This window comes from Streptomyces sp. WI03-4A (assembly GCF_033792105.1).
GTDB classification, from domain to species: Bacteria; Actinomycetota; Actinomycetes; order Streptomycetales; family Streptomycetaceae; genus Streptomyces; species Streptomyces collinus_A.
Window position 1 is genome coordinate 282,933 of the sequence record NZ_JARAUO010000001.1, and the last position, 340,462, is coordinate 623,394.

311 protein-coding genes, 1 rRNA gene, 9 pseudogenes and 2 riboswitches are annotated in these 340,462 nt (G+C 71.7%); of the genes and pseudogenes, 148 read left to right on the forward strand and 173 right to left on the reverse strand.

The genetic code is table 11. From position 1 onward, the window contains the following. Positions 1–128: 128 nt before the first annotated feature. The 42 genes from PV343_RS01305 to PV343_RS01495 form a co-directional block, all read right to left on the reverse strand. Entirely contained in the window at positions 129–845 is a 717-nt protein-coding gene (locus tag PV343_RS01305) for a hypothetical protein (RefSeq protein WP_319144857.1), read from the reverse strand. A 95-nt stretch (positions 846–940) separates the two neighbouring features. Next, a complete protein-coding gene (locus PV343_RS01310; RefSeq protein WP_319144858.1) occupies positions 941–1,111 on the reverse strand; it encodes a hypothetical protein in 171 nt (56 codons plus the stop codon). Beyond that, a complete protein-coding gene (locus PV343_RS01315; RefSeq protein WP_319145161.1) occupies positions 1,108–1,596 on the reverse strand; it encodes a deoxycytidylate deaminase in 489 nt (162 codons plus the stop codon). The genes PV343_RS01310 and PV343_RS01315 overlap by 4 nt, the downstream gene beginning before the upstream one ends. 115 nt (positions 1,597–1,711) lie before the next feature. Next, a complete protein-coding gene (locus tag PV343_RS01320; protein WP_319144859.1) occupies positions 1,712–1,861 on the reverse strand; it encodes a hypothetical protein in 150 nt (49 codons plus the stop codon). A 4-nt stretch (positions 1,862–1,865) separates the two neighbouring features. Continuing rightward, on the reverse strand, positions 1,866–2,561 hold the full coding sequence (gene thyX, locus PV343_RS01325; RefSeq protein WP_319144860.1) for an FAD-dependent thymidylate synthase: 696 nt from the start codon (positions 2,559–2,561) through the stop codon (positions 1,866–1,868). 76 nt (positions 2,562–2,637) lie between these two features. After that, positions 2,638–2,847, reverse strand: a complete 210-nt coding sequence (locus tag PV343_RS01330; RefSeq protein ID WP_319144861.1) for a hypothetical protein — start codon at positions 2,845–2,847, stop codon at positions 2,638–2,640. Then, entirely contained in the window at positions 2,810–3,226 is a 417-nt protein-coding gene (locus PV343_RS40225) for an endonuclease domain-containing protein (RefSeq protein ID WP_415923436.1), read from the reverse strand. Before PV343_RS40225 ends, PV343_RS01330 begins: the two co-directional genes overlap by 38 nt. Next, positions 3,223–4,062 carry a sigma factor gene (locus PV343_RS01335; protein WP_319144862.1) on the reverse strand — a complete coding sequence of 280 codons (840 nt, stop codon included), beginning with the start codon at positions 4,060–4,062 and terminating at the stop codon, positions 3,223–3,225. The genes PV343_RS40225 and PV343_RS01335 overlap by 4 nt, the downstream gene beginning before the upstream one ends. A 381-nt stretch (positions 4,063–4,443) precedes the next feature. After that, entirely contained in the window at positions 4,444–4,719 is a 276-nt protein-coding gene (locus PV343_RS40230) for an HNH endonuclease (protein WP_415923437.1), read from the reverse strand. Positions 4,720–4,745: 26 nt separating this feature from the next. Next, complete coding sequence (locus PV343_RS01340; RefSeq protein ID WP_319144863.1) at positions 4,746–6,593, reverse strand: DNA polymerase; 1,848 nt, start codon at positions 6,591–6,593, stop codon at positions 4,746–4,748. Between the two features lie 77 nt (positions 6,594–6,670). Further along, positions 6,671–9,115, reverse strand: coding sequence for a phage/plasmid primase, P4 family (locus PV343_RS01345; RefSeq protein WP_319144864.1), 2,445 nt, complete (start codon positions 9,113–9,115; stop codon positions 6,671–6,673). 40 nt (positions 9,116–9,155) lie between these two features. Then, positions 9,156–9,503, reverse strand: a complete 348-nt coding sequence (locus tag PV343_RS01350; protein ID WP_319144865.1) for an HNH endonuclease — start codon at positions 9,501–9,503, stop codon at positions 9,156–9,158. A gap of 548 nt (positions 9,504–10,051) precedes the next feature. Further along, the gene (locus PV343_RS01355) at positions 10,052–10,324 is read right to left on the reverse strand and encodes a hypothetical protein (protein WP_319144866.1); all 273 of its coding nucleotides are present in this window, start codon (positions 10,322–10,324) and stop codon (positions 10,052–10,054) included. Positions 10,325–10,326: 2 nt separating this feature from the next. Beyond that, positions 10,327–10,818: a hypothetical protein gene (locus PV343_RS01360; protein ID WP_319144867.1), complete on the reverse strand. Its 492-nt coding sequence runs from the start codon at positions 10,816–10,818 to the stop codon at positions 10,327–10,329. Between the two features lie 177 nt (positions 10,819–10,995). Continuing rightward, on the reverse strand, positions 10,996–11,226 hold the full coding sequence (locus tag PV343_RS01365; protein WP_319144868.1) for a hypothetical protein: 231 nt from the start codon (positions 11,224–11,226) through the stop codon (positions 10,996–10,998). Between the two features lie 16 nt (positions 11,227–11,242). Further along, a complete protein-coding gene (locus PV343_RS01370; protein ID WP_319144869.1) occupies positions 11,243–11,947 on the reverse strand; it encodes a hypothetical protein in 705 nt (234 codons plus the stop codon). A gap of 67 nt (positions 11,948–12,014) precedes the next feature. Beyond that, positions 12,015–12,413: a hypothetical protein gene (locus tag PV343_RS01375; RefSeq protein ID WP_319144870.1), complete on the reverse strand. Its 399-nt coding sequence runs from the start codon at positions 12,411–12,413 to the stop codon at positions 12,015–12,017. Positions 12,414–12,624: 211 nt separating this feature from the next. Then, on the reverse strand, positions 12,625–13,479 hold the full coding sequence (locus tag PV343_RS01380; protein ID WP_319144871.1) for a hypothetical protein: 855 nt from the start codon (positions 13,477–13,479) through the stop codon (positions 12,625–12,627). Positions 13,480–13,752: 273 nt separating this feature from the next. After that, positions 13,753–14,271 (reverse strand): hypothetical protein, encoded by a 519-nt coding sequence (locus tag PV343_RS01385; RefSeq protein ID WP_319144872.1) that lies wholly within the window; start codon positions 14,269–14,271, stop codon positions 13,753–13,755. Between the two features lie 88 nt (positions 14,272–14,359). Further along, positions 14,360–15,433: a hypothetical protein gene (locus PV343_RS01390; RefSeq protein WP_319144873.1), complete on the reverse strand. Its 1,074-nt coding sequence runs from the start codon at positions 15,431–15,433 to the stop codon at positions 14,360–14,362. 85 nt (positions 15,434–15,518) lie between these two features. After that, positions 15,519–15,944, reverse strand: a complete 426-nt coding sequence (locus PV343_RS01395) for a hypothetical protein (protein WP_319144874.1) — start codon at positions 15,942–15,944, stop codon at positions 15,519–15,521. Positions 15,945–16,005: 61 nt separating this feature from the next. Next, complete coding sequence (locus tag PV343_RS01400) at positions 16,006–16,656, reverse strand: hypothetical protein (protein WP_319144875.1); 651 nt, start codon at positions 16,654–16,656, stop codon at positions 16,006–16,008. 159 nt (positions 16,657–16,815) lie between these two features. Beyond that, complete coding sequence (locus tag PV343_RS01405) at positions 16,816–17,346, reverse strand: hypothetical protein (RefSeq protein WP_319144876.1); 531 nt, start codon at positions 17,344–17,346, stop codon at positions 16,816–16,818. 67 nt (positions 17,347–17,413) lie between these two features. Continuing rightward, on the reverse strand, positions 17,414–17,770 hold the full coding sequence (locus PV343_RS01410; RefSeq protein WP_319144877.1) for a hypothetical protein: 357 nt from the start codon (positions 17,768–17,770) through the stop codon (positions 17,414–17,416). 338 nt (positions 17,771–18,108) lie between these two features. Then, positions 18,109–18,780 (reverse strand): glycoside hydrolase family 25 protein, encoded by a 672-nt coding sequence (locus PV343_RS01415; protein WP_319144878.1) that lies wholly within the window; start codon positions 18,778–18,780, stop codon positions 18,109–18,111. A 9-nt stretch (positions 18,781–18,789) separates the two neighbouring features. Next, positions 18,790–19,041 (reverse strand): hypothetical protein, encoded by a 252-nt coding sequence (locus tag PV343_RS01420; RefSeq protein WP_319144879.1) that lies wholly within the window; start codon positions 19,039–19,041, stop codon positions 18,790–18,792. 9 nt (positions 19,042–19,050) lie between these two features. Then, positions 19,051–19,587 carry a hypothetical protein gene (locus PV343_RS01425; protein ID WP_319144880.1) on the reverse strand — a complete coding sequence of 179 codons (537 nt, stop codon included), beginning with the start codon at positions 19,585–19,587 and terminating at the stop codon, positions 19,051–19,053. A gap of 15 nt (positions 19,588–19,602) precedes the next feature. Next, positions 19,603–22,149 (reverse strand): hypothetical protein, encoded by a 2,547-nt coding sequence (locus PV343_RS01430; protein WP_319144881.1) that lies wholly within the window; start codon positions 22,147–22,149, stop codon positions 19,603–19,605. Positions 22,150–22,206: 57 nt separating this feature from the next. Beyond that, positions 22,207–25,614: a phage tail tape measure protein gene (locus PV343_RS01435; protein WP_319144882.1), complete on the reverse strand. Its 3,408-nt coding sequence runs from the start codon at positions 25,612–25,614 to the stop codon at positions 22,207–22,209. Between the two features lie 715 nt (positions 25,615–26,329). Beyond that, complete coding sequence (locus PV343_RS01440) at positions 26,330–26,713, reverse strand: hypothetical protein (protein WP_319144883.1); 384 nt, start codon at positions 26,711–26,713, stop codon at positions 26,330–26,332. Between the two features lie 47 nt (positions 26,714–26,760). Further along, the gene (locus PV343_RS01445) at positions 26,761–27,726 is read right to left on the reverse strand and encodes a phage tail tube protein (RefSeq protein WP_319144884.1); all 966 of its coding nucleotides are present in this window, start codon (positions 27,724–27,726) and stop codon (positions 26,761–26,763) included. Positions 27,727–27,958: 232 nt separating this feature from the next. Further along, complete coding sequence (locus tag PV343_RS01450) at positions 27,959–28,426, reverse strand: hypothetical protein (protein WP_319144885.1); 468 nt, start codon at positions 28,424–28,426, stop codon at positions 27,959–27,961. Continuing rightward, positions 28,423–29,301: a hypothetical protein gene (locus PV343_RS01455; RefSeq protein WP_319144886.1), complete on the reverse strand. Its 879-nt coding sequence runs from the start codon at positions 29,299–29,301 to the stop codon at positions 28,423–28,425. The genes PV343_RS01450 and PV343_RS01455 overlap by 4 nt, the downstream gene beginning before the upstream one ends. Before the next feature lie 8 nt (positions 29,302–29,309). Beyond that, positions 29,310–29,549: a hypothetical protein gene (locus tag PV343_RS01460; protein ID WP_319144887.1), complete on the reverse strand. Its 240-nt coding sequence runs from the start codon at positions 29,547–29,549 to the stop codon at positions 29,310–29,312. A gap of 76 nt (positions 29,550–29,625) precedes the next feature. Beyond that, entirely contained in the window at positions 29,626–30,966 is a 1,341-nt protein-coding gene (locus PV343_RS01465; RefSeq protein WP_319144888.1) for a phage major capsid protein, read from the reverse strand. A 149-nt stretch (positions 30,967–31,115) separates the two neighbouring features. Then, positions 31,116–31,817: an HK97 family phage prohead protease gene (locus tag PV343_RS01470; protein ID WP_319144889.1), complete on the reverse strand. Its 702-nt coding sequence runs from the start codon at positions 31,815–31,817 to the stop codon at positions 31,116–31,118. Continuing rightward, the gene (locus PV343_RS01475) at positions 31,817–33,058 is read right to left on the reverse strand and encodes a phage portal protein (protein ID WP_319144890.1); all 1,242 of its coding nucleotides are present in this window, start codon (positions 33,056–33,058) and stop codon (positions 31,817–31,819) included. Before PV343_RS01475 ends, PV343_RS01470 begins: the two co-directional genes overlap by 1 nt. Positions 33,059–33,216: 158 nt before the next feature. After that, positions 33,217–34,731, reverse strand: coding sequence for a terminase large subunit domain-containing protein (locus PV343_RS01480; RefSeq protein WP_319144891.1), 1,515 nt, complete (start codon positions 34,729–34,731; stop codon positions 33,217–33,219). Positions 34,732–34,760: 29 nt separating this feature from the next. Then, on the reverse strand, positions 34,761–35,159 hold the full coding sequence (locus PV343_RS01485; protein WP_319144892.1) for a phage terminase small subunit P27 family: 399 nt from the start codon (positions 35,157–35,159) through the stop codon (positions 34,761–34,763). Positions 35,160–35,456: 297 nt separating this feature from the next. Continuing rightward, a complete protein-coding gene (locus PV343_RS40235) occupies positions 35,457–35,795 on the reverse strand; it encodes an HNH endonuclease (RefSeq protein WP_415923438.1) in 339 nt (112 codons plus the stop codon). A 247-nt stretch (positions 35,796–36,042) separates the two neighbouring features. After that, complete coding sequence (locus PV343_RS01490; RefSeq protein WP_319144893.1) at positions 36,043–36,489, reverse strand: hypothetical protein; 447 nt, start codon at positions 36,487–36,489, stop codon at positions 36,043–36,045. 519 nt (positions 36,490–37,008) lie between these two features. Next, entirely contained in the window at positions 37,009–38,733 is a 1,725-nt protein-coding gene (locus PV343_RS01495; protein ID WP_319144894.1) for a recombinase family protein, read from the reverse strand. Here PV343_RS01495 and PV343_RS01500 point away from each other — a divergent pair. The 4 genes and pseudogenes from PV343_RS01500 to PV343_RS01515 all read left to right on the forward strand — a co-directional run. After that, positions 38,717–39,628 (forward strand): annotated as a pseudogene (locus PV343_RS01500) (ATP-binding cassette domain-containing protein); the annotation flags it as partial. The gene PV343_RS01495 and the pseudogene PV343_RS01500 overlap by 17 nt on opposite strands. Beyond that, a complete protein-coding gene (locus PV343_RS01505; protein ID WP_319144895.1) occupies positions 39,625–41,406 on the forward strand; it encodes an ABC transporter ATP-binding protein in 1,782 nt (593 codons plus the stop codon). The pseudogene PV343_RS01500 and the gene PV343_RS01505, both read left to right, overlap by 4 nt. Before the next feature lie 459 nt (positions 41,407–41,865). After that, positions 41,866–42,336, forward strand: a complete 471-nt coding sequence (locus PV343_RS01510) for a DUF5709 domain-containing protein (RefSeq protein WP_319144896.1) — start codon at positions 41,866–41,868, stop codon at positions 42,334–42,336. Between the two features lie 51 nt (positions 42,337–42,387). Beyond that, complete coding sequence (locus tag PV343_RS01515; protein WP_319144897.1) at positions 42,388–42,651, forward strand: type B 50S ribosomal protein L31; 264 nt, start codon at positions 42,388–42,390, stop codon at positions 42,649–42,651. 14 nt (positions 42,652–42,665) lie between these two features. Here the strand turns inward: PV343_RS01515 and PV343_RS01520 are convergent, their stop codons facing one another. Then, entirely contained in the window at positions 42,666–43,460 is a 795-nt protein-coding gene (locus PV343_RS01520; RefSeq protein WP_319144898.1) for a metal-dependent hydrolase, read from the reverse strand. Between the two features lie 145 nt (positions 43,461–43,605). Between PV343_RS01520 and PV343_RS01525 the strand changes: the two genes are divergently transcribed. Together PV343_RS01525 and PV343_RS01530 are read left to right on the forward strand one after the other, a co-directional pair. Further along, entirely contained in the window at positions 43,606–46,119 is a 2,514-nt protein-coding gene (locus PV343_RS01525) for a DEAD/DEAH box helicase (RefSeq protein WP_319144899.1), read from the forward strand. 19 nt (positions 46,120–46,138) lie between these two features. After that, entirely contained in the window at positions 46,139–47,005 is an 867-nt protein-coding gene (locus PV343_RS01530) for an acyl-CoA thioesterase (protein WP_319144900.1), read from the forward strand. 9 nt (positions 47,006–47,014) lie between these two features. Here the strand turns inward: PV343_RS01530 and PV343_RS01535 are convergent, their stop codons facing one another. Then, complete coding sequence (locus PV343_RS01535) at positions 47,015–48,058, reverse strand: DUF6397 family protein (protein WP_319144901.1); 1,044 nt, start codon at positions 48,056–48,058, stop codon at positions 47,015–47,017. A 125-nt stretch (positions 48,059–48,183) separates the two neighbouring features. Beyond that, the gene (locus tag PV343_RS01540; RefSeq protein ID WP_319144902.1) at positions 48,184–48,597 is read right to left on the reverse strand and encodes a roadblock/LC7 domain-containing protein; all 414 of its coding nucleotides are present in this window, start codon (positions 48,595–48,597) and stop codon (positions 48,184–48,186) included. 94 nt (positions 48,598–48,691) lie between these two features. On the opposite strand from PV343_RS01540, the gene PV343_RS01545 reads away from it, so the two are divergent. Continuing rightward, on the forward strand, positions 48,692–49,120 hold the full coding sequence (locus PV343_RS01545; RefSeq protein ID WP_319144903.1) for a PPOX class F420-dependent oxidoreductase: 429 nt from the start codon (positions 48,692–48,694) through the stop codon (positions 49,118–49,120). Positions 49,121–49,123: 3 nt separating this feature from the next. On the opposite strand, the gene PV343_RS01550 is transcribed toward PV343_RS01545, so the two are convergent. From PV343_RS01550 to PV343_RS01570, 5 genes are all read right to left on the reverse strand, one after another. Beyond that, positions 49,124–49,726, reverse strand: a complete 603-nt coding sequence (locus PV343_RS01550; protein WP_319144904.1) for a GTP-binding protein — start codon at positions 49,724–49,726, stop codon at positions 49,124–49,126. Between the two features lie 196 nt (positions 49,727–49,922). Continuing rightward, entirely contained in the window at positions 49,923–50,336 is a 414-nt protein-coding gene (locus PV343_RS01555) for a DUF742 domain-containing protein (RefSeq protein ID WP_319144905.1), read from the reverse strand. A gap of 18 nt (positions 50,337–50,354) precedes the next feature. Further along, on the reverse strand, positions 50,355–50,792 hold the full coding sequence (locus PV343_RS01560; protein WP_319144906.1) for a roadblock/LC7 domain-containing protein: 438 nt from the start codon (positions 50,790–50,792) through the stop codon (positions 50,355–50,357). Beyond that, positions 50,789–53,413, reverse strand: coding sequence for a nitrate- and nitrite sensing domain-containing protein (locus tag PV343_RS01565; RefSeq protein WP_319144907.1), 2,625 nt, complete (start codon positions 53,411–53,413; stop codon positions 50,789–50,791). Before PV343_RS01565 ends, PV343_RS01560 begins: the two co-directional genes overlap by 4 nt. A 46-nt stretch (positions 53,414–53,459) precedes the next feature. Further along, positions 53,460–54,233 (reverse strand): MHYT domain-containing protein, encoded by a 774-nt coding sequence (locus PV343_RS01570; RefSeq protein ID WP_319144908.1) that lies wholly within the window; start codon positions 54,231–54,233, stop codon positions 53,460–53,462. A gap of 153 nt (positions 54,234–54,386) precedes the next feature. Here PV343_RS01570 and PV343_RS01575 point away from each other — a divergent pair, with 153 nt between their 5' ends. Then, the gene (locus PV343_RS01575; RefSeq protein WP_319144909.1) at positions 54,387–54,986 is read left to right on the forward strand and encodes a class I SAM-dependent methyltransferase; all 600 of its coding nucleotides are present in this window, start codon (positions 54,387–54,389) and stop codon (positions 54,984–54,986) included. Positions 54,987–54,998: 12 nt separating this feature from the next. Here the strand turns inward: PV343_RS01575 and PV343_RS01580 are convergent, their stop codons facing one another. Beyond that, a complete protein-coding gene (locus PV343_RS01580; protein WP_319144910.1) occupies positions 54,999–55,754 on the reverse strand; it encodes an alpha/beta fold hydrolase in 756 nt (251 codons plus the stop codon). Between the two features lie 129 nt (positions 55,755–55,883). Between PV343_RS01580 and PV343_RS01585 the strand changes: the two genes are divergently transcribed. Next, positions 55,884–56,417 (forward strand): PadR family transcriptional regulator, encoded by a 534-nt coding sequence (locus PV343_RS01585; protein WP_319144911.1) that lies wholly within the window; start codon positions 55,884–55,886, stop codon positions 56,415–56,417. Here PV343_RS01585 and PV343_RS01590 read toward each other — a convergent pair. Beyond that, on the reverse strand, positions 56,394–57,299 hold the full coding sequence (locus PV343_RS01590) for an oxygenase MpaB family protein (protein ID WP_319144912.1): 906 nt from the start codon (positions 57,297–57,299) through the stop codon (positions 56,394–56,396). The genes PV343_RS01585 and PV343_RS01590 overlap by 24 nt on opposite strands. A gap of 98 nt (positions 57,300–57,397) precedes the next feature. Between PV343_RS01590 and PV343_RS01595 the strand changes: the two genes are divergently transcribed. Together PV343_RS01595 and PV343_RS01600 are read left to right on the forward strand one after the other, a co-directional pair. Continuing rightward, positions 57,398–57,694 carry a hypothetical protein gene (locus PV343_RS01595; RefSeq protein WP_319144913.1) on the forward strand — a complete coding sequence of 99 codons (297 nt, stop codon included), beginning with the start codon at positions 57,398–57,400 and terminating at the stop codon, positions 57,692–57,694. 136 nt (positions 57,695–57,830) lie between these two features. Next, positions 57,831–58,667 (forward strand): hypothetical protein, encoded by an 837-nt coding sequence (locus tag PV343_RS01600; protein WP_319144914.1) that lies wholly within the window; start codon positions 57,831–57,833, stop codon positions 58,665–58,667. A gap of 96 nt (positions 58,668–58,763) precedes the next feature. On the opposite strand, the gene PV343_RS01605 is transcribed toward PV343_RS01600, so the two are convergent. Then, positions 58,764–58,946, reverse strand: coding sequence for a hypothetical protein (locus PV343_RS01605; RefSeq protein ID WP_043477738.1), 183 nt, complete (start codon positions 58,944–58,946; stop codon positions 58,764–58,766). 314 nt (positions 58,947–59,260) lie between these two features. Between PV343_RS01605 and PV343_RS01610 the strand changes: the two genes are divergently transcribed. Further along, entirely contained in the window at positions 59,261–60,601 is a 1,341-nt protein-coding gene (locus PV343_RS01610) for an esterase-like activity of phytase family protein (RefSeq protein ID WP_319144915.1), read from the forward strand. An 808-nt stretch (positions 60,602–61,409) separates the two neighbouring features. Here the strand turns inward: PV343_RS01610 and xylA are convergent. Further along, positions 61,410–62,576, reverse strand: a complete 1,167-nt coding sequence (gene xylA, locus PV343_RS01615; protein ID WP_319144916.1) for a xylose isomerase — start codon at positions 62,574–62,576, stop codon at positions 61,410–61,412. Positions 62,577–62,766: 190 nt separating this feature from the next. Between xylA and xylB the strand changes: the two genes are divergently transcribed. From xylB to PV343_RS01680, 13 genes are all read left to right on the forward strand, one after another. Further along, on the forward strand, positions 62,767–64,212 hold the full coding sequence (xylB, locus tag PV343_RS01620; RefSeq protein ID WP_319144917.1) for a xylulokinase: 1,446 nt from the start codon (positions 62,767–62,769) through the stop codon (positions 64,210–64,212). A gap of 52 nt (positions 64,213–64,264) precedes the next feature. Further along, positions 64,265–65,473 carry an ROK family transcriptional regulator gene (locus tag PV343_RS01625; RefSeq protein WP_319144918.1) on the forward strand — a complete coding sequence of 403 codons (1,209 nt, stop codon included), beginning with the start codon at positions 64,265–64,267 and terminating at the stop codon, positions 65,471–65,473. A 203-nt stretch (positions 65,474–65,676) separates the two neighbouring features. Further along, complete coding sequence (locus tag PV343_RS01630; RefSeq protein WP_319144919.1) at positions 65,677–67,161, forward strand: APC family permease; 1,485 nt, start codon at positions 65,677–65,679, stop codon at positions 67,159–67,161. 182 nt (positions 67,162–67,343) lie between these two features. Then, complete coding sequence (locus PV343_RS01635; RefSeq protein WP_319144920.1) at positions 67,344–68,357, forward strand: acetamidase/formamidase family protein; 1,014 nt, start codon at positions 67,344–67,346, stop codon at positions 68,355–68,357. Positions 68,358–68,457: 100 nt separating this feature from the next. Beyond that, a complete protein-coding gene (locus tag PV343_RS01640; RefSeq protein ID WP_319144921.1) occupies positions 68,458–69,060 on the forward strand; it encodes an N-acetylmuramoyl-L-alanine amidase in 603 nt (200 codons plus the stop codon). A 79-nt stretch (positions 69,061–69,139) separates the two neighbouring features. Next, entirely contained in the window at positions 69,140–70,447 is a 1,308-nt protein-coding gene (locus tag PV343_RS01645; protein WP_319144922.1) for a GAF domain-containing protein, read from the forward strand. Positions 70,448–70,503: 56 nt separating this feature from the next. Next, positions 70,504–72,027 carry an aldehyde dehydrogenase family protein gene (locus tag PV343_RS01650; RefSeq protein WP_319144923.1) on the forward strand — a complete coding sequence of 508 codons (1,524 nt, stop codon included), beginning with the start codon at positions 70,504–70,506 and terminating at the stop codon, positions 72,025–72,027. A gap of 884 nt (positions 72,028–72,911) precedes the next feature. Continuing rightward, positions 72,912–73,859, forward strand: coding sequence for a phosphotransferase family protein (locus PV343_RS01655; RefSeq protein WP_319144924.1), 948 nt, complete (start codon positions 72,912–72,914; stop codon positions 73,857–73,859). 42 nt (positions 73,860–73,901) lie between these two features. Continuing rightward, positions 73,902–74,162: a hypothetical protein gene (locus tag PV343_RS01660; RefSeq protein WP_319144925.1), complete on the forward strand. Its 261-nt coding sequence runs from the start codon at positions 73,902–73,904 to the stop codon at positions 74,160–74,162. A gap of 402 nt (positions 74,163–74,564) precedes the next feature. After that, positions 74,565–74,969 (forward strand): FKBP-type peptidyl-prolyl cis-trans isomerase, encoded by a 405-nt coding sequence (locus PV343_RS01665; RefSeq protein ID WP_093479447.1) that lies wholly within the window; start codon positions 74,565–74,567, stop codon positions 74,967–74,969. Positions 74,970–76,053: 1,084 nt separating this feature from the next. Further along, positions 76,054–76,314, forward strand: a complete 261-nt coding sequence (locus PV343_RS01670; RefSeq protein ID WP_319144926.1) for a hypothetical protein — start codon at positions 76,054–76,056, stop codon at positions 76,312–76,314. Positions 76,315–76,795: 481 nt separating this feature from the next. Next, on the forward strand, positions 76,796–77,152 hold the full coding sequence (locus PV343_RS01675; RefSeq protein ID WP_319144928.1) for a PRC-barrel domain-containing protein: 357 nt from the start codon (positions 76,796–76,798) through the stop codon (positions 77,150–77,152). A 423-nt stretch (positions 77,153–77,575) separates the two neighbouring features. Further along, a complete protein-coding gene (locus PV343_RS01680) occupies positions 77,576–77,971 on the forward strand; it encodes an STAS domain-containing protein (RefSeq protein ID WP_319144929.1) in 396 nt (131 codons plus the stop codon). A gap of 391 nt (positions 77,972–78,362) precedes the next feature. Here the strand turns inward: PV343_RS01680 and PV343_RS01685 are convergent, their stop codons facing one another. After that, positions 78,363–78,935, reverse strand: coding sequence for a TetR family transcriptional regulator C-terminal domain-containing protein (locus tag PV343_RS01685; protein WP_319144930.1), 573 nt, complete (start codon positions 78,933–78,935; stop codon positions 78,363–78,365). A gap of 243 nt (positions 78,936–79,178) precedes the next feature. On the opposite strand from PV343_RS01685, the gene PV343_RS01690 reads away from it, so the two are divergent. The 5 genes from PV343_RS01690 to PV343_RS01710 all read left to right on the forward strand — a co-directional run bounded on the left by PV343_RS01690 (position 79,179) and on the right by PV343_RS01710 (position 83,181). Beyond that, the gene (locus tag PV343_RS01690) at positions 79,179–80,195 is read left to right on the forward strand and encodes an alcohol dehydrogenase catalytic domain-containing protein (RefSeq protein WP_319144931.1); all 1,017 of its coding nucleotides are present in this window, start codon (positions 79,179–79,181) and stop codon (positions 80,193–80,195) included. Positions 80,196–80,268: 73 nt separating this feature from the next. Continuing rightward, complete coding sequence (locus PV343_RS01695) at positions 80,269–81,312, forward strand: hypothetical protein (RefSeq protein WP_319144932.1); 1,044 nt, start codon at positions 80,269–80,271, stop codon at positions 81,310–81,312. 61 nt (positions 81,313–81,373) lie between these two features. After that, positions 81,374–82,045 carry an enoyl-CoA hydratase-related protein gene (locus PV343_RS01700; protein WP_319144933.1) on the forward strand — a complete coding sequence of 224 codons (672 nt, stop codon included), beginning with the start codon at positions 81,374–81,376 and terminating at the stop codon, positions 82,043–82,045. Between the two features lie 232 nt (positions 82,046–82,277). Then, positions 82,278–82,592, forward strand: a complete 315-nt coding sequence (locus PV343_RS40240; RefSeq protein WP_415923439.1) for an alcohol dehydrogenase catalytic domain-containing protein — start codon at positions 82,278–82,280, stop codon at positions 82,590–82,592. A 355-nt stretch (positions 82,593–82,947) separates the two neighbouring features. Further along, the gene (locus PV343_RS01710; RefSeq protein ID WP_319144936.1) at positions 82,948–83,181 is read left to right on the forward strand and encodes a hypothetical protein; all 234 of its coding nucleotides are present in this window, start codon (positions 82,948–82,950) and stop codon (positions 83,179–83,181) included. Positions 83,182–83,244: 63 nt separating this feature from the next. Here PV343_RS01710 and PV343_RS01715 read toward each other — a convergent pair whose 3' ends face one another. The 3 genes from PV343_RS01715 to PV343_RS01725 all read right to left on the reverse strand — a co-directional run bounded on the left by PV343_RS01715 (position 83,245) and on the right by PV343_RS01725 (position 86,472). Beyond that, entirely contained in the window at positions 83,245–83,964 is a 720-nt protein-coding gene (locus PV343_RS01715) for a hypothetical protein (protein ID WP_319144937.1), read from the reverse strand. Then, a complete protein-coding gene (locus PV343_RS01720; protein WP_319144938.1) occupies positions 83,961–84,203 on the reverse strand; it encodes a hypothetical protein in 243 nt (80 codons plus the stop codon). Before PV343_RS01720 ends, PV343_RS01715 begins: the two co-directional genes overlap by 4 nt. A 178-nt stretch (positions 84,204–84,381) precedes the next feature. Then, entirely contained in the window at positions 84,382–86,472 is a 2,091-nt protein-coding gene (locus tag PV343_RS01725) for a SpoIIE family protein phosphatase (RefSeq protein ID WP_319144939.1), read from the reverse strand. 470 nt (positions 86,473–86,942) lie between these two features. On the opposite strand from PV343_RS01725, the gene PV343_RS01730 reads away from it, so the two are divergent. The 5 genes and pseudogenes from PV343_RS01730 to PV343_RS01750 all read left to right on the forward strand — a co-directional run bounded on the left by PV343_RS01730 (position 86,943) and on the right by PV343_RS01750 (position 92,049). After that, positions 86,943–87,170 (forward strand): ferredoxin, encoded by a 228-nt coding sequence (locus PV343_RS01730; RefSeq protein ID WP_319144940.1) that lies wholly within the window; start codon positions 86,943–86,945, stop codon positions 87,168–87,170. After that, positions 87,160–88,554, forward strand: coding sequence for an NAD(P)/FAD-dependent oxidoreductase (locus PV343_RS01735; protein WP_319144941.1), 1,395 nt, complete (start codon positions 87,160–87,162; stop codon positions 88,552–88,554). The genes PV343_RS01730 and PV343_RS01735 overlap by 11 nt, the downstream gene beginning before the upstream one ends. Positions 88,555–88,593: 39 nt before the next feature. Continuing rightward, positions 88,594–89,799: a cytochrome P450 gene (locus tag PV343_RS01740; protein ID WP_319144942.1), complete on the forward strand. Its 1,206-nt coding sequence runs from the start codon at positions 88,594–88,596 to the stop codon at positions 89,797–89,799. A 70-nt stretch (positions 89,800–89,869) separates the two neighbouring features. Continuing rightward, positions 89,870–90,756 (forward strand): annotated as a pseudogene (locus tag PV343_RS01745) (IS5 family transposase). Between the two features lie 288 nt (positions 90,757–91,044). Then, on the forward strand, positions 91,045–92,049 hold the full coding sequence (locus PV343_RS01750; protein WP_319144943.1) for an alpha/beta hydrolase: 1,005 nt from the start codon (positions 91,045–91,047) through the stop codon (positions 92,047–92,049). Between the two features lie 11 nt (positions 92,050–92,060). Here the strand turns inward: PV343_RS01750 and PV343_RS01755 are convergent, their stop codons facing one another. Next, the gene (locus tag PV343_RS01755) at positions 92,061–92,234 is read right to left on the reverse strand and encodes a hypothetical protein (protein WP_319144944.1); all 174 of its coding nucleotides are present in this window, start codon (positions 92,232–92,234) and stop codon (positions 92,061–92,063) included. A gap of 465 nt (positions 92,235–92,699) precedes the next feature. On the opposite strand from PV343_RS01755, the gene PV343_RS01760 reads away from it, so the two are divergent. After that, positions 92,700–93,629, forward strand: a complete 930-nt coding sequence (locus PV343_RS01760; RefSeq protein WP_319144945.1) for an NAD(P)H-binding protein — start codon at positions 92,700–92,702, stop codon at positions 93,627–93,629. 274 nt (positions 93,630–93,903) lie between these two features. After that, positions 93,904–97,290: a S8 family peptidase gene (locus PV343_RS01765; protein WP_319144946.1), complete on the forward strand. Its 3,387-nt coding sequence runs from the start codon at positions 93,904–93,906 to the stop codon at positions 97,288–97,290. Between the two features lie 145 nt (positions 97,291–97,435). On the opposite strand, the gene PV343_RS01770 is transcribed toward PV343_RS01765, so the two are convergent. Next, positions 97,436–98,434, reverse strand: a complete 999-nt coding sequence (locus PV343_RS01770; RefSeq protein ID WP_319144947.1) for a helix-turn-helix domain-containing protein — start codon at positions 98,432–98,434, stop codon at positions 97,436–97,438. 526 nt (positions 98,435–98,960) lie between these two features. Between PV343_RS01770 and PV343_RS01775 the strand changes: the two genes are divergently transcribed. After that, a complete protein-coding gene (locus PV343_RS01775) occupies positions 98,961–100,181 on the forward strand; it encodes a metallophosphoesterase (RefSeq protein ID WP_319144948.1) in 1,221 nt (406 codons plus the stop codon). A gap of 36 nt (positions 100,182–100,217) precedes the next feature. Here PV343_RS01775 and PV343_RS01780 read toward each other — a convergent pair whose 3' ends face one another. Further along, on the reverse strand, positions 100,218–100,652 hold the full coding sequence (locus PV343_RS01780) for a contact-dependent growth inhibition system immunity protein (RefSeq protein WP_319144949.1): 435 nt from the start codon (positions 100,650–100,652) through the stop codon (positions 100,218–100,220). Positions 100,653–100,777: 125 nt separating this feature from the next. Between PV343_RS01780 and PV343_RS01785 the strand changes: the two genes are divergently transcribed. Further along, entirely contained in the window at positions 100,778–101,710 is a 933-nt protein-coding gene (locus PV343_RS01785) for a hypothetical protein (RefSeq protein ID WP_319144950.1), read from the forward strand. A gap of 65 nt (positions 101,711–101,775) precedes the next feature. Here PV343_RS01785 and PV343_RS01790 read toward each other — a convergent pair whose 3' ends face one another. After that, positions 101,776–102,618, reverse strand: coding sequence for a GntR family transcriptional regulator (locus PV343_RS01790; RefSeq protein ID WP_319144951.1), 843 nt, complete (start codon positions 102,616–102,618; stop codon positions 101,776–101,778). Positions 102,619–102,891: 273 nt separating this feature from the next. Between PV343_RS01790 and PV343_RS01795 the strand changes: the two genes are divergently transcribed. From PV343_RS01795 to PV343_RS01815, 5 genes and pseudogenes are all read left to right on the forward strand, one after another. Next, entirely contained in the window at positions 102,892–104,160 is a 1,269-nt protein-coding gene (locus PV343_RS01795) for an extracellular solute-binding protein (protein ID WP_319144952.1), read from the forward strand. A gap of 111 nt (positions 104,161–104,271) precedes the next feature. After that, complete coding sequence (locus PV343_RS01800; RefSeq protein WP_319144953.1) at positions 104,272–105,255, forward strand: sugar ABC transporter permease; 984 nt, start codon at positions 104,272–104,274, stop codon at positions 105,253–105,255. An 86-nt stretch (positions 105,256–105,341) separates the two neighbouring features. Then, positions 105,342–106,172, forward strand: coding sequence for a carbohydrate ABC transporter permease (locus tag PV343_RS01805; RefSeq protein WP_319145162.1), 831 nt, complete (start codon positions 105,342–105,344; stop codon positions 106,170–106,172). A 99-nt stretch (positions 106,173–106,271) separates the two neighbouring features. After that, a pseudogene (locus PV343_RS01810) lies at positions 106,272–107,835 on the forward strand (beta-N-acetylhexosaminidase). Positions 107,836–107,938: 103 nt separating this feature from the next. Then, positions 107,939–109,348: a cellulose binding domain-containing protein gene (locus PV343_RS01815; protein ID WP_319144954.1), complete on the forward strand. Its 1,410-nt coding sequence runs from the start codon at positions 107,939–107,941 to the stop codon at positions 109,346–109,348. Between the two features lie 483 nt (positions 109,349–109,831). On the opposite strand, the pseudogene PV343_RS40245 reads toward PV343_RS01815, so the two are convergent. Further along, positions 109,832–109,963: pseudogene (locus PV343_RS40245) on the reverse strand (SpoIIE family protein phosphatase); the annotation flags it as partial. On the opposite strand from PV343_RS40245, the gene PV343_RS01820 reads away from it, so the two are divergent. After that, positions 109,910–110,128 carry a hypothetical protein gene (locus PV343_RS01820; protein ID WP_388235624.1) on the forward strand — a complete coding sequence of 73 codons (219 nt, stop codon included), beginning with the start codon at positions 109,910–109,912 and terminating at the stop codon, positions 110,126–110,128. The pseudogene PV343_RS40245 and the gene PV343_RS01820 overlap by 54 nt on opposite strands. A 288-nt stretch (positions 110,129–110,416) precedes the next feature. Here the strand turns inward: PV343_RS01820 and PV343_RS01825 are convergent, their stop codons facing one another. Beyond that, positions 110,417–110,890 (reverse strand): SRPBCC family protein, encoded by a 474-nt coding sequence (locus PV343_RS01825; protein WP_319144955.1) that lies wholly within the window; start codon positions 110,888–110,890, stop codon positions 110,417–110,419. Between the two features lie 517 nt (positions 110,891–111,407). On the opposite strand from PV343_RS01825, the gene PV343_RS01830 reads away from it, so the two are divergent. The 5 genes from PV343_RS01830 to sbnA all read left to right on the forward strand — a co-directional run bounded on the left by PV343_RS01830 (position 111,408) and on the right by sbnA (position 120,563). Then, positions 111,408–114,032, forward strand: coding sequence for a Pls/PosA family non-ribosomal peptide synthetase (locus PV343_RS01830; protein WP_319144956.1), 2,625 nt, complete (start codon positions 111,408–111,410; stop codon positions 114,030–114,032). A 79-nt stretch (positions 114,033–114,111) separates the two neighbouring features. Continuing rightward, on the forward strand, positions 114,112–117,375 hold the full coding sequence (locus PV343_RS01835) for an amino acid adenylation domain-containing protein (RefSeq protein ID WP_319144957.1): 3,264 nt from the start codon (positions 114,112–114,114) through the stop codon (positions 117,373–117,375). A 53-nt stretch (positions 117,376–117,428) separates the two neighbouring features. After that, positions 117,429–118,433 (forward strand): TauD/TfdA family dioxygenase, encoded by a 1,005-nt coding sequence (locus PV343_RS01840; protein WP_319144958.1) that lies wholly within the window; start codon positions 117,429–117,431, stop codon positions 118,431–118,433. Then, positions 118,430–119,500 carry a 2,3-diaminopropionate biosynthesis protein SbnB gene (gene sbnB / locus PV343_RS01845; protein ID WP_319144959.1) on the forward strand — a complete coding sequence of 357 codons (1,071 nt, stop codon included), beginning with the start codon at positions 118,430–118,432 and terminating at the stop codon, positions 119,498–119,500. Before PV343_RS01840 ends, sbnB begins: the two co-directional genes overlap by 4 nt. A 37-nt stretch (positions 119,501–119,537) precedes the next feature. Further along, positions 119,538–120,563: a 2,3-diaminopropionate biosynthesis protein SbnA gene (gene sbnA / locus PV343_RS01850; protein ID WP_319144960.1), complete on the forward strand. Its 1,026-nt coding sequence runs from the start codon at positions 119,538–119,540 to the stop codon at positions 120,561–120,563. A 61-nt stretch (positions 120,564–120,624) separates the two neighbouring features. On the opposite strand, the gene pqqE is transcribed toward sbnA, so the two are convergent. From pqqE to PV343_RS01910, 12 genes are all read right to left on the reverse strand, one after another. Beyond that, positions 120,625–121,797: a pyrroloquinoline quinone biosynthesis protein PqqE gene (pqqE, locus tag PV343_RS01855; RefSeq protein ID WP_319144961.1), complete on the reverse strand. Its 1,173-nt coding sequence runs from the start codon at positions 121,795–121,797 to the stop codon at positions 120,625–120,627. Further along, positions 121,794–122,063 (reverse strand): pyrroloquinoline quinone biosynthesis peptide chaperone PqqD, encoded by a 270-nt coding sequence (gene pqqD / locus PV343_RS01860; RefSeq protein ID WP_319144962.1) that lies wholly within the window; start codon positions 122,061–122,063, stop codon positions 121,794–121,796. Before pqqD ends, pqqE begins: the two co-directional genes overlap by 4 nt. Next, on the reverse strand, positions 122,063–122,848 hold the full coding sequence (gene pqqC, locus PV343_RS01865) for a pyrroloquinoline-quinone synthase PqqC (RefSeq protein WP_319144963.1): 786 nt from the start codon (positions 122,846–122,848) through the stop codon (positions 122,063–122,065). The genes pqqD and pqqC overlap by 1 nt, the downstream gene beginning before the upstream one ends. Continuing rightward, a complete protein-coding gene (pqqB, locus tag PV343_RS01870; protein ID WP_319144964.1) occupies positions 122,845–123,750 on the reverse strand; it encodes a pyrroloquinoline quinone biosynthesis protein PqqB in 906 nt (301 codons plus the stop codon). Before pqqB ends, pqqC begins: the two co-directional genes overlap by 4 nt. 8 nt (positions 123,751–123,758) lie before the next feature. After that, a complete protein-coding gene (gene pqqA / locus PV343_RS01875; RefSeq protein ID WP_319144965.1) occupies positions 123,759–123,890 on the reverse strand; it encodes a pyrroloquinoline quinone precursor peptide PqqA in 132 nt (43 codons plus the stop codon). 59 nt (positions 123,891–123,949) lie between these two features. Next, the gene (locus PV343_RS01880; protein WP_319144966.1) at positions 123,950–125,101 is read right to left on the reverse strand and encodes a PQQ-dependent sugar dehydrogenase; all 1,152 of its coding nucleotides are present in this window, start codon (positions 125,099–125,101) and stop codon (positions 123,950–123,952) included. Between the two features lie 325 nt (positions 125,102–125,426). Next, complete coding sequence (locus PV343_RS01885; RefSeq protein ID WP_319144967.1) at positions 125,427–127,082, reverse strand: glycosyl hydrolase family 28-related protein; 1,656 nt, start codon at positions 127,080–127,082, stop codon at positions 125,427–125,429. Positions 127,083–127,112: 30 nt separating this feature from the next. Continuing rightward, positions 127,113–127,580 (reverse strand): adenylyltransferase/cytidyltransferase family protein, encoded by a 468-nt coding sequence (locus tag PV343_RS01890; protein WP_319144969.1) that lies wholly within the window; start codon positions 127,578–127,580, stop codon positions 127,113–127,115. Further along, on the reverse strand, positions 127,577–129,118 hold the full coding sequence (locus PV343_RS01895) for a fibronectin type III domain-containing protein (RefSeq protein WP_319144970.1): 1,542 nt from the start codon (positions 129,116–129,118) through the stop codon (positions 127,577–127,579). The genes PV343_RS01890 and PV343_RS01895 overlap by 4 nt, the downstream gene beginning before the upstream one ends. Positions 129,119–129,200: 82 nt before the next feature. Beyond that, on the reverse strand, positions 129,201–130,742 hold the full coding sequence (locus PV343_RS01900) for an oligosaccharide flippase family protein (protein WP_319144971.1): 1,542 nt from the start codon (positions 130,740–130,742) through the stop codon (positions 129,201–129,203). After that, positions 130,739–132,322 (reverse strand): hypothetical protein, encoded by a 1,584-nt coding sequence (locus tag PV343_RS01905; RefSeq protein WP_319144972.1) that lies wholly within the window; start codon positions 132,320–132,322, stop codon positions 130,739–130,741. The genes PV343_RS01900 and PV343_RS01905 overlap by 4 nt, the downstream gene beginning before the upstream one ends. After that, the gene (locus PV343_RS01910) at positions 132,319–133,785 is read right to left on the reverse strand and encodes a hypothetical protein (protein ID WP_319144973.1); all 1,467 of its coding nucleotides are present in this window, start codon (positions 133,783–133,785) and stop codon (positions 132,319–132,321) included. Before PV343_RS01910 ends, PV343_RS01905 begins: the two co-directional genes overlap by 4 nt. A 270-nt stretch (positions 133,786–134,055) precedes the next feature. Between PV343_RS01910 and PV343_RS01915 the strand changes: the two genes are divergently transcribed. Beyond that, complete coding sequence (locus PV343_RS01915; protein ID WP_319144974.1) at positions 134,056–135,036, forward strand: NAD-dependent epimerase/dehydratase family protein; 981 nt, start codon at positions 134,056–134,058, stop codon at positions 135,034–135,036. A gap of 32 nt (positions 135,037–135,068) precedes the next feature. Next, on the forward strand, positions 135,069–136,268 hold the full coding sequence (locus PV343_RS01920; protein ID WP_319144975.1) for a glycosyltransferase family 4 protein: 1,200 nt from the start codon (positions 135,069–135,071) through the stop codon (positions 136,266–136,268). A gap of 72 nt (positions 136,269–136,340) precedes the next feature. Here PV343_RS01920 and PV343_RS01925 read toward each other — a convergent pair whose 3' ends face one another. The 3 genes from PV343_RS01925 to PV343_RS01935 all read right to left on the reverse strand — a co-directional run bounded on the left by PV343_RS01925 (position 136,341) and on the right by PV343_RS01935 (position 139,743). Continuing rightward, positions 136,341–137,522 (reverse strand): glycosyltransferase, encoded by a 1,182-nt coding sequence (locus tag PV343_RS01925; RefSeq protein WP_319144976.1) that lies wholly within the window; start codon positions 137,520–137,522, stop codon positions 136,341–136,343. Further along, complete coding sequence (locus tag PV343_RS01930; protein ID WP_319144977.1) at positions 137,519–138,106, reverse strand: putative colanic acid biosynthesis acetyltransferase; 588 nt, start codon at positions 138,104–138,106, stop codon at positions 137,519–137,521. The genes PV343_RS01925 and PV343_RS01930 overlap by 4 nt, the downstream gene beginning before the upstream one ends. A 164-nt stretch (positions 138,107–138,270) precedes the next feature. Beyond that, positions 138,271–139,743, reverse strand: coding sequence for an exopolysaccharide biosynthesis polyprenyl glycosylphosphotransferase (locus PV343_RS01935; protein ID WP_319144978.1), 1,473 nt, complete (start codon positions 139,741–139,743; stop codon positions 138,271–138,273). A 255-nt stretch (positions 139,744–139,998) separates the two neighbouring features. Between PV343_RS01935 and PV343_RS01940 the strand changes: the two genes are divergently transcribed. Together PV343_RS01940 and PV343_RS01945 are read left to right on the forward strand one after the other, a co-directional pair. Next, a complete protein-coding gene (locus PV343_RS01940) occupies positions 139,999–141,546 on the forward strand; it encodes a M1 family metallopeptidase (protein WP_319144979.1) in 1,548 nt (515 codons plus the stop codon). A 195-nt stretch (positions 141,547–141,741) separates the two neighbouring features. Continuing rightward, the gene (locus tag PV343_RS01945; RefSeq protein ID WP_319144980.1) at positions 141,742–143,730 is read left to right on the forward strand and encodes an N-acetylmuramoyl-L-alanine amidase; all 1,989 of its coding nucleotides are present in this window, start codon (positions 141,742–141,744) and stop codon (positions 143,728–143,730) included. Between the two features lie 378 nt (positions 143,731–144,108). Here the strand turns inward: PV343_RS01945 and PV343_RS01950 are convergent, their stop codons facing one another. Further along, positions 144,109–144,834, reverse strand: a complete 726-nt coding sequence (locus PV343_RS01950; RefSeq protein WP_319144981.1) for a DUF2625 family protein — start codon at positions 144,832–144,834, stop codon at positions 144,109–144,111. Positions 144,835–144,841: 7 nt separating this feature from the next. Next, entirely contained in the window at positions 144,842–145,588 is a 747-nt protein-coding gene (locus PV343_RS01955; RefSeq protein ID WP_319144982.1) for a DUF3592 domain-containing protein, read from the reverse strand. A gap of 159 nt (positions 145,589–145,747) precedes the next feature. Here PV343_RS01955 and PV343_RS01960 point away from each other — a divergent pair, with 159 nt between their 5' ends. The 3 genes from PV343_RS01960 (at position 145,748) to PV343_RS01970 (ending at position 147,857) form a co-directional block, all read left to right on the forward strand. Continuing rightward, positions 145,748–146,095 (forward strand): VOC family protein, encoded by a 348-nt coding sequence (locus PV343_RS01960; protein ID WP_319144983.1) that lies wholly within the window; start codon positions 145,748–145,750, stop codon positions 146,093–146,095. Positions 146,096–146,186: 91 nt separating this feature from the next. Next, entirely contained in the window at positions 146,187–146,546 is a 360-nt protein-coding gene (locus tag PV343_RS01965) for a DUF779 domain-containing protein (protein ID WP_317442018.1), read from the forward strand. A 141-nt stretch (positions 146,547–146,687) separates the two neighbouring features. After that, complete coding sequence (locus PV343_RS01970; protein ID WP_319144984.1) at positions 146,688–147,857, forward strand: phosphodiester glycosidase family protein; 1,170 nt, start codon at positions 146,688–146,690, stop codon at positions 147,855–147,857. A gap of 12 nt (positions 147,858–147,869) precedes the next feature. Here the strand turns inward: PV343_RS01970 and PV343_RS01975 are convergent, their stop codons facing one another. The 5 genes from PV343_RS01975 to PV343_RS01995 form a co-directional block, all read right to left on the reverse strand. After that, entirely contained in the window at positions 147,870–148,064 is a 195-nt protein-coding gene (locus tag PV343_RS01975; protein WP_020938562.1) for a hypothetical protein, read from the reverse strand. A gap of 101 nt (positions 148,065–148,165) precedes the next feature. Further along, on the reverse strand, positions 148,166–149,029 hold the full coding sequence (locus PV343_RS01980) for a phosphatidylinositol-specific phospholipase C/glycerophosphodiester phosphodiesterase family protein (protein WP_319144985.1): 864 nt from the start codon (positions 149,027–149,029) through the stop codon (positions 148,166–148,168). 172 nt (positions 149,030–149,201) lie between these two features. Continuing rightward, the gene (locus PV343_RS01985) at positions 149,202–150,284 is read right to left on the reverse strand and encodes an acyl-CoA dehydrogenase family protein (RefSeq protein WP_319144986.1); all 1,083 of its coding nucleotides are present in this window, start codon (positions 150,282–150,284) and stop codon (positions 149,202–149,204) included. Further along, positions 150,281–151,462 (reverse strand): acyl-CoA dehydrogenase family protein, encoded by a 1,182-nt coding sequence (locus PV343_RS01990; RefSeq protein WP_319144987.1) that lies wholly within the window; start codon positions 151,460–151,462, stop codon positions 150,281–150,283. The genes PV343_RS01985 and PV343_RS01990 overlap by 4 nt, the downstream gene beginning before the upstream one ends. After that, positions 151,459–152,430 carry an NADPH:quinone oxidoreductase family protein gene (locus PV343_RS01995; protein WP_319144988.1) on the reverse strand — a complete coding sequence of 324 codons (972 nt, stop codon included), beginning with the start codon at positions 152,428–152,430 and terminating at the stop codon, positions 151,459–151,461. Before PV343_RS01995 ends, PV343_RS01990 begins: the two co-directional genes overlap by 4 nt. A gap of 196 nt (positions 152,431–152,626) precedes the next feature. Here PV343_RS01995 and PV343_RS02000 point away from each other — a divergent pair, with 196 nt between their 5' ends. The 7 genes from PV343_RS02000 (at position 152,627) to PV343_RS02030 (ending at position 159,539) form a co-directional block, all read left to right on the forward strand. Beyond that, entirely contained in the window at positions 152,627–154,165 is a 1,539-nt protein-coding gene (locus PV343_RS02000) for an ATP-dependent DNA ligase (protein ID WP_319144989.1), read from the forward strand. Next, a complete protein-coding gene (locus PV343_RS02005; protein ID WP_319144990.1) occupies positions 154,162–154,635 on the forward strand; it encodes an NUDIX domain-containing protein in 474 nt (157 codons plus the stop codon). The genes PV343_RS02000 and PV343_RS02005 overlap by 4 nt, the downstream gene beginning before the upstream one ends. Before the next feature lie 75 nt (positions 154,636–154,710). Then, positions 154,711–156,096 carry an NADP-dependent succinic semialdehyde dehydrogenase gene (locus PV343_RS02010; protein WP_319144991.1) on the forward strand — a complete coding sequence of 462 codons (1,386 nt, stop codon included), beginning with the start codon at positions 154,711–154,713 and terminating at the stop codon, positions 156,094–156,096. Positions 156,097–156,121: 25 nt separating this feature from the next. Continuing rightward, entirely contained in the window at positions 156,122–156,352 is a 231-nt protein-coding gene (locus tag PV343_RS02015; protein ID WP_043477773.1) for a DUF6213 family protein, read from the forward strand. Between the two features lie 283 nt (positions 156,353–156,635). Continuing rightward, positions 156,636–157,700 carry a type III polyketide synthase gene (locus tag PV343_RS02020; RefSeq protein WP_319144992.1) on the forward strand — a complete coding sequence of 355 codons (1,065 nt, stop codon included), beginning with the start codon at positions 156,636–156,638 and terminating at the stop codon, positions 157,698–157,700. Then, positions 157,697–158,923, forward strand: a complete 1,227-nt coding sequence (locus PV343_RS02025) for a cytochrome P450 (protein ID WP_319144993.1) — start codon at positions 157,697–157,699, stop codon at positions 158,921–158,923. The genes PV343_RS02020 and PV343_RS02025 overlap by 4 nt, the downstream gene beginning before the upstream one ends. A 118-nt stretch (positions 158,924–159,041) precedes the next feature. Beyond that, on the forward strand, positions 159,042–159,539 hold the full coding sequence (locus PV343_RS02030; protein ID WP_319145163.1) for a cupin domain-containing protein: 498 nt from the start codon (positions 159,042–159,044) through the stop codon (positions 159,537–159,539). 117 nt (positions 159,540–159,656) lie between these two features. On the opposite strand, the gene PV343_RS02035 is transcribed toward PV343_RS02030, so the two are convergent. Continuing rightward, positions 159,657–160,883 (reverse strand): acyl-CoA dehydrogenase family protein, encoded by a 1,227-nt coding sequence (locus PV343_RS02035; protein ID WP_319144994.1) that lies wholly within the window; start codon positions 160,881–160,883, stop codon positions 159,657–159,659. Positions 160,884–161,066: 183 nt separating this feature from the next. On the opposite strand from PV343_RS02035, the gene PV343_RS02040 reads away from it, so the two are divergent. Next, positions 161,067–161,711: a TetR family transcriptional regulator gene (locus PV343_RS02040; protein WP_020938574.1), complete on the forward strand. Its 645-nt coding sequence runs from the start codon at positions 161,067–161,069 to the stop codon at positions 161,709–161,711. A gap of 52 nt (positions 161,712–161,763) precedes the next feature. Here the strand turns inward: PV343_RS02040 and def are convergent, their stop codons facing one another. Beyond that, positions 161,764–162,303, reverse strand: a complete 540-nt coding sequence (def, locus tag PV343_RS02045) for a peptide deformylase (RefSeq protein WP_319144995.1) — start codon at positions 162,301–162,303, stop codon at positions 161,764–161,766. Positions 162,304–162,453: 150 nt separating this feature from the next. On the opposite strand from def, the gene PV343_RS02050 reads away from it, so the two are divergent. From PV343_RS02050 to rocD, 8 genes are all read left to right on the forward strand, one after another. After that, the gene (locus PV343_RS02050) at positions 162,454–163,692 is read left to right on the forward strand and encodes a Mur ligase family protein (RefSeq protein WP_319144996.1); all 1,239 of its coding nucleotides are present in this window, start codon (positions 162,454–162,456) and stop codon (positions 163,690–163,692) included. A 21-nt stretch (positions 163,693–163,713) separates the two neighbouring features. After that, the gene (locus PV343_RS02055) at positions 163,714–164,442 is read left to right on the forward strand and encodes a type 1 glutamine amidotransferase (protein WP_319144997.1); all 729 of its coding nucleotides are present in this window, start codon (positions 163,714–163,716) and stop codon (positions 164,440–164,442) included. A 226-nt stretch (positions 164,443–164,668) separates the two neighbouring features. Further along, on the forward strand, positions 164,669–165,694 hold the full coding sequence (locus PV343_RS02060) for a 6-phosphofructokinase (protein ID WP_319144998.1): 1,026 nt from the start codon (positions 164,669–164,671) through the stop codon (positions 165,692–165,694). Between the two features lie 104 nt (positions 165,695–165,798). After that, the gene (locus PV343_RS02065) at positions 165,799–166,749 is read left to right on the forward strand and encodes a cytochrome c oxidase assembly protein (protein WP_319144999.1); all 951 of its coding nucleotides are present in this window, start codon (positions 165,799–165,801) and stop codon (positions 166,747–166,749) included. Positions 166,750–166,864: 115 nt separating this feature from the next. Beyond that, on the forward strand, positions 166,865–167,044 hold the full coding sequence (locus tag PV343_RS02070) for a hypothetical protein (RefSeq protein ID WP_319145164.1): 180 nt from the start codon (positions 166,865–166,867) through the stop codon (positions 167,042–167,044). Between the two features lie 37 nt (positions 167,045–167,081). Continuing rightward, positions 167,082–167,567 carry an Lrp/AsnC family transcriptional regulator gene (locus tag PV343_RS02075; RefSeq protein ID WP_319145000.1) on the forward strand — a complete coding sequence of 162 codons (486 nt, stop codon included), beginning with the start codon at positions 167,082–167,084 and terminating at the stop codon, positions 167,565–167,567. Between the two features lie 154 nt (positions 167,568–167,721). Then, on the forward strand, positions 167,722–168,531 hold the full coding sequence (gene ddaH, locus PV343_RS02080; protein ID WP_319145001.1) for a dimethylargininase: 810 nt from the start codon (positions 167,722–167,724) through the stop codon (positions 168,529–168,531). Further along, complete coding sequence (rocD, locus tag PV343_RS02085) at positions 168,531–169,757, forward strand: ornithine--oxo-acid transaminase (RefSeq protein ID WP_319145002.1); 1,227 nt, start codon at positions 168,531–168,533, stop codon at positions 169,755–169,757. Before ddaH ends, rocD begins: the two co-directional genes overlap by 1 nt. Positions 169,758–169,834: 77 nt before the next feature. Here rocD and PV343_RS02090 read toward each other — a convergent pair whose 3' ends face one another. After that, entirely contained in the window at positions 169,835–170,533 is a 699-nt protein-coding gene (locus PV343_RS02090) for a DUF305 domain-containing protein (protein WP_319145003.1), read from the reverse strand. Between the two features lie 76 nt (positions 170,534–170,609). Further along, positions 170,610–171,011: a DUF6153 family protein gene (locus tag PV343_RS02095; protein WP_319145005.1), complete on the reverse strand. Its 402-nt coding sequence runs from the start codon at positions 171,009–171,011 to the stop codon at positions 170,610–170,612. A gap of 247 nt (positions 171,012–171,258) precedes the next feature. Here PV343_RS02095 and PV343_RS02100 point away from each other — a divergent pair, with 247 nt between their 5' ends. Then, complete coding sequence (locus PV343_RS02100; RefSeq protein ID WP_319145006.1) at positions 171,259–171,492, forward strand: hypothetical protein; 234 nt, start codon at positions 171,259–171,261, stop codon at positions 171,490–171,492. Positions 171,493–171,525: 33 nt separating this feature from the next. Here PV343_RS02100 and PV343_RS02105 read toward each other — a convergent pair whose 3' ends face one another. Beyond that, complete coding sequence (locus PV343_RS02105; RefSeq protein ID WP_319145007.1) at positions 171,526–172,011, reverse strand: RDD family protein; 486 nt, start codon at positions 172,009–172,011, stop codon at positions 171,526–171,528. 5 nt (positions 172,012–172,016) lie between these two features. Next, positions 172,017–173,177: a hypothetical protein gene (locus PV343_RS02110; protein WP_319145008.1), complete on the reverse strand. Its 1,161-nt coding sequence runs from the start codon at positions 173,175–173,177 to the stop codon at positions 172,017–172,019. Between the two features lie 153 nt (positions 173,178–173,330). Here PV343_RS02110 and PV343_RS02115 point away from each other — a divergent pair, with 153 nt between their 5' ends. Further along, a complete protein-coding gene (locus tag PV343_RS02115) occupies positions 173,331–173,876 on the forward strand; it encodes a DUF4396 domain-containing protein (RefSeq protein ID WP_319145009.1) in 546 nt (181 codons plus the stop codon). Positions 173,877–173,892: 16 nt separating this feature from the next. Here the strand turns inward: PV343_RS02115 and PV343_RS02120 are convergent, their stop codons facing one another. From PV343_RS02120 to PV343_RS02130, 3 genes are all read right to left on the reverse strand, one after another. After that, positions 173,893–174,213 (reverse strand): zf-HC2 domain-containing protein, encoded by a 321-nt coding sequence (locus PV343_RS02120; protein WP_319145010.1) that lies wholly within the window; start codon positions 174,211–174,213, stop codon positions 173,893–173,895. A 153-nt stretch (positions 174,214–174,366) separates the two neighbouring features. After that, a complete protein-coding gene (locus PV343_RS02125) occupies positions 174,367–175,071 on the reverse strand; it encodes a response regulator transcription factor (RefSeq protein ID WP_319145011.1) in 705 nt (234 codons plus the stop codon). After that, entirely contained in the window at positions 175,068–176,297 is a 1,230-nt protein-coding gene (locus tag PV343_RS02130) for a sensor histidine kinase (protein WP_319145012.1), read from the reverse strand. The genes PV343_RS02125 and PV343_RS02130 overlap by 4 nt, the downstream gene beginning before the upstream one ends. 380 nt (positions 176,298–176,677) lie before the next feature. On the opposite strand from PV343_RS02130, the gene PV343_RS02135 reads away from it, so the two are divergent. From PV343_RS02135 to PV343_RS02145, 3 genes are all read left to right on the forward strand, one after another. Then, positions 176,678–177,088, forward strand: a complete 411-nt coding sequence (locus PV343_RS02135; RefSeq protein WP_319145013.1) for a hypothetical protein — start codon at positions 176,678–176,680, stop codon at positions 177,086–177,088. A gap of 157 nt (positions 177,089–177,245) precedes the next feature. Further along, positions 177,246–177,968: a lysophospholipid acyltransferase family protein gene (locus PV343_RS02140; protein ID WP_319145014.1), complete on the forward strand. Its 723-nt coding sequence runs from the start codon at positions 177,246–177,248 to the stop codon at positions 177,966–177,968. Positions 177,969–178,049: 81 nt separating this feature from the next. Then, the gene (locus tag PV343_RS02145; protein ID WP_319145165.1) at positions 178,050–179,066 is read left to right on the forward strand and encodes an NAD-dependent epimerase/dehydratase family protein; all 1,017 of its coding nucleotides are present in this window, start codon (positions 178,050–178,052) and stop codon (positions 179,064–179,066) included. A 52-nt stretch (positions 179,067–179,118) separates the two neighbouring features. Here PV343_RS02145 and PV343_RS02150 read toward each other — a convergent pair whose 3' ends face one another. From PV343_RS02150 to PV343_RS02190, 9 genes are all read right to left on the reverse strand, one after another. Then, entirely contained in the window at positions 179,119–180,714 is a 1,596-nt protein-coding gene (locus PV343_RS02150) for an alpha/beta hydrolase (protein WP_319145015.1), read from the reverse strand. A gap of 114 nt (positions 180,715–180,828) precedes the next feature. Beyond that, a complete protein-coding gene (locus PV343_RS02155) occupies positions 180,829–181,617 on the reverse strand; it encodes an urease accessory protein UreD (RefSeq protein WP_319145016.1) in 789 nt (262 codons plus the stop codon). Further along, the gene (gene ureG / locus PV343_RS02160; RefSeq protein ID WP_319145017.1) at positions 181,605–182,282 is read right to left on the reverse strand and encodes an urease accessory protein UreG; all 678 of its coding nucleotides are present in this window, start codon (positions 182,280–182,282) and stop codon (positions 181,605–181,607) included. Before ureG ends, PV343_RS02155 begins: the two co-directional genes overlap by 13 nt. A gap of 201 nt (positions 182,283–182,483) precedes the next feature. Continuing rightward, positions 182,484–183,158: an urease accessory protein UreF gene (locus tag PV343_RS02165; RefSeq protein WP_319145018.1), complete on the reverse strand. Its 675-nt coding sequence runs from the start codon at positions 183,156–183,158 to the stop codon at positions 182,484–182,486. Then, positions 183,158–184,879, reverse strand: a complete 1,722-nt coding sequence (locus PV343_RS02170) for an urease subunit alpha (RefSeq protein WP_319145019.1) — start codon at positions 184,877–184,879, stop codon at positions 183,158–183,160. Before PV343_RS02170 ends, PV343_RS02165 begins: the two co-directional genes overlap by 1 nt. Continuing rightward, positions 184,872–185,183 (reverse strand): urease subunit beta, encoded by a 312-nt coding sequence (locus PV343_RS02175; RefSeq protein ID WP_319145020.1) that lies wholly within the window; start codon positions 185,181–185,183, stop codon positions 184,872–184,874. Before PV343_RS02175 ends, PV343_RS02170 begins: the two co-directional genes overlap by 8 nt. A gap of 10 nt (positions 185,184–185,193) precedes the next feature. Further along, positions 185,194–185,496: an urease subunit gamma gene (locus PV343_RS02180; protein ID WP_319145021.1), complete on the reverse strand. Its 303-nt coding sequence runs from the start codon at positions 185,494–185,496 to the stop codon at positions 185,194–185,196. Positions 185,497–185,737: 241 nt separating this feature from the next. Continuing rightward, entirely contained in the window at positions 185,738–186,016 is a 279-nt protein-coding gene (locus PV343_RS02185; RefSeq protein ID WP_133920913.1) for a type II toxin-antitoxin system Phd/YefM family antitoxin, read from the reverse strand. Between the two features lie 69 nt (positions 186,017–186,085). After that, entirely contained in the window at positions 186,086–186,619 is a 534-nt protein-coding gene (locus PV343_RS02190; protein ID WP_319145022.1) for a GNAT family N-acetyltransferase, read from the reverse strand. 140 nt (positions 186,620–186,759) lie between these two features. On the opposite strand from PV343_RS02190, the gene PV343_RS02195 reads away from it, so the two are divergent. The 3 genes from PV343_RS02195 (at position 186,760) to PV343_RS02205 (ending at position 188,751) form a co-directional block, all read left to right on the forward strand. Then, entirely contained in the window at positions 186,760–187,395 is a 636-nt protein-coding gene (locus PV343_RS02195) for an ATP-dependent Clp protease proteolytic subunit (protein WP_319145023.1), read from the forward strand. Between the two features lie 7 nt (positions 187,396–187,402). Further along, the gene (locus tag PV343_RS02200) at positions 187,403–187,711 is read left to right on the forward strand and encodes a hypothetical protein (protein WP_319145024.1); all 309 of its coding nucleotides are present in this window, start codon (positions 187,403–187,405) and stop codon (positions 187,709–187,711) included. A 433-nt stretch (positions 187,712–188,144) separates the two neighbouring features. Next, positions 188,145–188,275, forward strand: a riboswitch (cyclic di-AMP (ydaO/yuaA leader). A 2-nt stretch (positions 188,276–188,277) separates the two neighbouring features. Continuing rightward, positions 188,278–188,751: a C40 family peptidase gene (locus PV343_RS02205; protein ID WP_319145025.1), complete on the forward strand. Its 474-nt coding sequence runs from the start codon at positions 188,278–188,280 to the stop codon at positions 188,749–188,751. A 157-nt stretch (positions 188,752–188,908) separates the two neighbouring features. On the opposite strand, the gene PV343_RS02210 is transcribed toward PV343_RS02205, so the two are convergent. After that, on the reverse strand, positions 188,909–189,367 hold the full coding sequence (locus tag PV343_RS02210; protein ID WP_319145026.1) for an ATP-binding protein: 459 nt from the start codon (positions 189,365–189,367) through the stop codon (positions 188,909–188,911). 212 nt (positions 189,368–189,579) lie between these two features. Here PV343_RS02210 and PV343_RS02215 point away from each other — a divergent pair, with 212 nt between their 5' ends. Together PV343_RS02215 and PV343_RS02220 are read left to right on the forward strand one after the other, a co-directional pair. Further along, positions 189,580–190,440, forward strand: a complete 861-nt coding sequence (locus tag PV343_RS02215; protein ID WP_319145027.1) for a helix-turn-helix domain-containing protein — start codon at positions 189,580–189,582, stop codon at positions 190,438–190,440. Between the two features lie 9 nt (positions 190,441–190,449). Beyond that, the gene (locus tag PV343_RS02220; RefSeq protein ID WP_319145028.1) at positions 190,450–190,674 is read left to right on the forward strand and encodes a DUF397 domain-containing protein; all 225 of its coding nucleotides are present in this window, start codon (positions 190,450–190,452) and stop codon (positions 190,672–190,674) included. Positions 190,675–190,794: 120 nt separating this feature from the next. On the opposite strand, the gene PV343_RS02225 is transcribed toward PV343_RS02220, so the two are convergent. After that, a complete protein-coding gene (locus PV343_RS02225) occupies positions 190,795–191,922 on the reverse strand; it encodes an 8-amino-7-oxononanoate synthase (RefSeq protein ID WP_319145029.1) in 1,128 nt (375 codons plus the stop codon). 146 nt (positions 191,923–192,068) lie between these two features. Here PV343_RS02225 and bioB point away from each other — a divergent pair, with 146 nt between their 5' ends. The 4 genes from bioB (at position 192,069) to PV343_RS02245 (ending at position 196,553) form a co-directional block, all read left to right on the forward strand. After that, positions 192,069–193,304 carry a biotin synthase BioB gene (bioB, locus tag PV343_RS02230; protein ID WP_319145030.1) on the forward strand — a complete coding sequence of 412 codons (1,236 nt, stop codon included), beginning with the start codon at positions 192,069–192,071 and terminating at the stop codon, positions 193,302–193,304. Then, on the forward strand, positions 193,297–194,586 hold the full coding sequence (locus PV343_RS02235; RefSeq protein WP_319145031.1) for an adenosylmethionine--8-amino-7-oxononanoate transaminase: 1,290 nt from the start codon (positions 193,297–193,299) through the stop codon (positions 194,584–194,586). The genes bioB and PV343_RS02235 overlap by 8 nt, the downstream gene beginning before the upstream one ends. A 1-nt stretch (position 194,587) precedes the next feature. Next, entirely contained in the window at positions 194,588–195,304 is a 717-nt protein-coding gene (gene bioD / locus PV343_RS02240) for a dethiobiotin synthase (RefSeq protein ID WP_319145032.1), read from the forward strand. 556 nt (positions 195,305–195,860) lie between these two features. Next, entirely contained in the window at positions 195,861–196,553 is a 693-nt protein-coding gene (locus PV343_RS02245; RefSeq protein WP_319145033.1) for a class I SAM-dependent methyltransferase, read from the forward strand. Here PV343_RS02245 and PV343_RS02250 read toward each other — a convergent pair whose 3' ends face one another. Then, entirely contained in the window at positions 196,554–196,928 is a 375-nt protein-coding gene (locus PV343_RS02250) for a fic family toxin-antitoxin system, toxin component (RefSeq protein WP_319145034.1), read from the reverse strand. A gap of 4 nt (positions 196,929–196,932) precedes the next feature. After that, positions 196,933–197,175 (reverse strand): toxin-antitoxin system HicB family antitoxin, encoded by a 243-nt coding sequence (locus tag PV343_RS02255; RefSeq protein ID WP_319145035.1) that lies wholly within the window; start codon positions 197,173–197,175, stop codon positions 196,933–196,935. A 227-nt stretch (positions 197,176–197,402) separates the two neighbouring features. Between PV343_RS02255 and PV343_RS02260 the strand changes: the two genes are divergently transcribed. The 8 genes from PV343_RS02260 to mug all read left to right on the forward strand — a co-directional run bounded on the left by PV343_RS02260 (position 197,403) and on the right by mug (position 206,936). Continuing rightward, entirely contained in the window at positions 197,403–198,215 is an 813-nt protein-coding gene (locus PV343_RS02260) for an ABC transporter ATP-binding protein (RefSeq protein WP_319145036.1), read from the forward strand. Positions 198,216–198,219: 4 nt separating this feature from the next. Next, positions 198,220–200,787, forward strand: a complete 2,568-nt coding sequence (locus PV343_RS02265) for an ABC transporter permease (protein WP_319145037.1) — start codon at positions 198,220–198,222, stop codon at positions 200,785–200,787. 140 nt (positions 200,788–200,927) lie between these two features. Then, the gene (locus PV343_RS02270) at positions 200,928–201,353 is read left to right on the forward strand and encodes a GNAT family N-acetyltransferase (protein WP_319145038.1); all 426 of its coding nucleotides are present in this window, start codon (positions 200,928–200,930) and stop codon (positions 201,351–201,353) included. A 186-nt stretch (positions 201,354–201,539) separates the two neighbouring features. Then, a complete protein-coding gene (locus PV343_RS02275) occupies positions 201,540–202,928 on the forward strand; it encodes a hemolysin family protein (RefSeq protein ID WP_319145039.1) in 1,389 nt (462 codons plus the stop codon). Continuing rightward, positions 202,925–203,938 carry a hemolysin family protein gene (locus PV343_RS02280; RefSeq protein WP_319145040.1) on the forward strand — a complete coding sequence of 338 codons (1,014 nt, stop codon included), beginning with the start codon at positions 202,925–202,927 and terminating at the stop codon, positions 203,936–203,938. Before PV343_RS02275 ends, PV343_RS02280 begins: the two co-directional genes overlap by 4 nt. Positions 203,939–204,020: 82 nt before the next feature. Beyond that, complete coding sequence (locus tag PV343_RS02285) at positions 204,021–204,809, forward strand: SGNH/GDSL hydrolase family protein (RefSeq protein WP_319145041.1); 789 nt, start codon at positions 204,021–204,023, stop codon at positions 204,807–204,809. A gap of 100 nt (positions 204,810–204,909) precedes the next feature. Beyond that, positions 204,910–206,352 carry an adenylosuccinate lyase gene (gene purB, locus PV343_RS02290; protein WP_319145042.1) on the forward strand — a complete coding sequence of 481 codons (1,443 nt, stop codon included), beginning with the start codon at positions 204,910–204,912 and terminating at the stop codon, positions 206,350–206,352. Positions 206,353–206,405: 53 nt separating this feature from the next. After that, complete coding sequence (gene mug, locus PV343_RS02295) at positions 206,406–206,936, forward strand: G/U mismatch-specific DNA glycosylase (protein WP_319145043.1); 531 nt, start codon at positions 206,406–206,408, stop codon at positions 206,934–206,936. On the opposite strand, the gene PV343_RS02300 is transcribed toward mug, so the two are convergent. From PV343_RS02300 to PV343_RS02310, 3 genes are read right to left on the reverse strand one after another with little or no spacing between them, the layout of a single operon-like run. Beyond that, positions 206,897–207,340, reverse strand: a complete 444-nt coding sequence (locus PV343_RS02300) for a hypothetical protein (RefSeq protein WP_319145044.1) — start codon at positions 207,338–207,340, stop codon at positions 206,897–206,899. The genes mug and PV343_RS02300 overlap by 40 nt on opposite strands. A 41-nt stretch (positions 207,341–207,381) precedes the next feature. Beyond that, on the reverse strand, positions 207,382–208,092 hold the full coding sequence (locus PV343_RS02305; RefSeq protein ID WP_319145045.1) for an ABC transporter permease subunit: 711 nt from the start codon (positions 208,090–208,092) through the stop codon (positions 207,382–207,384). Between the two features lie 2 nt (positions 208,093–208,094). After that, positions 208,095–209,015 (reverse strand): ATP-binding cassette domain-containing protein, encoded by a 921-nt coding sequence (locus PV343_RS02310; protein WP_319145046.1) that lies wholly within the window; start codon positions 209,013–209,015, stop codon positions 208,095–208,097. Positions 209,016–209,122: 107 nt separating this feature from the next. Here PV343_RS02310 and PV343_RS02315 point away from each other — a divergent pair, with 107 nt between their 5' ends. The 3 genes from PV343_RS02315 (at position 209,123) to PV343_RS02325 (ending at position 212,229) form a co-directional block, all read left to right on the forward strand. Next, positions 209,123–210,277, forward strand: coding sequence for a sensor histidine kinase (locus PV343_RS02315; protein WP_319145047.1), 1,155 nt, complete (start codon positions 209,123–209,125; stop codon positions 210,275–210,277). Between the two features lie 17 nt (positions 210,278–210,294). Then, positions 210,295–210,948 (forward strand): response regulator transcription factor, encoded by a 654-nt coding sequence (locus PV343_RS02320; RefSeq protein WP_319145048.1) that lies wholly within the window; start codon positions 210,295–210,297, stop codon positions 210,946–210,948. 123 nt (positions 210,949–211,071) lie between these two features. After that, on the forward strand, positions 211,072–212,229 hold the full coding sequence (locus PV343_RS02325) for an ROK family transcriptional regulator (RefSeq protein ID WP_319145049.1): 1,158 nt from the start codon (positions 211,072–211,074) through the stop codon (positions 212,227–212,229). A 1,183-nt stretch (positions 212,230–213,412) separates the two neighbouring features. Here PV343_RS02325 and PV343_RS02330 read toward each other — a convergent pair. After that, positions 213,413–214,174, reverse strand: coding sequence for a GntR family transcriptional regulator (locus PV343_RS02330; RefSeq protein WP_319145050.1), 762 nt, complete (start codon positions 214,172–214,174; stop codon positions 213,413–213,415). Positions 214,175–214,425: 251 nt separating this feature from the next. Continuing rightward, entirely contained in the window at positions 214,426–215,310 is an 885-nt protein-coding gene (locus tag PV343_RS02335) for an RNA polymerase sigma-70 factor (protein ID WP_319145051.1), read from the reverse strand. Positions 215,311–215,431: 121 nt separating this feature from the next. Between PV343_RS02335 and PV343_RS02340 the strand changes: the two genes are divergently transcribed. Next, positions 215,432–216,085: an NADPH-dependent F420 reductase gene (locus PV343_RS02340; RefSeq protein ID WP_319145052.1), complete on the forward strand. Its 654-nt coding sequence runs from the start codon at positions 215,432–215,434 to the stop codon at positions 216,083–216,085. Positions 216,086–216,191: 106 nt separating this feature from the next. After that, positions 216,192–217,022 carry an alpha/beta fold hydrolase gene (locus PV343_RS02345; protein WP_319145053.1) on the forward strand — a complete coding sequence of 277 codons (831 nt, stop codon included), beginning with the start codon at positions 216,192–216,194 and terminating at the stop codon, positions 217,020–217,022. A gap of 425 nt (positions 217,023–217,447) precedes the next feature. Here PV343_RS02345 and PV343_RS02350 read toward each other — a convergent pair whose 3' ends face one another. Beyond that, positions 217,448–218,518: a DMT family transporter gene (locus tag PV343_RS02350; protein WP_319145166.1), complete on the reverse strand. Its 1,071-nt coding sequence runs from the start codon at positions 218,516–218,518 to the stop codon at positions 217,448–217,450. Positions 218,519–218,631: 113 nt separating this feature from the next. Here PV343_RS02350 and PV343_RS02355 point away from each other — a divergent pair, with 113 nt between their 5' ends. The 5 genes from PV343_RS02355 to PV343_RS02375 all read left to right on the forward strand — a co-directional run bounded on the left by PV343_RS02355 (position 218,632) and on the right by PV343_RS02375 (position 227,581). Further along, positions 218,632–220,074: a PLP-dependent aminotransferase family protein gene (locus PV343_RS02355; RefSeq protein ID WP_319145054.1), complete on the forward strand. Its 1,443-nt coding sequence runs from the start codon at positions 218,632–218,634 to the stop codon at positions 220,072–220,074. A gap of 95 nt (positions 220,075–220,169) precedes the next feature. Then, a complete protein-coding gene (locus PV343_RS02360; RefSeq protein WP_319145055.1) occupies positions 220,170–221,756 on the forward strand; it encodes an alkaline phosphatase D family protein in 1,587 nt (528 codons plus the stop codon). 170 nt (positions 221,757–221,926) lie between these two features. Then, on the forward strand, positions 221,927–223,333 hold the full coding sequence (locus tag PV343_RS02365) for an SWIM zinc finger family protein (protein WP_319145056.1): 1,407 nt from the start codon (positions 221,927–221,929) through the stop codon (positions 223,331–223,333). Beyond that, positions 223,330–225,987: a DUF6493 family protein gene (locus tag PV343_RS02370; RefSeq protein ID WP_319145057.1), complete on the forward strand. Its 2,658-nt coding sequence runs from the start codon at positions 223,330–223,332 to the stop codon at positions 225,985–225,987. The genes PV343_RS02365 and PV343_RS02370 overlap by 4 nt, the downstream gene beginning before the upstream one ends. 154 nt (positions 225,988–226,141) lie before the next feature. Further along, entirely contained in the window at positions 226,142–227,581 is a 1,440-nt protein-coding gene (locus tag PV343_RS02375; protein ID WP_415923440.1) for a GNAT family N-acetyltransferase, read from the forward strand. Positions 227,582–228,021: 440 nt separating this feature from the next. On the opposite strand, the gene PV343_RS02380 is transcribed toward PV343_RS02375, so the two are convergent. Next, positions 228,022–229,221, reverse strand: a complete 1,200-nt coding sequence (locus PV343_RS02380; protein ID WP_319145059.1) for a trans-sulfuration enzyme family protein — start codon at positions 229,219–229,221, stop codon at positions 228,022–228,024. A gap of 60 nt (positions 229,222–229,281) precedes the next feature. Between PV343_RS02380 and PV343_RS02385 the strand changes: the two genes are divergently transcribed. Together PV343_RS02385 and PV343_RS02390 are read left to right on the forward strand one after the other, a co-directional pair. Continuing rightward, a complete protein-coding gene (locus PV343_RS02385) occupies positions 229,282–229,761 on the forward strand; it encodes an Lrp/AsnC family transcriptional regulator (RefSeq protein ID WP_020938641.1) in 480 nt (159 codons plus the stop codon). Positions 229,762–229,819: 58 nt separating this feature from the next. Further along, positions 229,820–231,511, forward strand: a complete 1,692-nt coding sequence (locus tag PV343_RS02390; protein ID WP_319145060.1) for a DUF885 domain-containing protein — start codon at positions 229,820–229,822, stop codon at positions 231,509–231,511. A 10-nt stretch (positions 231,512–231,521) separates the two neighbouring features. Here the strand turns inward: PV343_RS02390 and PV343_RS02395 are convergent, their stop codons facing one another. After that, on the reverse strand, positions 231,522–232,364 hold the full coding sequence (locus PV343_RS02395) for an SDR family oxidoreductase (RefSeq protein WP_319145061.1): 843 nt from the start codon (positions 232,362–232,364) through the stop codon (positions 231,522–231,524). A gap of 403 nt (positions 232,365–232,767) precedes the next feature. Between PV343_RS02395 and PV343_RS02400 the strand changes: the two genes are divergently transcribed. The 4 genes from PV343_RS02400 to PV343_RS02415 all read left to right on the forward strand — a co-directional run bounded on the left by PV343_RS02400 (position 232,768) and on the right by PV343_RS02415 (position 236,550). Beyond that, a complete protein-coding gene (locus PV343_RS02400) occupies positions 232,768–233,481 on the forward strand; it encodes a hypothetical protein (protein ID WP_319145062.1) in 714 nt (237 codons plus the stop codon). A 171-nt stretch (positions 233,482–233,652) separates the two neighbouring features. Then, on the forward strand, positions 233,653–233,895 hold the full coding sequence (locus tag PV343_RS02405; protein WP_319145063.1) for a ferredoxin: 243 nt from the start codon (positions 233,653–233,655) through the stop codon (positions 233,893–233,895). Then, positions 233,885–235,276 (forward strand): NAD(P)/FAD-dependent oxidoreductase, encoded by a 1,392-nt coding sequence (locus PV343_RS02410; protein ID WP_319145064.1) that lies wholly within the window; start codon positions 233,885–233,887, stop codon positions 235,274–235,276. Before PV343_RS02405 ends, PV343_RS02410 begins: the two co-directional genes overlap by 11 nt. A gap of 35 nt (positions 235,277–235,311) precedes the next feature. After that, on the forward strand, positions 235,312–236,550 hold the full coding sequence (locus PV343_RS02415; RefSeq protein ID WP_319145065.1) for a cytochrome P450: 1,239 nt from the start codon (positions 235,312–235,314) through the stop codon (positions 236,548–236,550). Between the two features lie 147 nt (positions 236,551–236,697). Here PV343_RS02415 and PV343_RS02420 read toward each other — a convergent pair whose 3' ends face one another. After that, positions 236,698–237,174: a rhodanese-like domain-containing protein gene (locus PV343_RS02420; RefSeq protein WP_319145066.1), complete on the reverse strand. Its 477-nt coding sequence runs from the start codon at positions 237,172–237,174 to the stop codon at positions 236,698–236,700. A 94-nt stretch (positions 237,175–237,268) separates the two neighbouring features. On the opposite strand from PV343_RS02420, the gene PV343_RS02425 reads away from it, so the two are divergent. After that, the gene (locus PV343_RS02425) at positions 237,269–237,715 is read left to right on the forward strand and encodes an Lrp/AsnC family transcriptional regulator (RefSeq protein WP_319145067.1); all 447 of its coding nucleotides are present in this window, start codon (positions 237,269–237,271) and stop codon (positions 237,713–237,715) included. A gap of 34 nt (positions 237,716–237,749) precedes the next feature. On the opposite strand, the gene PV343_RS02430 is transcribed toward PV343_RS02425, so the two are convergent. The 6 genes and pseudogenes from PV343_RS02430 to PV343_RS02455 form a co-directional block, all read right to left on the reverse strand. Continuing rightward, positions 237,750–240,740, reverse strand: a complete 2,991-nt coding sequence (locus PV343_RS02430; RefSeq protein ID WP_319145068.1) for an SMC family ATPase — start codon at positions 240,738–240,740, stop codon at positions 237,750–237,752. Further along, a complete protein-coding gene (locus tag PV343_RS02435; protein WP_319145069.1) occupies positions 240,737–241,900 on the reverse strand; it encodes an exonuclease SbcCD subunit D in 1,164 nt (387 codons plus the stop codon). Before PV343_RS02435 ends, PV343_RS02430 begins: the two co-directional genes overlap by 4 nt. 131 nt (positions 241,901–242,031) lie before the next feature. Continuing rightward, on the reverse strand, positions 242,032–242,658 hold the full coding sequence (locus tag PV343_RS02440) for a YigZ family protein (RefSeq protein WP_319145070.1): 627 nt from the start codon (positions 242,656–242,658) through the stop codon (positions 242,032–242,034). 64 nt (positions 242,659–242,722) lie between these two features. After that, a complete protein-coding gene (locus PV343_RS02445; protein WP_319145071.1) occupies positions 242,723–243,340 on the reverse strand; it encodes a SixA phosphatase family protein in 618 nt (205 codons plus the stop codon). Continuing rightward, a pseudogene (locus tag PV343_RS02450) lies at positions 243,337–243,756 on the reverse strand (hypothetical protein); the annotation flags it as partial. The pseudogene PV343_RS02450 and the gene PV343_RS02445, both read right to left, overlap by 4 nt. Before the next feature lie 330 nt (positions 243,757–244,086). Beyond that, a pseudogene (locus PV343_RS02455) lies at positions 244,087–244,452 on the reverse strand (hypothetical protein); the annotation flags it as partial. Between the two features lie 162 nt (positions 244,453–244,614). Here PV343_RS02455 and PV343_RS02460 point away from each other — a divergent pair. Continuing rightward, a complete protein-coding gene (locus tag PV343_RS02460; RefSeq protein WP_319145072.1) occupies positions 244,615–245,022 on the forward strand; it encodes a CoA-binding protein in 408 nt (135 codons plus the stop codon). A gap of 203 nt (positions 245,023–245,225) precedes the next feature. Continuing rightward, positions 245,226–246,878: an APC family permease gene (locus PV343_RS02465; RefSeq protein ID WP_319145073.1), complete on the forward strand. Its 1,653-nt coding sequence runs from the start codon at positions 245,226–245,228 to the stop codon at positions 246,876–246,878. Between the two features lie 90 nt (positions 246,879–246,968). Here the strand turns inward: PV343_RS02465 and PV343_RS02470 are convergent, their stop codons facing one another. Continuing rightward, entirely contained in the window at positions 246,969–247,337 is a 369-nt protein-coding gene (locus PV343_RS02470) for an ArsR/SmtB family transcription factor (protein ID WP_319145074.1), read from the reverse strand. Positions 247,338–247,402: 65 nt separating this feature from the next. On the opposite strand from PV343_RS02470, the gene PV343_RS02475 reads away from it, so the two are divergent. Beyond that, positions 247,403–248,509 carry a cation diffusion facilitator family transporter gene (locus PV343_RS02475; RefSeq protein ID WP_319145075.1) on the forward strand — a complete coding sequence of 369 codons (1,107 nt, stop codon included), beginning with the start codon at positions 247,403–247,405 and terminating at the stop codon, positions 248,507–248,509. A gap of 42 nt (positions 248,510–248,551) precedes the next feature. On the opposite strand, the gene PV343_RS02480 is transcribed toward PV343_RS02475, so the two are convergent. Beyond that, the gene (locus PV343_RS02480; RefSeq protein WP_319145076.1) at positions 248,552–249,109 is read right to left on the reverse strand and encodes a YbaK/EbsC family protein; all 558 of its coding nucleotides are present in this window, start codon (positions 249,107–249,109) and stop codon (positions 248,552–248,554) included. A gap of 43 nt (positions 249,110–249,152) precedes the next feature. Further along, complete coding sequence (locus PV343_RS02485; protein WP_319145077.1) at positions 249,153–249,725, reverse strand: helix-turn-helix domain-containing protein; 573 nt, start codon at positions 249,723–249,725, stop codon at positions 249,153–249,155. A gap of 153 nt (positions 249,726–249,878) precedes the next feature. Here PV343_RS02485 and PV343_RS02490 point away from each other — a divergent pair, with 153 nt between their 5' ends. Then, positions 249,879–250,736, forward strand: a complete 858-nt coding sequence (locus PV343_RS02490) for a DMT family transporter (RefSeq protein ID WP_319145167.1) — start codon at positions 249,879–249,881, stop codon at positions 250,734–250,736. Between the two features lie 32 nt (positions 250,737–250,768). Here the strand turns inward: PV343_RS02490 and PV343_RS02495 are convergent, their stop codons facing one another. Then, the gene (locus PV343_RS02495) at positions 250,769–251,533 is read right to left on the reverse strand and encodes an acyltransferase (RefSeq protein ID WP_319145078.1); all 765 of its coding nucleotides are present in this window, start codon (positions 251,531–251,533) and stop codon (positions 250,769–250,771) included. A 138-nt stretch (positions 251,534–251,671) separates the two neighbouring features. On the opposite strand from PV343_RS02495, the gene PV343_RS02500 reads away from it, so the two are divergent. Beyond that, positions 251,672–252,199 carry a gamma carbonic anhydrase family protein gene (locus PV343_RS02500; protein WP_319145079.1) on the forward strand — a complete coding sequence of 176 codons (528 nt, stop codon included), beginning with the start codon at positions 251,672–251,674 and terminating at the stop codon, positions 252,197–252,199. Positions 252,200–252,214: 15 nt separating this feature from the next. On the opposite strand, the gene PV343_RS02505 is transcribed toward PV343_RS02500, so the two are convergent. Next, complete coding sequence (locus PV343_RS02505) at positions 252,215–252,868, reverse strand: DedA family protein (RefSeq protein WP_319145080.1); 654 nt, start codon at positions 252,866–252,868, stop codon at positions 252,215–252,217. A 519-nt stretch (positions 252,869–253,387) separates the two neighbouring features. Here PV343_RS02505 and PV343_RS02510 point away from each other — a divergent pair. Continuing rightward, a complete protein-coding gene (locus PV343_RS02510; RefSeq protein ID WP_319145081.1) occupies positions 253,388–254,317 on the forward strand; it encodes a lysylphosphatidylglycerol synthase transmembrane domain-containing protein in 930 nt (309 codons plus the stop codon). 547 nt (positions 254,318–254,864) lie between these two features. Here PV343_RS02510 and PV343_RS02515 read toward each other — a convergent pair. The 7 genes from PV343_RS02515 to PV343_RS02545 all read right to left on the reverse strand — a co-directional run bounded on the left by PV343_RS02515 (position 254,865) and on the right by PV343_RS02545 (position 273,077). Beyond that, positions 254,865–255,932, reverse strand: a complete 1,068-nt coding sequence (locus tag PV343_RS02515; RefSeq protein ID WP_319145082.1) for a class I SAM-dependent methyltransferase — start codon at positions 255,930–255,932, stop codon at positions 254,865–254,867. After that, positions 255,929–257,143, reverse strand: coding sequence for a glycosyltransferase (locus tag PV343_RS02520; RefSeq protein ID WP_319145083.1), 1,215 nt, complete (start codon positions 257,141–257,143; stop codon positions 255,929–255,931). The genes PV343_RS02515 and PV343_RS02520 overlap by 4 nt, the downstream gene beginning before the upstream one ends. Further along, positions 257,140–257,994, reverse strand: a complete 855-nt coding sequence (locus tag PV343_RS02525) for an alpha/beta fold hydrolase (RefSeq protein WP_319145084.1) — start codon at positions 257,992–257,994, stop codon at positions 257,140–257,142. The genes PV343_RS02520 and PV343_RS02525 overlap by 4 nt, the downstream gene beginning before the upstream one ends. A gap of 3 nt (positions 257,995–257,997) precedes the next feature. Further along, positions 257,998–258,318, reverse strand: coding sequence for an acyl carrier protein (locus PV343_RS02530; protein ID WP_319145085.1), 321 nt, complete (start codon positions 258,316–258,318; stop codon positions 257,998–258,000). Beyond that, positions 258,315–263,078 carry a polyketide synthase gene (locus PV343_RS02535; protein WP_319145086.1) on the reverse strand — a complete coding sequence of 1,588 codons (4,764 nt, stop codon included), beginning with the start codon at positions 263,076–263,078 and terminating at the stop codon, positions 258,315–258,317. The genes PV343_RS02530 and PV343_RS02535 overlap by 4 nt, the downstream gene beginning before the upstream one ends. A 1-nt stretch (position 263,079) precedes the next feature. Then, positions 263,080–270,582 carry an SDR family NAD(P)-dependent oxidoreductase gene (locus PV343_RS02540; RefSeq protein ID WP_319145168.1) on the reverse strand — a complete coding sequence of 2,501 codons (7,503 nt, stop codon included), beginning with the start codon at positions 270,580–270,582 and terminating at the stop codon, positions 263,080–263,082. Between the two features lie 455 nt (positions 270,583–271,037). After that, positions 271,038–273,077 (reverse strand): RICIN domain-containing protein, encoded by a 2,040-nt coding sequence (locus PV343_RS02545; protein WP_319145087.1) that lies wholly within the window; start codon positions 273,075–273,077, stop codon positions 271,038–271,040. Between the two features lie 402 nt (positions 273,078–273,479). Between PV343_RS02545 and galU the strand changes: the two genes are divergently transcribed. Further along, positions 273,480–274,493 (forward strand): UTP--glucose-1-phosphate uridylyltransferase GalU, encoded by a 1,014-nt coding sequence (gene galU, locus PV343_RS02550; protein ID WP_319145088.1) that lies wholly within the window; start codon positions 273,480–273,482, stop codon positions 274,491–274,493. Between the two features lie 87 nt (positions 274,494–274,580). On the opposite strand, the gene PV343_RS02555 is transcribed toward galU, so the two are convergent. Then, positions 274,581–275,033 (reverse strand): DUF4442 domain-containing protein, encoded by a 453-nt coding sequence (locus PV343_RS02555; protein ID WP_319145089.1) that lies wholly within the window; start codon positions 275,031–275,033, stop codon positions 274,581–274,583. Positions 275,034–275,148: 115 nt separating this feature from the next. Here PV343_RS02555 and PV343_RS02560 point away from each other — a divergent pair, with 115 nt between their 5' ends. Continuing rightward, the gene (locus PV343_RS02560; protein ID WP_319145090.1) at positions 275,149–276,189 is read left to right on the forward strand and encodes a hypothetical protein; all 1,041 of its coding nucleotides are present in this window, start codon (positions 275,149–275,151) and stop codon (positions 276,187–276,189) included. A 55-nt stretch (positions 276,190–276,244) separates the two neighbouring features. Here the strand turns inward: PV343_RS02560 and PV343_RS02565 are convergent, their stop codons facing one another. Then, positions 276,245–276,580 carry a hypothetical protein gene (locus tag PV343_RS02565; RefSeq protein ID WP_319145091.1) on the reverse strand — a complete coding sequence of 112 codons (336 nt, stop codon included), beginning with the start codon at positions 276,578–276,580 and terminating at the stop codon, positions 276,245–276,247. Positions 276,581–276,972: 392 nt separating this feature from the next. Here PV343_RS02565 and PV343_RS02570 point away from each other — a divergent pair, with 392 nt between their 5' ends. Together PV343_RS02570 and PV343_RS02575 are read left to right on the forward strand one after the other, a co-directional pair. Continuing rightward, positions 276,973–277,365, forward strand: a complete 393-nt coding sequence (locus tag PV343_RS02570) for a cupin domain-containing protein (RefSeq protein ID WP_387950612.1) — start codon at positions 276,973–276,975, stop codon at positions 277,363–277,365. Positions 277,366–277,413: 48 nt separating this feature from the next. Beyond that, positions 277,414–278,142 (forward strand): SDR family oxidoreductase, encoded by a 729-nt coding sequence (locus PV343_RS02575; protein WP_319145093.1) that lies wholly within the window; start codon positions 277,414–277,416, stop codon positions 278,140–278,142. Between the two features lie 164 nt (positions 278,143–278,306). Here the strand turns inward: PV343_RS02575 and PV343_RS02580 are convergent, their stop codons facing one another. The 3 genes from PV343_RS02580 to PV343_RS02590 all read right to left on the reverse strand — a co-directional run bounded on the left by PV343_RS02580 (position 278,307) and on the right by PV343_RS02590 (position 281,636). Then, entirely contained in the window at positions 278,307–279,152 is an 846-nt protein-coding gene (locus PV343_RS02580; protein WP_319145094.1) for a fused MFS/spermidine synthase, read from the reverse strand. Positions 279,153–279,465: 313 nt separating this feature from the next. Then, complete coding sequence (gene tuf, locus PV343_RS02585) at positions 279,466–280,650, reverse strand: elongation factor Tu (protein ID WP_319145095.1); 1,185 nt, start codon at positions 280,648–280,650, stop codon at positions 279,466–279,468. 263 nt (positions 280,651–280,913) lie between these two features. After that, positions 280,914–281,636, reverse strand: a complete 723-nt coding sequence (locus tag PV343_RS02590; RefSeq protein ID WP_319145096.1) for a DNA alkylation repair protein — start codon at positions 281,634–281,636, stop codon at positions 280,914–280,916. Between the two features lie 274 nt (positions 281,637–281,910). On the opposite strand from PV343_RS02590, the gene PV343_RS02595 reads away from it, so the two are divergent. Both PV343_RS02595 and PV343_RS02600 read left to right on the forward strand, forming a co-directional pair. Continuing rightward, positions 281,911–283,062: a glutathione-independent formaldehyde dehydrogenase gene (locus PV343_RS02595; protein WP_319145097.1), complete on the forward strand. Its 1,152-nt coding sequence runs from the start codon at positions 281,911–281,913 to the stop codon at positions 283,060–283,062. Between the two features lie 90 nt (positions 283,063–283,152). After that, a complete protein-coding gene (locus PV343_RS02600; protein WP_319145098.1) occupies positions 283,153–283,932 on the forward strand; it encodes a TVP38/TMEM64 family protein in 780 nt (259 codons plus the stop codon). A 4-nt stretch (positions 283,933–283,936) separates the two neighbouring features. Here PV343_RS02600 and PV343_RS02605 read toward each other — a convergent pair whose 3' ends face one another. Then, positions 283,937–285,106, reverse strand: a complete 1,170-nt coding sequence (locus tag PV343_RS02605) for a thiolase family protein (RefSeq protein WP_319145099.1) — start codon at positions 285,104–285,106, stop codon at positions 283,937–283,939. A gap of 124 nt (positions 285,107–285,230) precedes the next feature. On the opposite strand from PV343_RS02605, the gene PV343_RS02610 reads away from it, so the two are divergent. The 6 genes from PV343_RS02610 to lnt all read left to right on the forward strand — a co-directional run bounded on the left by PV343_RS02610 (position 285,231) and on the right by lnt (position 291,629). Next, complete coding sequence (locus PV343_RS02610; protein ID WP_319145100.1) at positions 285,231–285,701, forward strand: winged helix-turn-helix transcriptional regulator; 471 nt, start codon at positions 285,231–285,233, stop codon at positions 285,699–285,701. Positions 285,702–285,872: 171 nt separating this feature from the next. Then, the gene (locus PV343_RS02615; RefSeq protein WP_319145101.1) at positions 285,873–286,748 is read left to right on the forward strand and encodes an undecaprenyl-diphosphate phosphatase; all 876 of its coding nucleotides are present in this window, start codon (positions 285,873–285,875) and stop codon (positions 286,746–286,748) included. Positions 286,749–286,933: 185 nt separating this feature from the next. After that, positions 286,934–287,113 carry a hypothetical protein gene (locus PV343_RS02620; RefSeq protein WP_319145102.1) on the forward strand — a complete coding sequence of 60 codons (180 nt, stop codon included), beginning with the start codon at positions 286,934–286,936 and terminating at the stop codon, positions 287,111–287,113. A gap of 151 nt (positions 287,114–287,264) precedes the next feature. Continuing rightward, complete coding sequence (locus tag PV343_RS02625; RefSeq protein ID WP_319145103.1) at positions 287,265–289,334, forward strand: restriction endonuclease; 2,070 nt, start codon at positions 287,265–287,267, stop codon at positions 289,332–289,334. Positions 289,335–289,489: 155 nt separating this feature from the next. Further along, the gene (locus tag PV343_RS02630; RefSeq protein WP_319145104.1) at positions 289,490–289,972 is read left to right on the forward strand and encodes a nuclear transport factor 2 family protein; all 483 of its coding nucleotides are present in this window, start codon (positions 289,490–289,492) and stop codon (positions 289,970–289,972) included. 82 nt (positions 289,973–290,054) lie between these two features. Further along, complete coding sequence (gene lnt, locus PV343_RS02635; protein ID WP_319145105.1) at positions 290,055–291,629, forward strand: apolipoprotein N-acyltransferase; 1,575 nt, start codon at positions 290,055–290,057, stop codon at positions 291,627–291,629. Here the strand turns inward: lnt and PV343_RS02640 are convergent. Then, positions 291,547–292,458 (reverse strand): Gfo/Idh/MocA family protein, encoded by a 912-nt coding sequence (locus PV343_RS02640; RefSeq protein WP_319145106.1) that lies wholly within the window; start codon positions 292,456–292,458, stop codon positions 291,547–291,549. The genes lnt and PV343_RS02640 overlap by 83 nt on opposite strands. Positions 292,459–292,677: 219 nt before the next feature. Between PV343_RS02640 and PV343_RS02645 the strand changes: the two genes are divergently transcribed. After that, entirely contained in the window at positions 292,678–293,142 is a 465-nt protein-coding gene (locus tag PV343_RS02645) for a hypothetical protein (protein ID WP_319145107.1), read from the forward strand. 70 nt (positions 293,143–293,212) lie between these two features. Here the strand turns inward: PV343_RS02645 and PV343_RS02650 are convergent, their stop codons facing one another. From PV343_RS02650 to PV343_RS02680, 7 genes are all read right to left on the reverse strand, one after another. Beyond that, complete coding sequence (locus PV343_RS02650) at positions 293,213–293,734, reverse strand: hypothetical protein (RefSeq protein ID WP_319145108.1); 522 nt, start codon at positions 293,732–293,734, stop codon at positions 293,213–293,215. Positions 293,735–293,886: 152 nt separating this feature from the next. After that, positions 293,887–294,570 (reverse strand): uracil-DNA glycosylase, encoded by a 684-nt coding sequence (gene ung / locus PV343_RS02655; protein ID WP_319145109.1) that lies wholly within the window; start codon positions 294,568–294,570, stop codon positions 293,887–293,889. Positions 294,571–294,667: 97 nt separating this feature from the next. Next, positions 294,668–296,245 (reverse strand): ABC transporter substrate-binding protein, encoded by a 1,578-nt coding sequence (locus PV343_RS02660; protein WP_319145110.1) that lies wholly within the window; start codon positions 296,243–296,245, stop codon positions 294,668–294,670. Between the two features lie 201 nt (positions 296,246–296,446). Next, positions 296,447–297,208: an SDR family oxidoreductase gene (locus tag PV343_RS02665; protein ID WP_319145111.1), complete on the reverse strand. Its 762-nt coding sequence runs from the start codon at positions 297,206–297,208 to the stop codon at positions 296,447–296,449. Between the two features lie 45 nt (positions 297,209–297,253). Next, positions 297,254–298,015 carry a 3-oxoacyl-ACP reductase FabG gene (gene fabG / locus PV343_RS02670; protein ID WP_133920992.1) on the reverse strand — a complete coding sequence of 254 codons (762 nt, stop codon included), beginning with the start codon at positions 298,013–298,015 and terminating at the stop codon, positions 297,254–297,256. Positions 298,016–298,187: 172 nt separating this feature from the next. Then, the gene (locus tag PV343_RS02675; protein ID WP_020938697.1) at positions 298,188–298,637 is read right to left on the reverse strand and encodes a DUF3037 domain-containing protein; all 450 of its coding nucleotides are present in this window, start codon (positions 298,635–298,637) and stop codon (positions 298,188–298,190) included. After that, entirely contained in the window at positions 298,634–299,398 is a 765-nt protein-coding gene (locus PV343_RS02680) for a HipA family kinase (RefSeq protein WP_319145112.1), read from the reverse strand. The genes PV343_RS02675 and PV343_RS02680 overlap by 4 nt, the downstream gene beginning before the upstream one ends. 171 nt (positions 299,399–299,569) lie before the next feature. Here PV343_RS02680 and PV343_RS02685 point away from each other — a divergent pair, with 171 nt between their 5' ends. Further along, complete coding sequence (locus PV343_RS02685; RefSeq protein ID WP_319145113.1) at positions 299,570–300,043, forward strand: Rieske (2Fe-2S) protein; 474 nt, start codon at positions 299,570–299,572, stop codon at positions 300,041–300,043. 23 nt (positions 300,044–300,066) lie between these two features. On the opposite strand, the gene PV343_RS02690 is transcribed toward PV343_RS02685, so the two are convergent. After that, a complete protein-coding gene (locus PV343_RS02690; RefSeq protein ID WP_319145114.1) occupies positions 300,067–300,711 on the reverse strand; it encodes a cysteine hydrolase in 645 nt (214 codons plus the stop codon). A 150-nt stretch (positions 300,712–300,861) separates the two neighbouring features. On the opposite strand from PV343_RS02690, the gene PV343_RS02695 reads away from it, so the two are divergent. Beyond that, positions 300,862–301,332, forward strand: a complete 471-nt coding sequence (locus PV343_RS02695) for a pyridoxamine 5'-phosphate oxidase family protein (RefSeq protein WP_319145115.1) — start codon at positions 300,862–300,864, stop codon at positions 301,330–301,332. Here the strand turns inward: PV343_RS02695 and PV343_RS02700 are convergent. Then, positions 301,329–302,276: a LysR family transcriptional regulator gene (locus tag PV343_RS02700; protein WP_319145116.1), complete on the reverse strand. Its 948-nt coding sequence runs from the start codon at positions 302,274–302,276 to the stop codon at positions 301,329–301,331. The two genes, PV343_RS02695 and PV343_RS02700, sit on opposite strands and share 4 nt — an antisense overlap. A gap of 74 nt (positions 302,277–302,350) precedes the next feature. On the opposite strand from PV343_RS02700, the gene PV343_RS02705 reads away from it, so the two are divergent. After that, positions 302,351–303,355 carry a DMT family transporter gene (locus PV343_RS02705; RefSeq protein WP_319145117.1) on the forward strand — a complete coding sequence of 335 codons (1,005 nt, stop codon included), beginning with the start codon at positions 302,351–302,353 and terminating at the stop codon, positions 303,353–303,355. Between the two features lie 348 nt (positions 303,356–303,703). On the opposite strand, the gene PV343_RS02710 is transcribed toward PV343_RS02705, so the two are convergent. Then, positions 303,704–305,035: an aminotransferase class I/II-fold pyridoxal phosphate-dependent enzyme gene (locus tag PV343_RS02710; RefSeq protein ID WP_319145118.1), complete on the reverse strand. Its 1,332-nt coding sequence runs from the start codon at positions 305,033–305,035 to the stop codon at positions 303,704–303,706. A 35-nt stretch (positions 305,036–305,070) separates the two neighbouring features. Between PV343_RS02710 and PV343_RS02715 the strand changes: the two genes are divergently transcribed. Then, entirely contained in the window at positions 305,071–305,754 is a 684-nt protein-coding gene (locus tag PV343_RS02715; protein ID WP_319145169.1) for a pyridoxamine 5'-phosphate oxidase family protein, read from the forward strand. 177 nt (positions 305,755–305,931) lie between these two features. On the opposite strand, the gene PV343_RS02720 is transcribed toward PV343_RS02715, so the two are convergent. Together PV343_RS02720 and PV343_RS02725 are read right to left on the reverse strand one after the other, a co-directional pair. Next, positions 305,932–306,936, reverse strand: a complete 1,005-nt coding sequence (locus tag PV343_RS02720) for an EamA family transporter (RefSeq protein ID WP_319145119.1) — start codon at positions 306,934–306,936, stop codon at positions 305,932–305,934. A gap of 105 nt (positions 306,937–307,041) precedes the next feature. Continuing rightward, complete coding sequence (locus tag PV343_RS02725; RefSeq protein WP_319145120.1) at positions 307,042–307,656, reverse strand: Clp protease N-terminal domain-containing protein; 615 nt, start codon at positions 307,654–307,656, stop codon at positions 307,042–307,044. 213 nt (positions 307,657–307,869) lie between these two features. Here PV343_RS02725 and PV343_RS02730 point away from each other — a divergent pair, with 213 nt between their 5' ends. Then, the gene (locus PV343_RS02730) at positions 307,870–308,298 is read left to right on the forward strand and encodes an SRPBCC family protein (protein ID WP_319145121.1); all 429 of its coding nucleotides are present in this window, start codon (positions 307,870–307,872) and stop codon (positions 308,296–308,298) included. A 130-nt stretch (positions 308,299–308,428) separates the two neighbouring features. Here the strand turns inward: PV343_RS02730 and PV343_RS02735 are convergent, their stop codons facing one another. After that, complete coding sequence (locus PV343_RS02735; RefSeq protein ID WP_319145122.1) at positions 308,429–309,085, reverse strand: PadR family transcriptional regulator; 657 nt, start codon at positions 309,083–309,085, stop codon at positions 308,429–308,431. 201 nt (positions 309,086–309,286) lie between these two features. Here PV343_RS02735 and PV343_RS02740 point away from each other — a divergent pair, with 201 nt between their 5' ends. Then, a complete protein-coding gene (locus tag PV343_RS02740; RefSeq protein WP_319145123.1) occupies positions 309,287–310,099 on the forward strand; it encodes a PhzF family phenazine biosynthesis protein in 813 nt (270 codons plus the stop codon). Between the two features lie 43 nt (positions 310,100–310,142). Here the strand turns inward: PV343_RS02740 and PV343_RS02745 are convergent, their stop codons facing one another. Together PV343_RS02745 and PV343_RS02750 are read right to left on the reverse strand one after the other, a co-directional pair. Next, complete coding sequence (locus tag PV343_RS02745; RefSeq protein WP_387949955.1) at positions 310,143–310,943, reverse strand: CPBP family intramembrane glutamic endopeptidase; 801 nt, start codon at positions 310,941–310,943, stop codon at positions 310,143–310,145. 578 nt (positions 310,944–311,521) lie between these two features. Next, positions 311,522–313,039 (reverse strand): glutamate--cysteine ligase, encoded by a 1,518-nt coding sequence (locus tag PV343_RS02750; protein ID WP_319145125.1) that lies wholly within the window; start codon positions 313,037–313,039, stop codon positions 311,522–311,524. Between the two features lie 570 nt (positions 313,040–313,609). Here PV343_RS02750 and PV343_RS02755 point away from each other — a divergent pair. Further along, complete coding sequence (locus PV343_RS02755; RefSeq protein ID WP_319145126.1) at positions 313,610–314,194, forward strand: hypothetical protein; 585 nt, start codon at positions 313,610–313,612, stop codon at positions 314,192–314,194. 385 nt (positions 314,195–314,579) lie between these two features. Next, positions 314,580–314,786: a DUF5999 family protein gene (locus PV343_RS02760; RefSeq protein ID WP_317447797.1), complete on the forward strand. Its 207-nt coding sequence runs from the start codon at positions 314,580–314,582 to the stop codon at positions 314,784–314,786. Positions 314,787–314,953: 167 nt separating this feature from the next. Here PV343_RS02760 and PV343_RS02765 read toward each other — a convergent pair whose 3' ends face one another. The 3 genes from PV343_RS02765 to PV343_RS02775 are packed head-to-tail and all read right to left on the reverse strand — an operon-like array spanning position 314,954 to position 318,113. Continuing rightward, a complete protein-coding gene (locus tag PV343_RS02765; RefSeq protein ID WP_319145127.1) occupies positions 314,954–315,817 on the reverse strand; it encodes a carbohydrate ABC transporter permease in 864 nt (287 codons plus the stop codon). Continuing rightward, on the reverse strand, positions 315,814–316,812 hold the full coding sequence (locus PV343_RS02770; RefSeq protein WP_319145128.1) for a carbohydrate ABC transporter permease: 999 nt from the start codon (positions 316,810–316,812) through the stop codon (positions 315,814–315,816). The genes PV343_RS02765 and PV343_RS02770 overlap by 4 nt, the downstream gene beginning before the upstream one ends. Before the next feature lie 5 nt (positions 316,813–316,817). Beyond that, complete coding sequence (locus PV343_RS02775) at positions 316,818–318,113, reverse strand: extracellular solute-binding protein (RefSeq protein WP_319145129.1); 1,296 nt, start codon at positions 318,111–318,113, stop codon at positions 316,818–316,820. 726 nt (positions 318,114–318,839) lie between these two features. Here PV343_RS02775 and PV343_RS02780 point away from each other — a divergent pair. From PV343_RS02780 to PV343_RS02790, 3 genes are all read left to right on the forward strand, one after another. Beyond that, positions 318,840–319,370, forward strand: coding sequence for a universal stress protein (locus PV343_RS02780; protein WP_319145130.1), 531 nt, complete (start codon positions 318,840–318,842; stop codon positions 319,368–319,370). A 373-nt stretch (positions 319,371–319,743) separates the two neighbouring features. Then, positions 319,744–321,696, forward strand: coding sequence for an amino acid transporter (locus tag PV343_RS02785; RefSeq protein ID WP_319145131.1), 1,953 nt, complete (start codon positions 319,744–319,746; stop codon positions 321,694–321,696). 59 nt (positions 321,697–321,755) lie between these two features. Beyond that, positions 321,756–322,151, forward strand: a complete 396-nt coding sequence (locus tag PV343_RS02790) for a TOBE domain-containing protein (protein ID WP_319145132.1) — start codon at positions 321,756–321,758, stop codon at positions 322,149–322,151. Positions 322,152–322,163: 12 nt separating this feature from the next. On the opposite strand, the pseudogene PV343_RS02795 reads toward PV343_RS02790, so the two are convergent. Continuing rightward, a pseudogene (locus PV343_RS02795) lies at positions 322,164–322,355 on the reverse strand (PucR family transcriptional regulator); the annotation flags it as partial. A 33-nt stretch (positions 322,356–322,388) separates the two neighbouring features. Between PV343_RS02795 and PV343_RS02800 the strand changes: the two are divergent. The 5 genes and pseudogenes from PV343_RS02800 to PV343_RS02820 all read left to right on the forward strand — a co-directional run. Then, a pseudogene (locus tag PV343_RS02800) lies at positions 322,389–322,640 on the forward strand (molybdopterin cofactor-binding domain-containing protein); the annotation flags it as partial. 386 nt (positions 322,641–323,026) lie between these two features. Beyond that, complete coding sequence (modA, locus tag PV343_RS02805; RefSeq protein WP_319145133.1) at positions 323,027–323,845, forward strand: molybdate ABC transporter substrate-binding protein; 819 nt, start codon at positions 323,027–323,029, stop codon at positions 323,843–323,845. Next, positions 323,842–324,687 (forward strand): ABC transporter permease, encoded by an 846-nt coding sequence (locus PV343_RS02810; protein ID WP_319145134.1) that lies wholly within the window; start codon positions 323,842–323,844, stop codon positions 324,685–324,687. Before modA ends, PV343_RS02810 begins: the two co-directional genes overlap by 4 nt. A gap of 55 nt (positions 324,688–324,742) precedes the next feature. Beyond that, positions 324,743–325,828 (forward strand): ABC transporter ATP-binding protein, encoded by a 1,086-nt coding sequence (locus PV343_RS02815; RefSeq protein WP_319145135.1) that lies wholly within the window; start codon positions 324,743–324,745, stop codon positions 325,826–325,828. A 28-nt stretch (positions 325,829–325,856) separates the two neighbouring features. After that, on the forward strand, positions 325,857–326,276 hold the full coding sequence (locus PV343_RS02820; RefSeq protein WP_319145136.1) for a TOBE domain-containing protein: 420 nt from the start codon (positions 325,857–325,859) through the stop codon (positions 326,274–326,276). Between the two features lie 68 nt (positions 326,277–326,344). On the opposite strand, the gene gcvP is transcribed toward PV343_RS02820, so the two are convergent. Further along, the gene (gene gcvP, locus PV343_RS02825) at positions 326,345–329,230 is read right to left on the reverse strand and encodes an aminomethyl-transferring glycine dehydrogenase (RefSeq protein ID WP_319145137.1); all 2,886 of its coding nucleotides are present in this window, start codon (positions 329,228–329,230) and stop codon (positions 326,345–326,347) included. A gap of 174 nt (positions 329,231–329,404) precedes the next feature. Continuing rightward, positions 329,405–329,499: riboswitch (glycine riboswitch) on the reverse strand. Positions 329,500–329,618: 119 nt separating this feature from the next. Between gcvP and PV343_RS02830 the strand changes: the two genes are divergently transcribed. Further along, entirely contained in the window at positions 329,619–329,990 is a 372-nt protein-coding gene (locus PV343_RS02830) for a PRC-barrel domain-containing protein (RefSeq protein WP_319145138.1), read from the forward strand. Here PV343_RS02830 and PV343_RS02835 read toward each other — a convergent pair. The 11 genes and pseudogenes from PV343_RS02835 to rrf all read right to left on the reverse strand — a co-directional run. Further along, positions 329,912–331,396: pseudogene (locus tag PV343_RS02835) on the reverse strand (DNA polymerase IV). The gene PV343_RS02830 and the pseudogene PV343_RS02835 overlap by 79 nt on opposite strands. A gap of 117 nt (positions 331,397–331,513) precedes the next feature. Further along, entirely contained in the window at positions 331,514–332,197 is a 684-nt protein-coding gene (locus PV343_RS02840) for a MerR family transcriptional regulator (RefSeq protein WP_319145140.1), read from the reverse strand. A gap of 261 nt (positions 332,198–332,458) precedes the next feature. Next, entirely contained in the window at positions 332,459–332,932 is a 474-nt protein-coding gene (locus PV343_RS02845; protein ID WP_026253112.1) for a bifunctional nuclease family protein, read from the reverse strand. Positions 332,933–333,017: 85 nt separating this feature from the next. Then, a complete protein-coding gene (locus PV343_RS02850; protein ID WP_319145142.1) occupies positions 333,018–333,755 on the reverse strand; it encodes a MerR family transcriptional regulator in 738 nt (245 codons plus the stop codon). A gap of 40 nt (positions 333,756–333,795) precedes the next feature. Further along, positions 333,796–334,626: an FHA domain-containing protein gene (locus PV343_RS02855; RefSeq protein ID WP_319145143.1), complete on the reverse strand. Its 831-nt coding sequence runs from the start codon at positions 334,624–334,626 to the stop codon at positions 333,796–333,798. Positions 334,627–334,816: 190 nt separating this feature from the next. After that, the gene (locus PV343_RS02860; RefSeq protein WP_319145144.1) at positions 334,817–335,653 is read right to left on the reverse strand and encodes a DUF881 domain-containing protein; all 837 of its coding nucleotides are present in this window, start codon (positions 335,651–335,653) and stop codon (positions 334,817–334,819) included. Between the two features lie 5 nt (positions 335,654–335,658). Then, positions 335,659–335,991, reverse strand: a complete 333-nt coding sequence (locus PV343_RS02865; RefSeq protein WP_003988855.1) for a small basic family protein — start codon at positions 335,989–335,991, stop codon at positions 335,659–335,661. Further along, the gene (locus PV343_RS02870; protein ID WP_319145145.1) at positions 335,988–336,914 is read right to left on the reverse strand and encodes a DUF881 domain-containing protein; all 927 of its coding nucleotides are present in this window, start codon (positions 336,912–336,914) and stop codon (positions 335,988–335,990) included. Before PV343_RS02870 ends, PV343_RS02865 begins: the two co-directional genes overlap by 4 nt. 124 nt (positions 336,915–337,038) lie before the next feature. Next, on the reverse strand, positions 337,039–339,534 hold the full coding sequence (locus tag PV343_RS02875) for a mannose-1-phosphate guanyltransferase (RefSeq protein WP_319145146.1): 2,496 nt from the start codon (positions 339,532–339,534) through the stop codon (positions 337,039–337,041). A 113-nt stretch (positions 339,535–339,647) separates the two neighbouring features. Beyond that, positions 339,648–340,256, reverse strand: coding sequence for a CDP-alcohol phosphatidyltransferase family protein (locus PV343_RS02880; protein WP_319145147.1), 609 nt, complete (start codon positions 340,254–340,256; stop codon positions 339,648–339,650). 107 nt (positions 340,257–340,363) lie between these two features. After that, positions 340,364–340,462: ribosomal RNA gene (gene rrf, locus PV343_RS02885) — 5S ribosomal RNA — on the reverse strand; the annotation flags it as partial.

Below are 340,462 nucleotides of genomic sequence, written 5' to 3' on the forward strand. Positions count from 1 at the left end.
GGCAACAGAGTTTCTATAGTTTTCACCAAGTCGTCTCGGCCCACATTCGGCATTACCGAATCATTACTTAGGGAAACAAAAGAAAGCGACCACCTAGTAAATTTACTAGGTGGTCGCTCTCCGCTCCCCTACCGCTGGTGAACCTTTACGACCCTGAACGTCGTCGTTCCGGCGCCGTGGTTCCGGGTGAACTCCGCCTGCGCCTTGTTGGCGGCCGCCGGGGTCTGAGACCAGCGGTAAATGCCGTAGTGGAACTGCGGGCCGGACTCCGCCTCACGTCCCTCCGCCTCAGCCCTGGCAATCTGTTCGTCGTAGCGGGACAGGCGGTCACGGACGGCAGCCTTGAGGTCGACCGGCGCCATGGGGCTGCCGGAGTCAAGCCAATAGCGCTCGCCGTCGGCGTGAACGAGGTACACATTCGACCGGTCGGGGCTGTGAGGCAGCGGGTCGGACTCGTAGGCCACCTTGCCGCCCTTGACGGCCTCAATGAACTTGAGTCGGTCCGCGCGGATCTTCCGAGCTTCGGCGTGCTTGATCTTGGCCACCAACCAGCGGTTTTCGACCGACTCGACGGCGTACGTGTAGACCATGGTTTTACTGGTACGCGTGCTGACCGTGCCGTCCTGGTGCTGGTAGTAGTGCTTCCCGCCCTGCGTCATCTTGGTTTCCTCCGGCTCGCTGTCCTTGGACAGAACGGTATCAGACATGTCAATCACGGAACCCAGCCCCAGCCACTCAACCTGGTAGCGCCCTTCCGTCTTGCCGGGACCAGTCACCACGCCGCGCATGCCCTTGGCCTCCGCCATGTTGCCCACGTAGGTGACCCGGTCTCCCGTCTTGAGCACCGTTCCCCTCCCCTGCTGTCGTGTGTACTGAGGACAACGTAAAGGGCCCGACCCTCAGCGTGCAAGCTGAAAGCCGGACCCAGTTGGTAAATTTACTAGCTGCGGTGCTTGTGGTGGACCGCATGGGGCGTGGCCGTGACCGTGACCGTGGTCGTGGCCGTCGGCGTGACCGGGTCCCCGTTGTTGAGACCATCGGCGGTACCACAACCAGCCGCGAGGCTGAGGGCGAGGCCAGCGAGCGCGGCGATTCCCAGGCGCTTAATCATTCATCCTCCGGGCAGTTGGTAAATTTACGATCTGGGGTAACGACTTGGCGTATGCCAGCCGCCCGTATCAGCGTCCAGCATGAGGGGCACGGTTCATCCGTGACATAAAGCGTCGCGCCCCGTAGTTCCGCAGGATTAGCGTGCCGTAGTGCATTGCGTTCGGCGTGGTCGGCAATGCAGTTGGCGTAATCGCTGCCCGGCTCGCACTCGCTGGCGCTTAGCTTTCCTCGCGGACACGCTCCAGCGCTAAGGCATCCGGGAATTCCCGCCGGGGCTCCGTTGTAGCCGACGCCCCGAACCTCATTCCTCGCGTTGACCAGAATCGCGCCCACCTTCCGCCGGGTGCAGTCGGCACGAGAAGCCGCCCAAGTCGCACCCAACAGAAAGTATGTATCCCAGTCGGGCCGCTCCGCCAGGCCAACCGGCTGGTTGTTACCGACTAGCTGCGCTGGCGCCTCGCCCGTACTCCGTTCGCAGTACCTCAGGGCGTGTACCCCAGCAGGGCGGCGAGCATGATGCCTACGGCGCCCACGATCCGCTTAACTTTCTTCACTTACCTCAGCCTTCCAGTGTCTCTGCTCCAGCCGCCGAATCAGCCGCTTACTCCGCCTGGCCAACGGGGGCCCCAATCAGCGCGGTAAGGATGGTCATGGCCTGAGTCTCGCTGAAGCCGATTTCGACCAGCGCCTCAAAGATTTCCCGGTACTGCGCGGCAACTCGGCGGGCCGCACTGAACATGTCGAAAGCCATTGGGTCACTCTCCCTTGAAATCCTGAAAACTGTTCGGGGCTATTTCCTTCAGGAGCGCAAGCACTTCCCGGGCAAAGCCCTGAATCTCAGCGTCGGCATGCTCGCTGTGACGCTTGCCGAGTACGTCGCGCCACGCCCTCAGGTTGCCGGTCACGATCATGTCGACCGGGGCAGCGTTCGGGAGCACAGCACGGGCCGCCTCGCGAGCAGCCTTACGGCTGAGACCCTTTTCCGTGAGGTCCCGCACAAGCGCCCCGTACGCCTCAAGGGCAGCCTTGTACGCGTCCTCAAGGGTGCACTTGCCATACAGCGAATCACTGAGCGCGGGGGGCACCACAGGGGCCGTGTCGCCGTGGTCGACGTACCGCTGACTGACCACGCTGAAACTCAGGTGCCGGTGCCGGGTCAGTTCAGCGAGCAGGGACCGGCTGACGCCTCGCACGAGGAAGGTCACTGAGGCGTGCTCTAGGACGCTGTAGTGACCGTGGTCAAGGATGTTGGCCAGGTACCCGGCGTTCGTCGCTGTAGCGGGCCGCTGGCGCCCCCAAGAGTGGTAGCAGATCCGTCCGGCGGCTTCGCCTAGTACGTCAGCGTCGGTCACGGGAAGCCGGTTCACGCCGGTCCCCCACTGGTCGTAGCCGTACTCATCGGCAAGCAGAAACTCACGGATATGCGTGTGAGCCAGGATCTCAATCTTCACGGGCGTAGCCCCTTTCGCTGGGAGGGGCAGCGAGGGAGGCCGACCACACTCCCCCACTGCCCCGGTCAATGGTTAGTTACAGCGCCCGGCAGGCAAGCCGCTTGATGAGCGGAACCGACTCCGCAAAGCCGCGCGTCACGCTGCTGGTTACCTCGCCCTGTGCGTTCCGGGTGACGAATTCGATCCCCGCCCCTACGCGCTCCGCCGTGATGGTGAATCCGTTGATGAGCTTGAAAGTCTGCACTGGGCTACGCCTCTCGGTCGACGGCGCGGTAATCAGCGCCACGGGTCAGGTAGTGGATTGCTCGGGCGAGTAGTTCGGGCGAGTCGCACAGCTTGCCGATGCCTGTGTTGCATCCCATGCACAGCACCCCGCGCACGGCGCCGGTTTCGTGACAGTGGTCAATGTGGTGCCTTCCCCTACCCCCACCCTCGCCGGGCATTGCGCCGCACACATCACAGGGCCGCTCTTTCAGCTCCAACCACACGGACTCAGTTATTCCGAATCTCTTAGCTGACTGCCTGCGTATTTTCGGGAGGCCATTTCCTTGGAACCAGCGCGCCGCACATTCTTTGCACGCTGACTTAACCCCGTACGCCCTGCTCACATCGCGGTGAAATTCAGACAGTGCCTTTTCCTCGCCGCACTTGGTGCACGTCTTCACGCGGCACGCTCCGCCGTGACGCTCTCGCCCTTGAGGTAAAGCTCCCGGAACCGTTCCTTGCCCTTCCAGCGGATAACCGTGATGCGGGTCTCCGCCACGTCCAGCGCTTCGGCAATCTCGCGGTCGTTGTCGAGCGGGGCGACCGGGTCAATGCCGTAATCGGCGCTCAGTACGTAGCGCTGCTGGCGACCCATCCGGGCCAGCGTGGCGTGAACGGCAGCCTTGATAGCCGCCCGCCGACCGCGCTCGACATCCGACGGGTCAGCAAGGTCGACGCTGACGGACAGGAAGCCGTCCTGGGAAAGCCGGTCGGCCAGGGTCGGCATGTCGTCCCCGTGCTCGCCCTTGGAAGGCGCGTCAAGGTAGGCGGAGCCGAGCCAGGCCAGCCGAGCCGCATAGGCCATGTCAGCCGACAGGCGCCACTTACCAAGGCATCCGTCCGGCCGGGTGGCCTCGCGCTCCGCCTCGTACGGGTCACCGGCGCACACGGTCAAGCACTGCTCGAACCGGCGGGCCGTGTCCTCGCTGACGCCCTGCCGGGTCTCCGTGCGGCGCTTGTCGTCCATCACGCCCTTGAGGGTCCGGTCGACGTAGGTGAAGAACTGCGCGACGCTCTCGCCTTGGAAGCGCTCAATGCACTGCCAGACGGCTATCCGGCCTTCCTGCTCAAGTTCCTCGGCAAGGTCGTGGTTGCGGGTGCCGTTGGTGGAGTACTTGTTCGCCAACTGGCCGATCCGCTGGCCGAACGCGTCCATCACGGCGGCGAAAGCGGTGAGGTGGTCGGCGGCCGTCTTGTCGGCGGCGCTGCGGATCTGCTCGATGGTGATAGCGATCATGGCGGATTAGCTCCGTTTCTCAGGGGTTGCTTGGTGCTGGAGCGCAAGCACTTCCTGAGAGAGCGGGCCACGCCTGAGACGTACGTCACAGATGCTTCAGGGCATGAGTAAGCCCCGTCAGGAGGTGCGTACTCCCGGCGGGGCGTGGCCTTTGCTGACCGCCGTTCGTTGAGGCTTGAACGTACGTCCGCATGCACTTGTGTGGAAGACGTGAAAACGGCTGGTCAGCGCGCTAGATGATCTTCACAGACTGTGAAACCATGATCACTGCGCCCTACACGCATTAGATTCCACGGACGCCACCCGCGTAGAACGGGGGTGTTACCTTCGGATACGTGGCCATGACACTGGTCGAGGCGTCAGGGTCAAGATTCGGTCACGTCACTCAGTAAATTTACTAACTGCCTCAGCCGCTACGCCGAGTGATCGTAGGTACTCATAGGGGTCACGGTCCGCTTTCGTGACGTTACACAGCGCGCATGCGGGCCAGATGTTTCCGGCCACGTCCGCTCCCCCACGGGCCAGCGGGTGGAAGTGGTCGGCGTGCTCCCAGGGTGCTCCGCAGTAGATACACGCCCATGCGTCCGCTTCAGCCCACTGTGCGTAGATTTGATCTAGGTCGGGGGCGGGACTCACCCGCTTACGCCGGTAGAACATCCCGCCCCCTCTCGCGCGCGACGCGCTTATGCCGCTGCCCCATACAGGCTGCCCCAGCTTCGCCCGCCGATTTCCGCCTCAGCCTCAATGGGGACTCCCCCGAGACTGAACGTCATACAGCGCTCGAATTCCTTGGCGATTTCCGGCGCCTCGCGCTGCGGAGCGGACGCAAGAATCTCGTCATGGATAGGCAGGCGCATGTAATCCAGCAGGCCGGATTCCTTGGCCTGAATCAGCGCATTGCCGAGACAGTCACGCGCGGTCGACTGGACCACGTAATTCACGATGGCGTAAGCGCGGTTACGGTCGACCGGGAGGTTGCGTCCGGTGGCGCTGAGCCCGACCCAGTTGTTGGCCCGCGCCTCGCGCTGGAGCTTGTTCGACCACCTTCTGATTTCCGGATAGACGGAGTCGTAGGCGGCCAGCGCACGGCGCACATCCGTTTCGTCAGCGCCGGTCTGTCGGGCAATGCTTACCGCCCCGCCGCCGTAGACCTTGCCGAATCCGATGCCCTTGGCGATCTTGCGATGCTTCTTAGTGAAGCCAGCGCCGAACACCAGGGACGCCGTGAAATCGTGCAGGTCGGCTCCGCTGGATATGGCCTCGCGCATCCGCCGGACATTGGCCAGGGCAGCAAGCACGCGCATTTCAACGGCCGTGAAGTCGGTCGACACCATGACGTGACCCGGCTCCGCCAGCAGTGCGCGCCGGATGACCCAGTCAGAAGACGGGAGGGTCTGAAGCGCCGGACGCGTAATCGACATGCGGGCCGTCCGCGCTTGCAGCGAGTTCACGAACGGGTGCACCCGGCCGTCAGCGTCGACCACGTCAAGGAACGTATCGGCATACGACGTGCGCCACTTACCGGCTCGCTTGGCTCGCATAACGGCGTCAGCCAACGGGTTAGGCGTGCGGGTGCCTCGCGGCTTCCAGTCACGGTCAAGGTCGGCAAGCTCAAGCAGGACAGTCTTGTCTACCTTGATGTTGCCGGACGCCGTCCGCTCCGTCAGGGTCTCCCCCATGGCTTCCAGCGCGACAGCGAGTTGTGCCGTGCTGTTCACGTTGGTCACGCCGTAGCGTTCCGCCGTGGCCCGGTAGCGGATCTCCTCGCCGCTCAGCCGGTCGGCAAGTTCCTGGGTATATTCCCGGTCGAGCAGGAAGCCGGTACGCATCATGTAGGCACAGATGAAAGCTAGTTCATGCTCGTACGGCTCCAGTGCCGGGCGCACATCCAACCGGCTCATCTCGCTGCGCAGCACTGGTTCAAGCCGAGACGTGTAGATCACGTCGAGTCCGGCATACAGGTTGTACGTGGGGTGCCGAATGTCGATACCCCGCCAGCCGGTTTCCTTGGTCAGACCCAGGGAGCGGAATACCGCCGTAAGGTCGCCAGCCGTGTCGGGAGCGGACGGGTCGACATAGAACGCACTGAGGGGCTTGAGGCCGGTTCCTATGCCGCCGTCTTGGGGCTGGCGCGGGTCGACCAGCGCAGCGAGCAGACGGGTATCTGTCGTCTTGGCACAGAGCTTTTCCAGCGGCACACCGGCGTGCCGGTCGAGCACCAACCAGTCAAAGGACGCGTTGTGAATGAGGAACCGGTCAATCACCCTGAGCGCCCAACGGGCCGCCTCAACGAACCGCCCGCCCCACTCCCAGCGGATCACCCATGCCGTCTGGCCGTCGCCAAACTGAACGGTGCGGAGCCCGTAGGTGGGGCTGAATATGTCGAGCCCCGTTGTCTCAGTGTCCAGCGCGATAGGGCCGCGAGGATTGGCGTACGCCACCCAAGCGAAGAACGCGCGCAAGTCTTCGTCAGTCTCCGGGACATTGACTGTGATCGTGTCTCCGGCAACGTCATACCGAAAGGTCTGCATGCATGCACCTCCATGGGGGCAAGGGAGTGCAAACACTCCCTCGCCCCTAAGGCAGTCGGTAAATTTACTAGGTGCCGCTACGCGTCCTTGCGGAAGATCCCGGGGCCGTCGGCAGCCATCGGAGCGTCGGCCAGCCGCACGCCGACCAGCCCAACCCCCTTGTTGGTGGCTTTCTTGTAAACGCCCCGTTCTTCCATGGCGCTGTAAAAGCCACGCCGGGTCCAGCGCTCTTTCATGGGGAGGTTTTCCGCCTCACACCAGTCGAGATACGCGCTGAACGCGTCGGTACCGTTCATGACGCTCCGGGCATCCTTGACCAGCACGGCGGACACGGACGGGTCGGCGGAGTAGAAACCGGCCAGCGCATCGGACGTGGCCCGGTATTCCTGGGTCGCCTCCGTGATACTCGACGGCTCGCCCAAGCCACGGGCGTACCACTCGACGGCTCCCCGTACGGCCCAAGCGGCGATCCCTTCGGATTCCGCCAGTAGCTTCCGGTCAAGCTCATAGTCACGCTCGTGCGGGGCGAACCAGCGAGTGAACGGGATGAGCTTGACGCGTCGCCAAAGCCCCTCATCCTGCCCCTTGAACCGGGGCTTGTGGTTCGTCGCCAGCATGATGAGGAACTGGGGCTTGAATTCGAAGAATTCTTTCCGGAGGAATCGCGCCTGCATCATTTCCTTGCCAGTGGCCCGCTTGAGCGTGGCCTCGCTCATAGGCTTTCCGGCCTCACCCTCGCTGGCCATCACCAGGCGGGAACCGCGCAGTGCCGCAATGTCGTTGGGAATTCCGCCGTTCGCCTTTTCCTCGAACGTGGCAAAGCCGGTGGTTCGGGTGACATTGCGGAACACGGAAGTCAGCGTGTCGGTAAACACGCTCTTGCCGTTGGCGCCCTTCCCCCAGAGCACCGCAAAAGCCTGCTCGCTCACGTCGCCGGTAATGCCGTAGCCGACCATCCGGCGCATGTAGGCGGGAAGTTCAGGGTTGTCCGGGAAGACTTCCGCCAGGAACTTTTCCCAGCGAGGCGCCGTGGCTTCCGGCCGGTAGTCGATATCCAGCGAGTAGGTCATCATGTCCGCCGGATTGTGCGGGCGGAGCTGACCCGTCCTCAGGTCGACCGTGCCGTTGCGGAACGTCAGCAGGTGCGTAGCGCTGTCGAAAGCATGGGCGGCGACGTGAACGCTGGGAACCGATTTCAGCTCGGTCAGGATGCTGTCAATGCCGGTGGTGTTCAGGAACGACTTAGCGGCCACGGTCTCACCGGCCAGTGCCAGGGCGGCACCCATCCGGTGGATTTCCTGCCGGACCTTGGTTGCGCTCCGCTCCCACACACGGCCATTCCAGACCATGAATCCCAGCTCCGGGGCGTGCTTGATACGGCCGTCCGTCCAAGCCACCAGCGCATAGGCGCTAATCGCGTGCGACTCCCCGTATTGCTTGGTCAGCTCCCCCAGCATGCGGGCGGCTTCCACGCCCTGATCACGGCTGACGAAATCCGCGCCAGTGCGCTCCGCGAGGGACTGCGTAGCAGCCACGGCAACGGCCTCATGTACGCCGACCACCGGAGCGGCAGCCTTGACCGCAGCATGGAATTCCGCCGGGAAGTCAGCCGGTCCGGCCTGTGCGCGCCAATCCGTAATATCCGGGGCACTCAGCGGCAGGGCGTAGACCGTGATTCCGTAGGGCTTGAGTCCGTCGGCCAAGCGCCGGTTGAACTGTCGGCCAGCGTCGTCGTCGTCGCCAGCAGCGATTACCTGGCTGCCCTTGAGCCCTTCCGCCAGCTCGCGCAACAGGTCGGGATTACCGGCGAGCGCAGCGCCACGGATGCTCACGGCGTCATAGCCCACAGAAGCCGCTGTAAGGCCGTCTCCCGGCCCCTCAGACACGATGGTGACCCCGTAGCCACCCTGGCCCCTGAACACGCCGTAGGCGGCCCATCGGTGGCCCTCAGGGTTGCTCAGGCTGACCCAGCGACCGGGGCACGAACCGGTGAGGTCCCGACCTTGCAAGCCGCGCGGTCGACCGGCGAAATCCATCAGCGGAACCGTCAGGCGCGCGTACTGACTGAACGCCCGCGACGCGTAACGGAATTGGGTACCCGGCTTGCTGACGCCAAGCTCCATATCCGCCATGAGGTCTTCACTGAGACCGAACCGCCGGACGGCATACCGGCGAGCCTCGCCAGCCCACTCGTCGTCGTAGTCGAACAGCGCACGAGACGTGGTGTCGACGTAGAACGCCAGGGCGGCCACGTGGCCGTCACCAGCAGGCGCCGGGGGCTCTTTCGGAACCGTCAGCCCCGGTCCCTCAGCGTCGAACAGGTCGGCCAGCATGAGGCCAGCGGCCCGGGTGACGTTGCCCGGCTTGCACCCTGCCCGACAGTGAATGCGTACCTTGCCGTCCTCGCCGTACCACAGGCGCAGCGACGGGCGAGAGTCGGCATGCGCCGGGCACACGGCCAGGTAGCCGTCAGTCGTCTCGCTCACGCTGGCGAACCGGGACAGGATCTCTTGGAATTTCAATGTTTTCTCCCTTCCGGTCCGCCTAGAGCGCAAGCACTTCCTAGAACGGCGGAGGCTCCGGGCCGAAGGTTTCCGCCCACTCGGCCAGCGTCTTGGCACCCTTGCTCAGGTTGCACGGAGCGCACGCCGGGACAATGTTGTGCTCCGCATCCTGGCCGCCCTTGGACAGCGGGTGGACGTGGTCCAGATGGGTGGCGACCCCGTTGCAGTAGGCACAGGCACGGCCCCAGCGAGCCAGGATGGCCGTCCGGCTGTATTCCTCGTGCTTGACCCCGTAGCCGTCGGCACGGCGCTTGTGAGTTAGCGTGTGACGCTTGTCCGGCGGCAGGCTGGCGTAGTACCGGCGCCGGTGGTCGGCCGCTGCTTTCCGGCGACAGGTTGAACACATAGACGAAACGCGTTGCGCCTTACCAGCCAAGAAAGCCTCAGCAGCTTTCGCACGGCCACAGCCACGGCAGACTTTCACGACTCCCCCGTCCATTCGACCCACACCAGCGCCCACCGGCGATGACAGAACAGGCGGCGCCAGCGGTACCGGCCACCCTCGCGTAGCGGTGTTCGCCGCCACGGACTAAGCCCCACTCTCACCGGTCGCCCCCAGTGCCGATACCGATAAGGCACACCAGCAGGAACCAGAATCCGGAAAAGAAGCCGATAAAGAAACCGGACCAGAAAGCCATTAGGCCACTCTCCTAACACCAGCGCCGCGAGTAACGGCAACGGCTATTGCGTCGGCATAGCGAGGCCAGTCCTTACGCATATGAGCGTCGGAATGCACCTCAATGGAATCGCCAGCCCCAAGGCGCCGGATATCCCCCAGCGCTGGAGCCTTGGCAAGCGTGATACGTACACGCCGGATCATCGAACCTCCGAAACAGAAAACGGCCCGGCAGGCGCCCCGGAGTCGTGGGGTACCTACCGGGCCGGTAGAAACGGCTACAGCGCCTCCGCCGGAAGCACTAGCCGTACGTGATTGGCCGCGACCCATACAGCGCGCTGGGTCTTGCGCCGGACAAAGCCGCTTTCGTTGCCGGTCGGCCGGACCAGCAGGAAAGGAATCACCCGGCCGAACATGGTGCGGGTGGTCACCTTGAGCACCACGGCGTCAGACAGGCGAACACCGTTGCCCCGCCGGGTCGCGTAGGCGATCAGGTCGCCGGAATAGATCTCGTCGCCGCCGTAGTCCGTGACGGTTCCTCGCTTGCCCACGGCTACGCCACCCTCTCCCAGTCGACGCCCTCAGTGTTCATACGGAATGACCAACTGCCGGTTGAATCCCGCCGCTTGACGGAGACGCGTTCAGTGTTCACGCCATTTACCGTGAACACCTCCCCAACGGAAACCGTCGCGTACTGCGCGTTCCGCTTGAGAATGCGAATACGGTCCCCAACGGCAAGGGGCGGCTTGCTGTCGAGTGCCTTGAGGACAGCGTCAGCGGCCAGCAGGTAGCGCCGCTTGGTGGCGATGGACACCGTCCGCCAGGTGTAGCCGTAGGAACCCCCCAGCGAGTCGTATATGGCCTTGGCCGCCAGGTCTCGCCGCTCCGTGATCTCAGCGAGGTCAGTCTGAGGAACCAGGCTCACCTTGCCGTCCGCCTTACGGATAAGCCAGCGGTCACGTCCGTGAGTCGGGTGCGGGCCGCTCAGGATGGTGGCTGGCATGGTCATGTGCTTGTACATAACCTGCTGGTCGACCTTGAACATCTAGCGCTCTCCCTCGCTGTCAATGTCCCACTTAAACCGGCGGCGCCGCTCATGCTTTACCGCCTCGCGCGCCTCAGGCGGGAATTCCCAGAGAGGGCGCCGGACAGTCTCATCCGACGCCACTCTCAAGGCTTGCTGCCATCCGCGCGCAACGTCGCCATTGCGCGTAACCATGCGCTACATCCCGAACAGTGGCGCGGTAGCCTCAGGCGCCTCGCGGAACTCCTCAACGGTGCTGAGGATCTTGACCGGCTGCTGTCGGCCGTCCGGGATTCGCTCGACAATCGAGTTGTCGAGAGTGAAGCCAAGGTGAGTCAGCGCGTTGACCGCCTGACGGGTGCCGTGGGCTCGAACGACCGCCGACGCGTAGCCGGTTTCGTCCTCGCGGTAAACCTCGTAGAAAGCCATTTGGGCGGAGCCCCTTTCACTCAGCGATAGCGTCGGACCAAGACTTGATGACCTTGATGACCGGCTTCCGGTAGGAAACCTCGCGCCCCTTCTTAGTGGTGTACTCCACCAATTCGAGCGAAAGCTCACACAGCGCCTCGCCGCCGACAGCGTCAAGGTCGTTGCGAACCTCGTGCAGCGACACCAGGAAATCCCACGACGTGGAAACGAACTGGCCAACCCCAAGGTCGTAATCGTCGGCCAGACGGAACGACGTCTTGATGTGCGGGGCCGGGCCCATCTCGTCACGGGCGGCAGCCTTACGCTCCATAAGCAGTTCCGGGCAGCCGCACGGCTCGCCGTAATTGCGATCCATGAGGGAGGTCACGCCGTCGCACTCATGGATGGGACCCTTGCGCCCCCACTGAATGAGCTTGTCCTCAATGGCGCCAGCGCCGGAGAGCACGATCTGAACCTTGTCAGTCGTGGTGAGTACCTGCATGGCGTCGTCCTTGGCCGTGTCCCACTCCTCGGCACGCCCGCCGTAAAGCTGTGCGATGGCGTCGGCAACGGCAGGGTCGGCGGCGGTTACGCGCCACTCGGGGAGCGTGGTGGGAATCTTGCGCCCTCGCTCATCCATCACCGTCATACCGGCGCGGAAGTAGAACGCAAATTCCTGCTTGGTGAACGTCCGGCGCTTAGGCTGTGCGTCAGGGTCGGTCTCGAAAATGCGGACGGGCATGTGTCGGGTCCCTCTCAGGTAGTAAATTTACCGACTGCTCTGTGCCTTGACGGCAAGCACTTCCCGGCTACTCCCCCGGCTTCCGGGTGGCGGCTTCCAGCGCGTCAGCCCACGTGGAACCGTTGTCCTGAGCGTCCTGCGCCAGGGCCAGCGCCTCATCTACGCGATAGATCTCGTCAAGGGGTCCGGTGATCTCCAGCACGCTCGCGAGCATGCCGCCGGAACCGGTCCCCTCGTACATGGCCAGCCGGTCGAGCGGCACGCCGAGCCGGTTCAGCACGTGGCCAACCAGGCAGCCGGGGGTGTCCGGCTCATCGTTGCCACCCACATGGACGTAAAAGCACGAGAGCGGGGCACCCTCACCCGCCATGTGTGCGGGCGCCTCGTACGTGTAGTCAGGCTGCTCCGCGACCACCTCGCGCAGCGTCTCGATTACCTCGCTCGCCGGGACCGTGACTCGCGTCATGGGGTGCTCCGTTCTAGGGGGTTTTCTTGGTTGCATTCCTGCTAGAGCGCAAGCACTTCCTGCCGGTCGGCAGACAGCAGAAAGCCCCGCCAGCCAGCCAACAGGCCAGCCGACGGGGCTACTTGGGGCCCTAGCGCCGGTCGCTCTTACCGAGCCACGCAAGCCACATGAACAGCGCCAGGTAGAACCAGATATCCGTGAACATGCGCCCTCACTTCCTCCGCTGGGTGCCGGTCACGACACGACCAGCGGAACGCGCCAGCGGACGGCCAAGCACTTCCTTGGACAGTTCCCGGTCCCACGTGAAGACGTGCCGCAGGGCAAGGAACACCTCAAAGACCCGGGGGCTGATATCCACCGGCTTGAACGCCCACTCATCCGGCGTGATGTGCAGCACGGCCGCACCGTCGAATTCCGGCATCGGGTGTTCGTCGCCCTCAGGGTCAATGAGCTTGTCGGCATGGGCATAGGCAGCCATCTGCAAAGCCACGTCCGGGTAGGTGTCCTTGGACGTCTTCCAGTCGACAATCAGCAGCACCGGCTTGCTGAACGTTCCGCGCGTCGGGTCGATAAAGACCTTGCCGTCCTCGCGCTCGATTACCCAGACACGGAGAATGGCATCAAAGGAACCGGCGTAGCCGTGGGTATCCGACCACGCAATGTCCTCAGCGCGTACAAGCTCCGGATTCACCATGCGGAGGAAGTTAGCGAAATTCCGGCGGTACGGCTCAAGGTCCGGGTGGACCCGGCCGACGGACTCACCGCGAATCATGCGCTCGAACAGGTCGTGCGCCTCGCTGCCTACGCTGGCACGGAGCTTGGTGTATCGGTTCGGCGCATTCTTGAGGTAGTCGACGGCAGCCTCTCGCCCGGCGGTCTCAACCATGCGGGTCAGGAAATCGAACGAGTCCACAGCGGCCTCAGCGACTAGCTTCTGACCCCAGAATCGCAGGAACGGCTTGGGCAGCATTGACAGCGTCGACGTAACACCCGGCAGGCTCACGCGCGTCTCGGGGTTCACATAGAAGCGAGCGCCGGAACGCTGAACGGTAGAAATCTTGGCCACGGGTCGGCCCCTTCCAGTTAGGTACCCCAACACTGGACCGCAGAGGCTTCCCGTTGTGGTGGTGGTGAAAGGGGTCGGAATTCTGTACTGCCCTTAGGTTTCTTACGTCCTTACGAAAAAAGCCATCACTTCACCACCGGCACCACGCAACCACCACTCCGGGCGCTGTGAGGCGCTGTGCACCCGTCTGAGGGCATGGGAAAGCCCCGCCGGTCCTGGGAGACTCGACGGGGCTGTGAGGGGCTTAGAGGGGCGGCTAGGGGCCTTCCTGGCTCAGTTGTGGCCCAGGTGCCCGTGGCAGCCGGGGCACCAAATACCCAAGTAGTGGTCACCGGCCAGAATGGCGACCGGCTTCTGTCCGCAGTAGGTCAGCGCGTCCCCCTCGTTCCACGCATGCGCGTAGTCGTCGCCGTCCGTCGCAACCTCAAAGTAGGTGTCGCGCTCAGACTGGGGACCGGGGCCCGTGGGGTTGCTCGCCTGTGCGATGTAGTCGGCGGCTTCAGCGTCCGTGTGTTCCTGGCCCTGCCGCGCCTTGACCCGGTCGAATCGCTCAACCGTGGCGTCCGGCAGGCTCGCCGGTCCGGTAGGCGCCTTGGTCGCCTCCCTCAGCCTCAGGGTTGTCCGGGCGGCTTCCGCCAGTCGCTCCGCGTAGGCCAGGACCCAAGACGGGTCGGCTTCCAACTTCAGGGGCCGGTCGCTGTCTCGGTCATCATCAACCCACGCATTGATGTGAACCCACCCGTTGGTGGTCGGGCTAACGGTTCCGAGCTTGAACGTGTACTGACGCTTCACTGCTCTCCTACTTTCTGACGATTCGTCACTTCAGGTCTTACAGGAAAGGGGCCCGGTCCCCCGACCCGGGCCCCATCCTGGCTACTGCCTACAGCTCATTGGCCAGCGCGACCCATTCCATGATCTTGGCCTTGAGGGCAACCTTGTCGCTGTCGCTCAGTTCCTTGGCCGTGGCCAGCGCCCGCCGAAGCGCCTTGTCAGCCGCCTGAACGTCGCCCGCGACCTTTTCCTGAACGGTGGCCGTCTTCAGTTCCTCGGCGGCCTCAGCGGCCTGCTCGTCGCCCTCCTCAGCCTTGGCCTCAAGTTCCTTGAGCTTGTCCGCCTTGGCCCGCTGACGCTCCGCCATGATCTCGCGCTTGGACTTACGCGGGATGTCGTAGAACGTGAAGACGGCCTCCGCCGGGGACAGTTCCGGGTGCGCCTCAGCGATCTTGCCAAAGTGCGTGTTGAACTCATCGGGGTTTTCGTCCAGCGCGCGGACGTAGCCCACCAGCACGTCACTCATCTGGTTGTTGACGGCCGTCTGGATCTTGCCCACCAGCGCCTTGGCGTGCTCGGCGTCGCCGGATTCCTTCGCCAGCGCCTCACGGGCCGCGCCGTACATGTCGGCCGACGCGTTCCGGCTCGCCTGAGTGATGGACTTGAGGTCCGGGACGCCGTCCGCCGTGATGATCCGGCGCCGGGTGTCGAGCAGGGACTCAGCGATCTGACGGGCCGTCTGAGCCGTCTTCACGTGGAGTCGGACACCCTCGGCCACCAAGTTGGCGCCGTTGTCCACGATCTCCTTCACGCCCTCCGTCAGCGTGTAGTCATTCTGGACCGTGGGAGGGGCTTCCTCCTTCACCGCCACGGCCTTGGCCGCCTCCGGCTTCGGCTTGGCCTGCGACGCCTCGCGGAACGCGTTCCGGCTCTCCTGCTTGAACTTGGCGAACGTGGTGCCGTCGGGCGTCTTGCCCCGGGACGGGAGACCGGAGATCAGCGCCTCCGTCTCCTTGTTCAGCTCGGCCAGACCCTCCGTGTTCTCGGCCTCCGCCAGCGACACGGCCCGCTCGATGTTGGCGTGAATCTGCTCGATGGTGGCAACGGTGGGGTCGGTCTCATCAACGCCCCCCAGCGCGTCGGCCAGGTCCGCCACCGTCTCAACCGTCTCGTTCTTCGCCATTTTCAGTCTCTCCCTTGGTGGTGCTGTCGTTGTGGGGCACCAGTTAAGCACACCGGTGCCCCCGGTTACAAGCCAGTTGGTAAATTTACTGACTGATCGCGGTCAGCTCGCTGCGGAAGTACCGGTTCGGCTCCGCCTCCGGGTAGTCGTCCCACCGCACCTCGTAGACCGTAGCCGTCTTCAGCGCGCCCGGCGACCGGTAGCCGCCCCTGGCGTACCCCTTGTGCTCTGCCAGCGCGACCACGGTCCCGGCTGCCGCCAGATCCGTCTTGGGCGCCACACGGTCCCCCACAGCCAGCAGACGGGGCTGCCGGGGCTTGGGCGTGTACTCGCCGCCAAGGGTGGGGATCTCACTGTCCGCCTTCCACTGGCGCTGCGCCCCGCTGGCCACGGTCACCACCACCATGGTGCCGACCCGGGTCACGTCCGTCACCGGCTGGCCGTGGAAGTTGGGGTTGCGGGTGTCGAGCATCATGCCGGGCCGGATGCTGCGGGCGAGTCGGTACGTCATCACGGAGCCTTTCATTAGGTGGGGCCCCAGCCTATGTAGCCGGGGCCCCGTTGTCTACAACCTAGCCGCGAAGCTTGTTGATCAGTTCCACGGCATCCCGGAGGCTGCTGAGGCCGGTCTGAACGTAGCCCTTGGGTCCGTTAACCGTGATGTCGTAGTGGTCGACGCGGTGCACCTGATAGGGAACCGGCTCGCCGCTCATGCGGTCAATGGCGTCGAAAATCTCGATCTTGCCGAAGTAGTCGGCGCGGCCGTACTGCTCCGGGCGGGTCACCGTTTCCGTGCTGCGGGGCGTCAGCATGGTGATACCCAGGTACTTCCGGGTGAACGTTGCGAGGAAGTCAGCGCCGATGTGGAACTTGCCGTAGCTGCTGCCCTTGCCGTTGCTGATCTCGATGTAGTCGTGGTCAAGGGTGTCCCGCTTGATTTCCACGACCAGACCAGCGGCATACGCGCTTTCGACGGCGCGCCGGACATTCTCGGCCGGAACCTCCGCCATGATCTGCGTAACCGCCTGCCGGGCGCAGTACGTCTCGTTCATGTCCACCGTGATCTTGCCCATGGTTTCCCCTCCGTGGAACGCAACCCAGCACTGAGCGTCTGCCAGCGCCATGGCCTCCGTGAGGTAAGCGGCGGTCTTGAACACCACGCCCGCACCGTTCCGAACCTCAGCGATGTGCTTGCCGTTCTCGGTCTTGGTGGTGATGTTCATTCCGTCCGCCCCTCGTTGTCGTTGTGTTGTAGGAGTAGTTAAGCACGGCCCGAAGGGTCTCCGCCACATGCCTAGTAAATTTACTAACTGCTCCGCCGGGCCCGGACATGGCAAAACCCCCTGCCACCAGCACGAATGCCAGTGACAGGGGGTCTGTCGTCAGAGCGAAAAAAGTTGGTCGACTCGCGCCCTCAGCAGGTCCAGAGACCCGTCATTGAGCACGGCGGACGTGGTGCGAGCGTCGTCTAGCTCCGTCTCGCTGTGGTGGGAACCGGCGGCACCAACTAGGCCAGCCCCGGGGCGAGTTACCCGGACCGTGGAGAATCCGGCGCGCTGCATCGCCGCATACTCGTTCAGGTACCGGACATCCGTGACCACGATGGGGCCCCGGATCTGGACAGCGGCACGGAGCAGGGCGCGAATCCAGAAAGACCGGTCACGCTGGCGTACGCCCTGGCCCATGTGCTGGAGCAGGCGCCGGACCTCCGGGCACCATTCCTTTGCTCGGTCCCACCCGTGCAGCGCGACGACGCGGGAAAGGCGGATGGCCTCGCCCCCGACAAGCTGAACGAACGGGTCGACTTCCAGCGCCATATCCTTCAGCGGGTCGGCAAAGGCCAGCCGGGTATAGCCGTGGGCGGCCACCAGATGAGCGGCAACGGTGTCCTTGCCGGACCCTGCCTTACCCAAAAGCGCGATGTTACGCAAAATGCCCTCCCAAGTAGGTGAGTTACCTACCTGAGAGGGCAAACACTTCCTAGCCGACGACGACGTTAGACGCGTCTCCGCCGACGGCCACAGAGCGATCACCAGCGGCCACTACGGTCGGAGCCTCCGGGGCGTCCTCCGGAGCCTGGCTGAGGGTACTGAACGGCACCCCAAGGTCGGCGGCGACGGCTTCCACATCACCGGCCAGCGCCTCGCCGTCAATGCCGTGCTTGGCCAGCCAGCCGAACGCGAAAGTCACACCGCCGGTGACGACACCCTCAATGAGGCCGCGCACATCGCTGGGGACGCCGTGGCTGAAGACGTGAGGGGCGACAATGCCCGAAAGCACAGTGGTCACGGAAGCCGCCACAGTGGACGCCTTTACCTTGCCGGAAATCGGCTGCATATCTACTCCGTTTCTCTGCGCCGGAATTCCATCCGGCGCTGTCTACCAGGGTGAGGGTCGGTGTCCCGAATAGCCGCAATGGCGTGGTCAGTCGTGTGCGCTGCCTGCCAGTCTCGAACCTCAGCTATATCGGACCGCAAACCCTCCCCCAGCTCATCAATACGCCCGTTCAGTTGGCCGATTGCCTCGCTGACAGCGTCACGGGTTAGCGCCCCTTCCTCGCGCGCTGCACCCCTGCTACGCCTCGCGGCGAGGTAGGCCGGGCCGGTGGTCACCAGGGAGGTTGCTACCGCCCCCAGCGCCCACCAGGCACCCGGTCCTATCTGCGCTCCGTCCACCTAGTGCACCTTGGCTTCCAGACCCTTGACCCTGGCCTCAAGCGTGCTCACGCGACTCTCAAGGGTCGGGGCCGGGGCCGGGGTCGGCTTGGTCGGGGCAGGTGCCGGAATCGGCTTCTCAATCCAAGACGCCCAAGCGCGCAGCGCCCTCGCGTCCTTGAAATTGGCAACGTTGCGGTCGATACCGCCCGCCCACGAATACTGGTGAAACACCCAAGAGTGCTTGATGTTCGGGTGTCCGGCGGCGTGGTTCGGGTCGGCAATCCACAGGCCGTCAGCCGGGCCGCCGTTGTCGCTGTCGCGATTCTTCCAATAGTCGACGTTGCAATACAGCACCACCTTGTGGTGAGGCTGCTTGGCCTTGACCCGAGCCACGAAAGCATCGCGCTCAGCCTGGCTCACGCCGCTGGTCTCCCAGTCGAAAGCGAGAATATCGCCCGGGTGCAGGTCGACCTTGGACAGGAAGTAGTCGGCTTCCTTGGCGCCCCCGTTCCGGCCGAAGTGGTAATGGCCGACGACAAGGCCAGCGGCACGCGCGTGCGCAACCTGTGCCTTGTACTTGGGGTTCACATAGTTCGTGGCCTCAGTGGCCTTGACGAAGGCGAAAGCGAGTCCCTTGGTCGGGAATGCCTCCGCCTGAAAGCTGGAAACGTCTACGCCGTTAACGGTCATGGATTCCCCTTAGTTGAAGGTCAGCGGAGTGGCCGCCGTGTCGCACTGGTAGTACGTTTCCGAGCTGACGCTCTTACTCGCTGAGAGATAGATGGGACGCGTCGCGGTAGGCCACGGGAAATCCCGAAGGGTCTCAATGAGGTTGAGCCAGGTCGCATCGTCCATGCCGTACTGGTTTCCCACCCGGGCGTCAAGAATGGGATTGCCGTTACTGTCGGCAAGACTGATCGTGTAAAAGGTGCTATTGCTCTGAATAGACATGGTTCCCCTTTAGTTGCTCACCCAGAGACAGGAGAGCGACGGAAAAACGTCAGGGCCGGAAACGGACGTGTTAAGGGCCGCGCCAGAGTTCTGGTAGCCCATGACTTCCACGTAGTCACCCGCGCCCAACATCACAAGGGCTGTGGTCGACACAGCGGAAGATGACCCGCCGCTAGCGGCAAGTGTCTTGACGAACGATCCGGCGTACGCCGCGCCATTCACTGCCAAACGAACGGCACGGTTGTTGGTGGTGTTGGTGGCAAATGCAGCAACGCCGGTCACCAGATAAATGCCGCTGAGGGGCGCCGTGTACCGGCTTGTATTCGTGGTGATGCTGTGTCCGCCGTAGTTATCGAACTGCTCAGCGTCCAAGAGCATTGGCGTCCATGCCTGATCGGTTAGCGACTGAGCAACCGTCGAGTAGGCACGGAACGAGGGAGGCGCCGAGAAATACGCGTTTGCGTCACGAACCTGTGTGTTCCATAGGGCGGCGGTAATGAATCCGCCCGTGGCTGCCGTGAAGGACGCGGGAGGCGAAAGAGGCACGCTTGTTCCTAATCACTAGTACGCAAACACTGCCACGTCGAACTGGGGCAGCGTGTCAGAGAATTGCGCGTACGGGGCTGGGTCGACCGGACTGCACTGGAGCGTCACGAACGCGTCTCCCGAGCCGTCCATGTCCCACTGGATCTGCTCGACAAAGCACTCTGCGGAAACCATTGGAGCCCCCGGCGGGCGTCGGTTGATACGCACCCTCGTGCCAAGCTCCAGAGCGAGCAGGGACGGCCACAGAGACGGGGTAGCCGCCGGATGTAGCTTGAGGCTCTGAACGCGCGTGAGAGGCTGGCTGTAGCGGCCCTTGAGGTAATTGGCAGCGTCCTGGCACTCAAGGGCGCTGGCACTGTTGAGCGAGCGCGTCATGGTGCGGCTGTAGTACCTAGCCTGACTCGCCGTGTCCTTGGCCGTGAACACTGCTCCGGTAGGCGTCTGGGTCACCTGCACGTCATTGCCCAAGTGGGTTGCGTCGAAATCAAGTTGCAGATCCTCGAACGGCAACTCCCCCGGTCCGTCACCAAAGATCAGCGCAGGGGTCAGCGCGCTATACCGGGCGCCTCGCCCCCGGAACACAACCGTGCCATCGGCGGATACAAAGTGCTCGCCATTCTCCGTGGTGACCACGTCGTTGAGCGCGGACATAGCATCCGTGCCGGACAGTCCGTCAGCCGGACCCATGGCCGTGGTCATACCGGCGCCGATGGTGCTCGCGCCCGTGTAGCCGGAATACCTCAGGATGCGGGCGTACCGCGCATCGGAGCTTTCATTCGCCGCGCTGTTCTTCCAAGTGGTGTAAAGCGCGGTCATGTCTGCCTGAGACAGCAGGGTCGGCCATTCCGTCACAAAGGCCAGATCGCCCTTGAATACGCGATAGGCATTGCGCGTGGTGTTGAAATAGCTCGCCCCGACATAGTCGCTGCGGATCGACTGGTTGAACCACGTGAATGCAATGGTGACGTCCATTGGGTGGCCGTCGACACAGACCCGCTGAAGCGTGTTTCCGTCATTGGCGAACATGACTAGGTGCCAGTTGCCGTCAGCGACATTAGCCGCCAGGGTGGCCGTACTGAGACTCGTGACACTGCCACCAAAGGCCGTGAAATCAATCATGAGTACGCCGGTGCTGTCTATGTAGACCTTGTATCCGCCTAGCGCCTCAGCGTCAGTGCGCCGGGTCTCCCACAGAACGGCCTTGTTGGTCGGCGGAAGACTGTCAGTCCAGCGGAATGCAAGCATGCGCGTCCATCCGCCATTGGAGTCGTAGCCGGGGCCGGTCACGCCGACGCTAGGAAGGTCGAGCACCGTAGCACTGGCCGCCGGACTGTCCTTGCCAGGATTGACGGGATTGGAGTTGACCACAGACCCGGTCGAGCCAGTGTAGGCGCCGGTGGGAGAAACCGAAGTGATCGACGTTCCGGCAGTCCAGTTGCCCGGCCCCTGCTTGGAATTGATCGCGGGAATCGGTGGCATTTGGCCAGTCAGGTCAGCGAAGCTAGTCGACCCAGCAGCGTCCGCCAGCGTGTAGCAGTAGCGGGGCGAATGGGAGTCGATTTCCTCAAGGAACACGTCCTTGAGCGCCACCTGAGACAGCAGGGCGAACGTATCCACGCCGGTCGGCTGAACCTGGCCGTAGGTACCGCCATCGGTCCAAGTGGTCGGCCAGCGCTCCGTGAAGCCGGTGAAAATCGGGTACCAAGTTCCGGGCGCTGCCCACGTGGTTGCCGTCGAGCCCAGCTCAAGTTGCCAAGCGTCAGACTCAACCGTGATGGCCGACGGCACAGATGCACCGGTGGAGAAACCGGCGCACATTCCGTACACGCCTCCGGTGGTCGGGGCAGTGGCCGTGACGGTTATCAGCGTCCAACTGTTAGTTGAGGCAGAGCCGGTTAGTGTCGACGTGCTGCCGTAGATAAAGGTCACCGGTGCGGAGGTGGTGTCAGCGCCGCCGTAAAAGGCAATAACCGGCTTAACCACTAGGGAGGTTGAGTCAGTGATGTTCCTAACCCGAGCCTGAAACGTGTACGTCTGCCCGGGGCGGGCGGCGACGGTATCCGTGTAGGCAATTCGAGTGCCGGAACCCTGGCCAGACTTAACCGCCATGCGCAGCGTGTTGGTGCCCTGATAGGCCGTAAGCGAGCCGGACGGAACGGCCACGACTCCGCCAGTGACGTCGGATGTTGACTTGACTCCGAACGTGCCGGGCCACGTCATAGCCGCATATCCCTCGCCGCCGGTGGCAATTGCAGCGTCGAGGAGGTTGGCAGTCGGCGGCCACTGAGCACGGCGCCGGTACGGCTGATAGGGCTGGATCTTCCCGGCCCAGGGTCCGGCCGTATTGGTCGGGTCTAGGGCGCCATCCTGAGATCCCAGGGTGATGCCGTACTCCCCCGCCTGAGGCTGGTCAAGCTCATACTGCTTGCCTCGCCGTGCGGACGCCTGAGACAGGGTCCGGTCGATCAGATTTACCCAGCGGGTGGAAGGGACTGCGGCACCCGCCGCCGTCCAAGCCGGGCCCCATTCCTCAGCGATAACGGGGTAGTTGGGGTTAACCATGTTGCCTCCGCATGCGAACGGGGCAGTCAGTAAATTTACCAACTGCCCCGCCCGCGACTAGCGCTTGAACTGTTGCCAGGTGGCGGAGTTACGCCCGCCGTATCGCTGCATCTCTTGGATGACCACGTCTCTGAGGTCACGGTCACTGCGGACAGAGCCGTGGACCTCAATGTGCACGTGGTGGTTCACGGAACCGTGGCCGTTGTGCATGCGCGCCTTGGAATCCCGGACCGCTGACCGGTAGTCGGCCGTACCGCCCCGCAGGGCGACAGACAGACGCTCACTGGCGCCCTTGACATCACGCGTTCCATCGTCCACACCGTTGACCAGACCAGCAGTTACCCACTGGCCGATTTCGTGGAAGACGCGGGAAGGAGACTTAATGCCAAGTTCTTTCTTGATTGCCTTGGCCATGGCCTTTGCAATCTTTTCCATCTGCTTTTCAATGGCCTTTTCCTTGGACTTGAGTCCCTTGACCAGACCCTCAGCAGAATGGATACCGGCCTTATACATCTCGTCGGCCACGGCGCCACCAGCCTTGTTGGCTGCCTTTTTCGCGTTCTTCTGAGCAGCGTTCAGCGCGTCAATCTGCGCCTTACTGGCGTTCATCAGCGCGTCGGCCGTAGCCCCGCCGCCGTCGACACCAGCGCTCGCTATCTGCTCAATCAGGTCAGCGCGCAGACCCTTTTTCTTCAGCGCCTCAATTTCCTTGCTGAAGCGGATGGCAGCGGCCGACTGGTTTTGGAGGTTGGCCAGCACGTCAGCGGCGGAAACCGGGCCGCCGGACTCAGGGGCGGAGAGCACCACGGAAGCGCTCCCCATGATGCCACCGGCGATGTTGGACCGTTCGTCCTTCCACGCCTTTTGGAGATCCTTAAGCTTGGCCTGAGCTTTCTTGACCTTATCCGCCCACTTATCGCGGTCCTTGGCCAGCTTTTCTAGCGTCTTGCCTTCTTTCTTGACGTACTCCTCAAGGTGCTTGACGGCATGCTGGTGGCTCTTGATGTATGAATCGCTGTAAAGCCGGTGCCTGTGCCTGCCGTGGCCGGTCATGACCTTGCTCAGGTCACCAAGCCGGTTGTAGGCGTTCATGAGCAGGGTCTCAGTGCGGCTGATAGCAGCCTTGACCTTGTCGAGCGAGCCGGTAAGACCCTTGACAAGCCCCTCATGAATGTAGATACCCAGCGACCGGAACACCTTGGAAGGTGAGTTGATCCCTAGGCGCTGGCTAAAGTGCTTGACCATGCCATCGGCAGTGTTTCGAATGGCGCCGTGCGCGAGGCCCGCATTCTGAGTGATACCCAGCGCCAAGCCTTCCGGGATCGACTTTCCGACCTGATCACGGAAGATTCGGGAGGGGCTGTTGATGTGCAGCGCAGACTTACCGGCGGACACCAACTCACTAGCCAGGTTGCTCACAGCCGACGCAGCGGCTCCAATCATGCTGTTAACACCGCTGATGAGACCCTGAACAATCGAACGACCGGCGTCATACAGCAAAGTGCCGAAAGACGAACCGATGCTAATGAGCGTGCTCGACACATCGTGCAGCGCGTCGCTGGCGAGTTTCTTGAGATCCTGCCAAGCCTGCGACCAGTGGCCCGTCACGATGTCGAGCACTAGGGCAATCGTGTTTTCGATTCCGTGCAGGGCCGTAGTCACGATTCCCGAGACGGCGTGCCAGGCGAGGCTTGCCGTGTCCTTAATCAGCGTCCAAGCCGTGGCAATGGTCTGTGCCCCGACCTTGAAAATGATTTTGATGGCCGACCACATTGAGGAAGTCAAGAGTTTTATGTGTTTCCACATAACGGACCAGACTTGTTCGACTTCCTTACCGTGCTGCTTCCACCAGACCTGTAGTTCCTTGCCTCGCGCCTTGAGCCACACGAGTACGTTGGCATTGAACCAGTGCGCCAAATGCTGAACGGCCTTGACGCCCCAATCCCAGATACGATGGAAGCCCTTAACGGCGTTATCCCAAGTGGCTTTGAACAGATGCGCCACAAACGGGATGTTGGATTTGATCCAGCCCCAGACCTGTTTCCAGTGGGTTATCAGCAGGGCGAGGCCAGCAATCAGCGCGATGATTCCGGCGACAATCCACGTGATGGGGTTGGCCAGCAGAGAGTCAGTGAACGACCACGATGCAATGCTTGCCGCCGCGAGGCCAATCGTCACACCGCCGAGGATCACGCCGAATGTCTTCAGGACGTTGCTGTGCGACGCAAGGAACGTGAGCCCCTTGGCCATCACCGCCATGAACTTAGTCGCCGCCGGTAGCAGGTGAATGCCGATGGAGATCCCGATGGCTTCCGCGCTGCCCTTGAACTCGGCCATGCGCTGGTTGAACGTCTTCTGAACGTCCGCCCAACCCTCAACGTGCTTACCACCTTCCTTGACGTGTTCGGAGATTCCGTCGACGTTCTTCCGGAAGGTGGCCATATGCGGGCCGGTAAGCTGAAGCGCACCCATCATGGACTTGGTACCGCCCACCATGGTGGCCAGGGAGCCAATATAGGTTTTCTTTGTGCCGCTGGTTTTCTCAAGGACGGAGTTGAAATCCTTACCCTTACTCGCTGCCTTTTGCAGCGACTTGATAAGCACCTCGCCACCGGGACCCATCTTGGACTTGATAGCGTCCGTCAGGGTGGTCAGCGTGGCAGCAAGACCCTTAGAACCCAGTTCCTTGGCAACCTTGTTAGCGTCGAGACCAAGACCTTTCATGGTGGTGGCTGCCTTGGCCGACGGGTTGGAAAGCTGACCAATCGTCTGGCGTAGGTAGGTCGCGGCAACGCGCGCATCCGTACCCTGTGACGTCATGGTGGCCATGGCGCCGAGTACGTCGTTCAGCTTGACGTGTGCGGCAGCCGCCACGGGGAGAATGCCGGACATTGAACCGGCCAGAGCCTCAAGGTTCGTCTTACCTTCGGCCTCCGTGCCAACCAGCGCGTTCATAACGTTGGTGACGGTACCGGCCTTATCGCCGTAAGCGTTCATGGCAGTCGTCACGGCGTCGGTAACGGTGGCCAGGTCGGCCGCACCAACCTTGGCTCCCTCAGCGCTGACCCGCAGCACGTCGAGGGCCTTTTGACCGTGGTATCCAGCCGACTCAACCATGTATAGGCCGGAGGTCAGATCCTTGGTGGACTCACCCACCTGGCCAGCCATCTTGAGTACGCCATTGGACACGAGATCCATATTCTTGGCGGCCTCACCGGCACCCGTACGAACACGGGTCATCTGAGTCTGGAAGTCAGCGGCCATGTGCGTCGTCTTGACCGCCGTTACACCAGCAGCCACGCCGATACCGAGCAGAGCAGCCTTGGCCACTCCCCCGAGGCGCCGCATATTGCCGCCGCCCTCAGCCTCAACCGTGGCAAGCTCGGTCTTGACACCCTTGGCCGTGGTCATAAAGCCGGTGGCGGAGCCAAGGAATTCGATAAAGACAGGTGGGAGCGCGGACATAGTAAATTTACTACCTGCCTTATCTCTTGCTACCGGTTGAGGCAGCCCAAGCGCCCTCAAAGAACGCGCGGACCTTGGGCCGTGCCTTTTCTACGCCCGGCTTGAAATAGGGGTACTTGGCTTCAATGCGCCCCTTGTATCTGTTCTGGTAGCCGCCCCGACCACCGGCCATGACGACTTGGGACCAACCGGCGGGTCCTTCAGATCGGGGCCGTCGGCTGGTTCGGATGGACCGCTGTAGGTTGCCGGTGAGGACACCCGGACCGCCCGCACGGCTCACGTGGTCGGGTACACGGCCCGTCCGCACGCCGGGGGCTCCGGTGGCCTTGTCGGGGCCCTTGTGACCCCAGCGAGGGCGGCCACGCATGCCGCCCTTGATTCGCGTCTTGGTGTAGGAAGTTGCCTTTTTCAGCGCAATGCGGGTGCCCTCATTCGTGGCCACCTGCATGTCCCCCAGGACTGCGCCAACTTCCTTGACACCCTTGATGGCGACGCCCATCTCACTAGGCATTTGCGGCCCTTTCGTCAATGATGGCCTTGGCCTTTTCCACGGCGTCATCAACGGCCAGCAGCCAGTCAAGGGAAACGGCCGACTCGTCTTCCAGCGCGGACGGCGGACAGTGCAGCAAAGTGCACAGCCGCCAGGTCCGGTATTCCTCCGCTGGCAACTCATCGGCCGTGTAGGTCGACCCGCCTGTGTGGGTCAGAGCCTCCGTTAGGCGCCGGAGGCTTCGGTAGGGGAATCCGCCGCCGGAGACGGGTCAAAGTCAGGGTTGAGCTGTGACAGGAACGGGGCAACGGCCTCGCGCAGGGCGTCAAGGTCACGGCCGGAAAGATCCTGGCAAGCGTCGACGCTGACCGGGAAACCGTACGACCAGCCAGCGACCAGCGCCGCAACAAGCGAGTCGTTCAGATCCTCAAGCAGGTCGAACGCCTCGCCCATACCGGCGGCAATCTTGAGCTGAGCGTCAGGGGTCAGGTCGACCCCGTCAGCCTGATGCTTGGCTTCCTCAACGGCGTTCACGAATGCCGGAAGGCCAGCGAGCCGGGTCTGAATTCGCTTGATAGGGCGCCGCTGTCGCTCGGTAACGTCTGCCACCTCACGGAGGTCAGCCGTAGCGCCGGAAGGGAGATTGATTCGCTGCATTACTTGTACGTCCCGGAGGTAACGGCGTTCTGGAGAGTCACCTTGATAGGCGAGTAGCCGCCAGACGCGCCAATGTCAGTGGTGTTGGCCAGGGCGGTAAAGGTGATCGGCACCTCAATGTAATCCTTGCCCCGGGTGATGTCCGCAGCGCTGATAGAGCACTTGGACATGTGAAGCTTGAGCGAAACCAGGGTGGCACCGGCGCCGGAAGTGAAGGTGAAGTCAATGGCAGGCTTGGCCGTGGTGAGGTACTGAGTAAGCGCCGTGTCATCTTCCATGACAAGGGTGGCCTTACCGTCGACCTGAACCGGGCCGGACCAAAGCTGCGCGGGTGCCTGAGTGCCGTCGACAGAGTTGATGATGGTCACGGACCGCTTGATGTTCACCTCTCCGTCAAGCAGACCCGCCTGTGTGACACCGGCAATCTGCGCGACACCAGCCCAACCGACCATCGGAGGGATAGCGGTGAATGACGTGGTAGGCGCCGCCGCCGTAATGCTGCCGAACGTGGTCGCCTTGGCGGAGTAGGTCAGCAGACCATCGGCGGTGAACTTGAACCCAAGCTCACTGAACTTGGCGCCGGGGTACTGCCGGTTACCGGCCACATAGTTGTCATTCAGCGTGTAGGACGTGGGCTGGCCACTCCCCGAGTTGAGGACGCTGAAGACATGGGAGAATGGAGCGCTCGCGCCCGTGGTGACCACGTCGCTGAGGAGACCAGCCAGCGGGAAGCCGACCGTATCCGGGAACACGTCGCCGTCGAAATCGACCGTGCCGGAAAGCACACCGGCTATCTGGTCGTAAACGTCGACCAGCGCGCCCCGGTAACCCTTGTCGTCCAGAAGGGACAGGTTGTCCTTGGGGGTGATCTGGGTAACCGGAATGAACTGGGTCGCCGCTACCGGAGTGCCCGGCGTGGTTTCCTTGGCAATTCCGAGAAAACTAAGCTGAGTAGCCTTAGGCATTACGCGCCAACCTCCGGGGCGTCAAAGGAATCCGTACCCGGCAGATCGTCAACCGGGTCAGGGTCGGGAACCGGGGGCGGAGCCACATCCGGCTTAGGGGCAGATCCGGCCAGCGAGAAACGGCCGTCCCCAGGGTCAGACTCAAGCGTCACGCTGTCGCCTGGCTTCACGTCCAGCGAGAGTGACGGGTAGTAGCGCTCATCGGAGCCGCTGTAAGTGAAATCAGGCATTCCTAGATCCTCGTAACGCATGCGATTTCGACAGTTACGCACGCTCGCTTGCCGCCGTGCTCGCTGTCCCACTCAACCTCAGCGTCGTCGCCCTTGGGTCGGGCCATGATGACGTTTCCGCCAAGCGTGAGATCCGTGCGGACAATGGCAATCACGCCGTCAGCTAGCGTCATGGCTCGCTCATAAGCCACTTGACCGCTATCACTTCCACGGAAGCAGTCGATCACGATCTCAACCGTGTAATCCTCATCAAGCCACCCGGCGCCGCCTCCGCCGACCATGGCGCCAACCTTGAGGGTCCGGCGTACACGGCTGATAGCAACAATGTCGTCGGGATTCTCCGGGCCGGGAGCGTCGAACACGACCGCCAGCGAGGCACGGACGTTGGCAGGGTCAGGGGCAAGGTTCGCGGTGCACTGGTCATAGAGCCACTGACGGACGGCTGGCGCCGTCGACTTTGGGATGGTCACGCGATACCCGGCCCCCTGTAGTACGGCTGCCACAGCTCCAGCACACGGGACGGAATGGCGAAGCCGGTCGGAATGACCGCCTCTCCCCCGTCATAGGCACTGCTGTTGAACTTGGGCCGCCCGCCGCCCTGCTGGGTCATCTGCCATAGGTGCCGGATTAGCTCCAGCACGCCGAGCCGGACAGTCCAAGGAACGGCACCGGCGCGACCGGCCGTGTACACAACCTTGATGTTCTTCGAGCCGAAAGCGAACGTAGCCGCCTCGCCGCCGAACGTGCGCCGGGTGATTTCGCCGGTGCTGTAGTCGACCGTGAAAGCGAAAGCGTCCGTCTGGCCGCCTAGATCCTGCTCGGTCAGCGGATAGGCGCTCAGACCGTAGTACTCCGTTGCCGACAGCACGCGAGATATCGGGACTACGTCCGGCACCACCTTGCTACGCCCGCCGTCGAACCACTGGGTATGTGTTTCCGGGATGAACGGGCCGCAATGGTTCCGGGCAATCTCACCGGCGGCAAGGATGAATCCCTGTAGTTCGTCGTCCTGCCGGTTGTCGTTGGGCGGAATGTTGAGATGCGCCTTGACGGACGGAAGGTCTACAAGCTGCTCGGCCCCCGTCTCTCGCACCTGAAACTGGGTCTCCGCCGACCAGCCGGTTGCGGTCCAGCGAACCAGCCAGACACCCGGCAGGCTCACACCGCTCAGAACGGCCGTGTACGCCCCGCTGACGGGCCCGGAGACCGCTGGGGTGGTGACGGAGCCAGACGGGTCCGTGACGGCCACAGAGACCGCCCCAGGGGCCGTAAGGGGGTTGCCGCTGTCATCGGTCGGCGTGACAGTCAGCGGAACATCCTGGCCGACGAAATAGATCAGCGACATGAGTCCCCCTACTCAGCCGTCTTGGTCGCCCGCTTGGCCTTGGTCGCCAGCGCGTCAGCGGTAGCCGTCTTGGCCTCCGTGAGCATGGCGCGCAGTCCCTCGCTCAATCGCCCCGGGTCGACCTTTTCAAGCTCACCGGATACCCATGCAAGCTGCTCACGAACGGCAGCTTCGCGCGGCTTGTCGCCGTCCTGCTGTGCGTAGCCAAGCTCAACGACTAGGCCAGTCGCGTAATTGATCGGATTCAAGAATTCTCCTCAGCCAGACGGCCGGGAGCAGCTAGTAAATTTACTGACTGCTCCCGGCCGTTACGGGGTCACCAGACTAGAAGGTCGGGGCGACCAGACCGGTACCGTTGATGACGGAAATCGACTTCGGGTATCGGGCAGGCTGGAAGGACATGTAGTTGTACAGACGGACGAACACAGAGAGCTGGTTCGCGTACGTCTGCGGGAACGCCTCAGCCTTGACGTTGCCCTCCCAAGCCATGAGGTCCGCCAGGCGAGCAACAATGATGGGGTCCTGGTTGGTACCGGCACCAAGGTTGGTCGGAAGCAGGGAATCGACGTAAACCGGGAGACCCTGAATCGTGCCGACAAAGCCCTGAGAGGCAACCTCACCCTGGTTGGCGAGCGCGTTCATGGGCGAGTTGGCCGACGGAGTCACCAGCGGGCGACCGGTCGAGTCAGAAGCCGCCAGCAGGTAGGCCCACCGGCGCGGGTGCATGATGATCGTGTCCGGCGGCAGGAATCGGTTCGTGTGAACCGTCTGAATCGCGTTGGCGATCTGGGAGTACAGAAGCGCGACGGTCGGGGAGGCCGACGTGTAGGTAATCGCGTTGGTGCCCGACAGAGTCAGGATGCCGGTGGGGTTACCACCGGTGCCGGAACCGCTCAGGATCAGCGAGTTGTACTGCTGAGCGTAGGCGGCAGCCAGGTCAGCCAGAATGACGTCATCAACGTTCAGCGGCGACTGCTCAATGAGCTGAAGCGAAACAGTCTGGCCACCGGCGATGGTGGTCACGCTGGAACTGATAGACGTGGTGGTCAGGTCAGTCTGCTGAACCGCAGTGTTCTGAGTGCCCTGAACGGCAACCGCAGTGCCCGTGTTGACCTTGGGCACGTTGATGGAGTCGGTACCGGCCGGGAGTGCCTGAGTCGGCACAAGGTTGCCGGTAATGCGACCCGGTCGAGCGAGGCGAACAAATTCCTTCTCAAGCCACAGGGGCGGAACGAACTCGCCACCGGCGCCGTTGACAGTCGTCAGCGCACGCTGCTCAGCCGCACGACCCCGGTTGTTGCGCTGGAGTCGATCCATGGCCTGCGCGTCGCCATTCTGGCGAGCATTCCACATGTCGCGGAAGTACGACTGTCCACCAAGGCCGGACCGGTAGATCTCAGGCTCATTCACGGAGGTGACAGAAGCCTTGGGCGCATAGCGCTTGGCCATCTCAGCGGCAGCCTCATCGGCCCGAACCTGAGCGTCAAGCTCGGCAATGCGCTCATCAAGCGAGCGAATCTCAGCCTCACCGGCGTCGAAAGAGGCTCGCTGCTCATCGGTCAGCGCATTGTCAGCGCCGCGAGCCTCCGAAAGGATGCCGTCCAGCTTTTCACGCTCAGCAGAGCGCTTGGAAACCAGATCGGCAATGAGGGAACGCTTGTCCATTAGGGACCCTTCTAGGTTCGATTCTTGGGGAATCGCCCACCGTAAAAGTCAGGTGGTGCCCTAGGTGGTGCCCTGTGTTGCTTAGGGTCCGGCGTAGGGTCCGGCGTGAACCGGATGGGCGGAGGCAGTCAGTAAATTTACGAACTGCCTCAGAGACTCAGGCGGCGCAAGCGCGCCTCATACAGGGAAAGATCCTCGCTGTGCTTGGCCTCAGGGGCAGGTGCCCGGTCGGCCAGCATGTCAGCAAGCTCGGGAACGGATCGAATTAGCTCCGCCAGCCGTTCACGGTCCAGAGTGCCGTCAGTCAGCGCACTGCGGAGGCTGGTCATTCCGGCGGTGTGCGGATTGGCGCCGTAGTTCACAATGGATACGTCGCCCTTGTTGAGGTTCACCTCAGTGATATCGCGCTGGCTGTAGTCCGGCGACCACTCCTGACGGGTGACTCTGAAAGCGAACGACATTTCGTCAAGGTCGCCCCGCTCCATAGCGCTGCGAATGTCCCGGACCTGGCCGTTGCCTGGGTCTAGGTCGGCTTCCACGTGCAGACCGGTGCTGTCCTCGCTCAGTCGCATGGTGCCGGACTTAGTCCGCGCCAGCGTCATGCCGTCATGGTTGAGCTTGAACGGCACGTCGGCGCCCTCAGCGAGCGTCTTTGAGAACGCCCCCCGGCGGACAACCTCCGTGTAGTCGCCTAGCCAATCCTGCATTTCATACGGCGTTTCGGTAACCGACGCGTAGCCGGTGAACCGAAGGGTGCCGTTGGCTGCCTCGCGCAGCTCCATGCCCTCAAAGGGGCGGGAACGATTCTCGCGGACATTGCGCCGGTCGGCGCGGCTCATGAAATCAGTCACTACAGCACAGCTCCCAGCGCGTCAGCCTTAGGCGCCGTTGGTGACGCCTCGTTGTCTTTCATCTTGGGTGCCGACGAATTCAGCGGCATGGCAATGTCGTCTCCGCCGTCAACCGGCGCGTAATTCTCAAGCGCGCGGATCTCATTGACGGTCAGAATTCCGGTGCTGCGTGCTGCGGTATAGACCGCGTAACGCCCCGCCGTGTCGGTCCTAAGCAATGCGTCAGCGTTGAAACGTGCGCTCTGGGGCTTGGGGAGCATGGTCGACCATGCGTCTTCAAACCGGCCGAGCCACGGCCCCAGCGTGTAAGCGAGGAAGCCTAGACCCTGCTGTTCAATGCCGGTGCCCCATGACGTTGTCTTGTCGACCTGCCCCAGCATGTGGGGAGGAATGCCAAAGATCATGGCAATGTCGAGATTCTGCGCGGCCCGGGTGCCGAGGAACTGAGCGTCTTCAGGCGAGACGGAAATAGGCTTCCACTTGGCGCCACCGGACAGCACGCCGACCGTGTGAGAATTCTTCAGTCCGCTATGGGAGGCGCTGAAATTCTCCTTGATCTGCCGGGCGCGATTCACGTCTAGGTCAGCGTCGATTTCCACCACGCCGGTCATGTGCGCGCCCTCGCCAAAGAAGCGAGCGCCGAATTCCTCAGCGGCGAGCCCAAGACCGATGGCCTGCCGGGCGTAAGAGATCACGCTCATACCGGTGGGCGCCTCAGGCAGCGCCATACCCATGAGGTGGACCACGTCCTCAGACGGAACCGACTGCCGGTCAATCTCGTACTTGCGTACGCCGTACTTATCGAATTCACAGCGGACCCGGTCCGGGTGAATCACACGGAGCCGGATGGGCCGGTTGTAGGTATCCCGCGCGAGCACAAGGCAATAGGCATTGCCCCGGAGCAGAAGGGACACCATCATCTGGCTGAAGCCTTCCCGACGGGTCGGCAAGCCAGCGGAGGACGATCCGCCGAACGGGTCAGCAACGATGGCCGGGGGCGGTTCAACCGTCTTCCGGATCTCGCCGTCAGCCTTGACGGAGTCGAACGGAAGCCCTGAAACGGCGTCTGAGAGCAGCCGGACGCATGCGGCGACTGCAAGTAGCTGTAGCGCCGTTTCGTCCGTCACAGGGACGCCTGAGGCCGTGTAGGCGGCAAGCGAGCCGTTGGACGGGATGGTCCAAGGGTCTCCCCCACCGGAAGGTGCATAGAAGCGCTGCGCTGCGCGCTTTAGCATGCTCATCGGTCGACCACCCAACTACCCACCAGCAAGCCGACACCAGCCAGCGCGAGGCCCAGAATCGGGTTGAACTCCCAACCGGCACCAACAAGGCAGCCGACGCCTAGAAAATCTGCAATTTCGGCTAGCGTGCGCCGATTGGGTCGCTTCAATTTCGATCCTTACAGGTCAGCCCAACTGAAGAATTGGGGAACGGGTGCAACCTCCGGTTCCTGACAGGCTCGCTCCAGCGCCATGACAGCGGAAACGGCCAGGTCGATCTTTCGGGGCGAACCCTTGGCGTCCTTGCTGAGGCGCGAGCCGCGCGAGTCGGTACGGAGCACACAGTTAGACAGGTGGCGAGCTAGTCGCGGGTCACCGGAGTGCGCAACCGTCTTGTTCATCACGGCCTCATAAAACCGCTGGGTCGCCGGGACCATCCGGGAGGGAGACTGCGGGAATTCCACAATCGGCAGCCCCTCGGACTCAAGAATCTGGTAGGTGCGAGCCCATCGGAACGGGTCACAGACGATTTCCCGGACCTGCCAGCGACGGCAAGCCTTCCGGATCTCGTCTTCCACGCTGAAGATATCCACCGACCAGCCGTTAGAGGCGTCCGTAGGTTTCTCCCATGCGGCGACCACATCAATTAGGGGCTTGTCGTCCTCGCCAGCGGGGCAGGAAACGACCACCAGCGCTGTCGAGTCGTTCGTGAACGAGCCGTCGAACCCTAGGACAACCTCAGCGCCGTCCGGGATAGTGCCGCCGGTTTCGCAGTCATCCCAGGCACCGGCAGGCAGCCAGGCTTGCGCCGTGGAAACCCACTGGTTCAGTCGCTTGGTGCGGTACTCCGCCTCAGGCGTGCGCAGGACAGACGACTTAAAGTCTTCCTCGCTGACAATGTCGTTATAGCCAGGGTTAGCGGCTGCCCACACGGCCGGGTCGTTGTGGTCGGCACCTTCCGGCGCTCCCCACCACTCGAAATAGAAAGCCGGGTCCTCAATCTCGCCCCGGATGATCTTTTCTCCGTATTGGTACATGCCGTAACACAGCGAGTCGCCGCCGGAGCTATCCGACTTGACGCCCGCCGTGGTAATGCCGACCATCATCGGCTCAACACGTGCACCGGAGGCGAGAGACATAACGTCCCATAGCTCTCGGGTCGGCTGTGCGTGGACTTCGTCCGCAATTGTGAGGTGCGGATTCAGACCTTCCTTGGTGAAAGCCTCCGCCGACAGCACCCGATAGACGGAGCCGGTAGCCGGTAGCTCAATGGCGTCGCGGTAGACGTTGAAACTGTTCGCCATTTCCGGCGCCATTTCAATCATCTTTTTCGCTGTGCCGAACACGATGCGCGCTTGTTCCTTGTCAGCGGCGATGGAGTACACCTCGCCGCCCTTGGGGCCGGACACCAAGCCATAGATGGCCAGCGCAGCACCCACGGCAGACTTACCGTTCTTGCGCGGCATGCCGATGAGCGCCTGACGGTGCTTGTAACGGCCGTCAGCGCGCCGGGCGAGCAGGCGACAGAACAAGCACGACTGCCACGGGCGAAAGCGCAGCAAGGTGCCGCTGTCGCCGCCCACGGAATCCTTGGTGACCCTCAGGAATGACTCACTGAAATTCACGAACTGGGAACCGTCGCCCCGCGCAATGTCCTCATCGGATACCGGCGTCAGCAGATAGGGGGCGCTCACGCCAGGCACCTCCGGGGCAGTTAGTAAATTTACCGACTGGCCTGCTTGCTGAGGAAATCCTCAAAAGCGTTGCGGGCCTTGACTTCCGCGAGCCCCATCCGGGTGCGGTCCGTAGGCGTCAGCCCCAGTGCGCTGAATAGCTTGGCTATCTCTGTCTCAATGGTGGACAGCATGCCAACCAGCGGATTGGGGTACGCGTACATCTTGTCGGTGTAGAGGACTAGATCCATCGTGGCCAACTGCGCGCGCATTAGCTCTCGCCGGTCGACCTTTTCGCACAGCAACTCAAGGGTTGGCTTATCCGTCTCAGCGAGCCAGGCGGCGCCAGCGGTAATCCGGCGGTACATTTCGGCGCCAGCCTCGCCAAGGTGCGCGGGTGCGCTCTCAGTGACCGGGGCGACTGCCGTAGTGTCGGCCAGAGCAGGCATGGGGCGCTGTCCGGGATTCCCCAGTTTTCGCTTACGCTCCGTGGGGACCGGCGGTCGACCAGCAGGCATGCGGCCACCTCCGGATTTCCGTATACGTATGCAGGTCCGGAGCGTTTTAGAGGCCAAACCCCCGGGGTCAGAATTTCGCAGCGATGTTTCAGGGCCTGGGGGCCGGGTCCCTGGGGAACGCGCCTCCGGACATTCGACCGCCCCCCCACCTGCATACATATGCGGTCGAGCAGGTCGGTCTATGCATGCCTATGCAGTCACAGCGAGGCAGGGCAGAGCACCTGATTACTACAGCGCGTCACGCTTTCGCGCGTTGCAGCCCCGGCAGAGAACACGGAGGTTGGATGGCTCATGGCCACCACCCTTGGCCAGCGGCACTACGTGGTCCACGGTCAGGTCGGCACTGGCATGGCTCGGCACTCCCCACCCCGGGCAAAGATCACCATAGCTAGCCCTGTGCTCTGCTAGTACCTGCCTGGCTACTGCTCTGTATCTACTGGTATAGCCCCTGCTATGTGCACTGCCACGCTGCTTATTACGGCGGGCCAGGTACTCAGCCTGGCACCCATCACAGCGAGAGGGGTTAGTAGTAAGGCGCTTGCATATAAGGCAGGGTCGACGGGCCACGGCTACCAGCCTTCCGGCAGGGTAGCTACGGGCTCCGTATCAGGCTCAGGGGCAGGCTCCGGAGTACAGTCACAATTGGGCAGCGCCGAACTATTGGGGCCGGAACATAGGGCGCCGTGAACCAGGGCAGCAAGCTCAGCGGAAATGCTATGCGAGCCGCACGCATATACGGGCGCCACAGCGTCCTCAGCCTGGCGCCTATTCCAGACCACCAGCGCGGACGAACCGCAGTTACCACAGGCAGGCATTACGCCCCAATCAGCCGGGCCAGGTCGCCGGGCGCAACGTCGCCGGATACACGACCCGGGAATAGCGGAATACCAGCGTCGGCATAGCACTGCGCGACAAGCTGAGAACAGATCATGTGGTGAGTCTCGCCTACGAATTCCTCAAGGGAGTCGAGATACGAATACGGAGTGCCGATGTAGCCGACCGCAGCGCGCACGATATTCGCCCGCTGAGACCCCGTCAGATTGAAGTCGGAAAACACGACTCGTCTATCTGTGGGCAGCGGGGAACGGCACGCTCCGCCCGGTTGGGCCTCCACGATCTCGCCGTTACCCACGTACACGAAAGCGTGCGTGAAATAACTCCCGGAGCCAATGAGGCGCTGACCTAGGCTGACAGCGCGACCGGTGAGACCGGATATACGCGTCAGGCCAAAGTCGCCCGGCTGAGGGTTGAATTGCTTCACGGCACCCCTCCGGGCAGTTGGTAAATTTGCTAGGTGATCGGCGGAAGGGGCAGGATTCGAACCTGCGAACGGCCGGTTATGTCCGGCTTCCTGATTCCTCCGGAATCCCTACCGATGACGGCCAGCCGCTCAACCCTGGGAGAGTTAGGGGAGCAGGCTGGCCGAGAGCAAGAGGACACACTGACCGCCGGTGGCCATACGGCCGGGTAGGGCGCGCGGTAATCCCCCCTGCAACCTCACTGGACCGCAAACACTGTCCGGGGCTACAGCGGGCCGGGTGGTGTTTCGTGGGGGACGTGGTGAAAGAGGGGTCGAGCTGGGTTAGAACTCAATGCGTACAGGTGTTTATGTGAGACGCATACAACAAACACCACTCACCCCACAAAGCGCCAGGTCAGCCCTTTGCGCTGTCGGGCGGAACGCCACTCCCTGTGGTGAAGTTATCCACAGGCGCCTGTGGATAACATAAGAAAGCCCCGCTATCCGCTGGGGATAACGGGGCTCACTGTGTGGGCTAGTTCACACCCATCTGAACGTCAGCCGGTCCTCAATGGGCGTCCGGTCGCCCCGACCAATCAGCGAGGGCGCAACCGTGACGGAGATCAGGGCCGACTGGAGCAGCATCCGCCGGTCACTCAGGGGGGTGTTTTCGTCGTTGAACGATTCCCGCAACAGGTCGGCATCCATGAGCGCCCCAAGGTTCCCCTCAACGCTGAGGCTTTCGAGCTTGGCCGTCATGGTGGTGATGGTCGCATGCTGCTGAGCGCTCAGTTCCTCGAACCGTTCTTCGTCCATCCGACCCTTGACGTAGTAGTCGTCTTCCAGCTTCTTTACGCGCCCCTGTGCGGCTTCTAGGGCGCTGCGGGCGTGCTCCCTCTCCGCCTGAGTCTCAGGGTCGCTGTAGGCCAGCCAGCGGCGTGCAATGTCGTGTAGCACGTCGTCGTCAGGCTCCAGCGCGGTCACGTGCCTTATCCACGTCTCAGCGACGGCAAACTCAAGCCGGGGGGCTCGCGTGCTGATTCCCTCACACGTGCCCTTGGTCGCCCAATTGACGCATCGGTAATAGCCCTTATGGTGTCGCATCCAACCGTTGCAGCGCCCACAGCGGAGAATGCCGGTAAGCAGATATTCCGCGCCTCGCTTGCCCTTTCCGCTGTCGCCGGTCCTTTCGGCAAAGCTGGCCTTGATTGCGTACCACTCACCCGGAGTAACCACTCCGTTACCGCACAGAATGGCATTCCCCTTGTCATCAAGCAGGGGTTCCTTGGTCTGCACCCATTTACCGGTGGGATTCCCGTATTCGTCCATCACCCTTTCCGTGCGCGGAATCATTCCGCCCCACAGTGGCGACTGGACAATGCGGCTGACTGCGGAGCCGCTGAATTCCGCCCCGGTCCTCAGCCGGAAACCTTCTGCGTTCATGCGCTTAGCGGCAGCCGTGCCGGTCAGTCGCTCGCCCGGCTTACCGCTGTCGTCCACCCACTTACCCAAGAGGAGATCCGCCAGCCGCCGGGCAGCCTTGTATTCCTTCGGGTGATGGGCGACCGTGCCGCTGGCCTTTCCGTCCTCAAGCCGGGGGCTGATCAATCCGAACGGCGGCAGGCCGGTTCCTCGCCGTCCCTCAAGCCGGTGAGCGGCCAAGCCAGTGTTCACCCGAAGGGTGATGTCCTTGGCTTCCTCGCGCGCCCTCTCGCTGAGAATGGCGAACACGATTCGGGCACCCGGCCGACGGCTGTCCAGACCCTCAGTGGTCGACACCAGCCCAGCGCGACGGCGGTCGAACTCATCCAACATCCGGCCGACGGCCCCCATGCCTCGCCGGTCGAAACGGTCCGTCTTCCAGAAAGCCAGCGTCTTGGACAGACCGCCGAAGACGGCCTCAGTAGCGTGCTCAAACTGGGGGCGCCGTACATAGGTCTTGGACGCACTCAGTTGCTCGAACCAGACGTGCCGGATCTGCATCTCACCCATGTCGTCCGGCCAGCGGTGCCGCACAATTTCCCGGAGGTGCTGGCGCATGGTCGCAAGATCCTCCCGTTTCTTGCTGCGCCTCAAGTACGCTTCCACCAGCCGTTCCGGCGGCGCTGTAGCCGGTTCCCACAGACCGAGAGCTTTCAGCTCATCGTCTTCAAACCCCAGCGCCTTGAGCGTGGCGTAGTCCTCGCGGTGCAACGGTCCCTCCCCTGTCTGAGTGCCTGTCAGCACTGTACCCCTTTCCGTCATGGATTTCGAGGAGATCGCCATGGCGTACTCCTTCTCCCGGCCCGCGGCGAAACGGGCCGCGCGGGTCCTGTCCCTGGAGCGGTCCACGTCGGCCGACGGCTCCCGCGCGGCGGAGGCGCCGGGCGGCGACCTGTACGACCCGGCCACCGGTCTGCTCGCCGACTCGGGCCGGCTCACCGCCGTGGTGTGCGGCGACCCGGACGCGGCCGGACGGCTCGCGGAACGCCTGGGCGGCCACCCCACCGAACCGGGTCCCTCGGTCCTGCTCGGCGGCGTCCCCCTGGACGAACTCCCGCTGGACAGCGCCCGCACCGCCGTCCTGGTCCAGGACAAGGACCCGGTGCTGCTGTCCGGGTCGCTGCGCGACCTGCTCGACGTGCCCGCCTCCGGCGCCGTGCCGGCCGCGGACGCGCTGGCGGCCGCGCAGTGCGGGGACGTGCTGGACGCCCTGGTGCAGGGGTCGCTGGACGTCGCCGACCCGATGGACGCCCGTGTCACCGAACGCGGCCGCTCCCTGTCGGGCGGCCAGCGCCAGCGGCTCGCGCTCGCCCGCTCCCTCGTCACCGACCCCGAGGTGCTGGTGCTGGACGAACCGACCTCCGCCGTCGACTCGCACACCGAGGCCCGCATCGCGGACGGACTGCGACGGCTGCGCTCGGGGCGGACGACGGTCGTGTTCACCTCCTCGCCGCTGCTGCTGGACCGCGCGGACCGCGTGGCCCTCGTCCACGAGGGCTCGGTCGTCGCGGTGGGCGTGCACCGCGAACTGCTGGACACCGAGCCGCGGTACCGGGCCGTGGTGACACGCGAGACCGACGACGAGGCGGCCATGTCCGGCACCGGAGCCGACCTGGCCGAGGACAGCGCCCTGCTGGACGCCCTGGAGAACCTGGAAGAGATCGAGGAGAGCGCATGATCGGCGTTGCGCCACCGGCGTACGACCCGGCGGCCCCGACGACCGCCACCACCCTGCCCGTCGGCGCCGCGTCGACCGTGCGCGCCTACGCGACCGATCTGTTCCGCCGGCACCGCCGGGCCTTCCTGCTCCTGATCGCCGTCAACACCGTCGCCGTGGTCGCCTCCATGGTGGGTCCCTATCTGCTCGGCGGGCTCGTCGAACGGGTCTCGGACGGGGCCCGGGAACCGCATCTCGGCCTGATCGCCGGTCTGTTCCTGCTCGCCCTCGTCGTCCAGGCCGGGTTCGTACGGCAGGTGCGGCTGCGGGGCGCGGTGCTCGGCGAGCGGATGCTGGCCGATCTGCGCGAGGACTTCCTGGTCCGCTCCGTCGGACTGCCGCCGGGCGTCCTGGAGCGGGCGGGCACCGGCGACCTCCTCTCCCGCATCACCACCGACATCGACCGCCTCGGCAACGCCATGCGCGAGGCCGTACCGCAGCTGGCGATCGGTTTCGTGTGGGCCCTGCTGCTGCTCGGCGGTCTCGTCGTGACGGCCCCGCCGCTCGCGGCCGCCGTGCTCCTCGCGGTGCCGGTCCTGGTCGTGGGGTGCCGCTGGTACTTCAAGCGGGCGCCCGCCGGCTACCGCTCCGAGGCAGCCGGCTACGCCGCCGTCGCCGCCGCGCTCGCCGAGACGGTGGACGCGGGCCACACCGTCGAGGCGCACCGCCTCGGGGCCCGCCGCATCGCCCTGTCGGAGCGGCGGATCAAGGAGTGGACCGCCTGGGAGCGCTACACCCTCTGGCTGCGGTCCGTGCTCGTCCCGGTGATCAACGCCGTCCACGTCATCGTGCTCGGCTCGGTCCTCATGGTCGGCGGCGCCTTCGTGCTCCAGGGCTGGATCGGGGTAGGGCAGCTGACGACCGGCGCGCTGATCGCCCAGATGCTCGTCGACCCGGTGAACCTCATCCTGCGCTGGTACGACGAGGTACAGGTCGCCCAGGTGTCGCTGGCCCGCCTGGTCGGGGTCCGGGACATCGAGCCGGACGCCGGGGACGCCTCGGTGGCACCCGGCGGACGGGACGTGCACGCCGACCGGGTGCGCTTCGGCTACCGCGAGGGCGTCGACGTGCTGCGCGAGGTCTCCCTCCAGGTCGCCCCGGGCACCCGGCTGGCCCTGGTCGGCCCGTCGGGCGCGGGCAAGTCCACGCTGGGCAGGCTGCTCGCCGGCATCTACGCGCCCCGCGACGGACGCGTCACCCTCGGCGGCGCGGAGCTGTCCCGGATGCCAGCCGAGCGGGTCCGCTCGCACGTGGCCCTCGTCAACCAGGAGCACCACGTCTTCGTCGGCTCCCTGCGCGACAACCTGCTGCTGGCCCGCACCGGCGCCACCGACGCCGAGCTGTGGGCGGCACTGGGCGCGGTCGACGCGGACGCCTGGACGCGGGCGCTGGACGACGGACTGGACACCGAGGTGGGCTCCGGCGGGCTGTCGCTGACCCCGGCACAGGCCCAGCAGATCGCGCTGGCCAGGCTGGTGCTGGCCGATCCGCACACCCTGGTGCTGGACGAGGCGACCTCCCTGCTCGACCCGCGCGCGGCCCGCCACCTGGAACGGTCCCTGGCCCGCGTCCTCGACGGCCGCACGGTGGTCGCCATCGCCCACCGCCTGCACACCGCGCACGACGCGGACGTGATCGCCGTCGTGGAGAACGGCCGCATCAGCGAGCTGGGCAGCCACGACGAGCTGGTCGCGGCGGAGGGGGCGTACGCGGCGCTGTGGCACTCGTGGCACGGGTGAGACCTCGCCGGGCCGGCGAGGGCACCGGGTCCGAGGGCCCGTCTGACCGTCCCGGTGCCCCGTCCGGTGCGCGGTGAGCCGTTCGCTCCCCCTTCCGGTCCCGGCCCGGCGCCGCATCCACCCCGGGCCCGGGGGAAGGTGCCCGGGCGGGGGCCGGTGACGGCAGCCGGACCAGGGCGCATGGGCCCGCGCGGGCAGGTCGGGGCGGCGACGCGCGCACAGGTCGAGGCCGTCGGGGCAACCCTGTGCGGGCGGGGCCGTGCGGCGGCGCGGGGCGACGGTGCGTGGCCCGTGCCGTTGCGGAGAGCCGAACAGGGGTGGAAGGCTGGAAAGCGGCACAGGCTCGGGGAAGGTCAGGGAGCCCTCCGGTTCCCGCCGCGTGCGCCCCGTGCCGAGCGTGCCGGCGGCACGTCGCCCCTCACGGGGGGACGAGGCCGTACTCACCACCAGGAGGTACCCGTGGACAGCGCCGACGGATGGGGGGACGACGTCTACCAGCCCGATGCCTCGGAGATCCGGGAGGACTCGGGCGTGCTCGACGTCGAGGACACACTGGACTTCGACGGCGTCGAGGACCCCCTGGACCGCGGCTGGTCCCCTCCCGAGCGGCCGTGGGCGGTGGAGCACACCGGAGTGACGGCGCGCGAACGCCAGACCGGGGAGACGCTGGACCAGCGGCTCGCGGAGGAGCTGCCCGACGCCGAGGCGCCGGACGGCGACGGCATCGGCGACTGCGACGGCGGCGACGGGGAACTCCTGGACAACGAGGTCGGCCACATGCGCTCCGGCCGCCTGGTCGCCCCGGACGAGGGCGCGCACGAGGACGAGGAGAGCGCCCTGGTCGCCACCGACGTCGGCATCGACGGGGCCGCGGCCTCCGCCGAGGAGGCCGCGATGCACATCGTCGACGAGGACTCCCTGTCCGGCTGACACGGACGGCACCGACGTCCCCTGCCCGACCGCCCCCTCCGAGGAGCCGCCATGCAGCAGGACAAGCACCCCGAGTACCGGCCCGTGGTCTTCCGGGACCGCGCCGCCGGCTACGCCTTCCTCACCCGCTCGACCGCGAACAGCGAGCAGACCATCGAGTGGGACGACGGCGAGACCTACCCGGTGATCGACGTGGAGATCTCCTCCGAGAGCCATCCCTTCTACACGGGCAAGGCCCGCACCGTCGACACCGAGGGCCGCGTCGCCCGGTTCGAGCGCCGGTACGGCGGGGCCGGCCCCGAGGGGACGACCTGAGGGAGTCCGCAGCCTCAGATCACGTTGAGGGCCGCCGCGCAGCCCACTCCCCCGAGCACCATGAACACGGGCATGAGCACCCTCAGCTCCACCCAGCTGCCCGCCCGGAACCGCATCGGCTTCGGCGGGCCCAGCGGGTACCAGCGCTTGCGGCCCACCGGGATCGGCCACAGGATCGGGCAGCCGGACACGGTCAGCGCGTCCCCGATGTCGTGCACCAGGGCGCCCAGCACGATCGGCAGCCCCAGCCACAGGTACTGCTGGCCCGGCTCGGTGAACAGCCAGTCGGAGCCGTTGCCCGGCTTGTCCAGGATCCCGGCGAGGATCCAGGCACTCGTCGCCGCGAGCAGCCAGACCAGGACGTCGCTGCTGGAGCCCCGGGCCGCCCGCCACAGCAGGCCCTCGATGGCCAGCACCATGTGCACGAACAGGATCGCCAGCACGGCCCAGCGCCCGCCGGCGATGGCCGTCGCCGAGCTGCCCGCGCCGATGAGGACCGCCCACAGCCAGGTGTGCGTCAGCGTGCGGTGGCCGCCCGAGCGGCGCGCGTCGCCCTTCTTCCGGGTCGCCTTGTAGACGGCGTACGACAGCTTGTCCACGATCTCGCAGATCCACCGCGAGATCGGCCCGAAGGCCCGCGAGATGGTGGCAGCCTTGTGGTCCAGGTCCGGGGCGAGCGCGGCGCCCGCGCAGATCAGCGCGCCGACCAGCAGCACCGGCCAGGGCATCGGGTGCCCGGCCGCGGCGGCCGCCGCTCCGACGCCGAGCCAGGCCGCGGCCCCGGACAGTGAGTGTGCTGGTCCCATCATGGCCGCTTCCCGCCCCATTCCTCATGTGCCGCTGTCCAGTTGACCTGGTGCGCTGCCCCTCCGTGAGCGACACAGCGTAGCGGCCATGATCGTCACTTCCGCAGCCGATTCCCCTCTGGCGGAGAAGGCCAGGCAAGATGGGTGCGTGACCCTCATCGATCAGTTGCCGCCGACCGCCGACCCCGACGCCCTGTACGAAGCCTTCGAGTCGTGGGCGCAGGAGCGCGGCATCACCCTCTACCCCCACCAGGAGGAGGCTCTGATCGAGGCGGTCTCGGGGGCGAACGTGATCGTCTCGACCCCGACCGGCTCCGGCAAGAGCATGATCGCCGCGGGCGCCCATTTCGCCGCGCTGGCCCGCGACGAGGTCACCTTCTACACGGCCCCGATCAAGGCGCTGGTGTCGGAGAAGTTCTTCGAGCTGTGCAAGCTCTTCGGCACCGAGAACGTCGGCATGCTCACCGGCGACGCCTCCGTGAACGCCGACGCGCCCGTGATCTGCTGCACCGCCGAGGTGCTGGCGTCGATCGCGCTGCGCGACGGCAAGGACGCGGACGTCGGCCAGGTGGTCATGGACGAGTTCCACTTCTACGCGGAGGGTGACCGCGGCTGGGCCTGGCAGATCCCGCTGCTGGAGCTCCCGCAGGCACAGTTCATCCTGATGTCGGCCACTTTGGGCGACGTGTCCTTCTTCGAGAAGGACCTCGCCCGGCGGACCGGCCGCCCCACCTCGGTGGTGCGCTCGGCCACCCGCCCGGTCCCGCTGTCCTACGAGTACCAGTTCACCCCGCTCACCGAGACGCTGACCGACCTGCTGCAGAGCAAGCAGGCGCCGGTGTACATCGTGCACTTCACCCAGGCCCAGGCCGTGGAACGCGCCCAGGCGCTGATGAGCATCAACATGTGCTCGCGTGAGGAGAAGGACCAGATCGCCGAGCTGATCGGCAACTTCCGCTTCACCACCAAGTTCGGCCGCAACCTCTCCCGTTACGTCCGCCACGGCATCGGCGTCCACCACGCCGGCATGCTGCCCAAGTACCGGCGCCTGGTGGAAAAGCTCGCCCAGGCCGGACTGCTGAAGGTCATCTGCGGCACGGACACCCTCGGTGTGGGCGTCAACGTGCCCATCCGGACCGTCCTGTTCACCGCGCTGACCAAGTACGACGGCAGCCGGGTGCGTACGCTGCGCGCCCGCGAGTTCCACCAGATCGCGGGCCGGGCCGGCCGGGCCGGCTTCGACACCGCGGGCCTGGTCGTGGCACAGGCGCCCGAGCACGTCATCGAGAACGAGAAGGCCCTCGCCAAGGCGGGCGACGATCCGAAGAAGCGCCGCAAGGTGGTGCGCAAGAAGGCACCCGAGGGCTTCGTCGGCTGGACGGAGAACACCTTCGAGAAGCTGATCGCCTCCGAGCCCGAGCCGCTGACCTCGCGCTTCAGGGTGACGCACACGATGCTGCTGTCGGTGATCGCCCGTCCCGGCAACGCCTTCGACGCGATGCGCCATCTCCTCGAGGACAACCACGAGCCGCGCAGGCAGCAGCTCCGGCACATCCGGCGGGCCATCGCCATCTACCGCTCGCTGCTGGACGGCGGGATCGTCGAGAAGCTCGACAAGCCGGACGCCGAGGGCCGTATCGTCCGGCTCACGGTCGACCTGCAGCAGGACTTCGCCCTCAACCAGCCGCTGTCCACGTTCGCACTCGCCTCGTTCGAACTGCTCGACCCGGACTCCCCGTCCTACGCCCTCGACATGGTGTCCGTGGTCGAGTCCACCCTGGACGACCCGCGGCAGATCCTCGTCGCCCAGCAGAACAAGGCGCGCGGTGAGGCCGTGGCCGCGATGAAGGCCGACGGCGTCGAGTACGAGGAGCGCATGGAGCGCCTCCAGGACGTCACGTACCCGAAGCCCCTGGAAGAGCTGCTCTTCCACGCGTACAACACCTACCGCAAGAGCCACCCCTGGGTCGGTGACCACCCGCTGTCGCCGAAGTCGGTGATCCGGGACATGTACGAACGGGCGCTGTCCTTCACGGAACTGGTGTCCTACTACGAGCTGGCCCGCACCGAGGGCATCGTGCTGCGCTACCTGGCCAGCGCCTACAAGACCCTCGACCACACCATCCCGGACGACCTGAAGTCCGAGGACCTGCAGGACCTCATCGAGTGGCTGGGCGAGATGGTCCGTCAGGTCGACTCCAGCCTGCTGGACGAGTGGGAGCAGCTGGCCAACCCGGAGGAGATGACCGCCGAGGAGGCCCAGGAGAAGGCCGACGAGGTCAAGCCGGTCACCGCCAACGCGCGCGCCTTCCGGGTCCTGGTCCGCAACGCCATGTTCCGCCGGGTGGAGCTGGCCGCCCTGGACCAGGTCGGGGAACTGGGCGAGCTGGACGGCGACGCCGGCTGGGACGCCGAGGCGTGGGGCGAGGCGATGGACAAGTACTGGGACGAGTACGACGACCTCGGCACCGGCCCCGACGCCCGCGGCCCCAAGCTGCTGGTCATCAAGGAGGAGCCGGAGAACGGCCTCTGGCGGGTCCGTCAGATCTTCGACGACCCCGATGACGACCACGACTGGGGCATCAGCGCGGAGATCGACCTCACGGCCTCGGACGCCGAGGGCCGCGCGGTCGTGCGTGTCACCGATGTCGGTCAGCTGTGAGCACTGGAGATTCCCACCGATGACGAACCCGGCCGAGAGACTGGTCGACCTGCTCGACCTGGAGAAGATCGAGGTCAACATCTTCCGTGGCCGAAGCCCGCAGGAGTCACTGCAGCGGGTCTTCGGCGGCCAGGTGGCGGGCCAGGCCCTGGTCGCCGCCGGGCGCACCACGGACGGCGACCGTCCGGTGCACTCGCTGCACGCGTACTTCCTGCGCCCGGGCCGCCCGGGCGTGCCGATCGTGTACCAGGTGGAGCGGGTCCGGGACGGACGGTCGTTCACGACGCGCCGCGTCACGGCCGTGCAGCAGGGACGCACGATCTTCAATCTGACCGCCTCCTTTCACAAGCCTGAGGAAGGACCGTTCGAGCACCAGCTGCCGCCGGCCCGCGAGGTGCCGGACCCGGAGTCGCTGCCGACGGTGACCGAGGAGATCCGCAAGCACCTGGGCGCCCTGCCGGAGCAACTGGAGCGCATGGCGCGCCGCCAGCCCTTCGACATCCGTTACGTCGACCGGCTGCGCTGGAACTCCGGGGAGATCGAGGGGGCCGAGCCGCGCAGCGCCGTGTGGATGCGCGCGGTGGGACCGCTCGGTGACGACCCCCTCGTGCACACCTGCGCCCTGACCTACGCGAGCGACATGACGCTCCTGGACGCGGTCCGAATTCCGGTCGAACCCCTGTGGGGAACGCGGAACTTCGACATGGCGTCCCTGGACCACGCCATGTGGTTCCACCGTCCCTTCCGCGCGGACGAGTGGTTCCTGTACGACCAGGAGTCCCCGATCGCCACCGGCGGGCGTGGCCTCGCCCGCGGGCGCATCTACGACGTGCGGGGACGGCTGCTGGTGTCGGTCGTCCAGGAAGGGTTGTTCCGGGCCCTGTAGCGCCGCGTTTCAGACCCTCGCGGGCCTCGGGGTTCTGCGCCGCAGCCAGACCCGCAGGCCGCGGGCGGCTCGCGTCGCCGTCGGTCCGCGCCTGTCGCCCGGGACCGTGGGTGGCGCGGTGGGTGCGGCGTGCGGTTCCGCCGGGCTGCGGACGGCCCAGGGGTCGCCGGCACTTGCGGTGCTCCCGATGCGCCGGGTGTTCTCGCCGTGCGCGGTCGCGGGGCGGACGGGCCTGTGGTGTCGTGGGGCCGGTCGCGCGGCGGGCTCGGTCTGCCGTGGGGCCGCTGTGTGGGCGCGCGCCTCCTCCGCCGCGCGGCGCAGTTCGCTGCGCAGCCAGCCGATCTCGTCCGCGTCCTGTGCCGTCATGAGCTCCTCGGCGAGGAGCGCGGAGGGAGAGCCCGGCGCCCCTTGGTCCGGCGGGGCCGGGCGGAAGCGGTTCAGATGGGCACGTTCGTAGGGGTCCCTGACGACGTCGTGGACGTCGACGAGCGGGAGCAGCGCGGCCAGGGCGCCGGCTCGCGCCCAGGGGTCGTCGGCCTTGCGCAGCAGGAATCCGAGGTGGCGTCCACGCCAGTTGCGGGCCCGTAGATCCACTCCCGCAGCGAGCTGGCCTCGCAGGGTCTCGGGGGCGCGGCCCTTGAGCAGGCGCGAGTTCACGCTCTGTGCGGCGAAGTGCCGCAGGTCCTCGGCCAGGTAGAGCCAGACGACGGATCGGTAGCGGTTGACGTAGAAGCGCACCGGCACCAGCAGGCCCAGGCGCGCGAGCCGGGTGAAGCGGCCCGCCGGGATGTCCATGAGCGCGGCTCCTTCGGCCGTGCCCACGACATGCACGCGCTCGTAGAGGGTGTCGGGAAAGCCGGGTTCGGCGCGCAGCCGGTCGATCTCGGCTCGCTCGACCCGGCGGCCGCCGCCCCCGCTGTCGTCGGGCACGGTGCGGATGCGGCCGAGGTGCACGGCGAGCTCGAAGTCGGCTCGCTTCAGGCCCAGTTCACGGGAAGCGCGGCCCGGCGAGTAGGTGGCGGGGCTGGAGGGGACGAAGGTGCTGTCCGGCATGGTGGTACTCCCCCGTGGAGCGGGTGGCTCACGCCTTGTGCGTTCGCCGTGCACCCACCGTATCCTTTTGCTCGCGTTCCGTGTCCGGCCTGTGGATAACCCCGACGACACGGAGAAAGCGCAGGTCAGAGCTCGGCGGACGGGGGTCGCTCGGGGTGCCGGGCGTCCACGCCGAGGTGTTCGCCGACGCGGTTGACGAGCAGGGTCATCTCGTAGGCGATCTGGCCGATGTCCGCCTCCGCACCGCTGAGGACGCACAGGCAGCTGCCGGTGCCGGCGGCGGTCACGAACAGCACGGCGTCGTCGTACTCGATCATCGTCTGGCGTACCGTGCCCGCCCCGAAGTGGCGTCCCGAGCCCTTGGCCAGGCTGTGCAGTCCGGAGGCGACGGCGGCCAGATGCTCGGCGTCTTCGCGGCGAAGGCCCGTGCTCGCTCCCGTGACCAGCCCGTCGTTGGAGAGGACCAGCGCGTGCCGTACGTGGTCCACCCGTTGGGTCAGGTCGTCCAGGAGCCAGCCGAGTCCCTGGTTGTGCGCCATGTTCGGTCTCTCCCCGTGTGACGTCTCCCCCTGGCTGGAGGATCTGTGCGCCAGCCTTCCCCACGACCGGCGTCCGGGCAAGCAGGATGGGCGTATGGCACAGAAGATGACCGATGAGGAATGGCGGGCGTTCGTCTCGAACGGCACGCGAACCGGCAAGCTGTCCACCGTCAGTGCCGATGGGAGCCCGCATGTGGCCCCGATCTGGTTCCTGCTGGACGGGGACGAACTGGTCTTCAACACCGGGAAGGAGACGGTGAAAGGGCGCAATCTCGCCCGTGACGGGCGTGTCGCCCTGTGCGTCGACGACGACCGGCCGCCGTTCCACTTCGTGGTCCTGACCGGGCAGGCCCGGCTGTCCGAGGAACTGGACGAGGTGCGTCTGTGGGCCACCCGGATCGCCGCGCGGTACATGGGCGAGGAGCGCGCGGAGGAGTACGGCGCCCGTAACGGCGTGCCGGGTGAACTGCTGGTACGGGTCGCCGTGGACAAGGTGGTGGCGGTCAGGGACCTGGCCGCCTGAGGGTCATCCCACGGAGTCGAGGAGCCGGGCGGTGTGCATCCGCCCGGCGTACTCGACGAGGCTGATCAGCACCTCCTTGCCCGAGTCCCGGTCGCGCGCGTCGCAGAGGACCACCGGGGTGCCCTGGTCCAGGTCGAGGGCCCGGGAGACGTCGCGGGCGCCGTATCCGCGCGCTCCGGCGAAGCAGTTGACGGCCACCACGAAGGGGATGCGCCGGTGCTCGAAGTAGTCGACGGCCGGGAAGCAGTCCTCCAGTCGGCGGGTGTCGGCGAGGACGACGGCACCGAGGGCGCCCTGGGAGAGTTCGTCCCACAGGAACCAGAAACGGTCCTGGCCCGGTGTGCCGAAGAGGTAGAGGGAGAGGCCGGAGCGGATGGTGATGCGCCCGAAGTCCATGGCGACGGTCGTGGTGACCTTCTGGTCCACGCCGTCGGTGTCGTCCACCAACTGCCCTGCCTCGCTCAGCAGTTCCTCCGTGCGCAGCGGGCGGATCTCGCTGACGGCCCCGACGAGGGTCGTCTTGCCGACTCCGAATCCGCCGGCGACCAGTATCTTCAGGGCCAGGGCGGAGATGTCGCCGGCGGTGTCGGGGTGCTCGGAGACCATGATCACTTCTCTCGGATGGCAGCTTCGGTCGGTGTCGAGGTGCGCGGAACGAGAAGTCAGCATCATGGCAACTCCGGCGCCTCTCCGGGGGACTGGAGCGAAATACGCCTGATGTGACCGGCTCGCGCACGGTTGGTTACGGAACGCGCACGGAACGGAGTACGTCGCGGCGCCTGCCGGGTGGAGGAACGTTCGTTTACAGCGCCCGCAGTCCTTCGATCACCTCGCGCAGGATGCGCTCGTCGGGCAGGTGGGCCGGGGGCACCGGGCGGCTGATCGTGACGCGGCCCAGTTCCAGGAGGTCGCCGAGGAGCACCCTGACCACGCCCACCGGGAGGTCGGCGTCGGCGGCGAGTTCGGCGACCGACTGGGTCTCACTGCGGCACAGTTCGATCAGGGCCAGGTGCTCCGGGCCGAGCGCCGTGTCGTCGTCGGCCACGGGTGCCGCGGGGTCGAGGGTGACGAGGGCGATCAGGTCGAAGCGGACGCCGGTGGGGCCGGGCTGGGTGCGGCCGCCGGTCATCGCGTAGGGACGGACCAGGGGCCCGGCCTCGCCGTCGTACCACTGGCTGCCCTGCTCGTGCGGGCCGCCGGTCGGGTTCTCGGTCATGGATGCCGCCCTTCCGGCTCATCCGGCGGCGTGCGGCCGGGCGGAGAGGCGCGGTGCGGTGCGCAGGTGCTCGCCCACCCGCTTGACCAGGCGTGCCATCTCGTAGGCGACCAGGCCGATGTCCGCCGTGACCGCGGTGAGCACGGCGAGGCAGGAGCCCTCGCCGGCCGCGGCGACGAACAGGAAGGCGTCGTCCATCTCGACCATGGTCTGGCGCACGCCGCCGGCCCCGAAGTGCCGTCCGGCGCCCTTGGCGAGGCTGTTGAAGCCGGAGGCCACGGCGGCCAGGTGTTCCGCGTCCTCCCGGGTGAGGCCGGTGGAGGCGCCGACGGCCAGGCCGTCGTTGGAGAGCACGACGGCGTGCCGTACCTCGCTCACCCGCATCACCAGGTCGTCCAGCAGCCAGTCGAGTTCGCCGGACCGCTGGGCGGCTCTTGTGTTCGGGTCCTGGATCATGCCGGGTCTCCTTCGGTGGTGTCACGGCCCGATCGGGGTGCGCGGGCGGCACCGCGGCCGGGTCGCCCGCCACCACCTCGGGTCCAGCCGGCGCGGTAGGCCGTCATGCGGTCCCGCACGAGTTCGGGGGTGCGCGCGTCGTCGCCGTGCGTTTCGGGCTCCGGTTCCGGCGTTTCGGGGTGCCGGCGGCGGAGCTGGGGCGCAAGGCTCGCCTGCCGTACGCGGCGCGGAAGGTTTTCGGAGGATTCGGAGTCGTCGGTCGCGCGGTGCAGCCTCAAGGTGGCGACTCCGGGGGGTGGTTCGGATGCGGGGTCCGGTGACTCGGGTGCGGTCGGCGGGGGCCGGTGCGACGACGGCGCGGGTTCGGGCGCGGACCGGCGAGGCTCGTGGGCGGGCGGCGGAGGGGCCGGAGCGGTGGCGGCGAGGGCGGGTCGGCCGTCCTGGGCGGTGACGGCGCTGGGCGGCGGGGCGTCGGGCACGCGCGCGTGGGCGTGCGGCTGCTCCACCCCGGCCGGCGTCTCCTCGTGGCGGGGACGGCCTTGCTGACCGGCACGCTCCGCGGAGCCGGTGTGGAGCAGGGCGGTGGGCAGCAGCACGACGGCGGTGGTGCCGCCGTAGGGCGAGGTGCGCAGCAGCACCTTGATGTCGTGCCGGGAGGCGAGGCGGCTGACCACGAAGAGTCCGAGGCGGTCGCTGTCGAACAGGTCCAGTGCCTCGGACTGCTCGATGCGCCGGTTGGCGTCCGCGAGGGTGTCGGCGCCCATACCGAGGCCCCGGTCCTCGACCTCGAGGACGTAGCCGTTGCCGACGGGTTCGCCGGTGACGCGCACGCGCGTGTGGGGCGGGGAGAACTGGGCGGCGTTCTCGACGAGTTCGGCGAGCAGGTGGGTGAGGTCGGCCACCGCGGTGCCGTTGACGAACGCCTCGGGGAGCTGACGGACCTCCACGCGCGCGTAGTCCTCGATCTCGGAGACGGCCGCGCGGACCACGTTCGTCAACGACACGGGCATGCGCCACGCCCGGCCGGGTGCGGCTCCGGAGAGGATGATCAGGCTCTCGGCGTGGCGCCGCATCCGGGTGGTGAGGTGGTCGAGGCGGAACAGGTCGCTCAGTTCGTCCGGGTCGTCGGAGCGTCGCTCCATGCTGTCCAGGAGGCTGAGCTGGCGGTGCACCAGCACCTGGCTGCGCCGGGCCAGGTTGACGAAGACCCCGGAGATGCCGCTGGCGAGTTCGGCGCGTTCCACGGCCGCGAGCAGTGCGGCTCGGTGCACGGTGGTCAGGGCTTCGGCGACCTGCCCGGCCTCGTCCTCGGCGGGCGGTCCCGCGGGTGTCTCGGCCCGGATGTCGATCTCCTCTCCGGCGCGCAGTCTCCGCATGGCCTCGGGGAGTTTGCGGCGCGCGATCTCCAAGGCGTCGTTGCGCAGGCTCACCAGCTCGACCACGAGGGCACGGCCGATGCGGACGGAGATGACGAGGGAGGCGGCGACGGCGGCCAGGCCTAACAGCACGGCGGCGCCCGCCGGGCTGAGCAGGCCGCGTGCGAAGGGGTCGGCGCGACCGGCGACGGCGCGACCGGTGTCCGTGGCGATGGTGCGCATGCCGTTCTGCACGCGCGCGTGGGCGCTGTTCCAGGCGCCCTCGGGTGTCGTGTCGACGCCCTTCGCGCCGGGACCGGCGGCGAGGACCCTGTCCTCGGTGGCGGCGAGCGACGTGTAGGCGTGGCCGCCGGTCAGCTCGCGCCAGGCGGTGCGCTGGGGGCGGGGCAGGTCGGCGACGGCCGCGTCGGTGAGGGTGCGGCGGGTGGCGACGGCCGCACCGAACAGCCGCAGCCGTTCGCCCTGCAGGGCGGCGGCAGGCCGGACGCTGCCGAGGACGGCGTCCTCCTGGGCGAGCGCTTCGGCGGCGCGTGAGAACTCGAGCAGCACGCGCGCGTCCGCGCCCACGTCGGCCTGCTGGACGCCGGTGAGGGCGCCGTCCACGGTGAAGGCCGTGGCGATGGTCGTCGTGTACCGGGCGTACACCTCGTTCCAGCGCACGGTGTGGTCGTGTACGGCGGTGCGCACCGCGCGCAGGCCCTCGGCACCGCTGACGAACACCTCCAGGCGGGCGGCGACCCCGGCGGGCAGTTCCCGGCTGTCGGCGACCGTGCTGTCGTCGCCGAGCCGCAGCCTGGCCACGGCGCGGTCGGTGCGGGCGGCGAGGCCTTCGAGGTCGTCGCCACCGTTCCCGTCGGCGCCGGAGCCGGCCGCGTGGCGCACGGCGGCGGCCCGTTCGGCCTGAAGGGCGGTGACGGCGGCGGCCACCGGTGCCCTCAGCTCATCCTCGACCTGCTGGGACTGGCGCAGCCGGGCGACGCTCTGGGCGGTGCTGACCGTGGCGTACGCCCACAGGGCGAGCAGTGAGACGACGGGCACCATCAGCAGGCAGACGACCTTGGCCCGCACCGTGCGGGGGCGCATGTGCCGGCGGCCCGCGCGTGGGGAAGGGACGGCGGGCGGTGCCTCGCCGGTGTGGCCGGCGCTCTCGTCGGCCGGTGGTCCGGCGTGCGCCCGACGGCCGCGAGGGGCGGGTGGGGGCTGCGCCGAGGCGCCGGTTTCGGGGGTGCTACGGGGTGGGCGCATGGCCTCCTCGCTCGGTCGTGGGTCGGGAGTGCGGGGCCGGGGCCCGTCAGCCGGCGGTGCTCTGGACGGGCCGCTGCGCGGAGGCGGAGGCCTCGCGTTCGCCGGCGGTGGGCGAGAGGGCGACGAAGGCGCAGGTGAGGAAGAGGAAGGACCCGAGGCCGACGGCGAGGGGGAAGATGAACTGCATCGCCGTGGCCCCGGGCAGGACTTCCCCGGACGGGGTGACGCGCACCTTCACCGCGAACATCCCGGTGTAGTGCATGCTGCTGACGGCCGCGCCCATGACCAGCGAGGCGAGGGTGACCGCGAGGGGGGATTTGATGTTGAGGCCCGCCCACAGGGCCACGGTGGCCGCCACGACGGCGATCAGCACCGAGAGACCGACGAACACGGGGTCGTAGGTCACGTCGCCGTGGAGCCGTACCGCGGCCATGCCCAGGTAGTGCATGCTGGCGACGCCGAGCCCGGTGGTGAGCCCGCCGAGCAGCAGGGCCCGGTTGCGGTCCCTGCTGTGCCCCACGACGAAGACGCCGACGGAGACGACGACCATGGCGACGACGAGGCTGAGGATGGTCAGCGGCACGTTGTAGCGGATGTCGGTGCCGCTGACGCGGAAGCCGAGCATGGCCACGAAGTGCATGGTCCAGATGCCCGTCCCGATCGCGGAGGCGGCGGTGAGGAGCCAGTTGCGGCGCGAGCGGCCGGTGGTGGCGAGGGCCCGCACGGTGCAGCGCAGCCCCAGGGCGGCGCCTATGCAGGCCATGACGTAAGACAGCACGGGGGTCAGCCAGCCGAAGGCTGCGTGGTCCAGGTGTCCCATGGCCCCGGGACGCTATCCGGGGCAGGGGCGCACGAAGGGGGCGCATTTCGAAAGGTGTTGCAATCTGACCCGGAGAGGCGAGGGAACGATCGCCTCGCGCTCGAACGTGCGCGCAGGAGTGTCCCTCATGTCGGTGAGGAATCATTGCCGAGCATGAGCGAGGATCACACACACGTCCGGGAGTTCTTCTCCGCCCGCGCGGCCGACTGGGACGACAGGTTTCCCGACGACGGCCCGGCCTACGCCGCCGCCGTCGCCGACCTGAATCTGCGTCCGGGTGACCGGGTGCTCGACGCGGGATGCGGCACCGGCCGGGCCCTGCCACCGCTGCGCGCCGCCGTGGGCCCCTCCGGGGTGGTGGCCGGGGCCGATCTGACTCCGGCGATGCTCGAGGCGGCCACGCGGGCGGGCAGGCACCGGGACGGAGGACTGCTGCTCGCCGACGTCGCGGCGCTGCCGCTGCGGTCGGGGTCCCTGGACGCCGTGTTCGCGGCAGGCCTGATCGCACATCTGCCGCGGCCCGCGGAGAACCTGCGGGAGCTGGCGCGTGTGGTGCGGCCGGGCGGCACGCTCGCGCTGTTCCACCCCATCGGCCGGGCGGCCCTCGCGGCGCGCCAGGGCCGGCGGATCACCCCCGACGACCTCCGCGCCGAGGGCAATCTCGCCCCGCTCCTGGCCCGCTCCGGGTGGCGCATGACCTCGTACGTCGACGAGGACGCGCGCTTCCTCGCGCTGGCCGTGCGCGAGGACTGAGCGCCGCGAGGGTCAGTCCCGTCCCGCCACGGCCGCCGCGAAGACGTCGGGGTTGTCGAACATGATGTTGTGACCCGCGCACGGAACCGTCATCACGCGGACTCCGGCGGCCTCCAGCGCCGGCCTGCCCGGGAGCTCGCCGCTGTGCTCGCCCTGAAGGTAGACCCGGTCGATCGACAGGCCCTCCAGGATCGAGCGCATCACGGGCTCGGAGCCGCGCCGCAGCCCGACAGCGCTGCGGTGCAGCGCGCGGGGGTCGGCCAGCCGCATGGTGGCCGCCCACAGCGGGCCGACGGCCTCCAGCACGCGCGCGTGGTGCTCGTCCACGAACGCGTCCTCTTCGTAGGCGGCGATTCCGCTGCTGCCGGCGGTCGGGGGTGGAGAGGCGTCCAGGTTGGCCTCGGCGAGGACCAGCCGGGAGACGAGTTCGGGCCGCCGGTGGGCGAGCACGACGGCGACGGCGCCTCCCATGCTGTGCGCGATCAGTTCGGCGCCGACGACGCCGGCCCGGTCCAGGGCGGCGGCCACGGCGTCGGCGTTCTCCTCCAGCGAGTAACCGAAGTCGGCCGGCCGGTCGCTGATGCCGTGACCGGGCAGGTCGACGAACAGGCTTCTTGTGCCCGCGAGTTCGGGCCGTGCCGCGATGTGCGCGTGGTAAACGGAAGAGACCGAGCCGAGCCCGTGCAGGTACACACGCGCCGGCTCGTCGCCGGGCACCTCCGTCCAGCGGATCGCGCTCCCCTTGCTGTCGAATGCGGCCTGCTGCACCGTGCCCCTCCCTGATGACTACGTCTGCGTCGCGTGCGGCAACAATACATCGGCACCGATGTATTGCGATATCGAAATACCGTCCCGCCGTGGTACAGCGGTCATACGGCCGTGCGAGAGAATGCGCTCATGCTGGAACTCGCCATCCTCGGCTTCCTCCACGACGCTCCACTGCACGGCTACGTCCTGCGCCGGCACATCGCCGCACTCACCGGCCACGTACGTCCCGTCGCCGAGAGCACGCTGTACCCGGCGATCAAGCGGCTGGAGAAGGCGGGACTGCTGGCCCGGGCCACCGAACCCGGCGCCGTGGCCGCGCCCCGGCACGTCCTGACCCTGACCGAGGAGGGCAGGCAGGACCTGCAGCGCCGTCTCGCCGATCCCGGACAGCGCGAGATCACCGACGAGAACCAGTGGTTCACGCTGCTCGCGTTCCTGCGGCACCTGGAGGACCCCGCGGCCCAGGCGGCCGTGCTGCGGCGCCGGCTGGCCTTCCTTCAGGAGCCGGCGAGCTTCTTCTACGACGGCGACCGGCCGCTGGCGGCCGAGGACCTGGACGACCCGTTCCGGCGCGGGGTGCTCACCATCGCGCGTGCCACGAGCCGGGCCGAACTCGCCTGGCTCCGCGACACCCTGGCCTCACTCGAGGGCGTCGGCGGCTGAGGTGTCCAGGTGCCGCACCGGGCAACCCCCCACACCGGGGACAGGACGGGTGCCCAGGTCGGCCGGCCGGTAGCCGTTCGGGTAGCCCCTGACCTCCCGGTTCTGGCGGGCGAAGTGCGGGGTGCGGCGCGGTGGCAGCAGCCGGACCAGGCGGCCCCGCGCGCGCACCGCGCGGCGCACCAGCGCGGAGGTGGCCGGGCCGGGCGGTTCGTACCGGAAGGCGCGCAGCAGCGGCTCGTCGAGCAGAGCGAGCGTGCCCGTGCGCAGCAGAGGTGCCAGAGGGCTCGGGTACCAGGACGCCATCAGGTCGAGCGTGGCGTCGGAGACCCGCCGGGACTGCTCGTCCCAGGCGAAGTTCGCCTGCTCGTAGGTGTCGAGAAGTTCCTCGAACTCCTCGTAGGTCGCGGGGATGCCGGGGATGCCCATGTGCCGGCCGAGGGTGCGGTAGTACTCGGTGGCGGCGACGATCTCGTGCCGGGACAGCCGTCGCCAGCCGTAGGCGTCGATCCAGCGCCTGGGCATCACGACGAAGGTGGAGAGCACGTACCGCATGTCGTCGTCACTGATGTCGTAGCTGCGGTGCATCCGGTTGATGCGGCGGATCGCGGTACGGCCCTCCTCGGCGGCGAAGCCGTGCTCCACGACGGCGTCGAGGAGCAGCACGGTGTCGTCGTACCGCTTCTGCGTGCGCTCGGTCAGCTCGGCCGTCCGCGCGAGCAGCCGGCCGATGGCGGGGACGGCGTAGGTGCGGTACAGCGCCAGTTCGAGGGCCCGCGCGTAGTCCCAGGGGAATTCGAGCGCCACGCTGAGGCGGTAGATCTCCACGGCGTCCGCCACCGGGTCCAGTCGGCGGATCAGCTCCAGCCGCTCGAAACGCTTCACCCTGCCGTCCCTCTTCTGCCGCCGAAGTCGCAACCTTACGTTGAAGGACAGCAGACGGACGATCGCCGGCGACCCCGTACAGGGGAAAGGTGGGGCACGTGTTCGACGCGATACGCAAGTACACCGCCAGATTCCGTTCTTCCGCGCCCACCGAGGTTCCCGGGACCCGGGGCCGGCGTGCACACAACTTGTTCGAAGCCGCGGCCGTCTACGTGGCGGCCCGCGCGGAGGACGACCAGGACCGCAGCGACGAGGCGACGACCTGGGTGTCGCCCGAGGCACTGTCCTTCGGAGTGAGTGAGCTGGCGTGCCGTGCGGTCGTCACGCTCGCCCGGCAGCGAGGTCAGTCACCCCGGACGGTGGCCCGGGATCTCATGGGGCTGCCGCCGGCCTGAGACAGCCTTCGTCTCCGACGGGCATTTCGCCCCCGTCCAGGTGGAAACCTGCAGGTCCGCGTGGTGTGCGTAGTCGTGACAAGCACCTTTCGCTCGCACTAGGGTGCGCCGACGGACGAAACACTGGGAGGCAGGGATGGCCGGAACGGACGAAGAGGCCGTCACCGCCACCGACGAGGCGCTGTATGTGCTCACGGCGGTGCTGTTGACGCCGGCGCAGTTTCCGAGCGTGCTGGGCGACGACTACCCGGAGGCCTGTGCGGCGCTGGGCCTCGCGCCGCGCGCCGACGGGTACGGCCTGGTGCTCGGTCAGGACGGTGACGGCGCCCGCTGGACGGTCGTCATCGACGACGTCTCGCTGGTCGCCGTCGCGATCGCGTCGTGGGACTGCGGCATGGAGTACGAGCTGTCACCGGACGAGCGCAGTGTCGTGGTCGCCCTGCCGGGCTGGCCGCTGGCCGTGGCGGTCGCGGCTCCCGGAATACCCGCGCCGCACGACCCCGCCCCCGACGTCGCGGACGGGCCCGCCCTGGCTCCCCCGGACACCGGCACCTGGGGACCGGCGCAGCGGCGCCTGGGCGCCGACGAGATCGCCCTGCAGTGGGCCGTGTGGCGGGACCAGATCGGCGACGACTACCTCCCGTCGGCCGACCGGCCGGCGCCGACCGCCGCGGCCGACGACGAGGAGACCGCCCCGAAGCCCGGTCACCAGGGCGTCCGGCGCGTACTGGCGGAGGCACGCGCCTACGTGGACTCACCGCCGCCGCTCGGCCGCGTGCGCTCGTCGTTCGCCCCGGGCGACGCCCGCACGCTGCGCGCCGACGGGCCGGGGTGGTCGATGGTGGCCCGCACCGACGACATCGCGTTCGTCCTGCTCGACGAGGAGCCCGGAGAGGTGCTGCCGGTCGGCCGGGGCCCAGAACTTCCCGGTCTCCTGGAGGCGCTCGACAAGATGGCCGTACGGCCCAGCTGACGCCGCGGCGACCGCGTCGTAGGCGTCACCGCGGCGCCCAGAGGCCCGGCGCCGCCCGCAGGCCCGGTGAACGGACCGGGCCTCGCCGGCCGGCCCTCAGCGGCCGAGTTCCTTGCGTGTGACCCTGCGGAGCCTGCGCCGCTGCGAGGGGTCCAGCGTCAGGTACGCGGCGGCGGGCACGCCGACCACGATGAGGAACGCCACCCACCAGGGCAGCCATATCAGCAGGAGAAGACCGACCGCCACGCCTCCTGCGGCGATCTTCGCGTTCTTCGACATCAGCGTCGCCTCCTTCGCGGCCACTGCCGCTTCCTGATCTGAGAACGGTCCCGCGCTCCCGGCGGTTCCGGGCCCCGACCCTGAGTCGTCCCTGAGACGCGCCCCTTAGTGGTCCAGGTCACAGCGTAGGCCCTCCCGGTGAGTCACGGGCGGGTCGCGGCCGACCATCTCCGCCTGACGGGTCCAGCGCTCCGAGGACCCGAGGCACGAGCCGACGATCGGTGGACGCCGCCTGTTCATTCTCGGGTCGCACACCGTTCCTGCCGAGGCCCAAATCTGTCCGCAGTCAGCGAACTTGTCTTCAGGAGGCCCTGATGTCCCCGCACGCCACCGGCCGGCGCCGCGCCCACCGATCCGTCGCCATGGGCCTGCCCGTGGCCCTGGCCGCCGCTCTCCTGGCCGCGGGAACGGCCACGGCCGCGCCGTCCGGGGACGCCCGTGTCATCCGTACGGCGACGCTCGGGAGGATCCCGCTCGGCGCGTTCAGCAACGCGCTCCTGCCCGGCAGCGTGGCCGACGACCACGGCGTGGATCTCGGCGGCATCGGCAGCGACATCTTCCCGGCGGGCCGCAAGGGCGAGTACTGGACGGTGACCGACCGCGGTCCCAACGGCCAGATCAAGGTGGACGGCACCAAGCGCCGGACGTTCCCGGTGCCGGGGTTCGCCCCGGCGATCGTGAAGATCCGGGTCGCCGGGGACACGGTCGAGGTGCTCGACGCCCTTCCGCTCACCACGTCCTCGGGTAAGGCCGTCACCGGGCTGCCGAACCAGAAGGGCCGCGACGAGGCCCCGTACACCTACGACGCCAGGACCCCTCTGTCCTACGACCCGGACGGTCTCGACACCGAGGGCATCGTGCAGGCCCGGGACAAGAGCTTCTGGCTCGTCGACGAGTACGGCCCCTCACTCGTCCACGTGTCTCCGCGCGGGAAGGTGCTCACCCGCTACGTGCCCGAGGGGCTGAAGCTCACAGGTGCCGACTACCCGGTGGTGGAGGCCCTGCCGTCGGTCCTGCTGCACCGCAAGACCAACCGTGGCTTCGAGGGGCTGGCACAGCTCCCCGGGGGCGACCTGGTGATGGCGCTGCAGAGCCCGCTCTCCCTGCCCGACACCGCGGCCGGGGAGGCGTCCCGGACGACCCGGCTGCTGCGCTTCTCGCCGCGCAAGGGGGCCGTCATCGCCGAGTACGCCTACCGCTTCGACCCGGTCGGCGTCGTCGACCCCGGGGAGGACGACACCTCCGAGCTGAAGATCTCCTCGGTGGTGGCCGTCGGCGGCGACCGCCTGCTGGTGGAGGAGCGCACCGACAGGTCGGCCCGGCTGCAGCTGGTCCGGCTGGGACACAAGGCCGACATCCTGGGCGGTTCCTGGGACGACGACACCACGTCCCCCTCGCTGGAGCAGCTGGACGACCCGGCCGCCGCGGGCGTCCCGGTCCTGGCCAAGCGGCTCGTGGTGGACCTGGGCGAGGTGAGCGGTGTGCCGGGGAAGATCGAGGGCGTCGCGCGCGTGGACCACGACACGCTCGCCCTGATCAACGACAACGACTTCGGCATGACGGACGGCGCGGGCGCGTTCGACGCACAGGGCCGGCTGGTCGACAGCGGCATCGAGACGACCGTGACCTACGTCCGGCTGCCCAAGGGCTTGTAGGCCCAAGAGGCGGTCGGGGCACTGAAGGCCCCTTCGGGGCGGCGGGGCACAGGCCGCTGCCCCGCCGCGGCCGGGGCCGGGGTCGTGGCCGGGACCGGGGTCGTGGCCGGGACCGGGCTCAGGGGAGTTCTCCCGACAACGACGGCCCCAAGCTCCGCAGATCGCTCGGGAGGCTACTGGGGAGTCCTGAGGGCAGCTCGCTCGGGAACACCGACGGAAGCCCGCTCGGCAACCGGGACGGCAGGCGCGTCGGCAGCCGGCTCGGCAGCTCCGCGGGGAGGCTGAAAGAGGGCCGGGCGGAGCGGCTGCCGTTCGTGCCGTTCCCGCCCGGCCCCTTCTGGTCCTGCGCGCCACGGTCTGTGGAGGTCATCAGCACGACCGCGAGTACGGCGGCGGCCGCCACCGGGACGGCCAGTACGGCGAGCAGCCGGCCACGACCGGGCCGCCCGGGCTCCCGAGGCGGCGACCGGCGCGGCTCACCCCACGCGGGCGGCCCATGTCCGTCGTGGGACGGGCCGAAGCCGTCAGGTGGCGGGCCGAAGCCGTCGGGCGGAGGCGGAGCGCCACCGTGCGGCGGTCCGGGCGGCACGGGAGGTACGGGCGGCTGGGACATGGCGTCCAGCGTCGCCGCCTCCCGGTCACGCGGCTACCCGCGCGCGGAAGCTGATACCGGCTCACACCGTGGACCGCACGGTCCCCCGGTCCCGCGCGACAGCGGCGGGAACGACGGTCGCCGGATGGGGCGTACGCCCCCGCGGCGGCCACGCGCGCGGGTGGCTCACATGGAAGCCCCCGCGCGCGTACGCGTTCAGCCGCGTGCGCCCAGCAGGTGGTCCATCGCCAGCTGGTCGAGGTGTTCGAAGGCCATACCGCGCGCGGCGGCGGCCTCCACGTCGAAGTCCTCGAAGGCCGTACGGTCGCCCAGCAGGGCCTGCAGGCCGTCCGCCGCCGTCGGCTGCGCCAGCTCGTCCAGACGCGACGCGCGCAGCGCGTCCTGAACCTCCGGGTCGGCACGGAAGGCGGCCGCGCGCTCCTTCAGGATCAGGTAGTTGCGCATGCAGCCGGCCGCCGAAGCCCACACGCCGTCCAGGTCCTCGGTCCGCGGCGGCTTGAAGTCGAAGTGGCGGGGCCCGTCGTAGCCGGCGCTCTCCAGGAGGTCGACGAGCCAGAAGGCCGCCCGCAGGTCGCCCGCGCCGAACCGCAGGTCCTGGTCGTACTTGATACCGGACTGCCCGTTGAGGTCGATGTGGAAGAGCTTGCCCGCCCACAGGGCCTGCGCGATGCCGTGCGGGAAGTTCAGCCCGGCCATCTGCTCGTGGCCGACCTCCGGGTTGACGCCGTAGAGCTCCGGGCGCTCCAGGCGCTCGATGAAGGCCAGGGCGTGGCCGACGGTGGGCAGCAGGATGTCGCCGCGCGGCTCGTTCGGCTTCGGCTCGATGGCGAAGCGGATGTCGTAGCCCTGCGAGGTGACGTACTCGCCGAGAAGGTCGAAGGCCTCCTTCATCCGGTCGAGGGCGGCGCGTACGTCCTTGGCGGCACCGGACTCGGCGCCCTCACGGCCGCCCCAGGCGACGTAGGTGCGCGCACCCAGTTCGACGGCGAGGTCGATGTTGCGGATGGTCTTGCGCAGCGCGTAGCGGCGGACGTCCCGGTCGTTGGCGGTGAACGCGCCGTCCTTGAAGACGGGGTGCGTGAAGAGGTTCGTGGTGGCCATCGGGACACGCATGCCGGTCGCGTCCAGGGCCTGGCGGAACCGCTTGACGTGCGATTCGCGCTCGGTGTCCGAGGAGCCGAAGGGGATCAGGTCGTCGTCGTGGAAGGTGACCCCGTGGGCGCCGAGCTCGGCCAGTCGCCGCACCGACTCGACCGGGTCGAGGGCGCGGCGGGTGGCGTCGCCGAACGGGTCCCTTCCCTGCCAGCCGACGGTCCACAGGCCGAAGGTGAACCTGTCGTCAGGGGTGGGCTGGTAGCTCATGCCGCGGCTCCTTGCTGGGTGGGACTATTCGTCATGGCCGTTTACAAATTAATATGCGGAGGCTCCTCTGGGAAGAGACAGGGTGTCCTCGACGCCATGGTTTCGCCGACAATCGTCGGCAGAGGGGGAAGGAAGACGTCCTGGCCGGCTCAGCTCACGCCCCGCTGGGCCGCGGAAGAGGGAGAGCCCGATGTCAGCAGCCGAGGGTCCGCTCGTCGTCGGCGTGGACACGTCCACCCAGTCCACCAAGGCACTGGTCGTCGACGCGGCCACCGGGGAGATCGTGGCGAGCGGCCAGGCGCCGCACACCGTTTCCTCGGGAGCCGGCCGGGAGAGCGATCCCCGCCAGTGGTGGGACGCCCTGTGCGAGGCGCTGCACCGGTGTGGCGAGGCCGCGCACGAGGCGGCCGCGGTGTCGATCGGCGGACAGCAGCACGGCCTGGTCACCCTGGACAAACGCGGCGAACCCGTCCGTCCCGCGTTGTTGTGGAACGACGTCCGCTCCGCGCCGCAGGCCCGCCGGCTGGTCGAGGAGCTGGGCGGGCCGAAGGCCTGGGCGGAACGGACCGGCAGCGTGCCCGGGGCCTCGTTCACGGTCACGAAGTGGGCCTGGCTGGCCGAGCACGAGCCGGACGCGGTCAGCGCCACGAAGGCGGTGCGGCTCCCCCACGACTACCTCACCGAGCGCCTGACCGGGCACGGCACCACCGACCGCGGCGACGCCTCGGGCACCGGCTGGTGGGCGTCCGGGACGGAGGCGTACGACGCCGAGACACTGGCCCACGTGGGCCTCGACCCCGCGCTGCTCCCCCGCGTGGTGCGGCCGGGCGAGGTGGCCGGCACCGTGCGCGACAACCACGACCTGCCGTTCTCCAAGGGCACCCTGGTGGCACCCGGAACCGGCGACAACGCGGCCGCCGCGCTGGGCCTCGGCCTGCGGCCCGGCACCCCCGTGCTGAGCCTCGGCACGTCGGGCACCGTGTACGCCGTCTCCCGGCACCGCCCCGCCGACCCCACGGGCACGGTGGCCGGGTTCGCCGACGCGCACGGCGACTGGCTGCCGCTGGCCTGCACCCTGAACTGCACGCTGGCCGTCGACCGCGTCGCGGCGCTGCTGGGCCGGGATCGTGAGGCCGTCGAGCCGGGCACCACCGTGACCCTGCTGCCCTACCTGGACGGCGAGCGGACCCCGAACCTGCCGAACGCCTCCGGCCTGCTGCACGGGCTCAGGCACGACACGACCCCGGGCCAGTTGCTGCAGGCGGCCTACGACGGGGCGGTGCACGCGCTGCTCGGCGCACTCGACCTGGTGCTCGACGAGGACGCGGACCGCACCACCCCGCTCCTGCTGATCGGCGGTGGCGCCCGGGGCGCCGCCTGGCAGCAGACGGTACGGCGGCTGTCGGGGCGCCCGGTCCAGGTCCCGGAGGCCGGGGAACTGGTCGCCCTCGGGGCCGCGGCTCAGGCCGCGGGCCTGCTGACCGGCGAGGACCCGGCCGCGGTCGCCCGCCGCTGGAACACCGCCGCGGGCCCGGTGCTGGAGGCCGTGGAGCGGGACGACGCGACGCTGGCCCGGATCAGCGGGGTACTCTCCGACGCGGCCCCCCTGCTGGAGCGGGGGACGCACACGCGCTGAGCCGGCCCCGACCGGCCGCTGAGCCGGGCCAGGGACGAGGATCGACGAAGGCATGACCGCACCGCTGCACGAGGGCCGCCCGCCCGCCACCGCACGCGCCCTGTCCGACACCCAGCAGGGCATGCGCCGCCGCAACCTGGCCCGGGTCATGCACGCCGTCAGCGCCCAGGGCCCGCTGTCCCGGGCGGCGGTCTCCTCGCACATCGGCCTGACCCGCGCCGCGGTGTCCACCCTCGTGGACGAGCTGATCCGCTGGGGGCTGTTGGAGGAACTGGGCCCCGAGCGGCCGGGCCGGGTGGGCCGTCCCGGATCCGCGCTCGCGGTGAGCGCGCGTGGCCCGGCCGGTATAGGGGCCGAGATCGGCGTCGACCACTTGGCGGTGTGCGCGGTCGATCTGCGCGGCACGGTCCGCGCCCGGGCGGTGCGTCAGGGAGCGAACCGGGGCCGCGCCCCGCAGCCGGTGATCGAGGAACTGACGGCGTTGGTCCGCCGGGTGCTGGCCGAGGCGGACCGCGAGGGGCTGTGGCCGGCCGGTATCGCGGTCGCGGTACCGGGACTGGTCGCCCGGGACGGCCGCACGGTGGTGCGCGCCCCGAACCTCGAATGGAACGACACCGACCTAGGTCCCCTGCTGCCCGGCGGGTTCCCCGTGACCGTGGACAACGAGGCCAACTACGGCGCGCTGGCCGAACTGTGGCTCGGCGCCGACACCCCGCGCGACTTCCTGCACGTGTCGGCCGAGATCGGCATCGGCGCCGCGGTCGTGGTGGACGGGCAGGTGCTGCGCGGCACACGGGGCTTCGCGGGCGAGCTCGGCCATGTGCCCGTCCACCCGGACGGCCCCGCCTGCCCGTGCGGCGGGCGCGGCTGCCTGGAGCAGTACGCCGGTGAGGAGGCGGTGCTGCGCGCGGCCGGACTCGAGCCGCACGAGGACCTGGTCGGACTGCTCGCGGCACGTGCCGAGGAGGGCGACGAGGCGGTACGGCGGGCTCTGCGGGACGCCGGAACCGCGCTGGGCATAGCCCTGACCGGGGCGGTCAATCTGCTGGACCCCGAGACCGTCGTCCTCGGTGGCGCCCTCGCCGGGCTCTCCCCCTGGCTGCTGCCGTCGCTGAGCGACGAGCTGACGGGCCGTACGGCGGGGCCCGCCTGCTCGGTCTCGGTGTCCGGGCTGGGCCCCGAGGGCCCGCTCCTGGGCGCCGCGCACTCGGTCGTGCGGGCCGTGCTGGACGACCCGGCGGTGGTAGCGGAACGGCCCTGACGGCTCCGCCTCACCCGATCGGGTGGCCGAGTTGTCCACAGTCCCCGCTTCGTCCACGGAACCACCGTGCACCCTTCTGCCCAACTCGCCCGAGCCGTACCGTGATTCGCACGAGGCGCCGCCGCCGGGACATCGCGGCCAGCGCTCACCGGGCGAGGAGACACACGCGAGTCGGAGTCGGCTGACACCTGTCGGGGGGACACATGAGCGCGCAGACCAGCGGAACACTGCGGCGGGACGCCATCGGGCTGCGTGAGGTGCTGTTCCAGAGCATCACGGCCATGGCACCGGCCGCCGCGGTGGCGGCCTCCATCCCTTCGGGGGCTGCCTTCGCGGGCGGCAGTCTGCCGCTGGCCGTGCTGATCGCCCTGGTGGCGTGTCTGTTCACGGCCTCCTGCGTGGCGGAACTGGCAAGCGAGTTACCCGCCGCGGGCTCCGTGGCCACGTACGCGGCCCGGGGTCTGCACCCGGCGGTCGGCTTCCTCGTCGGATGGGGCTACGTCTTCGTGGAGATGCTGGTCCCGCCGCTGCTGCTCCTCCAACTCGGCTTCACCACGGCGGACACGCTGCACGAGGAGTGGTCCTCGTACCCGGCGAGCCTGTGGTGGCCGTGGGCGCTGGCGGGCGCCGCGGTGATCGCGGCCGCCGGTCTGCTCGGCGTGCGTGCCTCGGCCCGCTTCGGCACCGTCCTCGGGGCCTTCGAAATCCTTGTCCTGCTGGTGTTCGCCGCCTTGCTCGTCGCGAAGGCGGGCGACGCCAACACCGTGTCCGTCTTCACCACCTCGCACACCGCGGACGGGTACTCCGGCGTCGGCGGTGTTCTCGCCGGGTCCGTGTACACGGTCCTCGCGTTCGCCGGGTTCGAGGCCGCGGCGCCGCTCGCCGAGGAGACACGCGACCCCCGCCGGACGATGCACCGAGCGGTCCTCGGAGCGGCTATGGGGATCGGTCTGTTCTACGTGGTCACGACGTACGCCATGACCGTGTACGTCGGCCCGGAGCGGTTCAGCGGCTTCGGCGCGTCGGGTGCCTCGTCGTGGGAGGGCGTGGCCCGGGCCTCCTTCGGCCTCTTCTGGGTGCTGGTGTTCCTGGCCGTGGTCAACTCGACGATCGCCAACGCCAACGCCTGCGCCAATGTCGCGACCCGCACGGCCTTCGCCCTGGCCCGGATCCGGGTCCTGCCCCGCCTGCTCGCCACCCTGCACCCCCGGCACCGCTCGCCCGTCGCCGGCATCGCGGTCCAGAGCGTCGTCGCCGTCGGCGCGGTCCTCGGGCTCGGTTTCGCCTACGATCCGGTGACCGCGTTCCTGCTCCTGGCCACGGTGATCGTCACGGTCGTGGTGGGCGTCTACATCGTCGTGAACCTGGCGTGCGCCGGTCACTTCCTGCGGGGCGGCCGGCAGTCGTTCAAGCCGGTACGGCATCTGCTGTTCCCCATCCTGGGCATCACCGCGTTCGTCCCCGCGCTGCTGACCGCCGCCGGGATACCGGTATTCGACTTCGTGACGGAGCTGTCGGCGCCGGTGTCGTACGCCGGACCGGTGGTCGGCTGCTGGATGGCGGCCGGCGTGGTGGTCCTGGTGGTGCTGATACGGCGTCACCCCGAGCGGATAGCCGGGACCGCGCGGGTGCACCTCGACGAACCCGACGCGGTCGACAGCGCGCGGGACGGGGCAGCGTCCCGCTGACCGCCGTCACCGGGACGGCCGAGCGGCAGAGCGCGGGCGAGGCCGAGCGCGGGTGACGCGACCCGGCCGCCCCTCCCCCGGCAACTCCTCGGTCGCGACTCAACAGCTCCACGACGGCTTCTCGAAGGCTCCTTGCTCATGGCCCCGCTCGTTCCACCCCCGCAGAAGGGACCGATGCCACGATGACCGACCCGCGGATCCTGAAGGTGCGCCCGGGACCGGAGGAGTACGCCTGGACGTTCGGCGGTGCTCCCCCGGTGGCCCTTATCGCGCCCGGAACGGTTCTCGACCTCTACACGGAGGACTGCTTCGCCGGCCGGGTGCGGTCCGAGAAGGATCTCGTCTCCGAGGTCTGCGAGTTCCCCTTCCTCAATCCCCAGACGGGCCCCTTCCACGTCGAGGGCGCCGAGCCAGGAGACACGGTGGCCGTGCACTTCGTGTCCGTCGAACCGGCCAGGGACTGGGCCGCGTCGACCACCGTGCCCCTGTTCGGCGCGCTCACCTCCACCCACGCCACGGCGACGCTGCAGTCGCCGCTGCCGGAGCGGGTCTGGATCTGGCAGCTCGACCGCACCCGGCGCACCGCCCTCTTCCAGGCACGGGACAGCGACCTGGAGCTGGAACTGCCCCTCGACCCGATGCACGGCACGGTGGGCGTGGCACCCGCCAACCTGGAGGTGCGCTCGGCCCTGGTGCCGGATGCGCACGGCGGGAACATGGACACTCCCGAGATGCGGGCGGGGGTGACCTGCTACCTGGGGGTCAACGTCGAGGGTGCGCTGCTGAGTCTCGGCGACGGCCACGCGCGGCAGGGCGAGGGCGAGACCTGCGGGGTTGCCGTGGAGTGCGCCATGAACACCGTAGTGATCGTCGACCTGCTCAAGGACGTCGCCACGCCCTGGCCCCGACTGGAATCGGACACGCATCTCATCTCGACCGGATCGGCGCGCCCGCTGGAGGACGCGTTCCGGATATCGCAGCTTGACCTGGTGCAATGGCTGGTACGCGACTACGGGTTCAGCGAGCTGGACGCATACCAGTTCGCGACCCAGGCGGTCGAATCGCCGGTGGCCAACGTGTGCGACACCAACTACACGTGCGTGGCCAAGCTCCGCAAGGAGTGGCTGCCCGCGCGGGAGCCCTACCGCGGCCTGCACACCCGGTTGCGTGAGACGGCCCGGACGCTTCGCCTCTGACGTCGTATCAGCCGCCCCAGCGCGTGTCCTCAGCCCTCCCACGACAAAGAAGTGTCACATACCCCCACACCCCCACACAGTTCCGGAAAGGCAGCCGCCGATGGACACCAACCGGTCCCGACCGCAGCTCAACAGACGACGGATCCTGAAGGGCGCGGCCATCGCCGCCGTACCCTCCGTCCTGCTCCCCGACGCCCGGGCGGGCGCACGGGCGGCCGTCGACTACCCGACGGCCGAGTGGCAGCCGGCCACCACCGCCAACTACACCTCGTCCAACCGGCCCGCGACCTACGCCGTCGACCGGGTGGTCATCCACATCACCGAGGAGACCTACCCGGACACCCTCGCCATCTTCCGGAACGCGCAGAAGGCCGTGTCCGCGCACTACGTGGTCCGCTCGGCGGACGGGCACGTCGCCCAGTGCGTGCGCGAGGCCGACGTCGCCTGGCACGCGGGCAACTGGGGCTACAACACCCGCAGCATCGGCATCGAGCACGAGGGCTGGGTGGACCAGCCCGAATTCCTCACCAACGCCCTCTACGAGCAGTCCGCGAAGCTGACCGCCTCGATCTGCGCGCGGTACGGCATCCCCAGGGACCGGGAGCACATCATCGGGCACTACCAGGTGCCGGGCACCGATCACACCGACCCGGGGCCCTACTGGGACTGGGTCCGCTACCTCAGGCTGGTCAATTTCGCGTAGCCGGCCGTCGAACCGGTTGTCCGCACGAACACGGCGAGTGACGATGGTCCCAGCCGTTTCACCGTCCGGGGCGGCCGAGTTGACCGATCCGTGGGTGGCACTGGAACCGGGGGCCGATCCCGCCGAGCGAGTCCGGGTGCTGCGCCGCGCGCACGAGACGTTCACCACGGCGGGTGAGGTGGCCCGCCCGGTGCGTTCGGTGGTGGCCGAGTCGTGGCAGCGCAGCGCTCGGGCCGGGGTGGGGCCGGACGGCGGCGCGAGCGTGGAGCTGAGCGACGGCGACCTCGGCACCTACCGGGCGGAGCATCCGCTGGCCCGGGTGATGCCGCTGTTCCGGGAGCTGATGGGCACGTTCGCGGCGGACGGGGAACACCTGCTGGCGGTGTGCGACGCGCACGGCAGGCTGCTGTGGGTCGAGGGGCACCCGGCGACGCGGCGGCGTGCGGACGGCATGAACTTCGTACCGGGGGCGCGCTGGTCGGAGACCGCGGTGGGCACCAACGCTCCCGGCACCGCGGTCGCCCTGGACCGGCCGGTGCAGGTGTTCGCGGCCGAGCACTTCATACGGCGGGTCCAGCCGTGGACGTGCGCGGCCGCTCCGGTGCACGATCCGCACACCGGACGGGTGCTCGGCGCCGTCGACATCACCGGTGGCGACGGCCTGGCGCATCCGCACAGCCTGGGCTTCGTGCAGGCGGTGGCGCGGGCGGCCGAGTCGCAGCTCGCGCTGCTCGCACCGGCCCGGCTCGGCGACGGCGGCGCTCTGCTCAGCGCGCTCGGCCGGGACGAGGCCGAGCTCCGCCTGGACGGGCGTCGGCTCAGGCTCAGCCGCCGGCACAGCGAGATCCTCGTGCTGCTCGCCCGCCATCCCGAGGGTCTGTCCGGCGACGAGCTGCTGTGCGCGCTGTACGCCGACGAGTCGGTGACGCCGGTGACGCTGCGCGCCGAGCTGGCCCGGCTCAGGCGGCTGGTGGGGCCTGGGCTGCTGGCCTCCCGGCCGTACCGGCTGACGGCGGCCGTCGAGTCCGACGTCACCGTGGTGGAGCGGCGCCTCGAGGCGGGCGCGCTGACGTCGGCGGCGGCGGCGTACGCCGGTCCGCTGCTGCCGGGCTCCCAGGCCCCGGCGGTCGTACGGCTGCGGCGTCGGCTCGCCGACGGTCTGCGCACGGCGCTGATCGCCCACCGCGACCCGGATCTGCTGGCCGACTGGGCGCACGCACCGTGGGGCGAGGACGACCTCGAGGTGTGGCGGGCCCTGGCGGCGGTGCGCGCGGTGCCCGCGGTGCGGGCCCGGCTGGCGGCGCTGGAGACCGAGCTGGCCGCCCCGGCCCGCCCGGCGTCCTGGCCGCTCGGCGGCGCAACGTACTTGCAACGTCCGCCCGCCTAGCCTCGCGCCGAGAGCTGCCCAACGGCGGGCAGCGCTTCACCGGGAGGCAGACCAGCATGACCCGTTACGCGGCGCCCGGCTCCGAGGGCGCGATCGTCTCCTACCAGGCGCGCTACGACCACTTCATCGGCGGTGAGTACGTGCCGCCGGCACGGGGGCAGTACTTCGAGAACCCGTCTCCGGTCAACGGGCAGCCGTTCACCGAGGTCGCGCGCGGTACCGCGGAGGACGTCGAGCGGGCGTTGGACGCGGCGCACGCGGCCGCGCCCGGCTGGGGCCGTACGTCGGTCACGGAGCGCTCCGACATCCTGCGCAGGATCGCCGACCGCATGGAGGCGAACCTCGAATCGCTCGCCGTCGCGGAGAGCTGGGAGAACGGCAAGCCGGTGCGCGAGACGCTGGCGGCCGACATCCCGCTCGCCATCGACCACTTCCGCTACTTCGCGGGAGCGATCCGGGCGCAGGAGGGATCGCTGAGCGAGATCGACGACGACACGGTGGCGTACCACTTCCACGAGCCGCTCGGCGTGGTCGCGCAGATCATCCCGTGGAACTTCCCGATCCTGATGGCCACCTGGAAGCTGGCCCCGGCGCTCGCCGCGGGCAACGCGGTGGTCCTCAAGCCGGCGGAGCAGACCCCGGCGTCCATCCACTACTGGATGAGCCTGATCGCGGACCTGCTGCCGCCGGGCGTGGTGAACATCGTCAACGGCTTCGGCGTGGAGGCGGGCAAGCCGCTGGCGTCCAGCCCGCGGGTGGCGAAGATCGCGTTCACCGGGGAGACCACGACCGGGCGGCTGATCATGCAGTACGCCTCGGAGAACATCAAGCCGGTCACGCTGGAGCTCGGCGGCAAGTCGCCGAACATCTTCTTCGACGACGTCTGGGCGCACGACGACGACTTCCGGGACAAGGCGCTAGAGGGCTTCACCATGTTCGCGCTGAACCAGGGCGAGGTGTGCACCTGTCCCTCGCGGGCGCTCGTCCAGCGCGGCAACTACGCGGAGTTCCTGGAGGCGGCCGTGGCCCGCACCCGGCAGATCAAGCCGGGGCACCCCCTCGACACGGACACGATGATCGGCGCCCAGGCCTCCAACGACCAGCTGGAGAAGATCCTCTCCTACCTGGACATCGGCCGCCAGGAGGGTGCCAAGGTCCTCACCGGCGGCGAGCGCGTCGAGTACGACGGCGAGCTGAAGGGCGGCTACTACGTCCAGCCGACCATCTTCGAGGGCGACAACCGGATGCGGGTCTTCCAGGAGGAGATCTTCGGCCCGGTGGTGTCGGTGGCGTCCTTCGACGACTTCGACGACGCCATCAAGATCGCGAACGACACGCTCTACGGGCTGGGCGCGGGCGTGTGGACCCGTGACATGAACACCGCCTACCGGGCGGGGCGTGCGATCCAGGCGGGCCGGGTCTGGACCAACTGCTACCACGCCTACCCGGCACACGCGGCGTTCGGCGGCTACAAGCAGTCCGGGATCGGCCGCGAGACGCACAAGATGATGCTGGAGCACTACCAGCAGACGAAGAACATTCTTTGTTCTTACAGCCCTCAGAAACTCGGCTTCTTCTAGAGCCTCAAGTGGGCTGCCTGGAGGCACTGTCGCCTCCAGGCAGCCCAGTACGAAGAACACGCCCAGCAAGCCAATTCAGCACTTAGCGCCACAGTATGAGCTCCAGGTGACTTCATCCCGGCCCAGCCGCGGACCAGAAGTTCGACTCTCAAGGATCTAGCCGACCCCCGCCACTGGCACCGCTAAAGTCTGTCTCTTCGGCCTGTCAACTGCTGGCAACCGAGTCCCGCCGCGCTCCTGCACACCGCGACCACGCGGTGAACTGGTCCCGATGGCGACGCCGCCACCAAGCACGCGCCCGACGCTGTCATCACATGCGGCGCGGGCACACGTTGGGTGAACGACCAGCCCCAGCCCACCCATACCGCACCCCCGCTACACTCCCCACCGCCAGGCCGTTGACCAGGCAAAATACAGAAGTCCGGCTGGAGTACTAGTCGGTAGCGCTGAACCGCGGCTTCGGCTCTAAGGTGGGAACGCCCTGCTGCAACAGGACTGCGGGCCCCGGGCGGCCCTTCGCCGTGCGCCCTGGTCAAGGGCCGCCTCCCGCTCCGCCCACGATCCTGCAAGGTCGATTCGGTCTGCGTCCCGGGCGGGGCACGGCCGGATTAGCGGTAGGGGGCTGCGGTCGACGGACGCCGCAGCGCATGGTGCCCGTCGGCGGGCGACGGCCGCCAGTGCACGAAGGAACAGCCACTGTCGGCTCCGGATACGCTGGATCCGCCGGCACTGTTCCGCCGTATACGCGTGGCGGACCGCACGGCGCCCGGCAGCGCTCCGTCACCGGGTGTCGCGCGGGCGAGGGGCCTACCGTGGGAGATGGTCCCGGCGTCGGCCCCGCCGACCGGCCGGCCGTTCACGCCGGGGGCGGAAGGAGGCACGAGATGTCCGATGCGATACGGGATACCACGGCCCGGCGCGTACGACATTTCGTCGACGCCGGATATCCCGACGCCGGGCCCGTCGAGGCGGCGGTGGAGGGAGCCGTCTACCGACTCGGGGACGGAATGGTGGCCAAGGTGTGGGAGCGCCGACGGGGATCCGAACTGCGGCGGATGCAGCGTTTCTACGCCGATGCCGCGGCGCACCTGCCGTTCGGCGCCCCGGAGATCCTCGCCGTCGAAGACATCGACGGTGTCCCGATGACCGTGGAGCGGGAGCTGACCGGCGAGCCCTTGGCGGGCAGGATCCGCACCGACGACCCGGACGAGGTGCTGCCCGAAGCGGTCGACTGCCTGGTCGGCGTGCTGCGCGCCCTCGCGGACGCCCATGACGTCGACGAGGTCAAGCACCTTTCTGTGCTGGACGAGGAACGCCCGCTGTGGGAAGGCCACACCACTTTCGGATCCGCCCTGGCGGACCTGGTGGACCGGCGGGTCAGCCGGTGCGCGGACCGGCTCTCCACGCATGTCCGCGACTTCGACGACACGCGCGCCCGGCTGCTTCGGAAGCTGCGCTCGCTGCCCCGTACCGACGAGGCGGTCGTCCACGGTGACGTCTTCCCGGAGACCGTGCTGGTGGACGACGACCTGCGGCCGCTCGCCCTCGTGGACTACGGCTTCCTGTCCACGGGCGGGGACCCGCGGTTCGACGCCGCCGTGGCCGCGGCCATCTTCCCGGCGGGTACCGAGCACGCCCCGGAGATCACCCGGCAGCTCACCACGCGGTTCGCCGACGAGTTCGGCTACGCGGTCGACGACCTCCTGCTGTACCGGGCCGCCTATGCGATGGCCACGGGCGACGCCTTCGCGCCGGGCGGCGGTGACGAGCACTTCGCCTGGTGCGTCACCGTGCTCGAGGACCCGGCCGTCGCCGAGTCCCTACACCGGTGACGCACCGCGGGCAGCCGGGAAGTTCCGGTGACGGTGTGTGCGGTGCCCTACGATCCCGAGCGGATCCAGGGGCACATGGCCCTGGGGGTCGAGCGGCAGGACCGCATCGTGGTGGCTGCCGGCGTGCCGGACCCCGCCACGACCAGCATCGACACCCTTGACCCTCATCGGTCACGGCGCACAGCCAGTCCCGCCGGCCTCGGCAGGCCCTTCGCCCTGCGTACCGAGCCCGATGAGTCCGTCAACCTGGCGGCACCGCAGGCCGGAGCCGAGGAAGTCGCTGGCCATCTCCGCGGGCGTTGATCGCGCACCACCCCTCCGCTGCCTGAAGCCGCCTCCACAGCGGATGGTCACGGCCGCCACCTGCTCAAGCTGCCGCTTACGGCTGAGAGCACACCCACGAGCGCGGCGCGGGCCCCTTGTGAGGTTCCAGCGTCACGCGGGGGTGGCTGATCAGCCGGTCAGGACGGGTCAGTGGGTGTTCAAGTTCGCTGTTTCGGCCGTCGCCCCGTTCTGGCGATCACGGTGTGACCTGTGGGTGCCGGTCGCGTTCGTCAGTCGTGCGAAAGATCATCACGTGTGGCCACTGAATCTGGTGTGCTCCGGGGACGGGCGTTCTCGGTAGCCTGACCATCTGCTGCACGGAGTGTCCATGTGTCCGACTGGTCCGTGCGACGGCTTCCGGCTGATAGTGATGAGGCAGCGATGAGTGAACTGACGAAGCCCGAGGTCGACGTTCCGGAGGGTGATGCTCCTACCGAGCTGACCATCCGGGACCTGGTCGTCGGGGACGGGGCTGAGGTGAAGCCGGGCATGGTGGTCAGGGTCCACTATGTCGGGGTGACCTTCGAGTCCGGGAAGGAGTTCGATGCCTCCTGGGACCGCGGTCAGCCGTTCAAGTTCGCCCTGGGCAGTGGCAAGGTCATCAAGGGCTGGGACCGGGGGGTGAGGGGGATGAAGGTCGGCGGTCGGCGCGAGATCATCGTTCCCCCGCGTCTCGGCTACGGCAATCAGTCGCCTTCGCCGTTGATCCCGGCGGGCTCGACCCTGGTCTTCGTGGTGGACCTGCTGGACTCGTATTCCAGCACCACCGGGTGGAGCAACGCCTAGTGACCCTGGCCGCTCCTCCCCTGCAGCGTGCCGCGTCGTCCGCCGGGGTGGGCGCCGCCGTGCGGAATCCAGCTCGTAGCACTGCCGATCACAGCGCCGGTCCGAGGAGGCTCCGCCAGCAGCAACACATTGCGCAAGCCGATACGGACCAAGATCCGGACCATTTCCGGACCAGCACCCCGCCAGAGAGCCGCACCAGCTCTGACAGAAACTTGGTTTCTTCCAGAGGCTGAAGTCGGTTGCCTGGAGGCATCGTTGCGCTCCAGGCAACATGAAATGACGACTACCTTCTGTAATGAATCGGTTTCTTGGCGTTACTGTCTGACATCCGAAGCAGGGACGGACGAGGCGAGCGCCTACGCCCGGTCCGAGGCAGTCGGACACGACCTGCACCGCGGCCACTACATCGTCGTGGTGCAGTGGTCGAACCGGACTGCGGGTCGAGGCCATCAGGAGCGCTCCTGACTTCGACAAGGAAAAGCACATCGGCGCCCCGACCTACCACGACCAGCTCAGCAACCACCACGGACGTCCGACACAGCCCTGACCCACCCGGGAACCGGCCTCCTCGCAGAGCCTCCCACCGTGCCCGGCCAGGGACCGCCTCGTAGCCAGCGTGTTCAGCGACGCCGGCGAGTCCGGATGCTGCACCGCCAGGGCTGATGCCGTGGATCAGAACACCCGCCATCAGCCGCGAAACGACCGGAGCCTCGCAGATGACGCGCGATCAGGACTACCAGGCCCCTCAACTGGGTGATCACCGGCGCCACTTCCCGAGACGTTCAGGTCCGGCCGGCGGACGTCCGCTGCGGCCCAGGCAAGCGCTCGAAGGATGAAGGGCGTCGAAGCGGGGACGATCAGCAGGTACATATGGCGCCGGGGGTGCGGCGCTGCCGGGGGCTGGGGCGGCGTCTCGCACGCCAGCCCTCGTGTCGGTTCCCCGACAGGTGTCAGGCAGCCAGCCGTGCCTCGCCAGGTGCGCTGACCTCGAACGGTATCCACAACCGGCATTCAGGACTACGCTGTTGGGTGAAACCCCAGTCCCCGGTATCGATGCTGTGTCCAGCTCCCGGGGAGGCCCACTGTGTTCGTTCTGCTTCTCATCCTGATCGTGACTCTGGTCGGCCTCGGTTTCCTTCACCCGTTCTGGTGGCTGGCCGCCACGGTGCTCGTCTTCGCCGCTGTCCGCCACGGCCGCGATCATGGCGGCGATGGCAGTTCAGTGGAGTTCCGGGACTACAAGGAGCGGCGGGATCGTCAGGAACGCTGGAACCGCCGCTACAGCCGCCAGAACCGGGCGCGTTGGGAGCGTGAGGACCGTCGGGACCGCGAACGCCGCGGGTGACCCGTGAAGAGGCCCGGCAGCCAGGAGAGTTGCGGGACTGCTTGCGCCAGGCCGGCCCCATTCAGCTAGTCGAGAGGTACGCCATGCAAGGCACAACCGTGCTCCAGAGGACCGGTGGAAGCTACGGGCGGAGGCCACGTGGGGGAACCCGGCGACGAGAGAGGACGTCGAGGTCCTGCGGCCCAGAACGATCAGCTGCGGCGGGCACTGGCCGGCCCCGCGGTCATCGACCAGGCCCGCGGCATGCTCATGGCGCTGACCCCTGCACCCGTGGGGCGGCCAGAGGTCTGCTCGTGAACGCCTCACGGCAGTGCGACACCAAACTTCTCGAGGTGGCCGCGGCCATGGTCACCGCCTGGGAGGGCAAACCGCTCCCCGACCGGATGCAGCGCGCGCTACGACGTACCTTCGGAACTTTCATGCCCAAAGCCAGCAGTGCAACACGCGGCGGCCGGACAGGTCGTCCAGGTAAGGAGAAGTCATGATTCACGCAGCCGACGTCCGGGAATGGCGCGAACGCGATGTCGTCGACGCCGAGTCTCGCAAGGTAGGTGTCCTCGAGGCGGTCTACGTGGACACCAGCACCGATGAGCCGGCCATGGCCACGGTACGGACCGGACTGCCCACCCGGCACCGTCTGGTCTTCGTACCCCTCGACGACGCGATCACCGGACCGGACTACCTCAAGATCAGTTACGCCAAAGCGCTGGTGGCGCAGGCCCCTTCGATCGGCATGGACGACGTCCTGCCGGCTGATCAAGAGGAAGCGATCTTCAAGCATTACGGGCTGGCCTACCAGCCCGGCACCGCCGGGGAACGGCAACTGGCACGCCGCTGACCGCCTCCAGGCAGGATGGCTGCCCCCGAGGTACGCACCGAGTGCGCGCCGGGTCCGCGCCCTGGTCCCTCCCGTCCTCCGGGCCGTCGACGGCTCATGTCGCTCCGCAATGGCGGCCCGGGCCAGTCGGGCCTGGGCCGCGGAGACATTGCGTCTCTTCCCCGCACTCCCAGGAACGTGTCCCACCCATCCATACACGGCAAGGGCGGTCGGGCGTAATCTACGAGGTGCGTCCTGGACCCCGGCGTGGCCGATTCGAAGCAGGCACTGCTCATCGGCGGCGGAGGCGCACCTCCTTCCGCCCCTGTGCACCTCCGGGCACCGCCCGGTACCGGCAGCATCATGTACGGCGCACCCGTCCGCACGAGCATGCCGCAGGGCACAAGTCCGCGGGCGGGCAGGTCGTACGGGAAGCGAGGCGTCATGACCGGCGTACGTGCGATGACTCTCTACCGGCGCGACGGTCGCGCGACCGTCTTCCTGGCGGGTGAGATCGACGCGGACACCGCTCCCGCTGTGGGTGCTGCCGTCGATGACTCCTTCAGCCGGGAGACCGGCGACGTGGACATCGAACTGGCCGACGTCAGTTTCTGTGACGCCAGCGGCCTGAACGTCTTCCTCGCCGCCGCCCTGAACGCGGACGCGAGCGGCCGCCGACTGCGGCTTCGCCACCCGACGCCCGCTGTCCGCCGGGTGTTCGACCTCACCGGCACCGCAACCTTGCTCGACGCCGCCCAGGCCGAGCCTCCCTACCGCCCGCAAGACTTCGCGCCGATGTCCCCCGTGCCGGGGCCGCTGGCGGCCTCTGGTGATCAGTGACCGCATGGCCGGGCTCCTCAGCCTGCTCCAGGAACGCGACCCGGCCGGCCCACGCCCAGGCAGACGACCGGCTCCTGGCCCACGCCACCAGCAGCTGCATCCTCTTCCCGATCCCGGCGCCCTGAGCGCGATGGGGCCGAGAGAACTGGCCAGCCTGTCGAGGCTGCTGCATCGGTCAGGTGCTCTCCTTCCCGTCAGCGCCCTTTGCGCGCGCCTTCACCGAGAACGGGTTCGTCGTCCTGGGGACACGATCCATCGGTCGCACAGGGAGGCATACGGCAGGAAGACGACGATCCTGGCGCCCCAGGACCCGTGCGACGACGTCCGGTACCGGCTGCGTCTCCCAACGACCGCACCCTCACCTGCGGGGTCCAGAAGCGGCCGGTCGCGATCAGCGCAGGAGGACGCCGAAGACCATGTGGAAGAAGGCGTCGAAGGGAGCGGAGGACTTGTCGGCTCGGGCCGCGATCAGCGTGCCCTCCCAGGCGCTGAGGATGAAAAGCGCGGCCTCCTCGACCTCGAGAGCGGCGTCCAGCTCACCTGCTTCCCGGGCTTCGGCGAGGACCCGCCGGATGCGCGCGGCCCACCGCTGGAAGCCGCCCTGGACGGCGGAGCGGATCTCCTCGGAGTGGTCCGCCACCTCGGCGCCGAGGTTGCCCACCAGGCATCCGCGGGCGAAGCCGCTGTCGACCGTGTCCGCACCCAGGAACTCGAAGTGCGCCCGAAGCCGCTCCAGCGCAGGGCGTCCGGGCGTGTCGAGCAGGTCGAACCGCAACCCGGCCGCGTAGCGGCTCAGCGCCTCAAGGGCGCTCTCCTCCTTGCTGGCGAAGTGGTTGTAGAACGAGCCCTTGGGAGCCCCGGCCGCCGAGGTGATGTCGCTGATGCCCGTGGCATTGAAGCCCCGCGTGCGGAACTGCTCCAGGGCTGCCTGCGCGATCTCCTCGCGCTTGGACGCGCGCGCCATTCTCACCACCCCCTCAGGGTCAATATGTCCGGTCGCCTTGCCGCAGGTCAAACCCTGTCACCGGGGAAGCGGCTCCCGCCCCCGACGCCACGTGACCCACGGCTCGCCCCTCGGACCTGCTTGACTAATTATAAAGCGACCGGTCATATTGAAGTGACCGGTCATATTGAGCGGATCCCAGTACCGCCCCCCTAGCCCTCAACCCTCCCCGGGTCGGCAGAGGCAGCACCGAGGAGAAATGTCATGTCCGCGTACCGAGCCTTCGAGGCCACCGGTGTCCACCAGCTCCGGCTCGTCGAGCGCGAGTTGGTCGACCCCCAGCCCGGACACGTCCGGCTCAGGGTGCAGGCGTGCGGTGTATGCCACTCCGACGTGCTGGCCGTGGAGGGACTGCGCCCCGACCCGTCACGGCCCGTCGTCCCCGGCCACGAGATCGTCGGCGTGATCGATGCCGTGGGCGCGGGTGTCACCGCCTGGCAGCCCGGCGACCGCGTCGGCGTCGGCTTCCTGAACGGGCACTGCTGGGAGTGCGAACCGTGCCGCCGCGGCGACTTCGTCAACTGCCTGAACCAGGAACAGACCGGCACCACCATCGACGGCGGATACGCGGAGGTGACATACGCCCGCACGAGCGGACTGGTGCGCATCCCCGATGGCATGCCCGCCGCCGAGGCGGCCCCGCTGCTGTGCGCCGGACTGACCACGCTCACTGCGCTCCAGCAGGCCCCCACCCGCGCCGGCGCCCTGGTCGCCGTACAGGGGATCGGCGGGCTCGGTCACCTGGCCGTGCAGTACGCACGCAGCCTCGGACACCGGGTCGCCGCCATCGCCCGCGGCCAGGAGAAAGAAAAACCCGCCAGAGAACTGGGCGCCCACGAGTACATCGACAGCACCCTCACCGACCCCGGCACGGCGCTGGCCGACCTGGGCGGCGCATCGGTCATCGTCGCCACCGCATCCAGCGGGACGTCCATGAATCCCCTGGTCCGCGGACTGGCCCCGGGCGGCACGCTGGTGGTCGTCGGCGCCGCCCCCGACCCGCTGACGGTGGCCACCGCCGACCTGATCTTCGGCACCCACCGCATCGCCGGCAGCCTGACCGGATCGTCGATCCAGAACGAGGACAACCTCGCCTTCAGCCTCGCCCACGGCATCCGTCCCGCCACCGAGACCATGCCCTTCACCCACGCCATGGACGCCTACGAGCGGATGCTCTCGGGCAAGGCCCGCTTCCGCGTCGTCCTCGACATGGACGCCTGACCACGCCACGACCTGCGTCGCCGGGCAGGCGAGTCCTGGCCCGCGCCCCTGGCAATCCCCTTGAGGTTCCCCCATGACCGACATGGTCGATACGACAGAGCACACCGGCACGGCCCCGCGCGGCCGCGGGCCTGCGTGCCCAGCCGACGACATCGTCTCCGACATCAACGGTCCTCGTGCGACCCGCGCCGCACGGATCAGGCTGCTCTCCATCTCCCTCGGCACTGCCGGCCTCGGCGGAGCCTGGCAGGCAGCGGTGACCACCTTTCCGCCCGCTCTCCAGGTCAGCGACGCGCTGTTCACCGTCAGCGGTCTCATCTGGCTGGTGTTGCTGGCGCAGTACCTGCGCCATGGCGGGACACGGTGGCGCAACCTGCGCCACGACCTGCGTCATCCCGGCGATGGCTTCACTCTTGGGTACGTCCCCATCATCGGCATGCTGATCGCAGGCCACTTCTCGCGGTACGGGATCACAGGCCCACGATGGGCCTACGCCGTGTTCGTCACCGTGGCCGCCCTCATCGCCGCACGCCTGCTGGCCCACTGGCTCACTGGTGCCCTGAGCGCAACCGTCCTGCACCCGGGCTACTTGCTGCCGGTGACCTCCGCACCGTTCGTGGCGAGTGCCGTCGCCTCCACGCTCAGGCTGCCCGGTGTCGCCGACGCCGCTTTCGCGGTGGGGCTGCTGTACTGGCTCGCCTTCGGCACCGTCATCCTCGGCAGCCTCGTCACTGGTGGCCCCCTGCCCGGGCCCGCCCGCCCGGCCCTCACCGTCCTGACCATCCCACCGGCCACCGGCGGAATCGCCTGGACCGCCGCTCACAAGGGCGTCTTCGACGCCGTCGGCTACGGCTTCGCCGGCACGCTGCTCTTCACTGTCCTCCTCGTCGTCTTCCTCCTCCCCGATCTGCGCCAGCCCTCGTTCCATCCGGGTCTGTGGATCTTCAGCTTCCCCATAGCGGCAAGCACCAATTTCGCCATCCGCTGGGTCCACGCCTCCGCGCTTCCCGAAGGGCCGACCCTCACCGGCATCCTCCTGACCGGTGCGACCGCGGCTCTGGGTCTCCTGGCAGGAGCCACCCTGCTCCACCGCGCCCGGCGAACACTTTCCAGTTGACTTCCGCTTTGGCGGCGGAGAAACCTCCCTGCCCCCACCGAAACGTCTCCAAGGAGCCCTCATGCCCATGCTCGACCGCCACGACGCCGTCTTCGTTCTCGACCTCGGCGACGGGGAGAACCGCTTCCACCCCGACTGGATCGCCTCGGTCAACGCAGCCCTTGACGAGGTGGAGAAGTCAGAAGGCCCTCGCGCCCTGATGACCGCTGCGACCGGGAAGTTCTACTCCAACGGTCTCGATCTCGAATGGCTCGCTGCGCACAGCGACGAGCACCTGGACTACGTCAACTCCGTTCATGGTCTGTTCGCAAGGTTTCTGTCCCTCCCGCTGATCACCGTAGCCGCCCTGCAGGGACACACGTTCGCCGCCGCAGCGATGTTCTCTCTGGCCCACGACTTCCGTCTCATGCGTGCCGACCGGGGCTTCTGGTGCCTGCCCGAGGCAGAGATCGACATCCCCTTCACTCCGGGCATGTCCGCCCTCATCCAGTCCCGGCTGACCCCGCAGACAGCCCAGCACGCCATGGTCTCCGCCCGTCGTTTCGGCGGCAAGGAAGCCGCCGCCGCCGGAATCGTCGATCAGGCCGTGGACGAGGGCGCCCTGCGCACGGCCGCCCTCGAACTCGCCCAGTCTCACGCGAACAAGGCCGGCGACAGCCTCGGAACCATCAAGACGCGCATGTACGCCCCTGTCCTCACCCTTCTCCGCGACACGACCAACCCGCTGGGCTGACGCCGCGCCGGGGGCGGTCGCCGGCCTCGCGTTGGGGAGCAAGGCTTCTTACGAATGACAGTGCTCGCGCAGGGCGCAAGCTGGGAGCAAGGCAGGGGTGACACCTGGCGATCGATCAGGTGAGGCTGCACACATGGCGCCGTGACTCGCCGGAGGTTGCGTCGTTCCTGCCCAGAACGTTCGCCGACTTCGTCGGGTGCTGAGAGACGAAAGGCCACTCATGCCGCAGTCCATGCGCGCGCTCGTAGCCCGAGAGGTCGGCGAGCCGAACGATGTCCTGCGCCTGGAATCCCGGCCTGTTCCCACGGCGGAAGCCGGCCAGGCGTTGATCCGTGTGAAGGCGACGCCGACTCACGCCAGCGATCTGCACGTGCTGCGTGGTCGCTACGGTTTCTCCCCCAAGTTTCCGACTGCAGGCGGGCACATGGAATGCGTGGGCTGTATTGAGGCCCTGGGTTCGGACACCGAGGGACTGAAGATCGGCGAGCGTGTAGTGGCCCTTGCCATCCCGGCCGTACCCGGGCCGCGTGTAGCCGGCACCTGGTAGGAATACCTTATTGCCGATACACACAGGCTTCTGCCGGTCCCCGATCGTCTGAGCGACTCCACTGCCTGTCAACTCGCGGTCAACCCTTTGACCGCGCTGCTCCTGGCGACTCGTGAGCTCGACGTCCAGCCGGGAGCATGGTTGTTGCAGACCGCGACGGGCTCCACCGTCGGCCGGCTCGTCATTCAGCTGGCCAGGCACCTGGGTCTGCGCACGATCAATGTGGTGCGGCGGCGCGATGCCGTTGAGGAGATCAAGGCGCTGGGAGGCGACGAGGTCATTTGTATTGAGGACGAGGACCTGTTGCAGCGTGTGACTGAGGTCGCAGGCGCGCTCGGTCATCTACGAGACCGAAGTGGTCCGTGGCTTCTGGCTGAACCGCTGGTTCGGCACTGCCTCACCTGCCGACGCGCTGCGCGCGCTGTCTGAAGTTCGCGGCCTCGTCACGGACGAAGTGCTGAGCATCCCCCAGGGCCGGCTCTTCCCGCTCGAACGCTTCACCGAAGCCATCTCGTTCGCCGACACACCCGCTCATGACGCCAAACCGCTCCTCGTCTTCGAAGATGGCCGGGACAACGACGACGAGTAGGGCACGGTACTTGAACGAACTCGTCGCCGTCAGCGAGCCCATCGGCCAGGCGTTCTGCTGCTGTCAGCTGAAGTGGATGTCGCTGAGGTCGATCGAGACCATGACCTCATCGAGGATGGGGTGGCCATCGGAATCGCGGCGGTAGGCCCGGCGCTTGGTGGGCAGCACGATGCCGTCCGCTTCCACGCAGTCGTAGACGTACTGCGCGGCGGCGAACCCGCCTGCCACATCGACGTGATAGTCGTGTCGGCGCAGCAGCCGGTCGGGGCCGAAGTAGAAGTCCTGGTGGGTGCTGTGGCTGGCGATCTCGGGTGGGAACGTAGCGCGAAGTCCTCGCCACAGTTCGTCTCCTTCCCGCCACGGCTCGATTTCGGTGACCGTGAAGCCGGGCATGGCCAGCAGGAACGGTGTGGTGAGGTAGGTCCACAGGGCGTAGCCGTTGAAGTAGGCCCGGTCCAGCGCGTCCCAGGGGGTCTCCAAAGTGTGGCCGCTGAAGGACGACCGTGGATCCTCACGTTCGGCCACCACTCGCCCGTCGAGCTTGTCGATGCTCACACATCCGGGCGTGAAGTCGGTCTTCTGGTCAGGGGCGCCGAAGGGTCTGACCGAGGCGTGCTCCTCGTGGAGGAGCACGGTCATCTCGCGCGGCGCGGGATCCTGCGGCAAGCCTTTCACGGCGAAAAGATGACCGCCGCTGACAAGGGTGGCTCGCGCCCGAGTCAGCTGGCGCCAGCGTGCGTTGCCGCCGTGGGCTTCGATCGCCTCGGTGAGTAGTTCGTTCATGTAGGTCTCCTGAGGTGCGGCGCCTGCGGACAGGATGACGCGGTCAGCACAGACGGTTCGTCGACGGACCCGCAGTCGAAAACGCTCTCCCGCCCTGCGTTGGCGAGCGCACGCTTCTGCTGCGACGAGAAGCGGTTGGCGGGTATGCCCAAGAACGCCGGGTCGGGGAACAGTTCGTCCTCGCCGTGTTCGCTGATCATGATGAAGCGGTCGCCCTCGGGGATGCCGAGCCCCTGCACCAGCGACTGGTTCTGAAAACGCGGTACTCGGGCAGTTCGAGTCCGGCACATATCGCCCGCTTGTCCTCCAGGGGCCGGTGGGCAGAACCGTGATGATCATGGCGTCCGAGCTGCGCTGCAGCCGCCGCGCGCTTGCCGGCACGGTCGGCTGGCGACGATTCGGGCGACCTTGCTGTCGCTATGACCGCTGTGGGGGACGGGGCGAGGTTGCGGGCGGGAGAGTCTGCTCGGCCCAGACGGTCTTGCCGTCGAGGGAGTAACGGACGCCCCAGGTCCGTGCGAGCTGGGCGATGATGAACAAGCCGCGCCCGCCTTCGTCGACCGTCTTCGCGTGGCGCAGCCGCGGCGCGAGGGCATTGCTGTCGTGGACTTCGCAGGAGAGCGTGCGGTCCTTGATGAGGCGCAACCGCACAGGCGGTGCGCCGTAGCGGATGGCGTTGGTGACCAGTTCGCTGACGATCATTTCGGCGGTGTACGCGGTTTCCTCATCCACTCCCCAATGGCTCAGCTGGAGTTGGGTGTGGTCGCGCGCCACGGCGACAGCTTTGGGATGGTGGTCGAGATGCCACGCGGCGACCTCACCAGCGGGGAATGTGTGGGTGCGGGCGAGGAGGAGTATGACGTCGCCGTGGCGGGTGTCGCTCCGCAGCCGGTAGAGCACGTCGTCGCACAGATCCTGCAGCGGCCGGTCGGTGTGGGCCAGCACCCGTTGGAGTGTCTCCGGGGACCGGGAGGTGGTCAGGAGGGATGGGGTGTAGAAGGCGAGGACGCTGCCGTCGGTGACAGAGACCGTGGTGGCAGCGAAGGGAGGCCCTTCGGTGCTCCCCAGGGGAGGCCCGCTCGGCAGCTGAGGGATCTCGGTACTGCCATCGGGATGGGCGATCACGGGTGGGGGGTGGCCGGCCAGGGCGATGGTGCAGGTCTGGGCGAGCGGGTCGTAGACCGCGTACACGCAGCTTCCCGTAAGCGGCATGGGATCGCCGGGCGGCAGAGCTGTGCGTTCCTGGGCCAGGCTGATGGTCGTGTCGTTGAGGCGGGCGAGGAGTTCGTCGGGCTCCAGGTCGAGCGCGGCCAGGGAGCGCGTGGCGGTCCCTATCTGTCCCAAGGTGGTGGCCGCGTGGATGCCCTGGCCGGCTACTTCGCCGACCACCAGGGCGGTGCGGGCGCCGGAGAGGGCGAATGTGTCGAACCCGCTGCCTCCGCCGGTTTCAGAGGGCACCAGCATGTGCACGGTTTCAACGGTCGTCTGCGTCGCAGGCTCGGGAAGGAGCAGGTGGCGCTGGATGGTCAAGGCGATGGTGTGTTCGCGGGTGTAACGGCGGGCGTTGTCGATGCACAGCGCGGCGTGAGCGGCCACTGCGACGGCGAGGGTGACATCGCCCTGGTCGTAGACGTCGCCCTGGCCGGTGCGGTACAGGCTCATCAGTCCCAGCACGGTTCCCCGCAGCGTCAGGGGCGTGATGATAAGACTGTGGGCACCGGAGGCGAGGATCGCCTCTGCGCGCTGCGGAACGGCCGCCAGCCAGGGCGTTTCGGGGCCCAGGGCGACCAGGCGGGGCTTGAGGTCGGTGAGCGTCTGCGCGTAAGGCGTCGGAAACGGCAGAGCCCGTACATCACCCACCGGATGTGCCTGAACCTGCTCCTCGCCGCCACTGCGGCCGAAGGCGGCACGGCGCAGCGGCATCTCCCGTCCGAGAGGACTCGGCGGAGGTTCCTCGCCACGCACCGCCGCCTCCACCACTTCCACCACGGCGATGTCGGCGAGGTCTGGCACCACCGCCTGCACCAGTTCCTCGCAGGTGGCCACCACGTCGAGGGTCTGTCCCACTCGCTCGCGCACCGAGCCGAGGACGCGCAGACGGGCGCGTACCTTTTCGCGTTCGGTGACATCGAGTATCTCCGTCAGTACCCCCAAGATCCTCCCCTTCGTGTCCTCGAGGCGACATGCCGAGACGGAGACCTGGTACTCCGGCCCCGGCCCGCCCTTCGGACGCACCCCCACCGGTCGCCCCCGTGCGGGCGCGCCGCTCTCCAGCACGCCGCGCAGCATCGCCTCGACCTCACCGGGCGCGGAGAGGTCATACACGTCGGTGAAGTGCCGGCCCATGATCTGTTCAAAGGGCGCTGTGCGCAGGACCGGCGTCATGACGCTGATCCGCAGGATTCGCAGCTCCGTGTCCAGGACCATCAGGCCAGTCGGGGACTGGTGGAACAGCGCTTCCAGTACTGCCGCACCCTCGACGGGCGAAATGGCTTCGTTTCGCGCCACGGCAACCCACCTCCCCTATCCAGCCTGCCCCTGCCTCCTGCGCGCCGCTCCCTCGCATTCCGGGACGTGCCCGAACGTCTGGGCCGAGCAGCCCCTCCCGCCCGCAACCGCGGCCCGACCCACTAGCGGTCGGCCGGTTTGTCACTGCACGTATCGTTCGGCGCCTGTCCGGAGTTCCCGCCGGACCGCCCCATCGGGTCGGTGGTCGCGCAGGTCCACCTCAACGCGGGGGCGAGCGCAGACGGCCGCCCGGGTCGCGCCCGGCCCGTCCGGTGTTGAGGCGGCCGGCAGCGCCTTGTCTCCCTTGAGGTTGGCCGGTCGGGTGCGCATTGGCCTGCCCGGCAGCCTCGCCTTGCGAGCGCCCTGCGCGGAGGCCCATCCTGAGAGAGGCATGCCGACCACCGTATGGACCGAGCGCAGACGGCTGCGGAGCCGGTGGCGACCGCAGCCTCGCAGAGAGCGTGTTCCAGATGAGGCTTGTCGTCGATCTCAACCGGTGTCAGGGATTCGCGCAGTGCGTCTTTCTCGCCCCGGACGTCTTCTCCCTCCACGGCGAAGAGGCGCTGCTGTCCTCCCCTCGCTTCGACGAGGAACAACGTGACCGGGTGGAGAAGGCCGCTGCCGCCTGCCCGGTCCAGGCCATCCTCGTCGACTACTCCGACGAGCCGACCAAGGGTGTGCAGCCTCATGTCGGCTGACACGGACGTCCAGGCCCTGCGGCGCCAGGGCCGCATCGTCGTGGTCGGTGCCTCGCTGGCCGGTCTGCGCGCGGCGGAGACCCTGCGCGAGCAGGGCTTCACCGGGTCGTTGACCATGATCGGCGACGAGCCGTACGAGCCCTACGACCGGCCGCCGCTGTCCAAGCAGGCACTGCTCGGGCGGGCGCGGCCCGAGGACACCGCGCTGCCGCGGCGGCGCGACATCGACGCCGACTGGCGTCTGGGCGTCGCCGCCGGGAGCCTCGACAGGGCCACCAAGCAGGTACGCCTGACGAACGGCGACACCGTCCCCTACGACCGCCTGCTGATCACCACCGGGACCAGGGCACGGCCCTGGTTCCACCCAGAAGAGGCCGCGCTGGACGGAGTGTTCGTGTTGCGCACCCGCGACGACTCCGCACGCCTGCACCGCAAGCTGACCGGCGGCGTGTCCCGGGCGCTGGTGATCGGCGCCGGTTTCACGGGCTCCGAGGTCGCCTCCGCCTGCCGGGAGCTGGGCCTCGACGTCACCGTCGCCGAACGCGGCCCGGCGCCGCTGGTCGGCGCGCTCGGCGGAGTGATCGGCGCGGTCGCGGACCGGCTGCAGCGCAAGCACGGAGTCGATCTGAGGTGCGGCGTCAGCGTCACCGCCCTCGAGGGCGACGACCTGGGACGGCTCAGGCGCGCCCATCTGTCCGACGGTTCGGCGATCGACGTGGAGGTGGCGGTCGTCTCGCTCGGTGCCATGCGGAACACGGAGTGGCTTGCCGGCTCGGGGGTGGCCGCGGGTCCCCGGGGGATCGCGTGCGACGCCGGGTGCCGGGTGTTCGATGTCAACGGCATCGTCACCGACGACATCTACGCCGCCGGTGACGTCGCCCGCAGCCCCCACCCGCTGTTCGACTACCAGTTCCTGGCGCTGGAGCACTGGGGCAACGCGGTCGAACAGGCCGAGATCGCCGCCCACAACATGATCTGTGCGGGTCCGGACCGCCGTCCGCACCTGTGGCTGCCGATGTTCTGGTCCACCCAGTTCGGTGTCAACATCAAGTCGGTGGGTGTTCCCTCGCTGGGCGACCAACTGGTCGTCGCCCAGGGGGCGCTCGCCGAGGCACGGTTCGTCGCGGTGTACGGCTACCGCGGCCGCGTCATCGCCGCGGCGTCCTTTGACGGAGCCAAGTGGCTTGGGTTCTACGAGCAGCAGATCGCGTCCGGCGCCCCCTTCCCGCCGGAGTACCGCTCGGTCGACCGCCGGACCGAGACGTTGGAGCCGATCGACCCGGCCTTTCCCGACCCTCATCTGCCCACCCACGGGCCCACCGTCACGCTGACGGGCCACTCACCGAGCGAGCGGCGTGTCACGTTCGTTCCGTCGCATGCCTGATCACCGGCCCTGCACCGCTCGGAGCCCTTAGGAGTCACCATGACGTCCGGCACCATCTCCGCGCAGATCACCGACTACGCCAATCGGGCCGATCCCTATCCGCTCTACGCGGAACTGCGCAAGCAACCGGTCAGGCGGGAGGAGGACGGCACCTATCTGGTCAGCACCTACTACGAGGTGCGGAGCCTGGCCAACGACCCGCGGATGAGCAACGACACGAGCAACCGTCTACCCGGCTACGCCCGCGTCGGGCGACCGGTGGAGTCCGGACTGCCGCCCAGCTTCATCTTCACCGACCCGCCCGTGCACGACCGGCTGCGCGACACCATCAACCGGCCGTTCGGCCCGCCGCACAGCCCCAGATTCCTCGACGGCCTGCGCGAAGAGATGGCCAAGGTCGTCACCGAACTGCTCGACGCCTTCGAGGGCAAGGACCAGGTCGACATCGTCGAGGACTTCTCCTACCCCCTTCCCGTCACCGCCATCTGCAAGGTCCTGGGCGTGCCGCGCGAGGACGAACCGCGCTTCCACGTCTGGGCCGATGCCCTGGCGTCGTCACTCGACCCCCGCTCCGGCGACGACGGCGGCCCTGAAAAGGCAGGGCGGGCCCGCCAGGACATTGGCGCCTACCTGTCCGATCTGATCGAGACCAAACGCCGCCACCCCGGCCCCGGGATGCTCAGCGCGCTTGCCCCCGTCATGACACCGGCAGACCTGGAGGCCACCGCGGTGCTGCTCCTGGTCGCCGGCCACGAGACCACCGTCAACGCCATCAGCAACACGACCCTCACCCTGCTGCGCCACCCCGACCTCCTCGACCGGTTGCAGAAAGACCCGGACCTGGCCGTCCCGCTCATCGAGGAAGTGCTCCGCTACGAGCCCCCGGTCCAGTTCGTCCCATGGATCACCGCCCTGGCCGACATCGACGTCGCCGGCACCACGATCCCCAAGGGCTCGCCGGTCTGGCTCATGCTGGCCGCGGCCAACCGCGATCCCCGGCGCTTCGAGGACCCCGACCGGTTCGATCCCGACCGCAAGGACAACGAGCACCTGGGCTTCTACACCGGCATCCACTACTGCTTCGGCGCCCCTCTCGCCCGCATAGAACTCCATTTGGCTGTGCCCGAACTCTTCCGCCGGGTCAAGTTCTCCCGGCTGCTCGAGGACCCGCCGCCGTACCGTGCCAACGCGGTGCTGCGCGGCCCCCGCCGCCTTCCTGTGGCGATCGAAGGCCTGCTGGCCTGAGCACCGCCACAAGAGCCGGGAGAACTGGTCCAGAGCGTGTCTCTTTGGTGCGCTCATCAGTTGATCGAACGTGCCTGTCCGACTAGTGATCACTGATGCGATGTGGGACCGGATCGAACCGCTTGTGCCGGCCGACCCGGTCCGCGGACGACGGTGGGCCAACCACCGCCGCACCCTCGAGGCCATCGCATGGAAGTACCGCACCATCTCGCCCTGACGGGACCTGCCCGACGAACTGGGCTCGTACCAGACCGCTCACCAACGACTGATCAAGTGGGCCGTCGACGGCACCCGGGAACAGATGCTCGGCGCCGTCCTCGCGGCAGCGGACGCCGTCGACGACATCCGTGGACCGTGTCGGTCGACTCCACCGTCGTCCGGGCCCACCAGCACGCCGCCGGAGCACTCAGAAGGGTGCGGCAGGTCACAGCGAGCCGGCCGACCACGCGCTCGGACGCTCCCGCGGCGGGCTGAGCAGGAAGATCCACCTTGCCGCAGACGGCCATGCGCGGCTCCTGGCTCTGGCCGTCACGGCGGGCCAGGCTGGTGACGCGCCTGCCTTCGAGACGGTCATGGCCCGCATTCGGGTGCCGGGAACCGGACCTGGCCGGCCTCGCACCCACCCCATCGTGACCCTGGCCGACCGTACCTCCTCATCCCAGGCAATCCGCGGCCATCTGCGCCGTCAGTCGATCCGCGCGGTCATCCCGCAGCCGTCGGACCAGGTCGGCCACCGTCTGCGGCCCGCCCGCCAAGGCGGGCGGCCGCCCGGCTTCGACGCAGATGCCTACAAGCAGCGGCTTCGACGCAGATGCCTACAAGCAGCGCCACACCATCGGACGGTGCACCAACCGCTTCAAGCAGTGGCGCGGCCTGGTCACACAAACCGACAAACTCGCCTCCGCCTACCAGGCCGCACTCCACCTCGCCGCCATCCTCATCCGGACACGACGCTGACCAAAGAGACAGAACCTACTGCTGTGACCGCGAAGGTTCACCGGGTGGGGGATGCTGATCGGTTGGGCCGCCTGAGCGAGCAGCCGGCCTGTCGGTTTCTTCGGCAGGCCATTTCGGATGCGGCGGTGCCCCGCGTAGGGAGGGAGGTACAGCCACAAGCCGGACCCGACGGTGGATCCGCGCCATGGTGCGACCTCGACGCCCCAACGTGACCCGGGCTTCACGCCCTGTCCCGCGGTTGCACCGATGCGCTGCTGAGAGACGATGGGAGGTGGGTGGGCCAGCCGCATGTACCGCTACATCTCAGGCAGGAGGCGCACCATGCCCGCTTCTCGATCCGTCGCAACCCCAGTCCTGGAACCCTCTGCCCGGGAGCTGACGGAGGCCACGTCGCCACATCCGCGCATCTACGAGGTCTCGCCGGAGAACGGCCGCGAGATCCTCGATGGTCTCCAGGAAGGGAAAGGGGTGGCCAAGCCGGCGGTGGACGAGGATTGGGTGACCATCGACGCCGGGCAGTACGGCAACGTCCGCACACGCATCATCCGCCCCCAAGGATCGATGAAAACCCTCCCGGTGATCCTGTACATACACGGCGCCGGATGGGTGTTCGGCGATGAGAAGACGCATGACCGGCTGATCCGCGAACTGGCGGTGGGAGTGGACGCCGCGGTGGTCTTCCCCGTCTACGACAGGGCCCCCGAGGCGAAGTACCCGACTCAGATCGAGCAGAACTACGCGGTCGGGCAGTGGATCCTCCAAAACGGCGGAGAACAGAACCTCGACGCCTCACGGATAGCGGTCTGCGGCGATTCGGTGGGCGGCAACATGTCGACGGTCTTCGCGCTGATGGCCAAGGAACGCGGAGATGTGCAACTGGCTGCCCAGGTGCTGCTGTACCCCGTCACCGACGCGAACTTCGACACTCCGTCCTACCAGGAGTTCGCCGACGGCTACTACCTCACTCGCGACGGGATGAAGTGGTTCTGGGACGCCTACACCTCGGACCCCAAGCAGCGCACCGAAATCTATGCCTCGCCGCTGCGGGCCGACATCCAGCAGCTCCGTGGCCTTCCCACCACATTGGTCATCACCGACGAGGCCGACGTACTGCGTGACGAAGGCGAGGCCTACGCCGCCAAGCTCCGCGAGGCAGGAGTGGACGTCACCGCGGTCCGAGTGCTGGGAATGGTCCACGACTTCCTGATGCTCGACAGCCTCCGCGACTCCAAGGCGACCACGGTCGCGCGCACGCTCGCCATCGAGGCACTGCAAAGAGCACTGCACCCCTGAAGCGTGTCGTATTACGCCGTGAGGCGGATGGGGGCCTCCTGCGGCCGGCCGGCCACGTCCGGGTCCAGGCGTGCCGTGGAGTCGACGCGCAGGCTGACGGTCTCGCTGCCGGTCTCCTCGGCGTCCATGAGGTAGCGCTCCTCGGCGTCCTGTGCTGAGGCGGCAGGCAGGCGGAAGGTGATCATCTCTCCTGGCGGCGGGGAGGGGACGGGTCCGGCCCGCGGGGGTGGCGGAGTGTGGTCAGCGCGCCCACGGGCCGGTGCCCGGACCGTGGGCGAGGCCGGGGAAAGCCGGTGCTGGGAAGAGCCCGCCCCCGGGCCAGAACAACCGGGGGGCGAGCACACCGTTCCCGCCCGGCCCGCAGCCATCAGGCGCGCGGGAACGCGCGGTCCACTCGGGACCTTTCGAAGGTTGCCGACCCCGCCGACAGCCCACCCCCTCGCTGCCGACCGCGTTCCCGTATGCCCCGGCGTGTCACCCCGGCCACTGCACGGACCACACTCCGCGCCGAGCGGTATAGAGGACGGCCTAGGAACCCGAGGCGAACGAACAGGCCGACCTGCTTCACAGACGGTGACGGCCTGGCCCAACGTCGGCGATGCCGGCCGTCTCCGGTTGCGCCGTGGCGGTGCGCACCCCAGTCTGCTCGTATGGACGGCACCCCGGAAGACCGTGCGATGCCCATTCTGGTGACGGGCGCGGCGGGCAGTGTCGGTGCCGTCGGCCGATCTGTGGTCGAGGGCCTGAAGCAAAGGGGCCTGTGCGTCCGGGCCATGGCGCATCGCGAGGATGAGCGAGCGGGGGCGCTGCGCACGATGGGAGCGGAGGTCGTCGTCGGAGACCTGACGCGCGCGGTCGACGTTGCCGACGCCCTGGCCGGTTGTGGACGTATGTACTTCGGTATGGGTGTGTCGGCACAGTATCTGGAGGCTGCCGTGACGGCAGCGGCCGTCGCCCGCGCGTACGGACGCCTGGAAGTGTTCGTGAACATGTCGCAGCTCACTGTCTCGGAGATGGATCTCACCAGCACCTCTGAGTCCGCGCAGCAGCGGCAGCACTGGTTGGTGGAGCAGGTCCTCGGCTGGTCAGGCCTGCCCGTCGTCCAGATCAGGCCCACTGTGTTCATGGAGAACCCGCTGTTCCGTGTCGGCTTCTCCTCGATCGCGAAGAACGGAAGCATCAGACTGCCCTTCGGCCGGGCGAAAACCTCCCCTGTGACGGCTAGGGACGTCGCCGCGGTGGTTGAGGAGATCCTGGCCGATCCGTCCCCGCACATCGGCCGAATCTACGAGCTGACCGGCCCGCGCTCGGAGGACGCCGCCGTCATGGCGGCAGAGCTTTCCACAGCTCTGGGACGACCGGTCAGGTACACGGACGTCCCGCTGCAGGAATGGATCAACGATGATCTCAGACCGCTGGGGCTGCCGGACCATGCCTTTCAGCACATCTCCACCATGGCTCGTCTTCACGCCGAGAATCGGTACGACCGGAAGGCGGACGGGGTCGAGCAGGTCACCGGGCGGCCTCCATCGGGGGTGGCCGATTACGTCCGCGACAACCCCAGCCTGTTCAGCCTCTGAACCCTGTCCCAGTCGTGCGGTGTACGCCCCCTCCTCCAGCATGTCCAGAATCCGCAGGCAACATCACGGGATCACGTTCGGTTGAGATACGGGATCTCCGGCGGCCGGCTCGACACCACCCGGGGAGCGGCTCGATCGGTTCGTCTATGAGCCGCCAACGTGGCCACGTTTGCCCGCTTTATGGAGTATAGGAGTTGGCGCATAGGTGACTTGACGCCTGGTGGACAGGGCAATCTGCTGACCTCGGCACTTGACGGCACCACGCTGTCCTCCCATGAGAGACATGAACAACAAGTGGCGCCGCTGGGTCCGCCCTCCCCGGCCTCGGCATACGGCGGCGGCCGCCGCCCTCGTGGCGCTCGTGGCCGGTCTGACCGCCGCCCCTGGCGCCGCCCAGGACCTCGGCCCGCACACCGGGCGAACGGAAGCCGCCGCGCGCACCGGAGCGGCCCGGTCGCCGATCATCTCCCGGCATCAGCTCACCCTGATCACCGGCGACCGCGTCACGCTGGAGACGGACACCTCGGGCAAGCAGAGTGTGTCGGTCGAGCCCGCCGAGGGCCGCGAACGAGTCGCGTTCATCAAGCGCCAGGCCGGTCGCGACTGGACGGTCATACCCGCCGACACGCTCCCGCTGCTCGCGACGGGCCGCCTCGACAAGGCGCTGTTCAACGTCTCCGCCCTGGTCCGGGGCAAGTACGCGCAGCGCTCGAGCCTGCCGCTGATCGTCGAGTACGCCGGTGACGCGGGCACCGCCCGGCGACAGCTGACCGCTGCCGGTGCCGACACCGTCCGCCCCATCGGTGGGACCCCCTTCGCGACCCTCGGCGAACACCGCGCGGACGCAGCCGGGTTCTGGAAGGGCATCGCCCCCGGCCGGGCGGACGCCACGTCCTTCGGAGCAGGTGTGCGCCGGGTCTGGCTGGACGGCCGCTCGAGGATCCAGCTCGACAGCACGGTGCCGCGCATCGGGGCCCCGCACGCCTGGGAGAAGGGCTACACCGGCACCGGCGTCAAGGTCGCCGTGCTCGACACCGGTTACGACCCCAACCACCCGGACCTCAAGGGCCTCGTCACCGAGTCCGCGAACTTCACCACCGAGCCGAACACCGACGACCTGAACGGTCACGGCACCCATGTGACCTCCACGGTCGCCGGTTCCGGCGCGGCCTTCGACGGCCGCTACAAGGGTGTGGCACCCGGCGTGCAGATCCTGTCCGGCAAGGTGTGCACCGCGGACGGCAACTGCGACAACTCCGACATCGTCGAGGGCCTGGCCTGGTCCGCCCAGCACGGCGCCAAGGTGATCAACCTCAGCCTGGGCGACACGGACACACCGGAGACCGACGCCCTCGAGGCCATGGTCGACACCGTGAGCCGTGACTACGGCACGTTGGTCGTGGCCGCGGCCGGCAACAGCGGTCCCGGCAAGGTCTCCTCGCCCGCCTCCGACGACCGGGCGCTGGCCGTCGGCGCGGCCGAGGACGACGACGACCTCGCCGTCTTCAGCTCGGTCGGCCCGCGGGTGGGCGACTCCGGCCTCAAGCCGGACATCATCGCCCCCGGCGTCAACGTCGTCGCCGCGAGGGCGGGCGGCACCACCGCCGACGACGGCTATGTCGCGATGAGCGGCACGTCCATGGCCACGCCCCATGTGACCGGAGCCGCCGCCATCCTGTTCCAGCAGCACCCCGACTGGACGGCGGAGCAGGTCAAACGCCAGCTGATGCAGTCGGCGACCGGCGCCAAGGAGCACGGCGCCTACTTCCAGGGCGCCGGACGCGTCGACGTCGCCCGGGCGGTCGACCAGGACGTCACCGCCGACACCACCGCACTGGGCTTCGGGCTGATCCGCTGGACGGACGGCAAGCGGCCTCCGGTGACCAAGACCATCACCTACCGCAACCCGGGCGCCGCACCGGTCACCCTTCGGCTGAAGGACAACCCGAGCAGCGGGAAGAAGGACGTGCCCGCTCCCGCCGGGCTGTTCCGGCTCAGCGCCGACACGGTCACCGTGCCCGCGCACGGAACCGCGGCCGTCACCCTCACCGCGACCCCGGAAGCCACCACGACGTACGCCGCCTACAGCGGCGTGGTGACCGCGAGCACCGCGGACGACCGGGTGTCGGTGCGCGTCCCGTTCGGCATGGACGTCGAGCAGCCGTCCTACGACCTGCGCATCGGGATGAAGAGCCGCACGGGCGCCGCCCCCGACAACGCCTACCTGCTCGTCAACTCGGCTGACGGCAAGGCGTACGAGGTCGAGGCGCTCGGCAAGAGCAGCACGGTGGTGCGACTGCCGAAGAACACCTACTCGGTGAGCGGCTTCTACTTCGACGCCTCCTTCACCGAGGGCACCATCGTCGGCGTACCGAAGGTCGTGATGAGCGCCGACCGGCAGGTGACCATCGACGCCCGCAAGGCGAAGCCCGTCACGGTGTCGGCACCGAGCCGCTCCGCACGCATCATGTCGGCCGAGATCGGCACGATCAGCATGGCCGAGCAGCTGCTCTCGGTCACCATGTACAACGCGATCGGCACGGATCACATCGACGGCGTGTACGCGGTGCCGACGGACCAGTACAAGGACTCGAAGTTCACGTACCTCGTCACCAGTATCTGGGGCGAACCGGCCGGCGCGGACGGGAACCCCGCCTCGGTCTACTACCTCACGCGACCGGTGCACGGCGCCATCCCGGCGGATCCCGCCTACAACCCCCGCAAGTCGGAACTGGCCAGGGTGAACAGCACGTTCGCCGCCACCACGCCGGGAACCACGGCCACGCGCATCGTGTGGACGTACGTCGGCAACGTCCGCTTCAGCGGCCGGGCGATGGAGGGGATTCCGGTCCCGGCCCGGCGCGTCGACTACTTCTCGGCGGCAGACGGCCTGCGCTGGCAGACGGCCTTCGACCAGAACAGCTTCCTCGATCCGGACGCGCACGGGCAGAGCTATCTCAGCGACCTGCACGGCTACAAGGCCGGCTCCCAGGTCGACGAGCGCTGGAACGGCGGGATCCAGGCCGTGGGCCTCTCGTCCCAGATGGCCGCCTTCCGTGAGGGCGACACGATGTACCGGCCCTTCCAGTCGGCCGCGAACGGCAACCTCGACCTGGTGGCCGACACCACGTCCGGCCTGCCCGAGGTGAAGCTGTGGCGCAACGGTGAGCTGGTCTCCCAGGACTGGAGCATGAGCGACGTCCCGGCCGACGCCACCCCCGCCGACTATCGTCTGACGGTCGAGCACAACCGTGACATGGCCCCCAGTTCCGTCTCCACGAGTGTGCGGGCGGAATGGCGGTTCCGGTCGCAGACCACGGCGACCCGGCAGGCGCTGCCGCTGTACGCGGTCCGTATGTCGCCGAAGCTGGACGAGTGGAACCGGGCCAAGGCCGGCCGCAAGCTCGACATCCCGGTCCTGATCCAGCGGACGGCCGGCGCCCCGGCGTCGCCCATCCGCGTCTTCACCACCGAGGTCTCCTTCGACGAGGGGAAGACCTGGCAGTCGGTGCGGGTCAAGGGCTCCGGCATGGAGCGCACCGTGACCGTGGAGCACCCGCGCCGCGCTGCGGGCGGCTCGGTCAGCCTGCGCGTCCACGTCGAGGACGCGGCGGCCAACTCCTTCAAGGAGACCGTCATCAAGGGCTACCTGCTCAAGTAGCCGCCTTCGCGTAGTAGCCACGTCCTCGAGTAACTGTTTCCGCGAGTAGCGCAGCCCGGCCGCAGCGGCCGGACGAACGGGGACAGGGCCCGCCGGACACGTCCGATGGGCCCTGTTCGTGTGCGTTGCGGCGTCCGCCGTACTCTCAGAGCCAGTCGCGGCGGGCCGCGTGCCAGCCCAGCTGCATCCGGGTCGCGACGCCCGCCAGGCTCATCAGGCCCTGGATACGCCGCTGGACGGTGCGCTTGCTGACCCGCAGCTGTCCGGCTATCGCCTCGTCCGTCATACCGGCGACCATCAGGGAGAGCAGGTGCCGGTCCTCCCCGACCGGCGAGGCGGCATCCGTGGTGCCGGCGCCGCCGATCTGGCCCTCCTCGGTCACCCGGAGCGGGGCACCGATCTCCCAGTGGTGTTCGAACAGGGCGATGAGCGCGTCCAGCAGGCTGCTCTCCCGCACCACCGCGGCCCGCAGCTCCCTGGGGTTGCGGGACGTGCCCGAGGCCGCCAGCGGCAGGATGGCCACCGAGCGGTCGGCGATCGCCATCCGCAGGGGCAGCAGAGGCACCGCCCGGGCGACCTCTCCGGCGCACACGCCCTTGACGACAAAGTCCACCGAGTCGGGGTCGTCGAAGTACGCCTGCTCGTACAGGGCCCGGTAGAGCACGCCCCGGTCCAGCGCGTCGAACTCCTCCTGATTGCTCTCCGGTGACATGGCCACGTACTGGGCCTTCACGAACCACATCATCTCGCGGCCGGCGCCGTCCTGGAGCTGCCGCAGATGCTGGCGCAGTGCCGCCGCGCCGGTGATGATCTCGACGGCCTCGCCCGTGCTCCGGGCCCATGCGCTGCGGCGGTGTGTCTCCGCCAGTTCGTAGACGGCGGCCCGGGTCTGTTCCAGGGCGTCGAAGTGGCGTTGGAGCCGGGGCATGAGGGCCACCTGCGGCGGCACGGCCGTGAACCATTCGGGACTGTCCTCGACCACCGACGCCAGGCCCTTGTGCTCCAGCGCGCGCAGCAGCAGCCGCGCGGTGACGACGTCGAGGGCCGAGCGGCCGGAGATGTCCTGAGCGGACGCCGTCCCGGTGGCGACCAGAAGGCGGTACACCTCGCTCTCGTCGGCCGTCAGGCCCACCGTCTCCAGCATGTCGCCACCTTTCTCACCATCCTGGCCGCCTCCGCCCCGGCTTCCCGTGAGGGAACGCGGTGCACCCGGCGGATGTTCCACCAGCCCCTGCGCCCAGGCACCACGACGGTTGTCACCGGCGATCCGGTTCACCGTGACGGGGCGGTGCCGTCAGCATCTGGTGGCTGCGGCTGGGCTCCGCCCACGCAAAGGCTGTCCCCGAACGCAGGAACCCCCGTCACCACCTGGCCGACGGGGGTTCCTCAGCTGTCACGTTCCTGTCACCAACACCATCGACGCACCTGGACCCGGCGTGTACCACCAACAGACGAAGAACCTGCTGGTGAGCTACTCGCCGAAGTAGCTGGCCTTCTTCTAGACGCCCGCCGCGTGCGAAAAGGCGCCTGAGCCGGGTCTCCACCCGTCAGGCGCCTTTCCGTGCGCGTCCCGCGCCCCCGAGGGGCCGCGCCCGCCGACCGCCGGTCCGGCCGCTTCGAGGGGGACCGGATACAGTGCGCGGGACGGCAGCCCGGTCAGGAGGGGAAGCGTGACCGACACCAGCGACACCCGGCCCGCCGAGGGCGAGACGCAGGCGCCGCGGCCGAGCAGGCTGCACCGCCTGATGCGCTACATCCCCATGATCGCCCCCGTCCTGCTGTGGGCCGTGCCCTGCTGGGTGCTTCTGTACGGCGGCCAGCAGTGGCCGCCGGCCGTCACGATCGTCGGCACCACCCTGTTCGTCCTCGGCCTCGTCGGTATGCCGCTCGCGATGACGCGCGGCCACGGCCGGCGCCAGCAGGACCGGGCGGCGATCATCGGCGACACCCTGCTGGGCACCAGCTGGATCCTGTTCACCTGGTCCGTCCTGTTCGGCGTCTTCCTGCGGCTCGCCCTGACCGTGGCCGGCGTCGGCGGAGGCCAGGACCGGGCCCGGATCGTCACCTGGGCCGTCCTAAGCGTGGCCGCCGTACTGCTCGCTTGGGGTTACGCCGAGGCCCGCCGCGTGCCCCGCGTGCGCCGGCTCGACGTGCGGCTGCCACGCCTGGGGGCCGGGCTGGACGGCCTGCGCGTCGCCCTCATCACCGACACCCACTACGGTCCGCTCGACCGCGCCCGCTGGTCGGAGCGGGTGTGCGAGACGGTGAACTCGCTCGATGCCGACCTGGTCTGCCACACCGGCGACATCGCGGACGGCACGGCCGAGCGCCGCCGCGCCCAGGCCGTCCCACTCGGCACCGTGCGGGCGACCCACGCCCGTGTGTACGTCACCGGCAACCACGAGTACTACAGCGAGGCCCAGGGCTGGGTCGACCTGATGGACGAACTGGGCTGGGAACCGCTGCGCAACCGCCACCTGCTGCTCGAACGCGGGGGCGACACCCTCGTGGTCGCCGGCGTGGACGACGTCACCGCCGAGTCCTCCGGCCTCGAGGGCCACCGCGCCCACCTCGCCGGTGCCCTGCACGGCGCCGACCCCGACCTGCCCGTCCTGCTCCTGGCCCACCAGCCCAAGTTCGTCGACCGGGCGGCGGCCGCGGGCATCGACCTCCAGCTCTCCGGTCACACCCACGGCGGCCAGATCTGGCCCTTCCACCACCTGGTCGGCATCGACCAGCCCGCCCTCGCCGGCCTCAGCCGCCACGGCGCGCGCACCCTCCTCTACACCAGCCGCGGCACCGGCTTCTGGGGCCCGCCGTTCCGGGTCTTCGCCCCCAGCGAGATCACCCTGCTGGTACTCCGCTCCCCGCAGTCGCCCACCTCGCCGTAGCGCTGGGCGGGCCGAGGCACCCACGCCGCCGGCAGGTCAGCCCGGGGTATCGGTCCCCGCCGCGAAGCGGGCGAGTTCCTCTGCCGCGCCGCGAGGCAGGGCGGCGACTTCGGCCTCGGGCAGCCGGGTGATCACGGCTCGCAACCGCGCGGCGAGTTCCGGCAGCAGGGTCCAGGCGGCGGGCGGGGCGTTGACGGTGGCGAGCAGCAGGTCGCCCTCGTAGAAGTAGGCGTCGAGCAGCGGTTCCTCGATCAGCAGGCGCACGGCGAGTGGGAGGACGTACGGGAGGGCCACCCGCTGCGCCACGAGCGTGCGCAGGTCCGCCGCTCCGAGCGCGCCCAGGGGCACGCGCCGCAGTTCGTGCACGGTGCGCACCAGCCGGGTCGCGTCAGCGGCCGGGGGCGTCCATCGCGGCGGGTCCAGTTCGTCGAGCGTGCGGTCGAGGTGCAGCAGATGGTCCACGCGGCCCATTCTCGCCCCAGTGGGCGGGTGCGCGGGCGTCGTGACGGCCGGCCCAGGGCGGTCGTCCGCCTCACGGCACCAGCCACCACCCGCCAGCCGCCAGCCGCCAGCCGCCAGCCGTCTAGGGTCAAGGGATGCGGCGCAGCGATGCCGGGCGGGACGACGGCCCGTGGGTGGGGCTGTCCCTGGACGTGCGGGACCGCCGCCGGCCGGGGCTGTGCGTGTTCAGCGCGGGGCGGCGGCTGCTGCTCTCCCAAGGGGAGCGGCCCGTACTGCTCGCCGATGTCGACGTGCGCCACGAGGGCGTGGACTTCTGGCGCACCGACGAGTACCGCTCCTTCGTCCCGCCGCTGCGTGCCGAGACGGGCCGTGTCCTGGCGGGCAGCGCGGAGCGGTGGGCCCACCGCTTCGCGGGGTACCTCGCCGACTCGCCGGACAGCCCGTTGCACGACGGCAGATGGCTGCTCTCGCACGAGAGTCCGTTCAGGCGGTGGCGGCACGCCGGCACCTCGCACGCCGAGTACTGGAGCTCGATGCTCGTCGAAGGCCATCCCGACGGGTACATCGACTGGTTCCTCCACTCCGGCTCGTGGGAGGTTCTCCCGCTGCGGCCCATGCCCGGCACGGACGACAGCCGGGTCAAGGCGTACCGCAAGCAGGCCCGCGAGGGGACGCTTCCGCCCGTTCTCCTGTGGTGGGTCAGCGGCCTCGACTGCCATCTGGTCCTGGACGGCCACGCGCGGCTCGCCGCGGCGATCGCCGAGTCCGTCGAACCTCCGCTGCTGCACATGCACCGCACGGTGTCGCGCGACGACCTCGCCGCAGGCGTCGATGACGCGGTGGGAGCCTACGAGGACGAACTGGCGCGTTTCGCCGGACTCCGCGCCGTCCACGGTCCCGCCGTCCCGGACGGCGCCGCCACGGCCGGGCCGCGGCTCGCCCGGCGCCTGCGCGACCTGGACGCGGCGGTACGCCCCACCTGGGCCTGGCCACTGCCCGGCGGAGAGGAGCGATGGCGCGGTGTCGCGCACCAGGTGACCGGCGGCCGGGAGTGGCCCCGGACCTGAGTCACACCGGGTCCTCGCGGTGAGGGGCCGGTACCCCATGCCTCACGAACCGTCCCGCACATGTCTCACGAACCGTCCTGCACCACCCCGTGCGTGGAGAAGGCGATCGGGTCGCCGTGGGTGAAGTCGCCCGGGGGGATGCCGGGGTGGTGGCCCTCGGGGGACGGTGGGGGTTCGGCGCGGGGGCCGAGGGTGAGGCGGGAGACGATGCGGTAGCGGTCTCCGCGATAGATCGAGTGGACGTATTCCACCGGGCGGTCGCGAGTGTCGGTGGTGAGGCGTTCGAAGAGCAGGGCGGGGGACAGTTCCGGCACCTGGAGCAGGTCGGCCTCGGCGCGGGTGACGACGGTGGGCTCGATGGACTGCACGGCTTCGCTGACGTGGACGCCGTGTTGCTCGCGCAGGTGCTCGTACAGGTCGCCGTTCTCCAGCTCGTCACTGGTCAGGTCGGGCAGCAGGTCCGCCGGCAGGTGCAGGTGCTCGATGGCGACGGGCGAGCCGTCGACGAGCCGGAGCCTGGCCACGTAGCGGATCTGTGCGGCGGGGGACATGCGCAGCTTGCGGCCCACCCGGGCGCCGGCGGGCAGGGTGCAGAACTCCAGCAGGCGGCTGGTCCAGGTGCCCTTGGCCGGAGGAAGGCTGAACGCCTGTCGGCCGGAGACGAGTTCCTGGGTGATCTTCTCGGCGGCGACGTACATGCCCCGGCCGTGGCGGCGCACCAGCAGTCCGGCGGCGACCAGTTCGTCGACCGCGGCCCGCAAGGTGGGCCGGGACACGCCGAGTTCGGCACACAGGGTGCGTTCGGAGGGGATGGCGTCTCCGGGGCACCGTTCCTCGATGAGGCCGAGGATCGCGTCACGGACCCGCTCGCGTTTGAGCACCGTGCCGGGGGCGGCGTCGATCTGCATGCGGGGCTCTCGTTCGTCTCGGGGCGGGCACTGGTATGGGACCTGACCATAACTGGTCAGGTGGTCAATCGGGAATAGCCGCGCCTTCACGTGCGATCAGGCCACCGGGTGGGCCAGGTGGCCCGAAATACGGTGTGTGCGTGGGGGGTTGACGCTGCTATTGGTCTATGCCACCTTCATCCGACACCGGCTGGTAAACCACTGGTGAGGCCAACTGGTCAACTTGCCATCTGAGTGTGCTCCGTCCGTCTTCGGGTCTTCCAGAGGTGAACCATGAAGTACCGCTCACTCGCCCCGCTCGGCGCCCTGCTGCTGAGCGTGTGTCTCACCGCCTGCTCCTCCTCCGACGGCGGGTCGCAGGGAGCCGCGGGGAACAAGACGGTCCTCGACGTGTGGCTGATGCGGGACAGCGTCTCGGCCGCCTTCCAGAAGCAGTTCGAGGCGGGTTTCGCCAAGGCCCACCCCGACATCGACCTGAAGATCCAGATACAGGAGTGGGAGGGCATCGGTGAGAAGGTCACCGCCGCCCTGGCCAGCAACGACGCCCCGGACGTGATCGAGGTCGGCAACACCCAGGTCGCCCAGTACGCACAGAGCGGCGGCCTGAGCGACTTCACCGGCGAGGTGGACGAACTCGGCGGCAGCACCTGGCTCAAGGGCCTGGCCGAGCCCGGCAGGTTCGACGGCAGGCAGTACGGCATCCCGTACTACGCCGCCAACCGCGTCGTCATCTACCGCACCGACCTGTTCCGGAAGGCCGGGGTGGACGCCACCCGGATCAGGACGCGTGACCAGTGGATCGCCGCCACCGAGAAGCTCGACCGGGGCGGCACCCAGGGCATCTACCTGCCCGGGCAGAACTGGTACGCCCTCGCCGGCTTCGTCTGGGACGAGGGCGGTGACCTCGCCGTGCGGTCCGGCGGCGCCTGGCAGGGCGGACTCGACAGCCCCGGGGCCCTGCGGGCCATGGACTTCTACCGGCGGCTGCAGGCCCTCGGCAAGGGCCCCAAGGACTCCGACGAGGCCCGGCCGTTGCAGGCGGAGGTGATGGCCAAGGGGCAGGTCGCACAGATCATCGCCACCCCGGGCGGCGCCGGTGTGGTGGTGCAGAACAACCCCGCACTCAAGGGGAAGCTCGGCTTCTTCCCCATCCCCGGCAAGCAGGCGGACACGCCCGGCGCCGTCTTCACCGGCGGCTCCGACCTGGTGGTGCCGGCCGCTGCACCCCACCAGAAGGAGGCGCTCACCTTCATCAGGGAACTCGCCGGTGACGCCTGGCAGAAGAAGCTGGCACTGGCCATGAGCTACGTGCCGAACAAGACGACGCTCGCGGGCTCCGTCTCCTCCGATCCGGGTGCGGCGGCGATGGCGGTGGGCGCGGCCCAGGGGCACGCCACCCCCAACACGCCGCAGTGGGCGGCGGTCGAGGCCAAGAACCCGATCAAGGAGTACATGACCGCCGTGCTCACCGGGAGCGACGAGAAGTCCGCGGCCGCCAAGGCGTCCCGGACCATCGCCACCACCCTCAACAGCGGCTCCTGACCCACACGCGGGCCACGCTCCGGCCGTTCCCCGGCCGGCACCGGCCGCCGCAGGCCACGGCTCCGCCCCCGGCCGGAAGCCGTTCGCCCCCCCACGAACGAAGGAGGCGCCGTGTCGATCGTCCGTGAGCGGAGTGTGCCGCGCTCCGTCCCCCGCCGTCCGCCCCGGCGCACCCGAGGGCGAGCGGGCGCCCACGGCAGCGGCCGACGGGGGTCCGTCTGGCCGTACGCCCTGGTCGCGCCCGCCGCCCTGGGCATGCTGTACCTGCTGGTCTACCCGCTGGCGCGGGCCGTGGTGATCTCCTTCCAGGATTTCCGGCTGCGGCAACTGATCCTGGGCCACGCCCGGTTCGTGGGGCCGCGCAACTACCGGACGCTGCTGTCCGACCCCCGCTTCTGGGAGGTGGTGCGCCGCACGTTCTTCTTCATGGCGGTCAACGTGGTGGCCATCATGGTCCTCTCGACCCTGGTCGCCCTGATGGTCGAACGGCTCGGCAGGTTCGGCAGGACCGCGGTCCTCAGCTCGCTGGTGCTGGTCTGGGCCGTGCCCGTGGTCGCCGCCACGACCGTCTTCCAGTGGCTGTTCCAGTCGCAGTTCGGCATCGTCAACGAGGCCCTGACCGGACTGGGGTTCACCTCGTTCGCGGGCTACCCCTGGTTCGCGCACGGCGGCGCCGCGTTCGCCATCGTCGTCGTGCTCATCGTCTGGCAGTCCGTGCCGTTCGCCGCGATCACCCTCTACTCGGCGCTGACCACCGTGCCGGCCGAGCTCTACGAGTCTGCGCGCCTGGACGGCGCGGGCGCCACGCGTGTCTTCCGCTCCGTCACCTTCCCGCTGATCCGGCCGATCTTCATGCTCGTGCTCTCGCTCGAAGTGATCTGGACCTTCAAGGCGTTCGTCCAGATCTGGGTGATGACGCGGGGCGGCCCCGGCGACGCCACCACCATCCTGCCGGTGTACGCCGTGCAGACCGCCCTCGCCGACCAGCGCTACGACCTGGGCTCCGCCGCCTCGATGGTCACGGTGCTGCTGATGAGCGGCGTGCTCGTCCTCTACTTCCGCCAGCTGTTCCGTCAGGAGGGGGAACACCTGTGAGCACGCCCCGCCCCCGGACCGGTGCGCCCGCGGCACCGCTCCAGCCGCACGGCACACCGTCTCGCCGACCGCACGGCAGGCCCCCGCTGCGGCGCACGGCAGGCCGTCTGGCCCTGAACGGGGCCGCCACGTGGACCGCGGCCGTCTGCCTGTTCCCCGTGTACTGGATGGTCTCGACCGCGTTCAAGCCGTCCCGCGACATCCAGTCGTACCACCCCCGTCTCGTGCCACGGCACTGGACGCTCGACCACTTCCGGCGGGCCGTGGACGCCGACGGATTCGCCCTGTTCTGGCGCAACAGCGTGCTGGTCACGCTCGCCGCCGTGCTGCTCGCGCTGGTCGTCGCCCTCGGCGCCGCGTACGCCGTCGCCCGGATGAAATGGCGCGGCCGGCGCCAGTTCATGCTCGCGGTGTTCATCGCGCAGATGGCGCCGTGGGAGTCGCTGATCATCCCGGTCTACATCATCTCCCGCGACACCGGCATGCTCGACCGGCTGCCCACCCTGACCCTCGTCTACTTCATGATCACGCTGCCGTTCACCGTGGTGGTGCTGCGCGGCTTCATCGCCGGCATCCCGCCGGAGCTGGAGGAGGCCGCGCAGGTGGACGGCTGCACCCGTCCGGGCGCCTTCCGCAAGGTGGCCCTGCCCCTGCTGGCGCCCGGTCTCATGGCGACCTCGCTGTTCGGGTTCATCACCGCCTGGAACGAGTTCACCTACGCCAACTTCCTGATCATCAAGGAGCAGGACAAGCGCACCCTGCCGGTCTGGCTCTCCTCCTTCCAGACCACCTTCGGGACCGACTGGGGCACCACCATGGCCGCCTCCACCCTCTTCGCCCTGCCCGCGCTGTTCGTCTTCCTCGCCCTGCAGCGCCATGTGACCTCGGGCCTCGCGTCCGGAGGCGTCAAGGGCTGACCCGCCGACGCACCTCCCTGACGCACCCCGTCCCGCGCCCCGCCGACGCCCCCCGACGCACCCCCGTCCCGTGCCCCGCCGACCACCGGAGACACAGCCGTGGACCTGCACCGCCCCCGCCCCGCCCTGGTCCCCCGTCCTCGCAGGCTCTCCGTACGCCCCGGCCGCTTCCGGCTCGACGACACCACCCGGCTGCGCGTCACCCCCGGAGCCGAACCGGCCGCCGCCCTGCTGCGCACCCCTGCTGGCGCCCGCCACCGGGCTGCCCCTGACCACCGCCTCCGACGGCACCTTCGTCCTCGTCCTGGACGCCGCCCTGACGGGGTTGGGCGAGGAGGGGTACGGCCTCACCGTCAGCCCGCACGGTGTCCTGCTGCGCGCCGGCCGCCCGGCGGGGCTGGCGCACGGCGTGCAGACGGTACGTCAGCTCCTCCCCCACCAGGTGCTGTCCGACGCACCCCGGCCGGGCGTGCCCTGGGAGCTGCCCGCGGTGGAGATCACGGACGTGCCCCGGCACTCCTGGCGCGGCGCCCTGCTCGACGTCGCCCGCCACTTCCAGCCCGTGTCCTACCTGCGCCGCTACGTCGACCTGCTCGCCCTGCACAAGCTCAACGTCTTCCATCTGCACCTCACCGACGACCAGGGCTGGCGGATGCCGGTGACCGCCTACCCCCGGCTCACCGAGGTCGGCGGACGGCGCGCCCGTTCGATGGTCGGCCCGGCGGGCAGCGACCGCTTCGACGACGAGCCGCACGGCGGCTTCTACACCCGCGCCGAACTCGCCGCCCTGGTGGCGTACGCGGCCGTGCGCGGGGTGACGGTGCTGCCGGAGGTCGGGGTGCCCGGCCACGTACGCGCCGCGCTGGCCGCCCACCCCGAACTCGGCAACTCCCCCGAACGGCGCCTGGACGTGTGGACGCACTGGGGGGTGTGCGAGAACGTCCTCGGCGTCGGCGACCACGTCCTGGACTTCGTCCGCACGGTGCTGGACGAGGTGATGGACGTCTTCCCGTCACCGCACATCCACATCGGCGGCGACGAGTGCCCCACGGCCGAATGGGAGACGAGCCCGGCCGCGCTCGCCCGCGTCGCCCGCGAGCGGCTGCCCGGTCCCCGGGCGCTGCACGGCTGGTTCATGGACCGCGTCGCCGGGCACGTCGTCCGCGCGGGCCGCCGTCCCGTCGCCTGGGCCGAGCACGGCAGCCGGCTGCCCCCGGAGTGCACGGTGATGAGCTGGCGCGAGTCGGCGCACACCTGGTCGGCCGCGCGCCGCGGACACGACGTCGTGCACGCCGACCACCGCGCCACCTACTTCGACTACGCGCGCAGCCCGAGCCCCCTGGAGCCGCCGGCCCAGCCCGGTGTCGTCGTCGACCTGCGTACGGTGCACGACCTGGACCTCACCCCGCCGAAGCCGGACCCGCGGGCCGAGGCACGGGTCCTGGGCGCTCAGGGACAGCTGTGGACCGAGTTCGTCACCACGCCCGGCCACATCGAGTACCTGTCCTTCCCGCGCCTGTGCGCGCTCGCCGACCGGGTGTGGGACGGGACCGCCGACTGGCGGGACTTCACCACCCGGCTGACCCGGCACGAGGCGCGCCTGGACACCCTGCGGGTCCCGCACGCCACGCCCCCACCGCGCCCCACGCACGCCACGGTGTGAAGCCGCGCCGCCCCACGCTCCGCCGCTTCCGCCTCCGGCTCCACAGCACACCCCCTGTGTCTCTCCCCGCACGCGGGAGTCAGCCCCGAGGAAGGAACCACGCATGCGAACACGTCGTCCAGGCCGCCGCTCCCGTGTGGCGCTGGCCCTGTCCACGCTGTTGGCCGGCACCTGTCTGGCCGCCCTGCCCACCCCCGCCTCCGCGGCCGGCGGCATCACCGTCTCCTACCGCACCAGCGCGAGCGCGGCCACCACCGACCAGAGCGAACCCTGGCTCAAGGTGCGCAACACCGGGTCCTCCGCCGTCCAGCTCAGCCAGGTGAAGGTCCGCTACTACTTCAAGTCCGACGCGCCGAACGCCGACTACCGCTTCGCCTGCTCCTGGGCGGTCAAGGGCTGCGCGAGCATCACCGGGACGTTCGGCACCCTCGGCCACCCCACCGCCACGGCCGACCGCTACCTGGAGATCGGGTTCACCCCGGGCGCCGGGTCGCTGGCGCCCGGCGCCGACACCGGGGACATGCAGCTGCGCTTCTACCAGTCCGACTGGCAGTCGTTCAACCAGGGCAACGACTACTCCTTCAACGGCTCCCAGACCTCCTACGCCGACTGGAACAAGGTCACCGCGTCGCTCGGCGCGGACGCCGCGTGGGGTACGGCCCCCGACGGCAACGACCCCACCGACCCGGGCGGCCCCACGGACCCGGGCGGCGGAACCACCGACCCCTCCGGCGGCCACGCCCTGTTCGACGACTTCAGCTACAGCGGCCCCGCCGACCCCGGTCTCGCGGCCCACGGCTGGTCCATCCGCACCGGCGCCGGCGGGCCGGGCATCCAGAACACCTGGTCGGCCGACGCCTTCAGCTTCCCCGCCGACGCGACCGCCAAGGGCGGCCACGCCATGCAGCTCAGGGCCACCACCGACGGCACCCAGGCCGGCACCAAGCAGGCGGAGATCGACACCACCCGGCGGAAGTTCTTCGAGGGCACCTACGCCGCCCGCGTCTACTTCAACGACAAGCCGACCAGCGGCCAGAACGGCGACCACGTCAACGAGACCTTCTACACCATCACGCCCGACGACTCGCTCTACAGCGAGCTGGACGCCGAGTACCTGCCCAACGGCGGCTGGGGCGCGCCCGGTCCGACGCTCTACACCACCACCTGGTACAGCGCGGACGCCATGGACCGGGTCACCCACAACGAGATCAACTCGCTGCAGGGCTGGCACACCCTCCAGATGACCGTCGGCAACGGCACGGTGACCTACTACGTGGACGGGCGGCAGTACTTCACCTCGGGCGGCAAGTACTACCCGCGTGAGCCGATGACCATCGACTTCAACGAGTGGTTCATCGACCTCCCCTTCACCGGCAACCGCGTCTGGGACCAGAGGGTCAACTGGGTCTACTACAACGACGCAGGCGTCCTCACCCCCGACCAGGTGAACACCGCCGTCAACGGCTACTACGCCGCGGGCACCCACTTCGTCGACAACGTCCCGAACCGCTGACCCCGAGCGGCCGGCAGGGCAGGGGGGCGGGGCGGCACCGGAGCGTGTGCCGGTGCCGCCCCGCCGTTCCCGTCGCTTCCTTCGCCCCCGGCTCACGGTGCCGGGCCGCCCGGGACGCGCAGGGCGGATACGGCCACGTCGTCGTCGAACACCTGGCGGCCCCGGGCGATCAGGCCGTCGCACAGCGCGTCCGGCGGGGCCCCGGCGAGTGCGGCGGCCTCCTCGGGGGTGTGCGTGGTCGAAGCGGGGGACGTCCGGATCGATGCCCACCGAAGATCCCGTGCTGGGCGGGCGCCAGACAGCGGGTGGCGCCGGCCGCGGCGACGAGCAGCGGGGGCGGATGCCCGTCGTTGGTCCAGTGGAAGGTGTATCCGTCCGGGCCGTGCTCGATGCGGCCGAACACCAGGGTCGCGGTGGCGGGTCCTCGAACATCGTCAGGGCCCGGTCCAGCCTCGACACGACCCGGCCGGGCGGAACGCAGCGGCCGGCATCGCAGCGGTCGAAGGCGAGCGCCCGCAGCATGTTGCGGAGCTCGCCCATCAGCGGGGCCGCCTCGACGTCATGGCCGGTCACGTCGCCGACCACCACGCAGGTGGCGGCGTCGGGCAGCAGCATGGCGTCGTACCAGTCCTGCGGGGCCGGGTGCGGCCGCTCAGCGGGGACGACACGTGGGAGGGCATCACCGGCGACCTCCTCGTCGTGCCGGCCGCCCGCCACAGCCTGGAGGCCCTGGAGGACGCCGCGGCCCTGCTGACGGTCGCCGAGACGCGGACGCCCTGACCGGCCGACGGCTCGATGGGGACGCCCGTGGCCGCGGGCCGCACAGCCGGTACCGGGGAGCGTCACCGGCCCACCACGACGAGGAGACCCGCCTCTGCCTCGCCGCCCTGGCGCGCGCACCGCCGGGTGATGGAAGAGGTCCTCGCCGATCAAGCGGGTCACGCGTAGCCCGCACCCGCCGGGCACGCCGTCCCCCCGGCCCGGACACCTCGCACACACGCGCGCCGTCCCACGGCCCGGGAAGCCGGGGCGTGGGACGGTGCGGTGCCGGCGCGGCGGCGCGGCAGGTCAGAGGGTCGAGCCGGGATTGCCGGGGCGGATGCGGCCGCGCCAGGCACCGCTCTCGCCGTGCTGCTCGATGTAGTCCTTGAAGCGGTGCAGGTCGCCCTTGACCCGCCGGTCGATCACACCGAGCATGTCACCGCTCTTCTCGGCGATGCCGCTGGGCTCGATCTCCATGGTGAGTTCCACCCGGGTGTGACCATCGTCCAGGCGCTCGAAGCGCACCGATCCGCGCTGCTGGGTGTCACCGTCGACGGCCCGCCAGGTGATCCGGTCGTCGGGCAGCTGGTCGACGATCTCGGTGTCGAACTCGCGCCGGACTCCGCCGATCTTGGTGGTCCAGTGGTTGTGCCGGTCGTCGAGCTGGCGGACCTCCTCGACGCCCTCCATGAAGTTCGGGAAGTCCTCGAACTGGGTCCACTGGTTGTAGGCGGTGTGGACGGGGACGCCGACGTCGACGGATTTCCTGACCGTGCTCATGTCTTCCTCCTTGCCGCGGTCGAGTGCACCGGGCCGGCCGCTTGCGGCCCCGTGCGCGTGTGCGGCACCGGGTACCCGGATGGGCCGAGGGAAGACCTCCGCACGCACGGTGACCGGCCCGATGCACCGCGACAGGGCCGAGGAACGCGCGGCAGGGCCGGGGACCCGCCGCGACGGAGCCAAGGGCGCGCCGCGACGGAGCCGTGGGCACGCTGTGACAGAGCTGAGGGCCCGCTGTGTCCCCCACCGCCACCCCCATTCGGGTGATCCGTCGTGGGGCCCGCCGCCGCCGGGGGCCCGGGAACACGGGCCCGTCGGGCGTTCCCGGCCGAACGGGCGGCCGGTGCGAAGTGGCAGGGCGCCAGGAGCCGACCGAGACTGAACGCGGCGGTTCGTGATCAGCAAGGAGCACGCGCCTCGAGCCCGACGGCTCGGTGGTCCTGCCTTCTGTGTCCGAGGTCCCCGGAACCCGCCACCGGCGGCTCTCGGCGACCCAGACGTCCTCCCAGGAGTTCGCATGGTGGAGCAGTCCTCCGAGGTCCACATAACCGGGCCGGGCGACATAACCGGGCCGGGCGAACGCGCCGTCACCGCACGGAGCGACGCCGCTCCGGCGGGGGCCGGCATCGAGAGAGCGCTCGCGGAGGCCCTGGCCGACGTGATCAAGACGGAGCGGGTCGCGGTCGACGGTCACTTCTTCGACGACCTCGGTGCCAACTCCCTGGTCATGGCCCAGTTCTGCGCACGGGTGAGGAAGCGGGCGGACCTGCCGTCGCCGTCCATGAAGGACATCTACCGGCACCCCACGATCCGGAGCCTGGCGGCCGCCCTCGCGCAGTCCGCCCCGGTCGCCCCGCCGGTTGCCGCACCGGCCGCCGAACCGTCGGCGCCGGCGCCCCAGCCGGCCCCGGGGACGGCGACGGACACGCACCGGCCGCACCACGTGCTCTGCGGCACGGCCCAGTTGCTGTTCTTCCTGGCGTACTCCAGCGTCGCCGGATACGTCACCGCGGGCGGCTACGAGTGGATCGCCTCCGGTTCCGGACCGGCCGACGTCTATCTGCGCTCCCTAGTCTTCGGCGACCTCGGGTTCGTCGCCCTGTGCGCGTTCCCGGTCCTCGCCAAGTGGGTTCTCGTCGGCCGCTGGAAGCCGGGTGACTTTCCCGTCTGGAGCCTGCCGTACCTGCGCTTCTGGCTTGTGAAGGTGCTGCTGCACGCGAATCCCGTGCTGCTGTTCATCGGGAATCCGCTGTACGTGCTGTACCTGCGGGCGCTGGGCGCGCGGATCGGCAAGGGCGTCACGATCCTGTCCCACTCCGTGCCGGTCTGCACCGACATGCTGACGATCGGCGCGGGCACGGTGATCCGCAAGGACTCCTTCTTCCTCGGCTACCGGGCGCACGCGGGACGCATCCAGACCGGCCACGTCACGTTCGGCCGCGACGCGTTCGTCGGCGAGAAGACCGTGGTGGACATCGACGCCTCGATCGGCGACGGCGCCCAGCTCGGCCACTCGTCCGCGCTGCACCGGGGCCAGGCGGTCCCGGACGGTGCGCGCTGGCACGGCTCGCCGGCCCAGCCCGCCGACACCGACTACCTGCGGGTACCCGCGGCCCCCTGCGGCTCCGGCCGCCGGACCTGGTTCGGCCTGGTCACGCTGGTGCAGCTGTTCCTGCTGTACATCCCGCTGGCCGTGGGCGGGATGTACATCCTGTTCACCGCCGTACCCGCGATCGGCAAGCGGCTTGACCCGCAGACGGCAGCGCTCTCCCGGCCGGAACTGGTCACCGACGCCCTGACCCTGTCGCTGGCGCTGTTCTGCGGCTTCGTGATCCTGGGTCTGGCCGTCCTCTACACCGTGCCGCGCCTTCTGGCCCTGTTCGTCCGTCCTGACCGGGTCTACCCGCTCTACGGGTTCCACTACGCGGCGCACCGGGCGACGGCCCGCCTGACGAACGTCCGGTTCTTCGCCTGGCTGTGCGGCGACAGCTCGTACATCGTCCACTACCTCCGCGGGCTCGGCTACGACCTGTCGAGGGTCGAGCAGACCGGGTCGAACTTCGGCACCGAGGTGCAGCACGAGACGCCCCTGCTGGTCTCGGTCGGCAGCGGCACGATGATCGCCGACGGCCTCTCCGTGGTGAACGCGGACTACTCCAGCACCTCGTTCCGGCTGTCGCGGGCGTCGATCGGCGCGCACAACTTCCTGGGCAACAACATCGCGTACCCCGCCGGCGGCCGGACGGGCGACGACTGCCTGCTCGCGACGAAGGTGATGGTGCCGATCGACGGCGAGGTCCGCACGGGCGTGGGACTGCTCGGCTCGCCGTGCTTCGAGATCCCCCGCTCCGTGGACCGTGACACCCGGTTCGACCACCTGCGGACCGGCCGCACCCACGTCCGCCGGCTCGCCGCGAAGAACCGCTACAACCTGCGTTCGATGGCCCTGATGCTCTTCGTCCGGTGGCTGCACACCTTCGCGCTCACGCTGTTCGCGCTCATCTCCGTGGACCTGTACGGCGTGCTCGGACACATCGTGATCGCCGGCTACCTGGCGATCACGCTCGCGTTCTCCACCGCCTACTACATCCTGCTGGAACGCTGCATCACCTCCTTCCGCGCCCTGCGCCCCCGGCTGTGCTCCATCTACGAGCCGTACTTCTGGTGGCACGAACGGCTGTGGAAGGTACCGGACCGGCACCTCAACATCTTCAACGGGACGCCCTTCAAGACGCTGGTCTGGCGGCTGCTCGGGGTGCGCATCGGCCGCGCGGTCTTCGACGACGGCTGCTACATGACCGAGCGGACGCTGACCACCATCGGTGACGGCTGCACCCTGAACGTCGGCAGCAAGGTCCAGTGCCACTCGCAGGAGGACGGCACCTTCAAGTCCGACGTCACCACGCTCGGGGCCGGCTGCACGCTGGGCGTCGGCTCCCACGTGCACTACGGGGTGACGATCGGCGACGGAGCGGTGCTGGCACCCGACTCCTTCCTGATGAAGGGCGAGGAGATGCCCGCGTACGCCCGGTGGGGCGGCAACCCGGCCGTCGACATGCCGGACGCGGCGGAGCAGTACCCCGGCATCGGCCGGGCCACGGCCCCGGCCGGCACCGGCACCCGCGCGCCGACCAAGCGCTGACGACCCATGGCTGACGACCGAGAGCCGACTACCGAGCCGACGACCGAGCCGACGACCGAGAGCTGAGGAAGGCCATTCGATGGGAACGCACGTGGAAGCGGACCGCGAGTTCTGGCGCGGGGTGCTGACCGCCGGCGGCGCCACTGCGGTGCCGCGGTGGGTGCGGCGGCCCGTCCCGGGCACGGCCGAGCACGAGGTCGTGGTCCCGGACGGCGTGACGGACGCGGCGCGGGCGCTGGAGCGGCGCCTCGGCGTGCCGGTCAGCGTGTTGCTGCTGGCCGCCCACGCCAAGGTGCTGGCCGTGCTGTCCGGCGAGCCCGAGGTGGTGACCGGATACGCCGCCGGGGTGCGGGGCGAGCCGCTGCCGTGCCGCCTGGTGGTGCCCGCCGGGTCGTGGAGCGCGCTGGTCTCGGCCGCACGGCACGCCGAGGCCGAGGTGCTGGCCCACCGGGAGTACCCGGTGGAGGAGCTGCGCCGTGAGCTGGGCGCGGCGGAGCCGCCGTACGAGGTGGTCTGCGGTCCGATGGAGGCCGCGGACACCCCGGCCGGCCGCGGCGCCCTGCACGTCCGCTGGTCCGACAAGGACGGACGGCTCAGGCTGCGCCTGCGCCACCGCACCGACCTGCTGGACGCCGAAGCGGCCGCCCGGATCGGCGGCTACCACCTGACGGCGCTGCGGCTGATGACCGCCGACGTGGACGCCGAGCACGCGCGGCAGAGCCTGCTGTCCGCCGACGAGGTCCGCGAGCAGCTCGACGGGCTGGCCGGCCCGCACCGGCCGCTGCCGGACGCTCGCGCCCACGAACTGTTCGAGGCGCGGGTGCGGGAGCATCCCGACGCGGTGGCGGCCGTGCACGGTGAGCGGGAGTGGACGTACGCGGAACTCAACGCGCGCGCCAACCGGCTGGCTCGGGCGCTGCTGGAGCGGGGTCTGGGCCGCGAGGACGTGGTCGCGGTGGTGACCGAACGCAATCTGGACTGGCTGGCGGCCACGCTGGCGGTGTTCAAGGCGGGCGGTGTGTACCTGCCGATCGAGCCGCACTTCCCGGCCGAGCGCGTGGCCGCGACGCTCTCCCGGGCGGACTGCCGGCTGGTGCTGACCGAGGCGGGCAGCACCGGCAGCCTCGACGAGGCGCTGGCCACGCTGCCCGGGACGCGCCGGCTGCTGATCCACGACGCGTACGCAGAACCGCACGCCGACGGTGATCTCGGTGTCCGGGTCGACGCCGGCCAGCTCGCCTACATCTACTTCACGTCCGGCTCCACGGGCGAGCCCAAGGGGGCGATGTGCGAGCACGCGGGCATGCTCAACCATCTCCACGCCAAGATCGACGACCTGGGGATCGGCGAGGGTTCCGTGGTGGCGCAGACCGCGCCGCAGTGCTTCGACATCTCGCTGTGGCAGCTGGTGTCCGCGCTGCTGGTGGGCGGGCGGACGCTGCTGGTCGGCCAGGACGTGGTCGTGGACGTGGAACGGTTCGTGGACACGCTGGTCCGCGGCCGGGTCGCGGTGGCCCAGCTCGTGCCCTCCTACCTGGAGGTCGTCGCCTCGTACCTGGAACGGCACCCGCGCCCGCTGCCCGACCTGCGGTACGTGTCGGTGACCGGCGAGGCGCTCAAACGCGAGCTGGCCCAGCGCTGGTTCGCGCTCCAGCCGGGGATCGCCCTGGTCAACGCCTACGGGCTGACCGAGACGTCGGACGACACCAACCACGAGGTGATGACCGAGGCGCCCGAGCGGGTGCTGCTGGGCCGGGCGGTCAACAACGTGCGCGTGTACGTCGTGGACGAGCACCTGGCGCTGGTGCCGCTCGGCGCCCCGGGTCTGATCGCGTTCTCCGGCGTCTGCGTGGGCCGCGGGTACGTCAACGATCCCGAGCGGACCCGCGAGGCGTACCGGGAGGACCCGTTCCGGCCGGGCGAGCGGCTCTACCTCGGCGGTGACTGGGGCCGCTGGCAGCCCGGCGGCAGGCTGGAGTTCCTCGGCCGGCGGGACAACCAGGTCAAGATCCGCGGCTTCCGCATCGAGATCGGCGAGATCGAGAACGCCCTGCTGCAGGTGGCCGGGGTGCGGGACGGCTCGGTGGTCTGCGCCGAGCGGGCCGACGGTGGCAAGCACCTGATCGCCTTCTACACGGGTGAGGCGCAGGAGCCGGACGCGCTGCGCGCGGCCCTCGGCCGGGTGCTGCCCGCCTACATGGTCCCCTCGGCCTTCCACCGGCAGGACGGCCTGCCGCTGACGGCCAACGGCAAGACCGACCGCAAGGCGCTGACCGCACTGGCCGAACGCACCGCGCCGGACGACGGGGCCGGCGCGCCGGCGGAGCCCGACCGTGCCCCGCGCACCCCGACCGAGCGGAAGCTTGCCGCGGCCTGGGCCGACGTGCTGGGCGTGCCCGAGCACCGGATCGGCCGGCAGGACCACTTCTTCGAGTCCGGCGGCACCTCCCTGTCGGCCGTCAGGCTCACCATCGCGCTCGACCGGGCGGTGTCCCTGAAGGACATCACCCGGCACCCGGTCCTCGCCGACCTGGCCGTCCTGTTCGACGGCACGGCACGGCAGCGGCCGGAGCTGCTGCAGCCGCTGTCGCGGCCGGGCGGCACGCCGGAGAGCACGCTGGTGTGCTTCCCCTACGCGGGCGGCAACGCGGTGAACTATCAGCCGATGGCGAGCGCGCTGGCGGACAGCGGCATCGCGGTCCTCGCGGTGGACCTGCCCGGGCACGACCTGGCGGACCGGCACGAGCCGTTCGCGTCGATCGCGCGGGTCGCGGAGCGGGTCGCCGACGAGATCACCGCGCGCGGCCTGACCCGGGTGATGCTGTGGGGCCACTCGTCGGGCGCCGCCGCGGCGCTGGAGACGGCGCGGCGGCTCCAGGAGCGCGGGGTGGACGTGACCCGGGTGTTCCTCGGCGCCCAGCTGCTCGGCACCGCCGCCGAGCGGCGTGCCGCCATCGGTGAACTGACCGGCGGCAGCGACGCCGAGATCGCCGCGCGGCTGACGGCCGACAGCGGTTATACCGAGCTGGCCGAGCTGAACGCCGGGCACGCCGCGCACATCGGGGCCGCCTACCGGCACGACTGCGTGTCCGCGCACCGCTGGTTCTGCGAGGCGCTGGAGGGCGCGCCGCCGGCCCGGCTGAGCGCCCCGGTCTCGGTGGTCGTCGCCGCCGACGACCCGCACACGGCAGGGCACGCCGCGCACCACCGGGACTGGCTGCTGCTGGCCGAGCAGGTGGACCTGCACGAACTCGCCGACGGCGGCCACTACTTCCCCCGCACCCGCCCGGCCGAGGCGGCACAGGCCGTCCTGGGCGTCGTGGCCCCGCTGGCCTCGTCCTGAGCCCGGGCCGCGAGTCCTGAGCCGCGGAAGACACAACGGAAAGGGAGACCGACATGTCGTCCTCACCCCTGGCAGCACCCCTCGACGTCGAGCTGCGGCCGGACAGACCCGCGGTCCTGCACGTCGATCCCCCACCGGACCTGACGGGCTGGGCGGCCGCGCACCGCGAGTCGCTGCGCGCGCTGGTCACCGAGCACGGAGCGCTGGTCGTGCGCGGGCTCGGACTGCGCGAAGCGCCGCAGACCGGTGCCGTGTTCGCGGGCCTCGCCGGTGACCTGATGGCGGAGCGGGAGGCGTTCGCGCCGCGCGACGCCTACGGCCAGGGGGTGTACTCCTCCACGGCCTGGCCGGCCAACCAGCCGATGTGCATGCACCACGAGCTGAGCTACACGCTGGAGGTCCCCGGCCTCATGCTGTTCGCGTGCCTGACGGCGCCCGAGCAGGGCGGGGCGACCGCGGTGGCCGACGCCGAGGCGGTGCTGGCGGCCCTGCCCGTCGCGCTGGCGGAGCGGTTCGAGCGGGAGGGCTGGCTGCTGACCCGCACCTACAACGACGAGATCGGCGCGTCTCTCGCGGAGTCGTTCGGCACGGAGGACCGCGCCGGGATCGAGCGCTACTGCCGCGAGCGGGCCATCGACTTCACCTGGCGACCCGACGGCTCGCTGCGCACCGAGCAGCGCCGCAGCGCCGTCGTGCGGCACCCGGTCACGGGCCGGCGGTGCTGGTTCAACCAGATCGCCTTCCTCAACGAGTGGACGCTGGACCCGGAAGTGCGCGAGTACATGACGGACGTCTACGGCGCGGACGGGCTGCCGTTCAACACCCGCTACGGGGACGGCAGTCCGATCGGCGAGGAGGTCGTCCAGCTGCTCAACGGCACCTACGAGGCACACACCCGGCGCGAGCCCTGGCAGGCCGGTGACCTGATGCTCGTCGACAACATCCGCACCGCGCACAGCCGGGAGCCCTTCACCGGCGAGCGGAAGGTGCTGGTCGGCATGGCCGAGCCGCGCCGCCTGGACGACGGCCTCCCGACTCCGGAGGCGAGCCGGCGATGACCCGACAGTCGTCAGCGGCCGACCGCTCGGCCGCGCACCAGTCCGCCCAGGTGCCCTCGTTCGCGGTGATCTCCGGGAACCAGGTGCAGCGGGCCCTCAGCGGGCGCGAGAAGGAGATCGTGGAGCTGGTCGAGGCCACCTACCGGCTGCACGGCGCCGGGGACTCGGTCAACCCGCCGTCGTACTTCCTGCGCTTCCCCGACCGCCCGAACGCGCGGATCATCGCGCTGCCCGCCTCCGTCGGCGGCTCGGTGCACGTGGACGGCCTCAAGTGGATCTCCAGCTTCCCGGACAACGTGCGCACCGGACTGCCCCGCGCGTCCGCCGTGCTGATCCTCAACGACCCCGTGACGGGCTATCCGTTCGCGTGCCTGGAGAGCTCCATCATCAGCGCCACCCGGACCGCGGCCTCGGCGGCGCTGGCCGCGGACTGGCTCAGCCGCTCCCGGCCCCGGCCGAACCGTGTCGGGTTCTTCGGGACGGGCCTGATCGCCCGCTACATCCACACCTTCCTGGCCGGCACGGGCTGGTCGTTCGACACGATCGGCGTGCACGACCTGTCCGCCGAGAGCGCCGACGGCTTCCGCGGCTACCTGCGCCAGGCGGACCCGGCGGCGGAGGTCACCGTCCACGAGCGCGCCGAGGACCTGGTCCGCTCCAGCGACCTCGTGGTCTTCGCCACGGTGGCGGGCGAGCCCCATGTCAGCGACCCGTCGTGGTTCGGCCACAACCCCCTGGTGCTGCACATCTCGCTGCGTGACCTCGCGCCGGAGATCCTGCTGGGCTCGGCGAACTTCGTCGACGACGTCGAGCACTGCCTGAAGGCCGACACCTCTCCGCACCTTGCGGAACAGCGCACCGGGGACCGTGACTTCCTCAACGGCACCCTCAACGACGTGATGCTGGGCCGGGCCGCCCCGCCCGCCGACCGGCCAGTGATCTTCTCGCCGTTCGGACTCGGCGTCCTCGACCTCGCCGTCGGCAAGTACGTCTACGACGAAGCAGCAGAGGCGGGCGACCTCCGCCTCATCGACGACTTCTTCCACGACCTGCGCCGGTACGGCTGAGGCTGTCGACCTTGGCCCTGGTACCAGGAGGCCCACCGTGCCCGTAATTTCCGCTCCCCATGACTTCAACGAAGGCCGTCTCTTCGTCGACCTCGAGTCGATCTTCGGATGCCCCCTCTACCTGAAGTGCGAGGGCTTCAACTTCGCCGGCTCCATCAAGTTGAAGGCCGCGAACGAGATGGTGGAGAGCGCCGAGCGGGACGGAGTCCTGACGCCGAACTCCATCCTCGTGGAGTCCTCCTCGGGGAACCTGGGCGTCGCGCTCAGCATGATCGCCGCGAGCAAGGGCTACCGGTTCCTGTGCGTCACCGACTCCCGCTGCAACCTGTCGACCAGGCTGCTGATGGAGGCACTCGGCAGCGAGGTGCACATCGTGGCCGACCTGGACGCGAACGGCGGGTTCCTCGGCACCCGGATCGAGTACGTCCAGCAGTTGTGCGCGTCCGACAAGCGCTACGTGTGGCTCAGCCAGTACACCAACGCGGGCAACTGGCGGGCGCACTACCGCACCACGGGCCCGGAGATCGCCGAGCACTTCCCGCAGCTGGACGTGCTGTTCATCGGCGCGGGCACCGCGGGGACCCTGATGGGCTGCGCCCGCTACTTCCGGCAGTGGGACCGGCCGGTACGGATCGTCGCCGTCGACAGCGTGGGCTCGGTGGCGTTCGGCGGCGAGCCGGGCCGCCGGATGATCCCCGGGCTGGGCATGAGCATGGTGCCGCCGCTGCTCGACGAGTCCTACGTCGACGAGGTGATCCACGTGGAGGAGGCGGACACCATCCGCACCTGTCACCGCATGGCCCGCCGGGGCTTCCTGTTCGGCGGCTCCACGGGCACCGTGGTCAGCGGCGCGAGGGAGTGGCTGTCCCGGCACGACACCCGCGGCCTCACGGCGGTGGCCGTCGCGCCGGACCTCGGCGAGCGCTACCTCGACACCATCTACCAGACCAACTGGCTGCAGGATCTGTACGGCGCTCACATCCTCGACTCCGAACGGGTGACCGCCGCGCCCCCGGAGGACGGGTCCACGTCCCGGGAGCCGAGCCGCCGGCCCCGGCCCTAGCGACGCTCTCCACCGGTTCGCGGCGCGCGGCCACCCAGGGCCGCGCGCCGCGAACCGCAACTCACCGCACGCTCGGCGCCGTCTGTCCGGCGGTGTCCGTGGGCGCGGTGCGGGCGGGCGCGGGCACCGGTGCCGCGCCGGGCCGCCGGTACACGTACGGCGGGGCCCCGGTCCGGCCGCCGTCGGCCAGTTCGCGCACCAGCGCGTGGTCGGGCGAGAGGGCGCACGCCGGGTCGGTGCGGGCCGCGTCGCCGGTGAGCGCGAAGGCCTGGCAGCGGCAGCCGCCGAAGTCCTCCTCCCGGCGCGGGCAGCTTCCACAGGGGCCGGTCATCCAGTCGGTGCCCCGGTAGCGGCCGAACGCCGGTGACCGCTCCCAGATCCAGGCGAGCGAGTGGTCGCGCACGTTGGGCGGGTCGAGGTCGGGCAGCGAGGCGGCGGCCGGGCAGGGCAGCGCGGTCCCGTCGGGCGCGACGGTCAGCGAGACCGCGCCCCAGCCGCCCATGCAGGGCTTGGCCACTCCGTCGAAGTAGTCGGGGACGACCCACACCAGGTCGACGGAACCGGCGAGTTCGGCCCGCCGCCGGGCCACCGTCTCCCGGGCGCGGTCGAGTTGGCCGCGGGTGGGCAGCAGAGCGGCCCGGTTGAGCAGTCCCCAGCCGTAGAACTGGGTGTTGGCCAGCTCGATGCGGTCCACGCCCCAGGCCGCGCCCAGGTCGATGAGGGCGTCGACGGCGTCGAGGTTGTCGCGGTGCAGCACCACGTTGAGGCCGAGCGGGAGCCCGGCGGCGCGGACGAGGGCGGCGGCCCGTTCCTTCGCCGCGAAGGAGGCGGGCCGTCCGGCGATGCGGTCGTTGGCCCGGGACTCGGCGTGCTGGACGGAGAGCTGGACGCTGCGCAGCCCGGCGCCGGCCAGCGCGGCCAGCCGGGCCTCGTCGAGGCCGGTGCCGCTGGTGACCAACTGGGTGTAGAGGCCGGCGGTCTCGGCGGCGGCGACGATGTGTTCGAGGTCGTCGCGCAGCAGCGGTTCCCCGCCGGACAGGTGGGTGTGCACGATGCCGAACTCACCGGCCTGGCGCAGCACGTCCGCCCATTGTTCGGTAGTCAACTCACGTGATTTGCGCGCCAGTTCGAGCGGGTTGGAGCAGTAGGGGCAGTGCAGTGGGCAGGCGTGGGTGAGTTCGGCGAGCAGGGCCCAGGGGCGGCCGGGGGCGGCGGGGTTCACGGGGTCGGTCACTTGAGCCAGCCCTCCTGCCGCAGCCGGTCGAGGAAGGCGGGGACCTCGCCGGCCACCGGCGCGCCGGGGAAGCGCTCCGCCAGTTCGCCGACGATCCCCGGCACGGTACGGGTGCCGTCGCACAGGCCGACGACCGCGCCGGCGCGCCCCTGGAGGACGACCACGCGTTCCGGCATGACGAGCAGGTCCGTGCCGCGCACGCTGTCGTGCCGCAGTGCCAGCGCCGGGGCGAGCGACGGGCACCACTGGCGGTCGGGCCCGGTCATCACACGCGCTCCCGTCGCTCGTCCCGGTCGGACCCGCTTCCGCGGTCCGCCGGCTCGTCCTGTCCGTCGGCGCCGGGACGTCCGGCGCAGTCCACGGCGTCGAGCAGAGCCCACAGCACGTCGCACTTGAAGGAGAGCGCGGCCACGGCCCGTTCCTGGTCATGGCGGGTGCGGGCCCACTGCAGGACGAGTTCCAGCGCCTCGGCGCTGTCGCGCCGGCCCTGGTCGACACGGGTGCGGAAGTAGGCGAGGCCGTCCGCCGCGATCCAGGGGTAGTGGCGCTCGAACGCCTCGATGCGCACGCGCATCAGGCCGGGGGCGCTCAGTTCGGTGAGCGAGGCGGCGACGGCCTCCAGGGGCGAGCGCAGTCGGCAGAAGTTGACGTAGCCCTCCACGGCCAGCCGTACGCCGGGCAGGACGGCCTCCCCCGACAGCAGAGTGCGGCGGTCGAGGCCGGCCGCCTCACCGAGCCGCAGCCAGCGCTCGATGCCGCCCTCGCCCTCGGCGCGTCCGTCGTGATCCACGATCCGCCGCAGCCACATGCGCCGCAGCCGCGACGAGTCCAGCTTGGCGACGATCAGCGCGTCCTTGACCGGGATGTGGATCTGATAGTGGAAGCGGTTGGTGATCCAGCGGCGCAGCTCGGCCTGGCTCAGATCGCCCTCGTGCATACGGACGTTGAAGGGATGGCGGTCGTGGTAGCGCCCCTGGCCCACCGCGCGCAGGCGGGCCTCGAACTCGGCGGGGCTCCAGGGCTCCGTCAGCGGGGCGAGTGTCGTGGTCACAGCTCGATCACCATTCCGTCGTCGGCCACCTCGACGCCCAGCCGGGCGAGCCGCTTGTGCTGCGGCGCCGCGGGATCGACGAGGGGATTCGTGTTGTTGAGGTGGGTGTAGAGACAGCGGGCGGACAGCGTGGCGAGCACGGCGGCGGTGCCGCGCGGTCCGTCGACGGGCAGGTGTCCCATGCCCGTGGCGGTGCGGGTGGAGATGCCGGTGCGGCGGGGTTCCTCGTCGTCCCAGAAGGTGCCGTCGACGATCACGCAGTCGGCCGCGGCCGCGGCCCGGTGCAGTTCCTCGGACCACTCGGCCACGGCCGGGGCGTAGAGGGCGGACGTGCCGGCGGACGGGTCGTACAGGCGCAGTGCCACGACCCATGCCTCGTGCGCGGGCGCGCCGGCGGCGTACCGGGGGCGCTTGCCGGAGACGGGCACGGCGCTGATCCGCAGGCCGGAGGCGGGGCCGGCGGGGTCGAGCGGGCGGGCGCCCCGGCATTCCAGCTCACGCCAGGTCAGGTCGGTGTACGGGGTGAGCACCTCGCTCAGGCGCAGGCGCTCGTCGAGTGCCTGGCGCACCGGTGGCGTGGCGAGGATCTCCAGGCCCTGGGCCTCGCGCAGCCGCCAGATGCCCAGGGTGTGGTCGAGTTCGGCGTCGGTGAGGACCACGCCGGCGACCGGTGTCTGCCGGGGACCGGGTCCGGGGTGCAGGACCGGGTGGGCCTCGATCTGGTCGCCGATGTCGGGGGTGGCGTTGACGAGGTACCAGCGGCCCGCGTCGGTGCGGACGGCCAGGGACGCGTGTCTGCGGCGCCGACAGGAGTGGGCGCGTGCCCCGGAGCACCCGGGGCACGCGCAGTTCCACTGGGGGATGCCGCCGCCGGCCGCGGTGCCGAGCACCTGCAGCAGCACGGCGGCGGTTAGCGGACGGAGAGGGAGTAGGCGGTGACCTCGAGCGCGGTGTCGACCACCGAGTACCCGGGCGTCTGCCAGGCGGTCTGCTCGGTCTCCTCGGCGCGGGTCTGCCCGGCCTCCTCGACGGCTTCGGTCATGGTGCGTACCTTCCTTTCGACAGGGGTGAGTCGACCCTCCCGGTGCGGGAGGGGGGTCTTCACTTGATGGTCACCTGGAGGAGGAGGTCCTTCTCGGCGCCGCGGTCGCTCGTGCCCAGCCAGAGCCGGTCGGCCCCGGGGACCTTCGCCAGTGCCCGCAGCCGGCCGTAGGCACCCCGGTAGTAGGCGCTCGCCGCTCCGACGGCCTCGCCGGTGGCGTCGATCGGGACCCGCCACAGCCGGTGGCCGCTCAGGGTCGCCGCGTAGATGACGTTCCTGACGATCGCGATCTGGGCGGGCACGCCGCCGTCGGAGGGTTTCCAGACCATCTTGGGGTTCGTCATGCCCGCGGTGGAGCAGCCTCCCTCGCAGGCGGGCCAGCCGTAGTTGCGGCCGGGCTTGACGAGGTTGAGCTCGTCCCAGGTGTCCTGGCCGATCTCGGTCTCCCACAGCCGCCCGGTGCCGTCCCAGGCCAGACCCTGGGGGTTGCGGTGGCCGTAGCTGTAGACGCGGTTGCCGAACGGGTTCCCGGGCGCGGCGGCACCGGTCCTGGTGATCCGCAGGATCTTGCCGTTCAGCGAGTTCTTGTCCTGCGCCAGCTTCGACTGCTGGGCGTCGCCCGTGGTGACGTAGAGGTAGCCGTCGGGGCCGAAGGCGATCTTCCCGCCGTTGTGCTGGGTGTCCCTGACGATTCCGGTCAGCAGCGGGGTGTAGCCGCTCAGCGTCTTGCCGTCGAAGCTCATCCGGACCACGCGGTTGTCGCCGGCCGTGGTCTCCATGAAGAAGACGTCCTTGTCCGTCTTCCCGTTCCAGGTCGGTGACGCGGCGACGCCCAGCAGACCGCCCTTGTCCTGGGTCTGCTGGTTCCACACCGAGTTGGGCACGGTGCCGAGCCGCTGCTTGGATCCGTCCAGGGCGACCTTCCAGACCACACCGGTGTCGCGTTCGGTGACCAGCGCCGCGTTCCGGCCCGGCAGGAAGGCGATCCCCCACGGGGTCGTGAGCTTGTCCGAGAGCGTGGCCACACCGGCCGGCGCGCCGTCCTTGAGGGGGACGCCGGCACCGGTCTCCTGTGCGCGGGGGACGGACGGCCGGGCCGCGGCCGTCGCGGCCGACTGGGACCCGCCGACGGCCAGCACGGCGGCGACGGCGGTGACGGCGGCCATGCCCGGACGGACCCGGTGCAGTGCCGAACGCGCCAAGCGTGACATCCTGGAGCCTTTCCTTTGGTGGGGGCGCGGCCGCGTGGCTTCCGTCGGGAATGCGCGCGGCCGACTGCGCTTTCAGGGCTGGTGCTCATTGCTGCGCCGCTTCGTGGTGAACCCGGCGAGAAGGGCCGCAGCCGGGGCGGGACGACGACGCCTCCTGGAATGTTCGGCGCCCGCCGCTACGACGGCCACCGGGTTCCCTCCATCCTGCTGACGGCCCTTTCAGCGATGGTCGGCACCGCTGCGCCGATCTCGGGCTCACCGGCACCGACAAGTCCCTCCGACGGGTGACACGCCGTCATGCCAGGTGGCCCTCATGGCCCCTCGGTCACTCCCGGGCCGGGCAGCCGGTGCCGTCGGCCGGGCGCGCCCGTGTGCCCGGGGCCGAGGGGGCCATCGTGCTCCCCGGTGCGGGCGCGGGTGCGGGTGCGGGCGCGGGTGCGGGCGCCGGGTCCGGCGGCCGGCCCGGGCTCGGGGGCCGGGCGGGACCGCCGGACGCGGCCGTGCACGGCTCCGGGGCCCGGGCCGGGGTCGGGGCCGTAGCCGTGGGTGCCGGGCCCGACGACACGCCCGGCGACGGGGCCGGTGACCCGTCAGGCGACCGGCTCGGCGCCTGGCCAGGGCCGAGGCAGGGGGGCGGGGTCGTCGTGGGGGACGCCGGCTGGGACGGGGCGGCGGTCGTGTCCCGCTTTCCGATGCAGTCGACGAAGCGGACGAAGCCGGGCGGCCCGGTGGTGCCGTCGGCCACCGCGAAGTCCCGGGTCTCATGGCTGCGGAGCAGGCACATGTCGTAGCGGACCACGGCCGCGGGGACGCTCCCGGTGGCGGCCGTGCGGTACTGGTGGCGGCCCACGAGCTGGCAGGAGTCGTAACGGATCAGCGGTCCGCGCGGGCCCACCGTGTAGCGGTGCGGGCGTACGTCGGTGGAGAAGTCCTTGTAGGCGAAGGCCGTGTCGTCGCAGTCGCTGAAGTGGACCGTCCCGCCGCTCCACGCGCAGTCGATGACGACCGCGTCGGGGTCGCGGACCTCGAAGCGGATGTCCTGGGCGTGGAAGCGCTGCACCGAGTCGTGGTGCGTGGCGACGGGGAAGCGGAAGAAGGTGCTCGTGGTGCCGTACGGCTCGGTGCGCTGGGGGCGTACGCCGGTGATGATGTACGAGCCGCCGCGGCAGGCGATCGATCCGCCGTAGGGGAACTCCAGGAAGTTCCCCCACTCGTACTCGACCTTCATGTCGGTGAACCAGTAGTTGAGGAACTGGTCCTGGTCGTTCGGGAGCTTCTGCCCGCGCCCGGTGAGGCCCGAGTAGAGGAACGCCCGGCGGTAGCTCCCGCCCACCCGGCACGCCTCCCACCGCATCTCCGAGTTGGTGTCCGTGCCGTCCAGGGCCAGCCCGTACTCCCACTCCCCCGACCACTCGCACTCCGAGAAGCGGTAGTCCTGCGCCTGCCCGGTCGAGTACGAGGCGAAGAAGGAGGCGCCCGGGGTGGCCGAGCGGAACTCCATGCCCTCGAACGAGAGGTTGGACCAGACGTCCTCGTTGCGGCACAGGTAGGACCCCGGGCCGTCCGGCGGGCGGAAGACGAGGGTCGTCATGCGCTTGCCGGCCCCGGAGAACCGCAGACCGCTGGCGGGCCGGGGCGGAGCGATGCCGTTGAGCAGGGCGTGGGGGCGGGTGATGAGGAACTCCCCGGCCGGGATCTGGACGACCACGCGGCCGACCCCGTCGGTGACGCGGGCGGCCGCCATGGAGTAGGCGATCTCGAACGCGCCGGTGTCGTCGGTGCGCCCGTCGCCCACGGCCCCGAGGTCGGCGACGTCGACCACGGTGACCGCCTTCCGCGAGGAGCGCCGGAGCCCGGGCGAGGCGCCCGCGGCGGCGGACGCGCCCGCGGCGGTCAGGGAGGTCGCGGCCAGCACCGACGCCCCGCCGCGCAGCAGGCGCCGGCGGCTGACACGGGACCGGTCGCCGTCCCTTTCGCTCATGATGTCCCTTCCTCGGGCGCTGACGCTGTCCTACTCCCGCGGGGCGAGTGCGTCGTCCCGCGGGTCGAGTTCGTCCGGGACCACCAGCTCCAGGGCGCCACGCAGCAGCGTGCTGGAGGTGTGCATGGTGTAGGGGAAGTAGAGGACCTCGACGCCGACCTCGTCGAAGCGCCGCTCCAGCTCCTCCCACTTGGCCGTGCCCCGCCAGTCGTCGCCCTTGAAGACGACGTGGAAGCCGATCTCCCGCCACCGCGCGTACTTGTCGTCCTCCTCCTCCACGACGGCGTCGTCGACGTGGCGCACGCTGCGGACGATCTCCAGGCGCTCGGAGAGCGGGATGGCCGGGGCCCGGCCCTTCAGCCGCCGGGCCAGGTCGTCGGAGGTGACGCCCACGACGAGGCGGTCGCAGTGCCGGCGCGCCTCGCGCAGGATGTTGAGGTGGCCGATGTGGAACAGGTCCCAGACTCCCGGCGCGTACCCGACGCGTGTGCGGCTCACGGGGTACCCGCCGCCGCGGTGGGGGGCTTCGCGGGCACGGCGACGTCCAGGGCGCGCGACCGGGGTGAGGTGTTCGTCCCGTCCGTCACCTCGATCCGGTACTGGTGACGCGTGCCGGCGGGCACGGAGTCGGTGTAGGTCAGCCACGGGCGGTTCCAGAAGGTGGAGGACTCCCGCTGCCGCGAGACGACGCGCCCGTCCCGGTAGAGCCGGTAGCTCAGCGACGCGGTGTCCCGGTCCCAGGAGGCCGGCCAGCCCAGGGTGACCTTGCCGGGGCTCGTGGTCGCCGCCTCGAGGACGGGCACCTCGGGCGCCCCGGTGTCGGGACCTGCGCCGAAGCGGGTGAGACTCTGCTGCGGGTGGTCGTTGACCTCGGTGAACTCACCGCTCACCCACAGGGTGTCGCCCGCCAGCGTCAGGGCGCGGGGGCCGACCGGCTCCCCCATCCCGTCGTTGGTGTCGGGGAACCAGTGCAGGATCTCCCCGGTCCCCGGCTGCTGGGCCAGCAGGTGCTGCCGGTCGTGCCGCTCCGGGAATCCGCCGGGCGTCCAGGAGCAGTTGTGCGCGTGGGAGCCGCTGTAGAGGACGCCGCGGTGGACGAGCACGGCCTGGGTGGCGCCCTGGCAGTGGTCCTTCCACACCAGCGCCCCGTCGTCGAGCCGGCCCGAGATGCGTCCGTCGTAGGAGCCCCGGCCGTGGCCGTCGCCGCCCAGGTAGAAGTGGGTGTCGTCGTGCGCGATCGTCCGCACCGAGGAGTTGTCCGGGATCCAGCCCGGGTAGCTGCGCACCGTGGCGCCGGTGGCGGAGTCCAGGGTCGCCAGCGCGTGCGCGTGGAGGCCGTTGACCTGGTCGAAGTCGCCGCCGACGTAGAGCTGGTGGCGCGCGGAGACGATCGACAGGGCGCGCACCGGGCGGTCGAGGTCGGCGGTGAAGGGCAGCAGCGCGCCGGCCGGGGTGAGGGCGGCGACCCGGTGCCTGGTCCGGCCGCTGACCAGGTCGAAGTCGCCGCCGAGGTACACCGTGTCGCCGGTGGCCTCGATGGCGCGTACGGTCGCGGACACCGCGGGCCGGAAGTCCCGGCGCAGCGTGCAGCCGGCCGTGTCCAGGGCGACCGCGCTCGCCACGCCGGTGTCGCCGACATGGCTGAAGGAGCCGCCCACGTACAGCACCCGGCCGTCCGGTGAGGCCTTGAGGGCGCGTACGGTCCCCTCGCCCCCGGTGAACTGCGGCGCGCACGGCAGCAGGGCGCCGGTCCTGGCGTCGAAGGCGGCGAAGTTGCGGCGCGCGACCTCCCGCCGGCCGGGCGCGGCACCGGGCGGACGTACCGAGTCGAAGGTGCCCCCGGCGTACACGACACCGTGCGCGTAGGCCAGGGACCAGACGATGCCGTTCGTCTGCCAGGTGCTCAGCGGGTCGGCGGTGAACGAGATGGCGGGTGCCGCGTCGGTGGCGGCGGCGTCGGTCAGGGCGGCGGAGCAGAGCAGAGCGGCGGCCGCTGCGCTTGCGGCCGCCTTCGTCGCGGACTTTCTCAGACGCAATTGGGACATCCCGGATGGCAGTGGTGTGGACGGCGGGGTGAGTGGCGTGGGGCCCGGCGAGCCCGGTGCACCTCGCTGGGGCTCATGCGGCGCGCCGGCGCAGCACTCCGACCAGCTCGCTCAGTCCCAGTACTTTCCGATACCACCACAAAGTAGTACCGAAGGCGCACATTCCACATGCAATTGCCACGGCGAGTCCTGACGCGGTGTCACCGGCCAGGGCGCGGGCGGCCGCCAGCGCCACCGAGACCACGAGGCCCACGCCGAGCGCGGTGGTGTAGCCGCGGTCCACGGTGGTGAAGCCGAGGCGCCGGCGGATGAGGACCGCGGCGAAGAGGTTCTCCACGATGATCGCGGCACCCCAGGACACCGCGGCGCCGAGGGCGCCCCAGACCGGCACCGCGAGCAGCCCCACGGTCACCTGGACCGTGAACGCGACGGCGGTGATGACCAGGTGCCAGGAGCTCTTGCCCGCCATGAGCAGCACTGTCTGCGCGTTGCCGACGGCGACGTTGATCACCGAGGCCAGGCACAGCACGACCAGCGCGGGCGCCCCGTGCGTGAACTCGGGCCCGAACAGCGACAGCACGGTCCGGGGGAAGCCGGCGATGAGGACGAACAGCGGCCAGGAGAAGAGCACGACCCAGCGGGTGGAGACGTGGTGCAGGTGGCGGGCCTCGCCGGTCTCGTCGACGGCGAGCAGCCGGCTGATCTCGGGGGCCACGGCGAGCCGGATGGCGAGCTGCAGCAGGGTGCCCGCGGTGACGACGCGGCCGATGGCGGTGTAGACGCCCGCCTCGGAGCTGGTGGACAGCGCCGACAGCAGGATGACGCCGACCCAGACCGCGCTGATGTCGAAGACCGAGGACACCGCGCGTGGTGTCGAGAACCGCCAGAAGGCCCGCCAGGGCGTGGCCCCGGGCCGGGCCGTGGGCGCCGGGGCGCCGTGCGCGGCGCGGCAGCGGCGCAGGGCCGCCCAGGCGGCGACGGTGCCGGCCAGGGCGGGCAGCAGCCAGGCCGCGGACAGGGACACCATCCCGGGCGCGTAGTAGGCCACGGGTACGGCGATCAGCACCCGCAGCACGGGTTTGCCGATCTGCTCGACGCCGACGAACGGGACCACCGTGCCGTGGCCCTGTGTGGCGCCGAGCAGTACGAGACCGACGGTGGCGACCGGCAGGAAGAGCGCGAAGAGCCGCACCAGGGTGACCGCGTCGGCGGGCGGCAGGTGGGGCAGGAGCGTGGTGGCCACCGCCGGGAAGCACAGCAGGGGCAGGGCGGCGGCGACACCGGCGACGGCCGCCGGCACGAGGGCGGTGCGCAGCAGCGCGCCCACCGAGCGGCCGCCGCCGACGGCGAGGTCGCGGGAGACGAAGCGGACGAGCCCGGTGTCGGCGCCGAGCTTGCAGGTGTTGCTGAGGATGGTGAACAGGGCCACGCCGGTGAAGACCGCTCCCGCGCCGCGCGCTCCGACGGCCCGGGTGATCAGGCCGACGAAGAGGAAGGCGAAGACGGCGTTGGTCGCCGAACCCGCCACTCCGTACCACCCGCCCCGCGCGGCGGCGGCGACCCCGCTCGGGGCGGCCCCGGCGGGGGTGGGTGCCGTCTCTCCGGTGGCGGTCACCCGCGGGAGGCCGTGAGCGTGTCGTCCTTCACGGGGAGCTCGACGAGCTGCGTGACGGGCGTCCGGGCGGTCCGGCGCGCGTGGCGGCGCAGGAGCGAGAGCGGTCCCGGGCGCCGGCGGCCGGAGTCGAGCACGGCGCCGAGCAGGGTGCCGCCCGAGCAGCCGATCAGCTCGTGCACCCGGTCGAGGTCGTCCCGCCGGGTGACGCCGAGGCCGGTGACCAGGAGCACGCCGCCGACGCGCTGGGCGACGGCCAGCGCGTCGGCGTGCTCCAGGAGCGGCCGGGTGACGACGACCGCGGTGCGGGCGCCGGCGGCGGGCAGCATCCGGTGGACCGCGGCGGACACCCCCGCCCGGGCGTGCGCGCCGGTGGCGCCGCTGGAGCAGCAGGCGAACTGCCCGGCGCTGCCCGCGTCGACGAGGAGGCTGCCCTCGGGCAGCGACTGCTCACCCGCCGTGCGTTCCCCGTCGGGCACCCGCGGCAGGCCCGCCACGAGGCCGGGGGTGTCGGGGTCGGCGTCCACCAGGAGCACCTCGTCCCCGCACTCGGTCAGGGCGGCGGCCAGGTTCACGGCCACCTCGCCGGCGGCGGCGGAGCGGCGGGGTGCCACCACGAGGATCCGGCCGGGGCCGGACGGGAGCCCGGTCCCGCGCAGGCGGTAGGCGAGGGCTCGGTAGGCCTCGGTGCGGTCGCCGCCGGTCCGGCCGACGCCCGGCAGGATGCCGTCGTGGTCCCTGTCGTCGGGCAGCATGCCGAGCACCGGGGCGCGCAGCGCGGCCCGGACGTCCTCGGCGGACCGGACCCGGGAGTCGAGTGCCGCGCGCAGCCAGGCCAGCAGCAGGCCGAGGGCGAGTCCGCTCGCCAGGCCGAGGACGAGCAGGACCGGCCGGCCGGGCCCCGAGGGCCGGGTGGGGGCCTCGCCCCGGCGGACGATGTCGCCGCCGTCGGTGTCCCGGGAGTTGATGTCGGAGACGCGCTTGTGCAGGGTGGCCAGCTCGCTCTGGGCAGCGCTGGTCGCGTCCTCGTCGTCCGCCTTCTTCTTGGCCTGCTGGGTGACCGCGGAGATCTGCTGCTCCACGCCGTGCGTGGCCCGCTTCACGGCGGCGTCGTTGCGGTCCTTGCGGTCGGCCAGGTAGGCCTCGGCGAAGGCGTTGGCGCCGCGCGCCGCGCGCTTGGGGGTCCGGGCGGTGAACTCGAAGCGGAGCACCTGCGACTTGGCGGGGTTGGTGATGCGCAGGTCGTCCTCGAGCGCGGCCGCGCGGCTGTCGGACTGCCCGAGGGCGTGGGCCGCGCGGATGGCGACCGCCGCGCTGGCGGCGATCTGCTGTTCGGTGCCCATGCTGACCTGGTTGTCGGCGGCGACGGCGACCGTGCCGAAGGGGTCGGCGGTGGAGCGTACGAGGACTTCGCTGGTGGAGGTGTAGGTGTGGGCGCGGGCCGTCGCCAGGGCCCCTCCGCCGAGCAGGCCCAGGACGATGCCCAGTGCGATCATGACGCGGTGGCGCAGCAGTCGGCGTAGTTGGTCGCGCAGCTGGACCGGCTCGTCGTACCGGTCGTCGAAGTGGGTGGAGCCGGTCACGAGTGCCCTCCTGTTCCGGGGATCGATGCGTGCGAGGTGGGTGCGGCCGGCAGCGCCGAGGGCAGCCGGGACGTCCGGACGGTGCGGGCGGTCACCAGCAGCGGGACGGCCATCAGGAGCGTCAGCGGGCCCACGATGCCGAGCAGGCTGCCGCGCAAGAAGATCATCTGGTAGAAGCCGAAGGCCGGGACCAGGAGCGGCGCGAGGCTGCCGCGCCGGTCGCGCAGCCGGTGCCGTACGTCGTCCATGCGCCGGCCGACGGCGCCGAGCAGGAAGAACACCAGGGCCACCGCGGGCGGTCCGGCCCACAGGTAGCTCTCGATCCACAGCGGCGCGGAGAGGTTGAGGAAGTCGTAGCCCGCCCACTCGGCGAGGGCGATGCCGGTGTCCTTCGGCTTGTCCGGCCACACGGAGCGCGGGACCAGGAACAGCGGGGCGCCCAGCGCGTCCGTCGGCGAGAAACCCTTGTCCCGCGCGTAGTCGATGCCGGTCTGCACCTGCTGGAAGGCGTCGTAGTCGCCGTTGGTGGTGAACTGCTCGGCGAGGGAGACCACGGCGACCTGTTCGCGGTCGCTGTAGCGGAAGTAGTCGCTGTAGGGGAAGACGAGGAGCACGGCCGCCATGACGGTGGCCGCGACGACCCGGAAGGCGCGCGGACGGCACAGCCGGGGAACGGCGAACAGCAGGGTGAGCAGCACCGTGCCGGCCCAGAACCTCGGTTTGCTGACGGGGTTGTTGACCACGACGTTCAGGGCCAGGAGCAGGGGCAGCAGCAGTCGGCGGAGCCCGCGCAGCAGCCGGTCGCCGCGGGGCCGGGCCGGCAGCCGCAGCAGGCCCAGCAGCGCCCAGAACGCGGGCACGGACAGCGACCAGTTGCGCAGGGCCTGGAGGAAGGCGTCCTGCGAGGCGTCCATGGCGCCGGCCTCGCGCAGCGCCTGACGGCTCGTGAAGTACGCCTCGTAACCACCCTGCTGGGCGGGGACGATGACGACCGCGAGGGCGAGCGCGAGTCCGCACAGCGCCATGACACGCCAGGGCGCGAGACGGCGGGAGAGCAGCCGTTCCACCGGTCCGGGTGGAGTGCTGAGCGGCCGGGCGGTCCGCGCGAGCTCCCGGCGGGCGGCGACGGCCGTTCCCGCGCTGTGGGCGAGGAGCCCGAGTTCGACGACGGCCACGGCCATGAGGGAGGTCCCCTCGCCGGCCCGGTAGGCCCACGGGTAGGCGTCGGTGGCGAGCATGGCCAGGGGCGCGAGGCCGAACCAGATGTAGGCGAAGACCCAGAAGCCGAGGGCGACGAGCCGCACCCGCGTCCCGGTCAGCACCCGGGTGAGCGCCACGCCGGTGTGCACCACGACGACGCCCTGCAGGGCGAGGGCCGCCGACACGTGCCCGCCGCCCGACTGGAGGACCAGGACCGGCAGCACGACGATCAGCACCAGGGCCCACAGGGACACCGCGGTCACGCCGCGGACTTCGGCCGCCCGCGTCGCCCCGGCTTCTCTGACACTCCGATATTCCCGCTGATACGTCATCAACAGCTTTATAACGCCCATTCTTCACTATTCACCCCAGGCGCGCGCGAATCAGCACCTCCGCGCAGCCATGCGGGAAACGCCGTCATCAGGGGGGACGCGGACCGGTGAACGGCGTGCCATTTACGGCAAATCACCACAAATATGTATTGCTGATCACAACAGAACGGATCTCGTACTGATCTGACCGAGGAGCTGCCCATGAACAAGCAGGTCGACGTCGTCGTTGCCGGAGGCGGGGGTTTCATCGGCGGTCACCTGGTCGGTGACCTGCTGGCCGGGGGGCTGACCGTCCGCTCCATCGACATCAAGCCGCGGCACGAGTGGTACCAGGTCCACGACGCCGCCGAGAACGTCGTCGCCGACCTGTCGCTGCTGGAGCACGCGCGGGCGGGCGTCCGGGGCGCCCGGCAGGTGTACATGCTGGCCGCGGACATGGGCGGCATGGGCTTCATCGAGAACAACAAGGCCGCATGCATGATGTCGGTGCTGACCAGCACCCACATGCTGCAGGCCGCGCACGAGGCGGGCGTGGAGCGGTACTTCTACTCCTCGTCCGCCTGCGTCTACGCCGCCGGCAAGCAGACCGACCCGGACGTGACCGCGCTGCGCGAGGAGGACGCCTACCCGGCGCAGCCCGAGGACGGCTACGGCTGGGAGAAGCTGTTCACCGAGCGCATGTGCCGCCACTACACGGAGGACTACGGGTTCACCACCCGTGTCGCCCGCTACCACAACGTCTACGGTCCGAACGGCACTTGGGACGGCGGCCGGGAGAAGGCGCCCGCCGCGGTGTGCCGGAAGGTGGCGGAGGCGGCCCTCTCCGGGGACCACCGGATCGAGATCTGGGGCGACGGCCTGCAGACCCGCTCCTTCATGTACATCGACGACTGCCTGCACGGCAGCCGCATGATCATGGACGGGGACAGTGGCGTCCCGGTCAACCTCGGCTCGTCGGAGCTGGTGACGATCAACCAGCTCGTCGACATCGTCGAGGAGATCGCGGGCATCCGCTGCGAGCGCAGTCACCGGCTCGACGCGCCGCAGGGCGTGCGCGGCCGCAACTCCGACAACACCCTGATCCGCGAGATCCACGGCTGGGAGCCCTCGGTCTCCCTGAGCGACGGCCTGGAGAAGACCTACGCCTGGGTCTACGACCAGGTCAAGCGCTCCCAGCAGTGACGCCGGGACGAGCAGAGGGGAACGCGGAGCCGATGCGGATCCTCGTCCACGACTACAGCGGCCACCCGTTCCAGGCCCAGCTCAGCCGGGAACTGGCGCGCCGCGGACACGACGTCGCCCACTCCACGTGCACCGCGTACGTCTCCGGCAAGGGCAACCTCGCCCCGGCCGCCGACGGGCTGCGCTTCCTCACCATCGGCGACGGCACCCGGCTGCGGAAGGAGGCGTACTTCCACCGGCTGCACCAGGAGACCCGGCTGGGCCTCGAACTGGCCCGCCAGGTACGCCGGGAGAACCCCGACGTGGCGCTGCTGTCCAACCTGCCGGTGCCCGCGCTGGTGGTGGCCGCCGCCGCCCTGAACCGGCTGCGGGTGCCCTGGGTGCTGTGGCACCAGGACGTGACGGCGGTCGCGCTCCGCAGCTTCGCGGCCGCCGGTGTCGCGAAGTCCATGGGCCTGGCCGCCAAGGTCATCGGCGCGGGCGAGAAGTGGTCGGCCCGGCGCGCCTCGGCCGTCGTGGTGATCGCCGACTCCTTCCTCCGGGTCCACGAGGGCTGGGGCACCGCCGACAAGGTCTCGGTCATCCCCAACTGGGCGCCGCTGGACGAGATCGTCCCGGTGCGGCGGGCCAACGCCTGGTCGGGCGAGCACGGCCTGGACGGCGTGCGGACGGTGCTGTACTCGGGCACCCTGGGGCTCAAGCACAACCCGGCCCTGCTGGTGCGGCTGGCGGAGCGGCTGCGCGGCCAGGGCGCTCCGGTACGGCTCGTCGTCGTCAACGACGGTCCGGCCGTGCCGGTGCTCAGGGAGACGGCCGCGGCCCGCGGTGTCGACCTGACCCTGCTGCCCTTCCAGCCCTACGAGCGGCTGCCCGAGGTGCTGGGCACGGGTGACGTCCTCGTCGTCCTGCTGGGCCCGGACGCGGGGCAGTTCTCGGTCCCGTCCAAGACGCTGTCCTACCTGTGCGCCGGGCGGCCGGTGCTCGGCCTGATGCCCGCCGACAACCTCGCGGCACGGCTGCTGCACGAGGCCGGGTCGGCGGTGTTCCCGCCCGAGGAGTCCGCGCTCGACGACGCGGCCGCCTGGGTGCGGCAGGTCCTCGCCGACCCGGCGCGCGCCGAGGGGCTGGGCAAGGAGAGCCGTGCGCTGGCCGAGCGGGAGTTCGCGCTGGAGGGCTGCGCCACCCGCTTCGAGGACATCCTCTGGAGCGTGAGCCGCGGATCGGCGAGCTGAGCCGGCGGCGGCGCCCGCCGCCGGCCCCGCCGTGGGCGGACGCGATCGGACAGGCGTTGTCCGACGGCCCGGTCAAACCACAGGCCACGAAGAGGCCCGTTCCGTCTCCCGACCGGGACGGTCCGGGCCTTCGGCGTGAGCCGCGCCCCTGCCCTGGTAGACCTCCTCCAGCCGGTCCGCCACCGCGTGGATGGAGAAGACCTCCTCGACCACGCGCCGGCCCGCCTCCGCCATCCGGTCGCACAGCTCCGGGTCGCCGAGCAGCGCGCGCACCGCGTCCGCCATCGCCCGCGGACTGCCGTCGGTGACGACCGCGGCGCCCCGGCGCTCCAGTTCACCGGCGATGCCGCAGGTGTCGGTGCACACGACGGGCGTGCCGACGGCCAGTGCCTCGATGACCGTCATGCCGAACGGCTCGTTCACACTGGCCAGCACGTGCACGGCTGCGCTCCGGTAGGCCTCGCGCGCCTCGGCGGGGTCGAGCGCCCCGCCGTAGCGGACCACGCCGTCGAGCCCGCCGGCGATGAGCCGGCGCACGGCGGGCAGCGATCCGTCGTCCGGGCCGTACAGCGTGAACCGGGCCTCGGGCATCTCCTGGTGGACCAGCGCCGCCATCTCCACGAACGCCTCCGGGCGCTTGCGCGGGTGCAGCCGGGCCAGGAACAGCACATGGGGGTCACGCGGCTGCCGCCCCGGCTCCGGCGGTGCCGGGCGGATGCCGTTGGGCAGGACGCGCAGTGGCGGGCCGCCGGGCCCGAGCACCCGTTCCACCATCCGCCGCTCGTGCTCGGTGAGGACGAGACAGGTGCGCGTCCGGCGCAGCAGCGGCAGGTAGACCAGGTCGAACAGCCGGACGGCGGCCGAGGTGCGCGGCTCGACCATGCCGTGCGTCTGGGCGACGCACGGGACGCGGCGCAGGGCGGCGACCGCGAGGGCGGCGAGCGAGACCAGATCACGGCCCGCGTGGACGTGCACGGCGTCCGCGTCGCGCATGGCCCGCCACAGGTCGCGCACCAGCAGGGGATGGAGCAGGGCGAGGAACCCGCGGCCCGGCAGCAGGGCCCGCGCGGGCCGGGTGCGCAGCCGGACGGAGCCGATCCGTCGCGGTCCCCGGCCCCGGCCCCGCCACAGGGACATAAGCGTCACGTCGTGGCCGCGTGCGGCCAGTTCCTCCAGCTGGGCGACCGCCACGCTCGTCGGTCCGCCGAACGCGCCGTCGTCGCTGACGAGCGTGACCACGTGCAGCAGTCTCATGCCGCGTCTCCCCTCGTCGTCAGGACCGCGCCGGGCGCCAGGTCCCGGTGGGCGACGGCACCCGCGCCGACGACGCCGCCCCGGCCGACGGTGACGCCGCGCAGGACGACGGCACGGGCCGCGACCCAGCTGCCGGGCTCGAGGCGGATGGGCCCGTTGTCGAACTCGAACGTGGCGGAACGGCGGCGGTGGCTGCCGGTGCACAGCAGCGCGCTCTGGGACACACAGCAGTCGCTGCCGATGGTGACCGGTTCGAGGTTGAGGATCCAGGCGCCCTCGCCGATCCACACGTCGTCGCCGATCTCCAGCTTCCACGGCCAGTGCACCCGCACTCCGTGCCGGATCAGCACCCGCCGTCCGACGCGGGCGCCGAACGCGCGCAGCAGCGCCGGGCGCCAGCGGGCCGGGAACCACCACTTGACGAAGAGGAGATGCAGGGCGGCGAACCAGGCGGCCTGGGCCAGCAGCGGGCGCCCCTTGTCGTATCCCCTGCCGGTGAAGCCGCGCAGGGAGCGCGTGGTCACGGGCCGGTCCGTGGTGACCGGTGCGGAGTCAGCGGGGGGCGGGGCGGCGGTCTGCGCCATCAGAGTGTCCCTTTCGGAGGGCCGGGGCATCCACGTGCGTGATCCTTCACGGCCCGTGAGTGCGCCGACCCGTGTTCGAGGCGTGTTGGCGGCAGGGCTGCCCGGATGGCGGAGCGCCCCGGTGCCCCGGCCGGGACACCGGGGCGCCGGGAGGCGCGCCGAGGCTAGTAGGCGCCCTGGCCGTCGAGCACCGCGCGCACGGTGCGGACGATGACGTTCATGTCCACGGCCGGGGACCAGTTGTCGACGTAGCGCAGGTCGAGCGCGACGGTCTCGTGCCAGGACAGGTCCGAGCGCCCGCTGACCTGCCACAGGCCGGTCAGGCCCGGTTTGACGCTGAGCCGGCGCATCTCGACCTGGTCGTACTTGGCGACCTCCTCGGGCACCGGCGGGCGGGGGCCGACCAGGGACATGTGGCCGAGCAGGACGTTGAACAGCTGGGGCAGCTCGTCCAGCGAGTAGCGGCGCAGCACGCGCCCGAGCGGGGTGACCCGGGGGTCGCGGCGCATCTTGAACATGTGGCCGTCGTTCTCGTTCGCGTCCTCCAGCTCGGTCCTGAGCCGGTCCGCGTCGACGACCATGGTGCGGAACTTCCACATGGGGAACGGCACGTTGTGCCGGCCCGCCCGCGTCTGACGGTACAGGGCGGGTCCGGGCGAGCCGAGCCGGACGGCGAGCGCCAGCAGGAGCAGCAGCGGCGCGAGCAGCACGATCAGCAGGGCGGCACCCGCCCGGTCCACGACGGCCTTCAGCAGCGCGGGCGCGCCCCGGCGCAGCGGCGGCACGACGTGCAGCAGGGTGAGGCCGGCGGCCGAGGTGAGCCGGACCCGCCGGCGTGCGACGTCGACGATGCCGGGCAGCACGACGAGCGGGTACTCCAGGTCGTGCAGGCTCCAGGACAGATGGCGCAGCCGGTCCCCCGACAGGTGGGGTCCCGGCACCACGAAGACCAGGTCGGCCGAGAAGGTGTCGGCGGCCGCGAGCACCACGGCGGCGTCCTGTTCCGGGCTGCCGGGCGTCTCGCAGGGCAGCCGTGTGTCCACCGGCACGCCGGAGAGCACCTCCCGCTCCCCGACCGGGCAGCAGCCGACGATCACGTAGGCGTGGTCGGTGCGCTGGGCGAGCTGGGCGACCACCGTGTCGACGGTCGGGCCCTCGCCGACCACCAGCACGTGCCGCAGGGCGCGGCCGGCCCGGCGGGCGGCCCGCAGATGACGGTGGATCAGCTTCTGGCAGACGGCCGTGAGGACCAGCGCGGGGATGAGCGCCGTGAAGGCCTCGGCGGGCACGCTGTTCAGACCGCACAGCACCCGCAGTGTCGCGAGGGCGCCGACCAGCACCAGCCAGTCCCGGGTGACGGCCCGCAGGACTCCCCCGTCGCCCCAGGCGGCGGGCGTGTACCGCTTGCCGGCCACCCTGATCAGCGGCCACAGCAGGGCGGCGGCCACCGCGAGGCGCAGGGGATGGGGTTCGCGGACCTCCACGATGGCCGCGGCCACCGGCAGCGCCGCCCCGGCCAGGTCCACGCCGATGGACAGGGGCCAGTACCAGCGGGCCCGCGCGCCATCGGGATGGGCGGGCCTGCGTACCACGGGTACCGGTGCCTGTCGGGGTGCCGCGACTCTGAACGGCCTCATGCCACTCCTTGGGAGCTCCAACCGCAGACAAGGGAGGCGCGGCCTCGCACAGGTCGCCCGGGGGACGGCCACGCGTTCATGCGATCTTTATATCAAGGTATGGAGCAGCATGTCCGATTTAGATACCCATCGTTCTTAGGATGATGTGGGACATACACCCCGTAAGTTCACTCCTTCCGAAGGTGCGGCCATGGACCTCACGCCTGCCGGCGGTCGACCGATCCCCCCGACCGGCCCCGCCCACCGGCCCGTCCGGTGAGGGGGCCGTCCGTCCGGGGCGGCTCCCGCGCCCGCCGCGCGGCGCTCGCCCTCGCCGGCGCCGCGGGGGTCACCGCCGCCGTCCTCACCTTCGTCCTTCCGGCCGAGGAGCACGTGGCCCCGCCCCGCGCCGGGCGCCCGGCCCCCGGCGGCTCCACCCGCCCGTCCGGTGAGGTCCCGTCACCCGGGGCCCCGGGCATGGGAGATCCGCTCGTGCCGCTCGACGGCAACGGCGGATACACGGTGCGGCGCTACACCCTCGACTTCGACTGGCGCGCGCCCGGCACGCCGTTCCCCGCGACCGCCGCCCTGCGCGCCACCGCCACCCAGGCGCTGTCCCGCTTCGACCTCGACTTCGCGGGCAACACGCTGCACACGGTCAGCGTGGACGGCGCCCCGGCCCGGTTCACCCGCGACGGTGACGAACTGGTCGTCACCCCGGCGCGGCCGATCCCGCGCGGCGGCGGGTTCACCGTCCGGGTCGCCTACACCGCCGACCCCACGCTGCGCCGGCACCGCGACGACGCCATCCAGGACTACGGCTGGGTCCCCACGGCCGACGGCACCCTGCTGTCCCTCCAGCCCGACGGCGCGCGGATGGTCTTCCCGGCCGACGACCACCCCAGCCTGCGCGCGCCGTTCACCTTCCACGTCACCACCCCGCCCGGACTGACCGCCGTCGCCAACGGCCGGCTCGTGGGGCGCGTACGGCAGCCGGACGGGCGGACCCGGTGGACGTACGACTCCGAGCACCCGCTCGCGCCCCAGCTGGTCCAGCTGGCCATCGGCAGGTTCACCCTCGTGGACGGCACGGGGCCGCACGGACTGCCTGTGCGCGACGTGGTCGCCGAGGACCTGGTCGGCGGCACCCGCGCCTACCGCTCGCTCACCCCGGACCACCTCGCCTGGCTGGAACAGCGGCTCGGCCCCTACCCCTTCCGCCGCTACGGCGTGCTGGTCGGGGACACCGACCTGCCGGTGGCCCTGGAGACCCAGTCGCTGTCCGTGGTGCCCAGCGCCGACCTGCTCGGCGACCGGGTCGACGCCGAACGCAACCTGGTGCACGAACTCGCCCACCACTGGACCGGCGACAGCGTGGCGATCCGCCGCTGGTCCGACCTGTGGCTGAGCGAGGGACACGCCCGCTACTACGAGCGCCTCTACACCGACGGCCACGGCGGCCCGGACCTCGACGAGGCGATGCGGGCCGCCTACGAGCAGCACGACCAGTGGCGGCACGACGACGGCGCGCCCGCCGAACCCACCGCGGGGACCCTGTTCCGCCAGATGCGCTACGACGGCTCCGCCCTGGTGCTCTACGCGCTGCGCCAGAAGGTGGGCGAGGCCGCCTTCGACCGGATCGAGCGGTCCTGGGTGACGACCTACCGGGGCCGGGTGGCCGGCACCCGAGACTTCGTCAGACTGGCCTCCCGCGTGGCCGGTCAGGACCTGACTCCCTTTCTGACGGCGTGGCTGCACGGGCCGCACACCCCGCCCATGCCCGGCCGTCCCGACTGGCGCGTCGACCCCGTCGAGGAGGACTGAGGACCGCCCCGCCCGGCCCGGCGCGACTGCCGCCGACCGGGTGGCCTGTACCCCGTGGCTGGTCCACGCCGGTGACGCTCGGCGCGACGCGGCGCGCGAGGCACGGAAACGTACGAGGGGTGACGCACAGGGCAACCCCCCTTCGCCCTGGCCGCGTTTGTCCTGGCCTCACCGACCTCGTTGGAGGCAGCCCGCATGAAGAAACGCGTCGCCCCACGCGTCCTAGGAACCGTACGCGGACACCGGCGGATCATCTGCGTGACCGCCTCGGCTGCACTGCTGGTGCCGTTGCTGATCGACCGTTCGGCCGACACGGGCTCGCCACCCGACCAACGGCTGCAGGACGACTACACCGCCGCAGCGGACGAGTACCACGTGCCCCGCAACGTCCTGATGGGCGTGTCCTACCTCCAGTCGCGGTGGGACTCCCACCCCGGCGCCCCGAGCGTCGTCGGCGGCTACGGGCCGATGCACCTGGTGGACACCCACGTGGCGCGGGCGCCGGAAGCCCCGCACGACCCCGCACGGCCGCGCGCCGCGGCGGCCGGGCCGCCCGCCAAGCAGGACGCCGGCACCCCGGACAAGCCCGCGGCGCAGTCGGCGGACCTGCAACGGGCCGCGATCCTGACCGGACTGCCGGCCGCGCAGCTGCGCACGGACGACGCCGCCAACGTGCGGGGCGGCGCCGCCCTCCTCGCGGCGACCCAGCGGCAGCTCGGCAAGCCGCTCAGCGCCAACCCGGCGGACTGGTGGGAGGCCGTGGCCCGGTTCCCCGGCACCACCGACAAGGTGTCCGCGCAGATCTACGCGAACGACGTCTTCGACGTGATCCGCCGGGGCGCGCAGCGCACCACCGACGCGGGTCAGCACGTCACCCTCACCGCGAGCCCCGGGGTACGCCCGCACGCGCCCGCCGCCCCGGGCGGCTCCCGGCCGAAGAACGTCGAGTGCCCGCCCGAGCTGTCCTGCTCCTGGCTCGGCGCGCCCTACGTCCGGATCGACGACGACGCGTACGGCAACCACGACGTGGCCGACCGGCCCAAGGACCAGCGGATCGACTACATCGTCATCCACGACACCGAGGCGCCCCTGGCGTCGATGCTCCTGACCATCCAGGACCCCGAGGAGGCGTCCTGGCACTACTCCATCCGCTCCAGCGACGGTCACGTCACCCAGCACATCAAGACCAAGGACGCGGCCTGGCACTCCGGGAGCCAGTTCGTCAACGCCCGCTCGATCGGCGTCGAGCACGAGGGCTTCCTGCGGCACCCCGACGCCTGGTACACGGAGCAGATGTACCGGTCGTCGGCCCGCCTGGTGCGCTACCTGGCGAAGAAGTACCAGGTCCCGATGGACCGGCAGCACATCTTCGGGCACGACAACGTGCCGGCCCCCACCGAGGACAGCATCCCGGACATGCACGACGACCCGGGCCCCTTCTGGGACTGGCGGCACTACTTCGACCTGCTCGGCGCGCCGCTGCGGGCCACCGCCGGGCCCGACAGCGACGTCGTGATGATCCTGCCGGACTACGGCAAGCACAAGCCGCGCTTCACGGGGTGCGCCAAGGCCGGAGTGCCCTGCGCGCCGCACGGCTCCAGCGCCGTGCGGCTGCGCAGTGAGCCGTCCGACGACGCGCCCCTCATCCAGGACCCGGGCCGGCGCCCGGACGGCGAGGACTCCACGGAGGACGTCAACGACCTGGGCTCGCGGGTCTCGGCGGGCCAGACCTTCGCGGTCGCAGGGCGCAGCGGCGACTGGACGGCCATCTGGTTCCAGGGCCACAAGGCGTGGTTCAGGAACCCGAAGGCGCAGCCGACCGCGGTCGGCGCGCGCGGCCGGGTGGTGACCCCGAAGGAGGGAGTGAAGGAGATCTCCGTGTTCGGCCGCGCCCTGCCCGAGAAGGACGCCTACCCGGAGGGCATGGACGAGCAGCCCGAGGCGCCGCTCCCCTACTCCCTGCGGGCCGGGCAGCGGTACGTGACCCAGTCCCGCGTCCTCGGCTCCTACATCGACCGCTCGTCCTTCGGCGACTCCCCGGCCCCGGTGGTGAAGGGCCAGGAGGCGTACTACGAGATCCAGTTCGACCACCGGCTCGCCTACGTCCGGGCGAGCGACGTGGACGTGGTGGACCCGCCGGCCGCCGCGGGGCCCGGACACCCGGCCGCGACCGCCCGCCACTGACCCGGCCGGGCCGCCCGCCCTCAGAGGCCGGCGGCCCGGTGGGTCGGGCGGCCCGCCACCACGGTGAGCACGACCGGCAGCCCGGCCGGCTCGTCGTCGGGACCTCCAGCGGGTTCCCGGCCGTCGTCCGCGGGCGACATCCCCCCAGGGACGGCTGGGAGCTTCCACGGCGGCGGCCGCTGTGCGCGAGGGCGCCGATGAAATCCTCGCGGCTCATCTTCGCCTGGCCGGGGACCTCCCGGCTTGCTCACCCGCTGGGACACCTCCGCCTTGCTCAGCTTCTGCGGCAGAGCCCGGGGCGCGGGGGGCGACGGCTGGGCGCAGGTGCGCGGGGCGCGGGAGCTGGGCCCGTCAGGGTGGGGCGGCAGACCCGGTGGCTCACACCTCGCCGAGGAACCCCGGGTCGGTGAGCCCCGCCTGATGGGCGAAGTCCGTGGCCAGGCCGAGGATCTCCCGCATCGGGGCGGGCCGTCTGCTGGTGGCCGCGAGGTTCTCGCGTGCCTCCCCGGTCCACGGGAACGGGTACATGGACAGGCCCTGCGCGAGGTCGAGGGCGGCGGACTCCTCGCGCCAGCCGGGCGGGCGCAGACCGTCGTAGAACGTCTCCAGACGGCCCGACAGCAGCCACCACACCCACGTGGAGTGGCCCATGTCCATGGCCTCCCACTCCAGGGTGTCGGGGGCGAAGTAGGTCATCTGCCCGGGGGCACCGGGGCGGCCGGCAGCGGCCGGGTCGTGGCCGTTCAGGGCGAACACCCCGCCGAGCACGTCCTGGCCGACGACGAGACCGGTCGACGGGTGCCAGCCGGGATCGAAGCTCTCGGGGAAACGATTCACCCGACCCAGACTCGGCAGCCCGCCGACCGCGGCCGACCCACCGCCGAACACCCGCACCCAGCCGTCGTCCAGGACGAGTCCGCCGCAGTGCAGCGCCAGCGCGCCCAGCGTGGAACGCGCGGTGACCTGCATCTGAAGCACGCACCGGCGGCCCTCGTCCGGGTCCGCGGGCAGCACGCGCACCGGTACCGTGCTGCCGTCCAGCAACTCCCGCACATGGGGCCAGGCCGGATCCTCCACCTGCGCCAACTCGTCGGTCCCTCGCATCCGAGGATCATGACACGACCGCCCCGCCCGGTTCCGTCGGGCGCCTGACGCGGAGCACCTCCCTGGTGGTCCCCGCCAGGAAGCCCGCCGCGAGCAGCCCCACCACGATCGCGCCCGTCCGGGTTCCGTCGGCGTCGCGGCCGTCGAGGAACGCGACCTGGCGGACCTCGGTGGGACGCGCCGGGTCGTACGCGACGGGGACGACCGCGCCCGGCCGCGCGTCGTCCGCCAGGCCGGACGGAAGGTCGACATGCGCCTGCACGGGCCCGGACGGAGCGTCGAAGCGCACGGCCACGCTCAGCGCACGGCCCTCCTCCGAGCGGTCGGTCACCTCGACCACGGTGGCATCGGTCCTGCGGCCGTGTTCCCGGAGGCCGGCCACCAGCTCGTACTCCTGAGCGGCCTGCCACCCCATGTAGCCGGACATGACGGCGAACACCAGGAAGCCCCCGGCGGCCGGCCGCACCCTGCCCCAGCGGGGCGCCACCAGCCACGACTCCGGCCCGAGCCGCAGCAGCCCGGCCACGAGGCGGCCCGGCGAGGGAACGGGCCGACCCTGACGCCGTACCAGCCTGGAGACACCTTCCAGCGCCGACAGTGCCGCCACCCAGCCGAGGACGTAGAGCCACAGGGGCCCGAGCGGTCCGAACGCCAGCCACACCACGACGGCGACGCCGACCGCCGTCGCGCCCCACCCCAAGGGCGAACCGTGCTCGTCCCGGCCCTCGCCCGGCACAGTTGCGCGCTCGTCCATGGCGCCTCCCCACCCCGTCTCAGGATGAGACTCCCCGGCTGCCGCACGGGTTGTAGCGCCGACGGCTCGCGCCCCGCTCCGGATACGCTGCCCGCACCGTCCCGTCACCGCCCGGCCGTCACACCGTCAGACCGCCCGACCGACCAACGGAGCCGTGAGATGTACGTACGCCGTGTCGTGCCCAACATCAGGTCGAACGCCCCGGCGGAGAGCACCGACTTCTACGGGGTGCTGGGGTTCGAGGAGGTGATGGACCTCGGCTGGATCAGGACGCTGGCCTCGGCCCGCAACCCGGCCGTCCAGCTCAGCCTCATGAGCGCGGACCGCACCGCGCCCGTCGTCCCCGACCTGAGCATCGAGGTGGAGGACGTCGACGCCGTGTACGCGGCGATGCGGGCGCGGGGCGCGGAGATCGTGCACCCGCTCACCGACGAGGAGTGGGGCGTACGGCGGTTCTTCGTACGCGACCCCAACGGCAAGGTCGTCAACGTCCTCAGCCACCGCTGACCCCGACCGCGGCGAAGGACGCCCGCTGGACGCCGCCCTGACGAGCCGTGAGACTGGATCGCCCCCGACGCCCGCTCCCAGGACGGTGACCATGGAAGAGGTACTCCCCCGCGTCGAACTGACCCCGCAGGCCGCCGAGCTGGTGCGCCGGCTGCGCGCGGAGCACGGCCCGCTGATGTTCCACCAGTCCGGCGGCTGCTGCGACGGCAGCGCGCCGATGTGCTACCCCGACGGCGAGTTCCGCACCGGCGGCTCGGACGTGCTGCTCGCGGAGCTGGCCGTGGACGGGGTCGAGGAGCCGGTGACCTTCTGGATGTCGCGCAGTCAGTACGAGGTCTGGAGTCACACCCGGCTGATCGTGGACGTGGTACCCGGACGGGGGAGCGGTTTCTCGCTGGAAGCACCCGAGGGGGTGCGTTTTCTCACCCGTTCTCGCGTAGTCGACGCCTAGCCGGCCTGAGCGCCACCACCGTCTGGTGCACTTCCCCCGAGTCCTGGGACAGTTGACGAGACATCAGGGGGCGCAGTGGCGCGCGATCGGCGGCAGACGGCAGCAGGCAGATCGGTTCTCTCCACTCTCACGGCGTTCGGTGTGCTGGCCGGTGCGTCCCTCGCGGGGGCCGCGCCGGCCGGCGCCGCCACGCTGGGCAGACGGATCGCGCCGGGGGTCACCTACCGGCAGTTCGACATCCGCGCGGCGGCGGGCAGGACCCACGCCCATCTGCTCACCGTCGACCTGACGAACCGCCATGTCCGTCTCGACCTGCTGCACCCGGGGGCGGTGGCCGCCCGGGAGACCGTGTCCGGGATGGCGGACGCGGCCGGCGCGGTCGGCGGGGTCAACGGCGACTTCTTCAACATCAGCGAGACCCAGCACCCGGGCGTCGAGGCGACGGGGGCGAGCGTGGGTCCGGCGGTCGCGGCGGGCCGGGTGCTCAAGGCGGCGGTCCCGGCGGGGCAGCGGTTCGGGCCGGCGCTGCCGCCCGGCACCGGCACCCGGGACGTCCTCGGGGTCGGCACCGACCGGCGGGCCCGCCTGGACCGCCTCACCCTCACCGGAACCGTGACCACACCGGAGGGACGGTTCCCGCTCAAGGGCCTCAACCAGTACGCGCTGCCGCAGAACTCCGTCGGCGCCTTCACCTCCCGCTGGGGCAGCGCCTCCCGGGTGCGCGCCACCTGCGGCACGGACACGAACCGGGCGGCTGGGTGCAGCACGGACACCTACGAGGTGAAGGTGCGCGACGGCCGGGTGACCTCCACCGCCGCCACGCCGGGCAGCGGGCCGATCGCCGCGGGCACCACGGTCCTGGTGGGCCGCGATGAGGGCGCGCGCCGGCTGCGCGAGCTGTCGCCGGGCGACCGGGTGACCGTCACCCACGCCCTGGTGGCGGCCACCGCCAAGGTTTCCTACACGTTCGCGATCGGCGGCTACCCGGTGCTGCGCGACGGCAGGCCGCTGTCCGGGCTGGACGACACCACCTCGGCCGTGCGCACCGTCGTCGGCTTCGCGAACGGCGGCCGGCGGATGCTGCTGCTCGCGCTGGACGGGGCCGCCGCCTACCGGACCGGCATGACGGTCGCCGAGGAGGCGGCCGCCATGGACGACCTGGGCGCCACCGACGCGTTCAACCTCGACGGCGGCGGCTCGTCCGAGATGGTCACCCGTGCGGCGGGAGCACGCGCGGTCAAGGTCCGCAACCACCCGAGCGGCGGCACCGAGCGCCCCGTGGCGAACGGTATCGGGGTCTTCTCGTCCTGACCCGGCGCCCGGTCAGGGCCGCAGGCTGCTGACCAGGTCGGCGGTCGCGGTCAGCCCGCTGTGAATGGTGGGCGCCATGCTGGTACTGGCCAGATAGAAGCCGAGCAGCATGCAGACCAGGGCGTGCGAGATCTTCAGCGCGCCGTTGCGGATGAACACCACCGCCAGGATCAGGAGCAGCAGCACCACAGAGATGGAAATGGCCATTGGAACCTCCTCCGCCACGCCCCATGAGCGGCGTTCGGCCGCAAGTGTGGCGTAGCGGGGGGTTCGTCCGGGCGGCTGACATGTCCTCCGATCGTGTGGTCTTACGCGAACCGGTGGGCGTCGAGGAACTTTTCGAGGCCCGCGAGGTCGTCGGTGTTGAGCTGGTCGACGCCCGCGCGGAGCAGTTCGGTCCACAGGGCGTCCCGGGCCGGGCCGGCCGTGTCCGGGGTGGCCCAGAACCGGACGCGCTGCCCGCGCGCGTGGGCGGCGGCGGTGAGGTCGCGCAGCTTGCGCCGCTCGGCGGCCGGGAAGGTCCCCTCGCCCTGCCAGCTGAAGTTCGCCGTCCAGGCGTCGCTGATCAGCGGGATGAGGGAGGCGGGCGCCGGGCCGCCGAGGTCGGTGAGGCGGCCGTCGTAGAAGGCACGGCGCTCGGTCTGGGTCTCCAGCGGGACGCGGGCTGCGCGGTCGCCGGATACGACGGCGGTGACCGGGCCGGGGCGGACGCGACCGTGCGCCCAGGTGGTGAACAGGTGCGGGTGGCGCCGGAGTCGGCGGTCGAGTGCGAGGTAGGTCGAGGCGCCCTCGGTCTTGATGTCGACGAGGAGTTGCAGCGGGCGGTGCCAACCGCGGTACACGGTGCCTCGGTTGGCGCGGACGCGGGCGGCGAGCGGGGCGAGGTAGAGGGACTCCAGGGTGCGGGCCGGGTCGAGTTCGGAGGGGTCGTGGCCGACGAGGAGCTGGTCGCCGACGAGGAAGATGTCGGCCTCGACGCTGCCGAAGCGGTGGTCGAGGGCGTCGTACAGCGGTCGCGGGTGCTCGTAGTCGTTGTGGGCGTGCGCGTGCCACAGCGGGCGCGGGCCGCGGTGGCCGCCGCCGGCCCGGGCCGGGGTGGAGGGAAGGGTGATCGCGCCCGTGAGGGCGGCGCCGAGGGCGGTGAGGGCTCCGCGACGGGTGGTGAGGGCCATGCGCTGCCTCCCTTGAGGTGCCGAACGGGACCTGGGGAAGTATGCGGGCAGGAGGGAGCCAACGATCCTTGCGTACAAGCGAATTGGCTGGACCGCCGCCCCCCGTTCACCTCGCCGCGCGGAGACGCGGCGGAGCCCGCCCCGGGTGGGGCGGGCTCGGCGCGCGCCCGGGTCAGGGCGCCTGGAGGTCGACCAGTGCCGCCAGGGCCGTGCGGTGCGCTCCCGCGGTGCCGTAGGCGAGGGAGTCCGCCTTGGCCCGCTTGAGGTACAGGTGGATCGGGTGCTCCCAGGTCATGCCGATCCCGGCGTGCAGTTGCAGCGCCTCCTCGGCCGCGTGGACGGCGACGGGCGCCGCGTACGCCTGCGCGACGGCGACCGAGACGTCGGTGTCCCGGCCCGAGGCCAGCGCGTCGGCGGCGGCGCGGGCGGCGGCCCGCAGGTTGACCACCTCCAGCCAGAGCTGGGCGAGCCGGTGCTTGAGCGCCTGGAAGCCGCCGACCTGCCGGTTGAACTGCCTGCGCTCCTTCAGGTAGCGGACCGTCTCGGTCAGCGCCCAGTCGGCGACGCCGAATTGCTCCGAGGCGAGCAGCCCCGCGGCGGACCGCAGTGCCTGGCGCACGGCGGGTTCCGCGGCTCCGATCCGGCGGCCGGCCGCGCCGTCGAGGGCGACGGTGGCGAGCGGCCGGGTCAGGTCCAGGGAGATCTGCGGGGTGACGGTCGCCGCGTCGGCGGACACGGCGTACAGACCGCCGTCGTCGGCGGGGACGAGCAGCACGTCGGCGGCGGCCGCGTCGGCGATGCCGGTCAGCTCCCCGTGCAGGGTGCCGCCCTCCAGCCGTACGGCCGGGAAATCGGCGCCCGGGGCGCGGTGCAGGCCGACGGCGAGGACGCCGATGGTCCGCCCGGAGGCCAGCCGGCCGAGCAGTTCCTCGTCCCCGCAGGCCAGCAGGGCCTCGGTGGCCACGACCGCGCTGGTCAGGTAGGGCACGGGGGCGATCGCCCGGCCCAGCTCCTCCAGGACGACGGCCGCCTCCCGGTGCGTGGCGCCCTGGCCGCCGTGGACCTCGGGCACCAGCAGCCCCGCGAGGCCCATGCTCTCGGTGAGCGACTTCCACAGGGCGAGGTCGTGCGGCGCGTCCGACTCTGTGCGGCTGATCACGTCGGCCGGGGCGCAGTGGTCCGTGAGCAGGTCGCGGACGGCCGCGCGCAGCGCCTCTTCCTCCTCGGAGTAGAGGAGATCCCGCTGTTCGCTCATCGGGCGAGGTCCTTCCATGCGACGTCCTTGTCGGTGCGCGGCTCGGCGGGCAGGCCGAGGACCCGCTCGGCGACGATGTTCAGCAGGACCTCGCTGGTCCCGCCCTCGATGCTGTTGCCCTTGGAGCGCAGGTAGCGGTAGCCGGCGTCGCGGCCGGTGAAGTCGACCAGTTCGGGGCGGCGCATGGTCCAGTCGTCGTACGACAGTCCCTCCTCGCCGCGGAGTTCGACCTCCAGGCCGCTGATCGCCTGGTTGAGCCGGGCGAAGGCGAGCTTCATGCCGGCGCCCTCCGGTCCCGGCTGGCCGGCGACGAGCTGCTGGCGCAGGCGTTCACCGGTGAGCCGGGCGACCTCGGCCTCGACCCAGAGGGTCAGCAGCCGCTGGTGCAGGTCGTGGGTGCGCAGCTCCGGGCGCTCCCGCCAGGTCGCTGAGACCGGGCCGATCATGCCGCCCTCGCGGGGCAGCCGCATGCCGCCGATGGCGACGCGCTCGTTGTTCAGGGTGGTCTGGGCGACCCGCCAGCCGTCGCCGATCTCGCCGAGGCGGCGGGTGTCGGGGATGCGGACGCCGGTGAGGAAGACCTCGTTGAACTCGGCCTCGCCGGTGATCTGGCGCAGCGGCCGCACCTCGACACCGGGGTCGGTCATGTCGCACAGGAAGTAGGTGATGCCCGCGTGCTTGGGCACGCCCGGGTCGGTGCGCGCGATGAGGATGGCCCAGCGGGCGACGTGGGCGCTGGAGGTCCACACCTTCTGCCCGTCGACCACCCAGTCGTCGCCCTCCCGTACGGCACGGGTGCCGAGCGCGGCCAGGTCGGAGCCGGCGCCGGGCTCGCTGAAGAGCTGGCACCAGACCTCCTCGCCGGTCCACAGGGGCCGCAGGAAGCGCCGCTTCTGCTCCTCGGTGCCGTAGCGCAGGATGGTCGGCGCGGCCATGCCGAGGCCGATGCCGATGCGCCGGGGGTCGTTGTCCGGGGCGCCGGCGGCCTCCAGCTCGGTGTCGACCACGGTCTGCAGGGAGCGCGGGGCGCCGAGGCCGCCGAGGCCCTCGGGGTAGTGCACCCAGGCGAGGCCGGCGTCGAAGCGGGCCCGGAGGAACTCCAGGCGGTCGGTGCCGGCCGGCGGGTGGGCGGCCAGCAGTTCGGCGGTGCGGCGCCTGAGGTCGTCGGCGTCGGTCATACGGCGGCTCCCTTGTCCATGACCACGGCCACCCGGCCGGTGGTCACACCGTCGGCGACGCGCTGCACGGCCGCGGCGGCTGCGTCGAGCGGCACCCGCTCGCTCACCAGCGGCTTGATCGCACCGCTGGCGGCCAGTGCGGTCAGCTCCTCGTGGCAGCGCAGGATGAGCTTCGGGTTCTTGGTGGCGTACAGGCCCCAGTGCAGGCCGAGGATGGCGTAGTTCTTCACCAGCGCGTGGTTGAGGGCCGGGCTGGGGATGGTGCCGCTCGCGAAGCCGACGACGACGATCCGGCCCTCGAAGGCGACGAGCTTGGCGGACTGGGTGTAGGCCTCACCGCCCACCGGGTCGTAGACCACGTCGGCGCCCCGGCCGCCGGTGGCCTCCTTGACGGCCGCGATCACGTCCTCGGCGTGCCGGTCGACCACCACGTCACAGCCCAGTTCGCGGGCCACGGCGGCCTTCCGCGCGCCGCCGACCACGCCGATCACGGTGGCCCCGGCCGCCTTGCCGAGCTGCACGGCCGCGCTGCCGACACCGCCGGCGGCGGCGTGCACGAGCAGGGTCTCCCCGGCCTCGAGGCGGGCCCTGCGGTGCAGGCCGAACCAGCCCGTCTGGTAGCCGATGTGCAGCGCGGCGGCCTCGGCGTCGTCCAGCGAGTCGGGCGCCGGCAGCAGGGCGCGGGCGTCGGCGAGGGCGTACTCGGCGAAGCCGCCGTGAGGCAGGGCCGGGTTGGCGAGCACCCGGCGGCCGTCCTCGGTCTCGCCGCAGATCTCCACGCCGGGCGTGAAGGGCAGCGGCGGCCGTACCTGGTACTGGCCGCGGCAGAGCAGGGCGTCCGGGAAGTTGATGTTGGCGGCCCGCACGCGGAGCAGCACCTGACCCTCGCCGGGCGTGGGCCGCTCCACCTCCGCCAGGCGCATCACCTCGCCCGGCTCGCCGTTCTCGTGCACTTGCCATGCCTGCATGGGGGCCTCCACGGGACTGCTTCGTCTGACCGGGTCCACCGCATACTAAGCGGTCGCTTGCCGATCGGGGAACAGTCGATCGCGTCACTCGCGCCGGCCGCACCGTACGCGCCCTTACCCGCATCCTCTCGCCCCGCGACCGGCCCCGCGGTCCGAGCAGGGTGTAGAGCGTGGGCCGCCGGGTCACATTGACTGCATGCTGCTGACCCGGCTCGCGGAGGTTTCCCGGGAGGTGGCCGCCACGGCGGCCAGATCCCGCAAGACCGCCCTGCTCGCGGAGCTCTTCCGGGAGGCGGAGGCGGACGACGTGCCCATCGTCATCCCCTATCTGGCCGGACGGCTCCCCCAGGGACGCCTCGGCGTCGGCTGGAAGGTGCTGGGCCGCCCGGTGCCGCCCGCCGCCGAGCCCTCGCTCACCGTGCGGGAGGTCGACGCCCGGCTCGGCGAGCTGGGCAAGGTGTCCGGCCCCGGCTCCCAGGCCGAGCGCGCCCGGATCGTCGGCGAGCTGATGGGCGCGGCCACCGAGGGCGAGCAGCGCTTCCTGCTCGGCCTGCTGACCGGCGAGGTCCGGCAGGGCGCGCTGGACGCGGTCGCCGTGGAGGGCCTGGCCCGGGCGACCGGCGCGGACGCGGCGGACGTACGGCGGGCGGTGATGCTCGCCGGGTCGCTGCAGACGGTGGCGCAGGCGCTGCTGGCCGACGGGCCCGGGGCCCTGGACCGGTTCCGGCTCACCGTCGGCCGTCCGGTGCTGCCGATGCTGGCGCACAGCGCCTCCTCGGTCGCCGAGGCGGTGGAGAAGCTCGGCGCGTGCGCGGTGGAGGAGAAGCTGGACGGCATCCGCGTGCAGGTGCACCGGGAGGGCAGCGCGGTACGGGTCCACACCCGCACCCTGGACGACATCACCGACCGGCTGCCCGAGGTGACCCGCGCGGCTCTGGCCCTGGCGAGCGAACGGTTCATCCTGGACGGCGAGGTGCTCTCCTTCGACGCGACCGGCCGGCCGCGCTCCTTCCAGGAGACGGCGGGGCGGGTGGGCTCCCGGGTGGACGTGGCGCGGGCGGCCGAGGAGGTGCCCGTCTCCCCCGTCTTCTTCGACCTGCTGTCGGTGGACGGCGTGGACCTGCTCGACCTGCCCTTCGCCGAGCGGCACGCGATGCTCAGCGATCTGGTGCCCGCCCCGATGCGGGTCCGCCGCACGGTCGCCTCCGGTCCCGAGCACATCCCCGAGGCGGAGCGTTTCCTCGCCGACACGCTGGCCCGGGGCCACGAAGGCGTGGTCGTCAAGGCGCTGGACGCCCCGTACAGCGCGGGCCGGCGCGGCGCGTCGTGGCTGAAGGTCAAGCCCGTGCACACGCTGGACCTGGTGGTGCTGGCCGCCGAGTGGGGGCACGGCCGCCGCACCGGCCGGCTCTCCAACCTGCATCTCGGCGCCCGCACCCCGGACGGCGGCTTCGCGATGCTCGGCAAGACCTTCAAGGGCATGACCGACGCGATGCTCGTCTGGCAGACCGGAAGACTCGGGGAACTGGCCGTCGAGGAGCACGGCTGGGGGGTCACGGTGCGCCCCGAACTCGTCGTGGAGATCGCCTACGACGGTCTGCAGCGCTCCTCCCGCTACCCGGCCGGCGTCACCCTGCGCTTCGCGCGCGTGGTCCGCTACCGCGAGGACAAACGGCCCGAGGAGGCCGATACGGTGGAGGCCCTGCTGGCGGCTCACCCGGAGGTCGGGCCGTGACGGCGCGTGCGGCCAGGCGCAGTGCGGGACTCCTGCTGTTCCGGCACACCGACGCCCGTCTCGAGGTGCTGCTCGGCCACATGGGCGGACCGTTCTTCGCGAAGAAGGACGCGGGCGCGTGGACCGTGCCCAAGGGCGAGTACGCACCGGACGAGCCCGCCTGGGAGGCGGCCCGGCGGGAGTTCCGCGAGGAGCTGGGTCTCGCGCCGCCGGACGGGACGGCCCTGGCGCTGGGCGAGGTCACGCAGGCCAACGGCAAGATCGTCACGGCGTGGGCGATCGAGGCGGACCTGGACCCCGCGGCGATCGAGCCGGGGACCTTCACCATGGAGTGGCCGCCGAGGTCGGGCCGCACGGCGGAGTTCCCGGAGCTGGACCGGGTTGCCTGGTTCGGTCTCGACCGGGCCCGTGCCGTGATCATCCCGGCCCAGTCCGCGTTTCTGGACCGGCTGGCGGAGCACTCGGCCTGAACAGGGGCCCACGCGTTGCGATCGGCGCAGTCGCGCGCGAAGGTCGAAGCAAGCCCGCTCCCAGGGAGGCCAGCCATGCCCATCGCCACGGTGAACCCGGCCAACGGCGAGACGCTCAAGACGTACGAGCCCATGGGCGAGGAGGAGCTGGAACGCCGGCTCCAGCTCGCCGAGGCGACGTTCCGCACGTACCGGACGACCTCCTTCGCCGAACGCGCGCGCATGCTGAACAAGGCCGCCGACCTGCTGGACGAGGACCAGCGGGAGATCGGCCGGGTGATGACCACCGAGATGGGCAAGCCGGTCACGCAGGCCCGCGCGGAGGCCGCGAAGTGCGCCAAGGCGATGCGCTGGTACGCCGAACGCGCCGAGGGGCTGCTGGCCGACGAGGAGCCGCCCGCGGTGGACGTGAGCGACTCCGGCGCCTCCCGGGTGCGGGTGACCTACCGGCCGCTGGGCCCGGTCCTCGCCGTCATGCCGTGGAACTTCCCGCTCTGGCAGGTGGTCCGGTTCGCCGCGCCCGCGCTGATGGCGGGCAACGTGGGCCTGCTCAAGCACGCCTCGAACGTGCCCCAGACGGCCCTGTACCTGGAGGACCTCTTCCACCGGGCGGGCTTCCCCGAGGGCTGCTTCCAGACCCTGCTGATCGGCTCGGGCGCGGTGGACGACGTCCTGCGCGACGAGCGGGTGAAGGCCGCGACGCTCACGGGCAGCGAGCCGGCCGGCCGCGCGGTGGCCTCCACCGCCGGCGAGATGATCAAGAAGACGGTGCTGGAGCTGGGCGGCAGCGACCCGTACGTCGTCATGCCCTCCGCCGACCTCGACCGGGCGGCGCGGGTCGCCGTGACCGCGCGGGTGCAGAACAACGGGCAGTCCTGCATCGCGGCCAAGCGATTCATCGTGCACACGGACGTCTACGACGCCTTCGCCGAGAAGTTCGTCGCGGGCATGGAGGCGCTCAGGATCGGCGACCCGCTGGAGGAGGACACCGAGGTCGGGCCCCTCGCCAGCGAACAGGGACGCACCGACCTGGAGGAACTGGTCGACGACGCGAAGCGCAGCGGGGCCCGGGTGCTGTGCGGCGGGGAGCGGCCGGACGGGCCGGGCTGGTACTACCCGCCGACCGTGCTGGCCGGCATCACCCGGGAGATGCGCATCCACCGCGAGGAGGCGTTCGGGCCGGTCGCCACGCTGTACCGGGCCGCCGACCTGGACGAGGCGCTCCTGATCGCGAACGACTCCCCGTTCGGACTGAGTTCGAACGTGTGGACCCGGGACGAGAACGAGGTGGAGCGGTTCGCCCGGGACCTGGAGGCGGGCGCGGTGTACGTCAACGGGATGACCGCCTCGCACCCGGCGTTCCCGTTCGGCGGCGTGAAGCGGTCCGGGTACGGCCGTGAGCTGTCCGGGCACGGAATCCGGGAGTTCTGCAACATCACCACGGTTTGGCAGGGTGCGTGAGCGCCGCGCGGCTACCATCCCGATTGTGAACCGCGAAGTGACTCTGCCTCTGATCGTCGACGACCGCGGTACCTTGCAGGTGGCGGCGGCCGACGTGAGTAAGTTGTTGCGGACCGTGGGCGGGCGGTGGCTGCATCTCGTCGAGGCCGGGGAGCAGCTCGACGAGGACACCGTGGCCGCTTTGACCATCGAGCTGGCGAAGCTGGCGGACCGCATCGACGTGGCCTGCATCGCACACAGCAGCGGGGCGCCGTAGCGGCTCCCGCCGGCCGGGCGCGTACCGGGCACAAAGTCCCCTGCGATGAGAGAAGTCGAGGGTCGCGGCAGCCGCTGCGGCCCTCCTTCCGCGTCCTCCCCCGAGCCGTCACGGGGCCGGGACCGGTCACAGCCCGTTGTCCCCGATTCGGAGTAATCCGACGAGAGATCGTCAGCCCCTCGGGTGAACCTGGGTGGACCACCTCCGGGTGGACCACCTCCGGGTGGACCACCTTCTGACCGGCGGGCGCAGGTCTGCCGGACGGCGAAAGCAGGGACGGCTCATGGCTACTTTGTGCAGACCCTCGGTGTCCGTACCCGAACACGTGATCACGATGGAGGAGACGCTGGATCTGGCCCGTGAGCACCACGCGGACCACCCCCAGCTCCCCCTGGCCCTCCGGCTGATCGAGAACACGGGAGTCCGCACCCGGCACATCGTGCAGCCCATCGAGGAGACCCTGAAGCACCCCGGGTTCGAGGACCGCAACAAGCTCTACGAGGCCGAGGCCAAGGCCCGCGTCCCCGCGGTGATCCAGCAGGCGCTCGACGAGGCGGAACTCCTGACCACGGACATCGACGTGATCATCTACGTGTCGTGCACGGGCTTCATGATGCCCTCGCTGACCGCGTGGCTGATCAACGAGATGGACTTCTCGAGCACCACCCGCCAGCTCCCCATAGCCCAGCTGGGCTGCGCGGCCGGCGGCGCGGCCATCAACCGGGCCCACGACTTCTGTTCGGCCTACCCGGAGGGCAACGCGCTCATCGTGGCCTGCGAGTTCTGCTCGCTGTGCTACCAGCCCACCGACCTCGGCGTCGGGTCGCTGCTGTCCAACGGCCTGTTCGGCGACGGCATCGCGGCCGCAGTGGTACGCGGCCGGGGCGGCACGGGCGTACAGCTGGAGCGCAACGGGTCGTACCTGATCCCCAAGACCGAGGACTGGATCGCCTACGACGTCCGGGCCACCGGTTTCCACTTCCTGCTGGACAAGCGGGTGCCGACCACCATGGAGCCACTCGCCCCGGCGCTCCAGGAACTCGCGGGCAACCACGGCTGGGACGCCTCCGACCTGGACTTCTACATCATCCACGCGGGCGGTCCCCGAATACTCGACGACCTGAGCAAGTTCCTCAAGGTCGACCCGCACGCGTTCCGGTTCAGCCGGTCCACGCTCACCGAGTACGGCAACATCGCGAGCGCCGTCGTGCTGGACGCGCTGCGCCGCCTGTTCGACGAGGGCGGTGCCGAGCACCGGGCGCGCGGGCTGCTCGCCGGGTTCGGCCCCGGCATCACCGCGGAGATGACCGTGGGCCGCTGGGTCCAGGACGGTGAGATGACGCGATGATCGAAGAGACCCTGACCGAGCCGGCCGGCGAGGCGCTGCCTCCGGTGCGGCACTGGCCGGCCGTCGACCTGGCCGGCACGGACTTCGACCCGGTGCTCACCGAGCTGATGGGCGAGGGCCCCCTCACCCGCGTCCAGCTGCCCAACGGCGAGGGCTGGGCGTGGCTGGTCACCCGCTACGACGACGTGCGCATGGTGGCCAACGACCCCCGTTTCAGCCGCGAGGCCGTGATGGGCCGTCAAGTGACCCGGCTCGCCCCGCACTTCATACCGGACCGGGGCGCGGTCGGCTTCCTGGACCCGCCCGACCACACCAGGCTGCGCCGCGCGGTCGCCGCCGCCTTCACCTCCAAGGGGGTGGAGCGGATCCGCGGCAAGGCGCGCGTGATGCTGGACGAGCTGGTCGACGAACTGCTCCAGGACGGCCCGCCCGCCGACCTGACGGCGGCGGTGCTCGGCCCCTTCCCCATCGCGGTGATCTGCGAGCTGATGGGGGTCCCGGCCGCCGACCGGCACGCGATGCACACCTGGACCCAGATGATCCTGTCCTCCTCGCACGGCAAGGACGTCAGCGAGAAGGCCAAACGCGAGATGAGCGCGTACTTCTCCGACCTCGTCGGGCTGCGCGAGGGCAGCACGGGCGAGGACGTCGCCTCGCTGCTGGGTGCCGCGGTGGGCCGGGCCGAGATCACGCTGGAGGAGGCGGTCGGTCTCGCGGTGCTGCTGCAGATCGGCGGCGAGGCGGTCACCAACAACAGCGGCCAGATGTTCCATCTGCTGCTGAGCCGCCCAGAGCTGGTGGAGCGGCTGCGCTCCGACCCCGGGATCCGCCCGCGGGCGATCGACGAGCTGCTGCGCTGGATCCCGCACCGCAACGCCGTCGGGCTGTCCCGGATCGCCCTGGAGGACGTGGACGTCCGGGGCATGAGGATCCGGGCCGGCGACGCGGTCTACGTGTCCTACCTGGCCGCGAACCGCGACCCGGAGGTCTTTCCCGACCCGGAGGTCATCGACTTCTCCCGCAGTCCCAACCCGCACGTGGCGTTCGGCTTCGGCCCGCACTACTGCCCCGGCGGGATGCTGGCCAGGCTGGAGTCGGAACTGCTGGTGGACGCCCTGCTGGACCGGGTGCCCGGCATGAGGCTGGCCGTGCCGCCGGAGCAGGTGACCTTCAGGAAGGGCGCGTTGATCCGTGGTCCCGAGGCCCTGCCCGTGACGTGGTGAGCGGCCGATGACGACGACCGAGGGGCTGGCGGTACCGGAAGGGCCCGCGGCCCGGGGAGTGGCACCGGCGCAGGCGGAGGCGCCGGTGCAGGAGACGGCGCCGCCCGAGGGGCTGCTGGTGCCGCCGGGGCACGGCCGCGTCGTGGAGACGCCCGCCCAGCGTGTGACGTTCAAGGTCACCGGCACGCACTCGCGGATGGCCTCCACCTTCGAGGTGGAGGTCCCGCCGGGCTTCGACGTCGGCGCCCATGTGCACACCCGCAGCGAGGAGTTGTTCTACGTCCTGGAGGGCGAACTGGACGTGCTCGCCTTCGAGCCGCGCATCCGCACCCCCGACCACTGGCAGCGCTGGGAGTCGGTCTCGGGCACCCGGGTGGTCCGGGCGACTCCGGGCACGGTGATCGTCGTGCCCCCCGGGTGTCCGCACGCGTTCGCCAACCCGACGGACACGCCCGCGAAGATGTTCTTCCAGGCGTCTCCCCCGCCGGACCACGAGCGCTACTTCGAGGAGCTGCTGGAGATCCTGGGCAACGGCGGCCCTCCCGACCAGGCCGCCATCGAGGAGCTGCGGGCGAAGTACGACATCCAGCAGCTCACCCCGCTCAGGCACCGGTGAGCGCGCCGGCCGACGGGTGCGCGGGGAGCGCGCCGGCCGGAAGGGGCGCGGGGAGCCGCCCGGCAGGCCACGACGGACGGCCGGCCGCGCTCCCGCACCCCGTCGGCGCCGTCGGCGCTAGCGGATCGGCATGCCCGACAGGGTCCGCGCGATGACCAGCCGCTGGATCTCGCTGGTCCCCTCGAAGATCGTGTAGATCGCGCTGTCCCGGTGCATCCGCTCCACCGGGTACTCCCGGGTGTAGCCGTTGCCGCCCAGGATCTGGATGGCCTGCGCGCTCACCTTCTTCGCGGTCTCGCTCGCGAAGAGCTTCGACATCGACCCCTCGGCCGCGGTGAACGGCTTGCCGTTGACCGCCATCCAGGAGGCGCGCCACACCAGCAGACGGGCCGCGTCGATCTGGGTCCGCATGTCCGCGAGCTGGAAGGCGATGCCCTGGTTGTCGATGATCGGGCGCCCGAACTGCTCGCGGGTCTTCGCGTAGTCGAGGGCGACCTCGTAGGCGGCCCGGGCGGTGCCGACCGCCATCGCGCCCACGGCCGGCCGCGATGCCTCGAAGGTGGCCATGGCCGCGTTCTTCACCCGCTCGCCGCCCGCCCTGGCCTTCTCGCGGGCGCGGGCGAGGCGCTCGTCCAGCTTCTCCTTGCCGCCGAGCAGGCAGGAGCCGGGAACCCGGACGTCGTCGAGGACGACCTCGGCGGTGTGCGAGGCGCGGATGCCGTGCTTCTTGAACTTCTGGCCCTGCGCGAGCCCCGGCGTGCCCGGCGGGACGATGAAGGATGCGTGGCCCTTCGAGCCCAGCTCCGGGTCTACGCTGGCGACGACGACGTGGACGTTGGCGATGCCGCCGTTGGTGGCCCAGGTCTTCGTGCCGTTGATCACCCACTCGTCCTTGGCCTCGTCGTACACGGCACGCGTGCGCAGGGAGGCGACGTCGGAGCCGGCGTCGGGCTCGGAGGAGCAGAACGCGGCCACCTTGACGTCGTTCGCGTCGCCGTACATCTGGGGGATCCAGGTGCCGATCTGCTCCTCGGTCCCGTTGGCGAGAACGCCCACGGCGGCCAGGCCCGTGCCCACAATGGAGAGGGCGATGCCCGCGTCGCCCCAGAACAACTCCTCCATGGCCATCGGGATGCCGAGGCCGGTGGGGTCGAAGTACTGCTGCGCGTAGAAGTCGAGGGAGTAGATGCCGACCTTCGCCGCCTCCTGGATGACCGGCCAGGGGGTTTCCTCACGCTCGTCCCATTCGGCGGCCGCGGGACGGATCACGTCGGCGGCGAAGCCGTGCAGCCAGTCCCGGACCTCCTTCTGTTCGTCGTTGAGCTCCATGGTGAACTCGGCCATGTCCCCTCCAGCGGCGGTGCGTGCACTGTTGCCAGTGATGTTACTAACGGTAACGCGAGTGTGTTACCGACCGGTAGTGAAAGTCAACTCCCGATGACGCCTCGGCATCCCGTTCGATGTCAGGCACACCGACAGTGTTAGTTTGCGCAGGCGTCACCGAATCAGCACGGGTGGGGAGAGCACATGGACACCACACAGCGGACCGATCAGCAGCGATCAGCCGACCGACGACGGCGCGAACTGCTGGAGGCCGCCGACCGGGTGGTGCTGCGCGACGGCCCGCAGGCCTCGATGAACGCGATCGCCGCGGAGGCGGGCATCACCAAGCCGATCCTCTACCGCCACTTCGGCGACAAGGGCGGCCTCTACGCCGCGCTCGCCACGCGGCACACCGACGCGCTCCTCGCCTCGCTGCGGGCGGCCCTCGACGCCCCCGCCGACCGGCGCGAGCGGGTCGAGGCCACCCTCGACACCTACCTCGCGGCCATCGAGGCCAGGCCCCAGGTGTACCGGTTCCTGATGCACCCCGCGGAGGGCAGCACCGGCGGCGACCAGGGCTTCGACGTGGGCAAGCACTCGGCCCCGCTGCTGCGGCGGATGGGCGAGGAGCTGGCCCAGGTCATCGAGGAGCGGCTCGACCTCGGCCCCGGCAGCCAGCAGCTCGCGAGGGTGTGGGGGCACGGGATCGTCGGGATGATGCACGCGGCCGGCGACTGGTGGCTGGGCGAGCGGCCCTGCTCCCGCGCCGAACTCGTGCGCTCCCTCGCCGACCTGCTGTGGGGACGCCTCGCGGCGGCGGGCGACAAGGTCGGCGGCCCCGGCTTCTGACGACCGCGGGCCGGGGCACCGCCGCCCGGCACCCAGTTCAACGGTGCCCCGTTCAGCGGTGCCAGGAAGCGCGGCGGACCTGCCGCAGCAGCCTGCCGCGGCGCCAGCCCGTCAGGCGGTCGGCGTACACCGTGCCCTCCAGGTGGTCGTACTCGTGCTGGAGGCACCGGGCGAAGAACCCGGTGCCGTGCACGGTGACCGGCTCCCCCGTCGCCGTGAAGCCCTCGACCACCGCGTGGTCGTACCGCTCCGTGCCCGCCTCCAGACCCGGCAGCGAGAGGCAGCCCTCCGGCCCCCGGACCACCACGCCGTCCTTCTCCACCAGCCGCGCGTTCACGACATGTCCGAGATGCCGCACATCGTCGTCGTCCGGGCAGTCGTAGACGAACACCCTCAGCGGGACGCCGATCTGGTTGGCGGCCAGGCCCACCCCCCGGGCCGCGTACATGGTCGCGAACAAGTCCTCCACAAGTGCCGCCAGTTCGGGGCCGAAGTCGGTGACGTCCGCACAGGACCCGCGCAGAACGGGGTCCGGGAGCAGGGAAAGCGGCCGGACGCGCCCGTGGGCGCCCGGGATCGAGCCGTGTCGCATGGCGGCAAGGGTACGGTTCGTTCAGCTCGTGCAGGCCGCACGGTACGGGCCGGGATTCGGGTGTGCGAATGGATCTCGATAGGCTGAGGTCCACACCATGCTGCCGGATGCCCCCTGGCGCGGCGCGTACGCAAGGAGGATCGAGAACTGATGGCAGGCAACTCGGACCCGCTCTCGCCGCGGGCCAAGCTGGCCGTGACCGCGGGCAAGGCGGTCGCTGCGGCATCGCGCGCCGCGGGACGCGGCAGCGGTTCGGTGATCGGCGGCCGGGTCGCGCTGAAACTCGACCCCGACCTCCTCGGACGGCTCGCGCAGAATTTGGACGTCGTCCTGGTGTCCGCCACCAACGGCAAGACCACGACCACCCGGCTCATCGCCGAGGCGCTGCGCGCCGCGGGTCCGGTCGTGTCGAACGCGCTCGGCGCCAACATGCCGGCCGGCATCACCTCGGCACTGGCGGGCGGCTCGGAGTCGAAGTTCGGTGTCATCGAGGTCGACGAGAAGTACCTGGCCGGGGTGGCCCGGGACACCGGCCCGAAGTGCATCGCCCTGCTGAATCTGTCCCGCGACCAGCTCGACCGGGCCGCCGAGACGCGCATGCTCGCCGAGAACTGGCGTGAGGGCCTGGCCGGCTCCAAGGCCGTGGTCGTCGCCAACTGCGACGACCCGCTGGTGGTCTGGGCCGCCTCCTCCTCCCCGAACGTGGTCTGGGTCGCGGCCGGGCAGATGTGGAAGGACGACGCCTGGTCCTGCCCGTCGTGCGGTGGCGTGATGCAGCGCCCCGGCGACGACTGGTTCTGCGGCGAGTGCGGTTTCCGCCGGCCGACGCCGACCTGGGCGCTCTCCGGCGACCACGTGCTGGACCCGCACGGGTCCGCCTGGCCGATCCACCTCCAGCTGCCCGGCCGCGCCAACAAGGCGAACGCGGCCAGCTCCGCGGCCGTCGCCGCCGTCTTCGGCGTACCGCCGCAGGTCGCGCTGGAGCGGATGTACCAGGTGCAGGCGGTGGCCGGACGCTACGACGTGGTCCAGTTCCAGAATCGCGACCTCCGGCTGCTGCTGGCCAAGAACCCGGCCGGCTGGCTGGAGACGTTCTCCCTGATCGACCCGCCGCCGACCCCGGTGATCCTCTCCGTGAACGCGCGCGGCGCCGACGGCACGGACACCTCCTGGCTGTGGGACGTCGACTACACCCGGCTGACCGGTCACCCGATCTTCGTCATCGGTGACCGCAAGCTGGACCTCGCCGTTCGACTGGAGGTGGCCAACCAGCACTTCCAGGTCTGCGAGAACCTCGACCAGGCCGTGCAGCAGGCCCCGCCGGGGCGTATCGAGGTCATCGCGAACTACACCGCGTTCCAGGACCTGCGCCGCCGCGTCGGCAACTGATCGGGAAAGGGCCATCACCTCATGAGCGACAACCAACTCCGGCTGGTGTGGATCTACCCGGACCTGCTGAGCACCTACGGCGACCAGGGCAACGCCCTCGTCGTGGAGCGCCGCGCCCGGCAGCGCGGTCTGGACGTGGCACGGCTCGACGTGCGCAGCGACCAGCCGATCCCGACCTCCGGCGACATCTACCTGATCGGCGGCGGCGAGGACCGTCCGCAGCGGCTCGCGGCCGAGCGGCTGCGCCGCGACGGCCATCTGCAGCAGGCGGTGCAGAACGGCGCGATCGTGTTCTCGGTCTGCGCCGGCTACCAGATCCTGGGCCACGAGTTCATCAACGACCTCGGCCAGCGCGAGCCGGGCCTCGGTCTGCTCGACGTCGTGTCGGTGCGCGGCGAGGGCGAGCGGTGCGTCGGTGACGTGCTCGGGGACATCGACCCGCAGCTCGGCCTGCCCCAGCTGACCGGCTTCGAGAACCACCAGGGCGTGACCCATCTCGGTCCGACCGCCCGCCCGTTCGCCCGCGTGCAGATCGGCAAGGGCAACGGCACCGGGGACGGCACGGAGGGCGCGTACAACGGCACGGTCTTCGGCACGTACATGCACGGGCCGGTGCTCGCCCGCAACCCGCAGATCGCCGACCTGCTGCTGAAGCTGGCGCTGGACGTCAACGCGCTGCCGCCGACCGACGACCGGTGGTACGAGGCGCTCCGCGACGAGCGCATCGCGGCTGCGCAGCAGCCTGCGTAGGTACTGCCGCACAGCAGCCTGGGCGGGTGCCGTCTCAGGCTGCTGTCAGCGTCTTCCGGCATGCTCGTGGGAGCCCGCCTGACCGGCCGTCCGCTCACATGTGCGGGCGCGTCCAGCAGGCGGACGCCCGCTACGGAGCCACCCCCTCCCGCCGGTAGGGTGGCCGGGAATCCGCCGGACGCCGTGGTCCGGTTTCCCGGCCCACGTTGAGAAGGTAAATCGGGCTATGCGCATTGGTGTCCTCACGTCCGGCGGCGACTGCCCCGGCCTGAACGCCGTCATCCGGTCCGTCGTGCACCGTGCCGTCGCCGACCACGGCGACGAGGTCATCGGTTTCCGGGACGGCTGGAAGGGCCTCCTGGAGTGCGACTACACGAAGCTCGACCTCGATGCCGTGGGGGGCATCCTGGCGCGCGGCGGCACGATCCTCGGCTCTTCCCGGGTCCGTCCCGAGCACCTGCGGGACGGGGTCGAGCGGGCCCGGGGCCACGTCGCGGAACTCGGTCTCGACGCGATCATCCCGATCGGCGGTGAGGGCACCCTGAAGGCGGCCCGGCTGCTGTCGGACAACGGGCTGCCCATCGTGGGCGTGCCCAAGACCATCGACAACGACATCGCTGTCACCGACGTCACCTTCGGCTTCGACACGGCCGTCGGCGTCGCCACCGAGGCCCTCGACCGGCTGAAGACCACCGCCGAGTCCCACCAGCGCGTGCTCATCGTGGAGGTCATGGGCCGGCACACGGGCTGGATCGCGCTGCACTCCGGCATGGCGGCCGGCGCGCACGCCATCGTCGTACCGGAACGCCCCTTCGACATCGACGAACTGACGAAGCGGGTGGGCGCCCGGTTCGCGGCGGGCAAGCGGTTCGCCATCGTGGTCGCCGCCGAGGGCGCCAAGCCGCGGCGCGGCTCCATGGAGTTCGACGAGGGCGGCAAGGACATCTACGGTCACGAGCGCTTCGCGGGCATCGCGCGCCAGCTCTCCGTCGAGCTGGAGCACCGGCTCGGCAAGGAGGCGCGGCCGGTGATCCTGGGCCATGTGCAGCGCGGTGGCACACCGACGGCCTACGACCGGGTGCTGGCCACGCGGTTCGGCTGGCACGCGGTGGAGGCGGTGCACCGGGGCGAGTTCGGGATGATGACCGCCCTGCGGGGCACCGACATCGTGATGGTGTCGCTCGCCGAGGCCGTGGAGACGCTGAAGACGGTGCCCGCCGGGCGGTACGACGAGGCGGAGTGCGTGCTGTAGTTCACCCCGGTACAACCCGCCCCCGGTCACGTCCGTGACCGGGGGCGGTTCTACTCTTGGGGGCGGACAGAATCGCACAACCCCCACGAATCAGGAGCCGCCGGATGGATCACAGCGGGCACGGCATGAACATGGATCTGCCGCCGTTCACGCTGGGGCGGGGGCTCGAGTGGTCCGCCGACCCGTTCTTCCTCGTCGCCTGCCTGCTCGGGCTCGGCCTGTACGGCTGGGGCGTGCTGCGGCTGCGGCGGCGGGGGGACGCGTGGCCCGTGGCCCGTACGGTGTCGTACGTCGTCGGCGTGCTGACCATCGGGCTGATGATGTGCACCAGGCTGAACGACTACGGCATGGTCATGTTCAGCGTGCACATGGTCCAGCACATGGTGATCAGCATGCTGTCGCCGATCCTGATCCTGCTCGGCGCGCCGGTCACGCTGGCGCTGCGCGCGCTGCCGGTGGCCGGCAAGGGCCGCAAGGGCCCGCGCGAACTGCTGCTGGCGCTGCTGCACAGCCGCTACATGCGGATCGTCACCCACCCGGTGTTCACCATCCCCCTGTTCATCGCGAGCCTGTACGCGCTGTACTTCACCCCCCTCTTCGACTTCCTGATGGGCTCGCGGGCCGGGCACGTCGCGATGATGGTGCACTTCCTCGCCGTGGGTGTGGCGTTCTTCTGGCCGATCATCGGCGTGGACCCGGGTCCGCACCGGCCGGGTCATCTGATGCGGATGCTGGAGCTGTTCGCGGGCATGCCGTTCCACGCGTTCTTCGGCATCGCGCTGATGATGGGCTCCACGCCCATGGTCGTGACGTTCCGGAACCCGCCGGCCTCGCTCGGCATCGACGCCCTGTCCGACCAGAACGCGGCCGGTGGCATCGCCTGGGCGTTCAGCGAGATCCCGTCCGTGCTGGTGCTGATCGCGCTCCTGTTCCAGTGGTACGGCTCGGAGCAGCGGCAGGCCAAGCGCAAGGACCGGGCGGCCGACCGGGACGGCGACAAGGAGCTGGAGGCGTACAACGCCTATCTGGCCTCCCTCAGCACGCGCGAGGGCTGAGGGACCGCGCGCGGAACTGACACGCGCGGTATCCCGTCCGGGCGCGAATCGGGGCACCATGGGGGCAACGGTTCATGAGGAGGGTGTCGCCATGCCCGGTTCTGCGCGCGGTTCCATGCCCGGTTCCACGAGTGGTTCCACCAGCGGCGCCACCAAGGCGATGGGGGCGATGACCGTCGGCGGGCTGGTCCTCGTCACGGCCTACACCGTCGCCCTCGGCAGCAACGGCTGGCTGTGGTTCGGCTGGGTGGTGCTGGGGCTGCTGACACTCGCCATGATCGTCACCCAGCAGTAGCGCCGCGTCCGCGGGCTCCGCTGATTACAGTGCCCGCATGAACAGCAGGACCACGCCCTTCGACGACCTCGACCGCAAGATCGTCACCGCCCTGATGGCGAACGCCAGGAGCAGCTTCGCCGAGATCGGCGCGACGATCGGGCTGTCCTCCACGGCGGTCAAACGGCGCGTGGACCGGCTGCGGGAGACCGGTGTGATCACCGGGTTCACGGCGACCGTGCGGCCCTCCGCGCTCGGCTGGCGCACGGAGGCGTACGTCGAGGTGTACTGCGAGGGCGCGGCCCCGCCCCGGCGGCTGGCCGAGGTGGTGCGCAATCACCCGGAGATCACGGCGGCCATGACCGTCACCGGGGGCGCGGACGCGCTGCTGCACGTGCGGGCGCGGGACGTGGAGCACTTCGAGGAGGTGCTGGAGCGGATCCGCGTCGAGCCGTTCATCCGGAAGACGATCAGCGTGATGGTGCTGTCCCACCTTCTCCCGGAAAGCCCGGAAGCGGGCGCCACCCATCCGGCACCGGAGTAGCCCGCACCCAAACGCAGAAGTCGTGCGTCGTGCGGAAGAAGTACGCAGTGATGCTGCGTATCCGCGCAGCTTTCCTTTCTTGTCCCGCGTATCCCTCCGTTTCTACCGTGGTGTCACGCCTCAGTGACACTCAGGAAAGCGGAGGGAACCCTCTGTGGCCGAAAGCCGTGTGCCGCGCAGTCGGCGCTTCCTCGTCTGCGAACCCAGACACTTCGCCGTGCAGTACGCGATCAATCCCTGGATGCACCCCGACCGGCCGGTCGACGTCGACCTCGCCCGTGAGCAGTGGCAGGACCTGATCCGCGCCTACCGGGCCCACGGCCACACCGTGGACACGGTGGAGCCGGTGCCGGGTCTGCCCGACATGGTCTTCGCCGCCAACGCGGCCCTCGTGGTCGGCGGCCGGGTCTTCGGCTCCCTGTTCCACGCCCCGGAGCGGCGCCCCGAGTCGCTGCACTACGACACGTGGTTCAAGGCGGCCGGGTACGCCGTCCACCGCCCCGAGTCGGTCACCGAGGGCGAGGGCGACCTGGTGTGGACCGGCCGGTACGTGCTGGCCGGCACCGGGTTCCGCACCACCCGGGAGGCGCACCGCGAGGCGCAGGAGTTCCTGGGGCACCCGGTGATCGGCCTGACCCTGGTCGACCCGTACTTCTACCACCTGGACACGGCCCTGTTCGTCCTCGACGAGGACAACGTCGTCTACTACCCGGAGGCGTTCTCGCCGGGCAGCCGGGAGGTGCTGCGGCGCCTGTTCCCGGACGCGGTGCTCGCCACCCGCGACGACGCGATGGCGTTCGGCCTGAACTCCGTGTCCGACGGCCGGCACGTGTTCATCGCCCCCCAGGCCGAGGCGCTGGCCGAGCGCCTGGCCGACCACGGTTACGTCCCCGTCCCCGTCGACCTGTCGGAGTTCCACAAGGCCGGCGGTGGCATCAAGTGCTGCACCCAGGAGATCCGCTGATGACCGCACCCGCGCGCACGCGTACGTCCGACGACCTCATCCGGGCGGAGGAGCCGGTCCTCGCGCACAACTACCACCCGCTGCCCGTGGTCGTCGCCCGGGCCGAGGGGTCCTGGGTCGAGGACGTCGAGGGCCGCCGCTACCTGGACATGCTGGCGGGCTACTCGGCGCTGAACTTCGGTCACCGGCACCCCGCGCTGATCGATGCCGCGCACCGCCAGCTCGACCTGCTGACGCTGACCTCGCGGGCCTTCCACAACGACCGGCTCGCCGGCTTCGCCGAGCGGCTCGCCGCGCTCACCGGCCTCGACATGGTGCTGCCGATGAACACCGGCGCCGAGGCGGTGGAGAGCGGCATCAAGGTGGCCCGCAAGTGGGCGTACGACGTGAAGGGCGTCCCCGCCGACCGGGCCACGATCGTGGTGGCGGCGGAGAACTTCCACGGCCGTACGACGACCATCGTCAGCTTCTCCACCGACGAGCAGGCCCGGGCGGGCTTCGGCCCCTTCACACCGGGGTTCCGGGTCGTGCCGTACAACGACCTGGCCGCGCTGGAGGCGGCGGTCGACGAGACGACGGCCGCGGTGCTTCTGGAGCCCATCCAGGGCGAGGCCGGGGTGATCATCCCGGACGAGGGCTATCTGGCGGGGGTGCGTGAGCTGACCCGCCGCAAGGGCTGTCTGTTCATCGCGGACGAGATCCAGTCCGGCCTCGGCCGCACCGGCCGCACCCTCGCCGTCGAGCACGAGGACGTCGTCCCGGACGTGCTGCTGCTCGGCAAGGCGCTCGGCGGCGGCATCGTGCCGGTGTCGGCGGTGGTGGCCCGGCGCGAGGTGCTCGGTGTGCTGCACCCGGGCGAGCACGGCTCCACCTTCGGCGGCAACCCGCTCGCCGCGGCGGTCGGCACGGCGGTGGTCGAGCTGCTGGAGACCGGGGAGTTCCAGCGCCGGGCGGCCGAGCTGGGGCTCGTGCTGCGCGGCGGCCTGACCGAGCTGGTCGGCAAGGGCGTGACCGGCTTCCGCTCGCGTGGCCTGTGGGCGGGTGTCGACGTCGACCCGGCGCTCGGCACGGGCCGGGAGATCAGCGAGCGCCTCATGCGGCAGGGCGTGCTGGTCAAGGACACGCACGGCTCCACGATCCGGCTGGCCCCGCCGCTGACCATCTCGGCCGACGAGCTGCGCTCCGCGCTCGGCGCGCTGGAGAAGGTGCTCACCGAGGGCAGCTGAGACGGGGGCGACGGGGGTGAGACGGGGGCGGGGGCCCGGCCGGTGACCGGCCGGGCCCCCGCCCACTCGGTCGCCGGTCAGCCCGCGCTCTCGCCGAGGAGCCGCTTCATCTCCGCGATCTCGGCGTTCTGGGCAGCCGTGATGTCGGCGGCCGCACGCTTGGCGGGGCCGTACGCGCCCTTCCCGCGTTCGGTGGCCGCCATCGCGACGGCACCCTGGTGGTGTTCGACCATCAGGGACAGGAACCGGGTGTCGAAGTCCCTGCCGCCGGCCTTCTTCAGGGCGGTCATGTCGTCGTCGCCCATCATGCCGGGCATGCCGGTCGCGCCGGGCGTGCCGGTGGCGCCGCCGTGGCCCGTGTGGTCCATGCCGGGCATACCTGCCATGCCGTCCTGGCTCGTGTGGTCGGAGCGGTCGGTGTGGTCGGTGCCGGCCGCGGGGACCTGCTCGTGCCAGCCCTTCAGCCAGCCGGTCATGGTGCGGATCTCCGGGGCCTGCGCCTTCTCGACGCGCGCGGCGAGGTCCTTCACCTCGGGCGAGGAGGCCCGGTCGGCGGCGAGGCGTGCCATCTCCAGCGCCTGCCGGTGGTGGGCGATCATGCCCTGGGCGAAGGCCACGTCCTGGGCGTTGTGGGCCCCGGCGCCGGTGGCGGCGGGCCCGCCGTGCGGCGCGTGGGCCCCGCCGCCGCCGTCGGCGCCGCAGGCGGCGAGGGCGAGGGACGCGGCGCCGGCCACCACTGCGAGGGCGGTGCGGCGTGTCAGGGTACGGATGGTCATGCTGAACTCCTGCTGAGAAAGGGGATCTTCGGGCACGCGTGGGAGCACGGCCGCACGCCGTGCGGCCGTCCGGCCTCTACATCCGCAGGAGTTGAAGTTCCGCCAGGGAAGGTGGCGCGCGGGCGCCGTCGGGTGTGCCCGCCGTGCACGGGCGCGGGGCACCGGCCGGCGCCGGGTCGGCCAGCGGGCCGGGGACGAGCGCGGGCGGCTGGGGTGTGCCGGTCACGGCCCCGGACGCGCAGGTGGGATCGGCGTGATGGGGACGGTGGCCTCCGCAGTGGCCTGCGCCTCCGGGGCAGTCGTCCTGGGCGGTCAGCACGGTCCCCGGGTGCGGGGAACGGGCGTGTGCCGCGTGGGCGGTGCCGCCGCCGGGCGCCAGCGCGTGCATGCCGAACAGTCCGGCCAGCACCGCGAGGACGAGCAGCGCGCGCCACGGCCGCCGGGGCGGTCGCGGGGGCTGCTGTCCGGTGCTGCGCATCGGGGACATCGTACGAGGCGGCGGGGCGTCGCCCGCCGGGACCCGCCGGGCGACGCCCTGACCCGCCGGGCACAGCCCCGAACGTGGTCAGGGCGGCGCGCGACGCCGGTGTCGACCTCGACGTCGTCAACGTCATGGCCATGGACTACTACCGGAGCACCGACTACGGCGACGCGGCCGTCCAGGCGGCGCAGAGCGCCTTCACCCAGCTCCGGTCGCTCTATCCGGGCAAGTCCGAGGCACAGGTGTGGGCGATGACCGGAGTGACACCGATGCTCGCCAGAACGACGACGGACACGTCTACGACCAGGCCGACGCCCGCCAGTTGGTCTCCTTCGCCCAGGGCAGGCACCTCGGGGAGCTCGCCTTCTGGGAGGCGACCCGGGACCGCAACGCCTGCACCGGCGCCCTGTACCGGTGCACCAACGTCCCCCAGTCCCCCTACGAGTTCGCCAGGATCTTCGCGGGGTACACCGGCTGACCCGCTCCCCTGGGCTGAGCCGGGGCGGCCGGCTCAGCCCCGGGGAGGGTGCGCGGAGGTCCGGGAGCGCCCGTACCAGTCGTGCACCACGGCGCTGCCCACCACGAGGTCCTGGACGGACGCCCGGCGCCGGCTGACCGGGATCCACAGCAGGCCCAGCGGGAAGACCAGGTACAGCAGCGCCCGCAGCACGGCGGCGACCGGTCCGAGCCGCGCCCCGGACCTGCGGGTCACCCGCAGGCCCATCAGATGGTCGCCGACCGTGCGCCCGGCCGTTCCCCAGCTCCCCGCCAGGTAGACGAGCGCGACGGCGGAACCGAGGATCGCGCCGCCCCCGAGGCCCAGGTGGGGGAACCCGCTGGGCGGGCCGAGGAGCAGGTGACCGAGCGCCGCCCAGCCGAGTTCGACGGCCGCGACGACGGCGATGACCACCAGGACGTCGGCCGCCGCCGCGATCACCCGCGAGACGATTCCGGCCGGGCGTCCCTGGACGACCGCCGGGTAGTGCACACGCGCCATCGAGGTCACGGCGCCCCCGCTCCGCCGCCCGTGCCACCGGGTCGCCCGCCGGGCGGTGGCCCGGACTCGAGTCCCGCCCCGTCCCCGTCCGGGCCGCCGCGGTGCAGCAGCCGCTCGGCGATCCGGTCCACGAACCGGTCGGCACGGGCGTTCTGCTCGCGGAACGTGTCCAGCGTCTCCGCCGTGATGCTGCCCCCGGTGTCCCGGACGATCCGCCCGACGTCCAGGTCCTCCAGGACCCGCTCGGTGTACGTCACCAGGTCCACCCGGGCGAGGACCGCGTCGATGTCGAGCCGCCGGGCGACACGGTCGACGTCCAGCCGGTCGGCCACGGCGTCGAGGTCGACGCGGTCGATCACACCGTCCATGTCGACATGGTCGATGACGGCGTCGAGATCGACGCGCTCCAGGAGGGCGTCGACGTCGACCCGGGCCAGGACCGCGTCGAGGTCGACGCGGGCGAGCACCGCGTCCAGGTCGAGCCGGGCCAGCAGGGCGTCCGCGTCGATCCGTCCGGCGACGCGGTCCACGTCCAGCCGGCCGGCCACCGCGTCCAGGTCCACGCGGGACAGGAGGGTGTCGACGTCGACCCGGGCGAGGAGGGCGTCGAGGTCGATCCGGGCGAGCACCGCGTCCAGGTCGAGCCGGGCCAGGACGGCGTCGAGGTCGATGCGGCGGGCGACTCGGTCGACGTCCAGCCGGTCGGTCACCGCGTCCAGGTCGATCTCGTCGACGACCGCCGCCGTGAGGGCTCTGACCACGGCACGCGCCAGCGGCCGCGCCTCGTTACGGGCCCGCTCCCGCTCAGCCGCTCCCCGCGCGCTCCAGTGGGCGACCCTGCGGTCCACCGCGTTCAGCACGGTCGGGGGAACGAGCAGCCGCGTGGTGGCGCGCGCCCAGTTCCCGGCCCGGTCAGCCGTGTCCGTGACGGCGGACACCGAACGCCGCTGCACTTCGAGGGCGAGGCCGAGCACGGCGTCGCCGAGCGGCCCCGGCCGGCCCGGGCGCGGATAGCGGGGGCGCGCGGCTGCCACGGTCTGTGCGGCGATGTCGGCGAGGCCCACGACCAGCCGGGTGACACCGGTGACCAGGGGCCGGGCGAGGGCGTCGCCGCCCGTCCCACCGGTCGGGGACGAGAGGGGCGGGTCGCCCGCGGTGCTGCTCACACCGGCATCGGACCACACCGGGTCCCCGGCTGCCCTCACCCGCCGGGGGTGATCTCCGCACCCGTCCGCGCCCACGCGCGATCACCTCCGGAATACCCCCCAGGGGTATAGTGTTGCCACCTGGTGAACCACACCGACACGGGGAGGCCGACGATGGATCACAGTGAGCACCGGCACCACGAGAGCCACGCGGACCACGGGCACGAGCGCCGCGACCAGCACGCGCAGCACGAGCACCGGCACGCACACCGCCGGCACTCCCCCGGCACCTCCTGGCGCACGGCCGCCCAGGCGACGCTGCACTGCCTGACGGGCTGCGCCATCGGTGAGGTGCTGGGCATGGTCATCGGCACGGCGGCCGGGCTGGGCAACGCGGGCACCGTCGTCGTCTCGATCGCCCTGGCCTTCGTCTTCGGCTACGCGCTGACGATGCGGGGCGTCCTGCGCGCCGGGCTTCCCGTGCGGCAGGCGCTGAAGGTCGCGCTGGCCGCGGACACGGTGTCGATCGCGGTGATGGAGCTGATCGACAACACGGTGATGGTGGGCGTTCCCGGCGCCATGGACGCGGGCCTGTCCCAGGCACTGTTCTGGATCTCGCTCGTGGTGTCCCTGGTCCTGGCCTTCGCGCTGACGACGCCGGTGAACCGGTGGATGATCGGCCGCGGCAAGGGGCACGCCGTGGTGCACGCGTACCACTGACGTACGGTCCGCCCGGTCACCTCACGTACGCCATGCGGTCCACCCACTGGGACAGCGTGAGCGACCCGGCGAGGGACTTGCGGGCGGAGCCGTCGCGGCGGCACCGGCGCTCCGGGCGATGGCGCGGCCGCCGCTCGGAGCCGTCGTCGGTCAGGGCCTCGCGCAGGGTGGCCAGGTGCCCGGCCACGGCGGCGAGGCAGTCGTACTCGTCGCGGCACGCGGCGCAGACCGCCAGGTGCGGGACCACGGCCGCGGCCTCCGGGGGCGTCAGCAGCTTCAGGGCGTGACCGGCCAGCAGGTCCCGGTACGCGCGGCAGTCCTCGAGGGAAGCGGACATGGGGCGACTCCTCTCCGTGGTACGACGCGAGGCGTGCTGTGACACGCCGGAAGGGGTTTCGAGGAGGTCCGGCGATACCGGCCCGGACCAGTCCTCTGCGTCGTGCCTCCAGACTCGCCCAGGAGCCCCCCTCCGCGCGTCGTCCCGGCGCAGTCAGTCCTGGGTACTGCGGGCGCAGTAGCCGGCGGGCTCCGTCGTCGTGCTGACCAGTCCGCACTGGTACGCGATGACGACGAGCTGGGCCCGGTCGCGGGCGGCGAGCTTGGTCATGGCCCGGTTGACGTGCGTCTTCGCGGTCAGCGGGCTGACGAACAGACGTTCGGCGATCTCCTCGTTCGACTGCCCGAGGGCGACGAGCCGGGTCACGTCCCGCTCGCGGGGGGTCAGGCACTCCAGCCGCTCGTGCACCACCGTCGAGCAGGGCTCCGGCTGGGCCAGGAAGCGTGTGATCAGCGCCCGGGTGGCCCCGGGTGACAGCAACGCCTCGCCGGCGGCGACCGTGCGGACGGCGTCGAGCAGCTCCTCGGGCCGTGCTCCCTTGCCGAGGAATCCGCTCGCGCCCGCGCGCAGCGCCTGGGCGACGTACTCGTCGTTCTCGAAGGTGGTCAGGATGAGCACCTTCACCGCCGCGAGGTCGTCGGACTCACTGATCAGGCGCGTGGCGTCCAGACCGTCCAGCTCCGGCATGCGGATGTCCATGAGGACCACGTCGGGCCGCTCGGCCGTGGCCAGTTCCACGGCCTCCCTGCCGTTCGACGCCTCCCCCACCGTCTCCATGTCGTCGGCGGAGTCGAACAGCATCCTGAAGGTGCCGCGCAGCAGCGCCTGGTCGTCGGCCAGCAGTACCCGGATCGTCACGCCCGTCTCTCCTCCAGCAGTCCGCCCGGCACCGGCTCGCCGGTCGCCGAGCCGGGTCGCAGCGGCAGTTCCGCGGTCACGGTGAAGCCGCCCTCGGGCCGGGCCCGCGCGGTGAGCCGGCCGCCCACGCTGGCCGCACGCTCGCGCATGCCGATGAGCCCGTGCCCGGTCCCCGTGCGGGGCTCGTGCGGCCCGGCCCGCCCGTCGTCCTCGACGGTGATGGTCAGCCACTGCGGGCGGTAGTGCAGGAACAGGCGGGCGTGGTCGGCCGCCGCGTGCTTGCGCACGTTGGTCAGGGCCTCCTGCACGATGCGGTACGCGGCCAGGTCCACCGCCGGCGCCAGGGGCTCCACGACGCCGTCGCGGGTCTGCCGTACGGCGAGCCCCGCCCGCTCGAAGGAGGCCAGCAGGGCCGGCACCTCGGCCAGGCCGGGGATCGGGTCACGCGGCGCCTCGGGATCGTCGGACTGCCGCAACAGGCCCACGGTGACGCGCAGTTCGTCGAGGGCGGAGCGGCTGGTCTCCTGGATGTCCTTCAGCGCGGCGAGTATCTGCCCGGGGCGCCGCTCGCCCAGATGGACGGCGACGCCGGCCTGCGCGTTGATCAGGGCGATGTGGTGGGCGACGACGTCGTGCAGTTCACGCGCGATGCGCACCCGCTCGGCCGCCACCCGCTGCCGGGCCTCCTGCTCACGGGTCCGCTCGGCGTGCTCGGCCCGTTCCTCCACGGCCGCCACGTAGGCGCGGCGCGAGCGCACCCCGTCCCCCACCGCCGCCGGCAGGGCCGTCCAGGCCAGCAGCGCGGCGTTGTCCGGCTCCAGCCAGGAGTCCGGCGCGTGCAGCACGTCCGCCCCGACCAGCAGGGCGGCCGAGGCCGCGGCCATGGTCCAGGCGGTCCGCCGGTCCGTGCGGGCCGCGACCGTGTAGACGGACACGATGATGGGGCTGGTCACCAGGGGGCTCTCGCGGAATCCGAGGAGCTGGAACCCGACCCCGCAGGCGACCGCCACGGCCGCCACGGTGAACGGGTGCCTGCGGCGCCACAGCAGGGCGAAGCAGCCGAGCGCGGCGAGCAGCAGGGCGGGCCAGCGCAGCGAGAAGCGGTGCTCGTGCGGGACTATGGACGCGGCCACGACCGACAGCACGAACAGTCCGGTCGCCCCCAGCGCGTTGCGCATCCCGCTCGTCAGCCACCGCCCGTTCCCGCCACCGCCGATCGCCGCCATGGACCCACCGTAAGGACGCCGCCCGCGCCCTGCCGCGCGGCGTCCGCCTCCCTGGGCCCTTCGGGTGACGGACCGTCGTCCCCGCCGTCACGGCCGACGGACACGGGGCCGCAACGAGGGCGCAACGGCTGGACGGCTGCCCGGCCGCCCCGGTCGGGCCGCTCCTAGGATCGGGGCGTACAGGGGGCGGGCGAAGAGAGTTCCCCCGAGGGGTAGGGGGCTCCATGCGGGCGACGTTCTCGGGACTGCTTGCCCGGCGGGTGTCGCGGCGACCATCGCGGCGGCTGACGCGAGCCGTCACCGCGGCCGTCGCGCTCTGCGCCGCTCTGACCGTGACTTCGGGGTGCACGGTTCCCGTCGACGCCGTCGCAGGGATCTCCGTGACCGGCGACGGCCGGCTGCTCGGCGTCATGATGGTCTGCGGGCACCGGATCGACGGCGCGACCCTGTACGTGGACAGCGACGACTCCGACCGCGCGGTGACGGTCCGTTCGTGGACCGCCGACCGCCCCCTCCCGGCCGGCCTCACCACCTGGTCCATCGAATCCCCGTCCCCCGGGTGGCGGGCGACGAGGTGGCACCGCCCGCTGACCCCCCGGACCTCCTACGCGCTCTACGGCTGGACCAAGGACGACTCGTGGTCCTCGGGCGACGTCTCCTTCACCCTGGCCGACCGCGACCGGCTCACCCCCGGGCAGGTCCGCTACGACCGCGTCTCCGCCGACGGCGACGAGTCAGGGGTCACCGTCTCCCTGGCCGAGTTCGAGCGGACGGCCTGTCAGGACACGTAGCCGACACATGCCCGAAGGATGGCCGGCCCTCGCACGGGCACGGCCGGAGGCGGTTCCCCGCGACTGCCCCTGCCCTTACACTGACACCCCAGCAGAAGCCGGTTGACGTGCGAGAACGCGGCGGTCGAGGCGATCCGCCAGAGTGAGGAGCGACTCCTTGTTCTACTACCTGCTCAAGTACGTCCTGCTGGGACCCCTGCTGAGACTGGTCTTCCGCCCCCGGATCGAGGGACTGGAGAACGTGCCGGCGTCGGGGGCCGCCATCGTCGCCGGGAACCACCTCTCTTTCTCCGACCACTTCCTGATGCCGGCGATCCTCAAGCGGCGCATCACCTTCCTCGCCAAGGCGGAGTACTTCACCGGACCGGGCGTCAAGGGGCGCCTCACCGCGTTCTTCTTCCGCAGCGCCGGGCAGATCCCGGTGGACCGGTCCGGCAAGGAGGCGGGGCAGGCCGCGATCCGCGAGGGGCTCGGCGTGCTCGCCAAGGACGAGCTGCTGGGCATCTACCCGGAGGGGACCCGGTCCCACGACGGACGGCTCTACAAGGGCAAGGTCGGGGTCGCCGTGATGGCGCTGAAGGCCGGGGTGCCGGTGGTGCCCTGCGCGATGATCGGCACCTTCGAGGCGCAGCCGCCCGGCAAGGTCATCCCGAACGTCCACCCCGTCGCGATCCGCTTCGGCAAGCCGCTGGACTTCTCCCGCTACGACGGCATGGAGAACGAGAAGGCCGTCCTGCGGGCCGTCACCGACGAGATCATGTACGCCATCCTCTCGCTGTCCGAGCAGGAGTACGTCGACCAGTACGCGGCCGTCGCCAAGGCCGAGCAGGCGGCGGAGAAGAAGAAGGGGCGCAGGTTCCCGAGGGCGCGGCGGAGCTGAGCCCGGCCCGGGCTCTGCCGTCGGCAGAAGATCTTCGGGGCGGGCGCCGGGTCTGCCTAAGGTCGCCCCATGAGACGTGCTGTGGTGATCGGGGCGAGCGGGCAGATCGGCCGTCCGGTGGTGGACGCGCTGGTACGGGACGGCTGGGAGGTGACGGCCGCGTCGCGGGGCGGCGGCCGGGACGAGTCGTGGGACGCGGGGGTGCGCGCGGTCCGTCTTGACCGCTCGGACGACGCGGCGCTCGCGGCCGTGGTGGGCGACGGCTGTGATCTGGTGGTCGACATGGTCGCCTACGACGCCGGCCACGCCCGGCAGCTGACCGCCCTGGCGGACCGGATCGGCTCGGCGGTGGTGGTCTCCAGCGTGAGCGTCTACGAGGACGGCGAGGGGCGGGGCTTCGACACCCAGGGCGAACCGGGCGGCTTCCCCGTCTATCCGGTCCCGGTGGCGGAGAGCCAGCCGACGGTGGCGCCGGGCGAGGCGACCTACAGCACCCGCAAGGTCGCCCTGGAGCGCGAACTCCTCGCGGCCGGTGACGCGTTGCCCGCGACCCTGCTGCGGGCGGGCGCCGTGCACGGGCCGTACAGCCCGCTGCCGCGCGAACTGTACTTCGTGAAGCGGAACCTCGACGGGCGGGACGAGCGGGTGCTCGCCTTTGGCGGCGAGAGCCGGTTCCATCCGTCGAGCGCCCTGAACATCGCCGAACTGGTCCGGCTGGCCGCGGCCCGGCCCGGGTCCCGGGTGCTCAACGCCGTCGACCCCGAGGCGCCGTCGGTGGCCGGCATCGGGTCGGCCGTCGACGCGGTCATGGGGGTGCGGACGCGGACCACGCTCGTGGACGGGCCGCCGCCCGGCGGGACCGTGGGCGCGAGCCCGTGGTCGGTGCCGCTGCCACTCGTCTGTGACATGTCCGCAGCCGAGCGGGAGCTGGGCTACCGGCCCGTGGTGTCGTACGAGGACAGCCTGCCGGCGACGGTCGGGTGGCTGACCGGCGTGGTGCGCGGCCGGGACTGGCGGGAGTGCTTCCCACTGATGGCCCGGGCCTACCCGGACGCCTTCGACTACGCGGCCGAGGACGCCTGGCGGGCGGGCGCATGACGAAGGGGCGGCCGGAGAGCCCGGCCGCCCCTCGTCGCCGTACCCGAGCGGGTTACGGCTTGGGCGTGGCGTGCGGCGCGCAGGTCACGTCGGAGGTGTCCAGCTTGCCGCCGACCAGGTAGGCGTCCACCCGGTCGTTGATGCACGGGTTGACCAGACCGGTCACACCGTGGGAACCCGCGTCCTTCTCGGTGATCAGGCGGGAGCCCTTGAAGCGCTTGTGCAGTTCGACGGCACCCTCGTACGGGGTGGCCGCGTCACGCGTGGACTGCACGATCAGCACCGGCGGCAGGCCGCGGTGCGTCTTGACGTCCAGCGGGTTCTGCTGCTTCGCCGGCCAGGTGGCACAAGGCAGGTTCATCCAGGCGTTGGCCCAGGTCATGAACGGGTAGTCCTTGTTGAGCCGGGTGTTGTCCCGGTCCCACTTCCGCCAGCTGGTGGGCCACTTGGCGTCGGCGCACTCGACCGCGGTGTAGACGGCGTTGCTGTTCTCCGACGCGGCGTTGCCCGCGGTGTCCGACAGGTCCGGGGCGGCGGCGTCGACGAGCGCCTGGGTGTCGCCGGCGACGTACTTGCTGAAGACGCTGGCGACCGGCACCCACGAGGAGTCGTAGTACGGCGCGCTCTGGAAGAACGAGATCAGCTCGGCCGGCCCGACGACCCCGCCGAGGGGGCTCTTCTTGGCGGTGGCGCGCAGCTCCAGCCACTTGGCCTGGACCGCGGCGCGGGTGGTGCCGAGGTGGAAGGCGGCGTCGTTCGCGGCGACCCAGTCCTCCCAGTCCTTCCAGCGGCCCTCGAACGCGATGTCCTGACCCAGGTTGGCCTGGTACCAGATGTTCTCGCGCGCGGGGTTGACCACGCTGTCCACGACCATGCGGCGCAGGTGGCCCGGGAAGAGCGTGCCGTAGACCGCGCCGAGGTAGGTGCCGTAGGAGACGCCCAGGTAGTTGAGCTTCTTCTCGCCCAGCGCGGCCCGGACGACGTCGAGGTCGCGGGCGGTGTTGGGCGTCGTCATGTGCGGCAGCATCGCGCCGCTGCGCTCACCGCAGCCCTCGGCGTACTCGCGGGCCAGCTTGCGCTGCGCCTTCTTGTCCGCCTCGCTGTCCGGCACCGGGTCGGCCTTGGGCGCCTTGACGAACTCCTGCGGGTCAATGCAGGAGATGGGCGCCGAGTGGCCGACACCGCGCGGGTCGAAGCCCACGAAGTCGTAGGCCTTCGCCACGTTCGCCCAGACGGCGTTCTTGGTGGTGACCCGGCGCGGGAAGCGCATACCGGAGCCGCCGGGGCCGCCCGGGTTGTAGACGAGGGCGCCCTGGCGCTCCTTCGCCGTCCCGGTGTTGCCGATACGGTCCACGGCGAGCTTGATCTGCTTGCCGTACGGGTGTGCGTAGTCCATCGGGACGCTCACCCAGCCGCACTGGATGGGCTTCTCGAGCCCCCAGTCGGCGGGGCAGTCCTGCCAGTCGATCCCGGCCTTGGCGGCGCGGGCGGCGGCGATCTCGGCGCCCCGGGCCTCGCGGTCACGGCCGTGGCGGCTGTCCGCGCTGGCCGCGGGAGCCGACACCGCACCGGCGATCAGGGTCGCGGTGACGAGCGCTCCGGCAGAACCGAGCGCCAGCAGACGGCTCTTGGGTCTGTTGTCCCTCAAGTGGGCCCCTCCCCCTACTACTTCGCTTCTGGTGTCCGCCGGGGATCCTTCCGGCTGTGAGGTGCCTGAGAACAGGGGTCGTCGACCATCTTTACCAATCCGATAAACGGATGATCACGTCCGATGGGGCTCATTCCCCCGATCGAGGGAGGTCAGCGCCCGTTCCAGCAGCCGGCGCAGTGTCAGCGCGTCGGGGGCGACGACGCTGACGAGCACGGCCGGTCCGGGCAGCGGCACCAGGGCGGCGCACTCCCCCAGCATCCTCGCGGCGATCGGCCGATCGGCGAACTCCGGCCGTACGACGACGAGCTGCCCCACCGAGCGGTGCCCGGCGAGCACGGCGGGACCGTCCCAGCCGCCCGGCGCGCCGGGCCCGCAGGCCAGTTCCTGGTCCAGCACGGTCCGGCCCGCGACCCGCAGCGTGAGCCGGCTGGTGAGCCGTCCCGGCCGCTCCCCGGCCCGGCCCAGCACCTGCTCCTCGCGCAGCACCAGCCGTCCCCCGGAACCGACCTCGGCCCGGGTGGTGACGCGCAGGTCGCTGTTCCCGGCCGAGATCAACTGTTCAGGTGTCCACCGCAGTTCCGCACCGTCGGCGACGTCCAGCCGTACGTCGTAGCGGGCCTCTCCCTTGGCCTGGCCGGGCAGCGCGATGGTGGCCGCGGCCGATCCGACGCGCAGCCGCGCGCCCTGCTCCACCCGGGCCTCCAGCGTGAACCGGTCACCGCCGAGCGGGCCGCTCATCGCCCCGACGACCATCACCCGGGCCTCGTCGCCGCTGCCCCGGGTGCGGCGCAGGGCCAGCGGGCCGTCGCCGTCCAGCACGGGCAGCGCCGTACCGCCGCGTCCGTCGGCGCGGGCGACGATCCGCGCGTGGGCCGTGACCCCGGCCGTCACGCGGTCCACGCGGCCAGCCGCCCCCGGACCCAGGCGGCGACGTCCGCGACCCCGGTACCGCCCCGCAACGACTGGAGGATCACCGGGAGTTCGGCTCGCTGCGCCTTGGCGTCGGCGGCCATCCGGGCGAGGTCGGACCCGACGTACGGCGCGAGGTCGGTCTTGTTGACGACCAGCAGGTCGGCGGTGGTGACGCCGGGGCCGCCCTTGCGCGGGATGTCGTCGCCGCCGGCGACGTCGATCACGAAGATCTGCGCGTCCACCAGTCCCCTGGAGAAGGTGGCGGTGAGGTTGTCGCCGCCGGACTCGACGAGGATCAGGTCCAACGGCCCGACCTCGTCCTCCAGGTCCTCCACGGCTTCCAGATTGGCGGAGATGTCGTCGCGGATCGCGGTGTGCGGGCAGGCGCCGGTCTCCACGGCCGTGATCCGCTCGGGCGGCAGCACGGCCTCCCGGAGGAGGAACTCGGCGTCCTCGCGGGTGTAGATGTCGTTGGTGACGACGGCCAGGGACAGCTCGTCGCGCAGCTCCCGGCACAGCGCGGCGACGGTGGCGGTCTTCCCGGACCCGACGGGCCCGCCGAGCCCGATCCGCAGCGCACGACGGGATCCGTCCGGGCGACGGGCATCGGCGCTGACGGCGGAGGGGCCGTGGTGGGTGTGGTCGAGATGCATGGGGGCTCCGATCGGGGGGTGGGGCGGGCAGAGGGTGGTGGGGGCGCCGGTGGGGATCGGGGGCGGAGGTCGTGGGGCGGTGACGGTGACCCGCGGGGGCTCAACTGCCGGACCGACGAGGGGCCGGCTGCCGGACAGCCGGGGCCCTGCTGCCGGACAGGCGGAACCCCGCTGCCGTACCGCCGTCGGCCCGGCGTCCGGCTAGGACGCGAACAGGCGCACGGGCCAGGTCGCGTGCCACTCGGCGCCGATCTCCGTCAGGGGCCCGGAGGCGGCCGGCAGCGCGTCGGTGCCCCCGTCGACGGCTCGGCGGGCCGCGTCGACCGCCGTGTCCACGACCCGGTCCAGCTCGGGTGCCAGCCGGGCCAGCACCCCGGTCGCGTCGAACGGGTCGAGGCTCAGCAGCCGGACCGTGGCCGTCGCGGGCCCGCTCACGCTCTCGTACGCCGCGCAGTACGCCGCGTCGTCCGGCCCGAGCCCGGCCGCCCGGGCGGTGAGCCCGAGCACCACCGGCTGGTGCGCCCCCTTCGGGAACCGCGCCGCCAGGGCGTCCAGTTCGGCGGACGGCCAGCAGACCCGCGCGGCCCGCGTCAGCTGCCGGCCGAGCCTGCGCGCGGCGGACCGCAGCGCGGGTGAGGGGGTGCGGGCGTCCGCCGCCGCGTCCAGCTCGGCCGGGTCCGCCCCGAGCACGGCGGCGGCCGCCAGGGCGGCGGCGACGAGTCCCGCGGTGTGCAGTCGGCCCCGGCAGTAGTCCTCCAGGTCCGCGGCGCGGGTGATCCGTCCCGCGCGTACGGCGGCCTCCGCCCCGCCGGAGTGCGCGTGCCCTCCGGCGGGGAAGCGGCCGTCGGCCAGGACGAGCAGTGCTGCCCTGCCCATCAGAAGAGGAAGTAGCGCTGGGCCATGGGCAGTTCGGCGGCCGGCTCCGCCTCGACCAGTTCGCCGTCGATGTGCACGGCGAAGCTGTCGGGGTCGATCCGCACCTGCGGTAGCGCGTCGTTCTCCCGCATGTCCGCCTTGGTCACGGCGCGCGTCGACTCGATCGCGGTGAACCGCTTGACCAGCCGCAGCCGCTCCGGCAGCCCGTCCTCGAGGGCCAGGCGGGCCACGAAGTTGACCGAGTTGGCGGCAGGGGCCCGCCCGATGGCGCCGTACATCGGCCGGGGCAGGACGGGCTGCGGGGTGGGGATGGAGGCGTTGGCGTCGCCCATCTGCGCGTACGCGATCTGGCCCCCCTTGATCACCAAGAGCGGTTTGACCCCGAAGAACGCGGGCTCCCACAGCACCAGGTCGGCGAGCTTGCCGGTCTCGACGGAGCCGATCTCGTGGGCGAGGCCCTGGGCGAGCGCGGGGTTGATCGTGTACTTGGCGACGTAGCGCCGTACCCGGTGGTTGTCCGCGCGCCCGTCACCGGGCAGCGCGCCCCGGCGCCGCTTCATGACGTGCGCGGTCTGCCAGGTGCGCAGGACGACCTCGCCGACGCGGCCCATCGCCTGGGAGTCGGAGGAGATGATCGAGATCGCGCCCAGGTCGTGGAGGATGTCCTCGGCGCCGATCGTGGACGGCCTGATCCGCGACTCGGCGAACGCCAGGTCCTCCGGGACGGCGGGGTTGAGGTGGTGGCACACCATCAGCATGTCGAGGTGTTCCTCGGCGGTGTTGACGGTGAACGGCCGGGTCGGGTTGGTGGAGCTGGGCAGCACGTTCGGCTGGGAGACCACGGTCATGATGTCCGGCGCGTGCCCGCCGCCCGCGCCCTCGGTGTGGTACGAGTGGATGCCCCGGCCGGCGATGGCGGCGAGCGTGTCGCCGACGAAGCCCGCCTCGTTGAGCGTGTCCGTGTGGATGGCGACCTGGACGCCGGTCCGGTCGGCCACCGTGAGCGCGGCGTCGATGACGGCCGGGGTGGACCCCCAGTCCTCGTGCAGCTTCAGCCCGAGGGCGCCGCCGCGGATCTGCGAGAGCATCGCCTCGTGCGAGACGGTGTTGCCCTTGCCGAGGAAGCCGACGTTGACAGGGTAGGCCTCCATCGCCTCCAGCATCCGGGCCAGGTGCCAGGGGCCGGGCGTCACGGTGGTCGCCTTGGAGCCCTCGGCGGGCCCGGTGCCGCCGCCGACCAGGGTGGTGATGCCGGAGGCCAGCGCCTCGTCGGCGACCTGGGGGCAGATGAAGTGGACGTGCGCGTCGATGGCACCGGCGGTGAGGATGCGCCCGTTGCCGGCGATGATCTCGGTCTCGGGGCCGATGACCAGGTCGGGGTGGACGCCGTCCATGGTGTCGGGGTTGCCGGCCTTGCCGATGCCGGTGATCCGGCCGTCGCGGATGCCGACGTCGGCCTTGACGACGCCCCAGTGGTCGACGACGACCACGCCGGTGACGACGGTGTCGGGGGTGCCCTCGGCGCGGGTGGCGCGGGACTGGCCCATGGACTCGCGGATGACCTTGCCGCCCCCGAAGACCACCTCGTCACCGGCGCGTCCGGGTCCGCCGGCGAGGTCCTCCTCGATCTCGATCAGCAGGTCGGTGTCGGCGAGCCGGATGCGGTCGCCCGTGGTGGGGCCGAACAGGTCGGCGTAGGCGGCGCGGGAGATCTCATGCATCGAGGGCACCTCCCGTCCGGCCGCGCAGTCCGGGCACGATCCGGGCGCCGGCCAGGGGCACGAGTTCCACCTCGACGGGGATGCCGGGCTCGAAGCGCACGGCGGTGCCGGCGGCCACGTTCAGCCGCTTGCCGTGCGCGGCCTCCCGGTCGAACTCCAGACCGGGGTTGGCCTCGGCGAAGTGGTAGTGGGAACCGACCTGGACGGGCCGGTCGGCGGCGTTGAGCACGGTCAGCCGGCTGGCCTCACGGCCCGCGTTGCAGACGACCGGGCCGTCGGCGAAGAGGACTTCTCCCGGAATCATCGCGGCCCCCTCAGACGATCGGCTCGTGCACGGTGACGAGCTTCGTGCCGTCCGGGAAGGTGGCCTCTACCTGGACGTCGTGGATCATCTCGGGGATGCCGTCCATGACGTCGTCCCGGGTGAGCAGCCTGCGGCCGGAGGACATCAGCTCCGCGACGGTACGGCCGTCGCGCGCGCCCTCCAGGATGTGCGACGTGATGAGGGCGACCGCTTCGGGGTGGTTGAGCCGCAGACCGCGGGCCCTGCGCTTCTCGGCCACGTCGGCCGCCACGTGGATCAGCAGCCGCTCTTGCTCGTGCGGGGTCAGTTGCACGTCCCACCTCACCGTCCTTGCTCCGGACCGTGCGGGGTCCGGTTGCCGCAGCCATCACGACGGGGACAGGTGTAACACACGGACATACGTGCCCGACCGGGAGCAACACGAGCAGAAGAACCCCTGATGGCGTGGAGCGGCAGGCTAGTTCGCCGGAGTTTCGGCGACGTTAACCAGACCTTGATCATCACATGACCGCACGATGGCCGCCCCCATACCCCGCCCCGACGGGCTCTCCCCGCTAGGAGACGCCGGGCCCCCGGTGCTCGGCCGCGATGCCGAAGCGCTGCCGCTCCCGGGCCGCGGGCGCGACCTCCCGGACCCCGGACACGGAACTGGCGACCTGCTCCCCCGCCGACTCGTCGAGCGCGTCGAGCCGCTCCAGGTCGGCGGCGGACACCAGCGCGACCAGCGGCTTGCCGTGCCGGGTCACGACGACTCGCTCACCGCCGTACACCACCCGATTGATCAGCTCGGCGAGCTCAGCCCTGGCTTGCGTCACCGGAATCTCATAGGCCATACCCCTAGCTTACGGGCCACCCCCACGTTCCGTGAGAGCCCGACGAAGAAGGGAAAGCGCAGGTCAGAGCTACCCCTGGAGCGAGGACCGCATCCCGAGCCACTGTTCGGCGTCCCAGGCCTCGAAGCGTTCCAGTTCGGTGAATCCCAGTTTCGCCGCCAGGCGCATCGACGCGGTGTTGGCGGTCTGGGTGGTGAGGACCACCGGCTCCCCGGGGAGGACGCCGGCGAGCCAGTCGAGCGCCGCCGCGCAGGCCTCGGCGGCGTAACCGCGTCCCCACGCCTCCGGCAGGAACAGGTAGCCGAGATCGACCTTCCCGGCGGCGGCCGGGCGGCGGTGGCCGGTCGCTCTCCTCAGCAGGACATGCCCGATCATCGACCCGCCCAGGTCGACGACGAAGCTCCCGGGCCACCGTTCCGGTATCTCCGGCGTCCCGCGCTCGAGTTCGTCACGCGGTCGGGGGCCGCCGAGGTAGGTGTGCACCTCGGGCGAGGCGAGCAGCTCGACGAACGCCGCGCGGTCCCGGGCCTCGGGGCCACGGAGTACGAGCCTCTCGGTCCTGATCGGCTCCGGCGGCCAGGCCACGCTTCCCAGATCTTCCATCCGCGCACGCTAACAGGTGGTCAAACCAGCATGCCCTGACGGCAATTCGAGCGGCGCCGGGCCACAGGATGACGTACGTCCTGTACATTTTTTACAGATGCGAGGCCGTCCGAGGCCCCGTCACGAGGAGGGGTATGTCCATGACCCGACCGTCCGCCCGCCATGTGCTGCCGGAGTTCACCGAGCGCACGAGCACGGGCCCGCGCACGCTGGACCCCTACGGCAAGCTGTTCGAGAGCAGGGTCGTCTTCCTGGGGACGCCGCTCGACGACACGGCGGCGAGCGACGTCATCGCCCAGTTCATGCAGCTCGAACACGCGGCCCCGGAACAGGACATCACGCTCTACCTCAACTGCCCGGGCGGCTCGTTCGGCGCGATGACGGCGGTCTACGACACGCTGCGGTACGTCACCTGCGACGTGCGGACCTACTGCCTGGGCCAGGCCGCGTCGGTCGCCGCCGTGCTGCTCGCGGCCGGGACACCCGGCAAGCGGTTCGCCCTGCCCGGCGCACGGGTCGTCCTGGAGCAGCCCGCACTGCGCGAACCGGTCGAGGGGCAGACCGGCGACCTGCTGATCCAGGCCCGGGAACTGGTCCGGGCACGCGAACTGATGGAGGAGATGCTGGTCCGGCACACCGGTCGCACCGCCGGGCGGGTGCACCAGGACCTGGAGCGGGTCCTGGTGCTCGACGCGCCGGGCGCACGGGCGTACGGCCTGGTGGACGGTGTGGTCCCGGGACGCAGGGACACGCCCGGCACCGGGCACGCGGGGTGAGCCGCCGATGCTGCCACCGGAACTTCCGCCGCTGCCCGCGCTGACCAGGGCCGAGGGCGAGCTGATCGACTGTTACCTCGAGGCCGTGGACCTGCTGGGCCGGATCAACCCGGCCCAGGACGGGGACACCTACCGCGGGCTGCGCGCGGCACAGGCCCTGGTGCGCAAGGCGGTCGAACTGCGCGACGCGCTGACCCTGATGCACCAACGGGGCGAGACGGAGCTGCACGGGGACACGCTGGCACGCGCTTTGCGGGTGCTCGACGGCGAGCGCCGCACTGCGCGCGTCACGCTCCCGCCCGACTGCGTCGGCTGATCCGGACGCATCTCCGGCCCGTACGGGCCCCGTTGTCGACGGGCCGCGCGTGCGCGGCTTGAAACGGCCCGAACGACGTACCCCCGGCCGGCGTATCTCCGGAGCTTTTTTCGGGCCTTCCGACTTGCGCGACAGGGGGGTTCCGGACCCCCTCTCGGGTGCTCCGCCCCAGGTCCGAGGCTACGTGCGGGTTCTGACGGTCGTTCGAACACAGCCCTGTCCACCCGAACGGGTGAGTGGTGAGTAACGCCACAAATTGCCGTTTGCGTTGGGATTTTCCGACTCCTGTGAGTGAAGATCCGTGTCTGACGACAAGCCCCCGCCACCGCGGCGGGGCGGTCCGGGCGGACGCCGAGTCCTGCCGCCGCCCGGATGACCGGTCGACAGGAGTGGATCGGCAGGAGTGGAGGACCCGAGCAAGACGGGTCGCCGGGACGGACGTTCGTCGCAGACGGACGGTCGTGCCGAGCAACCCTTGGGGTGAAGCCGCGACAACGCGGCCGGGCAACTTCGCCAGCCCGAATCCGACAGGTCATCCTTCACAGGCGGCTGACGAAGGGTTGCGCATGACTGCGCTCAATCGTGTCCCGTCGCTCATGGCCCGGGCCGGTACGGCCTCGGCCCTCACGCTTGCCGCCGTGGGCGGCTCGATCGCGGTGCCGGGCCTCGCCACCGACGCCTCCGCCGCGACGCTGGCGACGAAGGCGCTGCAGATCGCCGCGTCCAAGAAGGGCGCCCCGTACGCCTGGGGTGCCACCGGACCGCGGCGGTTCGACTGCTCGGGGCTGACGCTCTACTCGTTCAAGAAGGCCGGCAAGAAGCTGCCCCGTACGGCCGCCCAGCAGTACAACAAGACGCACCACATCTCGGCCAGGAGCCGCAAGGCCGGCGACCTGGTGTTCTTCCACTCGGGGTCCAGCGTCTACCACGTGGGCATCTACGCCGGTAAGAACAAGATCTGGCACGCGCCGAGGACCGGGTCGGTGGTACGGCTGGAGAAGATCTGGACCAGGAGCGTCTGGTACGGCCGGGTCAGCTGACCCTGGCTCAGGGCAGGAGCGGCTCCGCGACGGGGCCGCTCCGAGCACCGTCAGCGCCGTCCCGGCGCCTCCCGCGGCCTGCGGGCGGCCCAGGGCGGCGCTCGGACGTTCAGGCGTCACGGAGGTCCCTGGACGGCCTCTCGGCGGGCTCCCAGGGCTACGGCTCCTGCTGGCCCGCCGTGGTGACCGGTTCGGCCGGGATGCTCCAGGGCAGTTCGATGGACACCGTCTTGCCGCCCTCGCGCGTGGGGCGGATGCGCAGTTTGCCGCCGCACTCCGCGGTGAGCCAGCGGATGATGACCATGCCGCGCCCGTTGTCCTGCTGGACGGCCGCGGGCAGTCTCTTCGGGAAGCGTGGATGGCTGTCCGTGACTCCGATGCGCAGGTGTTCGTCACGGTCCAGCGCGATGTCGACCGTGAAGGTGGGTGACTGGCCGAAGGTGTGCTGTACGGCGTTGGTGGCGAGTTCGGAGACGATGAGCCGCACGGTGTCGGCCACGTCGGTGTCCGACGGCAGGCCCCACTCCGCAAGCGTTTCCACCACGTAGGAACGCGCCGCGGAGACCGAGGCGGGATCGCTCGGCAGAGTGACGGATGCTTCCAGATGGTCTGCCATGGCGAGGTCGTCCCTTTCCCACGGGACCGCAGTCCGACGAGGAGCGGATGGTTCGAGTACGGTCCCGGACTGGTGCTGTTTCGCCAGACTGCCATCACCGGGCCGGTCGGGGGAGCGATCCACCAAGATATGCATATATCTGTCGCTCAAAGCGGTGAACTCTGCGACGCGAGACCGTATATGGGCGGCCCGGAAGGAGTAAGGAGTTGCCCATGCAGAACGGTCCCGCGGTGCGGCGCCGCAAACTGGGCGCCGAACTGCGCACGCTGCGCACCGGGGCGGGGCTCACCAGTGGCGAGGCGGCCCGTCTCGTGGGCTGGCACCAGTCGAAGGTGAGCCGTATCGAGACCGGCGCCAGCGGGGTGAAACCGGCCGATGTGCGGTTACTGCTCGACGCGTACGGGGTGCGGGAAGGACAGCGGCGTGAGCTGCTGCTGATGCTGGCGGGGGCCGAGGAGGCCGGTGGCCGCAGCCGGTGGTGGCACGCCTACCGGGGGATCCTGCCGCCCACCTACCGCGATTTCATCAGTCTGGAGTCACAGGCGAGCGGGATGCGCACCCTGGAGACGACGGTGGTTCCCGGCCTGCTGCAGACGCCCGAATACGCGCGTGCCGTGACCCGCGCGGCCGTCGGCGGCGTGGACGACGAGCGGCTCGACGCACTGGTCGAGGTGCGGCTGGCCAGGCAGGACGTGCTGCGGGCCGATCCGCCGCTGGAGCTGAGCGCCGTACTGGACGAGGCGGTGCTCAGACGTGAGATCGGCGGGCCCGAGGTGATGGCGCGGCAGCTGGAACGGCTGCTCGAGGCCGCTCGGCTGCCCCAAGTACGGCTCCAGGTGCTGCCGTTCGGCGCGGGGGCGCATGTCGGTCTCACCGGGCCTTTCGTTATCTTCTCATTTCCGAGCACTTCTGATCTGGATGTGGTTGTTCTCGACCAGTTGACGAGTAGCCTCTACCTGGAACGGAAAGAAGACCTCAAGGCCTACGCGGAGGCCTTCGACACCCTTCGGATCCACGCCCTTTCCCCCCAGGACTCGTTGGATTACATCGCCGGGATAGGTGACGGCGCGTAAGGAGGCACCATGACTGCACTGCCTCGGAACGTCCCTGCCAGTACCGACCTGCACGACGTGCGCTGGCTGCGCAGCAGCTACAGCACGGGAGCGAACAACTGCGTGGAGACGGCCCGGCCGCGCTCCGGTCCCTGGGCCGGACTGCTCGCCGTGCGCGACTCCAAGAACCCGTCCGGGCCCGCGCTGCTCTTCTCAGCGGGGAGCTGGGTCGGCTTCACGGCCACGCTCCACTGAGCCCGCCCACTGTCAGCCGACTGACCCTTACCGATCTCCGCCGATCGTGACCGGTCCTGACCGATACCTATCGGTCAATTCCGATCACACTCGCGCGATGCCCGGCCGTGTCACGCCGACTCATGGTCGTGTTTCGCCGATCACACGTACAGCGCGTTCGATCTCGGCCCCGGACAGGTCCGCGCGGGCGGTCAGCCTCAGCCGTGAGATGCCGTCGGGCACGGAAGGAGGACGGAAGCAGCCCACGGCCAGGCCCGCAGTGCGGCAGTCGGCCGCCCAGCGCACCGCCTGCTCCGGGGACGGAGCCCGCACGGAGACCACCGCGGCGTCCGGACGTACCGCCTCGTGTCCCGCGGCGGTCAGCCGTGCGTGCAGTTCCGCGGCGACCGCGCGGGCCCGCGCGGCCCGCGCCGGTTCGCGCCGCAGCAGCCGGAGCGCCGCCAGCGCCGCCCCCGCGGCGGCCGGGGCGAGGCCCGTGTCGAAGATGAACGTCCGGGCCGCGTTGACCAGATGATCGATCACCCGGGCCGGACCGAGCACCGCACCGCCCTGGCTGCCCAGCGATTTCGACAGCGTGACCGTGACCACCACGTCCGGCGCGCCCGCCAGGCCGGCCGCGTACGGGGCGCCCTGGCCGCCGTCTCCCAGCACACCCAGGCCGTGGGCGTCGTCCACCACGAGACCGGCGCCGTGCTCCCGGCACACCTCGGCCAGCGCGGCCAGCGGAGCCGCGTCCCCGTCGACGGAGAAGACGGTGTCGGAGACGACGATCGCCTCGCCCTCGTGCGTGCCGAGCGCCTTGGCCACGGCCCGCGGGTCGGCGTGCCCGACCACCTGGGTGGCGCCCCGGGCCAGCCGGCAGCCGTCGATGAGGGAGGCGTGGTTGCCGGCGTCGGACACCACGAGCGATCCGTGCGGGCCCAGCGCGGTGACGGCGGCCAGGTTGGCGGCGTAGCCGGAGGAGAAGACCAGGGCCGCCTCGAAGCCGCAGAAGTCCGCCAGCTCGCGCTCCAGCTCCGTGTGCAGCTCGGTGGTGCCGGTGACCAGCCGGGAACCGGTGGAACCGCCGCCCCAGGTCCGGGCGGCGGCGGCCGCGCCCTCGGTGACCTCGGGGTGGTGCGCCAGGCCCAGGTAGTCGTTGCTCGCCAGGTCCAGCAGCGGCGAGTCGGCGGGGCGCGGGCGCAGGGTCCGTACGAGTCCCGCGCGGCGCCGCGCCTCGGCCTGCTCGTCGATCCAGCCGAACGCCATGGGTCCTCCGGGCTTTTGTAGGTAGCGGACAGACACTAGCGGCACGCCCGGCCGCCCACGGTGTGGCAATACCCACACGTCGAAGTGCCACTGTTGTGCAAACTCTCCTTGGCCCGGAGCGGCCCCGTAGGACAGGATCGGCTCTCATGGACCTGCTGAACACGCTGGTGGACAAGGGGCTTCGGCGCGAACTGCCGACCCGCGAGGAAGCTCTGGCCGTACTGGCCACCTCCGACGACGACCTGCTCGACGTGGTGGCCGCGGCCGGCAAGGTACGCCGGCAGTGGTTCGGCCGACGGGTGAAACTCAACTACCTGGTCAACCTGAAGTCCGGCCTGTGTCCGGAGGACTGCTCCTACTGCTCGCAGCGGCTCGGCTCCACCGCCGGCATCCTCAAGTACACCTGGCTCAAGCCCGACGAGGCCTCGCAGGCGGCGGCCGCGGGCCTGGCCGGCGGGGCCAAGCGGGTCTGCCTGGTGGCCAGCGGGCGGGGCCCGACGGACCGTGACGTGGACCGGGTCTCCGAGACCATCAAGACCATCAAGGACCAGAACGAGGGCGTCGAGGTGTGCGCGTGCCTCGGACTGCTCTCCGACGGCCAGGCCGAGCGGCTGCGCGAGGCCGGCGCGGACGCCTACAACCACAACCTGAACACCTCCGAGGCCACCTACGAGGAGATCACCACCACCCACACGTACGCCGACCGGGTGGACACGGTGCAGAAGGCGCACGCCGCCGGTCTGTCCGCCTGCTCGGGTCTGATCGCCGGCATGGGCGAGACCGACGAGGACCTGGTCGACGTCGTCTTCTCGCTGCGCGAACTCGACCCGGACTCGGTGCCGGTGAACTTCCTGATCCCGTTCGAGGGGACCCCGCTCGCCAAGGAGTGGAACCTCACCCCGCAGCGCTGCCTGCGCATCCTCGCGATGGTCCGCTTCGTCTGCCCGGACGTGGAGGTGCGCATCGCGGGCGGCCGCGAGGTCCATCTGCGCACGATGCAGCCGCTCGCGCTGCACCTGGCCAACTCCATCTTCCTCGGCGACTACCTGACCAGCGAGGGCCAGGCGGGCAAGGCCGACCTGGAGATGATCGCGGACGCCGGGTTCGAGGTGGAGGGCGCCGGCGAGGTCACCCTGCCGGAGCACCGCGCGGCGGCCGCACAGGGCGGTTGCGGGTCGCACGAGAGCGCCGGGTGCGGATCGCCCGAGGGGGCGGGCTGCGGATCGCACGAGAGCGCCGGCTGCGGGTCCGTCTGCGGCTCGCACGAGGCTGCGGACGCCCCCGGTACGGCCGTGGTGCCCGCCGCGGCCGCCGAGCCGCGCACCGACCTCGTCGCCGTGCGCCGCCGCGGTGCCGGAACGGACCTCGCGCCCAATGCCTGAGCTGTCCGGCCCGGACGTGTCCGAGCTGCTGGAGCTGGACCGGCGGCACGTGTGGCATCCGTACGGTCCGATGCCCGGGCGTGCCGAACCGCTCGTCGTGGAGTCGGCGAGCGGGGTCCGGCTGCGGCTCGCCGACGGTGCGGGCGAGCTGGTCGACGGCATGTCCTCGTGGTGGTCGGCGATCCACGGCTACAACCACCCCGTGCTCAACGAGGCCGCGCACGAGCAGCTCGGGCGGATGAGCCACGTCATGTTCGGCGGGCTCACGCACGAGCCCGCCGTACGCCTGGCGAAGCTCCTTGTCGACATGTCGCCCGACGGTCTCGAGCATGTGTTCCTGGCCGACTCCGGATCGGTGTCGGTCGAGGTCGCCGTGAAGATGTGCCTGCAGTACTGGCGTTCGCTCGGCCGGCCCGGCAAGCAGCGGCTGCTGACCTGGCGGGGCGGCTACCACGGCGACACCTGGCAGCCGATGTCGGTGTGCGATCCCGACGGCGGGATGCACGAGCTGTGGACCGGTGTGCTGCCGCGCCAGGTGTTCGTGGGCGCGCCCCCGGCCGAGTACGAGGAGTCGTACGCCGAGCTGCTGCGCTCGGCGATCGAGCGGCACGCGGACGAGCTGGCCGCGGTGGTCGTGGAGCCGGTGGTGCAGGGCGCGGGCGGGATGCGGTTCCACTCCCCCGCGTACCTGCGGGTGCTGCGCGAGGCGTGCGACGCGCACGACGTGCTGCTGGTCTTCGACGAGATCGCCACCGGATTCGGTCGCACGGGTCAGCTCTTCGCCGCGGAGCACGCCGCCGTCACGCCGGACGTGATGTGCGTGGGCAAGGCGCTGACCGGCGGTTATCTGACGATGGCGGCCACGCTGTGCACCGCGCGGGTCGCGGACGGCATCTCGCGCGGCGAGGTGCCCGTGCTGGCCCACGGGCCGACGTTCATGGGCAATCCGCTGGCGGCCGCCGTGGCCTGCGCCTCGATCGGGCTGCTGCTCGGCCAGGACTGGCGCGCGGAGGTCGCGCGGATCGAGACGGGTCTGCGCGAGGGGCTCGCCCCGGCCGCGGACCTGCCGGGTGTGAAGGACGTCCGGGTGCTGGGCGCCATCGGGGTGGTCCAGCTCGACCACGAGGTGGACATGGCCGCGGCCACCCGAGCCGCCGTGCGGGAGGGCGTGTGGCTGCGCCCGTTCCGCGATCTGGTCTACACGATGCCGCCGTACGTCACCGGTGACGCGGACGTGGCACGGATCGCGCGCGCGGTGTGCGCCGCGGCGCGGGAGGGTTGAGATGCCGGTACTGGTGATCACGGGGACGGGCACGGAGGTCGGCAAGACCGTCACGACCGCGGCCGTCGCCGCCGCGGCGCTCGCGGCCGGGCGGTCGGTGGCCGTGCTGAAGGCCGCGCAGACCGGGGTACGGCCGGACGAGCGCGGGGACGCCGACGAGGTCGCGCGGCTCGCGGGGCCGGTGACGGCCACCGAGCTGGCCCGCTTCCCGGAGCCGCTGGCACCGGGTACGGCGGCCCGGCGGGCCGGGATGGCCCCGGTGCATCCGCGGGAGGTGGCCGAGGCCGCGGCCAAGCTGGCGACCGAGCACGACCTGGTGCTGGTCGAGGGCGCGGGCGGGCTGCTCGTACGGTTCGACGCGGCCGGCGGGACACTGGCGGACGCGGCCCGGCTGCTGGACGCGCCGGTGCTGGTGGTCGCCTCCGCCGGTCTCGGCACGCTGAACACCACGGAGCTGACGGCCCGTGAACTGCGGGCGCGTGAGATCGAACCGGCCGGTGTGGTGATCGGCAGCTGGCCGGACGAGCCCGACCTCGCCTGCCGCTGCAACGTCGCCGACCTGCCGGAGGTCGCCGGAGTGCCCCTGCTCGGCGCACTCCCCGCCGGCGCGGGCGCCCTCCCTCCCACCGAGTTCCGCACGAGGGCCCCGGAATGGCTGGCCCCCCGCCTCGAAGGCACCTGGGACGCGGAGGCGTTCCGCATCCGCGAGGCGCGCTGAGGGGTTTCGGGGCAGGGGTGGTGGGCCGGGGCTCGGTGGGTGGGCCGGCCTGGTCCGAGCGGGCTCAGGTCGGACCGGCCTGGGGTGAGCGGGCCTGGGGTGAGCTGGGCTTGGGTGAACCGAGCCGGGCTGGACGGCCCTCCTCGGCCGAGCCTGGCAGTGGTGCGCCGGACCCGACCGGACCCGACCGGACCGACCGGGCCGACCGGGCCGACCCTAGCCCGGTCTACCCCGGGCCAGCCTGCGCCTGGCTGGGCCAGGGCTTGGCCTGGGCCGGGCTCGGACAGGCTGAGCCGAGCCACACTGGAACGGCTGAGCCGGACCGGGCCGGGCCCGGCTGCGCCGGACCAAGCCGGACGGGTCCGAGCGGACCGAGCCTGACCGCGGCGGACGGGTCCGACCCGCCCCCCGGCGCCCCCGACAGGCCTACGCCCGGGGCGTGTGGGGCGGGCGGGGAGCGGTGGTCGTCGGTGGGCCGTACGGACCCGCCGGCAAGGGTGGAACGGGGCTTCGCGGGGGACACTCACCGTAGGACCGACCCGTCCGGGAGGTTGCCATGCGCTTGTCGTCGGCCGGTTCCGGCGCCGCGGCACGAAGCCCCGTCCACCATCCCATCTTCGCCCGCTACTACGCCCGGTTCAGCGTCGACGCCGAGACGCGCCTCGGCATGGCCGGGATACGCGAGCGGCTGCTCGCCGGGCTGTCGGGGCGGGTGATCGAGATCGGCGCCGGCAACGGCCTGAACTTCGCCCATTACCCAGGAGCCGTCGCGGAGGTCGTCGCCATCGAACCGGAGCCGCTGCTCCGGGGCTTGGCGCTGCGGGCGGCGCTGCGCGCCCAGGTGCCGGTCGACGTGGTCCCGGGCGCCGCGGAGGCCCTGCCGGTGAAGAGCGAGGCGTTCGACGCGGCCGTGCTGTCGCTGGTGATGTGCAGTGTGCGGGACGTACGGCGGGCGCTGGGCGAGGTGCGGCGGGTGCTCAGACCGGGCGGCGAGGTGCGCTACTTCGAGCACGGGCGGGGCGGCGGCCGGGTGATGACACTGACCCAGCGCACCCTGGACCGCACCGTGTGGCCGGCCCTGACCGGCGGCTGCCATCTGTCCCGCGACCCGGTGGCCGCGCTGCGCGAGGCCGGGTTCGAACTCGGCCCGCAGCGACGGGTGCTGATGCCGGAGAAGGGCCCGCGGCTGCCCACCTCCTACTGCTCGCTCGGCGTGGCGTGGCGGCCCCCGGAGCCGGCCGAGCGGTGATCACAGACTCCAGCGGCGCAGCTCACGGGCGATGTCGTCGACGCCCGCCTCACCGCTCTTCACCAACCGGGCGAGGTCGCGGACCTGCTCGGGCGTGGTGACCACCTTCTGGCCGCTGGCGACCAGGTAGGCGTAGGCCACGGCCGAGGCGAACAGCGCGTTGGAGCGCTCCAGCGCGGGCACGTGCAGCAGGAGCTGGAGCAGTGCGGCGGCGCGGGCGTGCGGGGAGTCGTAGACGGGCACGCCGAATATCTCGGCCCGGTGGCGGGCGACCGCGGCGACCAGCGCACCCCAGTCGGTGACCTGCGGGTCCCCGGGCGTGCGCTGCTCGGCGAGCATCAGCAGCCAGGCGAGGTCGATGCTGAGATCGTTCAAGGGATCAGCCGTGGCCCTCGCCCGCGCCGGTGCCGCGCGCCTCGGTGAACTCCTCGGCGAACACGGACTCGTACTGCCTCATGAAGTCGGCGGCGGCGTCCACGAAGGCGCGGCCGGCCTCCCCGGCGTCCTGTCTGACCAGCTCCTCGATGTAGCGGTTGACGCTCATGCCACGGGCCGTCGCGCGCTCGCGTGCCGCGCGGGCGGTGTCCTCGTCCACGCGTACGTTCAGCTGGGTCTTCGCCATGCTTCGAAGCTAGCGCCGAAGTGCTAGCAACGGCAAGCGCCCGCAACCGGCCTGGCCACCGCCACCGCCACCGCCACCGCCACCGCCACCGCCACCGCCACCGCCACCGCCACCAGAAGGTGCCCCTTACACGCGCTCACGTCTCGGCCCCACGAGGGATACCGGCTGTGGGGCCGGTCACACTACCCTCGGCCGGGACGAGGGAGTCGACGACCCGGGAGGCGGTCTTGTCCACAGCAGCTGCGCAGCACGCGCCGGGGCGGGCGCCGGACGGCGGGATCGCGGCCCGCGCGCGCGGGCTGACCAAGGCGTACGGCTCGGGCGAGACGACGGTGCTCGCCCTGGACTCGGTGGACGTGGACATCGCGCGCGGCCGGTTCACCGCCGTGATGGGCCCCTCGGGTTCGGGCAAGTCCACGCTGATGCACTGTCTGGCGGGCCTCGACGACGTGTCGGCCGGTCAGGTGTGGCTCGGCGACACGGAGATCACCGGTCTGAAGGAGCGGGAGCTGACCCGGCTCAGGCGGGACCGGATCGGGTTCATGTTCCAGTCGTTCAACCTCATCCCGACGCTGAACGCGGCGGAGAACATCACCCTGCCGATGAACATCGCGGGCCGCAGGCCCGACGAGAAGTGGCTGGACCAGGTCATAGACACCCTGGGACTGCGCGCGCGGCTGACCCACCGCCCGGCCCAGCTCTCGGGCGGCCAGCAGCAACGCGTCGCGTGCGCGCGGGCGCTGGCCTCGCGCCCCGAGCTGATCTTCGCCGACGAGCCCACCGGAAACCTGGACTCGCGGGCGGGGCTGGAAGTTTTGGGCTTCCTTCGCGACGCCGTCGACGACCTCGGGCAGACCGTCGTCATGGTGACCCACGACCCGGGCGCCGCCGCCCACTCCGACCTGGTGCTGTTCCTCGCCGACGGGCGGATCGTGGACGAGATGGAGCGCCCGACGGCGGACGCCGTGCTCGAACGCATGAAGGCCTTCGACGCGGTGCGCGGACGGCGCGGCGGCGACGACGGCGCCCGGGAGGACTGACCCGGTGCTCAAGGCCACCCTGCGGAGCTTCCTGGCGCACAAGGGCCGGCTCGCGCTGTCCGCGCTGGCCGTCGTCCTGTCCGTGGCGTTCGTCGCGGGCAGCCTGATCTTCTCCGACACCGTCGCCCGCACCTTCGACCGGCTGTTCGCCTCGACCTCCGCCGATGTGACGGTCGAGCCGAAGGAGGACCTGAAGTCCCGGGCGCCCAGCGGCGCGGTGCAGACCGTCCCCGCGGCCCTGCGGGACCGGGTGGCGGCGGTCGACGGCGTCGCGGCGGCCCACGCGGACGTCTCGGTACCGTACGTGGTGGTGGTCGACCGCCACGACCGGTCCGTCGGTCCGACCAGCGGCGCCCCCACGATCGCCACCTCGTGGTACGTCACCCGTCGCAGCCCGGTGAAGCTGACCTCCGGGCACGCGCCGCACGGTGCGGGCGAGGCGCTCCTCGACGCGGACACCGCCGGCAAGAGGCACGTACGGATCGGCGACACGCTGCGGGTGCAGGCCCAGCCCGGCACGTTCCCGGTGCGCGTGGTCGGCATCGCCACGTTCACCACGACCAACCCCGGTTCTGCCCTGGTGTTCCTCGACCCCGCGGTGGCGGGCCGTGAACTGCTCGGCTCCGCCGACCGGGCCACCGGCATCTCCGTGGACGCCGCCCCGGGCGTGACCGACCGGGAACTCAAGCGGCGCGTCGGCGAGGCGATCGGCCCCGGTCCGTACGACCTGAAGACCGCCGACGAGCGGGCCAGGTCGGCCGCGGCCGACCTCGGCGGCTTCCTCGACGTCATCAAGTGGGTGATGCTCGGCTTCGCCGGCATCGCCGTGCTGGTCGGCGTCTTCCTGATCGTCAACACCTTCTCCATGCTGATCGCCCAGCGCACGCGCGAGCTCGGCCTGCTGCGGGCGCTCGGCGCCGACCGGCGGCAGGTGCGGCGGTCGGTGCTCACGGAGGCGGTGCTGCTCGGTGTCACCGGTTCCACCCTCGGCCTGGCGGCCGGGATCGGGCTGGCGTTCGGGCTGATCCGGCTGATGGGGGCGTTCGGGATGAACCTGAAGGCCACGGAGATGGTGATCGGCTGGGGCACACCGGTGGCGGCGTACGCCGTCGGCGTCGGCGTCACCTTCGTCGCCGCCTATCTGCCCGCGCGGCGCGCGGCGGGCGTCTCGCCCATGGCCGCCCTCGCGGACGCCGAAGTCGCCGGCGTGGGCAAGCCGTTGAAGGCGCGGGCGATCACCGGAACCCTGGTGGGAGCGGTGGGCGCGGCGGCGCTCGCCGGGTGCGCGGCGGCCTCCCGGACCGGTTCGGCCGCCTCCTTGCTGGGCCTCGGCGTCGTGCTGACGCTGATCGCGACGGTGATCGCGGGGCCGCTGCTGGTGCGGCCGGTGATCCGGGTCCTGGGCGGCGCCTTCCCGGCGCTGTTCGGACCGGTCGGCCGGATGAGCCAGCGCAACGCCCTGCGCAATCCGCGCCGCACCGGTGCCACCGCGGCCGCGCTGATGGTGGGTCTGGCGCTGGTCGGCGGGATGTCGGTGGCCAGTGCCTCCATGTCCGCGTCGTTCGACCGGCAGATCGACAAGACGCTGGGCGCCGACTTCACCGTCCAGAACGCCAACTTCATGCCGTTCACCCGGGAGATCACCGACAAGGTGCGCGACACCGAGGGCGTACGGCTCGTGGTGCGGCAGCGGTTCGCACCGGTGGCGGTCCGGCTGCCCGACGGCAAGCGGGTGACCACGACCGCCGCCGGTTACGACTCCAGGCTCGACCAGGTCGCCCACGTCACCTACGCGGCCGGGAACACCGCCGCCGCGCTCGCCGACGGCGGCCTCGGCATGGACGCCTCCTTCGCCCGGGACCACGGGGTGCGCCTGGGCAGCACGGTCACCGTCGGGTTCCCCGGCGGCCGTACGGCCCGGATGACGGTGGGCGCCCTCACGGACCAGGACGGCAGCGGCGGCTTCGGCTCGCAGGGCGGCCTGTTCCTCGGCATCGCCGCCGTGGAGAAGTACGTGCCCGGCGGCCAGGACGCGGCGCTCTACGTCGACAAGGCGTCCGGCACCGGCGCCGACGCGCTGCGCGCGCGTCTTGAGCGGACGCTGAAGCCCTATCCGCAGGTCCAGGTCCGCGACCAGGCCGACTACAAGAAGCTGGTGCACGACCAGATCGCGGTCCTGCTCTACCTCGTGTACGCGCTGCTGGGCCTGGCGATCGTCATCGCGGTGCTCGGGGTGGTCAACACGCTGGCGCTGTCGGTGGTGGAGCGCACCCGGGAGATCGGGCTGCTGCGGGCGATCGGGCTCGGCCGGCGGCAGTTGCGGCGGATGATCCGGCTGGAGTCGGTGGTGATCGCGGTGTTCGGCGCGGTCCTGGGACTGGGGCTCGGGCTGGTGTGGGGGGTGTGCGTCCAGCGGGTGCTGGCCCTGCAGGGCATGACGGCGCTCGCGATCCCCTGGGGCACGATCGTGGCGGTCGTGGTCGGCTCGGCGGTCGTGGGCATCGTGGCGGCCCTGCTGCCGGCGCTGCGGGCGTCCCGGATGAACGTGCTCGCGGCCATCGCGCACGAGTGACGGCGCACCCCGCGAGGCCGCGGGGCAGCGTTCCGGGGCGGTACGGGCGCGGTGCTCCCGGACGCCCGGCGGGAGTCCGGCGGGAGTCCGCATGGTGGAATTCGCGGGCGGGAGCGGCCCCCCGTGATGGGGTGGGCCGCATGACGGAACTGCGCCTACGTGCCGCCCGGCCCGCCGACCTCGACGACGTCCTCGCCTTCTGGAGGACGGCCGCCGAGGGGACCAGTATCAGCGACGACCGCGCCGGGCTGGAGCGGCTGGTCGAGCGTGATCCCGAGGCCCTCATCCTGGCCGAGCGGGAGGGGGAGCTGGCCGGCACGGTGATCGCCGGTTTCGACGGCTGGCGCTGCCATCTGTACCGGCTCGCCGTCCGTCCGGAGCTGCGCAGGCAGGGGATCGGCTCGGCGCTGCTGGCGGCGGCCGAGGAGCGGTTCGTACGGCTCGGGGGGCGGCGCGGGGACGCGATGGTGCTGGTGCGCAACGAGCGGGCGCAGCACGCCTGGCGGGCGGCCGGGTACGCGCCGGAGGAGCGGTGGCGGCGCTGGGTGAAGCCCCTCGCCGGCTGAACCGAGGCGGGCCCGGGGACCGGCACCTGGGGACCGGCACCCGGACTCTTTGCCCATCCTTTACCATTGAGGGAGCACTCGGCCCTTCATGAGAGGTTGTGAGCGTCCGCCCATGGGCGATCCTCCCGGTCCCCGACACCGCGCGATCCACCCCACCCTGTCCGACCATGGGACGGGGGTGACCCGATGACCGAAGTGCTCCTCCTCCTGGTGGCCATCCTGCTCTCGCTCGCCTGCGGCGCCTTCGTCGCGGCCGAGTTCTCGCTGACCACGGTCGAGCGCGGCGAGCTGGAGCGGGCCGCCGAGCGCGGCGAGCGCGGGGCCGCCGGCGCCCTGAAGGCCGTGCGGAACCTGACGTTCCAGCTCTCAGGCGCCCAGCTCGGTATCACCGTCACCAACCTGGTGGTCGGCATGCTCGCCGAGCCGTCGATCGCGAAGCTGCTCGCCGGGCCGTTCCGGGCGATGGGCCTCACGCCCACCACGGCGAGTTCCGTCGCGCTGGTGCTGGGCACGGCCCTGTCGACCGTGTTCCTGATGGTCGTCGGTGAGCTGGTGCCCAAGAACTGGGCGATCTCCTCGCCGCTGGCCGTGGCCAAGACGGTGGGCAGCGCGCAGCGCTGGTTCAGCGCCGCTTTCCGCCCCTTCATCACCCACCTGAACGACACCGCCAACCGGTGTGTGCGCCGCATCGGCCTGGAGCCCGCCGAGGAGCTGGCCTCCGCGCGCGGTCCCCAGGAGCTGGCGGCTCTCGCCCGGCACTCCGCCAAGGAGGGCGCCCTGGAGGCGGACACCGCCGAGTTGTTCGTCCGGACGCTGAACCTGGCCGACCTGACGGCGGAGAACGTGATGACCCCGCGCGTGCAGGTCGTCGCCCTCGACGCCCAGGCCACCTGCGAGGACGTGGCGAACGCGACCCGGGCGACCGGCCTGTCCCGGTTCCCGGTCTACCACGGCAGCCTCGACTCGGTCGTCGGCGTCGCCCACATCAAGGACGTGCTGGCGATGCCCGCCGAGGAGCGGCGCCACCGCTCCGTCACCCACGTGATGCGCGAGCTCCTGCTGGTGCCCGAGTCCCTGACCGTCGACCGGCTGCTGGACCGGCTGTCCGGCAAGCGCACCATGGCCGTCGTCATCGACGAGTACGGCGGCACCGCGGGCGTGGCGACGCTGGAGGACATCGTCGAGGAGGTCGTCGGCGAGGTCCGGGACGAGCACGACCCGCACGAGACCCCCGACCTGGCCCCCGCCGGCGCCGACCAGGAGGGCCGCGCCCTGTACTCGGCGGACGGCGCCGCCCGTATGGACCAGCTCGCGCGCGTGGGCCTGCGGGTCCCCGAGGGGCCGTACGAGACCCTGGCCGGTCTCGTGGCCACCGAGCTGGGCCGCATACCCGCGGTCGGGGACGTCGTCGAGGTGGCCGGCTGGCGCCTCGACGTCGTGGACGCCTCGGGCCGCCGGGCGGCCCGGGTCCTGCTGCACACGCCCCTGGACGACGAGCGGCACGAGCGGCACGAGCGGCGGGCCGCTCCGCGCGGCGCCGCGCGCAGCGACGGGACGACGGAGGGGGCGCGATGACCGCCGTACAGCTGCTCATCGGACTGGCGACGCTGGTCGTCAACGCCTTCTTCGTGGGCGCGGAGTTCGCGCTGATCTCCGTGCGCCGCTCGCAGATCGAGCCGCTGGCCCAGGAGGGCGACCGGCGGGCGCGCAGCGTGCTGTGGGGCCTGGAGCACGTCTCCGCCCTGCTGGCCGCCGCCCAGCTCGGCATCACCCTGTGCACGCTGGTCCTGGGCGTGGTCGCCGAGCCGGCGATCGCGCACCTGCTGGAGCCGGTGTTCCACGCGCTCGGCGTGTCCGAGGGCGCGGGGCACGCCGTGTCCTTCGTGATCGCGCTGACCCTGGCGACGTACCTGCACATGCTGCTGGGCGAGATGGTGCCGAAGAACATCGCGCTCGCCGAGCCGGTGCGCAGCGCGCTGCTGCTCGGCCCTCCCCTGGTCGCACTGTCCCGGGCGCTGCGGCCGGTGATCTTCACCGTCAACGCCTTCGCGAACGGGCTGCTGAAGCTGCTCAGGGTCGAGGCCAAGAGCGAGGTCGCGGCGACCTTCACGGACGCCCAGCTCGCCGAGATCGTCAAGGACGCCAGCGAGGCCGGCCTGATCGACGACCGGGCGCAGGAGCGGCTGCACGACGCGCTGGAGCTGGGCAGCCGCCCGGTGCGGGACGTCGTGGTGCCGCTGGAGCGGGTGGTCTACGCGCGCGTGGGCGTCACCCCGGAACAGCTGGAGCGGCTGTCGGCCACGTCGGGCTTCTCCCGCTTCCCGGTGGTCGACGAGGGCCGCCGGATCGTCGGCTACCTGCACGTCAAGGACGCCCTTGACGCCTCGCCCCGGGACGTGCCGTTCCGGCTGCGGGACATGCGGTCCATCGCGCGCGTGCGGGAGACCACCCCGCTGGACGACGTGCTCACCGCGATGCGCGGCAGCCGCACGCACGTGGCGGCCGTCCTCGGCGAGGACGGGCGGCTGGCCGGCCTGGTGACCATGGAGGACGTGCTGCGGCAGCTGTTCGGCCAGCCCGCGTGAGGGCGCCGGCCGGGGGCGGCCCCGTGTGCCGTCGAGGGCGACCGACCGACGGGTATGCCGCCGGGATACCATCTCTGTCGCCATGCACACGAATCCCACACCTCCCGCTTACTCCAGCCTGGTCGCGGTCGGCGACTCCTTCACCGAGGGCATGTCGGACCTGCTCCCCGACGGCTCCTACCGGGGCTGGGCCGATCTCCTCGCCGCGCGGATGGCCGCCCGCACCCCCGGGTTCCGGTACGCCAACCTGGCCGTGCGCGGGAAGCTGATCGGGCAGATCGTCGACGAGCAGGTGCCCGTGGCGGCGGCGATGGACGCCGACGTGATCACCCTCGTCGGCGGGCTCAACGACACCCTGCGGCCCAAGTGCGACATGGGCCGCGTGCGCGGTCTGCTGACCGAGGCGGTGGAACGGCTGGCTCCGTCGTGCCGGCAGCTCGTGCTGATGCGCAGCCCGGGCCGCCAGGGGCCGGTGCTGGAGCGGTTCAGGCCGCGCATGGAGGAGCTGTTCGGCGTCGTCGACGAACTGGCGGCGAAGCACGGCGCGCTGGTGGTCGACCTGTACGGGGCGCCGTCCCTCGCCGACCCGCGGCTGTGGGACGTGGACCGGCTGCACCTGAACGCCGAGGGCCACCGCCGGGTCGCCGAGGCCGTCTGGCAGACGCTCGGGCACGAGGCCGAGGACACCGAGTGGCACACGCCGATGCCCGCCACGCCGCCGCCCGGCTGGGCGACGCGCCGGGTGGCGGACGTGCGGTTCGCCCGGCAGCACCTGCTGCCCTGGATAGGACGGCGCCTGACCGGGCGCTCCTCCGGCGACGGCCGCCCGGCGAAGCGGCCCGAGCTGCTGCCGTACGGGACGCGGTCGTAGCCCCGCCGCCCGTCCGGAGGGACGTGGCGCGCGTCTCGTAGCTTCCGACGAACGACCCCATGGCGCTGGCCTGCACGAATCGCCAGTAGAATCCGTCTACGTGACTTCAGCGCCCGCCAAGCCCCGCATCCCGAACGTCCTCGCCGGACGCTACGCCTCCGCCGAGCTCGCCACGCTCTGGTCCCCCGAGCAGAAGGTGAAGCTGGAGCGGCAGCTCTGGCTCGCCGTGCTGCGGGCCCAGAAGGACCTCGGCATCGAGGTGCCGGACGCGGCGCTCGCCGACTACGAGCGTGTCCTCGACACCGTCGACCTGGCCTCGATCGCCGAGCGCGAGAAGGTCACCCGGCACGACGTCAAGGCACGGATCGAGGAGTTCAACGACCTCGCCGGGCACGAGCACGTGCACAAGGGCATGACCTCCCGCGACCTCACCGAGAACGTCGAGCAGCTGCAGATCCGGCTGTCGCTCGAGCTGATGCGCGACCGCACGGTGGCCGTCCTGGCGCGCCTGGGCAAGCTGGCGGGCGAGTACGCCGAGCTGGTGATGGCCGGCCGCTCGCACAACGTGGCCGCGCAGGCCACCACCCTCGGCAAGCGGTTCGCGACCGCCGCCGACGAGCTGCTCGTGGCGTACGGCCGGGTCGAGGAGCTGCTCGGCCGCTACCCGCTGCGCGGCATCAAGGGCCCGGTCGGCACCGCGCAGGACATGCTGGACCTGCTCGGCGGCGACGCGTCGAAGCTCGCCGAGCTGGAGGACCGCATCGCGGGGCACCTGGGCTTCTCGCAGGCGTTCACCTCGGTCGGCCAGGTCTACCCGCGCTCCCTGGACTACGAGGTCGTCACCGCCCTGGTGCAGCTCGCCGCGGCGCCGTCGTCGCTGGCCAAGACGGTCCGCCTGATGGCGGGCCACGAACTGGTCACCGAGGGCTTCAAGCCGGGCCAGGTCGGCTCCTCGGCGATGCCGCACAAGATGAACACCCGCTCCTGCGAGCGCGTCAACGGCCTGATGGTGATCCTGCGCGGCTACGCGTCGATGACCGGCGAGCTGGCGGGCGACCAGTGGAACGAGGGCGACGTGTCCTGCTCGGTGGTGCGCCGGGTCGCGCTGCCGGACGCGTTCTTCGCCCTCGACGGCCTGCTGGAGACGTTCCTGACCGTGCTCGACGAGTTCGGCGCCTTCCCGGCCGTCGTCGCCCGTGAGCTGGACCGCTACCTGCCGTTCCTCGCCACCACGAAGGTGCTCATGGGCGCCGTGCGGGCCGGCGTCGGCCGTGAGGTCGCGCACGAGGCGATCAAGGAGAACGCCGTGGCCACCGCGCTCGCCATGCGCGAGCAGGGCGCCGAGCGCAACGATCTGCTGGACAAGCTCGCCGCCGACGAGCGGCTGCCGCTCGACCGCGAGCAGCTCGCGGCCCTGATGGCCGACAAGCTGTCCTTCACCGGCGCCGCCGCCGCCCAGGTCGGTGTCGTCGTCGGCCGGATCGACGAGATCGTCAAGCAGCACCCGGAGGCCGCCGGCTACACCCCCGGAGCGATCCTCTGACCCGCCTCACCCGGGCGGAACTGGAGGCCGCCCGCGACCGCCTCGTCCCGGACGTGGTCGCGGACGGCCTCCGTGTGCTCTTCTGCGGCATCAACCCGGGCCTGATGACGGCGGCCACGGGCCATCACTTCGCCCGCCCCGGCAACCGTTTCTGGCCGGTGCTGCATCTGTCGGGCTTCACCCCGCGGCTGCTGAAGCCCGCCGAGCAGCAGGAGCTGCTGACGTACGGGCTGGGGATCACGAACGTGGTGGCGCGGGCGACCGCGCGGGCCGACGAGCTGAGCGCCGAGGAGTACCTCGAGGGCGGGCGGCTGCTGACGGCCAAGGTGTCGCGGTGGCGGCCGGGGTGGCTGGCCGTGGTCGGTGTGACCGCGTACCGCGCCGCGTTCGGGGACCGCGGGGCTCAGGTGGGTCCGCAGGAGCGGACGGTCGGGGACGCCCGGGTGTGGGTGCTGCCCAATCCCAGCGGGCTGAACGCGCACTGGACGGCGGCGACGATGGCGCAGGAGTTCGCGCGGCTGCGGGAAGCTGCGGGCGCGGCGGATCAGGGCGGATCGGTGTCCGTCACCACGCCCAGGAGCTGAAGGGGCAGCTCCCGGCCCCCGTGGGACACGCCGAGGGCGACCCAGCGGCCCGAGTCCGCCGCCGCCCACAGGTGGAGGTCGGGCACGTGCTCGCTGAGGCCGGCCCACGGTTCGCCGACGTCCTCGCCCTCCATCGTCCGGACGAGTGCGCCGCGCAGACTGAAGCGGTGGGCGGGACCCCAACGCTCCGTCAGCCGCTCGGCCAGTCCGTCCCGGTCGGCCTCGTACTGGGCCGCCGTATCCTCCCACTCCGTGCCGTCGTCGTCCCAGAAGCCGTCGCTGGTCTGTAAGGCGGCTATGTGGTAGCCGGGGCCGCTCTCGCCGTGCTCCGACCTGCCGTGCGCGGCCGGGAACTCCCGGGCGCACAGCACGTCTATGAGGGTCAGGCACTTCGCGAAGTCCATGTGATCCAGTAAACCGGCCGCCACTGACAATTGGCGTGCCGTCAGGCGTCCCTGCGCCGCAGGCTCCACAGCCCGGCGAGCAGCGCGGCCGCCGCCCACAGCGCGGTCACCCCGAGCCCGGTCCAGGGCCCGAGGGCGCCGTCCCAGCCGCTGTGCAGGACCACTTGGCCGGCCCGGTCGGGCAGCAGGTCGGCGACGCCCGAGGACATGTCGCCGATGACGAAGGACACGATCAGCAGGAACGGGATCAGCACGGAGAGGGTCGCGACACCGCTGCGCAGCACGGCCGCGACGCCGGCGCCGAACAGGGCCATCAGCGTGAGGTGCAGACCGCAGCCGACGGCACCGCGCAGGCCCTCGCCCCAGCCCGGACCCGAGGAACCGAGCACGGCCTTGCCTACCAGCAGCGTGACCAGGCCGGTGAACCATCCGACGGCGAGCACGGGCAGCGCGATCGCCGTCGCCTTGGCGGCGAACCAGCGCCGCCGGTCGGGCACGGCCGCCAGGGACAACCGCAGCGCGCCGCCCCGGAACTCGGCGGACAGGGCCGTCGTACCGAAGGCGATCGCGGCGATCTGGCCGAAGCTGACGCCGAAGAAGACCGAGAACAGCGGGTCCGTGCCGTCGGCGTCGGCGGCCGCGAGCGCCGAGAACGCGGTGGTGACGACCGGGATCGCGACGAGGCCGCCGACGAGCGAGGGCAGCGTCCGGACCTTGATCCACTCGGCGTGCAGAGCGGGGGCGAACGACATGGTCAGGCCTCCTGGGGCTGGGCGGTGAACTCGGCTTCCGTGGCGGTCAGGTCGAAGTAGGCCTGTTCCAGGGTGGCTTCCTGGGCGGCCAGTTCCAGGACGGGGACGCCGGCCTCCGCCATGAGGCGGCCGATGTCGTCCACGCGTGCGTGGCGCACGGTCCAGGTCCCGTCGGCGGCCCGGGTGGCGTCGTGCCCGTGCCGGGCGAGCAGGTCGCCGAGCGCGGCCGCGTCGGTGCCGCGGACCCGCACCGCGGGCCGCACGCGCGCGTGGATGAACTCCTGGACCGGGGTGTCCGCGAGGAGCCGGCCGCGGCCGAGGATCACCAGGTGGTCGGCGAAGGCGGCGGTCTCGTTCATCAAGTGGCTGGAGACCAGGACGGTACGGCCCTCCCCCGCGAGCCGGCGCAGCAGGGAGCGGATCCAGACGATGCCCTCGGGGTCGAGGCCGTTGGCGGGTTCGTCGAGCAGGACCACCTCGGGGTCGCCGAGGAGTGCCGCCGCGATGCCCAGCCGCTGGCGCATGCCGAGGGAGTACGTCTTCACCCTGCGCCCGGCCACCTGGGCGAGCCCGGTCTCCTCCAGAACGGTGTCGACCCGGCCCGCCGGGATGCGGTTGGCTGCCGCCAGGGCGCGCAGATGGGCGTGCGCGGTCCGGGAGCCGTGCGCCGCCCGGGCGTCCAGCAGGGCCCCCACCCGGCGCAAGGGTTCGCCGAGTTCGGCGTAGGCCCGGCCGCCGATGGCCGCGGTGCCGGCGGTCGGCCGGTCGAGGCCGAGGACGAGCCGCATCGTGGTGGACTTCCCCGCGCCGTTGGGGCCGAGGAAGCCGGTCACACGGCCGGGGCGGACGCTGAAGGTGAGGTGGTCCACGGCCCGCCGGCTGCCGTACTCCTTGGTGAGGTCTCGTACGTCGATGCTGGTCATGGCTCCAGCCTGGCCGGGCGCGCCGCCCGGCTCCTCCCCCGCCGGTGGAGAGCGTCTCCCTCCCGCGGGGGAGGCCCGCTGTCACCGCCGCCTGCGACGATGTGCGCATGGCCCGCTTCCTTCGCCCGCTGCTGCGCGGGACGACGTACACGCGCCTGCTGCACCTGTGGGTGCCCATGCTGATGGAGAGCGTGTGGCTGTTCATCGACATGTCGAAGCCCTGGGTGCCCGCGCTCGTCCTCGTCCCGGTCGGGCTCCTGCCCGCCGTGCGGGTGGGCGAGGGCGTCCAGGCCCGGCTGCTGCTGACGCCCGGCACGGACGGGACGGGCATCTCGGTCACGCCGTCCGCGAGTTGGCGGGACCGGGGGCGCACGGTGCTGTGGCTGGAGCTGCGGATGCTCCTCGCGGTTCCGACCACGTTCGCCTCGGTGTGGCTGCCGGTCCTCACCTACGAACTGGTCCGGCTCGCGTGCGGGTACAGCGACCCCACCTCCCCGCTGCTGGCCTGGGCTCGGCCGCACTGGGCGTACGGACTGCTCGCCCCGCTTCCCCTGCTCGCCCTGTACGGGCTGGTGGTGGTCCTCGGCGCGCTGGCCACCGCCCTCGCCCGCCGGCTGCTCGGGCCGTCCGCCGCCGAGCGGCTGGCCGCCCTGGAGGAGCGCACCGAGCAGTTGCTGGAACGCACGCGCATCGCGCGCGAGTTGCACGACTCCATCGGGCACGCCCTGACGGTGGCGGTGGTGCAGGCGGGGGCGGCCCGGGCGGCGGGCGATCCGGAGTTCACCGGCCGGGCCCTGGTGGCCATCGAGGAGACCGGCCGGGCCGCCCTGGAGGACCTGGAGCGGGTGCTCGGGGTGCTGCGCGAGTCCGAGCGGCCGGCGAGCTCCCGGCCCACACTGGCCGACGCCGACCGCCTGCTGGACTCGGCGCGTGCCTCGGGCGCCAAGATGGACGCGGAGGTGAGCGGGCCCGTCGCGGCGGTGCCGGGGCCGGTCTCGCGGGAGGGGTACCGCATCCTCCAGGAGGCGCTGACCAACGTGCTGCGGCACGCGGGAGCGGTCCCCGTGCGGGTCCGGGTGGCCGTCGGCGACGGCACGCTCGTCCTGGAGGTCCGCAATCCTCTGGAGGCGGCGGTGCCCGCGCCGGGAGGGGGCAGCGGGCTGCGCGGCATACGCGAGCGCGCCGCCCTGCTCGGGGGCGACGCGCTCACCGGGCCGCACGAAGGGGACTGGCGGGTGCGCGCGGAACTGCCGCTCGGCTGACCCTCTAGGCTGGCCGGATGCCGGTCACCGTACTGCTCGTGGACGACGAACCCCTGGTCCGCGCGGGTCTGCGCGCCGTGCTGGAGGCGCAGCCCGACATCGAGGTCGTGGGCGAGGCGGCCGACGGGGCGGCGGTCATCCCGCTGGTGCGCCAACTGCGCCCGGACGTGGTCGCGATGGACGTCCGCATGCCGCTGATGGACGGCATCGAGGCCACGCGCGCGGTGCTGCGCACCGTCGACTCCCCGCCCCGCATCCTCGTGGTGACGACCTTCGAGGAGGACGAGTACGTGTACGAGGCGCTGCGCGCGGGAGCCGACGGGTTCCTGCTGAAGCGGGCCCGGCCGGCCGAGATCGTGCACGCGGTGCGGCTGGTGGCGGAGGGTGAGTCGCTGCTGTTCCCCGCCTCCGTGCGGCGGCTCGCGGCCCGGTACGGCGACAACCACCCGCCCCGGACGCGGCTTTCGGAGGCTGGTCTGACCGAGCGGGAGGCGGACGTGCTGCGGCTGATGGCACGCGGTCTGTCGAACGCCGAGATGGCCGCCCGGCTCATCGTGGGCACGGAGACGGTGAAGTCGCACGTGAGCGCCGTACTGGCCAAAGTCGGCGCGCGCGACCGCACCCAGGCGGTGATCGCCGCCTACGAGTCGGGGTTCGTCACGCCGGGCTGAGGCGGGGCCGGTCCCGGGGACGGGCGCCAGGTGTGTCCGCGGCTCGGGCGGCCCGGCACTCGCCGGGGTGCGCCGGGCCGAGTACGATCCGCCCAACACGCCCGCGAGCTGGAAGGACGGACGGTGGGGCAGCTGACCGGCGGCGATCCCTCGCTGCTGCGAAGGATCAATTCCGCGGTGGTGCTGCACGCGCTGCGCGCGACGGACTGCGCGACCCTCACCGAGGTCACCCGGGTCACCGGACTGTCCCGGCCGACGGTCGAGGGGGTCGTGGAGGGGCTGATCGAGGCCGGGCTCGTGGTCGAGAAGGCGGCCGAGGAGGGCACCGCACGCCGTCAGGGGCGGCCGGCCCGCCGGTACCGGTTCCGGGCCGAGGCAGGGCACCTGCTGGGCCTGGAGATCGGTCCCCACCGGGTCGCCGCGCTGCTGTCGGACCTGGACGGACGGGTGCTCGGCGCGCAGGCCAAGGAGGTCGACGAGACCGCCCCCGCGGACGAGCGGCTCGACCGGCTGCGCGGCGCGGTCGCCGAGCTGCTGCGCCGGGCCGGGGTGCCGCGCGGCTCGCTGCGGGCGGTGGGCGTGGGCACGCCGGGCATCGTGGAGGCCGGCGGGACGGTACGGCTGAGCACGGCGCTGCCGCAGTGGACCGGCCTGCCGCTCGGGGAACGGCTCAGCCGCTCCTTCAAGTGCCCGGTGCTGGTGGAGAACGACGCCAACGCGGCGGCCGTCGCCGAGCACTGGAAGGGCGCGGCGACGGAGACGGACGACGTGGTGATGGTCCTCGCCGGGCTCAGCCCGGGCGCGGGTTCGCTGATCGGCGGACGGCTGCACCGGGGATACGGCGGCGCGGCCGGGGAGATCGGCGCGCTGCACCTGCTGGGCCGGGAGGTGACCCCGGAGACGCTGCTGTCCACCACCGACGAGCCGCTGCACCCCCTGGACGAGCAGGCGGTGGCGGAGGTGTTCGCGCTGGCCCGCAAGGGCGACCGGCGGGCGACGGCGGCTGTGGAGCGGTTCATCCAGCGTCTCGTCCACGACGTGGCCGCGCTGGTGCTGGCCCTGGACCCGGAGCTGGTCGTGATCGGCGGCTGGGCGGCCGGCCTCGACGGCGTACTCGACCCGCTGCGCCGCGAACTGGCCCGCTACTGCCTGCGCCCGCCCCGCGTGGCCCTGTCCGTCCTCGGCGAGGCGGCCGTGGCGACGGGAGCGCTGCGTCTGGCCCTGGACCACGTGGAAGAACAACTGTTCGCCGTGGAGGGAACGGTGACGGCGCGTCGGTGAGACGGTCGGCGTCTGCGGGGGCGGAGGGGTGTGGCCGCTGCTGGACGGAGCTGGGCTCGGGGGATGCGGAGCGGGCGAGCTGAGCCGCGTCCCCGGGGTCGGCGGAGCGATAGGCAAAGTTACGTCCGGGAAGCCGCGCGGCACGGCACCGAGCCACGCCCGGGGGCCACGCGGGCACGAGGCGGAGCCGAGCCCCGGGGCGGCTGCACATTCGGCCGAACTACGTCCGGGAAGCCGCGCGGCACGGGACCGAACCACGCCCGGGGGCCACGCGGGCACGAGGCGGAGCCGAGCCCCGGGGCGGCTGGACATTCGGCCGAACTACGTCCGGGAAGCGGCGCGACACGGGACCGAACCACGCCCGGGGGCTGCGGGGCACCGGCTGAGCCGAGCCCCGGGGGCCACGCGGGCACGAGGCGGAGCCGCGTCGGGGGCTGAGGGGGCACAAAACGCAGCCGTGCCCTGAAGGGGGTCTTACGGGCCCGGCCGCCCTGCGAGGGCGCCGTGCCACGCGCGGCCAGGGCTCTCGATGCGCGGGGGCACAATGTGCAGCCACGTCCCGTGAGCCGCGCGGCGTTGCGGGCCTGCGTGCAGGGCGCCCAGGGCGGCGGTGGGTCGGCGCACGAGGCGCGTGCGGTCGGTGTGCGGAGGCGAGCTACGTGTGCGGGCGCGGGAGGCGCGGCCGCGTGTGCCCCAGGAGGCGAGCGACGCGCCGCGGCGCACGGCTCGCAGTGGAGGGGCGCGCGAGGTGGCCCTCCCGTGTCTGGGAGGCGGCAGGCGCGCACGAGATGCCGCTGCATCCGGGAGGCGGCGGGGCGCTGCCGGCCTCCGCGTCGTGCGCGCGCGGCGGTCGTGGGCCGGGAGCACGGGATGCATGCGGCCGGTGCGCTGAGTCGAGCAACACGTGCAGGCGCGGGACGCGCGAAGGCGCTGAGGCGCGTGACTCGCCGAGCCGAGCGCCCCGCGGAGACAGACGCCCCGCGGAGACCAGCGACGCTCGACGATCCGCAGCCAGCGGCCCGCGGCCCGCGGCCCGCGGCGGAAGGGCGCGCGAGGTGGACGGCGCGTGCGGGCCACAAGTGGCGGCGGCACGCTCGGCGGCTGGAGGTGCGGCGAGACGGCGGCGCCCCCGCACGCCTCGCGCCCCGGGGGGTTCCGGGGCGCGGGTGGGAGGTACGACGGGTCAGGAGGCCTGCTGCTCAGGGTCGTGGTGTATCTCGACTCCGGGCGAGTCGCCGAAGGTGAGCCGGCAGGTGTCGGCCCGGTACGTGGCCACGGAGAGCGCGGCGGTGCGGCCCTCGGCGAAGAACCGGGTGGTGACCATCAGGACCGGCGCGCCGGGCAGCCGGTCGAGGTCCTTGGCGTCGTCGGCGCGGGCGGAGCCCAGCTCGACGGCACGGTCCTGGCCCTCCAGCTCCAGGCGCTGCAGTTCCCGCAGCACCGCACGCGCGCGTGCCGGGCCGGAAGGCGCGTCGATCGCGGTGAGGTCGGGCACCGAGGCGGCCGGGATGTGCAGCAGCTCGGTGGCGACGAGCTGGCCGTGGGACATCCGGGAGCGGCGCACGATGTGCACGGCTTCGCCGGAGGGGATCTCCAGGGCCGTGGCGACGGCTGCGGGCGGCGCGGCCTGGACGCAGTCGACGGGCTGCCAGGCGTCGCCGCCCGCGCCCGGCCAGTCGTGCTGCTCGGTGCCGACGGCCACGCCGACGCGCGGGGGCGCGACGGTCGTGCCGACACCGCGGCGGCGCTGCAGCCGGCCCTCCAGCTCCAGCTGCTCGAGCGCCTGGCGGAGCGTCGCTCGGGCCACGCCGAAGCGGGCCGCGAGGTCGCGCTCGTTGGGCAGGATCTCACCGACCGAGAACTCGGAGTCCAGTGCCTCACTGAGCACGGTCTTGAGATGCCAGTACTTCGGTTCCGGCACCGATTCCAGCTGCGTGGTCCCCACCCTGTCCTCCGCAAGTGCCGTGGTCCGGCGGTTTTTAGCGCCCTTGTTTATTAAAGGTTGTTGCACTTATCTGCGACCATAAGGCGGCCGAAACCCTTGGTCAAGACCAATCCTCGATCCCCGGGGCGGCGCACGGGCGCGGCGCCGCGGAGCGTTCATGAGGCGTTCGCACGCCGCCGCACGGATGACATGACGGCGAAGCCCCCGTCTCACGACGGGGGCCCGGGGTGACGCGAAGTCCGGCGCGCGGCTCAGCGACCTGCCAGAGAGCCCATCCGGTCGGGGTTGCGCAGGACGTACACGGTGGTGATGACACCGTCGACGACGTCCAGCTGGAAGACGGTGTCGGGCTTGCCCCCCACCAGGGTGAGCACCGCGGGACCGCCGTTGACCTCCACGAGCCGGACGGACAGGTCGGCGGCGTTCTTGGCGGCCACGGCGGCCAGGAAGCGGCCCACCTTGTCGGCGGAGTGCAGGACGCGCACCGGTGCCTTGGCCTTGCCGCCGCTGTCGGCGACGAGCCGGGCCTCGGGGGCGAGCAGGGCCATGAGCCCTTGGAGGTCGCCCCCGGCCGCGGCCGCGAGGAACCGTTCGGTCAGGTCGCGCCGCTGGACCGGGTCGACGTCGTAGCGCGGCCGCCGCTCCTCGACGTGCCGGCGGGCCCGCCCGGCGAGCTGACGGACCGCGGCCTCACCGCGGTCGAGCAGGGCGGCGATCTCGGCGTACGGGTAGCCGAACGCCTCCCGGAGGACGAAGACGGCGCGTTCCAGCGGGGACAGGGACTCCAGGACGACCAGCACGGCGAGGGAGACGGAGTCGGCGAGCAGGGCGCGCTCCGCGGTGTCCGCGACGGAGTCGCCCAACTCGGTGACGTACGGCTCGGGCAGCCACGGGCCGACGTACGCCTCGCTGCGCGCCTTCACCTGGCGCAGCCGGTCGATGGCCAGCCGGGTGGTGACGCGCACGAGGTAGCCGCGCGGTTCGCGGACCTCCGCGCGGTCGGCGCCGGACCAGCGCAGCCAGGCGTCCTGGACCACGTCCTCGGCGTCGGCGACACGGCCGAGCATGCGGTAGGCGACCCCCATCAGGAAGGGCCGGTGTTCCTCGAAGACCTCGGTGAAGGTGTCTGCGCTCACCGGCCCATCCCAGCCGACACACCCACGGGTGTCCAGGGAGAATCGGCCCGTAGGGAACCGGGCGGGCCCACAATGTCCGCGGACCGTCGGTGGCCGGCGGCCGGGGTCCGGGAGGTGACCGATGCATTACGCGGTGCTGGGCACGGGCGAGGTGGGCCGCACGCTGGCCGGGCGGCTGGTGGAGCTGGGGTACGAGGTGACCCTCGGGTCGCGGTCGAAGGACAACCCGGTCGCGGTGGAGTGGGCGACGGCCGCGGGCGGCCGGGCGCACGCGGGCACGTTCGCGGACGCGGCGGCGGGCGCCGACGTGGTCGTGAACGCGGTGGGCGGCCAGGTGGCGCTCGACGCCCTGCGGGCGGCCGGGGCGGAGCACCTGGACGGCAAGGTCGTGATCGACGTGTCCAACCCACTGGACTTCGAGGAGGGCCGGCCGCGGCTGGACCCGGTGGAGTCGGACAGTGTGGGCGAGCGGATCCAGCGCACCTTCCCGCAGGCGCGGGTGGTGAAGGCGCTGAACACCGTCAACTGCCGGGTGATGGTGGACCCGGGGCGGGTGCCGGGCGACCACGCGCTGTTCGTGTGCGGCGCGGATCCCGACGCCAAGCGGCAGGTGGTCGTACTGCTCGGGGAGTTCGGGTGGCCCGCCGACCGGGTGCTGGACCTCGGCGACATCGGGTCGGCGCGGGCCATGGAGATGCTGCTGCCGCTGTGGCTCGGCCTCTTCCAGAAGTTCGGGCACGCGGACTTCAACTTCGAGGTGCGCCGGAAGGACTGAGCGGGATCCCGGGCCGTCCGGGCGGCGACAAGGGGCTACCCGTCGGTAGCAATTGCTGACAAGCTGTCTACGGCGTCCGTCAGCAGCCCAGACGAGGAGCACCCCCATGTCCGCCACCGTCTCCTTCAAGGTCCCCACCACGCACGGCCCGAAGGACGTGACCGTCTCCTACGCGCGCGTGGGACGCGGTGCCCCGCTGGTCCTGCTGCACGGCATCGGCCACCACCGGCAGGCCTGGGACCCGGTGGTGGACATCCTGGCGACCGAGCGCGAGGTGATCGCCGTGGACCTGCCGGGCTTCGGCGCCTCCCCCGGCCTGCCGGGCGGCCTGGCCTACGACCTCCCGACGACCAACTCCGTGCTCGGCGCGCTGTTCGAGGCCCTGGACCTGGACCGCCCGCACGTGGCCGGGAACTCGCTGGGCGGCCTGCTGGCCCTGGAACTGGGACGCGAGAAGCTCGTACGGTCCGTCACGGCCCTGTCCCCGGCCGGCTTCTGGACGGAGGCCGAACGGCGGTACGCCTTCACGATGCTGCTCACCATGCGCGGCATCGCCCAGCGCCTGCCGCTGCCGCTGGTGGAGCGGCTGTCGCGGACCGGAGCAGGACGCACCGCGCTCACCAGCACCATCTACGGCCGCCCCGGACGTCGTGCACCCGAAGCCGTGGTCGCCGAGACGCTCGCGCTCGCGGGGGCCACCGGCTTCGACGCGACCCTGCGCGCCGGCGCCACCGTCCAGTTCACCGACGAACTGTCGGGCCTGCCGGTCACCGTCGCCTGGGGCACCCGTGACCGGCTCCTGGTCCGCCGCCAGGGCATCCGCGCCAAGACGATCATCCCGCACGCCCGCCTGATACGTCTGCCCGGCTGCGGCCACTGCCCCATGAACGACGACCCGGCCCTGGTCGCCCGAGTCATCCTCGACGGCAGCCGCTGAACGGCTCCGCCGACGGAGGCGGAGCAACTGACGGACGCGGCCCGCTGACAGGTGCGGAGCCGCCATCCGTCGAGGGCCCACCGGCGGGTCGGGGCCCGCTGGCGGCGCGGGCCCCCCGGTGGGTGCAGGACCGCGGACGGACGCGGAGTCGCTGCCGGATGCGGGCCCACTGACTGGTGGGGCCGCCGCAGGACCGCGCGACGCTGAACGGCTACGGGTCCGCCGATGGATGGGTGGTCGTTGGTCGACGCAAGGCCGCCGGCGGGTGGGGGCCGCCGACAGACGCGGGACGCTCACGGTTACGGGTCCGCGGACGGGTGGATGGGCACCGGCGGAGGCAGAGCCCGCCGACGGACACAGGACGGCCGGCGAACGCCGAGCCGCCGACGGGCACCGCTCCGCCGACGGACGCGACACGCCGACGCTTACGGGCCCCCTGGTGGACGCGGACCCGCCGGCGGGTGGGTGGCCGCTGGCGGACGTGGGCCGGTGTGCGGGCTCGCGTTGTCAGAACTGCCGGTGGCCCCACGGAGTTCCGGCCCAGCGGCGTCGGGCGCCTCGTCCTGGCGCGCGGGGGGCCGTGGGGAGCCCGCGCGGTGGCTCGGTGCGTGCCGGCGTGCGCCGAGGGTGGTCAGCGCGCCCGAGCCGAGGGCGACGCCGGTGCCGACCAGGGCGCTGCCCACGGCCTGGGCGGGCCCGTAGGAGCCGGTGCCGACGAGCGGGGCCGTGCAGGCGGCCGCCACCGGGATGAGCCCGGAGAAGAGCGTGGCGCGCTCGGTGCCGAGCCGCTGCATTCCCCGGTACCAGCACACGAATCCGACGACGGTGACGACCACCGCCTGCCACAGCAGCGCGGCGGTCTCAGCCCCGTCGGGAACCCGCAGCCAGGCCCCGCCGTCCGCGACCGCGCCGACCAGCGCCGCCTCCACCGCGGCGACGGCGCACACCGTCGCGGACAGGGTCAGCGGTCCGAGCGGCCGCAGCACCGGCACGGCCAGCACCGCGAACCCCACCTCGCCGACGAGTGCGCACAGCGAGAAGGTGATCCCGGCGGCGTCCGTACGACCCCAGCCCTGCACGGTGAAGGCGCCGGCGGCGACGAGCGCGGCGCCCTGGAGCACCACCGGCCGGGGGCGGCGCCCGTCGAGCAGCGGGACCAGGACCGCCACCACGACCGGGGCGCAGCCGACGAAGACCCCGGGCACCGCGGGTTCGGCGCTTCGTTCGGCGGCGAGGACGGCCAGGTTGAAGCCGACCATGCCGACGGCCGCGAGGAGCGCCAGGCTCCCCCACCGGGCGGCGCCGAGCGCGCGTACCCGCCGGACCCCGTCCCGCCCGGCGACCGGCGCGAGCAGCGCGAAGGCCAGGCCGTAGCGGAGGAACTGGCCCCCGGCGTACGGGTAGTCGGCCAGGACGCTGTTGGCGGTGAAGGACACGCCGACCAGCACGCAGGCGAGCGCGGCCAGGAGCGCTCCCCGGGCCGTGTGGTTCTTCATGGTGTTGTTCGTGGTGCCCTTCCCGGGTGCGTCCGTCGGCCTCGTGCGGGTCGTGGTGGCTCTCATGACGGTGACGCTAGGCAGCGCGGCGGCCCGGTTTAAGGTCCACTTCCATGACGTCATCGGGGACCAATCCGCCCGGGCCCGGGGGTTCCGCCGCGTGGGAACTGCTGCTGCCGGCCGCCTCGGCGCCGGCACGCGCGCGTGGCCGAGCCCTCCAGGCGGCCCTGCGAGAGGCGGTCAGGGCGGGTCGGCTGGTGTCCGGCACCCGCCTGCCCTCCAGCCGCGACCTGGCCGCCGACCTCGGCGTGTCACGGGGCCTGGTCACGGAGGCGTACGAGCAGCTCGTCGCCGAGGGGTATCTGCGCAGCGGCCGTGGGGCGGGCACGTGGGTGGGCGACGCGGTCCGGGCGGCTCCGGCACGCGCGCGTGACGGCGCTTCCCGTCACGCGGGCGCAGAAGTCGACTTCGTGCCGGGCACACCGGACCTGTCGCTCTTCCCGCGTGCCGCCTGGGCCGCGGCGCAGCGCGCCGTGCTGGCCGGGCTGCCGCACCACGACCTCGGCTACCCCGACCCGCGCGGACTGCCCCGGCTGCGCACCGCGCTGGCCGAGCTGCTGACCCGCCGCCGGGGCGTGGTGGCCGACCCCGAGCGGATCGTGGTGGTCTCCGGCGTCGCCCAGGCGGCGAGCCTGCTCGGCGGCGTCCTGCACGCGCGCGGGCTGCGCGAGATCGGCGTCGAGGACCCGGGCAGCCCGCAGCACGGCGCCCTCTACGGGGCGAGCGGCCTGCGCGCCGTACCGCTGCCGCTGGACGCGGAGGGCCTCGCGCTGGAGCCGCTGTTCGCGTCCGGTGCCCGGGCCGTGGCGACGACGCCCGCCCACCAGTACCCGACCGGCATCGCCTGTACGGCGGCCCGGCGGACCGGGCTGCTCGACTGGGCGCGGTCGGTGGACGGCCTGGTGCTGGAGGACGACTACGACGGGGACTTCCGCTACGACCGGGCGCCCGTGGGCGCCCTCCAGGGGCTCGATCCCGACCACGTCGCCTACCTGGGTTCGGTCAGCAAGTCGCTCGCCCCCGGGCTGCGGCTCGGCTGGCTGCTGGTGCCCGGCGCGCTGGCGGAGGAGGTCGTGGAGCGCAAGCGCAGCACGGACCTCGGCCATCCCTCGCTCGACCAGGCGGTGTTCGCGCGGTTCGTGGAAAAGGGCGACTACGACCGGCAGTTGCGCCGCTGCCAGCGGGCCTACCGGGAGCGGCGCGACGCCCTGGTGGCCGCACTGTCCGAGCACTTCCCCGAGGCCAGGGTCTCCGGGATCGCCGCGGGCCTGCACGCCGTGGTGGAGCTTCCCGAACGGTACGGTCCGGAGGACGGCTTCCTGGCACGGGTCGCTGCCGCCGGGGTCGCCGTGCGCCCGCTGAGTGCCTGCACGCACGCGCGTACCGGTGCCCCCGGAGTGCGCCTGGTGCTCGGGTACGCGCATCTGCCGCCCGCCCGGATCCGGGCGGGGATCGAGCGGATGGCGACGGCGCCGGCCGGCCGGTCCGCGCCGTAGGGCCTGTTGTTCACCTGTGGTTCGCGTGCCCGCCTCGGCGCGCCAGTAGGTGTGACTGTGCACACCGGCCGGATCATGTCCCTGGAGGCGCAGCCATGTCAGACCGTCAGTTCCCCGGCCGCCGCAGCGTGCTGCGCGGCTCGCTCGCCGCGTCGGCGGCCCTGACCCTGCCCGTGGGCCTCGGCGCCGCACCGGCGTTCGCCCGTTCCGGCCGCCCCGAGGCGGGCTGGGGTGTGCAGACGGGCGACGTGACCACCGACTCCGGCCTGGTGTGGGTGCGCGCGGACCGCCCGGCCCGGATGATCGTGGAGACGTCGGCGACCGGGTCGTTCCGCGCCCCGCGCCGCTGGCACGGCCCGCTGCTGGGCGCCGGCACGGACTTCACCGGCACCACCCGGCTGCACGGCCTGCCTTCCGGGGAGCAGATCCACTACCGCGTCCTGCTCGCGGACCCGGACGACCCGCGCCGTACCGGTGAGCCCGTGACCGGTACCTTCCGCACCGTCTCCCGGCGCCGCCGGGACGGTGTGCGCTTCCTGTGGTCGGGCGACCTGGCCGGCCAGGGCTGGGGCATCAACCCCGACCGGGGCGGCTACCGCATCTACGACGCGATGGCGAAGCTCGATCCCGACTTCTTCCTGTGCAGCGGCGACAACATCTACGCGGACGGCCCGATCGCCGCGACGCAGGCCCTGCCGGACGGAGGCACCTGGCGGAACGTCACCACCGAGGAGAAGGCGAAGGTCGCCGAGACGCTCGCGGAGTTCCGGGGCAACTTCCGCTACAACCTGCTCGACGCGAACCTGCGCAGGTTCAACGCCCAGGTGCCCTCCATCATCCAGTGGGACGACCACGAGGTCCGCAACAACTGGTACCCGGGCGAGGTGATCGCCACCACGGACACCCGGTACACCGAGAAGAGCGTCGACGTGCTCGCCGCCCGCGCCCGGCGGGCGTTCGGCGAGTACTTCCCGATCTCCACTCTGCGGCAGGGCGCGAAGGAGGGCCGCGTCCACCGCGTGCTGCGCCAGGGCCCGCTGCTGGACGTGTTCGTGCTGGACATGCGGACCTACCGCAACGCCAACTCGCCCGACGACCAGACCGTCGACCCGCAGGGCATCATGGGCCGGGAGCAGCTGGAATGGCTCAAGCGCGAGCTGTCCCGCTCGCGCGCGGTGTGGAAGGTGATCGCCGCGGACATGCCGATCGGTCTCGTCGTGCCCGACACGACGGAGGGCCGGCCGAACTTCGAGGCGGTCGCGCAGGGCGACCCGGCGGCGCCGCTCGGCCGTGAGCTGCAGATCGCGGAGCTGCTGCGGTTCGTCAAGCACCGGCGGATCACCGGCACCGTGTGGCTGACGGCGGACGTGCACCACACCTCCGCCCAGCACTACCAGCCGTCGCGGGCCGCGTTCACCGACTTCGAGCCGTTCTGGGAGTTCGTCTCCGGGCCGCTGAACGCCGGTGCGTTCCCGGCCAGCGCGCTGGACGGCACGTTCGGTCCCGAGCGGGTGTTCGTGAAGGCGCCGACCGCGTCGAACGTCTCGCCCGCCGGCGGGTACCAGTTCTTCGGCGAGGTCGACATCGACGGCGACAGCGGCGAGCTGACGGTCCGGCTGCGCGAACAGGACGGCACGGTGCTGTTCACGCAGACGCTGCGGCCCGGTCTGGTCGGGCAGTAGGGCACCGGAGGGGCGGCGGGTCCCGTACGCTCGGAGCCGTGCCGCGCACCGGCGTCATCCCCCGGTGCGCGGCCCCGGACGCCACCGGCGGCCCCGCGGCCAACTCCCCCGCCTGAACGACGTTTTCGCAGGTCAGGTCCATTGTCAGTGGTCGCCTCTACGGTTTTTCCATGACGCGATCACTGCAGGCCGTGGCCTACCGCCGACCCTCCGCACTCGAGTCCGCGGCGGACGGGCGCCACCTCGGTCTGGAGACGTCCCGGGGCGCGACGCCCACGGGTCTCCAGGACCATCCGGGGTTCTTCTCGGGCTTCGTGACCTCGCCTCAGGTCGCCGCGGCGGCGCTGCTGGCGGTGGCCGATGTGGCGGCCGCGCGCTACTACCAGCCGCAGCTGCGCGCCTCGCTCGACCCGGTGGTGACGGGCAACGGCGACCGGCTGCGCTTCGAGTCCTTCTCCGGCTGCGGCGGGGTGTACGCCCGTCTTGACGTCCTCACCCCGGGTCTCGACGGCGGCGAGGTGGGGCACGGCACGACGAACGTGGACGTCAACGACCCGCTGCGCGAGGCCCTGTCCCGGATCGGCTCCGACGACCCGCTGCATCTGCGCGTCGGTCCGGACGAGCTGGCGGTGACCACGCTGGACGGTCCGGTGGTGGAGAAGAAGGTCCCGCTGCCCGACCGGTGGCTGCGCGGCTTCGCCGAGGCCCAGGTCATAGCGGCCGGGTTCGACCTGCGGGCGGAGCTGCCGGCGGACGAGGCGGTGCGGTTCCTGCGCGGGCTGCCCAAGGCGGGCGGGGCGCGGCGGTCCGGCGCGGGGCCCCGCTGGGTGGTTCCGGTGGGCCGCGGGCTGCGGCCGACGACGCGGCCGGTGCCGGGCGCGGTGTGCCTGCCGGGTCCCGAGCGGTTGGCGGCGCTGCAGCGGGTGCTGCGGCACGCCACGGCCCTGCGGGTGTACGGCCCGGCGGTCGGTGCCGCCGCTGCCGAGGCCGCCGCCTGGGAGGTGGTCCTGCCCGGCATGCGGCTCACGCTCACCCTGTCCCCGCACCCCTCGCGCGGCTTCTCCGGCGAGGGCGGTGTCCTGGACGCCCTCGCCACCGAGGAGGCCGCCGGGGACGCGGAGCTGATCGCCGTGCTGCTGGCGTGGGAGCCCCGCGTCGACGTGGCCGACCTCGCCGCCTCCTCCGGTCTGACGCCCGAGCGGGTGCGGGCCGCCCTGGTCCGCCTCGGCACCTCGGGCCGCGTCGGCTACGACACGGCGGAGGCGGCCTACTTCCACCGTGAGCTGCCCTACGACGCGGAGCGCGTCGAGAAGCACAACCCCCGGCTGCGCTCGGCCCGGGCCCTGGTGGCGGCAGGCGCGGTGCGCCTGGACGGCCCGCTCGCCACGGTGACCGCCGAGGACGGGCACGCGCACCGGGTGCGGGACGAGGCAGGGGTGCTCACGTGCAGCTGCCTGTGGTGGGCGAAGTACCGGGGCGGACGGGGGCCGTGCAAACACGCGCTCGCGGTACGGATGGTGCGGCGGGGCGCCACGACCGAGCAGATGCCGGCGGTCGTCGGTGGGGGTGCGCGATGAACGAGCTGATGGAAGCGGTACGGGCCGGGCGGACGGCGGAGACGCTACGGCTGACGGCGCGCCTGACGGACGCCGAACGGCGTTCCTGTCTGTCCGGGCTCAAGGAGCTGCGCAAGGAGCTGCGGAAGGTCCCGGCGTGGGAGAACCGGTCCATGAAGGTGCTTCCGGCGCTGCACCTCGCCGGAGCGGCCTGCCACACCGGAGCGGCCGCTGCCGCCGCCTGGATCGCGGCGAGCGACCTGCGCTGGAACCAGGCGCCCACCGACGCGCTGCTGCGCGCGCTGGAGGGCCGGGACACCGGCTGGCTCGCCGACGTGGCGCACCGGCTGGCGCAGCGGCCCGAGTCCGCGGGCGTGCCGTACGACCTGATGGCGGCGCTGGTGGCCCGGTCGGGGTGCGAGGTGCCGGTGACCGACCCCTATGTGACCGGATGGGTCCGGCACGTGGGCACCGGCCGGTACCGGAACCTGGTCGACCGGCTCCGCCGCGAGCCGAACCTGGCCCCGCTGGTCGGCGGGCTGTTCACGCTCACTGATCTCAGCGAGATCCGCTGGCTGTTCGGTGACGGGCCCGACTCGTGGCAGAGCGCCCTGGCCGCCCTGGCCCGGGAGGGCCTGCTGGACCGCGCGAGCCTGGTCGACGCCTGTGTCGCCCGGCTGCTGCGCGGCGGCGGCCCCACCGACCACCGGACCTTCCTGCCGCTGCTGACGGAGCTGGCGCTCACCCGGGAGGAGCAGCGGGCGCGGATCCCCGACTGGACCGCGCTGGCCCGTGACGCGGTCTCCCCCGTCGCCGCCCACGCCCAGGCGGTGCTCGCCGGCCTCGCGCTGGACGGCGGGCTGACCTCGCGCCAACTCGCCGAGGCCTCCGAGGGTCTGCTGTTCCGCGCCGAGAAGAAGCTCGTACGGGCCCAGCTCGTGCTGCTGGGCAAGGTGCTGTCCCGGGACGCCGGCGCGGTGGCGGAGCTGCTGCCGGTCGTTGCCCAGGCGTTCGGGCACGAGGACAGCGAGATGCAGGAGCGTGCGCTCAAACTCGTCGAACGCCATGCGAAGCGGCTCGACGGCACCGAGGCGCGCGACGGGCTGGCCTGCCTGGTCACCCAACTCGTCCCGGCTCTGCGCACGCGGGCGGCCGCCGTGCTCGGCGTCGCCGCGGACACGGTGGAGGAGGTGTCCGAGGAGGTGCTGCCGCCCGCCCCGGAGCCGGTGCGGTCGGCGCCCGCGCCCCGGACGGCCGAGGAAGTGGCCGAGGAGGTGGGCGCGCTGCTGGCCACCGACGGGGACGTGGCCGCCTTCGAGCGGGCACTGGACGGCCTGGTGCGGCACACCCACCAGGACCCGGAGGGGCTGCGCGCGGCGCTCGCCCCGGTGCTCGCGACCCGCTGGTGGACCCAGGCCGAGCAGCGGCACTGGTACAGCCGGGAGGACCTGTTCGGCAACACCCGCTACGGCCTGCTCACCGCCCAGGAGGGTCTGGAGCTGCTTCTCGCGACCCTGCACGGCGCGGTGAGCACGCACACTCTGCGCGAGGCGATGCGGCGTCCGACGAGCGAGTACGAGTGCGCGCACAGCGGCCTCTCCCGGGTCTTCGACGCCCGGCTGCGGGAGGTGGCCTACCGGCTGCGCACGGACCCGATGCCGCTGCTGCTGGCCACACCGTCCTGGAGCACGGGGCTGCTGGAGCCGGAGGAGCTGGTGGACCGGCTCGCCGAGTACCGGCGGCTGGACGCCCGGGTGGGCGCGAGCGACTTCGCCCAGGCGCTGCTGCGGGTGCGCCGGGACGACCGTGCGGCGGCCGAGCAGGCGGCGCGGCGGGCGAGAGCGCTCGGCACTGCGGAGGGGACGCGGCTGGCGCGCTGGCTGGGCACGGCGAACAACCTCCCGTCGGCCAGGCGGCGCACCAAGGGCGTCCGGATCCTGCTGGAAGCGGCCGAACTCCTGGAGCTGCAGGACGGTTTCCCGCAGGAGTTCCACCGGCTCGGCCGGCCGATGTCGGTGTTCGCCGGCCGCTGGCACTGCGCCCACTGGGACCAGTCGATACGCGGGCACTGGCTCGCCGTGCTGCCGGAGCGGCGCGAGATGGTCGCGGCGCGGCTGCTGGGCGACCTCGCGGGCACGGCGGTGGACGACCAGCGGGGCGCCGCCGTCCTCCCGCTGCTCGCCGAGTCCGGCGGCCAGGCGGGCGAGGCGGTGCACCTGTGCGTGGCGTACGGGCTCGGTGCCCGGCACGCGGAGGACCGGCTCGCCGCCGTGGACGCCCTGCTGGTGCTCGCCGCACGCGGGGAGCTGGACGCGGCCCGGCTGGGATCGGACCTGGGAGAGCTGGTGGGGCGGGGCGCGGTGAAGCCGCAGCGGCTGGCGGACTCGGCGCGGACGGCGGCGGCGACCGGGGCCAACGCGACGATGTGGGAGATGCTCCGGCACGTCCTGCCGGTGCCGCTGGCCGGCCTCACGGGCGCCCGTCCGGAGGCCGCCGCGGTGGCGGCCAGGGGCCTCGGTGACCTGCTGGCGGTGGCGGCGGAGTGCGCCGAGCGGTCCGGGGCGAAGGGCGAGGTGCCTCACCTGGCGGCGGCCGCCGCCCGGCGCGGTTCCTCCCGTCTGGTCACCCAGGCCCGGCGGCTGCGGGACGCGCTGGCCGAGGAGGTGGCCGCCTGATTCACCTCGGCGACAGCCGCCGTACCGGCAACGGCTGCACCCCGCAACTATAGAAAGCGCAATAAAAAGGGCGGAAGCATGCTTTACCCATCGGTCACAGAACGTTCGTGATCACGCAACACCGTTCCTTCACAGTGGCTGCATGACTCCAGACATGTCTCAGTCGAACCGGTCCCGGCACGGACGGCCCGTGCACCACTGGCGGCGCGATCTCGTCGAGCTCGCCGCCCTGTTCACGGCGGTCGCGGTGGCGGACGCGGTGGCGAACCTGATCGGGCACGGGCCCGACGGTCCGGCACTGCTGGTGATCTCGGCCCTGGCGCTGGCCGCGACGGCGGGCTTCCACACCTGGTGGGCCCGCCGCCACGGCCACGCACCGCCGCCCGCCGGTGATACCGGCGCCCGGCCGGCCGCCGAGGGGCGGCCGGCCGGGCACTCGCCGGAGGCAGACCCCTCGGAGCAGGACGGGGACGCGGCGAGCACGCTGTGGCGGATGCGGACGACGGTGAAGGACGAGCCGGGCTCGCTGGCCGCGCTCTGCGCGGCGCTGGCCGGGCGGCGGGTCGATATCCTGAGCCTGCAGACGCACCCGCTGGCCGACGGCACGGTCGACGAGTTCCTGCTGCGCGCGCCGCGGTCGCTGGTGGCGGACGAGATCACCCGGGCGGTCTCGCAGGCCGGGGGCGCGTCCACGTGGATCGAGCGGGCCGACGCCCACGACCTGGTGGACGCGCCGACCCGGGTCCTCGGTCTCGCCACCCGCACAGCGCTGGACCCGGCGGAACTGCCGCTGACGCTGCGGCAGTTGCTGGGCCGGTGCACGATCCGCTCGCTGCCGGCGAAGCCGGCCGGCGGCGGCCGCGGGCCGGAGCCCGTGCCGGTGGAGGGCGCCCTGGAGGACACCGTCATGCGGCTGCGGGCACCGGAGGGCGGCGTGATCACCGTCGAGCGGCCGTATCTGCCGTTCACGCCGACCGAGTTCGCGCGGGCCCGGGCCCTGGTGGAGCTGGACAGCCGGCTCGGACCGCGCATCCCGGACGGCCAGGACGTGCTGACGCTGCCCGAGGGGAACGACATCACGGTGCGCCGGGTGGACACCGGCGACCTGGCGGCGGCCCGGGCGATGCACGAGCGGTGCTCCAAGCGCACCCTCGACATGCGCTACCACGGGCCCGTGGGCGACGCCGACCGCTACCTGAACCACCTGCTCAGCCCCCGCTTCGGGCGGACGCTGGCCGCGCAGACCCCCTCGGGGCGCGTCGTCGGCCTCGGCCATCTGCTGTGGGACGGCGACGAGACGGAGGTCGCCCTGCTGGTCGAGGACACCTGGCAGCGGCGCGGAGTCGGCGCCGAACTGCTGGGCCGGCTGGTGGCGATGGCGGTGGAGGCGGGCTGCGAGAGCGTGTACGCGGTGACGCAGGCGTCCAACACCGGGATGGTCGCCGCGATGCGCGGCCTGGGGCTGCCCCTCGACTACCAGATCGAGGAGGGCACCCTGGTGGTCACCGCCCGCCTCAGCGCCGCACCGGCGCCCACGCTGCCGCAGTACGACACGAGCGCACAGCGCCTCGGCGGCGCGGGACGCCACGACTGACCCCGGGCCGCCGAGAACCTGGCTGACCGGGGCCCGGCGAACGGCTCGGCCGGCGGCTTGCCGGCCCCTCGACGGACGGCGTCCGGGTGGCTTGGCAGACGACTCGCCGAACGGCTGCCGGGAGACCCGGCGGACAGATCTCCGAACGACCCGGCGGCTGGCACGGCAGACAGCTCGCCGAACGGCGCGGATGGCCCGGCGAACGGCTCGGCCGGCGGCTTGCCGGCCCCTCGACGGACGGCGGCCGCACGGCTTGCCGAGCGGCCCGGCGCCGACGGCCCGACGGACAGCCCCGACGGACAGCCCGCCGAACGATGGGGCGGGCAGGCCGCCGAACGATGGGGCGGGCAGGCCGCCGAGCGAAGGGGCGGGCAGGCCGCCGAGCGAAGGGGCGGACGGCCCGGCGGTCACCCGCCGGGCCGTCTTCGTGCGCAACCCCGTCAGCGCACGGCTTCCCGCAGCGGTACCAGTGTGCGGTTCCGCTCCCCCAGGGCGTGATCGAGGTCGGCCCACAGGTCGTCGACGTCCTCCAGGCCCACGGACATCCGCAGCAGCTTGTCGCTCACCCCGGCCCCGCGCCGGTCGTCGGCGTCGACGATGCGGTGGCTGATGGAGGCGGGGTGCTGGATGAGGGTGTCGACGCTGCCCAGGCTCACCGCCGGGGTGATCAGCCCGACCCGGGAGATGACCTCGTGCGGGTCGCCGTGCACCTCGAAGGCGACCATCGCGCCGCCCAGACGCGGGTAGTGCACGCGGGCCACGCGCGGGTCGGCGGCGAGCCGGCCGGCGAGTTCGGCGGCGCTCGCCGAGGCGGCCCGGACCCGGACCGGCAGCGTGGACAGGCCCCTGAGCAGCAGGTAGCCGGCCAGCGGGTGCAGGACACCTCCTGTGGCGAAACGTATCTTCCGAAGCTGTCCGGCGAACTCCTCGTCGCAGGCGACGACGCCGGCCAGCACGTCGCCGTGGCCACCGAGGTACTTGGTGGCGCTGTGCAGCACCAGACGCGCGCCGTGTTCGGCGGGACGCTGCAGGACGGGCGTGGCGAAGGTGTTGTCGGCCAGCAGCGGCACCTGCCCGCAGGAGTGGGCGACGGCCCGCAGGTCGACCTCGGCGAGCGTGGGGTTGGCCGGGGACTCGACCATCACCAGACCGGTGTCGGGGCGCAGCGCGTCCGCGATCCCGGCCGGGTCGGTCCAGGTCACCTCGGAGCCGAGGAGCCCGGCGGTCAGCAGGTGGTCGCTGCATCCGTACAGGGGCCGTACCGCCACGACGTGGCGCAGGCCGAGGGCGGAGCGGGCGAGGAGGACCGCGCTGAGCGCCGCCATGCCGCTGGCGAAGGCGACGGCGGACTCGGTGCCCTCCAGCTTGGCCAGGGCGGTCTCGAAACGGGCGACGGTCGGGTTGCCGAGGCGGCCGTAGATCGGCGGTCCGTCCGGGTCGGCGCCGTCGGTGGCGAAGGCGTCGATGCGCGCGGCCTCCCCACGGCTGTCGTACGAGGGGTAGGTGGTGGACAGATCGATGGGCGGGGCGTGCAGGCCCTGGCGGGCGAGGTCGTCGCGGCCGGCGTGGACGGCCTCGGTGGCCAGTGCTCTCGATGCGGTGCGTACGTCGTCGTAGGCACCCGTGCTCGCTGTGTCCATGGGCGGAAGAGTGAACAGTGAACGGTTCACCGGAATCGAACGCCGTGCTACGTTCGGCCAATGGCCGAATCTGTCGTACTGGATCCGGTGGACCTCCATCTGCTGCGCCTGCTGCAGAACGACGCCCGGACCACCTACCGCGATCTCGCCGCCCAGGTGGGTGTCGCGCCGTCCACCTGTCTGGACCGGGTGACCCGGCTGCGCCGCTCCGGTGTGATCCTCGGCCACCAGTTGCGACTGGACCCGGCGAAGCTGGGGCGCGGTCTGGAGGCCCTGCTGTCGGTGCAGGTCAGACCGCACCGGCGGGAGCTGGTGGGACCGTTCGTGGAACGTATCCGCGCGCTGCCGGAGTCGCGGACCGTGTTCCATCTGACCGGACCGGACGACTACCTGGTGCACGTGGCCGTGGCGGACATGACCGATCTGCAGCGGCTGGTGCTGGACGAGTTCACGGCGCACCGGGAAGTGGCCCGGGTGGAGACCCGGTTGATCTTCCAGCAGTGGGACTGCGGGCCGCTGCTGCCCCCGGCCACGCCCTGAGCGGAATCCCGCGATACGCGGGTGACGCGGCCGCGGTCGCCGTACGAGGATGGGCGGCATGTCTGAGATCCGGATCTTGCTGCCCCGTCAGGTCGCCGACGCCTACGTGGACGACCTCATCGCCGTCGACCCCGTCACCGGTACCTACCTGGGCGTGAAGGAAAGTTCGAACAGGCTGCCCGACTACTCCCCGCAGGGCCAGGAGGCCCTGGCCGAGCTGGCGCGGGCGACCCTCGCGCGGCTCGACGAGGCGGAGCGGCAGCCCGGCGCGGACAGCGACGTCGAGCGCCGTTGCGCCCGGCTGCTGCGCGAGCGACTGACCGCCGAACTCGCCGTGCACGACGCCGACGAGCACCTGCGCGCGGTCGGCAACATGCACACGCCGGGACACTCGGTGCGGGACGTCTTCACCGTGATGCCGGCGCAGACCGAGGAGGACTGGAGCGCGATCGCCGCGCGGCTGCGCGCGGTGCCGGCCGCGCTCGCGGGCTACCGGCAGTCCCTCGAGCTGGGTCTGGAGCGCAAGCTGTACGCGGCGCCCCGCCCGACCGCGACCTTCGTCGAGCAGCTCACCGAGTGGGCGGACACCGACGGTCACGGCCGCGGCTGGTTCGAGGACTTCGCCGCCGCGGGCCCGGACGCGCTGCGCGCCGAGCTGGACGAGGCGGCGCGCACGGCGACCGCGGCCGTCGCGGAGCTGCGCGACTGGATGCGGGACGTGTACGCGCCGGCGGTCGAGGACGCCCCGAACACCGTGGGCCGCGAGCGGTACGCGCGCTGGTCCCGCTACTTCAACGGCACCGACCTGGACCTGGACGAGGCGTACGCGTACGGCTGGTCGGAGTTCCACCGCATCCTCGGCGAGATGCGGCAGGAGGCCGAGAAGATCCTGCCCGGCGCCGAGACGCCGTGGGTGGCGCTCGCGCACCTGGACGAGCACGGCCGGCACATCGAGGGTGTCGAGGAGGTCCGGGAGTGGCTGCAGGGCCTGATGGACCGGGCCATCGCGGACCTGGACGGCACCCACTTCGAACTCGCCGAGCGGGTACGGCGGGTGGAGTCGCGCATCGCCCCGCCCGGCGGTGCCGCCGCCCCGTACTACACGCCGCCCTCGGAGGACTTCTCCCGGCCCGGCCGGACCTGGCTGCCGACCATGGGCCTGACCCGGTTCCCGGTGTACGACCTGGTGTCGACCTGGTACCACGAGGGTGTGCCCGGCCACCACCTCCAGCTCGCGCAGTGGGCGCACGTGGCCGAGGACCTCTCCCGCTACCAGGCCGGCGTCGGCGGGGTCAGCGCCAACGCCGAGGGGTGGGCGCTGTACGCGGAGCGCCTGATGGACGAGCTGGGTTACCTGACCGACGCCGAGGTGCGCCTCGGCTACCTGGACGCGCAGATGATGCGGGCGGCCCGGGTCATCGTGGACATCGGCATGCACCTGGAGCTGGAGATCCCGGCGGACTCGCCGTTCCACCCCGGGGAGCGCTGGACGCCGGAGCTGGCGCAGGAGTTCTTCGGCGCGCACAGCAGCCGGCCGGCGGACTTCGTCGAGAGCGAGCTGACCCGGTACCTGACCATCCCCGGCCAGGCGATCGGCTACAAGCTCGGTGAGCGGGCCTGGCTGCTGGGCCGTGCGAACGCCCGGGAACGGCACGGCGACGCCTTCGACCTGAAGGCGTGGCACATGGCGGCCCTGTCGCAGGGTTCGCTCGGCCTGGACGACCTGGTGGACGAGCTGTCCCGGCTCTGATCCCGCCGGGTCAGCGACGGAAGCCGCCCTCGGAGTTGACGACCTCGCCGGTGACCCAGCCCGCCTCGTCCGTGGCCAGCCACGCGATCAGCCGGGCCGGGTCGTCGGGCTGCCCCCAGCGTCCGGCGGGGAACCGCGCGGCCACGGCCGCGTGGTCGGCCCCGGTGGCGTACCCCGTGTCGACAGGGCCGGGGTTGACGGTGTTCACCGTGATCCCCTGCCCGGCGAGGGCCGTCGCCAGGGAGCGGGTGACGGAGGCCAGGGCGCCCTTCTGCAGGGCGTAGGCGATCTCGTCGGGCATCCCGCCCGCGATGTCCTGTCCTGAGGTCATCATCACCACGCGCCCGCCCGCAGTCCCCTGCGGGAGCCGGGCGCGCGCACGGGCGTACGCCTGGACGAGCAGCAGGACCGAGCGGGTGTCGACCGCCCAGTGGGCGTCCAGCATCGCCGCGTCGATCTCGTCCAGGGTGCCGTCGGAGCCGCTCAGGGCGTGGTTGGCGACGAGGATGTCGAGCCGGCCGAACTCCGCCACGACCGCGTCGACCAGCCGGGCCGGTGCCGCCGGGTCGGACAGGTCGCCGGGTCCGGAGGTGACCCGGGCCGCCGGGTCGGCGAGCGCCTCGCGCACGGAGCCGGTGACGGCCTCGACGCTGTCGGCGCCCCAGGGCATCGCGGCGTCGTGCGGCACATGGTGGTGCAGATGGACGCTCGCCCCGTACGCGGCCAGCCGCCGGGCCACCGCGTGCCCGATGCCGGCCCGCCTGCTGACGCCGGTGACGAGCGCGGTACGGCCGCGCAGGGGCAGGGGGTCGCGGCGCAGTTCGCCGGGGCTGGGCGCAAGGGAGTCGGGCACGGACGGTCACGCTAGCGGTACGGCCGCGCGGGGCGCGAGCGGATTCGGCCGACTCCCGGGGAACGGCCCGCCCCCTTCCTTTCGGCGCCGGAGCCCGCACGGATGCCGGGGCCCGTGCGAGGCCGGCACCTGCGCGGACGCGGAGGTCCGTGCCGGGGCCGGTGCCTGCGCGGACGCCGGGGCCCGTGCGAGGCCGGCACCTGCGCGGACGCGGAGGTCCGTGCCGGGGCCGGTGCCTGCGCGGACGCCGGGGCCCGTGCAGGTGCCGGTTCCCGCTCGGACGCCGGTGCCGGTGGGACACCCGGGCCGGTGCCGGTCGGCCGTACGGCCGTCCCCCGGTGGCGCGGCTGCCGGGAAGGCGGCTTGCTGGTGTCCGGAGCCGACGTGAGGAGGCGGGCCGGGTATGCGGGCATTGGGGCCGGGGCGGCAGCCGCTGCAGACCCCGCGGGCCGCCGGGCTGGCCGGAGTGGTGTTCGCGCTGCTGCTGGCGGCGGCGATCGTGCTGGTCCGGCTGGGGATCCCGGAGGGCGCCGAGGCGGTCACCCCGCAGGGGTTCACGGACTCCACGCGGCGCGACGCGGTGCGCGCGGCCCTGGATCTGGTGCCGTTCGCCGGCATCTTCTTCCTGTGGTTCATCGGCGCTGTGCGGGCCCACGTGGGGCAGGTGGAGGACCGGTTCCTCGCCACCGTCTTCCTGGGCAGCGGACTGGTCTTCACCGCCACCCTGTTCGGCGGTGCGGCGGCGGCCGCCGCCGTCATGGCCCTGGCCCACCCCTCGGGTGCCCCGCCCTCGCTGCCCGCCTGGGACTTCGGCCGCCATTTCGCGTACACGTTGATGACCGGGTACGCGATGCGGATGGCGGGGGTCTTCGTGTGCTCGTTGTCGGTGATGGGACACCGCCTCGGCGTCCTGCCCCGCCCGCTGTCGGCCGTGGGGTTCCTGGCCGCCGCGGTGCTGCTGTTCGTCTCCTCCAACGTGCCGTGGTCGGAACTGGTCTTCCCCGCGTGGGCGCTGGTCGTCAGCGTGCACATCTTCGTGGTGGGCGGCCGGAACCGCTCCCGGGGTGAGCACGGGGCGTCCTCCGAGCCGTCCGCGCCCTCCGCGCCACCCGTGTGACCCCGCGGCTCCCCCGCGGTCGCGCCGCCTCACCCGGACGGCCCGGCCCGGAGGGCGGCGACCCGGCCCGGCTCCCATGCTGGCCAGCGGGACATGACCGTCGTCCGGGGATGGCCGCGCGCGACGTGGCGGTGCGCACCGGACCAGGCCACCGGAAGGGGCGGAGCGTCGATGAGGCTCGTCGTCGATCTCAACAAGTGTCAGGGGTACGCGCAGTGCGCGTTCCTCGCGCCCGACGTCTTCGCCATGCACGGCGAGGAGTCGCTGATCTACAACCCCCGGGCGGACGAGGAACAGCGCGAGCGGCTGGCACGCGCCGTCGCCGCCTGCCCGGTGCAGGCCATCACGGCCGACGGTCTGGACGGCGCGGGCGAGGGCACCGCCTCCGCCCGGGAGGCGTCCGATGCCCGCTGATCACGTGGAATGGATCCGGCGCGAGGGCCGCATCGTGATCGTGGGCGCCTCGCTGGCCGGGCTGCGCGCCGCCGAGACCCTGCGCGCCGAGGGGTTCACCGGCGAACTGACCCTGATCGGCGACGAACCGTACGAGCCGTACGACCGGCCGCCGCTGTCCAAGGCGGTGCTGCTGGGCATGGCCTCGCCGCGCCACACCGAGCTGCCCCACCGCCGGGAGATCGACGCGAAGTGGCGGCTCGGCGTCCCGGCCTCCGGCCTCGACCTGAGCGCCAAGCGGGTACGGCTGGCCGACGGCGACGAGGTCGAGTACGACCGGCTGCTCATCGCCACCGGTGTGCGGGCCCGGCCCTGGCCGAAGGAGGCGGAGGCGCGCCTTGACGGAGTCTTCCTGCTGCGCACCCGTGACGACGCGGCCAGGCTGCTGCAGAAGCTGAAGGCCGGGCCCCGCCGGGTGTTCATCATCGGCGCCGGGTTCGCCGGGTGCGAGGTGGCCTCAGCCTGCCGGGAGATGGGGCTCCAGGTCAGCATGGCGGAGCGCGCCGGTGCCCCGCTGGTGGGCGCGCTCGGCGGGGTGATCGGCGCGGTCGCGGCCGACCTGCAGACCGAGAACGGGGTGGACCTGCGCACCCGCGTCACGGTGACCGCGCTGGAGGGCGACACGTCCGGCAGGGTGCGGGCCGTCCACCTGTCCGACGAGAGCGTCGTCGAGGCCGACGTCGTGGTCGTCTCGCTCGGTTCGCTGCGCAACACCGAGTGGCTGACCGGGTCGGGGCTCGGCGCCGGGCCGCGCGGCATCGCCTGCGACGCGGGCTGCCGGGCCTTCGACTTCCGGGGCATCGTCACCGACGACGTGTTCGTCGCCGGTGACGTGGCCCGGTCGCCGCACGCGCTGTTCGGCTACCAGTTCCTCTCGCTGGAGCACTGGGGCAACGCCGTCGCCCAGGCGGAGACGGCCGCGCACAACATGATCTGCCGGGGCGCCGACCGCCGCCCGCACCTGTGGACGCCCGCGTTCTGGTCCTCGCAGTTCCGGGTGAACATCAAGTCGGTCGGGGTGCCGCCCATGGGCGACCAGATCATGATCACGCAGGGTTCCCTGGCCGAGCGCAGGTTCGTCGGTGTCTACGGGTACCAGGGCCGGATGATCGCCGCGGTCAGCTTCGACAACAACCGCTGGCTGGAGTTCTACCGGCGGCAGATCGAGCGCGGCGCCCCGTTCCCGGTGGAGTTCCCCACGATGGACCGGCGGCCCGAGGGCCGGCAACCCGTACCGGCCGACTTCCCCGACCCCTCCCTGCCGACCCACGGCCCCACCGTGACCCTGAGCGGCTACTCACCGGCCGACCAGCAGCTGGTATTCACCCCGGCCCGCCACTGACCGCCGCCGCGGCCTCGACGCCCCTAGGACTTGTCATGACGCAAGCCCCGCTGTTCCGCCAGATCACCGACTTCGCCAACCGCGCCGACCCGTATCCGCTGTACACGGAACTCCGTAAGACGCCGGTGCTGCACGAGGAGGAGGGCGGCCCCTACGTCGTCAGCTCCTACTACGACGTCGAGGCGTTGCTCCACGACCCCCGGGTCAGCTCCGACGCCGCCAACCTGGCCGCCTCCGAGGACGACGGGCTGGGCATGGGCGACGAGACGGGCGGACTGCCGCCGTCGTTCCTCCGTCTCGATCCGCCCGAGCACGACCGGCTGCGGCGCATCGCCAACAGCGCGTTCGGGCCGCCGCACCAGCCGCGCCGCATCGAGAACATGCGGGGCGAACTCGACGGCATCGTCACCGGCCTGATCGACGGCTTCGGGGACGCGCGAGAGGTCGACCTGGTCGACCAGTTCGCCTACCCGTTCCCGGTGACGGTGATCTGCCGGCTGCTCGGCGTGCCCCGCGAGGACGAGCCCCGGTTCCGGTCCTGGGTCGATCCGCTGGTCGCCACCCTCGACCCGGACACCCGGCGGAGCGCCGACCCGGAGTTCGTGAAGACCGCGCAGGAGGCGCGGATGCAGCTCGGCATGTACCTGGCCGGGCTGGTGGAGCAGCGCACCAAGGAGCCGCGGGACGACGTGCTCTCCGACCTGGCGAACAGCCGGGGCCCGGACGGCGCCATGACCATGATGGAGGTGCTGAGCACCGCGGTGCTGCTGCTGATCGCCGGGCACGAGACGACGGTCAACCTGATCACCAACGGCATGCTCACGCTGCTGCGCCACCCGGAGGTCCTGGGGCGGCTGCGGGAGGACCCGGGGCTGTCGGTGAGGATCGTGGAGGAACTGCTGCGCTACGAGCCGCCGGTGCAGATCGTGCCGCAGCGCACCTGCATCACCGACATCGAGCTGCGCGGCACGACCATCCCCAAGGGCTCGCGCATCTGGCTCATGATCGCGGCGGGCAACCGGGACCCGGAGCGGTTCAAGGAGCCCGACCGGTTCGACCCGGACCGCGAGGACATCCAGCACCTCGGGTTCGGCAGTGGCATCCATAGCTGCTTCGGCGCTCCCCTGGCCCGGCTGGAGACCCAGATCGCGCTGTCCGAGCTGGCCCGACGGCTGGAGAACCCTCGGCTGGTCGAGGACCCGCCGCCGTACCGGCCGAACGCGGTGCTGCGCGGCCCGCGCCATCTGAACGTCGCCTTCGACGGCCTGCGCTGACCGTTCCCACGGCCTGGGACGGGGCCGGGGTGACCGTGTGGCTCAGGGTGCCGGCCCGCTGAGCCGCACCAGTCCGACCCAGGTCTCCGGGTCCGGCCGCAGGTGGGCGGCGCGCACCAGATACGGGCCCGGTTCCACGGCCCGTTGTCAGCAGCCGCACTCGCCTGCCAGGGGCGCCGTCAGCGGGTCGGCGTCCCGGCGCGCCGGTCCCTGCCAGGTCTCGAAGGCGAAGCCCTCGCGCGCCCAGTACTCGAAGCCGCCGAGCATCTCCTTGACCTGGTAGCCGAGTTCGGCCAGGGCGAGGGCGGCGCGGGTGGCGCCGTTGCAGCCGGGGCCCCAGCAGTAGGTCACCACCGGGACGGACCTGTCGAGGAGTTGTCCGGCCTGCTCGGGGATGAGCGCGGTCGGCAGGTGGACGGCGCCGGGGACGTGCCCCTGGTCCCAGGACTCGGTGGAGCGGGAGTCGACCACGACGAAGCCGGGGTCGCCGCCGGCCGCGAGCGCGGCGGCGACGTCGGAGACGTCGGCGTGGAAGGCGAGGCTCGCCCGGAAGTAGGCCGCGGCCTCGGCGGGGGCGGCGGGGGCGGTGCGCAGGACGGGGTTCACGAAGGTGTCGGTGTTCATGCCAAAGAATCTACGGCCGGTCACCGTCCCGCTGAAGTGACGATCCACGGCCTGACCCTTGCCCGGCCGGGGATTCCCCTGCTATTCATCCAGGATGACCGCGTATTTCCCGGACGCCACCGACTGGCGCATTCTCGACGTCCTCCAGCGGGACGGCCGGGCCAGCTACGCCGAGCTGGCCCGCGAGGTCTCCATGTCACCGAGCGCCGTCACCGAACGGGTCAGGCGTCTGGAGGAGGCCGGCGTGATCCAGGGTTACGCGGCCGTCGTGGACCCCGAGCGACTGGGCCTCGCCATCATGGCGTTCGTGCGCCTGAGGTACCCGAACGGCAACTACAAGCCGTTCCACGACCTGGTCGCCGCGACCCCCGAGATCCTGGAGGCCCACCACGTGACGGGCGACGACTGCTTCGTCATCAAGGTCGCCGCACGCTCCATGTCCCACCTGGAAGAGGTCACCGGCCGCATAGGCACCCTCGGCTCCGTGACGACGAGCGTGGTGTACTCCTCCCCCCTGCCGCGCCGCGCCCTGGGCCGCTGACCTCGCACCCCCGCGCGCCGGCCGGGCAGGCGGGTCAGACGCCTCGCTGCCGCAGTGACGACCCCGATCTGCCCTTCACGACCTCCAGTTGGGCGTGGATGCGGCGGCGGAGGTCGGGGACGTGGCTGACGATGCCGACGCTGCGGTCCCGTTCGCGCAGGGAGTCCAGGACGTCGAGCACCTCGTCGAGGGTCTGGTCGTCGAGGCTGCCGAAGCCCTCGTCGATGAAGAGGGTGTCGAGGCGGACACCGCCGGCCTCGTCGGTGACGACGTCGGCGAGGCCCAGGGCGAGGGCGAGGGAGGCGAAGAAGGTCTCGCCCCCGGAGAGGCTGGCCGTGTCGCGTTCGCGGCCGGTCCAGGCGTCCACGACGTGCAGCCCGAGCCCGCTGCGGCCGCGCCCGGTGCGGTCGTCGGAGTGGACGAGGGTGTACCGCCCCGACGACATGCGCTGCAGCCGTACGGTGGCCGCGGCGGCGACCTGCTCCAGGCGGGCCGCCAGTACGTACGACTCCAGGCGCATCCTGCGTTCGTTGTCGGCGGAGGTGCCCGCGGTGAGGGCGGCCAGGCGGGCCACCCGGTCGTACTCCTCGCGCAGCGGGGCGAGCCGGCGCGCGCCCTCGGTGGCGCGGGCCGAGAGCCGGTCCAGCTCGGTGCGGCAGCGGTCCGCCGCGTCGCACGCGGAGGCGGCGTCGCGCAGCCGCCGTTCGCTCCCGGCCGCCGCCCGCTGTGCCGCGGCGAGGTCGGCGGGCGGCTGCTGGGCGGCGGCAGCGGTGTCGGCCTCGGCCAGCATGGCGCGCACGGCCGCCTCCTCGGACTGCCAGGCGTCCAGGCGGTGTTGCAGCTCGCGGTGGGCCGCGTCGTCCAGCAGGGCGGCAGCCGCGGCCTGCGGGGTCTCGAAGCCCGCGCGGTAGGCGGCGTCGGCGAGGCGGGCGTCGGCGTCCTTGAGCCGCTGGGCGGTGTCCTCGGCGGTGCGCGCGGCGTCGGCTGCGTCGGTGAGCTGCCCGGCCAGCCGCTCCAGTTGCGCGGCACGGACGGCGACGCTGGCCGCGCTCCCCCGCGCCTGCGCCAACTCCTCCTGGAGTGCGGACTGTTCGCGCTCCAGCGTCTCGCGCCGGGTGAGCCGGGACGCGGTCCGTACGGCGGCCTGCTGGCGGTCGGCCTGGCGCCGCTCGCGCTCCTGCTCGGCGCGCCGCAACTCCTCGTGGGCGGTGTGCAGGCCGGTGGCGGCGCGACGGGCGCGCTCGTACTCCTGCTCCAGTTCGTCGGCCTCGGCGGCGAGCCGCTCGGTGGGGGTGTCTCCGGCCTCGGCGGTGGCCGCGGCCAGGGCCTCGCGCACCACGCCGAGGCGCCGTTCGTCCTCCGCCTGCCGCTCGCCGGCCCGCTGGTGGGCGGCCAGCGCGCGCTCCTCTGCGTCGCGGTCGACGTGCCCGGCGACCTTGCGGGCGGGCGCGGGGTGTTCGGTGGCTCCGCAGACGGCGCACGGCTCGCCGTCGGTGAGGTGGGCGGCCAGTTCGGCGGCGATGCCGGTCAGGCGCTGTTCCTTGAGGTCGAGCCAGTGCGCGCGGGTGTCGAGGGTGTGCTGGGCGGAGGCGTGGGCGCGGCGCCGCGCCTGCTCCAGGTCGGCGGCCAGTTCGTCGCGGGTGCGGGCCGCGTGGAGGCGGCGGCGTGCGGGGTCGCGCCGGACGGCGAGCTGTTCGGCGCGGGTGGCCGCTTCCTGGGCGGTGTCGATGCGGGTCTGGAGGCCGGCACGGGTGGTGTCCCACTCGGCGAGCCAGGCGTCGGCCTCGCGCAACACCTCCTCGTCGGCCCGTTCCTGCCGGTCGAGGCCGGCCCGTTCCCCGGCCAGTTCGGTGAGCCGCTGTTCGGCGCGCCGGGCGGACTCCAGGCCGCCCAGCTCCTCGGCGGCGCGGCGGGCGGCGGCGGCGAGGCCCGCTGGGCCGGCGCCGGCGTGCTCCTCGGGGAGCGCCAGGCGCAGGCGCGCCTCGGTCGCGGCGGCGGCGCGGTGCTCGGCCTCGGCGGCCTCCCGCAGGTCGAGCGCGGGTGCGACGTTCTCCGCCTTGCGGGCGCGCCGCATGCGCTCCTGCGCCTCGTCGTGGGCGCCGGCCCGTTCCCTGAGCAGCTCGGCCCGCCGCCGCGCCTCGGTGAACCGGCTCTGCAGCCGGGCGAGTTCGCGTGCGTCGTCCAGGGTGCGCAGGGCCGCGGCATGGCCGGACTCGGCGGCGGTGAGGCGGCACCGGGCGACGGTGAGGCGCTCCCGTGCGGTGCTGCGGGCCACGGCTGCGGCGCCGAGGACGGCCTCGGCGAGGCCGGGGTCGCCGGGGCTCAGCTCGGGCAGCTCCATGGCGTCGCCCGCCTCCTGCTGCATGCGGTGCGCGTCGGCGAGCAGGCCGGCGTCGCCCTCCCGCACCCGGGCCTCGGTGGCACGGCGGCGTTCGGCGAGCCGCTTCTCCACGTCGGCGAAGCGCTGGGTGTCGAAGAGGCGGCCCAGCAGGCGGCCGCGGGCCTCGGCGTCGGCGCGCAGGAAGCGCGCGAAGTCGCCCTGGGGCAGCAGTACGACCTGGCAGAACTGCTCGCGGCTCATGCCGAGGAGCTGGGTGATCTCCTCGCCGATCTCCTGGTGGGAGCGGCTGAGGTCCTTCCAGGCGCGGGCCGGGGCGTCGTACTCGCGCAGCCAGGTCTGGGCCTTGTCGACGGTCAGGCCCGTGCCGCGCAGCTTGGGCCGTTCCCACGGCGGCTGCCGGGTGATCTCCAGCCGGCGCCCGGCGACGGTGAGTTCGAGGCGGATCTCGGTGCGGGTGCGGGGCTCGGCGTGGTCGCTGCGCAGGTTCATGCCCTGGCCGCTCTGCCGGGCGCCGGGCACGGAGCCGTAGAGCGCGTAGCAGACGGCGTCCAGGACGGAGGTCTTGCCCGCGCCGGTGGGGCCGTGCAGCAGGAACAGTCCGGCGGCGGACAGCGCGTCGAAGTCGACGCTCCGGGAGCCGCCGAAGGGGCCGAAGGCGGTGATGTCGAGCCGGTGCAGCCTCATCGGGCCACCTCCCGCAGGGCGTCGTCGGCGCGCACGGCGTCGAAGGCCTCGCGCAGCACGGCGCTCTCCCGCTCGTCGGGGCCGGCGCCGCGCACGTGGGCGACGAAGTCGTGGGCGATCTGCTGGTCGCTGCGGCCGGCGAGCCGCCGGGCGTAGGAGACCGCGGGGTCGTCCGGTGCCCGTTCCGGGGCGAAGACGAGGCTGAGGGTGTGCGGGAAGCGCTCGGCGAGCCGGGCCATGGGGTCGGCCGGGCGTACCGGGTCGGTGAGCGTGGCCTCCACCCAGGCGTCCTCGTGGCGGGCGAGGGCGGGGTCGGCGAGCAGGTCCTCCAGGGTGCCGCGGATGCGGGCGAGCGGGCGCGGCACGGGGCAGTCGAGGCGCTCGGCGGTGACCGAGCCGTCGGCGGCCAGGTCGACGAGCCACATGCTCTTGCGGTGATCGGCCTCGGAGAAGGAGTACGCGAGCGGGGAGCCCGAGTAGCGGACGCGCTCGGTGAGGGTCTGGCAGCCGTGCAGATGGCCGAGCGCCACGTAGTCGACGCCGTCGAAGACTCCGGACGGGACGGCGGCGACCCCGCCGACGGTGATGTCCCGCTCGCTGTCGCTGGCCTTGCCGCCGGTGACGAAGGCGTGGGCGAGGACGACGGACCGGGTGCCGGCGGCTCGGGTGGCGAGGTCGGCGCGGACGCGGTCCATGGCGGCGGCGAGCACCGTCTCGTGGCCGGCCCGCTCCACCTCGAACTCGTCCTTGGCCAGGGCCGGTTCGAGGTACGGCAGTCCGTAGAAGGCGACGTCCCCGTGGGCGTCGGACAGTACGACGGGGGTACCGGCGGCGGCCGGTTCGGTGCGCAGGTGGATGCCCGCGCGGTCGATGAGTCCGGCGCCGACGCCGAGCCGGCGCGCCGAGTCGTGGTTGCCGGAGATCATCACCGTGGGCACGTCGAGGTCGGCCAGGCGGTGCAGGGCGTCGTCGAACAGCTCGACCGCCGCGAGCGGGGGCACCGCGCGGTCGTACACGTCGCCGGACACGACCACCGCGTCGACCGCGTACTCACGCACGGTCGTGACGAGGTGACCGATGAACCCGGCCTGGGCCCCGAGCATGTTCACCCGGTGGAAGGCCCGGCCGAGGTGCCAGTCGGACGTGTGCAGGACTCTCATGATCCCCGAGACTAACGGCCGGGTCCGACATCACGGGCGGTTACTCCCGTATCAGACCGTCACACCCCGGCCTGTTGTCGGGCGTTATGTCCGATTGGCTGCTTAAGTCGCCCTTGTGCGTGACGCGAACCTCACGCGTCCCCGTAGGCCTCCCCGCCGAGTTCGAAGCCGGCCGTGCCCGCCGTCACGTCGGCGAGCCAGCCGCGGAAGGCGTCCACTTCGGAGTCCGGCAGCCCGATCTCGATCGTGACGGCCTCGCCGTAGCGGACGTCCCGGACCTCGCGCCCGGTGGACCGCAGGTCGTTCTCGACCTTGCCGGCGCGCTGGTGGTCGACGGTCACGGTGGCCAGCCGGAAGCGGCGCCGGGTCAGGGTGCCCAGGACGTCCAGGGCCTCGCCCACCGCGCCGCCGTAGGCGCGGATGAGACCGCCGGCGCCGAGCTTGACGCCGCCGTAGTAGCGGGTGACGACGGCGACGACGTACCGCATCTCGCGGCGCAGCAGCATCTGGAGCATGGGCACGCCCGCGGTGCCGCCCGGCTCGCCGTCGTCGCTGGCCTTCTGCACGGAGGCGTCGGCGCCGATGACGTACGCCCAGCAGTTGTGCGTGGCGTCGGCGTGCTCCTTGCGAACGGCGGCGACGAACTCCTGGGCCTCGCGCTCGGTGGCCGCGGGGGCGAGGGCGCACAGGAAGCGGGAGCGGTTGATCTCGATCTCGTGCATGCCCGAGCGGGCGACTGTGCGGTACTCGTCCTGCATTCCGCCAGCCTATGCGAGGGCCGGCCCGCCTCATGATCGCGGTGCCGGTCGCCCTCCGGCCCCGCTACGTGCCGCCCTTGCCGCCTTTGTCGTTCTTATCGTTCTTGTCGCCCTTGCCGTCCTTGAGGCCCTTGCCCCTCTCGGCGTGCTTCCCGCGGGGCACGGTGAACGACGTCAGCAGGGCCGCGCCCGGGGCGAGGGCGGGCCAGCCGGTGCCGCGCCAGGCCAGCACGGCGATCGCGCAGGTCGGGAACTTCACGCCGACCCGCTCGACCGTGTCGTCCAGACCGTCGCCGGCCAGTCGCAGGACCAGCTCCTCCAGTCCCGGGTTGTGGCCCACCAGCAGCAGCGTCTCCACCTCGCGGGGCACCTCGTGCACGACGTCGAGCAGGTCGGGCACGTCGGCCGCGTACAACCGCCGGTCGTAGCGCACCGGCGGTGGTGTGCCCCACTGCGCGGCGGCCAGCTCCCAGGTGCGGCGGGCGCGCACGGCGGTGGAGCACAGGGCGAGGTCGGGCAGGGCATCGCTCTCGGCGAGGAACCGTCCGGCGGCCGGGGCGTCGCGCAGACCGCGCGGCGCGAGCGGACGCCGGTGGTCGACGACCCCCTCGGGCCACGCGGACTTGGCGTGCCGCAGAACGACCAGCCGGCGCAGCGGGCCCGCGCCCGCCCGCTCGATCACGGCAGGCTCCCGAGGTCACGGGCAAGGTCGAGGGCGAGCAGCCGGTCCGCGTACACGTACGTCTCGAACCGGGCCCCGTCGGGCAGCCCCGGCGCGTCCGCCACGTCCCGCAGCACGGCCAGCACCCCGGGCAGGTCGAGATCGTCCTCCCAGGCCGCCCGCAGCCGCACCCGTACCTCCTCGGGCACCGGCCGGGACGGCTGCCGGGCCCACCCGGCGACCGCGCGCCGCCACCCGGCCAGGGTCCGCGCGGCCTCCGCGAGCCCGGCCGCGTCCAGCCGCACCGGCACCCCGCGCGGCACGGACAACAGACTCAGACGCAGCGCGGTGGGGTCGGCGAGGAGGGCCGCGAGGTCGCCGGGCGTCACGTCGTCCGGAACGGCGGCGGGCGCGGCCGGGCCGTCGGCGGGCGGTGAGGCGTCGGGAGTGGCGAGACCTGCGGGCGCGGCTGGGCTGTCGCCGGGCGGTGCGGCATCCGGGGAGGCCGAACCGGCGGGCGGAGCCGGGCCGTCGCCAGGCAGTGCGGCGCCCGGGGTGGCGGGCGCGGCCGGGACGGCGGCGGGTCTCGGTCCGTCCGCCTCCCCCGGTTCGCCGTCGGCCGCGCCACTCTCGCCGTCGGCCTGGCGCGCCTCGGCGCCCGCCGCCCGCACGTCGGCATCGACCGCCGGGACCTCCCCACCGGTCGGCCCCACCTCGCCGTCGGCCACGACCGGCCCCACGGCGACCGTGTCCGCCCCCGCCCGGGCCCAGATCACCGGTGCCACGGCGAGGAGGGGGCCCTCGCCCGGCGAGGCCTGGGCGTCCTGGGCCACCACGTGGATCACCTGTGCCTCCCCGAGGCCCGACGCGACGTCGCGGCCGTCCTCGAAGGGGCGGATGGCCAGGGTGGTGGCGGCCGTGCGCAGCTCGGCCGGCCGGTTCGGGGCGGTGAGTATCGCCCAGACGGGGGTGCCGCCGAGTTCCAGGGCGCGGACCAGGAGGTCGGCGGTGAGGAGTACGCGCAGCGCCGTCGGGTCGAGGCCCGAGGCGTACGCCTCGATGCGGGTCAGGCCGCGGCGGGCGGGCGCGGCGGCGACGGGCTCACCGGTTCGGGCGTCGAGGATGCGCAGCACGGCCCGAGCGTAGGCGTGCGGGCGGCCGTACGCGGGCACCTTGCGCCGATTCCGGTCACCGTGGCGGGGTACCGGGGGGAATCCGCACCTGCCGGACGCTGTTGCGACGACGACAGATTCCCGAGACTCCCGCGCGTTCCCGCGCGACCGGAGGAGGCAGCCGTGTACGGCGACGAAGCGACGATCCGCAGGATCCTGACCGAGCTGGGTGACACCTGGGCGGTGGTCGGCCTGTCGTCGAACCGGAACCGGGCCGCGTACGGGGTGGCGCAGGTGCTCCAGCGCTTCGGCAAGCGGGTCGTGCCCGTGCACCCCAAGGCGGAGACGGTGCACGGCGAGCAGGGGTACGCCTCGCTCGCGGACATCCCCTTCGAGGTGGACGTGGTGGACGTCTTCGTCAACAGCGATCTCGCGGGCGCGGTGGCCGACGACGCCGTCACGAAGGGCGCGAAGGCGGTCTGGTTCCAGCTCGACGTGGTGGACGAGGCCGCCTACGGGCGGGTCCGGGCCGCGGGGCGGGACATGGTAATGGATCGGTGCCCGGCCATCGAAATTCCACGCCTCGCATAGCCTGTCTCACTGTCTTCTCACAATTCCCCGCTGAATATTGACATTCTGGTCTACCGTCTGACCTGTGCAGAGACCGTTCCCAAGACAGGCAAGATCCTGAGTCAAGTTTTCGGAAACTCTCTTCTGTAAGTGCGGAAAGCTTTCCTAGCCTGTGGCGTCCTTGCTCGTTAATCCTGCGTTTACGATCTGAGAGGCCACTTGACATGGCGAAAGTCGACCATGCCGCGCCCATAGCCGCGAAGGACCAGAGCGGCGGCCCAGGCGGCGGCCTGCGCCGCGACGTCGGCCTGATCGGTCTGATGTGGGCCTCCGTGGGTTCCATCATCGGTTCCGGCTGGCTGTTCGGCGCCGAGAAGGCGGTCGTGGTAGCGGGCCCCGCGGCGATCATCTCGTGGGTGATCGGCGCGGTGGCCATCGTGCTGCTGGCGCTCGTGCACGCCGAACTCGGCGGCATGTTCCCGGTGGCCGGCGGCACGGCCCGCTACCCGCACTACGCCTTCGGCGGCCTGGCCGGCATGTCCTTCGGCTGGTTCTCCTGGCTCCAGGCCGCGACGGTCGCGCCGATCGAGGTCGAGGCCATGATCGGCTACGCCAAGCACTGGCAGTGGGCCGAAGGACTGCAGCGCGCCAACGGCACGCTCACGACCAGCGGCATCGTCGTCGCCGTCGTCCTGATGGCCCTCTTCGTCGCGGTCAACTTCCTCGGCGTCCGGGTCCTGGCCCACACCAACAGCGCCGCCACCTGGTGGAAGATCGCCGTCCCCCTCGCGGCGATCTTCGTCATCGCCATCGGCAACTTCCACCCGGGCAACTTCACCTCGGAGGGCTTCGCGCCCTTCGGCGCCAAGGGCGTCCTCGCCGCCATCAGCTCCAGCGGCATCATCTTCGCCCTGCTCGGCTTCGAGCAGGCGATCCAGCTCGCCGGCGAGAGCCGCAACCCCAAGCGTGACCTGCCCCGCGCGACCCTCGGTTCCGTCGCCATCGGCTCGGTGATCTACATCCTGCTCCAGGTCGTGTTCATCGTCGCCCTGCCGCACAGCTCCTTCGCGCACGGCTGGGGCAAGCTCGACTTCCCGGGCATCAGCGGCCCCTGGGCCGGTCTGGCCACCCTCGTGGGCCTCGGCTGGCTGAGCGTCGTCCTGTACGCCGACGCGATCATCTCCCCCGGTGGCACCGGCCTGATCTACACCACCGCCACCTCCCGCATCTCCTACGGCCTGGCCAAGAACGGCTACGCGCCGAAGCTGTTCGCGAAGACGGACTCGCGCGGTGTGCCGTGGTTCGGCCTCATCGTCTCGTTCGTGACCGGCGTGGTCTGCTTCCTGCCGTTCCCGAGCTGGCAGGAGCTGGTCAGCTTCATCACCTCCGCGAGCGTGCTGATGTACGCGGGCGCGCCCCTGGCGTACGGCGTCTTCGCCGACCGTCTGCCGCACCACGAGCGCCCGTACCGCCTGCCCTTCGGCAAGGTCATCTCGCCGCTGTCCTTCGTGGTCGCCAACCTGATCATCTTCTGGTCGGGCTGGGACACCCTGTGGCGGCTCGGCTTCGCGATCCTGCTCGGCTACGTGCTGCTCGGCTCCTACGCCTGGTACGCCGTCCGCAAGAACCTGCCCGACGCGCCCCGGCTGGACTTCAGGGCCGCGCAGTGGCTGCCCGGCTACCTCGTCGGCCTCGGTGTGATCTCCTACCTGAGCACCTTCGGCGGCGACGGCACCATCCCGCTGTACTGGGACATCCTGGTCGTCGCGGCGTTCTCGCTCGGCATCTACTACTGGGCCAAGGCCACCGCGTCGAAGCCCGAGGCGATCGAGCGCAGCATCGAGGAGGTCGTGGTCACGGACGCTCCGGCGCACTGACCACACACGACCGCTGACGGTGTCCCGTCGGCCGCGGCACTCCGCCGTGGCCGGCGGGACACCGTCGTCATGAGGGACCGCTCCGGCCTTTCAGGAGGTCTGCGTCCCGCCGGCCCGCTCGGCCAGGCGATGGTCGGCCACCTTCAGGGCCTCGTCGACCAGGCGCCGCAGATGGCCGTCGCGCAGCGCGTAGACCACGCGGCGGCCCTCCTTGCGGGTGGTCACCAGACCCGCGAGGCGCAGCCGGGCCAGGTGCTGGCTGACAGCGGGACGGGCCGCGGCGCACGCCTCGGTGAGGGTGGTCACGTCGGCCTCTCCGGCCGTGAGGGCGTGCAGCAGGGTGAGCCGGGTCCGGTCACCGAGCAGGGCGAGGAGCTCGGCGGCGACGGCGAACTGGGTGTCGCCAGGGGTGCGCGGCTGCGCATGATGCGCAGGTGATAGGTGCATGCGTGCGCTCATACGCACATAATGGCTCCGTGGGCGCCCCCGCGTCCACCTCCCGGCACCCCCGGAAGGGGATTCACGTGAGCGAGCGGCACACACACCACCCGAGTGGCGGGCACCGACATCACCATGACGGACACGCGCCCCACGGCCACGGCCACGACGACCACCATGGCCACAGCCACCCCTCCCCCGGTTCCCCCGGCCTCCGCCACCGACTCGGCCATCTCCTCACCCCCCACTCGCACGCGAGCGCCGACAAGGTGGACGCCGCGCTGGAGTCCTCGGCGCGCGGGATGCGCGCGCTGTGGGTGTCGCTGGCCGTGCTGGGCGCGACCGCGCTGGTCCAGGCGGTGGTGGTCGTCGTCTCGGGTTCGGTGGCCCTGCTCGGGGACACCGTGCACAACGCGGCGGACGCGCTGACCGCCGTACCGCTGGGCATCGCGTTCGTGCTGGGCCGGCGGGCGGCGACCCGGCGGTTCACCTACGGCTACGGGCGGGCCGAGGACCTCGCGGGTCTGGTGATCGTGCTGACCATCGCCGCCTCCGCAGCTTTCGCGGCCTGGGCGGCCGCCGAGCGGCTGCTCGACCCGCGTCCGGTCGCGCACGTGCCGGCGGTCGCGGCGGCCGCGCTCGCGGGGTTCGCGGGCAACGAGTGGGTGGCCCGGCACCGGATCGGGGTGGGCCGGGAGATCGGCTCGGCCGCGCTGGTCGCCGACGGGCTGCACGCCCGCACGGACGGCTTCGCCTCGCTCGCCGTGCTGCTCGGCGCGGGCGGATCGGCCCTGGGGTGGCGCTACGCCGACCCGGTCGTGGGTCTGGCGATCACCGCGGCGATCGTCCTGGTGCTGCGGGACGCCGCGCGGGAGGTGTTCCGGCGGGTGCTGGACGCCGTCGACCCGGCGCTGGTGGACCGGGCCGAGCAGGCGGTGCGGACGGTGCCGGGCGTGCGCGAGGTGGGCGAGCTGCGGCTGCGGTGGATCGGGCACCGGCTGCGCGCCGAGCTCACGGTCGTGGTCGACGGCGAGGCCACGGTGCGGCGGGCGCACGCGATCGCCGTCGAGGCCGAGCACGCCCTGCTGCACGCCGTGCCGGGACTGACGGCCGCCCTGGTGCACGCGGACCCGGCCCCGGCGCCGGGCGAACGGGACCCGCACCTGGCGCTGGCCCATCATCTGACGGCCTGACCTCGGGCGTCCCTCGGCTCGGACCCCGAGCCCGGCCTCGGCTCAGGCGACCCCGAGCCCTTCGAGCACCTCGGCGCCCGGCAGTTCCGCGAGCGCCTTGCCCGGGATCAGCAGCTTGCCGCGCCGGCGCCCGCTGCCCACGAGGACGTAGGGCAGATCGGCGACGGCCGCGTCCACCAGCAGCGGCCAGCCGTCGGGCAGCCCGACCGGGGTGATGCCGCCGTACTCCATGCCGGTCTCGCCGGTCGCCGTGTCCATGGGTGCGAACGAGGCCTTGCGGGCGCCGAGCCGGCGGCGCACCACGCCGTTGACGTCGACGCGGGCGGTGGACAGGACCAGGCACGCCGCGAAACTGGTCTCGCCGCCCCGCTTGCCCGCGACGACCACGCAGTTGGCGGACGTGTCCAGCAGGTCGCGGCCGTAGTGCTCGACGAAGACGGCCGTGTCGGCCCAGCGCGGGTCGGTGTCGACGTAGACGATCCGGTCGGCGGGGACGCCGCCGCGCCAGTGGCGTACGGCGTCGGCGACGGGGGCGACCAGCTCGTCCAGGCAGTCGGGGGCGGGGGTGGCGGTGTCGAACTCTCCGATGGGTGCGCGCATGGCCGCACGCTAACAAGGCCGCGCCGTCCGCCGTGGCGGTGTCTCAGCTCACGGGCGGCACCGAGACCGCCATCACCATCTCCATCGGGACGTCCCCGGTGTTGGCGTACACGTGCGGGGTGTTGGCCTCGAACGAGGCGCTCGCGCCGGCCGGTACGCGGTACTCCTCGCCGTCCACGGTGAGGGTCAGCTCGCCCGCGGTGACGTGGACCAGTTCGACCGTGCCGCCGGGGTGCGGTTCGGAGGTGCTGCGCTCACCCGGCATCAGCCGCCAGTCCCACATCTCCAGCGGGCCCGGGGCCTCGGTGCCGGCGAGCAGCCGGTTGTAGCTGCCGGCCTCGGTGTGCCACAGCCGGACCGCCCGCTCGGCGGGGACGACGCGGACCTTCGGGCCGCGCTCGTAGTCGAGCAAGGTGGTCACGCTGACGCCCAGCGCGTCACCGATCTTGACGACGGTGCCGATGCTCGGGTTGGTGCGGGCCTGTTCGATCTGGATGAGCATGCCGCGGCTGACACCGGCCCGGGCGGCGAGCACGTCCAGGGTGAAGCCGCGCACCGCGCGCCAGTGCTTGACGTTGCGCGCCAGGGACTGGGTCAGGAGTTCGAGGTCCGACACGTTCCGTCCGGTTCCGTCCAGTAGCGGGAGTGGGGCTGACAAGGAAAACGAATTGGCGAGATGTGGGTGAACTATTTTGCTCGCCGTAGTTCACTGCAATGAACTACGGTGGGATGCACCCGCTCGTTCACCGAACTGTACTGCGAGGCAGCCGTGACCGCGTTCTTCGCCCTGAGCACCAGCCTTCTGTGGGGTCTGGCCGACTTCGGTGGCGGGCTGCTGACGCGACGCGCGCCCGCGCTGACGGTGGTGGTCGCCTCCCAGGCGATCGCCGCCGCCGTGCTCGGAGTCCTCGTGGTCGCCACCGGGGGCTGGAGCGAGGCGGGGCCGCGCCTGTGGTTCGCGGTCGCCGCGGGTCTGGCCGGTCCGGTGGCCCTGCTCTCCTTCTACAAGGCCCTGGCGCTGGGCCCGATGGGCGTGGTCTCCCCGCTGGCCACGCTGAGCGTGGCCGTCCCGGTCGGGGTGGGGCTGGTGCTGGGCGAGCGCCCGGGGGTCGTGCAGGTCGCCGGCATCGCGGTCGCCGTCACGGGGGTCGTCCTCGCGGGCGGCCCGCAGTTGCGCGGCGCCCCGGTGCAGCGGCGGACGATCCTGCTCACGCTGGTCGCGGCGCTGGGCTTCGGCACGGTGTTCGCGCTGATCACGGAGGCCTCGACGACGGTCACCGGCCTGTTCCTGTCGCTGTTCGTGCAGCGGGTGACCAGCGTCGCGGCGGGCGGCGCGGCCCTGTACGCCTCCGTGCGGCGCGGCACCCCTGCCCTGCCCGAGGGCGCTCCGGTGCGGTCATCGCTGCCGGCGCTGGCCTTCGTGGGACTCGCGGACGTGGCGGCCAACGGCACGTACGCGGTCGCCGCCCAGCACGGCCCGGTCACCGTGGCCGCGGTGCTGGCCTCGCTCTACCCGGTGGTCACCGCACTGGCCGCGCGCGGTTTCCTCAGCGAGCGGCTGCGCGCGGTCCAGGCCGCGGGCGCGGGCCTCGCGCTGGTCGGGACCCTGCTGCTGGCGACCGGCTGAGTCGGCCACCGGCCTCCGGGCGGACGCCCGAATCAGCCGTCGGCCTCCAGGCGGGCCAGCCGCTCGGCCCCCTCCTCGTCCAGCTCGGCCAGCGCGCGCAACTGCTCCGGGGTGATCCCGTCAGGCAGCGGCACCGGCGCCGGGGTCCGCAGCGGCGGCTGCCAGCCGTCGTCCGGGGTCCAGCGCCGTACGACCCGGGCGGGTGCCCCCGCCACCACGGCGTGGTCGGGCACGGTCCCGCGCACCACGGCGCCCGCCGCCACGACCACGTTCCGGCCGATCCGGGCGCCGGGCAGGATCACCGCGCCGGTGCCGATCCAGCAGCCCGGGCCGATCTCCACCGGCTCCATGCGCGGCCACTGCCGGCCGATGGGCTCGTGCGGGTCGTCGTAGGAGTGGTTGGTGGAGGTGACGTAGACATACGGGCCGAAGTAGCAGTCGCGGCCGATCGTGACCGTGGTGTCGGCGATGACGTGACTGCCCCGGCCGAGGACGACGCCGTCGCCGATGCGCAGGATCGGGTCGGGGCCGAGATCGAGGTCCGGCATCAGGCCGGCGGTGAGGGTGACCTGCTCGGCGATGATGCAGTGGGAGCCGAGGTGGATCCAGGGTTCGCCGAAGACCGTGCCGAGCGGGAAGGCCAGCCGGGTGGCCTCGCCGATCGAGCCGAAGCGGAGGCCACCGGGGTTCTCGGCGGACACCGAACCGGTGCGCTGCACCCACGCCCAGGCCGCGTGGACGGCGCGCTGCGCTACGCGGCCCCGCCACGATGAGAACGTGTTCTTGCTCTTCGGCACGGGCTCAAGTTACTCGGCGGGAGCCTCCGGCATGAGGGCGGGCTGCTGTGATCTTTGCCCCACCGGTGTCGTACGGTGCGGGAAGCGTGTGGTGCGGAGCACGTGGGGTGCGGGGCACCGGTGAGGTGAGGAGAGCTGATGACGCACAAGGCGATGATCGTGGGCTTCGGCGGCAAGGAGCCCCGGCTCGACGGCGAGGTGTTCGTGGCGCCCACGGCATCGGTGATCGGGGACGTGACACTCGGCCCGGGCGTCAGCGTCTGGTACGGCGCCGTGCTGCGCGGTGACGTCGAGAGCATCGAGGTCGGCGCCAGCAGCAACGTGCAGGACAACTGCACCCTGCACGCCGATCCCGGGTTCCCGGTGCGGGTCGGGGAGCGGGTGTCCATCGGTCACAACGCCGTGGTGCACGGGGCGACCGTGGAGGACGACTGCCTCGTCGGGATGGGGGCGACCGTGCTGAACGGCGCCGTGATCGGGGCCGGTTCGCTGGTCGCCGCGCAGGCGCTGGTGCCGCAGGGGATGGTCGTTCCGCCCGGGTCGCTGGTGGCGGGGGTGCCCGCGAAGGTGAAGCGGGCGCTGTCGGAGGAGGAGCGGCAGGGGGTCACCCTCAACGGGACCATGTACGCCGAGCTCGGCAAGGCGCACCGCGGGGTGCACGGGTAGGCGGGGGCCCGGAGGCTACTCCCCGGCGCCCACCGGTTCGGCCTCGGGCTGGTCCCGCCGCTCCGGCTGGGCCTTCTTGGCCCGCCGCTTGATGACCAGCGCGGACGCCAGGCCGATCAGGACCGCCGCCGCCAGACCCACGTACGAGAAGCGCTTGAGCCAGTCCTCGGCGACGACGCCGACGTAGTAGATGACCGCCGTGGTGCCGCCGGCCCAGCAGATGCCGCCGAGGACGTTGGCGATCAGGAACTTCCAGTACGGCATCCGCAGCACGCCCGCGAGGGGGCCGGCGAAGATGCGCAGCAGGGCGACGAAACGGCCGAAGAAGACCGCCCACATGCCCCACTTCTCGAAGGAGCGCTCGGCGGTGGCCACATGGCCCTCGCTGAAGTGCTTCGGGAACTTCGCGCCCAGCCAGGCCAGCATCGGGCGTCCGCCCTTGCGGCCGATGGCGTAGCCGATGGAGTCGCCGATGACGGCTCCGGCGGTCGCGCAGACCCCGAGCACGACGGGGTTGACGCCGGTGTGCTGGGAGGACATGAGGGCCGCCGAGACCAGGACGATCTCACCCGGCAGCGGGATGCCCAGGCTCTCCAGGCCGATCACCACGCCGACCACGGCGTAGACCGCGGCCGCGGGCACCGTGTCGAGCCATTCCTGCACGTGCACCGCGGGTACCTCCCCTGTTCACCGATCCTGACCGCCCGGGCGTGGCTTGCGCAGCGCGCCCCATGGGAAGGCTACCTGGTCGGCTGTGCACGGCGGTTTCCGCGCACGCGCCCCGCGGCACCGCCCCGCCCTCGCTCCGTCGGTTCCCGGCCACCCCGGTGTCACGCGGGAGGGGAAGGCTCCCGGAGGTTTCGCCGCTCCGCCTCCCCCAGGCCCCTGCCCAGGGTCCCGCCGCGGAAGGACGACTTCCCCGTGTCCTCACTGTCCCCGCTCACCCCGCTCACTCCGCTGTCTCCGCCCGCGCCGCTGCCGCCGGGGGCGCCTCCGTCGTCGATGGCAGTACAGCCACCTGGGACCACGGTGCCTCGGGCGACGGCGGCCCCGCCGTCGCCGGAGCCGCCGCACCGGCCGGTGACAGCCCATCCCCCAGCGGCCCCGGACCCCCCGGTGGCAGGCGGCTGCCTCTCGCCGGGCTCGCCCGGTCCCCTGCCGGGGCCTCGGGTGCGCCGGCGGTCGCTCATGGCGGCCCGTTCGGTCCGGCTCGCCCTGTGTCTGTCGCCCCTGCTGCTCGCCGGCGGCTGGGCCCTGGCCAACCGGCCGGTGGCGTACGAGGGCGTCGTACGGCTGGCCGCCGCTGATCCCTGGTGGCTGCTGGCGGGGGCCGCGGTCACCTGTCTGACCTGGGTGGCCGCCGCCTGCTGCAGGCAGGGCGCGCTGCCGGACCGGCTGCCGCCAGGGTTGCTGCTGGCCTCGCAGTTCGCGGCGGGCGCGGCGAACCACGTCGTGCCGGGCGGCCTGGGCGCGCACGCCGTCACCTTGCGCTTCCTGCGCACCCGCGGGGTGCCGCTGCCCCGGGCGACCGCCTCGATCGGCCTCTACTCCCTGGCCAGGTGCGTCGCCAGGACGTTGGTTCTGCTGCTCTTCCTGGCGTGCACGCCCGCCCGGCAGCGGCTCGGCGATCTGCTGCCCGACGGCCGCCTGCTGCCCACGGCCGCCGTGGCGGGCGGTGCGCTCGCCGTGACGGGGCTGGTCGTGACGGCCGTACGACCACTGCGGCGCCCGGTGACGCGGATCGTCGGGGGCGCCCTCGCCGACGCACGGGAGGTGCACGGGCGGCCCTGCCGGGTGCTGGCACTGTGGGGCGGGGCGGTCGCGATGCCGCTGGTGCAGGCGGGGGTGCTGGTGTGCGTGGGGGCCTCGCTCGGCCTGGGGCTGCCGTGGCACCACGTCGTCCTCGCCCACCTGGCGGCGGGCGCCGCGGTCGGCGCGGTCCCGTCGCCCGGTGGCCTCGCGGTGGACGCTGCCCTGGTGTGGACGCTGGTCGCCTTCGGCGGCTCGCCCGCACTGGCCACCGCGACCGTGATCGGCTACCGCCTCCTGACCGACTGGCTCCCCCTGCTACCGGGCGCCCTGGTCCTGTCGGCACTGATCCGCGCGGAGGTGCTGTGAGGGGGCGCTCGCGCTGGGTGCCTGGGAGGTGGGGCGTCTGTATCCCGAGCGGTGCGTTCGTATCCCGAGCGGTCCCGGAGCGGCGTCGCGGTCCGGGTGAGCTCGCGTCCCGGCTGCCGGGGCCGCCCGGCGCGCCCGTGCCGGCGGTGCCGATCCAGGCCGGGATGTCGCCGGCCCAGGCCAGAACACCGTGGGCCCCAGGCCGCTGTAAGCGGCGGTTGCTCCAGCCGGGCGCCTGGGAAGGGGGCGGCGACCCTGTCCCGAGCGGTCTCACGGCGGCTCCGTGAACCAGGCGGGATCGCATCCCGGCCGCCCGGCGCGCCCGTGCCGGCGGTGCCGCCCCAGGCCGGGACGTCGCCGACCCAGGCCAGAACACCGTGGACCCCAGGCCGCTGTGAGCGGGAGTCGCTCTCGCCGGGCCACCAGGCGGTGGCGTCGCGCAGGCCATGTCAGCGGGACGGTGGCCGAACCGTGAACCGACCCGGCAGGGCCCTCGATCGAAGGGGCCAGGGGCACCCCTGGCCGCCGAAGCCGCGCACAGCGCCCCTCACTCCCGCCTTGCGACCAAGCGGTACGCGTTGCTCAGGCCGAGGCGTTCGGCCAGGGGGCGGATCGCGAAGCGGTCCAGGAGGGTTGCGGTGAGGAGGGCGGGGATGCCTGCCAGGAGGAGTGCGGTGCGGGTGGCGCGGCGCAGGGCGCCGGGGGGTTCGGGCAGCCAGGGTGCGTCTTCGCGCGGGGCGGCGTGGTCGAGGGCCAGCCATACGGCGGCGAGCAGGTCGACCGGGTCGTGCGGCTCGGCGTGCTGTTCGGCGACCACGGTGAAGCCGAGCGCGGCCAGCCGCTGCCGCAGGTTGGCGACGGGGACGAAGTGCAGGTGCTGCGGCTGCAGCCAGGGCAGCCACCAGCGGCCCAGCAGGCGGGCGTAGCGGCTCTCCGGGTCCGGGACCTCGATGAGCAGGTGGCCGCCGGGGCGTACGACCTCGTGGGCGGCCCGGAGTTCGCGGTCCGGTTCGGTGCTGTGCTCCAGATAGTGGAACATGCTCACCACGTCGTAGCGGGCGGCCAGTTCGGGCGCGAGGTCGGGGAAGGCGCCGCGGTAGGCGTGCGCCACCCGGCCCTCGCGGGCGGCGAGTTCGACGCCGTCGGTGAAGTCGAGGCCGTCGAACGCGGTGCCGGGCAGGACGGCTCGGGCGGCCTCGCAGAAGTGGCCGTGGCCGGTGCCGACGTCGAGCCAGTTCTTCGGGGTGGGGTCGTGGGGCGCCATCGCCTCCGCCCGGTCCCGGTACATCGCGGTGCGGCCGCCGAACGTACCGCTCATGCGCTGCTCGCCGAGGCCGTCGTAGAAGTCGCGGTAGTAGAACTCCAGCCCCTCCTGCGTCAGTCGGGGGTTCTGGAAGACGTGGCCGCAGTCCGCGCAGCGGTCGAGGGTGAAGTGGCCCGGCTTGTGCTGGAGCAGGTCGGTCGTACGCAGCCGCACCGCCAGCCGGGCGGAGCCGCACCAGGGGCAGGTGGTGCTCCGGGGGCCGAGGAAGCGGTCGGTGCCGCCGGCCAGGTCGGCGCGGTAGGCGGGCCGCAGGGCGGCGATCCGCTCGGCGTTCTTGCCGGGTTCGCTCATCGGCCCTCCTCGGCCCGTCGTCCGCTGCTGTCGGCCGCCAGTCGTTCGAGGTGGGCGGCGGCCGCCCGGGCCCCGCCCGCCGCGCGGAACGCGGTGCGCACCCGGGCGGCGGCGGCCCGGTGGACGCGGTCGTACAGGACGCGGTCGAGGGCCTCGCCCAGCCGGGGCGCGGTGACCTTGCCGAACCTGACCCGGACCCCGGCACCCGCGTCCACGACCTGCGCGGCCACCACGGGCTGGTCGTCGCGGATGGGCGCCACCACGAGCGGCACACCGTGCCAGAGCGCCTCGCACACCGTGTTGTGCCCGGCGTGGCAGACGACCGCGTCCATTCTGTCCAGCAGCGGGAGTTGGGGCACGGACGGCAGGATCAGCACATCCTTGTCCAGCTTGCCCGGGTCGTCGTCGGGCAGCGTGCCGCCCGGGTCGACGAGCACCGCCTGCACCCGGTCGGCGCGCTCACGAAGAGCGGCGCGGCACTCCGCGAGGAAGCGGTCGCCTGCGTCGGCGTTGGCCGTGCCCAGGGTGACGAGGACCTTCGCCCGGCCGGGGTCGAGCCATTCCCAGGGGAAGCCGGGGCCGGCCGGGCGGTCGGCGAGGGAGGGTCCGACGTAGTGGATGCGTGGCCCCAACGGCGCCTGCGGTCCGATGAGTTCGGGCGTGCTGAAGACCAGGAGCAGATGCGGCGAGTAGCGCGGGTCGGCGGTCGCGGCCGGGGCACCGACGCGGGCGCGCAGCTCGGCCAGGCGCTCCCGCAGCCATGCGGCGACCTTGGGCAGCCCGTCGTAGGCGCCGGCGAACTCGGCGGAGGTGGTGGCGGAGGTCGCCCAGGGCAGGCCCAGGCGTTCGGCCACCAGGGCGCCGGCGAACGCCTGCTGGTCCGCGACCAGGACGTCGGGGCGGAAGTCCGTGACGGCGGCGTGGACGCCCGGGGCCATCGCGTCGGCGAGCGGCACCAGGTACCGCTCCCACAGGAATTTCAGCGCCTCCGCGCCGCGCAGCTCCGGCGGCCGTACGGCGCCGTCGACGCCCGGCACCGGCCCCGCGCACGCGTGGACATGGGCGTCCTGGCCCGCGAGCCGGCGCACCAGCGACGGGTCGGCGCACGCCCAGGCCACCCGGTGTCCCCGCGCGGTGAGCCGGGCGGCGACCCCGACGGCCGGATTGACGTGCCCGACCAGCGGCGGGACGACGAACAGGAACCGGCTCACCACGCCCCCGCCCCGGCCCCCGCAGCGGACCCGGCCCCGGCCCCTGTCCTGGCCCCGGCGCCCTCGGCGGAGCGGATCAGCTCCAGGACGTGCCCGCCGACGGTGCCGGGCGCCTCGACCAGCACCGAGTGCTCGTGGCCCGGCAGCACGACCGGCCGGAAGTCCGTGAGCAGCCTCTCCTTCAGCGGGACCAGGTCCACCAGGTCCGAGTCGCCGCCGTACACGCCGAGGACCGGGCAGCGTACGGCCCTGATCTGCGCCTCGGTCAGCACCCGGCTGGCGGGGATGTCGCGGCCCAGGGTGGTCTCGCGGGCGAGCCGGGCGGCGCCCTTGGCCAGCCGGGCGGTGTTGTGGCCGCGGTGGGCGAGGATCCAGGCGATGGCGTCGGGCTCGTTGTGCGCGAGCTGGGTGACCACGCGGCGCAGGATGCCGCCCATCTTCGCCGCCCAGTCGGCGGTCGCCGGTTCGGACTCGATCAGGGTGAGGCTGGCGGCGCGCGCGGGCCCGCGGGCGGCGAGACCGAAGGCGATGGTGCCGCCGTAGGAGTTGCCGACGAGGTGCACGGGCCCACTGATCCCCAGCCGGTCCAGGAGCGCCTCCAGGTCGTCGATGTTGTGGTCGAGGGTGTAGCCGTGCGGCGGGCGTTCACTGCGGCCGTGCCCGCGCAGGTCGTACATGACGACGTCGAGGCCGGCCGCCGCGAAGGCGGGGGCGACGGTGAAGTAGTAGCTGGCCAGGCTGTCGGTGAGCAGCCCGTGCACGAGGACGACGGTGGCGTGCGGTGCGCGCCCGTCTCCCGGGCCCGTCCGCTGGACGTGCAGCCGGATCCCTCCGGCGTCGATCATCGCCATGGGTCAGCCCGCCTCCGTGCTCCGCAGGCTCAGCACGACGTGTTCGACGAGCCGCCCCACGGTCAGCTCGATGATCTCGTCGAACTCCATTCCGGCCAGGAACTCGGCGAGGTTGACCCGGCGTCCGTACCGCTCCTCCAGCAGCGCGGCCAGGGTGACCAGGTCGATGCTCTCCAGTTCCAGGTCGCGGTTGAAGGTGGTGGACGGACCGATCTCCACGTCGTCCTCGCCGTACTCCGCGAGGAGCGTGCGGAGCATGCCGGTGACGTCCGTGAGCACGGCGTCGGTGGTGGGCTGCGCGGGCAGCGGCTGGGTGGGGTTCATCGGGCGTACTCCTCGGCTGCGTCGTCGTGTTGTCCGTCGTGGGCCGCCGGTCCGGTCGTCCAGGCCACGACGTAGGAGCGCGCCGGGAGGGCGGGCGGGTTGCCCGTCCGCGCGCAGCGCACGGTGTAGGCCCGCTCCAGGCGGCCGGCGACCACCAGCCGGCTGCCGTCCGGCGCCGTCTCCAGCACCGTGAAGTCCCTGGGGCGGCCGCCGAACCCGACACCCTCGGCCTTGGCCACGGCCTCCTTGGCGGCCCAGAAGCGGGAGAACCACAGGGCCTCGGCCTCGGGGTCGTCGGCGGACCGCCCGCGCAGCAGCCGGAGTTCGTCCGGGCCGAGGGCGGTGGCGAGGGTCGCGGGGTCCCGCGCGGTGACCTCCTCGATATCGATGCCGGGGCCCGGGTGGGGGGTGCGCGGCCGTACGATCGCGACGCCCGCCTCGGCCCGGTGGGCGAGGGAGACGTCCAGCGGGGGCAGGGCGCGGCCGTGCGCGCCGGTGGCGTACGGACGGCCGAGTTCGTCGTTGCCGACCTGGATCTCCGCCGGGAAGACGGGTCCTTCGCCGTGCCGCCACAGCCACTGCCGTACGGCGTCCTTGACCGCGATCCGGCCCAGCAGCCACTGTCTGCGGCCGCGTGGCGGGCGTTCGGCGTACCGGGCGCGCTCGGGGCCGCCGAGGGAGTTGCGCATGATCAGCTCGCGGGAGGCCAGGTCGGGCCACCGCTCGTGCACCAGGGCCCAGCCCCCGGGGCGGGCCTCGGAGAGGGTGTGGCGCTCGGGGAAGCGTTCGACGGGCCGGGTGCGCGGGTCGTTGTCGAAGCGGCGGTCCTGCCAGCCGGTGAGCCGGGCCCACACCCGGCCGTCGGTAGTCAGTTCCGCGTCCGCCTCCAGGACGGTGTCGGTGAGCGAGGTGACGCGCAGCAGACAGGTGACCGGGGTGCCGGGTGCCGGCTGGGGCCCGTGGAAGCGCAGGTGCCGGATCTGCACCGGGAAGACGACGGTCCGCTCGGTGCGGGTCGCCATGATCCAGTAGCCGAGGAGCTGGCCCACGTTGTCCAGCAGCGCGCCGGGCGCCGCCGGTGCGGTGATCACTCCGCGGACGTGCCGGTCGCCGATCGCGGTGAGTTCACCGACGCCCTGGAAGGCGGGGCCGTGGAACATCCAGCGGTCGCGGTAGAGCTGGGCGGCGGTGTGCTCGGGGACGCGTTCGGGGGCGTCGGGGCGGGGGCCGGGCGGAGGCGGTGCCGGGTGGCGCGGGGCGAGTTCGACCACGGCGCGGGCCGTGGGCCCGAAGGCGACGGCGACCCGGTCCGCGTGTCCCGGGTCGGGGGTGACCGTGACGGGTACGTCGACGGGGGGTGTCGCGGTGAGCCACCGGTCGAACCGCGCACCGTGCACGGCGACCGCGCACAGCCCGGGGGCCGCCGCCTCGGCCGCGTCCATCATGTGCCGGACGATCGTGGTGGCCGGGACGACCGGCCAGCGGTCCGCCTCGTCCGGCCAGCCGGGGCGCTGCGGGAAGAAGCAGTGGTCCAGCAGGTACGGCATGGCGCTCGTGGAGACGCGGACGGTCGCGGTGACGGGAGTGGGGACGGCGGGGGCCGGGACGGCCGGAGTCGGGACGACGGGGGCGGGGCCGGCCGGTTCGGGGGCTCGCCGGGAGGCCACCGCAGCGGCCGGGGTGCTGGGGTGACCGGCGGGCGCGGGTAGGCCCTCGAATCGACGATCGGCCGCCGTGATCAGTTTCGCCGCCGTGTCCGCGGTGTCGCGCAGCAGGGCGGTCAGCTCGGCGGCGGCCGGGAAGCGGGTGGCGAGGTCGTCGAGATCGTCGAGGACGTCGAGGTCGTCGAGGGGGGACGTGCCGGGGCGGGCCGGTCGCGAAGGGGACGACGCCGGGTGATCCGCATGCAGTTCCGCGCGCAGGGCTTCCAGGTCCGGTCCGGCCAGGGACACCAGGGCGCCGTCGAGGTCGAGGCGGACGGGTGGGCGCCCCGGCGCGGGCGCGGTGGCGCCCGGGCGGCGCACGGCGCTGCGGACGGCGGCGTCCGGGCGGGACACCCCACCGTCCGCGGCGACGTCCGGGCGGGCCGTCTCGCCGTGGCCGACGACGGTGTCCGGTCGGGGTACCGCCGGTGCGACGTGGGCCCCCGCCGTCCACAGGGCGGTGGCGACCCGGCGGAGCTGGGCCATGCCCGTGCGGTGGGGCGAGTTGGCGGCGACGGCGAGGTGGTCGCGGTCGCCGAGGGTGTCGTCGACGAGGGAGGCGAGCTGTCCGGGGCCGGTCTGGACGAAGGCGCGGTGCCCCCCCGCGTACAGGGCCTCGATCAGCTCGCGGAAGCGCACCGGTTCCAGCAGGTGCCGTACGAACAGTTCGCGCACCGCCGTCTCGTCGCTCGGGAAGGGCGCCGCGGTCGTGCCGGACCACACCGGCACGGTCGGCCGGTGCAGCCGGAAGCGGCCGGCCGCCTCCTCGATGGGGGCGAGGTAGGGCCGGAGCATCGGGGTGTGGAAGCCGGAGCGGAACGGCAGCACCTGGCAGAGCACGCCCTGGGCGCGGAAGGACCGGGCGAACCGCTGGACCGCCTCGTCCGGCCCGCACACCATCGACTGGTGGGGCGCGTTGTCGTGGGACAGCACGATCCCGGTGCCGGTCCAGGCGTCGGCGAGGGCGGCGGAGACCCGGTCGGCGGAGGCGCCCACGGCGGCGAAGGCGAGGCCCGGCATGGTCACCGTGTCCGGGTCGAACCCGGCCATGAACGCGTCGACCTCCGCGTCCGCGTACAGCCCCGCCGCCGCCATCGCGGTCCACTCGCCGACGCTGTGCCCGGCGACCGCGTCCGGCACGACCCCCATGCGGCGCAGCGCGGCGTCGAGCAGCCGGCCGACGCCGACCACGCCGAAGCCGTGCCGTCCGACGTCGCCGACCCGTACGTCCGTGCCGGCGCGGGTGAGCGGGGGCAGGCCGAAGTGATCGGCCACGTCGTCGGCGCGGGGCGTGAAGTCGCTCTCCAGGCCGGGGAAGACGAAGGCGAGTCCGCCCAGGCCGGGCCCGAGCAGCGGGGCGGTGCGGAACCAGACGTCGTTGCGGCCCTGCCAGGCGCGGCCTCTGCCGGCCGCGCGGCGGGCCAGGGCGAGCCGCTTGGCCGTGGGGTCCACGACGCCCAGGCGCACCGGGCCGGCGTCGGGGTGCGGCCGCTCGGGGGCGAGGCCGGCGGCGAGGACCGCGTGGTCGTCGCGGTCGAGGAGGGCGGCGAGGCCGTCCTGGCCGTCGGCGGCGAGCAGCAGGACCCGTTCGGGCTCGGCGGTCCGGGTACGGGCCCGGTGGGGCGCCGGTCGCGGGCCCGGCGCCTCCTCCAGCACCACGTGGGCGTTGATCCCGCCGAACCCGAAGGCGTTGACGGCGGCCCGGCGGACCGGGCGGGCCGGCCCGGTCTCCCAGGGCCGCGCCCGGGTCAGGGTGCGAAAGCGGGTGGCCGCGAGGGCGGGGTGGGGGTCGTCGCAGTGCAGGGTGGGCAGGAGGGCGCCGTGGTGGAGGGCGAGGACGGCCTTGACCAGTCCCGCCACGCCCGCGGCCGGCATGGTGTGGCCGATCATCGACTTCACCGAGCCGAGCACGGGCCGCTCCCCGTCCTCGGCCGTTGCCGGTCCGAACACGTCCGCGAGGGTGGTGAGTTCGGCGGTGTCACCGGCCGGGGTGGCGGTGCCGTGCGCCTCCAGCAGCCCGAGCGAGCCGGGTTCCGCGGGGTCGAGTCCGGCCGCCCGCCACGCCTGGCGCACGGCCCGCGCCTGGCCTCCGGGGTCGGGGGTGACCAGGCCGGCGGTACGGCCGTCGCCGGCCACGCCGGTCCCGCGGATCACCGCGTACACCCGGTCGCCGTCGCGTTCGGCGTCCGCGAGCCGCTTGAGGACGACGATCCCGGTGCCCTCGCCGATGAGGAGGCCGTCGGCGTCGCGGTGGAAGGGCCGGCTGCGCTGGGACGGGGACAGGGCGCGCAGCTGCGAGAAGACGCTCCACAGGGTGATGTCGTGGCAGTGGTGGACTCCCCCGGCCAGCATCATGTCGCAGCGCCCGGTGGTGAGTTCGGTGACGGCCTGGTCGACGGCGACCAGCGAGGAGGCGCAGGCCGCGTCCACGGTGTAGGCGGGGCCGCGCAGGTCGAGCCGGTTGGCGATGCGGGAGGCGGCGAGGTTGGGGACCAGGCCGATCGCGGCCTCGGGGCTGTCGGGGCCGAGGCGTTCGGTGAACGCGGCCCGTACCCGGTCCAGTTGGGCGGACGACAGCTCAGGCATCAATTCGCCCAGAGTGCGCACGAGTTGCCCGGCCGTACGCACCCGCTGGTCGAGCCTGACCAGGCCGGGGGTGAGGTAGCCGCCGCGGCCCAGGGTCACACCGATCCGGTGCCGCTCGGGCAGCCGGTCGGCGCCGCCCGCGTCGGCGAGCGCGGCGGCGGCCACGTCGAGGGCGATGAGCTGGTCGGGTTCGGTGCCCGGCACGGAGGCGGGCATGATGCCGTACCGGGTCACCTCCACCTCGGCCAGTGCGTCCACAAATCCGCCGCGCCGGCAGTAGATCCGGTCGGCGACGGCGGGCTCGGCAGCGCTGCCGGGGTGGTAGTAGCCGGCGTCCCAGCGGCCCTCGGGGACGTCGCCGATCGCGTCCACGCCGTCGCGCAGGTTGCGCCAGTAGGCGTCGAGGCCCGCGGCGCCGGGCAGCAGCACCGCCATCCCCACCACGGCGACCGGGGTTCGGACCTGTGTCATCTCACCAGCCCGAAGCGGTGTAGACGACGGCGCGCGCCGAGCGGTCGCCCCAGGCGAGTTCGCGGAGCAGGGCGGCGGTGCCCTCGTCCGGGTCGATCAGCCGTACGCCGCGGCGCGCGTACTCCCGGCCCAGTTCCTCGCCGACCATGCCCCCGTGCCGCCCGGCCGGTGCCCAGGGGCCCCAGTGCACGGTGAGCGCCCGGTGGCCGGTCCGCTCGGCCCAGTCGGCGCCGAGGCGTTCCAGGGCGTCGTTGGCGGCGGCGTAGTCGGCCTGCCCGCGGTTGCCTAGGACGGCGGCGACGCTGCCGAACAGGACGGTGAACCCGGGTCCGTGGGGCAGGTCGGCCAGCGCGGCGAGCAGGGCCGCGGCCCCGGCGGTCTTCGTGCCGTAGACCCGCTGGAAGGAGTCGGTGCTCTTGTCGGCGATCAGCCGGTCCTCGATCACTCCGGCGGCGAAGACGACCCCGTCGAGGCGGCCGTGTTCGGCGTGGATCTCCTTGACCGCCTGCAGGGCGGCGTCCCGTTCACGGAAGTCCACCGAGCGGTAGCGTGCCTCGCTGCCCAGGGCGGTGAGTTCGGCGAGGGTGGCGGTGATCTCCCGCTGGGCGAGGATCAGTTCGGCGGAGCGGCTGACCTCGGCCGGGCTCGACGCGCCGTCCCGGGCGAGGGCGGCGCGCAGTTCGACGAGGGTGCGGGCGGCGGCGGTCGCGGGTGGTTCGGGCGCGGTGGCCGCGGGGGTGCGGCCGAGCAGTTCGAGCCGGCAGCGGCTCGCCGCGGCGAGCGCGGTGGCGAACCGTGCGGTGATGCCACGCGCGCCGCCGACCAGCAACACCACGGAGTCCCGGTCGAGGCCGAGCGCGGCGGCCTCGGCGGCACCGTCGCCGGCGGGTCCGGCGCCGGTGCTGCCCAGCGGCCCGAGGGGCGCCGGGACCAGTTCGAGCCCGTGCCGTCCGCCGGTGGCCGTGCGCAGCACGACCGGGGCCGCCGGTTCAGGGGCGAGCAGTTCGGCGAGCAGGGCGTCGGCGACGGCGCCCGGGCCGGTGTCGGGGACGGTGACCAGGCGGGCCAGGGTGCCGGGGTACTCGCGGGCGACGGTACGGAAGAGACCGTGCAGGCCCGCCGAGCGGGTCGCCTGCGCCCCGTCGGCGGGCTGCACGGCCAGCAGGGTGCGCGGTGCGCGGGCGAGGGCCGCCCTGAGCACGGGGAACGCCTCGGGGAGCACCGGGAGCTCCGGGCCGGGGAGCGCGCCCAGGTACAGCACGCCGTCGGCCCTGCCGTCCGCCTCGCCGAGGAGACGGGTCCGGTCGGCCACGACGGTGTCGGCACCGTGCGCGCGCAGCCGTGCGGCCAGCTCGGCCGCCGCTCCCCCGCCGTCCCCGAGGAGGACGAACCGGTTGCCGCGCAGGACGGTTTCGGGGTCGTCCGAAGGGGGCGGCAGGGGTACGGGGCGCAGTTCGCAGCGTTGCGGCGCCTCTCCGGGGGGTGTGCTTACGGATGCGTCGGCGGGCTCCGGGCGGGTCGGAACGGTGCTGGGCTCTGTCCCAGTCGCGGCTCCGGTGTCCCCGGCGATCCGTGCGGTCAGCCAGGCCGTCACCGCGGCCGCCGTCCGCGCCTTGGCCAGTTCCTCGAGTTCCGCGTCGTCCAGGACCTCCGTGCCGTCCGCGATGCCGAGACGCCGGGCGAGCTCGCCCGCTATCTCGGCCCGCTTGATCGAGTCGATGCTGAGGTCGGCCTCCAGGTCGAGGTCCGGCTCGATCATGTCGACGGGGTATCCGGTGCGCTCGCCGATGATCTCCAGGACGACCAGCTCGACGCTCGGTCCCGGCACGGCGGCCCCGGGCGACGGGGCTGCGGCGGGCGTGTCCGCAGCGGTCACGAGCGACGCGGGGTCGGCGGCCGCGGCTCGCGGTGCCTCGGATGTTCCGGGCGTCTCGGATGAAGACGACGGCTGCGCGGCCGTCGGTCCGGCGAGCGCGGCCAGGGGTGGCTGCCCGGCAACGGCCGGCTCCACGGGTCCCGCCGGGACCGTGCCCGGCGTGGCGCCGAAGTAGGTGAGCAGCACGTCCCGCTGGGCCGCGATCATCTCGCGGCTGGTGCGCAGGAATTCGGAGATCAACGCGTCCCGGTCGGCCGGGGCTCCGTTCTGCGGGTTCGTCGTCACGGTCGTCTCCACGACTCGTCGGGCCGGTGCGAGGGCACCGGGGAGGAGTGCTCCGTCGGCGGTGCGGACGAGGTGCCCGTCGACCGTCCAGCCGGGCCGCCGTGGCGCGGGTGTCCGCAGCGCGTCTACGGCGTCGCGGCCCTGGAGGAGCCAGGCGGTGCGCACCGGAAGCCCGGCGGCGGCCAGCCTGGCCAGGGCGTCGAGCCAGCCGGGCAGGCCGCTGTCGGCGCGGGGCTCGCAGGCGACGGTGCGATGCGGACGGTCGCCCAGGATCTGCCCGACGAGCCGGGTGAGGACCGTCCCGGGGCCCGCTTCCACGAAGATCCGCGCCCCCGCCTCGTACATACCCTCGATCTGGGCGGCGAAGGAGACCGGCGCGCCGATCTGGGCGGCGAGTTCGGCGCGTACGGCGTCGGGGTCGGCGGGGTAGGGGGCCGCCGTGCGGTTGGCCCACACGGGGAACTCGGGGGTCCGTACCGTCTTGTCGGCGAGGACCTTGGCGAACCGCTCCCCCGCGGCGGCCACCACCGGGCTGTGGAAGGCACAGGCGACCGGGATACGGCGGGCCGTGAGCCCGGCCTCGCGCAACAGGCGTACAGCGGACTCGACTTCGGCCGTGGGCCCCGATATCACCGACTGCTCGGGCGAATTGTGGTTGGCCACGACGACCGATGCGGGCGCCCCGGCCTCCCGCAGGGCGCCGGCGACCTGCGCGGCACCGGCTCCGACGGCGGCCATGGTGCCGGATTCGTCGCCCGCGGCCGCCAGGATGGCGCTCGCGCGCTCGCCGCTCAGCTCCAGGAGTGTCTCGGCGTCGAGCGCGCCGGCCGCGCCGAGGGCGGCCAGTTCGCCGTAGCTGTGTCCGGCCGCGAGGTCCGGGGTGACGCCCGCCGCGGTGAGGAAGGCGTGCGCGGCGAGGGCCGTGATGCCGAGCGCGGGCTGTGCGGCCCGGGTGTCGGTGAGGGCGGCGGCGTGGCGGGCGCGGGCCTCCTCGCCGAACGCGGCGGGCGGGTACAGGGTGTCGGCGTGCGCCCGGCCGAGATGCAGGTAGTGCCGCAGCTCGGGCAGGGCGACCAGCAGGTCCGCGAGCATGCCGGGCCGCTGGCTGCCCTGGCCGGGGAAGAGGAAGGCGACCTTGGCGCCACCGGGGGCGTCACCGGTGGCGGCGCCTGCCGGGGTACCGGCTGCGGGATCGGCGGGGTGGATGCCGGACCGCGGACCGCGCTCGCCGGAGCGGACGCCGACCGCCGGATCGCGCTCGCCGGAGCGGACGCCGACCGCCGGACCGTCCTCGCCGGAGCGGACGCCGACCGCCGGACCGTCCTCACCGGAGCGGACACCGACCGCCGGACCGTCCTCGCCGGAGCGGATACCGACCGCCGGACCGCGCTCGCCGGAGCGGATACCGACCGCCGGACCGTCCTCGCCGGAGCGGACGCCGACCGCCGGACCGCGCTCGCCGGAGCGGACACCGACCGCCGGACCGTCCTCGCCGGAGATACCGACCGCCGGATCGCTCGTGCCGAGACGGATGCCGGCCGCCGATCCGTCCTCGCCGGAGTGGATGCCCGCCGCCGGATCCTGCTCGCCCGCGAGGACCCGTCGTAACTGTCCGATGAGGTGGTCCACGTCCCGGGCCACGACCGCCGCCCGCACCGGATCGTCGGAGGTGTCCGCGCGACGGGCCGCGGCGAGCGCCAGGTCGCGCAGGCGCCAGGGGCGGCCGTCCGCCTCGGCGGCCCGCAGCACCTCGGCGACGTCACGGTGGGCCGCCGCCGTGTCCCGGCCACGGAAGAGGAACAGCTCGGCGGGCCAGGCGTCCAGGGTCTGCCGCGGCGCCACGCCGTCCGTGTGGGCGCCGAGCACGGCGTGGAAGTTGGTACCGCCGAACCCGAACGCGCTGACCCCGGCGAGGCGTTGTGCGGCCGGGGCCGGCCAGGGACGGGCGCGGGTGTGGAAGGCGAACGGGCTGTTCTCCTCCGACCAGGCCGGGTTGGGCCGTTCCAGGTGCAGGGTGGGCGGCTTGACGCCGGTGTACAGGGCGAGGGTGGTCTTGATCAGGCCCGCCAGTCCGGCGGCGCACTTGGTGTGCCCGATCTGCGACTTGACCGAACCGAGCGCACAGCCGCCCGCCCCGGCCCCCGCCTCGGTGAACACCGCTTCGAGCACACCGAGTTCGGTACGGTCCCCGACGACCGTGCCGGTACCGTGCGCCTCGACCAGCCCGACCTCGGCGGGCGAGACACCGGCGTTGCGGTAGGCGCGCAGCAGGGCGGCGCGCTGGCCTTCGGGGCGGGGCGCGGTCAGGCCGAGGGAGCGGCCGTCGCTGGCGGAGCCGATCCCCTTGATCACGCCGTAGACGCGGTCGCCGTCGCGCTCGGCGTCGGCGAGCCGTTTGAGGACCACGCAGGCCACGCCCTCGCCGAGGGCGATGCCGTCGGCGGAGCCGTCGAAGGCGCGGGACCGGCCGCTCGGCGAGAGGGCGTGCACGGAGGAGAACAGGACGAAGTCGTTGATGCCGTTGTGCAGGTCGGCCCCGCCGCACAGGACCACGTCGCTGCCGCCGGAGACGAGTTCCTTGCAGGCCACGTCGAGCGCGGCGAGGGAGGAGGCGCAGGCGGCGTCGACGGTGTAGTTGGCGCCGCCGAGGTCCAGGCGGTTGGCGATGCGGCCGGAGATGACGTTGGCGAGCATGCCGGGGAAGGAGTCCTCGGTCAGCCGGGGCAGCTGGGCCTCGATGTTCTCGGGGACCTCGCCGTAGTACGACGGCAGGACGGCGCGCAGGGTGACGGCGTTGGACAGGTCGCTGCCCGCCTCGGCGCCGAAGACGACCGAGGTGCGCGACCGGTCGAAGGCGCGGCCCCGTTCGCCGTACCCGGCGTCGTCCAGGGCTCTGCGCGCGGCCTCCAGGGACAGCAGCTGGACCGGCTCGATGCTGCCGAGGGAGGCGGGCGGGATGCCGTAGCTCAGCGGGTCGAAGGGGATGCGCGGCAGGAAGCCGCCCCATTTGGACGCCGTCGCGCCGGCCGTGTGGTGCACGGCGGGGTCCCAGCGGTCGACGGGGACCTCGGTGACGGCGTCGTGTCCGGCGACCACGTTGGCCCAGAAGGTGGCGAGGTCGGGCGCTCCGGGGAACATGCAGGCCATGCCGACCACGGCGACGTCGAGGGGCTCGGCGGGCGGCGGTTCGGGGGCCTGCAGGGGGGCCGGCCGTGCGCACCGGGCGGTGAGCAGGTCGGCGGCGCCGTCGGTGACCGCGTGGTGCAGCCGGGCGACGGTGGTGGTCGCCGAGCGCAGCGCCACGACGTCGCCGGCCATGAACATCCCGTCGCTGAGCTGTCGTCGCTCGTCCACCACGGTCAGCTCGCCCCGCGCCGAGCGTTCGACCCCCTTGCTGGCGATGCGCAGCCGGCCGACGTTGAGCCGCTCCAGCGCCTCCCACAGCTCACGGTCGGGGGTGCCGGACGCGCGCAGCCGTGCCTCGTGCTCCCGGTAGCCGGTGGTGAAGGGGCTGGGGACGCAGCGGGTGGCGTGCCCGGGTGCCGTCTCCAGCAGGGCGGTCGAGGTGGCGGCCAGGACCTGCCGCTGGAAGAGCGGCTGGATCGCACCGCGGGCCACGGCCTCCTCGGTGAACAGGTAGGCGGTGCCCATGAGCAGGCCTACGGCGGCACCCCGTGCGGTGAGGGGGGAGGCCAGGGCGGCGGCCATCGCGGCGGACCGCTCGTCGTGGATCCCGCCCGCGAGGAACACCTCCAGCTCTCGTGCGGTGCCGTCGGCGGCGCCTGACTCGGCCAGGAAGTCCTCCAGGACGGCGAGTTGGGCCTCCCACAGCGGGAAGGAGTGGCGCGGCCCGACGTGGCCGCCGCACTCGGAGCCCTCGAAGACGAAGCGGCGCGCCCCGGCCCGCAGGAACTGCCGCAGCAGTCCCGGCGAAGGCACGTGCAGGAAGGTGCGGATCCCCGCCCGCTCCAGCGCCTGGGCCTGCCCGGGACGTCCGCCCGCGATGACCGCGTGCGTGGGGCGCAGCTCGCGTACGGCCTCCAGCTGGGCGTTCCTGATCTCCTCGGGTGCGAATCCGAGCACGCCCACACCCCAGGGGCGTCCGTCGAGCACGGCACGCGCCCCGGTCAGCATCTCCCGGGTCCGCTCGCCGTCGGCGAGGGCCAGCGCCAGGAAGGGCAGCGCACCCTCCCCGGCGACGGCGGCGGCGAAGGCCGCCTGGTCGCTGACCCGGGTCATGGGACCCTGGGCGACCGGCAACCGGGTACCGAGCGCCCGGCTCATGCCCGACCCCGGCCGCAGGGCCGCGACCGCGGCGGAGGCGGTCGGGCGGAGGCCGGGGGTGGTCGCGGGGAGGTCGGGCCGGGGATGCGGCAGCACTCCGGGTTCGCTGTCCGGCGACGTTGCTGGGCCGCCGTCCAGCGGCACTCCGGCCCCCGCGGTCAGCGGCACTTCAGGCCCGCCCCACCCCGGCGGCGCCACGGCGCCCTCGGCGCCGACGAACTCCTCGATCGCCGTCCGCAGCCCGCGCACCGTCCCCCGCACGTCGCCCCACCGGTCGGCGAAGCGGGCGGCGAGGAAGCCGTCCTGGCCCACCGGCAGCAGGCGGCGGCGTGGGTCCCGCGCGCCGATCAGGGCCGCGACCGCGCCGGGATCGTCGGGCGGGGGCGGAACGTCCGGACCGCGCCTGCGCAGTACCCGGTGCCCGGCGACGACCGCCGTCTCGGAGCCGTCCAGGGAGCGCAGCGTGGCCCGTACCGCCTCCGGCAGCCGTGACTCGGCCAGCAGGGCGAGTTGGCTGTCGAGGACGACGCCCGCCGCCCCGCCGGCCACGGCGGCCGCGGCGGTGTACGGTCCGATGCCACCGCAGGCCCAGACCGGAACGTCCAAACCTTGTTCGCCCAATAGGAGTTGCAGCAGCACGAAGGTGCTGGTTCCACCGATCCGGCCGCCGCTCTCGGCACCTCGGGCGATCAGCCCGTGAGCCCCCGCGCGGACCGCCTCACGCGCCTGCGCCAGATCGGTCACCTCGATCAACACCCTGTACGAAGGCGCGACTTCGGCGACACTCCACGGCGCGTCGACGGCCAGGACCACGGTGTCCGGTCCGCCGTCGAGGTCGGCGGGTCCGAGGGTGCAGCGGCCCGTCACTCGCACGCCGTAGGGCCCCGGCGCCGTTCTTCTCAGTCTGGTCAGTTCCTCGCGTGATCTTCGGTCGCCGTCGCCGAGGTCGAGGATGCCGAGCCCGCCGGCGGCGCAGGCGGCCGCGGCGAGCCAGGCGTCGGGTTCTCCGAAGGGGGTGAGGCACAGAATCAGGTCGTGGGCGCGCACGGGCGAGGTCATGATGCTCCGAAGAATCGGCAAGACAGCACGGTGGGGGGTGTGCGGCAGGACGCTCTGGTGCGAGGCACCGGAACCTAGCGAGGCGCTTACTGACGGGTCAATAAGGCATCGGCCTTTTCGCGGGCGGTGGCATCGATTCAGCCAGCCCGCCGAATCCCCCAACAAGCGCCGGAAAACCGACAATTGACGGTCCGTCATCTACCTGGTCGACCTCACGGCGGCGTCGCCGTCCCGGCGCGCCTCCACCCGCACGCCGGAGCCCCGGACCTGTTCACCGGCCCCTCACCGGCCCCTCACCGGCCCCTCATCGGCCCGCAACGCCTCGCGCCCCGGGTCCGCCCCACGCGAACTCAGGATGACGCGCACCCGGTGACTCGATCCGGGCGCGCGCCACGCCCCACCGGGCTCACACGGACATCGCCACCCGCCCGTATCCGGCCCGGGTCCTCGCGTCCTCAGCCGCGCGGCGGTGGCGAGCCCAACTCCGCGGGCACGGAGGCGAAGGCGCCGGAAAGCGTCGGCACGACGCCGCCCGCTCGGCTCCGTCCTGGCCCGGCGCCCGCCCGGCGGACGCGCACATGGCCACCAGCGCGCAGGATGTCACGTTCGCATGCCGACCCGAACCGCCGATGTCCGCGCTCGGACCCCTCGAACCGCTGGGTCCCCTCGGACCGTTGGGCCCCCTCCGTCCGCCGGGACGCCTCGTACCGCTCGGCCCGGATGCCTCGGGCCGATGGCCGCACACCCTTCACCACCCGCTCCACGCGGACGCCCCCGACCGGCTCCCCGGTCGGCGTCCCCTGGTCCGGCCGCCCGCCGCCGACCCGGTCCTCCGACCGTCCGGGCGACTGCTCGACGGCCTCCGGCGAAGGGGCGGACGGCCGCACACGCCCCCGCGTCCCGCCCGACGCCGGTGCGGCGGGTCGTACCCCCGCCACCGGCTCGGACTCCAGGATCCACCGCTGTCGGCCGGAGCCGTCGCGGGCCGCGAGCACCAAGCGCACCACTCCGGCGCCGCCCACCGGGACGAGCGCGGGACCGCCGGTCAGGCGCGGCAGAAGGCCACCGCGGACCGTCATCGTCCGGTCGTACGACACCTCTCCGGGGCGCAGGACGCAGGCGGACACCACGACGTCGCGCGTGCCGGTTCCGGCGGCCAGACAGAGTCCGGGGTCGGTGACGCTGCGCAGCAGCCCGTCGCCCTGGTAGGTCCACCTCTGCGACCGGGCGGACGAGCACCGTGCCGGACGGACGCCGGCATCCGGCTCGTTCCTGCCGGCGCGGACGTCGAGGCAGCGGCCGGAGTCGAGGCTGCGCAGCAGGCCGCGGGCGATCTCGACCGGTTGGCTCGCGGAAGCCTCGGACGGCCCGGCGGCGGCTGACCGCCCGCCCGTGACCTCGGGGGCGCCAGAGGCGCCAGGGGCATCAGGGGTGGGGGCGGCGGGAGAGCGGCCCGCCGGGGCGGCCCAGGTGGCGCCGGGCGACGGGGCACCGTTGTCGTCGGACCAGCTTCTGGCCACCAGCACGGTCGTGAGCAGCGCGAGCGCGGTGAGGCCGACGCCGAGCGCCAAGGCGGTACGCCGTCCCCCCTCGGGTGCCGTGCGGTGCCGGCCGCCGGCCCCCCGCCGTTCCGCTCGCGGTGGCGGCGCGGACTCCTGGGCGCCCCGGCCGGGACGGGAGTCGAGGTAGCGGCGGGCGCCCCAGCCGAGCACGGCCTCGGCGAGCAGGAGCCCCAACGGGCCCTCGAAGTGACCGAGTTGTTCGGCGGCCTGTCGGCAGTACCGACACTTCGTCAGATGTCGCTCCACATCGGGGTGCGCAGGGCCGCCGCGGAGAATGGACATCTCCAGAAGACGGTTGTGGAAACGGCATTCGGCCGAGGGCGCGAGTTCCCGATGGGCGCGTACACAACCCGCCCGGAATTGCTCGCGCGCCTGCTGGAGGGCGGCCGTGGCGGTGCCGGTGTCCAGCCCCGACAGAGCAGCGGGAATGTTTATGTGTTCCGCCTCGACCTCGGTATGCCACAGAAGGCATCGGGACGCGGCGGGCACTGCACGGAATGCGCGTTCGGCGAGCCGGCGCCTTTCGGATGTGGCGGGTGCCGTCGCGCGCAGGCCGCGGCCGCCGGTGGGTTTGCGCAATTCCGGTACGACCACGCAGGCGCCCTCGTCGGCGGCCCACGCGCGTACGGTGTCGCGGACGGCCACGAGCAGCCGTGGGCGCAGGGGGCCGTCGGCGGCCTCGTCCGCCGGCCGGCCGAGCACGCGGTGGAACGCGGCGGCGGCCACCAGGTGGGCGTTGGGCCCGGTCGCGGCCAGGCAGACGATCGCGTAGTCGCAGGTGGCGCGCCAGTGGCGGGCCAGCAGCAGGGCGACGGCGTGGTGCCGGCCGGCGGCCGGGCCGCTCAGCCGGGCGACCAGATCCCGGTCCGACTCACCCCGCGGTGAACCGGGGCGGGGCGGGAACGGTGGGTGTGGGGGGTGGGGGGACTGCACGGAGCACCATGTCCTTTCCATCCGCGGAACGGCTTCCGGAATGCCGTCCCGCGGGAATGCAGCGCCTGATTGGTGCGTACCAGAGGGGCCTGACCTCGCCGTTCGGTGCCGTACGGACCCGGCCTTTGCCTCCTCATGGAAGGGCTCACCCTGGCACAGGCTACTCACGGGAAACAAGGCGACCGAATGACCCGGCCTCAAATACCCGAGAACCGGCGTTGGTTACCAGCGGTATGCACACGCGAAGTGATGTGCCGGTCGCAGAACGGTCGACGGACGTGCACGGAAAGGCCGTTCGGTGCACGGAATCCGCCACTGTCCCCTCGGCCCCCGGCGTTCCTCCACAGCCGGTTCCCACGTTTCTCCCGGCGGGCTCTCATCCACGTGCCGCAGCATGACCGCATGATCGTTCCCCACGCCCCGGCGACCCCCGCCACCGCTCCCGCCCCTGCCCCCGCCTCCGTTCACTCCCCCGCCGGTGCCCGTCCGGTGCGCAAGGCGGTCGTCCCGGCCGCCGGGCTCGGCACCCGGTTCCTGCCCGCGACCAAGGCGACACCGAAGGAGATGCTTCCCGTCGTCGACAAGCCGGCCATCCAGTACGTCGTGGAGGAGGCCGCCGCGGCAGGGCTCGACGACATCCTGATGGTCACCGGCCGGCACAAGCGGGCCATCGAGGACCACTTCGACCACGCCTTCGAGCTGGAGCAGGCGCTGGCGGCCAAGGGCGACACCGTGCGCCTGGACGCCGTGCGCGATCCCGCACGGCTCGCCGACATCCATCACATCCGCCAGGGCGACCCGCTCGGGCTCGGGCACGCCGTGCTGTGCGCCCGCCACCACGTCGGGGACCAGCCGTTCGCCGTGCTGCTCGGGGACGATCTGATCGATCCGCGGGAGACCCTGCTCAGCCGCATGCTCGACGTCCGCGACCGGTACGCGGGCAGTGTGGTGGCGCTGATGGAGGTGGAACCCGAGCTGATCGGCCGCTACGGGTGCGCGGCGGTGGAACCCGCCGAGGACGGGGAGGACGGCGTCGTACGGGTCACCGGCCTGGTCGAGAAGCCGGCCGCCGGGCAGGCACCGAGCCACTACGCGGTCATCGGGCGCTACGTCCTCGACCCCGCGGTCTTCGGCGTCCTGGAGCGCACCCCGCCCGGGCGCGGCGGCGAGATCCAGCTCACCGACGCCCTCCAGGAGCTCGCCACCGCCGGCACGGTGCGCGGGGTCGTCTTCGACGGGCTGCGGTACGACACCGGTGACAAGGCCGACTACCTACGCACGGTGGTACGCCTGGCCTGCGCCCGCCCGGACCTCGGGCCCGAGTTCACGCGGTGGCTCAGGGAGTTCACGGCGGCCCTCGACGGCGACAGCGACAGCGACGGGATCACCGCGCGGGAAGGCCGGCGGGCCGCCTGAACGGGAGGCGCGGCACAGTGGAAAGGGGCCCGGCCGGGCCCCTTCGTCCTCCCCCGTGCGGGCCGGTACCGGGCCGCGGCCGCCCGCTCAGCCGTTGGGGCGCAGGGTCCACACGACGGTCATCTCGCCGGTGACGGCCCCGTCCGCGCGCCGGATCTCGATGGCCACGGGGAACTCGGGCCGCCGGCCCGCGTCCAGTTCGGCCACGACGTCGGCGGCCGGGCGGCCCAGCGTCGCGGTCGCCGTGACGGCGCCCATGGCGAGCTTCTTGTAGGCGATCTCGGCGCGCACGGCGAGCGGCACGGCGCGCGCGAGCTGGTCGCCGAACGCGGCCAGCACGATGGCGCCGCTGGCCGACTCGCCGAGCGTGAACATCGCGCCGGCGTGCGGGCCGCCCACGTGGTTGTGGTAGGCGTCCTGGTCCGGCAGGGACACCACGGCCCGGTCCGGGGAGGTCTCCAGGAACTCCAGGTTCAGCGTCCGGGCCATGGGCACGGTGGCGGCGAGCATGTCGCCGATGGACATCTGGTCTGCGCTCATGGCGCCATGTTACTCACGAGTAGCCGAGCCTGGCCAGAGCGGGGCCCGCTTCGCTGCAGCCCTGAAGAGGGCCGGTGACCGAATCGTTTCCGCGGCGCCGCTAGTGTGGGCGCCCATGTGGCCAGGACAGCAGCCGCCCGGGGGCGAGCAGAACCCGCAGCACAACCCGCAGCAGAACCCGTACCAGCAGCCGGGGTACCAGCAGCCGAATCCGTATCAGCAGCCCGGCTATCAGCAGCCCGGCCCCCAGCAGCCCGGTTACCAGCAGCCGGGTCCCTACGGCCAGCAGCAGCCGCAGTGGGGCGCGCCGACGCCCGCGGGCGCTCCCCAGCCCTCGCCGCCCGCCGGCGGTGGCGGTGGCGGGAACCGGACGAAGATCGTAGCGATCGTGGCGGCCGCGGCCGTGGTGGTGGCCGCGGGTGTGACCGGCTTCCTGGTCCTGGGCGGCAAGGACAAGAAGGACGAGGCCGACAAGCCGAGCAGCCCGGCTTCGTCGTCGGCCGACCCGAGCGCGTCCGCTTCCGACGACGACCCGCGCGGCGGGGACACGGACAAGCCGACGATCGCCGGCTGGAAGGTCGTGGTGAACCCCAAGTGGGGTGTCGCCTTCGACGTGCCGCCGGACTGGGAGGTGCAGGCCACCGGTCTCGCGGTCAACTTCGACTTCCCGAAGTCCGAGAAGGACAAGGGGATCACCATGTCGGGCCTGGCCGAGTACAGGTCCAAGTGGTGCACGTCCGACGACGACAAGGACGGCCGCACCGAGGACACCCCACTGGCGGTCGTGGGCACCAAGGGCGCGAGCGGCGCCAAGAACACGGACGAGATCGCGGTCAACACCGCGCCCTGGTGGGTGTACGGCGCCTACACCATGCCGGACAAGAAGAGCATCACGTGGGACAAGAAGGCCACGCCCTTCACGACCACTTCGGGGATCGAGGGCAGCTACGCCTGGGCCCGGTCGACCGACACCCCGCACAAGGGCAAGTGCGCCTCCGACGGGCAGTCGCTGACGTTCGGCTTCCAGAACTCGCTGCACAACTACGTGTCGTTCGACTTCTACGGGGCCACCGGAGTCAAGGGCGAGGTCTCCAAGGCGACCGTCCTGAAGGTGCTCGGCACGATCCGGCTGCACGGCACCCCGACGAACGACTGAGCCCGCCGGGCGTTCCGGCCCACCGCGGAAGCGGCGGGCCGGAACACCTGGTGCGTCAGGCCCTGCCGAGGTAGCCCCGGTAGATCCAGTGGCCGTACAGCGTGCTCTGGCCGTTGTCGGAGACCTGGCAGTTGGAGATGCACTCCCAAGTGCCGTGGCTGTTGTCGCACTCGTAGTGCGAGATCACGTGGTGCCCCTTCAGGGCGTGACCGATCACCTTGCCGCTCGGGGACGGCGTCTTGTGGATCGGAGCGTCCTTCTTGAGGACGTAGCGCGCGCCGACCTCCTGGCACCTGATCGTCGAGGCCGAGGCGGGCGTGGCGAGCACGGCCGGGACGGCCGAGCCCAGGAGCGCGGCCGCACTGACGAGGGCTGCGACATGCTTGCGCATGAAGGTCCTTTCTTCTCTTTTCAAGCAATTACGTCATCGCCATGACAAACCGTCATGAACATGACCTCGTCACCTTAGGAGGCCGCCCGGCCCCAGTCAAAAGCTCGCGCCTCGGCGCGAGTTGGTGGAGGGCGGCCGCGTGGCCGCCGGACCGGCCAGGACCGCTCAGAGAGGGCGAAGACCGGGTGCGGGGGCTCCCGGATTGTGGCGGCCGCCGACCGGAGGCAGGGTGGTGTCAAGACCGTTCGGGCGGAGCGGAACACCCACGCCCCGCCACGGACGCGGGCTGCGGCCCGCCCTCAGCACGCGCAGGGTCGTCCACGGCGAACCGGCCTACGGAGGTGTGGTACGTGTCGGAGAAGGACTCAGAGCAGGGCAGGCCCGAGGTCTCCTTGCCGCCTGAGGTCAAGTTGCTGCAGGAAGTCACCCCGCCCTTCTTTCCCGAAGGCGGTTCGGGCATGACCATCCTCGTCGACTGGCCTCCCGGTCACCCCGGGCTCCCTCCGCACCGCCACTCGGGCCCGTCGTTCGGCTACGTGATGGAGGGCGCGCTCCGGTTCGAACTCGAGGGCGAGCCTGAGCGTGTGGTCGAAGCCGGTGGGACGTTCTGGGAGCCGGGCGGTGACGTGATCCACTACCAGGACGGCAACGCGCTCCCTGACGCACCGACCAAGTTCCTGGTGACCATGCTGTGCGCGCCGGGCCGGCCGATGCTGACGTTGGTCGACGAGGAGGAACTGAAGGAACGGGCACACCTGCGCGCCCCACGCCCCTCCGAAAGCTGACCCGAGAGTCGACAGGTTCGCCCAGACAATCGTGAGGAAAGGCTCCCGATGAAGGTCGCAGTCATCGGCGGTACCGGGCTGATCGGATCTCAGGTCGTCACCGACCTCAGGGCCGCCGGGCACGAGGCGGTGCCCCACTCGAAGTCCACCGGCACCGACGTCATCAGCGGACGGGGACTGGACGACGCGCTGGGGGGTGCCGACGTCGTCGTCAACCTGACGAACTCCCCGACGTTCGACGAGGCCTCCCCGGCCTTCTTCCGGACCTCGATGGACAACCTCCTGGCCGCGGCGGACAGGAGCGGCGTCGGCCACTTCGTCATTCTCTCGATCGTCGGCGTGGACCAGGTGTCCGAGCTGGACTACTACAAGGCGAAGCTGCTCCAGGAGCAGATCCTCGCGGCCGGGCCGGTCCCCTACTCGATCGTCCGGGCGACGCAGTTCATGGACTTCATGGACGCCGTCCTGTCCTGGACCGCCGACGGCGACACCGTCCGGCTGCCCGCCACACCGATCCAGCCGATCGCCTCCAAGGACGTGGCCCGGGCGGTGGCGGAGGTCACCGCCGGCCCGCCGCTGAACGGCATCCGCAACATCGCCGGCCCCGAGGTCTTCACCCTGGACGAGCTGGGCCGCATCACCCTGTCGCACAAGGGTGACGACCGCACCGTCGTCACGGACCCCACCGCCGGCATGTTCGCCGCCGTCAAGGGTGACGTCCTCACCGACAAGAACGCCCACCTCGCCCCCACCCGCTACGCCGACTGGCTTTCCTGACCGGCTCGCGCCGAGCGGCGCGCGGGTTCACCGGCCGGGACGTACCGAGCGCCGTGCTGGAGCGCGTGGCCGCGGGCGACTCGTGGGACGAGCGGGAGAACGAGATGGACCCGGCCGCACTGAAGTCCCCGTACCAGGAACGCGGGTCAGTGGCACCGCTTCCCTCAGCCGATGCCGAAAGCGCCGTCGGGGGGCTCGGGTGAGGGTACGGCCTCGGCGTCCGCGACCGGCCGGGCCGTACCGATGAACTCCCTGAGCGCCGGGCCGTGTTCGACCCGGGCCGGGAAGACGTCGGCGGCCGTGCGCCGGGCCACGGCGGCCGTGTCGAGCGGCCGGTGCGAGGCGACCAGCACGGCGTTGCCGAACCGCCGGCCGCGCAGCACGCCCAGCTCGGCGATCAGCGCGAGGTGGTCGAACAGCGTCGCGAAGGCGGCCAGTTGGGAGCGCAGGAAGGCGAACGGCGCGGCGTCGGCGAGGTTGGCCAGATAGACCCCGCCGGGGCGCAGCACGCGCTCGGCCTCCCGGGCGTAGCCGAGCGAGGTGAGGTGGGCCGGGACGCGTGAGCCGCCGAAGACGTCGGCGATCAGCACGTCCGTCGAGTCGTCCGGGGCGGCCTCCAGCCAGGTCCGCGCGTCGGCGGCGTGCAGGACGACTCCCGAACCCTCCGGGAGCGGCAGGTGCTCCGTGACCAGTTCCAGCAGCCCCCGGTCGGCCTCGACCACGTCCTGCCGCGACCCCGGCCGGGTGGCGGCCAGGTAGCGGGGCAGGGTCAGCGCTCCCCCGCCGAGGTGCACCACGTCCAGCGGCCGCCCGTCCGCGGCGACGGTGTCGAGCACGTACCCGAGCCGCCGCGTGTACTCGAACTCCAGGTGCGCGGGCTCGTCGAGATCGACGTACGACTGCGGCGCCCCGTCCACGGTGAGCAGCCAGGCCCGCTCCCGGTCGACGTCCGGCATCAGCTTGGCAGTCCCGTGATCGATGCCCCGCGTCACAGGCATGGCTTCACTCACCCCTCCATTGTCCCCGGGGCCCCTGGCCGGGGGCCCGCGGGGCTACCGCTGGGCGGCGGCACCAGGAGACGGCGCACCGCCCACCCCCGACCACAGCGCGACGCGCGCCCGGTCCCGGGCGCCGCGAGGCGGGACACCGCCCGCCCCTGGAGGTCCGGCCCTTGCCGGCACGAGCGGAACGCGAGCCCGGCCTCCACGGCGGCGCGGGCCCCGGGGCCCGGTCCCGGCACCGCGCCGCAGGGCGCCGCGTCACCGGTCACGACCGGTCCGCGGCGCCCAGCGCCCCCGTAGCCCGCGCCCCCGTACCCTGGCCCTACCCCCCGACGCTCAGCACCGTCCCCGCCCCCACCGTCCTGCCGCCCTCGCGGATGGCGAAGCCGAGGCCGGGCTCAAGCGGGACCTCGCGGCCCAGTTCGACGGTCATCTCGATCGTCTGGCCGGGGCGGGCGACCGGCGCCGTGGTGAGTTCGATGTCGCCCACCACGTCCGCGGTGCGGATGTAGAACTGCGGCCGGTAGCCGGAGGCGACCGGTGTCGTGCGGCCGCCCTCCTTCCCGGACAGCAGGTAGACCCGGGCCGAGAAACGCCGGCTGGGCACCACGCTGCCCGGCGCCGCGACGACGTGCCCGCGCCGGACCGCGTCCCGCGGCACACCGCGCAGCAGCAGCGCCACGTTGTCCCCGGCCTGCGCCTCCGTCATCGGCTTGCCGAAGGTCTCCAGACCGGTGACCACGCTCTCCACGTCGGCGCCGAGCACCGCGACCCGGTCCCCCACGCGGAGCGTCCCGCGCTCGACGGCGCCCGTGACGACCGTGCCGCGGCCGGTGATGGTGAGCACGTTCTCCACCGGCAGCAGGAAGGGCGCGTCCAGGTACCGCTCGGGCATGGGCACGTAGGTGTCCACCGCGTCGAGCAGCGCCTCGATCGACGCCGTCCAGCGCGGGTCGCCCTCCAGGGCACGCAGCCCGGAGACCCGTACGACGGGCACGCTCTCCCCGGGGTAGCCCTGCGCGGTGAGCAGGTCGCGGACCTCCAGCTCGACCAGGTCGGCCAGGACGGCGTCCTCGCCGTCGTCGGCGGCGTCGGCCTTGTTGAGGGCGACGACGATGTGGTCGACGCCCACCTGCCGGGCGAGCAGCACGTGTTCGGCGGTCTGCGGCATGATCCCGTCGAGCGCGGAGACGACGAGGATCGCCCCGTCGAGCTGCGCGGCCCCGGTGACCATGTTCTTGACGTAGTCGGCGTGCCCGGGCATGTCGACGTGCGCGTAGTGCCGGGTGTCGGTCTCGTACTCGACGTGCGCGATGTTGATGGTGATGCCGCGGGCGGCCTCCTCCGGCGCCCGGTCGATGCGGTCGAACGGCACGAAGGTGCCGGTGCCGCGCGCGGCCAGGACCTTGGTGATGGCGGCGGTCAGGGTGGTCTTGCCGTGGTCGACGTGACCCATGGTGCCGATGTTCAGGTGCGGCTTGGTGCGTACGTAGGCCGTTTTGGACATGGCTGTACCTCGGAGCCTCTCCGGTCGTACGGGAATGCGGGACCCCGGGAACCGGCCGACCCTCCCCCTGCGGGGTCCGCCGGACGTTCCGGAGAGGGTCAGCTTCGGGCGCCGTCGACAGCGGCCACGAGGATCGGGACGGCAGCCTTCGGCGCATCCGCGACGGCGGATGCTGCGAGGAGGAAGGCGTACCGGAACATGTCGACGATCATCGCCGACGGCCCGCCCGGCGTCGAATGGTTTTCCGGGGACCGTGCCGCCCGTCAGGGGCCGATGTTCTTCAGCGCCTCGCGGACGGTCAGCGGGGCGAACCGGCCCCGTTCGCGGGCCAGGAACCCCCGCACGGCGCCGGGGTCGGTCTTGGCGTACTCACGCAGGGCCCAGCCGATGGCCTTGCGGACGAAGAAGTCCTGGTGCCCGGACTGGAGCAGGCAGTAGGCGAACAACCGCTCGGTGTCGGTGCCTTCCTTGTGGCGGAGCTGGTGCAGCAGGGCCGTGCGGACGGCCCAGAGGTCGTCGTCGGTGATCCAGACGTCCATCTCGGCCGCGAGCGCGGGATCGGCCGCGACCAGGGCGCCGACGACGTGCGCGGCGAGCAGGTCGACGGTGTCCCACCAGGGGACGGTGGTGACCAGGTGCCGGGCTACGGGCAGGAAGGCGGAGGAGCAGCGGGCCGCGTGCCGGCGCAGGTAGTCGACGGCGAAGTACTGGTACTCACGCTCGGGCAGCCGCCAGCAGCGCAGGGCGATCGCGGCGCAGTCGTCCTCGACGGGCCGTGGCGTGCCGGTCAGGACGGCGCGGGTCAGGGCCCGGCGGTCCGGGGTGGGGATGCCGAGGAACGGTGCCACGTCCTTCATGTACGCCCGCATCGCGCCGGCCCGCTCCGGATCGGCCGCCGCGGGGTAGGTGACGGTGAGGCGGTCCAGCACGGCGTCGGCGAGGGCGCTGCGCGGGACGTGCGGCGGGGCCGCGCCGGTGACGGTCATGCCATGAACCATACGGTCGGGAGAGGACCGGCAGACCGAAAATAATCGAACTGGTATTTGACTTGGTGAGGCGCCAAGCCTGCCCGGAACCCCTCGCGCGGGCCTCCGGGACGCGGGTTGCGCCCCCTCCCGTACGGGCGTTACCTGGAGGTACGGCGGTGAAGCGAGCGCATGGGGCCACGGCACGGTCCGAGGGCCCGCGCCCTCCCGTGCGCCCTCCGGCAGCGGCCCCCTCGCCGCCGTCGTCAAGCGCTCGACGCGGAGGTGACAGAAGGTGAAAGCCGTCGTCTACGAAGAGCCCTTCAGTGTGACGGTGAAGGATGTCCAGGATCCCCAGATCCAGCATCCCAACGATGTGCTCGTACGGGTCACGTCGACCGCGATATGCGGCTCGGACCTGCACATGTACGAAGGCCGCACGGCGGCCGAGTCGGGCATCGTCTTCGGACACGAGAACCTCGGCATCATCGAGGAGATCGGCAGCGGTGTGGCCTCCCTGTCCGTGGGTGACCGCGTCGTGATGCCCTTCAACGTCGCGTGCGGATTCTGCAAGAACTGTCTCGCCGGCAAGACCGGTTTCTGCCTGACGGTGAACCCCGGCTTCGCCGGTGGCGCCTACGGCTATGTGGCGATGGGCCCGTACAAGGGCGGCCAGGCGGAGCTGCTGCGGGTGCCGTTCGCCGACTTCAACTGCCTGAAGCTGCCGCCGGGCGACGAGTTCGAGACCGACTTCGTGCTGCTCGCCGACATCTTCCCGACCGGCTACCACGGTTGCGAACTCGCCCAGGTGTCCCCCGGCGAGAGCGTGGCCGTCTACGGTGCCGGGCCGGTGGGGCTGATGGCCGCCTACTCCGCGCTGGTGCGCGGCGCGGCGAAGGTCTTCTCCGTCGACCGCGTGCCCGAGCGGCTGGCGAAGGCCGAGGAGATCGGGGCCATCCCGATCGACTTCACCCAGGGCGACCCGGCGGAGCAGATCAAGGAACAGACGGGAGGCGAGGGGACCGACAAGGGCGTGGACGCCGTCGGCTACCAGGCCCAGGCGCACGACGCCAGCCACGAGGAACCCGCCGTCGTCCTCAACGCGCTCGTCATGACCGTGCGTCCCACGGGCATGCTGGGCGTGCCGGGGCTGTACGTGCCCTCCGACCCGGGCGGTCCCGACGAGCACGCCAAGCACGGCCAGCTGCTGGTCTCCATCGGCAAGATGTTCGAGAAGGGCCAGCAGATGGGCACCGGCCAGTGCAACGTCAAGCGGTACAACCGCCAGTTGCGCGACCTGATCATCGCCGGGCGGGCCAAGCCCAGCTTCGTGGTCTCCCACGAGCTGCCGCTCGACCAGGCGCCTCAGGCGTACGAGAAGTTCGACAAGCGGATCGAGGGCTACACCAAGGTCGTCCTGCACCCTGGTCACGCGCTCGCCGCGTGAGGTGACCGGCCGCCCCGCCAGCGCCGTGGCGGGGCGGCCGTGCGTCACACCTCACGGCGATCACACGCCCGCGTCGGTTACTGTCACCGGATGCTCGATGCCAACCGCTCTGGCACCGCCACGGCCTCTCCCCGGGCCGCCGCCACGGAGCTGACCGTCCCCACGGCCGTGTCCGTGCCGCCCGTGCGCCGCACGGGGTTCGCCGCCCGCTGCACGCGCGCGGCGCTGTCGCCGTACGCCCGGCTGTCGCTGCTGCTCGCCCTGCTCGGGGCCGCGGCGGGCTGCGTGCTGGCGTTCGAGCCGCAGCGGCTGCTGACGCACGGCTGGCCGCCGCAGCTCGGCGGGGCCGCGGCCGCGCTCGTGTTCGCTGCCGCGTACGGGCTGTGCACGGTGGCGTTCGTGCCGCGCCCGCTGCTCAACCTCGCGGCCGGCGCGCTGTTCGGGTCCCAGTGGGGTCTTGGCACGGCGCTGGCCGGCACGGTGCTCGGGGCCGGGGTGGCCTTCGGGCTCGGCCGGGTGCTGGGGCAGGACGCGCTGCGCCCGCTGCTGCGGGGCCGCTGGCTGAAGGCGGCCGACGGGCAGCTGAGCCGGCACGGGTTCCGTTCGATGCTGGCGGCGCGGCTGTTCCCGGGCGTGCCGTTCTGGGCGGCCAACTACTGCGCCGCCGTCTCCAGGATGGGCTGGCTGCCGTTCCTGCTGGCCACGGCGCTCGGCTCGATCCCCAACACGGCCGCCTACGCGGTGGCCGGCGCCCGCGCCTCGGCGCCGACCTCGCCCGCCTTCCTGATCGCGATGGCCGCCATAGCCGTACCCGCGCTGGTGGGATCGGTGGTGGCCTGGCGCAAGCGCCACCACCTGCGGGCCCGCTGAACCGTCAGACACCCTCCAGGATCATCGCGTTGGCGAGGCCGCCCGCCTCGCACATGGTCTGCAGGGCGTAGCGGGCGCCGCGCTCGCGCATGGCGTGGACCAGGGTGGTGGTCAGCCGGGTGCCGCTGGCGCCGAGCGGGTGGCCGAGGGCGATGGCGCCGCCGTGCACGTTGACCCGGGCGAGATCGGCGCCGGTCTCCTGCTGCCAGGCGAGGACCACGCTCGCGAAGGCCTCGTTGACCTCGAAGAGGTCGATGTCGCCCAGGGACAGACCGGCCCGGCGCAGCACCTTCTCGGTGGCCGGGACGACACCGGTGAGCATGAGCAGCGGGTCGGAGCCGGTGACCGCGAAGCTGTGCAGCCGGGCGAGGGGGCGCAGGCCGAGCCGGGCCGCCGTCTCGCTCGAGGTGATCAGCACGGCGGAGGCGCCGTCGTTCACCGGGCTCGCGTTGCCGGCGGTGACGTTCCACTCGATCTGTGGGAAGCGCTCGGCGAAGCCGGGGTCGTGGTACGCGGGCCGGAGTCCGGCCAGGATCTCCGGGGTGCTGCCGGGGCGTACGCACTCGTCCCGGGTGACGCCGTCCAGCGGCGCGACCTCGGCGTCGAACAGGCCGGTCTCCCACGCGGCCGCGGCCTTGCGGTGCGAGGAGACCGCGAACTCGTCCATCCGCGCGCGCGTGAGCGACCACTTCGCCGCGATCAGTTCGGCGCTGATGCCCTGCGGGACCAGGCCCTCCGGGTAGCGCTCGGCGACGCCCGGGCCGAACGGGTCCTTGCCCTCGGGCACGTTGGACCACATCGGCACCCGGCTCATCGACTCCACGCCGCACGCGACGACCAGGTCGTACGCGCCCGAGATGACGCCCTGCGCGGCGAAGTGCACGGCCTGCTGGGAGGAGCCGCACTGGCGGTCGACGGTGGTCGCCGGGACCGTCTCGGGGAAACCGGCCGCGAGGACGGCGTACCGGGTGGTGTTCATGGCCTGCTCGCCGACCTGGTCGACGGTTCCGCCGATGACGTCGTCGATGAGCGCCGGGTCGACGCCGGAGCGCTCGACCAGGGCACGCAGCGTGTGGGCGAGGAGCTGCACGGGGTGGACGTGGGCGAGGGAGCCGTTCGGCCTGCCCTTGCCGATGGGGGTGCGTACGGCTTCGACGATGACTGCGTCGCGCATGGTGCGGGCCTCCTTGGCCGCCGACAGAACCGCTCCGGTCGGCACGATTACCAGTGAGTAGGGAATCTGGACTCACCATAGCTCGGTGAGTTGGAAAATCAAACCCTCCCCTAGACTGGACCGCATGGCCGCCCCGAAAGACCCGCGCCCCTGCTCCATCGCCGACGCCCTCGCCCTGGTCGGCGAGAAGTACTCCCTGCTCGTCCTGCGGGAGGTCTGCCTCGGCAACGGCCGCTTCGACCAGCTGGTGCGCAACATCGGCGCCCCGCGCGACGTCCTGGCCGCCCGGCTGCGCCGGCTCGTCGGGGCGGGCATCCTCACCAAGCGCGTCTACAGCGAGCGCCCGGAGCGCTTCGAGTACCGGCCCACCCAGGCGGGCCTCGAACTGGAGCCGGTCCTGATGACCCTCAAGGAGTGGGGCGACCGCCACCTGCGCCAGGGCACCGACCTGCCCATGGTCGTCGAGCACGTCTGCGGCCACGAACTGGTCCCGCAGGTCACCTGCTCCGCCTGCGGCGCCCCGGTGCGCCACGAGGACCTGACGGCCCGTCCGCAGGCGCCGGGCTGGACGGTGGCGGGCCCCACGGCGGCCTGAGACGGGCCTGAGGCCGGCCCGAGGCACGGGCCGGCGCGGCGCGTCCGACGGACCGGCGGGAGGCGTCCGGGACCGCCCAACCCCTGTGTGCGCGCCGCACGCGGAGCCCGCTACGCTGCACAGGTCATTTGATCATCCTTTTACCTCTCCGCACTTGGACGCCATCCCTCCATGTCTTGGTTTGAATCCCTCGTCCTCGGGCTCGTCCAGGGGCTGACCGAGTTCCTGCCCGTCTCCTCCAGCGCGCACCTGCGGCTCACGGCGGCGTTCTCGGGGTGGGAGGATCCCGGCGCGGCCTTCACGGCGATCACGCAGATAGGCACCGAGGCCGCCGTCCTCATCTACTTCCGCAAGGACATCGGGCGGATCGTCTCGGCCTGGTTCAGGTCGCTGTTCGACAAGGCGATGCGGCAGGACCACGACGCGCAGATGGGCTGGCTGGTGATCGTCGGCTCGATCCCGATCGGCGTGCTGGGCGTGACGCTCAAGGACCAGATCGAGGGGCCGTTCCGTGATCTGCGGGTCACGGCGACGATGCTCGTGGTCGTCGGCGTGGTCATCGGCATCGCCGACCGGCTGGCCTCGCGCGACGAGAACGGCGGCCGGCACCGGGCGCCCAAGCAGCGCAAGACGCTGGAGAACCTGGGCGTCAGGGACGGCCTGATCTTCGGCCTCTGCCAGGCGTGCGCCCTCGTCCCGGGTGTCTCCCGCTCCGGCGCGACGATCAGCGGCGGCCTGTTCATGGGTTACCGGCGTGAGGCGGCGGCCCGTTACTCCTTCCTGCTCGCCGTTCCGGCCGTCCTCGCGTCCGGCGTCTTCGAGGTGAGGGACTCGGTGGGCGGCGGGGACGTGGCGTGGGGCCCGACCCTGTTCGCCACGGGCATCGCCTTCGCGTCGGGATACGCGGTGATCGCCTGGTTCATGAAGTGGATCTCCCACAAGAGCTTCATGCCGTTCGTCTGGTATCGCGTCGCCCTCGGCATCGTCATCATCGCGCTGGTGACGGCGGGCGTCCTCAGCCCGCACGCGGCCGAGTCGGCGAGCTGACGCCGCCCGAACACCCCTTCCGCATCCCCGTTTCGGACATCTGCTGCCCAGCAATGCTGACGGGCATATGCCTCCTGGGCTGGCACGACTCCCACCGCGCGCCCCTCACGGCGGTGACCAACCCCATACGTTCTGCGTAGCGACGCGGTAGCGCAGTGTCAGTGCTTGCCCCTAGGCTTGTCCGCATGTCCCCCGATTCCCTCCTCCCTGGTTCGGTGCGGTCGGCCGCCGAGGTGAACGAACAGATCCGGGCGCTGTGGCTGCGCGCGGGTGGCACCCTGTCGGCCCAGGAACGCGCGGAGTACGAGCTGTTGGTGGTCGAGTGGGCCGAGGCGATCCGCGCGGCGGTCATCGAGGCGGCCTGACTCCACGGACCCGTAGAGCACTTCGCCCGGCAGGATCTCTCGCCGGGATCTCCTGCCGGGCGATTCATGACATGGCCATCACTGGCTAGAGTTGTCGGGTCAAAACTGGTTGTGGGGACAACCGGCGCGCCGCGGGGAGGGCATCCAACGCATGAGTCGTCGTTCTGGTGGCATGGTCGGCGTCTGGGCTGAGATGCAGAGGCAGCAGCAGCGCCAGGTGGAGGCCGACGCCAGACGACGCAGACAAGAGGCGCAGCAGGCACGTGCCTACGAACGGCGGGCCGCCCAGAGTCACCGCGAGTACATGCAGGCGGAGGCGCTGCGCCGCACGGAGGAACTGGACGCGCAGGTCTCGGCGTTGCAGGGCCTCCTCGCCTCGGGCTGCCGTGCACCCGCCTTCCGGGCGTCCTCCCTCATGCGCCCCGAGGAGGTCCAGCCGTTCGCACCGGGACCGCTGGCGCAGCCCGTGCCCATGCCGAACGTCGAGCACTACCAGGCGCAGGGCGGCTGGACCGCCGGCCGCCGGGGCCAGGCGCAGGCCGAGGCCCGCGCGCGCTTCGAGCACGACTGGTACGCGGCCCAGGCGGCGGAGACGCGGCGGCAGCAGCAACTGGCCGCCTACCAGCGCGAGTACCAGCAGTGGGCCGACGCCCAGCTGGCCGAGGTGCGCCGGCACAACGCCTCCATCGGTGAGCTGACCGAGGGGGTGCGGCGCCGCGACCCGGACGCCGTGGTCGAGTACTTCACCGCCGCCCTGTACGCGTCGACCGCGTGGCCGGAGGGCTTCCCGCGCCAGGTGGCGGCGGCCTACGACGCGGCGGCCGGAGAGCTGGTGCTGGACTGGGAGCTGCCCGCCTTCGACGTCGTCCCCGAGGCCAAGTCCGTGCGCTACGTGTACGGGGTGGACCAGCACAAGGAGACGGCCCGGCCGGTGACCCAGCGCCGGGCCCTGTACCGGGAGGTCCTCGCCCAGTGCCTGCTGCTCGTGCTGCACGAGCTCTTCGCCGCAGACGAACCGGGCGCGCTGGAGTCGGTGACCGTGAACGGGTTCGTGGACGGGCACGACCCGACGACGGGCCGCCCCGACCACATCGTCCTGGCGACCGTGATGGCCCCGCGCTCCATGTTCCGCGGACTGCACCTGGCCCAGGTGGACGCCTGCAGCTGCCTGGCCGACGCACTGCACGGGCAGCTCTCGGCCCGTCCCGACCAGCTCACGCCGGTACGGCCGAACCGCCGTCCGCAGCAGGTCGGGAACCGCGTCGTCGCGCACGGCGGCGACGAGGAGCCCGACCTGTACGAGATGGACCCGATCGACTTCGAGAACCTCGTCGCCGAGCTCTTCCGGGCCATGGGCATGCAGGCCGTCACCACCCAGCGCTCGAACGACGGCGGGGTGGACGTCGACGCGCTCGATCCCGCACCGATCCGGGGCGGCAAGATCGTCGTCCAGGTGAAGCGCTACCGCAACACCGTGCCGCCCACCGCCGTGCGCGACCTGTACGGGACCGTGCAGGACGCCGGCGCCAACAAGGGCGTCCTGGTGACGACGTCGCGGTTCGGCCCCGGCTCGCACACCTTCGCCAACGGCAAGCCGCTGGAACTGATCTCGGGGCCGGAACTCGTCGACCTGTTGCACCGCCACGGGCTCCGTGGCCGCCTCGGTGAGGGCGCCCGCCGCTCCGGGGCGCGGACCCCGGCGCGGGCCGCCGCGGTGCCGGACCCCCGGCTGCCCGACGACTACAACGTCCTCGGCATGTCGTGGACGGGAAGCGTCGCCCTGGACGTGTGCGCCCTCGTCTGCCGCGGGAACCGGGTCCTCAGCGACGAGCACTTCGTCTTCTACAACAACCCCCGCACCCCGGACGGCAGTGTGCGCGCCCTGCCCGCCCGCGCCCCCGACAAGGCCGCGATCTGCGTCTCCTTCGACGCGCTGCCGGACGAGGCCGACCGCTTCGTCCTCGTGGCGGCCATCGACCCCGAGGCCGATCCGGACGCCGACCTCGCCGGCTTCACGGACGCGTGCATCCGGCTCCTCGACCCCGGGCTGAACGAACTCGGCACCCTCGCGGTCTCCGACGGCCGGCCCCAGGAGACCGCCCTGGTGCTCGGCTCCTTCCGGCGCCGGACGAACGGCGACTGGGACTTCGTCCTCGGCGGCAAGGGCTACCCGGGCGGCCTGGAGGAACTCGTCAACGACTACGGCATCGAGGTGGAGTAGCCCGCCGGAGCGGCCCGCGGGCGCCCGGTCCGGACGCCCCGGCGGCCCGGACGGGGTCCTGAACGGCTGCTTGACGGCCGGGACGGCCGCACCCGCACCACCCGATGTCCGGCGGCCCTCTTGGCACCCGGGCCCCGGTGGCCAACACTGTGCCGATGACGCAGCGCATGGAGCTCGCCACCGTGATGGACCGGCTGGCCGTGGACGAGTTGGTCACCGAGTACGCGGTGGCCGTGGACGACGGGGACTGGGCGGCGTACCGAGAGCTGTTCACGGCGGACGGGCGGGCCGACTACCGGTCCGCCGGCGGCATCGAGGGGGAGGCCGGCCAGGTGGCCGGATGGCTCGCGGGGAGCCTGGAGCTGTTCGCGATGCGGCAGCACCTGATCGTCAACCGGCACGTGCGGTTCGGGATTCTGGAGCACGACACCGGGGACACGGCCCGGGTACGTGCCGACTACCTCAACCCGATGCGGTTCGCCGGTGACGGCGGCTCCGGCGCGCCCGACCTGGTGTGCGGCGGCCGGTACGCGTTCGGGCTGCTGCGCACCGCGGAGGGCTGGCGGCTGCGGGAGGTCGTGGTGGAGGAGAGGTGGCGCCGGATGCCGGAGCGCGGCCCGGCGACCGTGCCCGAGTGAGCCCCCGGCCGCCCCCGGCGCCCTCTGTCGGAGATCGCTCCCGGCGCGCACACTGAAGACAGCGCTGGGTAGGGAGACCTCCATGAGGACGATCGACCGCTGGCTCACCTCCCCGTGGCGGCGCTCGTGCGCCGTCGCCGTCGCGGGCGCCCTGCCCGTGCTCGCGTTCCCCGCGCCGTCGCTGTGGTGGTTCGCGTACGTGGCGCTGGTCCCCTGGATCCTGCTGGCGCGCTCGGCGCCGACCGGGCGGCGGGCGGCGTACGACGGCTGGTGCGGCGGCTTCGGCTACATGATCGCCGTGCACCACTGGCTGCTGCCCAGCCTGCACGTGTTCATCTTCCTGATCGCCGGGCTGCTGAGCGTGCTGTGGATGCCCTGGGGATGGCTGACCCGCCGGTATCTCGGCGGCACGCCGGCGCCGGGGCGTGCCGCGGCCGCGCTGCTGGTGCTGCCGTCGGCGTGGCTGGCGGTGGAGCTGGTCCGCTCCTGGCAGGGCCTCGGCGGGCCCTGGGGCATGCTCGGCTCCAGCCAGTGGCAGGTGGGCCCGGCGCTGCGGCTGGCCTCGGTGGGCGGGGTGTGGCTGCTCAGCTTCCTGGTGGTGGCGGTGAACGTCACGGTCGCGGTGCTGGTGTCGGTGCGGGAGGCCCGGGTGCCCGCCGTGGCCTCCCTGGTCGCCACGGCGGCGGCCACCTCGGCAGCCTGGGCGTGGGCGCCGCGCCCGGACATCGACGGCGGGGTGCGGATCGCCGTCGTGCAGCCGGGCGTCGTGGACGGGCACGCCAGCAGCGAGAAGCGGTTCGACCGCGAGGAGCGGCTGACCCGGCGGCTGGCCGGGCAGGGCGTCGACCTGGTGGTCTGGGGCGAGTCCAGCGTCGGCTTCGACCTGGGACAGCGGCCCGACCTGGCCCGGCGGATCGCCGCGCTGTCCCGGGAGACCGGCGCCGACCTGCTGGTCAACGTGGACGCCCGGCGGGCCGACCGGCCCGGCATCTACAAGAGCTCGGTGCTCGTCGGCCCGAACGGCCCGACCGGCCAGCGCTACGACAAGATGCGGCTGATCCCGTTCGGCGAGTACATACCGGCCCGCTCCGTGCTGGGCTGGGCCACCTCGGTCGGCAGGGCGGCGGGCGAGGACCGGCGGCGCGGCACCGAGCAGGTCGTGATGCACGTCGGGCACGGGCTGCGGGTCGGTCCGCTGGTGTGCTTCGAGACCGCGTTCCCCGACATGAGCCGCCATCTCGCCGAGGACGGCGCCGACGTGCTCCTGGGCCAGTCCTCCACCTCGACCTTCCAGCACAGCTGGGCCCCCGAGCAGCACGCGTCGCTGGCCGCGCTGCGCGCCGCCGAGACCGGCCGTCCGATGGTGCACGCGACCCTGACCGGCGTGTCCGCCGTCTACGGCCCGGACGGCCGGCGCCTCGGCCCGTGGCTCGGCACCGGCGCGAGCACCGCCCGTGTGTACGACGTCCCGCTAGCGCACGGCATCACGCCCTACGTCCGCTACGGCGACTGGCCCGTGCACGGCGCGCTGCTGGTGCTGACCGCGCTGGGCGCGACCGAGGGGATCCGGGCGCTCAGGCAGCGCCGGGGCGGTCCAGAACCGCTCGTACCACCCGCTCGCACAGCTCATGGGTCGCCAGCGCGTCCCGGGCGCTGAGCACCTTGCCCGCGCGGACGGCGTCGAGGAAGGCGAGGACCGCCTGCTCGATGCCGCGCTGGCGGGCCACGGGCACCCAGTCGCCGCGCCGGCGCAGCGTCGGCTGCCCCTTGTGGTCGACGACCTCGGCGAGGTTGAGCACCTGGCGCTTGGTGTCCTGCCCGGAGACCTCCAGGATCTCCTCGGCGGAACCGCTGAGCCGGTTCATGACGCCGAGCGCGGTGAAGCCGTCCCCGGCGAGCTGGAGCACGACGTGGTGCAGCAGGCCGCCCTCGGTGCGGGCGCGCACGGTGACGTCGTCGACGGGGCCCGGCACCAGGAACCGCAGGGTGTCGACGACGTGGATGAAGTCGTCGAGGATCATCGAGCGGGGCTCCTCGGGCAGCCCGACCCGGTTCTTCTGCATGAGGATCAGCTCGCGCGGGTGCTCCAGGCACTGTGTGTAGCCGGGGGCGTGGCGGCGGTTGAAGCCGACGAAGAGGGTCACCCCGCGCTCCTCGGCGAGGGTCACCAGGCGCTCGGATTCGGCGAGTTCGTAGGCGAGCGGCTTGTCGACGTACGTGGGTACGCCCGCCTCCAGCAGTTGCGTGACGATGTCCGGGTGGACGGCGGTGGGCGCGTGCACGAAGGCGGCGTCGAGGCCGGTGTCCAGCAGCGCGTCCAGGCTCGTGTGCCGCTGCCCGGCGGGCAGGTGCAGCGCGTCCGCGACCCGCTCCAGCGTGGCGGGCGTCCGGGTCTGGAGGTGCAGCTCGATCCCCGGCTGGGTGGCCAGCACCGGCAGGTAGGCCTTCTGCGCGATGTCCCCGAGTCCGATGCAGCCGACCTTCACGTGCTCTCCCCTGCCGCTCGCGTGCGCGTACTACGTACTCCCCCGGCAGCATACGGGGGCCGCCGGCCGGAGAGGCCGCCGAAGCCGGCGCGCTGGACACCCGGAACGTCACCCTCCGGACGCCAGGACCCTTCGTTAGGGGCAGGAGATCACCCGTGCGGGGGCATCTGTGTACGGTGCGCGGTGCCAAGACGGGAGCCGAACCCGCAGAGTTGCCGGGTGCATCGAACGACGACGACCGCAGCGCTCCTGGTCACCGTGGCCGTCTCGGCCCTGTCCGGCTGTGTGACGGTACAGCGCCCGGCGACACCCGGACCGCTGCCGGACACGGCGCCTTCGCGGCCCACGGCGGCCCAGCCCGACGGCAGCGCGCAGCCACGCGTGGTGCAGGCGCCGGCCCGCGAGGCCCTGGAGATGGCCGGCCCGTCCAGGCACCCGCACCGCACCGCCCCGGCCGCCCCGCACCGAGCGGAGCCCGCACCACCGGCCGCCCACCGCCCGCCCGCACCCCCCACCCACCCACGGCCACGCCCGGAACCCGCACACCGGCCCCCGGCCGAGCCCCCGAACGTGTCCCGCCCGGCCCGCGGCGCCGAAGACCTCTGCGCCCTCGGCCGCAAGTACGGCGGCTGGCGCGGAGACAGCCCGGAGTCAGTGATCTGCGAACGGACGTACGGCCGTTGACCGCGCCCGCAGACACGGCTGGGTCCCCGCCCCACAGCACGTCAACCGGTGAGCCGCGCAGCGCCGCGTTTCAGGTGGTGGGGCGCTGGCGGGGTGGGCCCCAGTGGTCGCCGCCCGGGGTGTTGTCCTCGCCCAGGCGGGATTCGAGGCGGCTGATCGCCGCCCAGACGCCGTCGCCGTAGCCGTCGTCGGAGAGTGAACCGGCGGCGTGGCGGGCCCGGCGCAGATGGCTGTGGGCGGCTTCGGCGCGGCCCAGTTTGGCGTAGTCGGCGGCCAGGTTGAGGTGGAGGGAGGGCAGGAAGGCGCGGACGCTCGGCGGGTCATCGGCGGCGCGGTCCCCGGCCAGCTCCTCCGCCGCGGACAACGCCCGCAGGTCCCAGGCCAGTTCGTCGGACGGGTCGTCCTGGGTGTCGGCCAGGTAGTGGGCCAGCGTGCAGCGGTGCAGCGCGGCCCCCTGCTCGCCGATCTCCGCCCACAGCTGGAGGAAGCGGTGCCGGGCCTCCTCACGGTCGCCGCCGTGATGCAGCATCACGACCTGGCCGATCCGCGTCAGCACGGCGTCCGGTGCCGCCTGCTCCTGTCGCTCCGCCACCACGTCCTCCGGGCCCTCGTCGGCTGTCTGGTCAGCCGTCTGCCCCGACGCTAACCGGCGGCGCGGGGAATCCCGGGCAGGCGGCCCCGTGCGACACGGGGCCGCGCGGGCCCGGCGGCCTGTCAGGCCGTGGACGGGCCCGTGGGCGCGGGTCAGCCCAGGTCGGGGATGCGCCAGTCGATGGCCTCGTGCCCCTGCCGGGCCACCGCCTCGCTGATCTGGGTGAACGGCCGGGAGCCGAAGAACTTCTTCGCGGACAGCGGCGAGGGGTGCGCGCCCTTGACCACGACGTGCCGGCTCTCGTCGATCAGAGGGAGCTTCTTCTGCGCGTAGTTGCCCCAGAGCACGAAGACCGCCGGGTCGGGCCGCGAGGCCACCGCGCGGATGACGGCGTCGGTGAACTTCTCCCAGCCCTTGCCCTTGTGCGAGTTGGCCTCGCCCTCCCGGACGGTGAGGACCGCGTTGAGCAGCAGCACGCCCTGCCGGGCCCACGGCATCAGATAGCCGTTGTCCGGAACGGGCAGGCCCAGCTCCTCCTTCATCTCCTTGTAGATGTTCCGCAGCGAGGGCGGCGTCCGCACGCCCGGGCGGACGGAGAAGCACAGGCCGTGGCCCTGACCCGCGCCGTGGTACGGGTCCTGGCCCAGCACGAGGACCTTGACCTGCTCGTACGGCGTCGCGTCCAGCGCGGCGAAGACCTCCTCGCGCGGCGGGTAGACGGGACCCTTCGCCCGCTCCTCCTCGACGAACTCGGTCAGCTCCTTGAAGTAGGGCTGCTGCAGTTCGTCGCCCAGAACCCCGCGCCAGGACTCGGGCAGCATGGCGATGTCGGTCACGTCAACGTCCTCACGATGTGGATCAACTACGGCGTGCGGTCACCTTCAGGTCTCCGAACCTACAGGCGACCACTGACAACCGTTGCCGCGAGCCGGATCACCAGCTCGTCTTGCGGTGCAGCGCCCACATCATCATGATCGTCGACGGGTCGAGGGCCTGCTCGCCGCCGGAGATGTCGTCGCTGGCCGCCACGTACTGCCGGCCCTGCCACAGCGGGATCAGCCGGGCGTCGTTCACCATGAACTGCTGGGCCGCCTCCAGGTCCTTCACCACCTTGGCGCGGTTGCTCTGGGCGCGCGAGCGGGGCAGCAGCACCGAGGTGATCTGCTTGGACGGGTAGGGCGTGCCGAGGGCGTTGTGGTCGCCGACGAACGGGGCGATGAAGTTGTCGGCGTCGGGGAAGTCCGGGAACCAGCCACGGCCGAACACCGGGTACTCGCCCTTCTGGTAGCCGACCACGTAGGTCTTCCAGGGGCGGCTCTTGAGGGTGATGGTGAACAGGCCGGAGCTCTCCAGCTGCCGCTTCAGCTCCTGGAACATCACGGCCGTCTCGGAGCCGTAGCGGTCGGTCGTGTACCAGAAGGTGAGCGGCACGCGCTGGGTGATGCCCGCGTCGGACAGGATCCGGCGGGCCTTGGCGACACTCGGGTCGCCGAAGTCGTCGAAGAACGCCGTGGTGTGCGCGGTCAGGCCCTTGGGGACCATGGAGTACAGCGGGTCCACGGTGTCCTTGTAGACCTTGTGCGCGATCGCGCCGCGGTCGACGATCTGGGCGACGGCCTTGCGGACGGCGGGCTGCTTGGCCCAGGAGTCCTTCGGGTTGAACACCAGGTAGCTGATGTCGGTGCCCGCGCCGTCGAAGAGCTGGAGGTCCGAGTTGCCCTGCCGCTGGAGTTCGATGATGTCGTCGGCGGCCAGACCTCGGTAGGTGACGTCGATCTGCTTGTCGCGCAGCGCCTTGACCATGCTCGACGAGTCGTGGAAGTAGCGGATCGTCACCGCGTCGTTCTGCCGGTCGGCGAAGCCGCGGTACCGGTCGTTGCGGACCAGGACGGCCTGCTTCTCCTCCTCGTAGGACTCCAGCTTGTAGGGCCCGGAACCGAAGACCTTGCCGTCCTTGCGCAGGGAGTTGGAGGGGTAGTCGTCGGGGTCGACGATCGACATGGCCGGGGTCGCCAGCACGAACGGGAAGGTGGCGTCGGACTGGTTGAGGTGGAAGACCACCTCGAGGTCGCCGACCGCCTCGACCTTGTCCAGGCTGCCGAGGAGTCCGGCGGGGCCGCCGGGCGCGTTGATGGCGCGGATGCGGTTGATGGAGTGCTGGACCGCTTGGGCGGTCAGCGCGTCGCCGTCGGCGAACTTCATGCCCGCGCGCAGCTTGCACCGGTAGGTGCGGCTGGCGCTGTCGGTGAACGAGCAGCTCTCGGCCGCGTCCGGCTGCGGGGTGGTGGCACCGTTCGGGTAGGCGAGGAGCGTCTGGAAGATGTTCCGGTACAGCTCCCAGGACCCGTCCCAGGCTCCGGCCGGGTCCAGCGTGCTGGGCGCGCTGGTGGTTCCCACGACGATCGGGCCTTTGCTGTCGGGATCGCCATTGGACAGCAGACTGCAGCCGGCCACCAGGGATATGGACGCGATCGCCGCGACTCTCCGCAGGAATCGGTTCCGGTTGAACACGCGCACGCTCCTCGATCTGCCATACCAAGGGTCGGCAGACCATACCGCAGCGTCCGGCTCCCCGAGCCTCCTCCGGAACAGGACTTCTTGATCGATTGAACGATGACTACGTTGTCATCCCACTGTGCGCCCCCTGAGACGCGTTTCGGGCGCCGTTCCGCTGGGAAACGGCGCCCGAACGAGACGGACGGACAGGGGCGGTCAGCCCACGCCGGCGTTGAGGAAGAGGCCGCCGTCCACGACGAGCGTCTGCCCCGTGACCCAGTCGGACTGGGCGGAGGTGAGGAACGCGGCCGCGCCGCCGATGTCGGCGGGCACGCCGAGCCGGCCCAGCGGGTAGGAGGCGGCGGCCTCCGCCTCGCGGCCCTCGTACAGCGCCTGGGCGAACTTGGTCTTCACCACGGCCGGGGCGATGGCGTTGACCCGGACCTTCGGCGCGAACTCGTGCGCCAGCTGCTGGGTCAGGTTGATCATCGCGGCCTTGCTGACGCCGTAGGCGCCGATGAACGGCGACGGCGCGAGACCCGCGATCGAGGCGATGTTGACGATCGCGCCGCCGTTGTCCTTCTGCCAGGCGTGCCAGGTCTTCTGGGCGAGGCCGAGCGCCGAGACGACGTTGGTCTCGAAGACCTTGCGGGCGACGTCCAGGTCGAGGTCGGCGATGGGCCCGAAGACCGGGTTGGTCCCCGCGTTGTTGACGAGGTAGTCGAGGCGGCCGAAGGCCTCCATGGTGCGCCCGACGGCCTCGGTCTGGTGGGCGAGGTCGTGGGCCTTGCCGGCGACGCCGATGACGCGGTCCGCGCCGAGGCGTTCGACGGCCTCCTTCAGCGCGTCCTCGTTGCGGCCGGTGATGCACACGCGGTCGCCGCGGGCGACCAGCGCCTCGGCGACGCCGTAGCCGATGCCGCGGCTGGCGCCCGTGACGAGGGCGACCTTGCCGGACAGCTCCGGAAGTTCAGTCATGTCCGTGTTCTCCGCGTTCTCCGTGTTCTACGGGTTCCCGAGGACCTAGTTCAGCGGTCCGCCGGCGACGTACAGCACCTGGCCGGAGACGAAGCCGGCCGCCTCGCCGGTGAAGAACGCGATGGCGTTGGCGATGTCCTCGGGCTCACCGACGCGCTGCACCGGGATCTGGGTGGCGGCGGCCGCCTTGAAGTCGTCGAAGCCCATGCCGACGCGGTCGGCGGTGGCCTTGGTCATCTCGGTGGCGATGAAGCCGGGGGCGACCGCGTTGGCGGTGATGCCGAACTTGCCCAGCTCGATCGCGAGGGTCTTGGTGAAGCCCTGCAGACCGGCCTTGGCGGCGGAGTAGTTGGCCTGGCCGCGGTTGCCGAGCGCCGAGGAGGAGGAGAGGTTGACGACCCGGCCGAAGCCCGCGTCGACCATGTGCTTCTGCACGGCCTTGGTCATCAGGAAGGAGCCGCGCAGGTGCACGTTCAGGACGGTGTCCCAGTCGGAGACGCTCATCTTGAACAGCAGGTTGTCGCGGAGCACGCCCGCGTTGTTGACCAGGATCGTCGGGGCGCCCAGCTCCGCCACGATCCGGGCCACGGCCGCTTCGACCTGCGCCTCGTCGGAGACGTCCGCGCCGACCGCGATCGCCTTGCCGCCGGCCGCCGTGATCTTCTCCACGGTGTCCTTGCAGGCGGCCTCGTCGAGGTCGATCACGGCGACCGCGCGGCCCTCGGCGGCCAGTCGTACGGCGGTGGCGGCGCCGATGCCGCGCGCCGCACCGGTGACTACCGCGACCCGCTGTTCAGTGGTGGACATGTGCTGCTTCTCCTCGCCCTTGAGAGAACCTGTCTGGTCCTCTTCATGCGGACCCGTGCGGCCCTTCGAGAGAACCTGTCGTGCGGTGAGCGACCGCTTAGTACCTTCCGCACCCGTGACGCTAGAGACCCTGGCACCCGGTGTCAACGGGACACCGGGGCGGTGTGATCCATTACCTCACCAGGAGGTCCAGCAGACGCTCGGTCTCGGCCACCGGATCGGCGGTCAGACCGGTGTGCACCGGGCCGGGCTGCACGATCGTCGAGCGTGGCGCGATCAGCCAGCGGAACCGGCGCCCCGCGTCGTCGTGGGCCGCCTGTCCGGCCCCCTCCCCGCCCGCGCAGACGCGCTCCACGGCCCCGAGCGCGGCCCGCACCCCGGCCACGTCGGCGCCCGGGTCGAGGGCCAGCAGCCGGGCCTCGTCCAGATGGGTGCGGGCGCCGACGTACGCCCGGGCGCGGCAGTACAGGAGCACGCCCGCGTTGACGCACTCACCGCGCTCGATCCGGGGTACCACCCGCAGCAGCGCGTACTCGAACACGTCCCGGTCGCCGCCCTGGCCCGGCCGGGTGATGTGGCGCTCGGTCACATGACCGGCCATGTGGATGTGGCGCTCGCTCACTTGCCCTCCTCGATGCCGGTGATGCGCTCGGCGATGACGGCCGCGCGGGCCAGCAGGGGCCGGGCATAGGCCCGGCGCAGGTCGTCCGGGGTGTCGAAGCCGGGTTCGCCGGCGAGCCAGACGTCGGGGATCTCGGCGGTGACCTCGGCGAGCAGGTCCTCGGTGACCAGGGGGGCCAGCTCGGCCGCCGCGGCGGCGACGTCCGGGGCGAACCGGGCGAGGGCGTGGTCGGAGGCGTCGTAGGGGCGGGCCGCCGAGGCTTCCGCGGAAGGCCAGTTGTGGTGCCAGATCATCGTGGCGCCGTGGTCGATGAGCCACAGCTCGCCGCGGTGCACCAGGAGGTTGGGGTTGCGCCAGGAGCGGTCCACGTTGTTGATCATCGCGTCGAACCAGACGATCCTTCCGGCCTCCGCCGGGCTCACCGGGAAGGCGAGCGGGTCGTAGCCGAGGGCGCCGGAGAGGAAGTCCATGCCGAGGTTGGTGCCGTCGCTGGATCTCAGCAGCTCCTGCACCTGCTGCTCGGGCTCGCCCAGGCCGAGAACGGAGTGCAGGTGAAGGGTGACCAGGCGGGGCATCCGGAAGCCCAGCCTGCGGGCGAGTTCGCCGCACACGACCTCGGCGACCAGCGTCTTGCGGCCCTGTCCTGCGCCGGTGAACTTCATGACGTACGTCCCGAAGTCGTCGGCCTCGACGAGCCCCGGCATCGAGCCGCCCTCACGCAGGGGCGTGATGTAACGGGTCGCGGTGACTTCCTTGAGCATCGCCCCAGGTTACTGGGGCGGCGGGCGCCCGGGCCCACGGCCGGCCGGCACCCTCCGCTCACGCCGCCTTCACGCCGCGGGGCAAGGATCTGGTTGCCGTCTGAACGGGTGGTGCCCGGGGGCCGTACCCCTGGACGGATCGGGAACAGCTCCGCGGAAGGGAACGCCCACATGACCAGCGCCTCGCACACGCCCGAATCGGGACCGGCCCGCCGTACCGTCATGGCGGCGGCCGGAGCGGCCGGGCTCGCCGCCGCGCTGACCGCCTGCGGTTCGGGTGACGACTCGTCGGACTCGGGGAACACCGGAAACTCCGGGAACACGGGGAACACCGGGGCCGGCTCCGGCTCGGCCGCCGGCACCGCCCTGGCCAAGACCTCGGACATCCCCGAAGGGGGCGGCAAGGTCTTCGAGGACAAGGGCGTGGTGGTCACCCAGCCTGCGGCGGGGACCTACAAGGCGTTCTCCTCGAAGTGCACCCACCGGGGCTGCACGGTGGGCAGCGTCGCGGACGGCGTCATCGTCTGCCCGTGCCACAACAGCCACTTCTCCGCCGAGGACGGCAGCGTGAAGAAGGGACCGGCGACGCAGCCGCTGGCCGCCGCGAAGATCACCGTCGCCGGCGACGAGATCAAGCTGGCCTGAGCCGCGTCACGCCCCGGGCCGCCTCACGCCCGCCGGCCCTGCCGCTCGAAGCAGTCCAGCACCCGGTCCGTGGTCGTGATCGTGGCGACCAGGGCGAGGGTGTTGCGGATCATCGCGGGTGTGTAGTCGGCGGGCACGCCGGCGACCGCGTCGGCCGGGACGACGGCGGTGTAGCCGCGGTTGACCGCGTCGAACACCGCGTTGGGTATCGCCACGTTGGCCGAGACGCCGGTCACGACCAGGGTGCGGCAGCCGAGGTTGCGCAGCAGGGCGTCGACCTCGGTGCCCTGGATCGGGGACAGCCCGTGCAGCCGCCGTACGACGAGGTCCTCCTCGGCGACCTCGATCGGCGGCGCCACCCGCACCGCGGTGGTCCCGGTCAGTTGCTGGACGGGGAGTCGTTCGGCGGCCCGGAACAGGCGGGCGTTGCGGCTGGCGCCGCGTCCGTCGGGGCGGCGCTCGGCCAGGGCGTGGATCACCTGCACCCCGCCGGCGTGCGCGGCCGCGACCAGCCGGGCCACGTTGCGCAGGGCTCCGGAGGAGCGGGCCTCGCGGGCGAGTTCGGGCAGCGCGCCGTCCGGACCGACCACCCCGCGCTGGCACTCCACGGTCAAGAGCACGGTGCCCGTGGGGTCGAGCAGCGCGCGCAGCTCTTCGTCCGACGGCATGGCGCCTCCCGTCGCGGGGGTGCGGGGCGGTGAGAGTATCCGGATCGAGGCGCGAGGGGAAGCCGACCCATTCCTTTTTCTGACGTGATGTCAGAGGATCACCGCAGGACGGACGTTCTCTGGCACGACGTGGGAGAAAGAGGGGGCCGTATGACTGTCACGGAGCAGCGCCGGGGCCGGAAGATCATGATGACGCCCGGGGAGCTGGACGAGTTCCTGACGACCCAGCGCACCTGCCGGGTCGCGACCGTCTCTGCGGACGGCGCGCCGCACGTGAGCGCGCTGTGGTTCGCCTGGGACGGCACCTCGCTGTGGCTGTACTCGGTGGTGCGCAGCAGGCGCTGGGCCCAGCTCACCCGTGATCGCCGGGTGGCGGTCGTGGTGGACTCGGGCGAGGAGTACGACCAGTTGCGCGGGGTCGAGCTGTCCGGGCGGGTGGAGTTCGTGGGCGAGGTGCCGCGGACCGGTGAGCTGTGCGCCGAACTGGACACGGCCGAGACGCTGTTCGCCCGCAAGAACTTCGGCCTGGACGAGATGCCGCACGACGGCCGGCACGCCTGGGCCCGGCTGACCCCGGAGAAGATCGTGTCCTGGGACTTCCGCAAGCTGGGCGCGTCCTAGACACGTGCCCCAGGGCGCGGCTCCCGGGGCACGCCCGGGTGCTGGCCCAGTCGCCCGGCCGCCGTGCGCAGGGCCTCGACCGCCGCGCGGATCGAGGGGCGGCGGTCGGCGTCGGCCCGCCAGACGACGTAGACGTGCCGGCGTACGCGCTGGGCGAGCGGGACCAGGACGATGCCGTCCGGCACCGGGTGCCGGCCGAGCAACGGCGCGATGCACACGCCGAGTCCCGCGGCGACCAGGCCGAGCTGGGTGTGGGTCTCGCCCGCGCGGTGGCCGACGAGGGGCTCGATGCCCTTCGAGCGCAGGGTGAACATCAGCCACTCGTGGCAGAACTCGCCCTCGCCCCAGGTGATCCACTCGTCCTCGGCGAACTCGGCGAGGTCCACCTCCTCACGGTCCGCGAGCCGGTGTCCGGCGGGCATGGCGACGTCGGCCGGATCGTCCAGCAGGGGCGCCTTGACCAGGCCGTCGGGCACGGGCATCGGCTTGTTGTACCAGTCGAGGACGACCGCGAGGTCGAGGTCGCCGCGCACGACGCCGGCCACGCCCTGCTCGGGCTCCAGTTCGCTGGAACGCACCCGCAGCCCGGGGTGCCGGCCGCGCAGTTCGGCGAGCGCGGCCGGGAAGAGGCCCCGGGCGGCCGTCGGGAACGCCGAGAGGCGGAGTTCGCCGACGACCTGGCCGCGGTGCGCCTCCAGGTCGGACTGGGCGAGCTCCACCTGCGACAGGATGCGGGCCGCGTGCTCGGACAGCAGCCGCCCGGCGTCGGTGAGCCGTACGCCCCGCCCGTTCTTGGCGAGAAGCCGCTGGCCGACCTCCCGCTCCAGCTTGCCGAGCTGCTGGGAGACCGCGGACGTCGTGACGTGCAGGGCGTCGGCGGCGGCGCTGACCGAGCCGTGCCGGGCGAGGGCGTCGAGGGTGCGCAGGCGCTCCAAGTTCAACATGTAAGCGATTCTACGAGGTACCCGGTGCAAGATTTCGATTGTGCTAAGAGGTTGCCTCCAGCATCGTGGAGAGCATGAGCACGGTCCCCGCATCCACGGCCCAGACCCCGGGCCGGTCCCCCATCCCTTCCCCCTCCTCCACGTCCTCCGCCCCGGCGGCAGCGGCAGCCCCGGCTCCCCCCACCGGGCCGCGGGCCCGCCTCGACTGGCGTCTGCGCTTCGGCGCCCTGTCGCTGATCTGGGGCTTCAGCTTCCTGCTGATCAAGGTGGGCACGGAAGGGTACGCGCCCTTCCAGGTCACCCTGGGCCGGCTCGTGTTCGGTACGGCGGTGCTGGCGGCCGCCATGACGGTGAAGCGGGAGCGGCTGCCGCGCGGGGCACGGACCTGGACGCACCTGACGATCGCCGCGTTCTTCCTCAACGCGCTGCCGTTCTCCCTGTTCGCCTACTCGGAGCTGACCATCCCGTCCACGCTGGCCGGGATCTGCAACGCCACCTCGCCGCTGTGGGGCATGGCACTGTCCATGGTGGCGCTCTCCGAGGACCGGCCGACCCGGGTCAGGGTCGCCGGCCTCGGCCTGGGCTTCCTCGGCGTCCTCACGGTGCTGGGTGCCTGGCAGGGCTTCCACGGGCTGGACGCCACCGGCACCGCCATGGCGCTGCTGGCCTCCCTGAGCTACCCGGTCGGGTGGATCTACGTCCGGCGCACGCTGGCCGGGACGGGGAACTCGCATCTGTCGATGACGGGCGCGCAACTGCTGGTGGCCACGGTCCAGCTGGCCGTGGTGACCCCGCTGTTCACCAGCTTCCCGGCGCACTTCTCCTTCGGCCCGCTGCTGGCGATCGCCGCGCTGGGGGCGCTCGGGACCGGGCTGGCCGTGCTCATCCAGTACGGCCTGGTCGCCGAGGTCGGGCCCACCACCGCGCAGATGGTCACGTACTTCATCCCGGTCATCGCGACGGCCGCCGGTGTGGCGATCCTGGGCGAGTCGCTGCACTGGACCACACCGGTGGGCGCGGTGATCGTCCTCGCGGGCGCTGCACTCACCCAGGTCAAGCCCAGGCGCAGCGCCCCCTGAGGACAGCGGTCCGGCCGCGGCGACGAGGTGCGCCGCGGCGGGCACGTCCGCTCCCGCGCCCCGGGCCGGGGGCTCGCCCGCGCGGAGGCACGCCGAGACCAGGCGCACTGCCGCCACGGCCCCGGCCGGCCGCCTCTTGAACACGGTGCCGGCCTGCCACGAGATGCGCCACGCCCGGCCCGGGTGGCTCCCGGGCTTCCGGGCGGCACCCGCCGGACGTGGGTCCGCGCCCGGGCCGGACGGACTGCCGCCAACGTGTCGGGCGAGGGCGCCGCACCCCTGACGACGGCGCACTCGGGACGTGGCCCGGCCGGCCCGGCCCGCTGCCGCGCCCCGACCGGGACCCGTCTACACGTACGTGCGCGCCGGGGTCGGGCGGATCGCCGCCGCCACCGCCTCGGCCAGGGGGGCGGCGTCCTGGGGGCTCAGCGTCGAGATTGTGATGCGGATGCCGGGCGGCGAGCCGAGGCGGAAGCGGGCTCCCGGGGTGACCGCCCAGCCGCCGTGCAGGAGCCGGGCGACCGCGCCCGTCTCGTCGGGTACGGGCACCCACACGTTCATGCCGCTGCGGCCGTGCGCCGCCACCCCGCGCTCGGCCAGCGCCTCGATCAGGGCGTCGCGGCGGGCGCCGTACGACGCCGCCACCGCGCGCGTGTCCACCGCGCCGTCGGCCCACAGGCGCACCACGGCCCGCTGGACGATCCGGCTCACCCAGCCGGGTCCGAGGCGCTGCCGCCCGCGCACCCGGTCCAGGGTCACGGCGTCCCCGGTGAACACGGCGAGGCGCAGATCGGGCCCCCACGCCTTGGCCACGGAGCGCACGAAGGCCCAGTGTCGGGTGACCCCGGCGAGCGGGTGCAACGGGAGGTCGACGATCCCGTGCCCGTGGTCGTCCTCGATCAGCAGCGTCTCGGGGTGCTCCGCGAGCACGGATCGCAGCGCACGCGCGCGTGGGGCGGTCAGCGCCGCGCCGGTCGGGTTCTGCGCCCGGTCGGTGACGACCAGGGCGCGCGCCCCGGACCGCAGCGCCGCGCCGACGTCGTCCGGGCGCGGCCCCTCGTCGTCCACGCCCACCGGGACCGTGCGGAAGCCGAGCGCGGACACCAGGTCGAGCAGGCTGCCCCAGCCGGGGTCCTCGACGGCCACCGGGTCGCCCGGTCTGAGGTGCGCGGCGAGCACCCGCTCGACCGCGTCCAGGGACCCGGAGGCCACCGAGACGGCGCCGTCCGGGACCCCGTCGGCGTCCAGCGCGGCCCGGGCCATGCGGGTCAGTTCGGGTTCCACGGGGGCGTGCCCGTACAGCACGGGCTCCCGGTCGCCCTGGGCAGCGGCCGCCGCGAACGCGTCCGCGAGGCCCGGCAGCAGGGTGGTGTCCGGGTTGCCGTCGGCCACGTCGCGCACGCCGTCCGGCACGTCCACCCGGATCTGTTCGCGCCCGGTCGTGGCCGGCTTGGGCCGGATCCGGCTGCCACGGCGACCGGCGGTCTCGATCACGCCGCGTTCGCGCAGGGTGCGGTAGGCGGCGGCCACGGTGTTCGGGTTCACCCCGAGCCGGGTCGCCAACTCCCGCATGGGAGGCAGCGGTTGGCCTGGTTCGAGCTCCCCGGCGCCGACCGCGCGCTCGACGCTGGCCGCGATCTCGGCTGCGCCCTGTCCCTGGATCGGATACTCTCCTAGCACAAAAACAATTATGCACTAGTGCAATGGAGATCGCCATGCAGGGCACCCAGCAAACTCCGCCGCAGTCCGCCGCGTACACCCCGACCGACCGCACGGTGCCCACGCGTTCCGCGGAGAAGGCCTCGTACGACCGGGACGTGGTGCACGCGATACTCGACGAGGGCTACGTCTGCCACCTCGGGTTCGTACGCGACGGGGCGCCCGTGGTCCTGCCCACGCTGTACGGCCGGGTCGGCGAACGGCTCTACGTGCACGGGTCCACCGGTTCGCGGCCGCTGCGGATGACCGGCGTCGCCGACCCGGGGCTCGAGGTGTGCCTGACGGTCACCCATGTCGACGGGCTGGTGCTGGCACGCTCGGCCTTCCACCACTCGATCAACTACCGCTCCGTGGTGGTGCACGGCATCGCGCACGAGGTCACCGACCCCGAGGAGCGCAGGCTGGCCCTGGACGCCCTGGTGGACCACGTGGTGCCGGGCCGCTCGGCCGACTCCCGGCCGGCGAACAAGAAGGAACTCGCGGCCACCGCCGTGATCCGCCTCGACCTCGACGAGGTCTCCGCGAAGATCCGCACGGGCGGAGCGAACGACGAGCCCGAGGACCTCGCCCTGCCGCACTGGGCCGGCGTGGTCCCGCTCCGCAAGGGCTACGACACCCCGATCGACAACGCCGACCTGGCGGCGGGCATCGAGACGCCGGGGTACCTGTCGACCCTGTGAACGCCCGCGAGGCCCAGGCGGTGTCCGACGGCGGCTCCCATCGACCGGGCCCGCGACCCGGTCCGGCGGTGAGGTCCGCCGACCGGAACGCCGGTCACTTCACCCGGCCAGCCTCGGTGAGGCGCCGTCCCGGAGCACCGCCTCAGCCGCGGTGGAAAAGGCGAGCCCTCGGTGACCTCACGCCGCGGTGCCCCGGGCGGACAGTTCCCGTTCCGCGCCGCCCGTGGCGACCGGCTCGGCGGAGCCCTTGGCGGGGGTGGAGGACTGGGCAATGAACGCGCCGACGAGGACGACGGCGCCGCCCAGCACCTGGGGGGCCGACAGGTGCTCGCCGAGCAGGACCCAGGCGAGCATCGTCGCGATGACCGCCTCCAGGCAGGCGACGACGCCCGCGACCTGCGGGGACAGCCGCCGCACCGAGAGCACGCCGGTGATGTACGCGACGACCGTGGCGACCAGGACGATCCAGGTCAGCAGGGCGAAGGCGGGGACGGCGGTGCCGTTCAGGTGCGCGGAGCCGGCCAGCACCGACCAGTCCATGGTCCAGGGACGGGCCACCACGGTCAGTACGGCGGCGCCGACGAGCAGGCCGTAGGCGATGACACCGAGCGGGTCCGGCGCCTCCTCGCCCGCCTCGCTGCCCTGGTCGGCGAGGACGAAGTAGCCGACCTGGCAGCAGGCGGCGCCGAGCGCGAGCAGCAGCCCGAGCGGGTCGAAACTCAGCCCCGACCACACCTCGACCACGCAGGCGAGACCGCCGGCGGCGAGGACCACGCCGAGCGCGGCGGCCCGCGAGACGGGCCGCCGCTGCACGAACCGCACCCAGCCGAGCACGAGCGCGGGGGCCAGGTACTCGACGAGCAGCGCCACCCCGACCGGGATCCGGGAGAGGGCGGCGAAGTAGCAAGCCTGGACACCGGCGACGGCGAGCAGTCCGAAGCCGGCGAGCAGCGCGGGGCGGCGGCGCAGCAGGGCGCGGTGCCGCACCGCCAGCGGCAGCATCACCACGGCGGCGCCCGCGACCCTGAGCCACACCACGTGCAGCGGGTCGAGTCCCGCTTCGATCAGCGGCTTGGCCGCCACCCCCGACCCACCGAAGGCCAGTGCCGAGGCGAGCGCGAGACCGAGCCCGGCACCCCTGCCGTGACTGCCCTGACTGCTTCCAGACGTATGCACCGGCACATGATGACAGGGGGCGACAGGAGCTTCACCCCCGTTGACACCTGTCTCAGGAGATGGACAGGCGGAGGGCTGCCCGGCCCGGGTCCGGCGCGTGGCCGCTCCGGGTCAGCCGACGGCCTCCCGGCCGCCCGTGAACTCCTCCTCGGACCCTTCGATCTCGGGCTCTTCGATCTCGGGCTCTTCGACGCGGGCACGCAGTTCACGGGCGGGGATGCCGGCGCGCTCCAGGACCTCGACGGCCCGGGACCCCGGGTCCGTGACGAGCGCGGCGAGCAGGTCGGGGCCGCCGGCCGGCGCCCCGGTGCGCCGCCGGGCGCGGCGGCGGGCGTCCTCCATGGCAGCGGTCGCGGCGGGCGACCAGCCCCCCGCCTCCCTGGAAAAATCGCCGCCGTCGAGGGCCGGGTCAGGTACGACTGCGAGGGCTCCGGAGTCCTCCACGGTGCCCTGCCAGCGCAGCCCGTAGCCGATGCTGCGCTGCACGAGGTAGCCGAGCAGCCGGGCGAGCTGCGGACCGTCGCCGACGGCGGAGCGGACCTCGGGGTCGTACTCGAGGAGCGAGTGGAGCAGGTGGGCGGTGTCGACCTGCCGGTCCCCGTCCCGCACCGCCCGGCGGCGGGCACCGGCTACCACCGCGACCAGCTCGGCGCTGAGTCCGGCGTCGTGGTCGGGGCGCGGTCCGCCCTGCTCACCGGCGGGCTGACGGGTTACACGGTGTTGCACGCCTTCCACCTCACCAGCCCCGGCGGTCCACGTCATCGACGAGGGGAACCATTTCCGCGTCCCGCACAGAGTGGACGCCGCCGCGCGGAATCTCATCCTTGGGGAGGAGATCAGGCCGGGGACGGTCATTCCTGACGGTTCATCAGTATTGAATGTTCGAGGCCCTGCGGCTACGTTCCGCGACACCGTAGCCCGAGACGAAGGGGTGGTCGCATGGCCGAAGTCAGCGCCGAGGCACGCATCCAGGCACCCGCCGAGCAGGTGTGGACCCGGCTCACCGACTGGTCCTCGTACGGCGAGTGGAACGCGACCCACACCAGCTTCCCCAAGGGCGGACCCGAGACTCTCGCGGTGGGCGGGACCTTCCAGGAGAACATGAAGCTCATGGGCTTCCCGGCGGAGGTCGACTGGACCATCGAGGAGCTGGAGCCGGCCAGGGTGCTCGCCATCCGCGGCAAGGGCCCGATGGCGGTGACCGTCGCCACCCGCTACACGCTCACCCCGGACGGCGACACGACGACGCTCCGCATCGACGGCGAGTTCACCGGCGCCGCTGTCTCCCTGATGGCCGGCAAGCTGAAGGACTCGGCGACGGCCGCGCTGAACGAGTCGCTGCGCAAGCTGGACGGGCTCGTGACCTGAGCCTCCGGTTGGAGCCGAACCAGCACCCGTACCCGGGCCCGGACGCGCGAAGGCGCCCCGCGGAGTCTCCGCGGGGCGCCTTCTCCGGGGCCGTACGGCCTCGGTACACGTCAGTACCCATCGGTGCTCGTCAGTGCTCGTCGGCCAGGATGAGGTACAGCTTCTTGCGGGCCTCGTTGACGACGGCCAGCGCCTTCTCGCGCTGCTCCTTCGTGCCGGTGTTCCACACCTGCCCGAACGCCTGCATCAGACCGAAGCCGGCCTGCCTGACCTCACCGAGCGCCTCCCAGTCGACCCCGCGCGAGGCCTCCTCCCAGGGAGCCTCCGGGCCTTCCTCTGCGGCGGCGCGGCCGGCCTCGGTCAGGGCGAACAGCTTCTTGCCGCCCTCGCTCTCGCTGGCGATCAGCCCCTCGTCCTCCAGCAGTTGGAGGGTCGGGTAGACCGAGCCGGGGCTCGGCTTCCACGCGCCACCGCTGCGCTCGGCGATCTCCTGGATCATCTCGTAGCCGTGCATCGGCCGGTCCCTGAGCAAGGCGAGGATCGAGGCGCGCACATCGCCGCGCCGTGCCCTCCCCCGCGGTCCGCCGCGCCCTCGCGGCCCCCAGGGTCCCGGGCCGAAGCCGGGCCCGAAACCGGGACCCCCGGGACCGCCCGGACCGAAGCCCGGGCCTCCGGGACCGAAGGGCCCGAAAGCCGCCCGGCGGCCCTCGAAGCCGCCGAATCCACCCCGGCCGCGCGGGCCCGAGCCGTCGTGACGATGTCCACGCTCGTATCCGTGGGAACGCATCGCGATCACTCCATTCCATCATTGATCAGTCGCGTATCAGTCGCGTCTCTTACGCGATGCCTCGACGATATATCGGTAAGGCGGGGATGACAAGCCTCTTCCAGGAACCCGGCCACGGTGGAGCGGCGGAGCGGCGAAATCGGTCCAGGGGTCACCGATTGGCCTTGGTCAGCGGCCCGCCGCCGCTCTAGCGTCTGCGCCATGCGCATTCGAATCGTCGACGCCTTCACCGACCGCCCCTTCGCCGGCAACCCGGCCGGGGTCATGCTGCTGGACGACGTCTTCCCGGACGACGACTGGCTCCAGAACGTGGCCCTGGAGGTCAACCACGCCGAGACGGCGTTCGCGCACCGGCTGCCCGCGGGCGGCGACGCGGACTGGGCGCTGCGCTGGTTCACTCCCGTCGCCGAGGTGGCGATGTGCGGTCACGCGACCCTCGCCACCGCCCACGTGCTGCACACCACCGGCGCCCACGAGGGACCGGTGCGGTTCGCGACCCGCAGCGGGGTCCTTGTCGCCACGCCCGGCGCGGACGGCTGGATCACGATGGACTTCCCCACCGCGCCGCTCACCGCCGTGGAGCTCCCCAAAGGGCTCGCCGAGGCGCTGGGTGCCGAGCCCGTCGTCGCCTACGACACCGGGCCGAACATCGGTGACCTGCTGGTGGAACTGGCCGACGAGCGGACGGTCCTCAAGCTCGCGCCCGACCACAAGGCACTGATGGCGCACTCCTCGCGCGGTGTCATCGCCACGGCCCGCGCCGACGACCCGTCGCTCGGCCACGACTTCGTGTCCCGGTGCTTCTTCCCTAACGTCGGCATCGACGAGGACCCCGTCACCGGCAGCGCCCACACCGCGCTCGCCCCGCACTGGTCCGCGCGCCTGGGCCGGGACGACCTCGTGGGTCTGCAGGCGTCGCCGCGCAGCGGTCTGGTCCGCACCGGGCTGCGCGGCGACCGCACCCTGCTGACCGGCCGCGCGGTCACGGTCATCGAGGGCGACCTGCTCGCCTGAGCGACGGCGGGGCGCGCCGCCCGGCCGGGTTGCGGACGGGTGCTCAGGCCGTGGGCAGCCAGCCCACCCTGCCCGCGAGCAGGGCGTAGCCGACGAAGGCGCCGATGTCGAGCAGCGAGTGCGCGACGACCAGCGGTCCGACCCGGCGCCAGCGGCGGTAGAGCAGGACGAACACCACGCCCATGACCATGTTGCCGAGGAATCCGCCGATGCCCTGGTAGAGGTGGTACGAGCCGCGCAGGACCGCGCTGGCCACCAGCGCGGTCCCCGGCGTCCAGCCCAACTGCCCCAGCCTGCGAAGCAGATAGCCGACGACGATGACCTCCTCGAGGATCGCGTTCTGCAGCGCGGAGAGGATCAGGACCGGGAACTTCCACCAGACGTCGGGCAGCGCCTCGGGGACCACGGTGAGGTTGAAGCCGAGGCCGCGCGCGGCCAGGTAGAAGGCGATCCCGGTGCTCCCGATCACGGCCGCGACGGCGGCACCCCGGCCGAGGTCGGGCCAGGGGCGGGTGCGGTCGAAGCCGAGGGTGCGCAGGCTCTCGCCCTCGCGCAGCAGCAGGTGGGCCACCAGGAACACGGGGACCAGGGCGCTGGCGATGCCGAAGAGCTGCCAGGCGAGGTCGAGCCAGGGGCGGCCGGGTGCGGCCGAGGCGTTCAGGGTGGCCGCCTGGTCCTTGAGCCCGCCCGGTTTGGTGACCGAGCCGATGAAGCTGATCAGCGCGGACACCCCGCTCGCACCGAGCGAGAGCGCCAGCACGAGCAGCGTCTCGTCCCGGAGGACGCGCCGCGGGAACGGCTCCCGCGGGTGAGCGACGGCCAGCGGGTCAGCCTCCACGTGCACTCCTGCCTTCGGTCCGGACCTGCGAGGACACAGCATGCCGGATCAAGCCGAGAGCCGCTTGCCCGGGCCCGACTTGGACGCCAGGGCCACCCGGGCCGACCGGGCGCCCGAGCCCCCCGCGCCGGACCGCGCCGACCGCCCGGCGCGGCACCCCCGACGCCCGCGCCACCCGAGCCGCCCAGATCACCCGAGCCGACCAGGTCACCCGGGCCGACCAGGTCACCCGGGCCGACCGGGCAGCCCGGGCTGGAGCAGGCCGGCTCGGCCACCCAAGCCACCCGCGCTGGATCACGCCACCCGAGCCGACCGGGCCGCCCAGGTCCCCCGGGCCGGATCGGGCCGGCTCGGCCACCCAAGCCCCCCGGGCCGGATGGAGCCGACCGAACCGACCGCCCGGCGCGGCGCTCCCGCTTCCCCCGCCGCTGCCGCTGCCCGCCACCGACCGCCCCTGCCCGCCGCCCCCGCTGTTCCGGTCCGGGGCGTCCGGACCGGGGCACGGCAAAGAGCCCGAGGGGGCCCGGGTCGGTGTCGACCCGGGCCCCCTCGGACCTCCTCCGCGGGACGGGCCCGCCGGGCTCTCAGCCCAGCGGCACCGGCTCCGGCAGGCCCACCGGCCAGGTGTGGACCGGCTCTCCCACGTGCATCAGCTCGGCGTAGCGGCGGGTGGTCGCGGCCAGTGCGGCCTGCCGGCTCAGGCCTTGCTCCAGGGCCCGGTGGAAGGTGGCCGCCTGCCAGGACGCGCCGTTCACCCGGCGCCGGCAGCGCTCCTCGATGACGCCCAGGTAGAGGTCGCGGTCGGCGGCCTCCACGCCCCAGGCGTCCAGGCCCGCCGAGGCCAGCGGCAGCAGTTCGTCACGGACCAGGGTGACCGCGTCCACCTCGCCGGTGCCGCCGTAGCGTCCCCGGCGCGGCCAGACGAACCGCGCGTCGATGCCGTGCCGGCAGGCCGCGTCGAAGTTGGCCTCGGCGGCCTCGAAGGGCAGCCGGGTCCACACCGGCCGGGACTCCTCGGCCAGCGCGCGCACCAGGCCGTAGTAGAAGGCCGCGTTGGCGATCACGTCGGTGATGGTCGGCCCGGCCGGCAGCACCCGGTTCTCCACGCGCAGGTGCGGGACACCGTCCGCGATGTCGTAGACGGGCCGGTTCCAGCGGTAGACCGTGCCGTTGTGCAGGACCAGCTCGGCGAGCCGGGGAATGCCGCCGGCGTCGAGGACCTCCAGCGGCTCCTCGTCGGAGCAGATCGGCAGCAGCGCCGGGAAGAAGCGCAGGTTCTCCTCGAACAGCTCCTGCGCGGAGGAGATCCACCGCTCGCCGAACCAGGTGCGCGGCCGGACGCCCTGGGCCTGGAGTTCCGGCGGGCGGGTGTCGGTGGCCTGCAGGAACAGCGGTGGCCGCGACTCGCGCCACAGTTCGTGCCCGAACAGGAACGGCGAGTTGGCGCCGACGGCGATCTGCGCCGCGCAGGCCGCCTGGGCCGCGTTCCACACGTCGGCGAAGCGCGACGGGGTGACCTGGAGGTGCAGCTGCACGGAGGTGCAGGCGGCCTCCGGGACGATGGACTTCGAGGTGCAGGTCAGATGCTCGACACCGTCGATGTCGAGGCGGAAGTCCTCTCCCCGCGCGGCCACGATCTGGTCGTTCAGCAGCGTGTAGCGGTCCACCTCGGAAAGGTTGGAGGAGACCAGGTCGTCGCGGTCCAGCGTGGGCAGGATGCCGATCATCACGATTCCGGCGTCCACTTCACCGGCCTTGCGGTCGGCGTACGCCAGAGAGGTGCGCAGTTCCTCCGCGAGCCGGTCGAAAACCCTGCCGCCCAGCCGGTGCGGGGCGATGTTCACTTCCAGATTGAACATCGCGAGCTCGGTTTGGAAATCGCGGCTCGCGATGCGCTCCAGCACCTGCCCGTTCAACATTCTCGGCATGCCGTCGGGGCCGGCGAGATTCAATTCGATCTCGACGCCCATGAGGTTCTTGGCTCGGTCGAACCGCTTCTCGACCAGCAGCCGCTCGAGTCCCGCCAGACACTTGTGGAGCTTTTCGCGGTAGCGCTGGCGATCGGACAGGTCGAACTGCCCTGCCACGACCTTCTCCCCCATCGAAGTGTCCCTCCTCGGATGGGCGGGCCGCAGATCCGGCCGCCGGGGTCCCGGGTCCGGTTGGGATGATGCCCAGCGGAAGCGATCGATAACGTCCCGCTGGGGCCCGGCGCCCGCTACGCTGTCTGAATGTTCCCCGCGGCACATTCACGGGGCATGACGCAAGTCGCAACTTCGGGTGCCCCGATCGCCTCGTGAAAAACGCCGACGACATTCGGCCGACCGCGGTGGCGGCGTATGGCGAGGTCAGCAGCGCCTGCCCGGCGGGAAATCGGGATGTTATTCGCGAATCCGCGGCTGAATAGAGCCTTGCCCGGTCGACCGCAATGCGATAGACGAAACATCGCGTGAACACGTGTCGTATAAACTTCGCGGACAAGGCCTAAGGTTGGCGCCCGTGGTCCCCGGTTTCTGTCGTGTTCCTGCCGTCAAGGTGACGGGCGGCAGGCTTCAGCCGCACCCACGTCCAGCGGTCCGGGTCCCACCTCTCAGGCCACCCCGTGAGCAGACAGCGCCGTCCGCCCCACCTCCCTCGCGCCGCCGCGCCTGTCGAACGAGAGGCGACCCACCATGCCGCTGCACGTGCCCCCTGCCCCCGCGCCCGCCCTGCGCTCCGTCCTCACGGCCCTCGGTTCCCCCACCGCGGTCCGTGAAGCCCGAACCCCCTCCCTGCGCGCGGCGCAGGGGCCGGCGACAGCCGAACTCCCGCTTCCCGTATACGTGTTGGACCGGATCACCGCGCAGGGCCTGTCGGCGACGCGGCTGGCCGGCTGGCGCTTCCTGATCCGCTGCGGCGACCGGGCGGTGGCCGCGGCCGACACCATGCTGACGCCCGACGGCTGGGCCTTCTCGCACTTCTTCGAGGGCCCTTACGTCGCCTCGACCGAACGCGCCGTGCAGCAGGCCGAGGCGCTGCAACAGCCCTACCAGCCGCGACTGCTGTCGGTCCCGGGGCTGTACATGCTCACCCTGTGGCTGCACGGCGACGTGACCGCCGAGGCGACCGAGGGCCACCCGGCCGCCACCGACCTGCTCGTGCCGCTGGCCCCGGCGCCGCCCGGCATCTCGTCCCACCGCCCGCACCGGGTGGCCGAGTTGCTTCCGGTGCTGACCCATCGGGCTTCTCCCGTCAAACTGCTCGGTTCACCTGCCTGACCGGCGGCTCGCGTACCCCGCTTCTCGTCCGGGAAGCGGGGTACGGCCGTTTTTCCGGGCGATCGACGAAGCCGGCCGACGAAGCCCGCCACTCAGACCCGCCGCTGAGCCCGGCCGACGAGATTCCGCTCGTACGAGCAATTACCCGCTCCGACGAGACGGAAAGGGATCTTCTCCGACCGGACTAGCCCTATCCGGCCACTGCGAACCACCCAAAGGGACAGTGCAGTTGAAATGAACCGTCCGGCAGGGTGACGCGTCATGAACCTGTGAGAAGCGGTGCCGCGAAATCCCTGCGGAATGACGCCCAGAGGGCAACACTGGGTTCCGACCGACTATCACCACGGGGGACGGAATGACCACGACCGAGCGAGAGATCCCACCCATGTGCCAGCACCAGCCACCGTGTCCGCCAGCCGAGTCCGCCGACCGGGAGTCCGCCCGCCTTGTGGCGCACCACCCGGAGCAGGGATGGAGCCTGCTGTGCAACGGCGTCCTGCTCTTCGAGGACACCGGTGAGCTGCTCCCCGACGGCCGTGTCATCGCCCCGCACCGCCCGCTGGGCGCGGACCGGGTGATGACCGCCGCCTGAGCGGTGACCCGGGCGGTCCGCCGTACCGCCCGTGACCCACAGGGGCCGGCCGCACGATCTCGGTGCGCACCGGCCCCGACGCGTGTCCGGAGACCGCTACGGTCCGTGTCCGGACGCCGCCCCAGCGCCTCCCGCGGGCCGGTGCGTCCGGTGATCCGCGGGGCGGCTCAGCCCTTGGTGGCGCCGGCGGTGAGGCCCCCGACGAGTTGGCGCTCGGCGACCGCGTAGAAGGCGAGGGCGGGGACCATGGCGAGCACGAGATAGGCGAAGACCCGCGCGTACTCGGCCGAGTACTGGCCCTGGAACTGCTGGACGCCGATGGGCAGGGTCCACCAACCGCTGTCGGTGAACACCAGCAGCGGCAGGAAGAAGTTGTTCCAGCTCGTGACGACGGCGAGCACCGAGACGGTGCCCAGCGCGGGCCTGGCCATGGGCAGCAGCACCCGCCAGAAGAAGCCGAAGGTGCTGCACCCGTCGAGCGTGGCGGCCTCCTCCAGCTCACCGGGGATCTGCCGGAAGAAGCCCCGCAGGATGATGATCGTCATGGGCAGCCCGAAGGCGGCCTGCGGGAGGATCACACCGAGCGGGTTGTCCAGCAGGTCCAGGGAGCGCAGGAGCAGGAAGAGGGGCAGGGCCGCCACCGCGAAGGGGAACATCAGCCCCATCGTGAGGAAGGTGAACAGCACCTCCCGCCCGCGGAAGGCGAACCGGGCGAAGGAGAAGGCCGCGAGCGCGGACACGGCCACCACGAGGACGGTCGTGGCCACGGCGATCAGTGTGCTGTTGCCGAGGAGCCGCCAGAAGTCGCCCGAGCCGAGGATGCCGGTGTAGTTGCCGGTCCGCCACCGGCCGGGCAGCCCGAACGGGTTGCGGGACAGCTCGCCGGTGGACTTGAAGCCGGACAGCACGGCGTACAGCAGGGGTAGGACCATCAGCGCGCCGACCGCGACGAGGACCGCGTGCAGCGGCAAGGTCCGCGCCGTTCGCCGGGAGCCCACCGTCCGCCGGGCCGGCGCCGTTCGCCGGGTCATGTGCCGTCTCCCCTCATGGTCGTGGTGGCCCCTTCGAGGTCGCGGCGGAGCACGAACCGCTGGTAGGCGAGGGCGAAGACGAGGCAGACGGCGAACATGACCACGCTGATCGCGCTGGCGTAGCCGACCTGGTAGCGCTTGAAGCCGTACTGGAACAGGGTCACGGCCATCGTCTCGGAGTGGTGGTCGGGGCCGCCCTGCGTGACCACCCACACCAGGTCGAAGAGCTGGATCGACCCTATGACGGACAGGAAGACGCTGATCCGCAGGGTGGGCGCGAGCAGCGGCAGGGTGACGTTGTAGAAGCGCTGCCAGGGGCCCGCCCCGTCGATCAGCGCCGCCTCCGTCAACTCGGCCGGGACGGACTGGAGTCCGGCCAGGTAGAGCATCATGTGGAAGCCGAAGTACTTCCACGTCATGACGAGGAACAAGGTCGCCATGACCCAGGAGGGGTCCGCGAACCACTCGCCGCCCAGGCCGTCGAGCCCGACGGCGCCCAGGACATGGTCGGCGAGCCCGTCGTCCGGGGCGAAGACCATGCCGAACAGCACTCCGGTGATGGCTTCGGACAGGACGTAGGGCGCGAAGAACAGCATCCGGTAGACCGCGCGGCCGCGCAGCCGCTGGTTGAGCAGGACCGCCATGGCGAGCGCGAACGGCAGCTGGAGCGCGAGCGACAGCAGCACCAGGAGCAGGCAGCGCCACAGGTCGCCGAGGAAGACCGGGTCCTGGAAGAGCCGGGTGAAGTTGTCCGCGCCCGTGTAGTCGGAGGGCATGCCGAAGCCGCCCCAGCGGAAGAAGGCGGCGTACAGCGCGAACAGCATGGGCAGCAGCACGAGCCCGGTGAACAGCACCAGCGCGGGCAGTTGGAAGGCGACCGCGGTGAGCCAGTGCAGCGCGCGCCGCCGCGCCCGCCCCCGGGCCGCGTGGGCGGCCGGGGGCGGCCGGTCGAGGGCGGGTCCGCCGCGCTCGCCGGCGAGGAAGGTGGTGGTCATCGCGGCTACTGCTCTTCCTTGGCGGTCCTGGTGATGGACTGGGTGACCTGCGCGGGCGACCTGGAGCCGGCGATCAGCGCGGCCACGCTGTCGTTGACCTCCTGGCCGACCGCGGGTGCGTAGGCCTGGTCGAGGTAGAGCTGGAAGCCGGTGGCGGCCTTCAACTGCGTCTGCACCGCCTTGAGGTTGGGGTCGGTGAGGACGCTCTCGGCGGCCGGGACGACCGGCAGCACCCCGGTCTTCCGGACGAGTTCGCGGTCGGTGGTCTCGGCGGCGAAGAACTTCAGGAAGTCGACGGCCGCCTGGGGTGCGCCCTTGCGCAGGGCATGCCCGCCGCCTCCGCCGAACACCTCGGTGATCTTCCCGTTGCCGCCCTCGACCTCGGGGAACGGGAAGAAGCCGAGGTCGGCGCCGAGCCCCTTGCCCGCGTCGGCCTCCACCACCGGGGCCCACTGGCCCATCAGCTCCATCGCCGCCTTGCCGTTGCCGACGGTGGCGGCCTGACCGGTGGGCGTGGAGTAGGCGGCGCCGAGGAAGCCCTTCTGGAAGGGGCCGAGGTCGACCAGTTCCTTGAGGTGCTGCCCGGCCGCCACGAAGCCGGGGCCGGTGAAGTCCTTGCTGTCGCCGGCCTTGCGGAGCGCGTCGACGCCGGCGGTGCGCATCGCGAGGTAGGCCCAGTAGTACATGCCGGGCCACTTCTCCTTGCCCGCCAGGGCGAGCGGGGTGATCCCGGCGGACCTCAGTTTCCGCACGGCGTCGAGGAAGCCGCTCCAGGTGGTCGGGGGCGTGGTGATCCCGGCCTTCCGGAAGAGCGACTTGTTGTACCAGAAGCCGATCATGCCGATGTCGAACGGAATGCCGTACACCTTGCCGTCCAGCAGGTAGGGCTGTCCGGCGACCGGCAGCAGGGCGTCGGCCCAGGGCTTGGTGGCGCCCGTGAGGTCCTCGACGAGTCCCGCGTCGACCTGCTGCCTCAGCACGCCGCCGCCCCACGTGTGGAAGACGTCCGGCAGCTTCCCCGAGGCGGTCAGCGCGGTCATCTTCGACTTGTAGGCGTCGTTCTCGAGCTGGACGATCTTCAGCTTGACCTTGGGGTTCCGCGCCTCGAACTTCTTGGCGAGAGCGGCCCAGACGGTCTTGGTCGGCTCCGTGGTCGAGATGTTCCACCACTCGATCGTGGTCGTCCCCGAGGACGACCCCCCGTCCGAGTCGCCGCCGCAGCCGCTGAGTGCGGTGGCGCCGAGGCCGGCGGCGACGGAGGCGGCCAGAAAGCCGCGGCGGGACAGTGCAGGGTCGCCCATCATGCGCTCCTTCGAAACTTTCGGAGTTGCTTCGGTGAGGGTCTCGGCGAGAAGAAGACGAGAAGAACCAGGGACCGCCGTCGACCGGCGGACCGGGGCGGCACACATCGTGGACCGAAACATTCGCTCTGAACTCCGAACGTTCCGAACGGCGACTCTAGGAAGACGCGTGGGGAGCGTCAAGGTCTCGCGCACCGGCTCGCGGCTCGTAGTCGAACCAGTCGAAGGCCGCGCGCCCCTGCGTGACGGACATGCCGAGGACGCGGCCGGTGAACCCGCCGGACGGCGAGCGTGACCGGGCCCGGCGGCACGGGGTGGGCCGCGAGACGCTGCCGCACGGGCCCGAGCCCGCGCGAGTCCCGCACGGGCTCGGGCGGGAGGGGCGCCCCAGGCGGCCGGGGCCGGGGGCCCTACTGGAAGCTGGAGCAGACCAGGTAGTGGTCGCCCCCGACGCGGCACATGCTCGGGTCCGGGTGGAAGCCGGGGATGCACGGGGTTGCCGTAGGTCCGCACGTACGCCTCACAGGATGTCGAAAGTTTCGAACCTGTCGGCCAATCCTCCTGAGTTCGAGAGTGCGGCTCCTTCGCATTCCTCTTCTCCGGCTGTTCTCGGGCTGCTCTACGGCTGGTCGAATCCCCCGTTCGGGAGTGGGATGGAAGACAGGCCCGCGCGCGGCCCCGACCCGCGCGAGGGGACCACGGGCACCCGTGAGGAACGGTGGAGCCATGTCCCGTTACGACGCCTCGACGACCCCCCGCGTGGTGGTCGGCGTGAGCGGCTCCCTGGGCAGCGTCACGGCCCTGCGCCGGGCCACCGCGCTGGCCCGCCGGCTGGGGGCCGAGCTGTGGCCGGTCCTGGCCTGGGAGCCGCCCGGCGGTGATCCCGCGGCACACCACGGCCCGGCCGCCGACCTGCTGGTCGACGAGTGGCAGCGGCTCGCCAAGCAGCGGCTCGCCTCGGTGCTGGAGGAGATCTTCGGTGAGGACGGACCGGGGGTCGCCATGCACGCGGCGATCGTGCGTGGCACGCCCGGCAGGGCCCTGGTGGCGACCGCGGACCGGGAGGACGACGTGCTGGTGGTCGGCGCGGGCCGGCGCGGGCTGCAGCGGGCCTTCTCGGGCCGGGTCACCCGGCACTGCCTCACGCACGCGGTCTGCCCGGTCCTCGCGGTGCCGCCGTCGCCGCTGGAGTCGGACCTGGTCTCCGTCCACCGGCGCAACGCCTGGCACCTGCGCATGGACACCCGGGATCTGTGAGGCACGCCCGGCGCGTCCGTCCGCCGAGCCGGCCTCCCCCGTCCCGGGCCGCTCCCGCCCGCTGCGGCTGCGGCCCGGCCTCCGGCGGGGCAGCATGGACTCCGGCGGGGCAGCATGGAGGTGTCGTACGAGATGACGCTCGGTGTCCGCTCCACGAGGCCGCGGCCGCGCCTTCCCCGATGCCGCCGGGCGCGCCCACCGGCCGCCGGGCCTCCGCTTCTCGACGTGCGCGCCGCTCCGGGCGGCCCGTTCTTAACGCAAGATTGATGCCCATGGGCCCCGGATTCGTGGGCCCAGGCGTCACTCTCCGCTTACGCTGAAGCCGCCGTCCCTGTGATGGCCGAACAGCTGAGCCGCACACAGGAGCACGCCGATGGTCACGACCGAGCACCCTCCCAGCCGCCTGCGCGCCTGGATGCTGGAGGGCCTGTCCGACATGGGCAAGCACGGCGGCGTCACCGGACCCCACGCGGAGCCCGAGCCCCCGCACAAGGGCCAGCGCTGGTGGCGCGTGATGTGCCTGACCGGCGTCGACTACTTCTCCACCCTCGGCTACCAGCCCGGCATCGCGGCCCTCGCGGCCGGCCTGCTGTCGCCGATCGCCACCATCGTGCTGGTGATCGTCACCCTGGCGGGCGCCCTCCCGGTCTACCGCCGGGTGGCCGAGGAGAGCCCGCACGGCGAGGGTTCCATCGCCATGCTGGAGCGGCTGCTGTCGTTCTGGAAGGGCAAGCTGTTCGTCCTCACCCTGCTGGGCTTCGCGGCCACGGACTTCCTGATCACCATCACCCTCTCCGCCGCCGACGCCTCCACCCACCTGGTGGAGAACCCGCACCTCACGACCGTTCTGCACGGCTACCAGGTGCTGATCACCCTGTTCCTGGTCGCCCTGCTCGGCGCGGTGTTCCTCAAGGGCTTCCTGGAGGCCATCGGCGTCGCGGTCGCCCTGGTCGGCATCTACCTCGCGCTCAACGTCGTGGTCGTGGCCGTCGGCATCTGGCACGTCGTCACCGCCGAGCACGTGGTCACCGACTGGGCCAACGCGCTGACCGCGGAGCACGGCAACGTCTTCGTCATGATCGGCGTCGCCCTGATCGTCTTCCCGAAACTCGCCCTCGGCCTGTCCGGATTCGAGACCGGTGTCGCCGTCATGCCGCACGTCCGGGGCGACGCGAGCGACACCGAGGCCCACCCCAGGGGCCGGATCCGGGACGCCAAGAAGCTGCTGACGACCGCGGCCGTCATCATGAGCTGCTTCCTGATCGCCACCAGCTTCATCACCACGCTGCTGATCCCGGAGAACGAGTTCAAGCCGGGCGGCCAGGCCAACGGCCGCGCGCTCGCCTACCTGGCGCACCAGTACCTGGGCGGAGCCTTCGGCACGGTCTACGACGTCTCCACGATCGCCATCCTGTGGTTCGCCGGCGCCTCCGCGATGGCGGGCCTGCTCAACCTCATGCCCCGCTACCTCCCGCGCTACGGCATGGCCCCCCACTGGGCCCGCGCCGTGCGCCCGATGGTCATCGTCTTCACCCTGATCGCCTTCCTGGTGACCTGGATCTTCGACGCCAGCGTGGACAAGCAGGGCGGCGCCTACGCCACCGGTGTGCTGGTGCTGATCAGCTCGGCGGCGATCGCGGTGACCATCGCCGCCCGCAAGGCGCGGCAGCGGCGCTGGACCGTCCTGTTCGCGATCATCTCGGTGGTGTTCCTGTACACGACCGTCGTCAACGTCCTGGAGCGCCCTGACGGTGTGAAGATCGGCGCCTGCTTCATCGCGGGCATCATCCTGGTCTCGCTGCTGTCCCGGCTGGCCCGTGCCTTCGAGCTGCGGGTGACCAGCGTGACGATGGACCCGATGGCGGAACGATTCGTCCGGGACATGGCCAGCCGCAAGATGCGGTTCATCGCCAACGAGCCCGACCAGCGCGACAAGGCCGAGTACCGCGAAAAGATCGAGCAGATCCGCGCCGACAACGACATGCCCGAGCAGGAGGACTTCGTCTTCCTCGAGGTGACGGTGACCGACCCCTCCGAGTTCGAGGCGGGCCTGAGCGTACGCGGCGAGGTCATGCACGGCCGCTACCGCGTGCTGAGCGTGGAGTCCGCCTCCGTCCCCAACGCCCTGGCCGCCCTGCTCCTGCACGTCCGCGACTTCACGGGCTGCACGCCGCACATCTACTTCGAGTGGACCGAGGGAAACCCGTTCGCCAACTTCCTGCGGTTCTTCCTCTTCGGCCAGGGCGAGGTGGCCCCGGTCACCCGTGAGGTGCTGCGCGAGGCGGAGCCCGACCGTCACCGCCGGCCGCGCGTGCACACGGGCTGACACCCGGCCCGGCGGCCCCACCACGCCTTTCGCCCACCGGTGGCCCTATCGTGACCCGCATGCAGTCCTACACGATCGGCCAGGCGGCGCGGCTGCTCGGCGTGAGCCCGGACACCGCCCGCCGCTGGGCCGACGCCGGCCGGGTGACCACCCATCGCGACGAGGCTGGACGGCGACTCATCGACGGCAGGGACCTCGCCGCGTTCTCCGTCGAGCTGGCCAAGGCGGGCGGCGGCGAGGAGGAGGTGTCCTCCACCTCGGTGCGCAACGCCTTCCCGGGCATCGTGACCGCCATCAAGCTCGGCGACGTCGCCGCGCAGGTCGAGATCCAGGCGGGCCCGCACCGGCTGGTCTCGCTGCTCACCCGGGAGGCCGTGGAGGAGCTGGGCCTGGAGGTCGGCATGGAGGCCACCGCGCGCGTGAAGTCGACGAACGTGCACATCGACCGCGTCTGAGCCGGGTCCCTCTCACCGGCACAGCAGCGCGGCCCACAGGTCGAGCCGGTCGCGCAGCCGCGACAGATCGCGCCCGGTGAAGTGCTCTATGCGCTGGATCCGGTAGTGCACGGTGTTGACGTGCAGGTGGAGCTCCTGGGCGGTGCGCGCCCACGAACGGTCGCAGGCGAGGAACGTCTCCAGGGTGCTCAGCAGCACGGCGGTGGCCGCGCCGTCGGCGTCGGCGGAGGCGTGCCCGTCCTGCACCCGGGCGGCCGCCTGCCGCTGAAGGAGGTGTACGAGCCGCCCCCGCGCTCGGTCGCCTTCAACGCGCACTGGTTCCGGGGGCGGTCGACCCCGGCACCGGGGAGATCCGCATCCTGCTCAGCGTGCACGCCGCCGACGCGGGCAAGGTGATGAATCCGATGCAGTGCCGGGGCCAGGGTGGGCGGGGTCGCCCAGGCGCTCGGCGCCACCCTCTTCGAGCACGTGCGTCTCGACGAGCCGGGGCGCGGTCTTCCATGGTGACGGCGAGCAGCACCGGGGCGTCGGCGAAGTCCGGGTCGATCTCGGCCCAGGACAGCAGGGCACGATGGCCGTCGGTGCCCGTGACGGCGATGAGGAAGCGCAGCCGGTCCTTGCGCCGCGCCGGGTCGAACACGGGCCCCGTCAGGGCGAGTTCCGCGAGCTTCACCTGCGACCACCTCCCGGAAAACCGTACCCGCCGCCGAGCACCGTACAAACGCACATGCAAGCCACAACTCACGAGTGGGCAGCTCATGCGATATGACAGGAGACTTACACCTCGCAGATGCGGCAGTATCATCGCCGCATGGCCGAAGCCCGGCCGTCACAGGGCGCGACCGTTGTTCCACGATCCTGAGGAGTAGATCCTGATGACCCGTTCCGTGCGCCGGACCCGGCGGATGCTGCAGCTGGCCGGTGCGGGAGCCGCCGCCCTGATGGCACTCAGCGCCTGCTCCTCCTCCGACGACTCATCCGCGAAGGCGGACACGTCCGGTTCCGCCTCCCCGAAGCTGTCCGGCACGGTCACGGTGTTCGCCGCGGCCTCCCTGAAGGAGAGCTTCACGACGCTGGGCAAGCAGTTCGAAGAGCAGCACCCGGGTACCAAGGTCACCTTCAACTTCGGCGGCAGCGACTCCCTCGCCGCCGGCATCACCGGCGGTGCCCCCGCGGACGTGTTCGCCGCCGCCAGTCCCAAGACCATGGCGCTCGTGACGGACAAGAAGGACGCGGCCGGCACCCCGGCCACCTTCGTCCGCAACCAGCTGGAGATCGCCACCCTGCCGGGCAACCCCGACAAGGTCGCCTCCCTGAAGGACCTCACCAAGTCGGGTCTGAAGGTCGTCCTGTGCGACAGGACCGTGCCGTGCGGCGCCGCCGCCCAGAAGGCCCTGGAGGCAAGCGACCTGAAGCTCACCCCGGTCTCCTACGAGCAGGACGTCAAGAGCGCCCTGACGAAGGTCGAGCTGAAGGAGGCCGACGCCGCGGTGGTCTACAAGACCGATGTGAAGGCCGCGGGTGACAAGGTGGAGGGCGTGGAGTTCCCCGAGTCGGCCAAGGCCATCAACGACTACCCCATCGCCCTGCTGAAGAACGCCCAGAACGCCGAGGCGGCCAAGGCGTTCATCACGCTGGTGCGGTCCGCCGAGGGCCGGCGGGTCCTGAGCGAGGCGGGGTTCCTCAAGCCGTGACCTCGCTCGACAAGCCCGGCGCCGCGGCCCGCCCCCGCACGGGTGGTCCGCGGCGCCGTCGCGCCCGCGGGGTACCGCTGCCCCTGCTGGTGCCCGGCCTCGTCGCCCTGGCGTTCCTGCTGCTGCCGCTCGTCGCCCTGCTGGTGCGCGCCCCCTGGAGCAGCCTGCCCGACCAGCTGACCAGCGCCGAGGTCTGGCAGGCGCTCCAGCTCTCGCTGGTCAGCGCGACCGCGGCGACCGCGCTGTGCGTCGTGTTGGGGGTGCCGCTGGCCTGGCTGCTGGCGAGGACCGACTTCCCCGGCCGCCGCCTCGTACGGGCCCTGGTGACCCTGCCGCTCGTGCTGCCGCCGGTGGTCGGCGGTGTGGCGCTCCTGCTCGCCCTGGGCCGCAACGGCGTCGCCGGCGAGTGGCTCGACTCCTGGTTCGGGATCACCCTGCCGTTCACCACGGCGGGCGTGGTGGTCGCGGAGGCCTTCGTCGCCATGCCCTTCCTGGTCATCAGCGTCGAGGGCACCCTGCGGGCCGCCGACCCGCGCTTCGAGGAGGCGGCCACCACGCTCGGCGCCTCCCGCTTCACCGCGTTCCGCCGGGTCACGCTGCCGCTGATCGCCCCCGGCATCGCCGCGGGCGCGGTCCTGGCCTGGGCCCGCGCGCTCGGCGAGTTCGGCGCGACGATCACCTTCGCGGGCAACTTCCCCGGCCGTACCCAGACCATGCCCCTCGCGGTCTACCTCGCCCTGCAGAACGACCCCGAGGCCGCCATCGCGCTCAGCCTCGTCCTGCTCGCCGTGTCCATCGCGGTGCTCGCCGGACTGCGCGACCGGTGGCTGACGGGATCCTGACGATGCCCACAGGATGGAAGACGACGACCCCGCACCAGTGCCGACGGACGGATCCATGACCGACACCGACTCCCGCAAGCCCGACCTCGCGGTACGGGGCGAGCAGGGACTCGACGCCCGGCTCGCCGTGGACCGGGGTTCCTTCCGGCTCGACGTGGCCCTGACCGCCGCCCCCGGTGACGTCGTCGCGGTGCTCGGGCCCAACGGCGCCGGCAAGACGACCGCGCTGCGCGCCCTCGCCGGTCTCGTCCCGCTCACCGACGGCCACCTGCGACTGGACGGCACCTCCCTGGAGCACACCCCGCCCGAGTCCCGCCCGGTCGGCGTCGTCTTCCAGGACTACCTGCTCTTCCCGCACCTGTCCGCCCTGGACAACGTGGCCTTCGGGCCGCGCTGCCAGGGCACCGGCAAGGCCGAGGCACGCGCCCAGGCCGCCGCCTGGCTGGACCGCATGGGCCTGGCCGACCACGCCCATGCCAAGCCCCGCCGGCTCTCCGGCGGCCAGGCCCAGCGCGTCGCGCTCGCCCGCGCCCTGGCCACCAGGCCCCGGCTGCTGCTCCTGGACGAACCGCTCGCGGCCCTGGACGCCCGCACCCGGCTGGAGGTGCGCGCCCAGCTGCGCCGGCACCTCGCCGAGTTCGAGGCCGTCGCCGTGCTGGTCACCCACGACCCGCTGGACGCCATGGTGCTCGCGGACCGGCTGGTCGTCGTCGAGCACGGCCTGGTCGTACAGGAGGGCACCCCGTCGGACATCGCCCGCCGGCCGCGCACGGACTACATCGCCCAGCTCGTCGGCCTCAACCTCTACCGGGGGCAGGCCGAGGGCCACACGGTACGGCTCGACGCCGGGGCCGCGATCACCACCACGGAGACGCTGTCCGGGCCCGTCTTCGTCGCCTTCCCGCCGGGCGCCGTCACCCTGTTCCGGGACCGGCCCACGGGGGCCAGCGCCCGCAACCTGTGGCGCTGCGAGGTGGCCGGTCTGGAGACCCACGGCGACCAGATCCGCGCCGACCTCACCGGTGGACTGCCGCTCGCCGCCGACCTCACCACGGTCGCCGCGGCGGAGCTCGACCTGCACCCGGGCGCCGCTGTCTGGGCGACGGTCAAGGCGACCCAGACCCACGCGTACCCGGCCTGAACGCCCGCGCGCCCTACGGTGGGTGCCCATGACACTGAGCATGCGCAACCAGCTCCCCGGCACCGTCACCGAGGTCCGCCCCGGCGGGGTCATGGCCACCGTCAAGGTCCGCCTCGACGGTGGGCAGGACCTCACCTCGGTCATCACCCTGGAGGCCGTCGAACAGCTCGGCCTCGTCCCGGGCACGGCCGTCCGCGCGCTGGTGAAGTCGACGGAGGTCTCCATCGCCACCAGCCGGGACGAGGGCCTGTCGATCCGCAACCAGTTCGCCGGCGCCGTCACCCACCTGGAGCTCGGCACGGTCATGGCCACGGTGAAGGTCACGATGGCCGGCGGTGAACTCACCGCCGCGATCACCAAGGACGCGGCCGCCGACCTCGGGCTGTTCGTGGGCTCCGACGTGATCGCCTTGATCAAGGCCACCGAGGTGGCGCTCGCCACCGCCTGACCGGACGGGGAACGCGGGAGGGCCCCCGTCCGGCGCGGACGGGGGCCCTCCTCTACTCGCTCACTCGCTCAGTCCTCGTAGGCGTCCAGCGGCGGGCAGGAGCACACCAGGTTGCGGTCGCCGAAGGCCTGGTCGATGCGGCGCACCGGCGGCCAGTACTTGTCGGCGGCCACGACACCGGCCGGGAAGACGGCTTCCTCACGGCTGTAGGCGTGGTCCCAGTCGCCGCCCAGCACCCGCGACGTGTGCGGGGCGTTGTGCAGCGGGTTGTCCTCCGCGGGCCACTGGCCGGAGCCGACCTTCTCGATCTCCGCGCGGATGGCGATCATCGCGTCGCAGAAGCGGTCCAGTTCGGCCAGGTCCTCGGACTCGGTCGGCTCGATCATCAGCGTGCCGGCCACCGGGAAGGACATGGTGGGCGCGTGGAAGCCGTAGTCGATCAGGCGCTTGGCCACGTCGTCCACGCTCACGCCGGTCGCCTTGGTCAGCGGGCGCAGGTCGATGATGCACTCGTGCGCGACCAGACCGCCGGGGCCGGTGTAGAGCACCGGGAAGTGCGGCTCGAGGCGCTTGGCGATGTAGTTCGCCGAGAGCACGGCCACCTGGGTGGCGCGCTTGAGGCCCTCGCCGCCCATCAGCCGGACGTACGCCCAGGAGATGGGCAGGATGCCCGCGCTGCCCCACGGCGCCGCCGAGATCGGGCCGACGCCCGTCTCGGGGCCGGCCGCCGGCTGCATCGGGTGGTTGGGCAGGTACGGCGCCAGGTGCTCGCGGACGCCGACCGGGCCGACGCCGGGGCCCCCGCCGCCGTGCGGGATGCAGAAGGTCTTGTGCAGGTTCAGGTGCGAGACGTCACCGCCGAAGTGGCCCGGCTTGGCGAGGCCGACCAGGGCGTTGAGGTTGGCGCCGTCGACGTACACCTGGCCGCCGGCCTCGTGGACCTGGGCGCAGATGTCGGCGACGTGCTCCTCGAAGACGCCGTGCGTCGACGGGTAGGTGATCATCAGCACGGACAGCTCGTCGCGGTACTGCTCGATCTTGGCCCGCAGGTCCGCGACGTCGATCTCGCCGTCCTCGGCGGTCTTGACGACGACGACCTTCATGCCGGCCATCACGGCGCTGGCGGCGTTGGTGCCGTGCGCGGAGGACGGGATCAGGCAGACGGTGCGCTGCTCGTCGCCGTTGGCGCGGTGGTAGCCGCGCACGGCCAGCAGACCGGCCAGCTCGCCCTGCGAACCGGCGTTCGGCTGGAGCGAGACCTTGTCGTAGCCGGTGACCTCGGCGAGCCGGTCCTCCAGCTCGTGGATGAGCGTCAGGTAGCCCTCGGCCTGCTCGGCGGGCGCGAACGGGTGCAGCTGACCGAATTCGGGCCAGGTCACCGGCTCCATCTCGGTGGTCGCGTTGAGCTTCATGGTGCAGGAGCCCAGCGGGATCATGCCGCGGTCGAGCGCGTAGTCGCGGTCGGCGAGCCGGCGCAGGTAGCGCAGCATCGCGGTCTCCGAGCGGTGCTCGTGGAAGACCGGGTGGGCCAGGTAGTCGTCGGTGCGCAGCAGCGCCTCGGGCAGCGCCTCCCCGGCGGCCGCGTCCAGGGCCTCGATGTCGCCCTCGACACCGAAGGCGGCGAAGACGGCCGCGAGCTGGGCCCGGTTGGTCGTCTCGTCGCAGGCCAGCGAGACCTGGTCGGCGTCGACCGCGCGCAGGTTGACGCCGCCCGCGCGGGCGGCGGCCACGACCTCGGCGGCCTTGCCCGGGACGCGTGCGGTGAGGGTGTCGAAGTAGGCGCCGTGGACGATCTCGACGCCGCCGGCCTTCAGGCCCTCGGCGAGGATCGTGGCGTAGCGGTGGGTGCGGCGGGCGATGGTCCGCAGGCCCTCGGGGCCGTGGTAGACGGCGTACATGCCGGCCATGACGGCGAGCAGCACCTGCGCGGTACAGATGTTGCTGGTGGCCTTCTCACGGCGGATGTGCTGCTCACGGGTCTGCAGCGCGAGGCGGTAGGCCTTGTGGCCGTCGGCGTCGACGGACACGCCCACGAGACGGCCGGGCAGGCTGCGGGCGAACTTCTCGCGCACCGCCATGTAGCCCGCGTGCGGTCCGCCGAAGCCCATCGGGACGCCGAAGCGCTGGGTCGTGCCGATCGCGATGTCGGCACCCAGCTCGCCCGGGGAGGTCAGCAGGGTGAGCGCGAGCAGGTCGGCGGCGACGGTGACGAGCGCGCCCAGTTCGTGCGCCTGGTCGACGACCGGCTTGATGTCGCGTACGGCACCGGAGGCGCCCGGGTACTGGATCAGCACGCCGTTGATCTCGCGCGCGGCGATGTCGGCCGGGATGCCGTCGCTGAGGTCGGCGACGACCACGTCCACGCCGGTCGGCTCGGCGCGCGTCTCGATGACGGCGATGGTCTGCGGCAGGGCGTCCGCGTCGACCAGGAACAGGCCCTTCTTGTTCTTGCCCATGCGCCGGGACAGCGACATCGCCTCGGCGGCGGCGGTTCCCTCGTCCAGCAGGGAGGCGCCGGAGGTCGGCAGGCCGGTCAGCTCGGCGACCATCGTCTGGAAGTTCAGCAGGGCTTCGAGACGGCCCTGCGAGATCTCCGGCTGGTACGGGGTGTAGGCCGTGTACCAGGCCGGGTTCTCCATGACGTTGCGCAGCACGACCGGCGGGGTGAAGGTCCCGTAGTACCCGAGCCCGATCATGGAACCGAGGACCTGGTTGCGGTCGGCGAGCGAGCGCAGCTCGGCGAGGACCTCGGCCTCGGTGCGGGCGCCCGGCAGGTCCAGGGCGTCCGCGTTCTTGATGACATCCGGAACGGCGGCGGCGGTCAGCTCGTCGAGGGAGCCGTAGCCGACCTGCGCGAGCATCTTGGCCCGTGCCTCCTGGTCGGGCCCGATGTGGCGCTGCTCGAAGGGGATACCCGCTTCGAGCTCGGAGAGCGGAATGCGATGGGCGGTCATTGCGGAGGCCTCCTGGTCTGACGCGACCTTCGAGGGACACCCCGGCGCGGGTGTCCCGACGGCCTCCCCCTCTGTCATCTCAACCTGAGAGCTTCACCGGGCGCCCGAGGGACCCGGCTTTCACCGTCGGTGAGAGCGGACGCCGTCGACACCCGCCCTGCTTTCCAGAGTGACCTCGTCCGTGCGGTACGTGGGCCTGAGAGATTCCGGGGAGGATTTGCTCCTTCGGCGCCTCCGAGGTGGTCGGAGGACTCTCCCGCACGGGGTCAGCAGCCGTTGTCAGCCTACCAGCGAGGTCAACGCCCGAGCCCTCGAGTGGCCGCCTACCCGAATGTGCTCTTTTGTTGTGCTTACGGATGAGTTGCGACCAGCTGGAGGGAGAGGGACCGTGCAGACCGACATCGATCCGCGCAACCTGATCGGCCGCAAGGCGTTCGACCGCAATGGCACCAAGATCGGCACGATCGACGAGGTGTACCTCGACGACGCGACGGGCGTGCCGGAGTGGGCGGCCATACGCACCGGCCTGTTCTCCCGGGACGCCTTCGTGCCCCTCGAGCCCAGCGAACTGGTGGCAGGTACCCTCCAGGTCCCCTTCGACCGCTCGCTCATCAAGGACGCTCCCGACTTCGGCGTCGGCCGCCACCTCTCCCCCGAACAGGAACTGCAGCTCTACCACCACTACGGTCTCGACGTGACTCCGCCCCGCGCGTTCCCCGACCACGACTTCGGCAAGCTGGCGGGCACGGAGGAGACCTGAGCGGCCCCTCACGGCGAACCCTGCGGCAGTGGGTCCGCGTCCGGCACCAGCGGCAGCGGATCCGCTGGTTCCAGCGCGGGTTCCTCCACCCGGAACGTCCGCACCCTCCCGGGCTCCGACAGAGGCGTCTCGAAACGCACGGTCACCCGGCCCAGGCCGCTGCCCTGCACCCAGCCGTGCCCCCAGTCCGCGTGCCGCACGTCCTGGCCGGCCCGCCAGTGCCGCTCCGCGGGCTCCGGCCGCTCCGTGACGGCCCCGCCCTCCGCTCCCTGTCCTCCCTGTGATCCCGGCGTTCCTGCTGCTTCCTCCTCCGTCTCCGCCGCTCGCGAAGGCTGCGCCGCCTGCGCGAACAGGTCCTCCTGGGTGTAGTCGGCCAGCCCGGAGACCCCCACGCCGAGCAGCCGCACCCCGCCCGTGGTGTCCACGGCCTCCAGCAGACGCGCGGCCGCCTCCCGGATCACCGCCGGATCGTCGGTGGGCCCGCGGAGTGTCTCGGATCGGGTCAGCGTGGAGAAGTCGTAGCGCCGCACCTTCAGCACGATGGTCCGCCCCGACAGCCCGGCACCGCGCAGCCGCCCCACGCACCGGTCGGCGAGCCGCTGCACCTCGAGTCCGACCCGGGTCCGGTCGTGGATGTCCACGTCGTAGGTGTCCTCGACCGACACCGACTTGGTCTCCCGCTCGGCCACCACGGGCCGCTCGTCGTGGGCCAGCGCCATCGCGTACAGCGCGTGCCCGTGCGCTTTGCCCAGCAGGCGGACCAGTTCGTCCTCCCCCGCCTCGGCGAGCTCCTCGACCGTGCTGATCCCGGCCCGCCGCAGATGGTCCCCGGTGGCCGGACCGACCCCGGGCAGGGTCCGCACCGACATGGGGCCCAGCAGCGCCCGCTCGGTCCCGGGCTCGATGAGCACGAGCCCGTCGGGCTTGGCCTGCTCGGAGGCGATCTTCGCGAGCATCTTGGAGGCCGCCAGACCCACCGACCCGGTCAGGCCCGTGGCCGCCCGTATGTCCGCGCGCAGCTTCCCCCCGGCCAGCCGCGCCGAAGCCTCGTCCCAGGCCGCTCCGGCGGCCTCCAGGTCGACGAACGCCTCGTCCAGGCTCAGCGGCTCCACCAGCGGTGACAGCTCGCGCAGCAGCGCCATGACCCGCTCGCTGATCGACCGGTAGAGGGTGAAGCGGGGCACGAGGTACGCGGCGTTGGGCGCCAGCCGGCGCGCCTGGGCCATCGGCATGGCCGAGTGCACCCCGAAGACACGCGCCTCGTACGACGCGGTGGCCACCACACCGCGGGGCCCGAGCCCGCCCACGACGACGGCTTTCCCGCGCAGGCTCGGCTTGGACGCCTGCTCCACCGAGGCGAAGAAGGCATCCATGTCGAGATGCAGGATCGTGGGCGCGTTTCTCACAACTCCGATGCTGCACCACACCACTGACAATGCCCCGGCGGGGAACGCCGGGGCATCGGGGGTCTCGTCGGCGGGCTCCGTCGGACGGCCTCGTGACGGCTCCGTCAGCAGGCCCGGTCAGACGGCCCGGTTGCGCCGCCGTGCCAGCTCGTCCGCCGGGTTGTGCCCGACCAGCGTCTCCCCGGTGTCCACCCGCTCGCCGTGCAGCTGCGAGAGGGCGCTTTCCACGTCCCGCCAGACCACGCCGACGGCGATGCCGAAGACGCCCTGACCGCCCTGGAGCAGCGCGTGGACCTCGTCGGGCGAGGTGCACTCGTACACCGTGGCGCCGTCGCTCATGAGTGTCATGCGCTCCAGGTCGCGGAAACCGCGTTCCCTGAGGTGCTGGACGGCCGTCCGGATGTTCTGCAGCGAGACACCGGTGTCCAGGAACCGCTTGACGATCTTGAGAACGACGACGTCCCGGAAGCTGTAGAGGCGCTGGGTGCCCGACCCGAAGGCGGGCCGCACGCTCGGCTCGACGAGCCCGGTGCGGGCCCAGTAGTCCAGTTGCCGGTACGTGATCCCGGCGGCCGCGCAGGCGGTCGGCCCGCGGTACCCGATCTCCTCGGTTCCCATGGACGCCGCCCCTCCGCCGTTCGGCACTGCCGTAGGTCGCTGCGGGGCGGGGTCGCTCGCGCTGCCGGGATGGGCGTACCCCCCGCGCGAGCGCGGCTGAGAGCTAGGGGGAGGGTACGGACCGCTCTCCCCGAACCCTCGTCCGGGGGCACCCCCAGCCGTACCGTCGCCGCTCGTTCTCACGCCGACCTCCGTCCTTGACCTGCCTTCTCGACGGTAGGCAGTCACCAGGGGTGCGTCAACGATCGCCACACTCGGCACGCCGAGTGATAATCACCCTAGGAGTGGTTTCCCGCACCTCACCGCGGGGAAAGGCTAGCCGAATGCGCTCGCGCAGGGCCGTAGGACGCTCTCAATGGCCGGTGGCAATTGCCGTGCCCGTGGCGCCACGAGGCGCCGGCCCACCCGGTCGGCGGACCCGCGGATCTCACGGCCGGCCCGGTCTCACTGGCTGCTGGTGCCGAAGTCCTCGGGCGAGATCTGGTCGAGGAACTCGCGGAACTTCTCCACCTCGTCCTCCTGCTCGTCCGGGATCGCGATGCCGGCGTCGTCCAGCACCGTGTCGCTGCCGTAGATCGGCGTCCCGGTGCGCAGGGCGAGCGCTATGGCGTCGGAGGGGCGGGCGCTCACCTCGACCCCGCTGGCGAAGACCAGCTCCGCGTAGAAGACGCCCTCACGCAGATCCGTGATGCGTACTTCGGTCAGCTCCTGGCCGACGGCCTCCAGCACGTCCTTGAACAGGTCGTGGGTCAGCGGTCGCGCGGGGGCCATGCCCTGCTGGGCGAAGGCGATCGCCGTCGCCTCCCCCGGCCCGATCCAGATGGGGAGGTAACGGTCGCCCCCCACTTCGCGCAGGAGCACGATCGGTTGGTTGGAGGGCATTTCGACCCGGACACCTACGACATCGAGCTCGTTCACACAGCAACCCTAGGCCGTGCCCGGGACGTTTGGGTAGTCGGGCCGGGAACAGGTGGCCGATCCGGCCGCCTGCACACCCCGTCGCTCAGGGCAACCGGACGCCGAGCGCCGTCTGCACCAGCGAGGCGTGCAGCCGCATCGTGAGCGCCGCCAGCTCCTTCGCACGGGCCTCGGCGTGCGCGCGGGTCTGCGGATTACGGTGGCGCCGCAACGGGGCCACCACCTGGTCCACCAGCCCCGCCTCGCGGTCGGCCGCCGCCTTCATCAGCCGCAGATGACGCGGCCCGATCCCGAACCGGCCCAGTTCGGACACGAGCGAGGCCACGGTCACGGCCTCGGCGTCGTACACGCCGCCCTCCAGCGGAGTGATGAGCCCGTACGACTCCCACTCCTCCAGGTCCCCCTCGGCGATGTCCGCCGCCGCAAGCAGCTCGGCCCGCCCGATCCGCGCCACCGTCGGCCGCCCCGGAGACTCCGGCACGTCCTCGCCGGTGCGCTGGCGCCCCACCACGGGCAGCGCGACGGCCTCGCCCCGCTCCATCGCGTCGAGGTGCTCGCGGATCACCTTGAGCGGCAGATAGTGGTCCCGCTGCATCCGCAGGACGTGGGCGAGACGCTCCACGTCCCCGGCAGTGAACTTGCGGTACCCCGATGGGGTCCGCTGCGGCTCGATGAGGCCCTCCGACTCCAGGAAACGGATCTTGGAGATCGTGACTTCGGGGAACTCCTCGCGCAGCCGGTTCAGCACCGTACCGATGCTCATCAGCCCTCTGCCCGTGGCGGCGGTACCGCTTCGGGCACCGCCGCTCGGTGTGTGACGCATGGACCTTCCCTGGGGGTCCCCCCGGACGGAGTCCGGAGGGTCAGATGCCCTGCCGGCTCGCGTAGAAGACCAGCCGGTACTTGCCGATCTGCACCTCGTCGCCGTTCGACAGAGCGACCTGGTCGATCCGCTCCCGGTTGACGTACGTGCCGTTCAGGCTGCCCACGTCGGCCACCGTGAACGAACCGTCCCCGGCCCGCCGGAACTCCACGTGCCGACGGGAGACCGTCACGTCGTCCAGGAAGATGTCGCTCTGCGGATGCCGGCCGGCCGTGGTCAGGTCGCTGTCCAGCAGGAAGCGGCTGCCCGAGTTAGGGCCCCGCCGCACCACCAGGAGCGCCGAACCCACCGGCAGCGCGTCGACCGCGGCCTGCGCCTCGGGCGAGAGCATCGGCATCTGCGTCTGCCCGGTCACCTCGGCGTCGTAGGCCTCGATACCGGAGATGGAGATCGTGGAGGTGGTCTCGGACGCGCGCTCCGGCGTCACACCGGGACGCAGCGGCGCGCCGCAGTTCGAGCAGAAGCGCGCGTTCTCCGCGTTGCGGTTACCGCACCTCGTACACACCAGGGCCGACATGGACGGATCCTCCTGCCGCGGCTGCCCCGCGGGGGCGTTGGAAGCGTACGGGCCTGGAGCGAACCCTCCACCCGCACCTGAGGTCGACGGTTGCCCGAAACCTATGCCGCCGGACTGGGCAGGGTCAACAGACGCCGCGCCCTGACCTCCGGAAATGTCACCGCCCGGACCAGCGACCTGGTCCCGGAACAGCGGACGCTGGCCCTCGGCGTCAGGCTCTGCGCGATGACGAGCGGTCGCGTTGTCGCTGCCCTCTCGTGCGCTCTTGCCGAACAACTTCGCAAACAACTTCACGGGCGATTCCCCTTGACCGAAACAGACCCGCCCGTGGGGCAGGACGAACCCTGATTGCCTACACCGGCCGACCCGGACATCCTGACAACGTCCGTAGCCACCAGACAGTTTCCACCACGCACCACCTCATCGGTGCGTCGACCCCCCGCAACCTCATGCCCGTGCCGGACGTCCCCCATGCACCGACGGTTCACGGGGAGGACGACCGAGCGTAGTCAGGCCGCTTCACCTGTCGCAAGGCATCCACGACGATCTTGCCGGACCGCTCGACGGTCACCGTGGCCTGCTCCTTCTCCAGTGTCTGCACCACACCTCCAGGGATGTTGAGCGCCGGCTCCAGATCCTGCGACTTGCCGATGACCTTGAAACGATAGGGGGCGTTGATCTTGTTCCCGTCGACGCTCACGCTCTTGCCGGAGTCGCTGAAATACGTGCCCGCCACGACACGCACCCCGTTGACCTGGATCGCCTCCGCGCCGGCCGCGCGCAACTCCTGGATCGCGTCGAGCAGCATGTCCGCCTTGACCGTTCCCTTCGTGTCCTCGATCGTCATCGTGATGCCGGGACCCTGCGCCGCCACACTGCCCGTCAGGATGCCGAGTTGGCGTTCCTTCTCGGCGGTCTGCCGACGAGCCTCCGCCGCCTGGTCGGAGCTGCTCTGCAGTTCCTGGCGCTGCTTGTCGAGACCCTGCTTCTCGTCCTGAAGACGCTGCGTACGGGAATCCAGTTCATCGAGGATACGAACAAGATCTTCCTGACGTGCCCCGCGCAGCGCGCCGTCGCTGTCACTGTTCGACGCCACCTGCACAGCCAGCCCGAAACCGAGGCCGAAGAGCAGCAGCGCCACGATGAGTTGGGCACGCGTGATCCGCAGCGGCCACAGCCCCTTGACCAGCCGCTGACGCCCGGTGAGCGACGCCTCGGCGCCCTCGGCGGCCGGCTGCTCGGGCTCGGGAGCCGCGGGCGGCACCTCGTCGGGCAGTTCCTTGCGCAGCCTGTTCTCCGGCTGCTCGTCCTGGTTGCTCATCGGTGTCACGCCCGGAAGACGTGCCGCCGGATTGCCGCGGCGTTGGAGAAGATCCGGATACCGAGCACGACCACGACACCCGTGGACAGCTGCGCGCCCACGCCCAACTTGTCGCCCAGGAACACGATCAGCGCGGCGACCACCACGTTCGACAGGAACGACACCACGAAGACCTTGTCGTCGAAGATGCCGTCCAGCATGGCCCGCAGACCACCGAACACGGCGTCGAGCGCCGCCACGACGGCGATCGGCAGATAAGGCTCGACCACCGCCGGAACCTCAGGCCGGACCAACAAGCCGGCCACGACTCCCACGACGAGGCCCAGTACGGCGATCACGATGTGTCCTTCTCAGTCTTCTCGGCGTTCGCGGACGCTGGCTCTGCTGTTCGTACGATCACACTCGGCGCGGAGGGCAACCGGACGTCGCTCTCCGTGGAGATGGTGGCGCGGATGGCGAAGTTCTGCTCCAGAGCATGCAGATAGAGCCCGTCCGCGCTGTTCTGGAACCTGTTGCTCAGCCGCTCGCCGTCCCCCACCGCCAGCACCGTGTACGGCGGCACCAGCGGCTTGTTGTCGACCAGTATCGCGTCACCGGCCGCCCTGATGGCGGACAGGGCCGTCAGCCGCTGCCCGTTGATCGACACGGCCTCGGCACCCGAGGACCACAGCCCGTTGACCACGCGCTGCATGTCCCGGTCGCGCAGCCGCCCGGTGTCGGAGAAACCGGAGGTCTCGCGCGGGTTCGTGCCGTCTCCCCCGCTGCTCGCCTCCTTTGCGTCGTCCACCACGAGCTTCACCCCGGGGCCGTGCACCGCGGTGGCCCCGGACAGGACGCCCACCAGGTCCGCGTCGGCGCTGCCGCCGCTCTGCCGCAGCGCGGTCCGCTGGCGCGCGCCGACGTCGTCGCGCAGCCGGTCGACGTCCTTCTCCAGCTTGTCCGCGGCCGCCGTCTCCCGGTCGATGCGGTCGATCAGCTCCTGCCGCTCCTTGGCCACCGTGGGCGCCGCGACGCGTGCCTGCGCCGCACCCACGGTCACGACGAGCGCGGCCAGGACCAGCCCGGCCGCCAGGACCAGCTTCGCCCTGAGGGTCCTCGGCAGTTCCCCTTCACCCCGGGACTGCTTGCGGGCGGCGGCCTCGGCGTACCCGTCGTCGAGACTGTGGTCCATGACGTTGGTGATCAACGACATGGAGGCATCGGGACGCCGCGGCGGCGAGGGGCTGCTCCGAACGGGGGGTGGCTGCGGCATGCCGCACATCGTCGCACGTCGCGAGCAGTACCTCCGAATGGCCCCTCCGGCGTGCCGGACAGGCCCCCTTGGGGACACTTGTCCGGCACGCGCGCGTGCGGCGCCTTTTGCCGCCCGGAACTGCTGCTACCGCCTATCGGCCGGCGCTGTCCACCACGGCCGCCCACTCGTCGAGCAGCGCCTGCGCGGAGGCGTCGTCCGGACCCTCGGCCCACAGATGGGTGACGGCCTCGGCCGGGTCGGGCAGCACCATCACCCAGCGCCCGTCGCTCTCCACGACCCGCACACCGTCCGTCGTGTCGACGGAGCGGTCTCCCGCCGCCTCGACGACCCGTCGCATCACCAGGCCCTTGACGGCCCACGGGGTCGCCAGGTCCCGCTTCAGGACGTGCGCCCGCGGGATCCGCGCGTCGATCTGGCTCAGCGTGAGCTGGGTGCGCGCCACCAGACCGATCAGCCGTACGAACGCCGCCGTGCCGTCGTAGACACCGCTGAACTCGGGGACGATGAAGCCGCCCATGCCGTCGCCGCCGAAGATGGTGCCCTCTTCGCGGCCCACCCGGGTGAGGTCGTCCGGAGACGTGGTCGTCCACTCGACCTGCGTGCCGTGGTACGCCGCCACCTGCTCGGCGATCCGGGTCGTGGTGACCGGAAGCGCCACCCGCCCGCTGCGCCGCTCGGCGGCCACCAGGTCCAGCATCACCAGCAGGGCCCGGTCGTCCTCGATGATCCGGCCCTTCTCGTCCACGAGCGACAGCCGCTCACCGACCGGGTCGAACCGGACACCGAACGCGGCTCTGGACGACGCCACGATCTCCCCGAGCCGCACGAGTCCGCTGCGCCGCATCTCGGTGGTCTCCGTGGGCCGGGACTCGTCGAGACCGGGGTTGATCGTCAGCGAGTCCACGCCGAGCTTGCCCAGCAGGCTCGGCAGAACGAGGCCGGCGCTGCCGTTGGAGGCGTCCACGACGACCTTCAGGCCGGACTCCGCTATGCCGGTCGTGTCGACGTTGCGCAGCAGCGAACCGGTGTAGGAGTCGAAGACGCTCGCAGGGAAGTACAGGTCGCCGATCTCACCGGGGAACGCCCGGCGGTACTCCTGCCGCGCGAAGATACGGTCCAGCTTGCGCTGGCCGCCCTGGGAGAGGTCCGCGCCCTGCCCGTCGAAGAACATGATGTCGACGGAGTCCGGCACACCCGGCGACGTACGGATCATGATGCCGCCGGCGCTGCCTCGCGCGGTCTGCTGCCGCGCCACGGGGAGCGGCACGTTCTCCAGGTCGCGTACGTCGATGGCGCTGGCCTGGAGCGCCGAGATCACCGCACGCTTGAGCGCACGCGCGCCTCGGGAGTGGTCTCGGGCGGTGGTGACCGTCGACCCCTTCTTCAGCGTGGTCGCGTAGGCGCCGGCCAGCCGTACGGCCAGCTCGGGCGTGATCTCCACGTTCAGGATGCCGCTGACGCCGCGGGCGCCGAAGAGGTTCGCCTGCCCCCTGGACTCCCAGATGACCGAGGTGTTGACGAAGGCGCCGGCCTCGATGGTCTTGAACGGGTAGACCCGCACATTGCCCTGAACGATCGATTCTTCGCCGATCAGGCACTCGTCACCGATGACCGCGCCGTCCTCGATGCGGGCGGCCCGCATGATGTCGGTGTTCTTGCCGACGACACAGCCGCGCAGGTTGCTGTGCTGGCCGACGTACACGTTGTCGTGAACGACCGCCTTGTGCAGGAAGGCACCACTCTTGACCACGACGTTGGAGCCGACGACGGTGTGTTCGCGGATCTCGGCGCCGGCCTCCACCTTGGCGTAGTCGCCGATGTAGAGCGGTCCGCGGAGCACCGCGTCGGGGTGCACCTCGGCACCCTCGGCGACCCAGACGCCCGGGGAGATCTCGAAGCCGTCGATGTCGACGTTGACCTTGCCCTCGAGCACGTCGGCCTGGGCCTTGACGTAGCTCTCGTGGGTGCCGACGTCCTCCCAGTAGCCCTCGGCGACGTACCCGTAGATGGGCTTGCCTTCCTTCATGAGCTGCGGGAAGACATCGCCGGACCAGTCGACGGACACGTCCGCCTCGACGTAGTCGAAGACCTCGGGCTCCATCACGTAGATGCCCGTGTTCACCGTGTCGGAGAAGACCTGGCCCCAGGTCGGCTTCTCGAGGAAACGCTCGACCTTGCCTTCCTCGTCGACGATGGTGATACCGAATTCCAGCGGATTGGGCACCCTGGTCAGGCAGACCGTGACCAGTGCGCCCTTCTCCTTGTGGAAATTGATCAGGTCTGTGAGGTCGAAGTCGGTCAGGGCATCACCGGAGATGACGAGGAACGCATCGTCCTTCAACGCCTCTTCGGCGTTCTTGACGCTTCCGGCGGTACCGAGTGGCTTCTCCTCGTTGGCATACGTGAGCTCCATTCCGAGCTCGTCGCCGTCGCCGAAGTAGTTCTTGACGAGCGATGCCAGGAACTGCACGGTGACCACGGTCTCGTTGAGCCCATGCCTTTTGAGCAGCCGCAGCACATGCTCCATGATCGGCCGGTTGGCCACCGGAAGGAGCGGCTTGGGCATGCTGGAGGTCATAGGGCGAAGGCGAGTGCCTTCGCCACCGGCCATCACGACGGCCTTCATGTCGGGAGCGTCCTCCTATAGAGACGACGGTCTAGCCGACTTCACCCATCGAGATTGTCCCGCAGTTTTGGGCAGCGGGCCATCGGGCCGCTATGTCCGGACAATCGACGAGCTCAATCGGTCACGGCGTCCGCGCGAACCAGGCGACGGACTTGTACCACGTAGAGCACTCCTGCCCACCAATAGAGGGTTGTACCCCATCCTGCGAACGCCCATCCGAAAACAGCGGCGAGTGACGCGATCCACCCGTTTCCGTCACTGAGCAGCAGCAACGGGAAGGCGTACATCAGGTTGAACGTGGCGGCCTTCCCGAGGAAGTTCACCTGCGGCGGCGGATAGCCGTGGCGCCTGAGGATCCCCACCATCACCAGCAGCATCAGCTCCCGCGCCAGCAGAAGGGCGGTGAGCCAGACCGGAAGGATCTCCCGCCAGGTGAGACCCAGCAGCGTAGAAAGGACGTACAGCCGGTCGGCCGCGGGGTCGAGTAGCCGGCCGAGGCTGCTGATCTGGTTCCAGCGCCGGGCGAGCTTGCCGTCGAGATAGTCGCTGACCCCGCTGAAAGCGAGCACCAGGAGAGCCCAGCCGTCGCTCTTGGGGCCCCCGAACTCGGGCCTGAGGATCAGCCACAGGAAGACCGGTACGCCGACGAGCCGGGCCATGCTGAGGATGTTGGGGATGGTGAGGACCCGGTCCGTCTGGACACGGGTCTCCTGGACCTCCACCCGGGGGCCTCCTGTGCGAAACGAGCCAACGATGCCCCCTGACCCTACCTCAACGCAAAAAAGCTCCGGCCTCTGGGCATTGCCCAAGAGCCGGAGCTTCAAAAGGAGTTCGGCGGTGTCCTACTCTCCCACAGGGTCCCCCCTGCAGTACCATCGGCGCTGTGAGGCTTAGCTTCCGGGTTCGGAATGTAACCGGGCGTTTCCCT

Coding starts and splice junctions, on each gene's coding strand:
- PV343_RS01310 (WP_319144858.1), bottom strand. CDS start 1,111: ATGATTAAGCGCCTGGGAATCGCCGCGCTCGCTGGCCTCGCCCTCAGC.
- PV343_RS01320 (WP_319144859.1), bottom strand. CDS start 1,861: ATGGCTTTCGACATGTTCAGTGCGGCCCGCCGAGTTGCCGCGCAGTAC.
- PV343_RS01335 (WP_319144862.1), bottom strand. CDS start 4,062: ATGATCGCTATCACCATCGAGCAGATCCGCAGCGCCGCCGACAAGACG.
- PV343_RS40230 (WP_415923437.1), bottom strand. CDS start 4,719: ATGTTCTACCGGCGTAAGCGGGTGAGTCCCGCCCCCGACCTAGATCAA.
- PV343_RS01340 (WP_319144863.1), bottom strand. CDS start 6,593: ATGCAGACCTTTCGGTATGACGTTGCCGGAGACACGATCACAGTCAAT.
- PV343_RS01350 (WP_319144865.1), bottom strand. CDS start 9,503: ATGTGTTCAACCTGTCGCCGGAAAGCAGCGGCCGACCACCGGCGCCGG.
- PV343_RS01360 (WP_319144867.1), bottom strand. CDS start 10,818: ATGTTCAAGGTCGACCAGCAGGTTATGTACAAGCACATGACCATGCCA.
- PV343_RS01365 (WP_319144868.1), bottom strand. CDS start 11,226: ATGGCTTTCTACGAGGTTTACCGCGAGGACGAAACCGGCTACGCGTCG.
- PV343_RS01370 (WP_319144869.1), bottom strand. CDS start 11,947: ATGCCCGTCCGCATTTTCGAGACCGACCCTGACGCACAGCCTAAGCGC.
- PV343_RS01375 (WP_319144870.1), bottom strand. CDS start 12,413: ATGACGCGAGTCACGGTCCCGGCGAGCGAGGTAATCGAGACGCTGCGC.
- PV343_RS01390 (WP_319144873.1), bottom strand. CDS start 15,433: ATGGCGAAGAACGAGACGGTTGAGACGGTGGCGGACCTGGCCGACGCG.
- PV343_RS01395 (WP_319144874.1), bottom strand. CDS start 15,944: ATGACGTACCGACTCGCCCGCAGCATCCGGCCCGGCATGATGCTCGAC.
- PV343_RS01400 (WP_319144875.1), bottom strand. CDS start 16,656: ATGAACATCACCACCAAGACCGAGAACGGCAAGCACATCGCTGAGGTT.
- PV343_RS01410 (WP_319144877.1), bottom strand. CDS start 17,770: ATGCAGCCGATTTCCGGCAAGGTAAAGGCGTCCACTGTGGCGGCTTCC.
- PV343_RS01415 (WP_319144878.1), bottom strand. CDS start 18,780: ATGACCGTTAACGGCGTAGACGTTTCCAGCTTTCAGGCGGAGGCATTC.
- PV343_RS01420 (WP_319144879.1), bottom strand. CDS start 19,041: ATGTCTATTCAGAGCAATAGCACCTTTTACACGATCAGTCTTGCCGAC.
- PV343_RS01430 (WP_319144881.1), bottom strand. CDS start 22,149: ATGGTTAACCCCAACTACCCCGTTATCGCTGAGGAATGGGGCCCGGCT.
- PV343_RS01435 (WP_319144882.1), bottom strand. CDS start 25,614: ATGTCCGCGCTCCCACCTGTCTTTATCGAATTCCTTGGCTCCGCCACC.
- PV343_RS01445 (WP_319144884.1), bottom strand. CDS start 27,726: ATGCCTAAGGCTACTCAGCTTAGTTTTCTCGGAATTGCCAAGGAAACC.
- PV343_RS01455 (WP_319144886.1), bottom strand. CDS start 29,301: ATGTCGCTGATCTATTTCGTCGGCCAGGATGTTCCGCTGACTGTCACG.
- PV343_RS01465 (WP_319144888.1), bottom strand. CDS start 30,966: ATGGACAAGCGTTCCCTCATTGCCGATCTGGTTTCCAAGCGCTCTGCT.
- PV343_RS01475 (WP_319144890.1), bottom strand. CDS start 33,058: ATGAGCATGCTAAAGCGCGCAGCGCAGCGCTTCTATGCACCTTCCGGT.
- PV343_RS01485 (WP_319144892.1), bottom strand. CDS start 35,159: ATGCCTGCTCTGGCCGACACTACGGCAGTCGCCCCGGTCACTGAGAGC.
- PV343_RS01495 (WP_319144894.1), bottom strand. CDS start 38,733: ATGGCGATCTCCTCGAAATCCATGACGGAAAGGGGTACAGTGCTGACA.
- PV343_RS01505 (WP_319144895.1), top strand. CDS start 39,625: ATGATCGGCGTTGCGCCACCGGCGTACGACCCGGCGGCCCCGACGACC.
- PV343_RS01515 (WP_319144897.1), top strand. CDS start 42,388: ATGCAGCAGGACAAGCACCCCGAGTACCGGCCCGTGGTCTTCCGGGAC.
- PV343_RS01520 (WP_319144898.1), bottom strand. CDS start 43,460: ATGATGGGACCAGCACACTCACTGTCCGGGGCCGCGGCCTGGCTCGGC.
- PV343_RS01530 (WP_319144900.1), top strand. CDS start 46,139: ATGACGAACCCGGCCGAGAGACTGGTCGACCTGCTCGACCTGGAGAAG.
- PV343_RS01535 (WP_319144901.1), bottom strand. CDS start 48,058: ATGCCGGACAGCACCTTCGTCCCCTCCAGCCCCGCCACCTACTCGCCG.
- PV343_RS01540 (WP_319144902.1), bottom strand. CDS start 48,597: ATGGCGCACAACCAGGGACTCGGCTGGCTCCTGGACGACCTGACCCAA.
- PV343_RS01545 (WP_319144903.1), top strand. CDS start 48,692: ATGGCACAGAAGATGACCGATGAGGAATGGCGGGCGTTCGTCTCGAAC.
- PV343_RS01550 (WP_319144904.1), bottom strand. CDS start 49,726: ATGGTCTCCGAGCACCCCGACACCGCCGGCGACATCTCCGCCCTGGCC.
- PV343_RS01555 (WP_319144905.1), bottom strand. CDS start 50,336: ATGACCGAGAACCCGACCGGCGGCCCGCACGAGCAGGGCAGCCAGTGG.
- PV343_RS01560 (WP_319144906.1), bottom strand. CDS start 50,792: ATGATCCAGGACCCGAACACAAGAGCCGCCCAGCGGTCCGGCGAACTC.
- PV343_RS01565 (WP_319144907.1), bottom strand. CDS start 53,413: ATGCGCCCACCCCGTAGCACCCCCGAAACCGGCGCCTCGGCGCAGCCC.
- PV343_RS01570 (WP_319144908.1), bottom strand. CDS start 54,233: ATGGGACACCTGGACCACGCAGCCTTCGGCTGGCTGACCCCCGTGCTG.
- PV343_RS01575 (WP_319144909.1), top strand. CDS start 54,387: ATGAGCGAGGATCACACACACGTCCGGGAGTTCTTCTCCGCCCGCGCG.
- PV343_RS01585 (WP_319144911.1), top strand. CDS start 55,884: ATGCTGGAACTCGCCATCCTCGGCTTCCTCCACGACGCTCCACTGCAC.
- PV343_RS01600 (WP_319144914.1), top strand. CDS start 57,831: ATGGCCGGAACGGACGAAGAGGCCGTCACCGCCACCGACGAGGCGCTG.
- PV343_RS01605 (WP_043477738.1), bottom strand. CDS start 58,946: ATGTCGAAGAACGCGAAGATCGCCGCAGGAGGCGTGGCGGTCGGTCTT.
- PV343_RS01610 (WP_319144915.1), top strand. CDS start 59,261: ATGTCCCCGCACGCCACCGGCCGGCGCCGCGCCCACCGATCCGTCGCC.
- xylA (WP_319144916.1), bottom strand. CDS start 62,576: ATGAGCTACCAGCCCACCCCTGACGACAGGTTCACCTTCGGCCTGTGG.
- xylB (WP_319144917.1), top strand. CDS start 62,767: ATGTCAGCAGCCGAGGGTCCGCTCGTCGTCGGCGTGGACACGTCCACC.
- PV343_RS01625 (WP_319144918.1), top strand. CDS start 64,265: ATGACCGCACCGCTGCACGAGGGCCGCCCGCCCGCCACCGCACGCGCC.
- PV343_RS01630 (WP_319144919.1), top strand. CDS start 65,677: ATGAGCGCGCAGACCAGCGGAACACTGCGGCGGGACGCCATCGGGCTG.
- PV343_RS01635 (WP_319144920.1), top strand. CDS start 67,344: ATGACCGACCCGCGGATCCTGAAGGTGCGCCCGGGACCGGAGGAGTAC.
- PV343_RS01640 (WP_319144921.1), top strand. CDS start 68,458: ATGGACACCAACCGGTCCCGACCGCAGCTCAACAGACGACGGATCCTG.
- PV343_RS01650 (WP_319144923.1), top strand. CDS start 70,504: ATGACCCGTTACGCGGCGCCCGGCTCCGAGGGCGCGATCGTCTCCTAC.
- PV343_RS01655 (WP_319144924.1), top strand. CDS start 72,912: ATGTCCGATGCGATACGGGATACCACGGCCCGGCGCGTACGACATTTC.
- PV343_RS01665 (WP_093479447.1), top strand. CDS start 74,565: ATGAGTGAACTGACGAAGCCCGAGGTCGACGTTCCGGAGGGTGATGCT.
- PV343_RS01675 (WP_319144928.1), top strand. CDS start 76,796: ATGATTCACGCAGCCGACGTCCGGGAATGGCGCGAACGCGATGTCGTC.
- PV343_RS01680 (WP_319144929.1), top strand. CDS start 77,576: ATGACCGGCGTACGTGCGATGACTCTCTACCGGCGCGACGGTCGCGCG.
- PV343_RS01685 (WP_319144930.1), bottom strand. CDS start 78,935: ATGGCGCGCGCGTCCAAGCGCGAGGAGATCGCGCAGGCAGCCCTGGAG.
- PV343_RS01690 (WP_319144931.1), top strand. CDS start 79,179: ATGTCCGCGTACCGAGCCTTCGAGGCCACCGGTGTCCACCAGCTCCGG.
- PV343_RS01695 (WP_319144932.1), top strand. CDS start 80,269: ATGACCGACATGGTCGATACGACAGAGCACACCGGCACGGCCCCGCGC.
- PV343_RS01700 (WP_319144933.1), top strand. CDS start 81,374: ATGCCCATGCTCGACCGCCACGACGCCGTCTTCGTTCTCGACCTCGGC.
- PV343_RS40240 (WP_415923439.1), top strand. CDS start 82,278: ATGCGCGCGCTCGTAGCCCGAGAGGTCGGCGAGCCGAACGATGTCCTG.
- PV343_RS01715 (WP_319144937.1), bottom strand. CDS start 83,964: ATGAACGAACTACTCACCGAGGCGATCGAAGCCCACGGCGGCAACGCA.
- PV343_RS01730 (WP_319144940.1), top strand. CDS start 86,943: ATGAGGCTTGTCGTCGATCTCAACCGGTGTCAGGGATTCGCGCAGTGC.
- PV343_RS01735 (WP_319144941.1), top strand. CDS start 87,160: ATGTCGGCTGACACGGACGTCCAGGCCCTGCGGCGCCAGGGCCGCATC.
- PV343_RS01740 (WP_319144942.1), top strand. CDS start 88,594: ATGACGTCCGGCACCATCTCCGCGCAGATCACCGACTACGCCAATCGG.
- PV343_RS01750 (WP_319144943.1), top strand. CDS start 91,045: ATGTACCGCTACATCTCAGGCAGGAGGCGCACCATGCCCGCTTCTCGA.
- PV343_RS01755 (WP_319144944.1), bottom strand. CDS start 92,234: ATGATCACCTTCCGCCTGCCTGCCGCCTCAGCACAGGACGCCGAGGAG.
- PV343_RS01760 (WP_319144945.1), top strand. CDS start 92,700: ATGGACGGCACCCCGGAAGACCGTGCGATGCCCATTCTGGTGACGGGC.
- PV343_RS01765 (WP_319144946.1), top strand. CDS start 93,904: ATGAGAGACATGAACAACAAGTGGCGCCGCTGGGTCCGCCCTCCCCGG.
- PV343_RS01770 (WP_319144947.1), bottom strand. CDS start 98,434: ATGCTGGAGACGGTGGGCCTGACGGCCGACGAGAGCGAGGTGTACCGC.
- PV343_RS01780 (WP_319144949.1), bottom strand. CDS start 100,652: ATGGGCCGCGTGGACCATCTGCTGCACCTCGACCGCACGCTCGACGAA.
- PV343_RS01785 (WP_319144950.1), top strand. CDS start 100,778: ATGCGGCGCAGCGATGCCGGGCGGGACGACGGCCCGTGGGTGGGGCTG.
- PV343_RS01790 (WP_319144951.1), bottom strand. CDS start 102,618: ATGCAGATCGACGCCGCCCCCGGCACGGTGCTCAAACGCGAGCGGGTC.
- PV343_RS01795 (WP_319144952.1), top strand. CDS start 102,892: ATGAAGTACCGCTCACTCGCCCCGCTCGGCGCCCTGCTGCTGAGCGTG.
- PV343_RS01815 (WP_319144954.1), top strand. CDS start 107,939: ATGCGAACACGTCGTCCAGGCCGCCGCTCCCGTGTGGCGCTGGCCCTG.
- PV343_RS01820 (WP_388235624.1), top strand. CDS start 109,910: ATGGCCGGTCACGTCGCCGACCACCACGCAGGTGGCGGCGTCGGGCAG.
- PV343_RS01825 (WP_319144955.1), bottom strand. CDS start 110,890: ATGAGCACGGTCAGGAAATCCGTCGACGTCGGCGTCCCCGTCCACACC.
- PV343_RS01830 (WP_319144956.1), top strand. CDS start 111,408: ATGGTGGAGCAGTCCTCCGAGGTCCACATAACCGGGCCGGGCGACATA.
- PV343_RS01835 (WP_319144957.1), top strand. CDS start 114,112: ATGGGAACGCACGTGGAAGCGGACCGCGAGTTCTGGCGCGGGGTGCTG.
- PV343_RS01840 (WP_319144958.1), top strand. CDS start 117,429: ATGTCGTCCTCACCCCTGGCAGCACCCCTCGACGTCGAGCTGCGGCCG.
- sbnB (WP_319144959.1), top strand. CDS start 118,430: ATGACCCGACAGTCGTCAGCGGCCGACCGCTCGGCCGCGCACCAGTCC.
- pqqD (WP_319144962.1), bottom strand. CDS start 122,063: ATGACCGGGCCCGACCGCCAGTGGTGCCCGTCGCTCGCCCCGGCGCTG.
- pqqA (WP_319144965.1), bottom strand. CDS start 123,890: ATGACCGAAGCCGTCGAGGAGGCCGGGCAGACCCGCGCCGAGGAGACC.
- PV343_RS01880 (WP_319144966.1), bottom strand. CDS start 125,101: ATGTCACGCTTGGCGCGTTCGGCACTGCACCGGGTCCGTCCGGGCATG.
- PV343_RS01885 (WP_319144967.1), bottom strand. CDS start 127,082: ATGAGCGAAAGGGACGGCGACCGGTCCCGTGTCAGCCGCCGGCGCCTG.
- PV343_RS01915 (WP_319144974.1), top strand. CDS start 134,056: ATGAACAAGCAGGTCGACGTCGTCGTTGCCGGAGGCGGGGGTTTCATC.
- PV343_RS01920 (WP_319144975.1), top strand. CDS start 135,069: ATGCGGATCCTCGTCCACGACTACAGCGGCCACCCGTTCCAGGCCCAG.
- PV343_RS01925 (WP_319144976.1), bottom strand. CDS start 137,522: ATGAGACTGCTGCACGTGGTCACGCTCGTCAGCGACGACGGCGCGTTC.
- PV343_RS01930 (WP_319144977.1), bottom strand. CDS start 138,106: ATGGCGCAGACCGCCGCCCCGCCCCCCGCTGACTCCGCACCGGTCACC.
- PV343_RS01935 (WP_319144978.1), bottom strand. CDS start 139,743: ATGAGGCCGTTCAGAGTCGCGGCACCCCGACAGGCACCGGTACCCGTG.
- PV343_RS01945 (WP_319144980.1), top strand. CDS start 141,742: ATGAAGAAACGCGTCGCCCCACGCGTCCTAGGAACCGTACGCGGACAC.
- PV343_RS01950 (WP_319144981.1), bottom strand. CDS start 144,834: ATGCGAGGGACCGACGAGTTGGCGCAGGTGGAGGATCCGGCCTGGCCC.
- PV343_RS01955 (WP_319144982.1), bottom strand. CDS start 145,588: ATGGACGAGCGCGCAACTGTGCCGGGCGAGGGCCGGGACGAGCACGGT.
- PV343_RS01960 (WP_319144983.1), top strand. CDS start 145,748: ATGTACGTACGCCGTGTCGTGCCCAACATCAGGTCGAACGCCCCGGCG.
- PV343_RS01965 (WP_317442018.1), top strand. CDS start 146,187: ATGGAAGAGGTACTCCCCCGCGTCGAACTGACCCCGCAGGCCGCCGAG.
- PV343_RS01975 (WP_020938562.1), bottom strand. CDS start 148,064: ATGGCCATTTCCATCTCTGTGGTGCTGCTGCTCCTGATCCTGGCGGTG.
- PV343_RS01980 (WP_319144985.1), bottom strand. CDS start 149,029: ATGGCCCTCACCACCCGTCGCGGAGCCCTCACCGCCCTCGGCGCCGCC.
- PV343_RS01985 (WP_319144986.1), bottom strand. CDS start 150,284: ATGAGCGAACAGCGGGATCTCCTCTACTCCGAGGAGGAAGAGGCGCTG.
- PV343_RS01990 (WP_319144987.1), bottom strand. CDS start 151,462: ATGACCGACGCCGACGACCTCAGGCGCCGCACCGCCGAACTGCTGGCC.
- PV343_RS01995 (WP_319144988.1), bottom strand. CDS start 152,430: ATGCAGGCATGGCAAGTGCACGAGAACGGCGAGCCGGGCGAGGTGATG.
- PV343_RS02000 (WP_319144989.1), top strand. CDS start 152,627: ATGCTGCTGACCCGGCTCGCGGAGGTTTCCCGGGAGGTGGCCGCCACG.
- PV343_RS02010 (WP_319144991.1), top strand. CDS start 154,711: ATGCCCATCGCCACGGTGAACCCGGCCAACGGCGAGACGCTCAAGACG.
- PV343_RS02020 (WP_319144992.1), top strand. CDS start 156,636: ATGGCTACTTTGTGCAGACCCTCGGTGTCCGTACCCGAACACGTGATC.
- PV343_RS02025 (WP_319144993.1), top strand. CDS start 157,697: ATGATCGAAGAGACCCTGACCGAGCCGGCCGGCGAGGCGCTGCCTCCG.
- PV343_RS02035 (WP_319144994.1), bottom strand. CDS start 160,883: ATGGCCGAGTTCACCATGGAGCTCAACGACGAACAGAAGGAGGTCCGG.
- PV343_RS02040 (WP_020938574.1), top strand. CDS start 161,067: ATGGACACCACACAGCGGACCGATCAGCAGCGATCAGCCGACCGACGA.
- def (WP_319144995.1), bottom strand. CDS start 162,303: ATGCGACACGGCTCGATCCCGGGCGCCCACGGGCGCGTCCGGCCGCTT.
- PV343_RS02050 (WP_319144996.1), top strand. CDS start 162,454: ATGGCAGGCAACTCGGACCCGCTCTCGCCGCGGGCCAAGCTGGCCGTG.
- PV343_RS02055 (WP_319144997.1), top strand. CDS start 163,714: ATGAGCGACAACCAACTCCGGCTGGTGTGGATCTACCCGGACCTGCTG.
- PV343_RS02060 (WP_319144998.1), top strand. CDS start 164,669: ATGCGCATTGGTGTCCTCACGTCCGGCGGCGACTGCCCCGGCCTGAAC.
- PV343_RS02065 (WP_319144999.1), top strand. CDS start 165,799: ATGGATCACAGCGGGCACGGCATGAACATGGATCTGCCGCCGTTCACG.
- PV343_RS02070 (WP_319145164.1), top strand. CDS start 166,865: ATGCCCGGTTCCACGAGTGGTTCCACCAGCGGCGCCACCAAGGCGATG.
- PV343_RS02075 (WP_319145000.1), top strand. CDS start 167,082: ATGAACAGCAGGACCACGCCCTTCGACGACCTCGACCGCAAGATCGTC.
- rocD (WP_319145002.1), top strand. CDS start 168,531: ATGACCGCACCCGCGCGCACGCGTACGTCCGACGACCTCATCCGGGCG.
- PV343_RS02090 (WP_319145003.1), bottom strand. CDS start 170,533: ATGACCATCCGTACCCTGACACGCCGCACCGCCCTCGCAGTGGTGGCC.
- PV343_RS02095 (WP_319145005.1), bottom strand. CDS start 171,011: ATGCGCAGCACCGGACAGCAGCCCCCGCGACCGCCCCGGCGGCCGTGG.
- PV343_RS02105 (WP_319145007.1), bottom strand. CDS start 172,011: ATGGCGCGTGTGCACTACCCGGCGGTCGTCCAGGGACGCCCGGCCGGA.
- PV343_RS02115 (WP_319145009.1), top strand. CDS start 173,331: ATGGATCACAGTGAGCACCGGCACCACGAGAGCCACGCGGACCACGGG.
- PV343_RS02120 (WP_319145010.1), bottom strand. CDS start 174,213: ATGTCCGCTTCCCTCGAGGACTGCCGCGCGTACCGGGACCTGCTGGCC.
- PV343_RS02130 (WP_319145012.1), bottom strand. CDS start 176,297: ATGGCGGCGATCGGCGGTGGCGGGAACGGGCGGTGGCTGACGAGCGGG.
- ureG (WP_319145017.1), bottom strand. CDS start 182,282: ATGCATCTCGACCACACCCACCACGGCCCCTCCGCCGTCAGCGCCGAT.
- PV343_RS02165 (WP_319145018.1), bottom strand. CDS start 183,158: ATGGGCAGGGCAGCACTGCTCGTCCTGGCCGACGGCCGCTTCCCCGCC.
- PV343_RS02170 (WP_319145019.1), bottom strand. CDS start 184,879: ATGCATGAGATCTCCCGCGCCGCCTACGCCGACCTGTTCGGCCCCACC.
- PV343_RS02175 (WP_319145020.1), bottom strand. CDS start 185,183: ATGATTCCGGGAGAAGTCCTCTTCGCCGACGGCCCGGTCGTCTGCAAC.
- PV343_RS02185 (WP_133920913.1), bottom strand. CDS start 186,016: ATGGCCTATGAGATTCCGGTGACGCAAGCCAGGGCTGAGCTCGCCGAG.
- PV343_RS02190 (WP_319145022.1), bottom strand. CDS start 186,619: ATGGAAGATCTGGGAAGCGTGGCCTGGCCGCCGGAGCCGATCAGGACC.
- PV343_RS02195 (WP_319145023.1), top strand. CDS start 186,760: ATGACCCGACCGTCCGCCCGCCATGTGCTGCCGGAGTTCACCGAGCGC.
- PV343_RS02200 (WP_319145024.1), top strand. CDS start 187,403: ATGCTGCCACCGGAACTTCCGCCGCTGCCCGCGCTGACCAGGGCCGAG.
- PV343_RS02205 (WP_319145025.1), top strand. CDS start 188,278: ATGACTGCGCTCAATCGTGTCCCGTCGCTCATGGCCCGGGCCGGTACG.
- PV343_RS02210 (WP_319145026.1), bottom strand. CDS start 189,367: ATGGCAGACCATCTGGAAGCATCCGTCACTCTGCCGAGCGATCCCGCC.
- PV343_RS02215 (WP_319145027.1), top strand. CDS start 189,580: ATGCAGAACGGTCCCGCGGTGCGGCGCCGCAAACTGGGCGCCGAACTG.
- PV343_RS02220 (WP_319145028.1), top strand. CDS start 190,450: ATGACTGCACTGCCTCGGAACGTCCCTGCCAGTACCGACCTGCACGAC.
- PV343_RS02225 (WP_319145029.1), bottom strand. CDS start 191,922: ATGGCGTTCGGCTGGATCGACGAGCAGGCCGAGGCGCGGCGCCGCGCG.
- bioB (WP_319145030.1), top strand. CDS start 192,069: ATGGACCTGCTGAACACGCTGGTGGACAAGGGGCTTCGGCGCGAACTG.
- PV343_RS02235 (WP_319145031.1), top strand. CDS start 193,297: ATGCCTGAGCTGTCCGGCCCGGACGTGTCCGAGCTGCTGGAGCTGGAC.
- bioD (WP_319145032.1), top strand. CDS start 194,588: ATGCCGGTACTGGTGATCACGGGGACGGGCACGGAGGTCGGCAAGACC.
- PV343_RS02245 (WP_319145033.1), top strand. CDS start 195,861: ATGCGCTTGTCGTCGGCCGGTTCCGGCGCCGCGGCACGAAGCCCCGTC.
- PV343_RS02255 (WP_319145035.1), bottom strand. CDS start 197,175: ATGGCGAAGACCCAGCTGAACGTACGCGTGGACGAGGACACCGCCCGC.
- PV343_RS02270 (WP_319145038.1), top strand. CDS start 200,928: ATGACGGAACTGCGCCTACGTGCCGCCCGGCCCGCCGACCTCGACGAC.
- PV343_RS02275 (WP_319145039.1), top strand. CDS start 201,540: ATGACCGAAGTGCTCCTCCTCCTGGTGGCCATCCTGCTCTCGCTCGCC.
- PV343_RS02280 (WP_319145040.1), top strand. CDS start 202,925: ATGACCGCCGTACAGCTGCTCATCGGACTGGCGACGCTGGTCGTCAAC.
- PV343_RS02285 (WP_319145041.1), top strand. CDS start 204,021: ATGCACACGAATCCCACACCTCCCGCTTACTCCAGCCTGGTCGCGGTC.
- PV343_RS02300 (WP_319145044.1), bottom strand. CDS start 207,340: ATGGACTTCGCGAAGTGCCTGACCCTCATAGACGTGCTGTGCGCCCGG.
- PV343_RS02305 (WP_319145045.1), bottom strand. CDS start 208,092: ATGTCGTTCGCCCCCGCTCTGCACGCCGAGTGGATCAAGGTCCGGACG.
- PV343_RS02310 (WP_319145046.1), bottom strand. CDS start 209,015: ATGACCAGCATCGACGTACGAGACCTCACCAAGGAGTACGGCAGCCGG.
- PV343_RS02315 (WP_319145047.1), top strand. CDS start 209,123: ATGGCCCGCTTCCTTCGCCCGCTGCTGCGCGGGACGACGTACACGCGC.
- PV343_RS02320 (WP_319145048.1), top strand. CDS start 210,295: ATGCCGGTCACCGTACTGCTCGTGGACGACGAACCCCTGGTCCGCGCG.
- PV343_RS02340 (WP_319145052.1), top strand. CDS start 215,432: ATGCATTACGCGGTGCTGGGCACGGGCGAGGTGGGCCGCACGCTGGCC.
- PV343_RS02345 (WP_319145053.1), top strand. CDS start 216,192: ATGTCCGCCACCGTCTCCTTCAAGGTCCCCACCACGCACGGCCCGAAG.
- PV343_RS02350 (WP_319145166.1), bottom strand. CDS start 218,518: ATGAAGAACCACACGGCCCGGGGAGCGCTCCTGGCCGCGCTCGCCTGC.
- PV343_RS02355 (WP_319145054.1), top strand. CDS start 218,632: ATGACGTCATCGGGGACCAATCCGCCCGGGCCCGGGGGTTCCGCCGCG.
- PV343_RS02360 (WP_319145055.1), top strand. CDS start 220,170: ATGTCAGACCGTCAGTTCCCCGGCCGCCGCAGCGTGCTGCGCGGCTCG.
- PV343_RS02365 (WP_319145056.1), top strand. CDS start 221,927: ATGACGCGATCACTGCAGGCCGTGGCCTACCGCCGACCCTCCGCACTC.
- PV343_RS02370 (WP_319145057.1), top strand. CDS start 223,330: ATGAACGAGCTGATGGAAGCGGTACGGGCCGGGCGGACGGCGGAGACG.
- PV343_RS02375 (WP_415923440.1), top strand. CDS start 226,142: ATGTCTCAGTCGAACCGGTCCCGGCACGGACGGCCCGTGCACCACTGG.
- PV343_RS02380 (WP_319145059.1), bottom strand. CDS start 229,221: ATGGACACAGCGAGCACGGGTGCCTACGACGACGTACGCACCGCATCG.
- PV343_RS02385 (WP_020938641.1), top strand. CDS start 229,282: ATGGCCGAATCTGTCGTACTGGATCCGGTGGACCTCCATCTGCTGCGC.
- PV343_RS02390 (WP_319145060.1), top strand. CDS start 229,820: ATGTCTGAGATCCGGATCTTGCTGCCCCGTCAGGTCGCCGACGCCTAC.
- PV343_RS02400 (WP_319145062.1), top strand. CDS start 232,768: ATGCGGGCATTGGGGCCGGGGCGGCAGCCGCTGCAGACCCCGCGGGCC.
- PV343_RS02405 (WP_319145063.1), top strand. CDS start 233,653: ATGAGGCTCGTCGTCGATCTCAACAAGTGTCAGGGGTACGCGCAGTGC.
- PV343_RS02410 (WP_319145064.1), top strand. CDS start 233,885: ATGCCCGCTGATCACGTGGAATGGATCCGGCGCGAGGGCCGCATCGTG.
- PV343_RS02415 (WP_319145065.1), top strand. CDS start 235,312: ATGACGCAAGCCCCGCTGTTCCGCCAGATCACCGACTTCGCCAACCGC.
- PV343_RS02420 (WP_319145066.1), bottom strand. CDS start 237,174: ATGAACACCGACACCTTCGTGAACCCCGTCCTGCGCACCGCCCCCGCC.
- PV343_RS02425 (WP_319145067.1), top strand. CDS start 237,269: ATGACCGCGTATTTCCCGGACGCCACCGACTGGCGCATTCTCGACGTC.
- PV343_RS02430 (WP_319145068.1), bottom strand. CDS start 240,740: ATGAGGCTGCACCGGCTCGACATCACCGCCTTCGGCCCCTTCGGCGGC.
- PV343_RS02435 (WP_319145069.1), bottom strand. CDS start 241,900: ATGAGAGTCCTGCACACGTCCGACTGGCACCTCGGCCGGGCCTTCCAC.
- PV343_RS02440 (WP_319145070.1), bottom strand. CDS start 242,658: ATGCAGGACGAGTACCGCACAGTCGCCCGCTCGGGCATGCACGAGATC.
- PV343_RS02465 (WP_319145073.1), top strand. CDS start 245,226: ATGGCGAAAGTCGACCATGCCGCGCCCATAGCCGCGAAGGACCAGAGC.
- PV343_RS02470 (WP_319145074.1), bottom strand. CDS start 247,337: ATGAGCGCACGCATGCACCTATCACCTGCGCATCATGCGCAGCCGCGC.
- PV343_RS02480 (WP_319145076.1), bottom strand. CDS start 249,109: ATGCGCGCACCCATCGGAGAGTTCGACACCGCCACCCCCGCCCCCGAC.
- PV343_RS02500 (WP_319145079.1), top strand. CDS start 251,672: ATGACGCACAAGGCGATGATCGTGGGCTTCGGCGGCAAGGAGCCCCGG.
- PV343_RS02510 (WP_319145081.1), top strand. CDS start 253,388: ATGGCGGCCCGTTCGGTCCGGCTCGCCCTGTGTCTGTCGCCCCTGCTG.
- PV343_RS02515 (WP_319145082.1), bottom strand. CDS start 255,932: ATGAGCGAACCCGGCAAGAACGCCGAGCGGATCGCCGCCCTGCGGCCC.
- PV343_RS02525 (WP_319145084.1), bottom strand. CDS start 257,994: ATGGCGATGATCGACGCCGGAGGGATCCGGCTGCACGTCCAGCGGACG.
- PV343_RS02530 (WP_319145085.1), bottom strand. CDS start 258,318: ATGAACCCCACCCAGCCGCTGCCCGCGCAGCCCACCACCGACGCCGTG.
- PV343_RS02535 (WP_319145086.1), bottom strand. CDS start 263,078: ATGACACAGGTCCGAACCCCGGTCGCCGTGGTGGGGATGGCGGTGCTG.
- PV343_RS02540 (WP_319145168.1), bottom strand. CDS start 270,582: ATGACCTCGCCCGTGCGCGCCCACGACCTGATTCTGTGCCTCACCCCC.
- galU (WP_319145088.1), top strand. CDS start 273,480: ATGATCGTTCCCCACGCCCCGGCGACCCCCGCCACCGCTCCCGCCCCT.
- PV343_RS02555 (WP_319145089.1), bottom strand. CDS start 275,033: ATGAGCGCAGACCAGATGTCCATCGGCGACATGCTCGCCGCCACCGTG.
- PV343_RS02560 (WP_319145090.1), top strand. CDS start 275,149: ATGTGGCCAGGACAGCAGCCGCCCGGGGGCGAGCAGAACCCGCAGCAC.
- PV343_RS02565 (WP_319145091.1), bottom strand. CDS start 276,580: ATGCGCAAGCATGTCGCAGCCCTCGTCAGTGCGGCCGCGCTCCTGGGC.
- PV343_RS02575 (WP_319145093.1), top strand. CDS start 277,414: ATGAAGGTCGCAGTCATCGGCGGTACCGGGCTGATCGGATCTCAGGTC.
- tuf (WP_319145095.1), bottom strand. CDS start 280,650: ATGTCCAAAACGGCCTACGTACGCACCAAGCCGCACCTGAACATCGGC.
- PV343_RS02590 (WP_319145096.1), bottom strand. CDS start 281,636: ATGACCGTCACCGGCGCGGCCCCGCCGCACGTCCCGCGCAGCGCCCTC.
- PV343_RS02600 (WP_319145098.1), top strand. CDS start 283,153: ATGCTCGATGCCAACCGCTCTGGCACCGCCACGGCCTCTCCCCGGGCC.
- PV343_RS02605 (WP_319145099.1), bottom strand. CDS start 285,106: ATGCGCGACGCAGTCATCGTCGAAGCCGTACGCACCCCCATCGGCAAG.
- PV343_RS02610 (WP_319145100.1), top strand. CDS start 285,231: ATGGCCGCCCCGAAAGACCCGCGCCCCTGCTCCATCGCCGACGCCCTC.
- PV343_RS02615 (WP_319145101.1), top strand. CDS start 285,873: ATGTCTTGGTTTGAATCCCTCGTCCTCGGGCTCGTCCAGGGGCTGACC.
- PV343_RS02620 (WP_319145102.1), top strand. CDS start 286,934: ATGTCCCCCGATTCCCTCCTCCCTGGTTCGGTGCGGTCGGCCGCCGAG.
- PV343_RS02625 (WP_319145103.1), top strand. CDS start 287,265: ATGAGTCGTCGTTCTGGTGGCATGGTCGGCGTCTGGGCTGAGATGCAG.
- PV343_RS02630 (WP_319145104.1), top strand. CDS start 289,490: ATGACGCAGCGCATGGAGCTCGCCACCGTGATGGACCGGCTGGCCGTG.
- lnt (WP_319145105.1), top strand. CDS start 290,055: ATGAGGACGATCGACCGCTGGCTCACCTCCCCGTGGCGGCGCTCGTGC.
- PV343_RS02665 (WP_319145111.1), bottom strand. CDS start 297,208: ATGACTGAACTTCCGGAGCTGTCCGGCAAGGTCGCCCTCGTCACGGGC.
- fabG (WP_133920992.1), bottom strand. CDS start 298,015: ATGTCCACCACTGAACAGCGGGTCGCGGTAGTCACCGGTGCGGCGCGC.
- PV343_RS02680 (WP_319145112.1), bottom strand. CDS start 299,398: ATGCTCAAGGAAGTCACCGCGACCCGTTACATCACGCCCCTGCGTGAG.
- PV343_RS02685 (WP_319145113.1), top strand. CDS start 299,570: ATGACCAGCGCCTCGCACACGCCCGAATCGGGACCGGCCCGCCGTACC.
- PV343_RS02690 (WP_319145114.1), bottom strand. CDS start 300,711: ATGCCGTCGGACGAAGAGCTGCGCGCGCTGCTCGACCCCACGGGCACC.
- PV343_RS02695 (WP_319145115.1), top strand. CDS start 300,862: ATGACTGTCACGGAGCAGCGCCGGGGCCGGAAGATCATGATGACGCCC.
- PV343_RS02700 (WP_319145116.1), bottom strand. CDS start 302,276: ATGTTGAACTTGGAGCGCCTGCGCACCCTCGACGCCCTCGCCCGGCAC.
- PV343_RS02705 (WP_319145117.1), top strand. CDS start 302,351: ATGAGCACGGTCCCCGCATCCACGGCCCAGACCCCGGGCCGGTCCCCC.
- PV343_RS02715 (WP_319145169.1), top strand. CDS start 305,071: ATGCAGGGCACCCAGCAAACTCCGCCGCAGTCCGCCGCGTACACCCCG.
- PV343_RS02730 (WP_319145121.1), top strand. CDS start 307,870: ATGGCCGAAGTCAGCGCCGAGGCACGCATCCAGGCACCCGCCGAGCAG.
- PV343_RS02735 (WP_319145122.1), bottom strand. CDS start 309,085: ATGCGTTCCCACGGATACGAGCGTGGACATCGTCACGACGGCTCGGGC.
- PV343_RS02740 (WP_319145123.1), top strand. CDS start 309,287: ATGCGCATTCGAATCGTCGACGCCTTCACCGACCGCCCCTTCGCCGGC.
- PV343_RS02750 (WP_319145125.1), bottom strand. CDS start 313,039: ATGGGGGAGAAGGTCGTGGCAGGGCAGTTCGACCTGTCCGATCGCCAG.
- PV343_RS02755 (WP_319145126.1), top strand. CDS start 313,610: ATGCCGCTGCACGTGCCCCCTGCCCCCGCGCCCGCCCTGCGCTCCGTC.
- PV343_RS02760 (WP_317447797.1), top strand. CDS start 314,580: ATGTGCCAGCACCAGCCACCGTGTCCGCCAGCCGAGTCCGCCGACCGG.
- PV343_RS02765 (WP_319145127.1), bottom strand. CDS start 315,817: ATGACCCGGCGAACGGCGCCGGCCCGGCGGACGGTGGGCTCCCGGCGA.
- PV343_RS02770 (WP_319145128.1), bottom strand. CDS start 316,812: ATGACCACCACCTTCCTCGCCGGCGAGCGCGGCGGACCCGCCCTCGAC.
- PV343_RS02775 (WP_319145129.1), bottom strand. CDS start 318,113: ATGGGCGACCCTGCACTGTCCCGCCGCGGCTTTCTGGCCGCCTCCGTC.
- PV343_RS02780 (WP_319145130.1), top strand. CDS start 318,840: ATGTCCCGTTACGACGCCTCGACGACCCCCCGCGTGGTGGTCGGCGTG.
- PV343_RS02785 (WP_319145131.1), top strand. CDS start 319,744: ATGGTCACGACCGAGCACCCTCCCAGCCGCCTGCGCGCCTGGATGCTG.
- PV343_RS02790 (WP_319145132.1), top strand. CDS start 321,756: ATGCAGTCCTACACGATCGGCCAGGCGGCGCGGCTGCTCGGCGTGAGC.
- modA (WP_319145133.1), top strand. CDS start 323,027: ATGACCCGTTCCGTGCGCCGGACCCGGCGGATGCTGCAGCTGGCCGGT.
- PV343_RS02815 (WP_319145135.1), top strand. CDS start 324,743: ATGACCGACACCGACTCCCGCAAGCCCGACCTCGCGGTACGGGGCGAG.
- PV343_RS02820 (WP_319145136.1), top strand. CDS start 325,857: ATGACACTGAGCATGCGCAACCAGCTCCCCGGCACCGTCACCGAGGTC.
- gcvP (WP_319145137.1), bottom strand. CDS start 329,230: ATGACCGCCCATCGCATTCCGCTCTCCGAGCTCGAAGCGGGTATCCCC.
- PV343_RS02850 (WP_319145142.1), bottom strand. CDS start 333,755: ATGCGTCACACACCGAGCGGCGGTGCCCGAAGCGGTACCGCCGCCACG.
- PV343_RS02860 (WP_319145144.1), bottom strand. CDS start 335,653: ATGAGCAACCAGGACGAGCAGCCGGAGAACAGGCTGCGCAAGGAACTG.
- PV343_RS02870 (WP_319145145.1), bottom strand. CDS start 336,914: ATGTGCGGCATGCCGCAGCCACCCCCCGTTCGGAGCAGCCCCTCGCCG.
- PV343_RS02875 (WP_319145146.1), bottom strand. CDS start 339,534: ATGAAGGCCGTCGTGATGGCCGGTGGCGAAGGCACTCGCCTTCGCCCT.